This window comes from Streptomyces sp. NPDC001970 (genome assembly GCF_053594115.1).
The window spans coordinates 1-339,696 of sequence record NZ_JBSFDW010000004.1 but is presented as its reverse complement, the minus strand read 5'-3'; the positions used below and the strand labels follow the sequence as shown (position 1 = coordinate 339,696).

Sequence of the window (339,696 nt, the reverse complement as noted above, 5' to 3'; positions counted from 1 at the left end):
GTTTGTGGGCGCGCCCCCCGCGCGCCCGCGCCGGCGGCGGCGGGTGTCGCGCGGGCGGGGGTCGCCGCCGCCCGGGGCGCCCCGCGCGGGCCGACCCGGACGTCGTGATCAGACGAGGTCGAACCGGTCGAGGTTCATCACCTTGGTCCACGCCGCCACGAAGTCGTTCACGAACTTCTCCTTCGCGTCATCGCTCGCGTAGACCTCCGCGAGCGCGCGCAGCTCGGAATTCGACCCGAAGACGAGGTCCGCACGGCTGCCGGTCCACTTGACCTCGCCCGTGGCCGCGTCGCGGCCCTCGAACGTGTTCCGGTCCTCGGACGTCGCCTTCCACGTCGTGCCCAGGTCGAGCAGGTTGGCGAAGAAGTCGTTGGTCAGAGACCCGGGCGTCGTGGTGAAGACGCCGATCGACGACTGCTGGTAGTTCGCGCCCAGGACGCGGAGGCCACCTACGAGGACCGTCAGCTCGGGCGCGCTCAGGGTCAGCAGGTTCGCCCGGTCGAGCAGCAGGTACTCGGCCGGCAGCCGGTTGCCCTTCCCGAGGTAGTTGCGGAACCCGTCGGCGGTCGGCTCGAGGGCGGCGAACGACTCCACGTCGGTCTGCTCCTGCGAGGCGTCCACGCGACCCGGAGTGAAGGGGACCTCGACGTCGAAGCCGGCGTCCTTGGCGGCCTTCTCGACGCCCGCAGCACCGGCGAGCACGATCAGGTCGGCGAGCGAGACCTGCTTGCCGCCGGTCCGGGCGGCGTTGAAGGCCTCCTGGATGCCCGCCAGGGTGCGCAGCACCGTCGCCAGCTCGTCGGGCTCGTTGACCTCCCACCCGCTCTGCGGCTGGAGGCGGATGCGGGCACCGTTGGCGCCGCCGCGCTTGTCGCTGCCGCGGAAGGACGAGGCCGACGCCCACGCGGTGGACACGAGCTGGGACACCGACAGGCCCGAGGCGAGGATCTGGCCCTTGAGCGAGGCGATGTCACCGGCGTCGACGAGTTCGTGCGTCATCGAGGGGAGGGGGTCCTGCCACAGCAGCGTCTCGGCCGGGACCTCCGGGCCGAGGTAGCGCACGATCGGGCCCATGTCACGGTGGGTCAGCTTGAACCACGCGCGGGCGAAGGCGTCCGCGAACTCGTCCGGGTTCTCAAGGAAGCGCCGCGAGATCTGCTCGTAGGACGGGTCGAACCGGAGCGAGAGGTCGGTCGTCAGCATCGTCGGGGCGTGGCTCTTCGACGCGTCGTGGGCGTCGGGCACGGTGCCCGCCCCGGCGCCGTCCTTCGGCCGCCACTGGTGCGCGCCGGCGGGGCTCTTGAACAGCTCCCACTCGTAGCCGAAGAGGATCTCGAAGAAGCTGTTGTCCCAGGTGATCGGGGTGTTCGTCCAGATGCCCTCGAGGCCGCTGGTGATCGCGTCCCCGCCCTTGCCGGTGCCGAAGGCGTTCCTCCAGCCGAGGCCCTGCTCCTCGAGCGAGGCGGCCTCGGGGTCGGGGCCGACGTGGTCCGCGGGGCCCGCGCCGTGGGTCTTGCCGAAGGTGTGGCCGCCGGCGATCAGGGCGACCGTCTCCTCGTCGTTCATCGCCATCCGGTGGAACGTCTCGCGGATGTCGCGGGCTGCGGCGAGCGGGTCCGGGTTGCCGTTCGGGCCTTCCGGGTTGACGTAGATGAGGCCCATCTGGACCGCGCCGAGGGGGTTTTCGAGCTCACGGTCGCCGGTGTAGCGCTCGTCGCCGAGCCAGGTGGTCTCGGGACCCCAGTAGACGTCCTCGTCGGGCTCCCAGACGTCCGCACGACCGCCGCCGAAGCCGAAGGTCTTGAAGCCCATCGACTCCAGGGCGACATTGCCGGCGAGGATCATGAGGTCGGCCCACGAGAGGTTCTGGCCGTACTTCTTCTTGACCGGCCACAGCAGGCGGCGGGCCTTGTCCAGGTTCCCGTTGTCCGGCCAACTGTTGAGGGGGGCGAAGCGCTGCTGGCCGGCCCCGGCACCGCCCCGGCCGTCGCTGATCCGGTAGGTGCCAGCGCTGTGCCACGCCATCCGGATCATGAACGGGCCGTAGTGCCCGAAGTCGGCGGGCCACCAGTCCTGGGAGGTCGTCAGCACCTCCGCGATGTCCCGCTTCACTGCCGGGAGGTCGAGGGTCTTGAACGCCTCGGCGTAGTCGAACTCCTCGCCGAGGGGATTGGCCACGGCGGGGTTCGTGGCAAGAATCCTCAGGTTGAGCCGTTCCGGCCACCACTGGCGGTTTCCGCCGCCCTGAGTCGGGTGCGGGGCGCGCCCGTGCGCGACCGGGCAGCCACCCGCGCCCTCCGTTTTTGCGTCTGTGACGATTGCATCATGGTTCTCAGACATGGGCATCCTTCCGGACCAGGCGGATCACGGTGCTCGGAAACTGCGGGCAGTGGAACAGTCGGGGCACAGGCCCCGGTTGACGGCCTCGGTCTCGTCGATCGAGAAGCCGTGGCCGTCGGAAGCGGTCGGGCAGGAGGGCGACGTGATGATGGTTGTCCTCGACGCGTCGCGCGAACCGGGCCGGGCTGCCGACCGGTGCCGTGCGGCGTACGGGTCCCGCCGCCGTGGGCGCATGGAAGGACTCGCGTACGACGTGAAGGGAGATACGGCCCACGCGATCGCACGCCTTCGAGGTGATCGCCTCGATGCCGAGGTGATCACCGTCCCGGACGGTCTCGAGCAGCGCGACGCGGGCGGCCGTCACTCCGCAGGCCGGCACCGCGCAGCTCCTCGGCGGTGTCCCGTCACGTCTCTGTCTCCTGCCGTACTGGAGTCTTCCTGCCCCTTGGCTATCGCCGGAGCCGATCCTACGATGGACAGGGTCTAAGTCAAGAAGCGCGTCAAACCCGTATCCAATCAGAACCAGGACGTCCGCGGGTGAACTTCGTCTACTCCGCCGAAACCGAATAGGTGCGCCGATATGAGTGACCTGCTGGAGCGACTGCGAGGGCGTGGCTGGCGAATGACCTCCCAGCGGCGTGTCGTTGCGGAGGTCCTCGACGGCGACCACGTGCATCTCACGGCCGACGAGGTGCACGCCCGCGCGGCTCAGCGGCTGCCCGAGATCTCCCGGGCGACCGTCTACAACACCCTGGGCGAACTGGTCTCCCTCGGTGAGGTCATAGAGGTCTCCACCGAAGGCCGCGCCAAACGCTACGACCCCAACGCACACCACCCGCACCAGCACCTGGTGTGCTCCGGCTGCGGCACCATCCGCGATGTCCACCCGACGGGCAATCCGCTGGCCGACCTCCCGGCGGAGGAACGGTTCGGCTTCACCGTGTCCAAGGTCGACGTCACCTACCGCGGGCTGTGTCCGTCCTGCACCTAGGCCGTCTTTGGGGAGCGGCGCCCCGCACGGGCGGGCTCCCCAACGGTCGCGCCCTGTGGGCGGGCACCGACTCCCGGGGCACGACGGGCCCCAGGGAACAGCAGGGGCCCGCCGGATGGATTCCGGCGGGCCCTGCGACGCTGCTCGCGTCGGCGGCTACTTGAGGAGGTAGGCCTTGATCACGGTCTGCTTGAAGGAGTTGCCCGCGGCGTCCTTGACGTAGGTGCGCAGCGAGACCGAGCCGCCCGAGGAGCGGTGCGGGTGGTTCACGGTCACGGTGCGCTCCGGGCCGGAGCCCTTGACCTCGGCGGAGTGCCAGGTCTTGCCCTCGTCGTAGGAGACCTCGGTGGTGAAGGTCCGGATGGGCGACGCGGGGGCGCCGACCGGTAGCTGGATCAGGACCGGGATGTCGAGCTCGTGTCCGGCCTTGGCGCGGTTCCACTCGTCCAGCTCCGGCGACATGCGCACCGCGTACAGCGGCAGCGCCTGCCGGGTCGCCGTGGTCTGCGACCGGAACCGCCATTCGGCCCGCAGGCTCGTGGAGATGGAGCTCGGTACGAGGTCGCGGTCCTGCTCGAACGTCAGACGGTAGTCGGCGGGAGTGGCGTCGGCCGGCACCACCGCGTAGTTCCTGGTCTCCGCGACCAGTTCGCCGTTGCGTCGCATCTGCATCACGGGCCGGCTGCTGGTCGTCGTTCCGGCCACCAGGTCGAGGTTTCCGTTCGCGGCGTCCTGGACGGTGAACCACATGGTGTCGCCCTCACGGTATGTGTTCATCCCCTCGGGCGAGAAGCCCGTGGCCTGGACACCGTGGTTCCAGTGCTCCTCGACGGACCCGGCCTTGTAGCTGTGCAGGGGGCTGAGGTAGCTCTGTCCGTGACTGTCCGGTCTCGTGAAGAAATTCTGCTCGAAAACGGTCTGCCAGCGCAGGTCCCCGGCCGGCGAGAAGTAGTCGACCCGCCGGTTCGGAACCGGAAGCCCGTCCATCCCATGGCCGAAACGGAGGTTGTCGAGATACATCCAGACGCTGCGGTACGCGGAGGTGCCCTGCGCGGTGGCGGCGAAGGTGGTGTTCACCGTGGCCAGCTCCGACTTGCGCGGGTGGTACGCGGGATCCGCCGGGATGGCGCCGCGCACCGGCCGAGTGAGGTAGTAGACCGACGAGGGACTCGTGCCGTCGGCGGCGGGCTCACCCCAGATGGTGTTGACCAGGTAGGTGAACTTCGAGTCCTTGTACTGCGCCGTCGGGGTGGCGTACAGGCCCTCGATGTGGTCGCCACCGATCGCGTCGTTCATGGAGACGGCAAACAGCCCGCCGTCCAGGCCGACGGTGCCGATCTCGGCCGACATGATGCGGGCCGAGCGGCTCGGGGCCGAGACCGTGACGGGCTTCGCCTTCCGGGCGTCGATGGCGACGTCCCGGTCGGTGCTCATCGCGACCTGCGGCGCACCGACCACGGTGCCCTCGGTGAACGCCGCGTCGAAGAGGAAGCCGGCCACGGAGTAGGTGTTGTTGTCGCGCGGCAGCCTCAGCTCGGTGCTGCCCTTGCCGTGCAGTTCCAGCTCGTAGGTCTTGTGATCGGCCGAGCCGACGATCAGGTAGGCGTTGGCGGGAGCCTTGCCCGAGCGGTCCTTCACGTTGATGCGGAGGCTGTGTGACGGCTGCTCGACGTCCATGCCGATCGGGACGCGTACCGAGACGGCCTTGTCGGCGGTGGACGCGATGACCACGCCGCTGTACGCCTGGTAGGACGTGGCGGTCTCCGGGGTCGCGGTGACGGTGACGTCCGCGGTGCCGTGCGCGGGCACGGTGACCTTGTCGGCGCTGAGGCGGAACAGGCCCTCCGGTGCGGGCTTGTCCGCGTCGTAGGACACGTTGAGCGACAGGCCGAGGGTGACCGGCGCGCTGCCCGGGTTGCGGTAGGTGATCTTCTTGTTCACCGGCGGCCGCCCGCTGTCGGACCAGCGGATCTGCCCGTAGTCCAGCCCGGTGGGCTCGGCGGTGACCTGCTGGTCGACCGCTCGGGCGATGTCGACCCGACCGGCGCCCTGGCGGTAGGCGCCGCGCTCGAGGCCGCCCGTCGTCGACTGCATCAGCTGGCGCTTGACCTGGTCCGCGGTCCAGTCGGGGTGCTGCTGGAACAGGATGGCGGCGGCGCCGGCGACGTGCGGGGTCGCCATCGAGGTTCCGGACATGCCGGTGTAGCCGTCTTCGGCGGTCGTACCGCCCGCCTGAGCGGCGACGACGCCGACGCCGGGGGCGACGAGGTCGGGCTTGAGGCCGAAGTCGCCCACCCGCGGGCCGATCGAGCTGAAGTAAGCGAGTTCGTCGTCGATCTGGGTGGCGCCGACGGCCAGCGCGCGGTCGGCGGAGGCGGGAGAGTTGACCTTGCCGGGGCCGCTGTTGCCGGCCGCGGCCACGACCAGGACGCCGTGGTCACGGGTGACGGTGTCGACCATGGCCTCGATGGCGTCGGTCTCCGGGGTGTCGACATCGCCCAGACTGAGGCTGATCACCTTGGCGCCCTGCTCGGCCGCCCAGGCCATGCCCTCGATGATGTCGGAGTTGTCGCAGTAGCCGCTCGCGGTGCAGACCTTGCCCGACAGGATCCGCGCACCGGGCGCGACGCCCTTGTACCGGCCGCCGGAGGCCGCGCCGGAACCCGCGACGGTCGAGGTCACATGGGTGCCGTGGCCGTTGAGGTCGTCGGTGTTCGGTTCGGTGGTGAAGTTCGCGGAGTCCGCGATGAGGCCTTTGAGGTCCGGGTGATTCGGGTCGTAGCCGCTGTCGAGCACCGCGACCTTGACGCCCTCGCCCTGGTAGCCCTTCGCCCAGGCCTGCGGCGCCCCGATGTGCGCCACCGTCTGGTCGAGCTGGACCTTGGCGCGGCCGTCGAGCCAGACCCGGCGCACGCCGGCGCCCATGGTCGTGGCGCCCGCCTTGGCGGGGGCGATGTTCTCCCAGAACTCCGCCGCGCCCTTCCGGTGTTCGCCGAGGGTCGCGAAGGAGGTTCCGGGGATGGCGCTGACCTTGTCGGCACCGGCCGCGGCGAGGCGGCGCTCGGCGGCGCCCGCGTCACCCTCGTACTGGACGATCAGGGGCAGGCTCGGCCGCTCGGCGTACTTCTCCTCGACCAGGGCCGAGACGTTGAACAGGGCCCTGTCGAGGCGGTCCGCCGCGAGCAGGGGAAGCGCGTCGACGGGTATGACCGTCCAGTCGTCGCCGTCCTGACGCTTGATGAACTTGACGTGCTCGCGTCCTTCGGCAGACTCGACCGAGACGCTCTGCCGGCCCGACGGGTCCGTCTCCAGCGTGACGCGGTCGCCTGTGATCAGGGTGACGTGGTGCCGGGCGAATCCGGTGGACTTGGCCGCATTCCCCTTCACGACCGAGTCGGCCGGCTCGGTGCCCTGAGCGGCACCAGGTGTGACGGTCAAACCTGCCAGCAGCGCTGCGAGAGCAGCGGCCGCCACATACTGCGGCCGGGGTCTGTGGACCCGCGGCCGCCACCTGTCGTTCATATGTCTCATGGAGGGACAGCGTGGCGCCGCATATGGCGAGGGTCAGCACTTCCCCCTGTCCAGCAGGTGACAAGTCACCTCTCCGCCACGGCGATAAGGGTACGAAGCAGTCCAAAGGGCGACGAACGAGCTGCACGTGTCTCGGTGTACGCATCCGTACCGGACGTCGCGACGGGGCGCGGGGGGTGCGCCGCTCCGCGTCGCGCTTGCGGATCTCGCGGTAGAAGCCGCCGCTCGGCGGGTTGCGCCGGATGTCCAGCTGCACGGGGATGTGCACGTGGTAGCCGGAGACCACGCGGCCCCGCACGTCGAGGTCCGTCACGCAGCACCTTGCCGCGCTCGAAGACCTCCAATCGAGGTCAACGCGCCCACACGTCCTGTTCGGAAACGACCATTTCGATACGAACCGGCATCGACGAGCTTCCTTGACAGTCCGTATTGGTATAGGCCAATATCCGCTTGGCCTGTACCAATGATGTCGTGGCCTGCCGATTTCCCGGCTCCACACCCACCGTCTCCGGAGGTCCCATGGCAGAGAGCAGCCACCCGGAACTCATGCGGCTGGCCAACTCCGTGCTCCAGCCGGGTTTCGTGGGCACCACGGCGCCGGACTGGGTCCTCCGCAGGATCTCCGAAGGCCTCCGCTCCGTCGTCCTGTTCGGCCGCAACATCCAGAGCCCCGAGCAGGTCGCCGCGCTCACAGCGTCGCTGCGCGCCGAGAACCGCGACCTCATCATCGCCATCGACGAGGAGGCCGGCGACGTCACGCGCCTGGAGGCGCGTACGGGAGCCTCCCGCCCCGGCAACCTGGCCCTGGGCTCCATCGACGACATCGACCTGACCGAGCAGGTGGCCCGTGACATCGGCCGCGAACTGCGCGCCGCCGGGGTCTCGTTGAACTACGCACCCAGCGCCGACGTCAACTCCAACCCGATGAACCCCGTCATCGGGGTGCGCTCCTTCGGCGCGCGCACCGATGTCGTCTCCCGCCACACCGCCGCCTGGATCCGCGGCCTGCAGGCCGCGGGCGTCGCCGCCTGCGCCAAGCACTTCCCCGGACACGGCGACACCAGCGTCGACTCCCACCACGGCCTGCCGCAGGTCTCGGCCGACGCCGACGTGTTCGGGCGCATCGCCCTGCCCCCGTTCATCACGGCCATGGACGCGGGCGTGCGCGCCATCATGACCGCCCACATGCTCATCCCGGCCTACGACGAGAGACTGCCCGCGACCCTGAGCCACCGCATCATCAACGACCTGCTGCGCGGTGAACTCGGCTTCACCGGCCTCGTCGTCACCGACGGCATCGAGATGGGCGCCGTCTCCGACCGCTACGGCATCACCGGTGCGACCGTCATGGCGGTCGCGGGCGGCGCCGACGCGGTGTGCGTCGGTGGCGAGAGCGCCGAGGAGGCCACCACCGCCGAACTGACCGACGCCCTCGTCCAGGCCGTGCTCGACGGCACGCTGCCCGAGGAGCGGCTCGCCGAAGCGGCAGCCCAGGTCCAGGGGTTCGCCGCTTGGTCGGGCGATCTGGCGCGCTCCGCCGCCCCGGACGACGACGCCTCCGGCATCGGCCTGGTGGCTGCCCGGCGCGCGGTGCGCGTGCACCGCAAGGCGGACACCGGCACCGAGTTCCCGCTCGTCGGCGCCCCGCACGTGGTCGAGCTGTCCCCGACCACGAACCTCGCCATCGACGGCAGCACCCCTTGGGGTGTGGCCGACCCGCTGAAGGCCCTGCGCCCGGGCACCACATCCGTACGGCTGCGGGAGTCCGAACTGGCCGATGCGGAGGACCTGCTGGACCGTCTGGCGCTGGCCCCCGCGGACGGACGGGCCCTGGTCGTCGTCGTCCGCGACGCGGCCCGCTACCGCTGGATGGCACAGGCCCTGGCCGGCCTGGTGCGCCGCCGCCCCGACGCCCTGGTCGTGGAGATGGGCGTACCCGCGGACGACCGCCCCGGAGCGGTGTACCTGGCCACGCACGGCGCGACACGTGTGTCGGGGATCGCCGCGGCCGAGGTGCTGGTCGGCGCCTCCTGACGGGCGCCCCCGCAACTGTCAACCGGCGGTTCTTACAGGGGACTTGTGGCCAGTCCCGATCAGGTGAAAGTTGACACCACGAGTTGATCTGGCCCACGTGGAACACCCGCACTGCAGAATCCGCGGAGACCGCGGAGACCGCGGAGACCGCGGAGACCGCGGAGACCGCGGAGACCGCGGAGACCGCGGAGACCGCGGAGACCGCGGAGACCGCGGAAGCCGTGGAGACCGCGGAAGCCGTGGAGACCGCGGAAGCCGTGGAAGCCGCGGAAGCCGTGGAAGCCGCGGAGACCGCGGAAGCCGCGGAGACCGCGGAAGCCGCGGAGACCGCGGAAGCCGTGGAAGCCGCGGAGACCGCGGAAGCCGTGGAGACCGCGGAGACCGCGGAAGCCGCGGAAGCCGCGGAAGCCGCGGAGACCGCGGAAGCCGCGGAAGCCGCGGAGACCGTGGAGACCGCGGAAGCCGTGGAGACCGCGGAAGCCGCGGAAGCCGCGGAGACCGTGGAGACCGCGGAAGCCGTGGAAGCCGTGGAGGCCGCCAAGTGAGCGGTTGCGTTCCCGGCTGCTGAAGCGGGTGTCGCGGGTTCACATCCCGCCGGGGCACCGCCTGTCACCAGACAGCACCATGCGGACGGCCCCTCGGCCAAGATCTGCCGAGGGGCCGTTGCGCTGGTCGCAACTAGGCGGTGCGCTGCGCGAACGCCTGTGCCGCGGTGCGGCGCCTCGGGTCGAAGGCGTCGGTCGAGCCCGCGCCCTCACCGCCCGGGGCGTCGGCCCACCCCCGGATCTTCCGCGCCACGCCCTTGAGTCTCGGATGCCCCGGCCTCGACGCCAGCTCGAAGTGGGACTCCTTCGGCACCTTCGCGTCCCCGCCCCACCGCACGACGCCGTCGAGTTCGGCGAGGATGTCCCGGATCACCACGAGATCGTTCGGGTACAGGCCGCCCTTCACGCCGACCGGATAGGCGTGCGGACGGATCGCGATCGCCGAACCGGACAGATGGTTCGACTCGTACGCCTCGCGCACCCGCCGGTCCGTCGTGTGGCCGCTCAGGTCGGCCGGGCGCAGGCTGTCCACCTCGTAGTGGAACCGGCGCGCGATGTGGAGCAGGATCACCGCGGCATCCCCGTCGGCCAGGCGCACGGTGCGGCCGCTGCCCTCGACCCGGTGCGAGGGGGCGTCGTCGAGGATCAGCCAGCCGTTGGCCGAGGTGCTCCCGCGCCAGAGGCGGGCGGCGTCGGCGCCGGGCTCGGCGGCGTGGGCGGGGCCGGACAGCACGGGCGGTAGCGCGGTGACCGCGGCGAGGCCCGCGCCGGCGGTCAGAACTCGGCGGCGGTCAAAGAGATGTGTCACGGCTTCTTCCTTCGGATGATCGCCGACCCCACCGCCCCGCCCAGGGCGAGCACGGTGCAGACGGCCAGGATGACCACGGAGGGATTGACGTAGCCGGGGACGGCGTCGTAAGCGGCGTTGCACCTGTTGTGCAGCGGGAACCACTGGCGGGGCTCCTGCCAGTGGCCCTCGCGGTACGCCACGTCGTAGACCTGGCCCGCGCGCCGGCACGTGTCGGCGATGTCATGGCCGCCGGCGAAGGCACCGGCCGACCAGACGACGGCACCCGCGACCAGGCACACGAACGCCAGGAGCAGCCACCACGCCGGACGGTTCCACCGGCCGGTGACCCCACCGCGGACGATCTTCCACGTGCTCCACCCGACCAGTGCGACCACGGCCACGACGACAACGACCACCACGCGTCCCCTGCCCCTTGCTTGTGTGCGACTGCCTGTGTGCGACTGCTTGTTTGCGACTGCTTGTGTGCGACTGCTTCTCTTCGGCTACCTGCGTGCGGCCCTCGAACGCGCGCCGCGCAGATACGCCTCGTGATTCTTCTTGTAGGTGGAGACCAGGCTCTCCTCCTGACCGGTACGCGCCAGCAGCGTGTCGGCGAACCCCTGCTCGTACGGCTGCAGCTCGCTGTAACCGATCGTCTCGGGAAGTGCCGCGCCACCCTGGACGAGGACGAGGAACTTCTGCGCCGCGACGACCTTCACGTCGTCGAACGCGGTCAGCATGTTGTGCGCGAGGAAGTTGGCGTCCTCGGCGTTCGTGAACCGCTGGGCGTAGTAGTCCCGGAACCGGCGCAGGCCGCCCCCGCCGTTGTAGTGGTCCCGCACGGCGTCCACGATGGTCCTGCCGGCATTGACGGCCCGCGCGAGCAGGTACCCGTCGGCGTCCTCGACGAGGTCGGCGAAGCCGAAGCTGGACGTGATGCCGATCTTCGCCAGCCTCTCCAGGCAGAAGGTGTGACCCGACGGGTACTGCTCCTTGGAGTTGCGCCAGTCCACGTAGAAGGTGAGGAGGTCGCCGCCCCATCCGGCGACATCGCCGCCGTTGACGCTCTTCGGGTTCGACGGCTGGGGCGTGACCAGATGGCCGTTGGCCGTCGCCATCAGATGCTCGGCGCCGAGTTCGTGACCGGTGAAGGGGTCCGTGAACTCCTTCATGACCGACATGCCCCGGCTCTTGGCGTGGTTGACGAAGTCGCCGTCGTACCCGCCGATGAGGAAGTCCCAGTCGGCCCCGCCGTACCGTTCATGGCGGATGAACTCCATGACGAGCTGGCTCGGCCTCCGGTCGCTGCTGCCGTAGTCCACGGCGATGTCGTACAGGCTGCTGATGTAGTCGATGAAGTCGTCGGCCGGCCCCGCAGGGCTGTTGACCGAACTCGTCCCCGGATCGGACCCGTTGCGCCACACGTCCCGGTCCAGGTCGAACTGGTCGGCCCCGTTGGTGACCCGGAACTCCTTGATCTGGTTGAACGACCAGTTCGGCGGGAGGGTGAAGCCGAGATTGCCGGAGAACCCCCACGACATGCCGGACACGAACGAGTACCGGGCGTCCGTCCGCTTCGTCACGTTGTGGCACACGTTCCGCGACCCGTACACCCCATGGATGTACCGCTTGCCCTGGTTCGACAGCGCCCCGGCCACACCGTGGAAGTACGGAACGATCGCCGCGTCGATCTCTTCCTGGGTGGCGTCGTAGTCCACCGCGAAGTAGATGACCGTCCCCCGGTTGAAGCCGTAGCCCGCCGCCAGCGCATGGGCGTTCAGGCCGTGCTGGTATCCCTGCGTGTACGTGAAGTCCGACAGCTCGCGCGCGTTGTCCTGATAGATCGGGAACACCCGCAGCCCGGCGTCGAACATCCTCTGCAGCTCCCCCGGCTTGATCTCCTTGTCCAGGGTCGAGCCCGGCGGGTCGTAGAGGTAGCGGCCCACTATCCGGTACCCGTTCGCGTACAGCCACTGCGCACGCGACGCGGTGATCTCGAACCGCGTGTCCGACCCGGACGCCGGCCGGTCCGGATCACCCATCGACACCAGGAGCTGCGCCCATGTCGCATAGTCCGCCCGGCCGGTGACGGGAAGCTGCGAGAACCCCTGGAAAATGCGCACGTACTCGGCGAGCGCCGCATCGAACGTCGACCGGAACCCGGTACGGACGTCACCGATCGGCTCGTTGAACACGCACGCCGCCGAGAAGAGCTGGACGAACACACCGGTGGCGCCCTCGCCGAACTCGTTCGCCCGCAGACCGGCCTGCGTGCCGGGACCGAAGTTCCCGTTCGGCGAGGAGAGACCCAGCTCGGTCTGGATGGCGAGCATCAGCGACTTCTGCACGTCACGGGAGTAGTGCCCGTCGCAGGGGCCGATGGTGTAGTACGACTTCGTCCAGTAGCGGCCGTTGAGCCACTGCTGTATCTCCCGTATCTTCTCGGCGCCCCCGGCCACGACGACGTAGGCATCCATGTTGAGGAGGGCTCTGAAGATCTGCGGCGTCACCTGCCCGCCGGCGGTGCCGGTCCCTCCGTCCGGCAGACCCATGTTGACGCGGAGCTCCTTGACGGCCTCCGTGGTGACGGCTCCGTATTCGCCGTAGCCGTTGGCGCCCCAGTAGCCCTTGCAGAACAGGGCGTGCTGGATGATGCGGACGATGTTGGAGTTGACGTTCCAGCCGAACCCGATCGTGCCGAGCGCGGTCACCTTTTCCATGGTTCCGGGGCCGAAGTTCGCGACCACGGGGCTGATGCCCAGTTCCGTCTGCAATCCCATGATCAGGGAGTTCATGGTGGCCCAGCCCGTACGGCCGTCCTCCGGGCATCGCACGTACCCCGCCACGTTGCCGTAGGTGGCGTTCACCCACTTCTGCGCGTCGAGGACCTTCTCATCCGCCACGGTCACATGCCTTTCACCCTAGGCGATACGACAGGGCAGCCGATCGCCGCGTGAGCCCCCGGGGGACCCGGCAGTCACACGTGGCCCGGTGCCGTGAGCGCGGACACTACGCATCGCACCTCTCCGCCGTGTCTTACGCGTTGTCGTGCGGTCCGTCCCGTCCGTCGGTCCGTCCCGTCCGTCGCCCCGTCCCGTCCGTCGCTCCGTCCCGTCCGTGGGCCGTACCGGTCATTGATCCGAGCCGTTCGGATGAAACGAGGACCTTGTTCGGCGCGGCGCACGCCGACCGGGGCACCGGTCACCTCAGAGCGCGGGCGTTCGGAGTGCCCGTGCGCAGAACGGCAGCGGGGCAGGACCGTCGGGCGTGACCCCGCGCAGAGACGGGAGTGGCTGGATGCTCATCAAGCGAGCAGCCCGGGCGGCGCAGCGCCGGTGGGCATGGATGGCGACAGTGGCGATGGTGGCGGTGGCAACGGGGGCGGTCGGGCCGGTTCAGGCCGCGGGCGTGACATCCACCGTGGTGAACTGCAAGGGCAACCCCTCGGCCCTGCAGAACGCGATCAACAGCGCCGCGGACAGGGCGGAGCTGAAGGTACAAGGAACCTGCATCGGACCCTTCGGCATCACCAGGAATCTGACCCTGATCGGTGACAAGCACACGGTCCTCGACGGAAGGTTCGCAGGCCCGACCGTGACCGTCACCGGAGCCATCCATGTGCGGATGAAGGATCTCTCCATCGCCAACGGCGCGGCCAACGCCGACGCCACGGCGGCCGGACGCGGCGGCGGCGTCTTCAACAACGGCGGCACACTGACGCTGTTCAACTCCACCGTGCGCCACAACACGGCCGCGCGCGGAGGCGGCATCTTCAACGACGGCGGCACGGTGAACCTGACCCGCACCACGGTGCGTCACAACACGGCCTCGGAGAGCGGCGGCGGCATCTTCAACTTCGGCGCCGGCACGGTGGCAATGTCCCACTCCAGCGTGCGCCACAACATCTCCGTCGACGGCGGCGGCATCGCCAGCAGCGGTGGCACCGTGGCGGTTCTCGACTCCCTCGTATTCCGTAACGGAGCGACGGACCAGGGCGGCGGCCTCTTCGTCTCCGGTGGGCTGGCGTCCCTGATCCGCTCCAGGGTGGAGCGGAACACTGCGGGCGTCGCGGGCCCTCCCCCTGGCACTCTCGGCGGCGGCGGCATCTTCGAGGGCGGCGGCACGGTGACGCTCACCGACTCCAAGGTGCGCCAGAACCACCCGAACAACTGCGCCCCGGCCAACGCCGTGCCCAACTGCGTCGGCTGACCTCTCCCACCGTCCGTCAAGGGGCACCGCCGGGACGGGAATCCCCGGCGGTGCCCCTGCGCCCTGTCCGTGCCTGCCCCGTTCAGCTACGGCACGTCAGTCTCATCTGCGCCGCCGCATGATGCGCCCCCAACCGCTCCGCCGTCCCCCAGTCGCGCCCGCGGTCGATCAGCTGGACCGCGAAGGTACGGTCGCCCTTGACCGGATAGCTGCCGACCGGGACCACGGCGCCGCGGTGGTCGGTCTGGCGGACGCCGAAGCCGGTGTAGCCGGAAGCCGGGTCGTCGGGGTCGGCCAGGACGCGGTAGAAGGTGGGGTCGCCTGCCACGTCCATGGCACGGGTGGTGAAGGGTACGAAGACGGCGAGCGAGCACTGCTCGTAGTCCTGGCCGAGGTCCCAGCTCCAGGTCGCCGTGCCCCCGTCGTCCTTGGTGGGGCTGCCCGACATGGGGACGGCCGTGAAGCTGCCGTCGCACGACTCGTCGCGCCGGCCGCCCGAGGACACGGTGTACCAGGCGGCATGCCCGTTCTCGAAGCGGCCGTCCTCGCGGTAGTTGCCCGTCGCGCAGCCCGGGCCCGCCCACTCCTCGAACCCCGACGAGCCGTCGTCCTGGTCGTCCGGGTCATCCGGATCCGGCAGCGACGTCGGGCCGAGCCTCGTCGGTATGCCCGGGCCCGCGATGTCGTCCTCCGCCGCCTGGCCGCCGCCCGCGCCGCCGCCCGCCTCGGAGCCGCCGATCAGTGCCGCGGCGGCGACGAAGCAGCCCAGAACGACCACGACTCCCGTCGCCAGCACGGTCTTGCGGAACCGGGAAAGCGTCGAGATCCGGCCCGCGAGCGTTTCGCGCGCGATCCACGACGTACCCGAGCCACGGCCGACCCGCACCACGAACCCGCAGTCGGGACAACTCATGCCGGGCAGCGGGCCTCGCCTTTCACTGCCGCAACGTTCGCACGCCATACCAGGTCACTATGCAGGAACCCCAACCGTCACGGAGGGCGAACGCCTACACGAACACCCACACGAATGCCCCATCGAACATCTCATCGACGTCCAGGCGTACACCGCCGTCCTGTCACACTGCCGTCCTGTCACACCGCCGTCCGGTCACGCCTTCACGCCGTGCAGTCCGCCCGTATCTGCGCCGCCGCGTGATGCCCGCCGTCCACGTACCCATGACCCCAGTCCTGCCCCCGGTCCACGAGCTGGATCGTCAACTCGCCGTGCCGGACGGGGAGATCGTTCACGACCACGACACCGCCCCGCATGCTCGGCTGGTCGATCTGGAAGTACGTGACGATGCTGTCGTCGTCGTCCCCGTCCGACAGCACGTTGTAGCGCGTCGGATCACCGGCGACGTCCTCCTCCCGCGGGCTCCACGGAATGCGCACCGCCACCGAGCACTTCGTATGGCCACCGCCCGGACGCCAGTTCCAGGTGACCGTGTTCCCACGGTCCCGGTCCCGTGCCCCCGACATCGGTACGGCGATGAACCGGCCGTCGCACGCATCCCCGTCGTGGCCTCCGGAATCGACCTCGTACCAGCCGTCGCGCCCGTCCGAGAACCGCCCGTACGTCCGCACTCCGTGCGGGCAGCCCGGCCCCACCCACTCGCTGAACGTGGGGTCGGTCGAAGGCTCGGAAGGTCCCGGCTCCGGTTCGGGCTCCGGCTCCGGCTCCGGCTCCGGTTCGGGCTGCGGTTTCGGCTTGTGCGAGGGCTTGGGGCTCGTCGCGCTCGGTGACGGCGAGTCCTCCGCCACGGACGTCGGGCCCACCCGGCTCGGCAGCCCGCCCAGCGTGAGGTCGTCCACCGCGGGACCGGCCCCGGCCGTCCGGTTCTCCTCCCCGCCCGTCAGGAGCAGGGCGGCGCCGACCAGCAGCCCGCCGAGGGCGAGCACAACTCCCGCGGTCGGCAGTGCCCTCAGCCCGGGCGGCGGTTCCCGCACCGTCCTGGATCGCGCCGGCGCGGCATCGACGGTGCAGGAGTCCGTCACCATCCCCGGCAGCGCGCCCCGGTGCGTTCCGCCGCATCTCTCGCACACCATGCGCCCCACTATGCAGCGGAGTTCATACCGACCGGTAGGCACTCGTGCGTCTCAACGCGATATCGATCCACAAGGCCTGACCTTGACCTTGTCCCAGGGGCAAGGCGCACCGTCCTCCTGCCGGGCGGACACGGAAGACGCCGCCCGGTGACGGAGGATGGGACCGTGCACGACGACTCCCCGGACGCGCCCCCGGACGACGCCTTGCGGGAAGCTCCGCTGACCATCGGGGCCTTCGCCGCTCGTGCGCGGCTGTCGCCCAAGGCGCTCCGCCTGTACGACCGGCTCGGGCTCCTCGCCCCCGCGTACGTCGACGAGGCGACCGGCTACCGCTGGTACCGCGCCGACCAGGTGGAACGCGCCCGGCTCGTCGCGCTGCTGCGGCAGATCGACATGCCGCTCGCGCGCATCGCCGAGGTGGTGGAGCTGCCGGGGGCCCAGGCCGCGGAGGCCGTGGCCGCGTACTGGACGGACGTCGAGGAACGGCGTGCCGTGCAGGGCGCCGTCGTGGCCCATCTCCGTGACCGGCTCTCGGGCAGGAGACCCACGATGTACGAGATCAGGACATGTGACGTACCGGAGCAGGCGGTGCTCGCCGAGCGCAAGCACCTTCTCACGGACGAGCTGCCGCGCTGGATCCCGGCCGCACTCGGCCGACTGGTCCGGGCGGCAGAGGAGTGCGGGGGCACGGCGGGCATCCCGTACGTCGCGTACCACGCCGAAGTGAGCCCGGACAGCGACGGCCCGGCGGAGGCCTGCGTGCCGGTCGCCGACGCGAGGGCCGCGGAGGAGTGGGTGGCGGCGAACAGCCGTGGTGCGACGTCGGGGACGGCCCTCCGTGTCGAGCCCGCGCAGCGCCTCGCGTACACCCGCATCACCAAGGCCCAGGTGGCGTACCCGCAGATCATCTCGGCCTTCGAGGCGGTCGAGGCGTGGGTCGAGCGGAAGGGCCTGACGATCACGGGCCCGTGCAGGGAGGTGTACTTCGCCGAATGGGACGCGGCGGGGGCGACGGACGAGGTGTGCGACATCGCCTTCCCGGTGGCGTAGCGGCGCGGACCGCTACCTGCTGGTGCCGGGCCGCATCCGGACCGTCCGGCGTTCGAGAACGGACACCCGGGCGACCCACCGGTACCGGTCCGCGGCGAAGCGCCGACCAGGGCGGGCGGGGCCGGCCCCGCCCGCCCTCAGCGCGCCTCGCGGAGTTCCGCCGGGCACGGCGTCCCCCGCGGCAGCTGGTACGGCGCCGCAAGCCGGTACACGCCCGGGCGGGGGGCGAGGAGTTCCGTCCACTCGTCGCCCTCCGCGTCCTCCTCCGCCTTCAGCAGGCAGCCGGCCACGTTGACGAACGTCCGCGGCTCGTCGTCCGACCGCGCCTTCGACGCGTCGGTCTCCTCGGGCTGGGGCACGCTCCGGCCCTGCTCGTCGACGAGGCCGAGCCAGGGCGAGTACGGGATGCGGATCAGCACCCGGCCCGCGGTGCGCACACGGATGGTCAACTCGCCCGCGCCCGCCCGGTCCACGGTCGCCGGCGGGTCGGCGAGCGGCATCGGGTCGCGGACGGCGAAGAGCTGCCAGTTCGCGTCGGCCCAGACCCGTTCGAGGTACGGCTGCCCGCGCTCGACGATCTCCGCCTCCTTCTGGCCGCCGCCCGAGTCGGGCATGCCCTCGGGCAGCACCACGTAGTGCACCGCCCAGCGGTCGAGCCACTCGCGGTAGTTGTCGGCGTTGAGGGTGTCGTCGTAGAAGAGCGGGTTGCGCTCGATGTCGGCCTGGCGGTTCCAGCCGCGCGCGAGATTGACGTACGGCGCGAGCGCCGACGCCTCGCGGTGGCTGCTGGCCGGGACGACCTCGACGCGGCCCTTGTCGGCTCCGGCCTGCTGGAGCTGGTTCACGAGCGGCGCGAGTTCGCGCGTCCAGGACGCGGCCGGTGCCGTACGGACGATGTCGTCGACGCTCTTGAAGCCGATCCACCCGTTGAGGCCGACGAAGGCGAGGACGAGCGCGTACCACTTGAGCGAGCGCGGGGCGGCGTACGGCAGCGCCGCAAGCAGCACGACACCGGCGAACAGCATCGCGAGCCGCGAGACGTTCGAGCCGATCTGCGAGTCGACGACGAAGGTGAGGAGGGTCCCGGCGGCGTACACGGCGGCGCCGGTGCGGACCGTCCGCCAGTCCTTCGGTACGAGGACGAGGACGAGCACCCCGAAGAGGAACGGCAGCGACGTCGACGCCAGCGACATCGGCTGCGTACCGGAGAACGGGAACAGCCACGCCGACAGCGCCACGACCGCCACCGGGGCGAGCCCGAGCACATACGCTCCCGGGCGCCGCTTGTTCAGGAACAGCGCCGCCGCGACGACCCCGAGGAACAGCCCGGCGACGGGGCTCGACGCGGTCGCGAGCCCCGCGAGCGGCGCGGCGACCGCGGCCTTCGCCCACCGTTTGTACCGCCAGCGGTACGGCCAGCAGAACACGGCCGCGACCGCGCCCAGCGCGAAGAGCATCCCGAGCCCGAACGTGACCCGTCCGGACAGCGCGTTGCACACGAAGGCGAAGACGGCGGCGAGCGCGCAGGCCGACGGATTGCGGACGGCACGGACGCGGGTGAGGATCAGCGCGGTCAGGGCCGCGGACAGCGTGCCGACGATCATCATCGTCGTCCGCACGCCGAGCAGGGACATCAGATACGGGGACACCACGCTGTACGAGACGGGATGCATGCCCCCGTACCAGGCGAGGTTGTACGCGGAGTCGGGGTGCCGGCCGACGAACTCGGCCCACGCGTCCTGGGCCGCGAGGTCCCCGCCACTGTTTGCGAAGACGAAGAACCAGACGACATGGGCGACGCCCGCGGTGAGTGCGGCGACGGCCACCGGGTGGCGGAGGAAGCGCAGGATGCGCTGCCGCAGGCTGCCGCGGGCGTACGGTTCGACCTCATGGTCGGCGTACGCCGGCGTCGGCTCAGCGGTGATCACTTCGGCTCTTCCCGTCGTCCCCACGTGTCAGACCCCCACGTACAGGGACGCCTCACGGGGATGTCACGTTGCCCGGACGCTAGCACGCGAGTTCTGGTGCGGCAGCGTGGACGACAGCGGCCCCGGCACGGTGGGTGTTCCGTGCACGGGGCCGCTGTCCCAGGTGGGTCAGCGGGCGAACTAGGCGACGCGGGTCAGCTTCGCGCCGACGCCCGGCTCCTCCAGGTCGGACTGCAGGACGAGGGGCGACGAGGCCTTGCCGGTGCCGGTGCCGACCGACACCTCGCCGACGACCATGCCCGCCTTCGCGGCGTGCGGGATCGCGGCCTTGCCCGCGCCGATCTCGAGCTCGACCTTCAGGCCCGGCCAGCCGAGCGCCTTCACGTCCTTGGTCGCGACGACCGGGACGCGACCGCCGAGGCCGTCGTCCACGTATCCGACGACCGTGCCCTTCTTCACTACGGTCGCCGAGGTGACCGCGGCCTGGGCGCCCTGGATCAGCTGGAGGCTGTCCTGCAGGGACGACTCCAGCTTCGCGTTGGGCGAGTCGCCGCGCTGGATGCCGAAGACCGCGCCGTAGATGCGGCGGGCCTTGCCGTCGACGACGGTGTCGGCGGACCAGAGGAGGTTGCCGCCGGCGGGGGTCGACGAGCCGGTCTTGATGCCGCTGACGCCGGGGTTCAGAAGAATGTTGTTGTTGTTGTAGATCTTCCCGTCGATGCCGTCGATCACGATCTCCGGCGTGTTGACGATCTCCCGGAAGACGTCGTTCTGCATGACCGCCTTGGCCAGCTTCAGCTGGTCCGACGCCGTGGACACGGTCGTGGCCTTCAGGCCGCTCGGGTCCGTGTACGTGGTGTCGTTCATGCCGAGCTCCTTGGCCGCGGCGTTCATCTTCTCGACGAACTCGGCCTCCGACGGGGAGTCCCAGCGGGCGAGCAGGCGCGCCGCGTTGTTCCCGGACGGGATCATCAGCAGTTGGAGCATCTGCTTCTCGCTGAACTTCTGGCCCGCGCGGATGGGGGCCGTCGACTCGTCCTCGGCCTTGGACTCCTCCTCGGCCTTCTGGTCCACCTCGATCTGGGGGCCGGTCTCCTGGCCCTTGAGCGGATGGTTCTTGAGGATCACGTAGGCCGTCATCGTCTTCGCGACGCTCGCGATCGGCGCGGGCTTCTGCGCTCCGCGCGTGCCGAGGCTGCCGACGCCCTCGACCTCGACGGCCGACTGGCCCTCGGCGGGCCACGGGAGCTCGGGGGCCCCGCCGTCGAAGGTGTAATCGGACGTGGCGGTCAGCGTGAGGACCGGGTCCGGGAGCGGCCGCACGAGCTGCACGACCGCAAAGACGATCAGGAGCAGCACGACGAGCGGCGTCCAGATCCTGATCCGCCGCATGACGGTCCGGACCGGCGTCTGGGGCGGCGGCGGCGTGTTCGTCAGCTCGGCGAGCAGATCGAGCGGCGGCTTGGGCGGCAGCGGCTGCTGCTTGGTCCGCTCGACCTCGGTGAGCGACGCGGGCGCGGCGGATGCGGATGCGGGGGACGCGGACGCGGACGCGGCCGGGGGCACCTCGTCACGGCGCAGCGGTACGAACTTGCTGGTCCGCTCAGCCTCGGTCTCGGGCTTGGGCTTGGGCTTGGGCGTGGGCTTGGGTTCGGGCCTCGCCTCCGGCTCGGGCGCGGGCGGCGGGGTGATCTCCAGCGCGGTGGTGGGCTGGTCCACGGCCGGCCGGGGCAGCGCCTTGAACACGGCGGTCGGCTGGTCGACCGGCCGGCCGTCCTGCTCGTCGTCCTCGCCGTCGTCCTCGGCGTCGGCGGTGCCATCCGCGTCCTCGGCGTCGGACGCCTCGGGCTCTTCCGCCTCCGACGAGGCGGGAGCGGGAGCGGGAGCATGGGCGCCACCGTCCTCGACGTCCGTGGTCCGGTCATCGTCATCGGCTTCAGCAGGCTCGGACGCGTCGGATGCCACGGCCGGCTCGGACGTCGCCGCGTCCTCCGCGTCACCGGCGGTCTCCGCGTCCTGGTCGGCATCCCCGTCCGAGTCGTTGCCGTCCTCGACATCGACATCGGCCTCTTCGTCGACCGCCGTGTCCGCCTCCGCGTCCGCATCCGTGTCCGGTTCCGGCTCCCGCGACTTGTCGGCCCTGGAGACCCACGCCGCCACCGCAGCCCGCAGCCGCGCGTCGTCGCCGTCCGACGAGGCATCGGACTCCGCAGGCGCGTTCGGCTCCTCGGTCTCGTCGACGGCATCGAGCACATCGGCCGAACCGGCCGCAGCGGACGACGCAACCGCACCGTCCCCGGCGGAACCGGAACCGGAACCAGAACCGGAACCGGAAGCCGACCCCGCCGCGTCTCGCGCAGCAGCAGGCGACGGCAGCGTCTTGAACACCGCCGTCGGCTGGTCGATCCGCGACTCCGCCCGCGGCGCCGCCGCCTCCGGACGGAACACGGCAAGCCTCGGATCGCGGTCGCCCGAAGTCGTCTCCCCCGACGACTTCTCCTGCTCCGACTTGTCGGGGGACTCGCCCGCCACCGTGCCTCCTCCATGCCTACGCGCCGCGAAACGTCGCTGTCCGAACCATCTACCAGTGTCCTGTGTGAGCGCTTGGCCCCCGTGCTAGACGAGAACGACATACCTACCGGTTCCCGTACGAAGCACCCAGGCACTCTCGACAGACCAATGTGAGAGGCGTCACCCTGTCATTCATCCACGCGGGGAGGCATGGATGGGCAGGAGCCGCAGAACACTTCCGGAAGAGCTTCTGCTGCTCGCTCTGGACCCGACCACGGGTACCACAGCGCAGCCGCAGTCGCTCGACCTCGGCCTGGCCGGAGCACAGCTAGTGGAGCTGGCGCTGGCAGGACGGATAGCCCCTGACGGGGATCGTATCGCCGTGGTGATGCCACGGCCGACAGGAGATCCGACACTGGACTCCGCACTGGAACTGCTGCGCAGGCGCGGCAGTCCGGTACGGGCGGTCCACTGGATCGGCGGGCCCCGACTGGGGCTGCGCCAGATCTATCTCGCGCACCTGGAGCGGTGCGGCATGGTGCATGCCGTGGCGGGCCAGATGTGCGGGGTGCTGCCGACGACTCGCTACCAGGCGACGGACACGGCGGTCAGCCGGGACATCAGGGCCCGGCTCGACAGTGCGATCCGCACCGGCGTACCACCGGACCCGCGGACCGCGGCGCTCGCCGCGCTGGCCCATGCGGTCGGCCTCGGCAAGCACCTGTATCCCGGGAACGAGGGGCGTTCATCGCGCTCCAGGCTCCGGGATCTGATCAGGCACGACCCCATGGGCGGCCTCGTGGCGCACGCCGTGATGGACGTCCAGAACGGTGCGGCCGCACAGCCCCACCGTAGCCCGGCGGCCGCGCCCGGTCGCCAGTCCGCCGTACCGGTGCAACCGCGCCGCGGAAGCATGGCCCGCGCCGCCGCACACTGAGCAGTCGGTCCGAGCAACCCGATCGGACCGAGTCACCCAGCGAGTCCGAGCAGGCCAGAGCAACACCCTCCACAGAAGACCCGGTTCGGGAGCCGCACTGAATGCGCGGGGCAGTCATCGCGACTGCTCCGCGCGTTCGCGTTGTCGCACGTGTCGTCATTTCCCAGCGCAGCCAGCACCATTGGTGGCAGTCTGCTGGGACGTAGATACGGACAGCAACGAACAGATGAAGTCCCTAGCCGGAGGTGCAGTTTCCGTGGCGTCCAACGTCAACCCCACCGTCAGGCGCCGCCGCCTGGGTCAGGAGCTGCGCCGGCTCCGCGAGCTCAAGGGCATGACCGCGGAGGAGGTGGCGGAGCGCCTTCTCGTCTCCCAGTCGAAGATCAGCCGGCTGGAGAACGGCCGGCGTTCGATCAGCCAGCGCGACGTCCGCGATCTCTGCGGGGTGTACGAGGTCGAGGACCACCGGGTCGTCGACTCGCTGATGCAGATGGCCAAGGACTCCCGCCAGCAGGGCTGGTGGCACGCCTTCGGCGACATCCCGTACAGCGTCTACATCGGCCTGGAGACCGACGCCGCGAGCCTGCGCGTGTACGAGCCGCAGATCGTGCCCGGCCTGCTCCAGACCCGGCAGTACGCGGAGGCCCTGATCGCCGGTGCACTGCCCGAGACACCGGTCAGCGATGTCGAGAAGCGGGTGCAGGTCAGGATGCGCCGGCAGGAGCGCATCACGACGCCCGACAATCCGCTGCGGCTGTGGGCGGTGGTCGACGAGGCCGCGCTGCGCCGCGTGGTGGGCAATGAGCAGCTGATGCGCGACCAGCTGGAGTACCTGGTGGAGCAGTCGCAACTGCCCCATGTCACGGTCCAGGTGCTGCCGTTCAGCATGGGCGCGCACCCCGGCATCACCGGGCACTACGCGGTGCTGGAGTTTCCGGACGCATCGGACTCGAGCGTCGTCTACATCGAGGGTGTCACCAGCGACCTTTATCTGGAGAAGGCGAACGACGTCCACAAATACACCGTGATGTACGAGCACCTGCGCGCGCAGGCGCTGAATGTGGACCAGACCCGGGAGTTCATCGAGGACATCGCCAAGGGATACGCCAGGTGACGCCCGAGCAACAAACTCGCGGGCGCGCACGGTACACCGTCACAAGCGTTTCCCGGAAGACCACACTGGAATATGCCATCCGGTCGGGTGAACGGCCGTTCTCATCCGGAGAGCCCGCCAAGTAGCGTCGTGATCACGCCGTCAGGAACGTCGGCGGCAACGACCAACCTGGAACCGGAGATGCACATGGCTATTCAAAAGGGCGCCCTGGACACGTGGACCAAGTCCTCGTACTCCGGCGGAAACGGCGCTTGCGTCGAGGTCAAGTCCCCCGTTGTGCAGGCAATCGCCGTGCGGGACTCCAAAGTCCCCGCGGGACCCTCGCTCACCTTCGTCCCGGATTCGTGGAACGCCTTCGTGCACGAGGTGAGCAAGGGTTCCCTCTAGGAGACCTGGTCGGACCTCGGCCTCAAGGGATACTGAAATACCGGAACCAACGGAAAATACCGGATTTCAACGACAGAGCCCTCTCGACTGGTCCGCCGTCCCGGCCGAGGGGGCTCGGCTTTTCTCCCCCGCAGTACCGCGTCAGCGCAGCTGGTCCACATAGCGGTCCGTCCCCGGCACGGTCGGGATGAACGGTGCCACCAGCTCCACCCTCCCGAGCTCCCCCGCCTCCAGGTCCGCGAAGCGGTCCTCCCAGCAGGCGCGCGGGTCCTCCTCCAGGAACCAGAGCAGCGTCAGGCGCGTGTCGACGCCCTCCACCTGCTTGACGTACGACATCCGGTCCAGCGGGAGCGGCGTCGGCCGGAAGACCGCCACCATGGCCGCGGGTGCCGCGACATTCCCCTGGGGGGCGAGCCGCCTCGGCAGCTCGCGCGACCGCAGCCACTCCAGCAGCTCCGCCCGCTGCTCCGGCCCCTCGGCGTCGATCACCTCCACCACCAGCCCCGCGTAGGGGTGGTCGAGCGCGTGGCAGTCGCGCGGACCGGCGGCGCCGTCCCGGTAGACGGTCGCCACATGGTCCTGGAACGCGGTGAAGACGTGCGTACGGTCCTGATAGACGCGGCCGTCGCGGTTCAGCCGTTTGTTGATGCCGACGGTCCACTTCATGTGGTCGTCGTAGCGCCCTTCGGTGATCCAGTACGTGGAGATGTAGCACCCGGCCGTCACCGGCTGGGCGACCGCCGACTTCTCCGGGTAGCGCAGGAGCTGCAGTTCCCGGGTCGCCACCCAGCGCCGCCCCGCGTACATCCAGGGCATCGCCATCGCGCCCGCGTAGTAGTGGTCGTCCTCGTACCAGCGGTTGTACGCGTACTCGTGGCCGGGATGCGGCTCGACCATGGTGATCAGGGCATGGCCCGGGTGGACTCCGTAGGGGCCGACGGCCGCCAGTTCCGCGTACACCTCGGACCGAGTGTCCTCGCTCACGACGCTCCCCTTCCCTCCTCCGGTGGACGGACCTACTCTGACGCACCGTCAGATGAAGGACCAGAGCCCGGAGGCGCCGAGATGCTGCTGCAGGGAAAGACCGTCATCGTGTCCGGCGTCGGCGCCGGGCTGGGGCACCAGGTCGCCGCGACCGTCGTACGCGACGGAGGCAACGCCGTCCTCGGCGCGCGCACGGAGGCGAATCTCGCCAAGACCGCCGCGGAGATCGACCCCGAGGGCGCCCACACCGCCCACCGCTCCACCGACATCACCGACGAGGCGCAGTGCGAGGCGCTTGCGGCGCTCGCCGTCGAACGCTTCGGGCGGATCGACGCAGTAGTCCATGTGGCCGCCTGGGACAGCTGCTTCGGCGGCCTGGAGGACGCCGACTTCGCGACCTGGCAGCAGGTCGTCGACGTCAATCTGCTGGGAACGCTGCGCATGACCCGGGCCTGCCTGCCGGCGCTGAAGGAACGCGGCGGCTCCGTCGTCATCATCGGTACCCAGTCGGCGGTGGCCGCCCCCTCCCAGGTCCGCCAGGCGGCGTACGCGGCGTCGAAGGGCGCACTCACCTCGGCGATGTACTCCCTGGCGCGCGAGCTCGGCCCGCACCGGATCAGGGTCAACACCGTGCTGCCCGGCTGGATGTGGGGGCCGCCGGTCGAGGCGTACGTCCAGTTCACCGCGCACACCGAGGGCGTACCGGAGTCGGACGTGCTCGGCCGGCTGACCGAGCGCATGGCTCTGCCGGAACTGGCCACGGACGGGGACGTGGCGGAGGCCGTCACCTTCCTCGCCTCCGACCGGGCGCGGGCGATCACGGGTCAGTCGCTGCTGGTCAACGCCGGTGAGCTGATGCGGTAACCCGCACCCCACCTCCCCCTCGGGCCGCACGGGCGAGCATCGCCGTGCGGCCCCTCTTCGCCTCTCGCGCGGTCATGGATGTGAATGAAGGTCAATAACTCGAACAATTTTACTTGCTCTTGACCTTTCGACTCGTTGTCGTGGCCGCGCAAATGGCCACACCATGAACGGCGTTCACAAGGCGGACCCCTGGAGGGGGCAGGACATGAACAGTCTCGACTGGACCGTGCTCATCGGCTACTTCGGCGTGATGGTCGCCATCGGCGTCTGGTCCCACAAGCGCGTGGACAACGTCAGCGACTTCTTCACCGCCGGCGGCAAGATGCCGTGGTGGCTGTCGGGCATCTCGCACCACATGTCCGGCTACAGCGCAGTCATGTTCACGGGGTACGCGGCCATCGCCTACACCTACGGCGTGACCTCGTACGTCACCTGGTCCTTCCCCATCGCGATCGGCATCGCGATCGGTTCCCGGCTCTTCGCCCCACGCCTCAACCGGGTCCGCTCACGCCTCCATGTCTCCTCACCGCTCGAATACCTCAAGGACCGCTACAACCTGCCCACCCAGCAGGCCCTCGCCTGGTCCGGTGTCCTGCTGAAGATCGTGGACGTCGGCGCCAAATGGGCGGCCATCGCGACGCTGCTCTCCGTCTTCACCGGTGTCTCGCTCAACATGGGCATCCTGATCACCGGCGCGGTCACCGCCGTGTACTGCACGGTCGGCGGCCTGTGGGCGGACGCCCTCACGGAACTCGGCCAGTTCATCATCCAGTTCCTGGCAGGCATCGCGATGCTGGTGGCCGTCATGGCCGAACTGGGCGGCTTCAGCAGCCTGTGGAGCGTCTGGGACGAGCCCGCGATGTCGGGTCACGCCGAGCCGCTCGCCGGCCCGTACATGATGGTCTTCCTGATCGCCTACCTCTTCATCAAGACCTTCGAGTACAACGGCGGCATGTGGAACCAGGCCCAGCGCTACATGGCCACCGACTCCGCCCGCTCCGCCGAGCGCTCGGGCCGGCTGTCCGCCCTGCTCTGGCTGATCTGGCCGCTGGTGCTGTTCTTCCCGATGTGGGTGGCGCCGGTGATCCTGAGGGACGAGACGGACGTCGTTCCGGCCGACTCGTACGCCCTGATGGCCGAACAACTCCTGCCGCACGGTCTGCTGGGCCTGGTCGTCGTGGGCTTCTTCTCCCACACGATGGCGATGTGCTCCTCCGACGCCAACGCGATCGCGGCGGTCGTCACCCGTGACATCATGCCCGCCGTCTCCCACAAGGTCCGCGAATGGGACACCCGCGCCGGACTGCTCGCCGCCCGCTGGTCGACGCTGCTCTTCCTCGGTCTGTCGATGGCCATCGCGACCCAGGTCAACTCGGCCTTCTTCGGGGACATCATCACCGTGGTCATCAAGTGGGTGGCCGGTCTGATGGGCCCGATCGCGATCCCGCTGATGCTCGGTCTGCTGCCGTGGTTCCGCAAGTGCGGCCCCACCGCCGCGCTGCTCAGCTGGGGTCTGGGCCTGGTGACGTTCTGGCTGGTGAACTACCCGATCAACTGGAACGTCGAGGGCGGCGTCCCGCTGCAGTACCAGGTCTCCATCCCGCTCGCGGTCTCGCTGGTGCTCTTCATCCTCATCGGCTACATCAAGCCCGAGGACACACCGGAGCGGGACGGGATCCTCGCGCAGCTCAACCCGGGCAGTGGGGACGGGGCGGCCACGGCGGCCATCCCCGGCCCGGCCGCGGCCGGCGACACGGTGACGCAGCCCGCCGCCAAGGAGTAGACGGCAGCCGAGGAGCGACGGCAGGGGCGGGCGGTCCGTACGGGGGGCCGCCCGCCCCTGTCGTTCAGCCCTTCGGGCCGGCGTCCAGTCCCTCGGTCGTGCGGCCCCCGGTCGCTCAGCGCTCTGTCGTTCAGCCCCTCGGATAGCGCAGCAGCCAGCCCGGCGACGAGACCCCCGGGCCGTGGAGGGCCGGCCCCTGGGTCATCTCCATGGCGAAGTCGTCGGCGAGTTCGAGGATGGTGGGGCGGCCCTCCAGCTCCGCGAGCCAGGCCGCGGGCAGGGCGGTCTCGCCGTGGAGGGCGCCGAGCAGAGCGCCGCAGAGGGTGCCCGCGGTGTGCGACGGGCCGTCGTGGTTGACGGCGAGGCGCAGGCCATGGCGGATCTCCTCGCTGACGAGGGTGCAGTACACGGCGACGGCGAGGGCGTCCTCGGCGTGCTGCGCGTTGCCGAGGGCGGCAATGCGGGCGGCGCTCGGGATGCCCTGCCGTACGGCGCCGAGGGCCTGCTTCAGTGCGTCGGTGACGGGCTGGTGGCCGGGGCGGGCCGCGAGCAGGGAGAGGGCGCGCTGGACGGACCCGTCGACGGTCTCACCGCGGGCCAGGCCGTGCACGATCACGGCGAAGGCACCGGCCGAGAGGTACGCGGTGGGGTGGCCGTGGGTCTGGGCTGCGCACTCGACGGCGAGCTGGCAGACCAGCTGCGGCTCCCAGCCGACCAGCAGCCCGAAGGGCGCCGAGCGGACGAGCGCTCCGGCGTCGCGCGCGGTGGGGTTCTTGGGCTTGTCGAGGGTGCCGAGGAACTCGTCGGCGAGCCCGGTGAGGGTGGAGCGGTCGGGGTCGCGGCGGGCGTACAGCCACTCCTCGCGGGCGAGCCAGCCATTGTCCTTGCGGCGCTCGTCGGGGCCCCAGTCGCGCTGGGTCGCCGCCCAGCGCAGATGGGCGCGGTGCACGTCGGTGGGCGGGTGCCAGGCGCCGGTGTCCCGGCGCACCTGGGCACGGATCAGCCCGTCCACGGTGAAGAGGGTGAGCTGGGTCGCGGCGGTGACGGCGCCGCGGCGGCCGTACGCGGGAACGAAGTCGCCGACGCCGTCGGCGCCGTGGGCTGCGCGGATCTCGTCGAGGGTCGTCTGCGCGACTCCGGCGCCGAGCGCGTCGCCGATGGCCGCGCCCAGCAGACAGCCGCGCACCCGGGCGCGGAAGTCCTGCTGCTCGGTACGGCCCCAGACGGCTGTGGTTGCGGTGGTCACGCGCAACTCCCTCCCCATTCGTGCGCAGCACTGTAATCGACCGCGGGAGATCGCTTCATGGGCGGAATCGAGCCGGAAGGGTATGTGGCCGGTCGCCCCTCAGGCCGGTTTTGATCACCGTTCATGGTGGATTTCCGGCTGTGTCGTGCGGGACCCGCAGGATCCGCCGCGTGGCCCTTCTTACTCGTGTCAGGGCCGTCACCGCAGTCACCACTGTCACCGCAGTCACAGCTGTGAAAGGCGTCACGGTCCCTGCCGCCTGCGCCGCGGTCGCCGCCGGCTGCACGAGCCGAAGCGGGACCTGGTGGCCGGCCAGAGCCTGCGCCCCCTGTGCTCGGGGCCGGGTCCTGACGGGGACCCGGCCCCGGTCACCGCCGAGGCCCGGCCTTTGCCGACGCCCCGGTCCTGCCGAGACCCCGGTCCTGCCCAGAGCCCGGTCTTTGCCGACGCCCCGGTCACCGCCGAGGCCCGGTCTTTGCCGACGCCCCGGTCCTGCCGACGCCCCGGTCCTGCCGAGAGCCCGGTCCTGCCGAGACCCGTAGCCTCAGTCGGCGAGGGGCAGCAGCTCCGGCAGATGGCCGTCGGAGGCCATGGCCGCCTGCTGCCGTTCCTCCGGCACCTCCCCGTACAGCGTCGTACGCGGCTTGGCCGGCCGCCCCGCCGCCTCCGCGATGGCGACCAGGTCCTTGACCGAGCGGTACGAGCCGTAGCTGGAGCCCGCCATCCGGGAGATCGTCTCCTCCATGAGCGTGCCGCCCAGGTCGTTCGCCCCGGAGCGGAGCATCTCCGCGGCGCCCTCGGTGCCGAGCTTCACCCAGCTGGTCTGGATGTTCGGAATGTACGGGTGCAGGAGCAGCCTGGCCATCGCCGTCACCGCGCGGTTGTCGCGGGTCGTCGGCCCCGGCCGGGCGATGCCCGCCAGATACACGGGCGCGTTGGTGTGGATGAAGGGCAGGGTCACGAACTCCGTGAAGCCACCCGTCCGCTGCTGGATGCGGGCGAGCGTACGGAAGTGGCCGAGCCAGTGCCGGGGCTGGTCCACGTGCCCGTACATCATGGTCGAGGACGAGCGGATGCCCAGCTCGTGGGCGGTGGTGACGACCTCGATCCAGGTGGCGGTGGGCAGCTTGCCCTTCGTGAGCACCCAACGCACCTCGTCGTCGAGGATCTCGGCGGCCGTCCCGGGGATCGAGTCGAGCCCGGCCTCCTTCGCGGCCGTGAGCCACTCCCGGATCGACATGCCGGTCCTGGTCGCGCCGTTGACGACCTCCATCGGCGAGAAGGCGTGCACATGCATGCCGGGCACGCGCTCCTTCACGGCCCGCGCGATGTCGAAGTACGCCGTACCGGGCAGGTCCGGGTGGATACCGCCCTGCATGCAGACCTCGACGGCCCCGACGTCCCACGCCTGCGCCGCCCGGTCCGCGACCTGTTCGAGCGAGAGCGTGTACGCGTCGGCGTCCGTGCGACGCTGGGCGAAGGCACAGAACCGGCAGCCGGTGTAGCAGACGTTCGTGAAGTTGATGTTCCGCGTGACGATGTACGTGACGTCGTCTCCCACGGCCGACCTGCGGACGTCGTCGGCGATACGGGTGAGGGCGTCCAGCGCGGGCCCGTCCGCGTGCAGCAGCGCGAGGGCCTCGTCGTCGGTGAGCTTCGTCGGGTCGTCGGCGGCGGTCGCGAGCGCCGCGCGGACGTCCGTGTCGATTCGGGACGGCACCATGCCGGGCGCCGCGGCCTCGCGCAGCGCCTCCCAGTCGCCGTACACCTCGTCGAAGTCGTCGCGGCGGTCCGAGGTCCGCCCGTCGGTGTCGATGGTGCGGTGCAGGTCGGTGCGCCCGGCGGAGGTGAACGCCTCCTCGGGCTCCTGCCAGGGCAGGCCCCGCGCGAGCGCGTCCTCGTCGGCCAGTCCCGTCTCCGGGTCGGCCAGGGCCCGTACGTGCGGCAGCAGCCGCGGGTCCAGCCAGGGCTCGCCGCGCTGCACGAACTCGGGGTACACGCACAACCGTTCCCGTAGCTCGAAGCCCGCAGCCGCGGACTGCTCGGCGAGCTGCTCGATCTGCGGCCAGGGCCGCTCGGGGTTGACGTGGTCGATGGTGAGCGGCGACACCCCGCCCCAGTCGTCGATCCCGGCGCCGATCAGACGCCGGTACTCGTCGTCGACGAGGTTCGGCGGCGCCTGCAGACAGCCCGAAGGACCCATGATGTGCCGTGCGACGGCGATGGTCGCGACGAGGTCGTCCAGCTCGGCGTCCGGCATCCCGCGCATGGCCGTGTCCGGCTTGGCGCGGAAGTTCTGGATGATGAGCTCCTGGATGCCGTGGTACGCCCGTGAGACGCGGCGCAGCGCGAACAGTGACTCCGCGCGCTCCTCGTACGTCTCCCCGATCCCGATCAGCAGCCCGCTGGTGAACGGCACGGAGCTGCGCCCCGCGTCCTCCAGCACCCGCAGCCGCACGGCCGGCTCCTTGTCCGGCGAGCCGTAGTGCGGCCCGCCGGGCTCGCTCCACAGGCGGGTCGCGGTGGTCTCCAGCATCATGCCCATCGACGGCGCGACCGGCTTGAGCCGCTGGAAGTCCGTCCAGGTCATGACCCCGGGGTTGAGGTGGGGCAGCAGCCCGGTCTCCTCCAGGATGCGGATCGCCATGGCCCGTACGTATGCGATCGTGTCGTCGTACCCCTCGGCCTCCAGCCACTCCCGCGCCTCGGGCCAGCGGTCCTCGGGCTTGTCCCCGAGCGTGATCAGCGCTTCCTTGCAGCCCAGTTCGGCGCCCCGGCGGGCGATGTCCAGCACCTCGTCCGGCGACATGAACGCCCCCACGGTCTTCGACGTGGGAGGTACCCCCTCCGTAGCCCGAGCGCGGCGCAGCTTGCCGGGGACGGTGGCGAAGGTGCAGTAGTGGCACTTGTCGCGGCACAGCCGGGTGAGCGGAATGAAGACGCTCTTCGAGTACGTGATGACACCGGGCCGCCCCGCCGCCTCCAGCCCGGCGTCCCGCACCCGGGCGGCGGACGCGCACAGGTCGTCCAGATCCTCCCCCCGCGCCTGCAACAACACGGCGGCCTCGGCGACATCGAGGGCGACACCGTCCCGTGAGCGTTTCAGGGCACGGCGCATGGCGTTGGCGGTGGGGCGGCCGGGCTGCGGTCCGGGCTGGTGATCCGTCATGCAGCGAGCATACGAGCGCGGAGTGGCAGCCGAGGGGGCAGATGCGGCCATGTGCGGCCATACCCGGTTGCCTGGCGAAATCCGACCATGCCGGCGTCCCACACATGATCAACCAGCCCGGTCGTTCTTGCGGCCAGGGCTTTGCGCCGAGGGCTGCCGTTGCTTCAGCGACGACGTCGAGCGAGAGCCGCGAAGACGGTCGTTCATGCCCAGCTGTTCATGCCCGGCGCGTGCGGCAGCCATCGGGGCCGGCGCCTGACCCAGCCACATACGTGGCCGAACCGCACACGTGGAGTGACCCGCCAGGACTGCCGCCATGTCCACCGCATCGCTTCCGTGGTAGCACGCCAGGCTTCGAGGGCAGCCCGTGTCCGCGCCATCCCGCGGGGGCTCACCGAGCAGCGGGAGTCGACCCGATGACCACCACTCGTGCCCAGGCGGGCGGCGAGTCCGGCACGTAATCGGGGTTGGCCTCGTCCCACGACCCGGCTGCCTGCTGCCGGGGGAACAGGCCCACCACCGTCCGGCACGGTGGTCGCGTGTCCGGCCAGGGTGTCTGTCCGTCGGTCAGGACCACGATGACATCCGGTCGGGGCCGCGCCCGGAGCGCCTTGGCGAAGCCCGTGCGCAGATCCGTACCCCCACCGCCCACCAGCGGGATTCCCTCGGCGTGGCACAGCGGGTGCACGATCCGGGCCGCCGCGTCGCACGGCAGCACGGTGATCAGGTCGCGACGGCCGCCCACGGCACGGGAGATCGCGGCAACCTCGTGGAGAGCGCTGCCCAGTTCGGCGTCGCTGACCGATCCGGATGTGTCGATGACCACGGAGACCCGAGGCGGCCTGCGCCGGAGGCTCGGCAGTACAACGCCTGGCACCCCGGCCGAGCGTCGCGCCGGCCGGCCGTAGGTGTAGTCGTCGCCCGCGCCGGCGCCGGAGGCTGCCGAGCGGATCGCCGCTCCCAGCAGCTCCCGCCACGGCTGCGGCGGGTGGAACGCCTCCTCCGCCCACCGCCTCCATCCCTTCGGGGCGCTCCCCGGACGGGCGGTGATGCCCTGCGCCACGCGGAACCGGACCGCGTCCCGCTCCTGTGCGCTCAGACCGTGCGCGCCGTCCGGTCCCAGGTCCCACTCCCGTTCCAGTCCGTCGGCGCCGCTGCCGCAGTCCAGCCAGGCCAGGCTCTGCGTACGCTGCCCGAGCCGGAACTGGCCCAAGTAGTCCTCCATGAGCTCCCCCTCGGGCAGCTTCAAGGTCCTCGGCGTGACGGCGCCTTCGGGCCGGACCAACCCGTCACCGAACGCGTCGTCGTTGATCTCGCAGTCCGCGGCGATGTTCATCCGCAGCCGTTCCCCCGGGCCGGTCAGCCCGCGCTCCCGCGCGACCCGGTCACTGCGCCCGTGATGGTCGCGCAGCAGGTGCGACACCTCGTGCACCCATACCCCGGCCAGCTCCTCCACCGGGGTCCGGTCCACGAACGCCGGCGAGACGTAGCACCGCCAGTGCCGGTCGACGGCCATCGTCGGTACCCGCCGTGACTCCACGGTGTGCAGGGCGAACAGCGCCGTCGCCAGGTAGGGCCGGACCCGGGCGGCATGCAGTCTGGCGGCGAAGAGTTTGTCGAGGTCCAGTGCCCTCGGTGCGTCCGCGATCATCGGCCGGCCTTCGTGGCGACCGCGGCCCGGGCCGCCGCGCGGTCTGCCCGGCGGGACAGGGACACCGCTCCGGCGAGCCGTTCGATCGATGCCGGAACGTCCCAGTCCTCCTGGCGCAGCGAGGCGAGTGTCGTCGCGGGGACGACCACCAGGTCCGGGGCTCCGGTGTCCAGCGCCCTGACCAGGAGCGCCCACGCCGCGTCCCAGCGGGACTTGTCCGGGCGCTTGCGGACCGCCGCCACCACACCGTCGAGCACGGCTTGGCGCAGATCCCCCCGCTCGGGCAGGGTGGCACCAGCCGGGTCGGCGAGAAGCACCTCGGGGTCCGGGAGGTCCATCCGGTCCAGGCTTGCCAGCAGCTCCAGCCCCGGTCCGTCCCCCACTGTGCCCCGGACCAGCAGGGAGAGCACTTCCCGGGAGGAGCCGGCCGCGGTCGCGAAGGCGATCAGGCACAGGGTCATCTCCCAGCTTCGAGGTGACGGCCAGGGGCCACCGCGGCGGGCTTCGTTGCTGGGCAGCCGGTGTACGAGCCCGGGGCGGGCGGCGAGGAGCCCGCACACCGCACGGCGGGCGAAGTGCACGGCCTCCGACAACTTCTCCGGGTCGAGCTGTGGCAGGGACGCCCGGGGCCACGTCCCACCGAGGCCGCGCACGACGACCTCGTGGTCGTGGGCCCACTGAAGATGAACGAACCGGTTGGCCAGAGGCGGGCTCAGCTCCCAGCCGTCCGCCGCCGAGGAGCGTGGATTGGCGGCGGCCACGATCCGGACCCCGGGCGGCAATTGCAGGGAGCCGATCCGCCGCTCGAGCACGAGGCGGAGCAGGGCGGCCTGAACGGCCGGTGCCGCGGTGGACAGCTCGTCCAGGAACAGCAGCCCTCGGCCGGCCCGTACCAGTCGCACGGCCCAGTCCGGCGGGGCCATGGGGACACCCTGTTCCGCGGGATCGTCCCCGACGATGGGCAGCCCCGAGAAGTCGGACGGCTCGTGCACGCTGGCGATCACTGTGGTCAGCGGCAGGTCCAGGGCCGCGGCGAGCTGCGTCAGGGCCGCGGTCTTGCCGATCCCCGGCTCACCCCACAGGAGTACGGGCAGGTCGGCGGCCACGGCCAGCGTCAGGGCCTCCAGTTGTGTGTCGGGGCGCGGTTCGGTGGTGGAGTCGCGCAGCAGGGCCAGCAACTCGCCGGCGACGTCGAGTTGAGAGGCGTCGAGCTGGGAGACATCGAGCTGAGAGGCGTGGTCCGGGGCGGAGGGAGTGCCGGTGGCAGCGAACGGGGTGTACGTGGGCATGTGTGATCACCTATGGGTTCGTCGTGAGGCGAGTGGGTGCAGGGGGACGGAGGTGGAGGTCCCCGGGTCAGCGGGAGGTCGCGTGGCGCGGGTGGGTGCGGCGGTCACGGGGACGGCGACGATCCGGGCGGATGCGGCCGGGTCCGGCTTCGACCAGGCCCGCCCTGAACAGTCCGTAGGTGATCCGCCGCCGCGCGGCCGTCTCCAGTTCGTCCCGCAGCGCGCCGTCGCGCAGCAGCGCGCCGGGGCCCAGCAGGTCCTCGACGACGGCCAGCGCACCGGCGGTGTCGCCGTGGATCAGGCGCTCGCGGACGCCGTCCAGGGAGTCCGGACGACGATGCGCCTTGTCGATCACCTGCAGGCAGGGAAGCGGAGTACCGGTCAGCGCGGCCAGCAGTTCCTCGCGGCGGATCTCGGCCGGGTCGTGGTCCAGCGGGGCCAGTACCCCGTCGACCAGGCCGATCCGGTGCTGGGCTCCCCGGCATTCCACCAGGCGCGGGTGCCGGGCCCGGTCCGGAATCCCGGTGGAACCGGTCGGCGAATGCTCCGGAACCAGTGCCGAGGCGACCAGCGGGTGCAGCCGATCGGCCCCGATCGAACCGGTGCGGATCAGTTCCAGGTCGGGGAGTACCCAGGTCGCCGCGTCGGGCAGGACCGGCAGCGCGGAACCGCCGTCATCCGTGGACGCCGCCGCGACCCGCAATGCGGGCGGCCCGACGCCGTCCCTGTCCGCGACCAGGTCCAGGACCAGCCGATGCCGGGCCCCGATCCGCACGGTGACGGTGCCGGTGGGCCGCCCCTCGGCGTGGAGCAGAATCCCCGCCTCGGCCGCCCACCGGTCAATGGCACAGCGACGCCCTTGCGTCACCGACGCCGGCAGATCCGGGTCCATCACAGGAATGTCGTCGGCGGGCAGCCGATCGGCCCCGGACCGGGTCCGCAGCTCATCGGTCCTGCGCGCGTCCCACAGGTGGCGGTGCAGGTCGAGGCGGAACCGCCGGTTGGGATGGGGATGCGGATACCGGCCGGCGCCGGCCTCGGAGTGGGATCCGTCCCACAGCGCGAGGCTGATCCGCTGACCGGCATCCGCCCAGGCCGGCGGAGTCCGGGCCACGAGGTGCACCGGGTATGCGCCGTCACGCCCCGCAGCGTCGTACCGAGCCAGGGCGATGGTCAGCCCCGGGCGCAGCAGCCCGTCGGGAGCGATCCTCGGCATGTGCCAGCGCAACAGGTCGGGAGCCAGATGGCGGAGATCGGCCCGTACTCGGGCCGCGAGTTCCTGGCCATGGGTACGCGCCATGGAACGCAGATTGAGATCGACATCGATGCCTGCGGCGGCGCACGCCCCCGCCCAGTCCCCGGCGCAACGGCGGGCGGTCGCAGTCTCGATCATGGACGGCGGCACGGCGAACTCACGCACGCGCAGCCAGAGGGAAAGGCGGGAATCCCCATTCGCGGTCTGAGTGAGCATCAGCACTCACCTTGCGCGGACGGGACCCCCAATCTGCCAGCAGAATGAGTCATCATCGCGGGGATCATACAGCTCCTCACCTCGATCTGTCAGGCCTCTCCGGGTCGGAGCCCGACCCTGGCCCGGCCGGCGGCGGAAGAAGAGGTGGGCCCCCGACCGGCGTGGGGTAATCGGCATACGAGGCACGCCACTTGGTGCTGCCAACTGCGTAGCGGATGGCGGCGGTGGTCTTCCGGCTGTCCGTCGGCCACGGTCCGGCCAGGGCGGACCTGAGCCCAACTCTCCTGGTGGTGCCAGCAGTTCAGTGCGGCCGATCGCCACCGGCCCATCACTCCACGGAATGGGGATCAAGGCCAATCAACTCCACGTACAACGGACGCGGCACGCCGTCATGGTGGCGCTCTCCGAGGGATTCGTGGCCACGATGGTCGTCCTCGCCGAGCGCGCACGGGTCGATCTGCGCTGGACGCCGCCCGCCACCGGTCCGGGCGGGGAGCTCCGGGACGTCCAGGTCCCGGCGCCCCCGGGGATGCCTGCCGACTCGGACGACGAGGCGTGGGCGGACAGGCTGCGCGGCAAGGCGCGGGAGCTGGACCGCTTCATGGTGCTCTGATTTCACAGCGCTCTGATTTCACAGCGCTCTGACCGGCGGGCCGCCGGCGCAGCCAGGGGCCCGCGACCGCACCCGCGCCCCGACCTCCTGCACCGCATCCCTCAACCCGGCTGCCGCCCACCGCGCGGCAGCAACCCCGCGGCCACACGGCGTTCATGTCCTCCATCGAGCATCCGGCCCATGAATGCACCCACGCGCCTCGGACGCGTGTGCGCCGCGTCCCTCGCGCTCACCGCCTCTCTGGCCCTCCTCAGTTCCTCCCCGGCCTCGGCCCGGGGATCCGCCGGCGAACGTCCGGTGAACCTGGCCCACTTGGGCACGTACGCCGGCGACAAGGCCGAGATCGTCGCGTACGACTGGACCACCCGTCGCGCGTACGTCACCACGGCCGACAACCTGGCTGTCGACGTCCTCGACGTGCACGACCCTGCAAAGCCGGTAAAGATCACCTCCGTCGATCTGTCGGCGTACGGCACCGGTGCGGTCACCAGCGTCGACGCCCGCCACGGTCTGGTCGCCGCAGCCGTGGAGTCGGCGGACGCGGCCGAGCGCGGCAAGGTCGTCCTGATGCGTCCCGACGGCACCGTGATCAAGGCGGTCACGGTCGGGCACAGCCCCGACATGGTGACCTTCACCGCCGACGGTCGCCGCCTCCTGGTGGCCAACGAGGGCGAGCCCGTCGGCTACCAGCCGGGCGAGGCCGACCCCGAGGGCAGCGTCAGCATCGTCGCGCTGGACCGCGGCGCCCACCGCGCCACCGCGCGCACCGCCGACTTCCGTGGCTTCAACCACCGCCGCCTCGACGACTCCGTGCGGATCAGCGGTCCGGGCGCCACGGTCGCCCAGGACCTGGAGCCGGAGTACATCTCGGTGTCCAAGGACGGCCGCACCGCGTTCGTCACGCTGCAGGAGAACAACGCTGTCGCCACCGTGGACCTGCGCTCCGCCCGCGTCACCGCGGTCGAAGGCCTCGGCCACAAGGACCACTCGCTGCCGGGCAACGGTCTGGACACCTCCGACCGCGACGGCGCCATCCGGATCGAGCCGCGCCCGATCCAGGGTGTCTACATGCCCGACGCCCTGGCCGCCTTCGAGCACCACGGCCGCGACTACTACGTCGTCGCCAACGAGGGCGACGAGCGCGAGTACGGCGAGGACGACACCCAGTACGCCGACGGCATCCGCCTCTCCGACCTCGACCCGGCGCTCCTGCCCACCGGGTTCGACCGCTCCCTGCTCGCCGAGTCCGAGCTCGGCCGGCTGACGGTCCTCAAGCCCGCCCGGGCCGGCGACCCGGTGCGCGTCTACGGCGGGCGCTCCTTCTCCGTCCGCGACGGCAAGGGCCGCCTGGTCTACGACAGCGGCGACCTCCTCGAGCGTCTGACCGCCGAGATCGACCCCGCCAACTTCAACGCCGAGGGCGAGGGCGACTTCGACAAGCGCAGCGACAACAAGGGCCCGGAGCCCGAGGGTCTGACCATCGGCGAGGTCGACGGCCGTCTGATGGCCTTCGTCGCGATCGAGCGCACCAACGGCGTGATGATCTTCGACATCAGCGATCCCCGCAAGCCGGTCTTCCAGAACTGGGTCCGCACGGCGGGCGACGAGTCGCCCGAGGGCCTGGAGTACGTTCCGGCCTGGCAGAGCCCCACACACCGGCCGATGCTGGCGGTGGCGAACGAGGGCACGGGAACGACCTCGTTCTACACGATCACACGCTGAGGTGTCCCGCCCCGACCGACGGCAGCGGTCCGTGACCTGCGCGCCGTCGGGACGGGCGGGACGCGGCGGGCGGGCGGTGCCGTGTCACAGGTACCGCCCGTACTCGTCCAGCACCCCCAGCACCTCTCCCTCCCCCGCCGGCGGCAGCTGAAGGACCACCTCCTCCACGCCCAGCTCCGCGTAGTGCGCGAGCTTGCCCGTCGACGGCAGGACGGCGTACGGCACGACCTGCAGCGCGCCCGGATCGCGGCCCGCCTTCTCCCACACCTCGCGCAGCACCGGCACGGACTCCGACAGGCCCCGCCCGCCGATCGGCATCCAGCCGTCCGCGTATTCGGCGATGTGCGCGAAGAGCTTCGGGCCCGCCGCCCCGCCGACCAGGATGCGCGGGGCACCCCCGACGACGGGCTTCGGGTAGGCGTAGGACGCCCGTACCGATCCGAAGTCGCCCTCGTACGCCGTCGGTTCGGGGGCCCACAGCGCCCGCATCAGCAGCATCCGGTCGCGGCTCAGCTCACGGCGCGTGGACCATTCCACACCGTGGTCCGCGGCCTCCTCCTTGTTCCAGCCGAAGCCGACGCCGAGGGTGAAGCGGCCGCCGCTCACGAAGTCCAGGGTCGCGATCTGCTTGGCGAGGGCGATCGGGTCGCGCTGGGCGAGGAGGGTGATGCCGGTGCCGAGGCCGAGCCGCGTCGTGACGGCCGCGGCCTGGCCGAGGGCGACGAAGGGGTCGAGGGTGCGGCCGTACTCAGGGGGGAGTTCGCCGCCCGCGGGGTACGGAGTGGTCCGCTCGACCGGGATGTGGGTGTGTTCGGGCAGGTAGAGCCCGGCGAAGCCGCGCTCCTCCAGCTCGCGCGCCAACCGCACGGGCGTGATCGTCTCGTCCGTCAGGAAGATCGTGGTCGAGATCCGCATACGGCTCCTCCGCCTTCGTCGCCCGTCGTCGTGTCCGTGGCGGGCCAAAGGTACGCCGTGCGGTGCGGGATTCCGAGAGCACGGTGACGCCACGACCGCGCAATCGTCCAATCCCCTTCCCTTGACCCGCGGTTCATGGCCGAGTACCAGCGTGGTCGAGCCCACCTCTGTCCCTCTCACCAACCTTGGGGAGCCGACGACATGTGCAAGGAAGAGCACGGTGACCACTCGATCAGCAGACGCGGACTGTTCGTGACGGGAGCCGCTGCCGCGCTTACGTTGAGCAGTGTGACCTTCGCCGAGGCAGCTGCCGAAGAGAGCACCACCAAAGTCGTGCGCGGCACCCTCCCGCCCGGCTCACCCGACTTCGTCCATCTGCCGGTGGAGATCCCGCGCGGCGTGTCGGAGATCCGGGTCTCGTACACGTACGAGAAGCCGGCCGTGCCCGCCGGCACCCAGGGCAACGCCCTGGACATCGGCGTCTTCGACGAGCGCGGCACGGCGCTCGGCGGGAAGGGCTTCCGGGGCTGGTCGGGCGGGGCGCGCAGCGAGTTCTTCATCCGGGGGGACGAGGCGACGCCCGGCTACATCCCGGGGCCGATCCGCGCGGGCACCTGGTACATCGCGCTCGGGCCGTACACGGTCGCGCCGCAGGGCCTGCCGTACACGATCACGATCACGCTCACCCACGGCGCCCAGGCGAAGACCCCCGAGCCGGTCTACCCGCCCGAGCGGGCCAAGGGGCGTGGGCGGGCCTGGTACCGCGGGGACTGCCATCTGCACTCCTGGTACTCGGACGGCAGGCGCACGCCCGCCGAGATCGCCGCGCTCGCCCGCGCCGCGGGCCTCGACTTCATCAACAGCAGCGAGCACAACACGCATGCCGCGCACGCCCACTGGGCGGATGCGGCGGGCGACGACCTGCTGATCCTCCTCGGCGAGGAGGTCACCACGCGCAACGGTCACGTCGTCGCCCTGGGCACCGACCCGGGCACGTTCGTCGACTGGCGCTACCGTGCCCGCGACAACCGCTTCGGCCACTACGCCCGCGAGATCCGCCGCGCAGGCGGCCTGGTCGTCCCGGCGCACCCGCACGCCACCTGCATCGGCTGCAACTGGAAGTTCGGCTTCGGCGAGGCGGACGCGGTGGAGGTGTGGAACGGGCCGTACACGCCGGACGACGAGGTGTCCCTCGCGGACTGGGACGGCATGCTCGTCGCCTCCGTGCGCTCCGGCAGCCGCTGGACACCGGCGATGGGCAGCAGCGACGCCCACCGCGACCCGGACCCCGTCGGCACGCCGCAGACCGTCGTCCTCGCCGACGACCTCACCCGCGAGGCGATCCTCGAGGGCATCCGCGCGGGGCGGAGCTACGTCGCGGAGTCCTCGGCCGTGTCGCTGTCCTTCTCCGCGTCCGGCGGGCGCGGGCAGCACGCGGGCATCGGCGAGCGGCTGCGCGTCGACGCCGACGAACCGGTGACCGTGCGCCTGGAGGTGACCGGGGCCCCCGGCCGCACGGCCCGCATCGTCACCGACCAGGGCGTGCTGCACACGGCGGCCCTTCCGCCGGAGGGCACGGGCACGGTGGAGTGGCGTACGACGGCGGCGTACGCGGCATACGTACGGGCCGAGGTGCGGCACGCGCCGGTCGTCCCCGTCCCGGGACTCCCGGGACCGCTGGCCGCGTTCACCAATCCGGTCTTCCTGGGGCGCTCCGCCTGAGAGCCGCCCACCTGTTCCTGCCCCTGCTCCCTGTCCCTGTCGGTACGGGCCCGCAAGCCCGGCCGGCAGGGATGATCCGTGTCGAGAGATCGCTGGACAGTGACGTAAGCGCTACTATGGGTACATAGTCATGATCTGTCACGATTTCCGATTTCTCCGGGCTCCATGGCAACAGGTTGGGTGATGGCGTTGATCGGGTCGAGCAAATCCCATGCCTACAAGGGCACGTCGTCCAAGGCGATCCGCCATCAGTACGACTTCCTGGGCGACTTCTACCGGCTGACGCTGGGGCCCGAACTCGTCTACTCCTACGGAATGTGGGAGAAGGGCGACACCCTCGAATCGGCACAGCTGCGCAAGCTCGACCACCACGCCGAGGCCGCGAACGCCGCGGGCGCCGACCGCGTGCTCGACGTCGGCTGCGGATGGGGCAGCCTCATGCAACGGCTGGTGGAGAATCACCACGTCGGTCACGTCGTCGGCATCACCATGAGTCCGGGGCAGGTCGCCTGGATCCGCGACCAGAACTGGCCTCGCTGCGAAGTGCGGACCGAGAACTGGTTCGACCATGTGCCGACAGCGCCCTACGACGCCATCATCGCCATCGAGGCGATCGAACACTTCGCGGGCAACAACATCCTGCGGGCCAAGCGCGTCGCCCGCTACCGCGAGTTCTTCGAGCGCTCCCACTCCTGGCTGCGCCCGGGCGGGCGCATGTCGTTGCAGTCCAACGCCTGGAACAGCCGTGGGTGGCTCGCGTCCCTGGTGCTGCCGGCGCGGCAACTGGCACCGCAGCACCCGCAGGGCGGTACGACGCGCAGCAGCAGTACGACGGCCAGCAGGAACGGGCACCTGGCCGTCAAGGACGTCTACGACGGGGTCCAGAACGTCCGCGAGGGCTTCCACGCATCGCGCAAGGTGTTCCCCGAGTGCTTTCTGCCGACCCTCGCCGAGCTCATCGACGCGAGCATCGGCATGTTCAAGCTCGTGGACGTGCGCAGTGACCCGGAGGACGGCGTGCGGACCCTGGAGAGCTGGCTGGAGCGGGCCGAGGCCAACCGGCGTCGGGGAACCGAACTCATCGGCGAGAGCGCGGTGTCCGACATCCTCAGGGAGCAGCGCACAGCGCTCAAGTTCATGCGCGAGCGGCGCTACACCGTGCTTCGCATGGTTCTCGAGAAGGTGTGACGCTCTACGTCCGCCCTGCGTCCGCACCCGCCGACCGCCGAGTAGCCGCTGACGGCCCTTGAACCTGCCGTGGCGGGAGGTCCCAGCGTGACCGCGTGACCGGACATCGATGGAGTATCGGCGAGGTGGCGCATGCGACCCGGCTGACCGTGCGCGCGCTCCACCACTACGACGAAATCGGCCTGGCCCGCGCGAGCGAACGCACCGCGTCCGGCCACCGCCGCTGCACCGAGGCGGATCTGCGACGGCTGTACCGGGTGGCGCGCTGCGCGGGCTCGGGCCGGCGTAACGGACATGCATCCGGGCCCGGCCCCCGAGGAAGGGGGCCGGGCCCGGACGCATGGCGTACTCAGCGGGAGGAAGGGGCGGCGGTCAGTCGGCGACGACCAGCGACGGGGTCTCCTTCGTCAGCACCTCGCCGCGGAAGAACGCCGGGCTGCGGCGCTGCATGATCACCATGATCACGCCGCCCAGGACCAGCAGGCCGACGCCGATGACGAAGACGGAGCCGACGCCGAAGACCGCGGAGCCCGAGCCGTAGGCCGGGTCCCACATGTCGTAGAGGGTCTTGCCGAAGACCGCCGCGAGCAGGATGCCGCCGAGGACCGGGAAGAGGCCCTTGAAGGCGAAGTCACGGGCGGAGCGGAAGAGCTCCCGGCGGAAGTACCAGGCGCAGGCGAAGGCGGTCAGCGCGTAGTAGAAGCAGATCATGAGGCCGAGCGCGTAGATCGTGTCGACCAGGACGTGCTCGCTGACCAGGGTCATGACCGTGTAGAACACGCCGGTGGCGACGCCCGCGACGACCGTGGCCCGGCCGGGGACCTTGAAGCGCGGGTGGACGTCCGAGAAGGACTTGGGCAGCGCCTCGTACGCGGACATCGCGAGCACCGTGCGGGCGACCGGGATGAACGTCGTCTGGAGGCTGGCCGCGGCCGAGGCGAGAACGGCGACGAAGAGCGCGACACCGAGGACCGGACCCATGACGGGTCCCGCGAGGGCGGCGAAGACGTTGTCGGAGGTGTCCGGGTTGGCGAGGCCGAGGCCCTTGTCACCCGAGCCGACGGCCATCTGCGCGGCGACACCGGTGGCGAGGTACGAACCGACCAGGACGACCATCGCGATGAGCGCGGCGCGGCCGGGGGTCTTTTCGGAGCCGGTCGTCTCCTCGTTGGTCGACAGACAGGCGTCCCAGCCCCAGTACATGAAGATCGACAGCGACAGTCCGGCGGTGAAGGCCGCGAAGGACTGGACCGCGAAGGGGTTCATCCAGGACCACGAGAAGTCCAGGCCGGTGTCGAAGGCTCCGCTGCCGGCCTTCTGGAGGGCCATGGCGACGAAGACGGCGAGAACGACGAGCTGGAGGCCGACGAGCGCGTACTGCACACGCTTCGTGGCGGTCATGCCGCGGTAGCTGATCGCGGTGGCGATGGCGATCAGGACGAGGCAGGTCAGGATGTGGACGGCCTTGTTGCCGTCCAGGGCGGCAAGCGACTCGCTGCCCGTGATCTCACCGGCGAGCAGCCAGAAGTAGGAGGTCGCGACGCCCGCGAGGTTGGAGAGCACGATGATCGTGGCGATCACGAGGCCCCAGCCGCACATCCAGCCGACGCGCGGGCCGAAGGCCTTCACCGTCCAGGTGAAGGAGGTGCCGGAGTCCGGCATCACCTTGTTGAGCTCGCGGTAGGCGAAGGCGACGAGAAGCATGGGCAGGAACCCGGCCAGGAACACGGCGGGCATCTGCAGGCCGACCTCGCCGGCCGTGGAGCCGAGGGTGGAGGTCAGGCAGTACACGGGGGCGACCGTCGAGATACCGATCACAGCACTGCCGAGGAGGCCGACGGAGTTCTTCTCCAGTCCCTTGGCCCGGACGCCCCCTCCAGGGCGTCCCCGTACCGTGTCTCCGGCCTGGGGCCGCATGTCCAGCTGAGTCATGAAGAGGACGTTAAGTGCTGCGGTTCCCGTATCCGGAAGCCTGAACTCCACTTCCTTCACCTTGGATATCGACAAGGAAAAGCAGAATCAACCGGCGATTGAAAGGGTGATTGAGGACCCGCCCGGGAGATTTCCAGGCACAGGTCAAGCAGTTCCGGAATGCGAAAACCGCAGCTGCGCCCGTTTTGCCCGTTTCTAAAATTTCCCGTCGGATTCATCCGCGGGCCGCCGGCCTCCTCGCCGGTGCCCGCCGCTCCGCTCCGGCCACCCGCTCGGGCTCAGCCTCCGGGCCACACGATCGCCTGCAGTTCGCTGTACGCGTGCAGGGCGTACGAACCCACGTCCCGGCCCACCCCGCTCTTCTTGAACCCCCCGAACGGCGCCTCCATGTTGCGGCCGATCGTGTTCACCCCGACCCCGCCGGCCCGCAGCCGCCGCGCCACCCGGAAGGCCCGGGCCGCGTCCCCCGACCAGACGTAGTCGATCAGCCCGTAGTCGCTGTCGTTGGCGAGCGCGATGCCCTCCTCCTCGTCGTCGAAGGGCACGACGACCACCACAGGGCCGAAGATCTCTTCCCGTACGACACGCATTTCGTTGGTGCAGTCGGCGAAGAGCGTCGGCGCCACGTAGAAACCGCGCGCGAAATCGGGGCGCTCCCCGCCCGCGACCAATCGCGCGCCCTCCTTCTTCCCCAGTTCGACGTACGACTCGATCCGGTCGCGATGCGCCGCGGAGATCACCGGGCCCACGACCGTGCCCCGCGCCGCCGGATCGCCGACCTTCATGAAGGCCAGGTAGCCCGTCAGCTTCTCGATCAGGCTGTCGTGGATCGCGCGCTGCGCGAGGACGCGCGTCGGTGCGGTGCAGATCTGGCCGCTGTAGAAGGCGAAGGTGGTGCCGATGCCCATGACCGCGGAGTCGAGATCGGCGTCGTCGAAGACGACCGCCGCGCCCTTGCCGCCCAGCTCCATCAGCTGCCGTTTCATCGCCCCGCCGCACACCTCGCCGATGCGCTGCCCGACGGCCGTGGAGCCGGTGAAGCTGACCATGTCGACGTCAGGGGAGTCGACGGCCGCCTCCCCCGGCTCCGTGCGGGAGCCGCTCACGACATTGACGACCCCCGGCGGCGCGCCCGCCTCCGCCAGCGCCTCGGCCATCCGGTACACGGACAGCGGGTCCTGCGGGGCGGGCTTCACCACGACCGTGTTGCCCATGGCGAGGGCGGGGGCGACCTTGCCGGCCGGATTCGCCCACGGGTTGTTGTACGAGGTGATGCAGGTGACCACGCCGACCGGGCGACGGGCGGCGAGCGCGCCGAAGATCCCGGCCTTCCCCATCGGGCCCGCCTCGTTGATCTGCGGCGGCAGCCCCTGCTCGACGGGCTCCAGCGCGCCCTTCGCGTACCGCCGGAAGCGGGAGACACCGACCGCGACCTGCATGCCGCGCGCCGTCCCGGTCGTCGCGCCGGTCTCTGCGCGGGCGAGCTCCGCGTAGGTGTCGAACTCACGCTGGATCACGTCCGCGGCCCGGTCCAGAATCGCCGCACGCTCCTCCGGGGCGGTGCCGGACCAGGACGCGAAGGCCTCCCGGGCGGCTGCCGCGGCCTCGTACACCTGGTCGCGGCTCGCCTCGGGCGCGAGGCCGACGACCTCCTCGGTCGCCGGGTCGACGACCTCGTAGTGGCCGCCGTCCGGCTCGACCCACTCCCCTCCTATGTACAGCCGCTGCCCGGCGGGCCCGTCGGCGCTCACCTGGTGCTCACCGTCCTGGTGTCGAGGCCCGAGCGCAGCACCTTGCCCGGGACCGCGCCCGTGATCTCGTCGTCGCGCACGGTCTCGACGCCGTTGACGCGTACGGACACGATCCCGACCGCCCGCGAGTCGAGCCGCGGGCTGTCCCCCGGCAGGTCGTGGACGAGGGTGGCCGGGCCCGCGTCGATCCGCTCCGGGTCGAGGAGCACCAGGTCGGCGTGGAAGCCCTCGACGATCCGGCCGCGCTCACGCAGGCCGAAGAGCTGCGCCGGGTCGTCGGTGAGCATCTTCACCGCCTCCTCGAGGGAGGCGAGCCCGCGTCCGCGCAGACAGTCCCCGATGAAGCGCGTGGTGTACGGCGCCCCGCACATCCGGTCCAGGTGTGCGCCCGCGTCGGAGCCGCCGAGCATGACGTCCTCGTGCTGCCAGGTCTCGGCACGCAGGGTCCAGCTGGCCGGGTCGTTGTCGGTGGGCATCGGCCACAGGACCGTGCGCAGGTCGTCGTTGGCGCAGATCTCGACCAGGCACTGGAAGGGGTCCTGGCCGCGCTCGGCCGCGATGTCGTTCACGACCCGGCCGCTCAGGCCCTCGTTCTCCGCGCTGTACGTGTCGCCGATGACGTACCGGCCGAAGTGGGCCAGGCGCCGGAAGACGCCCGCCTCCTTGGAGTCGGCGCGGCGCAGCATCTCGGCGCGGACCGCAGGTTCGCGGAGCTTCGCGATCCGCTCCGGGACGGGCAGGCCCAGGATCTCGCCCCACCCCGGGATGAGGTTGAGTGCGCAGAAGGTGCCGAGCGACATGTTCATGGGGGTGAGGATCGGCATGGTGAGCGCGACGATCCGGCCGCCGGCCTTGCGGGCGCGTTCGCTCGGGACCAGCTGGCGCGGTACGCGTTCGGGTACGGCGGCGTCGACGGTGAGCACGTTCCAGTTGAGCGGGCGGCCCGCGGCGGCGCTCATCTCGACGAAGAGGTCGATCTCCTCGTCCGAGAACTGGTCGAGGCAGCCCGCGACGATCGCCTCGAGCTGGGTGCCCTCGTGCTCGGCGACGGCGCGGGAGAGGGCGAGCAGTTCGGCGGGCTCGGCGTGGCGGGAGGCGACGGGCTGTCCGTCACCGTCCGAGTGGGTGGACGACTGGGTGGTGGACAGACCCCAGGCTCCGGCGTCCATCGCGTCGTGCAACAGCCGCACCATGGCGTCGAGCTGCTCGGGTGTGGGCCGGCCACCGACCGCGTCCGGGCCCATGACGTGCCGGCGCAGGGCGCAGTGGCCCACCATGAAGCCCGCGTTGACGGCGATGCGGCCGTCGAGGGCGTTCAGGTACTCGCCGAAGGTGTGCCAGTTCCAGGGCGCGCCCTCTTCGAGCGCGACCAGGGACATTCCCTCGACCTTGGACATCATGCGGCGGGTGTAGTCGGCGTCCTCGGGGCGGTCCGGGTTGAGCGGCGCGAGCGTGAATCCGCAGTTGCCACCCGCGACGGTGGTCACGCCGTGGTTCATGGAGGGCGTGGCGTACGGGTCCCAGAACAGCTGGGCGTCGTAGTGCGTGTGAGGGTCGACGAAGCCGGGCGTGAGGACGAGCCCGGTCGCGTCCTCGCTCGTCGTGGCGTCCTCGGTGACGGTGCCGGGCTCGGCGATGACGGCGATGCGGCCGTCGCGGAGGCCGACGTCCGCGGTGTAGGCGGGGGCGCCGGTGCCGTCCACGACGGTGGCGCCCTTGATCAGGTGGTCCAGCATGGGTGGCGTCCCTTTCGTCACTCGTCGGGTGCCCCGGTCGGAGGCCTCCGCGGCTGGCCGCAGCCGCGGAGACCTCCGGCCGGGCGGTGCGAACGGCGATCCGGGAAGACGCCGCCCGCGGTTTGTGGGGATGGGGCCTTTCCCCCACCCCGCCCCTTCCCGAACCGGGGCTCGCCCCAGGCCCCAGGGCCCGCCGGGCCTGACCGGTACCGCATGGTGAGCCGGGGTGTCCGTCCTCGAACGCCGGACGGGCTGCGTCACACCGGCACCGCACGGTCGGCCCGCGTGTCCGTCCTCGAACGCCGGACGGGCTGTGTCGTCAGCCCCGTCGGCGCGCGGGGTTCGGGGCGGAGCTCCAGGACGGGAAGGGGCAGGGCGGTGGGGTGGGGTGGGGAAAGGCCCGCCGCATGCGCCCCCACGGCCGGGCCGGGGCCGGCCCGAGTCGGGCGCCGGTGCCGGGCTCGGAGCCGGGTGAGGCCGGGGGGCCGGCGTCGGGTCGGAGGTCCGTGTCCCGACCAGGGAGCCCGGAGGCCCGGGGGCCGAGCCCACGGTCAGGCGGCCTCGCGGAAGCGGGTCGTCCGGTGGACCGGATCCGTGTCGATCTTCGGGATCACGTGTTCGCCGAGGAGCTTGATGGTGTTCATCGTGTCCTCGTACGACACCCCCGTCGGCAGCCCGAACGACAGCTGGTCCGCCCCCGACCGCTCCCACCGCTTGCACTGCGCGAGCACCTCGGAGGGGTCACCGCAGATCATCAGCTCCTCGGCGATCAGCAGCTCGATGATCTCGGCGTTGTACGCGGGGAGCAGTTCGGGCCACTGCGGGATGACCTCGGGCCGCGGGAAGGTGTCGTGGTAGCGGAAGACCAGCGACTGGAACCGGTTCAGATTGGCGTCGACGGCGATCTCGACCGCCTTGTCGTGGGTCTCGGCGCAGATCGCGGTCGAGGTGACCATGACGTTGTCGTTGACGAAGGCACCGATGGCCTTCGCCTCCTGGATCGCGGTCTTGTACTCCTCCAGCACCCACTCCATGTCGGAGACCTTCTGGACGCTGAAGCCGAGGACGCCCAGGCCCTTCCTGGCGGCCATCGCGTACGAGGAGGGGGAGCCGGCGGCGTACCACATGGCCGGGTGGGCCTTGCCGTACGGCTTGGGGAAGACCTTGCGCGGGGGCAGCGACCAGTGCTTGCCCTGGAACCCCTCGTACTCCTCCTGGAGGAACATCTTGGGGAACTCGGCGATGGTCTCTTCCCAGATCTCCTTGGTGTGGTTCATGTCCTCGATGCCGGGAAGGAAGCCGAGGATCTCGTGGCTGCCCGCACCGCGTCCGGTGCCGAACTCGAACCGCCCCTGGGAGAGGTGGTCGAGCATGGCGACCTTCTCGGCCACCTTGACGGGGTGGTTGACCTGCGCGAGAGGGTTGAAGATGCCCGAGCCGAGGTGGATGCGCTCGGTGGCGTGCGCGAGGTAGCCGAGGAAGACCTCGTTCGCCGACAGGTGCGAGTACTCCTCCAGGAAGTGGTGCTCGGAGGCCCAGGCGTACTTGAAGCCCGACTTGTCGGCCTGGATGACGTACTCGGTCTCCTCGATCAGCGCCTTGTGCTCTGCCTCGGGGTCGACCTTGGACCGCGCCTCAGGCACGTATCCCTGCACAAAGAGACCGAATTCCAAGGGGGTTCACCGCCCTTCTTTTTCTGACGCATCGTCAGATCGATGCGACAGACTGTTCCACCGTGCGCCCGGGCCGTCAATAGCTGACGATCCGTCAGAGAACGCTGATTCCCGCCAGCCAGCCACCGTCGATGACGAACGGCTGGCCCGTGATGTAGGAGGAGTCGTCGCTGGACAGGAACAGGGCCAGCCGCGCCACCTCCTCCGGCTGCCCGGCCCGCCCCAGCGGCACGAGCTTCCGGTAGACCTCGTCCACCTCCTCCGGGTCCGCGCCCCCCGGATTGCTCATCGGGGTGTCGACGGCACCCGGGCAGACCGCGTTGACCCGGATCTTCTTCGGCGCCAGCTCCATCGCGGCCACCCGGGTCAGGCCGAGGATGGCGTGCTTGGTCGCCGCGTAGGCGCCGACGTAGGTCATGCCGGTGAGTGCGGTGTACGAGGCGGTGTTCACGATCGTGCCGCCGCCCGCCGCCTCGATCTCGGGGGCGACGGACTTGATGCCCAGGAAGGCGCCGATCTGGTTGACCTGGATGATCTCCTGGAACTCCTCCAGCGGGGTGCTCACCAGCTCGTTGAAGCGCAGGATGCCGGCGTTGTTGACCAGGCCGTCGATGTGGCCGAAGGCGTCCTTCGCCGCGCCGACGGCGGCGGCCCACCCGGCCTCCTGGCTCACGTCGAGGTGGACGTAGTGCCCGCCGATCTCCTTGGCGACCGCCTCGCCCTGGTCGTCGAGGACGTCCGCGAGGACGACCTTCGCCCCTTCGGAGGCGAAGAGCCGGGCCTCCTGCTCGCCCTGACCGCGTGCGGCGCCCGTGATGAGGACGACCCGTCCGTCCAGCTTCCCCATGCCACTCTCCTCGGTTCGGGTACGTCAGTTCAGGTGTGGTGCGACGTCGGCGGCGAAGGCCGTCATCTGATCGGTGAGTTCGGTGCGGCTCCGGCTGCGGAAGCGCACCTGGATCTGGTCCACTCCCATCGCGCCGTACGCGCGCAGCGACTCGGCGAGCGCGTCCGGTTTGCCGGCGAGCGTGCGGCGGCCGACGTCCCAGGAGGCGTCGCCGACGTACAGCGGCTCGGTGATCGCGCCGATCTCCACGGGGTCGGTGACCCCCGCCTCCTCGCGCAGCGCCCTGAGCCTCGCGATCTGGCCCGGGAGCCGGTCGCGCGGATCGCCCTGCGGCAGCCATCCGTCGGCCTTGAGCGCGGCCCTGCGCACGGCGGCGGGCGAGGAGCCGCCGACCCAGATGGGCACACGGGCCTGCGCGGGCCGGGGCTTCTGCCCGAGCCCCTCGAAGGCGAACCGCTCCCCCGCAAAGCTCGGGAACTCCTCCGGCCCGAGCGCCGCCCTGAGCGCGTCGATCGTCTCGTCGAGCACGGGCCCGCGCCGCTCGAAGTCCACCCCGAGCGCGTCGAACTCCTCGCGTACGTGACCGGCGCCGACGCCGAGGACCAGACGGCCGGAGGAGAGGTGGTCGAGGGTCGCGTACTGCTTGGCGGTGAGAAGCGGATGGCGCAGTCCCACGACGGCGACATGACTGAGGAGCCGGACGCGCTCGGTGATCGCGGCGAGGAAGGAGAGCGTGGCGACGGGGTCGTACCAGACGGTCGACATCGCGGCGGCGAGCCGGTGCGGAATGGCCACATGGTCGCAGGACGCGAGATAGTCGAAGCCCGACCGGTCGGCGGTGCGGGCGATCTCGACGAGGTCGCCGGGGCCGGCGGTGGCCTCCCAGGGCTCGGCGTAGATGGTGCTCTGCGACTGGACCGGGAGCTGCATCCCGAAGACCACCATGATCCATCCCCTTGATCTGACGTTCCGTCATATTCGATGGGCCACCATGGTCTTGGCTGACGCTCCATCAGACAAGAGGTGTGCGGGGTGCGGGTGTCCGGCTTTCCGGGGCTGCCTAGAGTGCTCCCCATGAGCCACCCGCACCTCATCCCGCCCACGGACGCCCCCGAGCCGCGTCCCGTCCCCGAGCTTCTGGCCTCGGCCGAGCGCGCCGCGGCGGACGGCGACTGGATCGCGGCGGGTCGCGCCTGGGTGGAGGCCGCGATGCAGGCGAGCCTCGAAGGGGCGAACCAGGCATCACGGACGGCCGCTCCTCGACTGAGACCCCTCGCGGACGCGGGCTCGGCGGATGCGGCGGCGTTGCTGGCCGGGATCCTTCTGGAGTACTACGAGGAGTCCGCGCTGCCGACGGCCGTGCGGTACGCGGAGGCGGCGGCCACGGCGGGGCACCCTGCGGGGCAGCGCACGTACGGCTTCATGCTGGTCAACGGCCAGGGTGTGGAGAAGGACGAGGATCGGGCGGCGGAGCTGTTCCGCGCGGCCGCCGAAGGCGGTGACGCCTACGGAATGTTCAATCTCGCCGCGACACTCGACAGCGACGCCGACGGCGACGAGGAGCTGCGGCTGCTGGCCGGCGCCGCCGGTCTCGGTGTCACCGAAGCCGGCTGCGCCCTCGGTGACCGCCTCGGTGCGGTGGACCGGGACGAGGAGGCCCTGGCCTGGTACCTGTGGGCGGCGGAGCGCGGCGAGACGAACGCCATGTACGCGGCGGCCTGCTGGTACCGCGACGGCTTCGGCACCGCGACCGACCCGGTGCAGGCCGTCCGCTGGTTCTTCACCATGTACGGGCACGGCGACGGAAACGGCATCCACGACGCCGTCGAACTGGCCGAGCAGGGCATGACGGACGAGCAGATCCGCGAGGCCGGCCGTCTCGCGGGCGAACCGGGCTCGGCGGAGGCCCTCATCGACACGGTCGCGGGCAAGCGCCCTCAGGACCAGGCGTGACCCCTGCCCGCGGGCGCACCGCACCGGCGTAACGACTGCCCGCGACTTACCGGCCCGGCATCACCCCAACCCGCGGGCGCCCCGCACGGGCGTCAGCCGTGAGGGCCGGCTACCGCACGCGCCGGTAACTGCTGCCGTCCCTCGTCCGGGACAGCATGCCCCCCACGACCAGGTAGCGCCGCAGGGCCGAGCAGTCCTCGTGCACCGTGAGCAGCGCCTCGTTGACCTCGCGCTCGGTGTAGGCGCGGTCCGGCTCGAAGAGGGTCTCCGCGAGGTGCACGAGCAACTGCTCGCGACGGGCCGGCTTCCGGGGGATCGCCGTCAGCCGGCCGTGGGAGAAGAGGGCGGCCACGCTGTGCGCACCGCTGGATCCGTTGTCGGGCATGCCCGGGAGCCTCGCAGCAGGGTGGCCTGCGGGGCAAAGGATTTTGAGGGCCCGAGGGCCCGGGATTCAGCCCAGCAGCGCGTACACCGTGGAGGCGCGGGCCGCGGGCTCGTCCGTGCCCTCCGCCGTCATGGTGATGTCCGCGAAGGCCATGCGCTTGCCCAGTTTGGAGATACGGGCGTCAACCAGGACGTCCGCGCCGGTCACCGCACGCTGGAAGGTGGTCGACTGCTGGACCGTCGTCATCGGGACGAAGGCGCCGCGGGCCGCGGAGACGGCGATCACGGTCGCCGTGTCGGCCGCGGCCATCAGCGCCTGACCGGAGAGCGCGCCACCCTCGCGGGCGAGCCGGTCCGACCAGGGCAGGCGCAGGACGGCGTGGAGTCCGGCCGTCTCGACGACGGTCAGGCCGAGGTCGAGCACCCACGGGGCGAAGTTGTCGGCGAGGATCTTGTCGGCTTCAGCGAGCGAGAGCGTCATGGGCCGATGGTGGGGCCGCCCGCGCCCCGGTGTCCACGTGCGGACGGCCCGAATGCCGACGCCGCGGCCCTCGAATGTCCACGTCATGCCAGGAATGGCCGCGCCCGGTCCGCAATGGCCGCGGCCTGTCCCGGGCGTGTCTCAGGGGCGTAACCGGGTGAGGGGGCCACGGACCCCGCCCCGTACCTCGTGGCGAAGGCTCCGGGGGGTCCGGAGCGAATGACGCGAGGAGAGCCCGATGTTCAACAAGCGCTTCGGAATGATCGCCAGTGCCGCCGCTGCCGGTGCCCTGCTGCTGACCGCCTGCAACGGCGACGGCTACGGGACCGACGCCGCCGCCCCGAACACCTCGGCGGCCGCCGAGCAGGCCGGCGGGACGCAGAACCTCGACTTCCTGAGCGGTACCGCGCAGCAGAACAAGGCGCAGCCCAAGACCGGAGACTGGGCCAACGGCCCCGGCAGGCCCGCGACCCGGCCGGTCGCGAAGAAGTGGGTCCAGCTGAGCGCCGCCAGGGCGGGGAACCTGAACCCCGTCGTGGTCAACGGCGCGGGCTTCACCCTCTACCGCTTCGACAAGGACACCGCGGACCCGTCGAAGTCCGCCTGCAACGGCGAGTGCGCCACCACCTGGCCGCCCGTGGTCGTCGCACCCGGCGGCAAGATCTTCATCGACGGGGTGAAGAAATCCGACGTCGGGGTCGTCAAGCGGGACGACGGCAACCTCCAGGTGACGATCGGCGGCTGGCCGGTCTACCGGTTCAGCAAGGACCTCGAGCCCGGTGACACCAACGGGCAGGGTGTCGGTGGCACCTGGTTCGGCGTGACGCCGAACGGCCAGAAGGCCGGCGGGGGCCAGGCCGACAGCGGAGGCGAAGGTACGGGGAAGCCCGCCACCAGCGTCACGCTGTCCGACGAGAAGAACTTCGGCGACCCGTCCGAGGGCCTCGCCGGCTCCGGCTGCCGGAACGTCGGCCGTGACAACCTCGCCTCGTCCCTCCAGGCCTCCGGCTCGCTGAAGATCTGGTCCGAGAAGGACTGCAAGGGCAGGTCCCAGGTCGTGAGCGGCAACGTCGCCGATCTGGCCGGCATCGGCTTCGACAACGCCGTCTCGTCGGTCTTCCTCGGCTGACCGTGCGGCGACGAGGCCGCGGCCCCCCACCGGGGGCCGCGGCCTCGTCATGTCGCGTCACGCCCCCGGGCCGGCCCAGAGCCCCTCGGGGGTCAGCCCCAGCAGCTCGATCGCGTTCCCGCGCACGATCCGTTCCACCACGTCCGGCGCCAGATGCCCCATCTGGGACTCCCCGACCTCCCGCGACTTGGGCCAGGTGGAGTCGGAGTGCGGGTAGTCGGTCTCGTACAGGACGTTCCCGACGCCGATCGCGTCCAGGTTCCGCAGCCCGAAGGCGTCGTCGAAGAAGCAGCCGTGGACGTGCTCGGCGAAGAGCTCGGAGGGCGGCCGCAGGACCTTGTCCGCGACTCCGCCCCAGCCGCGGTTCTCCTCCCAGACCACGTCCGCGCGCTCCAGGATGTACGGGATCCAGCCGATCTGCCCCTCCGCGTACATGATCCTCAGCTTCGGGAAGCGCTCGAACTTGCCGCTCATCAGCCAGTCGACCATCGAGAAGGAGCAGTTGGCGAAGGTGATGGTCGAGCCGACGGCCGGCGGGGCGTCCGCGGACGTCGACGGCATCCGCGACGAGGAGCCGATGTGCATGGCGACGACCGTGCCGGTCTCGTCGCACGCCGCGAGGAAGGGGTCCCACGCGTCGGTGTGGACGGACGGCAGGCCCAGGTGCGGAGGTATCTCGGAGAACGCCACCGCCCGCACGCCGCGCGCCGCGTTGCGCCGGACCTCGGCGGCGGCGAGCTCCGCGTCCCACAGGGGGACGAGCGTCAGCGGGATCAGCCGGCCCTGCGCCTCGGGCCCGCACCACTCCTCGACCATCCAGTCGTTGTACGCCCGGACCCCTAGCAGCCCGAGCTCGCGGTCCTTCGCCTCGGTGAAGGTCTGCCCGCAGAAACGCGGGAAGGTGGGGAAGCAGAGCGCCGACTGGACGTGGTTGACGTCCATGTCCGCGAGCCGGTCGGGCACGGAGAACGAACCCGGCCGCATCTGTTCGTACGTGATGACCTCGAGCCTGATCTCGTCCCTGTCGTAGCCGACCGCGGTGTCGAGGCGGGTGAGCGGCCGGTGCAGGTCCTCGTACACCCACCAGTCCCCGATCGGCCCGTCGTCGCCCGGGGCGCCCATGACCGGGGCGAACTTCCCGCCCAGGAAGGTCATTTCCTTCAGCGGCGCCCGGACGACGCGCGGGCCGGTGTCCTGGTACTTCGACGGGAGCCGGTCCCGCCAGACGTGGGGCGGCTCCACCGTGTGGTCGTCCACCGAGATGATCTTCGGGAAGGTCTCCATGCGTACCACGGTAGCGCCGATCTGACGATCCGTCAGCTCTCTGTTCGGCTGCCTGAAAGGACCGAACCCGCAGATCCTGTGCAGAGCGTCACCCATTGCTGACGAGCCAGGCCCCCACAAGGCAGACTGTCCGGGGCGATACCGGCGAGGGGGAAGCTATGGACCGTGAGAACGGGCCCTCCGCACCGACGCGCGTTCCGGAGCAGCGGACTCCGATGCGGCACGGCGGCAGCGGCCTGCGCTTCAGCGTGCTCGGACCCGTGCGCGCCTGGGGCGACGGCGAGGCCCTGCCCACCGGGTCACCGCAGCAGCGCGCGCTGCTGGCGGCGCTGCTGCTGCGCGAAGGGCGCACCGCCACGGCCGCCGAGCTGATCGACGCCATCTGGGGCGAGGAGCCGCCCTCGCAGGCGCTCGCCGCGGTACGGACGTACGCGTCGCGGCTGCGCAAGGCCCTCGGCCCCGGCGCCCTGGTCAGCGAATCCGGCGGATACGCCGTCCGCACGCCGCCCGACGCGCTCGACCTGCACACCGCACAGGAGCTCGTCGCCGAGGCCGAGAAGGCCCGCGCGGGCGGCGACCGCCGCCAGGCGCGCGTACTGATCAACAAGTCCCTCGGGCTGTGGGACGGCGAGGCTCTCGCGTCCGTGCCCGGCCCGTACGCCGAGTCCCAGCGGGCCCGGCTGGAGGAATGGCGGCTCCAGCTCCTGGAGACCCGACTGGAGATGGACCTCGACGTCGGCTGCCACGCGGAGGCCGTGTCCGAGCTGACCGCGCTCACGGCCGCGCACCCGCTGCGGGAGCGGCTGCGCGAGCTGCTGATGCTCGCGCTGTACCGCAGCGGGCGGCAGGCCGAGGCCCTCGCCGTCTACGCCGACACGCGGCGCCTCCTGGCCGACGAGCTCGGCGTCGACCCGCGCCCCGAGCTGTCCCGGCTCCAGCAGCGCATCCTCCAGGCCGACGTGGAACTGGCCCGTCCGGTCGAGGAGCCCGCGCCCAGCGCCCCGCAGGTCACCCGACCCGCCCAACTCCCGGCCACCGTACCCGACTTCACCGGGCGCGCCGCCTTCGTACGGGAACTGGGCGACCAGCTCGCCACCGCCGAGGGCTCGGTGATGGCCGTCTCCGCGCTCGCGGGCATCGGCGGCGTCGGCAAGACCACGCTCGCCGTGCACGTCGCCCACGCGGCCCGGCCGCAGTTCCCCGACGGACAGCTGTACGTCGACCTCCAGGGCGCGGGCGCTCGGGCCGCGGAGCCGGAGACGGTGCTCGGGGCCTTCCTGCGGGCGCTCGGCACTGCGGACTCGGCGATTCCGGACTCGCTCGACGAGCGGGCGGCGCTGTTCCGTTCCTTGCTGGACGGCCGCCGCGTCCTCGTCCTCCTCGACAACGCCCGCGACGCGGCCCAGGTCCGCCCGCTGCTGCCCGGCACGGCCGGCTGCGCCGCCCTGATCACCAGCCGCGTCCGCATGGTCGACCTGGTGGGCGCGCACCTGGTGGACCTGGATGTGATGTCCCCGGAGGAGGCGCTCCAGCTCTTCACCCGGATCGTCGGCGCGGAGCGGGTCTCGGCGGAGCGGGAGGCCGCCCTGGACGTGGTCGCCGCGTGCGGCTTCCTCCCGCTCGCCATCCGCATCGCCGCCTCACGTCTGGCGGCCCGCCGCACCTGGACGGTCTCGGTGCTGGCGGCGAAGCTGGCGGACGAGCGCCGCCGCCTCGACGAGCTCCAGGCGGGCGACCTCGCGGTCAAGGCCACCTTCGAACTCGGCTACGGCCAACTGGAACCGGCCCAGGCCCGCGCCTTCCGCCTCCTCGGCCTCGCCGACGGCCCGGACATCTCCCTGGCCGCGGCCTCCGCCGTCCTCGACCTGCCGCCCCAGGAGACGGAGGATCTCCTGGAGGCCCTGGTCGACACCTCCCTGCTGGAGTCGGCGGCACCGGGGCGGTACCGGTACCACGACCTCGTACGGCTCTACGCGCGTGCATGCGCGGACGAGCAGCCGCCGACGGAGCGGGAGGCGGCGCTGTCGCGGCTGCTGGACTTCTATCTGGCGACGGCGGCGCGGGTGTTCGCCATCGAGCGTCCTGGCGACCGGCTGGTGGACCATCTCGAGTCGACGGCGTACGAGGGTCTGGTCTTCGCCGACCGGCACGAGGCGCTGGACTGGCTGTACACGGAGGCGAACAGCCTGCTGGCCTGCGCACGGCAGGCGCTCGTCCCCGAGCGGCTGCGGCGTGCGGTGGACCTGCTGTGGGCGGCGAAGGACCTCGGCGAGTCAGGCGCCAACTCCAAGCAGTACGCATCGGCCGCCCTGGCCGCCCGCGAGGCCGCCCAGGCGACGGGCGACCGCCACGCCGAGGGCCGCTCCCGGACAGTCCTCACCAACGTCCACCTGGTCGCGGGCCGTTACGCCGAGGCGGACGAGGAGGCGCGCAACGCCAGGGAACTGGCGGGGGCGACGGGGGACGCTGCGCCGGTGTACTGGGCGGACAACGACCGGGGGATCATCGCCGCCAGCCGTGGATGCCTGGAAGAAGCCGAGGAGCACCTGCTCAAGGCCGCGGACGGCTCGCGCGCGGATGGAAACCTGCCCGGAGCCGCGAGCGCCTTGTGCAACCTTTCCCGTGTTCACCAGTTGATGGGCCGTACCGCCAGCGCCATCGAACTCGCCCAGCAGGGCGTGGACCTCTACGCACGCATCGGAAGCACCCTGCGCCTGGCCAACGGTCGGTACGCCCTCGGCGTGGCCCTCACCCAGGCGGGCCGCCATGCCGACGCGCTTGAACAGCTGTCCGACGCCTTGGAGATGTTCATCAAGGATCGTCAGCGCCTCTGGGAGGGGACGACGCACTTCCGCATCGCCCAGGCCCATCTCACGGCACAGCGGCCGGCAAGCGCCGCGCAGCACGCCGAACAGGCCCTCGCGACGGGCTGCATCGGAGGCGACAAGATTCGGGGTGACGTGCTCACCGTGCTGGGCAGGGCGCTCGACGCACTCGGTCAGATCGACCGCGCCCAAGCGTGCTGGCGCGAAGGACTCACCCTCTACGAGCAGGTGGGCACAGGCGATGCCGACGCCGTGAGGGCGTTGCTGAGCCTGCGCGCCCGCGCCTGAGCGCTCGCGCGCGTCCGCGTTCAGCATTCGTTTATGCCTGCCCGGCACTCTCTACCTATCGATCCGTCGCATCGGGGGGCAGACGGGTCGCCAGGGCGCTCATCGCTAAGGTGAGCGGTCCAGATGCGCCCGTTCGGCGGTCCTCGGGGGAGTCGCCGAACGGGCGCCATCCGTAGTCCACAGCCCAACGCACAGGGGAGTCAGCGGATATGAGCGACGCCGAGAAGATCGAAGAGATCGTCACCATGGGTGACAACCACATGCCCACCCCGCCCAAGGACGGCGGCGCCACGACCCAGGGTGACAACCACATGCCCACCCCGCCCAAGGACGGCGGCGCCACGACCCAGGGTGACAACCACATGCCCACCCCGCCCAAGGACTAGGACTCACATCCGACGGGGTGCGGCCGCGGCGGCGCGGAGGGGGAGCCGCCGCGGCCGCGGCATGTCGAGTCTGCACGGCTTCGAACGCCTAGGCATCCGCCGGGTGCGCGAGCAGACATCCACGAAGCCTTCTGAGCCACTCGGAGTTCGGGCCGGACCGGCGCAGGACGGGTTCGTTCTCCCGTTGTCAGCCCCGGCGCGCCCGCAACTCCGTCTTCAGCACCTTCCCGCTAGCGTTCCGCGGCAGCTCCGTCACGAACTCGACCGACCTCGGCACCTTGTAGTTCGCCATCTCCCGCCGCGACCAGGCGATCAGGTCGTCCGCGGTCAGCGTGGCGCCCGGCCGCCGGACCGCGTACGCCTTGCCGACCTCGCCGAGCCGGCCGTCCGGGATGCCGATGACCGCCACGTCCGCGATGTCCGGGTGCAGACCCAGGAGCTGCTCTATCTCCGCCGGGTACGCGTTGAAGCCGCCGACGATGAACATGTCCTTGATCCGGTCGGTGATGCGAAGGTTGCCCGCCTCGTCCAGGACGCCCACGTCGCCCGTGCGGAGCCAGCCGTCCGCGTCGAGGACCTTCGACGTCTCCTCCGGGTCCTCGAAGTAGCCGCGCATGACGTTGTGGCCGCGGACCAGGACCTCGCCCGGTTCGCCGGGACCTGCGGAGAGGACGCGGACCTCGGTGCCGGGGATGGCGCGGCCCGAGGTGGCGGCGATCACCGAAGGAGCGTCGCCACGGCGGCACATCGTCACGATGCCGGACGCCTCGGAGAGGCCGTACGCCGTCAGCACCGTGGCGATGTGGAGTTCGGTGCGCAGGCGCTCGACGAGACGCAGCGGGACGACCGCAGCGCCGGTGACGACCAGCCGCAGCGCCGACAGGTCGTGGGTGTCGCGCGCCGGGTGGTCGAGGAGGGACTGGTGCAGGGTCGGCGGGCCCGGGAGGACGGAGATGCGCTCGGAGGCGATGTTCGCCAGGACCGTGTCCACGTTGAAGACGGGCTGCGGGACCATCGTCGCGCCCCGCATCAGGCAGGCGATGATGCCCGCCTTGTAGCCGAAGGTGTGGAAGAAGGGGTTCACGATGAGATAGCGGTCGCCCTCCCGCAGCCCCGCCAGCTCGCTCCAGACGTCGTAGCAGCGCAGCGTCTGCGCGTGGGTGATCACCGCGCCCTTGGGCGCGCCCGTCGTGCCCGACGTGAAGATGATGTCGGAGGGGGCCGAGGAGGCGATCGCGTCCGCCCTGGCCAGTACGTCGGCGGCCGAGACGGAATCACCGCCCGCCAGGAAGTCCTTCCACGTCCGGTAGTCCTCCGGCGCGCTGTACGCCAAGACCACCACCTGTTCCAGATGCGGCAGTTCCACCTCGGCCCGGCGCAGCGACGCCACGTACGACGTGCCGAGGAACGTGCCCGTGATGAAGAGCAGCTTCGCGCGGGAGCGTTCGAGGACGTACGCGGCCTCCGTCCCCTTGAAGCGGGTGTTGAGCGGCACGAGCACCGCCCCGGCCGACACCGCCCCGAGCGCGGAGACGATCCAGTCCAGCGTGTTCGGCGCCCAGACCGCGACCCGGTCGCCCGGTTCCACGCCCGCCGCGATGCACGCCGCCGCCGCGCGCTCGACGCGATCGCCGAGCTCGGCGTACGAGACGCGCGTACGGCCTTCGACGACGGCCTCCCGCTCCCCGTACCGTTCCGCGGCACTCCGTACCAGCCTCGGGATGGAGCCCCACTCCAGGTCGCCGCGCATCGCTGATCCTCCCGTCGTCGGACGCAGTAGCTGACTGTCCGTCAGATTAGCTGTACCCTCGCCCGCATGGCGAGCCTCAAGAGCCTCAAGGACGCGACAGCGATAGCCGGGATAGGGCAGACCCCCTTCGCGAAGCACCTTCCCGAATCCGAGAAGACCCTGGCCTGCCGGGCCGTCCTCGCCGCGCTCGACGACGCCGGCATCGCCCCCGCCGAGGTCGACGGCTTCGCCTCGTACACGATGGAGGAGACCGACGAGGTCGAGGTGGCCAAGGCCATCGGCGCGGGGGACGTCACCTTCTTCAGCAAGGTGGGGTACGGCGGCGGCGGCTCCTGCGCCACCGTCGCGCACCTCGCCACCGCCATCGCGACGGGGCAGGCGAGCGTGGGCGTGGCGTGGCGGTCGCGGAAGCGGGGCTCGGGCCCGCGGCCGTGGAAGAACACCGCCGTGCAGCTGCCGACCCCCGGCCAGTGGACGCGGCCCTTCGGGCTGCTGCGGCCGGCCGACGAGATCGGCATGCTCGCCCGGCGCTACATGCACGAGTACGGCGCCACCCGCGACCATCTCTTCAACGTCGCCCTCGCCTGCCGCAACCGCGCCAACCAGAACCCCTCCGCGATCATGTACGAGCGGCCGCTGACCCGCGAGATGTACATGACCGCCCGCTGGATCAGCGAGCCGCTCTGCCTCTTCGACAACTGCCTGGAGACCGACGGCGCGCTCGCCTGTGTGATCGTCTCCGCCGAGCGGGCCCGCGACTGCCGGCGCACACCCGTGTACGTGCACTCCGTCGCCCAGGGCCTGCCCGCCCAGCACCACGGCATGGTCAACTACTGGAACGACGACCCGCTCACCGGCCCCGCCTGGACCGCAGCCCGACAGCTGTGGAAACAGGCCGACTTCGGGCCCCAGGACGTCGATGTCGCCCAGATCTACGACGCGTTCACGCCGCTCATCCCGCTCTCCCTGGAGGGCTACGGCTTCTGCGGGCGCGGCGAGGGCGCGGCGTTCACCGAGGGCGGCGCGCTGGAGATCGGCGGACGGCTGCCCATCAACACCGGGGGCGGCGGGCTCAGCGAGGCGTACGTCCACGGCTTCAACCTCATCAACGAGGGCGTGAAGCAGCTGCGTGGCACGAGCACCGCTCAGGTGCCGGACGCCGCCACCTGCCTGGTGACGGCGGGCGAAGGCGTTCCCACATCGGCCGTACTGCTGAGGAGTTGAGATGCCCGGAGATCTGCTGACACCGGTCGTCGACGAGGACGGCGCCCCGTTCTGGGACTACGCCGCCCGGGGCGAGCTGCGCATCCAGGCCTGCTCCGGCTGCGGCGAACTGCGCTTCCCGCCCCGCCCGTGCTGCCCGCGCTGCCAGTCGTTCGACAGCGAGTGGCGGTGCATGAGCGGACGCGGCCGGATCTGGTCGTACGTCCTCCCCCATCCGCCGCTCCTGCCCGCCTACGCCGAGCAGGCCCCCTACAACGCCGTCGTCGTCGAACTCGCCGAGGCGCCGCACATCCGGCTCGTCGGCAATGTGGTGGCCGCCCCGGACGCCGCGCTGAACTCGGTCGACCCGGCACGGCTGCGGATCGGGGCGGCCGTGAAGGTGGCGTTCACCCGGCTCACGGACGGCACGACCGTGCCGCGCTGGCTGCTGGAGCGCGCATGAGCAGCATCCGGGTGGAGACCGACAAGGACACCGGGGTCGCCGTCGTCACCCTCGACCGCCCCGGCAAGCACAACGCGATCGACCTGGCGATGGCGCACGAACTGGGCCGTATCTGGCGGGGGTTCAGATACGACGACACCGTGCGGGCCGCAGTGGTCACCGGCGCGGGGACGCGCGCCTTCTGCACCGGGATCGACCGCGGTGCCGAGGTGCCGCAGCCCTCGTCCCCGTACTCGATCGACGATCCGCTGCTCACGATCGGCCCCAAGGCGAACGACCTGTGGAAACCCGTCATCGCGGCGGTCCGCGGGCTGGCCTGCGGCGGGGCGTTCTATCTGCTCGGCGAGGCGGAGTTCGTGATCGCCGCCGAGGACGCGGAGTTCTTCGATCCGCATACGACGTACGGCATGGTCAGCGCGTACGAGTCCGTCCACATGGCGATGCGGATGCCGTTCGGGGAGGTGGCCCGGATGGCACTCATGGGGACGGCCGAGCGAGTATCGGCCCGGCGGGCGTACGAGACGGGCCTGGTCAGCGAGGTGACGGCACCCGGCGACGAGGTCGCCGCCGCGATACGGTGCGCGGGCGTGATCGCGTCGTACCCGACGGAGGCCGTGCAGGGAACGGTACGGGCCGTCTGGGCGGCGAAGGAGGCCGCGCGGGCCCATGCCCTGGCCCATGCCCCGCACCTGATCGCGCTCGGGAACCTGCCGCCGGAGCGGCAGGCCGAGCTGTTCGCGGGCGGGCGGGGCAGGGGCGAGCACCGGGTGCGTTAGGGGGAGGCGGTGCGGGTCGCGCTGACGACCTCGCACTCCCTGAACTCGAGCCCCTTGCCGGAGCCGGTGTAGGGGGCGCTCGCCTCCGTGAAGTAGTGGTCTTTCGCGGCGACCGTCACATCGTCGAACTTCGCGACGAGAGGTACCTCCGGGTCGTCGCCCTGGAAATGCAGCGTGATGTCGTAGGTCTGGTCCACCGGGGTCTCGTTCTTGATCAGGAGCTGACCCCGGACGTCGGTCTCGGCGCGGTTGATGGAGCAGTACTTGATCTCCACGTCGCTCTTGGCGTCGACGGCGCCGGTCGGGCCGCTGTACGTGGGCTCGTCCGTGGCGTCACTGCCGCCGGAGACCGACCCGCCGCTCGTGCCGATGTCGAGGTCGTCGTCATCGTCGGAGTGGCTGCCACCGGTGGTGCTGCCTCCGCTGGTGGAGGTGCTGGAGCTGCTGTCGTTGTCGCAGCCACCGCCGCGGGAACCGCGGGCACCGGTCAGCGTGATCAGGACAAGGCCGACAACGGCGATCGCACGGACATGGCGCTTCTTCACTGTTCAACCCCCCGTTGAAAGCGTGAGTATGGCGAAAAGCAGCCCCTGTTTGACGGGCGCACGACACCATACAGGGCAACGGAACCGCCCAGAAGCGCAGTCGCGGACCCGCACCACCGGGCGTAGCGTCTGCTGCGAGAGGAGGCCGGGAATGGTGCGCAACGTCATCGGCTCGGTGCTCGCTCTCGCCGGAGCGACGGCCGCCGTACGGAGCCCCTTCCGTGCCTGGTACGACGGCCGTCACGGCAGCGACTACCGCGTTCAGGACCTGTTCCGAGGGATCACCGACGCCGAGGCGACGATCGCGACGTCGATCCTCCTCCCCTTCGTATTCGCGGCGCTGGTCACCCTGATGGGGGTGATGCTGCGCTCGCGGTGGCTGGTGTGCCTGGCCGGGTTGGTCGTGCTCGGCTTCACGATCCTGTGGACGGTGCGCCAGGGGCAGGCGGTGGGCAGTCTGACCGTCGGCGGTGACGGGCCGACCCTGGGTGACGGGGTGGCGAACGCGCTGGGGGGCGGGGTGCTGCTGTTGCTGGGGGCGGTGGTGATGAGTGGGCGGGCGCCGAGAGTCGAGAGGGTCGAGGAGCCCGAGCCCTGGCCCTGGCCCGGACCCGGACCCGGATCCGAACCCCAACCCGAGCCCTGGCCCGAGCCCGGGTATCCGCCCGCGGGCGAGGGGGCATCGCCGTACGGATGGGCGCCGGGGCCGAATGACACCCAGCGGCTGCCGACGTACCCGACGTATCCGGGGGATCCCTCGGCGCGGCGGCGTCCACGCCCCGACCCGTACGGCGCGGGCCCTGAGCGGGATCCGTTCCGGGACGAGGGCCGGCAGCCGTAGCACGCCTGCGGCGGGCCTTCTCCCCGCCCCGCCCCTCCCCGAACCGGGGCTCCGCCCCGGACCCCGTTTGCGAGGGCTCCGCCCCCGCACCCCCGCGCCTCGATCTCCCCCTACGCCCTGGCGGGCGTGGGGGAACGGGCACACACATCCAGGCCGACCGGCGACTGAGGACGGACACCCCGGCCGACCGGCGATACCGGCCACACACATCCAGCCCGACCGGCGATCGAGAACGGACACCCGGGCCACCAGCCCGATACCCGGACACCCAAACCCGACCAGCGCCTGAGAACAGACACCACCCAGGCCGACCCTCGCCTGAGGACGGACACCCCGGCCGACCGGCGATACCGGCCACACACATCCAGCCCGACCGGCGATCGAGAACGGACACCCGGACCACCAGCCCGATACCCGGACACCCAAACCCGACCAGCGCCTGAGGACGGACACCACCCAGGCCGACCCTCGCCTGCGGACGGACACCCCGGCCGACCGGCGATACCGGGCACACACCACCGGACCCCCGCGGGGGCGGCCGCGGACGCCGCTAGCGTGTCGTCGACCCGCCGCGGCCCGTTGCCGTGCCCTTGACCGCGTCCAGGGCGTAGACGCAGCGGTCCTTCGAGCAGGCGTACACGACGCCGTTGCGCGCCACCGGGGAGCCGGTGATCTCGCCGCCGGTCGCGAGCTTCCAGCGCAGCTGGCCCCCGCCCGCGTCCAGCGTGTACAGCACATGGTCGGCGGAGCCGAAGTGCACGCGGCCGTCCGCGACGACGGGGGTGCCGATGACCTCTCCCCCGGCCGCGAACCGCCACTTGGGCGTGCCGGTGACCGCGTCCAGCGTGTACAGGGCACTGCCGCTGCCGACGTGGATGCTGCCGTCGGCGACGAGGACGGGCTCGACCGACTTGCGGGACTCGGTGGCGATACGCCAACGGTCCTTGCCTGTCGTGGCGTCGAGTGCGTACACGGTGCCGAGATAGTCGGCGAGGTACACCCCGCCGCCGGTCACCGCCGGGCCCGGTACGAACGCGGGCGGGCAGAGGAAGACGGCCGGCGCCTCGAAGTGCCAGCGCACATGGCCGCTCACCGTGTCGACGCACAGCACCCGGGTGCCGGCCGAGATGTACGTGCACCCGTCCGGCGCCTGGTTGACGCGGACCGGTACGCCACCGCATGAGGCGGCATCGCCGACCGGGTAGGACCAGCGTTCCGAGCCGGTACGGGCATCGAGGGCCTGGAGGCGGGCGTTGCGCCATACGTAGACGGTGTCGTCGAACAGGGCGAGCCCGGCCTCGGGGGTCTCGAAGTCGGTCTGGGCGCCGGCGATCTCCCAGAGCTTCTCGCCGGTGGAGGCCTCCCAGCCCTGGGCGCCGCCGCCGCGGGTGCCGGTGACGACGGTGCCCCGGGCCGCCCTGAGGGAGTAGACCCAGGCGTCGGTTCCGAGCCGCCAGCACTCGCTGCCGTCCTTGGCGTCGAGCGCGTACAGCGTGGGGCCGTCGGACGCGTGGATACGCCCGCCGGTCACGGCCATCGCCCAGGCCACGTCGCGGGTCTTGAACTGGCGGCGGCCGCTGGCCACGTCCAGGGCGTGCACCTCGAAGGAGGTGACATAGAGCAGATCGCCGTCGACGACCGGGGTGCCCCAGACGTCGTTCGACATCCGGAACCGCCAGGGCCGCCAGCGCGCCGGGCCGCCGTCGGCGGACGGGGCGGGCGCGGGGACGGGCGGTGCCCCGTGGGCGGTGGCGGCGGTGGGGGCGGGCATGGCGCTGGTGGCGGCCTGGTTGCCGCCGGGCGCGCGGACCCAGCCGGTGGCGGGACCGGCGTCGGCGGCGGCGGTCCCGCGGGCGTCGGCGACCCGCGGGCCCGGGCCGATCGGGACCTGGGCGCCCGCAAGGCGTACGGGCCCGTCGGCCGCGGGCTGGGGGGCGGTCGGCCCGGGGGGTGGCGCCTGCCCGGTGCGGGGGTCGTTGCCGCCGCGCCAGGCGGCGTCCCAGTCAGGCGCGGGGTCGGGGGCGCGGTCCGGTCTCGGCGGTGCGGGGGCTGTGTCGGGCCGGCGCCCGCCGGCACCGGCGTTCGCGTTCGCGTTCGACATCCGCCCGGCTCGCTGCTCGATCATCGACACGGCCCTGCCGGGCAGCCACGCCGTCGCCGTGCCGCTGTCGTCGCTGCCGGACGAGAAGAGGTGCGGCGCCAGCTGCGCCTGCAGGTCCTCGGGGCTGGGGCGCCGCGCGGCCTCCATCTGCATGCAGGACTCGATGAGCGGCCGCAGCTCGTCCGGGAGCCCTGCCAGGTCGGGCCCTTCGCGCAGCAGCATGAACACGGTCTCGACGGGGTTCGCGCCGTGGAAGGGCGCGTGACCGGTCGCAGCGAACACCAGGGTCGACCCGAGCGAGAAGACATCGCTCGCGCCCGTCACGCTGCGGGAGTCGCGGGCCTGCTCGGGCGACATGTAGGCGGGCGTGCCGACGGCGACGTTCGTCATCGTCAGCCGGGTGTTGGACACCCCGGACGCGATACCGAAGTCGATCACGCGGGGCCCGTCCTCGACGACGAGGACGTTCGAGGGCTTCATGTCGCGGTGGACGAGCCCGGCCCCGTGGATGGACTGCAGGGCCTCGGCGATCCCGGCCGCGAGCCAGCGCACGGCCTGGGCCGGGAGCGGCCCGGACTCGTTCACTATTTCTTCGAGCGAGGGCGCGGGCACGTACGCGGTGGCGAGCCACGGCACGGCGGCGCGCGGGTCGGCGTCGACCACGGCCGCGGTGTAGAAGCCGGAGACCGCTCGTGCGGCCTCGACCTCGCGCGTGAAGCGGACGCGGAACAGCTGGTCCTCGGCGAGCTCCGTGCGCACCGTCTTGATCGCCACGCGCCGGCCGGACGCCGACCGTGCGAGATAGACCAGCCCCATGCCGCCGGCTCCAAGCCGTCCGAGCACCTCGAAGGGGCCGATCCGCCTCGGGTCGTGCTGCGTCAGCTGCTCCACTTCGCCTGCCACCTCCCCGTACGGGCCATGTAGGTACGGCCCCGTCGCCCCTGATTGTTCCTGCCGGAGGGCACGGTTGCGAACCCGGGGGCGTTCCGGGGTGTCTCGGGTTATTTTGATTGCTCGGCGAGGACGGCGAAGGCGGCGCCCTGGTTGTCCGTCAGGACGGCCATCCGTCCGTACGGGATGTCGAAGGGTGGTGCCGTGACGCGGCCGCCGAGGGCGGTCACCGTTTCCACCGTCCCGTCGCAGTCCGCCACGGAGAAGTAGACGAGGAAGTGGGAGGGCAGCTCGGCCGGGAAGGCGTCGGTGATCACGCTGCGGCCGCCGATCGCTGTGTCCTCGCCGGGTTCGGTGCCGGCGGGCGACCACATCAGATAGTCGACGTCGTCGTCGGGAAGCGGAGTGCCCTGGAAGCCGAGGACGTCGGCGTAGAAGCGGTCGACGGCTTCCTTCTCCCTTGTGTAGACCTCGGTCCAGCAGAACGAGCCGGGTTTGCCCTGGACCTCGAAGCCCGCGTGCTCGCCCTTCTGCCAGAGCCCGAACACGGCGCCGCCGGGGTCCACCGCCAGCGCCGTCGTGCCGTGGCGGCCGACCGGCACCGGGGCCGTGATCACCTGCCCGCCGGCCTCCCCGATCCTGCGGGCCGTCCTGGTGGCGTCGTCGGTGGCGAAGTAGACGCCCCAGGTCGTGGGCATGCGGCCGTCCCGTTTGGGCACGAGGCCGGCGACGAGCTTTCCGTCGAGGAGGGCTTCGGTGTAGTGGCCGTACCGCTCCGCCTCGTCCTTTTCGTACGAGCCGTACGTCCAGCCGAACAGGTCGCCGTAGAAGCGCTTGCCCGCTTCGAGATCGGGCAGCTGGGCGTCCACCCAGCAGGGCATGCCCTCCGTGAATGCGGCCATGACCTGACCCCTTCCTGCGCTTCTGTCACTTCTCGCCCGTTTTGCACTTCCCGTACGCAGGGCGTGTGACGCCAGTCACAGTCAAGCGGAGAGCGCGGCCCGGCGCACGCAGGGAGCGCACAGGAGCACGCCGCCGGCACGAGGGGCCGTTCGTTGAGTTGTCCACCGAAGTTATCCACAGGCTGTTGATAACACTATTAACCCACACGAGGGACGCACCCCATTTGCAGTCGGCCGAATCGCGCGCCGATCACCCCTCGGTAAGCTGACGGCATGACAGGACAAGTACGCACTGTCGACGGCCGCGTGGCCGGTCGACGCGGCCAGGCGACGCGGCAGAAGCTGCTCGACTGCCTCAGCGAGATGCTCAGCTCCTCGCCGTACCGGGACGTCAAGGTCATCGACGTGGCCCGCAAGGCGGGTACGTCACCCGCGACCTTCTACCAGTACTTCCCGGACGTCGAGGGCGCGGTCCTCGAGGTCGCCGAGGAAATGGCCGACGAGGGCGCCGGGTTGACGGCGCTCGTGTCCGGCCGCTCCTGGGTCGGCAAGGCCGGCTGGCAGACCGCCGAGGAGCTCGTCGAGGGCTTCCTCGACTTCTGGCGCAAGCACGACGCGATCCTGCGCGTCGTGGACCTCGGTGCGGCCGAGGGGGACAAACGGTTCTACAAGATCCGTATGAAGATCCTGAACTCGGTCACCAACTCCCTTACGGAGTCGGTGAAGGAGCTCCAGTCCAAGGGCAAGGTCGACAAGGACGTGAGCCCGGCGGCGATGGCCGGCTCACTGGTCGCGATGCTCGCGGCAGTGGCCTCCCACCAGAAGGGCTTCCAGACCTGGGGCGTGAAGCAGGCCGAACTGAAGCCGAATCTCGCACTGTTGGTGCACCTGGGCATCACGGGCAAGAAGCCCACGAAGTAGCGACCGGGTCGCGATCTCGGGCGCGCCCACGCCTGTCCTGTCACACGGGCGCGCCCGCACACGTCACACCGTCCCGGGTGCGCTCACCCGCGCCGCGTCAGCCGGAACAGCCGGATCTCGCGCTCCACCCTGGCCTGGTACTTCGCATACGGCGGCCAGAAGGCGAGTACCGCCCGCCATGCCTCCTCCCGCTCCTCGCCGGTGAGGAACTCCGCACGTACGGGGATGTCCTCCCCCTTCCAGCTGATCTCGGCGTCGGGGTGCTTGAGCAGGTTTCCCGTCCAGGCCGGGTGACCCTCGCGCCCGAAGTTGGAGCCGGTCAGTATCCAGGTGCCGGCCGCCTCCTCCGGCATGCAGGCGAGCGGGGTACGGCGCGGCAGACCCGATCGCGCCCCCTGCGCGGTGAGGACCACTCCGGGCAGCATCTGGGCGCTGAGCAGGACTTTTCCTCGGGTGAGGCGGTGGAAGGCCCGGTCCATGGCCGGGATGAAGTGCGGGGCGATCTTCGCGAAGGTCCGGGTCGAGGACACCTTCTGCACCAGGCGGGCTCCGGGGGCCATCAGACGGTCACTTCCTCTCGGGCGAGCGGGTCCCCGGCGGGGTCCGCGAACAGGCCCGCCGACTCCGCCGCGCGGGCGCGCAGCCGGTGGACCGGACCGAACAGCAGCTCGTCGGATGCCGCCCGCTTGAAGTACAGGTGCGCCTCGTGCTCCCACGTGAAGCCGATGCCGCCGTGCAACTGGATGGCCTCGCCGGTGACGACGCGGAGCGCTTCCAGGCACTGGGCGAGCGCGAGAGGGCCCGCGTCCGGGTCCCATGCCGCGTAGTAGGCGGCCGAGCGCGCCGCCTGGACCCGTACGTACTGATCGGCGAGGCGGTGCTTGACGGCCTGGAACGAGCCGATGGGGCGGCCGAACTGCTCGCGCCCCTTCACGTGCTCGACGGTGCGGTCGAGGGCGGACGCGGCAGCGCCGACGGCTTCGGCGGCGAGCAGCGCGGCGGCGGTGCGGCCCGCGGCGGAGAGGGCGGCCGCTACGCCCGCGCCGCCTGTTCCGTCACCGCCGTCGTCGCCGTCGTCGCCGTCGCCTAGCAACTCGGCGTGTGAGTCGCGCAGTTCGATGCGGGCCTGGGGCCTGGTCTCGTCCAGGGCGGTCCAGCGGGTGCGGGCCAGGCCGTCCATCCCGGCGGTGCGCACGAGGAAGAGCAGGGTGCGTCCGCGCGCGAAGCCTCCGGTGTGCGCGGCGACGAGGAGCAGCCCGGCGCTGTGGCCGTCCAGGACCTGCTCGGCCTCTCCGTACAGCAGCCAGCCGCCGTCCTTCGGTGAGGGCCTCGCCTGTATGCCGCCGGCCCGGCCGCCGCCCGCCCATGTCCCTGCGGCGTTGTCCCCGGTGAGCCCGAGCGCGGTGGCGAGGTGTCCGCCGGGGATCGCGAGGGCGGCGGTGAGCGACCCGTCGGCGATGGCCGGCAGCAGCGCGGCGCGCTGCTCCTCGCTGCCGAGGGCGGCGATCAGCGGCGCTGCCAGTCCGGCGGTGGCGAACAGCGGCAACGGCGCGAGCGCCCGCCCCGCCTCCTCGAAGGCGAGCGCGAGTTCCACGGTGCCGCCGCCGACGCCCCCGTACGCCTCGGGCAGTGCAAGCCCGGGCAGCCCTAGCTCATCGGCGAGCCGCGCCCACAGCGCGGGGTCGTACCCGGGCCCGGAGCCGCCGGGGACGGGTCCCGGAGGCGCCCCCCGCGACAGCGCGGTGCGCAGGGTGCGGCGGATTGCGGACTGTTCCGGGCTGAAGGCGGCGTCCATGGGCTCCCCTCCGTAGCTGACGGGCCGTCATGTTAGGGGCGGGCGCCCCAGAAACACAGAGGCCCGGACCACGGAACCCGATCAGCAGACTTCGCCGGGCCCGGCCGCGGTCGTCTTCAGCAGATCCCGTACGAGGTCGAAGTCGACCTGCTCCGTGCGCCGGAAGCGCAGGCAGCCCTTGCCCATGTCCTGGTCGGCGAGCCGCTCCTCGAAGCCTTCCCGCACGTCCGGGCGCATCAGATAGAAGGAGACGTACTGCTTCTGGTTGGCGAAGGCGATCTCGGGCTCACCGCCCGGGCGGCGATAGGCGGGCATGCCGTACGCCATGACCTCCTCGTAGCCGTCGAGCTCGGTGCGACAGAGCTCGCGGATCCGGACGAGGGCCGTCAGCCGGTCGGGCTCCGCCACCTCGGCGAGGTAGCCGTCGACGTCTTCCGCTGTGGATCGGGGCATGCCGCGAGCCTACCGCCGGGGCGTGGAACGCGGCGCAGCCGCGCGATGCGGCACCTCACGCAGCCCGGTCGCCGATCGATTGCCGGGCCCGGCCTGCCGCTCCGGGCCGCCCCCTGCCACCCGTATCTGATGTACCGTCAGATTCATGCCTTCCACCCCGCGCACCCCTCGCTCCCCCCGCAAGGTCGCCGTCGTCGGCATATCCCTCTCGGACTGCGGCCGCGTCGACGGCCCCACCCCCTACGCCCTGCACGCCCAGGCCGCCCGCCGTGCGCTCGCCGACTCCGGGCTCGAGCGGAGCGTCATCGACGGCCTCGCGTCGGCCGGCCTCGGCACGCTCGCTCCGGTCGAGGTGGCCGAGTACCTCGGGCTGCGGCCCCGCTGGGTGGACTCCACCGCCGTCGGCGGCGCCACCTGGGAGGTCATGGCGGCGCACGCCGCCGACGCCATCGCCGCGGGTCACGCCAACGCCGTGCTGCTCGTCTACGGTTCCACCGCGCGCGCCGACATCCGCGCGGGACGCCGCACGTCGAACCTGTCCTTCGGCGGGCGGGGGCCGCTGCAGTTCGAGGTGCCGTACGGGCACACGCTGATCGCCAAGTACGCGATGGCCGCCCGCCGGCACATGCACGAGTACGGCACCACCCTGGAGCAGCTCGCCGAGGTCGCCGTCCAGGCGCGGGCGAACGCGTCGCACAACCCCGAGGCGATGTTCCGCGAGCCGATCACCGTGGACGACGTCCTGGGCGGCCCGATGATCGCCGATCCCTTCACCAAGCTGCACTGCTGCATCCGCAGCGACGGCGGCTGCGCGGTGCTGCTGGCGGCCGAGGAGTACGTACCGGACACGGCGAGGTCCCCGGTGTGGATCCTCGGCACGGGCGAGCACGTCTCGCACACCACCATGTCCGAGTGGGAGGACTTCACGGCCTCCCCGGCGGCGGTCAGCGGGCGGCTGGCCTTCGAGCGGGCGGGGGTCGGCCCGCAGGACATCGAGATCGCCGAGATCTACGACGCCTTCACGTACATGACGCTCGTGACGCTGGAGGACCTGGGGTTCTGCGCGAAGGGCGAGGGCGGGGCGTTCGTCGAGAAGGGCCGGCTGCGGCTGGACGGGGAGCTTCCCGTGAACACCGACGGCGGGGGGCTTTCCGCCTGCCATCCGGGGATGCGCGGGCTGTTTCTGTTGGTGGAGGCGGTACGGCAGCTGCGCGGCGAGGCGGGCGGGCATCAGGTGCGGCGCGCGGACGGGAGCGTTCCGGAGCTTGCGGTGGCGTCGGGGACGGGGGGGTGGTTCTGCTCGTCGGGGACGGTGGTGCTGGGTCGCTGAGCCGCACCCCCGAAGAATCCATACAGCCGATGCGGCCGGGCGTGGAGTTGACCAGCGGTTCGCGGAGCGGTTCGCCAAGGAGATGACGGCCGCATCGCGATGCGGCTGCTGATGCTGCGCGTCCTGCCGCGCACACCGTGGAGAACCTCGTGGCGAAGAAGATCCGCGACGACATCCGGAAGGCGGCCCGGGCGGCCCCCGTCAAGGACTGCACGGCGTACGCCGTCGCGCGGGCCTGAGTGGCGGCGGAGTGCCGGTGCGGCAGAGTGGGACGGCGACGGCGTATGACGAACCGCGTGCCCCGCGCACGCACGACCGTGCGAAGGAGATTCCGGTGGCCCTGTCCCGTGAAGAACGTGAGCAGTTCCTGGCGCAGCCCCATGTCGCGGCGCTGTCCGTAGCCGGCGGGGATGGAAGGGGACCGCTCATGGTGCCGATCTGGTACCAGTACGAGCCGGGCGGCGAGGTCTGGATCCTGACCGGGCTCGACTCGCGCAAGCACCGGCTGATCGGCGAGGCGGGACGCTTCTCGCTGATGGTCGACCGCCTCGAACCCACCATCCGGTACGTCTCCGTCGAGGGCCCGGTGACGGGGACGTCCCCCGGGACCCACGAGCCGCTCCGGGAGATCACGGCCCGCTACCTCCCGGCGGAGAAGGTCGACGGCTACGTCGACTTCGCCGAGAAGAACCTCGGCGAACAGGTGGTGATCCGTATGCGTCCGGAGCACTGGCTGTCGGCGGACATCGGCACGCTGTGATGATCGGCTCATGACGCACGATCACTCGGACGACTTCCACGAGGTGCTCAGATCCCTGCCGGTCTGGGACACCGAGTTGCCCGCCTTCGCCCCGGACACCGCTCCCGGCGAACCCCTGCCGCTCTTCCGGCGGTGGTTCGTCGAGGCCGCGGCGGCCGGCCAGCCCGAGCCGCACACGATGTCGCTGGCGACCGTCGACGAGGACGGACGCCCGGACGTCCGGACCCTGATGCTGCACGACGCGGACGCGCGCGGCTGGCACTTCGCCTCCCACGCCACCAGCACGAAGGGCCACCAGCTCGCCGCCCGCCCACAGGCCGCGCTCGGCTTCTACTGGCCCACGCAGGGCCGCCAGATCCGGATACGGGGACGAGTGGTGGCGGGCACGCCCCAGGAGGCGTACGACGATCTCCACGCCCGCTCGACGGGGGCGCTGGCCGCGGCACTGGTGGGCCGGCAGTCCGACGTGCTCGCCGACTACGGCGACCTGATCCGGGCGAGCGAGGCGGCCTGGGAGCGCGCGGCGTCCGAGCCGGACGCGGCGTCCGACACCTGGACGGTCTATGTGCTCGAGCCGGCGGAGGTGGAGTTCTTCCAGGGCGACGCGCGCCGCAGGCACGTACGGCTGCGCTACCGCCGCGAAGGGGCGCACTGGGTGCGGGAGTTGCTCTGGCCGTAGTGCACGGTCAAGGGCTCGAACACGCCCGACTGCTCGCCCGAGGTCAGGGGCATCGCCTGACCCGAGCCTCGAGCCCGGTCGGCGGCTCACCCGACCACGAGCGCTGACCGGCCGGTTCGGCCGTAGGGCGGATGCCGGCCCCGGATTCCCGAGGCCGGCATCCGTCAGCCTCTCGCGGACGGCCGGAACACCGGCACCGCCGTCGGGTTCCCATCCGCCCCGTTCCCATCCTCCGCGCGGAAGGTCACCTCCAGCTCCATCCCGATCCGCAGGTCCGCCTCCGCGCAGTCCACGATCCCGGTCATCATGCGCGGGCCCTCGGCGAGGTCGACGACGGCCGCCGTGTAGGGCGTACGGCCGGCGAAGGGCGACAGGTCGTTGCGGTGGACGACGGACCAGGTGTAGAGGGTCGCGCGCCCGCTCGCGTGCTCCCAGGTGACGTCCTCGCTCCAGCAGTGCGGGCAGAACTCGCGCGGATAGTGGTGGGCCCGCCCGCACGCGCCGCAGCGGCGGACGAGCAGTCGGCCCTCGGCCGCCGCCTCCCAGTAGGGCCGGGTGAAGTCGTCGATGTCGGGGGTCGCGGCACCGGTCATCAGAAGAGTCCGATCGCACTGTCGAGGGACCAGGTCTGCCAGGACATCGTGACGAGGGCGACGAGCGATATCAGCGCCATCATCGCGTTCTGCCCCTGCTCGGCCCAGTCGTGGATCATCAGGACGAGATAGAGGAGGTTGAGGAGCAGTCCGCCGACCAGGGCGATCGGCGTGAAAAGGCCGGTGATCAGGCCGAGGCCGAGGGCGAGCTCGGCGTAGACGACGACGTACGCCATGGCCTTGGGCCGGGGTGCGACGATCGTGCCGAAGCCGGATCGCACCGGCTCCCACCGGTGCTTCGCCGCGACGTCGGCGGCCCAGGTGATGCCGGTGCCGCGCTCGAACCAGCCCTTCTTGTCCTTGTGCCGCCAGCTCTCCAGCCACCACAGGCCGAGGCCGATGCGGAGGACGGCGAGCCATTCGGCGCCGGTGAGCCAGACGGTCTGCATCACGGGCTCCCCTCCCTGAGAATCTTCGAGATCTCCGTGATCTGACGGTACGTCAGTTCACCGGACGGGGCGCCCGAAGCGCAAGAGGTCGTCCCCTCGTGACCGGTTCGCAACGGGGCACCGTTACGCTGGGCGCTCATGCCCGATCACAGAGCCATGGATCTCACGAACGACCGCCCCGTCTACGTCATCGGAGCGGGTCCCGGCGGCCTCGCCGCAGCGGCCGCACTGCGGGAGCGGGGTGTACGGGCCGTCGTCCTGGAGAAGTCGGAGTCCGTCGGCGCGTCCTGGCGCGGCCACTACGACCGGCTGCACCTGCACACGACGCGTCGCCTGTCCGGGCTCCCGGGCCTGGCCATGCCGCGGAAGTTCGGGCGGTGGGTGTCACGCGACAACGTGATCCGCTACCTGGAGACGTACGCGGAGTTCCACGAGCTGGAGCTGGTGACGGGCGTCGAGGTCTCACGGATCGAGCGCGACGGATCCGACTGGGTCCTGCACGCGTCCGGGGGCCGCCGCCTCACCGGCCGGGCGGTCGTCGTGGCCACCGGCCACAACCACACCCCGCGCCTGCCGGACTGGCCGGGCCGCGACGCGTACCCGGGCGAACTGCTGCACGCTTCCGCCTACCGCGACCCCGCCCCGTACGCCGGCAAGGACGTCCTGGTCGTCGGCGTCGGCAACACGGGCGCCGAGATAGCCGTCGACCTGGTCGAGGGCGGCGCCTCCCGGGTGCGCCTGGCGATACGTACCGTGCCCCACATCGTGCGCCGCTCGACGGCCGGCTGGCCCGCCCAGCGCACCGGCATCCTGGTCCGGCGCCTCCCGGTCCGGATGGTGGACAAGGCCGGCGGCCTGCTGGCCCGCGCGGCCGTCCCCGACCTCTCGGCCCAGGGGCTTCCCCGCCCGGACACGGGCCTGTACTCCCGTGTCGGACAGGGCGCCATCCCGGTCCAGGACGTCGGTCTGATCGACGCGATCCGCGCGGGCCGCGTCGAACCGGTCGCCGCCGTCGAGTCCTTCGACGGCGACAAGGTCGTCCTGGCCGACGGCTCCCGCCTCTCCCCCGACACGGTCATCGCGGCCACCGGCTACTCCCGCGCCCTGGAGCCCCTGGTCGGCCACCTCGGCGTCCTGGACGAGCGCGGCCGCCCGGTGGTGCACGGGGGCCGGAGCGCGCGCGAGGCGCCCGGCCTGTACTTCACCGGCTTCACCAACCCGATCAGCGGGATGTTCCGCGAAATGGCCCTGGACGCGCGGAAGATCGCCAGGGCTCTGCCGCGCTGAGGCGCAGGCCCAGGCGGCCGTGGCCCGGTCTCCGGCGCGCCTGAGACCGGGCCACGGCCGTCGGACGACCGGGTTGCGGACGAGCTTCGCCGTGTTGTTCTCGACGTTCGGGTCGAACGGCAGCGACTGTCCTCCGCTCCTCGGGGAGGGACGACGGTGCGTTGGGGAGACTCACGGGGGCGGGTCGAATGTGCGCGCGAGGGAGGCGGACCCCGTGCGTTCCCTGCACGACAGTTCCTGACTGGTCGTCAGTTCGCTAATCTGACAATGCGTCAGTTGACTTGGCCGACGAGCGAGGAGCGGGCGAAGCGATGCTTGGATCGACCCACGGCACCCTCACCACCGACCTCCGCGCCCGAGTCGTGGCCTGCGGAGAGCAGACCGGACCCGCTGTCCACGGCCTCGCCGCGAGCGAGGGCGATCTGGATGTCAGCGGCCGGCCGTTGTATACGCCCGTCCCCGATCTGGACCGGTTCTTCCGGCCCGAGTCGGTCGCCGTCGTCGGGGCATCGGATACCGACGGCCGGCCCAACACCGGCATCACGCGGCAGCTGATCGCCTGGGCCGAGCGGGTCGGGGCGCGATTGCACCCGGTGCATCCGAGCCGCAGCGCCGTCTTCGGGCTGCCCTGTGTCCCCTCCGTCGCGGACCTGCCGGAGCAGGTCGACCTGGCCGTGCTGCTCGTCGGGGACCCGCTTGCGGTCATCGAGGAACTCGCCCAGGCCAAGGTGAAGTTCGCCGTGGCCTTCGCCTCCGGGTTCGCCGAGACCGGCGAGGAGGGCGCGGCCGCCCAGCAGCGGCTGGCCGCGGCCGTGGAGCGGTCGGGACTGCGGCTGCTCGGGCCGAACACCAACCTCAACGCCTTCGAGAGGTTCCGCGACGACCTCCAGGGGCCGGCCATCGCGCTGATCACCCAGTCCGGCCACCAGGGCCGGCCCGTCTTCACGATGCAGGAACTGGGCGTACGGCTCTCCCACTGGGCGCCCACCGGCAACGAGGCCGACCTGGAGACCGCCGACTTCATCTCGTACTTCGCCGGGCGGCCCGAAGTCGGGGCCATCGCCTGTTACATGGAAGGGCTCAAGGACGGACGCTCCTTTCTGCTCGCCGCCGACCGGGCCGCGCGCAGCGGCGTACCGGTCGTGGCGGTCAAGGTGGGCAGGACCGAGACGGGCGCGCGGACGGCGGCCTCGCACACCGGCAAGCTGACCGGCGCCGACCAGGTGGTGGACGCGGCGATGCGGCAGTACGGCGTGATCCGCGTGGACGGGCTCGACGAACTCCAGGACACGGCGGCGCTGCTGGCGCGGGCACGGAAGCCGCAGGCCGACGGCGTCGTCGTCTATTCGATCTCGGGCGGCACGGGCGCGCACTTCTCGGACCTGGCGACCGCGGCCGGGCTGCGGCTGCCGGCGCTGCCCGAGGCCAAGCAGGCCGAACTGCACCAGTGGATCCCGGAGTATCTGAACGTCGCCAACCCCGTCGACAACGGCGGCCACCCCGTGGGCGACTGGCGGGGCCGCAAGATCATCGACGCGCTCCTCGCCGACCCTCAGGTCGGCGTGCTGATCTGCCCGATCACCGGCCCCTTCCCGCCCATGAGCGACAAGCTCGCCCAGGACCTCGTGGACGCGGCCGAGACGACGGACAAGTTGGTGTGCGTGGTGTGGGGCTCGCCCGTCGGCACGGAGGAGGCCTACCGCACGACCCTGCTCGGGTCGTCGCGGGTCGCCACCTTCCGTACGTTCGGCAACTGCATCACCGCGGTCGGGGCGTATCTCGACCACCACCGCTTCACCACCGGCTACCGATCGCCCTTCGACGAGGCTCCCCGCACCCTCTCGCCGTCCTTCCGCAAGGCGCAGGCCCTGCTCCGTCCCGGCCACCGGCTCAGCGAGCACGCGGCGAAGCAGCTCCTGCGGGCGTACGGCATCCGCGTGCCGCGCGAGCAGCTGGTGACCAGCGCGGCGGCCTCGGTGCGGGCGGCGGGTCTGGTCGGCTACCCGGTGGTGATGAAGGCGTCCGCGCCCCAGCTCGCGCACAAGACCGAGCTCGGCCTGGTGAAGATCGGGCTGACCTCGGCCAGCCAAGTCCGCGACGCCTATCGCGAACTGACCGACATCGCCCGCTACGAGAGCATCGACCTCGACGGCATCCTCGTCTGCCAGATGGTCGAGCGCGGCGTCGAGATGGTCGTCGGCGTCACCCAGGACGCGCTCTTCGGCCCGACCGTGACCGTGGGCCTGGGCGGCGTGCTGGTGGAGGTGCTCCAGGACGCGGCGGTCCGCGTGCCGCCCTTCGGTGAGGACCAGGCCCGCTCGATGCTCGCCGAACTGCGCGGGCGGGCCCTGCTGGACGGGGTCAGGGGCGGGCCCCCGGTGGACGTGGACGCGCTCGTCGAGGTCGTCCTGCGGGTGCAGCGGATGGCGCTCGAGCTCGGCGGCGACCTCTCCGAGCTGGACATCAACCCGCTGATGGTGCTGCCGCGCGGGCAGGGTGCGGTGGCACTGGACGCACTCGCCGTATGCCGCTGAGTCTTTCGCGGTGTACGTCGCACCCCCACACCCCCGAACAGGAGGAGCAACCGCATGACGGACGAGTCGCTGGTACTCCACGCCACGGACAACGGCGTCTCGTGGATCACCCTCAACCGGCCCGAAGCCATGAACGCCGTCACCTGGGACCAGCGAGAGCGCATCATCGCGCTGCTCGCCGACGCGTCCGCCGACCCGGCGGTACGCGCCGTCGTGATCACCGCGACGGGCAAGGGCTTCTGCGCGGGCGCCGACCTGCGCGGAGCCCCGTCGAACGGCGGGGAGCGCGTCGCGGGCGACGTCGCCCGTACGATCCGGCGCGGCGCGCAGCGCCTCGTCGCGGCCGTACTCGACTGCGAGAAGCCGGTGATCGCGGCGGTGAACGGCACCGCGGCCGGCATCGGCGCGCATCTCGCCCTCGCCTGCGATCTGGTCCTGGCCGCCGAATCCGCCCGCTTCATCGAGGTGTTCGTACGCCGCGGGCTCGTCCCCGACGGGGGCGGCGCGTATCTGCTGCCACGCCTGATCGGGCCGCAGCGCGCGAAGGAGCTGATGTTCTTCGGGGACGCGCTGTCGGCCGTGGACGCCGAGCGGATGGGGCTGGTCAACCGGGTCGTACCGGCGGAAGAGCTGGAGAAAGCGGCCCGTGAGTGGGCCGAGCGCCTCGCCCAGGGCCCGACGCGGGCCATCGCCCTGACCAAGCAGCTGGTCAACGCCTCCCTCGACACCGACCGCGGCACGGCGTTCGCGGCCGAGGCGGCGGCGCAGGAGATCAACATGACGACGCGGGATGCGAACGAGGGGGTGGCGAGCTTCGTGGAGCGGCGAACCCCGCGGTACCGGGGGCTGTAGGGGATCCTCCCCCTACAGGTCTCCGCGCGCGGGGACGGACCGGACGCAGACCGACGAGGATTCGCAGAAGACCGATCGAGGACCGGCGCGAGAACGACAACGCCACGCTCTTCGCCGGGCGGCGCCCACCCGCGGCGGTCAGTTCTGCATCACGACAGCAGCCGGCGGGCCCCAGGGGAACACCTGGTAGTCGGACGAGCCGAAGAAGAACATGGGTGCGACGCAGGCGAGCACGAGCACCTGTCCGGCGGCGCCCGACGTGGCGGTGGCCCGGGCCCACTCGTCCCGGACAGGTGTGCACGACTCGGCGGACGCACTGCTCCGGTCGATGTCGACCATCTTGGCCACCTCACCTTTTTGAACACGTTCGATTTTATCGCCGACCGTACGCGCCACCTCATTCGGCAGCCCCCTACCCCCATCCCTTCCTATCTGACGATCCGTCAGCTTCAATGGAGGTGTGATGGGACACGCAGGGATGGCGGCCACCGCCGTCCGCTACCTCAGGTCGGTCGGCGCCGCCACGTCCGCGGAGCCGTTCGAGGCACTCCCCCGCCCCGATCTGCGCGCCGTCGGCGACGACGAGCGCCTGCCGGTCGATCCCGGCGAATTCCGCCGCGTGCTGGGCCACTTCGCGAGCGGCGTCACCGTCATCACGACCTACGACGACGAGGGGGGCGGCCCGGCCGGATTCGCCTGCCAGTCGTTCGCCTCTCTCTCGCTCGACCCGCCGCTGGTCGCGTTCATGGTCGCCCGTACGTCGACGACCTGGCCGCGCATCGCGCGCGCGGGCGTCTTCTGCGTCAACATCCTGGGCGCGGACCAGGGCGAGCTGTGCCGGGCCTTCGCGGTGAGCGGGGCGGACAAGTTCGCGGGGGTCGGCCATGCGCCCGCCCCCGTGACGGGGTCGCCACGCCTCGATTCCGTACCGGCGTGGATCGACTGCACGATCCAGGCCGTGCACACGGGCGGCGACCACCTCATCGTGGTGGGAAAGTTGGAGGCGCTGGGTGCCGAGCAGGAGGGGGACCCGCTGCTGTTCCACCGGGGGCGGTTCGGGCGGTTCAGCGCGTAGGCCGTGACTCCGGTGCCGGCGCCCCGCACCGCTCTTCGCCGATGGCTTCATCGGCTCCTCGATCGGGTGAACAAACCCGAGCGCCCGGCATATCGCGGCAGTCTGTTCATGGGAGGAAGCTCTCGCCGGCCCCGAGGCCAGGGAAGCGGACGAGGCGCCCCGTATGCGCTTCGGACTCGGCCGCGCCGTGCGGGCGCGCTGAGAGGCGCTGGGGATGACCCAGGCCCAGGCGGCCCGGGCAGCCGGGCTGCAGCGGCCCGCCGTGGCCCGCTTCGAGGCGGGTGGGACGACGCCGACGCTGACCCTGCTCGAACGGTTCGCCTCCGCGCCCGGGATGCGGCTCATTGCCGGGTTCGAGCCGCTCGACCGCGCGAGCTGACGCGACCGGCCCTCCTCACCCGGCAGCAGGGGCAAGCATTTCCCGGCCGCCGCCCCGCCGCCTGATCACCAGCGCCATCAGCGCCGCCACCGCGCACAGCGCCCCCGAGGCGTACCAGACGACGTCGTACGAGCCGAAGACGTCCCGCGCCATGCCGCCCGCGAAGGCGACGACCGCCGCGCCGACCTGGTGGGAGGCGAGGACCCAGCCGAAGACGATCGCCGAGTCGTCCCCGTAGTGGTCGCGGCACAGGGCGATCGTCGGCGGCACGGTGGCCACCCAGTCGAGGCCGTAGAAGACGATGAAGAAGATCATCGGCGGCTGGACGGACGGGGCCAGCAGCATCGGCAGGAAGAGCAGCGAGATGCCGCGCAACGCGTAGTAGACGGCGAGCAGACGGCGGGCGTCGAAGCGGTCGGTGAACCAGCCGGATGCGATCGTGCCGACGACGTCGAAGACGCCGATCAACGCGAGGAGCGAGGCGGCCGCCGTGATGGGCATGCCGTGGTCGTGGGCGGCGGGGACGAAGTGGGTCTGGACGAGGCCGTTCGTCGAGGCGCCGCAGATCGCGAACGTGCCGGCGAGCAGCCAGAAGGGGCCGGTGCGGGCTGCCGAGAGCAGCACGTCGACGGTGCGGCGGGCGGCGCCCGGGACCGGGGCGGGCTTCGGGACGAACTTCTCGGCGCCGTACGGGGCGAGCCCCACGTCCGCCGGGTGGTCGCGCAGCAGCAGCCAGACGAAGGGGACGACCGCGAGCGCGGCGAGGGCGACCGTGACGGCGGCCGGGCGCCAGTGGTGCTCCTGGACGATCCAGGACAGCAGGGGGAGGAAGATCAGCTGCCCGGACGCCGCAGCCGCCGTCAGGATGCCGGTGACCAGGCCGCGCCGCTCGGTGAACCAGCGGTTCGTCACCGTCGCCGCGAAGGCCAGCGCCATCGAGCCCGTGCCGAGCCCGACGAGCATGCCCCAGCACAGCAGCAGCTGCCACGCGGCCGTCATCCACACGGTCAGGCCGGACCCGACCGCGATGATCGTGAGCGCGACCGCGACGACCTTCCGGATGCCGTACCGGTCCATCAGCGCCGCCGCGAACGGCGCGGTGAGCCCGTACAGCGCGAGGTTGATGGAGACCGCGAGCCCGATCGTGCCCCGCGACCAGCCGAATTCCTGGTGCAGTGGGTCGATCAGCAACCCCGGCAGGGAACGGAACGCGGCCGCCCCGAGGATCGTCACGAACGTGACGGCGACGACGAACCACGCCCTGTGCGGTGACACGATGCGGCTCCGCCGCGGGCGCGGCGGACGGCGCGCGGCTTCCTGGGCGGGGACGTCGGCGAGATCGCTTGTCTGGGTCACGTCACCCAGCATCCGGCGGGCGATCAGCGCGGGCGAGTGGCCTGAAGGACAGCATTCGATATGATCGGGCCATGGCCCCCGCACAGCGGCACCGTGTCGTCGTCCTCGCCCTCGACGGCTGCCTCCCCTTCGAGCTGGGCATTCCGCAGCGCATCTTCGGCCGCGCGGCCGACGCCTCGGGCCGGAGGCTGTACGAGGTGGTGACCTGCTCGGTGCGGCCGCCGGGCCCCGTGCGTACGGACGCCGACTTCGCCGTGCTCGTCGAGAACGGTCCGGAGGCACTGGCGACGGCCGACACGGTGATCGTGCCCGCCTCCTACGAACTCGGTCCCGTCCACGAAGAGGGCCGGCTCACCCCGGAGCTGGCCGCCGCCCTCGCCCGGCTGCGGCCCGGCACCCGCATGGTGTCGATCTGCACGGGCGGGTACGTCCTGGCCGCGGCCGGGTTCCTGAACGGGCGTCCCGCGACGACGCACTGGTCCTCCGCCGAGCACTTCCAGCGGCTGTTCCCGAAGGTCAAGGTGGACGCCGACGTCCTCTTCATCGACGACGGCGATGTCCTCACGTCCGCCGGGGTGGCCGCGGGCATCGACCTGTGCCTGCACATCGTGCGCCGCGACCACGGCACGGCGGTGGCCAACGACATCGCGCGCCGCACCGTCGTGCCGCCGCACCGCGACGGCGGCCAGGCGCAGTACATCCAGCGCCCCGTCCCCGAGCCGCAGGTCGCGACGACGTCGGAGGCGCGCGCCTGGGCGATGGCGCATCTCCACCGGCCGGTCCAGCTGCGCGATCTGGCCGAGCAGGAGTCCATGTCCGTACGGACCTTCACGCGCCGCTTCCGCGAGGAGGTCGGGGTCAGCCCGGGTCAGTGGCTCACGCAGCAGCGGGTGCAGCGGGCGCGGCAGCTGCTCGAGACGACGGATCTGTCGATGGACCAGGTGGCACGGGACGCGGGCTTCGGGACGGCCCAGTCGATGCGGCAGCACCTGCAGAGCGCGCTGGGGGTCCCGCCGACGGTCTACCGGCGTACGTTCCGGGCGACGGCGCCTGCGCCCTGAACGCGTTGAGGGCCCGCCCCGGACCGGCCGGGTACGCCGTCGGTGTCCGTCCTCAATCGCCGGACGGGCTGGAGACGTGCCCGGTACTGCCCTGCCGGTCCGGCGTGGGCGACGGTGGCGGTGGCGGTGGGGATGCTCTCCTCGCCCCCTCGATCGACGTCCTCGAGGGTCAGAACGTCAGCACCCCCCGCGCCACCCGCCCGTGCTCCGCGTCGTCCGCCGCCTTCGCGAAGTCCTCCACGGGGTACGTCTCCGTCACCAGCTCGTCGAGCAGCAGCCGCCCTTCCTGGTACAGCCGGGCGTACAGCGCGATGTCGTGCTGCGGACGCGACGAACCGTAGCGGCAGCCCAGGACGGACTTGTCCAGGAACATCGACGCGGGCAGGAACGTCGCCTCGGCCGTCGGGGCCGGCATGCCGAGCAGCACCGCCTGACCGTGCCGGTCGAGGAGGTCGATGGCCTGCCGGACGAGGCCCGTGTGTCCCACGCACTCGAAGACGTGCTGGGCGCCGTCCGGCAGGATCTCCCGCACCCCGGCCACGGAGGCGAGGAAGTGCGTGGCGCCGAAGAGCCGCGCCGTCTCCTCCTTCGCCGGGTTCGTGTCGACCGCGACGATCGTGAGCGCGCCCGCGAGCCGGGCCCCCTGCAGGACGTTGAGACCGATGCCGCCGGTGCCGATGACGACGACCGTGTCGCCGAGCCCTACCTTCGCCCGGTTGAGCACGGCCCCGACACCGGTGAGGACGCCGCAGCCGATCAGCGCGGCGGAGGTGAGCGGGATGTCGTCCGGGATCCGTACGGCCTGGACGGCCTGGACGACGGTGCGTTCCGCGAAGGCCGAGTTGGAAGCGAACTGGTACAGCGGCCGTCCGGCCCGCGAGAACGGCTGCCCCGGCCTCCCGATCGCCTTGCGGCACATCGTCGGCCGCCCCTGGTCGCAGGCAGCGCACGCGCCGCAGTTGGCGAGCGTGGACAGCGACACATGGTCACCGGCCGCCACATGGGTCACTCCCGCGCCGACCGCCTCCACCAAGCCCGCGCCCTCGTGCCCGAGGACGACGGGCGCGGGGAACGGGATCGTGCCGTCGATCACCGACAGATCGCTGTGGCACAGCCCGGCGGCGGCGACGGCGACCAGCACCTCGCCGGGCCCCGGGTCCCGTATCTCCAGGTCGTCGGCCACCTCGACCCGCTCACCGTCGAAGACGACACCTCTCACCGCAGCTCCTTGGGTAGGCCGAGCACGCGCTCGGCGATGATGTTGCGCTGGATCTCGTCCGAGCCGCCGTAGATCGTGTCGGCGCGGGTGAAGAGGAACAGCCGCTGCTGTTCGTCGAGCTCGTACGACGGCGACCACGCGCCCGGACCGGCCGCGGCCGCCGCGCCCCGCACCTGCATCGCCAACTCGCCGAGCCGCTGGTGCCAGCCGCCCCACAGCAGCTTCGCGACGCTCGGCGCGCCCGGGTCGTCCGAACTGCCCAGGGTGCGCAGGGCGTTCCACCGCATGGTGCGCAGCTCGGCCCACTGGCGCACGAGACGGTCCCGCAGCACCGGATCGTCGTCGACGGCGCCGCTGTCGACCGCGGTCCGCACGACCCGGCGCAGCTCCTCCTCGAAACCGATCTGCTGGACGAGGGTCGACACGCCGCGCTCCAGGGCGAGCAGGCCCATCGCCACCTGCCAGCCGCTGCCCTCGCCGCCGACGCTCTCGACGGCCTCCGCGCCGTCGAAGAACACCTCGTTGAACTCGCTGGTGCCGGACATCTGCCGGATCGGCCGTACGTCGACACGGCCCGGCTGGTCCATCGGCACGAGCAGGAACGACAGCCCGTGGTGACGGCCCGATCCGGGCTCGGTGCGGGCCAGGACGAAGCACCAGTGGGCCTCGCGGGCGAGCGAGGTCCAGATCTTCTGGCCGGTCACCCGGTAGCCGGCGCCGTCCTTCACGGCGGTGGTACGGACCGAGGCGAGGTCCGAGCCGGCGCCGGGCTCGCTGTAGCCCTGGCACCACAGCTCCTCGCCGCGGGCGATGGCCGGGAGATGGCGGGCCTGCTGCTCCTTGCTGCCGTAAGCGATGAGGGTGGGCGCGAGCAGGTTCTCGCCGATGTGGCCGACCCGGCCGGGTGCCCGGGCGCGCGCGTACTCCTCGGCCCAGACGACCTGTTGGGTGAGGGTGGCGCGGCGGTTGCCGTGGTCGGCGTCCCAGCCGAGGCCGATCCAGCCGTCGCGGCCGAGTTCCTGCTCCCAGGCGAGGCGCGTGCCGGCGCGCTCGTGCTCGCTGCCGGGCCCGCCACGGCCGGCGGCGTCCGCGAACCCGCCGGTGAGATGGTCCTCCAGCCACGCGCGCGCCTCCCGCCGGAAGGCCTGGTCCTCCGGCCCGAACTCGAAGTTCATCTACGCCTCCTGTCGTGGCGGTCGGGGAATTCCCCGACCGCGTCCCTACCCGAATCCCTGCCGGGAGCCGGGTGGGGTCGAGGTTGTCCGGGGCTGCCGCCCCGGCCCCCGCGGGCAGTCGTTCCCCCCGTTGTGGGCCGTCGTTCCGCAGGGCGAGCGAAGCGAATGGGGGTACGCCCACGCCCGAAGGGCTGTGAGGGAGGGTGGGCACAGCCCCGGTGCCGGGCGCCGATCCGTTGGGCGCTCACCGCGGGGGCCACCCCGATGCCGGACACCGGACCGCTGAGGGCCTGCTGAGGGCCTGCTGAGGCCCCCAGCGGTGCCCGGATGCCGACCCGTCGGCCGTCCGCCCGCCGGCCCGCCCCGGGGCGCCAGGCGGGGCAGCGCCCTCGGCTACGTGTTCGGGCGGTCACCCGACGCCGCCGCCCTGGCCATCGCCTCCAGCTGCGCCAGCATCGGCATCGGGTCCGTCCCCACCGTCCCCGGCAGAAAGTCCGCGATCCTCTCCGGCGTCCACGCACCCTCCACGTACCCCGCCCGCAGCTCCCGGGGCTGCGCCCAGACCGCGATCTTGGGGCCCGCGACCGTGTAGACCTGTCCGGTGATGCCCTCCGCGCGCGCCCGCTCGGAGAGCAGATAGACGACGAGCGCGGCGACGTCCTCCGGCTCGCCGATCTCCTTCAGCTCCATCGGCACGTTCGCGGACATGCGGGTACGGGCGACGGGCGCGACCGCGTTGGCCGTCACCCCGTACTTGTGCAGCCCGAGCGCCGCGCTGCGCACCAGCGAGATGATGCCGCCCTTCGCGGCGGAGTAGTTGGCCTGCGCGACCGACCCCTGGTGGTTGCCGCTGGTGAAGCCGATGAGCGTGCCGCCGCCCTGCTTGCGCATCACCGCCGACGCCGCCCGGAAGACGGTGAAGGTGCCCTTCAGATGGGTGGCGACGACCGAGTCCCACTCCTCCTCTGTCATGTTGAAGAGCATGCGCTCGCGCAGGATGCCGGCGACGCAGACGACTCCGTCGATGCGCCCGTACCGCGCGAGCGCCGTGTCGACGATCCGCTGTCCGCCCGCCATCGTCGAGATGTCGTCCGCGACGGCCACGGCCTGCCCGTCCGCCGCCTCGATCTCCTTGACGACGGCCTCGGCGACCTCGGAGGTGGGCTCGCCGCCCTCGATCGAGACGCCGTAGTCGTTGACGACGACCTTCGCTCCCTCGGCGGCGCACGCGAGGGCCACGGCCCGCCCGATGCCGCGCCCGGCGCCCGTCACGGCGACGGCCTTGCCTGCCAAGAAGTTCCCCACGTCCGGCCCCTTCCCGCGGTTTCTGACGGACCGTTAGATTTTATGGGCCGTCAGACACCTCAGCACAAGACCCGAGGAGGACCGATGTCCGAGCCGACGCTGCCACCGGAGTTCCACGACATCGCCAAACGCGTCAACAACTGGGGACGTTGGGGCGCCGACGACGAGATCGGGACGCTGAACCTGATCACGGACGAGGTGGTGCGGGGCGGCGCCGCGGAGATCCGTACGGGCCGCCGCGTGCCGCTCGCCCTGCCCCTCCAGCAGGACGGCGTCCAGACCGGGCTGATCCCCGGGCGCGTGAACCCGCTGCACACCATGGTCCAGATCAACCAGGAGCTGTTCGGGCCCGGTACGGTCGCGACCAGCGACGACGCCGTGACGATGGGGCTGCAGGCGGCGACCCACTGGGACGCGCTCACCCATGTCTCCCACTCGGGGAAGATCTACAACGGCCGTCCGGCGGACACGATCACCGCCCACGGCGGCGCCGGCTTCAGCGGCATCGACACGGTCCGCACGCTCGTCTCGCGCGGCGTGCTGCTCGACGTGGCGCGCGCGAAGGGCGTGGACCGGCTGCCGGGCGACCACGCCGTGACGCCCGAAGACCTGGCAGAGGCCGAGGAGTTCGGCGGCGTGAGCGTGCGCGCCGGGGACGTCGTGCTCGTGCGGACCGGGCAGATCCAGGCGTATCTGGGCGGCGACAAGCACGGGTACGCCTTTCCGTCGCCGGGGCTCTCGGTCCGTACGCCCGAGTGGTTCCACGGCCGCGACGTGGCGGCGGTCGCGAACGACACGCTCACCTTCGAGATCTTCCCGCCGGAGATCGAGAACCTGTGGCTGCCGGTGCATGCGCTGGACCTGGTGGAGATGGGCATGCTGCAGGGCCAGAACTGGAATCTGGAGGAGCTGTCGGCGGCCTGCGCCGATGAGGGGCGGTACGCCTTCCTCCTGTCGGCGACGCCCGAGCCGTTCGTGGGCGGCACCGGGACCCCGGTCGCGCCGGTGGCCGTGCTCTAGCCTCGGCGGTCCCGCCCGGGTACCCGTGGGGCGCGGGCGCTCGGGGTCCGCGTGCCCGGAGCGCCTGTGCGCCCCGCGTCAGGCGGTGTACGTGCCGGGCACCAGGCCCACCGGAACGGCCGGTGCCACCACGTGCGGCGCCGACAGCCTTTGCTGCGGCTGTGACTGCGGTTGCGGCTGCGGCTGCGGCTGCGGCGCCGCGCTCCGGTCGACCTCGCACCAGATGCGCTTGCCGGCCCCTTCGGGCTGCCAGCCCCAGCGGTCGGCGAGACCGTGGACCAGCTCCAGACCGCGCCCGTTGGTGTCGTCCCCCTCCGCGTGCCGCGGCTGCGGCGGGCAGGCGCTCGTGTCGGCGACCTCCACCCGCACCGTCCCCGCGTCCGTCGCACCCGCGCCGAAGAGCATGCGCAGCACAGCCGGACAGCCCGTGTGCACCACCGCGTTGGTGACCAGCTCGGAGATGAGCAGCACCAGCGTCTCAGCCAGCGGCTCGTCGTCCCCTATCCCGGACCCTGCGAGCCGCGAACGGGCCCATCTCCTGGCCCGTCCCACCTCCGCGGGATCCGGACCGACCTCCAACTGAACCTGAAGCACCTGCACCGTTCACACCATCCGAACCGGCGGACACATCGCCTCGCGCCTCATAGCCATCGTCATCACGGAACGTGATTTCCTTGTCAGACAGCATGGTTGACGTACAGTCACCGCAACAAGCGCTTCGGGCATATTCCAGCGCGAAGGAGTATGCGTGGTGCATACTGTGCGACGCACGCTGCGGACAGTCGAACACTCCGTGCGAGCGGCGCATTCTTCTCCGGCGGCCACGTCGGTGACCGGCCGGAGGCTCGGGGCCCACGCGGCGGAGCCGGACATGTCACGGCCTCCGCAACAGCACGCATCTCGCACCCCACGGAGCGTACCGGAGGGGGAACCCGACTCCGGGCCGTGACGACTCCGCCGAAGGACACAACCCGATATCGACGCACGGTGACTCACCGGAGTGCGGCGGCGAGCAGTTCCTCGGACTCGGCGGCCGTCTGCCACAGCTCGGCGCGCACCCAGGCCCGCTTGAGATGCAGATGCACATCGGCCTCCCAGGTGAAGCCCATGCCGCCGTGCACCTGGAGGCAGTCACGGGCACCCCGTACGGCCGCCTCGTCGGCGAGCAGCTTTGCTCCCGCGATCTCGACGGGGTCGGCGGTGACGGAGGCCGCGTAGACGGCGGTTCGGGCCAGTTCGCTGCGTACCAGCATCTGCGCGCAGAGGTGTTTGACCGCCTGGAAGCCGCCGATGGGCCGCCCGAACTGCTCCCGTTCCTTCGCGTGTCGCACGGCCAGCTCGGTGGTGCGGGCGGCGGACCCGACCTGCTCGGCGGCGGTGAGAAGTACGGCCTCGGGGCCGGGGGCCGGCCCGCCGCCCCCGCGGAGGCGGTGCAGCGGCGTGAGCGGATCGACCGACCGTACGGCCACGGCGCCCGTCACGTCCCCGAGCACCTCGTCGGCCTCCTCCAGCCAGGGGACGAGGCAGCTGTCCGCCCTCGTCACCACGGATTCGCCGGTCGCGGCCCCGGGCACGGTCCCGGCCGCCAGATGCGTGGCCACCAGCGGCCCGGGCAGCAGCACCCGCCCGGCCTCCTCGAACGCGAGCACCGCCTCGGGCAGGCCGAGACCGACCCCGCCCTCCGCCTCGGGCAGCCGCAGCGCGAAGAACCCGGCATCGCCGAGCTCCCGCCACAGCGCCCGGTCCAGCACCGGATCGTCCACGGCGGCGCGCAGCGCGTCCCGGTCGAAGCGGGCCTCCAGCAGCTCCCGCACGCCCGCCCGCAAGGCACGTTGGTCCTCGGTCAGTTGGAAGTGCACGCCCGGTCACCGCTCCTTCGGCAGGCCGAGTATCCGCTCGGCGACGATGTTCCGCTGGATCTGGGAGGTGCCGGCCGCGATCGTGTACGACAGCGCGGAGAGGCGGTCCAGGTTCCAGTCGCGGGCCAGGTCCAGGGCGTCGGGGCCGAGAACGTCGGCCGCCGTGTCGTACAGCTCCTGGCGCGCGTGGGAGTAGCGGAGCTTGAAGACCGAGCCGCCGGTGCCGGGCACCCCGCCCGTGCGGGTCGACTCGCTGACGTTCCACTGGGTGAGCCGCCACAGCGCGCCGAACTCCGCGTTCAGGCGCCCCAGTCGGCGTCGCAGCGCGGTGTCGTCCCAGCGGCCGTTCTCGCGGGCGGCACGGGCGAGTTCGCCGAGCGTGCGGCGGCAGGCGACGACCTCGCCGACGAAGGCGGTGCCGCGTTCGAAGGAGAGGGTGACCATCGTGACGCGCCAGCCGTCGTTCTCCGCCCCGACCCGGTTCGCGGCCGGCACCCGCACCTCGTCCAGGAACACCTCGGCGAACTCCGTCGATCCGGCGAGCGTCCGCAGCGGCCGTACGGTGATGCCGGGCGCGTCCATCGGCATCGCCAGCCAGGTGATCCCGCGGTGCTTCGGGGCGCCCGGGTCGGTGCGGACCAGCAGCTCGCACCAGTCGGCGACCTCCGCGTGCGAGGTCCAGATCTTCGAGCCGGTCACCACATACGCGTCGCCGTCCCGCACCGCCCGCGTCCGCAGCGACGCCAGGTCCGATCCGGCGTCCGGCTCGCTGAAGCCCTGGCACCAGATCTCGTCGCCGCGCAGGATCGGCGGCAGCCAGCGCTCGCGCTGCTCCTCGCTCCCCTCGGCGGCGACCGTCGGCCCCGCATGCAGCAGGCCGACGAAATTCGCCCCCACGTACGGCGCTCCGGCCTTCTCCGTCTCCTCCAGGAAGATCAGCCGCTGGGTCGGGGAGGCGTCCCAGTGGAGGTCCGCGTACCCGGCGTCGTGCAACGCCCGCTGCCAGCCCGCGTCGTACGCCCGCCGCCCCGGCCAGTCGTCGGGCGAGGGCCTCGGCGGCAGTTTCGGCAGCGCCACCGCCAGCCACTCGCGCAGCCCGGCCCGGAAGGCCTCCTCCTCCTCCGTGTACGCGAGGTCCATCAGTCGAGGTCCAGGCCCAGCATCCGGATCGCGTTGCCGCGCATCAGCTTGTGGATCGTCTCGTCGTCGAGGTCCTTCACATGGTCGAGCGCGACCTCCTTCGTGTGCGGGAAGGTCGAGTCGACGTGCGGATAGTCGGTCTCGAAGGTCGCGTTGTCCCGCCCCACGACGTCCAGCGACGCGACGCCGTGCTTGTCGCGGAAGAAGCAGCAGAACATCTGCCGGTAGTAGTAGGTCGACGGCGGCTCCGGGATCAGGTCCCGCACCCCGCCCCAGGCCCGGTGCTCCTCCCACACGTCGTCCGCCCGCTCCAAGGCGTACGGGATCCAGCCCATCTGGCCCTCGCTGTAGGCGAGCTTGAGCGTCGGGAACTTCACCAGCACCCCGCTGAAGAGGAAGTCCATCATCGACGCCATCGCGTTGTTGAAGGACAGCGACGCCTGGACGGCGGGCGGCGCGTCCGGCGAGGCGGCGGGCATCTGCGAGGACGACCCGATGTGCATGTTGACGACCGTCCCGGTCTCCTGGCACACCGCGAAGAACGGGTCCCAGTAGCCCGAGTGGATCGACGGCAGCCCCAGATACGTCGGAATCTCGGAGAAGGTCACGGCCCGCACGCCGCGCGCCGCGTTCCGCCGGATCTCCGCGACCGCCAGGCCGATGTCCCAGAGCGGGATGATGCAGAGCGGGATCAGCCGGCCGCCGCTGTCACCGCACCACTCCTCGACCATCCAGTCGTTGTACGCGCGCACGCACGCGAGCGCGACCTCCTTGTCCTTGGCCTCGGCGAAGGTCTGCCCGCAGAAGCGGGGGAAGGTGGGGAAGCAGAGGGAGGCCTCGACATGGTTGAGGTCCATGTCCTCCAGCCTGGCCTTGGGGTCCCAGCAGCCGCGCCGCATCTCGGCCCGGGTGATGCCCTCCAGCGTCATGTCGTCGCGGTCGAAGCCGACGGCGGCGATGTTGCGCTTGTACGGGAACGTGAGGTCCTCGTAGATCCACCAGTCGGTCGGCGGGCCGTCCGGGTCCATCGTGATCCGGTACTTGCCGCCGACGTACGCGAGTTCGCCGATGCCGGCGGTGAGCGGCTGGGGCCCGCGGTCCCGGTACTTCGCCGGCAGCCATGTCTCGAAGAGATGTGCGGGCTCGATCACATGGTCGTCGACGCTGATGATCCGAGGCAGTTCCCGTTCCATCGGGCCCCCTCCGCTCTGGCGGTCCTGACACGTTCTGACGGGTCGTCAGATAGCAGGCTAGTCCCGCGCCCCTGGACCGACAAGGCGACCGGCCCTACGCTCTCCGCACGATCTGACTCGCCGTCAGCTCCATTGGAGGGGGACATGACCGCCGTGACCGACACCGCACACGCCCTGAGCGCCTCCCGCACCCTCTGGGAGCTGATCGACCGCCGCGCCACGCTCACCCCGGACCGGCCCGTGCTGATCCAGGACGACCACCGGCTGACCTTCGGCGAGCTGCGGGACGGCTGCGAACGGGTGGCGGCCGGGCTGTACGGCACGGGTGTGCGGCCCGGCACCGTCGTCGCCTGGCAACTGCCCACCCGCGTCGAGACGGTCCTGCTGACCGGTGCGCTGGCCAGGATCGGCGCCGTCCAGTCGCCGGTCATCCCCTTCTACCGGGACCGGGAGGTGGGCTTCGCGCTGCGCGAGTCGAAGGCGGAGTTCCTCGCCGTGCCGGGCGAGTGGCGCGGCTTCGACCACACGGCGATGGCGGGGCGGCTCGGTGCGCGCGGCGTCTTCGAGGCGTACGACACCCTGCCCGCCGGCGACCCGTCCGTGCTGCCCCCGCCGCCGGCCGAGGGCACGTCCGTGCGCTGGATCTACTGGACCTCCGGCACCACCTCCGACCCCAAGGGCGTGCTGCACACCGACCGTTCGCTGATCGCGGGCGGCTCCTGCCTGGCGCACGCGCTGCGGCTCACACCCGAGGACGTCGGGTCGATCGCTTTCCCGTTCGCGCACATCGGCGGGGCGGACTATCTCGTGATGCTGCTGCTGTACGGCTTCCCCGCGGTGCTGTTCGAGAAGTTCACGCTGCCGGACGCCCTGGAGACGTACCGCAAGCACGGCGTCACGACGGCCGGCGGCTCCACGGCCTTCTACTCGATGTTCCTGGCCGAGCAGCGCAGGCAGCCCGGGGAGCCGGTCGTTCCCACCCTGCGGCTGCTGGCCGGCGGGGGCGCGGCGAAGCCGCCCGAGCTGTACCACGCGGTCGTCCGGGAGATGGGCGTCCAGCTCACGCACGGCTACGGCATGACCGAGGTGCCGATGATCACCATGGGTTCACCGGACGACACCGCGGAGAACCTCGCCACGACGGAGGGCCGGCCCCCCGAGGGCATGGAGATACGCATCGTCGACGGCGAGGTGCGGCTGCGCGGGGAGGCGGTCTGCCAGGGGTACCTGGACCCGGATCAGAGCGCGGCCGTATTCGACGCGGACGGCTTCCTGATCACCGGGGACCTCGGGCACCTCACGCCGTCGGGGCACCTCGTCCTCACCGGCCGCCTCAAGGACGTCATCATCCGCAAGGGCGAGAACATCTCGGCCAAGGAGATCGAGGACCTGCTGCACGCGCACCCGGGCGTGGGAGACGTGGCGGTCATCGGCCTCCCGGACGCCGACCGCGGCGAGCGCGTCTGCGCGGTGATCGAACAGCCCCCGGCCGCGCCACCGCTGACGCTGGCCGAGGTCACGGCGTATCTGCGGGGCACGGGCCTCGCCACCCACAAGCTGCCGGAGCAGTTGGAGAGGGTGGAGGCCCTGCCGCGCAACGAGACGCTGCGGAAGGTCCTGAAATACAAGCTGCGCGAGCGGTTCGGTGCCGGTGCGGGTGCGGGTGCCGAAGGAGGGTGAGCCGCGGGCCGGGGCGGCGCCTTTTCTCTCCCCTGCCCGCCCCTTCCCGCACCGGGGGCAAGCCCCGGCCCTCAGCCCTCAGCCCACGGGGCGTCTCCGGCACCGAGCCGCGGCCGGGGTGCCCGTCCTCGAGATTGAGCCCCGCCCGCAAACGGGGTCAGTGGCGGCACCCCGGTACGGGAAGGGGCCGGGAGGGGCTGTGGGGCGGGGAGGGGCTGTGCCGATATGCGGCTCCGCCCCGTGGGCCCGCCGCAGGTGCTACGGCTCCGGCGTGACGTAGTACGCCGCGAACGCCGCCAGGATCTGGTCCTCGCTGATGCGGCCGTCGCCGTCCGCGTCCAGCGCCCGCGCCACCGCCTCGCACCGGTCCGGCTCGACCCCCAGCACCCGCAGCACGCGCGCCGCGTTCGACGGAGTGACCCCGTCGCCGTCCACGTCGGCGATGGCGATCACGGCGTGGAGGAAGGGGCGGGCGATCTCGGCGAAACGGTGGGGGTTGTCCCGCAGTCTCTTCACCGCGCCGGTCACGAACTCCTGGCGCGTGACCCGCTGGTCGCCGTCCACGTCGGCCATCCCCGCCATGCCCTGCCAGAACGCCTCGGCGCCCGAATAGAGGGCCTGCCCCTTGTCGGAGCGTGCCGTCGTGCCGAACTCGGCGAGCAACGAGGCCGCCGCCCTGTTGAAGTCCTCACGGTCGATGTAGCCGCTGCCGTCCTGATCGAACTCCGCGAACCGGTGGGCAATCTTCCGCTCGTACTCTGCGCTGTCCATGCGGGGAGGGTACGTCGACATGGCCGGGTCCCGCTCCCGTTACGCGGAGAGGGGCTCCGCCTCCTCGTCCACGGCCGCGGCCACGTCCTCGTACACGTCGAAGAGCCGGCGGACGCCCAGCGCTGCCAGCACCCGGTTCACGTGCGAGTGGTCGACGGCTCCCCGCGCCGGGAGGATCAGCCGCAGCCTGCCCTGGCAGGACCGCATCAGGCGGCGGGAGGCTATGAGCACGCCGACGCCGCTGGAGTCGCAGAACTGCACCCCGGACAGGTCGAGGACCAGATCGCGGCGGCCCAGGGCCACGGCCTCGTGGACGCGGCGGCGGACCACGGGCGAGCTGACCAGATCGAGCTCGCCCCGTATGTGCAGCACGGTCCACGCGCCCTGCTCCGCCCGGTCCACCTTGAGCATCACGCGTCCGGCCCTCCTCGTCGTCGAGATACGGAAGCCTGTCTTCCAGGCGCCGCTGCCCAACAGTCCCGAGACCAAACCCAGGGAGGCGTACTTGCCGCAAAGACGGGTGCGCCGGCGGCACGGCCCACTACATTCGAGAGGACGACGGCAGCAACAGGTGCGAACATGCGGAGGGTTTGGGGGCGCCGGATGGCCAAGGACACACCACCCCGCTGGGACCGCAGGATGCAGCAGCGACTGGCGCGGGGCGAGGCCGCCGCGCTCGGAGAGCTGTACGACCGGTTCGCCTCGCTCGTGCACAGCCTGGCCCACCGGGTGCTGGACGACGACGCGGCGGCGGACCAGGTGACCCGTGAGGTCTTCGGCTATGTGTGGGAGAACCCCGACGCGTACGACCCCAAGCAGGGCAACATGCGGTCCTGGGTGGCCCGGCTCACCCACCGCCAGGCCGTGCACCGCCTGCGCGAGCAGGAGTCGGCGGTGCAGGCGGAGAGCGGCGGCAGCACCACGGAGGAGCTGGAGCAGAAGATCCGGCGCGCGTCGGTCGCCGCCCGCGCCGACTACATCGTGACATCGATGCCCGCGCCGCTGCGGGCCGCACTGGAGCTGGCCTACGTCCAGCGCAGGGACTACCGGCAGACGGCTGCCGACCTCGGGGTCACGGAGGACGAGGCACGGCGGCGGCTCCGGCTCGGCCTTCAGCTGCTGTCCACGGCGAACACCCGCCCGCTCGTCGAAGGCTCCTCACCGCCCGGATACGGACGCTCACTGTGACCGGCCCGGTCGACGGCGGCCGCGGCGCCGACGAGCCCGAGGACGGGCCCGGCGCCGCGGCGCGCATACCGGGGCCACGGGCGGCGGGTGACGACCTGGCGCCGCCGCCGGTCCTGCCCGAGCCGGTGCCGCCGGAGGAGCCCCTAGCCACGGGCCGACTGCCCCACGGCGTGCTGAAGTCCCTGCTGGGCGCGTGGGCGCTGTCCGCGTGCTCCGCCGAGGAGACCACGGCGGTCGAGGAGCACCTCACCGAGTGCGCCCCGTGCGCGGACGAGGCGCTGCGGCTGCGCGACGCGGTCGGGCTGCTGCACACGGACCGCGACCTGGACCTGGACCCGCTGCTGCGGTCCCGGGTGCTGGAGAACTGCCTGGGCCGCCGGCCCGCCCGTATCCCGGTGCCCGCGTGGGCGACCCCGTACGACGCGGAGACGGCGCGGCTCGACGCGCTGCTGCGGGACATCGGCGACTCGGAGTGGCACACTCCGCTGCGGCTGAAGTGGTTCGACGGCAAGGAGGCGGTCAGCCGCAAGACGACGGTCGCGGGTGTCATCGGCCACCTGATGTCCGTGGACGGGCTGGTCACGTCCGCGCTCGGCCTGGAGGACCCGGCGGGCGAGGCCGCGCCGCGCTCGCCGTCCGACCGCACCGAGCGGTACTGGCGCTCCGCGCACTTCCCGCCGACGCGGAGGATCCGGATGCCGTGGCGCGAGCAGAGCCACACGCTGGTGCGGACGGTCTCGTTCGCGGGCCGCGGCGTCGCCGAGCTGTCCGTGTCGTACGGCGACTTCGCGCTGCCGCTGCGGGACTCACTGCTCGACCGCGCCTTCGAGTGCTGGGTGCACGCGGACGACATCGCGAACGCGGTGGACTATCCGTACGATCCGCCGAGCGCCGCCCATCTCCACCACATGATCGACCTGGCGGCCCGGCTGCTCCCCGCGGCCCTGGCCGCCCGCCGCCGCGCCGGCCTCGCGAGCCCCGCCCGTCACCTGGTCACGGCGGGCTCTCCCGGTCGCTCCCTGCACCTGGAGGTCGAGGGCGCGGGCGGCGGCCACTGGTACATCGCCCTGGACTCCCCCGCCGCCCTCGGCGACCCCGGCCACGCGGTGGCCCAGGTCGCGCTCGACGCCGTCGAGTTCTGCCAGCTCGTCGCCGGGCATGTCTCGCCCGCCGAGGCCGCGGCCGGCCAGGACGGCGACCGCGACGCGATCCGCGACGTCCTCTTCGCGGCGGCTTCCCTGTCGCGCCTCTGACCGTCCGACCGGGCGACCGGCACCGACCGGGCGGGCGGAACCTGTCCCCTCCGCGTGTCTCTGCCTCGTACGCCTAGGTGAAGACCACCGTGCGGTGGCCGTTCAGCAGGATCCTGTGCTCCGCATGCCACTTCACCGCGCGGGCCAGCGCCTGGCACTCCACGTCGCGGCCGATCGCCACCAGCTGATCCGGCGTCACCTCGTGACCGACGCGCTCGACTTCCTGCTCGATGATCGGGCCCTCGTCGAGGTCGGCCGTCACGTAGTGGGCGGTCGCGCCGATCAGCTTGACGCCGCGCGCGTGTGCCTGGTGGTAGGGCTTCGCGCCCTTGAAGCTGGGGAGGAAGGAGTGGTGGATGTTGATGATCCGGCCGCTCAGCTGCTTGCAGAGGTCGTCGGACAGCACCTGCATGTAGCGGGCGAGCACCACCAGCTCCACGTTCTCCGCCCGCACCAGCTCCAACAGCTGCGCCTCGGCGTCCGCCTTCGTGTCCTTGGTGACCGGGATGTGGCGGAAGAGGATGTCGTACGACGCGACGAGCTCGGCGAAGTCGGTGTGGTTGGAGACGACCGCCGCGATGTCCACCGGCAGCGCGCCGATGCGGCACCGGAAGAGCAGATCGTTCAGGCAGTGGCCGAATTTGCTGACCATCAGCACGATCCGCATGCGTTCCTCGGCACGGTGGATCTGCCAGTCCATCTGGAACGAGTCCCCGACGGCGGCGAAGCTTGCCCGCAGCTTGTCCACCGTCACCGGCGCCTCGGCCGAGAAGTGCACCCGCATGAAGAACAGGCCCGTGTCCCGGTCTCCGAACTGCTGGCTGTCCTCGATGTTGCAGCCGGTGATGAAGAGATAGCTGGAGACGGCGTGCACGATGCCCTTTTTGTCCGGGCAGGAAAGCGTGAGGACGTACTGGTCGGTCATCCTCGTAGGGTGCCACACCCCCTCGGGCACCGGCGGCCCCGTCCGTCAGGCGGAACACCGGGCGGACGGCCGGGCGGAACGCACGCTCCCGCTCACGCCGAGCGGGTCATGATCCGCAGCACTTCCAGCGTCCGCGGCGGCGCGTCCGGGTCCTCCCCGTCGTTCGTCGCCAGCCGTACGTGCGCCTCGCGCGCGGCCCGTACGGCCTCCGGCCAGCCGTGGTGCTCCATGTACGCCGACACCGGCGCGTCCGGGCCCACCTGGTGCATGATCCTCAGCACCCGCAGCACGGCCACGTCCACCAGGGCCGCCTCTCCCGAGTCCCGGAAGATCGTCCCGACGTACTTCTCGGCGGACCAGCTGTCCAGCCAGGTGTCCTCGACCAGCCGGTACACGGCGTCGGTGACGTCGCCGTACCCCTCGCGGCCCACCAGCCAGGTCTCCTGGTGGAAGACGGGGTCGGAAAGCATGTGCAGCGCCGAGCGCACGTTGCTGCGCCAGCGCCACCAGGGCATGTCATTGAGCGGCATGTCGCCCATGGTGGAGGAGCGACGGCCGCGACGGGAAGAGTTCATTGACGTTCACCTCGTGAGCTCGGTCCTTGCGAGCTCCGCCACGAGGGATTCGTGCACGTGAGGCCACCGCACTGAGGGCACTGCACCGAAGCTTGCACGCATCGATCGTACGTTCCCCACAACTCGGCGATCTCCAGCCCCCGTAATTCACCTTCTGGTCACTTTTCGTTGAAGTGTCCTCACTCCAACGTTACCCATGAGGCGGAAATGTGCATGCCCATGACCGGATGGCGACTTTCCTCCTCCCCCCGCCCCTACAGGACCGCGACGCTCGTCGCCGCGTGCATGGCGGCGGTCGGAACCTCGCTGTCGGGATGCGGTGTGCTCCCTGGTGCCACGGGGGACTCCAGGGAGCCCGTCACCGTCATGACCTTCGCCCCGGACGAGACCAAGGCCACCAACATGCCCGGGATGCCCGCCATGGCGGAGGCCTACGCCCGGTACGTCAACTCGCGCGGCGGCATCGACGGCCACGAGCTGCGCGTCCTCACCTGCAACGAACACAACACGACGACCGGCGCCGCCGCCTGCGCCCGGCGCGCGGCGAAGGAGGGGGCGATCGCCGTCGTCGGCTCGTACAGCCAGCACGGCCGCGCGTTCATGGCGCCGCTGGAGGCGGCGGGCATTCCCTACATCGGTGGCTACGGGGTCTCCGAGGAGGAGTTCACCAGCTACCTCTCCTATCCGGTCAACGGCGGCCAGTCCGCGCTGCTCGCCGGCAACGGGCAGCAGCTGGCCACCGGCTGCGAGAAGGTCTCCCTGGTCCGGCCCGACAGCGTCACGGGCGACGATCTGCCGGTCCTGCTGAACGCCGGCCTGGCCCGGGGCGACGGGAAGCCGTCCATCGACGTCAAGGCGGCGGAGGACTCCACCGAGTACACGGAGAAGGCCGAGGAGGCGCTCGACGAGGCGGGCGACGACGACGGCTGCGTCACCGCCGTGCTCGGCGAGCGTACGGAGACGTTCTTCGACTCCTTCCGACGGCTGCGCGAGAGCGAGGAAAAGGAGAGTGTCCGGATCTCCTCGGTCCTCAGCTCGGTGGACCAGCCGCTGATCGACCGTATGGGCGGCGCGAGCGGGCCCTTCGAGGGCGCGTTCATGACCGGGTGGTACCCGGACGCGGGTGACACCCGGTGGGGAACGATGCGCGAAGTGATCCGCGAGCACGCGTTCGGGGACAACCGGATCGACGCGGCGGACGCGGGTGTGCAGACCACGTGGATCGCGTACACGGTCCTGAAGAAGGTCATCGAGTCCCTCGACCGCTCCGAGATCACCCCCGGCGCGGTCGCCCACGCCCTCGACGGCGGCGTCCGCGTCGACACGGGCGGCCTCACCCCGCCGCTGCGCTGGCGCTACGAGGACATGCTGGGGACGCCCGGCTTTCCCCGCGTGGTGAACCGCAGCGTGACCTTCCAGGTCGTGCGCGACGGCCGGCTGGTGGCCCAGAAGCAGGGCTTCGTCGACGTCAGCACGACGATGCGGGACTCGCCGACGGCGTAGCCGCAGGGCGGGGGGCCCTGTGGCTCCGCAGCAGGCCCCACCCGCCGGTACCGGCGGGTGGGGCCCGGCGTTCGCGTGCGGACACCCCGGCTCACCGGGCGGCACGGGCTGATTCCCGGCCCGTCCGGCGCTCGCGGGCGGAGACCCGGGCGATACGGGGCTCATTCCCCGCCCGATCGGTGTTCCAGGACGGACACTCCGGCCGACCTGGCGGTACCGGCTCACATGAAGCCCGTTCCGGCGTTCCAGGACGGACACGCCTGCTCACTCGGCGATTCTGGCTCTTCCCAGCCCGTCCGGCGCTCGAGGAGGGACACCCCCCGCTCACCCGCCGGTCCGGGCGCACCTCGGCGGCGCTCGAGGACGAACACCCCGGCCGACCCCACGGCCAGGGGCGCACCCTCGGTCCCTCCGGCGACGGACCCGCGCGGGGGCGTCAGAGCTGCCAGGGTGCGCGCTTCGTGAGGTCGTACTTGGTGGCGATGGAGTTCCAGAGGCCGGAGGCCTCCTGCTTGGCCTTGGTGGCGTCGTTACTGGCGCGCCCCGCCTGGCCCGACTGTTTCGTCTCGGCCGCCCTGCCGTTGCGGCAGCCCTTCTTGCCGTCGACCTGGCCCGCCCACGCCGCATAGTGGTCGTCCGCCTTCGCGGAGGCCTCCCAGGCCTTGGTGAGCGCCGTGGTGAGCGCCGCGTTGTCCGGGAGCTTGTCCACGGACAGGCCCTCGAGGCGGGTCACGAGGCCACGGCGCTGTTCGGCCGCGCCGCGCAGATCCTCGGCGGCCCGGTCGAGGTTGTCGCACTTCTTGATCGATTCGACCGCGGCGATCACCGAGTCGCGGCTGTCGCTGCTGTCCGCGAGGAGCTTGTCGAGCGCCTCGGCCTGCGCCTTCGCGGGGTCGGCGGCGCCCTCGCCCGTCGAGCCGGGTCCGGGTGAGGTCGCCGCGGCGACGGTCTTGTCGTCGTTCTGGCCCTTGTCGTCGTCACCGCCGCCGAACATCAGCGCGCTCGCGCCGAGACCGAGCACGGCGCAGCCGACGACGACCGCGGCGATGAGCGGCACCCGCGAGCGGTGGCGCTGCTGCGGCTCGTCAACGTAGGAGGGCTCGTAGGCCGGCTGGTACTGCGGCGTGGGCGCGTACGACTGCTGCGGGTGCGGCTGCTGAGGGTGCGGCTGCGGCGGCACGGGTGGCAGGAACTGCGTGGCCTCCGCCCCGCCACCGGCCGCCGCGCCCTCGCTGCGGAAGAGGTTGTCGAACTCGGCGGGAGGCTGACGGTCACCGGGCGCGCCGGGACGGACCCCGTACGGGGCGCCCTGCGGTACGGGCGGCAGGTACTGGGTGGCCTCCGCGTCGCCGCCCGCGGCGGCGGGCTGCATGCCGAGGAACTGCGTCGACTCGGCGGGGTTCTCGTACGGGAGGGCCCCCGCGGCGGGCTGGAAGGGCGCGATGTACTGGGTGGCGTCCGCGTCGGGCGCGGCGGCCGGGAGCTGCCCGCCCGTCTGCGCGTACTGGCCCGGCAGTTGGCCGGTGTCCCCTGCGTCGTACGGCGGGAACGGCTGGGCGGCCTGGTGCGGCTGCGGGAACTGCTGGTGCGGCTGCTGCGGCGGCAGCGGCTGCGCGTACGCCCCGGGCTGCCCCGGCATCTGCTGAGGCTGAGGCTGAAGCTGCTGATACGGCTGCGGCTGCGGCTGCCCCTGCTCGGGACCCCACGGCTGACCCCAGGGCGCCCCGCCCGCCGGAGCGACCTGTTCCCCGCCGACGCCGGGTATCCAGGGTTCGCTGCCGTCCGCGGGCAGCACGACACCTTCGTGCGCGGGCTGCGCAGCCGGAAGCTGCGCCTCGTCACCCTGTCCGCTTCGCGTCACCGGGACTCCTACACGTAAACCTACGGAATCGTCGGTTCACGCTACCGGGTGCATCAGCCCCTCCGCACACACGTGTGGCACCCGTAACAAGATCGCGTCTCAAGACGCTGCTCAACGCCGCCCGTTCAGGCCGCGTGCAGCTCCATTCTCGCCGCGAACTCCCGTACCGCGGGCTCGTTCCCGTACGGCTCCAGCCGGTACTGGAGGTCCTCCAGGTATTCCGCGCCCCGGCTGGACCTCAGTGTCCCGAGCAGGTCCACCGCCTGCGTGCCCGTCCGGCAGGCCGCCTCCACCTCGCGCTGCTGGACCTGCGCCGACGCGAGCAGGACCAGCCCGATCGCGCGGCGGCGGGCGCGGGACTCGGGGTGGCCCTCCAGGGAGTCGGCCGCGCGGCGGGCGGCCGCGTCCGCCTCGCCCAGGTCGCGGTGGCAGTGCGCCAGCTCGTCGGCCAGATACGCGTGATCGAAGTGGGCGATCCAGGCCGGGTCGTCCCCCGACTCCGCGCCGGCCCGCTCCAGCGCCGTCAGCGCCTTGCCGACGACCTGGTGGCAGGCCCGGGCGTCGCCCAGCAGCGCGTGGCCCCGCGCCTCGGCCGCGTAGAACATCGCCTCCGCGCGCGGCGTCACCTGCCCCCGCGCACCCTCCTGCGCCGCTCGAGCGAGCTGAGAGATCTCCCGCGGGTTCCCCAGCTGCGCCGCGAGGTGGCTCATCGACGCCGCCAGGACGTACCCCCCGTACGCACGGTCGCCCGCCGCCTGCGCCAGCCGCAGAGCCTGGATGTAGTAGCGCTGCGCGAGCCCCGGCTGGCCGGTGTCCACCGCCATGTACCCGGCGAGTTCGGTGAGCCGGGCGACGGCCGCGAAGAGCTGCCGGCCCACCGGCTCCCGGTACGAGCCCGAAAGCAGCCCCGACACCACACTGTTGAGGTAGTGGACGACGACCGGCCGCACATGCCCGGCCCCGAAGCGGTGGTCCAGCGTCTTGAGCGCCTCCGTCATCGCCCGTACCGCCTCGACGTCCGACACCCCCACCCGTGACCCTGCCGTGCGCGCCACCTGCGCGTCCGCGGCCGTGATCAGCCAGTCACGGCTGGGCTCGACCAGCGCCGACGCCGCGATCGTCGCCCCGGACAGGAAGTCGCGGCGGCCCACGTCGCTGCGCCACAGCTCGCAGACCTGCTCGATCGCCCCGAGCACGGTCGGCGCGAACTGCAGCCCGACGCCCGACGCCAGGTTCTTCCCGTTCGCCATGCCGATCTCGTCGATCGTGACCGTGCGCCCGAGCTTGCGGCCCAGGGCCTCCGCGATGATCCCCGGCGCCCGCCCGCGCGGCTGCTGTCCGCGCAGCCAGCGCGCCACGGACGTCTTGTCGTACCGCAGATCGAGTCCGCGCTCCGCGCCGACCAGGTTGACCCGGCGGGCCAGCCCGGCGTTGGAACACGCGGCTTCCTGGATGAGCGCCTGCAGCCGTTCGTTCGGCTGGCGGGCGACGAGTGGCCTCGCTGCCATGACTACCCCCTGTACCGGACCGCCCGGTTCGTGACCTCCGACCGTGATCTCCCACCGCGAGCTCGCCCCGCGATCTGCAATCACGATCTTCGATCGAGTTCATGATCTCCAATTGACAACTTCCCGGCGGTTATCCGGAGAATGCCGATGAGCTCGGACGATTACGGGTGAATGACACTCACCCGCAAGGGGCTACCCTCCCGCCCGGCCCCGGCCGCACGCGCGCCCCCGTCCATGCACCCATGCGCCCCAAATGCAGGATCGATGCACCGTGCCCCCGCCCGTGCGCGCCCGTAACCCGCGCTGACGGCGGTAGTTGTGTTCAGCGTGGAAGAGACCATCGGCGTGGAAGCCGCACAGATCCCCAAGCAGCGGGGCGAACAGCTGCTGGACAGCGCCGTGCGGTATGCGGAGGACCGCCACTGGGACGTGTTCCCCGGCACCTGGCTCGAGGCCGTCGACGGCGCGGAGCGGTGCTCCTGCGGCGCGCCCGCGTGCGAGGCGCCGGGGGCGCACGCCGTCCGCCCGGACTGGGCGAGCCAGGCGACCGGAAGCGCCGTCGTCGCGCGCCGGCTGTGGGGGAAGCATCCGAAGGCGTCGATCCTGCTGCCCACGGGGCGGACGTTCGACGCGCTGGACGTCCCGGAGTCCGCCGGTTTCCTGGCGCTGGCCCGGATGGAGCGGATGGATCTGATGCTCGGCCCGGTGACCTGCACCCCGGACCGGCGGATGATGTTCTTCGTCCTTCCCGGCGGCGCGGCGAAGGCCCTTGATCTGGTACGGAAGTTGGGCTGGGCACCCAGCTCGATCGACCTGGTGGCGCGCGGCGAGGGTCACTACGTGGCGGCGCCGCCGACACGCATCGGCGGTCAGGGCGCGGTGCAGTGGGCCCGCCGCCCCACGCCGGCCAACCGCTGGCTGCCGGACGCGGAGGAGCTCATCAGCCCGCTGGCCTACGCGTGTGGACGGGAGGCAGCCGCCGGGCGGACCCGCCGATCGTAATGTTGTTCCCGTACATACGGGGACAACGGAGGGCAGCACACGATGCCGGACCAGAATGCGACCCAGGAATCGGGCCGCACGGAGCTCCAGTCGGCGGGCGGTACGCCGGAAACGGTACCGCCCGCCGTCCGCGTGGAGGGATTGTGGAAGCGGTTCGGTGAGCAGATCGCCGTCGCGGGCATCGATCTGACCCTGCCCGCGGGCAAGTTCATCGGCCTGGTCGGGCCGAACGGCGCCGGCAAGACGACGACGCTGTCGATGGTGACCGGGCTGCTCCGCCCCGACCAGGGCCGCGTCGAGGTCGCCGGCCACGACGTGTGGAAGGACCCCGCCGAGATCAAGGCCAGGATCGGTGTGCTGCCCGAGGGACTGCGGCTCTTCGAGCGGCTGTCCGGACGCGAACTCCTCGCCTACACCGGCCGGTTGCGCGGGCTGCCCGGTGACGAGGTGGACAAGCGGGCGGCGCAGCTCCTCGACGTACTGGATCTCGCGGGGGCACAGCACAAGCTGGTCGTCGACTACTCGACCGGTATGCGCAAGAAGATCGGCCTGGCCGCCGCCCTGCTGCACAATCCGCAGGTGCTGTTCCTGGACGAGCCGTTCGAGGGCGTCGACCCGGTCTCGGCGCAGACGATCCGCGGAGTGCTCGAGCGATACACCACGTCCGGGGCGACCGTCGTCTTCTCCAGCCATGTGATGGAGCTCGTGGAGTCGCTGTGCGACTGGGTCGCCGTGATGGCGGCGGGCCGGATCCGGGCGCAGGGCACCCTGGAGGAGGTACGGGGCTCGGCGTCGTCGCTGCAGGACGCGTTCCTGGAGCTGGTCGGGGCGAGCGACCGGGTCACCGGGGACTCGCTGGACTGGCTGGGCGGCGGCGGTTCGCGATGACGACTGCCACGCATGCGACGCCTCCGACGCCCCCGACGACGACTCCGGCCACCGCCGCGCTCACCGCCGTTTTCGTACGGCTCAAGCTGTCGCTGCTCACCAACGGGCTGCGCCAGTCCACGGGCCGCCGGGCGGCCTTCGTCGCCACGGCCGTCGTGGCGCTGCTCTTCGCGGCCGCGCAGCTCATCGGGCTGATCCTGCTCCGCGGCGAGGCGAACGCGGCCACGGTGGTGGTGCTGCTGGTCGCCGTGCTCGCGCTCGGCTGGACGTTCATGCCGCTCTTCTTCCCGAGCGGCGACGAGACGCTCGACCCGACCCGGCTGGTGATGCTGCCGCTGCGCCCGCGCCCGCTGGTCTCCGCGCTGCTGGTGGCCTCGCTGGTGGGCATCGGCCCGCTGTTCACGCTCTGTCTGGCCGTGGGCGGCGCGCTGGCGCTGGCGCACGGCGCGGGAGCGGTGCTGGTCGCGGTGGTGGCCGTACCCCTGACGCTGCTGGTGTGCGTGGCGCTGGCGCGGGCGGTCGCGGCGGCCAACATCCGGCTGCTGACCTCGCGCAAGGGCCGCGACCTGGCGGTGCTCAGCGGTCTGGTGATCGGCGTGGGCATCCAGTTCGCGAACTTCGGAGCGCAGCGGATCGGCGCGGCGGGCGGCCTCGCGGCGCTGGAACCGGTGGCGGACGTCGTGCGCTGGCTCCCGCCGGCCTCGGCGATCGGCGCGATCGACTCGGCGGCTTCGGGCTCGTACGGCACGGCCCTTGCGCAGCTGGCGCTGTCCGTGGCCGCGCTGGGTGTGCTGCTGTACGCGTGGCAGCACAGCCTCACCCGGCTGATGACCAGCCCGGACGGCTCGACGCTCGCGGCCGCGTCGGAGCCGAGCCGCAAGGCGTCCGAGGGCGGGCTGCACCGGCTGCTGCCCGGCGGGCGTACGGGCACGGTCATGCAGCGCAGCCTGCGCTACGTCTGGCGCGATCCGAAGACGAAGACGGCGTGGGTGACGGCGCTGGTCATCGGTGCGATCGTGCCGGTCTTCAACGCGCTTCAGGGCACGGGCTCGGTCTACTTCGCGTGCTTCGCGTCGGGAATGCTCGGCATCCAGATGTACAACCAGTTCGGGCAGGACACCTCCGCGTTCTGGATGGTGGCCCAGACGATCTCGACGCCCTGCGACGCCTACCTCGAACTGCGCGCCCGCGCGTTGGCGCTGGCGCTGATCACGCTCCCGTACACGGTCCTGGTCACCGTCGTCACAGCGGCGATCCTGGGCAACTGGGAGGCACTCCCGGAGGCGCTCGGACTGGCGGTCGCGCTGCTGGGCTCGATGCTGGCGACGGGCGCGGTGGCGTCGGCCCGCTTCCCGTACTCCATCCCGCAGGACAGCGCGTACAAGAACGTCGCGCCGGGTCAGGGCGGGCTGGCCTGGATCTCCATCTTCGGCGGAATGATCGCGTCGGCTCTGTTGTGCGCCCCGGTGATCGGGCTCACGATCTGGCTCAATGCCGCCAACGCGGAGTCGGCGCTGTGGAGTCTGCTGCCGCTGGGGCTCGCGTACGGCGCGGTCGTGGCATGGGGCGGACTGCGGGTCGCCGCACCCCAGACGGCGCAACGACTGCCGGAGATCCTGACGGCGGTCAGCAAGGGCTGACGGGCCGCGGCCCCCGCCCGCAAGCGCCGCCCTGGCCCCGGCAGCAGGCAGGGCCAGGGCGCCTTGGGGGCGTATGTCCGCAGGGGACGGAGGCGCCGGTCGGTGTGAAGGGTTCGTATGCGATGTGCGCATCGGCGGACGTCAACACCGGCGCCTCCGTTGCTGACGTGACGCCTGAGGACGCGGCACGGCGCACCGCAACCCGATCGGCCCAAAGGCCGCGGGAGCGAACAGACCGGAGATCCGCGAAGAGATCAGCACCCGAATCGACCGAGGCGGACGCCCGATGTTTTCCGGTCGAAGGGACGCGTGGGGCAGTGCTCCAAGATGGAACCAATTCCTGAAACGAGCAGGTCAAAGGATCGTTTCGGGTTGTACCACCGAACCTTGTCCATATGCTGGACACTCGGGCGTCCACCCCGCACACCCCCTCCGAACTGCCCGAACGACCGTTCGGTCCCCCTACCGGAACGTGTGCGGCCGGAAACAGGCGCTGGATGTGCGATCACTGTACGCATCAGCAAGACTCCCGAGCGCAATCGCACTCACCAGCGAAAGGGATTCACCTATGCGTTACATCGTCAGCACATTCGGTGCGACGGCCTCCGCGGCCGCCCTCCTCCTCGCCGTGGGCGGGGCCGCACACGCGGCGCCGCCCGCCCAGCCGGCCGGGCTCTACCCGCCGTCGGCTCTGGTGCTGACGGTCGGCAAGGGCGACCAGGCCGCGACGGCCACCGCCGAGCGCGCGGTGACGCTGAGCTGTGCGCCGACCCCGGGCGGCACCCACCCCTCGCCCAAGGCGGCGTGCAAGGAGCTGAACGCGGTGGACGGCGAGTTCGGTCTGCTGTCCCGCGCGGTCGGCGGCCCGTGCACCCGTCAGTGGGACCCTGTGACCATCACCGCGGACGGTGTCTGGCAGGGCAAGCGCGTCAGCTGGTCGGCCACGTACGGCAACGCGTGCGAGATGCACTCGAGCCTCACCGAGGCCGCGGTCTTCGCCTTCTGAGCCATCCGAGCCACCTCCCCGCCGCGGCGGACCGGGTCAGTGACGGTGGTCCCGGTCCGCCGCGCTCCCGGCCGGCGTCAGCCGGTGCACGAGCGGGAAGCAGGGCACGGCCGGCGCGGCGAGGAGCGGCGCGGCGGCTCCTCTCACGGACGCCGCCGTCACGGACATTCCTGTCACGGCGTCAGGACGCCGTCCAGGAACGGTTCGATCGCGCTGCGCCAGGCGGCGGGCTGGTCGTAGTGGACGAGGTGGCCGGCGTCCGGGACCTCGGCGTACCGGCCGCGGGGGAGGACGCGGACCATCTCCTGGGCCTCGGCGCGGCCCAGTTCGCCGTCGAGGCCTCGGACGACGAGCGTGGGGCACTGGACCTGGGCGAGGGAGTCCCAGTGGGCGTCGTGGACCCAGGTCTCGCGGGAGGTGAGCATCTGGCGGCGCGAGAAGACCGGGCGCCAGCCGTCCGTACCCTCGGCCATCACCTCGGCGAAGAACGCACCGCGCGCGGGGTTCGGGCGCTCGACCCAGGGGTCGTCCTCGCCGAACCACTTGCGGACGTCCGCGAGGGTCGCGAAGGGGGCGGGCCAGCTGCGGAACCAGTCCTCCCATTCCCGCTGGGAGGCCGCGCCCAGTGCGGAGGCGCGCATGTCGCAGATGACCAGGGCCTGGACGAGGTCCGGCCGCTCGGCGGCCAGCTGCCAGGCGGTGAGGGCGCCCATGGAGTGACCGATGAGCGTGACCGGGGCGAGGCCCAGCTGCTCCACCGCGGCCGCCGCGTCCGACACATACGCCTCGCGCGTGAACGAGCCGTCCGCCGGCTTCTCGCTGCGCCCGTGCCCCCGCTGGTCGAGCGCCACCGCGCGATGCCGCTCGGCGAGCCAGCGGGCCGTGGACGCCCAGTGCGAGGCGCGGCCCATCAGCCCGTGGAGCAATAACACGCCCTGGGTGCGGTCCGTCTCACCGCGCCCCTTGGGCGGATCGGCGAACTCCCAGGCAGCGAGGCGTACGCCGCCCGCTCCCGTCACGTCGATGCGCCGCGCCATGGTCCTGGCACCCCCTTCTGTCCCCTGCGGATTCCGAAGCGAACAAGCAGTGATCGACAAGCGATCGAGTCACGCCAGACTATCGAACTTCCATTCGAAACCCGTGATCCCGCGCCGAACACCCCTCGTTCGAGTGACCATGCTCAAGGATTGACGCGCGTCGCCGAGGGGAGATCTTCTGCGGGAGGCGGGCCGCTCGGGGAAACCGGTCCGAGGGGAGCGACCCTGAGAGCTCGGGGCTCCGGGTCGCACAGGGGAGGACAGGCCCCGGCGCTGTTGAGCGCCGGGGCCCTCCCTGTGTCGGTACGGCATCCGCCACCCCCAGTCATATGCCTCAGCTCAGCGTGGCACGCGAATCGCCCGGGCGCTGCCATTCCGGCCGGAAAGCGCGTTCTCACGTGTGTCCACGAGTGCGAACGCGTCGGTGGCGCCCGCACCGCGCACGCGGGGCGAGAACGACGCGCCCGCACCGCATGCGCGGTGCGGGCGCGTGAAGAACTCCAGGAGCGCCGGGACGCCCGGGGAAGGCCTCGGGCCGCTCGGGCGAAACCGCGACGTCAGCGCTTCGCCACGAACACGTGCGACGCCACGTCCGCCTCCAGCTCCGCCGCCTCGCCGCTGCTGCCCACGAGCACACCGCCCGCGGACTCCGTCACGCTCACCACGGAGCCGGGCTGCACGCCCGCACGCCGCAGCGTGTACATCAGCTGGGCGTCCGTCTGGATCGGCTCGCCGATCCGCCGGACCACGACCGTCTTGCCCTCGGCGCCCGCGTCCAGCTCGGCCAGGCTCACCATGGAGTCGTCCAGGAACGGGTCGGCCTCCGCCTTCTCGCCCAACTCCTCCAGACCCGGGATCGGGTTGCCGTACGGAGACTCCGTCGGGTGGCGCAGCAGCTCCAGCACGCGCCGCTCCACTGCCTCGCTCATCACGTGTTCCCAGCGGCACGCCTCGGCGTGGACCTGCTCCCACTCCAGGCCGATCACATCGACCAGGAGGCACTCGGCGAGCCGGTGCTTGCGCATCACGCGCGTCGCCAGCCGCCGGCCCTCCTCGGTGAACTCCAGGTGCCGGTCACCCGCGACCGTGACCAGTCCGTCGCGCTCCATCCGCGCCACGGTCTGGCTGACCGTGGGGCCGCTCTGGTCGAGCCGCTCCGCGATCCGGGCGCGCATGGGGACCACGCCTTCCTCTTCGAGCTCGAGGATGGTGCGGAGGTACATCTCCGTTGTGTCGATCAGTCCGGACATACGTGCCCCTCGATGCTGTGACAAAAGAATCGTGACGATGGCCCTGCCCCAATTCTGACGCATCGCACTGACAACCGGGCCCCACCGTGAGAACCCCGTATTGACAGAGCAATGGTCCGGACCGCAACGTGATCCGCGACACGACGAGAAGGGGCCACCGCAATGGGCGAGAACAAGCTGGCCGGTCAGTTCTTCGACGCCGCGATCAACCTCCTCGAGCGCGTGCGCGACGAGGAAGCGGACACCATCGCGGCCGCCGGCTCCGCCATCGCGGACACCGTCACCGCAGGCGGCCGGCTCTTCGCTTTCGGCGCGGGCCACTCCTCGCTCGCCGCCCAGGACGTGGTCTACCGCGCCGGCGGCCTCGCCCTCATGAACCTGCTCGCCGTGCCCGGCGTCGTCGGCGTCGACGTCATGCCCGCCACGCTGGGCTCCGCGCTGGAGCGTGTGGACGGCCTCGCGGGTGCGGTTCTCGACTCCAGCCCCGCCCGCTCCGGCGACCTGCTGGTCATCATCTCCCTCTCCGGCCGCAACGCCCTCCCGGTCGAGATGGCCATGCACGCGCGGGCCCTCGGGCTCACGGTGATCGGTGTGACGTCGGTGGCGTACGCGACGGAGACCCTCCCCCATGGTCCTTCGGGCACGGGAGGCACCCCCTCCCGGCACGTCTCCGGTACCTACCTCAAGGACCACTGCGACATCGTCCTCGACTCCAAGATCGCGGTCGGGGACGCGGAGCTGACCGCCGAGGGCATCGAGGCCCCCTTCGCCCCGGCCTCGACGGTCGTCACCAGCGCGCTGATGCAGGCGACGATGGCGGCCGCGGCGGGCGAGCTCGTCGCGCGCGGCATCGAGCCGCCGCTGCTGCGGTCCGGGAACGTCGACGGCGGCCACGAGTGGAACGGGCGCGTCATGGACGCGTACGGGGACCGCATCTTCTACCGGCGCTGAGCCGCGCACGTCGGGCCTCACGCGCGGCGGCGCCGCGAGACCACGGCGCCGCGAGACTGCAGCGCCGCGAGACCACGGCGCCGCGAGACTGCAGCGCCGCGAGACCACGGCGCCGTGAGACCGCAGCGCCGCGAGGCCGCGGCTCACGGCTGCCCCTGCACCCCGGATCCCCGCACCCCTGACAGGTCCAGCGCCGCCGCCACCCGCGTCGCCACGCTCTCGGCGTACACGGCGTCCGGGCGCTCGAACGCGGGACGGTTCGCCGCCCGCAGGAACGTCAGCACGCCCAGCGTGCGCCCGCGGCTGCGCAGCACCGTGCACAGGGCGTGCACCGCGTCGCGGGGCCACTGCCGCTCCGCCGCCCACGCCTCCGGTCCGCCCTTGCCCCCTCCTGCCTTGCCCCCTCCTGCGCTCGCCCGCACCGAGCCGGTGCGGTCCATCGCCTGCAGCGCCGGATGCCCTTGCGCATAGCGCACCGGGATCCCGGCGCCGGCCACGCGCGCGACCGGCCCCGGCGCACCCGAGGGCGTCGCCGCGGCCCGTACGAGCCGTTCGCGCGCGTCTCCGGCCGCCACCACGTCGACCAGGGCATGATCCGCGAACCCGGCCAGCGCGAAGTCCACCTGCGCCGTCGCCGCCTCCATCGGGTCCTCGCACTCCGCGGCCGCCCGCGCCGCCCGGTGCAGCTGGCTGAACCGGAACCGCAGCCGGTCCGCGTCCTGCTCCGCGAGTTTCGCCTGCGTCACGTCCTGGAACAGCCAGCCGACCCCCAGCGGCACCGGTTCCTCCGCCAGCGGCGACGCCAGCCGCAGGAACCCGCTGCGCCAGCACCGCCTGCGCTCCCCCTCGTCCGTCCGCACCGTCACCCACAGCTCGGCGAGCGCGCCCGGCGACCCCTCCGCGAGCACATGCTGCAGCGCGCCCTCCAGCTCCTCCACGCCCTGCACGATCTGCTCACCGAGCGGTCGCCCCAGCAGCGGCGTCCGCACGCCGGAGCCGAGCATCCGGGCCGCGTGCCCGTTGACGACGGTCGGCCGCAGATCCACGTCCACGAGGACGACGCCCCACGAGGCGTCCTCGAACAACGCCTCGCTCAGCGCGATCGACCGCTCCAGATCGATCTGCGCATGCACCTCGCTGAACGCGCAGTACACCCCCGCCGGCTTTCCGTCGGCCCCGCGCACGCCCGCCGACTGCGTCCGCACGAGCACCCGCCCGCCGTCCTTGCGCAGCAGCGCGAACTCGTGCACCTGCCGCCCCGGCGCCTGCATCGCGCCCATCAGCCGCCCCTGCACCTCGTCCGCGTCCGCGGACCGCACCGCCCACCCCGCGAACCCGCGCCGCCCCACGGCCTCCTCCGGCGACCAACCGAGGATCCGCTCGGCCTCCCGGTTCCAGTGTGTGATCACGCCGTCCGCGTCGAACGCGCACAGTGCCGCGTCCATCCCGTCGAGCAACGCGGCAAGCAGATCCGACCCGGGCCCGACCCGCTCCGGCTCCCGTTCCGGCTCGTCAGGCCCCAGAGCATGGGCGGTCTCACTCCTGGACGCACTCATCCCGGCACCCCCTGCAGGACGTGTACTCACGTGCGGACGCACGCTCGGCCATTCAACTGGAACGTGATGCAGGACACACGAATTTCCTGGAAATCGTTGCTCTTCGGAAAACCCACCGCGCCTGGAGCCCCCGGCACAGCCACCATGGCCACCGCGGGAAGGCGCCGGGGAGCGGGAGGGATCCGCGCAGGACGGCTCGCGCGCCTAGGGCAGGATGACCACGTGACCGACGCTCTCGACCCCGCCGCCATGCGCGAGCAGTACCGCTCGACCCCGCTGCACGAGGCGGATCTGCCCGCCGAACCGATGGAACAGTTCGTCCACTGGTTCAAGGACGCCGCGGCCGGACACCTCCACGAACCGAACGCCATGATCGTCTCCACGGCCACCGCTGACGGCCGGCCCTCCTCCCGCACGGTGCTGCTCAAGCACTTCGACGACCGCGGCTTCGTCTTCTACACCAACTACACCTCCCGCAAGGGCCGCGAGCTCGACGCCAATCCGTACGTCTCACTGCTCTTCCCCTGGCACCCGCTCGCCCGCCAGGTCATCGTCAACGGCACGGTGACCCGCGTCGGACGCGACGAGACCGCCGCCTACTTCCGCACCCGCCCGCACGGCTCCCAGCTCGGCGCCTGGGCGAGCGCCCAGTCCTCGGTGATCGCCTCACGGACGGAGCTGCTGCACCGTTACGAGGAGCTCGCGGCCCGCTATCCGGCAGGGGAGCAGGTCCCGGTGCCACCGGAGTGGGGCGGCTACCGGGTCACGCCGGAGACGGTCGAGTTCTGGCAGGGGCACGAGAACCGGCTGCACGACCGGCTGCGGTACGTACGGACGGCCGAGCAGCCCTCGGGCTGGCGGGTGGAGCGCCTGTCACCCTGACGGCGGTCACCCGCGACCCGTCACCCCGACGTCACCGCGAGGCCGCAGCCACCTCGCGCCCGCGCTCCAGCGCCGTCTCCACGGCGGCGAGGATGTCGGTGACCGGGAACTGCACGTGCCGGACCGTACGCTCCCGGTCCACCACCAGCGCCGCCCGCTTCCACCGCAGGGACTGCCCGGCCCTGAACGTCGGCAGCCGCAGCGCCGCGGCCGGCCGCGTGTCCATGTCCGACAGCAGCGGGAAGGGGAGGTCCTCCGCCGCCGCGAACTCCCGCTGCTCGTCCCGGCGCTGCGTGCTGACCCCGCGCACCGCGATTCCGGCTGCCGTGAAGTGTGCGTACGCGTCCCGGAGCAGCCGGTTCTCCAGCGTGCAGCCGACGGTGCCGGGAGTGCCGGACCAGCCTTCCGCCAGCAGGCCCGGCCGCCCGGTCGCCGGGTAGCCGGGTAGCCGGGTAGCCGGGTAGCAGAACAGCACCGTGGCGCGCGGTCTTCCCCCTCACCGGCAGCCTGATCGCGGTCCGGGGCGCTGCTGGAGAACCCCGCCCTCGCCGATCCGGCCCCGGCCCTCACCGGCCCGGCCGTCCTGAGCGCCGTGCTGCCGGCGGCGGCCGTGGTCGTCCTGCATACCGGGGAAGGCAGGTGCCCGGCGCACGGGCAGCCTGAGCCCGTCCTGACGCACGCGCGCCGGCACTGCCCCGGGAAACGCAGAAACCCGCGGGCTCTGGTCTCCTCCGAAGAGGAGGCCGGCCGGACGTACCGGCGAGCCCGCGGGTCGGTGACTGCTTGGATTTCGGCAGACGGCCTGCCGAGGCGCACGATGTGCGACGACGGGCCGCTAGCCCGCAGCCACCTCGCTCGTCCGGGAAGAAATCACTTCCGAACCACCTCCTTTCCTACGTAGGTCACACATTAGAAACCCCTACCGGCGTGGCTCAACCCTTTTTTGACCTTCTTTGCGCGACCCGGGAGCAGCCCTGGCCCGCCTCCCTCGCGGCGGGCGAGTTTGCCCGGCACCGAGTGCCGCTAATCCTCCGGAACCGGATCGGCGGAGTGTGCCGGATGTCACGCTTCCCCGCATCGTCGGAACCGGCCAAAATCATGCGCTGGGCCACTGTGGCCTTCCTACGACGCGGTTGGGGTGACCACCCCCCGCGCGGGGCATCACCGGGGAAACCGATCCGGTTCGACCACCGGTGCGACCGAACCGAACTCACGAGGAGCCGCCTCATGTCCGACTTCGTACCCGGACTCGAAGGAGTCGTCGCGTTCGAGACGGAGATCGCCGAACCGGATAAGGAAGGCGGCGCGCTCCGGTACCGCGGCGTCGACATCGAGGATCTCGTCGGTCGTGTGTCGTTCGGGAACGTGTGGGGCCTGCTGGTCGACGGCGCTTTCAACCCCGGTCTGCCGGCCGCAGAGCCGTTCCCCATCCCGGTCCACTCCGGTGACATCCGCGTCGACGTCCAGTCCGCGCTCGCAATGCTCGCGCCCGTGTGGGGCCTGAAACCGCTCCTCGACATCGACGAGGCGCAGGCGCGCGACGACCTCGCGCGGGCCGCCGTGATGGCGCTGTCGTACGTGGCACAGAGTGCCCGCGGGCAGGGCCTTCCGATGGTGCCGCAGCGCGAGATCGACAAGGCGCAGACGGTCGTCGAGCGGTTCATGATCCGCTGGCGCGGCGAGCCGGACCCGAAGCACGTCAAGGCCGTCGACGCGTACTGGACGTCGGCCGCCGAGCACGGCATGAACGCCTCCACCTTCACCGCCCGCGTCATCGCCTCGACCGGTGCCGATGTGGCGGCCGCCCTGTCCGGCGCGGTCGGCGCCATGTCCGGCCCGCTGCACGGCGGTGCGCCGTCCCGTGTCCTCGGCATGATCGAGGAGATCGAGCGCACCGGCGACGCGACGGCGTACGTGAAGAAGGCCCTCGACAAGGGTGAGCGGCTGATGGGCTTCGGCCACCGCGTGTACCGGGCCGAGGACCCGCGCGCCCGCGTGCTGCGGCGTACGGCCAAGGACCTGGGTGCGCCGCGTTACGAGATCGCGGAGGCACTGGAGAAGGCCGCGCTGGAGGAGCTGCACAACCGCCGCCCGGACCGGGTCCTGGCGACGAACGTGGAGTTCTGGGCGGCGATCATGCTGGACTTCGCCGAGGTCCCGGCGCACATGTTCACGTCGATGTTCACGTGCGCCCGTACGGCCGGCTGGTCGGCGCACATCCTGGAGCAGAAGCGGACGGGGCGCCTGGTGCGCCCGTCCGCCCGGTACATCGGCCCGGGCTCTCGCGACCCGCGCGAGATCGAGGGCCACGCCGACATCGCGGACAGGGGCTAGCAAGCACCGTCCGGTTCCGCCCCGCGCCCGGTCCGCCCCGCGCCCGGTCCGCCCCGCGCCCGGTCCGCCCCGCGCCCGGTCCGCCCCGTGCCCGGTCACGCCGCCCGATCCACCAGCGCCGCATGGTGGCGGGCGGCCACCAGCGGGTGCGCCCGCAGCTTGCCCTTGAGCTCGTTGCGGCCGTACTCCGCGAACAGCGGATTGGCCGGGTCCGCGGTGACGCCTGGCGCGTCCGCCGCGAACGGGAAGGGCAGCGGCGCGATCCGGGCGTCCAGGCGCGGGTTGTAGAAGAACGGCACGGAGTACCGCTCGGTGGCACCGGGCGGGCTGACCACGCGGTGGTTGGTCGCGAGCAGATAGCCGTTGGTGGCGACTTCGAGGAGCTCGCCGAGGTTGACGACGAACGCTCCGGGCAGCGGCGGTACGTCATGGAAGGCGCCGTCCTCGCGCTGCACCTGGAGCCCGCCGATCCGGTCCTGGTGGAGCAGGGTGAGGAAACCGTAGTCCTTGTGGGCGCCGACGCCCTGGCCCGCCCCGTCCCCGGAGCTGCCGGGCGCGCTTCCCGGATACCGCACGAGCTTGAGGTGCAGGTGCGCGCGGTCGCCGAAGATGTCGTCGTAGAAGTCCGGGGGCGCGCCGATCGCCGCGAGCAGCTCGTGCAGGAGCTTCTCGGCGACCCCGCCGAGCCGGTCGATCCAGGCGAGCGCGGCGGTACGCAGCCCGGGCAGCGCGGCGGGCCACTGGTTGGGGCCCTCCAGCCACCAGTAGGCGGGCTCGCCGGGACCGGGGGTGTGTGCGGGCCGCTCGGCCCCGATGTCGAGCTGGTCGCGCCAGTCCCGGCTGCCGCCGGTGCGCTCGTCGCCGACGCGCGTGTAGCCGCGGAAGTGCGGTGAGTTGACGTTGTCTATGGCGAGCCGGTCGGCCTCGGGGAGTGCGAAGAAGTCCCGCATGGCGGTCGTGAGCGCGGTGGTCTCGGCGTCGGTCACGCCGTGCCCGGTCAGCTGGAAGAAGCCGACGTCGTGGGCGGCGCTGTGGAGCCGGGCGTGCAGCTCGGCGCGGGCGGCGGGGCCGCGGTCGGCCGCGGAGAGGTCGACGACGGGGAGCTGCGAGTAGTCCTGTGGGTGGGACGAGTGAGACATGGGTGCGTCCGCTGTGTCTGGTCCGGTCGCCGGTCCCGGCGATGACCGGGAACTCGTACCGCCGGTGTCCGCCCGGGTGGAGCGGGGGCCGGTGGGCCGGATGGGGTGGGGTGAGGGCTTGCGTCGGAGGTCAGAGAGAGGTCCGACAGCCCATGCTCGTGACGCGGAGGAAGTCCACGTGGCGGCGGCGTACGAGCGGAAGCATGCGGAAAGGGTACGACGCGAACGCGGCATGTGCGGGTGGCCCGGGTCACACCGGGCGGATCCGGGCCGTCAGCCCAGTGCCTCCTCCAGCAGCCGCCCCCACTGGGCCACCACTCTCCCCCGCCGCGCCGCGTCGTCCGTCAGCAGATTCGCCAGGCCCAGCCCCCGGGCCATGTCCAGCAGGCCCTGGACCGTCTCCCGCACCCCCGGCACCGACTCGTCCGCACCCAGCAGCTCGACGGCGATCCGGTGGGTCTCGCGGCCGACCCGCGCCTCCAGCTCGGTGACCCGGCCGCGCAGCTGCTCCTCGTTGGAGGCGGCGACCCACAGATGCAGGGCGGCGCGGAACAGCGGGCCGGTGTAGAGGTCGACGAGGGCCTGGACCACGGCCGCCCGGTTCTGCACCGGAAGGGCCCGGAGCGCGGAGGAGCGCTCCTCCGCGACGTACTCGACGGCGGCCGTGAAGAGGTCCTCCCGGGTCGGGAAGTGGTGCTGTGCCGCGCCCCGGGAGACCCCGGCGCGCTCGGCGACCACCGAGACGGTCGAGCCTGCCCAGCCGCGTTCGGCCAGGCAGGCGACGGCCGCCTCCAGCAGGCGCTGCCGGGTCACCCGGCTGCGGTCCTGCTTCGGAGTGGTCACACCACCCATGCGGGATCCCGTCGTTCGAGGAAGGCGGTCATCCCCTCGCGCGCCTCCGCCGAGGCGAAGAGCGACGCCGAGCGCTGTACGAGATCCTCCGCGTCGCGGTCGAAGGTCTCCCGCACCCTAGCCGTGAGCAGCTGTTTCGTCGCGTCCAGGGCGCCCGGTGAGGCCTTGCGGAAGCCGTCGAGCAGGGGCGCGAGAACCGCGTCCACATCCTCGCCGGCCGCCGTCACGAGTCCGATCCGGGCGGCCTCGGCGGCGTCGAAACGCTCACCGCCGAGGTAGTAGCGGGCGGCCGCGCGGGGCTCCAGCCGCGGCAGCAGCGGCAGGGAGATGACCGCAGGGGCGACCCCGATCCGCACCTCGGTGAACGCGAAGTCCGACCCCGACGTCGCGGCCGCGACGTCGCAGGCGCCGACGAGGCCGAGTCCCCCGGCCCGCACGTGCCCCGCCACCCGTGCCACGACCGGCTTGGCCAGCTCGACGATCTGCCGGAGCAGCGCGACGAAGGTGTAGGGGTTGGGCGGCTCCTTGAGATCGGCGCCCGCGCTGAAGGTGCTCCCGGTGTGGGTGAGCACGATCGCCCGTACGGAAGGGTCCTTGCCGCAGGCCGTCAGTGCGTCGGCGAGCTCGCCGACGAGCCGCGCGGACAGCGCGTTGCGGTTCGCCGGCGAGTCCAGGGTCAGCGTCGCGATGCCGCGCTCGGACGCCGTGCTGATCAGTGTCACGTGGTCCCCATCTCCGACTTCTCCGGTGTTCCCTGCGCCTGTTCCGTCTCGCGGTCGCGCAGCTCGCGCCGGAGGATCTTCCCCGACGCGGCCCGCGGCACTCCGCCGATGAACTCGACGCGGCGGACCTTCTTGTACGGGGCGACGCGTTCGGCGACGTACGCCATGACGTCGTCCGCCGAGAGGCCGTTCGCGGCAGGCTGTCGCACGACGTACGCCTTCGGGACCTCGTTGCCGTCGGCGTCGTAGACGCCGATCACCGCCGCGTCGGCGATGCCCTCGTGGGTGAGGAGCAGGGCTTCCAGCTCGGCCGGGGCGACCTGGAAGCCCTTGTACTTGATGAGTTCCTTGACGCGGTCGACGACGTACAGCCAGCCGTCCTCGTCGACGCGCCCGATGTCGCCGGTGTGCACCCATCCCTCGGCGTCGATCATGTCGGCGGTGGCTTCGGGGTGGCCGAGGTACCCCTTCATGACCTGCGGGCCGCGGATCGCGATCTCTCCCTCCTCGCCGGGCGCGACGTCCCGGCCGGGGTCGTCGAGCGAGAGGATCCGCATCTCCGTGTTCGGCAGGAGCTTCCCGACGGTGCCGGGCGGCGGGGTCGCGGCGGACAGCGGCACGACGTGGGTTCCGGGCGACAGCTCGGTCATGCCGTACGCCTGCCGCACCGGCGGCAGCTTCAGCCGCGCCGAGCAGGCCTGGGCGAGCTGGGCGTCGAGCGGGGCGGCGGCGCTGACGATGTACTCCAGCGACGACAGGTCGTACTGCGCGACCGCCGGGTGCTTGGCGAGGGCGAGGACGATCGGCGGGGCGACGTACAGGCCGTTGATGCGGTGCTTCTCTATCGCGGCCAGGAACTGCTCGAGGTCGAAGCGGGGCAGCACGACGACGGTGGCCCCGCTGCGCAGCGGGGCGTTCATCAGGGCGGTGAGGCCGTAGATGTGGAAGAACGGCAGCACCGCGAGGATGCGGTCGCCGGGCTTCATCGGGATGAACGGCTCCAGCTGGGCCAGGTTGGTGGCGATGGACCGGTGGGTGAGCATGACGCCCTTCGGGACGCCGGTGGTGCCCGAGGAGTACGGGAGGGCGGCGACGTCCTCGGCCGGGTCGACGGCGATGTCCGGCTCCGGAGCGGTGGAGCCGAGCATGCCGAGGATCGAGCGGTGCCCCTCCGCCTGGTCGCAGACGAAGATCTCCTCGATGCCGCCGACGAGTTCGGCGGCGCGGCGGGCCGTCTCGAGGAGCGGGGAGACGGTGACGATCCAGCGGGCGGAGGAGTCGCGCAGCTGCTTGGCGAACTCCTCCGCCGTGGCGAGCGGATGGACGGTCGTGACGGACGCCCCGGCGCGCGTGGCGGCGTAGAAGACCGTCGGGTAGGCGACCGTGTTGGGGCTGTGCAGGGCGAGGACATCGCCCTTGCGCACGCCCGCGTCGGCGAGCGCGGCGGCGATACGGCGGTGGAACGTGTCGAGCTGTGCGTACGTGATCGTCATGTCGCCCGCCCCGTCGATGAGCGCGACGGTGTCGCCGTACTCGGTGGCGCGGCCGAGGACGGCGTCGTGGATGGGGAGGGAGACGGCAGGGACGTCCGCGTACTCGCTGGTGATCACCATGGCAGCTGCAGCCCTTCGGCGATGGAATGGTGGCGCCAGAATCGCGTCTGTCAGTACGACTTGGGGAGACCCAGGGACTGATGGGATACGTAGTTGAGGATCATCTCCCGGCTGACCGGAGCGATCCGGGCGACGCGGGAGGCCGTGATCAGCGCGGCGAGGCCGTACTCGCGGGTGAGGCCGTTGCCGCCGAGGGTGTGCACGGACTGGTCGACGGCCTTCACACAGGCCTCGGCGGCCGCGTACTTGGCCATGTTCGCCGCCTCGCCCGCGCCCAGGTCGTCGCCCGCGTCGTAGAGGGCGGCGGCCTTCTGCATCATCAGGCGGGCGAGCTCCAGCTCGATGTGGGCCTGGGCGAGGGGGTGGGCGATGGCCTGGTGGGCGCCGATGGGGGCCTTCCAGACCTGCCGGGTCCTCGCGTAGTCGACGGCCTGTGCGAGGGCGTAACGCCCCATCCCGATCGCGAAGGCCGCGGTCATGATCCGCTCCGGGTTGAGCCCGGCGAAGAGCTGGAGCAGGCCCGCGTCCTCTCCCCCTGGGGGCACCTCCCGGGCCGCCGGGCCCAGGGGGACGTCGGCGTGGGTGGGGGTCCCCCCGGTGGAGCCAGGGGGAGTACCCCCACCGACGAGTGCGCCGGCGGGCAGCGCCACGTCGTCGAGGACGAGCTCGAACTGCTTCTCCTGGGCGTGCAGTTCCATGTCGATCTGCGAGCGGGTGAAGCCGGGGGCGTCGCGCGGGACGATGAACAGGCAGGGCTTGAGCTTGCCGGTGCGCGCGTCTTCCGTCCGTCCGACGACGAGCGTGGCGTCGGCGATGTCGACGCCGGAGATGAAGACCTTGCGGCCGGTCAGCCGCCAGCCGCCGTCCTCGGTCCTGTGGGCCGTGGTGGTGATACGGTGCGAGTTCGATCCGGCGTCGGGCTCGGTGATGCCGAAGGCCATGGTGCGGCTGCCGTCGGCGAGTCCGGGGAGCCAGGCGCGCTTCTGCTCCTCGGTGCCGAAGCGGGCGATGACGGTGCCGCAGATGGCGGGCGAGACCACCATCATCAGCAGCGGACAGCCCGCGGCGCCCAGCTCCTCCAGGACGATGGACAGCTCGGCCATGCCGCCGCCTCCGCCACCGTGCTCCTCGGGCAGGTTCACGCCGAGGTAGCCGAGCTTGGCGGCCTCGGCCCACAGCGCCTCGCGGTCGTAGCCGCGGCCGTGCCGGCGCCCGAGCGCGGAGACGGCGGCGCGCAGTGCGGTGTGCTCTTCGCTCTCGATGACGCTGTTCATGGGGTGGCGTCCTCCTGTACGGCGGCTGGTGCGGCGGCTTGTACGACAGCGAGAAGGGCACCGACCTCGACCTGGCGGCCGGGGGCGGCGTGGAGCGCGGTGAGCGTGCCGGAGGCGGGAGCGGAGATCCTGTGCTCCATCTTCATCGCCTCCAGCCAGACGAGCGGCTGCCCGGCGGTGACCGCAGCCCCGGGGGCCAGGCCATCGGCGATGCGTACGACGGTTCCGGGCATCGGCGCGAGCAGCGAGCCGGGCTCGTGGCGGTCCGCGGGATCGGGGAAGCGGGGCGCTTCCGTGAGGGTGTAGGCGCGTGCGACCGTGTCGACGTGGACACGGGTGCCGTAGCGGCCGACCCGGAACTCACGCTGCACCCCGGCGACTTCCAGCCGTACGGCGTGCGCGTTCGCGTCGAGGACCCGCACGTCCGGAAAGCCTTCGGCCTCCGTACCGTGGCGGGTGCGGCGGTAGCGCACTTCGTGCTCGCCTTCGCGGCCGAGATACCGCTTGACCTGCGGCTGCGACGGAAGGTTGCGCCAGCCGCCGAGGCGGGCGGTGGCGCTCCCGGCCGTCTGCCGGGCGGCCGCGTCCGCCAGGGCGGCCGCGAGCGCGGCCACTTGCTCGCCGTCCTCGGCAGCGGTCAGCTCCGGCAGATGCCGGTCGTAGAAGCCGGTGTCCATCGCGGCCGAGGCGAACTCGGGGTGCCGCAGTGACCGTACGAGCAGTTCCCGGTTGGTCACCGGCCCGTGCACGCGGGCGCGCTCCAGCACGCCGGCCAGCTTGCGCACGGCCTCCGCCCGGGTGGGCGCCCAGGCGACGGCCTTGGCCAGCATCGGGTCGTAGTGGACCCCGATGCGGTCGCCGTCCGCGTACCCGGTGTCCAGGCGCACGCCGGACCCGGCCGGCACGGAGAGGCGGTGCAGCGTGCCGGTCTGCGGGGTCCAGTCGCGGGCCGGGTCCTCGGCGTAGAGGCGGGCCTCGACGGCGTGGCCGTGGGCATCCGGCGGGGCGGGCGGGAGCGGGGCGTCCTCCGCGACCCGCAGCTGCAGGGCGACGAGGTCGATGCCGAACACCTCTTCCGTCACCGGGTGTTCGACCTGGAGGCGGGTGTTCATCTCCAGGAAGTGCGCCGTGCCGTCGGCGACCAGGAACTCCACCGTGCCGGCGCCCCGGTAGTCCGTCGCGCGGGCGGCGCGGACGGCCATCTCGTGGAGGGAGGCGGTGAGTTCCGGGCTCAGCCCGGGCGCCGGGGCCTCCTCGACGACCTTCTGGTGACGCCGCTGGAGGGAGCAGTCACGGGTGCCGAGCGCCCAGACCGTGCCGTGCGCGTCCGCGAGGATCTGCACCTCCACATGGCGGCCCTTCTCGACGTACGGCTCGACGAAGACCTCTCCGTCGCCGAAGGCGCCGAGCGCCTCGGCCCGCGCGGCCTCCAGTTCCTCCTTGAGGAAGGCGAGTTCGCGCACGATCCGCATGCCGCGACCGCCACCGCCCGCTGCCGCCTTGACCAGCACCGGGAGATCCTCCTCGGTGACGTCGGACGCGGCGAGGGGCGCGATGCCCATCAGTTCCTTGGCCCGCGTCTTGGACGCCATCGCCTCGATGGCCTCGGGCGGCGGGCCGATCCACACCAGCCCCGCGTCGATGACGGCACGTGCGAAGCCTGCGTTCTCGGACAGGAATCCGTATCCGGGGTGCACCGCGTCCGCGCCCGCCGCGAGCGCCGCCTTCACGATCAGGTCACCGCGCAGATAGGTCTCGGCGGGGGTGGCGCCGGGGAGGCGTACGGCGGCGTCGGCCTCCCTCGTGTGCAGGGCGTCGGCGTCCGGGTCCGAGTACACCGCGACGGTCGCGATGCCCAGCTCACGGCAGGTACGGAAGACCCGGCAGGCGATCTCGCCCCGGTTGGCGACGAGTACGGACTGGATCATCAGGGCCTCACATCCTGAAGACGCCGAAGCCGCCGCGCGCGCCTTCGACCGGAGCCGTGTGGAGGGCGGACAGGCACATGCCGAGGACCGTGCGGGTGTCGCGCGGGTCGATGACGCCGTCGTCGTACAGCCGCCCGGACAGGAACATCGGCAGCGACTCGGACTCGATCTGCTGCTCCACCATCGCACGCAGGGCGGCGTCGGCCTCGTCGTCGTACGGCTGCCCCTTCGCGGCGGCGGACGCGCGGGCGACGATCGACAGGACGCCGGCGAGCTGCTGCGGGCCCATGACGGCGGACTTGGCGCTGGGCCAGGCGAAGAGGAAGCGCGGGTCGTAGGCCCGTCCGCACATGCCGTAGTGCCCGGCGCCGTACGAGGCGCCCATGAGGACGGACAGGTGCGGGACCTTCGAGTTCGCCACCGCGTTGATCATCATCGCGCCGTGCTTGATGATGCCGCCCTGTTCGTACTCCTTGCCGACCATGTAGCCGGTGGTGTTGTGGAGGAAGAGGAGCGGGATGTCGCGCTGGTTGGCGAGCTGGATGAACTGGGCCGCCTTCTGCGACTCGGCGCTGAACAGCACGCCCTGCGCGTTGGCGAGAACGCCGACGGGGTAGCCGTGCAGCCGCGCCCAGCCGGTGACCAGGCTCGTCCCGTACAGCGGCTTGAACTCGTCGAAGTCCGAGCCGTCGACGATCCGGGCGATGACCTCGCGCGGGTCGAAGGGGGTCTTGAGGTCCTCGGGGACGATGCCGAGGAGCTCGTCCTCGTCGTACTTCGGCTCCGCCGCGGGGGCGTCCGGATCGGGGTGCGCCTTGCGGTGGTTGAGGCGGGCGACGATCCGGCGGGCGTGGCGGAGGGCGTCGTGCTCGTCGACGGCGTAGTGGTCGGCGAGGCCGGAGGTGCGGGCGTGCATCTCGGCGCCGCCGAGGGACTCGTCGTCGCTCTCCTCGCCGGTGGCCATCTTGACGAGCGGCGGGCCGCCGAGGAAGACCTTCGACTGCTCCTTGATCATGACCGTGTGGTCGGACATGCCGGGCACGTACGCCCCGCCGGCGGTGGAATTGCCGAAGACGACGGCGACGGTCGGGATACCGGCGGCGGACAGCCGGGTGAGGTCGCGGAAGAGCGCACCGCCGGGGATGAAGATCTCCTTCTGGGAGGGCAGATCGGCACCGCCCGACTCGACCAGGCTGATGACCGGGAGGCGGTTGGCGAACGCGATCTCGTTGGCGCGCAGGGCCTTCTTCAGCGTCCAGGGGTTGCTTGCTCCGCCGCGTACGGTCGGGTCGTTGGCGGTGATCAGGCACTCGACGCCCTCGACGGTGCCGATGCCGGTGACGAGGGAGGCGCCGACGGGGTAGTCGCTCCCCCACGCGGCGAGCGGCGACAGCTCCAGGAACGGCGTGTCCGGGTCGAGGAGGAGCTCGATCCGCTCGCGGGCGAGCAGCTTGCCGCGCTTCCGGTGCCGGGCGACGTACTTCTCGCCGCCCCCGGCCAGGGCCTTCGCGTGCTCGGCCTCGAGCTGGTCCAGCTTGGCGAGCATGGCGGCGCGGTGAGCGGCGTACTCGGGCGACGTCGTGTCGAGCGTGCTGGGGAGGACGGTCATGGGGTCACCTCCGTTGGGGGTGTGTGGTGATGGCCGAGGGCGTGGGCCGCTGCGCGGGGAGAAGGAAACCCGGCGTCGTCACAGCAGCGCCTCCGGCACCTCGACGTGCCGTGCCCGCAGCCACTCGCCCAGCGCCTTCGCCTGGGGGTCGAAGCGGGCCTGGGCGGCGACGCCCTCGCCGAGCAGGCCGTGGACGACGAAGTTCAGCGCGCGAAGGTTCGGCAGGACGTGCCGTACGACCGTCAGTCCGGCGGTCTCCGGGAGGAGTTCACGGAAGCGGTCCACCGTGAGCTCGTGGGCCAGCCATCGCCACTCCTCGTCCGTCCGGACCCAGACACCGACGTTCGCGTCCCCGCCCTTGTCTCCGCTGCGCGCGCCCGCGACGACGCCGAGCGGTACGCGGCGCGCCGGACCGTCCGCCGGCAGCGGCTCGGGCAGGGACGGTGCGGCGACGGGCTCCAGCGGCCGCGTGCGGCCCGCCGCCGCAACCGGCACCCTCGCCCCGTCCGGCAGCACCGCGACGTGCTCGACCGACGCCGCGTCCACGTACACCGCGTCGAACACCCCGTACGGTGTGCCCTTCCCCGGCGGGGCCGTCACATGGAAGCCGGGGTAGCTGCCGAGCGCCAGCTCGATCGCGGCGCCGCTGACGACGCGTCCCACCGCCTCCGCGTCCCTGTCGCGCACCACCAGCCGCAGCAGCGCGCTCGCCGTCTCCTCCGTGTCCGCGTCGGGGCGGTCGGTGCGGGCGAGTTCCCAGCGGACCTCCTCCGGCCGGGACTTGGCATGCGCGAAGGCGTCCTCGATCTGTCCCCGGACCAGCTCCGCCTTGGCCTCCACGTCCAGTCCCGTCAGGACGAACACGACCTCGTTGCGCCAGCCGCCGACCCTGACCAGACCGGTCTTGAGCGTGGGCGGCGGGGCCTCGCCGCGCACGCCCGCGACACGGACCCGGTCGGGCCCGTCCTGGGTGAGCCGTACGGAGTCGAGGCGGGCGGTGACGTCGGGACCTGCGTACCGCGCGCCGCCCGTCTCGTACAGCAGCTGCGCCGTGACCGTGCCGACGTCCACGAAACCGCCGGTGCCGGGGTGCTTGGTGATGACGGACGTGCCGTCGGCGTACAGCTCCGCGAGCGGGAAGCCGGGCCGCCGGAGTCCATGGCCGGTGAAGAAGGCGTAGTTTCCGCCGGTCGCCTGCGTCCCGCACTCCAGTACGTGGCCCGCGACGACCGCGCCCGCGAGCTGGTCGTACGCCTCAGGCCCCCACCCGAACCGCCACTGCGCGGGCCCGGTGACGAGCGCCGCGTCCGTCACCCGCCCGGTGACGACGACGTCGGCGCCGGCGGCGAGGCACGCGGCGATCCCGCCCCCGCCGAGGTACGCGTTGGCCGCGAGCGCGCCGGGGAAGCGGGGGGTGAGGTCGTCGCCCTCGACGTGGGCGACCCGCACGGGCACGCCGACCCGGTCCGCGAGTGCGCGCACCGCGTCCGCGAGTCCCGCCGGGTTGAGCCCGCCGGCGTTGGTGACGATCCGCACCCCGCGCTCGTGGGCGAGCCCGAGGCCCTCCTCCAGCTGCCGCAGAAAGGTCTTGGCGTAGCCGAGCCGCGGGTCCTTCGCCCGGTCGCGGCCGAGGATGAGCATGGTCAGCTCGGCGAGGTAGTCGCCGGTGAGGACGTCGAGTTCACCGCCGGTGAGCATCTCGCGCACGGCGTCGAAGCGGTCGCCGTAGAAGCCGGAGGCGTTGCCGATACGAAGCGGCTCCGGAGCCATCCTCACGCCCCCTTCGGTGCGCGGCCCGCACCCGCAGGGCCTGCGAAGGCCTGGGCGATGTCCAGCCACCGGTCGGCGTCCGCGCCCTCCGCCCGTACGGCGAGGTCGTCGCGGTGCGCGCGCTGCGTGACCAGCAGGCAGAAGTCCAGCGCGGGGCCGGTGACCCTCCCCTGGCCTTCGGCAGCGTCCGCGGGCCCGTACGTCCACGTCTCGCCGCCCGGTCCGGTGAGCTCGACGCGGAACTGCTCCTTCGGCGGCTCGAGGCCGTTCACGAGAAAGGCGTAGTCCCGGGCGCGTACGCCGATGTGCGCGACGTGCCGCAGCCGGGCGGTGGGTGCGCGTACGACTCCGAGGGCGTCGGCGACGTCCTGGCCGTGCGCCCAGGTCTCCATGAGGCGGGCCGTCGCCATCGACGTGGCGCTCATGGGCGGCCCGTACCAGGGGAAGCGGGCTCCCGCGGGCGCGCCGCGCAGGGCCTCGTAAAGCCGGTCACGGCCGGCGCGCCAGCGGGCGACGAGCAGGTGGGGCGGCTGGGCGGCCCCCGCCTCCGCGGCCCGGTCGACGAAGGTGTCGGGCGCGGCGAGGGCCTTCTGGGCCTCCGTGCCGAACGCTTCCGCGTCCGTGACGGCGAGCAGCGCGACATCGTCGGTCCAGGCGAGGTGGGCGATCTGGTGGGCGACGGTCCAGCCGGCGGCAGGGGTCGGCGCGGACCACCGCTCCTCGCTCAGCTCGCCGACGAGCCGGTCGAGTTCCTCGCTCTCTGCACGCAAGTCGTCCAGGACGACTGCGGGGTCGGACACGGTGCGCTCCCTCCGGGACACGGCGTGGTGTCCGGAGCATGGCACCGCGACCAGAAACAAGCAAGCGTGCTTGCTTTACTTTTTTCGGCCCTCTGTGTGCGCAGGGGCGGCCGACGGCTTCCCCGTCCGCGGAGGGCGGCCGGCAGCTGCCCCGTCCGCGGGGGTCAGTACCAGATCGCGACCGGACGGCCGCGGCCGTCGCGTTGCGGCGGGTCCGGGAGGGAGCGCGCGCGGCCCAGGGCGATCCGGTGTGCGCTCCAGGCCGCGGCCGCCGCGTCCAGCACGTCGTCCGGCGCCACGCGTCCCACGTCCCCCAGTTCGTCGGGAATGACGACGCCTGCGGCCTCGAGGAGGGAGCGGCGGGCCATCTGCCCCGCCCAGCTCTTCTTCCGGTGCGGGAGCGGCTGCCCGCCCGCCAGTGCCCGGAACGACACCTCGGGGTGCACCTCGAAGAGGCGGTCGCTCCCGGCGTCCGCCAGGCAGCCGTTCGCCTCGCGGAGTTTGACGGCGAGCCCCCAGCTCTGGCGGCTCAGCCCGGTGCCGGTGAGCTCCCGGCATCTGCGGTTCGCGGCCTCGTACTCCTCCTCCTGCCACACCGCGCGCGGAGGCACTCGGAAGACGCTGCTCCGGAGCCGGCCCAGCAAGGCGGCCGCCTCGGTGTCCGCGTGCCGCCACCCCGTGTCGAGGAGCCCCAGGGGCATGTCCACGGCCACGACCCCGACGTCACCACCGCCACCGGTTGCCGGTGCCTCGCGCAGCAGGGAGCGCAGGTCGCTGCTCAGGCGAGCCCCTGCGAACCGGCCGTCACGGAGCTCGACCCCCACCCACCCGGCCGCGCACGCGTCGACGCCCAGGACCGTCACGACCGCCACCATGTCCCCCAGCATCCCCGAATCGTCACCCAGCATCCCCGAACGGGTCCGTCGCGGGATATCCGTAGTCCCCGTAGAGGCGGACGAAGCGGGCCGCCACGACACTGCCCCTGCGCAGGAGGCCGTGGGCGGCGGCCGTGCGCTCGTACAGCTCGACCTCCTCCTGGCCGCCCGGGCCGATCGGCTGGACGAGACGGCCACCGACCCGCAGCTGCCGGACCAGCGGCGGTGGCACCTCCGGGAAGGCGGCGCAGACGACGACGGCGTCGTAGGGGGCGCGGGCGGGCATGCCGAGGGTGCCGTCGCCGACGACGACCTCGACGTTCCCGACGCCCTGGGCGCCGAGACTGGCCCGGGCCTGCCGCGCCATGTCCGGCCAGCGCTCGACGCTGACGACGTACGTGGCGAGGCGGGCCAGCAGGGCGGTCTGGAAGCCGTGGCCGGTGCCGATCTCCAGGACGCACTCGCTCCCGGTGAGGCCCAGCGCGTCGATCATCATGGCGACGAGGGAGGGCTGCGTCGTCACCTGACCGTGGCTGATGGGGATCGGCACGTCCGCGTACGCCGAGGCGCGGTGCGCGGCGGGGACGAAGGCCGCGCGCGGGGTGGACCGCATGGCCTCCAGCAGGCGGGCGTCACGGACTCCGGCGGCACGGGCGGCCCTGACCAGGTCCTCAGGGCCCGGACCTTCAGGGTCTTCAGGGCCGGAGCCGGGATCCGGGCCGGGGCCGGGATCCGGGCGGGGGCCGGGATCCGGGCGGGGGCCGGGGCCGGGATCGGGGCCTTGGCCAGGTTCGGGTTCGGGTTCGGGTTCGGGTTCGGGTTCGGGTTCGGGTTCGGGTTCGGGCCAGGGATCCCTCATCGTGTCCGCCTCCTACTGCCGACCGGCGGCTACCGGGCGGCGCGCCCCACCTGTGTCCGTACCGCTCCCATGCTGGCCGCGATGACCAGGGCGATCGCCAGCGCGTCGGCGGCGGAAAGGGCCTGGTGCAGCACCAGGAATCCGGCGGTCGCCGCGATCGCGGGCTCCAGGCTCATCAGCACGGCGAAGGTCGACGCGGGCAGCCGGCGCAGGGCCAGGAGCTCCAGCGTGTACGGCAGCACGGACGACATCAGCGCGACCGCGAGCCCGAGCCCGACCGTGGACGGCACGAACAGTTTGCTCCCCGCCTCGACGATGCCGAACGGCAGGCTGAGCACCGCGCCGACCGCCATCGCGAGGGCCAGCCCGTCGGCCTGGGGGAAGCGGCGTCCGGTGCGGGCGCTGAAGACGATGTACGCGGCCCACATCGCGCCCGCCCCGAGGGCGAAGGCGGCACCGACCGGGTCGAGGCGGTCGAAGCCGCCGCCGCTGAGCAGGACGACGCCGGCGAGCGCGAGCCCAGCCCACAGCAGATTGATCAGCCGCCGCGAGACCACGACCGAGAGCGCGAGCGGTCCGAGCACCTCGAGGGTGACGGCGGCGCCGAGCGGAATCCGGTCCGCGGCTTGGTAGAACAGCATGTTCATGGCCGCCATGACGGTGCCGAAGGCGACGACGGTGCCCCAGTCGGCGCGGGAGTGGCCCCGCAGTCGTGGCCGGCAGACCAGCATCAGGACGATGGCGGCGAGCACGAGCCGCAGCGTGACGACGCCGAGCGCTCCCGCGCGGGGCATCAGCAGCACGGCGACGGCGGCACCGAACTGCACCGAGACCCCGCCCGCGACGACGAGCGCGACGGGCCCGAGCGCGAGACCGCGCCCTCGGCCGCCCGCGAGGGCGCCTGCGGCCTCGGGCAGCGCGACGGCGGAGGCGGCCGCCTGCTCCGCGCTCGCGCTGCTCACGCCGCTCGCGCTCCGGGACCCGCTCACCGATTCCCCCTTCGTCCACCCGACTACACTTCTGGTCCAAAATACTGCACTGGAAGATTCTGGTCCACTTCCCGGCCTTCACGCTACGGAATTCCGCGCCGCCCGTGAAATGCCTAATGGGCTGCGGTTATGCTCCGCACGCATGAGCATCGAGCTGCGTCATCTCCGCTGCTTTCTCGCCATCGCGGAGGAACGGAGCCTGACCCGGGCCGCCGCCACGCTGCATCTGACCCAGCCGGCCGTCTCCCGCACCCTCGCCGCGCTCGAACGCCACCTGGGCGTCCGGCTCGTCGACCGCTCCACCCACCACCTCGATCTCACCCCCGAGGGCCTGGCCTTCCGCGACAAGGCCGCGACGGCCGTCACCGCCTTCGAGGAGGCCCTCGACGCGGGCCGTCTGCACCACCGCCCCCTGCGCCTCGGCCACGCCTGGTCCGCCCTAGGCCCGTACACCACCCCGCTGCTCCGCCGCTGGCAGCAGGAACATCCGGACGTGCCCCTCGAGCTCCTGCGCATCGACGACCGCACGGCGGGCCTGGCCCGTGGCGAGGTCGACGCGGCGGTGCTGCGAGGCCCGGTCGACACCCCGGGCCTCGCGACCGAACTCCTCTTCACCGAGCCCCGGGTCGCGGCGGTCCCGTCCGACGACCCGCTGGCCGCCCGCCCCGCGCTGGCCCTCGCCGACCTGACTCCCGGGACGATCGTCCTCAACACGGTCTCCGGCACCACCACTCCCGCCCTGTGGCCGGCCCCCTCCCGGCCGGCGTCGACCCTCACGGTCGCCAACACCGACGACTGGCTCACCGCCATCGCGGCGGGCCGCGGCGCCGGCGTCTCGGCCGCGTCCACGGCCGAGATGCACCCCCACCCGGGCGTCACCTACCGCCCCCTCACCGACGCCCCGCCGGTCCCGGTCCTGCTCGCCTGGCGTACGACGGCACCGCACCCGGCGCTGGAGGCGCTGACGGAGCTGGCCCGCGAACTCAGCGGGCGGGGCCGGACGCCGGAGCCCAAACGGAACTGACTATTCCTCAACTTGTCGTAGTTCTCGATGACTTGCCGGCCCCCAAACCCATTTGGCCGATCATCATGTGATCACTTAGGGTCCACTCCCGGTGTGACAACAAACGGGAGGAAGCACCACCTTGAACATCCGCAGAACCATCACCGCCCTCGGCCTCGGAGCCGCCCTCGCGCTCGGCGCGACCACCCCCGCAACCGCCGGCACGGGCCCGACCACCCCCGCCGCCGAGAACACCGGGGTCGCCGACAAGGCCGACCGTGCCCGCGACGCCGAGGCGCGCCAGGATGCGGTCATCGCCACGTACAAAGGCCGGAAGATCGACCTCACCAAGGGCTGGGGCACCGCTCAGGTCTGCTCCGAGTACCCCGACCTCACGGTGAAGTGCTTCGACAACGACGCACAGGCACAGGCCGACATGGCCGCCTACGCCAAGAAGGACTCCCGGGTCCTGCCCAGGGCCCCCAAGGGCCGCTCCGCCATGCTGGCCCCCAAGTCCCCGGCTGCGAAGGCGCCCGACGCCCGTGGCACCCGGGCGGCCGCCGCGGTCACCAGCTGCGCCTACGGCTGGGTCTGCGTCTACCAGGACGCCAACTGGAAGGGCCGCAAGCTCCAGTGGTCGGAGGGTGGCACCAAGTCCCTCGGCCAGTACGACTTCCGCGACAAGACGTCCTCGACCTGCAACAACGACGAGATCGGCGGCATGGGCCTCATCGACTACCGCAACAACCTGCCCGACCCCGAGATCATCACCCCCCTCGGCGGCTGCAAGTCGAACCTCGCCAACGACGACTACCCCGGCATCGGCACCGGTTCCTGGAACGACCGCGCCGACGCCCTGTGGATGTGAACTGACCTCACACAGCTGCGCCCCCGCACTGGCTACGGTGCGGGGGCGCGCCCGTACCGCACACACACACCACGGAGCCCCCACATGCGCCCCCGCACCACATACCTCGCCATCGCCGCCTGCCTGCTGCTGACCGCCGCCTGCTCCGACGAGCCCACCGCGGACCTCGCCGTCCCCGCCACCCTCGCGGCTCAGCCCCCGGACGACGAGGCCGACAACCGGAGCGACGCCGCACAGTTCACCGCTGCCGCCGCGGCGGACGGAACACCCCTTGCCCTGAACGTCACCCACGTCATCGACACCGTCGAAGGCGACCGGCCGTACACCTACCTCGTCACCACCGCCAAGGGCACGCCGAACACACAGGACGTCTCCGCACTCATCGAGGACTACGCGGCATGGCCCGACAAGGGCACCGAGCCCGTCATGGTCGGCGTCTACAACGCCGACGGCGCCCGCGTGGGCTCCGCCACCATTGACCCCGCAGCCACCTCGTGAACGGCCCACGCGCCCCACACGACCGTTCTCCGATGTGATGGAGGTCACTGGGAACCGAGCGGGCGGATCGGACACCTCCGGGCGTGGACTCTTCACCCGGTGAGCGGCTGCGGTCCGGCGACCGCGCTGCGTTCGACGAGATGTTCGACGCGCACGCCCGACTGGTGTACGCCCATGCCGTACGGGTGACCGGCGACTGGGCCACGGCCGAGGACGTCGTGTCGCTGACCTTCCTGGAGGCCTGGCGACTGCGGGACAAGCTGCACGGCGAAGTCCGGAACGTGCGGTCCTGGCTACTGGGTATCGCCACCAACGTGCTGCGCAACACCGCTCGCGCCGCCCGGAGGCACCAGGCCGCCTTGTCCCGTCTGCCTCCCTGCCCGGTGGTGCCCGATTTCGCGGACGAGCTGGTGGCCAGGATGGCCGACCGCGATCAACTGGCCGCCGCGTCCCGGGCGCTGGGCCGGCTGCGCCGCAGCGAGCGCGAGGTGTTCACGCTGTGCGTGTGGTCGGGCCTGGGCTACGCCGCCACCGCCGAGGCGCTGGGCATTCCGGTGGGCACGGTTCGCTCCCGGCTGGCCCGGGCGAGGAAGCGACTGAGCCGGCTCGCGGAGGAGGAGTTGCGCAGGATAAGGAAGGTAGACGGGGAACCGCCGGCCGGCGGCGGACACATACAGGGCAGCCGCCCATCGGCGGCACGGTCGTCACAGGAGGGAACTTCCCGATGAGCGCAGCCTTCCGGCATTCCGTACCGTCCGAGCCGGCCGGACCGTCCGAGGTCGCGGAGCGCGCGGACCTGGCACTGCTGCTGCCCTCACCGACGAACCCCGACCTGTCCGCCGACCGCCGGCGTCTCCTCAAGGAACACCTGATGCAAGAGATCGACCGCTCGACAGCGCCCGCACCTGTTCGCCGTCGTCGGCGTCCCGTCCTGATGCTGGCAGCCGCGACGGCCTGCGTCGCCGCCCTGACCGTCGGCCTCGGCGGGATCGACGCCCTGCGCGAGCCGACGAATCCGACGGCTTCCGCCGGTGCCGAGAGCCGTGGAGAAGCGGCTCCTCCGGCGTCGCCTCAAACAGTCCAACTGCTGGAGAACATCGCGCTCGCGGCCCACCGGGCACCGGTGGAACAGGTGCGCGGCGACCAGTACACGTACGTGAGGACCTCCGGCTTCACCACCTCGCTCGACGGGGACACCGGGAAGACCGCGCGTGAGGACAGCGCCCGGGAGGAGTGGGTCTCCGTCGATGGCACGGGACGGACCGTTCTGCGCGGCCGCGGGGGCGGCGAGCAGCAGGTGGACGCCCCCGGGAAGGGGACGCTGAATGCCCCGACCTACCAGCTCCTGGCCACGCTCCCCACCGCCCCCGCCGCCCTCCTCGAGCACATCTACGCCGACACCACGCTCAACCACGGACCGGGCACCGACTCCACCACCGGCCCGGACCAGGAGGCCTTCGTCATGATCGGCGACCTGCTGCGAGGGGTTGCGGCGCCACCCGAGACCAGCGCCGCGCTGTACCGGGCAGCGGCCCGGATTCCCGGTGTGGTCACCGTTCTCGGAGCCGTGGATGCCGCGGGGCGCCGTGGTGTGGCCGTCGCCCGCGAGCACGACGGCGAACGCACCGAATGGATCTTTGACGAGAAGACCCTCCAACTGCTCGGCGAGCGCACCGTTCTGCTCGAGGACAGCGCCTGGGGCAAGGCCGGAACGGCCGTGACCTCCACGGCCGTTCTCGACCGCGGCATCGTGGACCGCCCCGGCCAGACACCTCGTACGAAGTCCGGTCCCGCATAGGGTGCGCGCCGGGCGTCGCCGTCCGATGACGACTGCGCCCGTCGCGGCTCGGCGGGCCGTCAGGCCATCATCGGCGCCATTGGTGTCATTGGCGTCATTGGCGTCAGGACGTGGTGCGGGTGCGCCGCCGGTGCACCGAGTACGCGACCAGGCCGCCGCCGACCAGCAGCGCGGCCGCCGCGACACCGAATGCGCCGGGACCGAACTGACTCCCGGTGACGGCGATGGAGCGGACTCGGCCGTCGCCTCACCCTCCCCGCGGGACGGGAACTCTCCGCCGGCGCCGACCTCCGGTACGACACTGAGCTGAGCGGACTGCGCCAGGAAGCCGAATCGGTGACCGCCGCCCGGTCGGTCGGTGCGGCACGCTCATTCGCCCTCGACACCCTCATCCGGTGGGGCTTGTCGAGCGGCACGAACGACGTGCGACTCGCGGTCTCGGAACTCGCCACGAACGCCTTGCGGCACGGCGTCCCGCCTGGACGCGAATTCTGCGCGGGCTCGCCGTCGATGGCGCCGTGCTGCGTATCCATGTGCGGGACAGCGGGGACGGTCGGCCCGAAGTACAGGCCGCCGACGCGGACGCGTGCGACGGGCGGGGGCTCTTCCTGGTGAAGGAACTGGCCGACGACTTCGGCGTCACAGAGCACATCGTGGGTAAAAGCGGCGCACGCCCGTGCCGAGAGCCGGGGGTGCCCCGGCTTCTGGCCCACGCGATGCAGAACAGAACCTGAACGTGCCTCCTACCCCTCGTACTTCAGAGCTAGGCGCCAGGTGCGCTCCCCGGCGGGACGCCGGTCATGGCGGGTGATCCATAGCTTCGGTGCCGCACGTACGGCCGACATCCGGCACCGGAGACGGAAGGACCACCCCCATGGCATCCCGCCCACCCACGAACCGCCTGCGCCGGACCCTGCTCGCCGCGCTCGTCGCCGCGTCGGTGGCCGTGCCGGTGTCGGGTGCGGCACGGCCCACGGCCGTCCCGGCGCCCGCTCCTGCCCCGGCCGCCGTCGCCCCGCTGCGTGCCGCGACGCATGCCGCCCTCGCCGAGCGGTATGCCGCGAACCGCGACGGCATCCGGGCGGCCGAGCGGATGGCCGCAGGGCACGGGCACCGGAAGCGGGCGGCCGCGCTGCGCGGCATGGCGGATCCGGCGCGGCACGTCCTCGCCTTCGACGGCCGCGACGGAGGCCGCGCCGCCGAGGTGTTCGGCGACCTGTCCGTGGCCGGGCGGATCGCCGTGCTGGTGCCCGGTTCAGACACCGGACTCGACCGGTACGAACGCTTCCGGGCCGGCGCGGCCTCGCTCCGGCAGGAGCTGGGCGAGCGGGCAGCCGTCGTCGCCTGGCTCGGATACCGGCCGCCGGCCACGCTGAGCCTTACGGCGCTGACGCCCGGCCGCGCGGATGACGGCGCCTCCGAACTGCGCCGATTCGTCAAGGGGTTACGGGCCGTCGCGCCCTCCGTCCGGATCTCCCTCCTCTGCCACTCCTACGGATCGGTGGTCTGCGCCCGGGCCGCGTCCGGACTCGACGTCACGGACATCGTCCTGTACGGCAGCCCCGGGACCGGCGCCGGCCACGTCGGCCAACTGCACAGCCGCGCCACCGTCTGGGCCGGCCGGAGTGCCGCCGACTGGATCGCGGACGCTCCGCACGTGCGGCTCCGACTGCCCGTCGCCACCGTCGGGTTCGGGACCGACCCGGTGTCGGAGGAGTTCGGTGCTCGCGTCTTCGACGCAGGTGAGGGCGGACACAGCGACTACCTGAAGCCCGGCTCCGTTCCGCTCAGGAGCATCGCCCGCATCGTGAGAGGACGGGACCGTGCGTGACCTCGTCCGGCGGATCGACTCCGCGACCCCGTCCGACCGCGACCGAGCCGTCGACGCGCTGCGCGCTCTCGCCATCCTCGGGGTGGTCCTCGGCCACTGGCTGGTGACCGCCCTGGTCGCCGACAGCGGTACGGTGCGCGGGGCCGGCCCGCTCCAGCACATGCCCCGACTGGCTCCCGTCTCCTGGGTGTTCCAGACCCTGGCGGTCTTCTTCCTCGTGGGCGGGCAGGTGGGTGCGAAGAGTCACGCCTCCGCCCGGGCCCGCGGCGAGACGTACGGCCGGTGGCTCGGCGCCCGGACGGCGCGGCTGTTCCGGCCGGTGGCATCCGTGCTCGCGGTGTGGACCATGGCGACAGGTGTGATGCTCGCCTCCGGGGTGGGGGTCGAGACCGTGCACACGCTGGCCAAGCTGGTGCTGTCCCCGCTCTGGTTCCTCCTCGTCTTCGCGGCGCTGACGGCGGCGACTCCGCTCGTGGCCGGACTGCACCCGCTGTGGCCGTTCGCCGTCGTGCTGCACATCGACCTGATCCGGTTCGGCCTCGGCGGACCCGCCTGGCTCGGCTGGATCAATGTGGCGGCCGGCTGGCTCGTCCCGTACTGCCTGGGCGCGGCCTGGGCCCGCGGCGGTCTGCGGGACCACCGGACCGGATGGGTGCTGCTGTCCGGCGGCGCCGCCGCCACCGCCGGACTCGTGCTGTTCGCCGGGTACCCGGCGTCCATGGTCGGCGTGCCCGGCGCCGCCGTCTCCAACCTCAACCCGCCGACCCTCGCCGCCGTCACCTTCGGTCTCGCCCAGTGCGGCGCGGCGCTGCTGCTGCTCGACCCGCTGCGGCGTGCGCTCCAACACCCCACAGCCTGGGCGGCAGTGGCACTGCTGAACCTCTCCGCGATGACCGTCTTCCTGTGGCACCAGACCGCGATGATGGCCGTCACCGCCGTCGGCCTGCTCGCGGGCACGCCCCTGCCCGGACTGCACACCGTCCCCGACAGCCCTGGCTGGGTGTTCGCCCGGCTGGCCTGGCTGCCGGTTTTCGCCGTGGCGCTGCTGGTGTGCTGGGCGGCGTTCCACACGTACGAGACGCACGGACGAGGACACGGAAGGCCGGGTCACACCACGGTCGTGCGCGAGCATCGGCCCGAACGGACAGCGGAGGTACGGCGTGCCTAGGGTTGACCACGTGAAGACGGGGGGCAAGGAACGATTCGTCTCGGCGGTGCGCTCAGCGGCGCACCCCCTGCGCGCGGACCTGTGGACGATGGCGCGAGACCCGCTGCCGCGCAACGGCTGGCTCGGATGGCTGCCGCATGCCCACGCGGTGCTGTTCGCGGTGATCATGGGCTTTTCCCAAGAGAACAACTACGAGCAGTACGTCGACACGTCGAGCTTGGTGCTGCTCGTCGTCCTCCAGTCGGCGGCCCTCGTCCTCGCGTTGTCCCGCCCGGTGCCCGGCTGGTGGCTGTCGACGGTCACGCTCTTCCTGACGGCTGCGATCGTGGAGGCCGACGTCAGCCACGACGTGGTCTGGCCCTGGAGCGTCTGGGGCATCGCCCTGCACACCGTCGTGCTGCTCCTCCTCGCGCTGCGGGTCCGCCTCCTGGTCGCGGTCGAGGCGCTGGGCCTCACTGTTTTGTCGGGACTGATCAACATGGCCTTCACCACCCATGGCCACAACGACGTCCTTGAGCGGGGCACCATCGCCTTCACCACCGCGGTGGTGGTCGGCACCTCGCTGCGCACCGCCCGCCTCGCCCGGACGCGGCTGGTCGAGCAGGAGGTGCTGACCGCCGAGGAGCGGTCGGCGCGCGCCCTCCTCGAGGAGCGCAACCGGATCGCCCGCGAACTGCACGACGTCGTCGCGCACCACATGTCCGTCATCTCCATCCAGGCACAGGTCGCCCCTCACCTGGTCGAGAATCCTCCCGCCGAGCTGAGGGAGAACCTCGCGGGCATACGCCAGAACGCCGTCGAGGCACTGACCGAGCTGCGCCGCGTCCTTGACGTGCTGCGCTCGGAGAACCCCTCGGCCGAGGGCGTACGGCACGCACCGCAGCCCACCCTCGACCGCCTGCCCGAGCTGGTCGACAACGTGCGGGGTGCGGGTCTCACGGTCACCACGGAGGTCACGGGCGATCCGCGCCCGCTGTCGCCCGGCGTGGAGCTGTCGGCGTTCCGCATCGTGCAGGAGGCGCTCAGCAACGCGATGCGGCACTCGCCCGGCGCCCAGGTGCGGGTGGCCGTCGGACATCAGCGGTCCTGCGTCACGGTCCGGGTCACGAACACCGCGCCGGACCGGCCCGCCCCGCCCTCGCAGGGCGCTGGACACGGCCTCCTCGGCATGCGGGAACGCGCTGCCATGCTGGGCGGCGAACTGGCCGCCGGGCCCACGCCGGACGGCGGTTACGAAGTGACCGCAATCCTCCCCGCCGACACCACCCGCACCGAGCCGTCCGCCGCCGAACCCGTCGAGGGAGCCCCATGACGACCGCCCAGGCACCTCAGGCGCCCATCCGCGTCCTGATCGCCGACGACCAGATGATGGTCCGGCAGGGCTTCACGGTCCTGCTCAACGCCGAGCCGGGCATCGAGGTCGTCGGTCAGGCCGTCGACGGCCTCGACGCCGTCGCCAAGGTCGCCGAACTCACGCCGGACGTCGTCCTGATGGACATCCGGATGCCCGAGCTCGGCGGCATCGAGGCGACCCGCCGCATCACCGAACCGGCCGGCGCCACCGTCAAGGTGCTCGTCCTGACCACCTTCGACCTCGACGAGTACGTGTACGAGGCGCTGCGCGCCGGGGCGTCCGGGTTCCTCCTCAAGGACGCATCGGCCGACGAACTCGCGCACGCGGTCAGGGTGGTGGCGGCCGGTGACGCCCTTCTCTCCCCGAACATCACCAAGCGCCTGATCACCGAGTTCTCCCGCACCATCGGCGCTCCCCGCGCCCCGCTGAAGGACCGCGTCGGCGACCTGACGGAGCGCGAGACCGAGGTCCTCTCCCTGATCGCGCAGGGCTTGTCGAACGCGGAGATAGCCGTGCGACTGGTGGTCGCGGAGCAGACGGTGAAGTCCCATGTGAGCCGCATCCTGGTCAAGCTGGGCCTGCGCGACCGGACTCAGGCGGCGGTCTTCGCGTACGAGACGGGACTCGTGCGCCCGGCCGGATACTGACCGGAACGGTGGTGTCCCCGGACGGAGCTTGGGGGAGAGCCTGCCGCAACGCGCAAGGTGTGCAAGGAAGGTGGGCTCAGTCGCGGGGGAACTCGTCGGTGGCGAGGGTGAGGCCGAGAGGGGTGTTGGTGAGGTCGATCTCGGCACCGAAGGCAACGGTCGTCTCGATGACGTAGTCACCGTTCTTGGGCTGGGTGTAGACGTGGCACTTACCGACGTACGGGTCGGCGATGAGATAGACCGGGACCTCGGCGGTGGCGTAGGCGGACTTCTTCCGTCCGTAGTCATTGGCGGCGGTGTCCTTGGAGATCACCTCGGCGATGAATTCGACATCCTGGTGACGCCAGCGTCCCTTGTGGTCTTTCTCCGCGTCTTCTCGGAGCTTCGCCACATCCGGGCAGAATCCGTTCAGGTGCCCGGGAAAGTCGATGCGCACGTCCGACTTGACCTTCACGCTCATGCCGAACCTGTCTTCCAGAGCTCGGACGATCCGGCGGATGATCTCCCAGTGCGCATCCCGCTGCGGCGACATGTGGACGGCCCCCTCGACGATCTCGACCTTGTATCCCTCGGGGACGGGCATCCGCTCGAGCGACTCGAACAGGTCGTCCAGAGTCAGCTCGTCGTTCTCGTCGGCCATGTCGATCCTGTCGGTCTCTACGACGGTCATCCTGGCGCTCCTCCCCGGCTGCCGCGTGGTCGCCTGCAGCCGCGCAGTACAACGATACGTACGGCTGTGACGACACGCCCGTACGAGCGCGCGTCCACCCGCCGCCTACTCCTCCCCCAGTCCCTCCGCCAGCACCTCCGCCAGATGACGCCCCCGGACCCCCGCCAGCTGTTCCAGCTGCGTACGGCACGAGAAGCCGTCCGCCAGCAGCACCGCGTCCTCGCCCGCCGCCCGCACGGACGGCAGCAGCTGGTCCTCGGCGCAGGCCACGGACACCTGGTAGTGGCCGCGCTCGAAGCCGAAGTTGCCCGCGAGGCCACAGCAGCCGCCGCTCAGCTCACCCGCCAGCCCCGCGCGTTCCCGCAGGCGGCGCTCCGCCGCGTCGCCCAGGACCGCGTGCTGGTGGCAGTGGGTCTGGCCCGCGACCGGGCGGTCGATCCTCGGCGGGGTCCAGTCGGCGGCGTACTCCTCCAGGGCGCCCGCGAAAGTCCGTACGGAGTCGGCGAGACGCCGTGCCCGGGGGTCGTCGCCCAGGAGTTCCGGGAGGTCGGTCGTCAGCGCAGCCGCACAGCTCGGCTCGAGGACGACGACGGGGGCGCCGCGCTCGAGGACGGGCCCCATGACGTCGAGGGTGCGGCGCATGACCGTACGGGCGCGGTCCAGCCGGCCGGTCGAGACGTACGTGAGGCCGCAGCAGACCCGGCCGGGAGGGAGGGAGACACCCAGGCCCGCCGACGCGAGGACCGTGACCGCCGCGCGGCCGACGGAAGGGGACAGGTGGTCCGTGAAGGTGTCCGGCCACAGGACGAGCGGGGGGCCTGGGGTGCCGTTGCGCCGCCACCACCCGGTGAACGTCGGGCGCGCCAGCGCCGGGATGTCCCGCTCCGGAGCAATCCCCGCCGCACGTTTCGCGAGCGAAGCCAGGGGACGCACGCGCGCCGACGCGTTCAAGGCGCCCACGAACGGCGAAGCCAGGCGCAACCACCCCGGCAGGCCGCCCATCGCATAGTGCGAGGCGGGCCGCACCCGGCCCGCGTAGTGGTGGTGCAGGAACTCCGCCTTGTACATGGCCATGTCGACGCCCACCGGACAGTCGCTCCTGCACCCCTTGCAGGACAGGCACAGGTCGAGTGCGTCCCGTACCTCCGGCGACCGCCAGCCGTCCGTCACGACCTCGCCCGCGAGCATCTCGTGCAGCAGCCGGGCGCGCCCGCGCGTGGAGTGCTGCTCCTCACCGGTCGCGCGGTACGAGGGGCACATCACCCCGGGGCCGGAACTCGGACCGTCCACCCGGCACTTGGCGACCCCGACACAGCGCCGCACCGCCCCCGCGAAGTCCCCGCCGTCGTGCGGGTAGCCGAACTCCACGTCGACCGGCCGACGCGGCAGCACATCGAAGCGCAGGTTCTCGTCGAGCCGTGCCGGGCGCGCGAGGACGCCCGGGTTGAGGCCGCCGGCCGGGTCCCAGACGTCCTTGAACCGGCCGAAGAGCGCGACGAGTTCGTCCCCGTACATCGTCGGCAGCAGCTCCGCCCGCGCCTGCCCGTCCCCGTGCTCGCCCGACAGCGAACCCCCGTGGGCCACGACCAGCGCGGCCACCTGCTCCGAGAAGGCACGGAATAGCCGTACGCCGTCCCGGCCGAGCAGGTCGAAGTCGATACGGACATGGATGCACCCGTCCCCGAAGTGCCCGTACGGCGTCCCCCGCAGCCCGTGCTCCGCCAGCAGCGCCCGGAAGTCCCGCAGATAGGCGCCGAGACGGGCCGGTGGCACCGCGCAGTCCTCCCAGCCCGGCCAGGCCTCGCTGCCGTCCGGCATCCGGGTCGCGGTACCGGCCGCGTCCTCCCGGATCCGCCACAGCGCCCGCTGCTTTGCCGGGCCGGTGACGACGCTCCCGTCCAGCGCGTCGGCGCCCCGCACGATCTCCTCGGCGCGGGCCCTGGCCTCGGCGCCGGTCGCCCCGCCCGTCTCGACGAAGAGCCAGGCCCCGCCGCGCGGCAGCCCGCGCCCCGGCGCGTCCGGGACCAGGTCCTGCGCCATGCCCTCGACCGTCAGCGGCCGGTAGGGCAGCAACCCGGCGGCGGCCTCGGCGGCCGCGCTCTCGTCGGCGTACCCCAGCACGGCGAGAGCCCGCGCCGGCGGCGACTCCACGAGCCGTACGGTCGCCTCGGTGAGCACCGCCAGGGTGCCCTCGCCGCCGCAGAACGCGCGGGCGAGGTCCGCACCGCGCTCGGGGAGCAGCGCGTCCAGGGCATACCCGGAGATGCGCCGCGGGAGCCCGCCGGGGAACCCCGTCCGCAGCAGCGCCAGGTTCGCGTCGACGAGCTCCCGCAGCCCGGCCGGGACCGCGGGCCCCCAGCCCTGGCCGAGCCGGAGTTCGTCACCCCCGTACGTCACCACCGACAGCTCGTGGACGTTGTCCGCTGTCGTCCCCCACGCCACCGAGTGCGCCCCGCACGCGTTGTTGCCGATCATCCCGCCGAGCGTGCAACGGCTGTGCGTGGACGGGTCCGGGCCGAAGGTCAGCCCGTACGCCCCCGCAGCGTCCCGCAGCCGGTCCAGCACCGCGCCCGGCTGGACGACGGCCGTGCGTGCCTCGGGATCCACGGAGAGGACAGCCCGCATGTGCCGGGTGAAGTCCAGCACCACTCCGACGCCCGTCGCCTGCCCGGCGATCGACGTCCCCGCGCCCCGCGGCACCACCGGGACCCCGTGGCTCCGGCAGACCGCGAGCGCCGCCGCGACGTCCGCCGCGTCGCGCGGGGCGACGACGCCGTCCGGGACGCGGCGGTAGTTGGAGGCGTCCATCGTCATGAGCGCGCGGGCGCCGGGCCCGAAGTCCACGTCGCCGCGGACATCCGCCCGGAGGGCACGTTCGAGCTCCCTGCGATCAGCCATGGGCACAGCGTGCCCCACGCTCGATCGGGTGACGCCCGGACGCGCCCGTCCCCCGTCCCGACCGGTGATCTCTTGTCTCATCCGCCGGACAGCACCCTTGGTGACCTGGCGGAACCGACTAGGCTCCGGCTCGTGGCCGATATCCAGATTCCCGCTGACATCAAGCCCGCTGACGGCCGTTTCGGCTCGGGCCCCTCCAAGGTGCGTACGGAGGCGCTGGACGCCCTGGCCGCCACCGGTACGTCCCTGCTCGGTACGTCCCACCGCCAGGCCCCGGTCAAGAACCTGGTCGGCGAGGTGCGCGAGGGCGTGCGCGAGCTGTTCTCGCTCCCCGACGGTTACGAGGTGATCCTGGGCAACGGCGGCTCCACCGCCTTCTGGGACATCGCGACGCACGGTCTCATCGAGAACAAGTCGCAGCACCTCTCCTTCGGCGAGTTCTCGTCGAAGTTCGCCAAGGCGGCGAAGCTCGCCCCGTGGCTGGCCGAGCCGACCGTGATCGCGTCCGACCCGGGTACCCACCCGGATCCGCGGGCCGAGGCGGGCGTCGACGTCTACGCCTTCACCCACAACGAGACCTCCACCGGTGTCGCCGCCCCGGTCAAGCGGGTCGAGGGCGCCGACGAGGGCGCGCTGGTGCTGGTGGATGCGACGTCCGGCGCGGGCGGTCTGCCCGTCGACATCACCGAGTCGGACGTGTACTACTTCGCGCCGCAGAAGTCCTTCGCCGCGGACGGCGGCCTGTGGGTCGCCGTGTTCTCGCCCGCCGCGCTGGAGCGCGCCGCGCGCGTCCACGCCTCCGGCCGGCACGTCCCGGAGTTCTTCAGCCTCCCGACGGCGATCGACAACTCGCTCAAGAACCAGACGTACAACACCCCGGCGCTGGCGACCCTCTTCCTCCTCGACGAGCAGCTGAAGTGGATCAACGGCCAGGGCGGCCTGGACTGGTCGGTGCGCCGCACGGGCACCTCCGCGCGCAACCTGTACGGCTGGGCCGAGGAGTCGAAGTACGCGACGCCGTTCGTCGCGGACCCGGCGAAGCGTTCGCAGGTCATCGGCACGATCGACTTCTCCGACGACATCGACGCGGCGGCGGTCGCGAAGGTCCTGCGCGCGAACGGGATCGTCGACACCGAGCCGTACCGCAAGCTGGGCCGCAACCAGCTGCGCATCGCGATGTTCCCGGCGATCGACCCGGCGGACGTGCAGGCGCTGACGGCCTGCGTCGACCACGTCATCGAGAAGCTGTAGTCACCACCCGCACGACAAGGGGGCCCGGCGGCATGCGCCCGCCGGGCCTTGTCGTGCCGGTTGCGGTCGTCGGCTGCGGTCGTGCCGGTTGCGTGAAGACGGCGTGGAGTCGTCGTGCAGGACGGCCGATAACCGCCCTATCCGGCACCCCGCCGCATCCCTACGATCGGCACGATCCGATGTATTGACATGTTCACGCCTCAACGATCCGCCGGCGTGACATGGGATCGGCTGGACCCCCCACGGTTCACCACGCAAGGCCACCGACCACCACCATCGATCGGAGTACGCATCATGCCCGGTGCATTACGCGCGGGTGCCGCCGCCACGGCGGTCCTCGCCTCCATGCTCGTCGCCGGTGCCCCCGGCACCGCCTCGGCGGGCATCGTGGCCCCGCCCGACAAAATCGTCATCGAGGTCGCCACGGTGAACGGTTCGGGCTGCAAGCAGGGGACCGCCGCGGTGGCGGTCTCGCCGGACAACACCGCGTTCACGGTCACATACAGTGACTATCTGGCGCAGGCGGGCGGGGGCTCGGCGCCCACCGACTTCCGCAAGAACTGTCAGCTCAATCTGATCGTCCACGTCCCGCAGGGCTTCACGTACGCCGTCGCCAGCGCGGACTACCGCGGCTACGCCAGCCTGCAGCGGGGCGCGACCGCCGTCCAGAAGGCCTCGTACTACTTCCAGGGCTCGCCCGACACGGCCGCCAGGAACCACCCCTTCAACGGGCCGTACGACAACAACTGGCAGGCCACCGACGAGACCGAGTGGGGCCAACTGGTGTGGGCCCCCTGCGGCGTCAAGCGGAACTTCAACATCAACACCGAGCTGCGCGTCAAGGCCGGCACGTCCAGCCCGTCGGCGACGAGCTTCATCACGATGGACTCGACGGACGGCGAGATCAACACCGTGTACCGGCTCGCGTGGAAGGAGTGCCCGGAGACCTGATCCGGGCCGGGAGCCGGCCCGCCCCGGACCCCGCGCAGGCCACGGCGCGGGGTTCGGGGCAGGCAGCCCCGGCTCGGCGGCCCGGCCCCGCCGCCCGGGATGACGTCGGGCCCGTTCCGTGCCTCCATGGAGTCATGACCACTTCGACTCCGACCCCGACACCCCTCACCGCGCTGGCCAAGCAGTGGGCCATCCTGCTCACCACCCACAAACGGGACGGCACCGGCGTCGGTACACCCGTCAACATCGCCGTCGAGGGGGACCACGCCTACGTCCGTACGTACGCCATGTCCGGCAAGGCCAAGCGGCTGCGCCGGGACCAGGAAGTGGAGATCGCGCCCGCCACCCCGCACGGCAAGCCGACCGGACCCGAGATCACGGCGCGGATGCGGCTGCTCGACCCGGACAGCGAGGAGAACGAGCACGCGGCGAAACTCCTCGCCCGCAAGTACCCGATCACGCACGGGATGCTCGTACCGCTGGCGCACAGGATGAAGCACGACTCGACGCTGCACTACGAGCTGCGCCTGCCGAGCGACGCCGGCGACCGGACGCCCGACCGCGGCTCGGGCTCCTGACCGGATCAGGTCCTCCGACCGATCACGCCCTCCGACCGGATCAGGCCTTCTGGCCGCGCCCGCGCCGCCGCGACCGCAGGGCCAGCAACACCACCAGCGCGGCGACGACCGCGCCCGCCGGCACGGCGAGGCCCTGGCCGTCCCCGCCGTCCTCCGACGCCGCCGCGTCCCCGCCGCCGCTCGCGGACCCGGAGGACGAGTCGCCGTCCGCGCCCCCACCGCCGCTCCTGTCGACGTCCCTGCGCACGACCTCGCTCTGCCCGCCCTCCGTCCCGAACATGAGGGCCTTGCCGTCCGGCGTGTACGTCACCGACTCGGACTGCCCCTGCAGCGGGGCGCTGACGTGGTGGTCGTCGCCGAGGCGCCCGCCGCTCCACGCGTAGCCGCGGGCGCTGAAGTAGGAGCGCAGCACGAGCTCCTTGCCGTCCGGCGAGAACGCCCCGTCCGTCACCCACGGGACCTCCCCGATCCGCCGGAAGACGTTCGTCCCGCCCGTCACCAGCCGCTCAGGCCCTTCGTAGAGCCCTCCCCTGTCCTCGTTCTTGCTCGCGATGTAGACCCGCCCGGTCTTCGGATGGACCATCATCGCCTCGGCGTTGCGCGGCCCGTCCTCGTACCGCACGACGTACTGCGTCGCGCGCACCGTGATGTCCTTCAGCGAACGCGGCTCGGGAAAGCGGTAGATCCACACGTGGTTCCACGAGTCGGCGTTGTCCCCGATGTCGCCGACGTACACATAGCCGTCCGGCCCGATCGAGATGGCCTCCATGTCGCGCGGCTTGCCGACGCCCCGCAGGGTCACGGTCGCGACGGTCTTCCCCGTCCTCGAGTCGACGGCGAAGACACGTGGCTCGTCCTGGTCGTTGTGCGTCCAGTAGATCCCCGGGTGGGCGCGGCTCGCCGCGAGGCCGCTGGACTCGGTGATGCGCGGGTCCTTGATCGTGAAGCCGTCGTCCCCGTCCGCGGCAGCAGGCACGGCGGATCCCAGGACCATCACGGCGGCGGCCACGGCCGCCCACGTCGTACGCAACGAACACATGCCCCCAAGTGTCCATCGTCACGTCACCGGCCGTGCGGCACCCGGCGCAGGTCGGCCATCATTACCCCCATGCGTTTCATGTTCGTCGGTGACTCCATGACCATCGGACGCGCCGGCGACTACACCTGGCGCTACCGGATGTGGCAGCACCTCAACCGCTCCTTCGGCGGCCCGTACCGGATCGTCGGCCCGCGCACCGAGTTGTACGACACCGTCGCCGCCGCCCCCGTATCGACGGCCTACGCCGACCCGGCCTTCCCCGACCGCGCCCGCAGGCACCTCGCCGGCTGGGGCGAGGGCTGGCTGCACATGGCGCCGCTGATCCGGGAGACGGTGACGGCGACGAAGGCGGACGTGCTGCTCGTCTCGCTGGGCCTGATAGACCTCGGCTTCTACACGAACAGCAGTCAGACCGCCGAGAACGCCCGTCGGTTCATCGCCGAGGCCCGCGCCGCGAACCCTCGTGTCCGGGCCGTGCTGCTCCCCGTCATCCCCAACGTGCGCGCCACGGCCGACGCCCCGTTCGCGGCGGAGTGCGACCGCTTCAACGAGCTCCTCGCCAAGGCCGTCGCCGACCTCGACTCCCCCGCGTCGCCGCTGCTCCTGGCGTCCACGCCGATGTCGTACGACATCCACTCCGACACCTACGACGGCACCCACCCGGGCCCGTCCGGCGAACACAAGCTGGCGGCGGCCTTCGCCGACGCGATGCACCAGGCGTGGGGCGTGGGCGACGCCTACGACCCGGCAGCCGGCTAGGACCGGCCTCCGGCTCGGGGCGGGACCTCCCGCTCGGCTACCAGGTGGCGCCCGCGACCTGCCTGGTCGTCGCGTTCAGGCGGTTGAAGAGGTTCGTCGTGCCGATCATGAGGATGATCGCGGCGAGCTGCTGCTCGTCGTAGTGGTCGGCGGCGTCGTCCCAGATCGCGTCCGGCACCGGGTCGGACCGGTCGCCGAGCCGGGTCGCGGCCTCGGTGAGCGCCAGCGCGGCGCGCTCGGCGTCCGAGAAGTACGGCGCCTCGCGCCACGCCGCCACCGCCGTCAGCTGGTCCTCGGTCACGCCCGCCTTCCGCGCACTGCTCGCTCCGCCCACGACGCAGTAGCTGCATCCGTTGATCTGGCTCGCGCGCAGGTGGACCAGCTCCAGGGTCGTCTCCGGTACGCCGCCCTTCCTCGTCGCCTTCAGCAGATCGAGGATGGCCGGCATGGCCGAGGGGATGACGGTGGCGGGGTTGTTCATCCGAGCCTGCATGGTTTCTGCCCTCCGGGGTTCTCGTCGGTCACCGCTCTGACGGATCGCGCGGAGGGAATGTGACGGGACCGGCGGAACGAATTTCGGGAGTCTTTCCCGCCCCCCTCCCGCGAGGATGCGAACGGTGCGGAGGGAGGTGACCCTGGAGAGGCGGGGGGCAACGCCAAGGAGGACGTCCATGTCCATGATGGACAAGATCAAGCAGATGCTCAAGGGTCACGAGGACAAGGCTTCGCAGGGCATCGACAAGGCCGGCGACACGTTCGACGAGAAGACCCAGAGCAAGTACAGCCGGCAGACCGACGTGGCCCAGGACAAGCTCAAGGAGCAGTTCGGCGGCGACCAGCCCGGCCAGGACCGGCCCCCGCAGCAGCCCTGACCACCGAATGCCCCGTTACTTTGCGTGGCGAAGGTAGGGAACCAATGACCGGGAACACCACCCAGCTCACCGCTCGCGACATCATGACCAGCGGCGTACAGTGCGTCGGCGCGCACCAGTCGCTGATGGACGCGGCACAGATGATGCGTGACCTCAACGTCGGCTGTCTGCCCATCTGCGGCGACAACAACCGGCTCACGGGCCTGATCACCGACCGCGACATCGTCGTCCAGTGCTGCGCCGAGGGCATAGACCCCGCGACGGTCCAGTCCGGCTCGCTGGCCGGCGAACTCCACTGGATCGACGCGAACGCGGGCGCCGACGAGGCCCTCGCGACGATGGAGGAACACCAGGTCAAACGGCTGCCGGTGATCGACGTCCAGCAGGGGCACCAGCTGGTCGGCATGATCACGGAGGCCAACCTGGCGAAGAATCTCACGGACGCACAGATCGCGGAGTTCGCGACCAAGGTGTACGCGAACGCCTGACGCGCCCCAACCACCCGGGACCCCGGAGCAGTTCGGACAGCGCGCCGGGGCCTCGGCATGCCCTGACACGTCCGTACCGCACCACGCCACGGGACGCCGTAGGACGGGGCCGGCCGCCCCGCCCCACGGCGTTCGAAGCACTGCTCAGCCCGCGACCGGTGCCTTGGGTACTGCCGGTGCAGCCGGTGTGGTCGGTGTGGTCGGGAGTGCCGGTGACTTCGGCGCTGCCGGTGCACTCGGGACCGCCGGTGACTTCGGCACTGCCGGTGCACTCGGGACCGCCGGTGACTTCGGCACTGCCGGTGCACTCGGGACCGCCGATGGTTTCGGCGGGGCAGGAGTTTTCGGGACCGCCGATGGTTTCGGCGGGGCAGGAGTTTTCGGCACTGCCGGTGGTTTCGGCGCGGCAGGTGATTTCGGCGCTGCCGGAGCCGAGGCGCGGTTGGACTCGAGGTGGGCGAAGACCACCAGGTTCTCCTTGTAGTCCTTGGCCGTCTTGTCGTACTCGCCGGCGCAGGTGATCAGGCGCAGCTGCGCGGACGGGGTGTCGTTGTAGACCCGTGCGTTCGGGAACTTCGCCTTGCTGAACGTTTCGACGGAGTCGATCTTGAACGTGGCGACGACGCCGTCCGTACGCGTGATCTCGACCTTGTTCCCGGGCTTGACCTCACTGAGTCCCACGAACACGGCGGGGCCGGTCAGGGTGTCGAAGTGGCCCGCGAGAATCGAGGTGCCGCGTTCGCCAGGGGTGGGACCGCGCTCGTACCAGCCGACCAGGTTGTTGTCGTTGGGCGGCGGGGCGTTGAGCTGTCCGGTCGCGTTGAGCTTCAGCGGGGTGAAAGGCGCGTCGACGCCGATGACGGGAATCTTGATCCGCTTGGGGACCGAGCGGGGAAGCGCCGGGCCCGAGCGGGCTTTCGCCCCTGAGGAGGGGCCCGCGGCTTCCGGGGTGACCGTTGCCGAGGGCGCGGACGACCGACCGGCCACCGCCGTGGGGTCGAGCGAACCGTAGACGAGGAGAGCGCCCACCCCCAACGATGCGGCAGGCCACATCAGGGCCTTCCGGATGGACCCGAAGGAGCGTGCGGACCGTTGTGGGGATCGGCCGGACGGCTGCCGGAGGATCATGTGAGCGTGCCTTTCGGTGCTGGGTGAAGCGGTATCAGAAGTGCGGGCACGGATGCGGGTGCGTATGGACAGGAGCAGATACGCCATCGCCGCGGCCACCGTCCTTGGACGACGGCGGCCGCGACATCTCAGTGATGGGCTACTTCACGGGGCGCCACATCAGATCTGGGCGCCACCGTTGGCGTTGCGACGACGCAGCTTGTAGATGCCGGCGCCGATGCCACCGATCATCAGAGCCGAGCCGGCGGCCAGGCTGCTGCTGTTCGTGGCGAGGCCACCGCCGCCGGTGTTGGTGCCACCGTTCGGCTTGTCCTCGTCGTCGTCGTCGTCATCGTCGTCGTCGTCGTCGTCATCGTCGTCGTCGTCGTGGTCGTCGTCGTCGTGGTCGTCGTCGTCGTCGTCATCGTCGTCGTCGTCATCGTCGTCGTCGTCGTCGTGGTCGTCGTCGTCGTGGTCGTCCTTGTCGTGCTTCTTCCAACCACCCTTGTCGTGGTCGTCCTTGTCGCCCTTGTCGTGGTCGCCCTTGTCGTGGTCGCCCTTGTCGTGGTCGTCCTCGGAGATCACGCCGGCCAGGAAGCCCGCACCGGCGTCGACACCACCGTTGGGCTTGTCGTTGTCGTCGTCGTCGTCATCGTCGTCGTCGTCGTCGTCGCCATCTTCCTTGCTGATGTCGATGTCGATGTTGACGTTCTTGTCGTGGTCGTCCTTCTTGTCCTGCTTCTTGTAGCCGTGGTCGTGCTTCTTGTAGTCGTGGTCGTCCTTGTCGCTCTTGTCGTAGTCCTTGTCGGACTCGTCCTTGCTGCTCTTCTCGGACTCGTCCTTGTCGGACTCGTCCTTGCTGCTCTTGTCGGACTCGTCCTTGCTGCTCTTCTCGGACTCGTCCTTGCTGCTCTTCTCGTAGTCCTTGTCCTTGTCGGACTCGTCCTTGCTGCTCTTCTCGGACTCGTCCTTGTCGGACTCGTCCGCGACGATCACGCTGGCGAGAGCACCACCACCGGTCTTGACGCCGCCGTTCGGCTTGTCGTTGTCGTCGTCGTCGTCGTCATCGTCGTCGTCGTCGTCATCGTCGTCGTCGTCGTCATCGTCGTCGTCGTCGTCATCGTCGTCGTCGTCGCCGTCGTCCGTGCTGATGTCGATGTCGATGTCGTGGTCGTCGTCATCGTCGTCGTGGTCGTCGTCCTTCTTGTCCCACTTCTTGTAGTGACCCTTGTCGTGGTCGTCCTTGTCGTGGTCGTCCTTGTCGTGGTCGCCCTTGTCGTAGTCGTCCTTGTCGTGGTCGGAGTCGTCGTCGCGGCTGGCGGAAGATCCGGCGGCAGCACGGTCGTCGGCGACGGCGATCGCGTAGGCGGCGGGAGCGGTGACAGACAGAACCGCAGAGATAGCGGCTGAGATCCACAGTGTGCGGGCAGAGCGCATGGGAGCACATTCCTTTCGCCGCGACTGCGACGGCTGACACATCGTCGGCTCATCGGATCGCAGCAGCGACTTCGACCACCGTCAGCCGGAAACGGTGGGCCCACCACCCGAGAACCCCGCATTCGAGCTACCCCGTGGGCTTTTCGGGTGGCGATCGGGCCGATAATCACCCGTTGGAGGGCCACACGAGCGAGCCTCCCGCCGCGCGGCCGCCCTCCGCCCCGCACTCCCCCGCCCTCTCCGGGCCCGGACACGACATTCGGTGTCCTCGCGCTGAACATTCCTGCGCCGATATTGACCTCTCGACGCCACGCCCCGAAGCTTCCTGCGTCCCGTGACCGTCACCTCGAAGGGTCCGGAGTCGGAGCGTCGCACGTTCCTGGGAGTGGCCGCCGCAGCGGCCGGAGCCGCCGGACTCCCGGCGCTCGAACTCGGCACGGCCCCGCAGGCCGGGGCCGCCACGGCGGCCGCCCCTGCCGTCGCCGCCACCGGCACGCTCGCGGACGTCAAGCACGTCGTCGTCCTCATGCAGGAGAACCGCAGCTTCGACCACTACTTCGGGCGCATCGAGGGCGTCCGCGGCTTCTCCGACCGCAGCGCCCTGCTCCCCGACGGCGGCCGCACGGTCTTCGAACAGAAGAACGGGACGGGCCGTCAGTACCCGTGGTCGCTCGGCGCGTCCACCGGCGGCGATCCCCGCCTCCTCGCCCAGTGCAGCGGGGGACTCGGCCACACGTGGAGCACGCAGCGCGGCGCCTGGAACCTGGGCCTGCTGGACAACTGGTCCGCGGCCGTCGGGGGCGTACGGACCATGGGCTGCCTGGACCGCGCGGACATCCCCTTCCACTACGCGCTCGCCGACGCGTACACCGTCTGCGACGCGTACTTCTGCTCCGCGCTCAGTGGCACGGGCGCGAACCGCGCCTTCCTGTGGAGCGGGAAGATCGACAGCACCCACTACGACGACGGCGAACTGCACGGCTGCACGGCTGCACCTGGAAGACGTACGCCGAGAACCTCCAGGACACCGGCGTGTCCTGGAAGGTCTACCAGCGGGCGAGCGACAACTTCGGCGACAACGCGCTGACGTACTTCGACCAGTTCGCGAACGCGGCCCCCGGCAGTCCGCTGTACGACCGCGGCATGGCCTCCGTGCCCGGCACCAAGCCCACCCATGAGGCGATCGCGGACGCGATCCGCGCCGACGTCACGGCCGGCACGCTGCCGCAGGTGTCGTGGATCGTCGCCGACGCGGAATTCTCCGAGCACCCCTCCGGCGGCCCGCCGGGAGACGGCCACCACTTCGTCAACATGGGGCTCCAGGCCCTCAACGCGGACCCGGACGTCTTCGACTCCACCGTCCTGTTCCTCAACTACGACGAGAACGACGGCTACTTCGACCACGTCGCGCCGCCCGTCACGATCACGGCGAACAACTACCGCTCCGGCGGGCCCTGGACGTACCGGTGCCCGCGGGCGGAAGTGTGGACGACTACTTCAACGCGGTGGCGTACCAGCAGGGCTGGTACGACCTGACGGTGACGGTGAACTCCGGCGCCGCCTGGTCCCAGCGGTTCACCGGGCACATCGAGACGGGGGCGGCGAGCGTCTCGGGCTGAGACCGTCCGCTCCGGCGGCGCCCGGCCGCTTCGGACGCGGAAGCACCGACACGAACGGCCGGGCACTCTTGCCTGGAGTGCGCTCCAACACGTTGGCTTGTGGACCATGAAGTACACGCAGCTCGGACGCACAGGACTCAAGGTCGGCCGACTCGTCCTCGGCACGATGAACTTCGGACCGCAGACCGACGAGACCGACAGCCACACGATCATGGACGCCGCGCTCGACGCGGGCATCAACCTCTTCGACACCGCCAACGTCTACGGGTGGGGCGAGAACAAGGGCCGCACCGAGGAGATCATCGGGAACTGGTTCGCCAAGGGCGGCGACCGCCGCGACAAGGTGGTCCTGGCCACGAAGGTGTACGCCAACATGGGCACGGAGGATGAGGCCTGGCCCAATCACGACAAGCTCTCCGCACTGAACATCCGTCGCGCCGTCGAGGCCAGCCTCAAGCGGCTGCGGACCGATCACATCGACCTCTACCAGTTCCACCACGTCGACCGGAACACCCCGGTCGAGGAGATCTGGCAGGCCATCGACGTACTGATCCAGCAGGGCAAGATCCTCTACGCGGGGTCGTCGAACTTCCCCGGCTGGAAGATCGCCCAGGCGAACGAGCGCGCCGCCCGGCGCGGGACGGTCGGCCTGGTCAGCGAGCAGTGCCTGTACAACCTGGCCGAGCGCCGCGCCGAGATGGAGGTCATCCCGGCCGCTCAGGAATACGGCCTCGGAGTCATCCCCTGGTCGCCCCTGAACGGTGGCCTGCTCGGCGGGGTGATCAAGAAGGAGGTCGAGGGCGGCCGCCGCGCCTCCGGCCGGTCGGCGGACGCGCTCACCAGCACCTCCGTACGCGCGCAGGTGCAGTCGTACGAGGACCTGCTCGACAAGCACGGCCTGGAGCCGGGCGAGGTGGCGCTGGCCTGGCTGCTCACCCGGCCCGGGGTGACGGGACCGATCGTCGGCCCGCGGACCGCGGAGCAGCTGGCGTCGGCGCTGCGGGCGGTCGAGCTGGAGCTGAGCGAGGAGCTGCTGGCGGAGCTGGACGGGATCTTCCCTGGTCCGGGGCCCGCACCGGAGGCCTTCGCCTGGTAGCCGCCCATGGCGGCCGTGCTCACCGACCGATCACGGCCGCCACGGCGACGATCACGAACATCAGCACGAGCACACCGGCCATGATCCGGTTCCTGGTCTTCGGGTCCACCCTTCGAGCGTAACCGCACCGAGAACTTGATCTATCCGGCGGTGTCTCTCATCACCGACGATCAAGAGGGGGTGTCCATGCGCCGGATCATCGAACGCGGCGGACCCGCCGACCACCTGCTGACCGGATCACACCGGATCAACGGGCAGGGCTCTGCCACTCCATGAGGAGTGGCAGAGCCCCTGCCGTCCGCCGCGGGGATCAGCCCTTCGGGGAGATGAACGCCAGCGCCGGGCCGGCACCGATCGGGCTGGACGCGGTGTCCCAGTTGAACCAGGCGGACTTCTGGACCTGGCGGCTCTCGTTCCCGCCGACCGTCCGGATCTGCTTGCCGTCCGCGGAGACCGCGACGACCAGCTTGATGTGGTCGGCCTCGCCGTCGTTCAGGCTGCCGTCGGCGTCGTAGAGCACCGCGTCGCCGACCTTCGGTCCGGTGGTCCGGTACGTGCCGTGGTTGAGGCCGTACGAGCGGAAGCTGATCGCGCCGGCGTTCAGTTCGCCGGTGTGGTCGACGTCGTTGCCGGCCCAGATGTACTTGCCGAACTCGGCGCACCAGGCGTTGCCGTGGACGAAGTCGTAGTCGGAGAAGGGCCGGGTTGATGGCGCTGTACGCGCGCCGCATCGCCTCCGAGCTGATGGAGCGAGCGAACGCGCGCAGCCGCTTCGAGCTGGGCGTACGTTGCGTCCAGCACGGCTGGCTGCCGGCGGCGAACCCCTGACGCGTCCGGCCGGGGGGCGCGCTCGGTGCCGCCCGGTGGGTGGTCCGGCCACGCCGGGGCGTCAGCCTTCGAGCGGCCAGGACTCGACCGTCTCGTAGCGCGGCCGCTCGCCCGCCGTACCGCTCCTGGGCAGATTGCTCCGGAAGAGCACCAGCCGGGACACGGTCCAGGTCGTGCCCTCGAAGCCGGACAGCGCTTCCACGTACGGGCGCAGGTCCGTGTTCTCACGGGTACGGGCGATCGTGAGATGGGCGTGGTAGGCGCGGTGCTCGTCCATCGCCACGCCCGCCCGTCGCGCCGCCGCGTCCGCGCGCTCGGCGAGCATGCGCATCGCGTCGAGCCCGCCCGCGGCCCCGATCCACAGCGCCCGCCGGCCGAAGTGCCCGCCCTCGTGCAGCCGCAGCCGGAAGGACTCGCTGCGGTGGGCGGCCCGCCCGAGCCGCTCGCGCAGCTCGGGCAGGAGTTCCTCGTCGACCTCCCCCATGAAGGCGAGCGTGAAGTGCCAGCCGGGCCGACCGGTCCAGCGCAGCCCGTCCGCGTCGGGGAACGTGTGCAGCCGGTCGACGGCGGCCCCGAGCTCCCGTAGAGCTTCCTCGGGCGGCACGACGGCGGCGAAGAGTCTCATACGGCCAGTCTGCTGCAATCCGCCCGGCCGCACCCCGTGCCTTCGGGACGGTTCACGCCACCGGCGCGAGGGGCTCGCGGGCCTCCTCACGCGCCACGAAGCGCACATGCGGGCGCCCGGACCGCAGATCGAACCGGATGCGCAGACCGCCGACCCGCGCCAGGATCAGGCCGATCGCCACCGCGGCTGTGGCCGCGACCGCGCCGCCCGTCGCGAAGCCGACGCGGGCGCCGTACGTGTCGGTGATCCAGCCGACGAGGGGCGCGCCCAGGGGCGTACCACCGACGAACACCATCATGTAAAGGCTCATCACGCGGCCCCGCACCACCGGGTCCGTCGCCATCTGGACCGACGAATTGGCGGTGACGTTGACCGTCAGGCCCATCATGCCGATCGGGACGAGCAGCGCCGCGAAGAGCCAGAAGGACGGCGAGAGGGCCGCGGCGACCTCCAGGACGCCGAACAGTGCCGCCGCCCCGACCAGCATCCGCAGCCGGGACGAGCCGCGGCGCGCGGAGAGCAGGGCGCCCGCCAGGGACCCGGCCGCGATCAGGGTGTTGAACAGGCCGTACGTACCGGCGCCGGCATGGAAGACCTCGTCGGCGAACGCGGTCAGCCAGATCGGGAAGTTGAAGGCGAACGTGCCGATGAAGCCGACCAGCACGATCGGCCAGATCAGCTCGGGCCGCCCGGCGACGTACTTCAGCCCCTCCCGCAGCTGCCCCTTGCCGCGCGGTGCCCGCTCCACCTTGTGGAGCTCGCTCGTGCGCATCAGCAGGAGGCCGGTGAGCGGGGCGAGAAAGGACAGGCCGTTGAGCAGGAACGCCCAGCCGCTGCCGACGGCCGTGATCAGCAGACCGGCGACGGCCGGGCCGACGAGCCGGGCGGACTGGAAATTCGCGGAGTTGAGGCTCACGGCGTTCCGCAGCTGCTGCGGGCCGACCATCTCGGAGACGAAGGACTGCCGGGTGGGATTGTCGACGACCGTGACCATGCCGAGCATGAACGCGATCAGATAGACGTGCCAGACCTGGACGTGGCCGGAGAGCGTGAGTACGGCGAGGGCGAGCCCGCACAGGCCGAGCGCGCCCTGGCTGAACAGCAGGATGCGGCGCTTCGGGTAGCGGTCGGCGATGACGCCTCCGTACAGACCGAAGAGCAGCATCGGCAGGAACTGCAGGGCCGTCGTGATACCGACGGCGGCGGAGGAGCCGGTGAGGCTGAGGACCAGCCAGTCCTGGGTGATGCGGGCCATCCAGGTGCCCGTGTTGGAGACCATCGCTCCGGTGAAGAACAGCCGGTAGTTGCGGATCTTCAGCGAGCTGAAGGTGCCGTGGCCGGCACGGCGGTCGGTGTCGTGTGTGGGGTCCGGTGCGGGTGCGGAGTCTGCTCCGGGTCCCGTACTCAACAGGGTTCGCCTCCTTGGACTGTCGGTCTACAGATGCGCGAGCTTCTCCAGGACGGGGGCGGCAGCGCGCAGCTTCGCCCACTCGTCCTCGTCCAGGCCCTCGGCAAGCGATGCCAGCCAGACGTTCCGCTTGCGGCGGCTCTCCTCGAGCATGGCCTCGGCCTGCTCGGTCTGGCTGACCACCTTCTGCCGGCGGTCGTCGGGGTGCGGCTCCAGCCGGACCAGCCCTTTGGCTTCCAGCAGCGCCACGATGCGGGTCATCGACGGCGGCTGGACATGCTCCTTGCGGGCCAGCTCACCGGGCGTGGCGGAGCCGCAGCGGGACAGGGTGCCGAGGACCGACATCTCGGTCGGGCTCAGCGATTCGTCGACGCGCTGATGCTTCAGGCGCCGGCCCAGCCGCATGACGGCGGAGCGCAGTGCGTTCACGGCGGCGTCGTCGTCGCCGTGGGAGAGGTCAGGCATGTTCCTTAGAATAACTCATTACCCTGTCTAAAGACCAGCAGGTTTCGGCCCAGCTCGGTGTATCACTCAAACGAGTGAGACGGATCCGGAAAGTGACGCACTGGCCGGTTCCCGCCCGCGACTCTGGCCGACATGTCATCGACAGTGCTCAGCCTGCGGATAGACGGAGAGCTGCTCGACCGGCTCCGGCAGCACGCCGCCAGACGCGGAATGAGCGTCCAGGACTATGTGGTCCAGACGCTCATTCGCGACGACTTCGACGAACGCTTCAAGGCGGCCGTCGACGAGACGGAGAAGTTCTACGGGCTGACATGAGCCCGGCCCACAGGCCGAGAGCCGCCCAGGGCTGCCCTTACGTGAGGCCCAGCGCCGGCATCGCATAGGAGAAGACGAACACCGCCGACACGACGTACATCGCCACCGGCACCTCACGGCCACGCCCGGTCGCGAGCCGCAGCACGCTGAAGGCGATGAAGCCGATACCGATGCCGTTGGTGATCGAGTACGTGAACGGCATCATCACCATCGCGAGGAACGCCGGAACGGCGATCGTGAAGTCGCTCCAGTCGATGTCCTTGACCGAACCGGCCAGGATCAGGAAGCCGACGGCCAGCAGCGCGGGCGTCGCCGCCTGGGACGGAACCATCGTCGCGAGCGGCGTCAGGAACAGCGCCACCGAGAACAGCGCGCCGGTGACGACGGACGCGAGACCGGTGCGGGCCCCCTCACCGACGCCGGCCGTGGACTCCACGAAGCAGGTGTTGGCGGACGACGAGGTCGCACCGCCCGCGGCGACCGCGATGCCGTCGACGATCAGCACCTTGTTGATGCCGGGGAAGTTGCCCTGCTTGTCCATCAGCTTCGCCTCGTCGCCGACGCCCAGGATCGTGCCCATCGCGTCGAAGAAGCAGGACAGCAGCACGGTGAACACGAACAGCGCACCCGTGAGGTAGCCGACCTTCTCGAAGCCGCCGAACAGGCTGACCTGGCCGACCAGGCCGAAGTCGGGCGTCGCGACCGGGTTGCCCGGCCACTGCGGGACGGTCAGGCCCCAGGCCTGACCGGGCAGGTTCGCGATCAGCTGGATGACGAGCGCGACGACCGTCATCACGACGATCGAGATCAGGATCGCGCCGGGCACCTTGCGGATGATCAGCGCGAGCGTGAGCAGCGCACCGAGCACGAAGACGAGGACCGGCCAGCCGCCGAGGTGACCGGTGAGGCCCAGCTGGAGCGGGACGGTGGTGTGCGCGGCGTCGGGGATGCGGGAGACGAAGCCCGAGTCGACGAGGCCGATGAGCATGATGAAGAGGCCGATACCGATCGCGATGCCCTTGCGCAGGCCGAGCGGCACGGCGTTCATGACGCGTTCGCGCAGACCCGTCGCGACGAGCAGCATCACCACCAGGCCGGCGAGGACGACCATGCCCATCGCGTCCGGCCAGCTCATCCGGGGGGCGAGCTGGAGGGCGACGACGGTGTTCACACCGAGGCCCGCGGCCAGCGCGATCGGGACATTGCCGATGACACCCATGAGAAGGGTGGAGAACGCGGCGGTGAGCACGGTGGCCGTGACCAGCTGGCCGCCGTCGAGCTGGTGGCCGTACATGTCCTTCGCGCTGCCGAGGATGATCGGGTTCAGCACGATGATGTAGGCCATCGCGAAGAAGGTGGCGAAGCCGCCGCGGATCTCACGCGGGATCGTGGAGCCGCGCTGGGAGATCTTGAAGTAGCGGTCGAGACGGGCGAGGGCGCCGGAACCGGCGGGACCGGCGGGACCGGACTCCGGCCGCTGCGGCTGCTGGACGTCCGCAGGAGCGGTGGCCGTGGGGGGCATTGCGAGACCTCGTCGGTGTTTCTGGTTCTTGTCCGGTTCCTTGGATGTTCATATGAACGAAACCGGTCGGACGCAAACCGCTTCAGTATGAACGTATAAGGGTGAGATCGGTATCTCCGCGCGTAGACGCCCGTGACTGCTGGGGCCTCCGGGGCGCCCGCGGGGTCCCAAGGGCTCCACCGGAGTCCACCGGAGGGCCCCGCCTACACTGACCGCATGGCGAAGTGGACCCCCAAGCACGAGGCACCCGAGCCCCTGGAGGGGCCCGTCGTCGCCACCATCACCGGCGGCACGATCCTCTGGTTCGTCCTCTTCCTGGTCCAGGTCCCCTTCTACGGCTGGTACGACGACCGCGATCTGACCTGGTGGATCTGGACCTGCCTGGCCGGCGCCGGACTCGGCCTCATCGGCATCTGGTACGTCCGCAAGCGCGACGCGGCGATCAAGCGCGCGGAGGCGTCGCGCGGCGAGGCGCCGCCGCCCTCGAAGTAGGCGGGGGCTCCGCCCCGGAACCCCCGAAGGGCCGTCGCCTGCGGGCGCGCTCCCCCGCGGATCCGCTCCTTCCCGGCTGTGCCGCCTTGCGTGCGAGGACTCCGCCCCCGAACCCTCGGGGCTCCGCCCCGGACCCCGCCGCCCTACGCCCTGGCGGGCGTGGAGCCGTTGGGCGACAGGCACCCGGTGCACCCGGCGCATCCGGCCGGTCCCGGCCACACACACCCCGAGGACCGGCGCCAGAGGACGGACACGCCGGCCACCGCCTCGGCACCGGCACACACACCCAGCCCGTCCCGCGCGTGAGGACGGACACCCCGGCCCCTCACCCCGTACGGGACACACCCCACAGCCCGTCCGGCGCCTAAGGACGGGACACCTGGACGGCCACCTCGGTACCGGCCCGTTTCCCAGCCCGTCCCGCGCCTGAGCACGGGACACCTGGACGGCCACCTCGGTACCGGCCCGTTTCCCAGCCCGTCCCGCGCCTGAGCACGGGACACCCGGACCGCCACCTCGGTACCGGCCCATTTACCAGCCCGTCCGGCGCCTGAGCACGGGACACCCGGACCGCCACCTCGGTACCGGCCCAATTCCCAGCCGTCCCGCGCTTGAGGACGGACACCCCGTCCCCTCACCCCGTACGGGGCACACCCCCACAGCCCGTCCGGCGCCTGAGGACGGGACACCCGGGCCCACCGCCCGGTACCGGCTGCTCAGGAGGCGGGGCGTCGCGCCGGCACAGGGGCGCGGAGGAGCGGCGCGGGGCGGGGCGGGCCCTGGCATGGCCCTGATGTTCACCCGGCTCGGGGGGTGAACGACGTCCGCCCGCCGTAACGTCGAGAGCATGACTCAGCGGGCTGAGATCGACGGCGACGGATCCGAGCCGAGCGGGCGGGTGGTCATCGACGCGGGCGCGGAGCTCGACCCCGTGCACCCCGTGAAACCACCCGTGCGCCACCGGCCCGGCGGGCTCAGCGCCGACGAAGTGGCCGAGCGGATCGCGCGCGGCGAGGTCAACGACGTACCCCTACGCAGCAGCCGCTCCACCGTGGACATCATCCGCGGCAATGTCTTCACCCGCTTCAACGCGATCATCGGCGTGCTCTGGGTGATCATGTTCTTCGTCGCGCCGTTCCAGGACACGCTGTTCGGATTCGTCATCCTCGCCAACACCGGCATCGGCATCGTCCAGGAGCTCCGCGCCAAGAAAACCCTCGACGGGCTCGCCGTCATCGGCGAGGCGAAACCCACCGTGCGGCGCGACGGGATCGCCGCCGAGGTGTCCACGTCCGAGATCGTCCTCGGGGATCTCATCGAACTCGGCCCGGGCGACAAGGTCGTCGTCGACGGCGAGATCGCCGAGGCCGACAACCTGGAGATCGACGAGTCCCTGCTGACCGGCGAGGCCGACCCGGTCCTCAAACGGCGCGGCGACCCGGTCATGTCCGGCAGCTTCGTGGTCGCGGGCAGCGGCGCCTTCACCGCCACCAAGGTCGGCCGCGAGGCCTACGCGGCACAGCTCGCCGAGGAGGCGTCCCGCTTCACACTCGTCCACTCCGAGCTGCGCTCCGGCATCTCCACGATCCTCAAGTACGTGACGTGGATGATGGTCCCGACCGCGATCGGACTGATCATCAGCCAGCTGGTGGTGAAGGGCGACAACTTCAAGGACTCGGTCGCCAGGACCGTCGGCGGCATCGTCCCGATGATCCCCGAGGGGCTCGTCCTGCTCACCTCCGTCGCCTTCGCGATCGGCGTGATCCGGCTGGGCCGCAAGCAGTGCCTCGTCCAGGAGCTGCCCGCGATCGAGGGGCTCGCACGGGTCGACGTCGTCTGCCTCGACAAGACGGGCACGCTCACCGAGGGCGGCATGGACGTCACCGAGCTGCGGACGCTCAACGGCTCCGACGAGGCGTACGTACGCGCCGTGCTCGGCGCACTCGGCGAGTCGGACCCGCGCCCCAACGCGTCCCTGCAGGCGATCATCGAGTCGTACCCGGACAGCGACGAATGGCGCTGCATCCGGTCGCTGCCCTTCTCCTCGGCGCGCAAGTACAGCGGCGCCGCGTTCAGCGAGGGCGACGGTCAGAGCTCCACCTGGCTGCTCGGCGCGCCCGACGTCCTGCTGCCGGAGGAGGACCCGGTCCTCGCCGACATCGACCGGCTCAACGAGCAGGGGCTGCGGGTGCTCCTCCTCGCGCGCGCTGCCGGAGAGCTGGACGCCCCCGACGTCGCGGCGGGCGCCGTGCCCACGGCGCTGGTCGTCCTGGAGCAGCGGCTGCGGCCCGACGCCGCGGACACCCTGCGGTACTTCGAGGAGCAGGACGTCCGAACCAAGGTCATCTCCGGCGACAACGCGGTGTCCGTCGGCGCGGTCGCCGGAAAGCTCGGCCTGCCCGGCGCGGCCGGCACCGTGGACGCCCGCCGGCTGCCGGCCGAGCGGCACGCGATGGCCGCGGAGCTGGACGCCGGCGCGGTCTTCGGCCGCGTCACCCCGCAGCAGAAGCGGGACATGGTCGGCGCGCTCCAGTCCCGCGGGCACACGGTGGCGATGACGGGCGACGGCGTCAACGACGTCCTGGCGCTGAAGGACGCCGACATCGGGGTGAGCATGGGCTCGGGCTCCGAGGCGACGAAGGCGGTCGCCCAGATCGTGCTCCTCAACAACAGCTTCGCGACGCTGCCGTCCGTCGTCGCCGAGGGCCGCCGGGTCATCGGCAACATCACGCGCGTCGCGACGCTCTTCCTGACGAAGACCGTCTACTCCGTGCTGCTCGCGATCATGGTGGTCTGCGCGCAGGTGGAGTACCCCTTCCTGCCCCGCCACCTGACCCTGCTGTCGACGCTGACGATCGGCATTCCGGCCTTCTTCCTGGCCCTCGCCCCCAACAAGGAGCGCGCGAAGCCGCACTTCGTCCGCCGGGTCATGCGGTACGCGATACCGGCCGGCGTCATCGCGGCGGCGGCGACCTTCACGACGTACCTCCTGGCCCGGTCCCACTACTCGGGCCCGGGCGCCCTGGCGGCCGAGACCAGCGCGGCGACGCTGACCCTCTTCCTGGTCGCCATGTGGGTCCTGGCGATCATCGCCCGCCCCTACACGTGGTGGCGCCTCGGCCTGGTCCTGGCGATGGGTCTGGGCTTCCTCGTGGTCCTGGTCGTGCCCTGGCTGCAGGACTTCTTCGCGCTGAAGCTCGTGGGCACGACGATGCCCTGGGCGGCGGTGGCGATCGCGGCGGTGGGTGCGGCGCTGCTGGAGCTCGCCTGGCGGTGGGTGGACCGCCGCTTCCCGGCGTAGGGGCTCCTGCGAGCCCGTCCGGCGACCGCCCAGGCGTTGTGTGAGAACTGGCGCCGTCCGCCCGTAGGGCGGGGCTCGCGGCGTCCCCCGCCCGTAGGGCGGGGCTCGCGGCGTCCGGTGCGTGCGATCGCAAGGCGGAGGACCATCCCCGTACCGGACGTACGTGGACGGCTCCGACAACACGGCGTGGGGGGCACCTCCCGTGCCCGAAGGGCTACGGGGTGGGGGCACTTCCCAGGCGCAAGCTCTGGGGGAGCGTGCCAGGCGTCGCGGGCCGGTCGGGAGTTCCCCAACACGGCCTAGTCGAACCAGCGGTCCCGGGCCAGTTCCTCCGTGCGCGACGGGTCCTCCAGGAGCGCCGCGACCTCGAAGCGGCGCGGCCACTGACCCGCGGCCCACGCCAGGCCCGCCGCCACGCCCTCCACCGTGGCGGCGTGGAGGACGCCGTCGGGGGTGCGGCGCCAGTCGAGTTCGACGCCGCCCGCCAGCAGCTCCTCGTGCTCGACGTACGTGTCGGGCGTGCCGGGGCCGAGCAGGGCGTGGACCGACGGGGGCACCTCGTGCTCCTCGCCGACCGTCGTCACCTCGGCCTCGACCACGTCACCGAGCCGGGCCACCTGGAACAGCTCCGCCAGGTCCGCCGCCCGGCCGGGGGCGACCGGCAGCAGGGGGCGGTCCTTGGCCAGGGGCAGCAGGTCGGGCGCGTCGGCGACCAGCGCCTCCGAGGCGTCCACCACACGCACCTCGCCGTCGACGACCGCGCGCAGCTCGTCCGGAAGCGTCACCTGCTCCGGGTCGAGGTCGGCCAGCGCGGTGTAGAGCGCGTGCAGCTGGGACGGGCTGACCGGGCGGTCCGGGTCGGCGAGCCGGCCCAGCAGTTCGGCCGCGCCGCCCGGCTCGTCGAGGAGCGCGGCGACGGAGGTCCGTACGCCGAGCGCGTGCAGCACCTGCTCGTCCTCGAAGCCGGTCGCGTCCGCGGAGTCGTAGAGACCGACCAGCAGCGGATCCCCGCCGGAGGCCCGCAGACCCGCCGGGCGCCGCCCGCCGAGCACCGGGTGGTCGCGCAGCCACCAGGCCGTGTACGGACGCACGGTCTCCGTCGTGCCGTCCGGCAGCAGCACCCGCACCGGCTGCGTGAGCGCGTCCCGCAGCGGCGGCTGGGCGAGCAGGGCCAGCACCTGCGGCCAGCGGTCGTCGTCGACCAGGTCCAGGTCCCGTACGGCCACGATCTCCGTGGCGACCGGCGGCACCGGCGTGTCCGGCAGCCGGTCCAGCACGTCCTCGCACCACACGTCGACCGCGTCGAGCAGCCCCGCGTCGTCCGGCTCGGCGAAGTCCCCGTCGCGCGGCTCCAGTTCGTCCGGGTCGAGGACGACGTCCGTGGCGCGTACGAGCGCGAAGTTCGCCAGCACCCCGCAGGCGGCAAGCGGCTGCTCCCCCCAGCGGTCGGCCAGCTCCATGTCGCACAGGGCGAGTTCGCCTTCGTGCATCACGGATGCGAACGGGCTGCCGGGCAGCACGAGTTCACCGGCCGGCGCGAGCTCGCCGTCCTCGTCGGGCAGCGCCAGCGCGCCCAGCCAGGGCTCGTCGCCGGGGTCCAGGACCGCGTCCCGGACCAGCGTGAGCACGATCTCCGCGAGCTCGTCGCTGTCGGGCGTGTCCTCCTCCCACAACCCGTCCCCTTCGTCGAGGGACGCGGCGACCGCGGCCCGCACCTGTGGCGTGGTCAGCACCGCGCGCGGCGTCGCGGGCAGCGCGCCGAGCTTCTCGAGGAGGGGGTGCGCGGCGTCCGGGTGGGCCACCTTCAGCCCGAACCGGCCGAGACCGGTGGGGGTCTCGGGGGTCGGGAGGAGGACCTGGCGAGGGCCGATGGTGGTGCGCGGGCTCCCGGTCAGCGGAACCGGAAGGCCGGACAGCCGATCGGGGTCGACGCCGGCGAGGCTGTCGTACAGGCTCCACCACCACGACGGGTCGCGCTCGATCCCGGCGAGCCGGTCGATCGCCTCCGTCAGCGGGACGCGCGCGACGCCGAGCGTCCGCAGCTCCACGCGGCGCTCGAGACCGGCGGGCAGCAGCGTCGGCAGCACATCGGCCAGTACGCGTACGGTCTCGGCGCCGGCGCCCTCGACGACCTCGGCCTCCAGCGGCCGCAGCGCGACGACGTCGTCCGACGACAGTGCGGCCGGGGCGGCCGGGGCGAGGAACGACACCCGCTGCAGCCGCTCGAGGATCGCCGCGCGCAGGGCGCCGTCGATCGCACCTTTGCCGAGCGGGCCCGGGACCAGGTCGATGGTGTCCGTCGAGACGGGCCGCCAGTCGCCGAGCAGCTCGGCGTACGCCTCGGCCGCGCGCTGCACCAGGAAGTCGGTGAGCGGGCCGGGCGCGGGGTGCCTGCGGGTGGTGTCCAGCGGGAGCGTCGCGATCAGGAGCGCGGGGACGCCGAGGGGTTCGTCCGTGGGGGTCGGCGCGTGCACGACCGGAGCGGTGGCGGGGTACACGGGCGCGCCCTCGACGTCCACGGGCACGGCCCAGGTGACCGTCCAGTGCGGTCGCAGCCGCTCCTCCACCGGGCGGCCGGCGAGGAGCCGGGCGTCGATGCTGCCGTGGTGGGTGACGGTGCGCCAGCGGTTGACGCCGCGCGCGGTGTCCTCGATGTGGACGTACGGGCCCTGCTCGGAACGGCGCAGGGTCCTCGCCCCGTCCGGGGTCTCCACGACGATCTCGGCGAGGCCGGGGAGCGTGAGCAGCAGCGCGTCGTCGATGCCGGTGAGGAGGCGCTCGACGAGGTCCTCGGCGGTGCCGTCGCGCATCGGCAGGATGACGACGGTGTCGTAGCCGTCGGGGGCGCTGCCCTCGGCGGGCAGCGGGAGCCGCAGCAGCGGTACGTGGCCGTCGCGCCGCCGCAGCTCGTCACCGAGGCCGGGGCTGGCCTCAGCGGCCTGTTCGGTGAGCTCGCGGGCCTCGGCGAGGGACCAGCGGACGCCGCCGTGCCGGCCGACGACGGCGGGCTCGTCGCTCACGGCGAGCACGGCGGCGAAGCCGACGCCGAAGCGGCCTACGGCCGTCTGGTCGTGGTCGCGCTTGGCGGATGCGCGGAGGGTGGACAGAGACTCGACGCCTGCGGCGTCGAGGGGCGCGCCGGTGTTCGCGGCGACGAGGGTGCCCTGGTCGAGGGTGAGCCGGAGGCGGCCGGGCACGCCGGCGCGGGCGGCGGCGTCCGCGGCGTTCTGGGCGAGCTCGACGACGAGGCGGTCGCGGTAGCCGCCGAGCGAGAGGTCCTCCTCGGCGTTGGCGTCCTCCCGGAACCGTGCGGGGCTCGCGCCCCACGCGTCGAGCACCCCACGCCGCAGCCGTGCCGTCCCGAACGGGTCGGCCCCCTCGGTCGTCCTGACGCTCACGCCTGTCTCCGCTCTGTCCTCTTACCGGTGTACCTCAACCGCGGCCCGAAGGTATCGCGTACGAGGCCCGTATCGCGGGCGCGGGGGTGCGAATGGCTGGAGCTCCGCCCCCGCCCTCGCCCGGGCGTCGGCTTCGGATCGCCCCGCGCGGGGTCGGTTGCCGGCGGTCGTGGGTGCGGGCCATGTCCTCCGCCTACCCCGCCACTACGCGAAACTCCGGGCTGATGCCCCCTGGCCCGGCCGAGGGAGGGCCCCCGAGGGCTGACGCCCCCGAACACCCTGCGAAAGCTTCGCGCCCCGGCCCACGGCACGGCGTGCGGCTGGTTGCGGGCAGGTGCGTCGCCAGTGGTTTGCAGGCATTCGTCCCACCGAGGTCCCCCAGGACGGAGTCCCGGGGGAGGGACGGGTGGGCCCGACCACCCACCGGCCCGCACCCGGGCGCGCAGGCCCAGGCCCCTCACCGCGCGGCGGATGCCGCACGCGGCACGCGTCCCCGCCCGGGGGCCGGCGCGGCTAGCTGTGGCCCAGGTCGTCAGGGGACGCCGCGTCGACGTGGTCCGGGACCGAGCCGCTGTCCGGGGCTGGGCGCAGCGGGAACTCGTCCGGGCGCATCGTGTCGAGCACCGGCGGCGGCGGCGTCGGCGGCTTCGGCATCACGGCCGCCTCGGAGTGCCCCCCGCACCCGTACGCCAGGGACACGACCCGTCCGTCCGCCGGCGAGAACTCGTTCGCGCACACGCCGAACGCCTGCTTGAGGGACCCCGCGAGCGGCATCAGGAATCCGCACGACACACACGTCGCGGGTGCGGCCTGCGCCATCGGTGTCTTCGCGCCGTACGCCTCTTCCCACCGGTCCGCCGCGACGTGCAGGCCGTACCGCGACAGGACGCGCGCCCGGCGCATCCCCAGTTCCTCCGCAACGGACGTGATCGCGCCCCGGGACGGCGCCCGCGGCACGATCTCCGCGTCCTCGGCGTCGACGCGGTCCGCCATCTCCTCGGAGACGGCCGAGTTCGGCGGCGGCACGTCCTCGCCGGAGTACCCGGGCTCGAGACGCAGGTCCTCGGCCTCGGTGGGCAGCAGGTCGCCCGGTCCCATGTCGCCCGGCCGCAGCCGCTCGCTCCACGGCACCCACTCGGGTGCGAGCAGCGCGTCCGGGCCGGGCAGCAGGACGGTCTCGTCGAGGGTGACCACCTTCGCGCGGGAAGCCCGGGCGACCGTCACCGCCCAGCGCCAGCCCCGGTACCCCGGTTCCCGGCATGCGAAGAGGTGGGTGACGACCCGGTCCCCCTCGGACACGAGGCCGACGTGCTCGCCCACCACCCCCGGCGCGGCCGCCTCCTCTGCGGCGGCCCGCGCGAGGTCTACCGCCTCGGCGCACTGACGGTCGGGGGTACGGCTTCGCGTCGTCGCAGCACTCACAGGTCTCGCTTCTCTCCTACGCCGTCTCACGGGTGCGCCGGCCGATTCGCGATGTACGGGCGGCGGGCGGAGCGGACCAGTGGGCCGCATCGACGTCCGCGCCCGGGCAATCAGTCCCGTGCACGCCTTCTGTCACCCATTCTGCGGGATGACGAAGAGGCGCGCGGCCGAGAACTACCGCCGGTGGCGCGCTACGCACGCTACCCCCTCCGTGGCGCCCCGCCCACCTGCCCGTCCGAATCCCGGTTCGGGTCGAAGGCGCGTGGGGCACTATGACGAGGTGACAGCCGCGAGGTCGTCCCCCGTCGCCGGGCCGCTGAGCAGGGCGGGCCGGGCGGTCGGCCGTGCCCTGCGCCGTCCGTTCACCGGCACGGCGAGAGGTATTCGCCGGGTGACCCACGCCCATGGCGCGGGCGAATCCGGACTCGGAAAACTCATCGAACTGCACGCGGTCAACGGCGCGGGTGATGTCATGGTCACCGTCGCGCTCGCCTCGACGGTCTTCTTCTCGGTCCCCACCGACGAGGCGCGCGGCCGGGTCGCGCTCTATCTCGCGATCACGATGGCGCCGTTCGCCCTCCTCGCCCCCGTGATCGGGCCCCTCCTGGACCACATCCCGCACGGCCGCCGCGCCGCGATGGCCGGCGCGATGATGACCCGCGCGGTGCTGGCGCTGACCATGTCGGGCGCCGTCGCGACGGGGGGCCTCGAGCTGTATCCGGCCGCCCTCGGCGTGCTCGTGGCGTCGAAGGCGTACGGCGTCGTCCGCAGCGCGGTCGTGCCGCGGCTGCTGCCACCGCGCTTCGCCCTGGTGAAGGCGAACTCGCGGGTGACCCTCGCCGGGCTGGTCGCGACCGGGATCGCCGCGCCGATCGCGGCGGGGCTGCAGCGGATCGGCCCCGAGTGGCCGCTCTACGGGGCCTGCGCGATCTTCGTCGCGGGCACGTTCCTGGCGTTCAGCCTCCCCCGCAAGGTCGACTCGGCGAAGGGCGAGCGCAAGGCGCACATGCTGACGCACGGCGAGCGCAAGCCGAGCCTGCGCACGGTCGGCCCGTCGGTGCTGCACGGGCTGCAGGCGAACGTGGCGCACCGCATGCTCTCCGGATTCCTGATCTTCTTCCTGGCCTTCCTGCTGCGCGTGCATCCGCTGGCCGGGCAGAGCGCGGCCGCGTCGCTGGTGATGGTGGGCGTCGCGGCGGGCGTGGGCAATGCGTGCGGTACGGCGATCGGCGCGTGGGTACGGCGCCGCCCCCCTGAGGTGATCGTCGCCACGGGCCTGATGCTCGTGCTGTCGGCGGCGATTCTCGCCGCGGTGTTCTTCAGCCCGCTGATGGTGGCGGTGCTGGCCGCGGTGGCGGGTCTGTCGCAGGCGCTGTCGAAGCTGTCGCTGGACGCGATGATCCAGCGGGACGTCCCGGAGGCGGTGCGCACGTCGGCGTTCGCCCGTTCGGAGACGCTGCTGCAGATGGCCTGGGTGGTGGGCGGTGCGATCGGGATCTCGCTGCCGCTGAACGGTGTGCTGGGCATGTCGGTGGCCACGGCCATCCTCGTGACGGGTGCGGTGCTGGCCCTGCGCGGGCTGCTGGTCGCGTCCAGGCGCAGTACGACGGCACCGCGCCCGGTGACGATGGCGCCGCGGGTGCGGTGATCCGGCCGGGCCCGGTCACCGGCCAGGGCCATAGGAGCACGCCACGCCGCACCCCCGCGCTGCGTGACACCAGGGGCCCGATAGCCTTCGGACCATGACCGTTGCGTTCTTCACCGGCAAGCACCGCCGGGCCGCCGCCGCCCTCGGTGCCGTGTCCGCCGGCCTCCTCGTACTCTCCGCCTGCGACAAGCCGACGCCGCTCGCGACCGTGACGGTCGGGACGAACTCGGTCACCACCGAGGCGGCCTGCTACAACGACGGCGAAGCCATCAAGGAGTCGCTGATCCAGGGCTGCCTCAACAAGAAGTCCGGCAAGACCGTCGAGGTCTCGGCGGACGACCGGGTCCGCTTCGGCGTCGAGCCGGAGGTCGCCGAGAACGGCTGGACGCTGTTCATCGGCGGGCAGCAGGCCGAGCAGGAGCCGTACCACAAGACGTACCGGTCGATCCCGGCCAGCGCCTTCTTCTCCAGCCAGCTCGGTGAGACGACCAACACCGCGCAGGTCAGCATCGTGGAGACCACCGGCAAGAAGCTGACCGGCATCTGGCACTTCACGCTCAAGAAGTCCTGACGCGGCCCGGGACCCGTCGCCCACCCATGCGCGTACTCGTCGTGACCGCGGTCCCGGAGGAGGCGGACGCCGCCTCCTCCGGGACCGCGGTGACGTGCCGGACGGTCACCACCCACGCCCTCCCGGGCGGTTACTCCCTGCGCCGCTGTGCGTCAGGCGCGGCCGAGGGCGTCGTGGGCGACGGCGTGACCGTGGACGTCCTGGCCGCGGGGGTGGGCCCTGCCGCCGCCGCGGCGGGTACGGCGACGGCGCTGACCGCCGCCGTGTGCGGGCCCTCGCCCGGGTACGACCTCGTCGTGTCCGCCGGTATCGGAGGCGGGTTCCAGCCCGCCGCTCCGCTCGGCTCGCTCGTCGTCGCGGACGCCGTCGTCGGCGCGGACCTCGGAGCCGGCACGCCCGACGGCCATCTCACCGTCGAGGAGCTGGGCTTCGGCCGCTCCGTGCACGTTCCCTCGCCCCTCTCGGAGCGGATCGCCAAGGTCCTGGACGCGGTGCACGGGCCCGTGCTCACCGTGTCCACGGTGACCGGGACCGCCGAACGTGCCGCGGAGCTGACGGCACGTCATCCCCGGGCCGCCGCCGAGGCGATGGAGGGGTTCGGGGTGGCCGAGGCCGCCGCGGCCCACGGCGTGCCCGTCGTCGAGATCCGGGCCGTGTCGAACGCCGTCGGCCCGCGCGACCGGGACGCCTGGCGGATCGGCGAGGCCCTCGCCGCGCTGCGGCGCGCGTTCGAGCTGCTCAGCCCCGTGTTCGAGGAGAAGGCCCGATGACCACCCTCAAGATCGCCTACTCACCCTGCCCGAACGACACGTTCGTCTTCGACGCCTGGGCACACGGCCGGATCCCGGGTGCGCCCCGCATCGACGTGTCGTTCGCCGACATCGACATCACCAACGGCATGGCCGAGCGCGGCGAGTTCGACGTGCTGAAGGTGTCGTACGCCGTGCTCCCTTACGTCCTCGACGAGTACGCCCTGCTGCCCTGCGGGGGCGCACTGGGCCGGGGCTGCGGTCCGCTCGTGCTGACCCGCGAGCCGGGCGCTCGTGGGGGCATCTCCCAGGCCGAAGGCCCTGGGGGACTCGCGGGCAAAACCGTTGCCGTACCGAGCGAGAGGTCGACGGCATACCTGCTCTTCCGTCTCTGGGCGGCGGATGTCGTCCCGGAGGGCGTCGGGCAGATCGTCGTACTGCCGTTCCACGAGATCATGCCGGCGGTGCGGGACGGAAAGGTCGACGCCGGTCTCGTCATCCACGAGGCACGGTTCACCTACCAGAACTACGGGCTCCACTGCCTCGCCGACATGGGCGAGCACTGGGAGTCCACGACCGGGCTGCCGATCCCGCTGGGCGCGATCATCGCCAAGCGCTCCCTGGGCGCGGAGACCCTGAAACTGGTGGCCGAGTCGGCCCGCACATCCGTCCGCATGGCATGGGACGACCCGAAGGCGTCGCGCCCGTACGTGCTCGAACACGCCCAGGAGATGGACCCGGCGGTCGCCGACCAGCACATCGGGCTGTACGTCAACGAGTTCACGGCCGACCTCGGCGAGGACGGCTATGCCGCGGTCCGCGGACTGCTCACGCGTGCGGCGGCCGAGGGGCTGGTACCGCCCCTCGGCCGGGATGCGCTGGCGTTCGTCTGACTGTGGGCGGACGGCCGGACACGGCTGGACACGGCTGGAAATCGCCGCATTACGGCCGGATACGGCGCTGCCGCCCCGTGCTACACGTCGAGCTGGTCGGCGACCGCGCGGAGCAGGCCCGCGATCTTCTTGCCGTGGACCTTGTCGGGGTAGCGGCCCCGCTCCAGCGACGGCGTGATGTTCTCCAGGAGCGTCGTCAGATCCTGCACGATCGACGCCAGTTCGTCGGGCTTGCGCCGCTGCGCCGCCGCGACGGACGGGGTCGGGTCCAGCACCGTCACCGAAAGCGCCTGGTCACCGCGCTGGCCCGCGACGACCCCGAACTCGACCCGCTGTCCGGGCTTGAGGCTGTCGACTCCGTCAGGAAGCACCGACGAGTGGACGAAGACGTCGCCGCCGTCGTCTCGGGAGAGAAAGCCGAAGCCCTTCTCGCTGTTGAACCACTTGACCTTGCCGGTAGGCACGTCTGTCCTCGTCCTCGTACTCGTCGGGAATTGCGAAAGAAAACTGGTCTCTATAGCACTGCAGCGGGTCGCCCGACCCGCCACCAACCAAGGCTAATGGTCCAGGGCCCACTGACAAGACGTCCCCGGTGGTTCCTGTGCGCTGGGAACTACCCTGGTCGGGTGACTCATGAAACCCAAGCGAATTCCGCCGGGCCCGGCGACGGACTCGTGCGCGTCGGCGCGATCGTCTTCATCATCGGCGCCGTGGCCACTCTGGTCACGGTGGCCCCGCTGTTCCTCGGCACGGAGCCGTTCCCGCCGGTCGCGTACGCCGTCTGCATGCTGATGGGCTTCGGGTTCCTGATCGCGGGTGCCGGGGTGCTGCGGTCGATCGCGGCGCAGCGGCGTCAGGCGCGTGCCTCCGCGTAGGCGGCCACCCACGCGGGGAACGCGGTGAGGTCCGGCAGGACCACGTCCGCCCCGGCCTCCCTCAGCTCCCCCTCCCGGCACGGCCCGGTCGGCACGGCCACGGAGAGCGCTCCTGCCGTTCGGGCCCCTCGGACGTCGCCCGTGTGGTCGCCGACGTACACCCGCGCGCCGTGCTCGCGCAGCGCCACCGCCTTGGCCTCCGCCCACAGCCGGCCGATCACGGCGTCGGGCCGTATGCCGAGGTGTTCGACGTGCAGCTTGGCGTTCGGCTCGTGCTTGGCGGTGACGACGATCGCCCGGCCGCCGAGCGCCTGGACGGCGGCGACGGCCTCGCGGGCACCGGGCATCGCGAGCGTCGGGGCGATCGCATGGGTGGGGTAGATCTCCCGGTAGCGGTCGCCGATCTCCTGGATGCGGTCCTCGGGGAACCAGTGCGCGAGCTCCTGCTCCAGGGGCGGCCCGAGCCGGGTGACCGCGAGATCGGCGTCGATGTGGACGCCCGTCTCGGCGGAGAGCGCGCGGTAGGCGGCGTGGATGCCGGGGCGGGAGTCGATCAGTGTCATGTCGAGGTCGAAGCCGACCGTGAGCGGTCGCGTCAGAGGTTCCGAAGGCATGAGAGCCATTGTGCCCGTGCAGGTGGCGTCGACCGGGATGCATAAACTTGTGCGCGCTTAGCCAAGCCTTACCAATTTTCCGGCCACTCGATGGGATGCGATGCCAGCCAGACGCGTGTGCGCGACCGCGACGGCGGTGGTCGCGCTGCTGCTCGCGGTTCTCCTCAGCCTCGCGGTCGGGGCGCGCCCGATCGCGCCGTCGGCCGTGTTCGACGCGCTGCTGCACGGTGGGACGAGCGACGCGGCCCAGGTCGTACGGGAGCTCCGGCTGCCGCGCACCCTCATCGGCCTGATGGTCGGCGCGGCACTCGCGGTGGCGGGCACGGTGCTGCAGGGCCTCACTCGCAACCCGATCGCCGACCCGGGGATTCTGGGCATCAGCCAGGGCGCGTCGGTGGGCGTCGTACTGGCGATCGCGTTCGCCGGCGTGCACACGCTCACGGGCTATGTGTGGTTCGCGTTCACCGGCGCGGCGCTCGCGTCGGTCGCGGTGTACGCGATCGCCTCCAGCGGCCGCGGCGGCGCCACGCCGGTGAAGCTGGCGCTGGGCGGCGCGGCGATCAACGCCCTGCTCGTGTCGGTGACGATGGCGGTGCTGACGACGAAGGCCGCAGCACTGGACGAGTTCCGCTTCTGGCAGGTCGGCTCGATCGGCGGCCGGGAAGCCGAGGTGGCCGCGCAGATCTGGCCGTTCCTGCTGCTCGGCACGGTGCTGGTCGTCTCGGTCGCCCGCGGCCTCGACGCGCTGGCACTGGGCGACGACGTGGCGAAGGGGCTCGGCCAGCGGGTCGCCACGGTCCGGATCATCGGCGGCGTGGGCGCCACCGTGCTCACCGGCGCGGGGGTCGCGGCCGCGGGGCCCATCGCCTTCATCGGCCTGGCGGTGCCGCACATCGCCCGCGCGGTCGTGGGCACCGACCACCGCTGGGTGCTCCCGATGGCAGCGCTGATCGGACCCGTGATGCTGCTGACCTCGGACGTCGTGGGCCGGGTGATCTTCCCGCCGAGCGAGGTCCCGGCGGGCGTCATGACGGCGCTGATCGGGGTGCCGTTCCTGGTGGCGCTGGTGCGACGGAAGGCGGTGCCCGCGTGAGCACCACGGTGGGCAGCCGAACCGCCGGCGCGGACACGGCCTCCGGTGCCGTGCACCGGGGCGGGGCGCGGCCGACGGGGTACGCCCTGATCCGGCTCGGCCGTACACGGTTCCTCCTGCACCGGCGCGCCGCACTCGTCACGGTCGCGCTCGCCGCGACCCTCGTCGCCGCGTCCGTCGCGTACCTTTGCTTCGGCGAGAGCTTCGTCCCGCCCGCGGAGGTCGCGAAGGTGGTCCTCGGGCAGCCGTCCCCGGACGAGCTGGTCGTCGGCACGCTCCGGCTGCCCCGCCTGGCAGTCGGCCTGCTGGTCGGCGCCGCCTTCGGCGTCGCCGGCGCCCTGATCCAGACCGTGGCCCGCAATCCCCTGGCCAGCCCCGACATCATCGGCATCAGCCAGGGCGCGAGCGCGGTCACCGTCGGCGCGCTGACCTTCGGCCTCACGTCGTACACCGCCCTGCCGTACCTGTCGGTCGCGGGCGGCATCCTGGCCGCCGCGCTGGTGTACGTCTTCGCCTGGCGCGGCGGGCTCCACGCCACCCGCTTCGTCCTCATCGGCATCGGCTTCGCCATCGCGCTGCGCTCGATCACGACCCTCTTCATGACGAAGGGCGACTACCTCGTCGCCCAGCAGGCCCAGATCTGGATGACCGGCTCGCTCAACGGCCGCGGCTGGGACGAGGCGGCGCCGCTCGGCTGGACACTGGCCGTGCTCGTCCCGGGCGTGCTGTGGGCGGCCCGCGCCATGCGCAACGTGTCCCTGGACGACGACACGGCCACCGCGCTGGGCGTACGGCTCGGGCGGGTACGGCTCGGGCTCGTCGTCCTCGGTGTCGTCCTGGCGTCCGTGGCGACGGGTGCGGCGGGCCCCGTCGACTTCGTGGCGCTGCTCGCGCCGCAGATCGCGCGCCGGATGACGCGTACGGCGCAGATCCCGCTGCTCGGCTCGGCGCTGACGGGCGCGGTGATCATGGTGCTGGCGGACCTGCTGGCGCGCCGGCTGCTGGCGCCGACCGAGCTGCCGGTGGGCGTGCTGACGGCCGCCGTCGGCGCCCCGTATCTGATCTGGCTGCTCGTCCGCAGCCGTACCGGTGCCGGTGCCGGTGCCGGTCGTACCGGTCGTACCGGTCGTACCGGTCGTTCCGGTCGCACCGGTCGCATCGCAGGAGGCAAGGCATGAGCAGGCTGACGGCCCGCGAGCTGACGCTCGCCTACGAGGACCGCACGGTCGTGCACGAACTCGACCTGGCCGTACCGGACGGGCAGGTGACGGTCATCGTCGGTCCGAACGCCTGCGGCAAGTCGACGACGCTGCGCGCGCTGGGCCGGCTGCTGAAGCCGAAGGGCGGTGCGGTGCTGCTGGACGGCACGGAACTGGCCCGTATCCCGACGAAGCGGATCGCGCAGCAGATCGGGCTGCTGCCGCAGTCGCCGGTCGCACCGGAGGCGATCACGGTCGCGGATCTGGTCTCGCGCGGCCGCCAGCCGCACCAGGCCTGGTGGAAGCAGTGGTCGGAGGAGGACGAGCGGGCCGTCACGGACGCGATGGAGCGTACGGACGTCGCCGCGCTCGCCGACCGGTCCGTGGACGAGCTGTCCGGTGGTCAGCGGCAGCGCGTGTGGATCGCGATGGCGCTCGCGCAGGAGACGGATCTGCTGCTGCTCGACGAGCCGACGACCTTCCTCGACATCTCCCACCAGGTCGAGGTCCTCGACCTGGTGCGGCAGCTCAACGCCCAGCGCGGCCGGACCGTGGTCGCGGTCCTGCACGACCTCAACCAGGCCGCGCGGTACGCCGACCACCTCGTCGCGATGAAGGAGGGCCGCATCGTCGCCGAGGGGCGGCCCGCGGACATCGTCACCGCCGAGCTGGTGCGCGAGGTGTTCGGGCTGACGTCGGTCGTCGTACCGGACCCGGTGACGGGGTCGCCGCTGGTCGTGCCGGGTGCGCCGTGGCGGGCCGACGCCCTCGTCCCGGAGCAGTCGTCAGCCGCCACGCCTTAGCCCGGACGGGCCGGAGCGTCCGTCCCCGGACGCCGGACGGCCACGAGGAATGCCCCGCACCGCCGGGCAGAGCGGGGCAAGGCCCGTCGCAGGCGCGGCGCGCCCGCGGCCACCGTCAGTTTCTGCTTCTGCGGGCGCGCCACACCAGGTAGAGGGCCGTCGTGATCGCCGCGCCCCGCACCACCCAGGGCCAGGTGGTCGCGAGGGCGTCGGCCATCGCCTCGCCGCCCGGCGGGATGGGGTCGCCCCAGCGGCCGTTGACGCGGCCCCAGAGCCACACCGCCGCGGTCGCGGCCACCGCTCCCGGCAGCCCGAGGACCGCCCATTTCGCCTCCGTACGGGAGAGGGTGCGGGACGCGTACGCGAGGAGCCAGCCGAGGCCGAGGGCGAGCCAGGAGGCGAGGATCGTGCCGATGACCAGGAGCGCGGCGGCGGTCAGCAGGAGGGGGTTGCCCAGCCCCGGCCGACCGGAGCGCAGCGCCCGCAGGCGCCAACGACGGTGTCCGGCAGCCGGCTCCTCGTCCTCGGCGTGGTCGGAGTCGTCCGAGTCGTCGGCGTCGACGGAGCCGTCGGCCGACTCCGGACCGTCCGCATCGTCCTTCCGCGGCGGCTTCAGTATCTCGGCGATCTCCACCCCGCCCACGAAGCCACCGATGTCGCTCTCCCCCGGTGCGACCCGCCACCAGTCCGGTTCGCCTCCTGACGGGCCGAGCTCGTCCATCCCCGCCAGATGCGGCGGCGACGCGCCGGGCGCGGATCCGGGTCCGGACCCGGATCCCGGGTCGCGCTCGGGCTTCTCCGTCCCGCGCGGCCACGCGATGAAGCGCCGGGCCGCCGAACGGGACCGCTGCTCCGGCACCGCGGTGCGCCGCTCCTCAGGTGCCGCGTAACCGCCGGACGCGGCCGCGGCCACCACCTCGTCCGGCGTCCCCAGCCGCCCCAGGATGCGGCGCACCGCGGCCGGGCTGTCCGTGTCGTACTTCGCCCGCCGGCGGTCGATCTCGTTCCGGAGCGACGACACGAGCTGCATCCTGGTCCCGGAGGGCAACTGGTGCTGCTGGGCCAGGTCGCCGACCCGGCTCAGGTAGTCGAAGACAAGCTGGTCGCTCTCGATCCCCACGGTCGCCCCTCCACAGCGCGCCCTGTAACGGCGGGGTACCCGCGGGCGCCCTGACCCGACGTTAGCGCGCGGGCAGGGGCTAACGTGGGGCGGATGGGGACCGGTGAGCTCGATCGGGAGGCACACGTGCCCGCAGGAACGCCCGCAAGTACGACAACCGGTACGGGCACGGCACCGCGCACCTTGGCCGAAGCGCTGCGCGCCCGCGGCGACGAGGGCCTGGCGGCACTGCTGCGTGCCCGCCCGGACCTGCTGACCCCGGTGCCGAACGACCTCACCCAGCTCGCCACCCGCGCCGGCACCCGCGCCTCCGTCGTCCGCGCGCTCGAGCGGCTCGACCGGTTCACGCTGCAGACGGCCCAGGCACTGGCCGTGGCCGCGGAGCCGGCGTCGTACGACACGGTCCTCGGCCTGCTCGCCGGCGACGCGGGCGAGCAGGCCGTCGAGGGCGCGCTGTCGCACTCGCTCGGTGTGCTGCGCGAACAGGCGCTGGTGTGGGGCGACGACGACCGGCTGCGGCTGGTGCGCACCGCCCGCGAGCTGCTCGCCCCGTCCCCGTCGCACCCGTCGCCGACCGGCCTCGGCCCGACGGTCGCCGAGGCGACGGCCGGGATGTCGCCGGGGCGGTTGCAGGAGATCCTCGCGGCGTCGGGGCTGCCGACGACCCACGACCCCGTGTCGGCGGTCGCCTCGCTGACCGGGCTGTTCACGGACCGCGAGCGGATGTCGGCACTGCTCGACACGGCTCCGCCGGAGGCGCTGGCGGTGCTGGACCGGCTGGTGTGGGGGCCGCCGTACGGGGAGGTGGCGGCCGAGCCCACGCCGCCGGTGCGCTGGCTGCGGGATCACGGGCTGCTGCTGCCCGCGTCGCCGCGCACGGTGGCGCTGCCGCGCGAGGCGGCGCTGCATCTGCGCGGGGGACGCGCGCACCGGGAGCCGGAGCCGGTCGCTCCGGAGGTCCACGTCGCGGCAGAACACCGTCCACAGGTTGTGGACAACACCGCGGCGGGGCAGGCCTACACGGCCCTCGCGACCGTCGAGGAGCTCCTGAAGGAGTGGCAGACGGCCGCACCCGCGGTGCTCCGCGCCGGCGGACTGAGCGTGCGCGACCTCAAGCGCACGGCAGCGGTGCTGGACGTCTCCGAGCAGATCGCCGCCTTCTGGATCGAACTCGCCTACGCGGCCGGGCTGCTGGCCTCGGACGGCGAGGCCGACGAACGCTTCGCGCCGACGCCCGCGTGCGACGACTGGCTCGACCTCCCGGCGGCCGAGCGCTGGACGACGCTCGCGACGGCGTGGCTCGCGGCGACCCGTACGGCGGGCCTGGTCGGCGGCCAGGACGCGAAGGGCCGCACGCTGGCGGCGCTCGGTCCCGACCTGGACCGCAGCGCGGCCCCCGAGGTCCGCCGCCGCGTCCTGGCCCTGCTGGCCGACCTCCCCCAGGGCGCCGCTCCGGTCCCGGGCACGCTGCTGGACCGCCTGCGCTGGGAACGCCCGGTCCGCCCGGCGGGGGCACCGGCGTCCGGCCCCCCGCCTGCCCGCGACGCGAACGCGGCCCGTACCACTTCCGCGGGTCCCGCGGAGCCCATGGACCTCCGGTCCCGCGTCGCCATCTGGACCCTCACCGAGGCCGAACTCCTCGGCATCACCGGCCGCGGCGCGCTGTCCACGGCGGCCCGCGCCCTCCTGGGCACCTCCGGCCCGCAGGGCGCGGTGCTCGCCGCCCGGGCCGTCGCGCCGCTGCTCCCCGCGCCGCTCGACCACGTCCTCCTCCAGGCCGACCTCACCGCCGTCGCGCCCGGCCCCCTGGAGCGGCCGCTGGCCGACGCCCTCGGTGTGCTGGCGGACGTGGAGTCGAAGGGTGGGGCCACCGTGTACCGGTTCACGCCCGCGTCCGTGCGGCGGGCGCTCGACGCCGGGCAGGCCGCGGCCGACCTGCACGTGTTCCTGGCCAGGCACAGCCGTACGCCGGTGCCGCAGCCGCTCAGCTATCTGATCGACGACGTGGCCCGCAGGCACGGCCACCTCCGGATCGGCGCCGCCTCCGCGTACGTACGCTGCGACGACGACGCCCTGCTCGACGAGATCCTCGCCGACCGCCGCTCGCAGGCGCTGCGGATGCGCCGCCTCGCCCCCACCGTGCTGGCGGCCCAGGCCGACCCGGCGGCGCTGCTCGAGGGGCTGCGGGCGCTGGGCTACGCGCCGGCGGCCGAGTCCGCGGAGGGCGACGTCCTGATCACCCGCGCCGACGCCCGCCGCACCCCGCCCCGCACCCCGCCCGCCCCCGTGCCCGAGGGGCCGCCCGTGCCGGACGACACCCTCCTCGGCGCGGCGGTGAAGGCGATCCGTGCCGGTGACATGGCCGCCACGGCCGTACGCAGGCCGGCCCCGCACACGGCGGACGGGGAGCTGCCCCGCACGACGCCGGCCGAGACCCTCGCGACCGTCCAGGCCGCGGCACTCACCGGCTCCGCCGTGTGGATCGGCTACGTCAACGCCGACGGCGCCGCCAGCCAGCGCGTCATCGCGCCCGTGCGCGTCGAGGGCGGCTTCGTCACGGCGTACGACCACACGGCCGACGAGGTCCGCACGTATCCCCTCCACCGCATCACGGGCGTCGCCGAACTCGCGGACGACCCCGCCTGAGCGCCGCCGCCTGCCGCACGAGGGCCATGTCCCCGCCCCGGGCACGTGCCCGTACCCTCCGGCGGCCCCGGCGGTTCGTGCTCAGCCGCGGTCGGTCCGAGTCCCGGGGTGTGGCCGACGCCACCCGGCCGCACCGTCCGATAAGGCAAACTGGAGGTTTGGCTGCACGGGACCGCACACGGCCGCACGGCGCCACGAGGAAAGGGCACACGCGTGAACGGACCGCTCATCGTCCAGAGCGACAAGACTCTCCTGCTCGAGGTGGACCACGAGCAGGCCGACGCGTGCCGGCGCGCCATCGCCCCGTTCGCGGAGCTGGAGCGCGCCCCCGAGCACATCCACACGTACCGCATCACCCCCCTCGGGCTGTGGAACGCCCGGGCGGCGGGCCATGACGCCGAGCAGGTCGTCGACGCGCTCGTCGAGTTCTCCCGCTACCCCGTCCCGCACGCGCTGCTCGTCGACGTCGCCGAGACGATGGCCCGCTACGGGCGGCTCACGCTGGTCAAGCACCCCACGCACGGGCTCGTGCTGACCACGACCGACCGGCCCGTCCTGGAGGAGATCCTCCGCTCCAAGAAGATCCAGCCGCTGGTCGGCGCCCGCCTCGACCCGGACACGGTCGCCGTGCACCCGTCCGAGCGCGGCCAGATCAAGCAGACACTGCTGAAGCTGGGCTGGCCGGCCGAGGACCAGGCCGGTTACGTCGACGGCGAGGCCCACCGCATCGACCTCGACGAGTCCGGCTGGGCCCTGCGCCCGTACCAGAAGCAGGCCGTCGAGGGCTTCTGGCACGGCGGATCGGGCGTGGTCGTGCTGCCCTGCGGCGCGGGCAAGACGCTCGTCGGCGCGGGCGCGATGGCGCAGGCGAAGGCGACGACCCTCATCCTCGTGACGAACACGGTCTCGGCCCGCCAGTGGAAACACGAGCTGATCAAGCGCACGTCGCTCACCGAGGAGGAGATCGGCGAGTACAGCGGCGCGAAGAAGGAGATCCGCCCGGTCACGATCGCCACGTACCAGGTGCTGACGACGAGGCGGAAGGGCATCTACCCGCACCTGGAGCTGTTCGACTCCCGCGACTGGGGCCTGATCGTCTACGACGAGGTGCATCTGCTGCCCGCGCCGGTCTTCAAGTTCACGGCCGACCTCCAGGCCCGCCGCCGCCTCGGCCTGACGGCGACGCTGGTGCGCGAGGACGGCCGCGAGTCGGACGTCTTCTCGCTCATCGGCCCCAAGCGCTTCGACGCGCCGTGGAAGGAGATCGAGGCGCAGGGCTACATCGCGCCCGCCGACTGCGTCGAGGTCCGGGTCAATCTGACCGAGTCCGAGCGGCTGGCGTACGCGACGGCCGAGACGGAGGAGAAGTACCGCTACTGCGCGACCACGGACACGAAGCGGAAGGTCGCGGAGCAGCTCGTCCGCAAGCACGCGGGCCAGCAGACCCTCGTCATCGGCCAGTACATCGACCAGCTCGACGAGCTCGGCGTGCACCTGAACGCGCCGGTCATCAAGGGCGAGACGCCGAACTCGCAGCGCGAGAAGCTCTTCGACGCGTTCCGGAACGGCGAGATCAGCGTCCTCGTCGTGTCCAAGGTGGCGAACTTCTCGATCGACCTCCCCGAGGCGACCATCGCCATCCAGGTCTCCGGCACCTTCGGCTCCCGCCAGGAGGAGGCCCAGCGCCTCGGCCGCGTCCTGCGCCCGAAGGCCGACGGCCACAAGGCCCACTTCTACTCGGTGGTGGCGCGCGACACGATCGACCAGGACTTCGCGGCCCACCGCCAGCGCTTCCTGGCGGAGCAGGGGTACGCGTACCGGATCATGGACGCGGACGAGCTGCTCGCGGAGGGGTAACCGCCGCTTCCCCTGAGCGGAAAGGGAGTTGACACTCCGAACAGCCGCGGGAAACGATCCCGCCGATGGAGATCACCGACCTGACACCGGCGGAACGGCGTGTCTGGGAAGCGTTCCCCCACGGCGAGGGCGTCGACTTCCGCGAGAGCGCCGACGAGGACCCCGGGACGGGCGCGTCCTGGGGTCCCGAGCGGACCGTACGCGCCGAGGTGCTGCGGGCCCTGCTGCTCGACGGTCCTTCACAGAACGGTGAGATACCCGGGCTCAAGGTGTGGGGCGCCCGTGTCACCGGACAGCTGAACCTCAGGTACGGGACGGTCGAGCACGGCTTACGGCTGCGGTCCTGCCACTTCGAGCAGCCCCCGCAGTTGTACGGAGCGCGGGTCCCCGCCCTGGTGCTGACCGACTCGGTGCTGCCGGGCCTCAGCGCAGGGAACCTGCACGTCGACATGGTGCTGCGGCTGACGTGCTGCCGCATTGCGGGCCATGTGATGCTCTCGGGGGCGCAGGTCCACGCCTTCTTCCTCAACGGGGCTCGGCTGGGCTCTCCGGCGGCCCCTGACGCTCCGTGGCCCGACGAACCGGCGGAACCGGCTCTGCAGCTCAACCACGCGGTGATCGGCAACGACGTCTGGGCCGCCGGCCTCGTCGCCCGCGGAGAGGTCCGGCTGAACGACACCTCGGTCGGCGGCCAGGTCAACCTCGACGACGCCGAACTGCACGCGCCCGGCGGCACCGCGCTCCATGCCGAGAACCTGTCGGTGGGCAGCGATCTGCGCGGCATGCGGCTGCGCGCCCACGGCAGGGTCAATCTGCGCGGCGCCCGGATCCCCCGTCAGCTCAACCTCGCCTACGCCCGCCTGTCCAACCCCGAGGGGCAGGCCCTGCGCGCGAGCAGCTGTGCCATGGGTGAGCTGTGGCTGCGCGACGCCGCCCGGATCGAGGGCACCGTGAACCTGCGCCGCTCCCAGCTCGACCTCCTGCACGTCCCCCCACAGGTGTGGCCGGACCGGGTCAGGCTCGACGGCCTCACCTACCGCACCCTGGCCCCGCATCTTCCCCCCGAGGACCGGCTGCCGCTGCTGGAGCGCGAGGAGAGCGGCTATGTGCCGTACGCCTACGAGCAGCTGACCGCCGCCTACCGCACGGTGGGCGACGAGGCCGCCGCCCGCACCGTCCAGCTCGCCAAACTCCGCCGCCACCGCCGCACCCTGCCCCGGTACGCCAGGATCTGGGGCGCGCTCCAGGACATGACGTTCGGCTACGGCTTCCGTCCGATGCGCGCGGCCGGATGGCTGCTGGCGCTGCTGCTGACCGGCACGGTGGCCTTCGCGCTGGAGCATCCGCCACCGTTGAAGGCCGACGAGGCGCCCGCCTTCAACCCCGTTTTCTACACTCTCGATCTGCTCCTGCCGATCATCGGCTTCGGGCAGGAGGCGGCGTTCGCGCCACAGGGCGGGTACCAGTGGCTCTCGTATCTGCTGATCGTGACCGGCTGGGTCCTGGCCACGACGGTCGCGGCCGGCATCAGCCGCTCCCTGCGCCGCCAGTAGCCCGCCCCGACCCTGGTTCGGTCGAGCGCCGCCAGGATCGGGCCGAGGATCATCGCGAGGTACGGGGCGAGGACGGCCATGCCCCGTACTCCGCGCCTCGGTGCACCGCGCGGCAGTGCCGCCGCACCCAGGCCGGTCAGCCCGGAGAGGCCCAGCGACCACGCGGCGGCGTCGATGGCGGGGCAGGCGGCGCCGTCCCCTGCGACCGCGTCCGTGAGGACGACGCCGGCCGTGATCACACAGGCGGCGAGCAGAGGCCCGAGACCGATCAGGGCCGTCATGCGCCGGGAGCGCACGTCGCGCTGGACGTGCTCGTACGCACCCGTGCCGTCGAGGGGCGCGGCGCTGCTGGTCTTCGTCATGGCCTGATTGCATCAACCCGGTCCCGCCCGGCGGCTCCGGTCACGTACTCAACGAGCGCCTGCGCGGGTACTCGGTTCCGCAGTCTCGCGCCGGGTCCGCACCGGTGCGCCGGTGACCGCGGTCGTACGGGTGCGGAGCGCCGCGAACGCCAGGAGCGCGAGCCCCAGGAGCGGATAGGGCGAGGCCAACGGCTGCTGCCATCCGCCGAGTTGCAGGTCGAGCTCGCCTTCGTGGGGTACGAGCCACATGGTGCGGGCGAGGAAGACGGCCGTGACGGCGACGGCCGTACGGTGACGGCCCTCGGCGATCAGGACGGCCAGGAGCGGGACGCACCAGACCCAGTGGTGGGACCAGCTGATGGGCGAGACGAGCAGGGCGGTGAGGGCGACGACGAGAACGCCCCAGCGCTCCGGGGCACGGCGGGCGATCCAGAGGCCCGCGACGGCGGTCACGGCGGCGGTGACCGCCCACACCGCGCCGGGCTCCTGCACGTGCAGGGCGCGGGTGAACAGCCCCTGGAGGGACTGGTTGTCGATGATCCACGCCTTGCCGACGCGGTCGGTCTCGAAGATCCGGCGGGTCCAGAAGTCGGCGCTGGCCTCCGGGAGGACGAGCGCCCCGAGCAGGACGGTCCCCAGGAGCGAGGCGAGGGCCGTGAGCCCGGCCCGCACCCTGCCGGTGATCAGCAGCAGGACGACGAAGACGGCCGGGGTGAGCTTCACGCCCGCCGCGACGCCGAGGGCGAAGCCCTTGCCGAGCGCGCCGGGCGGGCGGGACAGGTCCCACAGGACGAGGCAGGCCAGCGCGAGGTTGATCTGGCCGAAGACGACGGTCTGGAAGACGGGTTCGAGCCACAGTGCGAACGCGGTGGCGGCGAGCACATGGGGCACCCGCACCGGCAGCCCTGCGAAGCGGCAGGAGAGCCGTACCAGGACGGCCAGCAGCAGGGCGTTCCCGGCGACGAAGGCGACCTTGAGCGCGCCGACGGGCAGCCACGTCGTCGGCACGAAGAGGATGGCGGCGAAGGGCGGATACGTGGCGGGCAGCTGCCATTCGGTGACGGTGAAGCCGTACAGATCGGTGCCGTTGGCGACGGCCGCGCCCTCCGCCCGGTAGACGAGGGTGTCGGCCATGGGGATGCGCTGGGCGAGACAGAGAGCGGCCAGCGCGGCGAGCGACAGGACGAGGGCGAGGGCGCCGCCCACTGCGGTCAGTGAGCGCGCGGTCACGGTCCGGCACGGGTACGTCACGGCCGCGACCCTAGTGGATCAGCGGGGCGGTCCGGACATCGGCGTCGGGGGCGGAATCGGGGTCTGTCAGAGGTGACGGCGGACGACGCCGGCCTCTTCGCCGTACTCCCCGAGGACCACGACGCCGAAGGCAGTGGTCACGAAGACCTTGACCGCCCGCAGCGCGTCGCCGAGACGGTGGCTGTGATGCCCGACGACACCACTCGCGGTGGCGCCGCGCCCGGGCTGCGCGGCTTGGTGGAAGGTGGCTGTACTCATACCTCCATGGTGTGCTCTCCGCACGCGGAACACATCGGCCTGCCGACCGAACCGCGAGCGGGCTCGCGTACGACTTCGGATATACGTCGTCCCCTACGGGACGGAGTGATGCCGGGCGGACCCGCCCAGTCGCCCTGCCCGGCGGGACAGGCCGCGGACCCGCGCCCACGGGGGCTCTGCCCTCGCCCCGCCCCTCCCTGGCGCGGTGCCGAGGTGCGGCACCGCGGGGGCCCTGCCGGGTGAGAGATGACGCGCGGGCCCACCGCACGGTACCGGGCTCCCGCCCGGGGGCCCGGGGGCTTGCCTCCAGCACGGGAAGGGGCGGGCAGGGGAACAGAGGCCGCCGCGGGCGGGGGCCCCATGGGCCTCCCAGAGGCCTCTCCGGCAGACCCGCTCGGCAGACCCGCCGCCCGGCCCGAAGGGACCCCGCGCGAACCGGCCGCCGCCGCCGCACGTCCGCCGCCGCCCGCCCGCGGGAAAACCGTTCGCCCGCCTCCGCCGAGGTGGCTAGAATCGCCCGTCTTGCCCGCCTCCCTCCGAGGAGTGCCGCCGTCCGGTCGGTAACCGGACGCGCAGCCACGCCGTAACGTCCACGTACCTTCCGGAGGCAACCCCGTGCCCGCGCCCGTATCCGCGTCGACCGGTCCCGACCCCGATCCGCTCGCCCGCGAGCGCGCCCATCTGGCCGCGTCGCGCTCCGCGCTGCGTGCCATGCGCGAGGACGTCCGGGCACTCGACATCCGCGACGTCACCGCGAACTGGGTCAACGCCGCGGTCCTGGAGGCCCAGATCGAGGAGCGCATCAAGGCGCTCGTGGACCTCGCCCACACCCCGCTGTTCTTCGGGCGGCTCGACTATCTGCACACCACGCAGGAGGGGCAGCGCTTCTACATCGGGCGGCGGCACGTCCACGACGCCGGCGGCGACCCGATGGTGATCGACTGGCGTGCGCCGGTCTCGCAGCCCTTCTACCGCGCGTCGAAGAAGGACCCGCAGGACGTCGCCCTGCGTCGCCGTTTCGGTTACACGGCCGGCGACCTCACCGCGTACGAGGACGAGCACCTCACCGACCCCTCCCCTGGCCTTCGGCATGGGGAACCCCAGGCCGAGCGGACCAGCAGGCTCCTCCAGGCGGAGATCGAGCGTCCGCGCGTGGGCCCCATGCGGGACATCGTCGCGACGATCCAGCCCGAGCAGGACGAGATCGTCCGCTCGGGCCTGTCCGGCACGGTCTGCGTCCAGGGCGGCCCCGGCACCGGAAAGACCGCCGTCGGCCTGCACCGCGTCGCGTACCTCCTCTACGCGCACCGGGAGCGGCTGGCCCGCACCGGCACGCTCGTCATCGGCCCGAACTGCTCGTTCCTCCACTACATCGAGCAAGTCCTCCCGGCCCTGGGCGAGTTGGAGGTCCAGCAGGCGACGGTCGACGATCTGGTCGCGACGCACGTCGAGGTGCGCGGCGAGGACGCCGCCGAGACCGCGATCGTCAAGGGCGACGCCCGGATGGCGGAGGTGCTGCGGCGGGCGGTGCGGTCGCACGTCGCCATGCCGACGGAGGCCCTGATGGTGGTCCGCGGGTCGCGGCGCTGGCGGGTGCCGGCGTACGAACTCGAGGAGATCGTCCAGGAGTTGCTGGACCGCGACATCCGGTACGGGGCTGCCCGCGCCGCCCTGCCGCAGCGCATCGCGCACGCCGTGCTCGTACGGATGGAACAGGCCGGCGAGGCCCCCGACGACCGGGTGCAGGACGCGGTGGCGCGCAACGCGGCCGTGAAGGCGGCGGTCAAGGCGATCTGGCCGGCGGTCGATCCGGCGAAGCTGGTCCTGCGGCTGCTGTCCGACGCGGACTTCCTCGCGGCGCACGCGGACGGCGTCCTCGGCGCCGACGAGCAGAAGGCGGTCCTCTGGACGAAGCCGCCGCGCTCGGTAGGGACCGCGAAGTGGTCCCCCGCCGACGCGGTCCTGATCGACGAGGCGAGCGACCTCGTCGAGCGCACGCACTCGCTCGGGCACGTGGTGCTGGACGAGGCGCAGGACCTGTCGCCGATGCAGTACCGGGCGGTCGGACGGCGCTGCACGACCGGGTCGGCGACGGTGCTCGGCGATCTGGCGCAGGGCACCACGCCCTGGGCGACCGGGAGCTGGGCCGAGGCGCTCGCCCATCTCGGCAAGCCGGACGCGGTGGTCGAGGAGCTGACGGCGGGCTTCCGCGTGCCGCGCGAGGTCATCGCGTACGCGTCACGGCTGCTGCCGCACATGTCCCCGGGCCTCGCGGAGGTCCGTTCGGTCCGCGAGTCCCCCGGCTCCCTGGAGATCCGGCCGGCGTCCGGGGACGGCGATGTGGTGGCCGCGTGCGTGGAGTCGCTCCGGCACGAGGGCTCCATCGGCCTGATCGCGGCCGACGCACGCGTCCCCGCGCTCGCGGAGGCGCTGGACGCAGCGGGCCTGCGGTACCTCTCCCCCGGCGAGGAGACGACGCCCGAGGCCCGGCTCACCCTGGTCCCGGCGTCCCTCGCGAAGGGTCTCGAGTACGACTACGTCGTGCTGGACGAGCCCGCGGCGGTCGTCGACGCCGAACCGGACGAACGCACCGGCCTGCGCCGCCTGTACGTGGCCCTGACCCGCGCCGTCTCGGGCCTGACGCTGCTCCACGCAGCGCCGTTGCCTCCGCAGCTGACTTGAGCGGACGCGCTGAGCGGCCGCACCGGGCCGTGCGCCGGCGGTCGTCGACGCCGAACCGGACGAACGCACCAGCCTGCGCCCCCCCGTACGTGGCCCTGACCCGCGCCGTCTCGGGCCTGACGCTGCTCCACGCAGCGCCGTTGCCGCCGCAGCTGACTTGAGCGGACGCGCTGAGCGGACGCACCGGGCCGTGCGCCGGCGATCGTCGACGCCGAACCGGACGAACGCACCAGCCTGCGCCCCCCCGTACGTGGCCCTGACCCGCGCCATCTCGGGCCTGACGCTGCTCCACGCAGCGCCGTTGCCGCCGCAGCTGACTTGAGCGGAAGCACTGAGCGGACGCACCGGGCCGTGCGCGGCGGTCGTCGACGCCGAACCGGACGAACGCACCAGCCTGCGCCCCCCCGTACGTGGCCCTGACCCGCGCGATCTCGGGCCTGACGCTGCTCCACGCAGCGCCGTTGCCGCCGCAGCTGTCCTGAGCGGAAGCACTGAGCGGACGCACCGGGCCGTGCGCCGGCGGTCGTCGACGCCGAACCGGACGAACGCACCAGCCTGCGCCCCCCCGTACGTGGCCCTGACCCGCGCCGTCTCGGGCCTGACGCTGCTCCACGCAGCGCCGTTGCCGCCGCAGCTGACTTGAGCGGACGCGCTGAGCGGACGCACCGGGCCGTGCGCCGGCGGTCGTCGACGCCGGGCGCTCGCGGCGCCCTCGGGACCCGGCTCGACCCGACTCGACCCAGCTCCTGAGGGCGCCGCGAGCCTTGTGCAGGGCTACGCGTCCAGCGCCTCGCGCCACTCCCGGACCGCCCCCGGCGCGACCGGTGCCGTCCAGCCGTGAGGACGGGCCGCACCGCCGATGTGGAAGGCGTCGATGCCCGCGGAGCGAAGGGCCGGGAGGTGGTCGAGGCGGAGGCCGCCGCCGACGAGGAGCCGGGCCTCGTAGCCCGGTTCGCCCCGGCGCGCCGCCTCCGCGAGGAGGACCGGAAGCCCGTCGTCCACGCCCGCCGCGGACCCTGCGGTCAGATACGTGTCGAGGCCGGGCACGTCCGCGAGCTGCTTGCGCAGCGCGTCGCGGTCGGCCGCACGGTCGATGGCCCGGTGGAACGTCCACCGGCAGCCCTCCAGCTCGGCGACGAGCCGCTCGACGGTGACGAGGTCGGGGTTGCCGTGCGCGTCGAGGAAGCCCAGGACGAACTCGTCCGCGCCCTCGGCCCGCAGCCCCCGCGCAGCCCGTACGAGTACCTCGACGTCACCGGCGGCGAATCCGTCGGCGAGACGCAGCATCACGCGCAGCGGGATGTCGACCGCCGCGCGGATCGCCGCGAAGGTCTCCCGGGCCGGGGTGAGCCCGTCCGCCGCCATGTCGGTGACGAGCTCGAGGCGGTCGGCTCCTCCGGCCTGGGCGGCGACCGCGTCCCCCTCGTCGAGGGCGATCACCTCCAGGAGTGCACGGTTGCTCATGGCCCCATCCCTTCGGCCCTATAGGTCTAGTCCAATAATGGGGCCCAGCCTAGACCGTCCGAGTGGCTCAGGGCTGCCGTGTGGAACCCGCAGGACCTGCGGAACCTGCTGAACCCGCGGGACCCGCGGGACCCGCACCCGACGATCCGCCCTGCTGCTCCGGCGCAGGCGCCGCCGGCTTCGCAGGCGCGGCCGGCCCCGCGCCCTCGCCGGGCGCCGGCGCCGCGGCTTCCCCGGCCCCGGCGGGCCCCATCGGCACGCCGTGCGTGCTGTGCGTCTTCAGGTTGTACGGAAGCAGCCGCTCGCCGCCCGTCGGGAAGTCACCCTCGTCCGGCTCCCGGACCTCCTCGATGTGGGTCTGGTGGTCCGGCCGCTTCGGCTGGTCCTCGGGCCGCGGCGCGCGCTCCTGCGCCCGCCGCCTCGCCTCCAGCCACATGGCGCCCCCGAGCACGGCGACGAGCACGACGGCGATGATGAACGGGACGAGCCCGGCGAACGGCGAGGCAGCCAGGACTTCGGTGGTGGCCGGGCTGCCCTGGACGATCATCAGCGAGTTCATGGCGTCTGCCTCCGCATACGCAACGGCACACAAGCCTGACCCGCCCATTATCGTCCTAGATGCCCCATAGGGGCGCCCCGGGAGTTCCCAGGGATCGGCGAGGTGTGCGCCAGTGGTTCGGTCGTGCCCGAAGGCCGACACCCCGGAATCCCCCGTGGACAATGGGCCGCATGGCCGACACCGAGGACCTCCGCAACCGCTGGTACGGCGCACTGCTCGCCGTCCGCGAGGACCCGTGCTTCCCCGATCCGTACCGGTACGCGGACAATCTGCTGGCCCGCTGGTCCGAGCCGCAGCGGCGCTATCACACCGTCGACCATCTGGCCGCCGTCCTCCGCCACGTCGACACGCTGGAGCAGTACGCGGACGACGCCGATCTCGTACGCCTGGCCGCCTGGTTCCACGATGCCGTCTACCTCCCGGAGCGCTCCACGAACGAGGAGCGCTCCGCGCGCCTCGCCGAGCGCGCCCTGCCCGAGGCCGGGCTGACCCAGAAGGACACGAACGAGGTCGCCCGTCTCGTCCGCCTCACGAAGACGCACGCCGTCCAGGACGGCGACAGCAACGGCATGGTCCTGTGCGACGCGGACCTCGCGATCCTCGCGTCGCCGCCGGACGCGTACGCCGCCTACACCGCCGCCGTCCGTCAGGAGTACGGATTCGTCCCGGACGACGCCTTCCGTGCGGGCCGCGCCGACGTCCTCCGCCACCTTCTCGGCCTGCCGCGCCTCTTCCGTACGCCCTACGGGGAGCGGGAGTGGGAGGCCGCCGCGCGCCGCAATGTGTCGGCGGAGCTGGAGCGCCTGGAGCGGACGTGAACGACCGGCGGCGCAAACGGCCGCCGGCGCAAGCGACCGCCGGCGTGGACGACCGCCTCGCCGACCACCGTAGGGGGAATGACAGGAGCAACCGCTGTGTTGGCCACTGTCATGCCCGTAGCCTCAGAACCACGCCCTCGTATGCCCGTGGCCGTCTACATCCTGGGCCTCTCGGTCTTCGCGCTCGGCACCAGCGAGTTCATGCTCTCCGGGCTGCTGCCGCCCATCGCGGAGGACATGGGCGTCTCGATCCCGCGGGCCGGGCTGCTGATATCCGCGTTCGCGATCGGCATGGTGATCGGTGCGCCACTGCTCGCCGTGTCCACGCTGCGGCTGCCGCGCCGGGCCACCCTGATCGCGCTGATCACGGTCTTCGGCCTCGGCCAGGTCGCGGGTGCGCTCGCGCCGACGTACGAGGTGCTCTTCGCGTCCCGCGTCGCGAGCGCGCTCGCCTGCGCCGGGTTCTGGGCGGTCGGTGCGGCCGTGGCCATGGCGATGGTGCCGCTGAACGCCCGTGCCCGCGCGATGGCCGTGATGATCGGCGGGCTGTCGATCGCGAACGTGCTCGGCGTTCCGGCGGGCGCGTTCCTCGGCGAACACCTCGGCTGGCGCTCCGCGTTCTGGGCGGTCGCCGCCGCGTCCGCGGTCGCGCTGGCCGGCGTGGCGACCCGCATCCCGCGGATCCCGGTCCCGGCGGAGAAGCCGCGGCTGCGGCGCGAGCTGACCGTCTACCGCGACCGTCAGGTCTGGCTGTCCGTCGGGATCATCGCGCTCGCCGCGGGCGGTGTCTTCTGCGCGTTCTCGTACTTCGCCCCGCTGCTCACCGATGTCGCCGGGCTGAGCGACGCCTGGGTACCGGCGGTGCTGGGGCTGTTCGGGATCGGCGCGCTGGTCGGTACGGCGATCGGCGGACGGTTCGCCGACGCGCACCTCTTCGGCGTGATGCTCAGCGGCATCACGGCGTCGACGGTGCTGCTCGGGGCAGTGGCGCTGTGCGCCGGCCGGCCGGCCCTCGTGGTGGCCCTGTCGTTCCTGCTCGGCGTCTCGTCGTTCTACACGGCCCCGGCGCTGAACGCTCGTATGTTCAACGTCGCCGGCGCCGCGCCCACCCTGGCCGGGGCCACGGCAACGGCCGCATTCAACCTCGGCAACACCGGCGGGCCCTGGCTCGGCGGCACGGTGATCGACGCGGGCTTCGGGTTCGCGTCGACGGCGTGGGCGGGCGCGGCCATGACGGTCGCGGCCCTCGCGCTGGTCGCGGTCGCGCTCCGGCTCCACCGGCGCGGCGCGGTCGCACAGACGCGCGCTGCCACCGAGACGCGGGCGGCGGAAGCGGGAACCCGTGCCGTGGCCGCCTCGGCCGTACGGGCCGACGCGGAGCCTTCGCCGCAGCCCTGCGCGTGACCGCGTCCGGCCGCTCCACGCCGCCCTCAGCCGTTCTCGCGCGCCACTCTCTTACGCCGCCGGAGCCCTGCCTCCGTGATCCGGCGCACGAGTTCCTTGGAACCGATCTCCACCGCGCCCGCCAGCACGGCGTCGGCGTAGCGGTGCTCGGGCACGTCGTAGTGGTCACGCTCGAACGCGCGCGGCGGGCAGCCGATCGACGCGGCAAAGGCGTGCAGTTCGTCGAACGACACGTCGCTGACCAGGTGGGACCACATGCGGCCGTGGCCCGGCCAGTTCGGCGGGTCGATGTAGACCGTCACGACAGTCCGCCGACGGGCGCCACCACCACACCTGCCTTGCCGCACACCCAGTGCGGATCGGGTCCCAGTTCCGGTTCGACGTCGAGGGCGTGGGGCTCGCCGGTGCTGCAGACCGGACAGATCGGCCAGCGGCCGTACCGTTCCAGCAGCGCGTCCTGTACGTCCTGGGCGATGAGCCCGGCGACGTACTCGACGCCCTCCGGCCACTGCCCGACCCACCAGCGGCGCTGTGCGACGGCTTCCTCGACGAGTGAGACGACTTCGGCGTGGGCCACGTCGCGGGCCGCGAGGTCGGCGAGGACGAGGGCGCGGGCGGCGTGCAGCGCCTGTTCCAGCGGTTCGACGTCGTTCATGGAGCCATTGTCTCCCGGTCCGTACGAGGGGAGGAGCGGGCTGACAGGGGGTTGACGCCGATTGATCCCGAAAATATCTTTCAATGGTGACCAATGAAGTGAAGGAAATTTTCATCGGTGGCCAGGGGGGCACTCCGGCCGGGCCGGCCGGCGACGCCCCGCCCGCACCCGCCGCCCTCGCGGCGAAGGTGCGCACGCTCGCGCCGTCCATGACCCGCTCCATGCAGCGGGTCGCCGAGGCCGTCGCCGCCGACCCGGCCGGCTGCGCGGCCCTCACGGTCACCGGCCTCGCCGAGCTCACCGGCACCAGCGAGGCCACGGTCGTCCGCACCGCCCGCCTCCTCGGCTATCCCGGCTACCGCGATCTGCGGCTCGCACTCGCGGGCCTGGCCGCCCAGCAGCAGTCGGGCCGCGCCCCGTCCGTCACCGCCGACATCGCGGTGGACGACCCGATAGCGGACGTCGTCGCCAAGCTCGCGTACGACGAGCAGCAGACCCTCGCGGACACCGCGGCCAACCTGGACACGGTGCAGCTGGGCGCCGCGGTCGGCGCGCTCTCCACCGCACGCCGCACCGACATCTACGGTGTGGGCGCATCCGGCCTGGTCGCCCAGGACCTCGCCCAGAAGCTCCTGCGCATCGGCCTCATCGCGCAGGCCCACTGCGACCCGCACCTCGCCGTCACCAACGCCGTGCAGCTGCGCTCCGGCGACGTGGCCATAGCGATCACCCACTCGGGCTCGACGGGGGACGTCATCGAGCCGCTGCGCGTCGCCTTCGACCACGGCGCGACGACCGTCGCGATCACCGGCCGCCCGGACGGGCCGGTCACTCAGTACGCGGACCACATCCTCACGACCTCCACCGCGCGCGAGAGCGAGTTGCGGCCCGCGGCGATGTCGTCGCGTACGAGCCAGCTCCTCGTCGTCGACTGCCTGTTCATCGGCGTCGCGCAGCGTACGTACGAGACGGCGGCACCCGCTCTCGCCGCGTCGTACGAGGCGCTCGCGCACCGCCACCGTCCCCGTACCCGTACCCGCTGACCGCACACCCCGCAGACCGCAGACCACGGACCGCAGAACACGAGCCACCGAAAGAGCCGCGCCTCCATGACCTCGACGCACGACGCGCAGGACTACTCCGAGGACCACTCCGAGCTCCGCGCCCAGCTGGCCACCCTCACCACCGAGGCGTTCCGCCCCGAGCTCGCCGACATCGACCGGCTGCCCACCCTCGACATCGCCCAGATCATGAACGGCGAGGACCGCTCCGTCCCCGGCGCCGTCACCACGCAGCTCCCCGCCATCGCCGCCGCGATCGACGCGACCGCGGAGCGGATGGCCCGAGGCGGCCGGCTGGTCTACGCGGGTGCGGGCACGGCCGGCCGCCTCGGCGTGCTCGACGCCAGCGAGTGTCCGCCCACCTTCAACACCGCCCCGGACCAGGTCGTGGGCCTGATCGCGGGCGGCCCGGCGGCGATGGTGACGTCAGTCGAGGGCGCGGAGGACTCCGCGGAGCTCGCGGCGAAGGACCTGGACGGCCTCGGGCTCACCGCCGACGACACCGTCGTCGGCATCTCCGCATCCGGCCGCACTCCGTACGCGGTCGGCGCCGTCGAGCACGCGCGCGCCCTCGGCGCGCTGACCATCGGCCTGTCCTGCAACGCGGACAGCGCGCTCGCGGCGGCGGCAGAGCACGGCATCGAGGTCGTCGTCGGGCCCGAACTCCTCACCGGATCGACCCGGCTGAAGGCGGGCACGGCGCAGAAGCTCGTCCTCAACATGATCTCGACCATCACGATGATCCGCCTCGGCAAGACCTACGGAAACCTCATGGTCGACGTGCGCGCCTCCAACGAGAAACTGCGCGCCCGCTCGCGCCGGATCGTCGCGCTCGCCACGGGCGCGCCGGACGACGAAATCGAATCGGCCCTCACGGCGGCGGACGGCGAGGTCAAGACGGCGATCCTGATGCTCCTCGCCACACTCGACGCCCCCACGGCCGCGGCCCGCCTCCAGCAGTCCGACGGCCATCTGCGCGAGGCGCTCCAGGGCTAGGACCCGGCGGGGGGTGGGGCGTCGCCCCGGGGCACCCGCGCCGGGGCCGCGGCGGACGCGAGCCGGACCCCCGACGGACCTCACCTCTACCCCGTTCGACGTCTTTTCTGACGATTCGTCGGATTTTCTTGCCGCACTCGCCTCCCCCGCCTCCGACCTGCGCAAACGGCCACGCGCGAAGCACCCGCCACCTCCACTCGGGCGACAGATCCGACGAATCGTCAGGTTGCGGATCTGACGGACTGTCGGTTCCCTCGAAAACGGAGCACAGCACTCGCACCGCGCAGACAGGCCGGACACTGCTCCGTTGGAGGATTTTCATGCGTAACAGACGCGTTGGTGTAGGCGCCGGTCTCGTTCTCGGTGCCGTGGCACTCTCGGTCCCGCTCGCGTTCGCCGCCGTCGCCGCCGGTGACTCGGACATCCGTATCGAGCCGGGGAGCGCGACCCCGGGCTCCACGGTCACCGTCACCATCAAGGGCTGCGGCGATGACGTGACCTATGGCAAGGGCCAGTCCGAGGTGGCCGGGATGTTCCACCTCTTCGAAGGCAGCGAGGAGGGCGAGCTCACCGGCGAGTTCGAGATCCCGGAAGGGACCGATGCCGCGAACGACACCGTCATCGCCAAGTGCCCGCCGGCGACCAGGCTCACGGACACGTACGAGATCGGCGAAACCGACACCGACAGGAACGCCGACGCCGACAAGCAGTCCGACTCCGGTGCCGGTTCCGACTCCGATTCCGACTCCGATTCCGGCTCCCGCTCAGGCTCCGAATCCCGCTCCGACTCCGACTCCGACGACCGCTCGGACTCCGACGACCGCTCCGACTCCGACTCCGACTCCGACTCGGACTCCGACGACCGCCCGAACGGCTCGGTCGACGCCGGCGGCGGAGGCATGGCGGACCAGGGCATGCAGCTGGGCCTGGGCAGTGTGGTGATCGCCGGAGCCGCCGGGTGTCTGGTCAGGAGGCGCCGCGTGAGCGGCATCCGCTTCTGACCGTCCCACGGCCGACCCCGCGGCCGACCGGCACGGGCCCCACCCGGGGCCCGTGCCGGACCGGGGCGAGGGCCCGGACCGGAGAGGGCTACGCCGCCCCCACCGCCCGCTCCTTGATCGTCACCTGCCCTTTCCTGATCGTCGCCACCCGCGGTGCCCGCCGCGCCAGCGCCGAGTCATGAGTGACCATCACGAACGTGAGCCCGTTCTCCTCCCACAGGCCCTCCAGCAACTCCATGATCTCGTCGCGCATCGACTCGTCGAGATTCCCGGTCGGCTCGTCCGCCAGCAGTACCGCCGGCCGCTTCACCAGGGCCCGCGCGATCGCGACCCGCTGCTGCTGCCCGCCGGACAGCTCACCCGGCAGATGGCCCCGGCGCTCGCCGAGCCCCACCGACTCCAGCGCCTCACCCGCCCGCTCGCGCCGCTCCGCTGCCTTCAGGCCGAGCGGTACGAGAGCGGTCTCGACGTTCTCCTGAGCGGTGAGCGTCGGAACGAGGTTGAAGCCCTGGAAGACGAAGCCGATCTTCTCGGCCCGCACGCGCGTCAGCCGCGCCTCCGGCAGGGTCGCGAGGTCGACCCCGTCCAGGACGACGGACCCCTCGGTCGGGCGGTCCAGGCCGCCGAGCATCTGCAGCAGCGTGGACTTGCCGCCGCCGGTGGGCCCCTGGATGACCAGCCGCCCGCCGTCCCCGATGGTCAGGTCGACCCCGTCGAGGGCCTGGATGGTGTCCTTGCCGCGCCGATAGCGCTTGGTGACGCCTGTGAGCTCGTACATCGTGATTCAACTCCTGCTGTACGTACGTTCGTCAGTGGATTCGGGGGCTATTCGACGCGGCGCAACGCGTCCGCCGGCCGCAGCCGCGACGCCCGCCAGCCGCCGAACCCGCCGGCGATCAGCCCGCCCGTCACCGCGAGCGCCACGGCGAGCCCGATCGTGGTGAGGGACACCGGCGCGGTGAGCGCGATGTCGAGGGCCTTGGACGCGCTCTGCCCCAGCGGCCCGCCCTCGCCGCCGCGGGCCGCCATCGGGCCGCCGCCCATGACCTGACCGGCGCCGCCCCCGCCACCGCCCAGCTGCGCGGTGAGCGTCGGGCTGAACGCGGTGATCGCCCACGCGCCCGCCAGCCCGATCCCGATTCCCAGTGCCCCGCCGATCAGCCCGTTGACGAGCGCCTCGCCCGCCACCTGGCCGGTCACGCGGCGGCTCTTCCACCCCAGCGCCTTCAGCGTGCCGAACTCCCGCACCCGCCGGCTCACCGCCGACGACGTCAGCAGACCGGCCACCAGGAACGCCGCCACCAGCACCACGATCGACAGCCACTTGCCGACGCCCGACGCCAGGTCGGAGGCCGTGGACAGCGACCCCGAGACGGTGTCCGCCAGGTCGGCGGACGTGGTGACCGTCGTCCCGGAGATGTTCTTCTGGATGGTCGCCTTGACCGCGTCGATCTGCTGCGAGTCGGTCGCCTTCACATAGACGGTCGTCACCTTGTCCTTGGCGTCGGCCAGCGTCTGCGCCTGCGCGAGCGGCAGATAGACGTTCGCCGCCGCGTCCCCGCTGTCCGCGGTCGCAAGCCCGATGATGGTGAACGTGTTCCCGGAGATGGTCAGCGTCTTGCCGACCGAGAGCTTCTGCTCCTTCGCGTACGCGCTGTCGACGACGGCCACCTCGGCCGAGGTCTCGCTCGCCTTGAACGTACGCCCCGACGTGATCTCCGACGAGGTCAGCGGCCCGAGCCCCTGATGGGCGACGTCCGTCCCGTACACGGAGTACGAGTTGACGTCGAAGTCGGCCCCGCCGCCCCGCACCTCACCGCGCACCTCACCGCCGGCCGGGCCGCCCGGCTTCCCCTCCTGCCCGGGCTCCTGCTCGAACTCCCCCCGCTTGAACTGCCCGTTGACCTTCATGACCCGCACGTTCAGCCCGCCGACGGCGTCCGCGACCCCGTCCTGCTCGCCGACCTGCGCGACGGTCGACGCGGCCAGCGTCTCGAAGCCCTGGACCATGACGATGTCCTGGCTCTGCTCGGCGTCGTCGTCCCCGTCCTTCGCGTCGAACTGGAACCTCGGCCGCCGCACGGTGTCGCCCTCCCCGGGCGGCGCGGCGGCCTTGGTGACGGTCATGTCGGTGCCGAGCCCGTACAGGGACTCCAGCACTTTGCCCTGCGCCTGAGTCATCCCGGCCGAGACCGAGTTGACGACGATGACCAGGGCGATTCCGAGTGCAAGCCCCGAGGCGACGACGAGCGCCGCCTTCCTGCGGCGGCGCAGCTCGCGCCTGAGGTAGGTGAAGAACATGGCGCGAAAGCTAGGCGCGCGCCGTGAGGGTGGGTTAAGGCCTGGATGAGACAGGCATGAGAAGCCCCGGTGCGGGGTTCACTAAGGCAGCGACACGGCCTGATCACGATACGCGGACGCACCTGGCGAAGCGGCCGACCAGCGGCATACCGTGCCCCAGCACCACACATTCATTGCCCTGGGGGGGCCTTGTACACGCGTACATGGCGGCTGGCAGCCGCCGGAATCCTGGCTGTCATGCCCGCCGTCGGCGGATGTTCCGCGCAGAGCGCGACAAACCCGGCGGACCGGCGTTCGACGGCACCCAGTGCCTCCGCCGCCGAGGACTCGCGCATGCTGAGTCAGGCAGAGCTGGAAGCGAGTCGGCTGACCGAGAAGGAGATGGCCGCGCTCGGCTACTCGAGCATATGGGACGACAGCAGCCTGAAGGACCTCGCCCGTCGCGGGCGGACCGCCGTGGAGCCGATGGAATGCATCGGGCTCGGCGATGTGATTGTCGCTGGCTATCCGCACGCGTCGTCGGCGTACGCGCAGGTGAACTACTCGCCAAGGGAAACGGCGTTGATCTCGGGCCATGTCGTCCTGGCCAGCGACTCCCAGTTCGGCGCAAGAGACTTCCTCAGCATGGCGAAGAACTCGCTGAAGAAATGCGACCGGTACACCCATCCAGGCAGGGGCGGCGGCGAGATCACGACCAGGCTCGAGCCGGGGCCTTCGGACAACTGGGGCGACGAATCCATCAGCTCCACCGCCCTGTCCACCTGGCAGGCCGAGGATGGCCCGATGGACCACAGGCAGGTGTTCACCCTGGTCCGCAGCGGCGCCGTGACGATCAGGTTCGACCTCGCGACCTTCTACCCCGCTCAGTACCCAGGGAAGAGGGTCACACCGAAGATCAACCCGGCGCTGATCGCACAGCAGGTCAACAAGGTGCAGGCAGCCCAGCGGAACTGACCGAGGACGTCAGTCGAACGCCCGCGCCCTCTGCGCCACGGCTGCCGCGGGCCGACGTCGTTCAGCCCACCGCACCGCCGGCCCGATCCCGTACGACGCGGCCACGAAGAGTCCGCCCAGCACGAGCCATCCGGGCACACCCCATGTCACCAGCAGCGCGGTGAGCACCAGCGGACCCAGGGTCCTGGCCACCGTCACGCCCGTGCCGAAGAAGGCCTGGTACTCGCCGGTGCGGCCGTCCGGAGCGAGGTCGAAGCCGATCTGCCAGGAGCCGGCGGAGTGCAGCATCTCACCGGCCACGTACAGGACGGCGCCCGCGACGAGTACGGAGACCGCCGCCCACACCGGCATCCCGGCCACACCGGACGACGCGGTGACCGCGCACGAGACGAGCATGATCACCCCGGACCGGCGCACGGCCCCCACCGCCGGCCCCAGCGAGGTGACGCCGCGGGCCGCACGCACCTGGAAGGCGGCCACGGCCAGGGTGTTGAGCACGAACAGGGCCGAGACCAGCCAGGCGGGCGCCTGCTTGCGCTCGCTGATCCACAGCGGGATCCCGAGACTGAGCAGCGGCATCCGCAGCAAGAGCACGGCGTTGAGCAGAGTGATCAGCGTGTACGGGCGGTCGCGCAGGACGCCGAGGGCCGGGCCCCTCTCCGCGGCCACCGGCTCGACGGCCGGCAGCCGCCACAGCACCAGCGCGCAGACCAGAAAGCTCACCGCGTCCAGCGAAAAGACCGTCAGATACGCGGCCCTGCTGCCGGAGTGGAGCGCGAGACCGCCCATCCCGGCGCCGACCGCGAGCCCCGCGTTGAGGGTCGACTGGAGATGGGCGAGTACGCCGGTCCGCTCCTCCTTCGCCACGAGCCCCGCGAGCAGCGCCTGCCGCGCCGCCGCGAGCCCGGACTGCGCGGTGGCGTACAGGCACGCGGCGGCGAGGAACGGCCAGAAGGACCGGACGACCAGGAACGAGCCCACGGCCGCGCTCGTCGCCGACGCCAGCAGCACCGCGGTCCCCCGCGGCCCTCGCCGGTCCGCCAGCCGCCCGAGCGGTACACCCACGACCGACCCGACCGCCCAGGCGACGGTGAGCCCGATCCCGACTCTCGCCGGCGCGAGGCCGACGACGTGGGTGAAGAAGAGAGCGGACGTGACGTAGAAGGCACCGTCGCCGAGGGAGTTGACGAGCTGGGCGAGGGCGAGGACACGAGGCGGACCGGCAGGCGGCAGGACGCGAGGGGTCGGCATGACCATGACGCTATGGCCCGGACGGCCCGCCTCCCAGGGCCAATTCCGACCGCCTCAGCTGGGCAACTTGGTCCCGACGACGACGGTGGCGTACAGCTCGTCGGACGTGGCGACGCGCGGTACGAGCCCGCTGCGCGCGACGGCCTCGACCGCGTCCGCCGCCTGACGCTCGCTCGTCTCGAACAGCAGGATCCCGCCGGGTGCGAGCCACTGCCCCGCCTCGCCGGTCACGCGTCTGAGCACGTCGAGCCCGTCCGCGCCTCCGTCGAGCGCGACGATCGGCTCGTGCACGCGTGCCTCGGCCGGCAGCAGCCCGACCTCCTCGGTCGGTACGTACGGGACGTTCGCGGCCAGGATGTCGACCCGCCCGCGAAGTGCGCCGGGCAGCGCCGCGTACAGGTCCCCCTCGTACACCCGCCCCAAGGCGCCCACATTGCGCCGCGCGCACCGCACCGCGACCGGGTCGACGTCGGCGGCATACAGCTCGACGCGCCCCAACTCCGCGGCCAGAGCCGTCCCCACGGCCCCCGACCCGCAGCACAGATCGACGACCACCGCCGCATACGGCCGAGCGGCGACGGCCTGCCGGACGAGGAGCTCGGTCCGGCGCCGGGGCACGAACACCCCCGGTTCGACCGCGATCCGCAGGCCGCAGAACCCGGCCCAGCCGAGGACGTGTTCCAGGGGGTGACCGTCGGCGCGCCGCGACACCATCGCGGCGAGTTCGGCGGGCGTACGAGCGGTGGAGGCGATGAGCGCCGCCTCGTCCTCGGCGAAGACACAGCCTGCGGAGCGGAGACGGTTCACGACGGCAGAGTGATCCAGAGATGAAAGCGACACGGGAGCCTTTCGGAATACCGAGCGGGGCTCCCTCGGCCACCTACGGAGAAGCGGAGGCGAGCACCCGGCCTGCAACAGCGGTGATGGGTCCCACCTCCTCGTTTCTGCCGGCACTGCTGGAGCCGCCACCCTACCCCGGAAGCCGCACCTCCCAGTTCCGCTCCCGCACCCGCGCCCGCAGCACGTCCCCCGGTGGCGCCGAGCTCGGTGCCACCGGCGGACGGTCCCACTCCCGTCCGCCATCGGGTGACCGGAGTCGTACGGCCCGAAGCTCGTGTTCCGGGCCGCCGCATGGTCCTCCTTCGTCACTTTCGTCGCGGACGTCAGGCACACGCCCACTACAGGCTGAGGGCGTCCTCGGCGTTGCTCAGCCACGCGGTGACGGAGTTGTCGGGCGAGACGTACAGCCCGGGAGTCGACGCCTTGAGCGGCACCTGCTCGAGGTCGGACGCGGTGTTCATGGTCATCGCGATCGACTCGACGGTCCGGCCCTTGCCGTTGTTCACGCCTCCCATGAGTCCCGCGTAGGCCGACTCGCCCGGCTGGAGCCTGATGTCGGTGCCCGGGTGCGTCTCCGAGCGCTCGGTCGCCGCGCCGTCGAGGTCGCCGAAGGTCACGATCGGGTAGTCCAGCACCTTGCAGGGCTTGCCGCTCTTGTTGGTGATCTTCAGCAGGTAGCTGCTCGTCGTGCGCTCCGCGAGGGTCGCGCTGAACTTCACGTCGAACGTGCTGCACGGAAAGACCGCGAAGTCGGCGTCGGGCGACGAGCTTTCGCCGGAGGAGTCCGAAGGGGCCGCAGGCTTCGACGGCGTCGTCGGCTTCGAGGGGCCGGCGGACCCGGAAGGACTCGCGGCCCCGGACGGGCTCGCGGTGGGCGCTTCGGCCCCACCGCCGGTCTGATCGGTCGGGCCCTGATCGGGCCCACAGGCCGTCAGGGCCAGGGCGGATACGGCGGCGAGCACGACGACGGTTCCGCGGATGCCGCGGCGGACGGGACGGTGATCGGTCATCTGATGTTCCCCCGAGTGAGAAGCGCGAGTGCGCTGACAGAACACCAGCGTCCCGCCCGACCTTCACAGCTTGGTGACCGTGCCTTCCCGAATCCACCACGGAAACACCGGTGCCACGCCCAACGGACCTCACCAGCCGATCTGCGGCTCACCCAGGACCTCACGGCCGATGCGCGCCGCGAGCCATCGCGCCCGCTCCTGGTGTGCGTCCCACGTGCTCAGGTGCACGAAGACCGTCTGGGACTCGGTCCAGTGCTCGGTTTCCGTGTCATCGGCGTGGAACACGGCCTGGACCCCGTCGTACCGGGCGCTCCCCGGGTGGTCGGGATCCGGGATATCCGGCCGGACACCGTTCCAGTCGTTGCCGGATCGGGCAGCCCGCTCCGGGCCACCCGCTCAAGGACCACGCCCGTTGAACGGTTCCGTGGCGCTGCCCGCCGGGAGCAGGTCCGTGCCCGCCTCCAGCACGTCCTCGGCCTCCTCCGGAACCAGCGTCTCCTCGATGAACCTGACGGCCCGGCGCAGCCCGTCCCCGGTCTGGTACGGGAAGTCCGTACCGAGCATCAGCCGGTCCGCGCCGTACGACTCGGCCGCCGCACGCAGCGCGGGTTCGTGGCCGTGGGCGACGGTGTCGTAGAACATGCGACGTGCCGCGACGGTCGGCATCTCGACGATGTCCGGTGCCTCCCACGGGACATGCTCATCGGCGCGCGGCAGCAGCATCGGCAGCGCGCCGCCGAGGTGCGCGTGCACGATCCGCAGCCGAGGGAAGCGGCTGGGGATGCCTTCGAGCATCAGGTGCATCGCGCAGATGGTGTCCTCCGTCGGCGCGCCGACCATCCACCGCATCCGGTTCTCGGCGATGAGCGGCGATCCTGCGTCCCGTCCCGCCGGGTGGAGGCTCAGCACCGAGCCCCGGTGGTCCAACTCCTCGAAGAGGGGCCGGAAGACGGGGTCGCCGAGGCTCCGGCCGAGGACCGACGTCGTCAGCCCGGCCCCCGCCATCCCGAGCTCGTCGAGCGCCCGTGCCAGCTCCTCCAGCGAGGCGTCCAGGTGCGGGAGCGGCAGCGCGGCGAAGGCGGAGAAGCGCGCGGGCCAGGCGCGTACGAGCTCCGCGTAGTGGTCGTTGGCGAGACGCGCGGACATGACCGCCTCCGACTCGTCCGGGAAGTACGGGGTCTGCGGGGACACGGACAGGATCTGGTGATCGATGCCGGCGGCGTCGTTCATCGCGAACCGGGCGTCGAGCTCCGAGGGGCTGTCGCCCGCTCCCGGACCGTGCTGCGTCGCCGTGTCCTCGCGCCCGTAGGACTCCAGGAGGTGGAGATAGTCCTCGCTCCACAGATGGGCGTGCACATCGGTCCGCACTCTTTCAGGATCACGCCGCCCCGGCGGGACGTCCACCGGACGCCGGACCGGAACCGCCTGCGCCCCGGGCCGTGAGGCGGATTCCGGAAACGCCCGAGGGCGGCACCCCCTGGGAGTAGGGGTGCCGCCCTCGGTCTTCAGGACGGTTGATCAACCAGAGGTCGATCAGAAGTCCATGTCACCGCCCGGCATGCCGCCGCCGGCCGGGGCCCCGGCCTTCTCCGGCTTGTCGGCGATGACGGCCTCGGTGGTGAGGAACAGCGCGGCGATGGAGGCCGCGTTCTGCAGGGCGGAACGGGTCACCTTCGCCGGGTCGATGATGCCCTCGGCGACGAGGTCGACGTACTCGCCGGTCGCGGCGTTCAGGCCGTGGCCCGGGGTCAGGTTGCGCACCTTCTCCACCACGACGCCGCCCTCGAGGCCGGCGTTGACGGCGATCTGCTTCAGCGGGGCCTCCAGGGCCAGCTTCACAGCAGCCGCACCGGTGGCCTCGTCACCCTCGAGCTCCAGCTTCTCGAAGACGCTGGACGCCTGGATGAGCGCCACGCCACCACCGGCGACGATGCCCTCCTCGACGGCGGCCTTCGCGTTGCGGACGGCGTCCTCGATGCGGTGCTTGCGCTCCTTGAGCTCGACCTCCGTCGCGGCACCGGCCTTGATGACGGCCACGCCGCCGGCCAGCTTCGCGAGGCGCTCCTGGAGCTTCTCACGGTCGTAGTCCGAGTCGGAGTTCTCGATCTCGGCACGGATCTGGTTGACGCGACCGGCGACCTGGTCGCTGTCACCGGCACCGTCGACGATCGTGGTCTCGTCCTTGGTGATGACGACCTTGCGGGCGCGGCCCAGCAGGTCCAGGCCCGCGTTCTCGAGCTTGAGGCCGACCTCCTCGGAGATGACCGTGCCACCGGTGAGGATGGCGATGTCGCCGAGCATGGCCTTGCGGCGGTCACCGAAGCCCGGAGCCTTGACGGCGACGGACTTGAAGGTGCCACGGATCTTGTTGACGACCAGGGTCGACAGGGCCTCGCCCTCGACGTCCTCGGCGATGATCAGCAGAGGCTTGCCCGACTGCATGACCTTCTCCAGCAGCGGGAGCAGGTCCTTCACCGAGGAGACCTTGGAGTTGACGATCAGGATGTACGGGTCGTCCAGGGCCGACTCCATACGCTCCATGTCGGTGGCGAAGTACGCCGAGATGTAGCCCTTGTCGAAGCGCATACCCTCGGTGAGCTCCAGCTCCAGACCGAAGGTCTGGGACTCCTCGACGGTGATGACGCCTTCCTTGCCGACCTTGTCCATCGCCTCGGCGATGAGCTCACCGATCTGGGTGTCGGCGGCGGAGATGGAAGCGGTGGAGGCGATCTGCTCCTTCGTCTCCACGTCCTTGGCCTGCTCGAGCAGGGCGCCGGAGACGGCCTCGACGGCCTTCTCGATGCCGCGCTTCAGGGCCATCGGGTTGGCGCCGGCCGCCACGTTGCGCAGGCCCTCGCGGACGAGCGCCTGGGCGAGCACGGTCGCGGTGGTCGTACCGTCACCGGCGACGTCGTCCGTCTTCTTGGCGACTTCCTTGACCAGCTCGGCGCCGATCTTCTCGTACGGGTCCTCGAGCTCGATCTCCTTGGCGATGGAGACACCATCGTTGGTGATCGTGGGGGCGCCCCACTTCTTCTCGAGGACGACGTTCCGGCCCTTGGGGCCAAGGGTGACCTTGACGGCGTCGGCGAGCTGGTTCATCCCGCGCTCGAGACCGCGCCGTGCCTCCTCGTCGAACGCGATGATCTTGGCCATGTGAAGTGGTCCTCCCGGACTGGGGTGGATTGCTCCGGACCGCGCTGGCGCCCGCGACGGACGGCCTGCAAGCCTTGTGGTTCCTTGCCCCACCTGGCCTGCGGACCTCACCTACCCGGTCCATTGTTGTCACTCTCACTCGGAGAGTGCTAACGCCAATGATTAGCACTCGGGCATGGAGAGTGCAAGCCGCTTCGAGGAAGCGTCGAGGGGGGCGACCGTCGGACGACGGGTGGGGCGGGCGGCTCCCGGAGAGGGGTCGGGCGCACGGCAGCGGGCACGACAGAGGGCCCGTACCCCAGTCCAGGGGACGGACCCTCCGCTACGTCGCTGCAGTCGGTCGGCGCTTCAGCCGGCCACACGGACCATGTCCGCCTGCGGCCCCTTCTGGCCCTGCGAGATCTCGAACTCGACCCGCTGACCCTCCTCCAGGGTGCGGTAGCCGTCCATCTGGATCGCGCTGTAGTGGACGAAAACATCCGCACCACCGTCGACCGCGATGAAGCCGTACCCCTTCTCCGCGTTGAACCACTTGACGGTGCCCTGAGCCATGCCTAACTCCCCTATTACTGGCCCTTGCACAGGACCGCACTTCGCGGACCCGGGTCAGACCTCATCCACGAAGAGGCGTGGATGTGCGCCGGAACGCGTCGACCGCGGCTGAATGTATCTGTCCAACTGCCGTCTGCAACAGGTCAATCGGACGAGAATTCTGGGCAGGGCCGAAAGGGCAATTACTGCGAATTCACTGGATTCCAGGGCAAGTCGGGCCGACCAAAGCGCGCATAAGCCGCATCGAACTCGAACACTTTGGCTGCTTCTTATCGTGTGCGGACGCATTCTCATATGCACGTGGCACAAGCAGCGGCGGGGACTTCCCCAACTCTACCGCGCTCAACCCTGCAGAATTGCCCCCTCCGCTTAGCTTGCGGAGGGGGCAATTCTGTTAACTCTGCGTGCCGCCCACCGGGTCGGCGCCGGGCCCGGAGGTCAGCCTCCGGCACTGTGTCGATGGTCAGCCTCCGGCACTGTGTCGGACGGTCAGCCTCCGGCGACGGCCGGGATGATCGAGACGCCCGCGCCGTCCGGCGTCGCCGTCTCCATCCCCTGCTCGAAGCGCACGTCGTCGTCGTTGACGTACACGTTCACGAAGCGGCGCAGCTTGCCCTGGTCGTCCAGGACGCGGGCCGCGATGCCGGTGTGGTTCTTCTCCAGGTCGGCGATGACCTCGGCGAGGGTCGCGCCCTCCGCCGGAACCTCGGCCTGACCGCCCGTGTACGTGCGGAGGATGGTGGGGATGCGGACGTTGACGCTCATGCGAGGCCAGCCTCTCGGAAAGAGTCCAGGTTGGGGCTGATGACCGCGGACATGCCCGTCGTGGGGGCCACCGCGTCCAGGGTCTTCAGGCCGTCACCCGTGTTGACGACCACCGTCGTGAGGGACGGGTCGATGGCGCCGGCCTCGATCAGCTTCTTCGCCACGCCGAGGGTCGTCCCGCCGGCGGTCTCCGTGAAGATGCCCTCGGTGCGGGCCAGCAGCTTGATCGCGTCCACGATCTGCTCGTCGGTCACGTCCTCGACGGCGCCGCCGGTGCGGCGGCAGATGTCCAGGACGTACGGACCGTCGGCCGGGTTGCCGATGGCGAGCGACTTGGCGATGGTGTCGGGCTTCTGCGGCCGCACGACGTCGTGGCCGGCCTTGAAGGCCACGGACACCGGGGAGCAGCCCTCCGCCTGGGCGCCGAAGATCTTGTAGGGCTTGTCCTCGACCAGGCCCAGCTTGATCAGCTCCTGCAGACCCTTGTCGATCTTCGTGAGCTGGGAGCCGGAGGCGATGGGGATGACGATCTGGTCGGGGAGCTGCCAGCCGAGCTGCTCGCAGATCTCGTACGCGAGCGTCTTGGAGCCCTCGCCGTAGTACGGCCGCAGGTTGACGTTGACGAAGCCCCAGCCCTCGCCGAGCGGGTCGCCGATGAGCTCGGAGCAGAAGCGGTTGACGTCGTCGTAGTTGCCCTCGATGCCGACGAGCTCGCCGCCGTAGACCGCGGCCATGACGACCTTGCCCTGCTCCAGGTCGTGCGGGATGAACACGCAGGAGCGGAAGCCGGCGCGGGCGGCCGCGGCACCGACCGCGCCCGCCAGATTGCCGGTGGAGGAGCAGGAGAGCGTGGTGAAGCCGAAGGCGCGGGCGGCCTCCAGCGCCTGGGCGACGACGCGGTCCTTGAACGAGTGTGTCGGGTTGCCGGAGTCGTCCTTGACGAAGAGCCGGCCCGGCTCGACACCCAGTTCACGGGCGAGATTGTCGGCCTGGACGAGCTTGGTCCAGCCCGGGTTCAGGTTCGGCTTGCTCGCGACGTCGGCGGGGACGGGGAGCAGCGGCGCGTAGCGCCAGATGTTGGCCGGGCCGTTCTCGATCTGCTTGCGCAGGGCCTCGGGGTCGCGGCTCGGCAGGTCGTACGCGACTTCGAGCGGCCCGAAACACAGCTCGCAGGCGAAGATCGGGCCGAGCGCGAACCGCTCGCCGCATTCGCGGCACAAAAGGCCGGAGGCCGGGCCCAGATCGACAAGGTCGGTGGTGGTGGCAACTGTCTCTACAGCCATGGAGGCGAGGCCCTTTCTCCTCATCTTCCTCATGGCGCATCTCGCCATGAGACGGATTTGGCACCTTCCCTAGCCGGGAGCCTCGCGCGCGATGATCGCAACGCCGCGTCGATGTGCGGCTTCCGCCGCGTGGCCGGCTGGAGGGTTGCCGGGGCTTCAACGGGCCGTTTCCCTCTGCCCCTCTGGATGAGCGGTATGTGATTGTCGGCGCTCGCCCCCGGCATGCGAGGGTCGGGCGCGTTGTTCAAGACTGTAACCGAACCCCCGGACGCCCGAGATGGTCGTCCGATCCGCGAGATGGAGATCACGTGCTGGAAGAGGTGGAGCGCTGGCTGGCCCGGCGGTCCTGGTCCGTGGCAGACCGCCCGCTCGACCAGCTCGTCGCCGCGAAGCGCGGAACCACGGTCAGCGTGGTGCTCCCTGCGCTGAACGAGGAGGCGACGGTCGGCGAGATCGTCTCCGTGATCCGGCAGGAGCTGATGACGGACGCGGCGTCGCTCGTGGACGAGCTCGTGGTCGTCGACTCGGGTTCGACGGACCGTACGTCCGAGGTGGCGGCGGGGGCGGGCGCGCGGGTCGTGCACCGTGACGCGATACTCCCGCGGATACCGGCCGTGCCCGGCAAGGGCGAGGTGCTGTGGCGGTCCCTGCTGGTGACGAGCGGCGACATCGTCTGCTTCGTGGACGCGGACCTGAAGGAGTTCTCCGCGGACTTCGTGTCCGGGATCGTCGGCCCGCTGCTGACCGAGCCGGACGTGCAGTTCGTGAAGGCGATGTACGACCGGCCGCTGGGCAGCACTCCCGGCCAGGGCGGCCGGGTGACCGAGCTGGTCGCGCGGCCGCTGCTGAATCTGCACTGGCCGCAGCTGGCCGGCTTCGTCCAGCCGCTGGGCGGCGAGTACGCGGCGCGGCGCTCGCTGCTGGAGCGGCTGCCGTTCCCGGTGGGCTACGGGGTGGAGCTCGGGCTGCTGGTGGACGCGCTGCACACGGTGGGCCTCGACGCGCTGGCGCAGGTGGACGTGGGGGTACGGCTGCACCGGCACCAGGACGGGCAGGCGCTGGGCCGGATGGCGGCGACGATCTACCGCACGGCCCAACTGCGGCTGTCGCGCGGGCATTTGGTGCGGCCGGCCCTGACGCAGTTCGAGCGGGGCGAGGAGGGGTTCGTGGCGCGGACGCATGCGGTGGACACGGAGGAGCGGCCGCCGATGCGGGACATCGCGGAGTACGCGAGGCGCTGGGCGGCGTAGGGGGCAGCCCCCGGCCCCGGGGAGCGTCGGTGAACAGGGCGTCCGGCGCCCCGGTCCACGGGCGGCGTAACGCGGGCGCGGCGCAGCGCGTCGACGGCGGATAGATTGCCTACATTTCAGACTTATGGGCTATACGAGACTCATGGGCGCTTGGCGCCAGAATTCCAGGACGCCCCGTCTCCTCGGGGCCCTGACGGTCCTCACCACCGTCTCCGCCGCCGTCTCGACCGGAATGCTCGCCCCGGACGGGGCGGCCGCGGCCCCCGCCGCGCCCCCCTTCGAAACGCGCTACGACGCATCCCTGTACGGCGACTTCACGACCATCGGCAGCACGGCCGACCACGGCGGCGGCACCGGCCGGGTCAGGATCCCCGAGGGCGCGCGGGTCGCCTACGCGCGGCTGTTCTGGGGCGGGCACGACGGCACGTACCGCGCCCCGGACGGCAGGCTGCTGCGCCGCTGCGCCCCCTCCGCCGGCGCCCCGCTCGCAGCCGCGCCCTCGATCAGGGTCGGCCGGAACGAGCCGGTCACGGTCCACGCCACGAACCTCGTCCAGGACCCGCAGTCGGCGCCCGGAGCGCACTACTACACCGGCGAGGCCGACGTCACCGCCGCCTTCGAGGACGTCACCGGCTCCGGCACGCCGCTGCCCGTCGCGGTCGACGGCATCTGGAGCCCGGCCGGCCCGGGCTGCACCGCGGGCTGGTCCCTGACCGTCGTGTACGCGTACGACGGCCCGGACAAGGCCCACGCCCCCACACGCCGCACCGTCCGTATCTACGGCGGCCACGCCCTGCAGCGTCCCGCCGCGCCCGCGACGACCGTCCCGGTGAGCGGCGTCCACCGCTCCCGCGGCCAGGTCCGGGCGTCCGTCACGGCGTACGGGGGTGACGGGAGCACGGACGGCGGCTTCCTCGTGAAGGAGGTCGAGGCGCCCGCCACCTCGGCGTCGTTCTCGCTCGGGACGGACAGCGGCACGGCGGACACGCACCTCGCGTCGGCGATCGCCCTTTCCGCCCCGGCGCTCGATGTGGAGATCACCAAGACGGCGTCGACGACGTCCGCCGAGCCCGGCGACAAGGTGACGTACACGATCACGGCGAAGAACCTCGGGGACACCGACCTGCCGGACGTCCGGTTCACGGACGACCTGACCGACAACCTCGACGACGCCGTGTACGACGGCGACGCAGCGGCGACGACCGGCAAGGTCAGCTACGCGGAGCCCGAGCTCTCGTACGTCGGCGGCATCCCGGCCGGGCAGTCGGTGACCGTGACGTACTCGGTCACCGTCGGCCCGGCGGGCGCCGGGGACGGGTCGCTGCGCAACAGCGTGGTGGAGGAGTCGGAGTGGTCCAACTGCGAGGCGGCCAGCGACGACGCGAAGTGCACGGTGACCCCGGTGATCGTCCACGCGGCGGGGCAGGAGGAACCCCAGGCCGCGGCGGATCCGGCCGAGGAGGCCGCCGACGACTCGAGCGGCACCCCGGTCGGCGGCACGGAAGACGACGCCGGCGACGAACTGGGCGACGACTCGAGCGGCTCGGGTGACGAGGGCGCGGAGCAGGAGGACCCCGCACCCGCGGACGCGGGCGGATTGCCTGGCGATGAACTGCGGGCCCCCCGCGCCGCCGGAAGCGCCGAGGCCACCGGGAGCCCTGAGGCCCCAGGGAACCCCGTGAGCGCCGGCACCGCCGTCGACACCCGGACCGGCGCCGCCGCCGTCGGCACCGACACTGCCGCCGCCGGGGCCGACACCGGTGCCGCCATCCAGGGCAGCCTGCCCGAGTTGGCCGCGACCGGCATCTCCGGCGAGCGGCTGTGGCTGCTCGGGGGCGTCGCGGTCTCGCTGATCGGCGCCGGGGCGATCGCGCTCGCCGCGACCCGCGAACGGCGCCGTAACCACTGACCGGGCGAGCGTCCCAGTGAGCAATCCGGGTGACCGTGTGGCCGGACTCCGCCGACGGAGTCCGGCCGTACGTTTGAGCGGATACGGGACGGGCTAGGTTTCGCGACATGGTCTCCGAGCACGCTGCCTCCGAGCGCACGGCGCAGGTACTCGTCGCCTCCAACCGCGGTCCGGTCACGTACGCCTTCCGCGAGGACGGCACGCTCGACGCCAGGCGCGGCGGCGGCGGGCTGGTCTCCGGTCTGTCCGCGATCGGCCCGGACGCGGGCGCCCTGTGGGTGTGCGCGGCGCTCGGCGACGGCGACCGGGAGGCGGTGCGGCGCGGCGTCGCCGAGCCGGGCGTGCGGATGCTCGACATCGATCCGGCCATTCACGCGGACGCGTACAACGGCATCGCCAACTCGGTGCTGTGGTTCGTCAACCACATGCTGTACCAGACCCCGCTGGAGCCGGTCTTCGACGCCGAGTTCCGGCGGCAGTGGGTCGCCTACCGCATGTACAACCGGGCCTTCGCGGAGGTGCTCGCGACCGAGGCGGCGCCCGGGGCGGTCGTGCTGATCCAGGACTACCACCTGGCGCTCGCGCCGGGGATGCTCCGCGAGCACCGCCCCGACGTCCGGATCGGGCACTTCTCGCACACGCCGTGGGCACCGCCGGAGTACTTCCGGATGCTGCCGGACGACATCGCGGAGGAACTGCTCCTCGGGATGCTCGGCGCCGACCGGCTGGGGTTCCTGACCTCGCGATGGGCGCGGACGTTCATGCGCACCTGCCCGTCGGTGCTGGGGCCGTACGACGTCGTGCCGTCCTGGCCGAAGGACGAGGCTCCCCACGTCACGGTCCGCGGTCCGGGACCGGCCCGTGGCAGGACCTGGATCGGGGTGCACGGGCTGGGGGCGGACGCCGAGTTCCTGCGGCGGCGCTCGCACGAGACGGACGTCGCCGAGCGGATGGTGGCGCTGCGCGAGCAGGTCGGACCCGGGCGGAAGACGATCGTGCGGGTCGACAGGACCGAGCTGTCGAAGAACATCGTGCGCGGACTGCTGGCGTACCGGGCGCTGCTCGACGAGCACCCCGAGTGGCGCGAGCGGGTCGTGCACGTGGCCTTCGCCTACCCCTCGCGGCAGGACCTGACCGTCTACCGCGACTACACGGCGGAGGTCGCACGGGTCGCCGAGGAGATCAACGCCCAGTACGGCACGCCCGGCTGGACGCCCGTCGTCCTGCACGTCAAGGACGACTTCGCGCGATCGCTTGCCGCGTACCGGATGGCGGACGTGGCGCTGGTCAACCCGATCCGGGACGGGATGAACCTCGTCGCCAAGGAGATCCCGGTCGTCTCGGACGCGGGCTGCGCGCTGGTGCTTTCGCGGGAGGCGGGGGCGTACGAGGAGCTCCACGAGGAGGCCATCGGGGTGAACCCGTACGACGTCACGGGCACGGCCGCCGCGCTCCACCAAGCGCTGAGCATGTCGGACGGCGAGCGGGCGGAACGCAGCAAACGACTGGCCGCTGCGGCGACCGCGCTGCCGCCGCAGCAGTGGTTCCTGGACCAGCTACACGCGCTTCAGGCGCTCGGCGAGGGCGGCCAGGAACCCGACGACTTCGGCCGGGCCTGACAGCAGCACGTCGGCGCGCTCGGCCAGCTCGGGGACCTCGGTGCTTCCGCTGCACAGGAGCAGTCCGGGCACGCCGTCGGAGCGGAGCTTCTCGACGGCGGCGTAGGCGGCGAGATCGCCGAGGTCGTCGCCCGCGTACAGGACGGCGCCGGCCCGCTGTTCGCGTACGTACTCGGAGAGCGCGATGCCCTTGTCGATGCCCGGCGGGCGCAGCTCCAGGACGAGCCGTCCGGGCTCGACGATCAGGCCGTGCCGTGCCGCCAGCTCGGCAATGGGCTCGCGCAACGCCTCGAAGGCGGCCTGCGGGTCCTCGGCGCGGCGCGTGTGGACGGCGACCGCGCGTCCCTTCTCCTCGATCCAGATGCCCTCCCAGGCGCCGATGGCGTCGAGGAACCCGGGCAGCTCGGCGCGTACGGCCTCGACGCCGGGGTGCGGGGCCGACGCCTGCACCGTGCCGCTGACCGCGTCCCAGCGCTCGGCGCCGTAGTGCCCGAGCACGACGAGGTGCTCCAGGCCCGGCACACCGGCGAATCCGCCGTACCGCACGGCGACCCCGGCCGGGCGCCCCGTCACGACGGCGACGGACGCCACGCGCGGCGCCAGCCCCGCGAGCGCGGGGACGGTGCCGGGGTGGGCGCGGGCCTGCTCGGGGTCGGGCACGATCTCCGCGAGCGTCCCGTCGAAATCGAGCCCGACGACGGTCTCCCGCGGCCTCTCGAGGATCGCGGCGAGTCCTTCACGTCCGGCGGGCGTGATCGGCTCCGGCAGTACGTGCTCCGAATGGCTGCCCATGTTCCGACCCTATCGGCGCTCGCGCCGGGCGTCCCGGACTCGCCGCAGACGGTTGACGGTCACGGGGTCGTGCGCCAGCGCACGGGGGTCGTCCAGCAGCGCGTTCAGCACCTGGTAGTAGCGCGTCGGCGACATCCCGAGCCGCTCCCGGATCTCCCGCTCCTTGGCCCCGGGTCCGGCCCAGTCGGTCCGTTCCACCCCGAGCACGGCCCGGTCCCGCTCGGACAGCTCGTCGCTATCGGTCATATGAGCAACATAATGCGCGGCGGGTTGGCGGGGGTTTCCTTCCCCGCTCCACCCCATCCCTTCCCGAACCGAGGGCTCCGCCCCCGCACCCCCGTGCCCCCATCACCGGCGGGGCCGACTTCAGCCCGAGGACGGGACACCCGGACCACCGGGCCGGTACCGCTGCCGCCGACCAGCGGGAGGGGCCCCGGGGCCGCGCCCCCTGGCCTATTCGGCCGCCTCCGCGTCCGCCGCCTCCGTCGCGATGCGCGTCAGCACCGCCGAGGGGTCCCCGCCCGGGGCCTGGGACTCCTCGGAGCCGAGCGGCAGCCCGAAGGGGTACTTCACCCCGTTCGCCTTCACCCGAAGTAGCGCCGCTGCACCGCTCGTCCCCCCACTTCTACTTGTCCGTATGTCTGTTCGTCACGTGCGAACATAGAGGTCTACACCACACGCCACGCTTCGGCAGAACAACGGAAGCCCCGAGCAGTGGACTAGACCTCTCCGGGGTCCGCGCGCGAGACTGTACGCGTGAGACACGTCATCGCCCTCGATGTGGGCGGCACCGGGATGAAAGCCGCCCTCGTGGGGGCGGACGGGGCACTGCTCCACGAGGCGCGGCGCGCGACCGGCCGGGAGCGCGGGCCCGATGCGGTCATCGAGACGATCCTCGGCTTCGCCGCGGAGCTACGCGCGTACGGCCGGGAGCGGTACGGCGAGAGCGCCGTCGCCGCCGGAGTCGCCGTACCCGGCATCGTCGACGCCGAGGCCGGCATCGCCGTCTACGCGGCGAACCTCGGCTGGCGCGACGTGCCGATGCGCGACCTGCTCGGCGAGCGGCTCGGCGGCGTCCCCGTCGCCCTCGGCCACGACGTCCGCACGGGCGGCCTCGCCGAGGGACGCATCGGCGCGGGCCGGGGAACCGACCGGTTCCTGTTCGTGCCGCTCGGCACCGGGATCGCCGGGGCCATCGGCATCGGCGGTGCCATCGAGGCCGGAGCGCACGGGTACGCAGGCGAGATCGGCCATGTCGTCGTGCGGCCCGGCGGGCCGGAGTGCGGCTGCGGGCAGCGCGGCTGTCTGGAGACCCTCGCATCGGCGTCCGCCGTGTCCCGGGCCTGGGCCGCGGCGAGCGGAGACCCGGACGCGGACGCCGCCGACTGCGCCAAGGCCGTCGAGTCCGGCGACACCGGCGCCGCGCGGGTCTGGCAGGAAGCGGTCGACGCGCTCGCCGACGGGCTGGTCACCGCGCTCACCCTGCTGGATCCCCGCACCCTGATCATCGGTGGCGGTCTCGCCGAGGCAGGAGAAACCTTGTTCACACCGCTGCGGACAGCGGTGGAGGCACGGGTCACCTTCCAGAAGCTGCCCGCGATCGTCCCGGCGGCGCTCGGGGACACCGCCGGCTGCCTGGGCGCGGGGCTCCTCGCCTGGGACCTGCTCGACTCACACAGCTCACGCGACACGGACGACTCAGAGTCGACGGACGCTCTCGACACGGAGGTAACCGCCTGATGGCCGACCGGATGGTTCTCACGGGCGCCCGGGTGGTGCTGCCCACCGGCGTCGTCGAGAACGGGAGGGTGATCGTCGACGGGACCCGGCTCACCGGGCACGCCCCTGCCGACACGCCCTCGACCGACCTCTCCGGCCACTGGCTGGTCCCCGGCTTCGTGGACATGCACAACCACGGCGGCGGCGGGGCGTCCTTCACCTCCGGCACCGCCGACGACGTCCTCACGGGCGTGCGGACGCACCATGAGCACGGCACGACCACGATGGTCGCCTCCACCGTCACCGGCGACATGGACTTCCTGACCCACCGGGCCGGCTTCCTGTCCGAGCTCGTCGAGCAGGGCGACCTCGCCGGCATCCACTTCGAGGGACCGTTCATCTCCCCCTGCCGCAAGGGCGCGCACAGCGAGAAGCTGCTGCGCGACCCCGACCCGGCGAACGTGGGCAAGCTGCTCGACGCGGCGCGCGGCACGGCGAGGATGGTCACCCTCGCCACCGAACTGCCGGGCGGCATCGACTCCGTACGCCTGCTCGCCGAGCACGGCGTGATCGCGGCGATCGGGCACACGGACGCGACGTACGAGCAGACGGTGGAGGCGATCGAGGCGGGCGCGACCGTCGCGACCCACCTCTTCAACGCGATGCCGGCCCTCGGGCACCGCGCCCCGGGACCGATCGCCGCGCTGCTCGAGGACGAGCGGATCACGGTCGAGCTGATCAACGACGGAACGCATCTGCATCCGGCGGCGCTGGAGCTGGCGTTCCACCGCGCGGGCGCGGCCCGGGTCGCGTTCATCACCGACGCGATGGACGCGGCGGGCTTCGGCGACGGGGTCTACCACCTCGGGCCGCTGGAGGTCGAGGTCAGGGACGGGGTCGCCCGGCTGGTGGAGGGCGGTTCGATCGCCGGGTCCACGCTCACCCTGGACACCGCGTTCCGGCGGGCTGCGACCGTCGACCGGCTGCCGGTCGAGGACATCGTGCAGGCGATCTCGGCCAATCCGGCGCGGCTGCTCGGCGTGTACGACAAGGTCGGGTCGCTGGAGCCGGGCAAGGACGCGGACCTGGTGGTGCTGGACGCGGACTTCGCGCTCAAGGGCGTGATGCGCAAGGGCGCGTGGCTGATCGAGCCGTAGCGGAGCCGTGGACGGGGACGTGGAACAGCGCTGACCGGGCCAGGGGAACGGCCCGGTGCACGGGCGGTTGGCCGACGGGGGTCTGGGCCAACCGCCTTCTTTTTGGCATGATCAGGACCCGTCCGACCGTGGCAAGTCCATGGCAAGCACCATGACCAGCGCAATCTCCGGGGGTGTCAGAAGTGATCCTGACGGTCACGCTGAACACCGCCCTCGACCTCACCTACCGGGTCCCCGCGCTCGTCCCGCACACCTCCCACCGCGTCACCGAGGTCACCGAACGCCCCGGCGGCAAGGGCCTCAACGTCGCCCGCGTCCTCGCGGCGCTCGGGCACGAGGCGGTGGTCACGGGCTTCGCGGGCGGCCCCACGGGCGCGGTCGTGCGCGATCTGCTGGCGCCGCTGCCGGTGCGCGACGCGCTCGTCCCGGTCGCCGGGACCACGCGCCGCACGCTCGCCGTCGTCGACGCGGCGACCGGCGACACCACCCAGCTCAACGAACCGGGCCCGACCGTCACGGCCGACGAGTGGGCCGCCTTCCTCGCCACGTACGAGACGCTGCTGCAGGACGCCGACGCGGTGGCCCTGTGCGGCAGCCTGCCGCCCGGCATCCACGTCGGCGCGTACGCCGAACTGGTCCGCCGGGCCCGGGCGGCCGGCGTCCCCGCCCTGCTGGACACCAGCGGCGAGCCGCTGCGCCGCGGCATCGCGGCCCGCCCCGACCTGGTCAAGCCGAACGCGGACGAGCTCGCCCAGCTCACCGGCTCCCGCGAGCCCCTGCGCGCCACCCACGACGCCCGCCGCCGCGGCGCCCGCACGGTGGTCTCGTCCCTGGGGCCCGACGGCATCCTCGCCGCCACCCCCGACGGCATCTGGCAGGCCGCCCCGCCCGCCAAGGTCCTCGGCAACCCGACCGGCGCGGGCGACTCCGCCGTCGCCGGCCTCCTGTCGGGCCTGGTGGAGTCCCTTTCCTGGCCGGACCGGCTGGCCCGCGCGGTGGCCCTGGCGACGGCGACGGTCCTGGCCCCGGCGGCGGGTGACTTCGACCGGCCGTCGTACGAAGACCTGCTGACGAGGGTCACGGTGACGGAGCACGCGCCTGCGGCGTGAAGCCGCCCTCGGTGTCCCGCCTGCGGTGCCCGAGAACGCCTCGTCCCGGCGCGCAGGACAGCGGCCGGGACGGTGACGGAAATCGACGATCGGAAGTCGGAGAGGCGATCACGCCCGCCCGACGATCAGGCGCGCTTGACCTCGAGCCAGTCGAGGATGGCGTCGCACTGGTTGCCCGCCTCGCAGGACAGCTTGAGCTCGTTCTCGCCCTGCTTGAGGGTGACCGGGGCCCAAGTGGTCTGCCAGTTCTTCTCCAGGTTCGGGTCCGAGGAGCCGATGAAGTTCTTCAGGCCGATCGGGTTGGTGTTCGGCTTGCCGTTGACCGTCAGGGTCGCGTTGGCGTCCTTGGCGGGGATGGCGTACCGGACGTAGAGCCGGTACTCGCCCTCCTCCTCGAGGGTGGCCTTCCAGGTCACCGACGCACCGACCGCGTTGAAGCCGGTCACGTACGCGCCGTCCGTGCCCTGGGCGCCCTTGACGACCTTGGCCAGGGCCGCCGGCGGGCCCAGCTTGAGCGTTGCGGCGTCCTGCTTCGGTAGTTCGGCGGGCTTGTCCTCCTCGCCGCTGCCCTTGGTCGGGTCCTCGCTCGGCCCCACCTGGCCCGCGGGGGCGCCGCTGCTCGGGTTGGCCTGGGGGGTGTTGCCGTCGTCGTCGCCGCTGCTCATGACGGCCGCGGTGATGCCGATGACGACCACCGCGACGACCGCGACAGCGCCGATCAGCAGGCCCTTGGTGTTGGGCCCGCGGCCGCGGCCACCACCGTGGCCGTGGCCCGCTGACGGGACCTGACGGGTGGGGGCGCCGCCGGGATAGGTCTCGGGTGCCGCGTACTGGGCGGTCGGCTGGTGCGCGTACTGCTGCTGGGCCTGCGGCGGCCGGCCGTAGGCCTGCTGCTGCGGCACCTGTCCGTACTGACGCTCACCGACGGTTCTGACCTGGTTGTACGACGTCCTGGGCACGCCGGGCTGCGCCGCCGCCGGACCGGGGTAGCCGTAGCCGCCCTGATGGGGAGGTGTGGCGCCCGCCTGCTGCCCGTCCGCGTACAGGTAGCCGAACGGATCGTCGTCCTCGGGCGTGCTCGCGCCGTTGTTCCCGGCCGTCATCCCTGGGTCACTCCTATCCTTGCTCGCCAGCCGTCGCCGACTGGCCGAGCCTACCCCGTTCGAGCAAACCCAAGGACGTTTCCTGATTGCCGTCCGGTTTCCCTGCGACGGCTATCCGGCCCGCCGGTGCATCTTCGACCGGGAACGCTTCTCGATGTACATCCGCTGGTCAGCGGATTGAAGTACCTCTTCTACGGACATACCGCAGACCGCCCAGCCGATCCCGAAGCTCGCCCCGACGCGCACGGCCCGCCCGTCCACGCGGATCGGCGGAATGATCGCGTTCCGCAGACGTACGGCCAGGTCGGCGGCGTCAGCCGCACCGAGTCCGTCGGCGAGGACAACGAATTCGTCACCTCCGAGCCGGGCGACGGTGTCCCCGTCGCGCACACCGGTCGTGAGCCGGCGCGCGACCTCGATGAGGACGGCGTCGCCGGTGTTGTGGCCGAACCGGTCGTTGATCGACTTGAAGCCGTCCAGGTCGCAGAAGAGGACCGCGAGCCCCTTGGTGCCGTCGTCGTGCTCGCTGTCGGGCGCGACGGCATGCACATGGTGGTCGAAGGGGCCGCCGGGCGCGGGCGGGTCGAAGTCGAAACGGTCGGGCCCGAGGCCGGTCTCGTCGATGCCGCCGTTGTCGTACGCGGGGCGCACGGAGTGCGCGGGATGGGCGGAGTACGCCGCGTCCAGTGCCTCGACCGCGCTCGCCCGTGCCGACAGCTGCGGCCGCTCGCAGATCCGGGCGCTGAGGCGGGCGCGCAGCTCCGCGCTGTTGGGCAGGCCGGTCAGCGAGTCATGGCTGGCCCGGTGCGCGAGCTGCAGCTCGTGGCGCTTGCGCTCCTCGATGTCCTCGACATGCGTGAGCAGGAACCGCGGGCCGTCGGCGGTGTCCGCGACCACGGAGTTCCGCAGCGAGACCCAGACGTACGTCCCGTCACGGCGGCCGAGGCGCAGCTCGGCCCGGCCGCCCTCGGCGGACGTGCGCAGGAGCGTGCCGATGTCCTCGGGGTGGACGAGGTCGGCGAAGGAGTAGCGGCGCATCGCGGAGGCGGGCCGGCCGAGGAGGCGGCACAGCGCGTCGTTGGTGCGCAGCAGCCGGCCGTGCTGGTCGCCGCCCATCTCGGCGATGGCCATGCCGCTCGGCGCGTACTCGAAGGCCTGGCGGAACGACTCCTCGCTGGCGCGCAGTGCCTGCTGCTCGCGCTCCAGGCGGACCAGCGCGCGCTGCATGTTTGCCCGGAGCCGGGCGTTACTGATCGCAATCGCGGACTGCGACGCGTACATCTGGAGCGCCTCCTGGCCCCAGGCGCCCGGCCGGCGGCCGTTGCGGGGTTTGTCGACCGAGATGACGCCGACGAGCTCGCGCCCGCCGCCCGACGCGTACATGGGTGCGTAGAGCCGGTCCTGGGGGTGCCACTCGTCCTCGAAGCGGGGCTCGGGGCCCTCCGTGTACCACTGCGGAACGTCGTCCTCCAGCAGCACCCAGCCCTCGGTGTGCGGGATGAACCGGAGCTCGCCCCAGGCCTCGCCCATGGACAGTCGTCGTTCCCAGGAGGTGCGGGAGCCGACGCGTCCGGTGATCAGGGCCTCGGCCGCGGTGTTCCCGGCGAAGGCGGCGACGACGAGATCCCCGTCGGGGCGCACCAGATTCACGCATGCCAGCTCGTAGCCGAGACCCGCGACGATGCCGTCCGCGACGGTCTGCAGCGTGTCCGCCAGGCTACGGGCCGTGTTGAGGTCCGCCACGACCCGATGCAGCTGCCGCATGGTCGCAAGGCGGACGTACGGCTCCGACTCGGCCTCCATTGCTCGCTCTCCCCGAGACCTCGACAGCTAACGTGACTCCAGGCTTCTCATCGATCCTCTTGGTGCACTGTCCCCGCCACTGAATCACAGCGCGCTGCCCACCCGGTACACAGGGTCAACAAATACCGGGCTCTGTGACTCAAGTCACATCAGATGATGAAGGGTCGGATGGGAGGCCGGGGATGCTTCCGTAGGCTTCTTGAACGCAAATCGGGACCGGGAACGGCACCGCGGTCCTAGGACCCCCGCCGGTCCCTCGTGGTCCTCCCGCCCGATGTGGCGGTGGCGAGAGGAGGTTAGCGTTCCGGTCGTGCTTCCGACGACTCCCGCACCCCGCTCCGAGGCCATCCCTCATTCTGAGGGGGTGAGCAACGACGAGTTCCGTGCCGCCATGTCCCGCCTGACGGCGGGGGTGGTGCTGGTGACGGCACACGAACCCGAGCTGAGCGACGACGCCCCGCGCGGCGACGACGTCGGCATGACCGCAACGGCGTTCATGTCGGTGTCGCTCGACCCGCCACTGGTGCTCGTGGGCCTGCGCAACGGCTCACGGATGGACGACCTGCTGGCCGAGCAGCCGTTGTGGGGCGTGTCGGTGCTCTCCGAGAGCCAGCGGCACATCGCCGGCCGGTTCGCCATGAAGGGGCGGATCAGCGACCGGCTCCTCTTCGAGGACATCGCGTACACGCGCGGCGAGGTGTGCGGGGCGCCGCTGGTGGGGGGCGCGCTGGCGGTCCTGGAGTGCCGCACGGAGGAGCGTGTGGAGGCGGGGGACCACACGCTCGTGATCGGTCGCGTGCTGAACGTGGGGCTGCCGAGCGGGGGCGGCAGTCCGCTGACGTACTTCCGGGGCCGCTACCGTCAGCTGGGCTGACGGACGAACCGTTGCGGCACAACCTCCGGTGCCGGTCCGGTGCCGGGCGCCGATCCGGCAGGCCCGCCCCGGTACGGGTCGGGGGTTCGGGGGACGTGGGCCCTCCGGTTCACCAATCGCGGCCGCTGCGGCCCCGCTTCGTCTCCGCCCGCTGCTTCTTCTCCCGCAGACGGCGCTCGTTGATGCCCCGTGGGATCTTCGTGGCCCGCCGCGGCCGCGGCGGCGGCGCCGTCGCCTCCGCCAGCAGTGCCGCGAGCCGCACCGCCGCCGTCTCACGGTTGCGCCACTGGGAGCGGTGCTCCGACGCGCGTACGGAGATCACGCCACCGACGAGCCGGGACGCGAGGCGCTCCAGGGCACGGGCCTTCCAGACCTCGGGGAGCGCATCCGTCGCCGCGAGGTCGAAGCGGAGCTCCACCTGCGAGTCGCTCGTGTTGACGTGCTGGCCGCCTGGGCCCGACGAGCGCGAGAAACGCCACATGAGCTCGGCCTCCGGGAGGGAGACGGAGCCGCGGATCAGATAGGGCCCGGACATGTGTCCCATGGTCGCGTCCGCGCACGACTCCCGTCACCTTCTTTTCGGGGCATCCTGGGGAACCCGGGCATCTTGGGGAACCCGACGGTCCCCTCTCCGCGTTATGGGGGGTGACTGCACCTCGACCAGGAAAGGGACCTCCCCATGGCTGTAAGCCTGTCCAAGGGCGGCAACGTCTCGCTCACCAAGGAGGCACCGGGCCTGACCGCCGTCACGGTGGGCCTCGGCTGGGACGTCCGTACCACCACCGGCACCGACTTCGACCTCGACGCATCGGCGATCGCGGTCAACCCCGGCGGAAAGGTCTTCTCCGACGGCCACTTCGTGTTCTTCAACAACAAGTCCACGCCGGACCAGACCATCGTCCACACGGGTGACAACCGGACGGGTGAGGGCGGCGGCGACGACGAGCAGATCAACGTCAACCTGGCGGGTCTGCCGGCCGACGTAGAGAAGATCGTCTTCCCGGTCTCCATCTACGACGCCGAGAACCGCTCCCAGAACTTCGGCCAGGTGCGCAACGCGTACATCCGCATCGTCAACCAGGCCGGCGGCACCGAGATCGCCCGCTACGACCTGAGCGAGGACGCCGCCACCGAGACCGCGATGGTCTTCGGCGAGCTGTACCGCAACGGAGCGGAGTGGAAGTTCCGCGCCGTCGGTCAGGGTTACGCCTCGGGCCTGGTCGGAATCGCCCAGGACTTCGGTGTGAGCGTCTGACGTAGGTCCGTTCCCGTTACGGACCGAGGGGCCCCGGCCGCCGTCGCGGCCGGGGCCTCCGGCATGCCAGTACGCGGAACGGGGCCTCCGGCATGTCCGTACGCGGAAGCGGATGCCAGGCCGGGGCTTCTCTAAGGCTTCGCGGGCTTGTCCTCGCCGTACAGCCAGACGTCCCAGACCTCGGCCAGATCCTTGCCCGACACCTCCTCCACGTAAGTGATGAAGTCGTCGGTGGAGGCGTTGCCGTGACGGTGCGTCCGCGGCCAGCCCTCCAGGATGGCGAAGAAGGTGTCGTCGCCGACGGCCTGGCGGATCTTGTGGAGGACCATCGCGCCCCGGTAGTACACCGGCGGATCGGAGATCTCCTCGGCGCTCGGCGGCTCGCCGGGCGGGAAGGCCCAGTTCGCGTCCGTGCCGAAGGCCGTCTCGAAGCTCTGGCCGACGGTGACGTCCTCGAAGTCCTCGAGGTACAGCCACTCCGCGTACGTCGCGAAGCCCTCGTTCAGCCACATGTCCTGCCAGGTCTTCGGCGTGACGGAATCGCCGTACCACTGGTGGGCGAGCTCGTGGACGAGGGTCGGGGCGTTGAAGGAGCTCTCGGGGAAGACGGGCCGGTTCTGGGTCTCCAGGGCATAGGCCGCGTCCCCCGTGCGCTCGACGATCGCGCCGGTGGACGTGAAGGGATAGGGGCCGAAGTAGTCCTTCGCCCACGCCAGGAGCTCGGGGATCCGGGCCAGCAGCTCCTCGCTGCGCGCGGCGACGGTCGTGTCGGCGGCGGTGTAGAGCGGCACGCCCTGGCCGTCCCCCGGACTCGACGCCTTGGTGCGGTAGTGGCCGATGGCGACGGTGGCGAGGTAACTCGCCATCGGCTGCTCGGCGTGCCACGAGAAGGCGGTGCGCCGGCCGTCGGTGGTGGGGCGCTCGGAGCGCAGTTCCCCGTTGGAGACGGCGGTGAGGCCGGTGGGGACCATGACGGTGATGTCGTAGGTCGCCTTGTCGCTGGGGTGGTGGTTGCCGGGGAACCACGCCATCGAGCCCGTCGGCTGGCCGAGCGCGACAGCGCCGTCCGCGGTCCTCAGCCAGCCCTCCTCGGAGCGGTCGGCGTCCGTGACGGCGCGCGGGGAGCCGGAGTAGCGGACGACGGTGCGGAAGGTGCCGCCCTTCTTGAGGTCGTCGCGCGGGCGCAGGGTCAGCTCGTCGCCCGCGCGGTTGACGGCGGCGGGGGCGCCGTCGACGGTCGCGCTGCGGACGGTCAGGCCGTGGAGGTCGAGATTGAAGGCGCTGAGGTTCTGGGTGGCGCGGGCGGTGATGTCGGCGGTGCCGGTGAGCTTGCCCGTCTTCGGGTCGTAGTCGAGCGTGAGGGCGTAGTGCCGTACGTCGTAGCCGCCGTTGCCGAGCTTGGGGAAGTACGGGTCGCGCAGGCCGGCGGCTCCGGGGGCGCCCTGGACCCCCTTGACGGCTTCGGCCGTGCAGCCCGCGCCCGCGAGGAGGGTCAGGAGGGCTGCGGCGGGCGCCAGGATGCGGCGGAGGGGTCGCTGGTCCACATCAGCGATCCTATGCGCGGAATGTCCGCTTCCCTCACTGGGCCCAGGTGATCTACGAGACGGCCGGTGGTGCGCATGGGCCGACTTCCCGCCTCCCGGCAGGGCTCCGCCTCGCCGCCCCTCCCCGGCACCACCGGCGTCCCGGCACCACCGGCGCCCAGCACTACCGGCATCTCCGGCACCTCCGGCGTCCCGCTCGCGCTCCTGCTACCTGCCCAGCGCGGCAACGCCCGCCTGCGCGAACTTCTCGTCGAGGTCACCGCTCGGGGCGCCCGCGACACCGATGCCCGCGACGGGCGCGCCCTTCGCCTGCACCGGGGCGCCGCCCGCCAGGAACAGCGTGCCCGGGATGTCCTTCAGGTTCGGGGCCTGCCGGAGCCGCTCGGCCAGCTCGGAGGTGGGCGCGTTCCAGGAGACCGCGGTGAACGCCTTGCGCTGCGCCGACTCGAACGACTGCGGACCTGCGCCGTCGCCGCGCAGGGTGACGACGGTGTTGCCGTTGCGGTCCACGACGGCGACCGTGACGCGCTGGTTCTCGTCCTGCGCCGCCTCCAGAGCGGCCTGCGCCGCCTTGACCGCCGCCTCGACGGTCAGATGCGTGGTCTGGCGCAGGTTGCGGTTCGCGGTGTCGGCCTGGACCGTGGTGGGCGCGGCGGCCGCCGGGGCGGAGGCGTTCGCGGAGACCGCGCCGAAGGTGCCGGCGCCCAGCGCGGCGGCGGCGACAGCGCCGGTCAGGACACGGGCACGCAGCGACAACTTCTTCATGGGACATCTCCTCGTCATGGGCCGGAATCCGGCACCGGATCGGCGGTGATCGCTCTCCGTCGATCCTCGGGCCGCCGCCGGTCCCGTACGGTCCACGGAGCGGATGCCTCCGGCGCGCATGATGGAGGACGGGGGTGTCAGCCGATCGGTTGATGCGCCTGTGGTCCCGCCGGGTCACCATGGGGACATCTGTGCAGGTCGGCGAGGAGTGGTGGGCGGTGGAGCGGCGGTACGAACAGGAGCCCGGCGCCCGCGGCGCCGAGGCTCTCGACGCCGATGCCGACGCCGACGCGGACGCCGGCGAGGCCCGCGCCCGGGAAGCCCGCAGCCCGGAAGCCCACGACCCCGACGCCCGCTGGCTCGCCCCCGTCATGCACGCCGCGTTCTTCCTCCTCCTCGGTGCCTCGCTCGTGCGCTATCTGCTGCGGCACCCCTGGGAGGGCCGCTCCCCGTGGATCATCGGCCTGTCGGCCGCCCTCGCCGCCCTGTACGTACTCGGACCGGTCCTCGGCTCCCGCGCCACCCCCCGCCGGCCGGCCTGGCTGGGCACGGTCGTCGCCGTCTGGATGGTGCTCGTGGTCCTCGCGCCCAGCTTCGCCTGGTGCGCGGTGCCCCTCTTCTACGCCGGCCTGCGCATGCTCCCGCCGCGTGCCGCGCTCGTCCTGGTCGCGCTGCTCACGGCCTTCGTCGTGGCCGCGCAGCTCAAGCTGTCGCACGGCGGCTTCGACCCGAACCTGGTGATCGCACCGCCCGCCGTCGCGGCGATCGCGACCGCCGTCTTCGTCCAGGCGGAACGCCTCGCCGCCCGCCAGCGCGCGCTGATCGACGACCTGATCAGGACGCGCCGCGAACTGGCGGCCACCGAGCGCCGCGAGGGCACCCTCGCGGAGCGCCAGCGGCTGTCCATGGAGATCCACGACACCCTCGCGCAGGGCCTGTCCAGCCAGCAGATGCTGCTGCAGGCCGCCGACCGCACCTGGGACGCGGACCCGGCGACCGCGCGCCGCCATGTCCGCACCGCCGAGTCGATCGCCGAACGCAGCCTCGCCGAGGCCCGCCGCTTCGTCCACGACCTGGCACCGGCCGATCTGGCGGAGGGCGGCGGCCTGGAGCAGGCGCTGCGCCTCCTCGCCGCGCGCGAGTCCGCGGGCTTCCAGGTCGACGGCACACCGGTCCCGCTGCCCGACCGGGTGCAGTCGGCGCTGCTGCGCATCGCCCAAGGCGCCCTGGCCAATGTGCGCGAGCACGCCGGAGCCGCCTCCGCCGCCCTGACCCTGACCTATCTCGGCGACCAGATCGTGCTGGACATCACGGACGACGGCCGCGGCTTCGAACCCGGTGAGGCGCCGCCCGGCACCCCGGGCGCCCGAGGAGTCCGGAGCGGCTTTCGGGGCCGGAACGGCGTCCGGGGCCACGGCCTGCCCGCGATGCGGGCGCGGGTCCGACAGCTGGGCGGCACCCTGACGGTCGAGTCCGCGCCCGGCGAGGGCACGGTGGTCTCGGCCGCCATCCCTCTGGAGACGTCATGACGGAGACCCCATGAGCGTACGGATCCTGCTGTGCGACGACCACGCCGTCGTACGCGCCGGGCTCCTCGCCCTCCTCGGCAGCGAGCCGGGCATCGAGGTCGTCGGCGAGGCCGGCAGTGGCGAGGAGGCGGTCGCGACGGCCGCCAAACTCAGGCCGGACGTCGTGCTCATGGACCTCCAGCTGGGGCCCGGCATCGACGGGGTCGAGGCCACCCGCCGGATCGCGTCCCCCGACGTGCATGTGCTCGTCCTGACGACGTACGACACGGACGCCGACATCACCCGCGCCATCGAGGCGGGCGCGACCGGCTATCTGCTGAAGGCCGAGCGCCCGGAGGAGCTGTTCGCGGCGATCCACTCCGCCGCCCAGGGCCGCACCGCCCTCTCCCCGCCGGTCGCGAGCCGCGTCATGGACCGGATGCGGGGAGCGGCCCGCCCGGCCCTGACGGACCGCGAGCTGGACATCCTGGGGCAGCTCGCGCGCGGGCTCGGCAACCGGGAGATCGCGCGGGCGCTGTTCATCAGCGAGGCGACGGTGAAGACCCATCTGGGCCGGATCTACGCCAAGCTCGGCGTCGACACACGGGCGGGCGCGGTGGCGGTGGCGAAGGAGCAGCGGCTGCTGCCGTGACCGCGCGGGTCGCCCACACGGGGCGCGCGGGTCGGCCGCGCGGGCCGCGCGGCGGGAGCCGGGAACCGCTCATCGGCGGCGGAGGCGGAGGCGAGGCAGGGGCGAGGGCACGAAGGCGCGGGCAGTGCACAGGCTCGGGCGGTGGCGGTGGCGGTCCCGGTCGCGGTCGCGGTCGCGGTCGCGCAGGCGTGGACCGGAGCGTTTCCGCAGGCCGGAGCCCACGCCACGGGCCGGGTGCCCGCGCATGACACCATCGACCCGTGCTCGACATCGGCTACTCCCTCTCCCGCCGCTTCCCCGACCCCCCGCAGACCGACTACCGCCACGCGGACGTCCACGCCCTGCGGCACGACCTCTTCTGCGGGGACGTGTATCTCGCGGACACCAAGGCGGACCGCGAGGTGTCCACAGCCTGGGGATGGGTGCCGGTGCTCGACTTCGCGTGGGCGCTGTGCGACATCGTCGAGCAGCTCGACCGGGACCCGCGCGGAAGCCGGGCCGCGCAGCCGCAGCACGCCGAGCTCGACTTCACCGAGTCGACCGACCGCATGCTGTTCGAGCGCCGCTTCGGGTGGGTGGACGTCGAGGCCGACTGGATGCCCGGCGACGAGCCCCCGCTCACCTTCAACCACGCCGAACTGCGCCGCGAGGCCCGCGACTTCCTGCACGATCTGATCGCCGACCTCGCCGACCTGCACGAAGGCCTCGCCGACAACCCCGTCGTCTGGGACCTGCAGACCCGCTTCCCCCGGACCCCGTAAGGGCGCTACCCCTCCACCCTCACCCCTGTCTGCGCCGCGAACACCGGTGCCAGATCCATCAGTTGAGCCGTGCTGATCACCGCCCCCGCCAGCCGCTCGACACCCCGCGCGATGTCCAGCTCCACGGCACCCCGCAGGTCCACGTCCTTCATCCGCACACCGCTGAAGTCCACCCGCCGCAGCGCACAGTCGCGGAACTCCACCCGCACCAGCTCCGCACCGCCGAAGTCGGGCTCCGCCAGCACGCACCCCTCGAACACCACGTCCTTCAGCCGCGCATTCCGCAGGTTCAGGTAGTCGATCTTTCCGCCTCGCACCACCACCCTCTCCAGCACCGACCCGTGGAGCTGCACCCCGCCCATCCGCGCGTCCACGACCTCCACATCCCGCAGCGAGGCCCCCGCGAGGTCCGTCCCCACACCCCGCACACCCGTCAGCACCGAATCGATGAACCGTGCGCCCACCAGCGACGTCTCGTCCAGCCCGCACTCCCGCAGCGCACAGTCCAGGAACCGCGCCCCTGCCCCCGTCTGGCCCGCGAGATCCAGCCCGGCCAGCTCCACGCCGTCGTAGTCCCCGTCCGGCTCCAGCCCGCCGCCCTCGTACGGACTCAGCGGCGGCAGCCGCACCTCCGGCCGCCGCGCCGCCGCCACCCGCGTCACCTTCCTCGTCCGTCCCGTCATGAGCCCATCGTGACGCACGCCACCGACAATGCCCCCGCGCCGATGTCACACCCGCCCGCCCCCGATCCGTCCATTCCATGAACGCAACCAGGACCGGAACATCGGAGTACGCAGTGACGACCCAGCCCCGTATCACCGTCATCGGCGCCGGCCTCGCCGGCCTCACCGCGGCCATCACCGCCGCCGAGTCCGGCGCCCGGGTGACCCTGTACGAGTCCCACCGCACCCCCGGCGGCCGCGCCCGCACGTCCGAAGGCCCGTACCGGACCAACGAAGGCCCCCACGCCCTCTACAACGGCGGCCCCCACTGGACCTGGCTCGCCCAGCGCGACCTCATCGGCCCGCTCGCCCCGCTCCCGCCGCGCGAAGCCGCCCGGCTGCGCCTGCACCGCGACGGCAGGCTCCGCCGCACCCCGCCCCTCGCGATGCTCCGACTGCTGCGCCGGCGGCCCGAACACGCCCCTGTGGACCGCGACTTCCTCACCTGGGCCACCGGCGAGGTCGGCGAGACGGGCGCCCGCGCCGCCGCCCACTTCATCGCCGTCGCGCTCTTCCACCACGACCCCGGATCGCTCTCCGCCGCCTTCGTGCACGAGCGGCTGCGCCGCGCCACCAAGCTCCCGCCCGAGGCGCACTACCCGCGCGGCGGCTGGTCCGCGGTGACCGAGCGGATGGTCGCGCACGCCTGGAACCTGGGCGTACGCATCGAGACCGGCGCCCGCGTCGACGCCCTCCCCGAGACCGGCGGCCCCGTCATCGTCGCGACCTCCCTCGACGCCGCCCGCCGCCTCCTCGACGACGACACCCTGCGCTGGGACAGCGGCCGTACGACCCTGGTCGACCTGGCCGTACGCACCCGCAAGAACGACGTGTTCGTCGTCTCCGACCTCGACGCGCCGGGCTGGATCGAACGCTTCACCGCCCAGGACGCGAGCCTCGCCCCCGCCGGGGAGCAGCTCGTACAGGGGCAGCTCCCCCTCGCTCCCCACGAGTCCAAGGCCGACGGCGTCGCCCACGCGGAACGCCTCCTCGACCTCGGCTTCCCCGGCTGGCGCGAGCGCACCACCTGGCGGCGCGAGTCCGTCGCCACGGGGCGTACGGGCGCGCTCGACCGCCCCGGTACGACCTGGCGGGACCGGCCCCGCATCGACCGCGGCGACGGCGTCTTCCTCGCGGGCGACCAGGTCGCCGCGCCCGGACTGCTCTCGGAGGTGTCCTTCAACAGCGGCATCGAGGCGGCGACCCTCGCCGTCAAAGCGGCCAGGGCCGGGCGGACCGGCAGGACCGGCGGGACCGGGAAGACCGGCAGGACCGGCGGGACGACCGCGCAGTCCGGGGGGACCGGGACGACCGGAGACCCCGGAAGCCTTGACCTCAACCTTGCTTGAGGTTGAAGGCTGGGCCCACCAACGCCGCACAGCACAGGGGAGCCCACCATGCACGCCATCCGCCTCCACGCCTACGGCCCCGCCGAGAACCTCACGTACGAGACCGTCGACGACCCCGAGCCCGGCCCCGGCCAGGTCCGCATCGCCGTCGCCGCCGCCGGCGTGCACCTCCTCGACGCCGCCCTGCGCGAGGGCGACACCGGCCCGTACGCCGCCCCCGTCGACCTGCCCACCGTCCCCGGCCGCGAGGTCGCCGGCACCGTCGACCGCATCGGCGAAGGCACCGACGACAGCTGGCTCGGCAAGCGCGTCGTCGCCCACCTCGGCATGGCGCCCGGAGGCTACGCCGAGCTCGCCGTCACCGATGCCGGCAGGCTCCACGAGATCCCCGCCGGCATCGACGAGGCCGAGGCCGTCGCCATGATCGGCACCGGCCGCACCGCCCTCGGCATCCTCCAGTTCACCGACCTCGGCCCCGACACCGTCGCCGTCGTCCCCTCGGCGGCCGGCGGCATCGGCACCCTCCTCGTCCAGTACGCCAAGAACGCCGGCGCCACCGTCATCGGCCTCGCCGGCGGCCCCGACAAGGTCGCCCGTGTCACCACGAACGGCGCCGACCTCGCCGTCGACTACACGCTCCCCGACTGGCCCGCGCACGTCCGCGCCCACCTCGGCGACCGCCGCGCCACCGTCGTCTTCGACTCCGTCGGCGGAGACACCGGCCGCGCCGCCGTCGACCTCCTCGGCAAGGGCGGGCAGCACCTCGTCTTCGGCTGGTCCAGCCAAGGCATCCGCGAAGGCGGCCCGCTCACCTTCACCGACGAGGAACTCTCCGCGCGCGGCATCACCTCCGAGAGCGTCCTCGGCCCTGCCATGCTCGACAAGGCCGGCGGCCTGCGCGCCCTGGAGACCCGCTCCCTCGCCGAAGCCGCCACCGGCCGCCTGCGGCCCGCCGTGCAGCGCTACCCGCTCGCCGAGGCCGCTGCGGCCCACCGCGCCCTGGAGACGCGCGGCACGACCGGCAAGGTCGTCCTCGTTCCGTAGCGTCGGTAGCGCCGTCCCCCGGATGCGCGGCGTCGTCGGCGGCGCCTAAGCGCTGCTGGGGCCGCCCCGGTACAGCTCGTCCCGGTACACGTCACCCAAGTCGCCGAGGGCCTCGTCCGCGTCCAGCTCCTCGCCGGGCGAGGACGCCTCCCGCGACTCGGCGGCCCGGTCCGCGGACACCGGCTCCTCCTTCCGGGCCCGCCGCTTCTCCTCCTCCAGCCGCTTACGGACGGCTTCGGGCTTGTCTCCGAGCTGGTCCATGACCATCTCCCTCGTCAGCGCCCCGGCCCCCCGCTCCCGCGGCCAGAGTCACACAGCCCCGCCCGCCCCGCACCCGGAGGTGACCCCGGCGGGCGCGGCCCCGCCCGGCGCCGCCCCGCCCAGCCGCTGGAGCGCCCCGTCAGTCAGCCGGTACACCGTCCACTCGTCCTGCGGCCGCGCGCCCAGCACCTCGTAGAAGTCGATCGACGGGGTGTTCCAGTTCAGTACGGACCACTCGAGGCGCTCATAGCCCCGCTCCACACAGATCCGCGCCAGCTCCGTCAGCAACGCCTTGCCGTACCCGCCGCCGCGCAGCCCCGGCCGTACGTACAGATCCTCCAGATAGATCCCGTGCACCCCGCGCCACGTCGAGAAGTTCAGGAACCACAGCGCAAACCCGGCGACCTCACCGCCCTCCGTCTCCGCGATGTGCGCGAAGGCCGCGGGCCGCTCCCCGAACAGCGCCTCACGCAGCTGCTCCTCGGTGGCATGCGCCTCGTGCAGGGCCTTCTCGTAATCGGCGAGCTCCCGGACCATCGCGTGGATCACAGGGACATCGGCAGGTGTGGCAGTACGAATCATGAGTGCACCCTGCGCACATGACGGCTCAGCGCGCCAGCAGATTCCGGGCAATGGACACATGCCGCTCGTCGAGGACGCCCTCACCGCCGCCGTCCGCCACGGCCCACAGACTGTTCTGCAGCACCCGCCCCAGCGTCCACGCCCGCGCCCGCCCCCGGTCCAGGCCGAGCCGCTCCGTCAGCAGATCGAACCGCCACAGCGTCGCCTGCGGGTCGAACCGGTTCCACAGCGCGGGCAGCAGCTCGAACCCCGGATCACCGGCCAGCGGCTTCGGGTCGATGGCCAGCCACGGCTCACGCTCCGCGGCCAGGATGTTGTCGTAGTGCAGATCCCAGTGCAGCAGCCGGTCCCCCGGCTCCGCCGCCACCTCCCGCACCGCCGCCGCACAGTCCCGCATCAGCCGCCGCTCCTCCACGTCCGCCGGCACGCCCACCACCCGCGGCACCCGGTCCAGCATTCCCGCCGCGATGTCCCCCAGCCGCCGCAGCCCGGTCGCCGGTGCCGGCACCGCCGTCAGCCGCGCCAGCAGCTCCGCGAGAATCCGTACCGCCGCCCGGTCGTCCTCCACCACCGACAGATGCCGGCTCTCGTCCAGCCGCTCGAGCAGCAGCGTCGCGGTGTCCGCGTCGCACTCCAGCAGCCGTACGACACCGTCGCCGTCCCAGGTCCGCAGGGCCAGCCACTCACCGTCGCTCTCCCCGTCCCGCAACTGCAGCTTCAGCGCGGCATGTGTCCCGTCCCGCCGCACGACCGGCAGCACCAGCGACGCCACTCCGTGCATCGCCGCCCCGGTGACCCGCAGCCCCCACCGCTCCGTGAACTCCTCGGCCCGCCCCGGCAGCGCCTCGAGGAAAGCGCGGCCCGCATCGCCGTTGTCCTCGATCTGCGTCGCGACCAGTTCGTCCGGGATCTCGATCACACCCGGATCGTACGACCCCGCCCGCTGCCCCGGCGCGGTCCCACCGCAATCCCCGGACCGCCCTGGACAGCCCCGCAACCGCCGGTGTACGAACACCCCCATGACCAGCACGACGATCAACGGCGGCATCTCCTACTGGTACGCGGACGACGGCATCCCCACCCCCCGGGAGCCCCTGCCGGGCGACGCGTCGGCCGACGTATGCATCGTCGGCGGCGGATACACCGGACTGTGGACCGCGTACTACCTCAAGAAGGCCGTCCCCTTCCTCAACATCACTGTTCTCGAAGCCAAGTTCTGCGGATACGGCGCCTCCGGACGCAACGGCAGGCTGGCTCTACAACGGCATCGCCGGCCGCGACCGCTACGCCGGACTGCACGGCCACGACGCCGCCGCACGCCTCCAGCAGGCCATGAACGACACCGTCGCCGAGGTCATCCGCGTCGCCACCGAAGAACACATCGACGCCGACATCCACCAGGGCGGCGTACTCGAAGTCGCCTGCACACCCGCCCAGCTCACCCGCCTCAAGAACTTCCATGCCGCCGAGGTCGCCTTCGGCGAAAAGGACCGCGAACTCCACGGCGCCCGCGAAACCGCCGACCGCATCCGCATCACCGGAGCCGTCGGCTCCACCTGGACCCCGCACGGCGCCCGCCTGCACCCCGTCAAGCTCGTCAAGGGCCTCGCGGCAGCCGTCGAAGCGCTGGGCGTGACGATCCACGAATCGACACCCGTATCGGAGATCCGCCCCAAACACGCCGTGACCCCCTACGGCACCGTCCGCGCCCCCTACATCCTCCGCTGCACCGAGGGCTTCACCGCGGGCATCAAGGGCCAGAAGCGCTCCTGGCTCCCCATGAACTCCTCCATGATCGTCACCGAGCCCCTCCCCGCAGACATCTGGGACACCATCGGCTGGGAAGGCCGCGAAACCCTCGGCGACATGGCCCACGCCTACATGTACGCCCAGCGCACCGCCGACGACCGCATCGCCATCGGCGGCCGCGGCATCCCCTACCGCTACGGCTCACGTGCCGCCACCGCCGAGAACGCCGACCGCACCCAGCTCGCCACCATCGACGCCCTGCGCGCCGTCCTGATCCGCTTCTTCCCCCAACTCGCAGGAGTCGGCATCGACCACGCCTGGTCCGGCGTCCTCGGCGTCCCACGTGACTGGTGCGCCACCGTCACCCTCGACCGCTCCACCGGCCTCGGCTGGGCCGGCGGCTACGTCGGCTCCGGTGTCGCCACCACCAACCTCGCCGCCCGCACTCTCCGCGACCTCATACAGCAGGACTCCGGCCAATCCGGCCCCACGGACCTCACCACCCTCCCCTGGGTCAACCACAAAGTCCGCAAATGGGAACCCGAACCCTTCCGCTGGCTCGGCGTCCACACCCTCTACGCCGCCTACCGCACCGCCGACCGCCGCGAACGCAGGGCCCGCACCGCGGAAACGGACCGCATCGCCACCCTCGCGGACAAGATCTCCGGCCGGCACTGACCACCATGACCGACACCCCCGGCCCGATCACCCCCGGCCCGATCACCGCCTGCCGGCTCCGCCGGCTCCCGCACAGCCCACACCGGAGCGCCCGAGGACGCGGCCCTCACCCGGGTGGCGCGGCAGCCGGTGCTGGAGGGGAGCTGCCGCGGGTACGAGGCGGTGCCGGAACACCCGCGCCCCGCCGTACCCCGTAAAACGCAAGGGTCCCGGATCGGAATGATCCGGGACACAGGGTTGCTGGAGCCGCCTGTCGGAATCGAACCGACGACCTTCCCATTACAAGTGGGGCGCTCTACCAACTGAGCTAAGGCGGCACCGCGCACGTCGAAGCCGCGCGCGGAAGCTCCCCTACTTTACACAGGGGCCAATTCCCCCGACCACAGGATTCATGACCTTCTCGCCCGTCCGTTCATGGAGAGCACTGCTGTTCCGATGACCGCACGCTCGTGATCCTGGATCGCTTCTTCCCGTCCACGCGCCGCTGCTCGGCGTGCCGCGCGGATGGCGGCAGCAAGGCGCTGCCCGTCCGCGCGCGGACGGGCAGCGGGTGTGGTATGCCTCACGAACGTGACGGGAATGCCGCGGTCAACCTCCGCGAGGAAGGACTGCGGCCGTACCGGCCGGTGGCTGAGGCACTGCCCGCGGGAAAGCCGCCTCCGCCATCGATCCGGGCATCGCAACCGCCCCAACAGCTCATGCAGTACGGGCCGATGGACCGTCGGCCGGCATGCCTGTGGAGTCGGCGTGAGTCCGCCGGGACGGGTGGGGTGACCCGCCCCCCGTCGGCTGTGGGCGACGAAACAGGAAGCGCCTCGGGATCCCCTGCCGGAGATGCAGGTCAAGAGGCGGCGGCTCCGCCTGCTGACAGACCGCACCTCACCAGGTAGCGTCACCTCCAGTTCACTCCGGTGGACTAGACCCATCCTTCCTTCCACTCGGATCGTCCGGCACGTTCCTGCCGGTGAAGGGACCATCACCCATGGCCACTGTCACGTTCGACAAGGCGACCCGGATCTACCCGGGCTCCACGAAGCCCGCCGTCGACGGGCTCGAGATCGAGATCGAGGACGGCGAGTTCCTCGTCCTGGTCGGCCCCTCCGGCTGCGGCAAGTCGACCTCCCTGCGCATGCTCGCGGGCCTCGAGGACGTCAACGCCGGATCCATCCGCATCGGTGACCGCGATGTCACGCACCTCCCGCCGAAGGACCGGGACATCGCCATGGTGTTCCAGAACTACGCGCTGTACCCGCACATGACCGTCGCCGACAACATGGGCTTCGCGCTCAAGATCGCGGGCGTCAACAAGGCCATCATCCGGCAGAAGGTCGAGGAGGCGGCGAAGATCCTCGACCTGACCGAGTACCTGGACCGCAAGCCGAAGGCGCTGTCCGGTGGCCAGCGGCAGCGTGTCGCGATGGGTCGGGCCATCGTGCGTGAGCCGCAGGTGTTCCTCATGGACGAGCCGCTGTCGAACCTCGACGCGAAGCTCCGTGTCTCGACGCGTACGCAGATCGCATCGCTGCAGCGCCGTCTCGGCACCACCACCGTGTACGTCACGCACGACCAGGTCGAGGCCATGACGATGGGCGACCGGGTCGCCGTGCTGAAGGACGGTCTGCTGCAGCAGATCGACTCGCCGCGGAACATGTACGACCGTCCGGCGAACCTGTTCGTCGCGGGCTTCATCGGCTCCCCCGCCATGAACCTGGTGGAGGTGCCGATCACCGACGGCGGTGTGAAGTTCGGCAACAGCGTCGTCCCGGTGAGCCGCGAGGCGCTGTCCGCGGCCGCGGACAGGGGCGACCGGACCGTGACCGTCGGTGTCCGTCCCGAGCACTTCGACGTGGTCGAGCTGAACGGTGGGACCGCCAAGTCGCTGTCGAAGGACAGCGAGGACGCGCCGGCCGGTCTGGCCGTGACCGTCACTGTCGTCGAGGAGCTCGGCGCTGACGGTTACGTGTACGGCACGGCCGAGGTCGGCGACCAGAGCAAGGACCTGGTGGTCCGGGTGAACGGGCGTTCCGTGCCGGAGAAGGGTGCCAAGTTGCACGTCGTGCCGCGGCCGGGCGAGACGCACGTCTTCTCGACCTCCACCGGCGAGCGCCTCAGCGACTGAGGCGACCAAGTCGGCTCGGTCGGGGCAGGCGGCCAAGCGGCTCAGCCGACCGACGCGCCGGCCTCTCACGCGATGAACGGTCCTCTCGCTTCGGCGAGGGGGCCGTTGGCGTATGTCGACAAATACCCCGGCAAATCGGCCATTTCGAATCTGTGCGTCAACGCCTGATTCGAAAAGCCCTCTCGAACCATCCCCCGCAGGGGTGACTAAATGTCGCCAAATCACTACCGAGCGCTACGCTCGCCTGCGTGACCCACACAGCCCGCCGTATCGGCCGCACTTTCGCCCTCGTCCTGCCCGTCGTCCTGGTGCTCTCCGGAACTCTCGCGGTCACCAGTGTCCCGTGGGCAGGGCGCAACTCCGAGGCCCGGATGCTCACCGCGTCGTCGGAGAATGTATCGGTTCGTGCCAAGTCCCGCGCGCCGCACGAGGTTCTTCGCGACAAGCTCCTCGCCGAGCTGCAGGAGAAGGACCCGGGCACCGCCCTCACCCATCTCCAGCGCGAGGTCGAGGCGAGCCCGTCGCTCGCCAGTCACTGCATGTCGATCGCGAGGGCCCTGGGCCGCGCCGCCGTGGCACACTACGGCCCCACGCGCGCGCAGGCCTACTCGCGGCCCGTCTGCGACACGTCGTTCGCCGCCGGCGTCTACCAGCAGGCGCAGGGCGGCTGAGGACGTCGGGCGACCGCTGAGGGCGCAGGACGGCCACTCGGGATGCGGGACGCCGCTCAGGACGCAGAACCCCACCCAGGACGCGGGGCGGCCGCCGAGGCCGCCCCCTCCGCCATTTCTCGGGTCCGCTTCGCCATGGGCCTCGCTGGCCGTGAAGGGGCACCGCTTATCGTGCCCGTATGCATACGTATCCGACGCAGGCCGTGGTCCTGGCCGGCGGCCAGGGCTCGCGACTGCGCCCGTACACCGACGACCGCCCCAAGCCGATGGTCGAGATTCCCGGGACGGGGACCCCGATCATCGGCCATCAGCTTTCCTGGCTCGCCGACGAGGGCGTGACCGACGCCGTGGTGTCCTGCGGGCATCTCGCCGAGGTCCTGCAGGAGTGGCTGGACAGCGCCGTGCTGCCGCTACGCGTCACGACCGTGGTCGAGGAGGAACCGCTGGGCCGGGGCGGCGGCCTCAAGCACGCGGCCAAGAGCCTCCCGCACCCGGATGAGCCCTGGTACGCGACCAACGGTGACATCTGGACGCGTTTCTCGCTGCGCGAGATGGCCGAGTTCCACGCCGAGCGGGACGCCACCGCGACGCTCGCCCTCGCCCGGCCCCGTATTCCGTGGGGGGCCGTGGAGACGGACGAGTTCGGGCACGTGCTCGACTTCATCGAGTCGCCGCCGTCGCCGTATCTCATCAACGCGGGTGTGTACGTCTTCTCCGCGGCCTTCACGAGCCTGCTGCCGGACCGTGGTGACCATGAGCGCACGACGTTCCCCCGGCTTGCCCGTGAGCGCTCGCTGGCCGGGTTCCCGCTGCCGCAGGGCGCGTACTGGCGGGCCATCGACACGGCGAAGGACCTGACGGAGGCGGCGAAGGAGCTCTCGGCCCACTCCCGCTGAGCCGAGCGGCCGGGAGCGCACTCCCGTCGGGAAGGCGGAAGGGCGGTCGCCGCGTCGGACCGACGCGGCGACCGCCCTTCTGCGTGTGCGGGGTCAGCCCAGGAGACCGCCGATCGGGTTGCGGTTGCCGCCGCCGCTGCCGCTGCCGCCACCGCCCCCGGAGCCGCCGTCGCCGGACCAGCCGCCCGTGCTGCCGCCGCCTCCGGACGTGCTGCCGCCCGAGGCGCCGCCGCCGGTGGAGGAGGGGCCGGAGCCACTGGACGGCGGCTGGACCGGCTGCGACTGGCTCGGGGACTGCCGGCTGCCCGTGCCCTTGGACTGGCTCGGGCTGCTCGCCTCGCCGACGCGGCCGGACTCGCGGACCGTCTCGGACGGTTCGGCCTTCTCCGCCGCCGGGCCGCTCGTCCCGCTCTTGGCGGGCGCGGGCTGCTGCTCCGCCCGGCGGGAGGGGCTGCGCTCACCCGATTCCTGCGGGAGCGGGGAGCCGGGGAGATGGTTGGTGGGGTCGACGTTCGGTCCCGGCACGGTGACCAGCTCGGTGGAGCGCACCGCTCCGCCGAGGATGGAGCCGACCAGCAGGGTCAGGCCGACGACCACCGCGGCGAGCACCCCACCGCGCCGCAGCACCCGGCGCCTCAGCTCCCACAGTTCCGAGCGGGGGCCGAGCTTGCGCCAGGCCTCGCCCGCGAGGCGGCCGTCGACCGAGTAGACCGGGGCCCCCGCGATGACCAGCGGGGACCAGGCGGCGAGGTAGACGATGTCCGGCGCGTCGTACACCGGGACGGTCCGCCAGCTCACGGTCATGATCAGCGCGGCGGAGAGCAGCGCCCCGACGACGGCCGCGACCCGCTGCCAGAGGCCGAGGACGGTGAGGACGCCGACGACGACCTGCAGGAAAGCGACGGTGAGTCCGGAGCCGACGGGGTGCGAGAGCGCGAAGTCGCGCAGCGGCTCGGCGAGCGTCCAGGGGTCCAGCGAGTTGAGCCACTTGACCATGGAGCCGCGTTCGCCGCCGTCGAAGTAGACGGGGTCGCAGAGCTTGCCCATGCCGGCGTAGACGGAGATGAGGCCGAGGAAGACGCGGAGCGGGAGGAGCACGACGCCGAGGTTCATGCGGCGGCCGGGGTAGTAGGCGTGCCGCACGCCGGTGTCGGCGGCGTGGCGGCGCTCGCCGGACCCGTACCCGGGTTCGTACGCGAAGTCGCGCTCGCGCCCGAAGTCCGGCTCCTCGTCGGCCTCTTCGCCATAGGGCTCGTACGCGTCGTAGGTGTCGTACGTGTCGTAGGCGCCCTCCGCCCGCCGCATGGGCGGCAGGAGGGGCCCGGAACCGCCCTGTGGCCCGACGACGGGCGTGGGCATGGTGTCGGCGCCGGAGCTGCCGGAAGAGCGAGAAGAGCCGGAGCGGCCGTCGGGGCCGGGGGCCAGGTCGACGCGCGGGAGGACCTGCGTGGCACCCCCGTCGTACCCCTCGTACCCGTCGTACCCGTCGTACCCCTCGTACGTCTCGTACTCCGGGACCCTGTTGACGGTGTTGACGGTGTTGGTCGTGCGCACGGCCTGCAGCAGACCGGTCGCGCCGGGGTCACCCGGAGCGGACCGCCCGCTCCACACGACGGGCCGTCGACGGCGCGCCGCACCGACACCGGCAGCAGCGGCGGCGGCGGCGACGGCGACGGGAATCCTGGCAGTGTCCGCCATGCCGCGCGCGGGGCGCGCGGTCTCGCTGGGGCCGAGCTTCACCCGGAAGCTGGCGTGGTTCACGATGACCTGCGCGGGATCGCAGTCCACCTTGACCATGCTCAGGAAGGTCTGCTCGTCGAACCCGGGCCGGGGCGTTCTGGTGTCCACACTCATCTAACCGAGTGACCTGTGTTTAGGACACTGCCTTGACGGCCCTGAAATGTCCGAGACCCGTCAAGATCGGCCAATCGTTCCGAGCCGGTCGATCAACGTTCGGTCGTGCAAGCCCAATCACCCCTAGAATCCTGGAAGTTGACCGAGGTTGATCGAGGGGGAGGGCGTATCCATGTCCGACGGCACCGCCGAGGACGGCACACGAACCGCCAATCAGCTCGTTTTCGGCGACCTCACCGACTATCCCGTGATGGCCCAGGCGCTCGACAACCAGTGGCTCCCCGCCGACCTCGCCGCCGCACGCCAGAGCACGGACGCCCCGTCAGGGCCGAGCCCCGAGACCGTCGCCGCGGCCTCGGCCGAGCTGCGCCGCGCGCTGGTGAACAGCGGCACGCTGGTCGTGAACCGCGCGTACTTCCTCAACAACGAGGCGCTCAGCGCCCCTTACCGCGCCTCGGCGGATCCCGCCGAGCGGGAGGCGTTCGTCCGGCTGCTGAACGACCGCGCACTGGTGCCGTATCTGCTGACCGAGCGCGATCCGGCCGGCGAGTACCCGTGGGCGTACGACCGTGCCGTGCACCACGACTGGCAGCGGCTGCTCGCGGACGAGGCGGATCCGGCGTCCGTACGGTTCGACTGGGACGACGAGGCGAACCGCGAACGGGCGGACGCGGTCGGGAACTTCTTCTCGCGCGAGCTCTCGGGGCTGCGGCGGCTGCGGGCGTCGCAGCTCGCGAAGAACCTCGGGATCCCGGTGGAGCAGGCCCGGGCGATGCGGGAGGGCATCCTCAAGGACCTGTACATCTGGGCGGGCGAGCAGGACGTGGACCGGAACATCCTCCGGAGCGACGTCTACCGCGAGTTCCTGACCAGGCCGGGGACGGAGCCGTACGAGAACCTCCTGCGGGACGGCGACCATGTCGTCCCCACCAAGCAGCTGATCGACCTCCTCTACAACCTGGGCATCCCGAAGGCGAGCAAGCTGATCGCGCTGACCCCGCCCGACTCTCCGCCGCGCTCCACGCTGGAGGAGCTGCGGCTGGAGGACCGGGCACGGGACGACGATCCGGAGGCGATCGGGCTGCTGCTGCGGGATCTGTTCGCGGATTCGCTGCACCGGGCGGTGGACGGGCCGAATTCGTACGGCTCGCTGACGCTGGCGGACATCACGCGGCTGAGGCGGGAGGAGGAGTGGCGGGCGTATGTGAACGCGCTGGACGCCTTCGTGCGGGGCGGCTTCCGGGACGGTCGGCTGCCGTCGGCGGAGGAGTTCAACGCGGCGACGTCCGACATCGCGCGGCGGCATGCGCGGATGCTGCGTACGGCGCGGAAGGTGAGCGGCTCGCAGCAGGGCTTCCAGCGGGAGATCGTGGCGGCGGTGGTGCTCGAGTCGGCGGGGCTCAGTCTGATGATCACCGGCGGTGAGGAGGTCTCGCTGGTCGGCGGCTCGATCCAGCTGGCGACGGCGGCGGCCGGGGCGGTGGCCATCCGGCTGGAGTTCTGGGAACGGGGCGCGGGCGGCAGCAGCGGGCGGGTCCGGCGTTCCGGGCTCAGTCATTCGGTGACATTGCCGACGCTCAGGCTGGGCAACCTGAAGAAGGACTGGGGGACGATTCTGCGGGTGTACGGCGGCCGGGTCGCCGAGACCGGCGCCGAGCCCCGCGGAAGGCAGGCGGACCAGCAGTCGCCGGACGCCTGACCGGTCACGTGGCGCGACACCGAGGGGGGCGTACGGGATGGAGCTCTACGAACGATTGCGCGCCGAGCGCCCGGATCTGTTCCTGAACGTGCCGGGCGGCATCGAGATCCTCTCCGACCCGGAGGCCGTCGCGGCGGCCGGCGGTGTGCTGTACGCGGACCCGTACGTGATGCTCCTGCGCGACCCGGTGCGGTTCCCGGACGGGCGTACGGGTACGTACATCCGCTCGGTCAGCCGTAACGCGGAGCCGGGCTGTGTGGTGCTGCCGCTGCTGGACGGCGGGGTCGTCCTGATCGAGCACTACCGCCATGCGACCCGCTCCTGGCAGTGGGAGGTGCCGCGCGGCTTCGGCACACGCGGTCTGAGCGCCGAGGCCAACGCGGCGAAGGAGCTGAGCGAGGAGATCGGTGCGCACGTCCTCGAACTGACCGCCCTCGGCGCGATCCACCCGGACACCGGCATGACTGCCGACCGCGTGCTGCTCTTCGCGGCCCGCATCGACGCCGTCGGGAGCCTCGCCACGGGCGAGGGCATCCGCTCCGCGCGCACGATGCCGCCGGCGGAGGCCGACGCCATGATCGCCGACGGCCGTGTGACCGACGCCTTCACCATCGCGGTCCTGACCCGCGCCAGGCTGGCGGGGCTGACTTCCTGACCGCGCAGCGGCCGGCCCCCGGCCCCGGCCGCCCGGACGGCACCGGTCGCACCGGGGGAGCCGGGATGACCGGTGCTCCCGGATCAGCTCCTGCGGCGGGCCGCCTCGTACAGGACCACACCCGCGGCGACGCCCGCGTTGAGGGACTCGGCGCCGCCCGGCATGGGGATGCGGACGCGGAAGTCGCAGGTTTCGCCGACCAGCCGCGACAGGCCCTTGCCCTCGCTGCCGACGACGATGACGACCGGGCCGTCGAGGGCCTCGAGCTCGCCGACCTCGACCTCACCGTCGGCGGCGAGGCCGACGACGGTGATGCCGGCCTTCTGGTAGGCCTCCAGGGCGCGGGTGAGGTTGGTGGCGCGGGCGACCGGGGTGCGGGCGGCGGTGCCGGCGGAGGTCTTCCAGGCGCCGGCCGTCATGCCGGCGGCGCGGCGCTCGGGGACGACCACGCCGTGGCCGCCGAAGGCCGCGACGGAGCGGACGACCGCACCGAGGTTGCGCGGGTCGGTGACGCCGTCGAGGGCGACGATCAGGGGGTCCTCACCGTCGTCGAAGGCGGCGGCCGCGAGGTCCTCCGGGTGCGCGTACTCGTACGGCGGGACCTGGAGGACGAGCCCCTGGTGGTTGAGCCCGTTCGTCATCCGGTCCAGCTCGACCCGCGGCGCCTCCATCAGGTTGATGTTGCCGCGCTCCCCGGCGAGGTGGAGCGCCTCGCGCACCCGCTCGTCGTTGTCGATGAACTGCTGGACGTACAGCGTCGTCGCCGGCACGCCGTCGCGCAGCGCCTCGAAGACGGGGTTGCGGCCGACGACCATCTCGGACGAGCCCTTGCCGCCGCGGCGGGCGACGGGCCGCCGCTGGGCCTGCTTGGCCCTGGCGTTGGCGACGCGGTTCTTCGCATGGCCCTTGCGGGCGGACGCGGGCGGGGTCGGGCCCTTGCCTTCGAGGCCGCGGCGCCGCTTGCCACCGCTGCCGACCGTCGCGCCCTTCTTGTTGGACGTGCGGCGGTTCCTGCGCTGGCTGTTCCCGGCCATGACTACCTGTTTCCCTGAATTCTTCGTGGGTCCCGGACGGATCTTCGCGGGTCCCTGATGCGTACGTACGTAAGAAGTGTGCCGCCCGGGCGGCCGGGCGGCACACTGTCGCTGGTCAGCGAGGTCCGAGCGTCCAGCGTGGGCCGTCGGGGCCGTCCTCGATGGCGAGCCCGGACTGGTTGAGCTGGTCGCGGATCGCGTCCGCGGTCGGCCAGTCCTTGCGGGCCCGCGCCGCCTCGCGCTGCTGCAGCACGAGCCGTACGAGCGTGTCGACGACGCCGTGGAGGTCCTCGCCGCGGTCGGCCTCGCCCGCCCAGTGCGGGTCGAGCGGGTCGAGCCCGAGGACGCCGAGCATGGCCCGCACCTCGGCGAGGCGTGCGACGGCGGCTTCCTTGTCGTCGGCGGCCAGCGCGCTGTTGCCCTGCCGGACCGTGGTGTGGACGATCGCGAGGGCCTGCGGGACGCTCAGGTCGTCGTCCATCGCCTCGGCGAAGGCCGGCGGCACCTCGGCGGCGGGCTCGACGGTGCCCCCCGCCTTCTCGACCACGCGCTGAACGAAGCCCTCGATGCGCGCGAACGCGGACTCGGCGTCGCGCAGGGCCTCCTCGCTGTACTCGATCATCGAGCGGTAGTGCGGGGTGCCCAGGTAGTAGCGCAGCACGATGGGCCGCCACTGCTTGACCATCTCACTGACGAGGACCGAGTTGCCGAGCGACTTCGACATCTTCTCGCCGCTCATCGTCACCCAGGCGTTGTGCACCCAGTACGACGCGAAGTCATCGCCGAAGGCCTTGGCCTGGGCGATCTCGTTCTCGTGGTGCGGGAAGATCAGGTCGATCCCGCCACCGTGGATGTCGAAGGCGGTGCCCAGGTACTTGTGGGCCATGGCCGAGCACTCCAGGTGCCAGCCGGGGCGTCCCCGCCCCCACGGGGTCTCCCAGAACGGCTCACCCGGCTTCTCCGCCTTCCACATGGCGAAGTCCCGCGGGTCGCGCTTGCCCGTCTCGCCCTCCCCGGAGGGCTGGCGCAGATCGTCGAGATCCTGGTTCGACAGCTCCAGGTAGCCGGGGAAGGAGCGGACGTCGAAGTAGACGTTGCCGTCGGCCTCGTAGGCGTGGCCGCGCTCGATGAGGCCGCGCATCATCTCGACCATCTCGGTGATGTGGCCGGTGGCGCGCGGCTCGTACGACGGGGGCAGGCACCCGAGCACGTCGTAACCCGCGTTGAAGGCGCGCTCGTTCTCGTACCCGATCGACCACCAGGGGCGCTCCTGGAGGTCCGCCTTGGCGATGATCTTGTCGTCGATGTCCGTCACGTTGCGGACGAACGTGACGTCGTAGCCGCGGTACTCGAACCAGCGGCGCATGATGTCGAAGTTGAGTCCGGACCTGATGTGCCCGATGTGCGGGGCGGACTGCACGGTCGCGCCACACAGGTAGATCGAGACACAACCCGGCGTGAGCGGGACGAAGTCACGGATCTGCCGGGCGTTGGTGTCGTACAGCCGAATAGTCACCACTCAAGAGTAGTGGCCCTGTGGCAGTGCCCCGCGCCCCTTGGGGACGCGGGGACTCGATTGTGACCACGGCGACGGCGGAGGGCCGTGTGCGCTCAGACGAGGGCGCCGACGACCTTCCGCGGGGTGACCCGGACGACCACGCGCGGGGCGTCCTTGCCGGCCTCCGGGTTGAACTCGGCGTACATCTTGCCGGCGTACTTCATCGACAGCTTGTCGATCAGCTCCTGGCCGCCCTCGCTGGTGAGGGTGGCGGTGCCGCGGATCTCGGCGTACGTGTACGGCTCGTCGAAGGGCTGGACGAGCACCGTCACGCGGGGGTCGCGGCGGATGTTCTGCTCCTTGCGGCGCCCGACGGTGGTCGAGATCCAGCAGGTCGTCGCCGTCACGCTTCACCCAGACGGGAGACACCTGAGGGCTTCCGTCGGGCTGGATGGTGGCGAGGTTGACGAAAACGGGCTTGTCGAGCAGGTCCTTGAGCTTGTCGCTGAGTGGGGCGGTCACGGTGCGGTCCTCCTGACCTCGTTGACTCCTGGCGCAGGAATTCGTCGATTCCACAACCGCTCTACCTCACGCGACCCCCCGCACCCGGTCAGGACGCGCGGACGACCACCGCCGTGGCGATCGCTGCCAGCCCTTCGGCCCTGCCGGTGAGCCCGAGACCGTCCGTCGTCGTGCCGGACACGGACACCGGGGCGCCGGCCGCCTCGCTCAGCGCCTTCTGCGCCTCGTCACGCCGCTTGCCGATCTTCGGCCGTACGCCGATGACCTGCACGGCGATGTTGCCGATCTCGAAGCCCTCGGCGCGGACGATCCTGGCGGCCTCGGCGAGGAGGGTGACCCCGGAGGCGCCGGACCACTGGGGGCGACCGGTGCCGAAGTGCGCGCCGAGGTCTCCGACGCCGGCGGCGGAGAAGAGGGCGTCGCAGGCGGCGTGGGCGGCGACGTCTCCGTCGGAGTGACCGGCGAGACCGAACTCCTCGTCGGGCCAGAGCAGGCCCGCGCACCACAGCTCGCGGCCGCGCTCGAAGGCATGGACGTCGGTGCCGATGCCGACGAGGGGGATGCCGGCCGGCGGCAGCCGCAGATCAGGTGCCTCAGAAGCCATCGTTGGCCCTCCTGCGGGCGAGTACGGCCTCGGCGAGGACGAGGTCCAGCGGGCGGGTCACCTTGAACGCCTCTTCATGGCCGGGTACGACCACGACGGGCGCGCCGAGCTGCTCGACCATCCCGGCGTCGTCGGTGGCACCGTCGCCGCCCACGACGACGGTCTCGTGGGCGCGTACGAGCATGTCGCGGTCGAAGCCCTGCGGGGTCTGCACGGCGCGCAGCCGGGCGCGCTCGGGGGTGGCGACGACGGGCTCGGGTTCGCCCTTCTCGCGCGGTTCGACCTGCTTGACGGTGTCGGCGAGCGGCAGAGCGGGGACCACGGCCGGGGCCCCGTCCCGTACGGCTTCGATCACGCCGTCGACGATGTCGACGGGGACCAGCGGGCGGGCCGCGTCGTGGACGAGGACAGTGGTGATCGTCTCGGGGAGTGCTTCGAGGCCGAGGCGGACGGACTCCTGGCGGGTCTCACCGCCGGGGACGACCAGGTAGTCGGTGCGCTCGGGCAGCGCATGCTCGTCGAGCAGGTTCTTGACCTCGGGGGCGCCGTCGGGCGGTGCGACCACGACGACGAGCGAAACGGCCCGGGAGGCCGCCATGGCGCGTACGGCGTGGATCAGCATGGGGGTGCCGTTGATCGCGCGGAGCGCCTTGGGGGCGCCCGGGCCGAGCCGTACGCCCCGGCCTGCCGCGGGGATCACCACGGCGGTGCGGCCGGTGCGCGTCTGTTCTGACATCGGTTCCACTCCGGAGGTCGTGGACGGCCCCTCTTTGGCATGGCCAGGCCCGAATTCGGCTTGGCCAGGTTTGTGCCCTCGGCTCATCTGGGTATGGCCAGAGCGTGCCGGGCGCGACGCCTTGACCGGAACTCTTTCCGTGACACCTGGTTGAGCGAGCTGCGCCAGCTGCCCGGGCCCGGCACGTCAAGAGGTCGGGGACGCTCGGGGACGGGGGACGTCGGGATGGTGGGGGTGCCGGGGATCGACCCGGCGCCGGGATCTTGGTCGTGCGGACATGCCGCAGTGCCCGGCGACACAACCCCTCAGCTGGTCAGCGGGCACCGCGGCATTCAGTTCTGCACCGTGGACGCCTGGCGCGGGAGAGCGCAGACGCCCGGTGTCAGGACGCGAGGACCTCGTCGAGGAGAGCCTCGGCCTTGTCCTCGTTCGTGTTCTCCGCGAGGGCCAGCTCGCTCACCAGGATCTGGCGAGCCTTGGCCAGCATGCGCTTCTCACCTGCGGAGAGACCGCGCTCGCGCTCGCGGCGCCACAGGTCACGCACCACTTCGGCGACCTTGATGACATCGCCGGAGGCGAGCTTCTCGAGATTTGCCTTGTAGCGACGGGACCAGTTCGTGGGCTCCTCCGCATACGGCGCGCGCAGCACGTCGAAGACCCGGTCCAGCCCGTCCTGACCGACCACATCTCGCACGCCAACGAGATCCGCATTGTCCGCCGGCACACGAACCGTCAAGTCGCCCTGAGCGACCTTGAGCACCAAGTAGGTCTTGTCCACGCCTTTGATCTGGCGAGTTTCGATGGCCTCGATCAGCGCGGCCCCGTGATGGGGATAGACCACGGTGTCGCCAACCTTGAACGTCATGTGACAGGTACCCCTTCCGTGGCTATCCAGGGTAACACGAGAACGGCTTCTTCTGAATGGCGTTTTCGCAGGTCAGGGCATATCTCGGGGCTTGACAACAGCAACCCGGACGTGCTGCGGACGGCTTCCGGAAGGGGGTATTCGCAGGTGGGAGCGGCTGCACGGGCGCACAGAAACGCGCACGTTACACACACCACAACCCACACCCATGCGGATGAACGTCCCGATTTGCCTGGTTCCCAGCAGTGTACTTCCCGTACTCCGTTCGAGGCCCGGTCACCCGCACGGCGGGGGTGGCGAGAAGGAATCCCGAATTGATCACCAAGGGCGTCGCGCGGTTTTCCGTAAGAAATGTGTGATGGCCTGCGGAATTGATCAGCCGGCTTATGTGAACAGCGGACCAAATCCGTCGGACGGGCATGCGGCGATCCCGCCCGGGGATGGCGACGGGGGAGGTCGGGGCAGCGTCCGGGGCGGGTCGGGTGCGGGGCGCCGACCACGGCTCGGTAACCTGAGCCCGCTGTAAGACCCGCAAGGCCCGTACCACCTCAGCCCGTCCGTACGTCCAAGGAGTTGCCGCCGCCGTGAGCCGCAGCCTTCGACGCGGCGCCATCGCCGCCAGTGCCCTCGTGATCTCGATCGCCTCGCTCTCCGCCTGCGCAGCAGGCATGGACGCGCAGACGCTCGGGGTGAAGCCGGACAACGCCGCAACCTCGGTCGGTGACATCAAGATCCAGAACGCGACGGTGATCGCGCAGCCCGTCGCGGGCACGGAGGGACCGGCGGTCGTCTCGGCGACGCTGTTCAACGACGGCACCCAGCCGCAGACCCTCGACTCCATCACGCTTCCGGGCACGAACGCCGCCGTGAAGCTGTCCTCTGCCACGGGCAGCGGCCCGGTCACCGTGCCGGCCCTCGGCTCGGTCGTGCTCGGCGGCAAGGGCAACGCCGCGGCGGTCATCGAGAACGGCCGCGAGGTCGGCCAGAGCGGCAACGTCCAGGAAGTCGTCTTCCGCTTCAGCGAGACCGGCGACGTGAAGATCCAGGCCTTCGTCGTGCCTGCCGACACCTACTACAAGGACTTCGGCCCGTCCGTCCTGCCGCAGCCTCCGGCGTCCCCCACCCCCACGGGCAGCCCGACCGGCGCCGAGACCGCGCCGGCGGAGGGCCAGCACGGCGACGAGGGTGAGCACGAGGGCGACGCCGGGACCGAAGGCGAGCACGAGGGCGACGCCGGGACCGAGGGCGGCGAGGCGACGCCGTCGGACTCCGCCTCGGCGTCCCACGAGGCCGGGCACTGACGCAAGCCCGCGCATGCACCCGTACGCGCACACGTCGGCGCCCCACCGGATGGATCCGGTGGGGCGCCGCCGTACAGATGCCGGGGTGCAAGGCGTCGGCCGGACGCGCGGAACCGGCCGGACCCGCGGCTCGGGGAGCCGCCCGTGAACCCGTGAGCCGGTTGGGGCTCACGGGCTGCTCGGCGCCGAGTCCGCGGACCGTGACCAGGCAGCCAGCAGCAGCCGCGTCGCGCTCGAATCCCGTCCCGCGAGTGCCCCTCGCCTTGCTCGGCCCGGGGGCCTCCCAGGCGAGGGGACGCTGTGCCGCCGTGACGTCAGTCGCTTCGCGACGGGCGTCCGGCCGCAGGAGGGCCGGGCCGGTTTACGGCTCGAACTTGTAGCCCAGGCCCCGGACCGTGACCAGGTAGCGCGGAGCGCCCGGGTCGGGCTCGATCTTGGCGCGCAGGCGCTTGACGTGGACGTCGAGGGTCTTGGTGTCACCCACGTAGTCCGCGCCCCAGACGCGGTCGATCAGCTGCATACGGGTCAGCACACGGCCCGCGTTGCGCAGGAGCATCTCCAGGAGGTCGAACTCCTTGAGCGGCAGGTCGACCTTGCCCCCGGCGACGGTGACGACGTGACGGTCCACGTCCATCCGGACCGGGCCGGCCTCCAGGGCCGCTGGGGCGACCTCCTCCGGCTCGCCGCGGCGGCGCAGGACCGCGCGGATACGGGCGACCAGCTCCCGCGAGGAGAAGGGCTTCGTCACGTAGTCGTCGGCTCCTATTTCCAGGCCGACGACCTTGTCGATCTCGCTGTCCTTCGCGGTCACCATGATGACGGGGACGTTGGAACGGCCGCGCAGCTGGCGGCAGACCTCGGTGCCGGGCAGGCCCGGCAGCATCAGGTCGAGGAGCACGAGGTCGGCGCCGTTGCGCTCGAACTCGTCGAGCCCTTCGGGACCTGTGGTCGCCACAGCGACCTCGAAGCCCTCCTTGCGGAGCATGTAGGAAAGAGCGTCGCTGAAGGATTCCTCGTCCTCGACGACAAGCACTCGGGTCACGGAAGGACCTCCGGGGCAGGCAGTGGTTCGCGTGGGGTGGTCCGGGGATCAGGACCGGGGTGGGATTCGGGGTGGGAATCGGATTCGGGATCACGACGGAACTCGTGACCGTGAGCGGTGCGGGGTACGGGATCCGGGTCGGGATGCGAGACGGGACCGGGAGCGGTTCCGGAATCAGGATCGGGATCCGGGTCCGCGTCGTACAGTCCCTCGTCGGCTTCGTCGGCGACGTGGCTGCGCGTACGGTCCCGGACGGAGCCTGCCTCCGGCAACCGCAGCGTGAAGGTGGAGCCCTGACCCTCGGTGCTCCACACCGTAACCTCCCCGCCGTGCGAGGCGGCCACGTGCTTGACGATGGCCAGGCCCAGGCCCGTACCTCCGGTCGCCCGGGAGCGGGCGGGGTCGACGCGGTAGAAGCGCTCGAAGACGCGCTCGCGGTCCTTCTCGGAGATCCCGATGCCCTGGTCGGTGACGGCGATCTCGATCAGGTCCCCGCCGGGCGCGGGGACACGCCGCGCCGCTATGCCGACCCGGGTGCGGGCAGGTGAGTAGTTGACGGCGTTCTCGACGAGATTGCCGAGGGCGGCGGCCAGCTGGCCGCGGTGTCCCCAGACGTACAGGTCGGCGGTGCCGCCGGCGGCCATGGTGATCTGTTTGGTGGACGCGGTGTGGCGGGAGCGGTCGATGGCCTCGGCCACCAGCTCGTCCACCCGTACGGGCTCGGCGTCGTCCAGCGGGTCGTCGTTCTGCACCCGGGAGAGGTCGATGAGCTCCTGCACGAGATTGGTGAGCCGGGTCGCCTCGATCTGCATCCGGCCCGCGAAGCGGGTGACCGCCTCGGGGTCGTCCGAGGCGTCCATGACCGCCTCGGAGAGCAGCGAGAGCGCGCCGACGGGTGTCTTGAGCTCATGGCTGACATTGGCGACGAAATCGCGTCGTACCGCTTCGATACGGCGGGCTTCGGTGAGGTCCTCGACCAGGAGCAGCACGAGGCGGGATCCGAGCGGTGCGACCCGGGCGGAGACGGCGAGGGCCTCGCCGCGGCCGGTGCCGCGGCGGGGCAGGTCGAGTTCGACCTGGCGTATCTCGCCGTCGCGCCGGGTGTCACGGGCCATGTGCAGCATGGGCACGATGGCGAGCTTTCCGCCCCTGACCAGACCCAGCGCGTACGCGGCAGAGCTGGCCTTGACCACGGAGTCGCTCTCGTCGAGGACGACCGCGGAGGAGCGGAGCACCGAGAGCACGGTGTCGACGCCGGGCGGAAGCACGGCGTCCATGTGCAGGGATGTGCGGGTGGGTCTCGCCTGTTCGCGCTCGCTCCAACGGAACGCCAGCATGGCGATCACGCCGGTGCACACGCCGGCGATCGCAGCCAATGCGGCGACCGCCGCGTTCACGTCCATGCATCCAGGTTATGCGGGCGCCAGGGTGGTCTCCCAGCCATCCGAGTGGCACCTCGAACAGTCGTCGCCCAGAGTTCACCCGGGATAAAGTGCCGGTTCATTTGGGAGGGAGGATCCGGACGCGTTACGAACGGAACGTGGGAGCGTGGGGGTCTCAGCCCCACCCGGACCCCCGTTCACGTCAAGAGAGGGACTTCCCATGCGGGACGCGTACCACGAGGAACTCGATTCGATCGGCGAAGGCCTTGTCGAGATGGCACGGCTGGTCGGGTCCGCGATCGGGCGCGCCACGACGGCCATGCTCGACGCGGATCTGAAGCTCGCCGAGACCGTCATCGCCGCCGACCAGAAGGTCGACGATCTTCAGCACGACCTCGAGGCCCGCGCCATCGCCCTGTTGGCCCGCCAGCAGCCGGTGGCGACGGACCTGCGGATCGTGGTGACCTCCCTGCGGATGAGCGCGGACCTGGAGCGCTCCGGCGACCTGGCCCAGCACGTGGCCAAGCTGGCCCGGCTGCGCTTCCCGGACTCCGCGGTTCCGCAGGACCTGCACGCCACCATCCTGGAGATGGGCCAGCTGGCGCAGCGCCTGATGGCCAAGGCGGCGGAGGTCATCATCACGAAGGACGTCGATCTGGCCCTCCAGCTGGAGACGGACGACGACGAGATGGACCAGCTGCACCGCGCGCTGTTCACGCACCTGATAGACGAGCGCTGGAAGCACGGCATCGAGACGGCGGTCGACGTCACCTTGCTGGGCCGCTACTACGAGCGCTTCGCCGACCACGCGGTCTCGGTCGCCAAGCGCGTCGTCTACCTGGTGACGGGCGAGCACGCCGATGAGCTCCAGCCGGAGACGACGGTCGAGGGCGCCTAGCCTCTGGCTCCCGGGGCCGACGGGGCCACTCCACCCGGCGACGCCGTACAGCAGTACGACGGTGAAGCGGCGCAAAGGGACTGCGGAAAAGCGGGTCGGGGGCGCGGGCACATCTGTGCGCCGTTGATGCGCCGGGCCCAGTGGGCATGCAATGGGGAAAGGCGACACACGCACGCCTTCGAGGAGGACCCCATGGCCGATTCCCCCACGACCGACCCTCAGCAGGACGCACCTGTCGAAGGGACGCCCACGCCCCGCCACCTGCCGCTCGTCGCCGCCTGCGGCTGCGGCTCGGGCTGCGGCTGCGGCTGCCAGTCGGGCGGGCCGTGCCAGTGCGGCGGCTGACCGGCCGCGCTTGATCCACGACAGCAGAGGGGCCCCGTCCGCTTACCCCGGACGGGGCCGTTCGGCTCGCACGCCGGTCAGGACCAGCCCGGACCGGGACCAGCCCTGGCCCGGCATGCACCGCGCGCCGTTTCACCATCCTCACAGTCGTAGCGGGTGGCGACGGCTCTGAACTGCTTGAGCTTGTTGATCGCCCGCTCGCCGCCGCTCGCGAGCACGGCATGCACGCGCTGCGGCACTTCTACGCGTCCGTTCTGCTGGACGCCGGGGAGAGCATCAAGGCCCTGCCGAGTACCTCGGACACTCCGACCTGGGGCTGACGCTGAAGGTGTACGCCCACCTCATGCCGAGCAGCCGGGACCGGGCCCGGAAGGCTCTCGGACGTGCGCTCCGGCCGCAGAATCCGGAGGGCTGAGGGCCCAGAGTGGTCCCGGGCCGTGAAAATGCCTCCCATCCGCGCCATATGCGCAGGTGGGAGGCATGATCACCACACCTACTTCTTCTTGCCCTGGTTCTTGACCGCCTCGATGGCCGCCGCCGCGGCCTCCGGGTCGAGGTAGGTGCCGCCCGGGTTGACGGGCTTGAAGTCGGCGTCGAGTTCGTAGACGAGCGGGATGCCGGTCGGAATGTTGAGGCCCGCGATGTCGGCGTCGGAGATGCCGTCGAGGTGCTTGACCAGCGCGCGCAGGCTGTTGCCGTGGGCGGCGATCAGGACCGTGCGGCCCGCCAGCAGGTCCGGCACGATGCCGTCGTACCAGTACGGCAGCATGCGGACGACGACGTCCTTCAGGCACTCGGTGCGCGGGCGCAGCTCCGGCGGGATCGTCGCGTAGCGCGCGTCGTGGGCCTGGGAGAACTCGTTGTCGTCGGCGAGGGCCGGCGGCGGGGTGTCGTACGAGCGGCGCCACAGCATGAACTGCTCCTCGCCGAACTCGGCGAGGGTCTGCGCCTTGTCCTTGCCCTGCAGCGCGCCGTAGTGGCGCTCGTTCAGGCGCCAGGAGCGGTGCACCGGGATCCAGTGGCGGTCCGCGGCCTCCAGCGCGAGCTGGGCGGTGCGGATGGCGCGCTTCTGGAGGGAGGTGTGGAGTACGTCGGGGAGCAGGCCGGCGCCCTCGAGCAGCTCACCGCCGCGGACAGCCTCCTTCTCGCCCTTCTCGGTGAGGTTGACGTCCACCCAGCCGGTGAACAGGTTCTTCGCGTTCCACTCGCTCTCGCCGTGGCGGAGCAGGATCAGCTTGTACGTCGCGTCGGCCATGGGCCCGAGCCTAATCGACGCCCGATGCGGCCGACGATTGACGTCCGCCGTCAATCGACTGGCGCGCGGGCGCACCTGATCTGTAAGTTGCCGATCACTGCAGTGCCACTTACAAGCCGGGGGGAAGTCCGTATGTCCGCAGCCACGCTCCGACGTGCCGCGAAGGAGAGCGTCTCGGGCCTTCCCCGGGAGTTCTGGTGGCTGTGGACCAGCACCCTGGTCAACCGGCTCGGCGCCTTCGTCGCGACGTTCATGGCCCTCTATCTCACGCTGGATCGGGGCTATTCGGCCTCGTACGCCGGACTCGTCGCCGCCCTGCACGGACTCGGCGGCGTCGTCTCGTCGCTCGGCGCGGGGGTGATGGCCGACCGGCTGGGGCGGCGGCCCACGCTGCTGCTCGCGCAGACCTCGACCGCCCTGTCCGTCGCGCTGCTCGGCTTCATGGAGCACCCGGTGGCGATCGCGGCCGTCGCCTGCCTCGTCGGTATGACGAGCAACGCCTCCCGCCCCGCGGTGCAGGCGATGATGGCGGACATCGTGCGCCCCGAGGACCGGGTGCGGGCCTTCGCACTCAACTACTGGGCGATCAACCTCGGCTTCGCGATCTCCTCCGCGGCCGCCGGCCTCATCGCCGAGTACAGCTATCTCGCCGGCTTCCTCGGCGAGGCCGCGCTCACGCTCGTCTGCGCGGTGCTGGTCTTCGTCAAACTGCCGGAGTCCCGGCCCGAGCGCAGCGCCGCCGCGGAGAAGAGCGAGGCGGAGGTCGGGCTCGGCACCGTCCTGCGGGACGGGCGGTTCATGGGCGTCGTCGGGCTCTCCTTCCTCATCTCGCTGATCTTCATGCAGGGGTCGGTCGGGCTGCCGGTGGCGATGGGCCTGGACGGCTGGTCCCCTTCCGACTACGGACTCGTCATCGCGGTCAACGGCGTGCTGATCGTCGCCCTGCAGATCCCGGTCACCCGCTTCATCGAGCACCGCGACCCGCAACGGCTCCTGGTGATCTCCGCGCTGCTCGCGGGTTACGGCTTCGGGCTGACGGCCTTCGCCGGATCGATCGGCGTGTACGCGCTCACCGTGTGCGTCTGGACGCTGGCCGAGATCATCAACTCCCCCACCCAGATGGGCCTGGTGGTCCGCCTCTCCCCGGTCCACGGCCGCGGCCGCTACCAGGGCGTCTACACCATGTCCTGGTCGGTCGCCGCCCTGGTCGCCCCGCTGCTCGCGGGGTACGTGATCGACCACTTCGGCGCCGAGTGGCTGTGGGGCTCGTGCGGGGTGATCGGCACGGTGGCGGCGCTGGGCTACTGGCTGCTGATGCGCGCACTGCCGGGGGCGTCGGCGGCCGACGGCCGGCTTCCGGGCCCGGCCGTCCCCGCCACGGCCGAGCCCTCGGAGCGGGCGGACGCCTGAGGGCCCGGGGCCCGCGGGCCGCCGCTCCCTCCGCGGCAGCTCAGCAGTCGAGCGCGCGCTGCGCCTCGTACAGGTTCCGCGGCCGCACGGCGCCGGGCGAACCGTAGGCCTCGATCCGTGAGTTGAGCGCCCCGGTGAAGTCCGGCACGTCGATCTGGTCGAACTCCCGCACCGTGGAGATGCCGACGGTCGCGCTGTACGGGGCGATCCCGTCGATCCGTACCAGGCCCGCCCGTTCGTTGGTCACCGTGACGTTCCAGTGCGTGAAGCGCGCCCCGTACAGAGGTCCTGCGGACGCGTCGCCGCCGTGCCGCCCGTTGTTGTCGACGGTGATCTCGGTCCGTACGTTCGCGAACGGCATCCCGCGGTGCGTGTCGAAGGTGCCCATCTCCATCACGCCTCGGGACCAGACGTTGTAGCTGGACAGGCCCTCGACGTTGATGCCGTGCAGCTGGGTGCCGGCCGGAGCGGGCACGGTGCGCTGCTCGATGACGAAGTCCTCGACGAGGTTGTCGTGCGCGCCCTCGCGGCAGAAGTACGGGTGGTGCGAGCCGCGGCCCGCGACGCGGGTGCGACGCAGCGTGCACGCGGAGGCGGCGACGAGCCCGAAGCCGTTGTCGACGTGGCGGACGGTGATGTCGTCGGCCCAGCAGTCGTACGCGCACTGGAAGGTGACGCCGTTGTGGCCCTTGTCGAGCAGATGGGGTGCCTGCGGGGTCTCGACCGCCTCCAGTGTCAGCCCCTCGACCCCGGAGCCGGTCAGCGCCTCGACGTGCGTGGTCAGGCGCGGGTCCCACTCGGGGCGTACGTCGAGGGGCAACGGCCGCTCCAGCCACACCCGGTCCCCCCGCACGGACTCGACGCGCACGGGCCATTCGTAGGGCACGTACGAGGTGAGCTTGGTCTTGTCGTCCCACACGTACGCCTCGGGGCCGGGGCCGTCCCCCGCCATGTGTTCGAGGAGGGTGTGCGCGGCGTCGTCGGCGAGGCGCAGCAGGACGAGCTGTCCGCGCCGCAGCGCCGAAGGGTCGTCGACGGTGACGCAGCGGTCGCCGCGGCGGGCGGGGCGGACGGTGGTCAGGGTGCTCCACTCGTCGCGCCGGTTGCCGGTCCAGCCCTCGAAGGGCCAGGCCCGGGCCTGGATGGCGGCGGTGAGGCTCTCGTAACGCGCCTGCGGGCAGAGCCAGATGAGGCCGCCCGCCCACGACCAGCTGGACTTGTCGCCGCCGTAGCGGCTGCCGTACGGGCCGATGAGCTCGGTGAGGTTCTTCGTCGCGACGAGCTTGGTGCGGCCGCTGCCGGCGCCGCGCAGGACGACGTTGCTGTGGCCGATGCGGATGACGTCGTCGATGCGGTAGGTGCCGGGCGGGATGAGGACCGTGCCGCCGCCGCGTTCGCCGGCAGCGGCGACGGCACGGTTGATCGCGGGGGCGGCGTCGGCGGAGCCGTCCGGGTGCGCCCCGAAATTCAGGACGTTCGCCACGACGCGCGGCCGGGGGAAGTACGCCGATCCGCCGCGCTGCCCCGCCCTGCCGACGAACGGGATCTGGGGGTGGGTGTACGGGGACGCGGCGAACTCCCGCCAGAGCGTTGCGGTCTCACGGGTCCGGGTGGCGGCATTCGCCGTACCGCCGGTCACGGCGACCGCGGCCACGGCTATCGCACCGCCGAGCAGGCCCCGTCTGGTCAGCTGATCCATGCGCCACCTTCCACGTATATGAACGCCGTTCATGTCTACGTCGGCGGTGAGCATGGCACGACCCGGGCAGGGCAGGGAAGAGGTCGTACAGAAGGTGTGCGTTGACGATCTACTTCGCCGGGCGCTGAGTCAGATGGGTGAACGCGTCAAGATTTCGGGTGGACTCGCCGCGGGACACCCGCCACGCGTACTCCTTGCGGATCGCGGTCGCGAAGCCCAGCTCCAGCAGGCTGTTGAACCCGCCGTCCGCCGCCTCCAGCACCGTGCCGAGCAGCCGGTCCAGCTCCTCGGGCGTGATGACCGAGAGCGGCAGCTTGCCGACCAGGTAGATGTCGCCGAGCGGGTCGATCGCGTAACTCACGCCGTACAGCCTGAGGTTGCGCTCCAGCAGCCAGCGGTGGACACCCGCCTCGTTCTCGTCCGGGTGGCGGATGACGAAGGCGTTGACGGACAGCGAGTGCTGACCCACGATCAGCGAACAGGTCGTCGACAGCTTGCGGGTGCCCGGCAGCTTCACGACGTACGAGCCCGGCTGGGGGCTCTCCCACTCCAGCTCGGCGTCCGTGAGCGTCTGCTCCAGGACCTTCAGCACGTCAGCCATGGTGGGAGCGTACGCGACGGCGGTGCTCGTGCATCGCCGCGGTGTACACGTCCGCGGTGGCAGTGGCCGCCGTGTCCCAGCCGAAGCCGCGCGCGTGGCGCGCCGCCGCGGCACCCATGCGGCCGGCCAGCTGCGGCTCGTCCACGAAGCGGCGCAGCGCGCGGGCGTAGTCCGCCGGGTCGTGCCCCGGCACCAGGAAGCCGGTCTCCCCGTCCCGTACCGCGACCGGAAGACCGCCCACGGAGGCCGCGACGACCGGTGTGCCCGTCGCCTGCGCCTCTATGGCGACCAGCCCGAAGGACTCGCTGTACGAGGGCATGACCAGCACGGACGCGGCGCGGAACCAGTCCGCGAGCAGGTTCTGCGCGACCGGCGGCCGGAACCGTACGACATCGGCGACCCCGAGCCGGGCCGCCAGCTTCTGCAGGCCCTCCGGCCTGGCGAGACCGCTGCCGCTGGGCCCGCCGACGACCGGCACGATCAGGCGGTGGCGCAGGGCCGGGTCCTGCTCCAGCAGCAGGGCGACCGCGCGCAGCAGCACGTCGGGGGCCTTCAGCGGCTGGATACGGCCGGCGAAGAGCGGGATCACTGCGTCCTGCGGGAGTCCGAGGCGGGCTCGGGCGGCGGCCCGGCCGTCGGCGACGCGGAAGCGCTCCAGGTTCACGCCGGGGTGGACGACGGCGACTTTGGCGGGGTCCGCGTCGTAGTGGCGGATCAGCTCACCGGCCTCCTCCGCCGTGTTGGCGATCAGCCGGTCGGCGGCGTCGACGATCTGGGTCTCGCCGATCACGCGGGCCGCGGGCTCGGGCGTGTCGCCCTCGGCGAGCGCGGCGTTCTTGACCTTGGCCATGGTGTGCATGGCGTGGACGAGAGGGACGCCCCAGCGCTCGGCGGCGAGCCAGCCGACGTGGCCGGAGAGCCAGTAGTGGGAGTGGACCAGGTCGTAGTGGCCGGGCCGGTGGCCCGCCCAGGCCTGCATCACGCCGTGCGTGAAGGCGCACAGCTGGGCCGGGAGGTCCTCCTTGGCCAGGCCCTCGTAGGGTCCCGCGTCCACGTGCCGGACCAGCACACCGGGCGCGAGCTCGACGACCGGCGCCAGCCCGCCCGCGGTCGCCCGGGTGAAGATCTCCACCTCGACGCCGATGGCGGCGAGGCGCTTGGCGAGCTCCACGATGTAGACGTTCATGCCGCCCGCGTCGCCCGTCCCCGGCTGGTGCAGGGGGGAGGTGTGCACGCTCAGCATGGCGATGCGGCGCGGCCTGCGGTGATGTCCGGTAAGCCGCAGCCGGGGCGGCGATGCCAGGGTTCCGGCGAGCCGGGACACGTACTGGCTCACGTGGACGGTCCTCTCCGCTCGGGTGCGCTCGCTGCTCGGCGTGCCTGAGGATGGGCATGCCGACAAGGGGCGTTCGCCGGCCCCTCAAGCGGCAGAACAGCGGAACCGTCTCTTTCATTTCCGCTTTGCCGAATCATTGCCGAGTGCATCCGAGCGCATCCGGGTGAATCGGCGCGCCGCCCGGCGTGTCGTACGGGCCAGTGTGCCCGGCGTGCCGTACAGGCCCCGTCCACCCTTACCCTCGTTCACATGTCCGCGCGCACCATCCCGCCCCCGAGCCGCCCCGTGGGCGCGGTGACCCGTGGCACCACCAACCCGAACCGGCTGCGCCGCATGGACCGCTGGATCGCCGCCGTGCACGGCCCGGCGCTGCGCCGTTCGGCCGCCGCGCCGGTCGCCGTGGACCTCGGGTACGGGGCCGCCCCCTGGACCGCCGTGGAGCTGCTGCAGCGGCTGCGTGCCGCCGAGCCGCGGACGAAGGTCGTCGGCATAGAGATAGAGCCGGCCCGGGTCGCGGCCGCGCGCCCGTACGAGCGGGACGGGCTGCGCTTCCTGCACGGCGGCTTCGAGGTCCCGCTGCCGGAGCGACCCCTGCTCATACGGGCGGCGAACGTGCTGCGCCAGTACGACGAGGACCAGGTCGCCGCGGTGTGGGAGAGGCTGTGCGCCCGCCTCGCGCCGGGCGGCCTGCTGGTCGAGGGGACGTGCGACGAGATAGGGCGGCGGCACGTGTGGGTGGCGCTGGGACCGGAGGGGCCGCGGACGGTGACGTTCGCCACCCGGCTGGGTTCACTGGAGCGGCCGTCGGACCTGGCGGAGCGGCTGCCCAAGGCGCTCATCCACCGGAACGTGCCGGGCGAGCCCGTGCACGCGTTTCTGCGCGACTTCGACCGGGCGTGGGCGGCGGCGGCCCCGTACGCCACTCTGGGAGCGCGCCAACGGTGGATGAGGGCCGTGCGCGATCTGGCCGCCGACTGGCCGCTGACGGGGGCGGGTTCGGACGGGCTGCGCAGGTGGCGGCAGGGCGAAGTCACCGTGAACTGGCCGGCCCTGGCACCCAATTCCGACTGAACAGACGGCGATACGGGGATCCGGGGAACACGGGACCGGGTTCGTTCGTCTCTGACAAATGGATGTGATCAGGCGGAACCCGGCGCGTGACCCTGTCGCTTTTGCGGAGGGCGTGGCACCATCACGACGTCGTGCGTAAGTTACTGACGGTAAATCACATTTAGAGGGGGAGCTTGTGAACCGACGCCGCTGTGCTGCCGCCGCGATCACCGTGGTCTGCGCCGTGACGTTGCTGGCGGCACCGGGCCAGGCGTTCGCGGCGCCTTCGCTCCTGGCTCCCGCCTCGATCGCCGCGCCCGCGGCGCCCGCCGCGCCCGAGCCGGCCCCGTCCGCGCCCCCGAAGAAGACCCTCGAAGAGATCCGCGTGGAGCTCGACGGCCTCTACGCCAGGGCCGCGTCCGCCACCGACGCGTACAACCTCGCCGAGGAGCAGGCGAAGAAGCAGTCGGCCGAGATCGTCGAGCTGGCCCGGGAGATAGTGAAGGGCCAGGACCGGATCGCCGACCTCAAGGACCGTGCGGGCGCCGCCGCCCGCGCCCAGTACCGGGGCGGCGGACTGCCGCCCGAGGCCCAGTTGATGCTGACGGACGACCCGCAGCTCTTCCTCGACAGCGCGGGCCGCTTCCAGCAGGGCCAGAAGGCGACGAAGGACCTCATCGCCGAACTCGAACAGACCCAGGCCGACTTGGCGGCGTACACCAAGGAGGCCGGCGCCCAGTGGACCAGGCTGGAGGCCAACCGCGTCAAGCAGGAGAAGGCCAAGAAGGAGATCAACCAGCAGATCGCCGCCGCGAAGAAGATCGAGTCGCAGCTCGAGAAGGAGGAGCGGGAGCGGCTGCTGAAGCTGGAGGAGGAGGCGGCGTTCCGGGCGCAGACGGCCTGGCTGAGCTCCGGCGTCCTGAAGAACATCGCGGCCGGCAGCGCGAGCAAGCAGGGCAGGAAGGCCATCGCCTTCGCGACCGCGCAGATCGGCAAGCCGTACGTGTGGGGCGCCGAGGGGCCCGGTTCGTACGACTGCTCCGGGCTGACCTCACAGGCGTGGGCGGCGGCGGGGCGGGGCATCCCGCGGACCTCGCAGGAGCAGTGGCGGCTGCTGCCGCGCGTCGACATCAAGGACATGCGGCCCGGCGACCTGATCATCTACCACGCCGACGCCAGCCATGTAGGGATGTACGTGGGTGACGGGGCGATCGTCCACGCGCCGCGGCCGGGACGGCATGTGACGCTGGCCGGCGCGGGTTCGATGGCGATCCTCGGAGTCGTGCGCCCGGACAAGTAGGCAGGGAAGGTGCCGTATGTCTTGTACGCACCGAATACCGGGACTTGCACCCGTACGGGCGGGCGGAATGTGAGCGGAACCACGTAACTGGCATCGTGGTGACAGGCGTCACGCGGTGATCGCGTGACGCCGGTCACCCGCGACGCGTGACGTTCGTCATCACCGGCGGGGCAACTACCTCCCGATGCGCGGCATATGCCATCCGATCTTCTCGCCACGCCATTCCAATGCACCGCCCGCTACCGCTATGGTCCCCGTCTGGCGGGACGTCGATCGTCGACCTGCCGCGCCCTCGGGGGGAGGGAAGGAAACCAGACAGATGCACGTACCCGTTCCGCGCCAGCGGACCGGCTCGCCCGTAGCAGTACCGGCCCCCGCCGTACCGCCTGTCTCCGTACCGCCCATGCGCGACACCGTCACCGAGACCACCAACGGCAGCGACCTCACGCTCCTCGTCATCGAGGACGACCCGGCGGGCACGTTCACCGTCCCCGAGATGCTGGACGCTGCCGGGACCCGTGTGCGTATCCGTACCGCCCGCAACCTCACCGAGGCCGAGCGGCTGCTCACGGACGACATCCACTGCATCCTCGTCGACCTGGCCCTGCCCGGACGCGTACGCGGCCAGTCCGGCGAGGACGCCGACGAGCTCGCCGTCCTGCGGCACGTCCTGCGCCTCGCGCCGTGCCACGCCGTGCTGGCGCTCACCGCCGAGGCGGACGCCGAGCGGGCGGCCGAGGCGGTGCGCGTGGGTGCGCAGGACTTCCTGCTCCGCACCGAACTGGACGGCCGGACCCTGAGCCGCGCCATCCGGTACGCCGTCGAACGCAAGCGCGCCGACACCGCGCAGGTGAAGCTGGCCGAGTCGCGGCTGCGGGCGCAGGAGAACGCCCGTCTGGAGCGCGGCCTGCTGCCCACGCCCCTCCTCCAGGGCTCGGATCTGCGGTTCGCTGCCCGCTACCGGCCGGGCCGCTCCCGCGCTCTGCTCGGCGGCGACTTCTACGACACGGTCCGCACCCCGGACGGCACGGTCCACGCCATGATCGGCGACGTCTGCGGCCACGGGCCGGACGAGGCGGCGCTCGGCGTGGAGCTGCGGATCGCGTGGCGGGCGCTGACGTTCGCGGGGCTGTGCGGCGACGAGCTGCTCTCCACGCTGCAGCAGGTGCTGGAGCACGAGCGGGAGAGCGACGAGATCTTCGCGACGCTCTGCATGGTCGACATCGCGCCGGACGGGCGCCGGGCGGGCCTGTGCCTGGCCGGCCACCCCTCCCCGCTGATCGCCCGCAGGGGCCAGGCGGCGCAGCTGCTCCCGTACGAGAACGGCGGCCCGGCACTCGGCCTGCTGCCGAACGCCCGCTGGCCGCGCCGTCAGGTCGAGCTGGGCGCGGCCTGGAGCCTGATGATGTACACGGACGGGCTCATCGAGGGCCGGACCTCCCCGGACGGGGAGCGCCTGGGCCAGGACGGCATGGTCGAGATGATCAACCGTCGGCTGGCGGCGGGGCTCCGCGGTGAGGCGCTGCTGGAGGCCGCGGTGGCCGAGGTGCGGGAGTTGAACGGCGGGGACCTGACGGACGACGTGGCCGTGCTGCTGCTGGACCGCGTGCGCTGACGGAACCTGCAGGACCCCGGCGGGCCGGACTCGACCGGCCGGACTCGGCGAGCCGGACTCGACGGGCGGGAAGCCGCGGGCGGGACGGCCCGGGACGCCTCCCTGGCCGGGCCCCGACGGGCCCCCGGCCCTACCGGCCGCCGTTGTACGGACCGTACGGACCGTCGCTGCTGGACCCGCCGCGGCGGCCACGGCCACCCGAGACCTGCTGGAGCGCGGGCCGCACGTCGACGAGGAAGACGATCGTCGCGATCAGGCCGGCGATCTGCAGGAACAGCATCTGCAGGAAGAGATCCACGGCGACCGTGACGCCCAGCAGGATCAGCCAGAACATCTTGGTCTGCTTGTCGGCGGCGCGGTAGGCGTCCTCGCGCGCGAGAGCGGCCATGACCAGCGCGGCGACCGCCAGGACAAGCATGACCAGGCCGAGCACCAGCCAGAGGAGACTTTCGAATCCGCCCATCCACATGCCGATCATGAGCACCGCCTAAGAGTGATGTGAAGCGCCTCGCGGCCAACGTACCCCGTATCTACCCACGGCAACGGGCCGGGCACCGATGACGTGCCCGGCCCGTGAGGGCGTCGGCCTGTATCCCCCGGTTGTCAGGTCCTACTTTCCGGAGGAAGGGCTGCTCTTCTTGGCCGCCGGCTTACTACGCGCCGGTGCCTTGCGGGGAGCCGGGGCGGCGGCCTGGGGACGCCCCTCCGTGGTGGCCTTGGCCTCGGGAGCGCTCTTCACCGAGGTGCCGTTGGCCTTGGGCTCGGAGCTGTTGGACTCCTCCGCCTTGGGCTCGACGGCGACCGCGATCTCGGCGATCTCCTCGGCCGCCTCGCCGCGCCAGGCCTTCACGGTCTGCTCGCCGTGCTCGGCGACCTTCTCGTACGTCTCGCGGGCACGGACCGCGTACTCGGCGGCCACCCCCACGCCCCGCAGCGCCAGGTCCTGGGCGGTCTCGCCCAGCTTCTTCAGATCGGTGTCCAGGGTCCCGAGCACCTCGGTGACCTTGGCCTGGACGGTGGCCTGGGCCTCCTTGGCCTGGGCGGTCACCTTCTCCTGCACGGCCTTCGGGTCGGTCTCCCGCACCGCCTCGAACCGCGCGGGCGCCTCGGCCCGCAGCTGCTCGATCAGCGCGGGCACCTTCTTGGCCTGCTGCACGGCGAGGTCGGCCGTGCCGGCCGCGAAGTAGAGGGGGGTCGGGTCGGTGAACGTCTTGCGCAGGTCATCAGCGATGGCCATGACTGTGGTCCTCCCGGATCGCAGAGTCAGAGTTCGGGTTCACGTACGGGTGATGCGGGTCCATCGGCACCACGTGCGTCGGCCGTGCGGGGGCCGTCATCGGCGGTGTCCTTATCCGTATCGGCGTCGAAGCCGTTCTCCTTGCGGAACGAGTCGTAGATCTGCAGAAGAACCTGCTTCTGCCGCTCGTTGATCGACGGGTCGGCGAGGATGACGGCCCGCGTCTCCAGCTCGTCCCGCTCCCGCTCGTCCAGAATCCCGGCCCGTACGTACAGCGTCTCGGCCGAGATCCGCAGCGCCTTCGCGACCTGCTGCAACACCTCGGCGCTGGGCTTGCGCAGCCCGCGCTCGATCTGACTGAGGTACGGATTCGACACCCCGGCGGCATCGGCGAGCTGCCGCAGCGAGAGCTGGGCGTTGCGCCGCTGCTCGCGGAGGTAGTCACCGAGATTGCCGACGTTGAGTGATGCCATACCCCCGATACTGCGACATGGGCGCTAACAATTGCAAGCACCTGCTTGCAAAAGTGTGTCCCGTCACGCTCGGACGGAGCAGGGTCCGAGGAAAGCGTCCCGTCTCACGCCGCCTGCTCGATGTCGCTGAAGCTGGACACCGCTGAGCCGCAGTCTCACTGAATCTGCTCTGTGGCGCACTCGGCTCCCCGGCTGGCGCGGCCACGTCTCAGCGAACCTGCCCCAGTGGCAGCGCCAGGTGCCTACGGTCTCTTGTCGTGGCACGAGGGGACGGCTGGCTGATGGGATATGCCGTGCTCAGGGCAGATCGGTCAGGTCGGCCGGGAGCCCGTTTCGGTCTGGAGTTCGTCGTCCCGGGCCAGGGGCAGGTGGCGGGTTCCCTCGCTGATCATTGGGACGTCCGGTTCGAGGATGTCGCGCCGGTCCGGCAGTTTCACTTCGCCAAGGGGCTGGCTTCCCGTTCCATCCAGCGATGAGATTTCCGACGTGACGCTTCACGAGAATGAGATCCCAGTCGACGAGACGCTAGTCCGATCACTGCTGAAAGCACAGCGCCCAGAGTGGGCTGCCCTACCGTTGTCGCCCGCAGGCGCGGGCACGGACAACACCATGTATCGGCTGGGCGATGACCTGCTCGTGCGACTTCCACGAACCGCCGATAACGGGCAGTCCGTGCGGAAGGAACAGGAATGGCTTCCTCGCCTGGCGCCCCTCCTTTCATGTCCGATTCCCGAGCCCGTCCATGCCGGGACGCCCGCCGACGCCTTTCCACTGGTCTGGTCGGTCTACCGCTGGATTGACGGTGCCGAGGCCGGCCCGGACACCATTCAGGACTGGCCTGCCTTCGGAACCGACCTGGCGGCGGTCGTGAGGGAGCTCCACCGCATCGACCTCATGGGAGCGACTCGCGCCGATGGCCTCAGCTGGTACCGCGGAGGCAGCCTGGGACCATGCGACCAATGGATCAGTAGGTGTCTCGACGACTGCCGAACCACCGTGGGTTCTGAGCTCGACGTCGACACTCTGGAACAGTTGTGGCGAGCTGCGCTCGCACTGCCCGAGCCCTCCGGACCTCACGTGTGGCTCCACGGCGACCTCAAGCCGACCAACCTCTTGGTCCGGGAAGGCAAACTCCACGCAGTCATCGACTTCGGAGGACTCTCGGTTGGCTTTCCTGACGCCGAGCACTCCACGGTCTGGGACCTGCCGCCACAAGCACGACAGGCCTACCGGGAGACCTTGAACCTCGACGATGCGACCTGGACCCGCGCCCGCGCCTGGGCCATCGCGGTGGGCGTCAGTGGAATCTCCTACTACTGGCACACCTTCCCCGCCTTCGTCGCCGAATGCCAGGCACGCCTTCAGGCAATCCTCACTGACGCCGCTGCGCGCTGAGTGGCTCCCGGGCCAGGAAGAAGGGCAATACGACGCAGGTTCAGTGAAACGCGACGGAACGCCGCGCGGAATGGAGCACCTTCACCGACACGCCCTCCGCCCAACTCGTCTCACCGAACCTGCACCGCCCTGTCACAGTCCCATCGAAAGCTCACTTCCGATGGGACAGGACAGAAAGCGCGAGGACGTAGGCTCCGGCCCATGGGTGGGTTCTTGCCGTTCCTGATGCTTGCCGGTGGCCTCGCCGCTGTCATGGGCTTCTTCACCTGGGTGGCCGTCCACGTCCGCCGCCGCGGCCTCGCCGGCGCGGCCGTCCGCGCGGCGATGGCCTCCTACGACGAGGCGTTCCGCGTAACCGCGCACGAGTCCTACTACGAGGTCCGGGCGCAGTCGGAACGCAAGGCGCCCCTCCTGTCGCCCGACGGCCAGGGGAGGCCGAGCGACGACGCCGCGGGCCGGCGAGTCGCGGCGAGCCGGCGACCACGTCAGCCGCGTCCTCGCCGCGGACGCGGTGAGCTCCGCCGGCTGGTCGACCGCCTGAGGCGCGTTCGCTGACCGTCGCTCTCATCCACGGTCCCCGCGTCCACCGTCCCCGCGGCCGCTTCGTCCTGCGTCCGCTTCACCCTGCGTCCGCTGTCCGCTCAGCCGTTGCCGCGAGGGGCGGCGGCCGGGGCGGCCGCCCCGGCGCCGGTGCGGCTCAGGTCCCGTACGTAGCGGATCCCCGGACGGCCGACCAGCACCATCTCGCCGGTCGGTAGGAATCCCGTACGGGCGAGGACGGCTCGCGACCCGGCGTTGTCGCGGGTCGTCACGGCCCGCAACGTGGTCAGTCCGTACTCCGACGCGGCAAGCACGCACACCTGGCGGACGGCGCTCGTGGCCAGGCCCTGACCGGCCGCCTTCTCGGCGATCCGGTACCCGATCTCGGCGGAGCCGTCCGCCACGTCGATCAGGTTGACCCGCCCCAGGATGTCACCACCGCTGTCCACCAGCACATGGAAGACGTGCAGTCCGGCGTCCTGCTCGGCGAGCAAGTCGCTGTGGCGTGCGTCGAATTCGACGAAGTAGTCGTCGCCACGGTCCGGAATGGACGCGGCGAAGTAGGCCCGGTTCTCCTGCTCGAACGCGAGCAAGGCCGGGGCGTGGTCGAGGCGGAGGCGCTGGAGTTCGGGCATGGGAGAACGGTACGCATCAGCGGAACGCCTCGGCGTTGCGCACCGCCCACTCGGCGAAGGTACGGGCCGGCCGGCCGAGGACCCGCTCCGCGTCGGGGCTCACCCGCCGTTCGGCTGCCGTCGGTTCGCCCAGGAGGGACAGGGTGCCGTCCACCACCGGTTCGGGCATGAACCGGAGCATGGCCGAGCGGGCCTCGGCCCGGGTGAGTTCGGTGAAGCGGAGCGGTGTGCCCAGGACGTCGCCGATGGCGTGGGCCTGTTCGCGCGGGGAGACCGGCGCCGGGCCGGTGAGTTCGTACGTACGGCCCGCGTGACGCCCGTCGCGCAGGGCAGCGGCGGCGACCTCGGCGATGTCGGCCGGGTCGATGACCGGGAGCGCGACGTCGCCGAAGGGCGCGGCGACCGCGTGACGGGAGCGGACCGACTCCGCCCACATGTACGCGTTGGAGGCGAAGCCGCCGGGCCGCAGCACGGTCCAGTCGAGGCCCGACTGCCGGACGGCGTCCTCGAAGGCACGCAGGTGGGCGTGGGAAGGGGCGTCCGGACGGGTCCCGGTGATCTGGGACGACTGAAGAACCACCCGTCGCACGCCGGCGGACTTGGCGACGTCGAGGAGGGCGCGGGGGTTCAGGCCCTCGCCGCCTCCGGCGACGAGGAGGTGGAGCGCGTCGGCCCCGTCGAGCACGGGCGCGAGGCTCTCGGGTACGGCCAGGTCGGCCTGCCGGTGCCGTACGCCGTCCTGTGCCTCCGCGTGCGACGGCCGTCTCGAAACCGCCGTCACCTGCTCGCCTGCCGCGGCGAGTTCCTGCACGAGCGGGCGTCCGACGTTCCCGGTGGCTCCGGTCACCACGATCATGTTCAGCTCCCATTTCCGTGTCCAGCGCTGCTGTCGGCACCATCCTGGAACTCGAACAGGCCATCTTCTGGCCACTTTCCGGAGCAGAATGAATCGGTATGAGAGCCGATCGTCTGGTGGCGACGCTGCTGTTCCTGCAGTCGCGCGGACGGGTGACCGTGGCGGAGGTCGCCGCGGAGCTCGAAGTGTCCGAGCGCACGGCCCGCCGGGACCTGGAGGCGCTGGCGGCGGCCGGAATCCCCGTCTACTCCCAGCGCGGGCGGGGCGGCGGCTGGTCGCTGGTCGGCGGCGCCCGGACCGACCTCAGCGGGCTGACCGCCGACGAGATCCGCGCGCTGTTCCTGATGGCGGGGCCGCTGTCGACGACGCCAGCGTCACGAACGGCGCTGCGCAAGCTGGTCCGTGCCCTGCCCGCCACGCTGCGCTCCGGTGCGGAGGCGGCGGCGGCCGCCGGTGTCACCGACGACACCGACTGGTCGCGCTCCCCCGTCACGGCCGCGACGCCCCAGCTCGACGTCCTGCGCCGCGCGGTGGTGGACGGCGCACAGGTCCGGCTCGGGTACGCCGGTCCCGGCAGGCCCGCGGGCGTGCGGACGGTGCACCCGCTCGGCCTCGCCGCCAAGGCCGGTGTGCCGTATCTCGTCGCGGACACCGACCGCGGGCTGCGGACGTTCCGGCTCAGCCGCATCAGGTCCGTCGAGACGACCGGCGATCCGGTCGTACGCCCGGACGGTTTCGACCTCACCGCCGCCTGGCGCTCGCTCGCCGCGCGCATGGAGGACCGCATGCTCGCGACGACCGTCCGGGCCAGGGCGGAACGCGGCACCGAGGCCGTACTGGAAGGGCTCTTCGGCGGGCGGCTGCGGATCGGCGCAGCAGCGTCGGACGACGGCGGCAGCGACCGCGACGCCGCCGACAGCGGCGGCGGCAGCAGCACCGGCACCAGCAGCGAATGGTTCGAGGTGGAGATCGACGGGCCGTCGCCGGAGATCGTGGCGGCGCAGCTGGCCGGTCTCGGTGCGCGCGTCGAGGTCCTGGAGCCGCCGGCGGCCCGGGAACGGCTGGCGCGGCTGGCGGTCGAGCTCGCCGCCACGTACGGGCCACCGGCGGGGGCCGCCGCGCAGCCCGCCGGCCAGAAGCCCGTCGGAAAGAAGCCCGACGGAAAGAAGCCCCCAGAAAATCCTGAGGACGGTGCGGCGATGTGTCGATCCGGGCCGGGGCCGTTCGTATAGAGGGTGACCGCGCCCGGATGGCGGGTGACCGCACCCGGGCCGGGCACGGACCCGGTGTCAAGGAGGACCACCATGAAGCAGTACCTGCTCAGCATCTACCAGCCCGACGGACCGACTCCCCCACCCGAGTTCCTGGAACCGATCATGCGGGAGCTCGAGGCCTTGAACGCCGAGATCAGGGCGGCCGGCGCCTGGGTGTTCGCCGGGGGCCTGCACGCGCCGAGCACCGCCACCGTGCTGCAGCTGAAGGGCGACGAGGTGCTCATGACGGACGGCCCGTACGTCGAGGGCAAGGAGCACATCGGCGGGTTCACGGTCATCCAGGCGCCCGATCTCGACGCGGCGCTCGAGTGGGGCCGCAGGTACGCCCGGGTGCTCGCCCCCCTGTCGATCGAGGTCAGGCCCATGGAGCACGGCACCTGTGCCTGAGGTGACACCGTCGGCGGTGGAGCGCGTGTTCCGGGAGGAGTACGGGCGCGCCGTCGCCGTCCTGGTCCGCGTCTTCGGTGACATCGACATCGCCGAGGAGGCGGTCCAGGACGCGTTCACCACGGCGGTGGAGCGGTGGCCCACGACCGGGCTGCCGCCGAGCCCGTCCGGCTGGATCATCACCACCGCCCGCAACCGGGCCGTCGACAGGCTCCGCAGGGAAGCGTCCCGCGAGGACCGGCACGCGCAAGCCGCCCTGCTGTACACCCGCCGTGCGGGCGACGGCCCGGACGGCCCCGACGGCCCCGACGAGGAGGGACCCGTGCGCGACGACCGGCTACGCCTGATCTTCACCTGCTGCCATCCCGCGCTCGCCCCCGCCGCCCAGGTCGCCCTGACCCTCCGTCTGCTCGGCGGCCTCGGCACCCCGGAGATCGCCCGCGCCTTCCTCGTGAGCGAGCCGACCATGGCGCAGCGGCTGGTCCGCGCCAAGGGCAAGATCCGTGACGCGCGGATCCCCTACCGGGTCCCTGCCGACGCCGACCTCCCGGACCGCGTCCGGGCCGTGCTGGCCGTCGTCTATCTCGTCTTCAACGAGGGATACGCCGCCAGTTCGGGCGAGCAGCTCGTCCGCGAGGACCTCTGCACGGAGGCCGTCCGCCTCGGCCGGCTCCTTGCGGAACTCATGCCCGACGAGCCCGAGGTCATGGGCCTGCTCGCGCTCATGCTGCTCGTGGGGTCGCGCCGGTCGGCACGCACGACCCCGGACGGCGGGCTCGTCCCGCTCGCGGACCAGGACCGAGGCCGCTGGGACCGCGGCCTGATCGACGAGGGCCAGGCCATCGTGCGGCAGTGCCTGCGCCGCGGCCGGCCCGGCCCGTACCAGATCCAGGCGGCGGTCAACGCCGTCCACAGCGACGCTCCGACCGCGGCCGCGACCGACTGGTCGCAGACCCTGCAGCTGTACGACCAGCTGTACGCGATCGCCCCGAACCCGGTCGTCGCCCTCAACCGCGCGGTCGCGGTGGCCGAGGTCGAGGGCCCGGAAGCGGCGCTCGCCCTGGTGGACGGCCTGGACGCACGGCTCGACGGCTACCACGTGTTCCATGCCGTGCGCGCCGACCTGTTGCGCCGCCTGGGTCGTGGGGAAGAGGCCGCCGAGGCGTACGAGGCGGCGAGCGCCCGCACGCAGAACGCGGCCGAGCGGGACTTCCTGCGGCACAGCCGCGAAGCGCTCGGCTGATGCTGCGCATATGAGCGGCTGATGCTCCGCACACGAGCGTTCGAGCGAACGACAGCGCGACCAGAAAGTCCACTTTCGAATAATCCGCCACGGAATCAACTTGTTACGCTGGCACGCATGACCGCCATGACACCCGCCCGCACCGCCCCCGACCTGTCCTTTCTCCTCGACCACACCAGCCATGTGCTGCGCACGCGGATGGCCGCCGCGCTCGGCGAGATCGGCCTGACCGCGCGGATGCACTGCGTACTCGTGCACGCCCTGGAGGAGGAGCGGACACAGGCACAGCTCGCGGAGATCGGTGACATGGACAAGACCACCATGGTCGTGACCGTGGACGCCCTGGAGGAGGCCGGACTGGCCGAGCGGCGCCCGTCCGGCCGGGACCGGCGCGCGCGGATCATCGCGGTGACCGAGGAGGGTGCGCGGATCGCCGGGAAGAGCCGGAAGATCGTGGATCGCGTGCACGCGGAGGCGCTCGGCACGCTCGCCGACGAGGACAGGGAAACGCTGCTGCGGGCGCTGAACCAGCTGGCCGGCGGCGGTCTGGCCACTCCGGCCGAGAGTCCGCGGCCGACCCGGCGGGCGAGGCAGCGCGGAATGTGAGACGGCGGGGGAAGTGAGGCAGCAGGGGAAGTCAGGCAGCGGGAAGCGAGGCGCCAGGAAGCGAGACACGAGGGAGTGAGGCGGCGCGGGAAGCAGAACGCCGCACAAGTATCGACCCGAGAAAGATAGTCTGCAACAAAACCATCTGTTACGGTCTCTCTGGTCGACCCTTCCGACGGCCCGACAGGAGACCTCCGTGTCCACCGACTCCCGCTGGCTCGCCCTCGCCGTCATCGCCACGGCCACGCTGATGACGATCCTCGACGGCAGCATCGTCACCGTTGCCATGCCGGCCATCCAGAACGACCTGGGCTTCTCCCCCGCCGGCCTCAGCTGGGTCGTCAACGCCTACCTCATCGCCTTCGCAGGTCTGCTGCTCCTCGCGGGGCGGCTCGGCGACCTGCTCGGCCGGAAGCGGATGTTCCTGGCCGGGACCGCCGTGTTCACCGTGGCCTCGCTCATCGCCGGGATCGCGACGTCGCCCGGAGTGCTGATCGCCGCCCGCTTCCTCCAGGGCGTCGGCAGCGCGCTGGCCTCGGCCGTCGGCCTGGGCATTCTCGTCACGCTCTTCACCGAGCCCAAGGAGCGCGCGAAGGCCATCGCCGTGTTCAGTTTCACCGGCGCCGCCGGGGCGTCGCTCGGACAGGTGCTCGGTGGCGTACTCACCGATGTGCTCGACTGGCACTGGATCTTCTTCATCAACCTGCCGATCGGCCTCGCGGCTCTCGCCGTCGCCGTACCCGTCCTGCCCGGCGACCGCGGCATCGGTCTGAGCGCGGGCGCCGATGTCATCGGCGCGCTCCTCGTCACGGCCGGGCTGATGCTCGGGGTCTACACCGTCGTCAAGGTCGAGGCGTACGGCTGGGCCTCGTCACACACGCTCGGCCTCGGCGCCCTCGCCGTCGTCCTGCTCGCCGCGTTCGCCGCACGTCAGGCCACGGCCCGCACGCCGCTCATGCCGCTGCGGATCCTCCGCCCGCGCAACGTCCTCGGGGCGAACCTGGTCCAGATGCTGATGGTGGCCGCCCTGTTCTCCTTCCAGATCCTCGTCGCCCTCTATCTGCAGCAGGTCCGTGGATACGGCGCCCTCGGGACCGGGCTCGCCATGCTCCCGGCGGCCCTCGTCATCGGAGCGGTGTCCCTGGGCGTCTCCGCCCGGCTGATCGCCCGCTTCGGCGAACGCACCGTCCTGCTGGTGGGGCTTGTGCTCCTGGGCGGGCTCCTCGGGCTGCTCACCCGGCTCCCCGTGCACGCCGACTACGCGCTCGACCTGTTGCCCGTCATGCTGCTGGCCGCCGGCTTCGGGCTGGCGCTGCCCGCACTGACCTCGCTCGGGATGTCCGGCGCGAGCGAGGAGGACGCAGGGCTCGCCTCCGGGGTCTTCAACACGACCGCGCAGATCGGGATGGCCCTGGGCGTCGCGGTGCTCTCCACGCTGGCGGCCGCCCGCACCGGTAGCCGGGTGTCGGACGGCAGCAGCCGGGCCGAGGCGCTGACCAGCGGCTACCAGCTGGCCTTCGCCGTCGGCGCGGGGCTCATCGGCACCGCATTCGTGGTGGCGCTCACCCTGCTCCGTACGCCTCCGCGGCCGGCCCTCCCGATCCGGCCCTCTGCGCGTGTCGAAAACGCCGGCTCCCGATCGACGCTTTGAGTGGGACCACCAGGGACCACCAGGCACCACGACCACGGCCGACCTCGGGAGCCACCATGACGACGAACGTGACAGTGACCGCAGACCTGATGATGTCGCTCGACGGCTGCATCGCCGGACCCCACGCCGGCATCGGCAATCCGGGCGGCGACGGCGGGCTGCGCCTGCACGAGTGGATGGCCGGACTGGCGAGCTGGCGGGAGCGCCAGGGCATGACCGGCGGCGAGCACAACCGCGACTCGGAGATCGTCGGCGAGTGGTTCGACGCGACGGGCGCGGTGGTGATGGGCCGGACGATGTTCGACACCGGGGAGAAGCCGTGGGGGGACAACCCTCCCTTCCGCGCGCCGGTGTTCGTCCTGACCCACCGTCCCCGCCGGCCCGAGGTCAAGGAGGGCGGCACCAGCTACACCTTCGTGACCGACGGCATCCACAGCGCCCTGGAGCAGGCCAGGGCCGCGTCCGGCGACCGGAACGTCGACATCGCGGGCGGCGCGGAGACGGTCCAGCAGTTCCTTCGCGCAGGACTGGTGGACGAGATCCAGCTGCATGTGCTGCCGGTGCTGTTCGGGGAGGGCCTGCGGCTGTTCGACAGGCTGGGCGCGCTGCACCAGGAGCTCGAGCCGCTGCGCGTGGTCCACACCTCGAACGCGACCCATCTCAAGTACCGCGTCACCAAGGGAGTTTGACCTCGGCCAAGGTGTACGTTCCAGACGTCCCAGCACGACGGCTCGGCACTCCGGGAGAGGCGTGGACAGCATGCGCGTCACACGGTGATCGACTTCGGCGGCCCCGACGCCCTGGCCCCGGCGGAGGCCCCGGAACCGGAGGCCTGCCCGGGCCAGGTCGTCGCGGCCGTCGGCGCCGACGGCCGGCCGCTTCTCGGTCCACGGCGCCCCGACGGGCGGCTTCGCCGCCGCGGACCCGCGGAGCCGGGCGCCGGGACGTACGCCTGCTGGGCATCGCGGACGTCCGGCTCTCGCCCTCGGTCCATACCGAACCGGCCTACCCGCGCCCTCGCCGCCGCTGCTTCTGGCACCCTGCACTCGGTGATCGGCGCGGCTTCCCCCTGGACCGGACATCGGAGGCTCATACGGCGATCGAGTCGCAGCGCCTGGTGGGCAAGGTGGCGCTGACGGCGTGAAAGCCCGTCAGCAGCCCTGGTCCGGCCCGGCGCTCCGGGCGACCAGCGCGGCGACGCCGTCCAGGATGCGGTCGAGCCCGAAGGTGAACTCGTAGTCCGGTTCGTCCGGCTCGGTCATCACGCCCGTCTTCAGGAGCGCGGCCACGGACGGGTAGCGGACCGGGTCGGCGAGGCGGGTGAGCATGTTCTCGTACCGGGCGGCGAACTGCTCGGGGGTGCCGCTCGCCCGCACGGCCGCGTCCAGGTCGGCCATCATCGTCGCCTCGCTCCGTACGAAGCCGCTGACCAGCAGGATCACGGAGATCTTGTCCCCGGAGCCGAGGCCCGTGGTCTCAAGCGCCACGAGGCCCTGCTCCCACCAGGCCACCATGTTGGGCGTGGCCGGCGGGCCGGAGACCGGGATGCGCAGCGCCCACAGATGACGCTGGAACACCGCGCGCTGCGCCCGCGCCCAGGACGTGAGCGCCTCTCGCCAGCCCGCGCCCTGCGCGACGGGCGGCGGGGTGCCGATGACGGCCTCCTGCATCAGTACGTACAGCTCGTCCTTCGCGCCGACGTACCGGTAGAGCGACATCGTCGAGACGCCGAGCGCCTTCGCGACCCGCCCCATGGACACCGCCGCGAGACCTTCGTCGGCCGCCAGCCGGATCGCGGCGTCGACGATCCGGTCCAGGCCGATGCCGGGCTTCGGCCCCTTCGACGGGCGTTCCCGCAGGCCCCAGGCTGCCTCGATACCGGCCGGCAGCCCGGTGTCGCCGCTGCCGCTTCTGTCCGCCACCACGCCACCGCCTCCTTGTCGCTTGACGAACATCCTAGTAATGCGTAACCCTTACGCAGTAACGCGTATGCCATACGCAGAAGGGGGAGGCTCATGGGGACAGACCACGCCGGCCACGGCGCATCGGCCGCAATCGAGGCACACGGACTCACGAAGTCGTACGGAGCAGTCGGCGTCCTGCACGGCGTCGACCTGCGTGTCGAACGCGGCACCGTCTTCTCGCTCCTCGGTCCCAACGGTGCGGGCAAGACCACCACCATCCGCATCCTCACCACGCTCACGACGGCCGACGCGGGCCACGCCCGCGTCGCGGGGCACGACGTCGTCACCGAGCGCGCCACCGTCCGCAGGGCCATCAGCCTGACCGGGCAGTTCGCGGCGATCGACGACACACAGACGGGCGAGGAGAACCTGCGCATGATGGCCCGCCTCGGCGGCGCCTCCCGCACCGCGGCCCGCCGGCGCGCCACCGAACTCCTCGACCGCTTCGACCTCACGGACGCCGCGCGGCGCCTGGCGCGTACGTACTCGGGCGGCATGCGGCGCCGGCTCGATCTCGCCGCCGGGCTGGTCGGCGACCCGGAGGTGATCTTCCTCGACGAGCCGACGACCGGCCTCGACCCACGCAGCCGCCGGCAGCTCTGGCAGGCCGTGCGCGACCTGGCGGGCCGCGGCGCCACCGTCTTCCTCACAACTCAGTACCTTGAGGAGGCCGACGGGCTCGCCGACCGCATCGCCGTGATCGACGGCGGCGTGCTCGTCGCCGAGGGCACGGCTGACGAGCTCAAGCGCCGCGTCGCCGGTCATCGCATCGACCTGGTCCTGGCCGACCGTGCAGCGTACGACCGGCACGCCGACCGGGCCGTGCACCGCTCCCCCGAGGCCCTCACCCTCGGCATCCCGACCGATGGCACCGCCGCCCATGTCCGCGCGCTGCTCGACGAACTCGACCCGCACCACCGGGACGTGGCCCGCTTCTCGCTCCACTCGGCGACGCTCGACGACGTCTTCCTCGCCCTCACCCGCACCGCGCCCGCCGCGACGACGACGCACACCCGTACCCCCGCACCCACGGACACAGAAACCGACACCGACACGCCCACGGAAAAGGAGCCCACCCGTGCCTGACGCCCTGTCCGACGCCCTGACACTCACGGGCCGCGGCATCCGCCTCAGCAGGCGCAACATCGACGCCGTCATCACCAGCATGCTGCTGCCGGTCATGCTGATGCTGATCTTCGTCTACTTCTTCGGCGGCGCCATCGACACCGGTACGGAGTACGTCACCTACGTCGTCCCCGGCGTTCTGCTCCTCTGCGCCGGCTTCGGCTCCTCCACCACCGCCGTGAGCGTCAGCGAAGACATGAAGAGCGGCATCATCGACCGTTTCCGCTCCCTCGACATCGGCGGCATCCCCATCCTGGCGGGCCACGTGACCGCCAGCGCCGCCCGCAACCTCGTCTCGACCGCTCTCGTCCTCGTCGTCGCCTTCGCGATCGGCTTCCGCCCCTCGGCCTCCGCCTCCGCCGCGCTCGCGGCAGCCGGCATCCTGCTCGCCTTCATCGTCGCCATTTCCTGGCTCTCGGCTGCCGCGGGCCTGCTCGCCAAGTCCCCCGAGGCGGCGGGCGGATTCACCTTCTTCATGATGTTCCTGCCCTACCCGAGCAGCGCGTTCGTCCCGATCGGGACGATGCCGTCCTGGCTCCACGGCTTCGCGGAACACCAGCCGGTCACCCCGGTGCTCGAGTCCCTCCGCGGCCTCCTGCTGGACCAGCCGGTGGGCAACACACCCTGGATCGCGCTGGGGTGGTGCGCGGGGCTGTTGGCGGTGGGGGTCGGGCTGTCCGGGGTGCTGTTCAGCGTGCGGACGAAGTGACCGGCGACTCGGCCCGCGGCTTCGCGCCCGGTATCACTCTGTCTCCCTCGGGCAGCGCCGCGATGAGGTACGGATTGACCACGCGACCCCCGCGGAGCCCCAGCGACGCCGTCGCCGCGTAGAGGGTCACGGCGTACGAGTCGACGGCCTTGCGCACATTGGGCGCGTCCAGGCCCACGCCCGTCACCAGCCGGTCCAGATCGATGTAGGCGGAGCGGACGAGCTCGATCCAGCGGTAGGTGCGACGGTCCTCCTCCCAGCCCTTTACGTAATCCGGGGGGAGGCTCCGTTCCCAGCGCCGGAACATGCGCCGGCCGATCTCGGAACGGTGCCGGGTCAGATGGAGATGGCGTACCAGGTCGTAGAGCGGGTCGCCGATCATCGCCATCTCCCAGTCGATGATCGTGAGCGGACCTGACCGGCTGCCCCTGACCAGGTTCCAGGGGTTGAGGTCGCCGTGGAGCAGCACGGGAGTCCGCGGTGTGACGGTGCGGCTGTCCAGCATCTCCTTCAGCCGGTCGGCCGCAGGCAGCCCGAGCACGCGCGCGAGCTGAAGCGATTCCTTGGGCAGACCCCGGACCAGCTCCACGAGCCGGTCGCTGAGCAAGCGGTAGAACGTGTCGCTGCTCACGGCGTCGTCGAGCGGGCCCGTGTCGATGTGCACGAGCGCGGCCAGCTGATCCACGAGATCGTCCGCCTCGTGCGGCAGCAGCCCCGACACGGGGTGATCCGGTGGCTGGAAGTAGTCCCCGGGACCCTCGTAGGAGTGGATCGCGAAACGGTCCGACAGCCCCTTGTAGCCGAGCGCGAGAATCCGCGGCGCCCGAACGGCCCCGACCGGCAGCTGTTCCAGTGCCAGCAGCACCTTGTGCTCGTCCAGGACGCATGGCTCCGCGCGCCTGGGTCCGCTCGCCCTGCGCCGTACGACGACGGACGCACCGGCGCTCGCCACGTCCACGATCGTGTTGATGTGGTGCGTGCCCTTGAACACGCGCTCGGCGGGTGCCGCCGCCTCGGCGGCCAGGGCCTCCGTCACCGCCGTCCACGGGAATCCCGGGCGCTCCGGCACCTGGACGTCCGCCTGCCACAGGACCGCCGACTGTCTGCTCCGGCCCCTGGCGTGACGACCGGAGCGGGCGGTCATGTGCCAGCGGTGGATCACCTGCTCGATCGCCGGCAGAGAGGGCAGTTCGCCCAACTGCAATGGTTCCTGTGCCGCTTGGAGCGCCCGCTGCACCGAATCGGCGGCCTGCGCGAGATCCCTCGGCAGATCCGTGCCGTCCAGTCGGTTCACCGCACGCATCACATCGGGATAGACGGACTGCGCCTGCTCGAAAGCGATGTAGTGACCCAGATCCTCGACGCCGTTCACGACGTCCGGCCGGATCTCGCCCACCGCCCGGCACCAGGCGTCCACGACCTCCTGCTCCTGGACGTCCGGGTAACGCATCCGTACGAGATGCGTCGCGAGGTCGTGCAGCGGGTCACCGTAGGTCGCCAGTTCCCAGTCGACGCACACGAGCGGCGGACCACTGTCGCCGTAGTAGGGGATGATCACGTTGTCCCGGTGGAGATCCGTGTGCAGCAGGCCGAACGGCCGGGCCGCCATACGGGGAATCCGGTCGGCGAACCTCCGCAGGGCGTCCTCGGGGACCCCCAGTGCCATGAACAGCTCTCCGAACTCGGTCCAATTGGGCTGCCGGATCTGCTGGTCGGCGAGCCTCGCCAAGGTCCGCAGGAACGCCTCGCTGTCACCGTCCTTCGGCCACCCGTACGGCAGCTCCGGCAGGTTCTCCCTGCGCACCCGCACCGTCTGGGCGAGCAGTCCGGCGAACGCCTCGACGAGCCGCGGGTCGACCGGCTTGCCGTACTCGCACACGCTCGACAGCGGCACGCCCTCCACATAGCTGTGCACGGCCGTGTCCCCGACCACCGCCAGGCACTCGGGCACATGGGGCAGCACACCCTTGAGCGTGTCGAGGACGAGCCGCTCGTCCTCCCACGTCCTGATGACGACCTGGAGCACTCCCCGCATCCGCCGGCGCACCGTGACGCGTTCCCCTGCACACCGCCCGAGGAAACGCGCCATGGGCTTGTCGAGTGGGACGATGAAGTTGCGGTTGTGATGCCCCCGGGTCGTCACCGCGGTGCGCGTCGCGTCACGGACGAAGCGGGCGAGCGCGCCGTCGTCGGGCGTGCCGTGACGGTGCGCGGGCGCGCCGTCGTCGGGCGGGACTGCGGCCGGCAGAACGGCCGCAGGGGTAGCACCCACAAGCCGCTCCTGAAACAGTCACGGGGGCGTTGATGATGACGCACACCTTAGCGGCCTGAGCCCGGTGGCGACGCGCTTCGTTACTACTGCTTCACCTTCCAGTGGGAGTCGAACCACACCTGTGCGGCCTCGACGAAGACGGACCCCTGGGAGCCCGGGTCGCCGTCCTTCGCATAGTGGAAGAGGGTCGCCCCCACGCCCAGCACGTCCCTGATGACGACCTCCTCGTCGTCCGGAGGCAGCAGCACCTTGCGCTCGGTCAGGTCGTAGAAGCCGTGCAGCGCGTCCGTGCCGTTGAGCAGATAGAGCTTGGCGGTGGGGTACTGCGGTACGTGGCCGACGTGAAGGTCCGCCTCGGCCACCAGGCCCTCGCGCCGCAGGTCGTGGAGCGTGTCGCGCAGCGAATCGGCGTGGCGGCGGCTGATGTCGCGCAGTCGCTCCAGCGGCCGCAGGTCTTCCGGATCCGCCACGTTCCGCGGATAGACCGACGGCTGCCGCAGATCAGGGAGCAGGAGACGGACGGTGATGCGGCGCGGGCCGATCTCACCGCTGCGCACCCGCTCCGACTGGACACGCAGATGGGTGTCGAGCGACTCGGAGGTCAGGGTGAACGCGTCCAGGGTCACCTCCGGCTGCTCGAAGGCCGCCCGGATGAACGGGGCGAGAGTCACCCGTCCGGTGCCCGCCTTCCGGGTGCTCGACGAGGTGTGGATCGTCTGGCTGCTCTTGAGAACGCGCGAGCCGCTGCCCTGACGGGACTCGATCCACCCTTCGTCGGCGAGCTCCCGCAGTGCGCGCTGCACGGTGTCGCGGGAGACGCCGAACGTCTCGGCGAGCTGCCGCTGTGTGGGCAGCACGGCGTCGACCGGGTATCCGCCGTCGGCCAGCTGGGACCTCAGCGTGTCCGCGACACGCTGGAACTCCCGGCCGGCCCCCTCGCCGGACTGTCTGCTCCCCACGCCGTGACCGTACCCCTTCCGGCCGCTCCCTCATACCACTTTCGGTCAAATTGGCGGGCCTACATCCCTACGGGTTAAGCGATCTGACGGAAAGGGGACCACCACTTCAATCAACCAGTCCAATTGGGCCGGAAGTTGATCGGGTGACTGGACCCGAAGGGAGGGAACGCCATGGCCCGCCTCCTGCAAACCTTGCTGGAGCTGATCGTCCACCAGCTGTTCGGGGCTCCCGGACTGCTCGTCGCCGTCCTCGCTCTGGCCGACAAAGAGGAAAGGCGCGACTGCGCGGTGCTGGGGTGCGTGGTCTGCGTACTCCTGCTGCTCTAGATCCGGTCCCTGCCCACGCATCGGACGGCGTCCAGGACCGGTTCCAGCGAATCCACGGTCACCGACGCCCCCGCCCGGTGCAGTCTTTCCACCCGATGCCCATCACGGCCGAAACCGAGGAAGCGCACACCCGCCTCGCGGGCCGCGTACAGGTCGGAGGGGGTGTCGCCGATCATCAGCGACGCGGCCGGGTCCGCGCCGAGGGAGGTGAGGGCGCGCAGCACACAGTCCGGGTCGGGCTTGAGGAGGTGAAGATCGGTGGTACGGCCGTGGATGTGGGGCGCGAAGCACTCGCGCAGCCCGCGGCCGGTGAGGTACTGCTCCGCCACCCGCGGGGAGTTGTTGGTCGCGATGGCAAGGCCGACGCCGATCGCACTCCAGGTACGTATCAGCGGGTCGGCGTAGGCGGTGGGCCAGGCGGTCGTGGTGGCGTGGAGCTCCTCGCGGGTCAGCTCCGCCTCCAGCGCCTCGACCAGCTCGCTGCCCGGCTGCAGCCGGCTCACCGCGCGCAGGACGGCATGCGGGTCCCCGGAGTCCCGTTCCTCGTCCGTCAGGAGTACATGGCTGCCGCGTTTCTCCAGCCACTCCACCAGGCTGTCGGCGACGTGGTGCGCGCGATGGCCCGCGAAGAGGTGGCAGATGGGGCCGTCGAAGTCGAAGAGCACATGCTCGGCGCCGCTGACCAGATCCTTGAGCTGCTCGACCACGTGTGCCGCCTGTTCCGTGTGTGCCGCTTGGATAGTCACTAGGAGAGTGTGAGGTTCGACGCGATGGTGTTCCAGAGTGCGTCGAACCACATCTGTGACTGCGCCACGAAGGCGGCGTCGCGCGACCCGTGCGCGGCGACGAACGGGAAGAGCAGCGACTGCATCCCGAAGGCGTCGTACATCTCGACGGGTGTCTCGTCGATCTCCTCCTCGCGCCTGGTGACTTCGTAGTACGCGAAGAGGGCCTCGGAGCCGTTCAGGACGTACAGCTTGACGGGAGGGGTGAGGGGCAGCGCACGGAAGGTGACCTTGACGTCGATGCCGTGGGAGCGGTGCAGGGCCTGGAGGTTGTGGCGGAGGACCTGCCCCTGGGCGTTGCGCTGGGTCAGCCAGCGCTGGTGGACGGGGTTGTCGTCGATGAGGGCCTGCTCGGTCTCGACCGGCGTCGGGAAGGCGAGGTTGATGTCGCGGCCGGGGAGCAGGATGCGGGCCTCGATGGTGTCCGGCCTGATGCGGCCTTCGTGGATGAGGCGCAGGGGCTCGCCCAGGGCCAGCATCAGGGTCTCGGCGGTGAGACTGAGCGCGTCGATGCGGACATGCTCGGCGGAGAACGCCTCGGCCATGCGCGGGCCGAGCGCCACCATCGTCGGCTGCGGGTCGTCGGCGTCGTGCGCGGACCGGGCGACGTTGCCGGCGACACGTGCGGGGGCGCCGCGCGTGACGTGGGTGAGCAGGCCCTCGTCCTGCAGGATCTTCAGGGCGTCGCGGACCGTTCCCCGGCCGGCGCCGAACTCCTCGACCAGATGCGACTGCGTGGGCATGGGATCCCCGGCCTTCAGCTCACCGCTGCGGATACGCCCCCGCAGAATGTCGGCAATGTCCTGGTAGCCGAGCTTTTGTTCGGTGTCTCGTCCGTTCATGCTGCCGTTCTCCTGGTTCACAGGTCGACGCTACAACTCTCTTCCGTTTGTGGGGAGTTATTGGAAGAGGGTTATTCGAGGACACCAAGTGGGGACAACTCCAAGTGAGTTGGCACCAACTTTCAACACTTGGCCTAAGTAGGCCGATGCTAACTCCAGTTGGTCGATCAGCCAACGGGTTCGCACGCTCCTCCCACACCCCAAGGAGGGACCTGCCATGCCGCTCCTCACCTTCGCCGTCGAAGAGTTCATCCACTGGCGCTTCGGCATCGTGGGCGTCGTCAGCCTCGGACTGCTGAGCTTCGGCCTGCGCGCCAAGAACGCCACGGCAACAGGCGCCGGCAGCATCATGCTCGCCCTGCTGCTCCACTCCGCATCGGTCTGAGGCCGCCGCGGGCGCGGCAGCACAGGCGGCCCCGCCCGCGGACCCGGCCTCGGCCTCGTCCTCGAACCCACCCCCCGAGCACACCCCCTCAGAGCACACCCCGTCAGAACATGTCCGGGCACCAAGGGCGGCGCCTCGCGCGGAACACCGCGTCCGCCTGTGCCGCCGCGCCCGGGGCGGCCTCCTCGATCCGGCCGAGAGCCACCAGCCGCAGCACCGATTCGTCCCCGAGATACAGCGTCCCCAAATCCCCGATCCCCAGCGACAGATCCGCCGCCTCCGTCGTCGGCACGCACCACGCCCCCTCCGGCGTGGCGTCCAGCCGGAAGCGGCCGCCCGCCAGCCCCGACTCGTCGTGCACGTCGATCACCAGGGAGCCCGAAGCCGCGTACGCACGCGACTGGAGCGCCCGTACGACATCCAGCAGCCGTACCCACAGAAAGTCCGCGTGCGACACGATCCGCGCCGCGCGCGGGTCCGGGAGGAGGAGGGGCAGCAGGTCGTCCGGGGCGCGCCCGCCGGACCGGACCGTCGTGATCCAGTCGATCGAGCAGAGGTACTCCCACAGCGCGCGCTCCGCGGCGGGCGACACGGCGATCAGGCTCTGGACCTTCGCCGTGTTGGCCGGCTGGCTGCTCTCGCTCCAGCGGGATTCCGCCGTGTACGTGAGGAGCCCTTCGACCTCGCCCGCAGGTGAGCGGTACACCGCGTAGTACGGCTCCGTCCAGGGCTGCGACGGCAGCCGCACCGCTCCCGTGTTCACGCTCCACCAGTACGCATCCCGGTCGATCGCCCCGTGCTGCCGGGCACGGAAGCGCTCATGCAGCTCCGGGCCGAGCTTGCGTACGTCCTCGGTGTCGGCCAGGTCCACCCGGCCGCCGTCCGCCGGTCCCGACCACAGCGGGTCGAGGCCGCTGCGCGGGACGTCGATCTCCCACTCCGTGAGCCAGGCGGCAGGGCCGAAGCCGAACCGCCCGTAGATCCGGTGCTCGGCCGCGATCAGCGTCGAGACCGCGTCACCGCGCTCCTTCGCCTCCGCCAGATCCTCGGTGATCATCCGGGTGAGGATGCCGCGGCGGCGGTGCGTGGGTGTGACGGTGACGTGCGAGACGGCGTTCGCCGTCACGAAGGCGCCGCCGACGACCGTGAGCTGCTGGGCGAAAGAGCGGTACGTCCCCACGCACCGCTCGCTGTCGTAGGCGCCCCGCACCCGCGAGAGATCCATGTGCGCGAGGCGCTCGGACGCCTCGGTCTCCGCGACGGCCGGCGACATCAGAAAGCCGGTGAGCATGGCCCGCAGCCAGCCCGGGCCCTCGGCCTCGGTGACGGTACGCACGTCAACGCCCTCAAGGCTCATATGTCCACGCTAGACACTTCCGCGCCCGGCCGCCGTTCCTCGCCACGGCGGCCATGGCGGACATGGCGGCCATGGCGGTCACGGCAGCTCCGGGTCAGAACGCCGCGCGTATCCCCCCGACCGGCCGTCCGCCGCCAAACAGCGGCGCCTCGGCGAGGCGCGCCAGCACCGGATCGGCCACCCCCATCCGCTCCAGGCAGCGGGCCAGCACCGGGCCGAGCGCGCGCGTCGCACCGTCGTCGATCTTGAAGGCGAGGGCGCGGCCGTCCGGCAGCGCCACCGCCTGGACCGCCTCGGCGCCCATCTTCGAAAGCGCACCCGGCACCGCCCGCATCAGCCAGGTGTCGGGGCGGCGCGTGCCCGCGACGTACTCGGGGTGGGCCCTCATCGCGTCCGCGACCCGCCGCTCGGCCGAGCCCTCGGGGGCCAGCACGTAGGACCGGTACGCACGCGCCAGGCCCGTCAGGCTGATCGCCATCAGCGGTGCCCCGCAGCCGTCCGTGCCGACCGCGGCGACCTCCTCGCCCGCCGCGTCCTCCACCACGGAGTGCACGAGCCGCTGCAGCGGATGGGACGGGTCGAGGTACGTCCCCAGCGGCCAGCCGTTCAGTACGCACGCCGCCAGCATCGCCGTGTGCTTGCCCGAGCAGTTCATGGCGACCTTGTCGCGGGCCCGCCCGGTCGCGAGATACGTCTCCGCCTCGGCCGGGTCCAGCGGCAGATCGGGCGGAGTCTGCAGATCGTCGGGCGTGAGCCCGTGCTCGGCCAGCATCTTGCGGGCCAGATCGAGGTGGAAGGACTCGCCGGAGTGGCTCGCGGCGGCCAGCGCCAGACGCTCCCCTGCGAGATCGAGGCCGGCCCGCAGCACGGCCGCGGCCTGCATCGGCTTGTTCGACGAGCGCGGGAAGACCGGCGCCGCCGGATCGCCCAGCGCCAGCTCCACGCTGCCGTCCGCGGCCAGGACCACCAGCGAACCCCGGTGACGGCCCTCGACGAAGCCGGAACGTACGACTTCGGCGAGGACCGGCCGTATCCCGGCAGCGGGGGCGGCGAAGGAGGCGGAGGTGGTGGAGCTCATGGGGGCGGCGGGCCTTCCGGACGGGGAGACCCGCCGGGAGGGCCGCCCCCGGAAGACCGGAAGGGTCGCCTCAGGTGAGCAGGTCGTCCACTTGTGCTTCCCCCTCACGGTACCTGCGGGCGATCTCGGCACTGCAGTCGTCGGCGGTCCGCTGCAGCTGGGCGCGCTGCCGCGACACCTGCTGCTCGTACCGCGCGAGCCGCCCCATCGCCGCGTGCAGCTCCTCGTCCGTACGCGCGTCCAGGTCGGACAGTTCGACCTCGGCCAGCATCTCCGCGGCCAGCCGCCGGTACTCCTCGCCCCTCGGCGTGGACAACGTCACGTGGCGGGCCGAGCTGCCGCGCCGCGACGGCGGGTCCGCGAGGATCGCCGACAGCCGGTCGACGACCGCGGCGTCGGGCCCCAGCCGGCCCGCGCCCTCCGGCACGGCGGGCTGTGCCGGGCACACCGGCGGGTCCGTACGCCGGGCGAGCTCGGCCCGCAGGATGTCGATCCGGCCCTGCAGCAGCCGCCGGACATAGCTCAGGTCCGCCTCGTCGCGCTGCGAGTCGCGGCGCAGCGCGCGCAGCTCCGGCAGCCGCAGCGCGGCGAGCTCGTGGCTGCGCGGCTCGGGCACGGGTTCCTGCTCCGAGGTGCGCTGCTGGGGCGGACGCATGGCGCCCGTGCTGCTGCGAGTGGTCATAGGTGCGGGACCGGGCGACTGCCCGGAACCAGGTGTGCTCATGCGTGAATCAGTCCCCTCGACCGGTGCATGGGGTCTCCCCGGGCCCGGAGGGCCGAGGGGCTGCACCGCCTGCGTGCATCGTGCCATTACGGACGGTTCGGGCGCAGGCGCTCCGACCCGTTCAGCCCCGGATGGCCGCAGGACCGGTGCCGGATAGGTTGGTCCGTATGCGAGCAGTGGTACAGCGCGTCGACGGCGCGAAGGTCGTGGTGGCCGGCGAGACGGTGGGCGAGATCGTCGGGGAAGGCCTGTGTGTGCTGGTGGGAGTCACCCACGGTGACACCCCGGAGAAGGCGGCCCAGCTGGCGCGCAAGCTCTGGTCGGTGCGGATCCTGGAGGGTGAGAAGTCCTGCTCGGACGTGACCGCGCCCCTGCTGGTGATTTCGCAGTTCACTCTCTACGGGGACGCCCGCAAGGGCCGCCGCCCCACCTGGAACGCGGCGGCGCCCGGCGAGATCGCCGAACCACTCGTCGACGAGGTGGTGGCGCAGCTGCGGGCGCTGGGGGCGCACGTGGAGACGGGCCGGTTCGGGGCGAGCATGCGCGTCTCGCTCACGAACAACGGCCCGTTCACGGTGCTGATCGAGGTCTGAGTCCGTCGCGGTGGCTGCATCCGTCGTCGTGGCTGCGGCCAGGCGGGCCATGGCGGCTGCTGAGGGCCACGGCGGCCACGACGGCTACGGTTCGACGACCGTCTCCTGGGCCGCCGCCGTGCTCCCCGCCAGCAGCTCCGCGTCCACCGGCACGTTCCGCTTCACCAGCGCCAGCGCGATCGGCCCCAGCTCGTGGTGGCGGGCCGACGTCGTGATGAAGCCCAGCTGACGGCCGTCCTCCCCGTCCGCGGCCAGCCGGACCGGCGTGCCGTGGCCCGGCAGAAGCACCTCGCTGCCGTCCAGGTGCAGGAAGACCAGCCGGCGCGGCGGCTTCCCCAGGTTGTGGACGCGCGCCACCGTCTCCTGACCGCGGTAGCAGCCCTTCTGCAGATGCACGGCCGTGCCGATCAGCCCGACCTCGTGCGGGATCGTGCGGTGGTCGGTCTCGAAGCCGAGACGCGGGCGGTGCGCCTCGACGCGCAGGGCCTCGTGCGCCAGCACCCCGATCGCGGGGCCGTTGGCCGCGGCGTACGACTCCAGGTCCCGGCGCGGCAGGAACAGGTCGCGGCCCTGCGGGGTCTCCCGTACGACGACACCGTCCGGGACCTCGGCGATCGAACCGGCCGGCAGATACACGACGGCGAACTCGTCGGTCCGGTCGGCGACTTCCACCTGGTAGAAGAACTTCATCGACTCCAGGTACGCGATGAGCTCTTCCTGGGTGCCGGGCTCGACATGTGCCCAGACCGTCTCGCCGTCGTCCACGAGATAGAGGGCGTGCTCGATGTGGCCGTGCGCAGAGAGGACCAGCGCCTCGGTGGCCTGACCTGCAGGGAGGTCGCTGACGTGCTGGGTGAGCAGCAGATGCAGCCAGCTGAGCCGGTCGGGACCGGAGACGGTGACGACACCGCGGTGCGAGAGGTCGACGAGACCTGTGCCGTTCGCGAGCGCGCGCTGCTCGCGGAACAGATCGCCGTAGTGCGCGGCGACACCTTCGTCCCGGCCCTCGGCCGGGACGGCGCCGGGCAGGGACAGCAGAGGGCTGATCGTTGAATGTCGCTGCATGGCCCCAAGCCTACGACTGGTCTGAAGCGGCCTTGAGGGCGCACTTGCGGCAACGACCGAAGATCGCGAAGTGCTTCATGTCGGTCTCGAAACCGAATGTCTCGCGGAGCTTGGCCGTGAAGTCCGCGGCGACCGCGACGTCCGCCTCGATGACATCCGTGCAGTCCCGGCACACCAGGTGCAGATGGTGGTGACGGTCCGCGAGATGGTACGTCGGCGCCCCATGGCCCAGGTGGGCGTGCGAGACGAGACCGAGCTCCTCCAGGAGCTCCAGGGTCCGGTACACGGTGGAGATGTTGATCCCGGAGGCGGTCTTGCGCACCTCGACGAGGATGGCGTCCGGGGTCGCGTGCTCCAGGGTGTCGACGGCTTCGAGGACAAGCTGGCGCTGCGGGGTCAGCCGGTAACCGCGCTGCCGCAGGTCGCTCTTCCAGTCGGTGCTCACCACGCGACCAGTGTAGGCGCGCGCGGTGAGCCCGCTCCGGGACTGCCGGAAGGTCCTGCGCCCAGAGGCCTGCGCGCAGCGGGCGAGAGGGCCTACTTGAAGAAGGCGATGCCGTCGTCAGGCAGGTCGCCGAGGTCCTTCGCCCACGACTCGACCTCCTGCGGGGTGACGACCTTCTTCAGATGCGCCGACATGTACGGCCGCAGCGGTACCTCGGGGGTGGCCTTCTCGCCGACCCACAACAGGTCGCCCTTCACGTACCCGTAGAGCCGCTTGCCGCCGCTGTACGCCGGGGCTGCGGCGGTACGTGCGACCGCGTCCGTCACCAGGTCGATCTGCGGCTTCTGGTCGGCGAGGTCGCCGTACCAGATCTCCACGACGCCCTGGTCACGGACCATGACGACCTCGACCTTGCGGTCCTTGTCGATCCGCCAGTAGCCGGACTCGCTCTCCAGCGGCCTGACCTTCGTGCCCTCGGAGTCCAGCACCCAGGTGTGCGAGACGTACTCGATGAAGTCCCGGCCGTCGTGGCTGAACGTCACCGACTGGCCGAAGTTGCACTTCTCGGCACCGGGGAAGTCGGACACGCCCGCGCCCTCCCACGTGCCGAGGAGGAACGCGAGGGGGACGAGGCCGGGGTTCAGGTCGGACGGGATCTCGATCATGAGCAACTCTGTCGATCGGCGGGATACGGGGGATTCGGGGGGATTCTGAGGATCAGCGCTGGCCCTGGTACAGCTTCTTCACGGCCAGCCCGGTGAAGGCGAGCACGCCGACACAGACGAGAACCAGCAGAACCTCGAAGAAAACGATCACGGGTGCTCCCTCGGACGAGCGGTGAAGGCAGAAGGGCCGGACCCCAGCTTAGTGGGCTGGCGTCCGGCCCTCTCTGCGAGGTCGGTCCCGTGGACGGTCAGCCCAGAAGCTGGTTCTGCAGGACAACCGTCTGCTTGAACGGGACGGCGAGCGCTCCGCCCTTGCGGGTCTGGGTGACCAGCGCGAGTGTGTCGCCCGCCTGGACGTAGGCCCAGAGCGTCTGCTCGGGGCCGTACGGCTTCGGCTCCTCGTACGCGTAGATGGCCGTGTACGCGACGTTGATCTCGGACTCCAGGTCGCCGAGCACGTCCTGATCCTCGGTCCCGTCCAGGAACGCTCCGTCCGCCTCGCCCACCTCCAGGGACTCGTCCTTGAAGGCCTCCGCGTACGCGACGGAGTTGAACCGCAGCAGGTGGATGCTCGTCCGGGTGCCGTCCGGCATGGTCCAGCCGCGAGCGGTGATGTGGCGGAGGGCGGCGTCGGCCAGGTCCTGCTTCAGCTCGGTCCGGTGCTCCTTCCCGTACAGGGAGAGGTACTGGTCGACACCGACCCAGCCGCCGTTCAGCTTCGGGTCGACCGTGGCGCCCGCAGGAGCGGGCAGGAGCAGCTTGCGCAGGTCGGCGTGGTGGACCTCGCCCTCGTTGCCCTCGGTGAAGGGGCGCGGGGAGCCCTCGGGCAGGGCCGGGAGGCTGAGCTTCGGGTAGTCCCAGCGGCCGTCGCTCGCGGTGGCGAGACCGGGGACGTCGGTGCGCTCCATCGAGGTGATGCCGATCGCGGTCCCCGCACCCAGTCCTCCGCACACGAGCACGGCGGCGGTCCAGCGGGCGACGGCCCACAGGAGGGGGCCTCGGGAGCGCTTGGGCGCGTCAGGGGCCACCGGCTCCGCCGCCGGAGCGGGAACCACCTCGGACGCCACCCCCTCGACCACCGGAGCGGGAACCACCTCGGACGCCACTGCCTCGACCACCGGGACGGAAGCCGCCTCGGACTCCACCCCCTCGACCACCGGAACGGAAGCCACCTCGGACGCCACCCCCTCGACCACCGGAGCGGAAGCCACCTCGGACTCCACCCCCTCGACCACCGGAACGGAAGCCACCTCGGACTCCACCCCCTCGACCACCGGAGCGGAAGCCACCTCGGACGCCACCCCCTCGACCACCGGAGCGGAAGCCACCTCGGACGCCACCCCCTCGACCACCGGAGCGGGAACCACCTCGGACGCCACTGCCTCGACCACCGGGACGGAAGCCGCCTCGGACGCCACCCCCTCGACCACCGGAGCGGAAGCCTGGTTCGGAACCGTCGGCTCGAGCTGCACGGCCGGTGCCGCCTGCAGGGCCGGCTCGGTCTGCACGGCCGACTCGGTCTGCTCCGTCATACGTACTCCCCCGGGGACTTGATGTGGTCCAGCTGCTTCTTCACCAGCGCGGCGACGGCGGACTTGTCGAACGGCTTGGCGCCCGCGGCAGTGACCGCGACGAGGTTCTCGGAGTCGTACGCCACGCAGATCATCCCGTCCAGCTGCTCGGCCTTCTCCTTCTTGCTCCCCTCCTTGCCCTGCGGCATCAGGTAGCAGGCGGAGTTCTTGTGGTCCTTGATCTTCGGTCCCTTGGGGAACCCGAGAAGTTCGGCGAGACCGGTCCGGAGCTTGTACATGTCGCGGATCCGGCTCTTGTTCTTCATCCGCGTGATGTGCACGTCCACGACGAGGTCCGCGTCCTGCGAGGCGAAGGAACGCACGGCGATCCCCTGCACACCGAGGCGCTCGACCTGCTTCTCGTATGCGCGGCGCTTCTTTCCGGCGAGACCCTTGCCCTCGCTCTTCAGCAGGGCGACGGCGTCCTTCTCGGCGAGCTCCCCGTCGTTCCCGTACCCCTCGATGTCGGGGCCGAGCTCGAAGCCGGACGGAACCGGCAACAGCAACTTGCTCAGCGGTGTCGAGGCCTTGCCCCGGGTGGCGGAGAGCTCCGCCGGGTCCTTGGCCTCCGTTTTCGGGTCCAGGTTCTCCCAGACGATCGTCGGCGCGGTGCGGTCCGCGGCGGCGACCGTGACGGAGGTGTACGTGACACCGCCACCGATCACGGCCAGGACCAGTACGACGGGCAGTACGACGGTGAGCAGCTTGCGCTTCGCCCCCACCTTCTTCGGCACGTCCCCGTCCACGGGAACGGTGGCGGCGAACACGTCATTCGCGTCGGTCACGGTGCTCCGGTCCTCGCTCACAGGCGCCCCAGCTGCCGCTCGGCCACCGAACTGATGTCCTTCTTGGAGATCTTCTTGGTGTCGTACATGAAGATCTCGACCATCACGTCGCCGCGCTGGAAGTACGCCCGGGCCTCATAGAGGTCCAGGTAGCCGGGCTCTCGCTCCACCGGGTAGAGGTAGTAGCGACCGTTGGTGGAACCCTTGATCGGGTCGCCCTCGTTGCCGGCGTGTTCGTCCTCGGGCATGTAATCCATCTGGCCGATCGCATGCTCGTGGGCGCCGCGCACGTCACTGGGGCGGAACTGCACCAGCCGGATCTCCGTGGTCCTGTACGCGCCCGTCTTCCACGACGTGGACGCGACGCGCCGGATCCCGTTCTCGAGCTGGTCCTCCAGCGCCCACATGGGGCTGTCGTAGAGGTCGGTGTACTTGGCCAGCGAGACCCATCCGTCGCCGTACGAGAAGCCCGAGTCCTTGGCACCGGCCGGCTTCGGCAGAAGCAGCTTGCGCAGATCCCCGTCGGTCTTGGCCTGCCGGTCCTCGGCGGCCGGCAGCGGCGCCGGGCGCTCGTCGTCCGCCGGCGGCTTCGCCGGGTAGGCCAGACCGGCCTGGCTCAGCGCGGGCAGCGGTGTGGGCTCGCGGTCGGCCTGTACGCCGTAGCCGACGGCCGTACCCCCGACGAGGCCGATGACGGCGGCGGCCGCGACGATCAGGGCGGTGCGGCCCCGGCGGCGGACAGGCCGGTTCACGGGCTCCGATTCCTGCGCCTGTGCCGGAACCGCTGTCGGCGCCGGCGGGACCGGGTCCTGGGCCGCCTGTGCCGGAACCGCTGTCGGCGCCGGGAGCTGAACCGGGTCCTGGGCCGCCTGTGCCGGGGGCGCTGTCGGCGCCGGGACCGGCTGCGGCACGGGGTCCGGCGCGGGCTGCGCCGCAGGCTCCTGGGCCTGTGTGTCCTGCGTTTCCAAAGGGTCCCCCCACGAGACCTGAGGCACGGATTCCGTATCCGCGCACACAGCTGACACGCAGGCGGCGGGTGGGGTTGTGGCGCGGCACATTACAGTTCGGCATATGGCGAAGAAGCTCGTGATCAAGGTGACCGCCGGGGCCGACGCTCCCGAACGCTGCTCGCAGGCCTTCACGGTCGCGGCCGTCGCCGTGGCCAGCGGCCTGGAAGTCTCCCTCTGGCTGACCGGTGAGTCCTCGTGGTTCGCGCTGCCCGGCCGGGCCGCCGAGTTCGAGCTGCCGCACGCGGCACCGCTGCCGGAGCTGATCGAGTCGATCCAGGCGGCAGGCCGCATCACGCTCTGCACCCAGTGTGCGGCGCGCCGCGAGATCACGGAGAAGGACGTCATCGAGGGCGTACGGATCGCGGGCGCGCAGGTCTTCGTGAGCGAGGCGACGGCGGACGGCGTCCAGGCGCTCGTGTACTAGTTCGTGTACTGGTTCGTGTACCGGTCGCACCGCTCCCGGTGCCGAACTAGTCCCAGTGCTCGTCCCGGCGCTCGTCGGGGCGCCGCTTCCTGCCGTCCAGCTCGGCCCACCACGCGTCGGACTGCGGGTCCCCGGACGGGTCGTCCCACCACCGGTCCTCGGGCCCGCGCCGGTTGGCGACCATCGCCGCGACCGGCGGGATGACCATGGCGACGACGCACATCGCCACGGCGGCCGGGACCGACCAGAGGCGCACGAAAGCCCAGGCGGACACGAAGAGGACGAGGCATCCGCCCATCATCCAGAAGTAGACCTTGCGCCTACGGGCGAGCACACCTCAAGGGTAGGTCCCCGAGCAGACTCTCTCCCGTTGAGCCCACGGTGGCGAGCACCCGGGGGCACGCCGACCTCGCGGGTGCCCCCTGCGTCCGACGTCAGGCCTCGCAGCCGCAGGAGCGGCGGACGATCAGGGCCGAGGGGAACTGCTTCACGCGCTCCCGCCGGGAGCCGACCACCCGCAGCCCGTCGTCCAGCACCAGATCCACCGCCGCACGCGCCATCGCCGGACGGTCGGAGGCAATCGTCGTCAGCGGAGGATCGGTCAGCGCCGCCTCCTTGACGTCGTCGAAGCCGGCCACCGCCAGCTCGCCCGGGACGTCGATCCGCAGCTCGCGCGCCGCGCGCAGCACACCGATCGCCTGGTCGTCCGTCGCGCAGAAGATCGCCGGCGGCCGGTCGGGACCGGAGAGGATCTTCAGGGCGACGAGATAGGCGTCGTAGCGGTTGTAGGGGGCCTGGAAGAGCCGGCCCTCCGTCGACCGCCCGGACTCCAGCATCGCCCGGCGCCAGCCCTCGACGTGGTCGGCCACCGGGTCGCCCACGGCCGGCGTGTTCTCGACGCCGCCGAGACAGGCCACGTACGGATGCCCGTGCTCCAGCAGATGCCGCGTCGCCAGCTGCGCGCCGCCGATGTCGTCGGTGACGACCGCGACGTCGTCTATGGCCTCGGGCCGCTCGTGCAGCAGCACGACCCGCGCGTCCCACGCCTCGATCTCCGCCGCCGCACGCTCGCTCGGGCCCTGGCTGACCAGGATCAGCCCGGCGACGCGCATGCCGAGGAAGGCCCGCAGATAGTGGACCTCGCGCTCGTCCCGGTAGTCCGAGTTGCCGACGAGGACCATCTTTCCGCGGTCGGCCGCGGCCCGTTCCACCGCATGGGCCATCTCCGCGAAGAACGGCTGCCGGGCGTCCGGCACGATCATGCCTATGAGGTCCGTGCGCCGCGAGGCCATCGCCTGCGCGACCCGGTCCGGCCGGTAGCCGAGCTCCTTGATGGCAGCGAGGACACGCTCGCGCGTGGCCGGGGCGACCGGCCGGGGTCCGTTGTTGATGACGTAACTGACGACGGCGGTGGAAGTACCCGCCAGTCGCGCCACGTCGTCCCGCGTCACCTTGGCCACGCGCGGCAGTCTACGCGGGGTGACCTACCTCTGGGCAGGGCGTACGGCTGCTTCGCGCTGTTCGGCCGTTTCCTCCGGGCGGGCGACGCCCGCATCCTCCGGCCGGGCGACCGCCGCCTGCGCCTTCGCCTTGGCCTCCTCGGCGGCGCGCTCGACCTTCTCGGGGGTGACGAAGCGGTAGCCCACGTTGCGTACGGTCCCGATCAGCGACTCGTGCTCGGGCCCGAGCTTGGCGCGCAGCCGCCGTACGTGGACGTCGACCGTTCGCGTACCCCCGAAGTAGTCGTAGCCCCAGACCTCCTGCAGGAGCTGCGCCCGGGTGAAGACCCGGCCGGGGTGCTGCGCCAGGTACTTGAGCAGCTCGAACTCCTTGAAGGTCAGGTCCAGGACCCGGCCCTTCAGTTTCGCGCTGTACGTCGCCTCGTCGACCGACAGATCGCCGTTGCGGATCTCCATCGGGGAGTCGTCGGCGGTGATCTGCTGGCGGCCCATGGCCAGCCGGAGACGGGCCTCCACCTCCGCGGGGCCCGCGGTGTCCAGCAGCACGTCGTCGATGCCCCAGTCCGCGGTGACGGCCGCGAGACCGCCCTCCGTCACGACAAGGATCAGCGGACAGCCGGGCCCGGTGGAGCGGAGCAGTTGGCAGAGGCTGCGCACCTGTGGAAGGTCGCGCCGGCCGTCGACCAGGATCACATCGGCACCGGGGGTGTCGACGAGGGCCGGGCCCTCGGCGGGGGCGACCCGCACGTTGTGGAGCAGAAGGCCGAGGGCGGGAAGCACCTCCGTCGACGGCTGGAGGGCGTTCGTGAGGAGCAACAGAGAGCTCATCGCGCCCCACCTGCCCGGTGCACCGTCTCTGTGCGGGTCGTCGTCTCTCGGTCGTGCACGGTTCGCTCGCCCATAACGTCGGTTCCTCCTCGTCCCTGCGAGAGGGGGCCCCTCCCACGCCGGCAGGCTGTGGGGGAGTTTGCGGCACTGCTTCTTGCTCCGGCCGCGGCCCCCGCGCCCTGGGGTTCCGCGATCGTTTCGTTCACCTGCCTGTAACAACGGACTGGAAACACAAAAGGACCCGGGGGCTGCGTCGCCCGGATCCTCTGCCCAGCAGAATAGCCCACATGAGTGCGGTGGCGGAGGGTCGGTTTCACAGTGTGGATGTTTCGTCGATCTCCGGCGGACCGAAACGGGCAACCCTGAGTACATCGGACGGGGTCCGGATCGAGGCCCTCTACGAGCCGTGCACGGCCGGGGCCTGCGACACGGCGATCGTCGTGGCGCACGGGTTCACGGGGTCGGTGGACCGGCCCGCGGTGCGGCGTGCCGCGGGGGTATTCGCGGAGCGCGCCGCGGTCGTCAGCTTCTCCTTCCGAGGCCACGGCCGTTCGGGCGGGCGCTCCACGGTCGGCGACCGCGAGGTGCTGGATCTGGCCGCGGCGGTCGCCTGGGCGCGGTCGCTCGGCCATCGCCGGGTGGTGACGGCCGGCTTCTCGATGGGCGGATCGGTGGTCCTGCGGCATGCGGCGCTGTACGGGGCGGCTTCCGGGGCGCACGAGGGGCTCACGGGAGCACCTGCCGCACATGATGTGGCGGACGTGCGGGACGCGCATGCGGACGCGGTGGCGGCGGTGAGCGCTCCGGCCCGCTGGTACTACCGCGGCACTGCCCCGATGCGGCGGCTGCACTGGGTGGTCACCCGGCCCCTCGGCCGGCTCGTCGGGCGGTACGGCTTCGGGACCCGGATCCACCACGAGGACTGGGACCCTGTCCCGCTCTCGCCGGTCGAGGCGGTCCCGCTGATCGCCCCGACCCCGCTGCTGGTCGTCCACGGCGACCGCGATCCGTACTTTCCGCTGGACCATCCGCGCATGCTGGCCGACGCCGGGCCGTGCGAGCTCTGGCTGGAGCCGGGCATGGGCCATGCCGAGAACGCGGCGGACGACGTACTGCTGGGGCGCCTCGCGGACTGGCTCGTCCGCGCATAGACCATCATGGTCAGTCGACGAGCCGAAGAGACGAGCCGCTGAGAGGAGTGCCGCCATGGCAGCGGGGACCATCCGCTACTGGGCCGCGGCCAAGGCCGCCGCCGGGGTGGCCGAGGAGCCGTACGCCGCGGAGAACCTGGCCGAGGCGCTGGACGCCGCCCGCGAGAGGCACCCGGGCGAGCTCGTCCGGGTACTCCGGCGGTGTTCGTTCCTCGTCGACGGTGACCCCGTCGGGAAGCGTGGACATGAGACCGTACGGCTTGCCGAGGGCGGCACGGTCGAGGTGCTCCCGCCGTTCGCAGGAGGGTGAACCGCACAGCATGAGCAACGATCAGCAGTATCCGTACGACTCCCAGGGCTCGCAGGGCCCGCAGGGCCCGCACGGCTCGCACGGGGGGTCGTACGGGTCGTACGACCACGATCACCACGATCCGTACGGGCAGAGCTACCAGCAGGACCCCAACGTCACCCAGACGTGGGAGGGCCAGACCTGGGACACCCAGTACCAGCCCACGGTCCACTCGGCGCCGCACGCGCAGTCCTCGCAGCCCGTCCCGTCGGCGCAGCACGCGACGTACCGGCATCAGGAGGGCGCGCCGCTCGGCCCGGGATCCCATCCGCTGCCTCCCGAGGCCCCGGCGGCGCCCGTCGCGCACGAGCCCACGGCGGCGGTCGCGGAGGCAGTCGCCCCGGTCGCCGGGGAGCCCGCCTACGGCGCTCCCACCACCGGGGGCAACACCCGGATCACCGATGCCCAGCGCGCCCGCGCCGAAGGGCGCTCGCCGATCATCCCGCCCGGCATCCAGCCCGCAGGGCTCACCGCCGTGCTCGGACTGCTGCTCGCGGCGGCCGGCGCCACCGGTTCGCCGTACGTGCTGCTCGTCCCACTGGTCCTGCTGCAGGCCGTGACCGCCGCCGGCTGGTTCCGGCTGAACGGCATGTGGCCCGCCCGCCAGGGCATCGCGCTCGCCTTCGCCGGCGGCATCGCCGCGGACGCCGCCCTGCTCATCGTGGGCCGGGAGCACGCGCCGGCCGCGATCATCGGCACCCTCGGTGTCTGGATCCTGCTCACTCTGGTGCTGCAGCTGCGCAGCCACGCGAGCGCCGACGAGCGGATGTACGGCCTCATGGCCACCGTCGCCTCCGCCGCGCTGACGATCGTGGCGGCCGGGTATCTCGCCCCCGAGTCGGACGCCCTGGTCGTCGGCGGGGTCGCGGTCGCCGCGGCCACCGTCGCCCGCGCGCTGCCTCTGCCGGGCGCCGCATCGGTCGTCGTGGCGCTGCTGGCCGCGACGGGAGCCGGTATCGCGGCCGGGGGAGCCGTCGGAGCGGGCTCGGGCGGGGCGCTGCTCGGCCTCGGGGCCGGAGTGGGCGCGCTCGTCGGACTGCGGGTGGCCGGCTACGACTACCCGTCCCGCTTCGTCCACATGACCGCGGGCGTCGCGCTGCCGCTCACGGCCGCCGCCCCCATCGTGTACCTGCTGGGCCGGGCACTGGTCTGAACCTCCCGGGAACCAATGCCGGGTGCCGGACGTCGATCATTCGGGCTGGTCCGACCGCGGGCGGCCAGGACAGGGGTGGGGGAAACACCGAGTCATGCGCGCACTGCGAATACTGCTGATCACCGCCGTGATCCTGGGCGGGCTCTTCGCCATCGCCGATCGGCTTGCGGTCAACTTCGCCGAGAGCGAGGTCGCGGCCAAGGTCCGGAGCAGCCAGGGCCTGAGCACCGAGCCCGAGGTGTCGATCAACGGCTTCCCGTTCCTGACCCAGATCGCGAGCTCCGAGCTGGACGACGTCCAGGTGCGCCTCGGCGGTGTGCAGGCCAGCGCGGGCGGCCACTCGGTCGAGGTGACCGAGGTCGCGGCCGAGCTGAGCGGAGTGCGCCTCGACGGGTTCTCCTCCGCCGTCGCGGACCGCGCCATGGGCTCCGCCCGCATCTCCTACGCGGATCTCGGCAAGTCGGCGCCCGAGGGCGCGAGCGTCTCCTACGCGGGGGCCGAGCGGGCGGCCAAGGGCCAGGTCAAGGTCACGGGCCCGGCCGTCGAGCTGCTGGAGGGCGCGGGCTTCACCATTCCGGCCTTCGCCGAGTCCGTGCTCGAGGGCCGGACGCTCACGACGTACAGCACGGTCTCGACAACCGGCGGCGACACGGTCAGGCTGCGCGCCGAGGAGCTCCCGAAGCTGCCGGTCCCCGGCATGGACAAGACGCTGCGCGACGCCGTCGACTACGACCTGAAGATCGACGGGCTGCCGAGCACGATCAAGCTCGACAAGGTCACCGCGGACGAGGGCGGGCTGCGCTTCTCGGGCGTGGGCACGAACGTGTCGCTGGCGGGCTGAGCACCGGTCCGAACGTCGCGTCCGAACGTCCGGCCTCAACACGGGCCTGATGCCACCCTGGATGTGTCAGTGTCAGTCGGGATATCGGCCCGGGTTCCGGACAGGGTCCGGCCCGGATATCGGCCGGCGCGGTCCGGCGGTCGGATCGTGAGACGACGTCGTCCGATCCTCAGACGCAGGGCGGCCGCACAGGCCCGCCGGAGCGGGCCGGGGCAGCCGCGACCCTCTTGACGTTTCGCCATGCGGACGATCGCGTCTCACCATACGACACGCCGGTGACATGGCCGCCGCCACGTCCCTACGATCGGACGCATGAAGCGACAGGCGGATCTCACGAAGCGGCGGGCAGTAGACCTGTGCCGCGTCGCCGCCATGCTCTGTCGCCCCGTCTGAGCGGGAGCTCCGCTTCCGTATCCCCGGGCCCTTTGCGCCGCCTCCCGGCCGGGGTCCCCGCGTGTGCCGTCCGCCGTCGAGGCGTACCCGCACCCACCCTTGCGCATGATCGCCCGCGCACCACCCGCCGCACACTGCCCCGGAGGAGAAACAGCATGAGCCGCAGCGACGTCCTGGTCGACGCCGACTGGGTCGAGGCCCACCTGGACGACCCGAAGGTCGTCATCGTCGAGGTCGACGAGGACACCTCGGCATACGACAAGAACCACATCAGGAACGCCGTCCGGATCGACTGGAAGAAGGACCTCCAGGACCCGGTCCGCCGTGACTTCGTCGACCAGGCCGGCTTCGAGAAGCTGCTGTCGGAGAAGGGCATCGCCAACGACGTCACCGTCGTCCTCTACGGCGGCAACAACAACTGGTTCGCTTCCTACGCCTACTGGTACTTCAAGCTCTACGGCCACCAGGACGTGAAGCTCCTCGACGGCGGCCGCAAGAAGTGGGAGCTCGACTCCCGCGACCTGGTCGACGGCGCCGACGTCCCGCAGCGCCCGGCCACCGAGTACAAGGCCAAGGCCCAGGACACCTCGATCCGCGCCTTCCGCGACGACGCCGTCGCCGCGATCGGCAACCAGAACCTGGTCGACGTGCGCTCGCCCGACGAGTTCAGCGGCAAGCTGCTCGCCCCGGCCCACCTGCCGCAGGAGCAGTCGCAGCGCCCGGGCCACATCCCGACCGCGCGCAACATCCCGTGGTCCAAGAACGCCAACGACGACGGCACCTTCAAGTCGGACGACGAGCTGAAGGCGCTCTACGCCGAGGAGCAGGTCGACCTGGCGAAGGACACGATCGCCTACTGCCGCATCGGTGAGCGCTCCGCGCTGACGTGGTTCGTCCTGCACGAGCTGCTCGGCATCGAGAACGTCAAGAACTACGACGGCTCCTGGACCGAGTACGGCTCCCTCGTCGGCGTGCCGATCGAGCTCGGCGCGAACAAGTAGGCCCCAGGCATTCAGCCTCCCCGACCGTAAGGACAGAAAAGCATGTGTGGAGCGAAGGCCGGCGGCCCCGACGCCTCGACGATCAAGCCCGGTGAGACCACCATCCAGGGCCAGGTGACCCGCGACGGCGAGCCCGTCACCGGTTACGTGCGTCTGCTGGACTCGACCGGCGAGTTCACCGCCGAGGTCCCGACCTCGGCGACCGGACAGTTCCGCTTCTACGCGGCCGAGGGCACCTGGACCCTCCGGGCCCTCGTCCCGGGCGCCACGGCGGACCGTACGGTCGTCGCCCAGACCGGTGGCCTCTCCGAGGTGGCCATCGCCGTCTGACGGCAGGTACTGCACGGCACGTGGAGCACGGCACGTACAGCACTGAATACCGGCCGAAGGGCCGCATCCCCGGGGGTTGGACGCCACTGGATCGGGGTGCGGCCCTTCGTGCCGTTCGCAGGCGGATTTCCCGAGGCCCTGCGGGGGCCTTTATATCGGGCATACGCGGTTCTGTCGGGCTTCTCAGTCCGTCCTCAGGGCGTTCTCATGAACGCGCCCGAGAGTCGTGACCATGACGGACCACTACCGCGGCAGCGGCGACGAGAGCACGCACACGCAGCAGCAGTACCCGTACCCGTACGCGGGGTTCGGGGCGGGGAACGGGGGCACGGACGGGCCCGGCTACCCGCCGCCGCCCGCGTACGCTCCCGCCCCGCGGCCGGACCGGCGCCGGGCCAAGCGGTCCGTCGGACTGCTCGCGGCCGTCGCCATCGTCGCCGCCGCCGTCGGCGGCGGGGCGGCCACGCTGGTCGAGCGGTTCGCCGGGGAGGGCGGCGGCAGCACCGCCACCGGCGTGAACGGGACCACGGTCTCCCAGAGCAGCAAGGGCACCGTCGCCGGTGTCGCCCAGGCCGTGTCCCCGAGCATCGTGGAGATCAAGGCGGCCACGAGCGCCGGTGAGTCCACCGGCTCCGGCGTGATCATCACCGCGGACGGCGAGGTCGTCACCAACAACCACGTCGTCTCCGGAGCCGACACGGTCCGCGTCACGCTCAGCGACGGAAAGACGTACACCGCGGACGTCGTCGGCACCGACCCCGACAAGGACCTCGCCCTGATCAAGCTGCAGGGCGCCAAGGGGCTGAAGGCCGCCGCCCTCGGCGCCTCCGACAGCGTCAAGGTCGGCGACGAGGTCGTCGCGATCGGCTCCCCCGAAGGCCTCACCGGCACCGTGACCAGCGGCATCGTCTCCGCGCTCGACCGGGACGTGACCGTCGCCAAGGACGAGGGCCAGGACCGGCAGTCGCAGCAGGACCCCCGTGAGGGCTGGCCCTTCGAGTTCGGCGGGCAGCAGTTCAACGGGGACACCGGCGACTCCAAGACGACGTACAAGGCGATCCAGACCGACGCATCGCTCAACCCCGGCAACTCAGGCGGCGCCCTGATCAACATGAACGGCGAGATCATCGGCATCAACTCGGCCATGTACTCGCCGAGCTCCGCGAACGGCTCCACCGCCGGCAGCGTCGGTCTCGGCTTCGCCATCCCGGTCGACACGGTCAAGGCGGACCTGGAGAGCCTGCGCTCGGGCGGCGACAACTGAGTGCGTGCGAGGCTGGCCCCATGACGACACCCCCTGCTGACGGCGAGCGCATCCTCATCGTCGACGACGAACCCGCGGTCCGCGAGGCGCTGCAGCGCAGCCTCGCGTTCGAGGGGTACGCCACCGAGGTCGCCGTCGACGGCATGGACGCCCTCGCCAAGCTGGAGTCGTACGGCCCCGACCTCGTCGTCCTCGACGTCCAGATGCCGCGCATGGACGGGCTCACCGCGGCCCGCCGCATCCGGTCGTCCGGATCGACCCTGCCGATCCTGATGCTCACCGCCCGCGACACCGTCGGCGACCGCGTCACCGGCCTCGACGCCGGGGCCGACGACTATCTGGTCAAGCCGTTCGAGCTGGACGAACTGCTCGCCAGGATCCGGGCGCTGCTGCGCCGCAGCTCGTACGCGGTGACGGCAGGCGGCGCGGACCGGGAGGGGCCCGGCGACGTGCTCTCGTTCGCCGATCTGCGGATGGACCTGGCGACGCGCGAGGTCACACGGGGCACACGCCGCGTGGAACTGACCCGTACCGAGTACACCCTGCTCGAACTGTTCCTGGCGCATCCGCGGCAGGTGCTGACCCGGGAGCAGATCCTGAAGTCCGTCTGGGGCTTCGACTTCGAGCCGAGCTCCAATTCCCTGGACGTGTACGTCATGTATCTGCGCCGCAAGACGGAGGCCGGCGGCGAGCCGCGCCTGGTCCACACGGTGCGCGGGGTCGGCTATGCGCTGCGGGAGGGGTCGCCGGAGTGATCCGCAGATTCCAGGCGCTTCCCCTGCGCTCCAGGCTCGCGCTCCTCACCGCCACCGCGGTCGCCGTGGCGGTCGCGGCGGTCGCCGTGACGTGCTGGCTGCTGGCCCGCGCCCAGCTGCACCAGGAGCTCGACACCTCGCTGCGCAACACCAGTGCTCCGATGAGCACGGCGGTCGCCGCCGCGCGGGCATGTGGCTCACCCGGGGGCGAGGACACCACGCAGGGCCCCAGCTTCGCCTATGTCCAGGTCGTCGACGTCAACGGTGGTCGCTGTGTGGCACTGGGCTCCGAGCCGGTGCGGGTGAAGGCCGAGGACATCCAGGTCGCGCGGGGTGTCATTCGCGGCTCTCTGCACAGCAGCACCACCGACGCCGGTGCAGAGGTGCGGGTGCACACCGAACGGATGCCAGTGCCGGGCATCGGCGAGGTGGCCGTCACGGTCGCCCGCCCCCTGCAGGAGATCAACGCCGCACTGGGCCGTCTCGCCCTGCTGCTCACGGCCCTCGCGGGCGTCGGTGCCGTCGGCGCCGGTGCCGCCGGCCTGTGGGTCGCCAGGACCGGGCTGAAGCCCGTCGACCGCCTCACGGACGCGGTCGAGCACGTGGCCCGTACCGAGGATCTGACCGTGCGCATCCCCGTCGAGGGCGGCGACGAGATCGCCCGGCTGTCGCGCTCCTTCAACCAGATGACCGCCGCCCTCGCGTCCTCCCGCGACCGGCAGGCCCAGCTGATCGCCGACGCCGGTCATGAGCTGCGGACTCCGCTGACGTCGCTGCGGACGAACATCGAGCTGCTGGCCCGCAGCGAGCAGACGGGCCGGGCGCTGCCGCCCGACGACCGGGCCGCGCTGCTGGCGTCCGTGAAGGCGCAGATGACCGAGCTGGCCGCGCTCATCGGCGATCTGCAGGAGCTGTCCCGGTCGGACAGCGCGACACCCGGTCCCGTCCAGGTCGTCGCGCTGCACGACATCGCGCGGACGGCGCTGGACCGGGCCAGGCTGCGCGGTCCCGAGCTGACGATCACCGCCGAGCTGCGGCCCTGGTACATACGGGCCGAGCCGGCGCACCTCGAGCGGGCCCTGGTCAATGTGCTGGACAACGCGGTCAAGTTCTCGCCGCCGGGCGGGACGGTCGAGGTGTCGCTGGACCGGGGCGTGCTGACCGTACGCGATCACGGCCCGGGCGTGCCGCCCGAGGAACTCCCGTATGTCTTCGAGCGGTTCTGGCGCTCCCCGTCAGCCCGCGCGCTGCCCGGCTCGGGCCTGGGTCTGTCGATCGTGGCCAGGACCGTGCAGCAGGCGGGCGGCCGGGTCGAGCTGCGGCCGGCGGAGGGCGGCGGCACGGTCGCGGTGATCAGCCTGCCGGGGGCTCCGACGCCTCCGCCGCCGTCAGTTGTGGCGGATGAGCGAGTCGACCAGGCCTGAGCGGGTGCCGGGGTAGTCCATCGGCACGATGCCGAGCCCCTTCCAGCCGCTCGCGGTGCCGTCCAGGAAGCCGTGGACGCGCGGGTTGAGGTTGTCGGAGTTCCAGCGCGGCGGCAGATACGCGGACGTGCTGACGAAGTTGATGAAGAGCTTGCCCGGCTGCTCGACGGCCTTGCGGAAGTGCCCCTCGATCTTGGGGTACTTGGCGTTCGGCGCCGCGTTCCAGTCGTCCTGGATGTCGAAGACACCGCCGTCCCACCACTTGACGCCGGGCAGTCCGCCGTTGTCGGCGATGAGGACGACCTTGCCGCGGGCCTGGCCGAGGGAGGGGAGGGCGTCACCGATGAGGAACAGCGGGCGCCAGCCGCGGTTGTCGAGGTAGTCGTCGAAGACGGCGCGGAAGGTGGCGTCGCTGTCCGAGGAGTACTCCTGCTTGACCCGCATGAGGACGGTCTCGGAGGGGTGGGCGTTCAGGAAGTCGCGGCAGGCGATCAGCACGTCGCCGAACATCATGTTCTGGTAGGCGGCGCCGTGGTGGATGGCGAACGAGCCGCCGGTGACCCGGCAGCGGATGTCGAGGAAGCGGATTCCGGAGTCGAGCTGCTGCGCGACGGTGGTGTTCTGGCACTCGGCCCACAGTCCGCCGAAGCGGGCGCCGGAGTCATGGGTGCCGGGGATGGTGAGGGTCCGCAGCGCTCTGCCGCCGTCGATGCCGCTCATCCAGTCCTGGGTGCCCAGGACGCGCTGCGGGGCAGCACCGGCGGGTGCTGCCCCGATGAGGGCGGTGGCGGACGCGAGAGCCGCGCCCGTGAGGAAACCACGTCTGGTCAGGGACATGTGTGCCGTCTCCTTCGTCGGCCTCCGCGATGTGGGGGGTCGCGGTCGGCACCCGGATGATGGCAGACATGCGCATGACACAGAATGAGTTCCGCGGAAACGTCTGAGGGGCGGCGGGCCAACGGCCCGCCGCCCCTCATCCGTACTGTGCCTTACTTGACGACCGTGATCCGGTCCGTCGCCGGCGCCGCCAGCGGCGCGGCCGCGCTCGAGTGGGAGGCGAAGTAGGCGGTGAGGACGTCCAGGTCGGACGCGCCCACCAGCTTGTTCCGGTGCTCCTTCAGGACCGCGAAGCCGTCCCCGCCACCCGCCAGGAACTCGTTCATCGCGACCCGGTAGGTCTTCGCCGGGTCGATCGCCTCACCGTTCAGCTTCACCGAGTCGACGACGATCCGGTCGGCTCCGGTCTTCGTCAGATCCAGGGTGTACGTGAAGCCCTTCGACACCTGGAGGATCTTCGGAGCGGCCAGGTTCGCGCCGCTGACCTGCTGCTGCAGCGTGGTGACGAGCTGGGCACCGGTCAGGTCGACCGCCGTCATCATGTTGGTGAACGGCTGCACGGTGAAGGCCTCGCCGTACGTCACGACGCCGTCGCCCTCGCTGCCGGTGGCCTTGTGGACGAGGCCCGCGCGGATGCCGCCCGGGTTCATGAGGGCGATCTGCGCACCGCCCTTGTCGGCCGGGGCGAGGCCCTCGAGCTGCGCGTCCGCGATCAGGTTGCCGAGCGGCTTCTCGGGCGCGTCGAAGGGGTTCTCGATGTCGGCGGCGATGAAGCCGACAGGCCGGTTCGCGATCGGCGCGGCGAGCACGTTCCAGCGGTCGATGAGGCGCGTCATGTCCGCGGCCTTCGGCACGTCACGGGTGACGACGTGGTTGGCGGAGGCCACCGACGTCCGGACGATGTCGCGCGTCCAGCGGTCGTACGTGAGCGTGGTGTCCGTGTAGAGCTTGCCGAAGGAGGCCGCCGACGTGACCGTGCGCGGCTTGCCCGACGGGTCCGCGATCGTGCACGCGTACGCCTGGTGGGTGTGGCCGGTGACCAGGGCGTCGACCTGCGGGCTGACGTTCTTGGCGATGTCGACGATCGGCCCCGAGATGCCGTTGCCGGGGCCGGGGCTGTCGCAGTTGTAGTTGTACGAGGCCGAGGCCGGGGCCCCGCCCTCGTGGATCAGGGCGACGATGGACTTGACGCCCTTGCGCTCCAGGATCTTGGTGTACTTGTTGATCGACTCGACCTCGTCGCCGAACTTCAGGCCCTTGATGCCCTCGGCGGAGACGATGTTCGGCGTGCCCTCCAGGGTGACGCCGATGAAACCGATCCTCACCCCGTCCTTCTCCCAGATGAAGTACGGGTCGAGCAGCGGCTTGCCGGTCTTCTCGTTCGTCACGTTGGAGGTGAGGAACGGGAAGTCCGCGCCCCTGAACTCCTTGCCCTCCTCGAAGCAGCCGTCCTTCTCGTGGCAGCCGCCGTTCTGGATCCGGGCGAGTTCCTTGGCGCCCTCGTCGAACTCGTGGTTGCCGACGGAGGAGACGTCGAGCTTCAGCTTGTTCAGCGCCTCGATCGTCGGCTCGTCGTGGAAGAGCCCGGACAGCAGCGGCGAGGCGCCGATCATGTCGCCGGCCGCGGCGGTGATCGAGTACTTGTTGCCCTCGCGGGCCTGACGCAGGTGCGTGGCGAGGTACTCGGCGCCACCCGCGTCGATGGTCTTGGTGGTGCCGTCCTCGTTGGTGTGGGTGACGCGCCCGGCCGAGCCGGCGGGCGGCTGGAGGTTGCCGTGCAGGTCGTTGAAGGACAGCAGCTGGACGTCCACGGTGCGGCCGTGCCCGTGCCCCGGTCCGTCGCCGCGGTCGTGGGCTCCGGCGGGCATCGCGGCGACCAGCGCGCCGACGGTGGTCAGTCCGGCGACGGCCGCGAGGATGCGGCGGCGCTTCTGGTGCGGTGTCGCTGACATCTGTCCCCTTGTCAGTTTCAGCGTGATGGTGTTCGTACTCTTTGGTGCTCAGCCGGGCAGCCTAGAGTCAACGCGCGTAGCGCGACAGGGGGTAACGGGTTACGACCTGGTTTCCGATCGGGTGCGGCGCGGCGCCGTACCCTCGACGTATGACTGACGCAGCCCCCGCCCTCGAGCCCGGCCGGCAGATCCAGACACTCGACGAACTCTCCCCCGAGCAGGCGGAGGACGTCCTCCGCCTGCTCTCCGTCGCCGCCGGCGCCGACGGGATGCAGGCCGTCTCCGAGCAGGGGCGGCTCCAGCTGCGCCACGGCCGGCGCGAAGGCGTGCGGCACTTCCTGCTCACCGTCGGCGGCGAACTCCGCGGCTACGCCCAACTGGAGGACACCGACCCGGTGGAGGCCCCGGCGGCCGAGCTCGTCGTCCACCCCGGTCACCGGGGCCGCGGCCACGGCCGGGCCCTCGGCAACACCCTGCTGGCCACATCCGGGAAGCGCCTTCGCGTCTGGGCGCACGGCGGCAAGTCCGCGGCCCGCCATCTCTCCCAGGTCCTCGGGCTCACCCTCTTCCGCGAACTGCGCCAGCTGCGCCGCTCGTTGAGCCCTCTCGACATCCCGGACCCGGCCCTTCCCGAGGGCGTCACGATCCGTACGTTCGTCCCCGGCCAGGACGACGCAGCCTGGCTCGCGGTCAACGCGGCCGCCTTCGCCCACCACCCCGAGCAGGGCTCGATCACCCAGCGCGACCTCGACGACCGCAAGGAAGAGCCCTGGTTCGAGCCGAAGGGCTTCTTCCTCGCCGAGCGCGGGGGCGAAATCGTCGGCTTCCACTGGACGAAGGTCCACGCGGAGGAGCAGCTCGGCGAGGTGTACGTGATCGGCATCCGTCCCGACGCCCAGGGGACCGGCCTCGGCAAGGCCCTGACGTCCGTCGGCCTCCGCCATCTCGCCGCGCAGGGCGTGCCGACGGCGATGCTGTACGTCGACGCGGACAACCCGGCGGCCCTGCGGGTGTACGAGCAGCTCGGTTTCCTGACCCATGAGGTGGACCTGATGTACCGCACGGAGACCTGAGCCGGACGAAGAGGGGCGGTTGACACCGCCCCTCTTTTGCATCACCCTTTCACTACTTGATTAGTGAAAGGGTGATGGTGGTGATCGAATACCGGATCGACCGGCGCAGCGGCATCGCCACCTACGTGCAGATCGTGCAGCAGACGAAACAGGCCCTGCGGCTGGGTCTGCTGGAGCCCGGCGACCGGCTGCCGACTGCACGCGAGGTGGTCGAGGCCACGGCCATCAACCCGAACACCGTGCTCAAGGCCTACCGCGAGCTGGAGCGCGAGGGCCTCGTCGAGGCCCGGCGCGGCCTCGGCACGTTCGTACGGAAGTCACTGGGGGCCGCCCCCTCCGACTCCCCCCTGCGCGGCGAGCTCGCCGACTGGGCGGGCCGGGCCCGTGCGGCGGGCCTGGAGCGGGACGACGTGGCCGCACTCTTCGGCGCCGTACTCGACGAACACTTCGCGGAAGACCGGCAGCGACACCACAAGGGGGACGACGCATGACCGACACGGCTCTCGAGGCCACCGGCCTCGGCAGGAAATTCGGCGGGAGATCCGGCGGGCGACTCCGCCACACCTGGGCTCTTCGGGACTGCTCCTTCCGGCTGCCCGCCGGCCGGATCTGCGCCCTCGTCGGCCCCAACGGGGCAGGAAAATCCACTCTGCTGGCGCTCGCCGCCGGTCTGCTGCGCCCCACCGAAGGAAGCCTCCGCGTCCTCGGCACCCAGCCCGGGGCCGCGCGCGCAAACCTGGCGTACGTCGGCCAGGACAAGCCGCTCCTCCCCCAGCTCACGGTCGCGGAGACCCTGCGCATGGGGCGCGAACTCAACCGGGGCCGCTGGGACGACACCGTCGCCGATCAGGTCGTACGGGACGGAGAGCTGGATCCGGCCGCCCGCGTCCGCGGACTCTCCGGCGGCCAGCGCACCCGCGTCGCCCTCGCGCTCGCCCTCGGCAAGCGGCCCGAACTGCTGCTGCTCGACGAGCCGATGGCCGACCTCGACCCGCTCGCCCGCCGCCGGCTCATGGGCACCCTGCTCGCCGACGCCGCCGAGCGCGGCACGACGGCCGTGATGTCCTCGCACATCCTCACCGAGCTGGAGGGCGCCTGCGACCATCTGCTGCTCGTCGACCGCGGGCGCGTCCGCCTCGGCGGCGCCATCGACGAGGTCGTCGCCGCGCACACCCTGGTGACCGGACCGGCCACCGCCGGCCTCGATCCGCACACCGTCGTCGAATCGCGCACGACGGGACGTCAACTCACCGCACTGGTGCGCCCCGAAGGCCCGCTCCCCGCCGACTGGCAGACCATGGAACCCTCCCTGGAGGAAGTCGTGCTGGCCCATCTGCGCTCCCCCGACGCACCCGCCCTGCTGAACCCGCCCGCCGAGGAGGTCGTGGCATGAGCGCCCTGACACCGAGAGGGATGCCCTGGGTCGTCGTACGCCGGTACCGGCGCGTGCTGTGGGCGGCGATCGGGCTGACGGCCGCGTTGGCGGTAGTCGTCGCCGTGACGCGGACCTGGTACGTCACCGAGTACGAGACGGTGCTCAGGCCGACGGAGTGGCACGACCGGCTGCTGTGGGCCCTGGACAGGACCACCACGGTGATCATGTTCCTGCCGCTGCTCGTGGCGGCTTTCGTGGCGGGGCCGCTCGTCGCCCGCGACCTGGAGTCGGGCACCTACCGGCTGCTGTGGACCCAGTCGGTGTCACCCGCCCGATGGCTCGCCGCGAAGCTGGCGGTCCCGGCGGTCGTCGCGACGGTCTGCGCGATCGTGCTGGTCGGCGTACACCGCTGGGGCCTGGCACCCGTGCGGCAGAGCGAGTACCTGGAGCTCTGGCACCACCCGACGTACATCGCCCTCGGCCCCGCCGGTGTGGCGTACGCGCTGCTCGCCGTCGCCGTCGGGGCCCTCGCCGGGCTGCTGGTGCGCCGCACGGTCGTCGCCATGAGCATCGCCGGGCTCGCGACCGGCGCGCTGCTGCTCACCGTCGCCCAGCTGCGTGAGCACCTGTGGCCCACGGTCATGACGACCGGCCCCGACCGGGCGGAGAGCGCCACCGACTGGTCGCTGGAATCGGGCATGCTGACCGCATCGGGCGAGCGGCTGTACGCGAAGGACTGCTACCCCCTCCTGCCCGGTCAGGGCAGCGCCGATCGGTGCCTGACCCAGAAAGGCGGGGTCACGGACTTCGCGGTCCACCACCCGGCCTCGCACTTCTGGCCGATCCAGCTCGTCGAGACGGGTATCGTCCTCGCCCTGGCCGTGCTCGTCGCGGCCGTGGCCTTCCGGGTGCTGCGCCGGCGTCACGCGTGAGCCTTCGGGGCGCCCTCGCGTCGCGCACGCGGGGGCGCGGGGGCGCCGGGGCGCGCGCGAGTGTCGCAGGCGCCGCCCCGCGCAGTCCACGCGCCCCACGCTGCGGCGCCCTGCTTGCCCAGGCGTCATGTTCTCGTTACCGCCCATTCAGTGACCCTTGCGACCCTCGGTGAATGCAGCCGCCCGCCGTGCCAGCCCCGCGAAATGGGCGACCAGCCCCGACGACGGCCCGCTCCGACGCGCCCGGTAACCCCTTCGCGCGGAAGAATGGGGTTATGAGCCAGCAGCCCGCCGAGGTACCGGTCCAGCACGTCCAGCCGTCCGTCGGCTCCATCGCCGCGCACCGCCCCCACACGGTCGCCGCCGCGGTGTCCGATCTTGAGCCCGACATCGACGCCGACCTCGATACGTACGAGGACGAGACCGAGGGTGCCGAGCTGCCCCAGGGCCGGTTCCTGGACCGCGAGCGCAGCTGGCTCGCGTTCAACGAGCGGGTCCTGGAGCTCGCCGAGGATCCCATGACTCCGCTCCTGGAGCGTGCCAACTTCCTCGCGATCTTCGCCTCCAACCTGGACGAGTTCTTCATGGTCCGGGTGGCGGGCCTGAAGCGCCGTATCGCCACCGGTGTCGCCACCCGCTCGGCGTCCGGCCTGCAGCCGCGCGAGGTCCTGGAGCTCATCTGGACCCGCTCGCGCGAACTCATGGCACGGCACGCCGCCTGCTACCAGCAGGACGTGGCCCCGGCCCTGGCCGACGAGGGCATCCACCTCATCCGCTGGCCCGAGCTCACCGAGAAGGAGCAGGCGCGCCTCTTCACCCTGTTCCGCCAGCAGATCTTCCCGGTCCTCACCCCGCTGGCCGTGGACCCGGCGCACCCGTTCCCGTACATCTCGGGGCTCTCGCTCAACCTCGCCGTCGTCGTGCGCAACCCGGTCAGCGGCCACCGCCACTTCGCCCGGGTCAAGGTGCCGCCGCTGCTGTCCCGCTTCCTGGAGGCGTCGCCGCAGCGGTACGTGCCGCTGGAGGACGTCATCGCGGCGCACCTGGAGGAACTGTTCCCCGGCATGGAGGTGCTCGCGCACCACATGTTCCGGGTGACCAGGAACGAGGACCTGGAGGTCGAGGAGGACGACGCCGAGAACCTGCTCCAGGCACTGGAGAAGGAGCTGCTGCGCCGCCGCTTCGGCCCGCCGGTCCGGCTCGAGGTCGAGGAGTCCATCGACCCGTACGTGCTGGACCTGCTGGTGCGCGAGCTGAAGATCTCCGAGTCCGAGGTCTACCCGCTGCCCGGCCCGCTCGACCTGACCGGTCTGTTCGGGATCGTCTCCCAGGACCGGCCGGAGCTGAAGTACCCGAAGTTCATCGCCGGCACCCACCGCGACCTCGCCGAGGTCGAGTCGGCGTCCGCGCCCGACATCTTCGCGGCGCTGCGCGAGCGGGACGTGCTGCTGCACCACCCGTACGACTCGTTCTCGACGTCCGTCCAGGCCTTCCTGGAGCAGGCCGCGAGCGATCCGGACGTCCTCGCGATCAAGCAGACGCTGTACCGGACCTCCGGGAAGTCCCCGATCGTCGACGCGCTGATAGACGCGGCCGAGGCCGGCAAGCAGGTCCTCGTCCTCGTCGAGATCAAGGCCCGCTTCGACGAGCAGGCCAACATCAAGTGGGCGCGGAAGCTGGAGGAGGCCGGCTGCCACGTCGTCTACGGCCTGGTCGGCCTGAAGACCCACTGCAAGCTGTCGCTGGTGGTCCGCCAGGAGGGCGAGACCCTGCGCCGCTACTCGCACGTCGGCACAGGCAACTACCACCCCAAGACCGCGCGGCTGTACGAGGACCTCGGCCTGCTCACCGCGGACCCGCAGGTCGGCGCGGACCTCTCGGACCTCTTCAACCGGCTGTCCGGATACTCGCGACGCGAGACGTACCGCCGGCTGCTGGTCGCCCCCAAGTCGCTGCGCGACGGGCTGATCGCACGGATCAACAAGGAGGCCGCCCACCACCGGGCCGGCCGCCCCGCGTATGTCCGTATCAAGGTCAACTCGATGGTCGACGAAGCGATCATCGACTCCTTGTACCGGGCCTCGCAGGCGGGTGTGCCGGTGGACATCTGGGTGCGCGGGATCTGCGCGATACGCCCGGGCGTCTCGGGACTCTCGGAGAACATCCGGGTCCGTTCGATCCTCGGCCGCTTCCTGGAGCACTCCCGGGTCTTCGCCTTCGGCAACGGCGGCGAGCCCGAGGTGTGGTTCGGCAGCGCCGACATGATGCACCGCAACCTCGACCGCCGTATCGAGGCCCTCGTCCGGGTCACCGACCCGGCCCACCGGGCGGCCCTGAACCGGCTGCTGGAAACCGGCATGTCCGACTCCACGTCGTCCTGGCACCTCGGCCCGGACGGGGAGTGGACCCGGCATGCGACGGACTCCGACGGCCAGCCGCTGCGGCATGTACAGGAAATGCTCATTGACGCGCGGAGGCGCCGGCGTGCACAGCCCTGACCTTCCCCTGGTGCCGCGGGGGGCCGGCGCCGACCAGGTCCTGGCCGGTTATCTGCACACGCAGGCCGCTGAGTTCCTGCGCAGCCTGCGGCTGCACGGCGAGTGCGGTGCGGACACCGGGAGCGCCGAGGACGCGGCCCGTGCGCTGCGCCGCACCGCCCGCCGCATCGGCGGCACCCTCCACACGTACCGCACGCTGCTGGACCCCGCCTGGGCGGACCACCTGCGCACGGAGCTCGCCTGGCTCTCCGGCGTCCTCGCCCAGGAGCACGCCTGCACGGCACGCCTCTCCCGACTCCTGGACGCCCTGGCCCGCCTCTCGGGCACGGGCCCGGTCCCTTCGGCACGCGCGGAGTCGGACCTGACCTTCGCGGACGTGCCCGCGGCGCGCACGATTCCGGGCGGCCCCACGGATCCCGGGGCACAGACCGGGGCCCCTGGCTCCGTACCGACCGCGGCGGCAGGCCCGGACGCGCGGGGAGAGAGCGGCGCCCCGGGCCATGGCACCTCCGGCTCCGCCGTCCACGCGGCGGGCCGCGAGGGCAGCAGGGCCGAGCGGCCGGCGGTGGCCGCAACCGGCGCCCCGGTCGGAGCCGGAGCCACCGGCTCGGCGGCCAGGGGCGGCGCACCGGCCGTGCGCAGCAGTGCGGCCACGGCCGCACGGGGCAGCGCCCGGGGTGCGCTCACCGTCGGGGCCGCGCGGGCCGGAGCGCTGCTGGAGCGGCAGCTGACGCTCGGGCGGACGCGCGCGCATTCGGCGGCGCTGCAGGCGCTCGGGTCGTCGCGGTTCCACGCGGTCGCCGACGCCGTCGCGCTGCTCGCGTCCGAGGTGCCGCTCGCGGCGGCCGCCGCGGCACCCGCGGACGTGCTCGACGCGCACGCGGAGACCGCCGAACGCCGGCTGCTGGACGCCGTCGCCACGCTTCCGCTGGCCCGCGCCGCGCACCCGTACAACGCCGACGCGCTCGTCCACGGCCTGGCCGCGACCGCCGCGGGCGAGGCGCAGGACGCGCCCTGGCACCAGGTGCGGCTGCTGCTTCGGCTGCACCGGTACGCGCAGGAGGTCACCGCCGCCGGTTCCGCGCCGCTGCTGGCGGTCGCGGGCCGCACCCTCGACCGGCACCGGGACGCCGCCGAGGCCGCCTCCGCGGCCGCGGCCGCCGCCCGCACCCCCCGCATCGCCCCCGCGACGGCCTACGCCCTCGGTGTCCTCCACGCCGACCAGCGCCATGAGGTCGAGGCCGCCCGCTTCGCGTTCCACCAGGTCTGGCAGCGACAGGCGGTGACCGCACAGTGAGCACGCCGCACACCTCGGACACGGTCCACGCGGCCGGTTGCGTCCTCTGGCGCCGTTCCCCCCAGGGCGACGGCATAGAGATCTGCCTCGTCCACCGCCCCCGCTACGACGACTGGTCCCACCCCAAGGGCAAGCTGAAGCGCGCCGAGGCCCCCCTCGCCGGCGCCCTGCGCGAGGTCCTCGAGGAGACCGGCCACCACGCGACCCCGGGCCTTCGCCTCCCCACCGTCCACTACATGGCGAACGGGCGCCCCAAAGAGGTCAGCTACTGGGCCGCCGAGGCGGAAACCCCCGGCGACTTCACCCCGAACCGGGAGGTCGACCGGATCGTCTGGCTGCCCCCGGCCGAAGCCAGGGAGCGGCTCACCCAGCCTCGCGACCGCCACTTGGTGGACGTTCTTGTCTCAGAACTCGGGATTATTGGCACACAAGGGGCACATTGACGCCAAACAGGCGTTTCAATGAACAAGTGAAAGAGAGCCCCCACGGGCTGCGCAGGCTCCCCTAGTACCCCGCACCACACCGTGTCACGCACACCACACCGAGGAACTTCCCCGACCGGCAGGGTTCACCTTCCGTTTACTCTCCTCCGTCGGCGGCTTCACCTGATCTGCCTAATTTCGGGCTTACACGGTGACCGGCACAGTGCCGCCACCACCACCCCGACGCGCGCCGCCGTACAACGTCGAACAGACGTCCCAGCCCGGCGCTCCTGGAAGGAACACCCGAAAAGTGAAGCTTCAGCGCAACAACGGGCTTCGCGCCACCGCGCTTGCTGCCCTCGCGGTCTCTGGCGCCCTGGTCCTCACGGCGTGTGGCTCGGACAACAACGCGGGCGACACCGACGGCGGCGAGAAGACGCAGGCTGCCTCCTCCTCGATCAAGTGCGACGACGCCAAGGGCCAGCTCCTCGCTGCCGGCTCCAGCGCGCAGAAGAACGCCATGGACCTCTGGGTGAAGGAATTCCAGGCGGCCTGCTCCGGCGTCGAGATCAACTACCAGCCCATCGGCTCCGGCGGCGGCATCACCAAGTTCAACCAGGGCCAGGTCGCCTTCGCCGGCTCGGACTCCGCCCTGAAGCCCGAAGAGGTCGAGGAGTCCAAGAAGATCTGCACCGGCGGCCAGGGCATCAACCTGCCGATGCTCGGTGGCCCGATCGCGATCGGCTACAACCTGAGCGGTGTGGACAACCTCGTCCTCGACGCCCCGACCGTCGCCAAGATCTTCGACTCGAAGATCACCAAGTGGGACGACCCGGCGATCGCCAAGCTCAACCCGGGTGTCAAGCTGCCCAGCTCCACCATCCAGCCCTACCACCGCTCGGACGAGTCCGGCACCACCCAGAACCTGGGCAAGTACCTGAGCGAGGCCGCCCCGGCCGAGTGGAAGCACGACCCGAAGTCGAAGTCGTGGCTCGCCCCCGGCGGCCAGGCTGCCAACGGCTCCTCCGGTGTGGCCACGGGCGTCAAGGGCGCCGAGGGCACGATCGGCTACTTCGAGCTGTCCTACGCGACCGCCCAGAAGATCAACACCGTCAAGGTCGACACCGGCGCCGGCGCCCCGGTCGAGGCCACCTCGGAGAACGCCTCCAAGGCGATCGCCGCGGCCAAGATCAAGGGCACCGGCAAGGACCTCGCCCTGGGCCTCGACTACACGACCAAGGCCGAGGGTGCCTACCCGATCATCCTGGTGACGTACCAGATCGCCTGCGACAAGGGCAACAAGGCGGAGACCCTGCCGACCCTGAAGGCGTTCCTCAACTACACCGCCAGCGAGGACGGCCAGAAGGTCCTCACCGACGCCGGCTACGCCCCGCTGCCGGCCGAGATCGCGACCAAGGTCCGCGAGATCGTCCCCACCCTGTCCTGACCCCGACCGGGGCCGGTCCGACCACACCAACGGCCGGACCGGCCCCGGCATCCGGTGCACCGCCGCCGGGAGCCGTCAACGGCTCCGCAGACCGGAGAGATTCATGGCAACCACCACTCACACAGATGCGCCGCCCCCACCGGGGCCGGCCATAGAAACCACCAAGTCCAAGAGCCGCCCAGGAGACCGTGTCTTCCTGGGCCTCTCGCGCGGATCCGGCATCACCCTCCTGGTGATCATGGCCGCGATCGCCGGCTTCCTCACCTACCGCACGATCCTCGCGGTCTCGAAGGACGAGGGGAACTTCCTCACGACCTTCGAATGGAACCCGGCAGGCGACCCGCCGGTCTTCGGCATCGCGGTCCTGGCCTTCGGCACGATCGTCTCGTCGGTCATCGCCATGGCCATCGCCGTGCCGGTCGCCGTCGGTATCGCTCTCTTCATCTCGCACTACGCGCCGCGCAGGCTCGCCGCCCCGCTCGCGTACATCGTCGACCTGCTCGCCGCCGTGCCCAGCATCATCTACGGCCTCTGGGGCGCGATCTTCCTCGTCCCGTATCTGGACGGCCTCAACAAGTGGCTCAACGAGTACATGGGCTGGACGTACATCTTCGACAAGTCGAGCGACGGCCCCGCGCGCAGCCTCTTCACCGTCGGCATCCTGCTGGCGATCATGATCCTTCCGATCATCACCAACGTCACCCGTGAGGTCTTCCTCCAGGTTCCGAAGATGCACGAGGAGGCCGCGCTCGCGCTCGGCGCGACGCGCTGGGAGGTCATCCGGATGTCGGTGATCCCCTTCGGCCGCTCCGGCATCATCAGCGCCTCGATGCTGGGCCTGGGCCGCGCTCTCGGCGAGACCATGGCCGTCGCCGTGGTGCTCTCCCCGAGCTTCCTGATCTCCGGGCATCTGCTCGACCCGGGCGGCGGCACGTTCGCCCAGAACATCGCCTCGAAGTTCAACGAGGCCGATGAGTTCGGACGGGACGCCCTGATCGCCTCCGGCCTCGTCCTCTTCGCCATCACGCTGTTGGTCAACGGTGCGGCCCGGTGGATCATCGCCCGCCGCAAGGAGTACTCGGGGGCCAACGCATGAGCCACGCCGTCCAGAACCAGCGTCCGGTCCGGACCGCCAGGGTCAACCACCTCTCCCATGCGCGCCTCCCCCGATGGGCCCAGCCGGCCATCGCCGTCGGCTCCGTGGCCGCGGGCATCGGCATCGGTCTGGCCGCCGGATGGCAGTCCAGGGTGCAGTGGGGCCTGATCGCCGCCCTGATCTTCGTGACCGCCAGCTATCTGATCACCAGCCAGGTGGAGGGAAGCCGCCAGGCCAAGGACCGGGTGGCCACCAGCGTCATCTGGGTCTCCTTCATCCTCGCCGTCGTCCCGCTGCTCTCCCTCTCCTGGGTCACGATCAGCAAGGGCGCGGAAGTCCTCGACGGGTACTTCCTGAGCCACTCGATGAACGGCGTACTCGACGCCGAGACCGGCGGTGGTGTCTACCACGCTCTGCTGGGCACCGTCGAGCAGGTCCTCATCGCCACCGTGATCGCCGCCCCCATCGGGCTGATGACCGCGATCTACCTGGTCGAGTACGGCCGCGGGAAACTGGCGCGGGCCGTCACCTTCTTCGTTGACGTCATGACGGGCATTCCGTCGATCGTCGCGGGTCTGTTCATCCTCTCCACCTGGATTCTGCTGCTGGGCTTCGGGCCCTCCGGATTCGCCGGCGCGATGGCTCTCGCCATCCTGATGATGCCGGTCGTCGTCCGCTCCACCGAGGAGATGCTCAAGCTCGTCCCCAACGAGCTGCGTGAAGCCTCGCTCGCGCTGGGTGTCCCCAAGTGGCGGACGATCATCAAGGTGGTCCTCCCGACCGCGATCGGCGGCATCACCACGGGCGTCATGCTCGCGGTGGCCCGTATCACCGGTGAGACGGCTCCCGTACTGCTGCTCGTCTTCGGTACGAAGCTGATCAACCCGAACCCGTTCGAAGGCGCTCAGGCCTCACTGCCGCTGTACGTCTACGAGCAGTACGCCGTCGGTACCGACGCCGCCGTCGCCCGCGCCTGGGCAGCGGCCCTCGTACTGATCGCCTTCGTCATGATCCTCAACCTGATGGCCCGCGGCATCGCCCGCTGGAAGGCCCCGAAGACCGGCCGCTAAGGCCTCGACATTCGGCTCCGCCGGGCGGGGTCAACCTGGAAGTGATTTCAATGGCCAAGCGAATCGACGTCAGCGGCCTGACTGCCTACTACGGCTCCCACAAGGCCATCGAGGACATCTCGATGACCGTGGAGCCCCGCTCCGTGACGGCCTTCATCGGCCCCTCCGGCTGCGGCAAGTCCACGTTCCTGCGCACCCTGAACCGTATGCACGAGGTCACCCCCGGTGGCCGCGTGGAGGGCAAGGTGCTCCTGGACGACGAGAACCTGTACGGCTCGCACGTCGACCCGGTCGCGGTGCGGCGTACGGTCGGCATGGTGTTCCAGCGCCCGAACCCGTTCCCGACCATGTCGATCTTCGACAATGTCGCGGCGGGCCTGAAGCTCAACGGCAAGTACAACAAGCGCCAGCTTTCGGACGTCGTCGAGAAGTCCCTCAAGGGCGCGAACCTCTGGAACGAGGTCAAGGACCGTCTCAACAAGCCCGGCTCCGGCCTGTCCGGTGGTCAGCAGCAGCGCCTGTGCATCGCCCGCGCGATCGCGGTCGAGCCCGACGTGCTGCTGATGGACGAGCCCTGCTCCGCGCTGGACCCGATCTCGACCCTCGCGATCGAGGACCTCATCGGTGAGCTGAAGGAGCGCTTCACGATCGTCATCGTGACGCACAACATGCAGCAGGCGGCGCGCGTCTCCGACCGCACGGCCTTCTTCAACCTCTCGGCCGTCGGCCAGCCCGGCCGGCTGATCGAGATCGACGAGACCGAGCGCATCTTCTCCAACCCCTCGGTCCAGGCCACCGAGGACTACATCTCGGGCCGCTTCGGCTGAGCCGACCGCCGGCCTCCCGGACTGCCTCGCGGTGCTGCATGGCGGTGCCACCGCAAGGCACAGGGCCCGCCCCCGCTCCCACAAGGAGCGGGGGCGGGCCCACTTCTGCCCCCGGGTCACTGTCGGCACGGGGTACTGCAAGCCCGCCCGGCGGCGGACGACAAACACTCCGACCCACCTGCCGGTACAGGGAGCGTCGGACCCGTCGGGCGCTCGGGGACCGCCCGGCGCCCGGCCCGCCTGCGGGTGGCAACTCCAAACCCGTACGGCGACTGAGGACTTGCACCTCGGCGCACTGTGGGTACGGGCCCGGAGCCGGTCCGGCGATTGAGCACGGCACCCCGGCCCACCCGCTGATACAGGGAGACTTCGAGCCCGTCCGACGATTGCGGACGGACACCCCGGCCCACCGCACGGTGCCGCGGGGCTCGCGCCCACGCGACGGAGCCGCACACATGCGCAGCCGGAAAGAGAGGGTGCCCGGCACAGGCCCATGCCTGCCGGGCGGGCCCGGGGCGGAACCCCGGTGTCCGGCACCGGCGTCAGCCGAAGGCCAGGTTCACGATCCAGAAGCTGAACGCCGCCACCACCGCCGCCGCCGGCATCGTGATGAACCACCCCATCACGATGTTCTTCGCGACGCCCCACCGCACCGCGTTCACCCGCTTCGTCGCCCCGACGCCCATGATCGCCGACGTGATCACATGCGTCGTCGAAATCGGCGCTTGGAAGAGGAACGCCGACCCGAACATGATCGAGGCCCCCGTCGTCTCCGCCGCGAAGCCCTGCGGCGGGTCCAGCTCGATGATCTTCCGCCCGAGCGTCCGCATGATGCGCCAGCCGCCCGCGTACGTGCCCAGGGACAGCATCACGGCGCACACGATCTTGACCCACACCGGGATCGGGTCCCCGAAGTCCTCGACGTCCGCGATGACCAGGGCCATCACCACGACACCCATGGTCTTCTGCGCGTCCTGCAGACCGTGACCGAGGGCCATGCCCGCCGCCGACACCGTCTGCGCGATACGGAAGCCCCGCTTCGCCTTCGCCGGGTTCGACCTGCGGAACATCCACATGATCGCGGTCATCACCAGATACCCGATGCCCAGCCCGACCAGCGGCGAGACGAACATCGGAATGATGACCTTGTCGACGACGCCGCCCCAGATGACCTCGGTCCCACCGGCCAGCGCCGCGCCCACCATTCCGCCGAAGAGCGCGTGCGAGGACGAGGACGGCAGGCCGTAGTACCAGGTGATCAGGTTCCAGATGATGGCGCCGACCAGTGCCGCGAAGAGGATGGCCATCCCGCGGTCGCCCTTGGGCGTCGCGATCAGTCCCTCGCTCACGGTCTTGGCGACCCCGCTGCCGAGGAACGCACCGACGAGGTTCATCACCGCGGCCATCGCCAGTGCGGCCCGCGGCGTCAGCGCCCGCGTGGACACGGACGTCGCAATGGCGTTGGCCGAGTCGTGGAAGCCGTTCGTGTACGTGAAGAAGAGCGCGACCCCGACGGTCACGATCAGTGCAAACGTGTCCACGGAGCCTCAGGACTCCTTGACCGCGATGGTCTCCACCGTGTTGGCCACGTGTTCGAAGGCGTCTGCGGCCTCCTCCAGCACGTCCACGATCTGCTTGAGCTTGAGCACCTCGATGGCGTCGTACTTCCCGTTGAACAGGTGCGCCAGGAGCTTGCGGTGGATCTGGTCCGCCTGGTTCTCGAGCCGGTTGACCTCGATCCAGTACTCGGTGAGGTTGTCCATCGTCCGCAGATGCGGCATCGCCTCGGCCGTCAGCTCCGCCGCCCGCGCCAGCACCTCGATCTGCTGTTCGACACCCTTCGGCAGCTCCTCGACGTTGTAGAGGACGACCAGGTCGACGGCCTCCTCCATGAAGTCCATGATGTCGTCGAGGGACGACGCGAGGGAGTAGATGTCCTCACGGTCGAAGGGCGTGATGAACGAGGAGTTCAGCTGATGGAAGATCGCGTGGGTAGCGTCGTCCCCGGCGTGCTCCGCTGCCCGCATCCGTTCTGCGATCTCGGCTCGGGCGGGACCGTCCGCTCCGAGCAGTTCCATCAGGAGTTTCGAGCCCGTGACGATGTTGTCCGCGGACGCGGAAAACATGTCGTAGAAGCTCGTCTCCCTGGGGGTCAGACGAAATCGCACGTGGGGTCCTCGGGGTGCTGGGTTTCGGTCAGGCTGATGCTAGGCGCATCATCCGGCCGCGGCTAACCGGCGTCCCACTCAGTGTCGCCCATCGGGGACATCGAGCAGTACGGGGCCCTGCCGCAACCGCCAGGGATCGGTACCATATACCCACGAGGGGTATACCGGACAGAGCCGGACAGGACTACGGGAGGACGCGATGACGACCATGGATGCGGCCACGAACGCGACCATGCACGTGGACACGGCCACGGAGACGGCCGGCGGTCCTCCCGTCACGGACCACGACCGCGGCGTGCACGGCTACCACAAGCAGAAGGACGAGCACCTCAAGCGGCTGCGCCGGATCGAGGGCCAGATCCGCGGCCTTCAGCGCATGGTCGACGAGGACACGTACTGCATCGACATACTCACCCAGGTCTCGGCGTCCACGAAGGCGCTGCAGTCCTTCGCTCTGCAGCTGCTCGAGGAGCATCTGCGCCACTGCGTCGCGGACGCGGCGCTCAAGGGCGGTGACGAGATCGACGCGAAGGTCGAGGAGGCGACGAAGGCGATCGCCCGCATGATGCGGACGTGACCAGGGGCGCGGTACCGCGCCCCTGCACTCATCCGGGGTCGCTCACTCTGCTCACGTTGCCCACGATGCTCACGTTGAGCACCTCGTCGATACGGTCGGCGCTGAGCCGCTCCTCGTCCGCGGCCGACGCCGCGATCATCAACTCACCGCACAGCTCGATCTCGGCGAGGGCGACGTGGTCCTGGACTGTCGGCGTACTGGGCGGAGCCACGTGCTTTCACCTCTCCCGGCCGGTGTCGACTCCCTAGCGTAGGGAGCGGCACACGCTCCACGCATGGCACGTCCGGACCATTTACCGACAGCCCGTCTGCCTAGAGCCGCACCTTCCCCGCGCTAGAGGCGCACCTTCCCGGCGAAGATGTCCCGGTCGGCCGGCAGCTGTACGACGACGGGCGCGCCGAACTCGAACAGCAGCGTCGTCGAGGCGACGGCGACGGTACGGCCCTGATTCACGAAGCTGAAGTGGTGGCGCACCTTCCGCAGCCGTCCCGCGTCGTCGAGATACGCGTCGAACGGCACGGAGTCCTCGGCAAACCCTTTCGCCGCCGCGGCCAGCGCACCCCTCGCATGAGGGGACGCGGCTTTCGCCGCGCGCGCGATGTGTGTGGTGCCGCGGTAGTGGGTGACCTTGACGCCCGCAAGGTCCTCCTGGCCGACGTACGTCACCGTCCGCGCCCCGCGCAGCAGTTCGGCGGCGGCGGCCGGATCGGTCGCGCCGCCCGTGACCAGGTTGCCGTCCCGCAGCGTGGTCGTGTCGACCCGTACCCATTTGTCGGCGGGGACGCCCGCACCGCGGTTCTTCATGTAGAGGGCGCCGGGCGCGAGCAGTTCGGTGATCGGCCGGTGCTCGTCCGCGCCTGCGGGATCCTTGGGCAGGACGATGCGGAGGCTGCCCATGCTGCGGCGGAAGTCGTACCCGCCCTCCCCGCGGATGGTGACCCGCGTTCCGCCGGCCGCCATCTCCATGGACGTACGCGCCTTCGAGGTCCCTGCACCGGCGAGCACGTCCGCGGCGTTCCGTACGACGGCGACGGGGTCTCCCGGCGGCCGCGCGTCGGCCACGGCATTCCCGCCCGCGGAGCACCCTGTGGTTCCGGCCACACCCACGCCCACACCCACCACGGCGGCGACGGCACATACCCCGCCCCTGAGCCTGTGCTGCTGCACCACCATCGCCGGCATCCCCTTCCTGGACCCACCCGCCCCGGATAACGACGGCCCCGGCGCGTCGTCACGCCAAGTACGGTGGTGTCGTGCAAAGGCAACACAAGACGCACACGTCCGAACGCGGAGCTTTCGCCGTCGCGGGCTGCACCTGCGGCTGGCACGGCCCCGCCCGCCGCTCCCGCGACCGCGCCCGCGTCGACGCCGAACTCCACGCGACAAATCCCCCGCGGGACCCGTAACCGCGGGGGATTGCCTCTCTGCACAAGGGGAGCTGCGTTCACCGCCCAGCCCCCGACGGCCCGCCCGGCCCAGGTCACCAAACCTCGTACGCGAACCCCCCGGCACCGCCACGGCGTTGCCGTGTCCGAGGCCGCGGCGCACAGCCCGCGCGGCGCGAAGCCGCCGCGCTACGCCGCCAGGTCGTTCTCGCCGGGCTCCGTCCCCTGCCCCTGCCGCGGCTCCGCGAAGTCCAGCCGCCCGCGGGACCGGCGCCCGCGCTCCGCGGCGCCCGGCGCCCGACGGGACCGCACGAGCCGGCCGGCGCGCCCGGAGTGGGCGACCATGGACAGCAGCGGGGTCAGCAGACCCAGCGCCAACGGCGCGAGCAGCAGCGTGACGGCCGTGCCGAGCGCGAACCCACCCACCACGTCCGTCGGGTAGTGCACACCCATGTAGACCCGGCAGAAGCCTTCCGCCAGCGCGAGCCCGATCGCCGCGAGCCCGAAGCGGCGGTGTGCGACGAAGAGGCCGACGCCCAGGGCCATCGCCATCGTCGCGTGGTCGCTGACGAACGAGAAGTCGGTCTTTCCAGCCACCAGCACCTCGATCCCCTGGTGGTCCAGGAACGGCCGTGGCCGTTCCACGAACCCACGGATCGGGATGTTCACGAGCAGCGCGAGGCCGGCCGCCAGCGGCGCCCAGACCAGCGCGGCCGACGCCGAGACCGAGTCCTCCTCCGTACCCCGGCGCCGCACGCTCCGCCAGCACCACAGCACCACGAGGACCATCGCAAGCATGATCCCGTACTCACCGACGAACTCCATGACGCGGTCGAACCACGCCGGCGCGGACCGGGCCAGCCCGTTGATGTCGTGGAGCAGGCTGACATCGGGGTTCGACCCCGAGCCGAGTGCGAGTCCAGCCATCTGCTGCGGCCCCTTGCCTGCCTGTCGTGCCCATGCGGCGGCGCACCACGCTGTGCGCCGCTCCTGCCAACCCCCCGTGGTCGGTCCTTCGGTGCGGTGTGTGTACCTACGTATGTTCCGCCCCAGGAACGGTTCGCCCTACCGCTGCGTTCCACTCTCTACGGAACGATCACGATGACGTTATCGAAGAGTGATACATCGCCGCAGCTCAGGGCCTTGGCTTAACGGAGAGTTCCGGCCATCGCCGACGCCCCGTCAGCCCGGCGTCAGCCGGCCGGCCACTTCGTCGGCAGCGCCGCGGCGCCGTCCTTCGTGACCCGGGTCGCCCCGAAGTAGTCGGGCGTGTCGATCTTGTCGAAGCGGATCACGGCCCCGGTGTACGGCGCGTTGATCATGTACCCGCCGCCGACGTACAGCCCCACGTGCCGGATCGCCCGCGAGTTGGTCAGGTCGTCCGAGAAGAACACCAGGTCCCCGGGGAGCAGCTCGTCCCTCGAGGGATGCGGCCCGGCGTTGTACTGGTCGTTCGCGACCCGCGGCAACTCGATCCCCACGGTCCGGTACGCGGCCTGCGTCAGCCCCGAGCAGTCGAACCGCCCACCCTGCTCCGGCGTCCCGTTCCCGCCCCACAGATACTTCGTGCCGAGCTTCTGCTGCGCGAAGTAGATCGCCCCGGCCGCCTGCCGCGACGGCTCGACCCGCCCGACCGGCCTGGCGAAGCTCTTCTCCAGCGACCGGATCACCTTGACGTAATTCTGCGTCTCCTTGTAGGGCGGCACCCCGCCGTACTTGATGACCGCGTACGCCCCCGCGTTGTAGGCGGCCAGCATGTTGTCCGTCGGATCGCCGGGCGCCTTCTTCACATAACCGGCCAACTTGCAGTCGTACGAGGCCGCCGACGGGATCGCGTCCGCCGGGTCCCAGACGTCGCGGTCGCCGTCACCGTCACCGTCCACGCCGTGCGTGGCCCACGTCCCCGGAATGAACTGCGCGATCCCCTGCGCCGCCGCCGGACTCTGCGCCCGTGGATTCCAGCCACTCTCCTGGTACAGCTGCGCAGCGAGCAGCGCGGGATTGATGGCCGGACAGAGATTGCCCCATTTCTGCACCAGCGGCTGGTACAGCGCCGGCACGGCCCCCTTGGCCAGCGCGACAGCTCCGCCGCCGTTCCCGACGATCCCGGCGGCGGCGGTGTACGTCCCGACGACGAGCAGCGCGACAAAGCTCAGGCACAGCCCGACGCCCCCACCGGCGAGCAGCCACGCCTTACGCACCGTCAACCCCCCTCCACCGCTCGGCTGTTCACGCTGAGCCAGTCTAGGGGTGGCGGCACGGATTCAGGAGGTGACCGGACCTGCCACCCAAGCCCGTGGAGGGCGTCACCGCGCCTCTGGCCCACGCTGTTACCCACGGGTAGCGTGTGTGACCTACACCTGTCGGCAGGGGAGAGGCGGCCCGTCATGGCGGAACCCGAGGCGTTCTACGAGCGGATCTCCGAGAACCGCTTCGCGTCGACCGAGCACACCCGCGGCCCGTGGGACGCGGGCTCCCAGCACGCCGGACCGCCGGCCGCACTGCTGGGCCGGGCCCTGGACGAGCGGCCGGGAGCGCGGACGGACATGCGGCTGGCGCGGGTCACGTACGAGATCGTCCGCCCGGTGCCGATCCGGCCGCTCGAGATCACCACGACCGTGCTGCGGTCGGGCAGGAGCGTGGAGCTCGTCGAGGCGGCCCTCGCGCCCGAGGGCGAGGCGGCTCCCGTCATGTTCGCCCGCGCACTTCGCATCCGTACGCTCGAGGAGCCCGGCCCCGCCGTGGCCGACGGGCCGCAGACGCCCTCGCCCGGGGAGACCGCCGACACGCCCTTCTTCGGCGTGCCGTGGGACGTCGGCTACCACACGTCCATGGACACCCGGTTCACCGAAGGCGCCTTCAGGGAACAGGGTCCCGGCACCTGCTGGATGCGCATGCGGATGCCGCTCGTCGCGGGCGAGGAGATCCGCCCCCTGGACCGCGTCCTCGTCGCCGCCGACTCCGGCAACGGCATCAGCAACGTCCTCGACTTCAGCCGCCACGTCTTCGTCAACGCCGACCTGACCGTCCATCTGCACCGCCACCCGGTCGGCGAGTGGGTGTGCGTCGAGGCACGCACGAGCGTGGACCCCGCGGGAATCGGCCTCGCCGACTCCCGCCTCCACGACGAGAAGGGCCCCATCGGCCGCAGCGCGCAGAGCCTGTTCATCGCGCCTCGCTGACACCTCCACCAGATGCGTTTGAGCCAACATTCGCTGATCGCGCCAGCGGAATTTAACCTTCCCCGTCCGCGGCACAAACTTTCTCGGCGCACAGGGAAATTGACTTCCAGTCGCATCGAATGTGCGTGCTACGGTCCTCGACGTCGGGGGGCGATGCGCGGGTAGGTTCCGCGTGCGTTGCGCTTCCCGGATCAGTGTCGAAGAACCAACCAATCAAAGGGAAGTTCATGCACCTGAAGCGTTTCGCAGCCACCGGTGTCACGGTCCTCGCACTCACGGGCGCCGGCATCGCCACCGCTGCTCCGGCCAATGCGGCGGTCTCGTGCCCGTCCGGTTACGCCTGCCTGCACTACAACTCGAATTTCGAAGGCGCAATCTTCGCGCAGGCCGACGGCGTCTCCAATTACGCGGGACTCAAGTTCTCCGCTTCCACCTACCCGAACGGCTCCAGGGGCGCGGGCGCGTACGTGAAGAACAACGCCGCGTCGGTGAACAACAACAACCTGCACAACGCGTTCCGCGTCTATTACAACTCCGGCTACGACGGCAGCTACGCCTACCAGACGATCGGCGCGTGGACTGCCAGCAACCTGAACTCGACGATGAAGAACAACAACGCCTCGGGCCGCTTCGTCTGAGAGATCGCACCGGACAGCCCCACCAAGTGAGGGCTCACGGGCGCTCCGCTCGCCGGAATCGAGCGGAGCGCCCGCTCCTACTCTCTCGCACCGCGCCCGCTCCCTCCAGGCACGTCCTGCCCTGCGCCTTCCCCGTCGGCCCACCGCCGTCCGCCGCCCCAAGGAAGTTGGCCTCGTGTCCCACCGCCGCCATGCCTCGAAATGGGCCGCGCTGCCGCCCGTTCTCGCACTCACCGCACTCACCGCACTCACGGGCTGCTCCGCGGACAAGGACGGCAGGACCCGGTCCGGCGCGCCGGACGTCAGTGACGTCCCCGCGAAGGGTGCCCCGGGGGTCACCGCCATCCCCGAGATCACCACGCGCGTGGAGAAGCCCGTGCCGGTCCAGGACTACCTGCTCTCCGACGCACAGTGGAGGCAGCTCGGCGAGGCCGGTGAGGTTCTGCGTCAGCGCTGCATGCAGCGGTTCGGCCTCACGTACGAGATCGCCACGCCCGCACAGAACGGCCCTGGTCAGACCATCTCCGAGTACCGCTATGGGATCCTTGACCCGAAGTACACCGCCAGGCACGGCTACCTCACGCCGTCCGCCCTGGCGCAGTCGGCCACGAGCGGCAAGCCGGCCGCAGGGGCGGAGCAGCTCGCCCGGATGTCGAAGGACGAGCAACTGGTCCTCCTCGGCACCACCGACCCCAAAGTCAGCGCCGCCGACCAGGCCCAGGCCACCGGCGGCCAGAAGGTCAGGGGCCGGACGGTACCGAAGGGCGGTTGCGTCGGTGAGTCCCAGGAGAAGCTCGGCGGTACGGCCGACTCCGGCATCGGCGACGCGCAGATCGCCAATGACGTCAATCTGAACAGCTTCGCCAAGTCCCTCGAGGACACGCGTGTTCGGCAGGTCTTCACCGAATGGTCCGCGTGCATGAAGGCGAAGGGATACGCGTACGAGACCCCCATCCAGGCGAGCAACGACAAGCGCTGGTCCCCCGAGCGCGGCTCCGCCGAGGAGAAGGCCACGGCCACCGCGGACGCGGAATGCAAGATGGAGAAGAATGTCACCGGAGTCTGGTACGCGGTCGACGTGGCCTATCAGAACCAGATGATCCAGCAGCACCGCACAGAACTCGACGCGGTCAAGAAGGGCATCGACGAGCGGATGAGACTCGCGGCGCAGGCCACGACCCCCTAGCCCCCACGGTGATCGGCCGGGTGGCCGGCACCACGTCGTCGACCGGCCCGCCGGCGTGCGGACGACCATCGGCGACGCCGGCTCCGGCAACCCGGCGCGACCGCGTCGTCCAGCGCGATCCGGCCGTCCTCGACCAGCATCATGACCGCCGCGGCGACGACGGGCTTGGTGATCGAGGCGAGCCGGAAGTTCGAGTCCCTGGCCATCGGCGAGGTGCCGTCGACGTCGGTGGAGCCGACCGCCTGCACCTCGACCCGGACGCCGCGCGCCACCGGGCCCACCGCTCCTGGCACCGAGCCGCTGCCGACATGCGCCTCGAGGGTGCCGTGCAGGTCGGTCATCGGTCCTCTCTGTCCGTGGGGGCCCCGCCGGGTATGGGCCGGTCACGTGGTCTGGACCAGCAACTACTACGCTGTGTCACGCAGCCAGGAAGGCTGTGCACCAACCCCGTCGACGACCACGCCGGGGTGAGCAATACGCAACACGCACCACAGGAGAACAAATGGAGAACGTGGGGAACAAGGTCCGTCGAGCCGGCGACTCCGGGGGGACGATCGCCGCAGTGGCCGTCATCGCGCTCATCGCGATCGCCGTGGCGCTGCTCGGACTGATGGCCGTACGCTCATGAGCTGACGGTCCGGCAGGGCGGCTCGGCCACCGGTCTCCGCGGCCGCCGTCCTGCCGACAAGCCCGACGGGTCGAGCACGCCTCCGTCGCCCCCCGCCGTCGACGTCGACGTGACCCAACCGGCCCTCACGCCCACCGTGTTGGAGTGGCGCGCGGTTCCCGTACCCGCGGAACACGCCCTGACCTCGTGATTTCCGGCCTTCAGTGCCCCAACGACAGTCATTGCCCGGAGTCACTGTGCGTGATACACAGAGTTACCATACGGATACTCACAGGAAACTGTCCGCTGCCACCGCAGGTCAACGCGGCCGGTTCGGTCATGCGTGCGGGGATCGGGTAAAGAGACCAGCCAAGTCGGCGCACGAGACCGGTTTCATCAGCGAAGATAGAGCGAGACCCGTGCCAAGTGGCAAGGGCGTCGAACTACCCGACAGGGGCGGTGAGTTACATGATCCTGGCAGCCGAGAAAGGCGACATCACCACCATCATCGGGGGAATCGCCCCGAACTGGGGGCCCTTCGGAAGCCTTGGGAACGAGGCCCGCGTGATGATCGAGGTCGTGATGGCGGTGGCCATCCTGCTCTGCCTGGGCATCGCGATCTGGGGCGCGGCAAAGCAGCGCATCGGCGCGACGGCACTGCGCGACACCTTCAGCGCGGAACAGGGCAAGGGCCTGATCGTGGCCGGACTGACCGGAGTCTTCATCATCGGGTCGCTGGGGACACTGTTCACCATCGTGTACGGGATGGCCGTCTGACGTCCCTTCGGCTTCCCCCGCCTTCGCTCCGGCCAACTCCGACCACCCCCGACACCATCCGCCCGTCGTGCCCACCGGCAGAGGTTGCGTCTCCCTGATGTCGAGTCACCACACCGCGCCCGCGCGGACACCAGCACGGCTACCGTCGTACTACGGCTACACATACGGGTACGGCGCGGCACCGCACACGGCTGAGGGGGCGTACGCGGCATGAGCTTCGGCGACGAACACGACAGCATCGGGGGTGCGGGACAGACCCGCACCCGCCTCCCGGAGACCGGAACGAGCGGCGACGTGTACGGCGGCGCGCGGCGGCCCGTACGCAACTCGCGCTCCCTCATCACGGCCGTGGGCGTGGTCGTGCTGCTGATCGCCGCGATCGCGTTCGCGAACCGCGGAGACGGCACGGACACCACGAAGACCACCGAGAAGGCCCCGGGCACGGCCCCGACGGCGGCGACGGGCGTCCGGCCGGTGACCGGGAAGGACGGGGAGATCCCGACGGGGTATGCGCGGGACGAGCAGGGGGCGCAGAGTGCGGCGTCCAACTATGCGGTGCCTCTCGGCTCCGCTGGCATGTTCCAGCAGGACCGTCGCCACGACATCGTGAACGCCGTGTACGCCCCGGAGGTGGCGGCCGCGCGTCAGGATGACCTCGACAGGGTCTACTCCGACAAGGGATTCCTGAGCCGCATCGGACTGCGCGAGGACGGCACCGCCCCAAACGGCCTCACGTTCATCTCGCGTGTCATTCCGGTGGGTTCGAGGGTCGACAAGTTCACCGGTGACACAGCGAGTGTGGCCGTCTGGTTCTCGTCCCTCTTCGGCCTGGCCGGTGAAGGCTCGGAGAACCCCGTGTCCGCGAGCTGGTACACGACCACGTACGAACTGAAGTGGATCGGCGGGGACTGGAAGATCACCGACTTCACTCAGAAGGACGGCCCCGTACCCGTCGGGCGCGACCAAGCAGCTTCGAGCGCCAAGGACATGGCTGACGCCGTGGAGCAGTACGGAGGGTTCACGTATGCCCGGTAGCAGGTCCCTCCGAGCCTTCTCGCTGGCCGGCGTGTTCGCGGTGGTGCAGGTGGCAGCGCTCTCGTTTGCGGCACGTGCCGCCGCCGCACCGTCGCCGACGCCGACACCCGGGTCGAGCAACAACCCGTGCGACCTCATTCGTGGCCCCGCCCGTGACTACTGCGAAAACGGCGAAGGCGCCGCCCGCCGCTCCCCCTCCCTCGACGACCCCACCACCCCCCTCGACCCCCTCGCCTCGCTCGCCAAGGGCTGCGCCGACGCCGCCGTGTGGATCGTCGACGCCCTGTCGAAGGCCGTGAAGTCCACTGCCGAGGTGGACTTCACGAACGGCACCTTCCTCGCCCAGTACGCCATCGTCTTCGCCGCCTCCACCTTCCTCACCCTCGTCCTGTGGCTCCTCGCGGTCGCCAAGCGCGCCATCCGTGGCGTCCCGCTCATGACCGCGATGTCCGAGGCCGTCGGGTTCCTCTGGCTGACCGTCCTGGCGTCGGCCTTCACGCCGCTGATCCTCTACACGCTGGTCTCGGCGACCGATGCCATCACCGACGTCATCGCCGCCGGCACCGGCGGCCAGACAGACGTGTTCTTCGGGAGCTTCAAGGAGGCTCTGCAGAAGGGCGACGGCATCGGCGGCGGGCCGATCATGCTGATCATCGTGTCGCTCGTCACCGTCCTCGCAGCAGGCGTGCTCTATCTGGAGCTGTTCATCCGGGCCGTGCTGCTCTACGTCGGCGCGCTGCTCGGCGTGGTCGTGTACGCGGGGCTCGTCGACAAGAACCTTTGGGGGCATGTGCGCCGCTGGGCGGGGATCATGATCGCGGTGATCCTGGTCAAGCCGGTGATCGTCATCGTGCTCGGTCTCGCCGGAGCTCTGTCCGGCGACGACGGACCGGACTCGCTCTCCGCGGTCGTCACCGGCCTCGCGATCATCCTGCTCGCGATCTTCGCCTCGGGGATGATCTACCGCTTCGTGCCCGGCTTCGGCGACGAGATCGCCACCTCCCGCAACAACCGCATCCAGAACAGCGCGGAGAACAAGGCGGCCGCCGTCATCAGCTCCCCGGCCGCCCTGGTTTCGCAGGGCATCAAGACCCACAGCAGCCGCAGCCACCAGCAGGGCGACTCGTCCGGGAGCACGCCGCGGCCCGCGAGCCCCGTCGCCGGCGGGGTGGCCGCCCACAGCTCACGGGGAACCGGGGGCGGGGTCGGCGGCGGAACTGTCCCCTCGGCCGCACCTCCGCCCCGTAGCGGCGGCAGCGCCCCCAGCACCAGCACCCCCCACAGTCACCGCAAGAGCTCGGGCACAGGCACAGGAAGCACAGGAGGTGGAGGGCGTTGACGACGCAAGTGCAGCCCATCGCGCCCCGCCGTACGTATCTCATCGGCCGGGCCAGGCCGAACGCGATCATCGGCAAGAACCGCGAGACCGGCGAGATCGCCCTGATCATCGCCGGCGCGTTCCTCGGCATGATGAGCGGCCTGCTGGTCCCCGTCCTGTCCTTGCGGATCGTGCTGCTCATGGGCTTCCCGCTGCTCGCGCTGGCCGCCGTGTACGTCCCGTACAAGCAGCGCACCTTCTACCGCTGGTACGAGATCAACCGCAGCTACAAGCGCACCCTCCGCCAGGGCACCGGCTACCGCTCCGGCGCCATGGAGGCCGGCACCCGCATCGACGGCCGCGAGGTCGAGGTCGGGCCGCCTCCCGGCATCGGCAGGATCAGCTGGCTCGCCGCGCCCTTCGGCCCGGACGAGATCGCCGTACTGCTCCACGCCGACCGCCGTACCGTCACCGCGGCGATCGAGATCGAGGGTCCGGGCGTCGGGCTGCGCGACAGCGAGGACCAGGAAGCCCTGGTGGACCGTTTCGGCACCCTCCTCAAGCATGTCGCCAACGGCGACGGCTTTGTGACCCGCATTCAGATGCTGGCCCGCACCCTTCCCGCCGACCCCGACGCTCACGCCAAGGACGTCGCCCAGCGCGGCAACCCGTCTTCCCCTGGCTGGCTCCGGGAGTCCTACGAGCAGCTGCAGTCGATGGTCTCGACGTCGAGCGAGCAGCACCGCGCCTACCTCGTCGCGTGCATGCACTACACCCGTGAACTCGCGGCCGAGGCCCACACCATGGCCCGCGCCGCCGGCCAGGCGAGCGGGGCCAAGAGGCTCGACAAGGACGCCGGCCTCGCCGTCGTCATGGCCCGCGAGCTCACCGACATCTGCGCCCGGCTCGCCGAGGCCGACATCCGCGTGCGCCAGCCCCTCGGCCAGGCCCGGCTCGCCTCCCTCGTGCACTCGATGTACGACCCGGACCACCCCGTCGACCACATCCAGGCGATGACGAAACGAAACGCGTGGCCCGCCGAACTGGACGCGATGGAGCCGACGTACCTCCAGGCCAAGACCCGCGAGTCGTCCACGCGCGCCCCGTGGTGCCACGCCACCGCCTGGGTCAAGGAGTGGCCGATGACCCCCGTCGGCGTCAACTTCCTCGCCCCGCTGCTCGTCCACACCCCGGACGTGATCCGTACGGTCGCCGTCTGCATGGACCTCGAACCCACCGAGGTCGCCATCGAGCGGATGCTGACCGAGAAGACGAACGACGAGGCGGAGGCGAGCCGCGCCGCCAAGATGAACCGTACGGTCGACCCGCGCGACATCGCCGCGCACGGCAGGCTCGACCAGCGGGGTGAAGATCTCGCCAGTGGCGCGGCAGGCGTCAATCTTGTCGGGTACATCACTGTGTCGTCGCGTACGCCCGAAGCCCTGGCCAGGGACAAGCGCACGATCAGAGCCTCGGCGGGCAAGTCGTATCTGAAGCTGGAGTGGTGCGACCGCGAGCACCACCGGGCCTTTGTGAACACGCTGCCGTTCGCGACCGGCATCCGCCGCTAGCGCACCGAACGCCGACACGCGCCGATAGGGGCCCTGATCCGATGCGAGATCCGCTGTCCGTCCTCACCGAATCCTTCACGTCCTTCCTCTTCGGGAAGGTCGAGACGACGCGGCTGCCCGTGCGTACGTCGACGGGCCAGGCGCAGGCCGTCTATCTGCCGACCGCCGCGCCCGGCCTCGGCGACTCGGGCGTGATCATCGGCCGCGAGGTGTACAGCGGAAAGGGCTACATCTACGACCCCTTCCAGCTGTACGGGCAGCAGCTGCCGGCCCCGCACTGGCTCGTCCTCGGCGAGTCCGGCAACGGCAAGTCGGCGCTGGAGAAGACCTACGTGCTCCGGCAGCTCCGGTTCCGCGACCGGCAGGTCGTCGTCCTGGACGCCCAGGGCGAGGACGGGGTCGGCGAGTGGAACCTCATTGCCCAGGAGCTGGGAATAACGCCCATCCGCCTCGACCCGATGACCGCCCTCGACGGCGGCATCCGCCTCAACCCGCTCGACCCGGCGATCACGACGACGGGTCAGCTGGCGCTGCTGCGGACCATCATCGAGGTCGCGATGGGGCACGGGCTCGACGAGCGGTCGGGCTTCGCGCTGAAGGTCGCCCACGCGTACGTCAACGAGACGATCACCGACCGGCAGCCGGTGCTGACCGACATCGTCGAACAACTCCGCCACCCGGAGCCCGAATCGGCCGAGGCGATGAACGTCGACATAGACGACGTGCGCGCCTGGGGTCTGGACGTCGCGCTGGTCCTGGACCGACTCGTCGACGGTGACCTGCGAGGCATGTTCGACGGTCCGACGACGGTCGGGATCGACCTCGACGCGCCGCTGATCATCTTCGACCTGTCGCACATCGACCGGAACTCGATCGCGATGCCGATCCTGATGGCCATCGTGGGCGTGTGGCTGGAGCACACCTGGATCCGCCCCGACCGGAAGAAGCGCATCTTCCTCGTCGAGGAGGCCTGGCACATCATCAACAGCCCATTCGTGGCCCAGCTCTTCCAGCGGCTGCTCAAGTTCGGCCGACGGCTGGGGCTCTCCTTCGTCGCGGTCGTCCACCATCTCAGCGACGTGGTCGACGGCGCGGCGGCGCGGGAGGCGGCGGCGATCCTGAAGATGGCCTCCACCCGGACGATCTATGCCCAGAAGGCGGACGAGGCACGGGCGACCGGCCGGGTCCTCGGCCTGCCACGGTGGGCCGTCGAGATCATCCCGACCCTGACGCCCGGTATCGCGGTGTGGGACGTCAACGGCAACGTCCAGGTGGTGAAGCATCTGGTGACGGAGGCGGAGCGCCCGCTGGTCTACACGGACCGGGCCATGACGGAGTCGTCCGTACGGGACGACGTGCCCGAAGACGTACGGGCCGCGGACCGGGAGGCGGAACAAAGGGCGGCCCTCATCGAGCATCAGGCGCATCTGAACGAGTCCTCCGAGTCGACGGTGGCGTGACATGTCACCGTCTCCGCGCGAACGCGAGTCCCGCGTCCCCGAGGAACGGGGCGTCCCGGACGGCCTGTTGGTGGGCCTGCTGGGATTCCTCCTCGGGCTGACGCTGCTGGTGTGGACGGCGACGGGCCTGGCGGGACTGTTCGCGCACGGGGCCTGGCCGGACGGGGTGACGATCAACCACACCCCGCTCGCGATGCGCAGCCTGGCCTCGGAACCGCACGACCTCCCGGCCGCCTGGCCCACGACGCCTGAGGGGCAGCTCTCCGGGTACGGGCTGTTCTGGGGCCTGCTCATCGGCGAGCTGATGGTCCTGGTCGTGCTCACGGTCTTCGTCCTGGGCACGCTGGCGCGGTGGCGTGCGGTGCGGGCCACCCGCAGGCGGAAGTCCGCGGACGCGGGGTCGGCGGGGGCGACGGCGTTCGCGACCGGGGCGGGCGGCGCGACCGGCTCCGACGCGGCTTCACCCGCCGCGGCCGACCCCACAGAAGCGATCGGTTACGCCCTCGAGCCCGGCCACCCCCGCACCGTCCCCACCATTGCCTCCACCGCCCGCACGGTCGCTTCCCACATCGCGACGACACCGCAGACGGCCCCCCTCGCGGAGGCCACCGTGCCCGCCCCCCGTGCCCCGCGCGGTCCCCTCGTCGTCTACGGCGACCCGCCCACCCGCCGGCCCTCCACCGTCCAGGCCATCCGGGACGCCGACGGCCCCGCGCTCGTCGTCACCTCCGACCCCACCGTGTGGGCGGAGACCAAGGACGCCCGCGCCAAACTCGGCCCCGTTCTCGTCTACGACCCCGGCCACCTGTGCGACACCCCGGCCCGCCTCCACTGGTCGCCCACCTCCGGCTGCGAGAACGCCGACACCGCCGCCGCCCGGGCAGCCGCACTGCTCGCGCCGGTCCGTCCGCGTGCCCGCCTCGACGCCACGGTCGCCGACACTGCTGAAACGCTCCTGCGCTGCTGGCTGCACGCCGCCGCCGTGGACGGACGCCCGTTCAAACAGGTCCACCGCTGGGCCCAGGGCAACAGCTCCGAACCCGTACGTGTCCTCCGTACGCACCCCAAGGCCGCCTCCGGCCTCGCCGGCCTCCTCGAGTCGGCGCTCACCGCACACCCCGAACGCCGCGAGATCGCCCAGGAACTGACAGTCCGCACGCTGGCGTCACTGGCATCCGTACATATCCGCGAAGCCTGCACACCCGATCGAGCGGATTCGCTCGCCCTGGATTCTTTCGTGGACGAGGGGGGCACGCTTTATGTGGTGGGTGAACCGATCGAGGATCCCCGCACCCGCCCGGGCGCGATGCCCCTGCTGACCGCCCTCACCTCAAGCGTGGTCGAGCACGGCCGCCGCATGGCCGCACGGTCATCCGACGGTCGGCTCGACCCACCACTCACGCTCGTCCTCGAGGACGTGGCCGCCGTGGCACCGCTGCCCATGCTTCCGGAGCTGCTGACCTCCGGCTCGGACCAGGGCATGCCGACCCTGGCGCTGCTGCGCTCCCGCGAACAGGGCAGGGCCCGTTGGAGCGAGCCCCTCACCCGGTAGCCGCTCCGCAGGGGCCGTTCCCAACAGGTGCCGCTCCGCAGGGGCCGTTCCCAACAGGTGCCGTTCCCAAAGGGGCCGTTGCCGACAGCTGCCGTTCCCGCCGCATCGCGCCGTACAACCCTTTTCCCTCACGCATGGTCAAACGGGGCACCGGAAAGGAACGGGCCCTTTCCGGCACACCCCCGCACTCGCCCGGTCATCCTTGAACCAAGGAGCCGCTCGTGCGCAAGTACCGTACGGCCGCTGTCGCCGCGGCCTCGTTTCTCCTGATGGCGGGAGCGGTCATCGCCGCTCCCTCGGCATACGCCGGTGTCCCCGGCGGGACACACGCAAGTGACCGCAACAGCGATTTCAACGGTGACGGCTACGAGGACGTGCTCGTCGGCGCGCCGGGCGGAACCGTCAGCGGGAAGAAGGGCGCGGGGTACGTGACCGTGCAGTACGGTGCGTCCACGGGTATCGGCACCCGCCGGGCCGCCGTCGTCAGCCAGTCCACGTCCGGGGTGCCTGGCGCCGCCGAGACGGGCGACGGCTTCGGCAGGGCCGTGGCCACGGGCGACCTCGACGCGGACGGTTACGACGACGCGATCGTGGGCATCCCGGGCGAGGACATCGGCACGGTGCAGGACGCGGGCGGCATCACCATTCTGTGGGGGTCCCCGCGCGGGCTGTCCGGTGCGAACAGCGACTGGCTGGAGACCGCGGAGCCTGCGGCCGGCGAGAGGTTCGGCAGCGCGCTCGCCGCGGCCCGCTTCAGCCCTGACACCCCGGGGGACCAACTGGCGGTTCTCCAGCGCGACGACCTCGAGCTGTACGCGTACGAGGCCGTCCCGCAGCCGCAGTCCGCGCCGCTGCAGCGCACTGCTCGCAACCGCCTCTCCGCCGGGGCCCAAGCGCGCGACATCCTGCCCAAGTCCCTGACCACCGGGGACTACGACAACAACGGTCTCGCCGACCTCATCGTCTCCGGAGTCACCGCGGGCCCTGAGGAGCCGGGGCACGGCTGGTCGTCCTTCTTCTCCGGTCAGGTGCAGGGCCTGGTGTACGAGCGCGATCTGCGCGGCGGTCCGGTCACGGCATCCGGCGACATCGACAACGACGGCTACGACGACCTCGTCACCGGTGAGCCGCACAGCCCCAACGACGGTGGCGACTGGCTGACCGGCGGCCAGGTCGGCGTCTACTACGGCAGCCCCGACGGACCGCTCGGCATCGACGGTGCGGGCAGTCCACCGCAGTGGTGGACCCAGAACTCGCCCGGAGTTCCCGGCACGGCCGAGCGCGCCGACGGCTGGGGCACGGACCTCTCCGTCGCCGACACCAACGGCGACGGGTACGCGGACGTGGCGATCGGCGCGGCCGGCGAGGACATCGGCACGGTCGCGGACGCGGGGGCGGTGTGGATACTGCGCGGCTCGGCCGGAGGCCTGACCGCCACCGGCGCCAAGTCGTGGGACCAGAACTCCGCCAACGTGCCAGGCACAGCCGAGCGCGGCGACCGCTGGGGCGGCCAGGTCAGGTTGACCGACCCGAACCGGGACGGCCGCTTCGGCCTGCTGGCCTCGGCCCCCGGCGAGAACACCAACGACGGTGTCGTGTGGGTGCTCTCGGCCGGCTCGGGCGGGGTCACGGCCTCCGGCTCGTGGACGTACGGCGCCGGCTCACTCGGCGCCCCGTCGGTCGACGCCACGTACGGGGCGGCGATCGACGAGTAGGCCGGGAGAGCCGGGAAGCGTCTAGCCGTCGAGTGAAGCGCGGGGGCGCCCGAGCTCCAGCTCCAGCTCCCGCGCCGTCGGTTCCCCGGGCACCGGGACCGTCTCCCCGCTGGGAACGAACCCGAAGCGCCGATAGAAGGCCTGGGCCCGCGGGTTGCCCTCGTGCACGTACAACCGCACCCGCTCGACCCGCGGCTCCTCCAGCGACCAGGACCACTCGACCGCGGCCCGGAACAATTCGTCGGCCAGCCCCATGCCACGCGCCTCCGGCCGTACGAACACCCCGACCAGATGCGTCTGGTCGACCGTCGCCGGGGCGCCGAACCGCGGCTCGTCCTGCGTCCGCTCGACCAGTACGGTCACCGTGCCGTGCCACTGTCCGTCAGGCGCCTCGGCGATGAACTGACTGACGAACACCCCGGCGGCGGCGTCCCTCGTACGATCGCGCCAGAAGTCAGGCGTGCGTTCGAGCCCTTGCTCGTACGTCTCCAGGAAGGCGACCGGCGCGGCGGGGTCCTGAAGTGCGGCGAGCCGGAGGTCCCGCGCCTTCTCCCATTCGTCGGCACGTAGCGGCCGTATGAGGTGCTCCATGCGCACAGCCTGATCGCTCCCTCCGTGATCGGCAACGCCATTTGATGCTGAACGCAGAAAAGCCCCGGACCACAAGGTCCGGGGCTTCCCCAATAATTGTTCGGCGGCGTCCTACTCTCCCACAGGGTCCCCCCTGCAGTACCATCGGCGCTGAAAGGCTTAGCTTCCGGGTTCGAAATGTAACCGGGCGTTTCCCTAACGCTATGACCACCGAAACACTATGAAGATATCGAACACCCGCCGGCCATGGCATGGGTCTGTTCGTTACTTCAGAACTAACACAGTGGACGCGAGCAACTGAGGACAAGCCCTCGGCCTATTAGTACCAGTCAGCTTCACCCGTTACCGGGCTTCCACATCTGGCCTATCAACCCAGTCGTCTACTGG

General features: G+C 71.6%; 307 protein-coding genes, 1 tRNA gene, 2 rRNA genes, 10 pseudogenes and 1 riboswitch. Of the genes and pseudogenes, 162 read left to right on the top strand and 158 right to left on the bottom strand.

Annotated features, from left to right (window positions below; all coding sequences use genetic code 11):
- Positions 1 to 108: 108 nt before the first annotated feature.
- Positions 109 to 2,340: a catalase/peroxidase HPI gene (katG, locus tag ACWCP0_RS08140; RefSeq protein ID WP_451078030.1), complete on the bottom strand. Its 2,232-nt coding sequence runs from the start codon at positions 2,338 to 2,340 to the stop codon at positions 109 to 111.
- Between the two features lie 24 nt (positions 2,341 to 2,364).
- A pseudogene (locus ACWCP0_RS08135) lies at positions 2,365 to 2,726 on the bottom strand (Fur family transcriptional regulator).
- 194 nt (positions 2,727 to 2,920) lie between these two features.
- Here ACWCP0_RS08135 and ACWCP0_RS08130 point away from each other — a divergent pair.
- A complete protein-coding gene (locus ACWCP0_RS08130; protein WP_451078029.1) occupies positions 2,921 to 3,331 on the top strand; it encodes a Fur family transcriptional regulator in 411 nt (136 codons plus the stop codon).
- Positions 3,332 to 3,487: 156 nt separating this feature from the next.
- On the opposite strand, the gene ACWCP0_RS08125 is transcribed toward ACWCP0_RS08130, so the two are convergent.
- Positions 3,488 to 6,769 carry a S8 family peptidase gene (locus tag ACWCP0_RS08125; RefSeq protein WP_451078028.1) on the bottom strand — a complete coding sequence of 1,094 codons (3,282 nt, stop codon included), beginning with the start codon at positions 6,767 to 6,769 and terminating at the stop codon, positions 3,488 to 3,490.
- A 612-nt stretch (positions 6,770 to 7,381) separates the two neighbouring features.
- Here ACWCP0_RS08125 and ACWCP0_RS08120 point away from each other — a divergent pair.
- Both ACWCP0_RS08120 and ACWCP0_RS08115 read left to right on the top strand, forming a co-directional pair.
- Complete coding sequence (locus ACWCP0_RS08120; protein WP_451078027.1) at positions 7,382 to 8,896, top strand: glycoside hydrolase family 3 protein; 1,515 nt, start codon at positions 7,382 to 7,384, stop codon at positions 8,894 to 8,896.
- 83 nt (positions 8,897 to 8,979) lie between these two features.
- Complete coding sequence (locus tag ACWCP0_RS08115; RefSeq protein ID WP_451078026.1) at positions 8,980 to 9,441, top strand: hypothetical protein; 462 nt, start codon at positions 8,980 to 8,982, stop codon at positions 9,439 to 9,441.
- Between the two features lie 133 nt (positions 9,442 to 9,574).
- Here the strand turns inward: ACWCP0_RS08115 and ACWCP0_RS08110 are convergent, their stop codons facing one another.
- The 3 genes from ACWCP0_RS08110 to ACWCP0_RS08100 all read right to left on the bottom strand — a co-directional run bounded on the left by ACWCP0_RS08110 (position 9,575) and on the right by ACWCP0_RS08100 (position 13,134).
- Positions 9,575 to 10,249, bottom strand: coding sequence for a hypothetical protein (locus ACWCP0_RS08110; RefSeq protein ID WP_451078025.1), 675 nt, complete (start codon positions 10,247 to 10,249; stop codon positions 9,575 to 9,577).
- Positions 10,246 to 10,650: a hypothetical protein gene (locus ACWCP0_RS08105; RefSeq protein WP_451078024.1), complete on the bottom strand. Its 405-nt coding sequence runs from the start codon at positions 10,648 to 10,650 to the stop codon at positions 10,246 to 10,248. The genes ACWCP0_RS08110 and ACWCP0_RS08105 overlap by 4 nt, the downstream gene beginning before the upstream one ends.
- Positions 10,651 to 10,734: 84 nt before the next feature.
- Positions 10,735 to 13,134 (bottom strand): glycoside hydrolase domain-containing protein, encoded by a 2,400-nt coding sequence (locus ACWCP0_RS08100; protein ID WP_451078057.1) that lies wholly within the window; start codon positions 13,132 to 13,134, stop codon positions 10,735 to 10,737.
- Positions 13,135 to 13,639: 505 nt separating this feature from the next.
- On the opposite strand from ACWCP0_RS08100, the gene ACWCP0_RS08095 reads away from it, so the two are divergent.
- Entirely contained in the window at positions 13,640 to 14,440 is an 801-nt protein-coding gene (locus tag ACWCP0_RS08095) for a hypothetical protein (RefSeq protein ID WP_451078023.1), read from the top strand.
- Positions 14,441 to 14,522: 82 nt separating this feature from the next.
- On the opposite strand, the gene ACWCP0_RS08090 is transcribed toward ACWCP0_RS08095, so the two are convergent.
- Both ACWCP0_RS08090 and ACWCP0_RS08085 read right to left on the bottom strand, forming a co-directional pair.
- On the bottom strand, positions 14,523 to 15,353 hold the full coding sequence (locus ACWCP0_RS08090; protein WP_451078022.1) for an adhesin: 831 nt from the start codon (positions 15,351 to 15,353) through the stop codon (positions 14,523 to 14,525).
- Between the two features lie 203 nt (positions 15,354 to 15,556).
- Positions 15,557 to 16,486, bottom strand: a complete 930-nt coding sequence (locus ACWCP0_RS08085; protein ID WP_451078021.1) for an adhesin — start codon at positions 16,484 to 16,486, stop codon at positions 15,557 to 15,559.
- Between the two features lie 165 nt (positions 16,487 to 16,651).
- On the opposite strand from ACWCP0_RS08085, the gene ACWCP0_RS08080 reads away from it, so the two are divergent.
- Entirely contained in the window at positions 16,652 to 17,536 is an 885-nt protein-coding gene (locus tag ACWCP0_RS08080) for a MerR family transcriptional regulator (protein ID WP_451078020.1), read from the top strand.
- A gap of 137 nt (positions 17,537 to 17,673) precedes the next feature.
- Here the strand turns inward: ACWCP0_RS08080 and ACWCP0_RS08075 are convergent, their stop codons facing one another.
- Both ACWCP0_RS08075 and ACWCP0_RS08070 read right to left on the bottom strand, forming a co-directional pair.
- Positions 17,674 to 19,386 carry an MFS transporter gene (locus tag ACWCP0_RS08075; RefSeq protein WP_451078056.1) on the bottom strand — a complete coding sequence of 571 codons (1,713 nt, stop codon included), beginning with the start codon at positions 19,384 to 19,386 and terminating at the stop codon, positions 17,674 to 17,676.
- 258 nt (positions 19,387 to 19,644) lie between these two features.
- The gene (locus ACWCP0_RS08070) at positions 19,645 to 21,996 is read right to left on the bottom strand and encodes a serine hydrolase (protein WP_451078019.1); all 2,352 of its coding nucleotides are present in this window, start codon (positions 21,994 to 21,996) and stop codon (positions 19,645 to 19,647) included.
- Between the two features lie 193 nt (positions 21,997 to 22,189).
- On the opposite strand from ACWCP0_RS08070, the gene ACWCP0_RS08065 reads away from it, so the two are divergent.
- The 3 genes from ACWCP0_RS08065 to ACWCP0_RS08055 all read left to right on the top strand — a co-directional run bounded on the left by ACWCP0_RS08065 (position 22,190) and on the right by ACWCP0_RS08055 (position 24,413).
- Positions 22,190 to 22,912, top strand: coding sequence for a GOLPH3/VPS74 family protein (locus tag ACWCP0_RS08065; protein ID WP_451078018.1), 723 nt, complete (start codon positions 22,190 to 22,192; stop codon positions 22,910 to 22,912).
- A 256-nt stretch (positions 22,913 to 23,168) separates the two neighbouring features.
- Complete coding sequence (locus ACWCP0_RS08060; protein ID WP_451078017.1) at positions 23,169 to 24,026, top strand: helix-turn-helix domain-containing protein; 858 nt, start codon at positions 23,169 to 23,171, stop codon at positions 24,024 to 24,026.
- 186 nt (positions 24,027 to 24,212) lie between these two features.
- Positions 24,213 to 24,413, top strand: a complete 201-nt coding sequence (locus tag ACWCP0_RS08055; protein WP_451078016.1) for a DUF397 domain-containing protein — start codon at positions 24,213 to 24,215, stop codon at positions 24,411 to 24,413.
- Positions 24,414 to 24,554: 141 nt separating this feature from the next.
- On the opposite strand, the gene ACWCP0_RS08050 is transcribed toward ACWCP0_RS08055, so the two are convergent.
- Positions 24,555 to 25,397, bottom strand: coding sequence for a hypothetical protein (locus ACWCP0_RS08050; protein ID WP_451078015.1), 843 nt, complete (start codon positions 25,395 to 25,397; stop codon positions 24,555 to 24,557).
- Positions 25,398 to 25,478: 81 nt separating this feature from the next.
- Here ACWCP0_RS08050 and ACWCP0_RS08045 point away from each other — a divergent pair, with 81 nt between their 5' ends.
- Together ACWCP0_RS08045 and ACWCP0_RS08040 are read left to right on the top strand one after the other, a co-directional pair.
- A complete protein-coding gene (locus ACWCP0_RS08045) occupies positions 25,479 to 26,261 on the top strand; it encodes an SDR family oxidoreductase (RefSeq protein ID WP_451078014.1) in 783 nt (260 codons plus the stop codon).
- Between the two features lie 205 nt (positions 26,262 to 26,466).
- The gene (locus ACWCP0_RS08040) at positions 26,467 to 28,044 is read left to right on the top strand and encodes a sodium:solute symporter family protein (RefSeq protein WP_451078013.1); all 1,578 of its coding nucleotides are present in this window, start codon (positions 26,467 to 26,469) and stop codon (positions 28,042 to 28,044) included.
- A 130-nt stretch (positions 28,045 to 28,174) separates the two neighbouring features.
- On the opposite strand, the gene ACWCP0_RS08035 is transcribed toward ACWCP0_RS08040, so the two are convergent.
- The 5 genes from ACWCP0_RS08035 to ACWCP0_RS08015 all read right to left on the bottom strand — a co-directional run bounded on the left by ACWCP0_RS08035 (position 28,175) and on the right by ACWCP0_RS08015 (position 36,870).
- Positions 28,175 to 29,290 (bottom strand): ADP-ribosylglycohydrolase family protein, encoded by a 1,116-nt coding sequence (locus ACWCP0_RS08035; protein ID WP_451078012.1) that lies wholly within the window; start codon positions 29,288 to 29,290, stop codon positions 28,175 to 28,177.
- 544 nt (positions 29,291 to 29,834) lie between these two features.
- Positions 29,835 to 32,459, bottom strand: coding sequence for a bifunctional FO biosynthesis protein CofGH (locus tag ACWCP0_RS08030; RefSeq protein WP_451078011.1), 2,625 nt, complete (start codon positions 32,457 to 32,459; stop codon positions 29,835 to 29,837).
- A gap of 391 nt (positions 32,460 to 32,850) precedes the next feature.
- Entirely contained in the window at positions 32,851 to 34,110 is a 1,260-nt protein-coding gene (locus ACWCP0_RS08025) for a vWA domain-containing protein (RefSeq protein WP_451078010.1), read from the bottom strand.
- Positions 34,107 to 35,399, bottom strand: a complete 1,293-nt coding sequence (locus tag ACWCP0_RS08020) for an AAA family ATPase (RefSeq protein ID WP_451078009.1) — start codon at positions 35,397 to 35,399, stop codon at positions 34,107 to 34,109. The genes ACWCP0_RS08025 and ACWCP0_RS08020 overlap by 4 nt, the downstream gene beginning before the upstream one ends.
- 67 nt (positions 35,400 to 35,466) lie before the next feature.
- On the bottom strand, positions 35,467 to 36,870 hold the full coding sequence (locus tag ACWCP0_RS08015; protein ID WP_451078008.1) for a hypothetical protein: 1,404 nt from the start codon (positions 36,868 to 36,870) through the stop codon (positions 35,467 to 35,469).
- A 340-nt stretch (positions 36,871 to 37,210) separates the two neighbouring features.
- On the opposite strand from ACWCP0_RS08015, the gene ACWCP0_RS08010 reads away from it, so the two are divergent.
- Positions 37,211 to 37,483: a DUF6086 family protein gene (locus ACWCP0_RS08010; protein WP_451078007.1), complete on the top strand. Its 273-nt coding sequence runs from the start codon at positions 37,211 to 37,213 to the stop codon at positions 37,481 to 37,483.
- Positions 37,484 to 37,663: 180 nt separating this feature from the next.
- The gene (locus ACWCP0_RS08005) at positions 37,664 to 39,205 is read left to right on the top strand and encodes a choice-of-anchor I family protein (protein WP_451078006.1); all 1,542 of its coding nucleotides are present in this window, start codon (positions 37,664 to 37,666) and stop codon (positions 39,203 to 39,205) included.
- Positions 39,206 to 39,289: 84 nt separating this feature from the next.
- On the opposite strand, the gene ACWCP0_RS08000 is transcribed toward ACWCP0_RS08005, so the two are convergent.
- Positions 39,290 to 40,120 carry an LLM class F420-dependent oxidoreductase gene (locus ACWCP0_RS08000; protein ID WP_451078005.1) on the bottom strand — a complete coding sequence of 277 codons (831 nt, stop codon included), beginning with the start codon at positions 40,118 to 40,120 and terminating at the stop codon, positions 39,290 to 39,292.
- 201 nt (positions 40,121 to 40,321) lie between these two features.
- Here ACWCP0_RS08000 and ACWCP0_RS07995 point away from each other — a divergent pair, with 201 nt between their 5' ends.
- The 3 genes and pseudogenes from ACWCP0_RS07995 to ACWCP0_RS07985 form a co-directional block, all read left to right on the top strand.
- A complete protein-coding gene (locus ACWCP0_RS07995; protein ID WP_451078004.1) occupies positions 40,322 to 41,842 on the top strand; it encodes a CehA/McbA family metallohydrolase in 1,521 nt (506 codons plus the stop codon).
- Positions 41,843 to 42,007: 165 nt separating this feature from the next.
- On the top strand, positions 42,008 to 43,030 hold the full coding sequence (locus ACWCP0_RS07990) for an SAM-dependent methyltransferase (RefSeq protein WP_451078003.1): 1,023 nt from the start codon (positions 42,008 to 42,010) through the stop codon (positions 43,028 to 43,030).
- A 95-nt stretch (positions 43,031 to 43,125) separates the two neighbouring features.
- Positions 43,126 to 43,290 (top strand): annotated as a pseudogene (locus tag ACWCP0_RS07985) (MerR family DNA-binding transcriptional regulator); the annotation flags it as partial.
- Between the two features lie 112 nt (positions 43,291 to 43,402).
- Here the strand turns inward: ACWCP0_RS07985 and ACWCP0_RS07980 are convergent.
- The 6 genes from ACWCP0_RS07980 to ACWCP0_RS07955 all read right to left on the bottom strand — a co-directional run bounded on the left by ACWCP0_RS07980 (position 43,403) and on the right by ACWCP0_RS07955 (position 51,914).
- A complete protein-coding gene (locus tag ACWCP0_RS07980; RefSeq protein ID WP_451078002.1) occupies positions 43,403 to 44,962 on the bottom strand; it encodes an APC family permease in 1,560 nt (519 codons plus the stop codon).
- Positions 44,963 to 45,240: 278 nt separating this feature from the next.
- Positions 45,241 to 46,713 (bottom strand): aldehyde dehydrogenase family protein, encoded by a 1,473-nt coding sequence (locus ACWCP0_RS07975; RefSeq protein ID WP_451078001.1) that lies wholly within the window; start codon positions 46,711 to 46,713, stop codon positions 45,241 to 45,243.
- Positions 46,710 to 48,449: an N-acyl-D-amino-acid deacylase family protein gene (locus tag ACWCP0_RS07970; protein ID WP_451078000.1), complete on the bottom strand. Its 1,740-nt coding sequence runs from the start codon at positions 48,447 to 48,449 to the stop codon at positions 46,710 to 46,712. The genes ACWCP0_RS07975 and ACWCP0_RS07970 overlap by 4 nt, the downstream gene beginning before the upstream one ends.
- Before the next feature lie 551 nt (positions 48,450 to 49,000).
- Positions 49,001 to 50,122 carry an LLM class flavin-dependent oxidoreductase gene (locus ACWCP0_RS07965; protein WP_451077999.1) on the bottom strand — a complete coding sequence of 374 codons (1,122 nt, stop codon included), beginning with the start codon at positions 50,120 to 50,122 and terminating at the stop codon, positions 49,001 to 49,003.
- Positions 50,123 to 50,216: 94 nt separating this feature from the next.
- Positions 50,217 to 50,969, bottom strand: coding sequence for an SDR family NAD(P)-dependent oxidoreductase (locus ACWCP0_RS07960; RefSeq protein ID WP_451077998.1), 753 nt, complete (start codon positions 50,967 to 50,969; stop codon positions 50,217 to 50,219).
- Between the two features lie 24 nt (positions 50,970 to 50,993).
- Positions 50,994 to 51,914: an LLM class F420-dependent oxidoreductase gene (locus tag ACWCP0_RS07955; protein ID WP_451077997.1), complete on the bottom strand. Its 921-nt coding sequence runs from the start codon at positions 51,912 to 51,914 to the stop codon at positions 50,994 to 50,996.
- 129 nt (positions 51,915 to 52,043) lie between these two features.
- On the opposite strand from ACWCP0_RS07955, the gene ACWCP0_RS07950 reads away from it, so the two are divergent.
- Positions 52,044 to 52,922 (top strand): tetratricopeptide repeat protein, encoded by an 879-nt coding sequence (locus ACWCP0_RS07950; RefSeq protein WP_451077996.1) that lies wholly within the window; start codon positions 52,044 to 52,046, stop codon positions 52,920 to 52,922.
- 109 nt (positions 52,923 to 53,031) lie between these two features.
- Here ACWCP0_RS07950 and ACWCP0_RS07945 read toward each other — a convergent pair whose 3' ends face one another.
- Both ACWCP0_RS07945 and ACWCP0_RS07940 read right to left on the bottom strand, forming a co-directional pair.
- Positions 53,032 to 53,307: a DUF2087 domain-containing protein gene (locus ACWCP0_RS07945; RefSeq protein WP_451077995.1), complete on the bottom strand. Its 276-nt coding sequence runs from the start codon at positions 53,305 to 53,307 to the stop codon at positions 53,032 to 53,034.
- A gap of 66 nt (positions 53,308 to 53,373) precedes the next feature.
- Positions 53,374 to 53,787, bottom strand: a complete 414-nt coding sequence (locus ACWCP0_RS07940) for a PaaI family thioesterase (RefSeq protein ID WP_451077994.1) — start codon at positions 53,785 to 53,787, stop codon at positions 53,374 to 53,376.
- A gap of 238 nt (positions 53,788 to 54,025) precedes the next feature.
- Between ACWCP0_RS07940 and ACWCP0_RS07935 the strand changes: the two genes are divergently transcribed.
- The gene (locus tag ACWCP0_RS07935; protein ID WP_451077993.1) at positions 54,026 to 54,916 is read left to right on the top strand and encodes a hypothetical protein; all 891 of its coding nucleotides are present in this window, start codon (positions 54,026 to 54,028) and stop codon (positions 54,914 to 54,916) included.
- A gap of 57 nt (positions 54,917 to 54,973) precedes the next feature.
- Here ACWCP0_RS07935 and ACWCP0_RS07930 read toward each other — a convergent pair whose 3' ends face one another.
- Positions 54,974 to 56,200 carry an amidohydrolase family protein gene (locus ACWCP0_RS07930; RefSeq protein WP_451077992.1) on the bottom strand — a complete coding sequence of 409 codons (1,227 nt, stop codon included), beginning with the start codon at positions 56,198 to 56,200 and terminating at the stop codon, positions 54,974 to 54,976.
- Positions 56,201 to 56,358: 158 nt separating this feature from the next.
- Between ACWCP0_RS07930 and ACWCP0_RS07925 the strand changes: the two genes are divergently transcribed.
- Together ACWCP0_RS07925 and ACWCP0_RS07920 are read left to right on the top strand one after the other, a co-directional pair.
- On the top strand, positions 56,359 to 59,313 hold the full coding sequence (locus ACWCP0_RS07925) for an AfsR/SARP family transcriptional regulator (RefSeq protein WP_451077991.1): 2,955 nt from the start codon (positions 56,359 to 56,361) through the stop codon (positions 59,311 to 59,313).
- A gap of 209 nt (positions 59,314 to 59,522) precedes the next feature.
- Positions 59,523 to 59,699, top strand: a complete 177-nt coding sequence (locus ACWCP0_RS07920; protein ID WP_451077990.1) for a hypothetical protein — start codon at positions 59,523 to 59,525, stop codon at positions 59,697 to 59,699.
- Between the two features lie 187 nt (positions 59,700 to 59,886).
- Here the strand turns inward: ACWCP0_RS07920 and ACWCP0_RS07915 are convergent, their stop codons facing one another.
- On the bottom strand, positions 59,887 to 61,449 hold the full coding sequence (locus ACWCP0_RS07915; RefSeq protein WP_451077989.1) for a FadD3 family acyl-CoA ligase: 1,563 nt from the start codon (positions 61,447 to 61,449) through the stop codon (positions 59,887 to 59,889).
- A 66-nt stretch (positions 61,450 to 61,515) separates the two neighbouring features.
- On the opposite strand from ACWCP0_RS07915, the gene ACWCP0_RS07910 reads away from it, so the two are divergent.
- The 3 genes from ACWCP0_RS07910 to ACWCP0_RS07900 are packed head-to-tail and all read left to right on the top strand — an operon-like array spanning position 61,516 to position 63,891.
- Positions 61,516 to 62,673, top strand: a complete 1,158-nt coding sequence (locus ACWCP0_RS07910) for a lipid-transfer protein (protein ID WP_451077988.1) — start codon at positions 61,516 to 61,518, stop codon at positions 62,671 to 62,673.
- Between the two features lies 1 nt (position 62,674).
- The gene (locus ACWCP0_RS07905; protein ID WP_451077987.1) at positions 62,675 to 63,115 is read left to right on the top strand and encodes a Zn-ribbon domain-containing OB-fold protein; all 441 of its coding nucleotides are present in this window, start codon (positions 62,675 to 62,677) and stop codon (positions 63,113 to 63,115) included.
- Positions 63,112 to 63,891 (top strand): enoyl-CoA hydratase/isomerase family protein, encoded by a 780-nt coding sequence (locus ACWCP0_RS07900; protein ID WP_451077986.1) that lies wholly within the window; start codon positions 63,112 to 63,114, stop codon positions 63,889 to 63,891. The genes ACWCP0_RS07905 and ACWCP0_RS07900 overlap by 4 nt, the downstream gene beginning before the upstream one ends.
- Here the strand turns inward: ACWCP0_RS07900 and ACWCP0_RS07895 are convergent.
- Positions 63,888 to 64,436 (bottom strand): hypothetical protein, encoded by a 549-nt coding sequence (locus ACWCP0_RS07895; RefSeq protein WP_451077985.1) that lies wholly within the window; start codon positions 64,434 to 64,436, stop codon positions 63,888 to 63,890. The two genes, ACWCP0_RS07900 and ACWCP0_RS07895, sit on opposite strands and share 4 nt — an antisense overlap.
- A 151-nt stretch (positions 64,437 to 64,587) precedes the next feature.
- Here ACWCP0_RS07895 and ACWCP0_RS07890 point away from each other — a divergent pair, with 151 nt between their 5' ends.
- Positions 64,588 to 65,277 carry a hypothetical protein gene (locus tag ACWCP0_RS07890; RefSeq protein WP_451077984.1) on the top strand — a complete coding sequence of 230 codons (690 nt, stop codon included), beginning with the start codon at positions 64,588 to 64,590 and terminating at the stop codon, positions 65,275 to 65,277.
- 550 nt (positions 65,278 to 65,827) lie between these two features.
- On the opposite strand, the gene ACWCP0_RS07885 is transcribed toward ACWCP0_RS07890, so the two are convergent.
- Entirely contained in the window at positions 65,828 to 68,269 is a 2,442-nt protein-coding gene (locus tag ACWCP0_RS07885) for an outer membrane protein assembly factor BamB family protein (RefSeq protein ID WP_451077983.1), read from the bottom strand.
- A 110-nt stretch (positions 68,270 to 68,379) separates the two neighbouring features.
- Complete coding sequence (locus ACWCP0_RS07880; RefSeq protein ID WP_451077982.1) at positions 68,380 to 69,171, bottom strand: VOC family protein; 792 nt, start codon at positions 69,169 to 69,171, stop codon at positions 68,380 to 68,382.
- Positions 69,172 to 69,444: 273 nt separating this feature from the next.
- On the opposite strand from ACWCP0_RS07880, the gene ACWCP0_RS07875 reads away from it, so the two are divergent.
- Positions 69,445 to 70,092, top strand: coding sequence for a TetR family transcriptional regulator (locus tag ACWCP0_RS07875; RefSeq protein WP_451077981.1), 648 nt, complete (start codon positions 69,445 to 69,447; stop codon positions 70,090 to 70,092).
- A gap of 83 nt (positions 70,093 to 70,175) precedes the next feature.
- Here ACWCP0_RS07875 and ACWCP0_RS07870 read toward each other — a convergent pair whose 3' ends face one another.
- The 3 genes from ACWCP0_RS07870 to ACWCP0_RS07860 form a co-directional block, all read right to left on the bottom strand.
- The gene (locus tag ACWCP0_RS07870) at positions 70,176 to 70,652 is read right to left on the bottom strand and encodes a nitroreductase family deazaflavin-dependent oxidoreductase (RefSeq protein WP_451077980.1); all 477 of its coding nucleotides are present in this window, start codon (positions 70,650 to 70,652) and stop codon (positions 70,176 to 70,178) included.
- Positions 70,652 to 71,887 carry an acyl-CoA dehydrogenase family protein gene (locus ACWCP0_RS07865; RefSeq protein ID WP_451077979.1) on the bottom strand — a complete coding sequence of 412 codons (1,236 nt, stop codon included), beginning with the start codon at positions 71,885 to 71,887 and terminating at the stop codon, positions 70,652 to 70,654. Before ACWCP0_RS07865 ends, ACWCP0_RS07870 begins: the two co-directional genes overlap by 1 nt.
- An 81-nt stretch (positions 71,888 to 71,968) precedes the next feature.
- On the bottom strand, positions 71,969 to 72,340 hold the full coding sequence (locus ACWCP0_RS07860) for an iron chaperone (protein WP_451077978.1): 372 nt from the start codon (positions 72,338 to 72,340) through the stop codon (positions 71,969 to 71,971).
- A 145-nt stretch (positions 72,341 to 72,485) separates the two neighbouring features.
- On the opposite strand from ACWCP0_RS07860, the gene ACWCP0_RS07855 reads away from it, so the two are divergent.
- From ACWCP0_RS07855 to ACWCP0_RS07845, 3 genes are all read left to right on the top strand, one after another.
- Positions 72,486 to 73,670 carry a thiolase C-terminal domain-containing protein gene (locus ACWCP0_RS07855; RefSeq protein WP_451077977.1) on the top strand — a complete coding sequence of 395 codons (1,185 nt, stop codon included), beginning with the start codon at positions 72,486 to 72,488 and terminating at the stop codon, positions 73,668 to 73,670.
- Positions 73,671 to 74,004: 334 nt separating this feature from the next.
- Entirely contained in the window at positions 74,005 to 74,430 is a 426-nt protein-coding gene (locus ACWCP0_RS07850; protein WP_451077976.1) for a pyridoxamine 5'-phosphate oxidase family protein, read from the top strand.
- A gap of 10 nt (positions 74,431 to 74,440) precedes the next feature.
- The gene (locus ACWCP0_RS07845; RefSeq protein WP_451077975.1) at positions 74,441 to 75,109 is read left to right on the top strand and encodes a pyridoxine/pyridoxamine 5'-phosphate oxidase; all 669 of its coding nucleotides are present in this window, start codon (positions 74,441 to 74,443) and stop codon (positions 75,107 to 75,109) included.
- A 164-nt stretch (positions 75,110 to 75,273) separates the two neighbouring features.
- Here the strand turns inward: ACWCP0_RS07845 and ACWCP0_RS07840 are convergent, their stop codons facing one another.
- Both ACWCP0_RS07840 and ACWCP0_RS07835 read right to left on the bottom strand, forming a co-directional pair.
- Positions 75,274 to 75,702, bottom strand: coding sequence for a Zn-ribbon domain-containing OB-fold protein (locus ACWCP0_RS07840; RefSeq protein WP_451077974.1), 429 nt, complete (start codon positions 75,700 to 75,702; stop codon positions 75,274 to 75,276).
- Positions 75,702 to 76,151 (bottom strand): DoxX family protein, encoded by a 450-nt coding sequence (locus ACWCP0_RS07835; RefSeq protein ID WP_451078055.1) that lies wholly within the window; start codon positions 76,149 to 76,151, stop codon positions 75,702 to 75,704. Before ACWCP0_RS07835 ends, ACWCP0_RS07840 begins: the two co-directional genes overlap by 1 nt.
- A 138-nt stretch (positions 76,152 to 76,289) precedes the next feature.
- Here ACWCP0_RS07835 and ACWCP0_RS07830 point away from each other — a divergent pair, with 138 nt between their 5' ends.
- The 3 genes from ACWCP0_RS07830 to ACWCP0_RS07820 all read left to right on the top strand — a co-directional run bounded on the left by ACWCP0_RS07830 (position 76,290) and on the right by ACWCP0_RS07820 (position 80,824).
- Complete coding sequence (locus tag ACWCP0_RS07830) at positions 76,290 to 77,438, top strand: flavin-containing monooxygenase (RefSeq protein WP_451077973.1); 1,149 nt, start codon at positions 76,290 to 76,292, stop codon at positions 77,436 to 77,438.
- Between the two features lie 311 nt (positions 77,439 to 77,749).
- Positions 77,750 to 79,972, top strand: a complete 2,223-nt coding sequence (locus ACWCP0_RS07825; RefSeq protein ID WP_451077972.1) for an acetate--CoA ligase family protein — start codon at positions 77,750 to 77,752, stop codon at positions 79,970 to 79,972.
- 54 nt (positions 79,973 to 80,026) lie between these two features.
- Positions 80,027 to 80,824, top strand: a complete 798-nt coding sequence (locus ACWCP0_RS07820) for an enoyl-CoA hydratase/isomerase family protein (protein ID WP_451077971.1) — start codon at positions 80,027 to 80,029, stop codon at positions 80,822 to 80,824.
- A gap of 138 nt (positions 80,825 to 80,962) precedes the next feature.
- Here the strand turns inward: ACWCP0_RS07820 and ACWCP0_RS07815 are convergent, their stop codons facing one another.
- Positions 80,963 to 81,172 (bottom strand): hypothetical protein, encoded by a 210-nt coding sequence (locus ACWCP0_RS07815; RefSeq protein ID WP_451077970.1) that lies wholly within the window; start codon positions 81,170 to 81,172, stop codon positions 80,963 to 80,965.
- A gap of 130 nt (positions 81,173 to 81,302) precedes the next feature.
- Here ACWCP0_RS07815 and ACWCP0_RS07810 point away from each other — a divergent pair, with 130 nt between their 5' ends.
- Together ACWCP0_RS07810 and ACWCP0_RS07805 are read left to right on the top strand one after the other, a co-directional pair.
- Positions 81,303 to 81,899, top strand: coding sequence for a flavin reductase family protein (locus ACWCP0_RS07810; RefSeq protein WP_451078054.1), 597 nt, complete (start codon positions 81,303 to 81,305; stop codon positions 81,897 to 81,899).
- Between the two features lie 214 nt (positions 81,900 to 82,113).
- Positions 82,114 to 82,278 carry a helix-turn-helix domain-containing protein gene (locus tag ACWCP0_RS07805; RefSeq protein ID WP_451077969.1) on the top strand — a complete coding sequence of 55 codons (165 nt, stop codon included), beginning with the start codon at positions 82,114 to 82,116 and terminating at the stop codon, positions 82,276 to 82,278.
- A 15-nt stretch (positions 82,279 to 82,293) separates the two neighbouring features.
- Here ACWCP0_RS07805 and ACWCP0_RS07800 read toward each other — a convergent pair whose 3' ends face one another.
- Entirely contained in the window at positions 82,294 to 83,634 is a 1,341-nt protein-coding gene (locus ACWCP0_RS07800) for an MFS transporter (RefSeq protein ID WP_451077968.1), read from the bottom strand.
- 71 nt (positions 83,635 to 83,705) lie between these two features.
- On the opposite strand from ACWCP0_RS07800, the gene ACWCP0_RS07795 reads away from it, so the two are divergent.
- On the top strand, positions 83,706 to 84,695 hold the full coding sequence (locus tag ACWCP0_RS07795) for a GlxA family transcriptional regulator (RefSeq protein WP_451077967.1): 990 nt from the start codon (positions 83,706 to 83,708) through the stop codon (positions 84,693 to 84,695).
- 169 nt (positions 84,696 to 84,864) lie between these two features.
- On the opposite strand, the gene ACWCP0_RS07790 is transcribed toward ACWCP0_RS07795, so the two are convergent.
- The 3 genes from ACWCP0_RS07790 to ACWCP0_RS07780 all read right to left on the bottom strand — a co-directional run bounded on the left by ACWCP0_RS07790 (position 84,865) and on the right by ACWCP0_RS07780 (position 88,394).
- Complete coding sequence (locus ACWCP0_RS07790; protein WP_451077966.1) at positions 84,865 to 85,914, bottom strand: Zn-dependent alcohol dehydrogenase; 1,050 nt, start codon at positions 85,912 to 85,914, stop codon at positions 84,865 to 84,867.
- Positions 85,911 to 87,089: an acyl-CoA dehydrogenase family protein gene (locus ACWCP0_RS07785; RefSeq protein WP_451077965.1), complete on the bottom strand. Its 1,179-nt coding sequence runs from the start codon at positions 87,087 to 87,089 to the stop codon at positions 85,911 to 85,913. Before ACWCP0_RS07785 ends, ACWCP0_RS07790 begins: the two co-directional genes overlap by 4 nt.
- Before the next feature lie 393 nt (positions 87,090 to 87,482).
- Positions 87,483 to 88,394 carry an SDR family oxidoreductase gene (locus ACWCP0_RS07780; RefSeq protein ID WP_451077964.1) on the bottom strand — a complete coding sequence of 304 codons (912 nt, stop codon included), beginning with the start codon at positions 88,392 to 88,394 and terminating at the stop codon, positions 87,483 to 87,485.
- Positions 88,395 to 88,478: 84 nt separating this feature from the next.
- On the opposite strand from ACWCP0_RS07780, the gene ACWCP0_RS07775 reads away from it, so the two are divergent.
- Positions 88,479 to 89,414: a cyclase family protein gene (locus ACWCP0_RS07775; protein ID WP_451077963.1), complete on the top strand. Its 936-nt coding sequence runs from the start codon at positions 88,479 to 88,481 to the stop codon at positions 89,412 to 89,414.
- 78 nt (positions 89,415 to 89,492) lie between these two features.
- On the opposite strand, the gene ACWCP0_RS07770 is transcribed toward ACWCP0_RS07775, so the two are convergent.
- From ACWCP0_RS07770 to ACWCP0_RS07755, 4 genes are all read right to left on the bottom strand, one after another.
- Positions 89,493 to 90,014 carry an ATP-binding protein gene (locus ACWCP0_RS07770; protein WP_451077962.1) on the bottom strand — a complete coding sequence of 174 codons (522 nt, stop codon included), beginning with the start codon at positions 90,012 to 90,014 and terminating at the stop codon, positions 89,493 to 89,495.
- Between the two features lie 392 nt (positions 90,015 to 90,406).
- On the bottom strand, positions 90,407 to 91,273 hold the full coding sequence (locus tag ACWCP0_RS07765; RefSeq protein ID WP_451077961.1) for an acyl-CoA dehydrogenase family protein: 867 nt from the start codon (positions 91,271 to 91,273) through the stop codon (positions 90,407 to 90,409).
- A gap of 6 nt (positions 91,274 to 91,279) precedes the next feature.
- Positions 91,280 to 92,413, bottom strand: a complete 1,134-nt coding sequence (locus ACWCP0_RS07760) for an acyl-CoA dehydrogenase (RefSeq protein WP_451077960.1) — start codon at positions 92,411 to 92,413, stop codon at positions 91,280 to 91,282.
- Positions 92,413 to 93,606, bottom strand: a complete 1,194-nt coding sequence (locus ACWCP0_RS07755; protein ID WP_451077959.1) for an amidohydrolase family protein — start codon at positions 93,604 to 93,606, stop codon at positions 92,413 to 92,415. Before ACWCP0_RS07755 ends, ACWCP0_RS07760 begins: the two co-directional genes overlap by 1 nt.
- Positions 93,607 to 93,759: 153 nt before the next feature.
- Here ACWCP0_RS07755 and ACWCP0_RS07750 point away from each other — a divergent pair, with 153 nt between their 5' ends.
- Positions 93,760 to 95,286 carry a class I adenylate-forming enzyme family protein gene (locus ACWCP0_RS07750; RefSeq protein ID WP_451078053.1) on the top strand — a complete coding sequence of 509 codons (1,527 nt, stop codon included), beginning with the start codon at positions 93,760 to 93,762 and terminating at the stop codon, positions 95,284 to 95,286.
- Between the two features lie 258 nt (positions 95,287 to 95,544).
- Here ACWCP0_RS07750 and ACWCP0_RS07745 read toward each other — a convergent pair whose 3' ends face one another.
- A complete protein-coding gene (locus ACWCP0_RS07745; RefSeq protein ID WP_451077958.1) occupies positions 95,545 to 96,057 on the bottom strand; it encodes an EF-hand domain-containing protein in 513 nt (170 codons plus the stop codon).
- Positions 96,058 to 96,096: 39 nt separating this feature from the next.
- Entirely contained in the window at positions 96,097 to 96,471 is a 375-nt protein-coding gene (locus tag ACWCP0_RS07740; RefSeq protein WP_451077957.1) for an STAS domain-containing protein, read from the bottom strand.
- Between the two features lie 189 nt (positions 96,472 to 96,660).
- Here ACWCP0_RS07740 and ACWCP0_RS07735 point away from each other — a divergent pair, with 189 nt between their 5' ends.
- Together ACWCP0_RS07735 and ACWCP0_RS07730 are read left to right on the top strand one after the other, a co-directional pair.
- Positions 96,661 to 97,245 (top strand): sigma-70 family RNA polymerase sigma factor, encoded by a 585-nt coding sequence (locus tag ACWCP0_RS07735; RefSeq protein ID WP_451078052.1) that lies wholly within the window; start codon positions 96,661 to 96,663, stop codon positions 97,243 to 97,245.
- Positions 97,242 to 98,498 carry a zf-HC2 domain-containing protein gene (locus ACWCP0_RS07730; protein ID WP_451077956.1) on the top strand — a complete coding sequence of 419 codons (1,257 nt, stop codon included), beginning with the start codon at positions 97,242 to 97,244 and terminating at the stop codon, positions 98,496 to 98,498. Before ACWCP0_RS07735 ends, ACWCP0_RS07730 begins: the two co-directional genes overlap by 4 nt.
- A 73-nt stretch (positions 98,499 to 98,571) precedes the next feature.
- Here the strand turns inward: ACWCP0_RS07730 and purU are convergent, their stop codons facing one another.
- Positions 98,572 to 99,423 (bottom strand): formyltetrahydrofolate deformylase, encoded by an 852-nt coding sequence (purU, locus tag ACWCP0_RS07725; RefSeq protein ID WP_451077955.1) that lies wholly within the window; start codon positions 99,421 to 99,423, stop codon positions 98,572 to 98,574.
- Between the two features lie 92 nt (positions 99,424 to 99,515).
- Complete coding sequence (locus ACWCP0_RS07720; protein ID WP_451078051.1) at positions 99,516 to 99,962, bottom strand: SCO4402 family protein; 447 nt, start codon at positions 99,960 to 99,962, stop codon at positions 99,516 to 99,518.
- A gap of 255 nt (positions 99,963 to 100,217) precedes the next feature.
- On the opposite strand from ACWCP0_RS07720, the gene ACWCP0_RS07715 reads away from it, so the two are divergent.
- Positions 100,218 to 101,501: an ABC transporter substrate-binding protein gene (locus tag ACWCP0_RS07715; protein ID WP_451077954.1), complete on the top strand. Its 1,284-nt coding sequence runs from the start codon at positions 100,218 to 100,220 to the stop codon at positions 101,499 to 101,501.
- Positions 101,502 to 101,937: 436 nt separating this feature from the next.
- Here ACWCP0_RS07715 and ACWCP0_RS07710 read toward each other — a convergent pair whose 3' ends face one another.
- A complete protein-coding gene (locus tag ACWCP0_RS07710; RefSeq protein ID WP_451077953.1) occupies positions 101,938 to 103,362 on the bottom strand; it encodes a hypothetical protein in 1,425 nt (474 codons plus the stop codon).
- A gap of 125 nt (positions 103,363 to 103,487) precedes the next feature.
- Complete coding sequence (locus ACWCP0_RS07705) at positions 103,488 to 104,870, bottom strand: transcriptional regulator (RefSeq protein ID WP_451077952.1); 1,383 nt, start codon at positions 104,868 to 104,870, stop codon at positions 103,488 to 103,490.
- A gap of 318 nt (positions 104,871 to 105,188) precedes the next feature.
- Here ACWCP0_RS07705 and ACWCP0_RS07700 point away from each other — a divergent pair, with 318 nt between their 5' ends.
- From ACWCP0_RS07700 to ACWCP0_RS07685, 4 genes are all read left to right on the top strand, one after another.
- Entirely contained in the window at positions 105,189 to 105,872 is a 684-nt protein-coding gene (locus tag ACWCP0_RS07700; protein WP_451077951.1) for a bifunctional DNA primase/polymerase, read from the top strand.
- A gap of 42 nt (positions 105,873 to 105,914) precedes the next feature.
- Positions 105,915 to 106,760, top strand: a complete 846-nt coding sequence (locus tag ACWCP0_RS07695) for an ABC transporter ATP-binding protein (protein ID WP_451077950.1) — start codon at positions 105,915 to 105,917, stop codon at positions 106,758 to 106,760.
- The gene (locus ACWCP0_RS07690; RefSeq protein ID WP_451077949.1) at positions 106,757 to 108,400 is read left to right on the top strand and encodes a transporter; all 1,644 of its coding nucleotides are present in this window, start codon (positions 106,757 to 106,759) and stop codon (positions 108,398 to 108,400) included. Before ACWCP0_RS07695 ends, ACWCP0_RS07690 begins: the two co-directional genes overlap by 4 nt.
- A 568-nt stretch (positions 108,401 to 108,968) precedes the next feature.
- The gene (locus ACWCP0_RS07685) at positions 108,969 to 109,406 is read left to right on the top strand and encodes a subtilase-type protease inhibitor (protein ID WP_451077948.1); all 438 of its coding nucleotides are present in this window, start codon (positions 108,969 to 108,971) and stop codon (positions 109,404 to 109,406) included.
- Between the two features lie 173 nt (positions 109,407 to 109,579).
- On the opposite strand, the gene ACWCP0_RS07680 is transcribed toward ACWCP0_RS07685, so the two are convergent.
- Both ACWCP0_RS07680 and ACWCP0_RS07675 read right to left on the bottom strand, forming a co-directional pair.
- Positions 109,580 to 110,443 (bottom strand): alpha/beta fold hydrolase, encoded by an 864-nt coding sequence (locus ACWCP0_RS07680; protein ID WP_451077947.1) that lies wholly within the window; start codon positions 110,441 to 110,443, stop codon positions 109,580 to 109,582.
- Positions 110,444 to 111,000: 557 nt separating this feature from the next.
- Positions 111,001 to 111,693, bottom strand: a complete 693-nt coding sequence (locus tag ACWCP0_RS07675) for a metal-dependent transcriptional regulator (protein WP_451077946.1) — start codon at positions 111,691 to 111,693, stop codon at positions 111,001 to 111,003.
- 162 nt (positions 111,694 to 111,855) lie between these two features.
- On the opposite strand from ACWCP0_RS07675, the gene ACWCP0_RS07670 reads away from it, so the two are divergent.
- Positions 111,856 to 112,644 (top strand): SIS domain-containing protein, encoded by a 789-nt coding sequence (locus ACWCP0_RS07670; protein WP_451077945.1) that lies wholly within the window; start codon positions 111,856 to 111,858, stop codon positions 112,642 to 112,644.
- Positions 112,645 to 112,787: 143 nt separating this feature from the next.
- Here ACWCP0_RS07670 and ACWCP0_RS07665 read toward each other — a convergent pair whose 3' ends face one another.
- A complete protein-coding gene (locus tag ACWCP0_RS07665) occupies positions 112,788 to 114,200 on the bottom strand; it encodes a PAS domain-containing protein (protein WP_451077944.1) in 1,413 nt (470 codons plus the stop codon).
- A gap of 222 nt (positions 114,201 to 114,422) precedes the next feature.
- On the opposite strand from ACWCP0_RS07665, the gene pdxH reads away from it, so the two are divergent.
- A complete protein-coding gene (pdxH, locus tag ACWCP0_RS07660; RefSeq protein ID WP_451077943.1) occupies positions 114,423 to 115,082 on the top strand; it encodes a pyridoxamine 5'-phosphate oxidase in 660 nt (219 codons plus the stop codon).
- Positions 115,083 to 115,113: 31 nt separating this feature from the next.
- Here pdxH and ACWCP0_RS07655 read toward each other — a convergent pair.
- A pseudogene (locus ACWCP0_RS07655) lies at positions 115,114 to 115,560 on the bottom strand (redoxin domain-containing protein); the annotation flags it as partial.
- A gap of 749 nt (positions 115,561 to 116,309) precedes the next feature.
- On the opposite strand from ACWCP0_RS07655, the gene ACWCP0_RS07650 reads away from it, so the two are divergent.
- A complete protein-coding gene (locus tag ACWCP0_RS07650) occupies positions 116,310 to 117,416 on the top strand; it encodes a citrate synthase 2 (protein ID WP_451077942.1) in 1,107 nt (368 codons plus the stop codon).
- A 95-nt stretch (positions 117,417 to 117,511) separates the two neighbouring features.
- On the opposite strand, the gene ACWCP0_RS07645 is transcribed toward ACWCP0_RS07650, so the two are convergent.
- The 12 genes from ACWCP0_RS07645 to ACWCP0_RS07590 all read right to left on the bottom strand — a co-directional run bounded on the left by ACWCP0_RS07645 (position 117,512) and on the right by ACWCP0_RS07590 (position 131,819).
- Complete coding sequence (locus ACWCP0_RS07645) at positions 117,512 to 118,555, bottom strand: isopenicillin N synthase family dioxygenase (RefSeq protein ID WP_451077941.1); 1,044 nt, start codon at positions 118,553 to 118,555, stop codon at positions 117,512 to 117,514.
- Between the two features lie 273 nt (positions 118,556 to 118,828).
- Positions 118,829 to 119,407: a TetR/AcrR family transcriptional regulator gene (locus tag ACWCP0_RS07640; RefSeq protein WP_451077940.1), complete on the bottom strand. Its 579-nt coding sequence runs from the start codon at positions 119,405 to 119,407 to the stop codon at positions 118,829 to 118,831.
- Positions 119,395 to 120,123 carry an enoyl-CoA hydratase family protein gene (locus tag ACWCP0_RS07635; RefSeq protein ID WP_451078050.1) on the bottom strand — a complete coding sequence of 243 codons (729 nt, stop codon included), beginning with the start codon at positions 120,121 to 120,123 and terminating at the stop codon, positions 119,395 to 119,397. Before ACWCP0_RS07635 ends, ACWCP0_RS07640 begins: the two co-directional genes overlap by 13 nt.
- Before the next feature lie 2 nt (positions 120,124 to 120,125).
- On the bottom strand, positions 120,126 to 121,742 hold the full coding sequence (locus ACWCP0_RS07630; protein WP_451077939.1) for a 4-coumarate--CoA ligase family protein: 1,617 nt from the start codon (positions 121,740 to 121,742) through the stop codon (positions 120,126 to 120,128).
- Positions 121,743 to 121,792: 50 nt separating this feature from the next.
- Complete coding sequence (locus ACWCP0_RS07625) at positions 121,793 to 123,016, bottom strand: acyl-CoA dehydrogenase family protein (RefSeq protein ID WP_451077938.1); 1,224 nt, start codon at positions 123,014 to 123,016, stop codon at positions 121,793 to 121,795.
- Positions 123,013 to 124,944, bottom strand: coding sequence for an acetyl/propionyl/methylcrotonyl-CoA carboxylase subunit alpha (locus ACWCP0_RS07620; RefSeq protein WP_451077937.1), 1,932 nt, complete (start codon positions 124,942 to 124,944; stop codon positions 123,013 to 123,015). The genes ACWCP0_RS07625 and ACWCP0_RS07620 overlap by 4 nt, the downstream gene beginning before the upstream one ends.
- 7 nt (positions 124,945 to 124,951) lie before the next feature.
- Positions 124,952 to 126,553 (bottom strand): acyl-CoA carboxylase subunit beta, encoded by a 1,602-nt coding sequence (locus tag ACWCP0_RS07615; protein WP_451077936.1) that lies wholly within the window; start codon positions 126,551 to 126,553, stop codon positions 124,952 to 124,954.
- 78 nt (positions 126,554 to 126,631) lie between these two features.
- Entirely contained in the window at positions 126,632 to 128,323 is a 1,692-nt protein-coding gene (locus tag ACWCP0_RS07610) for an acyclic terpene utilization AtuA family protein (RefSeq protein ID WP_451077935.1), read from the bottom strand.
- A gap of 2 nt (positions 128,324 to 128,325) precedes the next feature.
- The gene (locus ACWCP0_RS07605) at positions 128,326 to 129,123 is read right to left on the bottom strand and encodes a TIGR03084 family metal-binding protein (protein WP_451077934.1); all 798 of its coding nucleotides are present in this window, start codon (positions 129,121 to 129,123) and stop codon (positions 128,326 to 128,328) included.
- Positions 129,124 to 129,287: 164 nt separating this feature from the next.
- Entirely contained in the window at positions 129,288 to 130,010 is a 723-nt protein-coding gene (locus ACWCP0_RS07600) for a DUF429 domain-containing protein (protein ID WP_451077933.1), read from the bottom strand.
- A gap of 10 nt (positions 130,011 to 130,020) precedes the next feature.
- Complete coding sequence (locus ACWCP0_RS07595; protein WP_451078049.1) at positions 130,021 to 130,665, bottom strand: protein-L-isoaspartate(D-aspartate) O-methyltransferase; 645 nt, start codon at positions 130,663 to 130,665, stop codon at positions 130,021 to 130,023.
- 221 nt (positions 130,666 to 130,886) lie between these two features.
- A complete protein-coding gene (locus tag ACWCP0_RS07590) occupies positions 130,887 to 131,819 on the bottom strand; it encodes an EamA family transporter (protein ID WP_451077932.1) in 933 nt (310 codons plus the stop codon).
- Between the two features lie 169 nt (positions 131,820 to 131,988).
- Here ACWCP0_RS07590 and ACWCP0_RS07585 point away from each other — a divergent pair, with 169 nt between their 5' ends.
- The 10 genes from ACWCP0_RS07585 (at position 131,989) to ACWCP0_RS07540 (ending at position 141,013) form a co-directional block, all read left to right on the top strand.
- Entirely contained in the window at positions 131,989 to 132,870 is an 882-nt protein-coding gene (locus ACWCP0_RS07585; protein ID WP_451077931.1) for a LysR family transcriptional regulator, read from the top strand.
- A 121-nt stretch (positions 132,871 to 132,991) separates the two neighbouring features.
- Complete coding sequence (locus ACWCP0_RS07580; protein ID WP_451077930.1) at positions 132,992 to 133,717, top strand: peptidase inhibitor family I36 protein; 726 nt, start codon at positions 132,992 to 132,994, stop codon at positions 133,715 to 133,717.
- A gap of 84 nt (positions 133,718 to 133,801) precedes the next feature.
- Positions 133,802 to 134,215 carry a hypothetical protein gene (locus ACWCP0_RS07575; protein WP_451077929.1) on the top strand — a complete coding sequence of 138 codons (414 nt, stop codon included), beginning with the start codon at positions 133,802 to 133,804 and terminating at the stop codon, positions 134,213 to 134,215.
- Positions 134,216 to 134,298: 83 nt separating this feature from the next.
- Complete coding sequence (locus tag ACWCP0_RS07570; RefSeq protein WP_451077928.1) at positions 134,299 to 134,943, top strand: RNA polymerase sigma factor; 645 nt, start codon at positions 134,299 to 134,301, stop codon at positions 134,941 to 134,943.
- Positions 134,940 to 136,013: a CU044_5270 family protein gene (locus ACWCP0_RS07565; protein ID WP_451077927.1), complete on the top strand. Its 1,074-nt coding sequence runs from the start codon at positions 134,940 to 134,942 to the stop codon at positions 136,011 to 136,013. Before ACWCP0_RS07570 ends, ACWCP0_RS07565 begins: the two co-directional genes overlap by 4 nt.
- 395 nt (positions 136,014 to 136,408) lie before the next feature.
- The gene (locus ACWCP0_RS07560; protein ID WP_451077926.1) at positions 136,409 to 136,747 is read left to right on the top strand and encodes an ATP-binding protein; all 339 of its coding nucleotides are present in this window, start codon (positions 136,409 to 136,411) and stop codon (positions 136,745 to 136,747) included.
- Between the two features lie 140 nt (positions 136,748 to 136,887).
- Positions 136,888 to 137,844, top strand: a complete 957-nt coding sequence (locus ACWCP0_RS07555) for an alpha/beta hydrolase (protein ID WP_451077925.1) — start codon at positions 136,888 to 136,890, stop codon at positions 137,842 to 137,844.
- Positions 137,837 to 139,012, top strand: a complete 1,176-nt coding sequence (locus ACWCP0_RS07550) for an acyltransferase family protein (RefSeq protein ID WP_451077924.1) — start codon at positions 137,837 to 137,839, stop codon at positions 139,010 to 139,012. The genes ACWCP0_RS07555 and ACWCP0_RS07550 overlap by 8 nt, the downstream gene beginning before the upstream one ends.
- Before the next feature lie 10 nt (positions 139,013 to 139,022).
- The gene (locus ACWCP0_RS07545) at positions 139,023 to 140,324 is read left to right on the top strand and encodes a sensor histidine kinase (protein WP_451077923.1); all 1,302 of its coding nucleotides are present in this window, start codon (positions 139,023 to 139,025) and stop codon (positions 140,322 to 140,324) included.
- The gene (locus tag ACWCP0_RS07540) at positions 140,321 to 141,013 is read left to right on the top strand and encodes a response regulator (protein WP_451077922.1); all 693 of its coding nucleotides are present in this window, start codon (positions 140,321 to 140,323) and stop codon (positions 141,011 to 141,013) included. The genes ACWCP0_RS07545 and ACWCP0_RS07540 overlap by 4 nt, the downstream gene beginning before the upstream one ends.
- A gap of 76 nt (positions 141,014 to 141,089) precedes the next feature.
- On the opposite strand, the gene ACWCP0_RS07535 is transcribed toward ACWCP0_RS07540, so the two are convergent.
- Both ACWCP0_RS07535 and ACWCP0_RS07530 read right to left on the bottom strand, forming a co-directional pair.
- On the bottom strand, positions 141,090 to 141,683 hold the full coding sequence (locus tag ACWCP0_RS07535; RefSeq protein ID WP_451077921.1) for a Uma2 family endonuclease: 594 nt from the start codon (positions 141,681 to 141,683) through the stop codon (positions 141,090 to 141,092).
- 105 nt (positions 141,684 to 141,788) lie between these two features.
- Positions 141,789 to 144,581, bottom strand: coding sequence for an FAD-binding and (Fe-S)-binding domain-containing protein (locus ACWCP0_RS07530; RefSeq protein WP_451077920.1), 2,793 nt, complete (start codon positions 144,579 to 144,581; stop codon positions 141,789 to 141,791).
- A gap of 132 nt (positions 144,582 to 144,713) precedes the next feature.
- Between ACWCP0_RS07530 and serC the strand changes: the two genes are divergently transcribed.
- The 3 genes from serC (at position 144,714) to ACWCP0_RS07515 (ending at position 147,361) form a co-directional block, all read left to right on the top strand.
- Positions 144,714 to 145,832: a phosphoserine transaminase gene (gene serC / locus ACWCP0_RS07525; RefSeq protein ID WP_451077919.1), complete on the top strand. Its 1,119-nt coding sequence runs from the start codon at positions 144,714 to 144,716 to the stop codon at positions 145,830 to 145,832.
- A gap of 294 nt (positions 145,833 to 146,126) precedes the next feature.
- Positions 146,127 to 146,783, top strand: a complete 657-nt coding sequence (locus ACWCP0_RS07520) for a DUF4360 domain-containing protein (RefSeq protein ID WP_451077918.1) — start codon at positions 146,127 to 146,129, stop codon at positions 146,781 to 146,783.
- Positions 146,784 to 146,917: 134 nt separating this feature from the next.
- Positions 146,918 to 147,361, top strand: a complete 444-nt coding sequence (locus ACWCP0_RS07515; RefSeq protein ID WP_451077917.1) for a PPOX class F420-dependent oxidoreductase — start codon at positions 146,918 to 146,920, stop codon at positions 147,359 to 147,361.
- 40 nt (positions 147,362 to 147,401) lie between these two features.
- Here ACWCP0_RS07515 and ACWCP0_RS07510 read toward each other — a convergent pair whose 3' ends face one another.
- On the bottom strand, positions 147,402 to 148,400 hold the full coding sequence (locus ACWCP0_RS07510; RefSeq protein WP_451077916.1) for a WD40 repeat domain-containing protein: 999 nt from the start codon (positions 148,398 to 148,400) through the stop codon (positions 147,402 to 147,404).
- Between the two features lie 69 nt (positions 148,401 to 148,469).
- Between ACWCP0_RS07510 and ACWCP0_RS07505 the strand changes: the two genes are divergently transcribed.
- A complete protein-coding gene (locus ACWCP0_RS07505) occupies positions 148,470 to 149,159 on the top strand; it encodes a GDSL-type esterase/lipase family protein (RefSeq protein ID WP_451077915.1) in 690 nt (229 codons plus the stop codon).
- 37 nt (positions 149,160 to 149,196) lie between these two features.
- Here ACWCP0_RS07505 and ACWCP0_RS07500 read toward each other — a convergent pair whose 3' ends face one another.
- A complete protein-coding gene (locus ACWCP0_RS07500) occupies positions 149,197 to 149,652 on the bottom strand; it encodes a carboxymuconolactone decarboxylase family protein (protein WP_351227061.1) in 456 nt (151 codons plus the stop codon).
- A 178-nt stretch (positions 149,653 to 149,830) separates the two neighbouring features.
- Between ACWCP0_RS07500 and ACWCP0_RS07495 the strand changes: the two genes are divergently transcribed.
- Positions 149,831 to 150,031, top strand: coding sequence for an antitoxin (locus tag ACWCP0_RS07495; protein WP_451077914.1), 201 nt, complete (start codon positions 149,831 to 149,833; stop codon positions 150,029 to 150,031).
- 44 nt (positions 150,032 to 150,075) lie between these two features.
- Positions 150,076 to 150,519 carry a CBS domain-containing protein gene (locus ACWCP0_RS07490; RefSeq protein WP_451077913.1) on the top strand — a complete coding sequence of 148 codons (444 nt, stop codon included), beginning with the start codon at positions 150,076 to 150,078 and terminating at the stop codon, positions 150,517 to 150,519.
- A 444-nt stretch (positions 150,520 to 150,963) separates the two neighbouring features.
- Here ACWCP0_RS07490 and ACWCP0_RS07485 read toward each other — a convergent pair.
- Together ACWCP0_RS07485 and ACWCP0_RS07480 are read right to left on the bottom strand one after the other, a co-directional pair.
- Positions 150,964 to 151,647: pseudogene (locus tag ACWCP0_RS07485) on the bottom strand (class F sortase); the annotation flags it as partial.
- A 159-nt stretch (positions 151,648 to 151,806) separates the two neighbouring features.
- On the bottom strand, positions 151,807 to 153,063 hold the full coding sequence (locus ACWCP0_RS07480; RefSeq protein ID WP_451077912.1) for a hypothetical protein: 1,257 nt from the start codon (positions 153,061 to 153,063) through the stop codon (positions 151,807 to 151,809).
- A 334-nt stretch (positions 153,064 to 153,397) separates the two neighbouring features.
- On the opposite strand from ACWCP0_RS07480, the gene ACWCP0_RS07475 reads away from it, so the two are divergent.
- From ACWCP0_RS07475 to ACWCP0_RS07460, 4 genes are all read left to right on the top strand, one after another.
- Positions 153,398 to 154,150, top strand: a complete 753-nt coding sequence (locus ACWCP0_RS07475) for an alkaline phosphatase family protein (RefSeq protein WP_451077911.1) — start codon at positions 153,398 to 153,400, stop codon at positions 154,148 to 154,150.
- Positions 154,096 to 154,599 (top strand): alkaline phosphatase family protein, encoded by a 504-nt coding sequence (locus ACWCP0_RS07470; RefSeq protein WP_451077910.1) that lies wholly within the window; start codon positions 154,096 to 154,098, stop codon positions 154,597 to 154,599. The genes ACWCP0_RS07475 and ACWCP0_RS07470 overlap by 55 nt, the downstream gene beginning before the upstream one ends.
- Positions 154,569 to 154,682, top strand: a complete 114-nt coding sequence (locus tag ACWCP0_RS07465; RefSeq protein ID WP_451077909.1) for a hypothetical protein — start codon at positions 154,569 to 154,571, stop codon at positions 154,680 to 154,682. Before ACWCP0_RS07470 ends, ACWCP0_RS07465 begins: the two co-directional genes overlap by 31 nt.
- A gap of 106 nt (positions 154,683 to 154,788) precedes the next feature.
- Complete coding sequence (locus tag ACWCP0_RS07460) at positions 154,789 to 155,778, top strand: aldo/keto reductase (RefSeq protein WP_451077908.1); 990 nt, start codon at positions 154,789 to 154,791, stop codon at positions 155,776 to 155,778.
- A 310-nt stretch (positions 155,779 to 156,088) separates the two neighbouring features.
- Here the strand turns inward: ACWCP0_RS07460 and ACWCP0_RS07455 are convergent.
- The 4 genes and pseudogenes from ACWCP0_RS07455 to ACWCP0_RS07440 all read right to left on the bottom strand — a co-directional run.
- Positions 156,089 to 156,439 (bottom strand): annotated as a pseudogene (locus ACWCP0_RS07455) (CHAP domain-containing protein); the annotation flags it as partial.
- 228 nt (positions 156,440 to 156,667) lie between these two features.
- Positions 156,668 to 157,231 carry an RNA 2',3'-cyclic phosphodiesterase gene (gene thpR / locus ACWCP0_RS07450; RefSeq protein ID WP_451077907.1) on the bottom strand — a complete coding sequence of 188 codons (564 nt, stop codon included), beginning with the start codon at positions 157,229 to 157,231 and terminating at the stop codon, positions 156,668 to 156,670.
- A 52-nt stretch (positions 157,232 to 157,283) separates the two neighbouring features.
- On the bottom strand, positions 157,284 to 158,639 hold the full coding sequence (locus ACWCP0_RS07445) for an MFS transporter (protein WP_451077906.1): 1,356 nt from the start codon (positions 158,637 to 158,639) through the stop codon (positions 157,284 to 157,286).
- A gap of 27 nt (positions 158,640 to 158,666) precedes the next feature.
- Complete coding sequence (locus tag ACWCP0_RS07440) at positions 158,667 to 159,104, bottom strand: MarR family winged helix-turn-helix transcriptional regulator (RefSeq protein WP_351227073.1); 438 nt, start codon at positions 159,102 to 159,104, stop codon at positions 158,667 to 158,669.
- Positions 159,105 to 159,236: 132 nt separating this feature from the next.
- Here ACWCP0_RS07440 and ACWCP0_RS07435 point away from each other — a divergent pair, with 132 nt between their 5' ends.
- On the top strand, positions 159,237 to 159,419 hold the full coding sequence (locus ACWCP0_RS07435) for a ribbon-helix-helix protein, CopG family (RefSeq protein ID WP_451077905.1): 183 nt from the start codon (positions 159,237 to 159,239) through the stop codon (positions 159,417 to 159,419).
- A 37-nt stretch (positions 159,420 to 159,456) separates the two neighbouring features.
- Here ACWCP0_RS07435 and ACWCP0_RS07430 read toward each other — a convergent pair whose 3' ends face one another.
- On the bottom strand, positions 159,457 to 160,941 hold the full coding sequence (locus ACWCP0_RS07430) for an NCS2 family permease (RefSeq protein WP_451077904.1): 1,485 nt from the start codon (positions 160,939 to 160,941) through the stop codon (positions 159,457 to 159,459).
- Positions 160,942 to 161,157: 216 nt separating this feature from the next.
- On the opposite strand from ACWCP0_RS07430, the gene ACWCP0_RS07425 reads away from it, so the two are divergent.
- On the top strand, positions 161,158 to 161,433 hold the full coding sequence (locus tag ACWCP0_RS07425) for a DUF2530 domain-containing protein (protein WP_451077903.1): 276 nt from the start codon (positions 161,158 to 161,160) through the stop codon (positions 161,431 to 161,433).
- 847 nt (positions 161,434 to 162,280) lie between these two features.
- On the top strand, positions 162,281 to 164,734 hold the full coding sequence (locus tag ACWCP0_RS07420) for an HAD-IC family P-type ATPase (RefSeq protein WP_451077902.1): 2,454 nt from the start codon (positions 162,281 to 162,283) through the stop codon (positions 164,732 to 164,734).
- Between the two features lie 299 nt (positions 164,735 to 165,033).
- On the opposite strand, the gene ACWCP0_RS07415 is transcribed toward ACWCP0_RS07420, so the two are convergent.
- A complete protein-coding gene (locus ACWCP0_RS07415; protein ID WP_451077901.1) occupies positions 165,034 to 168,132 on the bottom strand; it encodes a sacsin N-terminal ATP-binding-like domain-containing protein in 3,099 nt (1,032 codons plus the stop codon).
- 513 nt (positions 168,133 to 168,645) lie between these two features.
- Positions 168,646 to 169,554, bottom strand: a complete 909-nt coding sequence (locus ACWCP0_RS07410) for a DUF3027 domain-containing protein (RefSeq protein WP_451077900.1) — start codon at positions 169,552 to 169,554, stop codon at positions 168,646 to 168,648.
- A 280-nt stretch (positions 169,555 to 169,834) separates the two neighbouring features.
- On the opposite strand from ACWCP0_RS07410, the gene ACWCP0_RS07405 reads away from it, so the two are divergent.
- The 4 genes from ACWCP0_RS07405 to ACWCP0_RS07390 all read left to right on the top strand — a co-directional run bounded on the left by ACWCP0_RS07405 (position 169,835) and on the right by ACWCP0_RS07390 (position 173,415).
- Complete coding sequence (locus ACWCP0_RS07405; RefSeq protein WP_451077899.1) at positions 169,835 to 171,202, top strand: MFS transporter; 1,368 nt, start codon at positions 169,835 to 169,837, stop codon at positions 171,200 to 171,202.
- Positions 171,203 to 171,296: 94 nt separating this feature from the next.
- The gene (locus ACWCP0_RS07400) at positions 171,297 to 171,773 is read left to right on the top strand and encodes a DUF2771 domain-containing protein (protein ID WP_351227089.1); all 477 of its coding nucleotides are present in this window, start codon (positions 171,297 to 171,299) and stop codon (positions 171,771 to 171,773) included.
- 26 nt (positions 171,774 to 171,799) lie between these two features.
- Positions 171,800 to 172,543: a futalosine hydrolase gene (locus ACWCP0_RS07395; RefSeq protein WP_451077898.1), complete on the top strand. Its 744-nt coding sequence runs from the start codon at positions 171,800 to 171,802 to the stop codon at positions 172,541 to 172,543.
- Positions 172,540 to 173,415 (top strand): 1,4-dihydroxy-6-naphthoate synthase, encoded by an 876-nt coding sequence (locus ACWCP0_RS07390; RefSeq protein ID WP_451077897.1) that lies wholly within the window; start codon positions 172,540 to 172,542, stop codon positions 173,413 to 173,415. The genes ACWCP0_RS07395 and ACWCP0_RS07390 overlap by 4 nt, the downstream gene beginning before the upstream one ends.
- 80 nt (positions 173,416 to 173,495) lie before the next feature.
- Here ACWCP0_RS07390 and ACWCP0_RS07385 read toward each other — a convergent pair whose 3' ends face one another.
- Positions 173,496 to 173,879 carry a cold-shock protein gene (locus tag ACWCP0_RS07385; RefSeq protein ID WP_351227095.1) on the bottom strand — a complete coding sequence of 128 codons (384 nt, stop codon included), beginning with the start codon at positions 173,877 to 173,879 and terminating at the stop codon, positions 173,496 to 173,498.
- A 162-nt stretch (positions 173,880 to 174,041) separates the two neighbouring features.
- Between ACWCP0_RS07385 and ACWCP0_RS07380 the strand changes: the two genes are divergently transcribed.
- Complete coding sequence (locus ACWCP0_RS07380) at positions 174,042 to 174,290, top strand: hypothetical protein (protein WP_451077896.1); 249 nt, start codon at positions 174,042 to 174,044, stop codon at positions 174,288 to 174,290.
- On the opposite strand, the gene ACWCP0_RS07375 is transcribed toward ACWCP0_RS07380, so the two are convergent.
- The gene (locus ACWCP0_RS07375; protein WP_451077895.1) at positions 174,269 to 174,904 is read right to left on the bottom strand and encodes an HAD family hydrolase; all 636 of its coding nucleotides are present in this window, start codon (positions 174,902 to 174,904) and stop codon (positions 174,269 to 174,271) included. The two genes, ACWCP0_RS07380 and ACWCP0_RS07375, sit on opposite strands and share 22 nt — an antisense overlap.
- Positions 174,905 to 175,004: 100 nt before the next feature.
- On the opposite strand from ACWCP0_RS07375, the gene ACWCP0_RS07370 reads away from it, so the two are divergent.
- From ACWCP0_RS07370 to ACWCP0_RS07360, 3 genes are read left to right on the top strand one after another with little or no spacing between them, the layout of a single operon-like run.
- Positions 175,005 to 175,997: a FecCD family ABC transporter permease gene (locus ACWCP0_RS07370; protein WP_451077894.1), complete on the top strand. Its 993-nt coding sequence runs from the start codon at positions 175,005 to 175,007 to the stop codon at positions 175,995 to 175,997.
- Positions 175,998 to 176,047: 50 nt separating this feature from the next.
- On the top strand, positions 176,048 to 177,175 hold the full coding sequence (locus tag ACWCP0_RS07365) for a FecCD family ABC transporter permease (RefSeq protein ID WP_451078048.1): 1,128 nt from the start codon (positions 176,048 to 176,050) through the stop codon (positions 177,173 to 177,175).
- Positions 177,172 to 177,999: an ABC transporter ATP-binding protein gene (locus ACWCP0_RS07360; RefSeq protein ID WP_451077893.1), complete on the top strand. Its 828-nt coding sequence runs from the start codon at positions 177,172 to 177,174 to the stop codon at positions 177,997 to 177,999. Before ACWCP0_RS07365 ends, ACWCP0_RS07360 begins: the two co-directional genes overlap by 4 nt.
- Before the next feature lie 115 nt (positions 178,000 to 178,114).
- On the opposite strand, the gene ACWCP0_RS07355 is transcribed toward ACWCP0_RS07360, so the two are convergent.
- Positions 178,115 to 179,119 (bottom strand): hypothetical protein, encoded by a 1,005-nt coding sequence (locus ACWCP0_RS07355; RefSeq protein ID WP_451077892.1) that lies wholly within the window; start codon positions 179,117 to 179,119, stop codon positions 178,115 to 178,117.
- Between the two features lie 93 nt (positions 179,120 to 179,212).
- Between ACWCP0_RS07355 and ACWCP0_RS07350 the strand changes: the two genes are divergently transcribed.
- The 3 genes from ACWCP0_RS07350 (at position 179,213) to ACWCP0_RS07340 (ending at position 185,175) form a co-directional block, all read left to right on the top strand.
- Positions 179,213 to 181,765 (top strand): helicase-associated domain-containing protein, encoded by a 2,553-nt coding sequence (locus tag ACWCP0_RS07350; protein WP_451077891.1) that lies wholly within the window; start codon positions 179,213 to 179,215, stop codon positions 181,763 to 181,765.
- A gap of 213 nt (positions 181,766 to 181,978) precedes the next feature.
- Entirely contained in the window at positions 181,979 to 183,622 is a 1,644-nt protein-coding gene (locus ACWCP0_RS07345) for a DNA repair helicase XPB (RefSeq protein ID WP_451077890.1), read from the top strand.
- A gap of 65 nt (positions 183,623 to 183,687) precedes the next feature.
- Positions 183,688 to 185,175, top strand: a complete 1,488-nt coding sequence (locus ACWCP0_RS07340) for a membrane-associated oxidoreductase (protein ID WP_451077889.1) — start codon at positions 183,688 to 183,690, stop codon at positions 185,173 to 185,175.
- Positions 185,176 to 185,585: 410 nt separating this feature from the next.
- Here the strand turns inward: ACWCP0_RS07340 and ACWCP0_RS07335 are convergent, their stop codons facing one another.
- Both ACWCP0_RS07335 and ACWCP0_RS07330 read right to left on the bottom strand, forming a co-directional pair.
- A complete protein-coding gene (locus ACWCP0_RS07335) occupies positions 185,586 to 186,671 on the bottom strand; it encodes a glycosyltransferase 87 family protein (protein WP_451078047.1) in 1,086 nt (361 codons plus the stop codon).
- Between the two features lie 183 nt (positions 186,672 to 186,854).
- Positions 186,855 to 187,046 (bottom strand): hypothetical protein, encoded by a 192-nt coding sequence (locus ACWCP0_RS07330; protein ID WP_451077888.1) that lies wholly within the window; start codon positions 187,044 to 187,046, stop codon positions 186,855 to 186,857.
- A 711-nt stretch (positions 187,047 to 187,757) separates the two neighbouring features.
- On the opposite strand from ACWCP0_RS07330, the gene ACWCP0_RS07325 reads away from it, so the two are divergent.
- Positions 187,758 to 189,728 carry a HelD family protein gene (locus tag ACWCP0_RS07325; RefSeq protein WP_451078046.1) on the top strand — a complete coding sequence of 657 codons (1,971 nt, stop codon included), beginning with the start codon at positions 187,758 to 187,760 and terminating at the stop codon, positions 189,726 to 189,728.
- 774 nt (positions 189,729 to 190,502) lie between these two features.
- Here the strand turns inward: ACWCP0_RS07325 and ACWCP0_RS07320 are convergent.
- Positions 190,503 to 191,192 carry a copper homeostasis protein CutC gene (locus tag ACWCP0_RS07320; RefSeq protein WP_451077887.1) on the bottom strand — a complete coding sequence of 230 codons (690 nt, stop codon included), beginning with the start codon at positions 191,190 to 191,192 and terminating at the stop codon, positions 190,503 to 190,505.
- A gap of 67 nt (positions 191,193 to 191,259) precedes the next feature.
- Entirely contained in the window at positions 191,260 to 191,751 is a 492-nt protein-coding gene (locus ACWCP0_RS07315; protein ID WP_451077886.1) for a DUF6479 family protein, read from the bottom strand.
- Between the two features lie 170 nt (positions 191,752 to 191,921).
- On the opposite strand from ACWCP0_RS07315, the gene ACWCP0_RS07310 reads away from it, so the two are divergent.
- Together ACWCP0_RS07310 and ACWCP0_RS07305 are read left to right on the top strand one after the other, a co-directional pair.
- Entirely contained in the window at positions 191,922 to 192,569 is a 648-nt protein-coding gene (locus ACWCP0_RS07310; protein ID WP_451077885.1) for an HD domain-containing protein, read from the top strand.
- 141 nt (positions 192,570 to 192,710) lie between these two features.
- The gene (locus tag ACWCP0_RS07305) at positions 192,711 to 193,973 is read left to right on the top strand and encodes a Cmx/CmrA family chloramphenicol efflux MFS transporter (RefSeq protein WP_451077884.1); all 1,263 of its coding nucleotides are present in this window, start codon (positions 192,711 to 192,713) and stop codon (positions 193,971 to 193,973) included.
- A 26-nt stretch (positions 193,974 to 193,999) separates the two neighbouring features.
- On the opposite strand, the gene ACWCP0_RS07300 is transcribed toward ACWCP0_RS07305, so the two are convergent.
- A complete protein-coding gene (locus ACWCP0_RS07300; protein WP_451077883.1) occupies positions 194,000 to 194,275 on the bottom strand; it encodes a DUF4031 domain-containing protein in 276 nt (91 codons plus the stop codon).
- The gene (locus ACWCP0_RS07295; protein ID WP_451077882.1) at positions 194,272 to 194,628 is read right to left on the bottom strand and encodes a hypothetical protein; all 357 of its coding nucleotides are present in this window, start codon (positions 194,626 to 194,628) and stop codon (positions 194,272 to 194,274) included. Before ACWCP0_RS07295 ends, ACWCP0_RS07300 begins: the two co-directional genes overlap by 4 nt.
- 86 nt (positions 194,629 to 194,714) lie before the next feature.
- Between ACWCP0_RS07295 and ACWCP0_RS07290 the strand changes: the two genes are divergently transcribed.
- The 3 genes from ACWCP0_RS07290 to ACWCP0_RS07280 all read left to right on the top strand — a co-directional run bounded on the left by ACWCP0_RS07290 (position 194,715) and on the right by ACWCP0_RS07280 (position 197,686).
- Entirely contained in the window at positions 194,715 to 195,671 is a 957-nt protein-coding gene (locus ACWCP0_RS07290; protein ID WP_451077881.1) for a MurR/RpiR family transcriptional regulator, read from the top strand.
- A 66-nt stretch (positions 195,672 to 195,737) separates the two neighbouring features.
- On the top strand, positions 195,738 to 196,685 hold the full coding sequence (gene murQ / locus ACWCP0_RS07285) for an N-acetylmuramic acid 6-phosphate etherase (RefSeq protein ID WP_451077880.1): 948 nt from the start codon (positions 195,738 to 195,740) through the stop codon (positions 196,683 to 196,685).
- 368 nt (positions 196,686 to 197,053) lie between these two features.
- Complete coding sequence (locus ACWCP0_RS07280) at positions 197,054 to 197,686, top strand: hypothetical protein (RefSeq protein ID WP_451077879.1); 633 nt, start codon at positions 197,054 to 197,056, stop codon at positions 197,684 to 197,686.
- Positions 197,687 to 197,774: 88 nt separating this feature from the next.
- Here the strand turns inward: ACWCP0_RS07280 and ACWCP0_RS07275 are convergent, their stop codons facing one another.
- Complete coding sequence (locus ACWCP0_RS07275) at positions 197,775 to 198,464, bottom strand: ABC transporter ATP-binding protein (RefSeq protein ID WP_451077878.1); 690 nt, start codon at positions 198,462 to 198,464, stop codon at positions 197,775 to 197,777.
- Positions 198,465 to 198,511: 47 nt separating this feature from the next.
- The gene (locus ACWCP0_RS07270) at positions 198,512 to 199,987 is read right to left on the bottom strand and encodes an ABC transporter permease (RefSeq protein WP_451077877.1); all 1,476 of its coding nucleotides are present in this window, start codon (positions 199,985 to 199,987) and stop codon (positions 198,512 to 198,514) included.
- Positions 199,988 to 200,224: 237 nt separating this feature from the next.
- On the opposite strand from ACWCP0_RS07270, the gene ACWCP0_RS07265 reads away from it, so the two are divergent.
- Complete coding sequence (locus ACWCP0_RS07265; protein ID WP_451077876.1) at positions 200,225 to 200,941, top strand: hypothetical protein; 717 nt, start codon at positions 200,225 to 200,227, stop codon at positions 200,939 to 200,941.
- Between the two features lie 9 nt (positions 200,942 to 200,950).
- Here the strand turns inward: ACWCP0_RS07265 and ACWCP0_RS07260 are convergent, their stop codons facing one another.
- The 3 genes from ACWCP0_RS07260 to ACWCP0_RS07250 form a co-directional block, all read right to left on the bottom strand.
- A complete protein-coding gene (locus tag ACWCP0_RS07260) occupies positions 200,951 to 202,192 on the bottom strand; it encodes an MFS transporter (RefSeq protein ID WP_451077875.1) in 1,242 nt (413 codons plus the stop codon).
- Between the two features lie 54 nt (positions 202,193 to 202,246).
- Positions 202,247 to 203,032 carry a putative protein N(5)-glutamine methyltransferase gene (locus ACWCP0_RS07255; RefSeq protein ID WP_451077874.1) on the bottom strand — a complete coding sequence of 262 codons (786 nt, stop codon included), beginning with the start codon at positions 203,030 to 203,032 and terminating at the stop codon, positions 202,247 to 202,249.
- A 338-nt stretch (positions 203,033 to 203,370) separates the two neighbouring features.
- Positions 203,371 to 203,751, bottom strand: coding sequence for a DUF4232 domain-containing protein (locus tag ACWCP0_RS07250; RefSeq protein ID WP_451077873.1), 381 nt, complete (start codon positions 203,749 to 203,751; stop codon positions 203,371 to 203,373).
- Positions 203,752 to 203,758: 7 nt separating this feature from the next.
- Between ACWCP0_RS07250 and ACWCP0_RS07245 the strand changes: the two genes are divergently transcribed.
- Positions 203,759 to 203,932 carry a hypothetical protein gene (locus tag ACWCP0_RS07245; RefSeq protein ID WP_451077872.1) on the top strand — a complete coding sequence of 58 codons (174 nt, stop codon included), beginning with the start codon at positions 203,759 to 203,761 and terminating at the stop codon, positions 203,930 to 203,932.
- Positions 203,933 to 204,171: 239 nt separating this feature from the next.
- On the opposite strand, the gene ACWCP0_RS07240 is transcribed toward ACWCP0_RS07245, so the two are convergent.
- The 6 genes from ACWCP0_RS07240 to thrC form a co-directional block, all read right to left on the bottom strand.
- On the bottom strand, positions 204,172 to 204,327 hold the full coding sequence (locus ACWCP0_RS07240; RefSeq protein ID WP_451077871.1) for a hypothetical protein: 156 nt from the start codon (positions 204,325 to 204,327) through the stop codon (positions 204,172 to 204,174).
- A 111-nt stretch (positions 204,328 to 204,438) separates the two neighbouring features.
- Positions 204,439 to 205,410: an amidohydrolase family protein gene (locus tag ACWCP0_RS07235; protein WP_451077870.1), complete on the bottom strand. Its 972-nt coding sequence runs from the start codon at positions 205,408 to 205,410 to the stop codon at positions 204,439 to 204,441.
- Positions 205,411 to 205,575: 165 nt separating this feature from the next.
- Positions 205,576 to 207,198, bottom strand: coding sequence for a chaperonin GroEL (gene groL, locus ACWCP0_RS07230; protein WP_451077869.1), 1,623 nt, complete (start codon positions 207,196 to 207,198; stop codon positions 205,576 to 205,578).
- A 348-nt stretch (positions 207,199 to 207,546) separates the two neighbouring features.
- Entirely contained in the window at positions 207,547 to 207,750 is a 204-nt protein-coding gene (locus ACWCP0_RS07225; protein WP_003986833.1) for a cold-shock protein, read from the bottom strand.
- A 489-nt stretch (positions 207,751 to 208,239) separates the two neighbouring features.
- Positions 208,240 to 208,515, bottom strand: a complete 276-nt coding sequence (locus ACWCP0_RS07220; protein ID WP_451077868.1) for a MoaD/ThiS family protein — start codon at positions 208,513 to 208,515, stop codon at positions 208,240 to 208,242.
- On the bottom strand, positions 208,512 to 209,822 hold the full coding sequence (gene thrC / locus ACWCP0_RS07215) for a threonine synthase (protein ID WP_451077867.1): 1,311 nt from the start codon (positions 209,820 to 209,822) through the stop codon (positions 208,512 to 208,514). Before thrC ends, ACWCP0_RS07220 begins: the two co-directional genes overlap by 4 nt.
- A riboswitch (SAM riboswitch) is annotated at positions 209,816 to 209,991 on the bottom strand. It overlaps the preceding gene by 7 nt.
- Before the next feature lie 115 nt (positions 209,992 to 210,106).
- Here thrC and ACWCP0_RS07210 point away from each other — a divergent pair.
- From ACWCP0_RS07210 to ACWCP0_RS07200, 3 genes are all read left to right on the top strand, one after another.
- Positions 210,107 to 211,048, top strand: coding sequence for a glucosyl-3-phosphoglycerate synthase (locus ACWCP0_RS07210; RefSeq protein WP_451077866.1), 942 nt, complete (start codon positions 210,107 to 210,109; stop codon positions 211,046 to 211,048).
- A gap of 124 nt (positions 211,049 to 211,172) precedes the next feature.
- Complete coding sequence (locus tag ACWCP0_RS07205) at positions 211,173 to 212,957, top strand: DUF7927 domain-containing protein (protein ID WP_451077865.1); 1,785 nt, start codon at positions 211,173 to 211,175, stop codon at positions 212,955 to 212,957.
- 107 nt (positions 212,958 to 213,064) lie between these two features.
- Complete coding sequence (locus ACWCP0_RS07200; protein ID WP_451077864.1) at positions 213,065 to 214,576, top strand: alpha,alpha-trehalose-phosphate synthase (UDP-forming); 1,512 nt, start codon at positions 213,065 to 213,067, stop codon at positions 214,574 to 214,576.
- Here ACWCP0_RS07200 and otsB read toward each other — a convergent pair.
- Both otsB and ACWCP0_RS07190 read right to left on the bottom strand, forming a co-directional pair.
- Positions 214,514 to 215,368, bottom strand: a complete 855-nt coding sequence (gene otsB / locus ACWCP0_RS07195) for a trehalose-phosphatase (protein WP_451077863.1) — start codon at positions 215,366 to 215,368, stop codon at positions 214,514 to 214,516. The genes ACWCP0_RS07200 and otsB overlap by 63 nt on opposite strands.
- Positions 215,369 to 215,377: 9 nt before the next feature.
- A complete protein-coding gene (locus tag ACWCP0_RS07190; protein WP_351235701.1) occupies positions 215,378 to 215,614 on the bottom strand; it encodes a DUF3263 domain-containing protein in 237 nt (78 codons plus the stop codon).
- Between the two features lie 510 nt (positions 215,615 to 216,124).
- Here ACWCP0_RS07190 and ACWCP0_RS07185 point away from each other — a divergent pair.
- The 3 genes from ACWCP0_RS07185 to ACWCP0_RS07175 all read left to right on the top strand — a co-directional run bounded on the left by ACWCP0_RS07185 (position 216,125) and on the right by ACWCP0_RS07175 (position 219,353).
- Positions 216,125 to 217,108, top strand: a complete 984-nt coding sequence (locus ACWCP0_RS07185; protein WP_451077862.1) for an ROK family protein — start codon at positions 216,125 to 216,127, stop codon at positions 217,106 to 217,108.
- On the top strand, positions 217,108 to 218,244 hold the full coding sequence (gene nagA / locus ACWCP0_RS07180; RefSeq protein WP_451077861.1) for an N-acetylglucosamine-6-phosphate deacetylase: 1,137 nt from the start codon (positions 217,108 to 217,110) through the stop codon (positions 218,242 to 218,244). Before ACWCP0_RS07185 ends, nagA begins: the two co-directional genes overlap by 1 nt.
- Before the next feature lie 182 nt (positions 218,245 to 218,426).
- Positions 218,427 to 219,353 (top strand): 1-phosphofructokinase family hexose kinase, encoded by a 927-nt coding sequence (locus tag ACWCP0_RS07175; protein WP_451078045.1) that lies wholly within the window; start codon positions 218,427 to 218,429, stop codon positions 219,351 to 219,353.
- Positions 219,354 to 219,478: 125 nt separating this feature from the next.
- Here the strand turns inward: ACWCP0_RS07175 and ACWCP0_RS07170 are convergent, their stop codons facing one another.
- The gene (locus ACWCP0_RS07170) at positions 219,479 to 220,456 is read right to left on the bottom strand and encodes a CBM35 domain-containing protein (protein WP_451077860.1); all 978 of its coding nucleotides are present in this window, start codon (positions 220,454 to 220,456) and stop codon (positions 219,479 to 219,481) included.
- A 111-nt stretch (positions 220,457 to 220,567) separates the two neighbouring features.
- A complete protein-coding gene (gene cdgB, locus ACWCP0_RS07165; protein WP_451077859.1) occupies positions 220,568 to 222,259 on the bottom strand; it encodes a diguanylate cyclase CdgB in 1,692 nt (563 codons plus the stop codon).
- Positions 222,260 to 222,533: 274 nt separating this feature from the next.
- Here cdgB and ACWCP0_RS07160 point away from each other — a divergent pair, with 274 nt between their 5' ends.
- Positions 222,534 to 223,133, top strand: a complete 600-nt coding sequence (locus tag ACWCP0_RS07160) for a flavin reductase family protein (protein ID WP_451077858.1) — start codon at positions 222,534 to 222,536, stop codon at positions 223,131 to 223,133.
- A gap of 109 nt (positions 223,134 to 223,242) precedes the next feature.
- Here the strand turns inward: ACWCP0_RS07160 and arfB are convergent, their stop codons facing one another.
- Complete coding sequence (gene arfB / locus ACWCP0_RS07155; RefSeq protein WP_451077857.1) at positions 223,243 to 223,677, bottom strand: alternative ribosome rescue aminoacyl-tRNA hydrolase ArfB; 435 nt, start codon at positions 223,675 to 223,677, stop codon at positions 223,243 to 223,245.
- Positions 223,678 to 223,812: 135 nt separating this feature from the next.
- Between arfB and ACWCP0_RS07150 the strand changes: the two genes are divergently transcribed.
- Positions 223,813 to 224,388: a TerD family protein gene (locus ACWCP0_RS07150; protein ID WP_451077856.1), complete on the top strand. Its 576-nt coding sequence runs from the start codon at positions 223,813 to 223,815 to the stop codon at positions 224,386 to 224,388.
- A 131-nt stretch (positions 224,389 to 224,519) separates the two neighbouring features.
- Here the strand turns inward: ACWCP0_RS07150 and ACWCP0_RS07145 are convergent, their stop codons facing one another.
- On the bottom strand, positions 224,520 to 225,932 hold the full coding sequence (locus ACWCP0_RS07145; protein ID WP_451077855.1) for a M1 family metallopeptidase: 1,413 nt from the start codon (positions 225,930 to 225,932) through the stop codon (positions 224,520 to 224,522).
- A gap of 207 nt (positions 225,933 to 226,139) precedes the next feature.
- Positions 226,140 to 226,697, bottom strand: coding sequence for a GlcG/HbpS family heme-binding protein (locus ACWCP0_RS07140; protein WP_451077854.1), 558 nt, complete (start codon positions 226,695 to 226,697; stop codon positions 226,140 to 226,142).
- 371 nt (positions 226,698 to 227,068) lie between these two features.
- On the opposite strand from ACWCP0_RS07140, the gene ACWCP0_RS07135 reads away from it, so the two are divergent.
- The 3 genes from ACWCP0_RS07135 to ACWCP0_RS07125 all read left to right on the top strand — a co-directional run bounded on the left by ACWCP0_RS07135 (position 227,069) and on the right by ACWCP0_RS07125 (position 229,618).
- Positions 227,069 to 228,226 (top strand): sensor histidine kinase, encoded by a 1,158-nt coding sequence (locus ACWCP0_RS07135; protein ID WP_451078044.1) that lies wholly within the window; start codon positions 227,069 to 227,071, stop codon positions 228,224 to 228,226.
- A 10-nt stretch (positions 228,227 to 228,236) separates the two neighbouring features.
- The gene (locus ACWCP0_RS07130) at positions 228,237 to 228,857 is read left to right on the top strand and encodes a response regulator (protein WP_451077853.1); all 621 of its coding nucleotides are present in this window, start codon (positions 228,237 to 228,239) and stop codon (positions 228,855 to 228,857) included.
- A 260-nt stretch (positions 228,858 to 229,117) separates the two neighbouring features.
- Positions 229,118 to 229,618, top strand: a complete 501-nt coding sequence (locus ACWCP0_RS07125) for a hypothetical protein (protein ID WP_451077852.1) — start codon at positions 229,118 to 229,120, stop codon at positions 229,616 to 229,618.
- 5 nt (positions 229,619 to 229,623) lie between these two features.
- On the opposite strand, the gene ACWCP0_RS07120 is transcribed toward ACWCP0_RS07125, so the two are convergent.
- Positions 229,624 to 230,301, bottom strand: a complete 678-nt coding sequence (locus tag ACWCP0_RS07120) for a pentapeptide repeat-containing protein (protein ID WP_451077851.1) — start codon at positions 230,299 to 230,301, stop codon at positions 229,624 to 229,626.
- A gap of 77 nt (positions 230,302 to 230,378) precedes the next feature.
- Between ACWCP0_RS07120 and ACWCP0_RS07115 the strand changes: the two genes are divergently transcribed.
- Together ACWCP0_RS07115 and ACWCP0_RS07110 are read left to right on the top strand one after the other, a co-directional pair.
- Positions 230,379 to 231,689 carry an FAD-dependent oxidoreductase gene (locus tag ACWCP0_RS07115; RefSeq protein WP_451077850.1) on the top strand — a complete coding sequence of 437 codons (1,311 nt, stop codon included), beginning with the start codon at positions 230,379 to 230,381 and terminating at the stop codon, positions 231,687 to 231,689.
- A gap of 48 nt (positions 231,690 to 231,737) precedes the next feature.
- A complete protein-coding gene (locus ACWCP0_RS07110; RefSeq protein ID WP_451077849.1) occupies positions 231,738 to 232,733 on the top strand; it encodes a zinc-binding dehydrogenase in 996 nt (331 codons plus the stop codon).
- A 45-nt stretch (positions 232,734 to 232,778) separates the two neighbouring features.
- Here the strand turns inward: ACWCP0_RS07110 and ACWCP0_RS07105 are convergent, their stop codons facing one another.
- The 3 genes from ACWCP0_RS07105 to ACWCP0_RS07095 are packed head-to-tail and all read right to left on the bottom strand — an operon-like array spanning position 232,779 to position 234,495.
- Positions 232,779 to 232,994 carry a hypothetical protein gene (locus tag ACWCP0_RS07105; protein ID WP_451077848.1) on the bottom strand — a complete coding sequence of 72 codons (216 nt, stop codon included), beginning with the start codon at positions 232,992 to 232,994 and terminating at the stop codon, positions 232,779 to 232,781.
- Between the two features lie 48 nt (positions 232,995 to 233,042).
- Entirely contained in the window at positions 233,043 to 233,576 is a 534-nt protein-coding gene (locus ACWCP0_RS07100; RefSeq protein ID WP_451077847.1) for an N-acetyltransferase family protein, read from the bottom strand.
- 25 nt (positions 233,577 to 233,601) lie between these two features.
- Positions 233,602 to 234,495 carry an aminoglycoside phosphotransferase family protein gene (locus tag ACWCP0_RS07095; RefSeq protein WP_451077846.1) on the bottom strand — a complete coding sequence of 298 codons (894 nt, stop codon included), beginning with the start codon at positions 234,493 to 234,495 and terminating at the stop codon, positions 233,602 to 233,604.
- Between ACWCP0_RS07095 and ACWCP0_RS07090 the strand changes: the two are divergent.
- Positions 234,392 to 236,003 (top strand): annotated as a pseudogene (locus ACWCP0_RS07090) (NAD(P)/FAD-dependent oxidoreductase). The gene ACWCP0_RS07095 and the pseudogene ACWCP0_RS07090 overlap by 104 nt on opposite strands.
- A gap of 241 nt (positions 236,004 to 236,244) precedes the next feature.
- Here the strand turns inward: ACWCP0_RS07090 and ACWCP0_RS07085 are convergent.
- Positions 236,245 to 236,320: transfer RNA gene (locus tag ACWCP0_RS07085), tRNA-Thr, on the bottom strand.
- A gap of 129 nt (positions 236,321 to 236,449) precedes the next feature.
- On the opposite strand from ACWCP0_RS07085, the pseudogene ACWCP0_RS07080 reads away from it, so the two are divergent.
- The 4 genes and pseudogenes from ACWCP0_RS07080 to ACWCP0_RS07065 all read left to right on the top strand — a co-directional run.
- Positions 236,450 to 236,893: pseudogene (locus ACWCP0_RS07080) on the top strand (hypothetical protein); the annotation flags it as partial.
- 92 nt (positions 236,894 to 236,985) lie between these two features.
- Positions 236,986 to 238,122 (top strand): ABC transporter ATP-binding protein, encoded by a 1,137-nt coding sequence (locus tag ACWCP0_RS07075; protein WP_451077845.1) that lies wholly within the window; start codon positions 236,986 to 236,988, stop codon positions 238,120 to 238,122.
- Positions 238,123 to 238,370: 248 nt separating this feature from the next.
- Positions 238,371 to 238,793: a hypothetical protein gene (locus ACWCP0_RS07070; protein WP_451077844.1), complete on the top strand. Its 423-nt coding sequence runs from the start codon at positions 238,371 to 238,373 to the stop codon at positions 238,791 to 238,793.
- 179 nt (positions 238,794 to 238,972) lie between these two features.
- On the top strand, positions 238,973 to 239,689 hold the full coding sequence (locus ACWCP0_RS07065; RefSeq protein WP_451077843.1) for a nucleotidyltransferase family protein: 717 nt from the start codon (positions 238,973 to 238,975) through the stop codon (positions 239,687 to 239,689).
- 93 nt (positions 239,690 to 239,782) lie between these two features.
- On the opposite strand, the gene ACWCP0_RS07060 is transcribed toward ACWCP0_RS07065, so the two are convergent.
- The gene (locus ACWCP0_RS07060) at positions 239,783 to 241,543 is read right to left on the bottom strand and encodes a DoxX family membrane protein (protein ID WP_451077842.1); all 1,761 of its coding nucleotides are present in this window, start codon (positions 241,541 to 241,543) and stop codon (positions 239,783 to 239,785) included.
- A gap of 172 nt (positions 241,544 to 241,715) precedes the next feature.
- Here ACWCP0_RS07060 and ACWCP0_RS07055 point away from each other — a divergent pair, with 172 nt between their 5' ends.
- The gene (locus ACWCP0_RS07055; protein WP_451077841.1) at positions 241,716 to 243,242 is read left to right on the top strand and encodes a hypothetical protein; all 1,527 of its coding nucleotides are present in this window, start codon (positions 241,716 to 241,718) and stop codon (positions 243,240 to 243,242) included.
- Between the two features lie 37 nt (positions 243,243 to 243,279).
- Positions 243,280 to 243,897, top strand: a complete 618-nt coding sequence (locus ACWCP0_RS07050; protein ID WP_451077840.1) for an NUDIX hydrolase — start codon at positions 243,280 to 243,282, stop codon at positions 243,895 to 243,897.
- An 83-nt stretch (positions 243,898 to 243,980) separates the two neighbouring features.
- On the opposite strand, the gene rlmB is transcribed toward ACWCP0_RS07050, so the two are convergent.
- The 6 genes and pseudogenes from rlmB to ACWCP0_RS07020 all read right to left on the bottom strand — a co-directional run bounded on the left by rlmB (position 243,981) and on the right by ACWCP0_RS07020 (position 249,156).
- On the bottom strand, positions 243,981 to 244,931 hold the full coding sequence (rlmB, locus tag ACWCP0_RS07045; protein WP_451077839.1) for a 23S rRNA (guanosine(2251)-2'-O)-methyltransferase RlmB: 951 nt from the start codon (positions 244,929 to 244,931) through the stop codon (positions 243,981 to 243,983).
- Positions 244,932 to 245,046: 115 nt separating this feature from the next.
- Positions 245,047 to 246,447, bottom strand: coding sequence for a cysteine--tRNA ligase (gene cysS / locus ACWCP0_RS07040; RefSeq protein WP_451077838.1), 1,401 nt, complete (start codon positions 246,445 to 246,447; stop codon positions 245,047 to 245,049).
- Positions 246,448 to 246,542: 95 nt separating this feature from the next.
- Positions 246,543 to 246,951 (bottom strand): annotated as a pseudogene (locus ACWCP0_RS07035) (PPOX class F420-dependent oxidoreductase).
- Positions 246,952 to 247,039: 88 nt separating this feature from the next.
- Positions 247,040 to 247,555, bottom strand: a complete 516-nt coding sequence (ispF, locus tag ACWCP0_RS07030) for a 2-C-methyl-D-erythritol 2,4-cyclodiphosphate synthase (protein ID WP_451077837.1) — start codon at positions 247,553 to 247,555, stop codon at positions 247,040 to 247,042.
- Complete coding sequence (ispD, locus tag ACWCP0_RS07025; RefSeq protein WP_451077836.1) at positions 247,545 to 248,291, bottom strand: 2-C-methyl-D-erythritol 4-phosphate cytidylyltransferase; 747 nt, start codon at positions 248,289 to 248,291, stop codon at positions 247,545 to 247,547. The genes ispF and ispD overlap by 11 nt, the downstream gene beginning before the upstream one ends.
- Positions 248,292 to 248,673: 382 nt before the next feature.
- On the bottom strand, positions 248,674 to 249,156 hold the full coding sequence (locus tag ACWCP0_RS07020; protein ID WP_017945956.1) for a CarD family transcriptional regulator: 483 nt from the start codon (positions 249,154 to 249,156) through the stop codon (positions 248,674 to 248,676).
- Positions 249,157 to 249,740: 584 nt separating this feature from the next.
- Between ACWCP0_RS07020 and ACWCP0_RS07015 the strand changes: the two genes are divergently transcribed.
- Entirely contained in the window at positions 249,741 to 250,457 is a 717-nt protein-coding gene (locus ACWCP0_RS07015) for a DUF461 domain-containing protein (RefSeq protein WP_451077835.1), read from the top strand.
- A 361-nt stretch (positions 250,458 to 250,818) separates the two neighbouring features.
- Here ACWCP0_RS07015 and ACWCP0_RS07010 read toward each other — a convergent pair whose 3' ends face one another.
- Both ACWCP0_RS07010 and ACWCP0_RS07005 read right to left on the bottom strand, forming a co-directional pair.
- Positions 250,819 to 251,499: a response regulator transcription factor gene (locus ACWCP0_RS07010; protein ID WP_064067557.1), complete on the bottom strand. Its 681-nt coding sequence runs from the start codon at positions 251,497 to 251,499 to the stop codon at positions 250,819 to 250,821.
- Complete coding sequence (locus tag ACWCP0_RS07005; protein WP_451077834.1) at positions 251,496 to 252,902, bottom strand: ATP-binding protein; 1,407 nt, start codon at positions 252,900 to 252,902, stop codon at positions 251,496 to 251,498. The genes ACWCP0_RS07010 and ACWCP0_RS07005 overlap by 4 nt, the downstream gene beginning before the upstream one ends.
- A gap of 199 nt (positions 252,903 to 253,101) precedes the next feature.
- Between ACWCP0_RS07005 and phoU the strand changes: the two genes are divergently transcribed.
- From phoU to ACWCP0_RS06990, 3 genes and pseudogenes are all read left to right on the top strand, one after another.
- Positions 253,102 to 253,779, top strand: coding sequence for a phosphate signaling complex protein PhoU (phoU, locus tag ACWCP0_RS07000; protein WP_451077833.1), 678 nt, complete (start codon positions 253,102 to 253,104; stop codon positions 253,777 to 253,779).
- A gap of 192 nt (positions 253,780 to 253,971) precedes the next feature.
- Positions 253,972 to 254,124, top strand: a complete 153-nt coding sequence (locus ACWCP0_RS06995; RefSeq protein WP_451077832.1) for a hypothetical protein — start codon at positions 253,972 to 253,974, stop codon at positions 254,122 to 254,124.
- A 191-nt stretch (positions 254,125 to 254,315) separates the two neighbouring features.
- A pseudogene (locus ACWCP0_RS06990) lies at positions 254,316 to 254,539 on the top strand (tyrosine-type recombinase/integrase); the annotation flags it as partial.
- 78 nt (positions 254,540 to 254,617) lie between these two features.
- Here ACWCP0_RS06990 and ACWCP0_RS06985 read toward each other — a convergent pair.
- Complete coding sequence (locus tag ACWCP0_RS06985; RefSeq protein WP_451077831.1) at positions 254,618 to 255,379, bottom strand: phosphoglyceromutase; 762 nt, start codon at positions 255,377 to 255,379, stop codon at positions 254,618 to 254,620.
- Between the two features lie 132 nt (positions 255,380 to 255,511).
- On the opposite strand from ACWCP0_RS06985, the gene ACWCP0_RS06980 reads away from it, so the two are divergent.
- Complete coding sequence (locus ACWCP0_RS06980) at positions 255,512 to 256,789, top strand: MDR family MFS transporter (RefSeq protein ID WP_451077830.1); 1,278 nt, start codon at positions 255,512 to 255,514, stop codon at positions 256,787 to 256,789.
- Between the two features lie 40 nt (positions 256,790 to 256,829).
- On the opposite strand, the gene ACWCP0_RS06975 is transcribed toward ACWCP0_RS06980, so the two are convergent.
- The 3 genes from ACWCP0_RS06975 to mshA all read right to left on the bottom strand — a co-directional run bounded on the left by ACWCP0_RS06975 (position 256,830) and on the right by mshA (position 260,425).
- Complete coding sequence (locus ACWCP0_RS06975; protein WP_451077829.1) at positions 256,830 to 258,488, bottom strand: glycosyl hydrolase family 28-related protein; 1,659 nt, start codon at positions 258,486 to 258,488, stop codon at positions 256,830 to 256,832.
- Positions 258,489 to 258,597: 109 nt separating this feature from the next.
- Positions 258,598 to 259,089: a type III secretion system chaperone family protein gene (locus ACWCP0_RS06970; RefSeq protein WP_351229829.1), complete on the bottom strand. Its 492-nt coding sequence runs from the start codon at positions 259,087 to 259,089 to the stop codon at positions 258,598 to 258,600.
- Entirely contained in the window at positions 259,082 to 260,425 is a 1,344-nt protein-coding gene (mshA, locus tag ACWCP0_RS06965) for a D-inositol-3-phosphate glycosyltransferase (protein ID WP_451077828.1), read from the bottom strand. The genes ACWCP0_RS06970 and mshA overlap by 8 nt, the downstream gene beginning before the upstream one ends.
- A 249-nt stretch (positions 260,426 to 260,674) precedes the next feature.
- On the opposite strand from mshA, the gene ACWCP0_RS06960 reads away from it, so the two are divergent.
- From ACWCP0_RS06960 to ACWCP0_RS06950, 3 genes are all read left to right on the top strand, one after another.
- Positions 260,675 to 261,496 (top strand): class I SAM-dependent methyltransferase, encoded by an 822-nt coding sequence (locus ACWCP0_RS06960; RefSeq protein ID WP_451077827.1) that lies wholly within the window; start codon positions 260,675 to 260,677, stop codon positions 261,494 to 261,496.
- A gap of 175 nt (positions 261,497 to 261,671) precedes the next feature.
- On the top strand, positions 261,672 to 262,775 hold the full coding sequence (locus ACWCP0_RS06955) for an NlpC/P60 family protein (protein ID WP_451077826.1): 1,104 nt from the start codon (positions 261,672 to 261,674) through the stop codon (positions 262,773 to 262,775).
- 319 nt (positions 262,776 to 263,094) lie between these two features.
- A complete protein-coding gene (locus ACWCP0_RS06950; protein ID WP_451077825.1) occupies positions 263,095 to 264,390 on the top strand; it encodes a PP2C family protein-serine/threonine phosphatase in 1,296 nt (431 codons plus the stop codon).
- 130 nt (positions 264,391 to 264,520) lie between these two features.
- Here ACWCP0_RS06950 and ACWCP0_RS06945 read toward each other — a convergent pair whose 3' ends face one another.
- From ACWCP0_RS06945 to ACWCP0_RS06935, 3 genes are all read right to left on the bottom strand, one after another.
- Positions 264,521 to 264,859, bottom strand: a complete 339-nt coding sequence (locus ACWCP0_RS06945; RefSeq protein WP_451078043.1) for a DUF2516 family protein — start codon at positions 264,857 to 264,859, stop codon at positions 264,521 to 264,523.
- A gap of 141 nt (positions 264,860 to 265,000) precedes the next feature.
- Positions 265,001 to 265,627, bottom strand: coding sequence for a hypothetical protein (locus tag ACWCP0_RS06940; RefSeq protein WP_451077824.1), 627 nt, complete (start codon positions 265,625 to 265,627; stop codon positions 265,001 to 265,003).
- A 26-nt stretch (positions 265,628 to 265,653) separates the two neighbouring features.
- Positions 265,654 to 266,100 (bottom strand): helix-turn-helix domain-containing protein, encoded by a 447-nt coding sequence (locus ACWCP0_RS06935; protein WP_351229841.1) that lies wholly within the window; start codon positions 266,098 to 266,100, stop codon positions 265,654 to 265,656.
- Positions 266,101 to 266,586: 486 nt separating this feature from the next.
- Between ACWCP0_RS06935 and ACWCP0_RS06930 the strand changes: the two genes are divergently transcribed.
- Positions 266,587 to 267,495: an aminoglycoside phosphotransferase family protein gene (locus tag ACWCP0_RS06930; protein WP_451077823.1), complete on the top strand. Its 909-nt coding sequence runs from the start codon at positions 266,587 to 266,589 to the stop codon at positions 267,493 to 267,495.
- A 201-nt stretch (positions 267,496 to 267,696) separates the two neighbouring features.
- Positions 267,697 to 268,050, top strand: coding sequence for a hypothetical protein (locus ACWCP0_RS06925; RefSeq protein WP_451077822.1), 354 nt, complete (start codon positions 267,697 to 267,699; stop codon positions 268,048 to 268,050).
- Positions 268,051 to 268,136: 86 nt separating this feature from the next.
- On the opposite strand, the gene ACWCP0_RS06920 is transcribed toward ACWCP0_RS06925, so the two are convergent.
- Both ACWCP0_RS06920 and ACWCP0_RS06915 read right to left on the bottom strand, forming a co-directional pair.
- Positions 268,137 to 268,670 (bottom strand): GNAT family N-acetyltransferase, encoded by a 534-nt coding sequence (locus ACWCP0_RS06920; protein WP_451077821.1) that lies wholly within the window; start codon positions 268,668 to 268,670, stop codon positions 268,137 to 268,139.
- Between the two features lie 16 nt (positions 268,671 to 268,686).
- Positions 268,687 to 269,526 (bottom strand): NAD(P)H-binding protein, encoded by an 840-nt coding sequence (locus ACWCP0_RS06915; protein WP_451077820.1) that lies wholly within the window; start codon positions 269,524 to 269,526, stop codon positions 268,687 to 268,689.
- Between the two features lie 98 nt (positions 269,527 to 269,624).
- Between ACWCP0_RS06915 and ACWCP0_RS06910 the strand changes: the two genes are divergently transcribed.
- The 6 genes from ACWCP0_RS06910 (at position 269,625) to ACWCP0_RS06885 (ending at position 275,376) form a co-directional block, all read left to right on the top strand.
- Complete coding sequence (locus ACWCP0_RS06910; RefSeq protein WP_451077819.1) at positions 269,625 to 270,758, top strand: helix-turn-helix transcriptional regulator; 1,134 nt, start codon at positions 269,625 to 269,627, stop codon at positions 270,756 to 270,758.
- Between the two features lie 72 nt (positions 270,759 to 270,830).
- Positions 270,831 to 271,187 carry a YciI family protein gene (locus ACWCP0_RS06905; RefSeq protein WP_451077818.1) on the top strand — a complete coding sequence of 119 codons (357 nt, stop codon included), beginning with the start codon at positions 270,831 to 270,833 and terminating at the stop codon, positions 271,185 to 271,187.
- Positions 271,180 to 272,430: an RNA polymerase sigma factor gene (locus tag ACWCP0_RS06900; RefSeq protein ID WP_451077817.1), complete on the top strand. Its 1,251-nt coding sequence runs from the start codon at positions 271,180 to 271,182 to the stop codon at positions 272,428 to 272,430. The genes ACWCP0_RS06905 and ACWCP0_RS06900 overlap by 8 nt, the downstream gene beginning before the upstream one ends.
- Positions 272,431 to 272,547: 117 nt before the next feature.
- Positions 272,548 to 273,036, top strand: a complete 489-nt coding sequence (locus tag ACWCP0_RS06895; RefSeq protein WP_451077816.1) for a MarR family winged helix-turn-helix transcriptional regulator — start codon at positions 272,548 to 272,550, stop codon at positions 273,034 to 273,036.
- A gap of 250 nt (positions 273,037 to 273,286) precedes the next feature.
- Complete coding sequence (locus ACWCP0_RS06890) at positions 273,287 to 274,687, top strand: MFS transporter (RefSeq protein WP_451078042.1); 1,401 nt, start codon at positions 273,287 to 273,289, stop codon at positions 274,685 to 274,687.
- A gap of 56 nt (positions 274,688 to 274,743) precedes the next feature.
- Positions 274,744 to 275,376, top strand: a complete 633-nt coding sequence (locus ACWCP0_RS06885) for a dihydrofolate reductase family protein (RefSeq protein ID WP_451077815.1) — start codon at positions 274,744 to 274,746, stop codon at positions 275,374 to 275,376.
- Positions 275,377 to 275,838: 462 nt separating this feature from the next.
- On the opposite strand, the gene ACWCP0_RS06880 is transcribed toward ACWCP0_RS06885, so the two are convergent.
- A complete protein-coding gene (locus ACWCP0_RS06880; protein ID WP_451077814.1) occupies positions 275,839 to 276,612 on the bottom strand; it encodes a TetR/AcrR family transcriptional regulator in 774 nt (257 codons plus the stop codon).
- 90 nt (positions 276,613 to 276,702) lie between these two features.
- Between ACWCP0_RS06880 and ACWCP0_RS06875 the strand changes: the two genes are divergently transcribed.
- Positions 276,703 to 277,737, top strand: a complete 1,035-nt coding sequence (locus ACWCP0_RS06875) for an ATP-binding cassette domain-containing protein (protein WP_451077813.1) — start codon at positions 276,703 to 276,705, stop codon at positions 277,735 to 277,737.
- Positions 277,730 to 278,485 carry an ABC transporter permease gene (locus ACWCP0_RS06870; RefSeq protein WP_451077812.1) on the top strand — a complete coding sequence of 252 codons (756 nt, stop codon included), beginning with the start codon at positions 277,730 to 277,732 and terminating at the stop codon, positions 278,483 to 278,485. Before ACWCP0_RS06875 ends, ACWCP0_RS06870 begins: the two co-directional genes overlap by 8 nt.
- Here ACWCP0_RS06870 and ACWCP0_RS06865 read toward each other — a convergent pair.
- Both ACWCP0_RS06865 and ACWCP0_RS06860 read right to left on the bottom strand, forming a co-directional pair.
- On the bottom strand, positions 278,466 to 280,757 hold the full coding sequence (locus ACWCP0_RS06865) for a phosphotransferase (RefSeq protein ID WP_451077811.1): 2,292 nt from the start codon (positions 280,755 to 280,757) through the stop codon (positions 278,466 to 278,468). The two genes, ACWCP0_RS06870 and ACWCP0_RS06865, sit on opposite strands and share 20 nt — an antisense overlap.
- Positions 280,758 to 280,840: 83 nt before the next feature.
- A complete protein-coding gene (locus tag ACWCP0_RS06860) occupies positions 280,841 to 281,716 on the bottom strand; it encodes a winged helix-turn-helix domain-containing protein (RefSeq protein WP_451077810.1) in 876 nt (291 codons plus the stop codon).
- Positions 281,717 to 281,887: 171 nt separating this feature from the next.
- Between ACWCP0_RS06860 and ACWCP0_RS06855 the strand changes: the two genes are divergently transcribed.
- Positions 281,888 to 282,043: a hypothetical protein gene (locus tag ACWCP0_RS06855; protein WP_451077809.1), complete on the top strand. Its 156-nt coding sequence runs from the start codon at positions 281,888 to 281,890 to the stop codon at positions 282,041 to 282,043.
- Here ACWCP0_RS06855 and ACWCP0_RS06850 read toward each other — a convergent pair.
- Together ACWCP0_RS06850 and ACWCP0_RS06845 are read right to left on the bottom strand one after the other, a co-directional pair.
- Entirely contained in the window at positions 282,040 to 282,789 is a 750-nt protein-coding gene (locus ACWCP0_RS06850; RefSeq protein WP_451077808.1) for an HAD family hydrolase, read from the bottom strand. The two genes, ACWCP0_RS06855 and ACWCP0_RS06850, sit on opposite strands and share 4 nt — an antisense overlap.
- Positions 282,789 to 283,670, bottom strand: a complete 882-nt coding sequence (locus ACWCP0_RS06845) for a winged helix-turn-helix domain-containing protein (RefSeq protein WP_451077807.1) — start codon at positions 283,668 to 283,670, stop codon at positions 282,789 to 282,791. Before ACWCP0_RS06845 ends, ACWCP0_RS06850 begins: the two co-directional genes overlap by 1 nt.
- 217 nt (positions 283,671 to 283,887) lie before the next feature.
- On the opposite strand from ACWCP0_RS06845, the gene ACWCP0_RS06840 reads away from it, so the two are divergent.
- Positions 283,888 to 284,055 (top strand): hypothetical protein, encoded by a 168-nt coding sequence (locus tag ACWCP0_RS06840; protein WP_451077806.1) that lies wholly within the window; start codon positions 283,888 to 283,890, stop codon positions 284,053 to 284,055.
- Between the two features lie 103 nt (positions 284,056 to 284,158).
- On the opposite strand, the gene ACWCP0_RS06835 is transcribed toward ACWCP0_RS06840, so the two are convergent.
- The 3 genes from ACWCP0_RS06835 to ACWCP0_RS06825 all read right to left on the bottom strand — a co-directional run bounded on the left by ACWCP0_RS06835 (position 284,159) and on the right by ACWCP0_RS06825 (position 287,214).
- On the bottom strand, positions 284,159 to 285,412 hold the full coding sequence (locus ACWCP0_RS06835) for a GNAT family N-acetyltransferase (protein WP_451077805.1): 1,254 nt from the start codon (positions 285,410 to 285,412) through the stop codon (positions 284,159 to 284,161).
- Positions 285,413 to 285,506: 94 nt separating this feature from the next.
- The gene (locus ACWCP0_RS06830) at positions 285,507 to 286,490 is read right to left on the bottom strand and encodes an asparaginase (protein WP_451077804.1); all 984 of its coding nucleotides are present in this window, start codon (positions 286,488 to 286,490) and stop codon (positions 285,507 to 285,509) included.
- Positions 286,491 to 286,560: 70 nt separating this feature from the next.
- Complete coding sequence (locus tag ACWCP0_RS06825) at positions 286,561 to 287,214, bottom strand: RsiG family protein (RefSeq protein ID WP_451077803.1); 654 nt, start codon at positions 287,212 to 287,214, stop codon at positions 286,561 to 286,563.
- Between the two features lie 167 nt (positions 287,215 to 287,381).
- Between ACWCP0_RS06825 and dtd the strand changes: the two genes are divergently transcribed.
- Entirely contained in the window at positions 287,382 to 287,807 is a 426-nt protein-coding gene (gene dtd, locus ACWCP0_RS06820) for a D-aminoacyl-tRNA deacylase (RefSeq protein WP_451077802.1), read from the top strand.
- Positions 287,808 to 287,891: 84 nt separating this feature from the next.
- Here the strand turns inward: dtd and ygfZ are convergent, their stop codons facing one another.
- From ygfZ to ACWCP0_RS06790, 6 genes are all read right to left on the bottom strand, one after another.
- Complete coding sequence (ygfZ, locus tag ACWCP0_RS06815; RefSeq protein ID WP_451077801.1) at positions 287,892 to 288,872, bottom strand: CAF17-like 4Fe-4S cluster assembly/insertion protein YgfZ; 981 nt, start codon at positions 288,870 to 288,872, stop codon at positions 287,892 to 287,894.
- A 10-nt stretch (positions 288,873 to 288,882) separates the two neighbouring features.
- Positions 288,883 to 289,320, bottom strand: coding sequence for a Fur family transcriptional regulator (locus tag ACWCP0_RS06810; RefSeq protein ID WP_451077800.1), 438 nt, complete (start codon positions 289,318 to 289,320; stop codon positions 288,883 to 288,885).
- An 89-nt stretch (positions 289,321 to 289,409) separates the two neighbouring features.
- Positions 289,410 to 289,982, bottom strand: a complete 573-nt coding sequence (locus tag ACWCP0_RS06805) for an FABP family protein (protein ID WP_451077799.1) — start codon at positions 289,980 to 289,982, stop codon at positions 289,410 to 289,412.
- Between the two features lie 248 nt (positions 289,983 to 290,230).
- Complete coding sequence (locus ACWCP0_RS06800; RefSeq protein WP_451078041.1) at positions 290,231 to 291,061, bottom strand: hypothetical protein; 831 nt, start codon at positions 291,059 to 291,061, stop codon at positions 290,231 to 290,233.
- A 449-nt stretch (positions 291,062 to 291,510) separates the two neighbouring features.
- A complete protein-coding gene (locus tag ACWCP0_RS06795; protein ID WP_451077798.1) occupies positions 291,511 to 292,338 on the bottom strand; it encodes a hypothetical protein in 828 nt (275 codons plus the stop codon).
- A 17-nt stretch (positions 292,339 to 292,355) separates the two neighbouring features.
- Positions 292,356 to 293,090: a hypothetical protein gene (locus ACWCP0_RS06790; protein ID WP_451077797.1), complete on the bottom strand. Its 735-nt coding sequence runs from the start codon at positions 293,088 to 293,090 to the stop codon at positions 292,356 to 292,358.
- A 319-nt stretch (positions 293,091 to 293,409) separates the two neighbouring features.
- On the opposite strand from ACWCP0_RS06790, the gene ACWCP0_RS06785 reads away from it, so the two are divergent.
- Positions 293,410 to 293,772 (top strand): DsrE family protein, encoded by a 363-nt coding sequence (locus tag ACWCP0_RS06785; RefSeq protein ID WP_351229889.1) that lies wholly within the window; start codon positions 293,410 to 293,412, stop codon positions 293,770 to 293,772.
- 46 nt (positions 293,773 to 293,818) lie between these two features.
- Here the strand turns inward: ACWCP0_RS06785 and ACWCP0_RS06780 are convergent, their stop codons facing one another.
- The 3 genes from ACWCP0_RS06780 to ACWCP0_RS06770 form a co-directional block, all read right to left on the bottom strand.
- Complete coding sequence (locus ACWCP0_RS06780) at positions 293,819 to 294,106, bottom strand: DUF3099 domain-containing protein (protein ID WP_451077796.1); 288 nt, start codon at positions 294,104 to 294,106, stop codon at positions 293,819 to 293,821.
- A gap of 100 nt (positions 294,107 to 294,206) precedes the next feature.
- Entirely contained in the window at positions 294,207 to 295,232 is a 1,026-nt protein-coding gene (locus ACWCP0_RS06775; RefSeq protein ID WP_351229893.1) for a LacI family DNA-binding transcriptional regulator, read from the bottom strand.
- Between the two features lie 24 nt (positions 295,233 to 295,256).
- On the bottom strand, positions 295,257 to 296,060 hold the full coding sequence (locus ACWCP0_RS06770) for a response regulator transcription factor (protein ID WP_451077795.1): 804 nt from the start codon (positions 296,058 to 296,060) through the stop codon (positions 295,257 to 295,259).
- A gap of 287 nt (positions 296,061 to 296,347) precedes the next feature.
- Between ACWCP0_RS06770 and ACWCP0_RS06765 the strand changes: the two genes are divergently transcribed.
- The 10 genes from ACWCP0_RS06765 (at position 296,348) to ACWCP0_RS06720 (ending at position 304,721) form a co-directional block, all read left to right on the top strand.
- Positions 296,348 to 297,211 (top strand): alpha/beta hydrolase, encoded by an 864-nt coding sequence (locus tag ACWCP0_RS06765; protein WP_451077794.1) that lies wholly within the window; start codon positions 296,348 to 296,350, stop codon positions 297,209 to 297,211.
- 55 nt (positions 297,212 to 297,266) lie between these two features.
- On the top strand, positions 297,267 to 297,521 hold the full coding sequence (locus ACWCP0_RS06760) for a MoaD/ThiS family protein (RefSeq protein ID WP_351229899.1): 255 nt from the start codon (positions 297,267 to 297,269) through the stop codon (positions 297,519 to 297,521).
- Positions 297,522 to 297,531: 10 nt separating this feature from the next.
- Positions 297,532 to 298,713: a hypothetical protein gene (locus ACWCP0_RS06755; protein WP_451077793.1), complete on the top strand. Its 1,182-nt coding sequence runs from the start codon at positions 297,532 to 297,534 to the stop codon at positions 298,711 to 298,713.
- A 94-nt stretch (positions 298,714 to 298,807) separates the two neighbouring features.
- A complete protein-coding gene (locus ACWCP0_RS06750; RefSeq protein ID WP_451077792.1) occupies positions 298,808 to 299,554 on the top strand; it encodes an LmeA family phospholipid-binding protein in 747 nt (248 codons plus the stop codon).
- Between the two features lie 312 nt (positions 299,555 to 299,866).
- Complete coding sequence (locus ACWCP0_RS06745; RefSeq protein WP_351229977.1) at positions 299,867 to 299,947, top strand: Ms5788A family Cys-rich leader peptide; 81 nt, start codon at positions 299,867 to 299,869, stop codon at positions 299,945 to 299,947.
- A 155-nt stretch (positions 299,948 to 300,102) separates the two neighbouring features.
- A complete protein-coding gene (locus ACWCP0_RS06740; protein ID WP_451077791.1) occupies positions 300,103 to 300,948 on the top strand; it encodes a sulfurtransferase in 846 nt (281 codons plus the stop codon).
- Positions 300,949 to 300,990: 42 nt separating this feature from the next.
- Positions 300,991 to 301,278 (top strand): DUF1416 domain-containing protein, encoded by a 288-nt coding sequence (locus tag ACWCP0_RS06735; protein ID WP_351229907.1) that lies wholly within the window; start codon positions 300,991 to 300,993, stop codon positions 301,276 to 301,278.
- A 232-nt stretch (positions 301,279 to 301,510) separates the two neighbouring features.
- The gene (locus tag ACWCP0_RS06730; RefSeq protein WP_451077790.1) at positions 301,511 to 302,542 is read left to right on the top strand and encodes a S1C family serine protease; all 1,032 of its coding nucleotides are present in this window, start codon (positions 301,511 to 301,513) and stop codon (positions 302,540 to 302,542) included.
- 20 nt (positions 302,543 to 302,562) lie between these two features.
- On the top strand, positions 302,563 to 303,297 hold the full coding sequence (locus tag ACWCP0_RS06725) for a response regulator transcription factor (protein WP_451077789.1): 735 nt from the start codon (positions 302,563 to 302,565) through the stop codon (positions 303,295 to 303,297).
- Positions 303,294 to 304,721 (top strand): sensor histidine kinase, encoded by a 1,428-nt coding sequence (locus tag ACWCP0_RS06720; RefSeq protein ID WP_451077788.1) that lies wholly within the window; start codon positions 303,294 to 303,296, stop codon positions 304,719 to 304,721. Before ACWCP0_RS06725 ends, ACWCP0_RS06720 begins: the two co-directional genes overlap by 4 nt.
- Here ACWCP0_RS06720 and ACWCP0_RS06715 read toward each other — a convergent pair.
- Complete coding sequence (locus ACWCP0_RS06715) at positions 304,686 to 305,558, bottom strand: phosphatidylinositol-specific phospholipase C (RefSeq protein ID WP_451077787.1); 873 nt, start codon at positions 305,556 to 305,558, stop codon at positions 304,686 to 304,688. The two genes, ACWCP0_RS06720 and ACWCP0_RS06715, sit on opposite strands and share 36 nt — an antisense overlap.
- 152 nt (positions 305,559 to 305,710) lie before the next feature.
- Positions 305,711 to 307,510, bottom strand: a complete 1,800-nt coding sequence (locus ACWCP0_RS06710; RefSeq protein WP_451077786.1) for a bifunctional metallophosphatase/5'-nucleotidase — start codon at positions 307,508 to 307,510, stop codon at positions 305,711 to 305,713.
- 149 nt (positions 307,511 to 307,659) lie between these two features.
- On the opposite strand from ACWCP0_RS06710, the gene mshD reads away from it, so the two are divergent.
- The 11 genes from mshD to pstB all read left to right on the top strand — a co-directional run bounded on the left by mshD (position 307,660) and on the right by pstB (position 319,547).
- The gene (gene mshD, locus ACWCP0_RS06705; protein ID WP_451077785.1) at positions 307,660 to 308,583 is read left to right on the top strand and encodes a mycothiol synthase; all 924 of its coding nucleotides are present in this window, start codon (positions 307,660 to 307,662) and stop codon (positions 308,581 to 308,583) included.
- Between the two features lie 80 nt (positions 308,584 to 308,663).
- On the top strand, positions 308,664 to 309,074 hold the full coding sequence (locus ACWCP0_RS06700) for a GntR family transcriptional regulator (protein WP_451078040.1): 411 nt from the start codon (positions 308,664 to 308,666) through the stop codon (positions 309,072 to 309,074).
- Positions 309,071 to 309,976, top strand: a complete 906-nt coding sequence (locus ACWCP0_RS06695; protein ID WP_451077784.1) for an ABC transporter ATP-binding protein — start codon at positions 309,071 to 309,073, stop codon at positions 309,974 to 309,976. Before ACWCP0_RS06700 ends, ACWCP0_RS06695 begins: the two co-directional genes overlap by 4 nt.
- Positions 309,973 to 310,890: an ABC transporter permease gene (locus tag ACWCP0_RS06690; RefSeq protein ID WP_451077783.1), complete on the top strand. Its 918-nt coding sequence runs from the start codon at positions 309,973 to 309,975 to the stop codon at positions 310,888 to 310,890. Before ACWCP0_RS06695 ends, ACWCP0_RS06690 begins: the two co-directional genes overlap by 4 nt.
- Before the next feature lie 275 nt (positions 310,891 to 311,165).
- On the top strand, positions 311,166 to 313,388 hold the full coding sequence (locus tag ACWCP0_RS06685; RefSeq protein WP_451077782.1) for an RNA degradosome polyphosphate kinase: 2,223 nt from the start codon (positions 311,166 to 311,168) through the stop codon (positions 313,386 to 313,388).
- Entirely contained in the window at positions 313,375 to 314,685 is a 1,311-nt protein-coding gene (locus tag ACWCP0_RS06680; RefSeq protein WP_451077781.1) for a CHAD domain-containing protein, read from the top strand. The genes ACWCP0_RS06685 and ACWCP0_RS06680 overlap by 14 nt, the downstream gene beginning before the upstream one ends.
- On the top strand, positions 314,682 to 315,128 hold the full coding sequence (locus ACWCP0_RS06675; protein ID WP_451077780.1) for an NUDIX hydrolase: 447 nt from the start codon (positions 314,682 to 314,684) through the stop codon (positions 315,126 to 315,128). The genes ACWCP0_RS06680 and ACWCP0_RS06675 overlap by 4 nt, the downstream gene beginning before the upstream one ends.
- Positions 315,129 to 315,417: 289 nt before the next feature.
- On the top strand, positions 315,418 to 316,554 hold the full coding sequence (gene pstS, locus ACWCP0_RS06670) for a phosphate ABC transporter substrate-binding protein PstS (protein WP_451077779.1): 1,137 nt from the start codon (positions 315,418 to 315,420) through the stop codon (positions 316,552 to 316,554).
- 103 nt (positions 316,555 to 316,657) lie between these two features.
- Complete coding sequence (pstC, locus tag ACWCP0_RS06665; RefSeq protein ID WP_451077778.1) at positions 316,658 to 317,650, top strand: phosphate ABC transporter permease subunit PstC; 993 nt, start codon at positions 316,658 to 316,660, stop codon at positions 317,648 to 317,650.
- Positions 317,647 to 318,720, top strand: a complete 1,074-nt coding sequence (gene pstA / locus ACWCP0_RS06660; protein WP_451077777.1) for a phosphate ABC transporter permease PstA — start codon at positions 317,647 to 317,649, stop codon at positions 318,718 to 318,720. The genes pstC and pstA overlap by 4 nt, the downstream gene beginning before the upstream one ends.
- 50 nt (positions 318,721 to 318,770) lie before the next feature.
- Positions 318,771 to 319,547 (top strand): phosphate ABC transporter ATP-binding protein PstB, encoded by a 777-nt coding sequence (gene pstB, locus ACWCP0_RS06655; protein ID WP_451077776.1) that lies wholly within the window; start codon positions 318,771 to 318,773, stop codon positions 319,545 to 319,547.
- A 542-nt stretch (positions 319,548 to 320,089) separates the two neighbouring features.
- Here the strand turns inward: pstB and ACWCP0_RS06650 are convergent.
- Positions 320,090 to 321,088 carry an anion permease gene (locus ACWCP0_RS06650; protein WP_451077775.1) on the bottom strand — a complete coding sequence of 333 codons (999 nt, stop codon included), beginning with the start codon at positions 321,086 to 321,088 and terminating at the stop codon, positions 320,090 to 320,092.
- Positions 321,089 to 321,094: 6 nt separating this feature from the next.
- The gene (locus tag ACWCP0_RS06645; protein WP_451077774.1) at positions 321,095 to 321,715 is read right to left on the bottom strand and encodes a DUF47 domain-containing protein; all 621 of its coding nucleotides are present in this window, start codon (positions 321,713 to 321,715) and stop codon (positions 321,095 to 321,097) included.
- Positions 321,716 to 321,923: 208 nt separating this feature from the next.
- On the opposite strand from ACWCP0_RS06645, the gene ACWCP0_RS06640 reads away from it, so the two are divergent.
- A complete protein-coding gene (locus ACWCP0_RS06640; RefSeq protein WP_451078039.1) occupies positions 321,924 to 322,292 on the top strand; it encodes a metal-sensitive transcriptional regulator in 369 nt (122 codons plus the stop codon).
- Positions 322,293 to 322,320: 28 nt separating this feature from the next.
- On the opposite strand, the gene ACWCP0_RS06635 is transcribed toward ACWCP0_RS06640, so the two are convergent.
- The 4 genes from ACWCP0_RS06635 to ACWCP0_RS06620 all read right to left on the bottom strand — a co-directional run bounded on the left by ACWCP0_RS06635 (position 322,321) and on the right by ACWCP0_RS06620 (position 325,863).
- The gene (locus ACWCP0_RS06635) at positions 322,321 to 322,503 is read right to left on the bottom strand and encodes a hypothetical protein (protein ID WP_451077773.1); all 183 of its coding nucleotides are present in this window, start codon (positions 322,501 to 322,503) and stop codon (positions 322,321 to 322,323) included.
- Between the two features lie 122 nt (positions 322,504 to 322,625).
- Positions 322,626 to 323,465, bottom strand: a complete 840-nt coding sequence (locus ACWCP0_RS06630) for a hypothetical protein (protein WP_451077772.1) — start codon at positions 323,463 to 323,465, stop codon at positions 322,626 to 322,628.
- Positions 323,466 to 323,866: 401 nt separating this feature from the next.
- Positions 323,867 to 324,604 carry a phosphatase PAP2 family protein gene (locus ACWCP0_RS06625; RefSeq protein WP_451077771.1) on the bottom strand — a complete coding sequence of 246 codons (738 nt, stop codon included), beginning with the start codon at positions 324,602 to 324,604 and terminating at the stop codon, positions 323,867 to 323,869.
- A gap of 266 nt (positions 324,605 to 324,870) precedes the next feature.
- Entirely contained in the window at positions 324,871 to 325,863 is a 993-nt protein-coding gene (locus ACWCP0_RS06620; RefSeq protein ID WP_451078038.1) for a C40 family peptidase, read from the bottom strand.
- 201 nt (positions 325,864 to 326,064) lie between these two features.
- Here ACWCP0_RS06620 and ACWCP0_RS06615 point away from each other — a divergent pair, with 201 nt between their 5' ends.
- The 3 genes from ACWCP0_RS06615 to ACWCP0_RS06605 all read left to right on the top strand — a co-directional run bounded on the left by ACWCP0_RS06615 (position 326,065) and on the right by ACWCP0_RS06605 (position 328,683).
- Positions 326,065 to 326,859, top strand: a complete 795-nt coding sequence (locus tag ACWCP0_RS06615; RefSeq protein WP_451077770.1) for a thioesterase family protein — start codon at positions 326,065 to 326,067, stop codon at positions 326,857 to 326,859.
- A gap of 227 nt (positions 326,860 to 327,086) precedes the next feature.
- Positions 327,087 to 327,497: a peptidase inhibitor family I36 protein gene (locus ACWCP0_RS06610; RefSeq protein ID WP_451077769.1), complete on the top strand. Its 411-nt coding sequence runs from the start codon at positions 327,087 to 327,089 to the stop codon at positions 327,495 to 327,497.
- 175 nt (positions 327,498 to 327,672) lie between these two features.
- On the top strand, positions 327,673 to 328,683 hold the full coding sequence (locus ACWCP0_RS06605) for a hypothetical protein (RefSeq protein ID WP_451077768.1): 1,011 nt from the start codon (positions 327,673 to 327,675) through the stop codon (positions 328,681 to 328,683).
- 4 nt (positions 328,684 to 328,687) lie between these two features.
- Here ACWCP0_RS06605 and ACWCP0_RS06600 read toward each other — a convergent pair.
- Positions 328,688 to 329,024: pseudogene (locus ACWCP0_RS06600) on the bottom strand (serine hydrolase); the annotation flags it as partial.
- Positions 329,025 to 329,185: 161 nt separating this feature from the next.
- Between ACWCP0_RS06600 and ACWCP0_RS06595 the strand changes: the two are divergent.
- From ACWCP0_RS06595 to ACWCP0_RS06560, 8 genes are all read left to right on the top strand, one after another.
- The gene (locus tag ACWCP0_RS06595; RefSeq protein WP_451077767.1) at positions 329,186 to 329,311 is read left to right on the top strand and encodes a hypothetical protein; all 126 of its coding nucleotides are present in this window, start codon (positions 329,186 to 329,188) and stop codon (positions 329,309 to 329,311) included.
- Positions 329,312 to 329,758: 447 nt separating this feature from the next.
- Positions 329,759 to 330,067 (top strand): hypothetical protein, encoded by a 309-nt coding sequence (locus ACWCP0_RS06590; RefSeq protein ID WP_142217964.1) that lies wholly within the window; start codon positions 329,759 to 329,761, stop codon positions 330,065 to 330,067.
- A 210-nt stretch (positions 330,068 to 330,277) separates the two neighbouring features.
- The gene (locus ACWCP0_RS06585; protein ID WP_451077766.1) at positions 330,278 to 331,102 is read left to right on the top strand and encodes a hypothetical protein; all 825 of its coding nucleotides are present in this window, start codon (positions 330,278 to 330,280) and stop codon (positions 331,100 to 331,102) included.
- Positions 331,092 to 332,441, top strand: coding sequence for a hypothetical protein (locus tag ACWCP0_RS06580; RefSeq protein WP_451077765.1), 1,350 nt, complete (start codon positions 331,092 to 331,094; stop codon positions 332,439 to 332,441). The genes ACWCP0_RS06585 and ACWCP0_RS06580 overlap by 11 nt, the downstream gene beginning before the upstream one ends.
- A complete protein-coding gene (locus ACWCP0_RS06575; protein WP_451077764.1) occupies positions 332,438 to 333,991 on the top strand; it encodes an SCO6880 family protein in 1,554 nt (517 codons plus the stop codon). Before ACWCP0_RS06580 ends, ACWCP0_RS06575 begins: the two co-directional genes overlap by 4 nt.
- Positions 333,992 to 334,032: 41 nt before the next feature.
- Entirely contained in the window at positions 334,033 to 335,451 is a 1,419-nt protein-coding gene (locus ACWCP0_RS06570; protein ID WP_451077763.1) for an ATP-binding protein, read from the top strand.
- 1 nt (position 335,452) lies between these two features.
- Positions 335,453 to 337,003 (top strand): type VI secretion protein, encoded by a 1,551-nt coding sequence (locus tag ACWCP0_RS06565; protein ID WP_451077762.1) that lies wholly within the window; start codon positions 335,453 to 335,455, stop codon positions 337,001 to 337,003.
- 221 nt (positions 337,004 to 337,224) lie between these two features.
- On the top strand, positions 337,225 to 338,718 hold the full coding sequence (locus ACWCP0_RS06560; RefSeq protein WP_451077761.1) for an esterase: 1,494 nt from the start codon (positions 337,225 to 337,227) through the stop codon (positions 338,716 to 338,718).
- Positions 338,719 to 338,739: 21 nt separating this feature from the next.
- On the opposite strand, the gene ACWCP0_RS06555 is transcribed toward ACWCP0_RS06560, so the two are convergent.
- The 3 genes from ACWCP0_RS06555 to ACWCP0_RS06545 form a co-directional block, all read right to left on the bottom strand.
- Positions 338,740 to 339,309 (bottom strand): GNAT family N-acetyltransferase, encoded by a 570-nt coding sequence (locus tag ACWCP0_RS06555; protein ID WP_451077760.1) that lies wholly within the window; start codon positions 339,307 to 339,309, stop codon positions 338,740 to 338,742.
- 98 nt (positions 339,310 to 339,407) lie between these two features.
- Positions 339,408 to 339,524 (bottom strand): 5S ribosomal RNA (rrf, locus tag ACWCP0_RS06550).
- Positions 339,525 to 339,608: 84 nt separating this feature from the next.
- A 23S ribosomal RNA gene (locus ACWCP0_RS06545) occupies positions 339,609 to 339,696 on the bottom strand; the annotation flags it as partial.

Bases quoted from the DNA above. Each gene is read 5' to 3' on its own strand.
- katG (WP_451078030.1), bottom strand. From the start codon at position 2,340: ATGTCTGAGAACCATGATGCAATCGTCACAGACGCAAAAACGGAGGGC.
- ACWCP0_RS08130 (WP_451078029.1), top strand. From the start codon at position 2,921: ATGAGTGACCTGCTGGAGCGACTGCGAGGGCGTGGCTGGCGAATGACC.
- ACWCP0_RS08120 (WP_451078027.1), top strand. From the start codon at position 7,382: ATGGCAGAGAGCAGCCACCCGGAACTCATGCGGCTGGCCAACTCCGTG.
- ACWCP0_RS08090 (WP_451078022.1), bottom strand. From the start codon at position 15,353: ATGAGTTGTCCCGACTGCGGGTTCGTGGTGCGGGTCGGCCGTGGCTCG.
- ACWCP0_RS08085 (WP_451078021.1), bottom strand. From the start codon at position 16,486: ATGGTGTGCGAGAGATGCGGCGGAACGCACCGGGGCGCGCTGCCGGGG.
- ACWCP0_RS08065 (WP_451078018.1), top strand. From the start codon at position 22,190: ATGGGCAGGAGCCGCAGAACACTTCCGGAAGAGCTTCTGCTGCTCGCT.
- ACWCP0_RS08055 (WP_451078016.1), top strand. From the start codon at position 24,213: ATGGCTATTCAAAAGGGCGCCCTGGACACGTGGACCAAGTCCTCGTAC.
- ACWCP0_RS08045 (WP_451078014.1), top strand. From the start codon at position 25,479: ATGCTGCTGCAGGGAAAGACCGTCATCGTGTCCGGCGTCGGCGCCGGG.
- ACWCP0_RS08040 (WP_451078013.1), top strand. From the start codon at position 26,467: ATGAACAGTCTCGACTGGACCGTGCTCATCGGCTACTTCGGCGTGATG.
- ACWCP0_RS08030 (WP_451078011.1), bottom strand. From the start codon at position 32,459: ATGACGGATCACCAGCCCGGACCGCAGCCCGGCCGCCCCACCGCCAAC.
- ACWCP0_RS08025 (WP_451078010.1), bottom strand. From the start codon at position 34,110: ATGATCGCGGACGCACCGAGGGCACTGGACCTCGACAAACTCTTCGCC.
- ACWCP0_RS08020 (WP_451078009.1), bottom strand. From the start codon at position 35,399: ATGCCCACGTACACCCCGTTCGCTGCCACCGGCACTCCCTCCGCCCCG.
- ACWCP0_RS08015 (WP_451078008.1), bottom strand. From the start codon at position 36,870: ATGCTCACTCAGACCGCGAATGGGGATTCCCGCCTTTCCCTCTGGCTG.
- ACWCP0_RS08010 (WP_451078007.1), top strand. From the start codon at position 37,211: ATGGGGATCAAGGCCAATCAACTCCACGTACAACGGACGCGGCACGCC.
- ACWCP0_RS08005 (WP_451078006.1), top strand. From the start codon at position 37,664: ATGAATGCACCCACGCGCCTCGGACGCGTGTGCGCCGCGTCCCTCGCG.
- ACWCP0_RS08000 (WP_451078005.1), bottom strand. From the start codon at position 40,120: ATGCGGATCTCGACCACGATCTTCCTGACGGACGAGACGATCACGCCC.
- ACWCP0_RS07995 (WP_451078004.1), top strand. From the start codon at position 40,322: ATGTGCAAGGAAGAGCACGGTGACCACTCGATCAGCAGACGCGGACTG.
- ACWCP0_RS07990 (WP_451078003.1), top strand. From the start codon at position 42,008: ATGGCAACAGGTTGGGTGATGGCGTTGATCGGGTCGAGCAAATCCCAT.
- ACWCP0_RS07980 (WP_451078002.1), bottom strand. From the start codon at position 44,962: ATGACTCAGCTGGACATGCGGCCCCAGGCCGGAGACACGGTACGGGGA.
- ACWCP0_RS07970 (WP_451078000.1), bottom strand. From the start codon at position 48,449: ATGCTGGACCACCTGATCAAGGGCGCCACCGTCGTGGACGGCACCGGC.
- ACWCP0_RS07960 (WP_451077998.1), bottom strand. From the start codon at position 50,969: ATGGGGAAGCTGGACGGACGGGTCGTCCTCATCACGGGCGCCGCACGC.
- ACWCP0_RS07955 (WP_451077997.1), bottom strand. From the start codon at position 51,914: ATGGTGGTCTTCGGGATGCAGCTCCCGGTCCAGTCGCAGAGCACCATC.
- ACWCP0_RS07950 (WP_451077996.1), top strand. From the start codon at position 52,044: ATGAGCCACCCGCACCTCATCCCGCCCACGGACGCCCCCGAGCCGCGT.
- ACWCP0_RS07945 (WP_451077995.1), bottom strand. From the start codon at position 53,307: ATGCCCGACAACGGATCCAGCGGTGCGCACAGCGTGGCCGCCCTCTTC.
- ACWCP0_RS07940 (WP_451077994.1), bottom strand. From the start codon at position 53,787: ATGACGCTCTCGCTCGCTGAAGCCGACAAGATCCTCGCCGACAACTTC.
- ACWCP0_RS07935 (WP_451077993.1), top strand. From the start codon at position 54,026: ATGTTCAACAAGCGCTTCGGAATGATCGCCAGTGCCGCCGCTGCCGGT.
- ACWCP0_RS07930 (WP_451077992.1), bottom strand. From the start codon at position 56,200: ATGGAGACCTTCCCGAAGATCATCTCGGTGGACGACCACACGGTGGAG.
- ACWCP0_RS07925 (WP_451077991.1), top strand. From the start codon at position 56,359: ATGGACCGTGAGAACGGGCCCTCCGCACCGACGCGCGTTCCGGAGCAG.
- ACWCP0_RS07920 (WP_451077990.1), top strand. From the start codon at position 59,523: ATGAGCGACGCCGAGAAGATCGAAGAGATCGTCACCATGGGTGACAAC.
- ACWCP0_RS07915 (WP_451077989.1), bottom strand. From the start codon at position 61,449: ATGCGCGGCGACCTGGAGTGGGGCTCCATCCCGAGGCTGGTACGGAGT.
- ACWCP0_RS07910 (WP_451077988.1), top strand. From the start codon at position 61,516: ATGGCGAGCCTCAAGAGCCTCAAGGACGCGACAGCGATAGCCGGGATA.
- ACWCP0_RS07905 (WP_451077987.1), top strand. From the start codon at position 62,675: ATGCCCGGAGATCTGCTGACACCGGTCGTCGACGAGGACGGCGCCCCG.
- ACWCP0_RS07900 (WP_451077986.1), top strand. From the start codon at position 63,112: ATGAGCAGCATCCGGGTGGAGACCGACAAGGACACCGGGGTCGCCGTC.
- ACWCP0_RS07890 (WP_451077984.1), top strand. From the start codon at position 64,588: ATGGTGCGCAACGTCATCGGCTCGGTGCTCGCTCTCGCCGGAGCGACG.
- ACWCP0_RS07880 (WP_451077982.1), bottom strand. From the start codon at position 69,171: ATGGCCGCATTCACGGAGGGCATGCCCTGCTGGGTGGACGCCCAGCTG.
- ACWCP0_RS07875 (WP_451077981.1), top strand. From the start codon at position 69,445: ATGACAGGACAAGTACGCACTGTCGACGGCCGCGTGGCCGGTCGACGC.
- ACWCP0_RS07870 (WP_451077980.1), bottom strand. From the start codon at position 70,652: ATGGCCCCCGGAGCCCGCCTGGTGCAGAAGGTGTCCTCGACCCGGACC.
- ACWCP0_RS07865 (WP_451077979.1), bottom strand. From the start codon at position 71,887: ATGGACGCCGCCTTCAGCCCGGAACAGTCCGCAATCCGCCGCACCCTG.
- ACWCP0_RS07860 (WP_451077978.1), bottom strand. From the start codon at position 72,340: ATGCCCCGATCCACAGCGGAAGACGTCGACGGCTACCTCGCCGAGGTG.
- ACWCP0_RS07855 (WP_451077977.1), top strand. From the start codon at position 72,486: ATGCCTTCCACCCCGCGCACCCCTCGCTCCCCCCGCAAGGTCGCCGTC.
- ACWCP0_RS07845 (WP_451077975.1), top strand. From the start codon at position 74,441: ATGACGCACGATCACTCGGACGACTTCCACGAGGTGCTCAGATCCCTG.
- ACWCP0_RS07840 (WP_451077974.1), bottom strand. From the start codon at position 75,702: ATGACCGGTGCCGCGACCCCCGACATCGACGACTTCACCCGGCCCTAC.
- ACWCP0_RS07835 (WP_451078055.1), bottom strand. From the start codon at position 76,151: ATGCAGACCGTCTGGCTCACCGGCGCCGAATGGCTCGCCGTCCTCCGC.
- ACWCP0_RS07830 (WP_451077973.1), top strand. From the start codon at position 76,290: ATGCCCGATCACAGAGCCATGGATCTCACGAACGACCGCCCCGTCTAC.
- ACWCP0_RS07825 (WP_451077972.1), top strand. From the start codon at position 77,750: ATGCTTGGATCGACCCACGGCACCCTCACCACCGACCTCCGCGCCCGA.
- ACWCP0_RS07820 (WP_451077971.1), top strand. From the start codon at position 80,027: ATGACGGACGAGTCGCTGGTACTCCACGCCACGGACAACGGCGTCTCG.
- ACWCP0_RS07810 (WP_451078054.1), top strand. From the start codon at position 81,303: ATGGCGGCCACCGCCGTCCGCTACCTCAGGTCGGTCGGCGCCGCCACG.
- ACWCP0_RS07805 (WP_451077969.1), top strand. From the start codon at position 82,114: ATGACCCAGGCCCAGGCGGCCCGGGCAGCCGGGCTGCAGCGGCCCGCC.
- ACWCP0_RS07795 (WP_451077967.1), top strand. From the start codon at position 83,706: ATGGCCCCCGCACAGCGGCACCGTGTCGTCGTCCTCGCCCTCGACGGC.
- ACWCP0_RS07785 (WP_451077965.1), bottom strand. From the start codon at position 87,089: ATGAACTTCGAGTTCGGGCCGGAGGACCAGGCCTTCCGGCGGGAGGCG.
- ACWCP0_RS07775 (WP_451077963.1), top strand. From the start codon at position 88,479: ATGTCCGAGCCGACGCTGCCACCGGAGTTCCACGACATCGCCAAACGC.
- ACWCP0_RS07760 (WP_451077960.1), bottom strand. From the start codon at position 92,413: ATGGACCTCGCGTACACGGAGGAGGAGGAGGCCTTCCGGGCCGGGCTG.
- ACWCP0_RS07755 (WP_451077959.1), bottom strand. From the start codon at position 93,606: ATGGAACGGGAACTGCCTCGGATCATCAGCGTCGACGACCATGTGATC.
- ACWCP0_RS07745 (WP_451077958.1), bottom strand. From the start codon at position 96,057: ATGGACAGCGCAGAGTACGAGCGGAAGATTGCCCACCGGTTCGCGGAG.
- ACWCP0_RS07735 (WP_451078052.1), top strand. From the start codon at position 96,661: ATGGCCAAGGACACACCACCCCGCTGGGACCGCAGGATGCAGCAGCGA.
- purU (WP_451077955.1), bottom strand. From the start codon at position 99,423: ATGACCGACCAGTACGTCCTCACGCTTTCCTGCCCGGACAAAAAGGGC.
- ACWCP0_RS07720 (WP_451078051.1), bottom strand. From the start codon at position 99,962: ATGGGCGACATGCCGCTCAATGACATGCCCTGGTGGCGCTGGCGCAGC.
- ACWCP0_RS07715 (WP_451077954.1), top strand. From the start codon at position 100,218: ATGACCGGATGGCGACTTTCCTCCTCCCCCCGCCCCTACAGGACCGCG.
- ACWCP0_RS07705 (WP_451077952.1), bottom strand. From the start codon at position 104,870: ATGGCAGCGAGGCCACTCGTCGCCCGCCAGCCGAACGAACGGCTGCAG.
- ACWCP0_RS07695 (WP_451077950.1), top strand. From the start codon at position 105,915: ATGCCGGACCAGAATGCGACCCAGGAATCGGGCCGCACGGAGCTCCAG.
- ACWCP0_RS07690 (WP_451077949.1), top strand. From the start codon at position 106,757: ATGACGACTGCCACGCATGCGACGCCTCCGACGCCCCCGACGACGACT.
- ACWCP0_RS07685 (WP_451077948.1), top strand. From the start codon at position 108,969: ATGCGTTACATCGTCAGCACATTCGGTGCGACGGCCTCCGCGGCCGCC.
- ACWCP0_RS07680 (WP_451077947.1), bottom strand. From the start codon at position 110,443: ATGGCGCGGCGCATCGACGTGACGGGAGCGGGCGGCGTACGCCTCGCT.
- ACWCP0_RS07675 (WP_451077946.1), bottom strand. From the start codon at position 111,693: ATGTCCGGACTGATCGACACAACGGAGATGTACCTCCGCACCATCCTC.
- ACWCP0_RS07670 (WP_451077945.1), top strand. From the start codon at position 111,856: ATGGGCGAGAACAAGCTGGCCGGTCAGTTCTTCGACGCCGCGATCAAC.
- ACWCP0_RS07665 (WP_451077944.1), bottom strand. From the start codon at position 114,200: ATGAGTGCGTCCAGGAGTGAGACCGCCCATGCTCTGGGGCCTGACGAG.
- ACWCP0_RS07650 (WP_451077942.1), top strand. From the start codon at position 116,310: ATGTCCGACTTCGTACCCGGACTCGAAGGAGTCGTCGCGTTCGAGACG.
- ACWCP0_RS07645 (WP_451077941.1), bottom strand. From the start codon at position 118,555: ATGTCTCACTCGTCCCACCCACAGGACTACTCGCAGCTCCCCGTCGTC.
- ACWCP0_RS07640 (WP_451077940.1), bottom strand. From the start codon at position 119,407: ATGGGTGGTGTGACCACTCCGAAGCAGGACCGCAGCCGGGTGACCCGG.
- ACWCP0_RS07630 (WP_451077939.1), bottom strand. From the start codon at position 121,742: ATGGTGATCACCAGCGAGTACGCGGACGTCCCTGCCGTCTCCCTCCCC.
- ACWCP0_RS07625 (WP_451077938.1), bottom strand. From the start codon at position 123,016: ATGAACAGCGTCATCGAGAGCGAAGAGCACACCGCACTGCGCGCCGCC.
- ACWCP0_RS07620 (WP_451077937.1), bottom strand. From the start codon at position 124,944: ATGATCCAGTCCGTACTCGTCGCCAACCGGGGCGAGATCGCCTGCCGG.
- ACWCP0_RS07615 (WP_451077936.1), bottom strand. From the start codon at position 126,553: ATGACCGTCCTCCCCAGCACGCTCGACACGACGTCGCCCGAGTACGCC.
- ACWCP0_RS07610 (WP_451077935.1), bottom strand. From the start codon at position 128,323: ATGGCTCCGGAGCCGCTTCGTATCGGCAACGCCTCCGGCTTCTACGGC.
- ACWCP0_RS07600 (WP_451077933.1), bottom strand. From the start codon at position 130,010: ATGCTGGGGGACATGGTGGCGGTCGTGACGGTCCTGGGCGTCGACGCG.
- ACWCP0_RS07585 (WP_451077931.1), top strand. From the start codon at position 131,989: ATGAGCATCGAGCTGCGTCATCTCCGCTGCTTTCTCGCCATCGCGGAG.
- ACWCP0_RS07575 (WP_451077929.1), top strand. From the start codon at position 133,802: ATGCGCCCCCGCACCACATACCTCGCCATCGCCGCCTGCCTGCTGCTG.
- ACWCP0_RS07565 (WP_451077927.1), top strand. From the start codon at position 134,940: ATGAGCGCAGCCTTCCGGCATTCCGTACCGTCCGAGCCGGCCGGACCG.
- ACWCP0_RS07555 (WP_451077925.1), top strand. From the start codon at position 136,888: ATGGCATCCCGCCCACCCACGAACCGCCTGCGCCGGACCCTGCTCGCC.
- ACWCP0_RS07540 (WP_451077922.1), top strand. From the start codon at position 140,321: ATGACGACCGCCCAGGCACCTCAGGCGCCCATCCGCGTCCTGATCGCC.
- ACWCP0_RS07535 (WP_451077921.1), bottom strand. From the start codon at position 141,683: ATGACCGTCGTAGAGACCGACAGGATCGACATGGCCGACGAGAACGAC.
- ACWCP0_RS07530 (WP_451077920.1), bottom strand. From the start codon at position 144,581: ATGGCTGATCGCAGGGAGCTCGAACGTGCCCTCCGGGCGGATGTCCGC.
- ACWCP0_RS07520 (WP_451077918.1), top strand. From the start codon at position 146,127: ATGCCCGGTGCATTACGCGCGGGTGCCGCCGCCACGGCGGTCCTCGCC.
- ACWCP0_RS07515 (WP_451077917.1), top strand. From the start codon at position 146,918: ATGACCACTTCGACTCCGACCCCGACACCCCTCACCGCGCTGGCCAAG.
- ACWCP0_RS07510 (WP_451077916.1), bottom strand. From the start codon at position 148,400: ATGTGTTCGTTGCGTACGACGTGGGCGGCCGTGGCCGCCGCCGTGATG.
- ACWCP0_RS07505 (WP_451077915.1), top strand. From the start codon at position 148,470: ATGCGTTTCATGTTCGTCGGTGACTCCATGACCATCGGACGCGCCGGC.
- ACWCP0_RS07500 (WP_351227061.1), bottom strand. From the start codon at position 149,652: ATGCAGGCTCGGATGAACAACCCCGCCACCGTCATCCCCTCGGCCATG.
- ACWCP0_RS07495 (WP_451077914.1), top strand. From the start codon at position 149,831: ATGTCCATGATGGACAAGATCAAGCAGATGCTCAAGGGTCACGAGGAC.
- ACWCP0_RS07490 (WP_451077913.1), top strand. From the start codon at position 150,076: ATGACCGGGAACACCACCCAGCTCACCGCTCGCGACATCATGACCAGC.
- ACWCP0_RS07480 (WP_451077912.1), bottom strand. From the start codon at position 153,063: ATGCGCTCTGCCCGCACACTGTGGATCTCAGCCGCTATCTCTGCGGTT.
- ACWCP0_RS07460 (WP_451077908.1), top strand. From the start codon at position 154,789: ATGAAGTACACGCAGCTCGGACGCACAGGACTCAAGGTCGGCCGACTC.
- thpR (WP_451077907.1), bottom strand. From the start codon at position 157,231: ATGAGACTCTTCGCCGCCGTCGTGCCGCCCGAGGAAGCTCTACGGGAG.
- ACWCP0_RS07440 (WP_351227073.1), bottom strand. From the start codon at position 159,104: ATGCCTGACCTCTCCCACGGCGACGACGACGCCGCCGTGAACGCACTG.
- ACWCP0_RS07435 (WP_451077905.1), top strand. From the start codon at position 159,237: ATGTCATCGACAGTGCTCAGCCTGCGGATAGACGGAGAGCTGCTCGAC.
- ACWCP0_RS07430 (WP_451077904.1), bottom strand. From the start codon at position 160,941: ATGCCCCCCACGGCCACCGCTCCTGCGGACGTCCAGCAGCCGCAGCGG.
- ACWCP0_RS07425 (WP_451077903.1), top strand. From the start codon at position 161,158: ATGGCGAAGTGGACCCCCAAGCACGAGGCACCCGAGCCCCTGGAGGGG.
- ACWCP0_RS07420 (WP_451077902.1), top strand. From the start codon at position 162,281: ATGACTCAGCGGGCTGAGATCGACGGCGACGGATCCGAGCCGAGCGGG.
- ACWCP0_RS07400 (WP_351227089.1), top strand. From the start codon at position 171,297: ATGACCGTTGCGTTCTTCACCGGCAAGCACCGCCGGGCCGCCGCCGCC.
- ACWCP0_RS07395 (WP_451077898.1), top strand. From the start codon at position 171,800: ATGCGCGTACTCGTCGTGACCGCGGTCCCGGAGGAGGCGGACGCCGCC.
- ACWCP0_RS07390 (WP_451077897.1), top strand. From the start codon at position 172,540: ATGACCACCCTCAAGATCGCCTACTCACCCTGCCCGAACGACACGTTC.
- ACWCP0_RS07375 (WP_451077895.1), bottom strand. From the start codon at position 174,904: ATGCCTTCGGAACCTCTGACGCGACCGCTCACGGTCGGCTTCGACCTC.
- ACWCP0_RS07370 (WP_451077894.1), top strand. From the start codon at position 175,005: ATGCCAGCCAGACGCGTGTGCGCGACCGCGACGGCGGTGGTCGCGCTG.
- ACWCP0_RS07360 (WP_451077893.1), top strand. From the start codon at position 177,172: ATGAGCAGGCTGACGGCCCGCGAGCTGACGCTCGCCTACGAGGACCGC.
- ACWCP0_RS07350 (WP_451077891.1), top strand. From the start codon at position 179,213: ATGGGGACCGGTGAGCTCGATCGGGAGGCACACGTGCCCGCAGGAACG.
- ACWCP0_RS07340 (WP_451077889.1), top strand. From the start codon at position 183,688: ATGGAGATCACCGACCTGACACCGGCGGAACGGCGTGTCTGGGAAGCG.
- ACWCP0_RS07335 (WP_451078047.1), bottom strand. From the start codon at position 186,671: ATGGCCGACACCCTCGTCTACCGGGCGGAGGGCGCGGCCGTCGCCAAC.
- ACWCP0_RS07330 (WP_451077888.1), bottom strand. From the start codon at position 187,046: ATGAGTACAGCCACCTTCCACCAAGCCGCGCAGCCCGGGCGCGGCGCC.
- ACWCP0_RS07325 (WP_451078046.1), top strand. From the start codon at position 187,758: ATGCGCGAGGACGTCCGGGCACTCGACATCCGCGACGTCACCGCGAAC.
- ACWCP0_RS07320 (WP_451077887.1), bottom strand. From the start codon at position 191,192: ATGAGCAACCGTGCACTCCTGGAGGTGATCGCCCTCGACGAGGGGGAC.
- ACWCP0_RS07315 (WP_451077886.1), bottom strand. From the start codon at position 191,751: ATGAACTCGCTGATGATCGTCCAGGGCAGCCCGGCCACCACCGAAGTC.
- ACWCP0_RS07310 (WP_451077885.1), top strand. From the start codon at position 191,922: ATGGCCGACACCGAGGACCTCCGCAACCGCTGGTACGGCGCACTGCTC.
- ACWCP0_RS07305 (WP_451077884.1), top strand. From the start codon at position 192,711: ATGCCCGTGGCCGTCTACATCCTGGGCCTCTCGGTCTTCGCGCTCGGC.
- ACWCP0_RS07295 (WP_451077882.1), bottom strand. From the start codon at position 194,628: ATGAACGACGTCGAACCGCTGGAACAGGCGCTGCACGCCGCCCGCGCC.
- murQ (WP_451077880.1), top strand. From the start codon at position 195,738: ATGACCTCGACGCACGACGCGCAGGACTACTCCGAGGACCACTCCGAG.
- ACWCP0_RS07275 (WP_451077878.1), bottom strand. From the start codon at position 198,464: ATGTACGAGCTCACAGGCGTCACCAAGCGCTATCGGCGCGGCAAGGAC.
- ACWCP0_RS07270 (WP_451077877.1), bottom strand. From the start codon at position 199,987: ATGTTCTTCACCTACCTCAGGCGCGAGCTGCGCCGCCGCAGGAAGGCG.
- ACWCP0_RS07265 (WP_451077876.1), top strand. From the start codon at position 200,225: ATGCCCGCCGTCGGCGGATGTTCCGCGCAGAGCGCGACAAACCCGGCG.
- ACWCP0_RS07260 (WP_451077875.1), bottom strand. From the start codon at position 202,192: ATGCCGACCCCTCGCGTCCTGCCGCCTGCCGGTCCGCCTCGTGTCCTC.
- groL (WP_451077869.1), bottom strand. From the start codon at position 207,198: ATGGCCAAGATCATCGCGTTCGACGAGGAGGCACGGCGCGGTCTCGAG.
- ACWCP0_RS07225 (WP_003986833.1), bottom strand. From the start codon at position 207,750: ATGGCTCAGGGCACCGTCAAGTGGTTCAACGCGGAGAAGGGGTACGGC.
- ACWCP0_RS07220 (WP_451077868.1), bottom strand. From the start codon at position 208,515: ATGAGCGTCAACGTCCGCATCCCCACCATCCTCCGCACGTACACGGGC.
- thrC (WP_451077867.1), bottom strand. From the start codon at position 209,822: ATGAGGAGAAAGGGCCTCGCCTCCATGGCTGTAGAGACAGTTGCCACC.
- ACWCP0_RS07205 (WP_451077865.1), top strand. From the start codon at position 211,173: ATGGGCTATACGAGACTCATGGGCGCTTGGCGCCAGAATTCCAGGACG.
- ACWCP0_RS07200 (WP_451077864.1), top strand. From the start codon at position 213,065: ATGGTCTCCGAGCACGCTGCCTCCGAGCGCACGGCGCAGGTACTCGTC.
- otsB (WP_451077863.1), bottom strand. From the start codon at position 215,368: ATGGGCAGCCATTCGGAGCACGTACTGCCGGAGCCGATCACGCCCGCC.
- ACWCP0_RS07190 (WP_351235701.1), bottom strand. From the start codon at position 215,614: ATGACCGATAGCGACGAGCTGTCCGAGCGGGACCGGGCCGTGCTCGGG.
- nagA (WP_451077861.1), top strand. From the start codon at position 217,108: ATGGCCGACCGGATGGTTCTCACGGGCGCCCGGGTGGTGCTGCCCACC.
- ACWCP0_RS07170 (WP_451077860.1), bottom strand. From the start codon at position 220,456: ATGACGGCCGGGAACAACGGCGCGAGCACGCCCGAGGACGACGATCCG.
- cdgB (WP_451077859.1), bottom strand. From the start codon at position 222,259: ATGGAGGCCGAGTCGGAGCCGTACGTCCGCCTTGCGACCATGCGGCAG.
- ACWCP0_RS07160 (WP_451077858.1), top strand. From the start codon at position 222,534: ATGTGGCGGTGGCGAGAGGAGGTTAGCGTTCCGGTCGTGCTTCCGACG.
- arfB (WP_451077857.1), bottom strand. From the start codon at position 223,677: ATGGGACACATGTCCGGGCCCTATCTGATCCGCGGCTCCGTCTCCCTC.
- ACWCP0_RS07150 (WP_451077856.1), top strand. From the start codon at position 223,813: ATGGCTGTAAGCCTGTCCAAGGGCGGCAACGTCTCGCTCACCAAGGAG.
- ACWCP0_RS07140 (WP_451077854.1), bottom strand. From the start codon at position 226,697: ATGAAGAAGTTGTCGCTGCGTGCCCGTGTCCTGACCGGCGCTGTCGCC.
- ACWCP0_RS07135 (WP_451078044.1), top strand. From the start codon at position 227,069: ATGCACGCCGCGTTCTTCCTCCTCCTCGGTGCCTCGCTCGTGCGCTAT.
- ACWCP0_RS07130 (WP_451077853.1), top strand. From the start codon at position 228,237: ATGAGCGTACGGATCCTGCTGTGCGACGACCACGCCGTCGTACGCGCC.
- ACWCP0_RS07120 (WP_451077851.1), bottom strand. From the start codon at position 230,301: ATGACGGGACGGACGAGGAAGGTGACGCGGGTGGCGGCGGCGCGGCGG.
- ACWCP0_RS07115 (WP_451077850.1), top strand. From the start codon at position 230,379: ATGAACGCAACCAGGACCGGAACATCGGAGTACGCAGTGACGACCCAG.
- ACWCP0_RS07110 (WP_451077849.1), top strand. From the start codon at position 231,738: ATGCACGCCATCCGCCTCCACGCCTACGGCCCCGCCGAGAACCTCACG.
- ACWCP0_RS07105 (WP_451077848.1), bottom strand. From the start codon at position 232,994: ATGGACCAGCTCGGAGACAAGCCCGAAGCCGTCCGTAAGCGGCTGGAG.
- ACWCP0_RS07100 (WP_451077847.1), bottom strand. From the start codon at position 233,576: ATGATTCGTACTGCCACACCTGCCGATGTCCCTGTGATCCACGCGATG.
- ACWCP0_RS07075 (WP_451077845.1), top strand. From the start codon at position 236,986: ATGGCCACTGTCACGTTCGACAAGGCGACCCGGATCTACCCGGGCTCC.
- ACWCP0_RS07065 (WP_451077843.1), top strand. From the start codon at position 238,973: ATGCATACGTATCCGACGCAGGCCGTGGTCCTGGCCGGCGGCCAGGGC.
- ACWCP0_RS07060 (WP_451077842.1), bottom strand. From the start codon at position 241,543: ATGAGTGTGGACACCAGAACGCCCCGGCCCGGGTTCGACGAGCAGACC.
- ACWCP0_RS07055 (WP_451077841.1), top strand. From the start codon at position 241,716: ATGTCCGACGGCACCGCCGAGGACGGCACACGAACCGCCAATCAGCTC.
- ACWCP0_RS07050 (WP_451077840.1), top strand. From the start codon at position 243,280: ATGGAGCTCTACGAACGATTGCGCGCCGAGCGCCCGGATCTGTTCCTG.
- rlmB (WP_451077839.1), bottom strand. From the start codon at position 244,931: ATGGCCGGGAACAGCCAGCGCAGGAACCGCCGCACGTCCAACAAGAAG.
- ispF (WP_451077837.1), bottom strand. From the start codon at position 247,555: ATGGCTTCTGAGGCACCTGATCTGCGGCTGCCGCCGGCCGGCATCCCC.
- ispD (WP_451077836.1), bottom strand. From the start codon at position 248,291: ATGTCAGAACAGACGCGCACCGGCCGCACCGCCGTGGTGATCCCCGCG.
- ACWCP0_RS07020 (WP_017945956.1), bottom strand. From the start codon at position 249,156: ATGACGTTCAAGGTTGGCGACACCGTGGTCTATCCCCATCACGGGGCC.
- ACWCP0_RS07005 (WP_451077834.1), bottom strand. From the start codon at position 252,902: ATGGACGTGAACGCGGCGGTCGCCGCATTGGCTGCGATCGCCGGCGTG.
- phoU (WP_451077833.1), top strand. From the start codon at position 253,102: ATGCGGGACGCGTACCACGAGGAACTCGATTCGATCGGCGAAGGCCTT.
- ACWCP0_RS06995 (WP_451077832.1), top strand. From the start codon at position 253,972: ATGGCCGATTCCCCCACGACCGACCCTCAGCAGGACGCACCTGTCGAA.
- ACWCP0_RS06985 (WP_451077831.1), bottom strand. From the start codon at position 255,379: ATGGCCGACGCGACGTACAAGCTGATCCTGCTCCGCCACGGCGAGAGC.
- ACWCP0_RS06980 (WP_451077830.1), top strand. From the start codon at position 255,512: ATGTCCGCAGCCACGCTCCGACGTGCCGCGAAGGAGAGCGTCTCGGGC.
- ACWCP0_RS06975 (WP_451077829.1), bottom strand. From the start codon at position 258,488: ATGGATCAGCTGACCAGACGGGGCCTGCTCGGCGGTGCGATAGCCGTG.
- ACWCP0_RS06970 (WP_351229829.1), bottom strand. From the start codon at position 259,089: ATGGCTGACGTGCTGAAGGTCCTGGAGCAGACGCTCACGGACGCCGAG.
- ACWCP0_RS06960 (WP_451077827.1), top strand. From the start codon at position 260,675: ATGTCCGCGCGCACCATCCCGCCCCCGAGCCGCCCCGTGGGCGCGGTG.
- ACWCP0_RS06950 (WP_451077825.1), top strand. From the start codon at position 263,095: ATGCACGTACCCGTTCCGCGCCAGCGGACCGGCTCGCCCGTAGCAGTA.
- ACWCP0_RS06945 (WP_451078043.1), bottom strand. From the start codon at position 264,859: ATGTGGATGGGCGGATTCGAAAGTCTCCTCTGGCTGGTGCTCGGCCTG.
- ACWCP0_RS06940 (WP_451077824.1), bottom strand. From the start codon at position 265,627: ATGGCCATCGCTGATGACCTGCGCAAGACGTTCACCGACCCGACCCCC.
- ACWCP0_RS06935 (WP_351229841.1), bottom strand. From the start codon at position 266,100: ATGGCATCACTCAACGTCGGCAATCTCGGTGACTACCTCCGCGAGCAG.
- ACWCP0_RS06925 (WP_451077822.1), top strand. From the start codon at position 267,697: ATGGGTGGGTTCTTGCCGTTCCTGATGCTTGCCGGTGGCCTCGCCGCT.
- ACWCP0_RS06920 (WP_451077821.1), bottom strand. From the start codon at position 268,670: ATGCCCGAACTCCAGCGCCTCCGCCTCGACCACGCCCCGGCCTTGCTC.
- ACWCP0_RS06915 (WP_451077820.1), bottom strand. From the start codon at position 269,526: ATGATCGTGGTGACCGGAGCCACCGGGAACGTCGGACGCCCGCTCGTG.
- ACWCP0_RS06910 (WP_451077819.1), top strand. From the start codon at position 269,625: ATGAGAGCCGATCGTCTGGTGGCGACGCTGCTGTTCCTGCAGTCGCGC.
- ACWCP0_RS06905 (WP_451077818.1), top strand. From the start codon at position 270,831: ATGAAGCAGTACCTGCTCAGCATCTACCAGCCCGACGGACCGACTCCC.
- ACWCP0_RS06895 (WP_451077816.1), top strand. From the start codon at position 272,548: ATGACCGCCATGACACCCGCCCGCACCGCCCCCGACCTGTCCTTTCTC.
- ACWCP0_RS06890 (WP_451078042.1), top strand. From the start codon at position 273,287: ATGACGATCCTCGACGGCAGCATCGTCACCGTTGCCATGCCGGCCATC.
- ACWCP0_RS06885 (WP_451077815.1), top strand. From the start codon at position 274,744: ATGACGACGAACGTGACAGTGACCGCAGACCTGATGATGTCGCTCGAC.
- ACWCP0_RS06875 (WP_451077813.1), top strand. From the start codon at position 276,703: ATGGGGACAGACCACGCCGGCCACGGCGCATCGGCCGCAATCGAGGCA.
- ACWCP0_RS06855 (WP_451077809.1), top strand. From the start codon at position 281,888: ATGGCCCGCCTCCTGCAAACCTTGCTGGAGCTGATCGTCCACCAGCTG.
- ACWCP0_RS06845 (WP_451077807.1), bottom strand. From the start codon at position 283,670: ATGAACGGACGAGACACCGAACAAAAGCTCGGCTACCAGGACATTGCC.
- ACWCP0_RS06840 (WP_451077806.1), top strand. From the start codon at position 283,888: ATGCCGCTCCTCACCTTCGCCGTCGAAGAGTTCATCCACTGGCGCTTC.
- ACWCP0_RS06835 (WP_451077805.1), bottom strand. From the start codon at position 285,412: ATGAGCCTTGAGGGCGTTGACGTGCGTACCGTCACCGAGGCCGAGGGC.
- ACWCP0_RS06830 (WP_451077804.1), bottom strand. From the start codon at position 286,490: ATGAGCTCCACCACCTCCGCCTCCTTCGCCGCCCCCGCTGCCGGGATA.
- ACWCP0_RS06825 (WP_451077803.1), bottom strand. From the start codon at position 287,214: ATGAGCACACCTGGTTCCGGGCAGTCGCCCGGTCCCGCACCTATGACC.
- dtd (WP_451077802.1), top strand. From the start codon at position 287,382: ATGCGAGCAGTGGTACAGCGCGTCGACGGCGCGAAGGTCGTGGTGGCC.
- ygfZ (WP_451077801.1), bottom strand. From the start codon at position 288,872: ATGCAGCGACATTCAACGATCAGCCCTCTGCTGTCCCTGCCCGGCGCC.
- ACWCP0_RS06805 (WP_451077799.1), bottom strand. From the start codon at position 289,982: ATGATCGAGATCCCGTCCGACCTGAACCCCGGCCTCGTCCCCCTCGCG.
- ACWCP0_RS06785 (WP_351229889.1), top strand. From the start codon at position 293,410: ATGGCGAAGAAGCTCGTGATCAAGGTGACCGCCGGGGCCGACGCTCCC.
- ACWCP0_RS06770 (WP_451077795.1), bottom strand. From the start codon at position 296,060: ATGAGCTCTCTGTTGCTCCTCACGAACGCCCTCCAGCCGTCGACGGAG.
- ACWCP0_RS06765 (WP_451077794.1), top strand. From the start codon at position 296,348: ATGAGTGCGGTGGCGGAGGGTCGGTTTCACAGTGTGGATGTTTCGTCG.
- ACWCP0_RS06760 (WP_351229899.1), top strand. From the start codon at position 297,267: ATGGCAGCGGGGACCATCCGCTACTGGGCCGCGGCCAAGGCCGCCGCC.
- ACWCP0_RS06755 (WP_451077793.1), top strand. From the start codon at position 297,532: ATGAGCAACGATCAGCAGTATCCGTACGACTCCCAGGGCTCGCAGGGC.
- ACWCP0_RS06750 (WP_451077792.1), top strand. From the start codon at position 298,808: ATGCGCGCACTGCGAATACTGCTGATCACCGCCGTGATCCTGGGCGGG.
- ACWCP0_RS06745 (WP_351229977.1), top strand. From the start codon at position 299,867: ATGAAGCGACAGGCGGATCTCACGAAGCGGCGGGCAGTAGACCTGTGC.
- ACWCP0_RS06740 (WP_451077791.1), top strand. From the start codon at position 300,103: ATGAGCCGCAGCGACGTCCTGGTCGACGCCGACTGGGTCGAGGCCCAC.
- ACWCP0_RS06735 (WP_351229907.1), top strand. From the start codon at position 300,991: ATGTGTGGAGCGAAGGCCGGCGGCCCCGACGCCTCGACGATCAAGCCC.
- ACWCP0_RS06730 (WP_451077790.1), top strand. From the start codon at position 301,511: ATGACGGACCACTACCGCGGCAGCGGCGACGAGAGCACGCACACGCAG.
- ACWCP0_RS06725 (WP_451077789.1), top strand. From the start codon at position 302,563: ATGACGACACCCCCTGCTGACGGCGAGCGCATCCTCATCGTCGACGAC.
- ACWCP0_RS06715 (WP_451077787.1), bottom strand. From the start codon at position 305,558: ATGTCCCTGACCAGACGTGGTTTCCTCACGGGCGCGGCTCTCGCGTCC.
- ACWCP0_RS06710 (WP_451077786.1), bottom strand. From the start codon at position 307,510: ATGTCAGCGACACCGCACCAGAAGCGCCGCCGCATCCTCGCGGCCGTC.
- mshD (WP_451077785.1), top strand. From the start codon at position 307,660: ATGACTGACGCAGCCCCCGCCCTCGAGCCCGGCCGGCAGATCCAGACA.
- ACWCP0_RS06695 (WP_451077784.1), top strand. From the start codon at position 309,071: ATGACCGACACGGCTCTCGAGGCCACCGGCCTCGGCAGGAAATTCGGC.
- ACWCP0_RS06690 (WP_451077783.1), top strand. From the start codon at position 309,973: ATGAGCGCCCTGACACCGAGAGGGATGCCCTGGGTCGTCGTACGCCGG.
- ACWCP0_RS06685 (WP_451077782.1), top strand. From the start codon at position 311,166: ATGAGCCAGCAGCCCGCCGAGGTACCGGTCCAGCACGTCCAGCCGTCC.
- pstC (WP_451077778.1), top strand. From the start codon at position 316,658: ATGGCAACCACCACTCACACAGATGCGCCGCCCCCACCGGGGCCGGCC.
- pstA (WP_451077777.1), top strand. From the start codon at position 317,647: ATGAGCCACGCCGTCCAGAACCAGCGTCCGGTCCGGACCGCCAGGGTC.
- pstB (WP_451077776.1), top strand. From the start codon at position 318,771: ATGGCCAAGCGAATCGACGTCAGCGGCCTGACTGCCTACTACGGCTCC.
- ACWCP0_RS06640 (WP_451078039.1), top strand. From the start codon at position 321,924: ATGGATGCGGCCACGAACGCGACCATGCACGTGGACACGGCCACGGAG.
- ACWCP0_RS06630 (WP_451077772.1), bottom strand. From the start codon at position 323,465: ATGGTGGTGCAGCAGCACAGGCTCAGGGGCGGGGTATGTGCCGTCGCC.
- ACWCP0_RS06625 (WP_451077771.1), bottom strand. From the start codon at position 324,604: ATGGCTGGACTCGCACTCGGCTCGGGGTCGAACCCCGATGTCAGCCTG.
- ACWCP0_RS06615 (WP_451077770.1), top strand. From the start codon at position 326,065: ATGGCGGAACCCGAGGCGTTCTACGAGCGGATCTCCGAGAACCGCTTC.
- ACWCP0_RS06610 (WP_451077769.1), top strand. From the start codon at position 327,087: ATGCACCTGAAGCGTTTCGCAGCCACCGGTGTCACGGTCCTCGCACTC.
- ACWCP0_RS06595 (WP_451077767.1), top strand. From the start codon at position 329,186: ATGGAGAACGTGGGGAACAAGGTCCGTCGAGCCGGCGACTCCGGGGGG.
- ACWCP0_RS06590 (WP_142217964.1), top strand. From the start codon at position 329,759: ATGATCCTGGCAGCCGAGAAAGGCGACATCACCACCATCATCGGGGGA.
- ACWCP0_RS06585 (WP_451077766.1), top strand. From the start codon at position 330,278: ATGAGCTTCGGCGACGAACACGACAGCATCGGGGGTGCGGGACAGACC.
- ACWCP0_RS06580 (WP_451077765.1), top strand. From the start codon at position 331,092: ATGCCCGGTAGCAGGTCCCTCCGAGCCTTCTCGCTGGCCGGCGTGTTC.
- ACWCP0_RS06570 (WP_451077763.1), top strand. From the start codon at position 334,033: ATGCGAGATCCGCTGTCCGTCCTCACCGAATCCTTCACGTCCTTCCTC.
- ACWCP0_RS06565 (WP_451077762.1), top strand. From the start codon at position 335,453: ATGTCACCGTCTCCGCGCGAACGCGAGTCCCGCGTCCCCGAGGAACGG.
- ACWCP0_RS06555 (WP_451077760.1), bottom strand. From the start codon at position 339,309: ATGGAGCACCTCATACGGCCGCTACGTGCCGACGAATGGGAGAAGGCG.